Origin of the sequence: Planktothrix pseudagardhii (genome assembly GCF_904830925.1) — a bacterium.
GTDB classification, from domain to species: Bacteria; Cyanobacteriota; Cyanobacteriia; order Cyanobacteriales; family Microcoleaceae; genus Planktothrix; species Planktothrix tepida.
The window spans coordinates 2364530-2825902 of record NZ_LR882967.1 but is presented as its reverse complement, the minus strand read 5'-3'; the positions used below and the strand labels follow the sequence as shown (position 1 = coordinate 2825902).

396 protein-coding genes, 5 tRNA genes, 5 pseudogenes, 1 CRISPR repeat array and 1 riboswitch (2 of these 408 only partly in view) are annotated in these 461373 nt (G+C 39.4%); of the genes and pseudogenes, 200 read left to right on the top strand and 206 right to left on the bottom strand.

Translation table 11 applies throughout. The features are described from left to right. The 5 genes from infB to NMK36_RS11940 all read right to left on the bottom strand — a co-directional run. Nucleotides 1-1749: the 5' portion of a translation initiation factor IF-2 gene (infB, locus tag NMK36_RS11960; RefSeq protein WP_072721593.1), read on the bottom strand. 1377 nt of this gene lie to the left of the window's left edge; 1749 of the gene's 3126 nt are visible here — the first part of the coding sequence; its start codon is at nucleotides 1747-1749; its stop codon lies off the left edge, out of view. A 442-nt stretch (nucleotides 1750-2191) separates the two neighbouring features. Next, nucleotides 2192-2443, bottom strand: a complete 252-nt coding sequence (locus tag NMK36_RS11955) for a YlxR family protein (protein ID WP_072721595.1) — start codon at nucleotides 2441-2443, stop codon at nucleotides 2192-2194. Between the two features lie 200 nt (nucleotides 2444-2643). Further along, the gene (gene nusA, locus NMK36_RS11950; RefSeq protein ID WP_190521364.1) at nucleotides 2644-3870 is read right to left on the bottom strand and encodes a transcription termination factor NusA; all 1227 of its coding nucleotides are present in this window, start codon (nucleotides 3868-3870) and stop codon (nucleotides 2644-2646) included. Between the two features lie 96 nt (nucleotides 3871-3966). Further along, the gene (gene rimP, locus NMK36_RS11945) at nucleotides 3967-4434 is read right to left on the bottom strand and encodes a ribosome maturation factor RimP (RefSeq protein WP_072721599.1); all 468 of its coding nucleotides are present in this window, start codon (nucleotides 4432-4434) and stop codon (nucleotides 3967-3969) included. Between the two features lie 209 nt (nucleotides 4435-4643). Then, entirely contained in the window at nucleotides 4644-6080 is a 1437-nt protein-coding gene (locus NMK36_RS11940; RefSeq protein WP_245824356.1) for a hypothetical protein, read from the bottom strand. A gap of 250 nt (nucleotides 6081-6330) precedes the next feature. Here NMK36_RS11940 and NMK36_RS11935 point away from each other — a divergent pair, with 250 nt between their 5' ends. Beyond that, entirely contained in the window at nucleotides 6331-7365 is a 1035-nt protein-coding gene (locus tag NMK36_RS11935; protein WP_254173787.1) for a glycosyltransferase family 2 protein, read from the top strand. Here the strand turns inward: NMK36_RS11935 and NMK36_RS11930 are convergent. Genes NMK36_RS11930 through NMK36_RS11920 form a run of 3 tightly spaced genes read right to left on the bottom strand, consistent with a single transcriptional unit; the run spans nucleotide 7352 to nucleotide 13541 of the window. Further along, on the bottom strand, nucleotides 7352-9598 hold the full coding sequence (locus NMK36_RS11930; RefSeq protein WP_254173786.1) for a tetratricopeptide repeat protein: 2247 nt from the start codon (nucleotides 9596-9598) through the stop codon (nucleotides 7352-7354). The two genes, NMK36_RS11935 and NMK36_RS11930, sit on opposite strands and share 14 nt — an antisense overlap. Before the next feature lie 30 nt (nucleotides 9599-9628). Beyond that, on the bottom strand, nucleotides 9629-12289 hold the full coding sequence (locus NMK36_RS11925) for a tetratricopeptide repeat protein (RefSeq protein WP_072721605.1): 2661 nt from the start codon (nucleotides 12287-12289) through the stop codon (nucleotides 9629-9631). Nucleotides 12290-12347: 58 nt separating this feature from the next. Further along, nucleotides 12348-13541, bottom strand: coding sequence for an RNA-guided endonuclease InsQ/TnpB family protein (locus NMK36_RS11920; protein ID WP_072721606.1), 1194 nt, complete (start codon nucleotides 13539-13541; stop codon nucleotides 12348-12350). Nucleotides 13542-14193: 652 nt separating this feature from the next. On the opposite strand from NMK36_RS11920, the gene NMK36_RS11915 reads away from it, so the two are divergent. The 6 genes from NMK36_RS11915 to NMK36_RS11890 all read left to right on the top strand — a co-directional run bounded on the left by NMK36_RS11915 (nucleotide 14194) and on the right by NMK36_RS11890 (nucleotide 19489). Then, nucleotides 14194-15009 carry an SDR family NAD(P)-dependent oxidoreductase gene (locus NMK36_RS11915; protein ID WP_254173785.1) on the top strand — a complete coding sequence of 272 codons (816 nt, stop codon included), beginning with the start codon at nucleotides 14194-14196 and terminating at the stop codon, nucleotides 15007-15009. Between the two features lie 237 nt (nucleotides 15010-15246). After that, nucleotides 15247-15768 (top strand): photosystem I assembly protein Ycf3, encoded by a 522-nt coding sequence (locus tag NMK36_RS11910; protein ID WP_072721608.1) that lies wholly within the window; start codon nucleotides 15247-15249, stop codon nucleotides 15766-15768. A gap of 54 nt (nucleotides 15769-15822) precedes the next feature. Beyond that, nucleotides 15823-16116: an Asp-tRNA(Asn)/Glu-tRNA(Gln) amidotransferase subunit GatC gene (gene gatC / locus NMK36_RS11905; RefSeq protein WP_072721610.1), complete on the top strand. Its 294-nt coding sequence runs from the start codon at nucleotides 15823-15825 to the stop codon at nucleotides 16114-16116. Nucleotides 16117-16411: 295 nt separating this feature from the next. Continuing rightward, entirely contained in the window at nucleotides 16412-17470 is a 1059-nt protein-coding gene (psbD, locus tag NMK36_RS11900) for a photosystem II D2 protein (photosystem q(a) protein) (RefSeq protein ID WP_072721612.1), read from the top strand. A 224-nt stretch (nucleotides 17471-17694) separates the two neighbouring features. After that, complete coding sequence (locus NMK36_RS11895) at nucleotides 17695-18756, top strand: ParA family protein (protein WP_254173784.1); 1062 nt, start codon at nucleotides 17695-17697, stop codon at nucleotides 18754-18756. Continuing rightward, nucleotides 18740-19489, top strand: coding sequence for a HEPN domain-containing protein (locus NMK36_RS11890; RefSeq protein ID WP_072721615.1), 750 nt, complete (start codon nucleotides 18740-18742; stop codon nucleotides 19487-19489). Before NMK36_RS11895 ends, NMK36_RS11890 begins: the two co-directional genes overlap by 17 nt. Before the next feature lie 67 nt (nucleotides 19490-19556). Here the strand turns inward: NMK36_RS11890 and NMK36_RS11885 are convergent, their stop codons facing one another. Continuing rightward, complete coding sequence (locus NMK36_RS11885; RefSeq protein WP_083580167.1) at nucleotides 19557-20093, bottom strand: DUF1499 domain-containing protein; 537 nt, start codon at nucleotides 20091-20093, stop codon at nucleotides 19557-19559. 143 nt (nucleotides 20094-20236) lie between these two features. Here NMK36_RS11885 and NMK36_RS11880 point away from each other — a divergent pair, with 143 nt between their 5' ends. The 4 genes and pseudogenes from NMK36_RS11880 to NMK36_RS11865 all read left to right on the top strand — a co-directional run bounded on the left by NMK36_RS11880 (nucleotide 20237) and on the right by NMK36_RS11865 (nucleotide 24563). After that, a complete protein-coding gene (locus NMK36_RS11880; RefSeq protein WP_072721617.1) occupies nucleotides 20237-20716 on the top strand; it encodes a CBS domain-containing protein in 480 nt (159 codons plus the stop codon). 214 nt (nucleotides 20717-20930) lie between these two features. Then, entirely contained in the window at nucleotides 20931-21593 is a 663-nt protein-coding gene (gene nblB / locus NMK36_RS11875; protein WP_072721619.1) for a phycobilisome degradation protein NblB, read from the top strand. A 217-nt stretch (nucleotides 21594-21810) separates the two neighbouring features. Then, nucleotides 21811-22290, top strand: a pseudogene (locus NMK36_RS11870) (MBL fold metallo-hydrolase); the annotation flags it as partial. A gap of 374 nt (nucleotides 22291-22664) precedes the next feature. Then, complete coding sequence (locus NMK36_RS11865) at nucleotides 22665-24563, top strand: cation:proton antiporter (protein WP_072721622.1); 1899 nt, start codon at nucleotides 22665-22667, stop codon at nucleotides 24561-24563. A 39-nt stretch (nucleotides 24564-24602) separates the two neighbouring features. Here the strand turns inward: NMK36_RS11865 and NMK36_RS11860 are convergent, their stop codons facing one another. Next, a complete protein-coding gene (locus NMK36_RS11860) occupies nucleotides 24603-26825 on the bottom strand; it encodes a hypothetical protein (protein WP_254173783.1) in 2223 nt (740 codons plus the stop codon). Between the two features lie 560 nt (nucleotides 26826-27385). Here NMK36_RS11860 and NMK36_RS11855 point away from each other — a divergent pair. The 5 genes from NMK36_RS11855 (at nucleotide 27386) to NMK36_RS11835 (ending at nucleotide 37576) form a co-directional block, all read left to right on the top strand. Continuing rightward, entirely contained in the window at nucleotides 27386-29056 is a 1671-nt protein-coding gene (locus tag NMK36_RS11855) for an AAA-like domain-containing protein (protein ID WP_254173782.1), read from the top strand. Continuing rightward, nucleotides 29056-32517, top strand: a complete 3462-nt coding sequence (locus NMK36_RS11850; protein ID WP_254173781.1) for an AAA-like domain-containing protein — start codon at nucleotides 29056-29058, stop codon at nucleotides 32515-32517. The genes NMK36_RS11855 and NMK36_RS11850 overlap by 1 nt, the downstream gene beginning before the upstream one ends. Before the next feature lie 175 nt (nucleotides 32518-32692). Beyond that, a complete protein-coding gene (locus NMK36_RS11845) occupies nucleotides 32693-32965 on the top strand; it encodes a UPF0175 family protein (protein ID WP_254173780.1) in 273 nt (90 codons plus the stop codon). Further along, the gene (locus tag NMK36_RS11840; protein ID WP_254173779.1) at nucleotides 32946-33428 is read left to right on the top strand and encodes a DUF3368 domain-containing protein; all 483 of its coding nucleotides are present in this window, start codon (nucleotides 32946-32948) and stop codon (nucleotides 33426-33428) included. Before NMK36_RS11845 ends, NMK36_RS11840 begins: the two co-directional genes overlap by 20 nt. A gap of 68 nt (nucleotides 33429-33496) precedes the next feature. Then, nucleotides 33497-37576, top strand: coding sequence for a hydantoinase B/oxoprolinase family protein (locus NMK36_RS11835; RefSeq protein WP_254173778.1), 4080 nt, complete (start codon nucleotides 33497-33499; stop codon nucleotides 37574-37576). A gap of 76 nt (nucleotides 37577-37652) precedes the next feature. Here NMK36_RS11835 and NMK36_RS11830 read toward each other — a convergent pair whose 3' ends face one another. The 6 genes from NMK36_RS11830 to NMK36_RS11805 all read right to left on the bottom strand — a co-directional run bounded on the left by NMK36_RS11830 (nucleotide 37653) and on the right by NMK36_RS11805 (nucleotide 43068). Next, nucleotides 37653-38090, bottom strand: coding sequence for an ATP-binding protein (locus NMK36_RS11830; protein WP_193870642.1), 438 nt, complete (start codon nucleotides 38088-38090; stop codon nucleotides 37653-37655). 7 nt (nucleotides 38091-38097) lie between these two features. Beyond that, on the bottom strand, nucleotides 38098-39096 hold the full coding sequence (locus NMK36_RS11825) for a sugar transferase (RefSeq protein ID WP_254173777.1): 999 nt from the start codon (nucleotides 39094-39096) through the stop codon (nucleotides 38098-38100). 175 nt (nucleotides 39097-39271) lie between these two features. Continuing rightward, nucleotides 39272-40267: a methionyl-tRNA formyltransferase gene (fmt, locus tag NMK36_RS11820; RefSeq protein ID WP_254173776.1), complete on the bottom strand. Its 996-nt coding sequence runs from the start codon at nucleotides 40265-40267 to the stop codon at nucleotides 39272-39274. 69 nt (nucleotides 40268-40336) lie between these two features. Beyond that, nucleotides 40337-41245, bottom strand: a complete 909-nt coding sequence (locus NMK36_RS11815; protein ID WP_072721636.1) for an OmpA family protein — start codon at nucleotides 41243-41245, stop codon at nucleotides 40337-40339. Between the two features lie 165 nt (nucleotides 41246-41410). Beyond that, on the bottom strand, nucleotides 41411-42466 hold the full coding sequence (locus tag NMK36_RS11810) for a DUF4335 domain-containing protein (protein WP_254173775.1): 1056 nt from the start codon (nucleotides 42464-42466) through the stop codon (nucleotides 41411-41413). After that, nucleotides 42463-43068, bottom strand: coding sequence for a DUF3038 domain-containing protein (locus NMK36_RS11805; RefSeq protein ID WP_254173774.1), 606 nt, complete (start codon nucleotides 43066-43068; stop codon nucleotides 42463-42465). The genes NMK36_RS11810 and NMK36_RS11805 overlap by 4 nt, the downstream gene beginning before the upstream one ends. A 402-nt stretch (nucleotides 43069-43470) precedes the next feature. On the opposite strand from NMK36_RS11805, the gene NMK36_RS11800 reads away from it, so the two are divergent. Beyond that, nucleotides 43471-43992 carry a pentapeptide repeat-containing protein gene (locus NMK36_RS11800; RefSeq protein ID WP_072721641.1) on the top strand — a complete coding sequence of 174 codons (522 nt, stop codon included), beginning with the start codon at nucleotides 43471-43473 and terminating at the stop codon, nucleotides 43990-43992. Nucleotides 43993-44069: 77 nt separating this feature from the next. Here NMK36_RS11800 and NMK36_RS11795 read toward each other — a convergent pair whose 3' ends face one another. The 4 genes from NMK36_RS11795 to NMK36_RS11780 form a co-directional block, all read right to left on the bottom strand. Next, nucleotides 44070-44504, bottom strand: a complete 435-nt coding sequence (locus NMK36_RS11795) for an NUDIX domain-containing protein (protein ID WP_254173773.1) — start codon at nucleotides 44502-44504, stop codon at nucleotides 44070-44072. Between the two features lie 86 nt (nucleotides 44505-44590). Continuing rightward, complete coding sequence (locus tag NMK36_RS11790) at nucleotides 44591-45142, bottom strand: shikimate kinase (RefSeq protein ID WP_139295146.1); 552 nt, start codon at nucleotides 45140-45142, stop codon at nucleotides 44591-44593. 93 nt (nucleotides 45143-45235) lie between these two features. Further along, a complete protein-coding gene (locus NMK36_RS11785; RefSeq protein ID WP_072721648.1) occupies nucleotides 45236-46039 on the bottom strand; it encodes a hypothetical protein in 804 nt (267 codons plus the stop codon). A gap of 103 nt (nucleotides 46040-46142) precedes the next feature. Then, on the bottom strand, nucleotides 46143-48437 hold the full coding sequence (locus NMK36_RS11780; protein WP_072721650.1) for a ribonuclease R family protein: 2295 nt from the start codon (nucleotides 48435-48437) through the stop codon (nucleotides 46143-46145). Between the two features lie 537 nt (nucleotides 48438-48974). Here NMK36_RS11780 and NMK36_RS11775 point away from each other — a divergent pair. From NMK36_RS11775 to NMK36_RS11760, 4 genes and pseudogenes are all read left to right on the top strand, one after another. Beyond that, the gene (locus NMK36_RS11775) at nucleotides 48975-49778 is read left to right on the top strand and encodes a hypothetical protein (RefSeq protein WP_245824357.1); all 804 of its coding nucleotides are present in this window, start codon (nucleotides 48975-48977) and stop codon (nucleotides 49776-49778) included. A gap of 443 nt (nucleotides 49779-50221) precedes the next feature. After that, nucleotides 50222-53740 (top strand): methionine synthase, encoded by a 3519-nt coding sequence (metH, locus tag NMK36_RS11770; RefSeq protein ID WP_254173772.1) that lies wholly within the window; start codon nucleotides 50222-50224, stop codon nucleotides 53738-53740. A gap of 167 nt (nucleotides 53741-53907) precedes the next feature. Then, nucleotides 53908-54087, top strand: a complete 180-nt coding sequence (locus NMK36_RS11765; protein WP_072721655.1) for a hypothetical protein — start codon at nucleotides 53908-53910, stop codon at nucleotides 54085-54087. A gap of 158 nt (nucleotides 54088-54245) precedes the next feature. Next, nucleotides 54246-54386 (top strand): annotated as a pseudogene (locus NMK36_RS11760) (DUF2442 domain-containing protein); the annotation flags it as partial. A 175-nt stretch (nucleotides 54387-54561) separates the two neighbouring features. On the opposite strand, the gene NMK36_RS11755 reads toward NMK36_RS11760, so the two are convergent. Next, the gene (locus NMK36_RS11755; protein ID WP_254173771.1) at nucleotides 54562-55077 is read right to left on the bottom strand and encodes a hypothetical protein; all 516 of its coding nucleotides are present in this window, start codon (nucleotides 55075-55077) and stop codon (nucleotides 54562-54564) included. A gap of 182 nt (nucleotides 55078-55259) precedes the next feature. Between NMK36_RS11755 and NMK36_RS11750 the strand changes: the two genes are divergently transcribed. Next, nucleotides 55260-55333 (top strand) — tRNA-Val (locus NMK36_RS11750). A gap of 509 nt (nucleotides 55334-55842) precedes the next feature. Here the strand turns inward: NMK36_RS11750 and NMK36_RS11745 are convergent. Next, the gene (locus NMK36_RS11745; protein WP_254173770.1) at nucleotides 55843-57705 is read right to left on the bottom strand and encodes a CheR family methyltransferase; all 1863 of its coding nucleotides are present in this window, start codon (nucleotides 57703-57705) and stop codon (nucleotides 55843-55845) included. A gap of 206 nt (nucleotides 57706-57911) precedes the next feature. Between NMK36_RS11745 and NMK36_RS11740 the strand changes: the two genes are divergently transcribed. Beyond that, nucleotides 57912-58901, top strand: coding sequence for a chemotaxis protein CheB (locus NMK36_RS11740; protein ID WP_072721662.1), 990 nt, complete (start codon nucleotides 57912-57914; stop codon nucleotides 58899-58901). Nucleotides 58902-58905: 4 nt separating this feature from the next. Here NMK36_RS11740 and NMK36_RS11735 read toward each other — a convergent pair whose 3' ends face one another. Both NMK36_RS11735 and NMK36_RS11730 read right to left on the bottom strand, forming a co-directional pair. Next, nucleotides 58906-59559: a YsnF/AvaK domain-containing protein gene (locus NMK36_RS11735; RefSeq protein ID WP_254173769.1), complete on the bottom strand. Its 654-nt coding sequence runs from the start codon at nucleotides 59557-59559 to the stop codon at nucleotides 58906-58908. 148 nt (nucleotides 59560-59707) lie between these two features. Continuing rightward, nucleotides 59708-60535 carry a DUF2382 domain-containing protein gene (locus tag NMK36_RS11730; protein ID WP_254173768.1) on the bottom strand — a complete coding sequence of 276 codons (828 nt, stop codon included), beginning with the start codon at nucleotides 60533-60535 and terminating at the stop codon, nucleotides 59708-59710. A 424-nt stretch (nucleotides 60536-60959) separates the two neighbouring features. Here NMK36_RS11730 and NMK36_RS11725 point away from each other — a divergent pair, with 424 nt between their 5' ends. From NMK36_RS11725 to NMK36_RS11680, 10 genes are all read left to right on the top strand, one after another. Then, nucleotides 60960-61643, top strand: coding sequence for a response regulator (locus NMK36_RS11725; protein WP_072721667.1), 684 nt, complete (start codon nucleotides 60960-60962; stop codon nucleotides 61641-61643). Further along, nucleotides 61636-63039, top strand: a complete 1404-nt coding sequence (locus tag NMK36_RS11720; protein ID WP_072721669.1) for a sensor histidine kinase — start codon at nucleotides 61636-61638, stop codon at nucleotides 63037-63039. Before NMK36_RS11725 ends, NMK36_RS11720 begins: the two co-directional genes overlap by 8 nt. Before the next feature lie 199 nt (nucleotides 63040-63238). Beyond that, nucleotides 63239-64216: a sodium-dependent bicarbonate transport family permease gene (locus tag NMK36_RS11715; RefSeq protein WP_072721671.1), complete on the top strand. Its 978-nt coding sequence runs from the start codon at nucleotides 63239-63241 to the stop codon at nucleotides 64214-64216. A 3-nt stretch (nucleotides 64217-64219) separates the two neighbouring features. Beyond that, nucleotides 64220-64513 (top strand): P-II family nitrogen regulator, encoded by a 294-nt coding sequence (locus NMK36_RS11710; RefSeq protein WP_072721673.1) that lies wholly within the window; start codon nucleotides 64220-64222, stop codon nucleotides 64511-64513. 15 nt (nucleotides 64514-64528) lie between these two features. Continuing rightward, entirely contained in the window at nucleotides 64529-64822 is a 294-nt protein-coding gene (locus NMK36_RS11705) for a P-II family nitrogen regulator (protein ID WP_072721675.1), read from the top strand. Between the two features lie 69 nt (nucleotides 64823-64891). Beyond that, nucleotides 64892-65566 carry a carbonic anhydrase gene (locus NMK36_RS11700; protein ID WP_367997181.1) on the top strand — a complete coding sequence of 225 codons (675 nt, stop codon included), beginning with the start codon at nucleotides 64892-64894 and terminating at the stop codon, nucleotides 65564-65566. Between the two features lie 190 nt (nucleotides 65567-65756). Further along, nucleotides 65757-67064, top strand: a complete 1308-nt coding sequence (locus NMK36_RS11695) for a proton extrusion protein PcxA (protein WP_254173767.1) — start codon at nucleotides 65757-65759, stop codon at nucleotides 67062-67064. A 234-nt stretch (nucleotides 67065-67298) separates the two neighbouring features. Further along, nucleotides 67299-67973: a carbonic anhydrase gene (locus NMK36_RS11690; protein ID WP_254173766.1), complete on the top strand. Its 675-nt coding sequence runs from the start codon at nucleotides 67299-67301 to the stop codon at nucleotides 67971-67973. A 290-nt stretch (nucleotides 67974-68263) separates the two neighbouring features. Next, nucleotides 68264-69088 (top strand): polysaccharide deacetylase family protein, encoded by an 825-nt coding sequence (locus tag NMK36_RS11685; RefSeq protein ID WP_254173765.1) that lies wholly within the window; start codon nucleotides 68264-68266, stop codon nucleotides 69086-69088. A gap of 24 nt (nucleotides 69089-69112) precedes the next feature. Next, a complete protein-coding gene (locus NMK36_RS11680) occupies nucleotides 69113-69544 on the top strand; it encodes a hypothetical protein (protein ID WP_072721683.1) in 432 nt (143 codons plus the stop codon). Between the two features lie 126 nt (nucleotides 69545-69670). Here NMK36_RS11680 and NMK36_RS11675 read toward each other — a convergent pair whose 3' ends face one another. Beyond that, a complete protein-coding gene (locus NMK36_RS11675) occupies nucleotides 69671-70057 on the bottom strand; it encodes a response regulator (RefSeq protein WP_254173764.1) in 387 nt (128 codons plus the stop codon). 733 nt (nucleotides 70058-70790) lie between these two features. Here NMK36_RS11675 and NMK36_RS11670 point away from each other — a divergent pair. Next, the gene (locus NMK36_RS11670; RefSeq protein ID WP_438822838.1) at nucleotides 70791-74501 is read left to right on the top strand and encodes a PAS domain S-box protein; all 3711 of its coding nucleotides are present in this window, start codon (nucleotides 70791-70793) and stop codon (nucleotides 74499-74501) included. A gap of 125 nt (nucleotides 74502-74626) precedes the next feature. Here the strand turns inward: NMK36_RS11670 and NMK36_RS11665 are convergent, their stop codons facing one another. Both NMK36_RS11665 and NMK36_RS11660 read right to left on the bottom strand, forming a co-directional pair. Then, complete coding sequence (locus NMK36_RS11665; RefSeq protein ID WP_072721686.1) at nucleotides 74627-75715, bottom strand: extracellular solute-binding protein; 1089 nt, start codon at nucleotides 75713-75715, stop codon at nucleotides 74627-74629. Between the two features lie 30 nt (nucleotides 75716-75745). Next, complete coding sequence (locus NMK36_RS11660) at nucleotides 75746-76285, bottom strand: phycobiliprotein lyase (protein ID WP_072721687.1); 540 nt, start codon at nucleotides 76283-76285, stop codon at nucleotides 75746-75748. A 1018-nt stretch (nucleotides 76286-77303) separates the two neighbouring features. On the opposite strand from NMK36_RS11660, the gene NMK36_RS11655 reads away from it, so the two are divergent. Continuing rightward, nucleotides 77304-77687 carry a hypothetical protein gene (locus NMK36_RS11655; protein ID WP_072721689.1) on the top strand — a complete coding sequence of 128 codons (384 nt, stop codon included), beginning with the start codon at nucleotides 77304-77306 and terminating at the stop codon, nucleotides 77685-77687. 193 nt (nucleotides 77688-77880) lie between these two features. Here the strand turns inward: NMK36_RS11655 and carB are convergent, their stop codons facing one another. After that, on the bottom strand, nucleotides 77881-81114 hold the full coding sequence (gene carB, locus NMK36_RS11650) for a carbamoyl-phosphate synthase large subunit (protein ID WP_072721692.1): 3234 nt from the start codon (nucleotides 81112-81114) through the stop codon (nucleotides 77881-77883). Nucleotides 81115-81717: 603 nt separating this feature from the next. Between carB and NMK36_RS11645 the strand changes: the two genes are divergently transcribed. Both NMK36_RS11645 and NMK36_RS11640 read left to right on the top strand, forming a co-directional pair. After that, nucleotides 81718-82005, top strand: coding sequence for a hypothetical protein (locus NMK36_RS11645; RefSeq protein ID WP_254173762.1), 288 nt, complete (start codon nucleotides 81718-81720; stop codon nucleotides 82003-82005). Nucleotides 82006-82132: 127 nt separating this feature from the next. Further along, on the top strand, nucleotides 82133-83059 hold the full coding sequence (locus NMK36_RS11640; protein WP_254173761.1) for an ROK family protein: 927 nt from the start codon (nucleotides 82133-82135) through the stop codon (nucleotides 83057-83059). Between the two features lie 281 nt (nucleotides 83060-83340). On the opposite strand, the gene NMK36_RS11635 is transcribed toward NMK36_RS11640, so the two are convergent. Further along, nucleotides 83341-83814 carry a hypothetical protein gene (locus tag NMK36_RS11635; protein WP_072721698.1) on the bottom strand — a complete coding sequence of 158 codons (474 nt, stop codon included), beginning with the start codon at nucleotides 83812-83814 and terminating at the stop codon, nucleotides 83341-83343. Between the two features lie 296 nt (nucleotides 83815-84110). On the opposite strand from NMK36_RS11635, the gene NMK36_RS11630 reads away from it, so the two are divergent. After that, nucleotides 84111-85643, top strand: a complete 1533-nt coding sequence (locus tag NMK36_RS11630) for a SagB/ThcOx family dehydrogenase (protein WP_072721700.1) — start codon at nucleotides 84111-84113, stop codon at nucleotides 85641-85643. Between the two features lie 63 nt (nucleotides 85644-85706). On the opposite strand, the gene NMK36_RS11625 is transcribed toward NMK36_RS11630, so the two are convergent. Beyond that, nucleotides 85707-86102 carry a Fur family transcriptional regulator gene (locus NMK36_RS11625; RefSeq protein WP_072721702.1) on the bottom strand — a complete coding sequence of 132 codons (396 nt, stop codon included), beginning with the start codon at nucleotides 86100-86102 and terminating at the stop codon, nucleotides 85707-85709. Between the two features lie 372 nt (nucleotides 86103-86474). Between NMK36_RS11625 and NMK36_RS11620 the strand changes: the two genes are divergently transcribed. Both NMK36_RS11620 and NMK36_RS28785 read left to right on the top strand, forming a co-directional pair. Further along, nucleotides 86475-86825: a transposase family protein gene (locus NMK36_RS11620; protein ID WP_072721704.1), complete on the top strand. Its 351-nt coding sequence runs from the start codon at nucleotides 86475-86477 to the stop codon at nucleotides 86823-86825. A gap of 156 nt (nucleotides 86826-86981) precedes the next feature. Beyond that, entirely contained in the window at nucleotides 86982-87269 is a 288-nt protein-coding gene (locus NMK36_RS28785) for a transposase (RefSeq protein WP_302184657.1), read from the top strand. A 40-nt stretch (nucleotides 87270-87309) separates the two neighbouring features. On the opposite strand, the gene NMK36_RS11610 is transcribed toward NMK36_RS28785, so the two are convergent. Both NMK36_RS11610 and NMK36_RS11605 read right to left on the bottom strand, forming a co-directional pair. After that, the gene (locus NMK36_RS11610) at nucleotides 87310-89409 is read right to left on the bottom strand and encodes a single-stranded-DNA-specific exonuclease RecJ (protein ID WP_254173760.1); all 2100 of its coding nucleotides are present in this window, start codon (nucleotides 89407-89409) and stop codon (nucleotides 87310-87312) included. 182 nt (nucleotides 89410-89591) lie between these two features. Continuing rightward, complete coding sequence (locus NMK36_RS11605; RefSeq protein ID WP_072721710.1) at nucleotides 89592-89876, bottom strand: DUF427 domain-containing protein; 285 nt, start codon at nucleotides 89874-89876, stop codon at nucleotides 89592-89594. 162 nt (nucleotides 89877-90038) lie between these two features. Here NMK36_RS11605 and recQ point away from each other — a divergent pair, with 162 nt between their 5' ends. The 7 genes from recQ (at nucleotide 90039) to NMK36_RS11570 (ending at nucleotide 99015) form a co-directional block, all read left to right on the top strand. Next, nucleotides 90039-92225, top strand: a complete 2187-nt coding sequence (recQ, locus tag NMK36_RS11600; protein ID WP_072721712.1) for a DNA helicase RecQ — start codon at nucleotides 90039-90041, stop codon at nucleotides 92223-92225. A 61-nt stretch (nucleotides 92226-92286) separates the two neighbouring features. Continuing rightward, entirely contained in the window at nucleotides 92287-92922 is a 636-nt protein-coding gene (locus tag NMK36_RS11595) for an HAD-IB family phosphatase (protein WP_072721714.1), read from the top strand. Between the two features lie 39 nt (nucleotides 92923-92961). After that, nucleotides 92962-94002 (top strand): patatin-like phospholipase family protein, encoded by a 1041-nt coding sequence (locus NMK36_RS11590; protein WP_072721716.1) that lies wholly within the window; start codon nucleotides 92962-92964, stop codon nucleotides 94000-94002. A gap of 20 nt (nucleotides 94003-94022) precedes the next feature. Beyond that, nucleotides 94023-94874 (top strand): RnfABCDGE type electron transport complex subunit D, encoded by an 852-nt coding sequence (locus NMK36_RS11585; protein ID WP_072721718.1) that lies wholly within the window; start codon nucleotides 94023-94025, stop codon nucleotides 94872-94874. Between the two features lie 43 nt (nucleotides 94875-94917). Then, nucleotides 94918-96240 (top strand): DUF2330 domain-containing protein, encoded by a 1323-nt coding sequence (locus NMK36_RS11580; RefSeq protein WP_254173759.1) that lies wholly within the window; start codon nucleotides 94918-94920, stop codon nucleotides 96238-96240. Between the two features lie 195 nt (nucleotides 96241-96435). Further along, on the top strand, nucleotides 96436-98349 hold the full coding sequence (locus NMK36_RS11575) for an alpha/beta hydrolase (RefSeq protein WP_072721722.1): 1914 nt from the start codon (nucleotides 96436-96438) through the stop codon (nucleotides 98347-98349). Nucleotides 98350-98451: 102 nt separating this feature from the next. Further along, the gene (locus NMK36_RS11570; protein ID WP_072721724.1) at nucleotides 98452-99015 is read left to right on the top strand and encodes a Crp/Fnr family transcriptional regulator; all 564 of its coding nucleotides are present in this window, start codon (nucleotides 98452-98454) and stop codon (nucleotides 99013-99015) included. A gap of 95 nt (nucleotides 99016-99110) precedes the next feature. On the opposite strand, the gene NMK36_RS11565 is transcribed toward NMK36_RS11570, so the two are convergent. From NMK36_RS11565 to psbH, 6 genes are all read right to left on the bottom strand, one after another. After that, a complete protein-coding gene (locus NMK36_RS11565) occupies nucleotides 99111-99995 on the bottom strand; it encodes a DNA-methyltransferase (protein WP_072721726.1) in 885 nt (294 codons plus the stop codon). Nucleotide 99996: 1 nt separating this feature from the next. Continuing rightward, a complete protein-coding gene (locus NMK36_RS11560; RefSeq protein WP_254173758.1) occupies nucleotides 99997-100974 on the bottom strand; it encodes a hypothetical protein in 978 nt (325 codons plus the stop codon). Between the two features lie 59 nt (nucleotides 100975-101033). After that, nucleotides 101034-101300 carry a DUF3146 family protein gene (locus NMK36_RS11555; protein ID WP_072721730.1) on the bottom strand — a complete coding sequence of 89 codons (267 nt, stop codon included), beginning with the start codon at nucleotides 101298-101300 and terminating at the stop codon, nucleotides 101034-101036. Further along, entirely contained in the window at nucleotides 101297-101938 is a 642-nt protein-coding gene (gene pth, locus NMK36_RS11550) for an aminoacyl-tRNA hydrolase (RefSeq protein WP_072721732.1), read from the bottom strand. Before pth ends, NMK36_RS11555 begins: the two co-directional genes overlap by 4 nt. 62 nt (nucleotides 101939-102000) lie before the next feature. Next, complete coding sequence (locus tag NMK36_RS11545; protein WP_072721734.1) at nucleotides 102001-102261, bottom strand: TatA/E family twin arginine-targeting protein translocase; 261 nt, start codon at nucleotides 102259-102261, stop codon at nucleotides 102001-102003. Between the two features lie 177 nt (nucleotides 102262-102438). Continuing rightward, a complete protein-coding gene (gene psbH, locus NMK36_RS11540; protein WP_072721735.1) occupies nucleotides 102439-102642 on the bottom strand; it encodes a photosystem II reaction center phosphoprotein PsbH in 204 nt (67 codons plus the stop codon). Between the two features lie 231 nt (nucleotides 102643-102873). On the opposite strand from psbH, the gene psbN reads away from it, so the two are divergent. The 5 genes from psbN to NMK36_RS11515 all read left to right on the top strand — a co-directional run bounded on the left by psbN (nucleotide 102874) and on the right by NMK36_RS11515 (nucleotide 106536). After that, nucleotides 102874-103005 carry a photosystem II reaction center protein PsbN gene (gene psbN, locus NMK36_RS11535; RefSeq protein ID WP_072722324.1) on the top strand — a complete coding sequence of 44 codons (132 nt, stop codon included), beginning with the start codon at nucleotides 102874-102876 and terminating at the stop codon, nucleotides 103003-103005. Nucleotides 103006-103101: 96 nt separating this feature from the next. After that, a complete protein-coding gene (gene aroC, locus NMK36_RS11530; protein ID WP_072721737.1) occupies nucleotides 103102-104202 on the top strand; it encodes a chorismate synthase in 1101 nt (366 codons plus the stop codon). A 3-nt stretch (nucleotides 104203-104205) separates the two neighbouring features. Next, entirely contained in the window at nucleotides 104206-105117 is a 912-nt protein-coding gene (locus NMK36_RS11525; RefSeq protein ID WP_072721739.1) for an MBL fold metallo-hydrolase, read from the top strand. A gap of 82 nt (nucleotides 105118-105199) precedes the next feature. After that, the gene (locus tag NMK36_RS11520) at nucleotides 105200-105748 is read left to right on the top strand and encodes a DUF3747 domain-containing protein (protein WP_072721741.1); all 549 of its coding nucleotides are present in this window, start codon (nucleotides 105200-105202) and stop codon (nucleotides 105746-105748) included. Between the two features lie 44 nt (nucleotides 105749-105792). Beyond that, complete coding sequence (locus NMK36_RS11515) at nucleotides 105793-106536, top strand: Uma2 family endonuclease (protein ID WP_072721743.1); 744 nt, start codon at nucleotides 105793-105795, stop codon at nucleotides 106534-106536. A gap of 48 nt (nucleotides 106537-106584) precedes the next feature. On the opposite strand, the gene nadA is transcribed toward NMK36_RS11515, so the two are convergent. Beyond that, nucleotides 106585-107559, bottom strand: a complete 975-nt coding sequence (nadA, locus tag NMK36_RS11510; RefSeq protein ID WP_254173757.1) for a quinolinate synthase NadA — start codon at nucleotides 107557-107559, stop codon at nucleotides 106585-106587. A 128-nt stretch (nucleotides 107560-107687) separates the two neighbouring features. Here nadA and NMK36_RS11505 point away from each other — a divergent pair, with 128 nt between their 5' ends. Next, a complete protein-coding gene (locus NMK36_RS11505) occupies nucleotides 107688-108620 on the top strand; it encodes a TIGR04168 family protein (protein ID WP_367997212.1) in 933 nt (310 codons plus the stop codon). A gap of 28 nt (nucleotides 108621-108648) precedes the next feature. Beyond that, nucleotides 108649-108733: transfer RNA gene (locus NMK36_RS11500), tRNA-Ser, on the top strand. A gap of 134 nt (nucleotides 108734-108867) precedes the next feature. Here NMK36_RS11500 and NMK36_RS11495 read toward each other — a convergent pair. Then, nucleotides 108868-109356 carry a DUF6803 family protein gene (locus NMK36_RS11495; protein ID WP_072721746.1) on the bottom strand — a complete coding sequence of 163 codons (489 nt, stop codon included), beginning with the start codon at nucleotides 109354-109356 and terminating at the stop codon, nucleotides 108868-108870. 451 nt (nucleotides 109357-109807) lie between these two features. Between NMK36_RS11495 and NMK36_RS11490 the strand changes: the two genes are divergently transcribed. Continuing rightward, nucleotides 109808-110122 (top strand): hypothetical protein, encoded by a 315-nt coding sequence (locus NMK36_RS11490; protein ID WP_254173755.1) that lies wholly within the window; start codon nucleotides 109808-109810, stop codon nucleotides 110120-110122. A 101-nt stretch (nucleotides 110123-110223) separates the two neighbouring features. Next, a complete protein-coding gene (locus NMK36_RS11485) occupies nucleotides 110224-110868 on the top strand; it encodes a hypothetical protein (RefSeq protein WP_245824359.1) in 645 nt (214 codons plus the stop codon). A 34-nt stretch (nucleotides 110869-110902) separates the two neighbouring features. Here NMK36_RS11485 and pta read toward each other — a convergent pair whose 3' ends face one another. After that, a complete protein-coding gene (gene pta, locus NMK36_RS11480; protein WP_072721751.1) occupies nucleotides 110903-112993 on the bottom strand; it encodes a phosphate acetyltransferase in 2091 nt (696 codons plus the stop codon). Nucleotides 112994-113193: 200 nt separating this feature from the next. Between pta and hemB the strand changes: the two genes are divergently transcribed. Next, nucleotides 113194-114198, top strand: a complete 1005-nt coding sequence (gene hemB / locus NMK36_RS11475) for a porphobilinogen synthase (RefSeq protein ID WP_072721752.1) — start codon at nucleotides 113194-113196, stop codon at nucleotides 114196-114198. A gap of 408 nt (nucleotides 114199-114606) precedes the next feature. Here hemB and NMK36_RS11470 read toward each other — a convergent pair whose 3' ends face one another. From NMK36_RS11470 to NMK36_RS11450, 5 genes are all read right to left on the bottom strand, one after another. Further along, on the bottom strand, nucleotides 114607-115674 hold the full coding sequence (locus NMK36_RS11470) for a hybrid sensor histidine kinase/response regulator (RefSeq protein ID WP_072721754.1): 1068 nt from the start codon (nucleotides 115672-115674) through the stop codon (nucleotides 114607-114609). A gap of 11 nt (nucleotides 115675-115685) precedes the next feature. Next, nucleotides 115686-115907, bottom strand: a complete 222-nt coding sequence (locus tag NMK36_RS11465) for a response regulator (RefSeq protein ID WP_072721755.1) — start codon at nucleotides 115905-115907, stop codon at nucleotides 115686-115688. Between the two features lie 376 nt (nucleotides 115908-116283). Further along, a complete protein-coding gene (locus NMK36_RS11460) occupies nucleotides 116284-117396 on the bottom strand; it encodes an IS630 family transposase (protein ID WP_254172743.1) in 1113 nt (370 codons plus the stop codon). 44 nt (nucleotides 117397-117440) lie between these two features. Further along, a complete protein-coding gene (locus NMK36_RS11455; protein WP_254173754.1) occupies nucleotides 117441-117713 on the bottom strand; it encodes a response regulator in 273 nt (90 codons plus the stop codon). A 28-nt stretch (nucleotides 117714-117741) separates the two neighbouring features. Beyond that, on the bottom strand, nucleotides 117742-120051 hold the full coding sequence (locus tag NMK36_RS11450) for an ATP-binding protein (RefSeq protein ID WP_072721759.1): 2310 nt from the start codon (nucleotides 120049-120051) through the stop codon (nucleotides 117742-117744). Between the two features lie 431 nt (nucleotides 120052-120482). On the opposite strand from NMK36_RS11450, the gene NMK36_RS11445 reads away from it, so the two are divergent. The 6 genes from NMK36_RS11445 (at nucleotide 120483) to NMK36_RS11420 (ending at nucleotide 132528) form a co-directional block, all read left to right on the top strand. After that, nucleotides 120483-121214: a response regulator transcription factor gene (locus tag NMK36_RS11445; protein ID WP_072721761.1), complete on the top strand. Its 732-nt coding sequence runs from the start codon at nucleotides 120483-120485 to the stop codon at nucleotides 121212-121214. After that, nucleotides 121207-122973: an EAL domain-containing response regulator gene (locus tag NMK36_RS11440; protein ID WP_072721765.1), complete on the top strand. Its 1767-nt coding sequence runs from the start codon at nucleotides 121207-121209 to the stop codon at nucleotides 122971-122973. Before NMK36_RS11445 ends, NMK36_RS11440 begins: the two co-directional genes overlap by 8 nt. A gap of 29 nt (nucleotides 122974-123002) precedes the next feature. Continuing rightward, nucleotides 123003-124103, top strand: coding sequence for a hybrid sensor histidine kinase/response regulator (locus NMK36_RS11435; RefSeq protein ID WP_254173753.1), 1101 nt, complete (start codon nucleotides 123003-123005; stop codon nucleotides 124101-124103). A gap of 93 nt (nucleotides 124104-124196) precedes the next feature. Continuing rightward, nucleotides 124197-129908, top strand: a complete 5712-nt coding sequence (locus NMK36_RS11430; RefSeq protein WP_254173752.1) for a PAS domain S-box protein — start codon at nucleotides 124197-124199, stop codon at nucleotides 129906-129908. Between the two features lie 60 nt (nucleotides 129909-129968). Beyond that, the gene (locus tag NMK36_RS11425) at nucleotides 129969-131081 is read left to right on the top strand and encodes an IS630 family transposase (protein ID WP_254172743.1); all 1113 of its coding nucleotides are present in this window, start codon (nucleotides 129969-129971) and stop codon (nucleotides 131079-131081) included. Nucleotides 131082-131190: 109 nt separating this feature from the next. Then, nucleotides 131191-132528 carry a sensor histidine kinase gene (locus NMK36_RS11420; RefSeq protein ID WP_254173751.1) on the top strand — a complete coding sequence of 446 codons (1338 nt, stop codon included), beginning with the start codon at nucleotides 131191-131193 and terminating at the stop codon, nucleotides 132526-132528. Between the two features lie 14 nt (nucleotides 132529-132542). Here NMK36_RS11420 and NMK36_RS11415 read toward each other — a convergent pair whose 3' ends face one another. After that, nucleotides 132543-133535 (bottom strand): hypothetical protein, encoded by a 993-nt coding sequence (locus tag NMK36_RS11415; protein WP_072722326.1) that lies wholly within the window; start codon nucleotides 133533-133535, stop codon nucleotides 132543-132545. Nucleotides 133536-133669: 134 nt separating this feature from the next. Between NMK36_RS11415 and pdxA the strand changes: the two genes are divergently transcribed. The 4 genes from pdxA (at nucleotide 133670) to moeB (ending at nucleotide 137653) form a co-directional block, all read left to right on the top strand. Then, nucleotides 133670-134707, top strand: a complete 1038-nt coding sequence (pdxA, locus tag NMK36_RS11410) for a 4-hydroxythreonine-4-phosphate dehydrogenase PdxA (RefSeq protein ID WP_072721771.1) — start codon at nucleotides 133670-133672, stop codon at nucleotides 134705-134707. A 5-nt stretch (nucleotides 134708-134712) separates the two neighbouring features. Then, nucleotides 134713-135909, top strand: coding sequence for an MFS transporter (locus NMK36_RS11405; protein WP_254173750.1), 1197 nt, complete (start codon nucleotides 134713-134715; stop codon nucleotides 135907-135909). Between the two features lie 10 nt (nucleotides 135910-135919). Continuing rightward, complete coding sequence (locus tag NMK36_RS11400) at nucleotides 135920-136393, top strand: Mov34/MPN/PAD-1 family protein (RefSeq protein ID WP_072721774.1); 474 nt, start codon at nucleotides 135920-135922, stop codon at nucleotides 136391-136393. Between the two features lie 87 nt (nucleotides 136394-136480). Next, nucleotides 136481-137653: a molybdopterin-synthase adenylyltransferase MoeB gene (gene moeB / locus NMK36_RS11395; protein ID WP_072721776.1), complete on the top strand. Its 1173-nt coding sequence runs from the start codon at nucleotides 136481-136483 to the stop codon at nucleotides 137651-137653. Between the two features lie 92 nt (nucleotides 137654-137745). Here the strand turns inward: moeB and NMK36_RS11390 are convergent, their stop codons facing one another. Further along, nucleotides 137746-137991 (bottom strand): hypothetical protein, encoded by a 246-nt coding sequence (locus NMK36_RS11390; RefSeq protein ID WP_186440451.1) that lies wholly within the window; start codon nucleotides 137989-137991, stop codon nucleotides 137746-137748. Between the two features lie 73 nt (nucleotides 137992-138064). Continuing rightward, nucleotides 138065-140500 carry an exonuclease domain-containing protein gene (locus NMK36_RS11385; protein ID WP_254173749.1) on the bottom strand — a complete coding sequence of 812 codons (2436 nt, stop codon included), beginning with the start codon at nucleotides 140498-140500 and terminating at the stop codon, nucleotides 138065-138067. Nucleotides 140501-140913: 413 nt separating this feature from the next. Here NMK36_RS11385 and NMK36_RS11380 point away from each other — a divergent pair, with 413 nt between their 5' ends. Beyond that, nucleotides 140914-142404, top strand: coding sequence for a DASH family cryptochrome (locus NMK36_RS11380; RefSeq protein ID WP_254173748.1), 1491 nt, complete (start codon nucleotides 140914-140916; stop codon nucleotides 142402-142404). Nucleotides 142405-142442: 38 nt separating this feature from the next. Here the strand turns inward: NMK36_RS11380 and NMK36_RS11375 are convergent, their stop codons facing one another. Both NMK36_RS11375 and NMK36_RS11370 read right to left on the bottom strand, forming a co-directional pair. Further along, nucleotides 142443-143261, bottom strand: a complete 819-nt coding sequence (locus tag NMK36_RS11375) for a circadian clock KaiB family protein (RefSeq protein WP_083580171.1) — start codon at nucleotides 143259-143261, stop codon at nucleotides 142443-142445. Nucleotides 143262-143431: 170 nt separating this feature from the next. Further along, on the bottom strand, nucleotides 143432-144682 hold the full coding sequence (locus tag NMK36_RS11370; RefSeq protein WP_254173747.1) for a type IV pilus twitching motility protein PilT: 1251 nt from the start codon (nucleotides 144680-144682) through the stop codon (nucleotides 143432-143434). Nucleotides 144683-145259: 577 nt separating this feature from the next. Between NMK36_RS11370 and NMK36_RS11365 the strand changes: the two genes are divergently transcribed. The 3 genes from NMK36_RS11365 to NMK36_RS11355 all read left to right on the top strand — a co-directional run bounded on the left by NMK36_RS11365 (nucleotide 145260) and on the right by NMK36_RS11355 (nucleotide 148887). Continuing rightward, nucleotides 145260-146669, top strand: a complete 1410-nt coding sequence (locus NMK36_RS11365) for an amidase (RefSeq protein ID WP_254173746.1) — start codon at nucleotides 145260-145262, stop codon at nucleotides 146667-146669. Nucleotides 146670-146713: 44 nt separating this feature from the next. Further along, on the top strand, nucleotides 146714-148390 hold the full coding sequence (locus tag NMK36_RS11360) for an alpha/beta hydrolase (RefSeq protein WP_254173745.1): 1677 nt from the start codon (nucleotides 146714-146716) through the stop codon (nucleotides 148388-148390). Nucleotides 148391-148662: 272 nt separating this feature from the next. After that, a complete protein-coding gene (locus NMK36_RS11355; RefSeq protein ID WP_072721788.1) occupies nucleotides 148663-148887 on the top strand; it encodes a hypothetical protein in 225 nt (74 codons plus the stop codon). A 224-nt stretch (nucleotides 148888-149111) separates the two neighbouring features. Here NMK36_RS11355 and ilvC read toward each other — a convergent pair whose 3' ends face one another. Further along, the gene (gene ilvC / locus NMK36_RS11350) at nucleotides 149112-150107 is read right to left on the bottom strand and encodes a ketol-acid reductoisomerase (RefSeq protein WP_254173744.1); all 996 of its coding nucleotides are present in this window, start codon (nucleotides 150105-150107) and stop codon (nucleotides 149112-149114) included. A 108-nt stretch (nucleotides 150108-150215) separates the two neighbouring features. On the opposite strand from ilvC, the gene NMK36_RS11345 reads away from it, so the two are divergent. From NMK36_RS11345 to NMK36_RS11315, 8 genes are all read left to right on the top strand, one after another. Further along, entirely contained in the window at nucleotides 150216-150605 is a 390-nt protein-coding gene (locus NMK36_RS11345) for a RidA family protein (protein ID WP_072720478.1), read from the top strand. A 279-nt stretch (nucleotides 150606-150884) separates the two neighbouring features. Next, nucleotides 150885-151169, top strand: coding sequence for a hypothetical protein (locus tag NMK36_RS11340; RefSeq protein WP_072720477.1), 285 nt, complete (start codon nucleotides 150885-150887; stop codon nucleotides 151167-151169). 348 nt (nucleotides 151170-151517) lie between these two features. Beyond that, entirely contained in the window at nucleotides 151518-151652 is a 135-nt protein-coding gene (locus tag NMK36_RS28780) for a hypothetical protein (RefSeq protein WP_255528397.1), read from the top strand. 119 nt (nucleotides 151653-151771) lie between these two features. Then, on the top strand, nucleotides 151772-153163 hold the full coding sequence (locus tag NMK36_RS11335) for a malic enzyme-like NAD(P)-binding protein (protein WP_072721792.1): 1392 nt from the start codon (nucleotides 151772-151774) through the stop codon (nucleotides 153161-153163). 423 nt (nucleotides 153164-153586) lie between these two features. Beyond that, complete coding sequence (locus NMK36_RS11330; RefSeq protein ID WP_072721794.1) at nucleotides 153587-154519, top strand: UDP-glucuronic acid decarboxylase family protein; 933 nt, start codon at nucleotides 153587-153589, stop codon at nucleotides 154517-154519. A 201-nt stretch (nucleotides 154520-154720) separates the two neighbouring features. Continuing rightward, complete coding sequence (locus NMK36_RS11325) at nucleotides 154721-156088, top strand: UDP-glucose dehydrogenase family protein (RefSeq protein ID WP_072721796.1); 1368 nt, start codon at nucleotides 154721-154723, stop codon at nucleotides 156086-156088. A 347-nt stretch (nucleotides 156089-156435) separates the two neighbouring features. Next, a complete protein-coding gene (locus NMK36_RS11320; protein WP_254173743.1) occupies nucleotides 156436-157542 on the top strand; it encodes a HindVP family restriction endonuclease in 1107 nt (368 codons plus the stop codon). 24 nt (nucleotides 157543-157566) lie between these two features. Beyond that, nucleotides 157567-158499, top strand: a complete 933-nt coding sequence (locus NMK36_RS11315; RefSeq protein WP_072721802.1) for a DNA cytosine methyltransferase — start codon at nucleotides 157567-157569, stop codon at nucleotides 158497-158499. Between the two features lie 97 nt (nucleotides 158500-158596). On the opposite strand, the gene NMK36_RS11310 is transcribed toward NMK36_RS11315, so the two are convergent. Continuing rightward, nucleotides 158597-161290: a DEAD/DEAH box helicase gene (locus tag NMK36_RS11310; RefSeq protein ID WP_072721804.1), complete on the bottom strand. Its 2694-nt coding sequence runs from the start codon at nucleotides 161288-161290 to the stop codon at nucleotides 158597-158599. Nucleotides 161291-161577: 287 nt separating this feature from the next. Between NMK36_RS11310 and NMK36_RS11305 the strand changes: the two genes are divergently transcribed. The 4 genes from NMK36_RS11305 to NMK36_RS11290 all read left to right on the top strand — a co-directional run bounded on the left by NMK36_RS11305 (nucleotide 161578) and on the right by NMK36_RS11290 (nucleotide 165305). Continuing rightward, nucleotides 161578-162711: a succinylglutamate desuccinylase/aspartoacylase family protein gene (locus tag NMK36_RS11305; RefSeq protein WP_072721805.1), complete on the top strand. Its 1134-nt coding sequence runs from the start codon at nucleotides 161578-161580 to the stop codon at nucleotides 162709-162711. 57 nt (nucleotides 162712-162768) lie between these two features. Next, on the top strand, nucleotides 162769-163248 hold the full coding sequence (locus NMK36_RS11300) for a flavin reductase family protein (RefSeq protein WP_254173742.1): 480 nt from the start codon (nucleotides 162769-162771) through the stop codon (nucleotides 163246-163248). A gap of 112 nt (nucleotides 163249-163360) precedes the next feature. Next, a complete protein-coding gene (locus NMK36_RS11295) occupies nucleotides 163361-164506 on the top strand; it encodes an ATP-binding protein (RefSeq protein ID WP_254173741.1) in 1146 nt (381 codons plus the stop codon). Nucleotides 164507-164591: 85 nt separating this feature from the next. Continuing rightward, complete coding sequence (locus NMK36_RS11290) at nucleotides 164592-165305, top strand: hypothetical protein (protein WP_254173740.1); 714 nt, start codon at nucleotides 164592-164594, stop codon at nucleotides 165303-165305. Nucleotides 165306-165680: 375 nt separating this feature from the next. Here the strand turns inward: NMK36_RS11290 and NMK36_RS11285 are convergent, their stop codons facing one another. The 3 genes from NMK36_RS11285 to ggt form a co-directional block, all read right to left on the bottom strand. Continuing rightward, entirely contained in the window at nucleotides 165681-166775 is a 1095-nt protein-coding gene (locus tag NMK36_RS11285; protein WP_072721816.1) for a glycerol dehydrogenase, read from the bottom strand. Nucleotides 166776-167198: 423 nt separating this feature from the next. Beyond that, a complete protein-coding gene (locus tag NMK36_RS28775; RefSeq protein WP_281250367.1) occupies nucleotides 167199-167327 on the bottom strand; it encodes a hypothetical protein in 129 nt (42 codons plus the stop codon). 165 nt (nucleotides 167328-167492) lie between these two features. Further along, entirely contained in the window at nucleotides 167493-169046 is a 1554-nt protein-coding gene (gene ggt, locus NMK36_RS11280) for a gamma-glutamyltransferase (RefSeq protein ID WP_072721818.1), read from the bottom strand. A 338-nt stretch (nucleotides 169047-169384) separates the two neighbouring features. Between ggt and NMK36_RS11275 the strand changes: the two genes are divergently transcribed. Further along, on the top strand, nucleotides 169385-169828 hold the full coding sequence (locus NMK36_RS11275; protein WP_254173738.1) for a DUF4168 domain-containing protein: 444 nt from the start codon (nucleotides 169385-169387) through the stop codon (nucleotides 169826-169828). 81 nt (nucleotides 169829-169909) lie between these two features. Further along, nucleotides 169910-170392, top strand: a complete 483-nt coding sequence (locus tag NMK36_RS11270) for a DUF4168 domain-containing protein (protein WP_254173737.1) — start codon at nucleotides 169910-169912, stop codon at nucleotides 170390-170392. Between the two features lie 28 nt (nucleotides 170393-170420). On the opposite strand, the gene NMK36_RS11265 is transcribed toward NMK36_RS11270, so the two are convergent. The 3 genes from NMK36_RS11265 to NMK36_RS11255 all read right to left on the bottom strand — a co-directional run bounded on the left by NMK36_RS11265 (nucleotide 170421) and on the right by NMK36_RS11255 (nucleotide 171993). Further along, the gene (locus tag NMK36_RS11265) at nucleotides 170421-170831 is read right to left on the bottom strand and encodes an Npun_F0494 family protein (protein WP_072721824.1); all 411 of its coding nucleotides are present in this window, start codon (nucleotides 170829-170831) and stop codon (nucleotides 170421-170423) included. A 55-nt stretch (nucleotides 170832-170886) separates the two neighbouring features. Then, nucleotides 170887-171120, bottom strand: coding sequence for a hypothetical protein (locus tag NMK36_RS11260; RefSeq protein WP_254173736.1), 234 nt, complete (start codon nucleotides 171118-171120; stop codon nucleotides 170887-170889). A gap of 348 nt (nucleotides 171121-171468) precedes the next feature. Next, the gene (locus tag NMK36_RS11255; protein WP_254173735.1) at nucleotides 171469-171993 is read right to left on the bottom strand and encodes a DUF262 domain-containing protein; all 525 of its coding nucleotides are present in this window, start codon (nucleotides 171991-171993) and stop codon (nucleotides 171469-171471) included. A 287-nt stretch (nucleotides 171994-172280) separates the two neighbouring features. Here NMK36_RS11255 and NMK36_RS11250 point away from each other — a divergent pair, with 287 nt between their 5' ends. Together NMK36_RS11250 and NMK36_RS11245 are read left to right on the top strand one after the other, a co-directional pair. Next, on the top strand, nucleotides 172281-172490 hold the full coding sequence (locus NMK36_RS11250) for a hypothetical protein (RefSeq protein WP_072721829.1): 210 nt from the start codon (nucleotides 172281-172283) through the stop codon (nucleotides 172488-172490). Then, nucleotides 172487-172753: a type II toxin-antitoxin system RelE family toxin gene (locus NMK36_RS11245; protein WP_254173734.1), complete on the top strand. Its 267-nt coding sequence runs from the start codon at nucleotides 172487-172489 to the stop codon at nucleotides 172751-172753. The genes NMK36_RS11250 and NMK36_RS11245 overlap by 4 nt, the downstream gene beginning before the upstream one ends. Before the next feature lie 7 nt (nucleotides 172754-172760). On the opposite strand, the gene NMK36_RS11240 is transcribed toward NMK36_RS11245, so the two are convergent. The 4 genes from NMK36_RS11240 to NMK36_RS11225 all read right to left on the bottom strand — a co-directional run bounded on the left by NMK36_RS11240 (nucleotide 172761) and on the right by NMK36_RS11225 (nucleotide 174040). Further along, nucleotides 172761-173102, bottom strand: a complete 342-nt coding sequence (locus tag NMK36_RS11240; RefSeq protein ID WP_254173733.1) for a DUF5615 family PIN-like protein — start codon at nucleotides 173100-173102, stop codon at nucleotides 172761-172763. Then, nucleotides 173099-173332, bottom strand: a complete 234-nt coding sequence (locus tag NMK36_RS11235; protein WP_072721833.1) for a DUF433 domain-containing protein — start codon at nucleotides 173330-173332, stop codon at nucleotides 173099-173101. The genes NMK36_RS11240 and NMK36_RS11235 overlap by 4 nt, the downstream gene beginning before the upstream one ends. 101 nt (nucleotides 173333-173433) lie before the next feature. Next, entirely contained in the window at nucleotides 173434-173841 is a 408-nt protein-coding gene (gene vapC, locus NMK36_RS11230; protein ID WP_072721835.1) for a type II toxin-antitoxin system VapC family toxin, read from the bottom strand. After that, nucleotides 173828-174040, bottom strand: a complete 213-nt coding sequence (locus NMK36_RS11225; RefSeq protein WP_072721837.1) for a type II toxin-antitoxin system VapB family antitoxin — start codon at nucleotides 174038-174040, stop codon at nucleotides 173828-173830. The genes vapC and NMK36_RS11225 overlap by 14 nt, the downstream gene beginning before the upstream one ends. Before the next feature lie 174 nt (nucleotides 174041-174214). On the opposite strand from NMK36_RS11225, the gene NMK36_RS11220 reads away from it, so the two are divergent. Further along, nucleotides 174215-174652: a peroxiredoxin gene (locus tag NMK36_RS11220; RefSeq protein WP_254173732.1), complete on the top strand. Its 438-nt coding sequence runs from the start codon at nucleotides 174215-174217 to the stop codon at nucleotides 174650-174652. A gap of 111 nt (nucleotides 174653-174763) precedes the next feature. Continuing rightward, on the top strand, nucleotides 174764-177403 hold the full coding sequence (locus NMK36_RS11215) for a C39 family peptidase (protein WP_254173731.1): 2640 nt from the start codon (nucleotides 174764-174766) through the stop codon (nucleotides 177401-177403). Nucleotides 177404-177457: 54 nt separating this feature from the next. On the opposite strand, the gene NMK36_RS11210 is transcribed toward NMK36_RS11215, so the two are convergent. From NMK36_RS11210 to queG, 6 genes are all read right to left on the bottom strand, one after another. Further along, complete coding sequence (locus NMK36_RS11210) at nucleotides 177458-179725, bottom strand: amylo-alpha-1,6-glucosidase (protein WP_072721843.1); 2268 nt, start codon at nucleotides 179723-179725, stop codon at nucleotides 177458-177460. Between the two features lie 333 nt (nucleotides 179726-180058). After that, nucleotides 180059-181405, bottom strand: a complete 1347-nt coding sequence (locus NMK36_RS11205; protein ID WP_072722328.1) for a glycosyltransferase family 4 protein — start codon at nucleotides 181403-181405, stop codon at nucleotides 180059-180061. A gap of 217 nt (nucleotides 181406-181622) precedes the next feature. Next, the gene (locus NMK36_RS11200; protein WP_254173730.1) at nucleotides 181623-182693 is read right to left on the bottom strand and encodes a glycosyltransferase family 4 protein; all 1071 of its coding nucleotides are present in this window, start codon (nucleotides 182691-182693) and stop codon (nucleotides 181623-181625) included. A 661-nt stretch (nucleotides 182694-183354) separates the two neighbouring features. Beyond that, a complete protein-coding gene (locus tag NMK36_RS11195) occupies nucleotides 183355-183798 on the bottom strand; it encodes a hypothetical protein (protein WP_072721847.1) in 444 nt (147 codons plus the stop codon). Between the two features lie 67 nt (nucleotides 183799-183865). Beyond that, a complete protein-coding gene (locus tag NMK36_RS11190; RefSeq protein WP_254173729.1) occupies nucleotides 183866-184624 on the bottom strand; it encodes a ZIP family metal transporter in 759 nt (252 codons plus the stop codon). Nucleotides 184625-184737: 113 nt separating this feature from the next. Then, complete coding sequence (queG, locus tag NMK36_RS11185) at nucleotides 184738-185655, bottom strand: tRNA epoxyqueuosine(34) reductase QueG (protein ID WP_254173728.1); 918 nt, start codon at nucleotides 185653-185655, stop codon at nucleotides 184738-184740. Between the two features lie 223 nt (nucleotides 185656-185878). Here queG and NMK36_RS11180 point away from each other — a divergent pair, with 223 nt between their 5' ends. Beyond that, nucleotides 185879-186295, top strand: coding sequence for a nuclear transport factor 2 family protein (locus tag NMK36_RS11180; RefSeq protein WP_072721853.1), 417 nt, complete (start codon nucleotides 185879-185881; stop codon nucleotides 186293-186295). Between the two features lie 94 nt (nucleotides 186296-186389). Here the strand turns inward: NMK36_RS11180 and NMK36_RS11175 are convergent, their stop codons facing one another. The 3 genes from NMK36_RS11175 to NMK36_RS11165 all read right to left on the bottom strand — a co-directional run bounded on the left by NMK36_RS11175 (nucleotide 186390) and on the right by NMK36_RS11165 (nucleotide 190225). After that, nucleotides 186390-186821 (bottom strand): ATP-binding protein, encoded by a 432-nt coding sequence (locus NMK36_RS11175; protein ID WP_072721854.1) that lies wholly within the window; start codon nucleotides 186819-186821, stop codon nucleotides 186390-186392. Next, nucleotides 186811-188505, bottom strand: coding sequence for a SpoIIE family protein phosphatase (locus tag NMK36_RS11170; protein ID WP_254173727.1), 1695 nt, complete (start codon nucleotides 188503-188505; stop codon nucleotides 186811-186813). Before NMK36_RS11170 ends, NMK36_RS11175 begins: the two co-directional genes overlap by 11 nt. A gap of 352 nt (nucleotides 188506-188857) precedes the next feature. Further along, a complete protein-coding gene (locus tag NMK36_RS11165; protein ID WP_072721857.1) occupies nucleotides 188858-190225 on the bottom strand; it encodes an NB-ARC domain-containing protein in 1368 nt (455 codons plus the stop codon). A gap of 230 nt (nucleotides 190226-190455) precedes the next feature. Here NMK36_RS11165 and NMK36_RS11160 point away from each other — a divergent pair, with 230 nt between their 5' ends. From NMK36_RS11160 to NMK36_RS11130, 7 genes are all read left to right on the top strand, one after another. After that, a complete protein-coding gene (locus NMK36_RS11160; protein WP_072721859.1) occupies nucleotides 190456-190887 on the top strand; it encodes a hypothetical protein in 432 nt (143 codons plus the stop codon). Nucleotides 190888-190906: 19 nt separating this feature from the next. After that, nucleotides 190907-191185 carry a hypothetical protein gene (locus NMK36_RS11155; RefSeq protein WP_139295150.1) on the top strand — a complete coding sequence of 93 codons (279 nt, stop codon included), beginning with the start codon at nucleotides 190907-190909 and terminating at the stop codon, nucleotides 191183-191185. Between the two features lie 26 nt (nucleotides 191186-191211). Further along, on the top strand, nucleotides 191212-191619 hold the full coding sequence (locus tag NMK36_RS11150) for a hypothetical protein (protein ID WP_072721862.1): 408 nt from the start codon (nucleotides 191212-191214) through the stop codon (nucleotides 191617-191619). A 62-nt stretch (nucleotides 191620-191681) separates the two neighbouring features. Further along, nucleotides 191682-191861 carry a hypothetical protein gene (locus NMK36_RS11145; RefSeq protein WP_072721863.1) on the top strand — a complete coding sequence of 60 codons (180 nt, stop codon included), beginning with the start codon at nucleotides 191682-191684 and terminating at the stop codon, nucleotides 191859-191861. Between the two features lie 67 nt (nucleotides 191862-191928). Continuing rightward, entirely contained in the window at nucleotides 191929-192195 is a 267-nt protein-coding gene (locus NMK36_RS11140) for a hypothetical protein (RefSeq protein WP_072721865.1), read from the top strand. Between the two features lie 68 nt (nucleotides 192196-192263). Beyond that, complete coding sequence (locus NMK36_RS11135) at nucleotides 192264-192473, top strand: hypothetical protein (RefSeq protein ID WP_072721867.1); 210 nt, start codon at nucleotides 192264-192266, stop codon at nucleotides 192471-192473. A gap of 92 nt (nucleotides 192474-192565) precedes the next feature. After that, nucleotides 192566-193033, top strand: coding sequence for an SPOR domain-containing protein (locus tag NMK36_RS11130; RefSeq protein WP_139295151.1), 468 nt, complete (start codon nucleotides 192566-192568; stop codon nucleotides 193031-193033). Between the two features lie 254 nt (nucleotides 193034-193287). Here NMK36_RS11130 and NMK36_RS11125 read toward each other — a convergent pair whose 3' ends face one another. The 8 genes from NMK36_RS11125 to NMK36_RS11090 all read right to left on the bottom strand — a co-directional run bounded on the left by NMK36_RS11125 (nucleotide 193288) and on the right by NMK36_RS11090 (nucleotide 201442). Beyond that, complete coding sequence (locus NMK36_RS11125) at nucleotides 193288-194844, bottom strand: DHA2 family efflux MFS transporter permease subunit (RefSeq protein WP_254173725.1); 1557 nt, start codon at nucleotides 194842-194844, stop codon at nucleotides 193288-193290. 60 nt (nucleotides 194845-194904) lie between these two features. Beyond that, nucleotides 194905-196530 carry an HlyD family secretion protein gene (locus NMK36_RS11120; RefSeq protein WP_254173724.1) on the bottom strand — a complete coding sequence of 542 codons (1626 nt, stop codon included), beginning with the start codon at nucleotides 196528-196530 and terminating at the stop codon, nucleotides 194905-194907. Further along, the gene (locus tag NMK36_RS11115; RefSeq protein ID WP_072721874.1) at nucleotides 196508-197167 is read right to left on the bottom strand and encodes a TetR/AcrR family transcriptional regulator; all 660 of its coding nucleotides are present in this window, start codon (nucleotides 197165-197167) and stop codon (nucleotides 196508-196510) included. Before NMK36_RS11115 ends, NMK36_RS11120 begins: the two co-directional genes overlap by 23 nt. Nucleotides 197168-197317: 150 nt before the next feature. Next, on the bottom strand, nucleotides 197318-198133 hold the full coding sequence (locus NMK36_RS11110; protein WP_254173723.1) for a dienelactone hydrolase family protein: 816 nt from the start codon (nucleotides 198131-198133) through the stop codon (nucleotides 197318-197320). Nucleotides 198134-198190: 57 nt separating this feature from the next. Beyond that, complete coding sequence (rsmH, locus tag NMK36_RS11105; protein WP_245824362.1) at nucleotides 198191-199105, bottom strand: 16S rRNA (cytosine(1402)-N(4))-methyltransferase RsmH; 915 nt, start codon at nucleotides 199103-199105, stop codon at nucleotides 198191-198193. Nucleotides 199106-199137: 32 nt separating this feature from the next. Beyond that, nucleotides 199138-199557, bottom strand: coding sequence for a hypothetical protein (locus NMK36_RS11100; RefSeq protein ID WP_083580175.1), 420 nt, complete (start codon nucleotides 199555-199557; stop codon nucleotides 199138-199140). 41 nt (nucleotides 199558-199598) lie between these two features. After that, the gene (locus tag NMK36_RS11095; protein ID WP_072721882.1) at nucleotides 199599-199838 is read right to left on the bottom strand and encodes a hypothetical protein; all 240 of its coding nucleotides are present in this window, start codon (nucleotides 199836-199838) and stop codon (nucleotides 199599-199601) included. A 179-nt stretch (nucleotides 199839-200017) separates the two neighbouring features. Beyond that, nucleotides 200018-201442: a hypothetical protein gene (locus tag NMK36_RS11090; RefSeq protein ID WP_254173722.1), complete on the bottom strand. Its 1425-nt coding sequence runs from the start codon at nucleotides 201440-201442 to the stop codon at nucleotides 200018-200020. 428 nt (nucleotides 201443-201870) lie between these two features. On the opposite strand from NMK36_RS11090, the gene NMK36_RS11085 reads away from it, so the two are divergent. Both NMK36_RS11085 and NMK36_RS11080 read left to right on the top strand, forming a co-directional pair. Next, the gene (locus NMK36_RS11085) at nucleotides 201871-202083 is read left to right on the top strand and encodes a hypothetical protein (RefSeq protein WP_072721886.1); all 213 of its coding nucleotides are present in this window, start codon (nucleotides 201871-201873) and stop codon (nucleotides 202081-202083) included. A 150-nt stretch (nucleotides 202084-202233) separates the two neighbouring features. Beyond that, on the top strand, nucleotides 202234-202767 hold the full coding sequence (locus tag NMK36_RS11080; RefSeq protein ID WP_139295152.1) for a photosystem I reaction center subunit XI: 534 nt from the start codon (nucleotides 202234-202236) through the stop codon (nucleotides 202765-202767). Between the two features lie 170 nt (nucleotides 202768-202937). Here the strand turns inward: NMK36_RS11080 and NMK36_RS11075 are convergent, their stop codons facing one another. The 3 genes from NMK36_RS11075 to NMK36_RS11065 form a co-directional block, all read right to left on the bottom strand. Continuing rightward, nucleotides 202938-203069, bottom strand: a complete 132-nt coding sequence (locus NMK36_RS11075; RefSeq protein ID WP_245824363.1) for a dihydrofolate reductase family protein — start codon at nucleotides 203067-203069, stop codon at nucleotides 202938-202940. Between the two features lie 787 nt (nucleotides 203070-203856). Continuing rightward, entirely contained in the window at nucleotides 203857-204333 is a 477-nt protein-coding gene (locus NMK36_RS11070; protein ID WP_072721887.1) for a hypothetical protein, read from the bottom strand. Between the two features lie 126 nt (nucleotides 204334-204459). Next, nucleotides 204460-206604 (bottom strand): peptidase domain-containing ABC transporter, encoded by a 2145-nt coding sequence (locus tag NMK36_RS11065; RefSeq protein ID WP_254173721.1) that lies wholly within the window; start codon nucleotides 206602-206604, stop codon nucleotides 204460-204462. A gap of 409 nt (nucleotides 206605-207013) precedes the next feature. Here NMK36_RS11065 and NMK36_RS11060 point away from each other — a divergent pair, with 409 nt between their 5' ends. Beyond that, nucleotides 207014-207205, top strand: a complete 192-nt coding sequence (locus NMK36_RS11060; protein WP_072721891.1) for a hypothetical protein — start codon at nucleotides 207014-207016, stop codon at nucleotides 207203-207205. 132 nt (nucleotides 207206-207337) lie between these two features. Next, nucleotides 207338-208837: an HlyD family efflux transporter periplasmic adaptor subunit gene (locus NMK36_RS11055; protein ID WP_072721893.1), complete on the top strand. Its 1500-nt coding sequence runs from the start codon at nucleotides 207338-207340 to the stop codon at nucleotides 208835-208837. A gap of 16 nt (nucleotides 208838-208853) precedes the next feature. Here the strand turns inward: NMK36_RS11055 and NMK36_RS11050 are convergent, their stop codons facing one another. After that, nucleotides 208854-209411: an NUDIX hydrolase gene (locus NMK36_RS11050; protein ID WP_072722330.1), complete on the bottom strand. Its 558-nt coding sequence runs from the start codon at nucleotides 209409-209411 to the stop codon at nucleotides 208854-208856. A 109-nt stretch (nucleotides 209412-209520) separates the two neighbouring features. Between NMK36_RS11050 and NMK36_RS11045 the strand changes: the two genes are divergently transcribed. Both NMK36_RS11045 and NMK36_RS11040 read left to right on the top strand, forming a co-directional pair. Then, the gene (locus tag NMK36_RS11045; RefSeq protein ID WP_254173720.1) at nucleotides 209521-210984 is read left to right on the top strand and encodes an AMIN domain-containing protein; all 1464 of its coding nucleotides are present in this window, start codon (nucleotides 209521-209523) and stop codon (nucleotides 210982-210984) included. A 126-nt stretch (nucleotides 210985-211110) separates the two neighbouring features. Continuing rightward, nucleotides 211111-211281 (top strand): hypothetical protein, encoded by a 171-nt coding sequence (locus NMK36_RS11040; RefSeq protein WP_254173719.1) that lies wholly within the window; start codon nucleotides 211111-211113, stop codon nucleotides 211279-211281. Between the two features lie 135 nt (nucleotides 211282-211416). Here NMK36_RS11040 and NMK36_RS11035 read toward each other — a convergent pair whose 3' ends face one another. Further along, nucleotides 211417-212640, bottom strand: a complete 1224-nt coding sequence (locus tag NMK36_RS11035; RefSeq protein WP_222425280.1) for an aliphatic sulfonate ABC transporter substrate-binding protein — start codon at nucleotides 212638-212640, stop codon at nucleotides 211417-211419. Nucleotides 212641-213090: 450 nt separating this feature from the next. On the opposite strand from NMK36_RS11035, the gene NMK36_RS11030 reads away from it, so the two are divergent. After that, nucleotides 213091-213759: a cadmium resistance transporter gene (locus NMK36_RS11030; RefSeq protein ID WP_072721899.1), complete on the top strand. Its 669-nt coding sequence runs from the start codon at nucleotides 213091-213093 to the stop codon at nucleotides 213757-213759. 168 nt (nucleotides 213760-213927) lie between these two features. On the opposite strand, the gene NMK36_RS11025 is transcribed toward NMK36_RS11030, so the two are convergent. From NMK36_RS11025 to NMK36_RS11010, 4 genes are all read right to left on the bottom strand, one after another. After that, on the bottom strand, nucleotides 213928-214446 hold the full coding sequence (locus NMK36_RS11025) for a DUF3172 domain-containing protein (protein WP_072721900.1): 519 nt from the start codon (nucleotides 214444-214446) through the stop codon (nucleotides 213928-213930). Between the two features lie 523 nt (nucleotides 214447-214969). Beyond that, nucleotides 214970-215389: an adenosylmethionine decarboxylase gene (gene speD, locus NMK36_RS11020; protein ID WP_190522456.1), complete on the bottom strand. Its 420-nt coding sequence runs from the start codon at nucleotides 215387-215389 to the stop codon at nucleotides 214970-214972. Nucleotides 215390-215475: 86 nt separating this feature from the next. Then, nucleotides 215476-216531: a pentapeptide repeat-containing protein gene (locus NMK36_RS11015; protein WP_254173718.1), complete on the bottom strand. Its 1056-nt coding sequence runs from the start codon at nucleotides 216529-216531 to the stop codon at nucleotides 215476-215478. Between the two features lie 255 nt (nucleotides 216532-216786). Continuing rightward, nucleotides 216787-217086: a hypothetical protein gene (locus NMK36_RS11010; protein WP_190522394.1), complete on the bottom strand. Its 300-nt coding sequence runs from the start codon at nucleotides 217084-217086 to the stop codon at nucleotides 216787-216789. A 303-nt stretch (nucleotides 217087-217389) separates the two neighbouring features. Between NMK36_RS11010 and NMK36_RS11005 the strand changes: the two genes are divergently transcribed. The 6 genes from NMK36_RS11005 (at nucleotide 217390) to NMK36_RS10980 (ending at nucleotide 225119) form a co-directional block, all read left to right on the top strand. Then, nucleotides 217390-218445 carry a glycoside hydrolase family 10 protein gene (locus NMK36_RS11005; protein WP_254173717.1) on the top strand — a complete coding sequence of 352 codons (1056 nt, stop codon included), beginning with the start codon at nucleotides 217390-217392 and terminating at the stop codon, nucleotides 218443-218445. Nucleotides 218446-218513: 68 nt separating this feature from the next. Continuing rightward, nucleotides 218514-220010: a glycosyltransferase gene (locus NMK36_RS11000; protein ID WP_254173716.1), complete on the top strand. Its 1497-nt coding sequence runs from the start codon at nucleotides 218514-218516 to the stop codon at nucleotides 220008-220010. A gap of 405 nt (nucleotides 220011-220415) precedes the next feature. After that, nucleotides 220416-221210 (top strand): calcium-binding protein, encoded by a 795-nt coding sequence (locus tag NMK36_RS10995; protein WP_254173715.1) that lies wholly within the window; start codon nucleotides 220416-220418, stop codon nucleotides 221208-221210. 114 nt (nucleotides 221211-221324) lie between these two features. After that, nucleotides 221325-222275, top strand: a complete 951-nt coding sequence (locus tag NMK36_RS10990; protein ID WP_072721911.1) for a HEAT repeat domain-containing protein — start codon at nucleotides 221325-221327, stop codon at nucleotides 222273-222275. 61 nt (nucleotides 222276-222336) lie between these two features. After that, nucleotides 222337-224634, top strand: coding sequence for a tetratricopeptide repeat protein (locus tag NMK36_RS10985; protein WP_254173714.1), 2298 nt, complete (start codon nucleotides 222337-222339; stop codon nucleotides 224632-224634). Continuing rightward, nucleotides 224634-225119, top strand: a complete 486-nt coding sequence (locus NMK36_RS10980; protein WP_245824364.1) for a hypothetical protein — start codon at nucleotides 224634-224636, stop codon at nucleotides 225117-225119. Before NMK36_RS10985 ends, NMK36_RS10980 begins: the two co-directional genes overlap by 1 nt. A gap of 23 nt (nucleotides 225120-225142) precedes the next feature. On the opposite strand, the gene NMK36_RS10975 is transcribed toward NMK36_RS10980, so the two are convergent. The 9 genes from NMK36_RS10975 to NMK36_RS10940 all read right to left on the bottom strand — a co-directional run bounded on the left by NMK36_RS10975 (nucleotide 225143) and on the right by NMK36_RS10940 (nucleotide 236526). After that, nucleotides 225143-226171 carry a response regulator gene (locus tag NMK36_RS10975; RefSeq protein WP_072721914.1) on the bottom strand — a complete coding sequence of 343 codons (1029 nt, stop codon included), beginning with the start codon at nucleotides 226169-226171 and terminating at the stop codon, nucleotides 225143-225145. Nucleotide 226172: 1 nt separating this feature from the next. Then, nucleotides 226173-226376 (bottom strand): Hpt domain-containing protein, encoded by a 204-nt coding sequence (locus tag NMK36_RS28980; RefSeq protein ID WP_367997180.1) that lies wholly within the window; start codon nucleotides 226374-226376, stop codon nucleotides 226173-226175. Next, complete coding sequence (locus tag NMK36_RS10970; protein ID WP_254173713.1) at nucleotides 226306-229749, bottom strand: PAS domain S-box protein; 3444 nt, start codon at nucleotides 229747-229749, stop codon at nucleotides 226306-226308. The genes NMK36_RS28980 and NMK36_RS10970 overlap by 71 nt, the downstream gene beginning before the upstream one ends. Before the next feature lie 329 nt (nucleotides 229750-230078). Next, nucleotides 230079-231404, bottom strand: a complete 1326-nt coding sequence (locus NMK36_RS10965) for a hypothetical protein (RefSeq protein ID WP_072721917.1) — start codon at nucleotides 231402-231404, stop codon at nucleotides 230079-230081. A 95-nt stretch (nucleotides 231405-231499) separates the two neighbouring features. After that, nucleotides 231500-232726, bottom strand: a complete 1227-nt coding sequence (locus tag NMK36_RS10960) for an SGNH/GDSL hydrolase family protein (protein ID WP_072721919.1) — start codon at nucleotides 232724-232726, stop codon at nucleotides 231500-231502. Beyond that, complete coding sequence (locus NMK36_RS10955; RefSeq protein WP_254173712.1) at nucleotides 232723-233937, bottom strand: SGNH/GDSL hydrolase family protein; 1215 nt, start codon at nucleotides 233935-233937, stop codon at nucleotides 232723-232725. The genes NMK36_RS10960 and NMK36_RS10955 overlap by 4 nt, the downstream gene beginning before the upstream one ends. Before the next feature lie 3 nt (nucleotides 233938-233940). Further along, a complete protein-coding gene (locus NMK36_RS10950; RefSeq protein WP_087882252.1) occupies nucleotides 233941-234105 on the bottom strand; it encodes a DUF5989 family protein in 165 nt (54 codons plus the stop codon). Beyond that, complete coding sequence (locus NMK36_RS10945; RefSeq protein WP_254173711.1) at nucleotides 234105-234518, bottom strand: SxtJ family membrane protein; 414 nt, start codon at nucleotides 234516-234518, stop codon at nucleotides 234105-234107. Before NMK36_RS10945 ends, NMK36_RS10950 begins: the two co-directional genes overlap by 1 nt. A gap of 76 nt (nucleotides 234519-234594) precedes the next feature. After that, nucleotides 234595-236526: a carbamoyltransferase family protein gene (locus tag NMK36_RS10940; RefSeq protein WP_254173710.1), complete on the bottom strand. Its 1932-nt coding sequence runs from the start codon at nucleotides 236524-236526 to the stop codon at nucleotides 234595-234597. A 217-nt stretch (nucleotides 236527-236743) separates the two neighbouring features. On the opposite strand from NMK36_RS10940, the gene NMK36_RS10935 reads away from it, so the two are divergent. The 3 genes from NMK36_RS10935 (at nucleotide 236744) to NMK36_RS10925 (ending at nucleotide 238184) form a co-directional block, all read left to right on the top strand. After that, nucleotides 236744-237061 carry a hypothetical protein gene (locus NMK36_RS10935; protein ID WP_072721926.1) on the top strand — a complete coding sequence of 106 codons (318 nt, stop codon included), beginning with the start codon at nucleotides 236744-236746 and terminating at the stop codon, nucleotides 237059-237061. A 128-nt stretch (nucleotides 237062-237189) separates the two neighbouring features. Next, nucleotides 237190-237696, top strand: coding sequence for a hypothetical protein (locus NMK36_RS10930; RefSeq protein ID WP_072721928.1), 507 nt, complete (start codon nucleotides 237190-237192; stop codon nucleotides 237694-237696). Between the two features lie 110 nt (nucleotides 237697-237806). Further along, nucleotides 237807-238184, top strand: a complete 378-nt coding sequence (locus NMK36_RS10925) for a PH domain-containing protein (RefSeq protein ID WP_072721930.1) — start codon at nucleotides 237807-237809, stop codon at nucleotides 238182-238184. Nucleotides 238185-238345: 161 nt separating this feature from the next. On the opposite strand, the gene NMK36_RS10920 is transcribed toward NMK36_RS10925, so the two are convergent. From NMK36_RS10920 to NMK36_RS10890, 7 genes are all read right to left on the bottom strand, one after another. Next, nucleotides 238346-238987, bottom strand: coding sequence for a PAP/fibrillin family protein (locus NMK36_RS10920; protein ID WP_245824365.1), 642 nt, complete (start codon nucleotides 238985-238987; stop codon nucleotides 238346-238348). Nucleotides 238988-239093: 106 nt separating this feature from the next. Then, nucleotides 239094-239321 carry an indolepyruvate ferredoxin oxidoreductase subunit alpha gene (locus tag NMK36_RS10915; protein WP_072721934.1) on the bottom strand — a complete coding sequence of 76 codons (228 nt, stop codon included), beginning with the start codon at nucleotides 239319-239321 and terminating at the stop codon, nucleotides 239094-239096. Between the two features lie 153 nt (nucleotides 239322-239474). Continuing rightward, nucleotides 239475-240707 (bottom strand): ATP phosphoribosyltransferase regulatory subunit, encoded by a 1233-nt coding sequence (locus NMK36_RS10910; RefSeq protein WP_072721936.1) that lies wholly within the window; start codon nucleotides 240705-240707, stop codon nucleotides 239475-239477. Between the two features lie 254 nt (nucleotides 240708-240961). After that, nucleotides 240962-241864 (bottom strand): J domain-containing protein, encoded by a 903-nt coding sequence (locus tag NMK36_RS10905; protein WP_254173709.1) that lies wholly within the window; start codon nucleotides 241862-241864, stop codon nucleotides 240962-240964. 147 nt (nucleotides 241865-242011) lie between these two features. Further along, a complete protein-coding gene (locus NMK36_RS10900; RefSeq protein WP_254173708.1) occupies nucleotides 242012-243838 on the bottom strand; it encodes an ABC transporter ATP-binding protein in 1827 nt (608 codons plus the stop codon). 117 nt (nucleotides 243839-243955) lie between these two features. After that, complete coding sequence (locus tag NMK36_RS10895; RefSeq protein WP_186440454.1) at nucleotides 243956-244099, bottom strand: hypothetical protein; 144 nt, start codon at nucleotides 244097-244099, stop codon at nucleotides 243956-243958. A gap of 79 nt (nucleotides 244100-244178) precedes the next feature. Further along, nucleotides 244179-244970: a mechanosensitive ion channel family protein gene (locus tag NMK36_RS10890; protein WP_072721942.1), complete on the bottom strand. Its 792-nt coding sequence runs from the start codon at nucleotides 244968-244970 to the stop codon at nucleotides 244179-244181. Nucleotides 244971-245084: 114 nt separating this feature from the next. Here NMK36_RS10890 and NMK36_RS10885 point away from each other — a divergent pair, with 114 nt between their 5' ends. Further along, the gene (locus tag NMK36_RS10885) at nucleotides 245085-245648 is read left to right on the top strand and encodes a GAF domain-containing protein (RefSeq protein ID WP_072721944.1); all 564 of its coding nucleotides are present in this window, start codon (nucleotides 245085-245087) and stop codon (nucleotides 245646-245648) included. Here the strand turns inward: NMK36_RS10885 and NMK36_RS10880 are convergent. Next, a complete protein-coding gene (locus tag NMK36_RS10880; RefSeq protein ID WP_072721946.1) occupies nucleotides 245638-246894 on the bottom strand; it encodes a hybrid sensor histidine kinase/response regulator in 1257 nt (418 codons plus the stop codon). The genes NMK36_RS10885 and NMK36_RS10880 overlap by 11 nt on opposite strands. A 48-nt stretch (nucleotides 246895-246942) precedes the next feature. Next, a complete protein-coding gene (locus NMK36_RS10875) occupies nucleotides 246943-249732 on the bottom strand; it encodes an ATP-binding protein (RefSeq protein WP_254173707.1) in 2790 nt (929 codons plus the stop codon). Between the two features lie 388 nt (nucleotides 249733-250120). On the opposite strand from NMK36_RS10875, the gene NMK36_RS10870 reads away from it, so the two are divergent. After that, nucleotides 250121-251959: an aspartate kinase gene (locus NMK36_RS10870; RefSeq protein WP_254173706.1), complete on the top strand. Its 1839-nt coding sequence runs from the start codon at nucleotides 250121-250123 to the stop codon at nucleotides 251957-251959. A 150-nt stretch (nucleotides 251960-252109) separates the two neighbouring features. Further along, nucleotides 252110-252568 carry a DUF29 domain-containing protein gene (locus NMK36_RS10865; RefSeq protein WP_254173705.1) on the top strand — a complete coding sequence of 153 codons (459 nt, stop codon included), beginning with the start codon at nucleotides 252110-252112 and terminating at the stop codon, nucleotides 252566-252568. Between the two features lie 166 nt (nucleotides 252569-252734). On the opposite strand, the gene NMK36_RS10860 is transcribed toward NMK36_RS10865, so the two are convergent. Both NMK36_RS10860 and NMK36_RS10855 read right to left on the bottom strand, forming a co-directional pair. Further along, nucleotides 252735-253163 (bottom strand): hypothetical protein, encoded by a 429-nt coding sequence (locus NMK36_RS10860; RefSeq protein WP_254173704.1) that lies wholly within the window; start codon nucleotides 253161-253163, stop codon nucleotides 252735-252737. Then, the gene (locus tag NMK36_RS10855) at nucleotides 253156-253371 is read right to left on the bottom strand and encodes a hypothetical protein (protein WP_190522329.1); all 216 of its coding nucleotides are present in this window, start codon (nucleotides 253369-253371) and stop codon (nucleotides 253156-253158) included. The genes NMK36_RS10860 and NMK36_RS10855 overlap by 8 nt, the downstream gene beginning before the upstream one ends. A gap of 119 nt (nucleotides 253372-253490) precedes the next feature. Between NMK36_RS10855 and NMK36_RS10850 the strand changes: the two genes are divergently transcribed. Then, entirely contained in the window at nucleotides 253491-253946 is a 456-nt protein-coding gene (locus NMK36_RS10850; RefSeq protein ID WP_254173703.1) for a DUF29 domain-containing protein, read from the top strand. A gap of 449 nt (nucleotides 253947-254395) precedes the next feature. Here NMK36_RS10850 and NMK36_RS10845 read toward each other — a convergent pair whose 3' ends face one another. From NMK36_RS10845 to NMK36_RS10830, 4 genes are all read right to left on the bottom strand, one after another. Continuing rightward, nucleotides 254396-254902, bottom strand: a complete 507-nt coding sequence (locus NMK36_RS10845) for a hypothetical protein (RefSeq protein ID WP_254173702.1) — start codon at nucleotides 254900-254902, stop codon at nucleotides 254396-254398. Nucleotides 254903-255044: 142 nt separating this feature from the next. After that, nucleotides 255045-255647, bottom strand: a complete 603-nt coding sequence (locus tag NMK36_RS10840) for a hypothetical protein (RefSeq protein WP_254173701.1) — start codon at nucleotides 255645-255647, stop codon at nucleotides 255045-255047. Nucleotides 255648-255711: 64 nt separating this feature from the next. After that, on the bottom strand, nucleotides 255712-256557 hold the full coding sequence (locus tag NMK36_RS10835) for a calcium-binding protein (RefSeq protein WP_254173700.1): 846 nt from the start codon (nucleotides 256555-256557) through the stop codon (nucleotides 255712-255714). Nucleotides 256558-256679: 122 nt separating this feature from the next. After that, on the bottom strand, nucleotides 256680-256874 hold the full coding sequence (locus NMK36_RS10830) for a hypothetical protein (protein WP_254173699.1): 195 nt from the start codon (nucleotides 256872-256874) through the stop codon (nucleotides 256680-256682). Between the two features lie 104 nt (nucleotides 256875-256978). Here NMK36_RS10830 and NMK36_RS10825 point away from each other — a divergent pair, with 104 nt between their 5' ends. After that, complete coding sequence (locus NMK36_RS10825; protein ID WP_367997179.1) at nucleotides 256979-257506, top strand: helix-turn-helix domain-containing protein; 528 nt, start codon at nucleotides 256979-256981, stop codon at nucleotides 257504-257506. 152 nt (nucleotides 257507-257658) lie between these two features. Here the strand turns inward: NMK36_RS10825 and NMK36_RS10820 are convergent, their stop codons facing one another. Together NMK36_RS10820 and NMK36_RS10815 are read right to left on the bottom strand one after the other, a co-directional pair. After that, the gene (locus NMK36_RS10820; RefSeq protein WP_254173698.1) at nucleotides 257659-258975 is read right to left on the bottom strand and encodes a homoserine dehydrogenase; all 1317 of its coding nucleotides are present in this window, start codon (nucleotides 258973-258975) and stop codon (nucleotides 257659-257661) included. 253 nt (nucleotides 258976-259228) lie between these two features. Further along, complete coding sequence (locus NMK36_RS10815; protein ID WP_193870976.1) at nucleotides 259229-259438, bottom strand: Hfq-related RNA-binding protein; 210 nt, start codon at nucleotides 259436-259438, stop codon at nucleotides 259229-259231. 131 nt (nucleotides 259439-259569) lie between these two features. Between NMK36_RS10815 and dapF the strand changes: the two genes are divergently transcribed. Together dapF and NMK36_RS10805 are read left to right on the top strand one after the other, a co-directional pair. After that, nucleotides 259570-260415: a diaminopimelate epimerase gene (gene dapF, locus NMK36_RS10810; protein WP_254173697.1), complete on the top strand. Its 846-nt coding sequence runs from the start codon at nucleotides 259570-259572 to the stop codon at nucleotides 260413-260415. A 43-nt stretch (nucleotides 260416-260458) separates the two neighbouring features. Further along, the gene (locus tag NMK36_RS10805; RefSeq protein ID WP_072721963.1) at nucleotides 260459-261601 is read left to right on the top strand and encodes a hypothetical protein; all 1143 of its coding nucleotides are present in this window, start codon (nucleotides 260459-260461) and stop codon (nucleotides 261599-261601) included. Here NMK36_RS10805 and NMK36_RS10800 read toward each other — a convergent pair. After that, the gene (locus NMK36_RS10800) at nucleotides 261560-261835 is read right to left on the bottom strand and encodes a hypothetical protein (RefSeq protein ID WP_072721964.1); all 276 of its coding nucleotides are present in this window, start codon (nucleotides 261833-261835) and stop codon (nucleotides 261560-261562) included. The two genes, NMK36_RS10805 and NMK36_RS10800, sit on opposite strands and share 42 nt — an antisense overlap. Nucleotides 261836-261881: 46 nt before the next feature. Then, a complete protein-coding gene (locus NMK36_RS10795; RefSeq protein ID WP_072721966.1) occupies nucleotides 261882-262064 on the bottom strand; it encodes an antitoxin family protein in 183 nt (60 codons plus the stop codon). A 112-nt stretch (nucleotides 262065-262176) separates the two neighbouring features. Between NMK36_RS10795 and NMK36_RS10790 the strand changes: the two genes are divergently transcribed. After that, nucleotides 262177-262446, top strand: a complete 270-nt coding sequence (locus NMK36_RS10790) for a hypothetical protein (protein ID WP_072721968.1) — start codon at nucleotides 262177-262179, stop codon at nucleotides 262444-262446. A gap of 5 nt (nucleotides 262447-262451) precedes the next feature. Beyond that, nucleotides 262452-262865, top strand: a complete 414-nt coding sequence (locus NMK36_RS10785) for a type II toxin-antitoxin system VapC family toxin (RefSeq protein ID WP_072721969.1) — start codon at nucleotides 262452-262454, stop codon at nucleotides 262863-262865. Nucleotides 262866-263111: 246 nt separating this feature from the next. Here the strand turns inward: NMK36_RS10785 and NMK36_RS10780 are convergent, their stop codons facing one another. Next, nucleotides 263112-264062: a DUF3825 domain-containing protein gene (locus NMK36_RS10780; RefSeq protein WP_072721971.1), complete on the bottom strand. Its 951-nt coding sequence runs from the start codon at nucleotides 264060-264062 to the stop codon at nucleotides 263112-263114. Nucleotides 264063-264262: 200 nt separating this feature from the next. Here NMK36_RS10780 and NMK36_RS10775 point away from each other — a divergent pair, with 200 nt between their 5' ends. Further along, nucleotides 264263-265654 carry an NB-ARC domain-containing protein gene (locus NMK36_RS10775; RefSeq protein WP_254173696.1) on the top strand — a complete coding sequence of 464 codons (1392 nt, stop codon included), beginning with the start codon at nucleotides 264263-264265 and terminating at the stop codon, nucleotides 265652-265654. A 120-nt stretch (nucleotides 265655-265774) separates the two neighbouring features. Here NMK36_RS10775 and NMK36_RS10770 read toward each other — a convergent pair whose 3' ends face one another. Both NMK36_RS10770 and NMK36_RS10765 read right to left on the bottom strand, forming a co-directional pair. Continuing rightward, nucleotides 265775-266266 carry a YajQ family cyclic di-GMP-binding protein gene (locus NMK36_RS10770; RefSeq protein WP_072722334.1) on the bottom strand — a complete coding sequence of 164 codons (492 nt, stop codon included), beginning with the start codon at nucleotides 266264-266266 and terminating at the stop codon, nucleotides 265775-265777. A gap of 262 nt (nucleotides 266267-266528) precedes the next feature. After that, nucleotides 266529-267032: a DNA recombination-mediator protein A gene (locus NMK36_RS10765; protein WP_072721975.1), complete on the bottom strand. Its 504-nt coding sequence runs from the start codon at nucleotides 267030-267032 to the stop codon at nucleotides 266529-266531. Between the two features lie 107 nt (nucleotides 267033-267139). Between NMK36_RS10765 and NMK36_RS10760 the strand changes: the two genes are divergently transcribed. Both NMK36_RS10760 and NMK36_RS10755 read left to right on the top strand, forming a co-directional pair. Continuing rightward, entirely contained in the window at nucleotides 267140-268573 is a 1434-nt protein-coding gene (locus NMK36_RS10760) for a carotenoid oxygenase family protein (RefSeq protein WP_367997178.1), read from the top strand. Between the two features lie 129 nt (nucleotides 268574-268702). Beyond that, nucleotides 268703-269182: an SH3 domain-containing protein gene (locus NMK36_RS10755; protein WP_254173695.1), complete on the top strand. Its 480-nt coding sequence runs from the start codon at nucleotides 268703-268705 to the stop codon at nucleotides 269180-269182. A gap of 129 nt (nucleotides 269183-269311) precedes the next feature. On the opposite strand, the gene NMK36_RS10750 is transcribed toward NMK36_RS10755, so the two are convergent. Both NMK36_RS10750 and NMK36_RS10745 read right to left on the bottom strand, forming a co-directional pair. Further along, nucleotides 269312-272086, bottom strand: a complete 2775-nt coding sequence (locus tag NMK36_RS10750; RefSeq protein WP_254173694.1) for a PAS domain-containing sensor histidine kinase — start codon at nucleotides 272084-272086, stop codon at nucleotides 269312-269314. A 98-nt stretch (nucleotides 272087-272184) separates the two neighbouring features. Further along, nucleotides 272185-272592 (bottom strand): response regulator, encoded by a 408-nt coding sequence (locus tag NMK36_RS10745; protein WP_072721980.1) that lies wholly within the window; start codon nucleotides 272590-272592, stop codon nucleotides 272185-272187. 272 nt (nucleotides 272593-272864) lie between these two features. Between NMK36_RS10745 and NMK36_RS10740 the strand changes: the two genes are divergently transcribed. Next, on the top strand, nucleotides 272865-274400 hold the full coding sequence (locus NMK36_RS10740) for an efflux RND transporter periplasmic adaptor subunit (protein WP_072721981.1): 1536 nt from the start codon (nucleotides 272865-272867) through the stop codon (nucleotides 274398-274400). Nucleotides 274401-274525: 125 nt separating this feature from the next. Here the strand turns inward: NMK36_RS10740 and dnaK are convergent, their stop codons facing one another. Continuing rightward, nucleotides 274526-276430: a molecular chaperone DnaK gene (gene dnaK / locus NMK36_RS10735; RefSeq protein WP_254173693.1), complete on the bottom strand. Its 1905-nt coding sequence runs from the start codon at nucleotides 276428-276430 to the stop codon at nucleotides 274526-274528. A 511-nt stretch (nucleotides 276431-276941) separates the two neighbouring features. On the opposite strand from dnaK, the pseudogene NMK36_RS10730 reads away from it, so the two are divergent. Beyond that, nucleotides 276942-277578: pseudogene (locus NMK36_RS10730) on the top strand (protein kinase domain-containing protein); the annotation flags it as partial. Nucleotides 277579-277631: 53 nt separating this feature from the next. On the opposite strand, the gene NMK36_RS10725 reads toward NMK36_RS10730, so the two are convergent. The 19 genes from NMK36_RS10725 to NMK36_RS10635 form a co-directional block, all read right to left on the bottom strand. Then, a complete protein-coding gene (locus tag NMK36_RS10725) occupies nucleotides 277632-279272 on the bottom strand; it encodes a glycosyltransferase family 39 protein (RefSeq protein ID WP_254173692.1) in 1641 nt (546 codons plus the stop codon). Between the two features lie 23 nt (nucleotides 279273-279295). Beyond that, on the bottom strand, nucleotides 279296-280924 hold the full coding sequence (locus NMK36_RS10720) for a glycosyltransferase family 39 protein (protein ID WP_254173691.1): 1629 nt from the start codon (nucleotides 280922-280924) through the stop codon (nucleotides 279296-279298). Continuing rightward, complete coding sequence (locus NMK36_RS10715; protein ID WP_254173690.1) at nucleotides 280925-282106, bottom strand: SGNH/GDSL hydrolase family protein; 1182 nt, start codon at nucleotides 282104-282106, stop codon at nucleotides 280925-280927. It abuts the gene before it with no gap. 5 nt (nucleotides 282107-282111) lie between these two features. Beyond that, nucleotides 282112-282276, bottom strand: a complete 165-nt coding sequence (locus NMK36_RS10710; RefSeq protein WP_254173689.1) for a DUF5989 family protein — start codon at nucleotides 282274-282276, stop codon at nucleotides 282112-282114. Then, nucleotides 282276-282680 carry an SxtJ family membrane protein gene (locus NMK36_RS10705; RefSeq protein WP_254173688.1) on the bottom strand — a complete coding sequence of 135 codons (405 nt, stop codon included), beginning with the start codon at nucleotides 282678-282680 and terminating at the stop codon, nucleotides 282276-282278. Before NMK36_RS10705 ends, NMK36_RS10710 begins: the two co-directional genes overlap by 1 nt. 43 nt (nucleotides 282681-282723) lie before the next feature. Continuing rightward, entirely contained in the window at nucleotides 282724-284583 is a 1860-nt protein-coding gene (locus NMK36_RS10700) for a carbamoyltransferase family protein (protein ID WP_254173687.1), read from the bottom strand. 81 nt (nucleotides 284584-284664) lie between these two features. Continuing rightward, nucleotides 284665-286452 carry an ABC transporter substrate-binding protein gene (locus tag NMK36_RS10695; RefSeq protein ID WP_254173686.1) on the bottom strand — a complete coding sequence of 596 codons (1788 nt, stop codon included), beginning with the start codon at nucleotides 286450-286452 and terminating at the stop codon, nucleotides 284665-284667. Between the two features lie 19 nt (nucleotides 286453-286471). Continuing rightward, the gene (locus NMK36_RS10690) at nucleotides 286472-287260 is read right to left on the bottom strand and encodes an SDR family NAD(P)-dependent oxidoreductase (protein WP_254173685.1); all 789 of its coding nucleotides are present in this window, start codon (nucleotides 287258-287260) and stop codon (nucleotides 286472-286474) included. Between the two features lie 17 nt (nucleotides 287261-287277). Continuing rightward, a complete protein-coding gene (locus NMK36_RS10685; RefSeq protein ID WP_072721998.1) occupies nucleotides 287278-288384 on the bottom strand; it encodes an alkene reductase in 1107 nt (368 codons plus the stop codon). Between the two features lie 150 nt (nucleotides 288385-288534). Then, nucleotides 288535-289296 carry an SDR family NAD(P)-dependent oxidoreductase gene (locus NMK36_RS10680; RefSeq protein WP_072722000.1) on the bottom strand — a complete coding sequence of 254 codons (762 nt, stop codon included), beginning with the start codon at nucleotides 289294-289296 and terminating at the stop codon, nucleotides 288535-288537. Nucleotides 289297-289347: 51 nt separating this feature from the next. Then, the gene (locus NMK36_RS10675) at nucleotides 289348-290148 is read right to left on the bottom strand and encodes an SDR family NAD(P)-dependent oxidoreductase (protein WP_072722002.1); all 801 of its coding nucleotides are present in this window, start codon (nucleotides 290146-290148) and stop codon (nucleotides 289348-289350) included. Between the two features lie 13 nt (nucleotides 290149-290161). Continuing rightward, nucleotides 290162-290821 carry a cupin domain-containing protein gene (locus NMK36_RS10670; protein WP_072722004.1) on the bottom strand — a complete coding sequence of 220 codons (660 nt, stop codon included), beginning with the start codon at nucleotides 290819-290821 and terminating at the stop codon, nucleotides 290162-290164. Then, on the bottom strand, nucleotides 290814-291419 hold the full coding sequence (locus NMK36_RS10665) for a bacilysin biosynthesis protein BacA (RefSeq protein WP_072722005.1): 606 nt from the start codon (nucleotides 291417-291419) through the stop codon (nucleotides 290814-290816). The genes NMK36_RS10670 and NMK36_RS10665 overlap by 8 nt, the downstream gene beginning before the upstream one ends. 107 nt (nucleotides 291420-291526) lie before the next feature. Continuing rightward, complete coding sequence (locus tag NMK36_RS10660) at nucleotides 291527-297652, bottom strand: non-ribosomal peptide synthetase (RefSeq protein ID WP_254173684.1); 6126 nt, start codon at nucleotides 297650-297652, stop codon at nucleotides 291527-291529. Continuing rightward, entirely contained in the window at nucleotides 297649-307518 is a 9870-nt protein-coding gene (locus NMK36_RS10655; protein WP_254173683.1) for a non-ribosomal peptide synthetase/type I polyketide synthase, read from the bottom strand. The genes NMK36_RS10660 and NMK36_RS10655 overlap by 4 nt, the downstream gene beginning before the upstream one ends. Before the next feature lie 64 nt (nucleotides 307519-307582). Then, nucleotides 307583-308509 (bottom strand): phytanoyl-CoA dioxygenase family protein, encoded by a 927-nt coding sequence (locus tag NMK36_RS10650; protein ID WP_072722010.1) that lies wholly within the window; start codon nucleotides 308507-308509, stop codon nucleotides 307583-307585. 33 nt (nucleotides 308510-308542) lie between these two features. Continuing rightward, a complete protein-coding gene (locus tag NMK36_RS10645; protein ID WP_254173682.1) occupies nucleotides 308543-309433 on the bottom strand; it encodes a dihydrodipicolinate synthase family protein in 891 nt (296 codons plus the stop codon). A gap of 88 nt (nucleotides 309434-309521) precedes the next feature. Further along, nucleotides 309522-310730: a pyridoxal phosphate-dependent aminotransferase gene (locus NMK36_RS10640; RefSeq protein ID WP_072722337.1), complete on the bottom strand. Its 1209-nt coding sequence runs from the start codon at nucleotides 310728-310730 to the stop codon at nucleotides 309522-309524. A 76-nt stretch (nucleotides 310731-310806) separates the two neighbouring features. After that, on the bottom strand, nucleotides 310807-311262 hold the full coding sequence (locus tag NMK36_RS10635; RefSeq protein ID WP_072722014.1) for a dTDP-4-dehydrorhamnose 3,5-epimerase: 456 nt from the start codon (nucleotides 311260-311262) through the stop codon (nucleotides 310807-310809). 177 nt (nucleotides 311263-311439) lie between these two features. Between NMK36_RS10635 and NMK36_RS10630 the strand changes: the two genes are divergently transcribed. From NMK36_RS10630 to NMK36_RS10615, 4 genes are all read left to right on the top strand, one after another. Continuing rightward, entirely contained in the window at nucleotides 311440-311904 is a 465-nt protein-coding gene (locus tag NMK36_RS10630; protein ID WP_083580180.1) for a GtrA family protein, read from the top strand. A gap of 39 nt (nucleotides 311905-311943) precedes the next feature. Next, nucleotides 311944-313323: a guanitoxin biosynthesis MATE family efflux transporter GntT gene (gene gntT, locus NMK36_RS10625; RefSeq protein WP_072722016.1), complete on the top strand. Its 1380-nt coding sequence runs from the start codon at nucleotides 311944-311946 to the stop codon at nucleotides 313321-313323. Between the two features lie 103 nt (nucleotides 313324-313426). Then, nucleotides 313427-314188: a class II aldolase/adducin family protein gene (locus NMK36_RS10620; protein WP_072722017.1), complete on the top strand. Its 762-nt coding sequence runs from the start codon at nucleotides 313427-313429 to the stop codon at nucleotides 314186-314188. A gap of 639 nt (nucleotides 314189-314827) precedes the next feature. Further along, nucleotides 314828-317749: a PAS domain-containing hybrid sensor histidine kinase/response regulator gene (locus NMK36_RS10615; protein WP_254173681.1), complete on the top strand. Its 2922-nt coding sequence runs from the start codon at nucleotides 314828-314830 to the stop codon at nucleotides 317747-317749. A 255-nt stretch (nucleotides 317750-318004) separates the two neighbouring features. Here NMK36_RS10615 and NMK36_RS10610 read toward each other — a convergent pair. Both NMK36_RS10610 and NMK36_RS10605 read right to left on the bottom strand, forming a co-directional pair. Beyond that, a tRNA-Pro gene (locus tag NMK36_RS10610) sits at nucleotides 318005-318078 on the bottom strand. Nucleotides 318079-318251: 173 nt separating this feature from the next. Then, the gene (locus NMK36_RS10605; protein ID WP_072722020.1) at nucleotides 318252-318803 is read right to left on the bottom strand and encodes a GNAT family N-acetyltransferase; all 552 of its coding nucleotides are present in this window, start codon (nucleotides 318801-318803) and stop codon (nucleotides 318252-318254) included. Between the two features lie 73 nt (nucleotides 318804-318876). Here NMK36_RS10605 and NMK36_RS10600 point away from each other — a divergent pair, with 73 nt between their 5' ends. Next, nucleotides 318877-319602, top strand: coding sequence for a hypothetical protein (locus NMK36_RS10600; RefSeq protein WP_072722022.1), 726 nt, complete (start codon nucleotides 318877-318879; stop codon nucleotides 319600-319602). 546 nt (nucleotides 319603-320148) lie between these two features. On the opposite strand, the gene NMK36_RS10595 is transcribed toward NMK36_RS10600, so the two are convergent. Next, a tRNA-Pro gene (locus tag NMK36_RS10595) sits at nucleotides 320149-320222 on the bottom strand. Nucleotides 320223-320659: 437 nt separating this feature from the next. Then, nucleotides 320660-320998, bottom strand: a pseudogene (locus tag NMK36_RS10590) (hypothetical protein); the annotation flags it as partial. Between the two features lie 180 nt (nucleotides 320999-321178). Between NMK36_RS10590 and NMK36_RS10585 the strand changes: the two are divergent. Further along, nucleotides 321179-321520, top strand: coding sequence for a hypothetical protein (locus NMK36_RS10585; protein ID WP_254173680.1), 342 nt, complete (start codon nucleotides 321179-321181; stop codon nucleotides 321518-321520). A 289-nt stretch (nucleotides 321521-321809) separates the two neighbouring features. After that, a complete protein-coding gene (locus NMK36_RS10580) occupies nucleotides 321810-323759 on the top strand; it encodes a CHASE2 domain-containing protein (RefSeq protein WP_083580181.1) in 1950 nt (649 codons plus the stop codon). Here the strand turns inward: NMK36_RS10580 and NMK36_RS10575 are convergent. Next, nucleotides 323756-325519, bottom strand: a complete 1764-nt coding sequence (locus NMK36_RS10575; RefSeq protein WP_083580182.1) for a sensor histidine kinase — start codon at nucleotides 325517-325519, stop codon at nucleotides 323756-323758. The genes NMK36_RS10580 and NMK36_RS10575 overlap by 4 nt on opposite strands. 205 nt (nucleotides 325520-325724) lie before the next feature. Beyond that, nucleotides 325725-326975: a NupC/NupG family nucleoside CNT transporter gene (locus NMK36_RS10570; protein ID WP_254173679.1), complete on the bottom strand. Its 1251-nt coding sequence runs from the start codon at nucleotides 326973-326975 to the stop codon at nucleotides 325725-325727. Between the two features lie 160 nt (nucleotides 326976-327135). Here NMK36_RS10570 and der point away from each other — a divergent pair, with 160 nt between their 5' ends. Further along, a complete protein-coding gene (der, locus tag NMK36_RS10565; protein WP_072722025.1) occupies nucleotides 327136-328500 on the top strand; it encodes a ribosome biogenesis GTPase Der in 1365 nt (454 codons plus the stop codon). Between the two features lie 141 nt (nucleotides 328501-328641). On the opposite strand, the gene NMK36_RS10560 is transcribed toward der, so the two are convergent. Then, a tRNA-Met gene (locus NMK36_RS10560) sits at nucleotides 328642-328714 on the bottom strand. A 138-nt stretch (nucleotides 328715-328852) separates the two neighbouring features. Between NMK36_RS10560 and NMK36_RS10555 the strand changes: the two genes are divergently transcribed. Continuing rightward, nucleotides 328853-329548, top strand: a complete 696-nt coding sequence (locus tag NMK36_RS10555; RefSeq protein ID WP_072722026.1) for a hypothetical protein — start codon at nucleotides 328853-328855, stop codon at nucleotides 329546-329548. A 28-nt stretch (nucleotides 329549-329576) separates the two neighbouring features. Next, nucleotides 329577-331016 carry a hemolysin family protein gene (locus NMK36_RS10550; RefSeq protein ID WP_083580183.1) on the top strand — a complete coding sequence of 480 codons (1440 nt, stop codon included), beginning with the start codon at nucleotides 329577-329579 and terminating at the stop codon, nucleotides 331014-331016. 87 nt (nucleotides 331017-331103) lie between these two features. Here NMK36_RS10550 and NMK36_RS10545 read toward each other — a convergent pair whose 3' ends face one another. Both NMK36_RS10545 and lpdA read right to left on the bottom strand, forming a co-directional pair. After that, a complete protein-coding gene (locus NMK36_RS10545; RefSeq protein ID WP_072722028.1) occupies nucleotides 331104-332774 on the bottom strand; it encodes an efflux RND transporter periplasmic adaptor subunit in 1671 nt (556 codons plus the stop codon). A 241-nt stretch (nucleotides 332775-333015) separates the two neighbouring features. Beyond that, a complete protein-coding gene (gene lpdA / locus NMK36_RS10540) occupies nucleotides 333016-334446 on the bottom strand; it encodes a dihydrolipoyl dehydrogenase (RefSeq protein WP_072722030.1) in 1431 nt (476 codons plus the stop codon). A 157-nt stretch (nucleotides 334447-334603) separates the two neighbouring features. Here lpdA and NMK36_RS10535 point away from each other — a divergent pair, with 157 nt between their 5' ends. The 3 genes from NMK36_RS10535 (at nucleotide 334604) to NMK36_RS10525 (ending at nucleotide 338469) form a co-directional block, all read left to right on the top strand. Next, on the top strand, nucleotides 334604-335461 hold the full coding sequence (locus NMK36_RS10535) for an amino acid ABC transporter substrate-binding protein (protein ID WP_072722032.1): 858 nt from the start codon (nucleotides 334604-334606) through the stop codon (nucleotides 335459-335461). A gap of 166 nt (nucleotides 335462-335627) precedes the next feature. Beyond that, entirely contained in the window at nucleotides 335628-337898 is a 2271-nt protein-coding gene (locus NMK36_RS10530) for an nSTAND1 domain-containing NTPase (RefSeq protein ID WP_072722033.1), read from the top strand. 4 nt (nucleotides 337899-337902) lie between these two features. Beyond that, nucleotides 337903-338469, top strand: a complete 567-nt coding sequence (locus NMK36_RS10525; RefSeq protein ID WP_072722340.1) for a sugar O-acetyltransferase — start codon at nucleotides 337903-337905, stop codon at nucleotides 338467-338469. Nucleotides 338470-338531: 62 nt separating this feature from the next. On the opposite strand, the gene NMK36_RS10520 is transcribed toward NMK36_RS10525, so the two are convergent. Then, nucleotides 338532-339338, bottom strand: coding sequence for a peptidoglycan-binding domain-containing protein (locus tag NMK36_RS10520; RefSeq protein ID WP_072722035.1), 807 nt, complete (start codon nucleotides 339336-339338; stop codon nucleotides 338532-338534). A 519-nt stretch (nucleotides 339339-339857) separates the two neighbouring features. Next, complete coding sequence (rpe, locus tag NMK36_RS10515; protein ID WP_254173678.1) at nucleotides 339858-340559, bottom strand: ribulose-phosphate 3-epimerase; 702 nt, start codon at nucleotides 340557-340559, stop codon at nucleotides 339858-339860. Nucleotides 340560-340711: 152 nt separating this feature from the next. Here rpe and NMK36_RS10510 point away from each other — a divergent pair, with 152 nt between their 5' ends. The 16 genes from NMK36_RS10510 to NMK36_RS10435 all read left to right on the top strand — a co-directional run bounded on the left by NMK36_RS10510 (nucleotide 340712) and on the right by NMK36_RS10435 (nucleotide 355103). Then, nucleotides 340712-341086: a hypothetical protein gene (locus NMK36_RS10510; protein ID WP_072722049.1), complete on the top strand. Its 375-nt coding sequence runs from the start codon at nucleotides 340712-340714 to the stop codon at nucleotides 341084-341086. A gap of 118 nt (nucleotides 341087-341204) precedes the next feature. Beyond that, nucleotides 341205-342617, top strand: a complete 1413-nt coding sequence (locus tag NMK36_RS10505) for an LCP family protein (RefSeq protein ID WP_254173677.1) — start codon at nucleotides 341205-341207, stop codon at nucleotides 342615-342617. 156 nt (nucleotides 342618-342773) lie between these two features. Then, entirely contained in the window at nucleotides 342774-343235 is a 462-nt protein-coding gene (locus tag NMK36_RS10500) for a gas vesicle protein K (protein ID WP_072722053.1), read from the top strand. Between the two features lie 373 nt (nucleotides 343236-343608). Beyond that, a complete protein-coding gene (locus NMK36_RS10495) occupies nucleotides 343609-344346 on the top strand; it encodes a GvpL/GvpF family gas vesicle protein (RefSeq protein WP_072722055.1) in 738 nt (245 codons plus the stop codon). Between the two features lie 11 nt (nucleotides 344347-344357). Beyond that, nucleotides 344358-344606 (top strand): gas vesicle protein GvpG, encoded by a 249-nt coding sequence (locus NMK36_RS10490; protein WP_072722057.1) that lies wholly within the window; start codon nucleotides 344358-344360, stop codon nucleotides 344604-344606. A gap of 390 nt (nucleotides 344607-344996) precedes the next feature. Further along, complete coding sequence (gene chlG / locus NMK36_RS10485) at nucleotides 344997-346019, top strand: chlorophyll synthase ChlG (RefSeq protein ID WP_254173676.1); 1023 nt, start codon at nucleotides 344997-344999, stop codon at nucleotides 346017-346019. Nucleotides 346020-346206: 187 nt separating this feature from the next. Next, nucleotides 346207-348639, top strand: coding sequence for a transglycosylase domain-containing protein (locus tag NMK36_RS10480; RefSeq protein ID WP_254173675.1), 2433 nt, complete (start codon nucleotides 346207-346209; stop codon nucleotides 348637-348639). Between the two features lie 77 nt (nucleotides 348640-348716). Beyond that, nucleotides 348717-348929 carry a hypothetical protein gene (locus NMK36_RS10475; protein WP_072722063.1) on the top strand — a complete coding sequence of 71 codons (213 nt, stop codon included), beginning with the start codon at nucleotides 348717-348719 and terminating at the stop codon, nucleotides 348927-348929. Nucleotides 348930-349101: 172 nt separating this feature from the next. After that, nucleotides 349102-349198, top strand: a riboswitch (adenosylcobalamin-variant (AdoCbl-variant) riboswitch). Between the two features lie 47 nt (nucleotides 349199-349245). Further along, the gene (locus NMK36_RS10470; protein WP_072722065.1) at nucleotides 349246-350247 is read left to right on the top strand and encodes a sirohydrochlorin chelatase; all 1002 of its coding nucleotides are present in this window, start codon (nucleotides 349246-349248) and stop codon (nucleotides 350245-350247) included. Beyond that, nucleotides 350232-350492: a four helix bundle protein gene (locus NMK36_RS10465; RefSeq protein ID WP_072722067.1), complete on the top strand. Its 261-nt coding sequence runs from the start codon at nucleotides 350232-350234 to the stop codon at nucleotides 350490-350492. The genes NMK36_RS10470 and NMK36_RS10465 overlap by 16 nt, the downstream gene beginning before the upstream one ends. 47 nt (nucleotides 350493-350539) lie before the next feature. Further along, nucleotides 350540-351484: an energy-coupling factor transporter transmembrane component T family protein gene (locus NMK36_RS10460; protein ID WP_072722069.1), complete on the top strand. Its 945-nt coding sequence runs from the start codon at nucleotides 350540-350542 to the stop codon at nucleotides 351482-351484. A 120-nt stretch (nucleotides 351485-351604) separates the two neighbouring features. Then, nucleotides 351605-351874 (top strand): transcriptional coactivator PipX, encoded by a 270-nt coding sequence (gene pipX, locus NMK36_RS10455; RefSeq protein ID WP_072722072.1) that lies wholly within the window; start codon nucleotides 351605-351607, stop codon nucleotides 351872-351874. A 73-nt stretch (nucleotides 351875-351947) separates the two neighbouring features. Next, entirely contained in the window at nucleotides 351948-352619 is a 672-nt protein-coding gene (locus tag NMK36_RS10450) for a YggS family pyridoxal phosphate-dependent enzyme (RefSeq protein ID WP_072722074.1), read from the top strand. Nucleotides 352620-352736: 117 nt separating this feature from the next. Then, the gene (locus NMK36_RS10445; RefSeq protein WP_072722076.1) at nucleotides 352737-353351 is read left to right on the top strand and encodes a cell division protein SepF; all 615 of its coding nucleotides are present in this window, start codon (nucleotides 352737-352739) and stop codon (nucleotides 353349-353351) included. Nucleotides 353352-353629: 278 nt separating this feature from the next. Further along, the gene (proC, locus tag NMK36_RS10440; protein WP_072722078.1) at nucleotides 353630-354436 is read left to right on the top strand and encodes a pyrroline-5-carboxylate reductase; all 807 of its coding nucleotides are present in this window, start codon (nucleotides 353630-353632) and stop codon (nucleotides 354434-354436) included. Nucleotides 354437-354650: 214 nt separating this feature from the next. Continuing rightward, entirely contained in the window at nucleotides 354651-355103 is a 453-nt protein-coding gene (locus NMK36_RS10435) for an Hsp20/alpha crystallin family protein (protein ID WP_254173674.1), read from the top strand. Here the strand turns inward: NMK36_RS10435 and NMK36_RS10430 are convergent. Next, entirely contained in the window at nucleotides 355094-355264 is a 171-nt protein-coding gene (locus NMK36_RS10430) for a hypothetical protein (protein WP_254173673.1), read from the bottom strand. The two genes, NMK36_RS10435 and NMK36_RS10430, sit on opposite strands and share 10 nt — an antisense overlap. A 77-nt stretch (nucleotides 355265-355341) precedes the next feature. On the opposite strand from NMK36_RS10430, the gene map reads away from it, so the two are divergent. Next, a complete protein-coding gene (map, locus tag NMK36_RS10425; RefSeq protein WP_072722082.1) occupies nucleotides 355342-356106 on the top strand; it encodes a type I methionyl aminopeptidase in 765 nt (254 codons plus the stop codon). A 54-nt stretch (nucleotides 356107-356160) separates the two neighbouring features. On the opposite strand, the gene fabG is transcribed toward map, so the two are convergent. Next, a complete protein-coding gene (fabG, locus tag NMK36_RS10420) occupies nucleotides 356161-356928 on the bottom strand; it encodes a 3-oxoacyl-[acyl-carrier-protein] reductase (protein WP_254173672.1) in 768 nt (255 codons plus the stop codon). 126 nt (nucleotides 356929-357054) lie between these two features. Here fabG and trxA point away from each other — a divergent pair, with 126 nt between their 5' ends. Together trxA and NMK36_RS10410 are read left to right on the top strand one after the other, a co-directional pair. After that, the gene (gene trxA, locus NMK36_RS10415; RefSeq protein ID WP_072722086.1) at nucleotides 357055-357372 is read left to right on the top strand and encodes a thioredoxin; all 318 of its coding nucleotides are present in this window, start codon (nucleotides 357055-357057) and stop codon (nucleotides 357370-357372) included. Nucleotides 357373-357375: 3 nt separating this feature from the next. Continuing rightward, on the top strand, nucleotides 357376-357864 hold the full coding sequence (locus NMK36_RS10410; protein WP_254173671.1) for a hypothetical protein: 489 nt from the start codon (nucleotides 357376-357378) through the stop codon (nucleotides 357862-357864). 28 nt (nucleotides 357865-357892) lie between these two features. Here NMK36_RS10410 and NMK36_RS10405 read toward each other — a convergent pair whose 3' ends face one another. Both NMK36_RS10405 and NMK36_RS10400 read right to left on the bottom strand, forming a co-directional pair. Beyond that, complete coding sequence (locus tag NMK36_RS10405) at nucleotides 357893-359080, bottom strand: RusA family crossover junction endodeoxyribonuclease (protein WP_254173670.1); 1188 nt, start codon at nucleotides 359078-359080, stop codon at nucleotides 357893-357895. A 39-nt stretch (nucleotides 359081-359119) separates the two neighbouring features. After that, nucleotides 359120-359902, bottom strand: a complete 783-nt coding sequence (locus NMK36_RS10400) for a 2-phosphosulfolactate phosphatase family protein (protein WP_072722343.1) — start codon at nucleotides 359900-359902, stop codon at nucleotides 359120-359122. A gap of 260 nt (nucleotides 359903-360162) precedes the next feature. On the opposite strand from NMK36_RS10400, the gene NMK36_RS10395 reads away from it, so the two are divergent. The 7 genes from NMK36_RS10395 (at nucleotide 360163) to wecB (ending at nucleotide 368654) form a co-directional block, all read left to right on the top strand. Then, entirely contained in the window at nucleotides 360163-361344 is a 1182-nt protein-coding gene (locus NMK36_RS10395; protein WP_072722090.1) for a lipid-A-disaccharide synthase-related protein, read from the top strand. 7 nt (nucleotides 361345-361351) lie between these two features. Then, nucleotides 361352-362782, top strand: a complete 1431-nt coding sequence (dacB, locus tag NMK36_RS10390; RefSeq protein ID WP_072722092.1) for a D-alanyl-D-alanine carboxypeptidase/D-alanyl-D-alanine endopeptidase — start codon at nucleotides 361352-361354, stop codon at nucleotides 362780-362782. A 260-nt stretch (nucleotides 362783-363042) separates the two neighbouring features. Next, on the top strand, nucleotides 363043-363897 hold the full coding sequence (purU, locus tag NMK36_RS10385) for a formyltetrahydrofolate deformylase (RefSeq protein WP_072722094.1): 855 nt from the start codon (nucleotides 363043-363045) through the stop codon (nucleotides 363895-363897). A gap of 20 nt (nucleotides 363898-363917) precedes the next feature. Further along, nucleotides 363918-364463, top strand: a complete 546-nt coding sequence (locus NMK36_RS10380; RefSeq protein ID WP_072722096.1) for a hypothetical protein — start codon at nucleotides 363918-363920, stop codon at nucleotides 364461-364463. Further along, complete coding sequence (locus NMK36_RS10375) at nucleotides 364460-365545, top strand: M20/M25/M40 family metallo-hydrolase (RefSeq protein ID WP_072722098.1); 1086 nt, start codon at nucleotides 364460-364462, stop codon at nucleotides 365543-365545. The genes NMK36_RS10380 and NMK36_RS10375 overlap by 4 nt, the downstream gene beginning before the upstream one ends. Before the next feature lie 21 nt (nucleotides 365546-365566). After that, nucleotides 365567-367390 (top strand): ABC-ATPase domain-containing protein, encoded by a 1824-nt coding sequence (locus tag NMK36_RS10370; RefSeq protein ID WP_072722100.1) that lies wholly within the window; start codon nucleotides 365567-365569, stop codon nucleotides 367388-367390. A 148-nt stretch (nucleotides 367391-367538) separates the two neighbouring features. Then, nucleotides 367539-368654, top strand: a complete 1116-nt coding sequence (wecB, locus tag NMK36_RS10365) for a non-hydrolyzing UDP-N-acetylglucosamine 2-epimerase (RefSeq protein WP_072722102.1) — start codon at nucleotides 367539-367541, stop codon at nucleotides 368652-368654. A gap of 282 nt (nucleotides 368655-368936) precedes the next feature. On the opposite strand, the gene NMK36_RS10360 is transcribed toward wecB, so the two are convergent. Next, nucleotides 368937-370430, bottom strand: a complete 1494-nt coding sequence (locus NMK36_RS10360; protein WP_254172948.1) for an IS5 family transposase — start codon at nucleotides 370428-370430, stop codon at nucleotides 368937-368939. 147 nt (nucleotides 370431-370577) lie between these two features. After that, nucleotides 370578-371058: a CRISPR direct-repeat array (repeat unit 37 nt; unit sequence GTTTAAACTACTATTAATCCCTATCAGGGATTGAAAC). Nucleotides 371059-371242: 184 nt separating this feature from the next. On the opposite strand from NMK36_RS10360, the pseudogene NMK36_RS10355 reads away from it, so the two are divergent. Beyond that, nucleotides 371243-372314: pseudogene (locus NMK36_RS10355) on the top strand (IS1634 family transposase). A gap of 628 nt (nucleotides 372315-372942) precedes the next feature. Here the strand turns inward: NMK36_RS10355 and NMK36_RS10350 are convergent. Both NMK36_RS10350 and NMK36_RS10345 read right to left on the bottom strand, forming a co-directional pair. Further along, nucleotides 372943-373281 carry a cupin domain-containing protein gene (locus NMK36_RS10350; RefSeq protein WP_072722104.1) on the bottom strand — a complete coding sequence of 113 codons (339 nt, stop codon included), beginning with the start codon at nucleotides 373279-373281 and terminating at the stop codon, nucleotides 372943-372945. A gap of 36 nt (nucleotides 373282-373317) precedes the next feature. After that, a complete protein-coding gene (locus NMK36_RS10345; protein WP_072722344.1) occupies nucleotides 373318-373827 on the bottom strand; it encodes an LOG family protein in 510 nt (169 codons plus the stop codon). Nucleotides 373828-373916: 89 nt separating this feature from the next. Here NMK36_RS10345 and NMK36_RS10340 point away from each other — a divergent pair, with 89 nt between their 5' ends. Beyond that, nucleotides 373917-374879, top strand: coding sequence for a DUF389 domain-containing protein (locus NMK36_RS10340; protein ID WP_072722107.1), 963 nt, complete (start codon nucleotides 373917-373919; stop codon nucleotides 374877-374879). Between the two features lie 144 nt (nucleotides 374880-375023). Here the strand turns inward: NMK36_RS10340 and NMK36_RS10335 are convergent, their stop codons facing one another. The 6 genes from NMK36_RS10335 to NMK36_RS10310 all read right to left on the bottom strand — a co-directional run bounded on the left by NMK36_RS10335 (nucleotide 375024) and on the right by NMK36_RS10310 (nucleotide 380015). Further along, on the bottom strand, nucleotides 375024-375443 hold the full coding sequence (locus tag NMK36_RS10335; protein ID WP_072722345.1) for a YidH family protein: 420 nt from the start codon (nucleotides 375441-375443) through the stop codon (nucleotides 375024-375026). 163 nt (nucleotides 375444-375606) lie between these two features. Next, the gene (locus tag NMK36_RS10330) at nucleotides 375607-376251 is read right to left on the bottom strand and encodes a hypothetical protein (protein WP_072722109.1); all 645 of its coding nucleotides are present in this window, start codon (nucleotides 376249-376251) and stop codon (nucleotides 375607-375609) included. Between the two features lie 61 nt (nucleotides 376252-376312). Continuing rightward, nucleotides 376313-377011 (bottom strand): cadmium resistance transporter, encoded by a 699-nt coding sequence (locus NMK36_RS10325; RefSeq protein WP_072722112.1) that lies wholly within the window; start codon nucleotides 377009-377011, stop codon nucleotides 376313-376315. A 37-nt stretch (nucleotides 377012-377048) separates the two neighbouring features. Beyond that, the gene (locus NMK36_RS10320) at nucleotides 377049-378572 is read right to left on the bottom strand and encodes an APC family permease (RefSeq protein WP_072722113.1); all 1524 of its coding nucleotides are present in this window, start codon (nucleotides 378570-378572) and stop codon (nucleotides 377049-377051) included. 242 nt (nucleotides 378573-378814) lie between these two features. Further along, nucleotides 378815-379387: an MgtC/SapB family protein gene (locus tag NMK36_RS10315; RefSeq protein ID WP_222425282.1), complete on the bottom strand. Its 573-nt coding sequence runs from the start codon at nucleotides 379385-379387 to the stop codon at nucleotides 378815-378817. A 40-nt stretch (nucleotides 379388-379427) separates the two neighbouring features. After that, nucleotides 379428-380015 carry a Crp/Fnr family transcriptional regulator gene (locus NMK36_RS10310; RefSeq protein ID WP_254173669.1) on the bottom strand — a complete coding sequence of 196 codons (588 nt, stop codon included), beginning with the start codon at nucleotides 380013-380015 and terminating at the stop codon, nucleotides 379428-379430. A gap of 124 nt (nucleotides 380016-380139) precedes the next feature. Here NMK36_RS10310 and NMK36_RS10305 point away from each other — a divergent pair, with 124 nt between their 5' ends. Next, a complete protein-coding gene (locus NMK36_RS10305; protein WP_254173668.1) occupies nucleotides 380140-381129 on the top strand; it encodes a LysR substrate-binding domain-containing protein in 990 nt (329 codons plus the stop codon). A gap of 20 nt (nucleotides 381130-381149) precedes the next feature. On the opposite strand, the gene NMK36_RS10300 is transcribed toward NMK36_RS10305, so the two are convergent. From NMK36_RS10300 to NMK36_RS10280, 5 genes are all read right to left on the bottom strand, one after another. Beyond that, on the bottom strand, nucleotides 381150-381950 hold the full coding sequence (locus tag NMK36_RS10300) for a prohibitin family protein (protein ID WP_254173667.1): 801 nt from the start codon (nucleotides 381948-381950) through the stop codon (nucleotides 381150-381152). A 15-nt stretch (nucleotides 381951-381965) separates the two neighbouring features. Continuing rightward, nucleotides 381966-382688 carry a phosphatase PAP2 family protein gene (locus NMK36_RS10295; protein ID WP_083580189.1) on the bottom strand — a complete coding sequence of 241 codons (723 nt, stop codon included), beginning with the start codon at nucleotides 382686-382688 and terminating at the stop codon, nucleotides 381966-381968. A 29-nt stretch (nucleotides 382689-382717) separates the two neighbouring features. Further along, a complete protein-coding gene (locus NMK36_RS10290; protein WP_072722119.1) occupies nucleotides 382718-383074 on the bottom strand; it encodes a hypothetical protein in 357 nt (118 codons plus the stop codon). A gap of 203 nt (nucleotides 383075-383277) precedes the next feature. Then, on the bottom strand, nucleotides 383278-383580 hold the full coding sequence (locus tag NMK36_RS10285; protein ID WP_254173666.1) for a hypothetical protein: 303 nt from the start codon (nucleotides 383578-383580) through the stop codon (nucleotides 383278-383280). A gap of 192 nt (nucleotides 383581-383772) precedes the next feature. Next, complete coding sequence (locus NMK36_RS10280; protein WP_254173665.1) at nucleotides 383773-383994, bottom strand: hypothetical protein; 222 nt, start codon at nucleotides 383992-383994, stop codon at nucleotides 383773-383775. A 108-nt stretch (nucleotides 383995-384102) separates the two neighbouring features. On the opposite strand from NMK36_RS10280, the gene NMK36_RS10275 reads away from it, so the two are divergent. From NMK36_RS10275 to NMK36_RS10240, 8 genes are all read left to right on the top strand, one after another. Next, a complete protein-coding gene (locus NMK36_RS10275) occupies nucleotides 384103-384921 on the top strand; it encodes a tetratricopeptide repeat protein (RefSeq protein ID WP_254173664.1) in 819 nt (272 codons plus the stop codon). Between the two features lie 152 nt (nucleotides 384922-385073). Continuing rightward, nucleotides 385074-385592 carry a cyclic nucleotide-binding domain-containing protein gene (locus NMK36_RS10270; RefSeq protein ID WP_072722122.1) on the top strand — a complete coding sequence of 173 codons (519 nt, stop codon included), beginning with the start codon at nucleotides 385074-385076 and terminating at the stop codon, nucleotides 385590-385592. A gap of 91 nt (nucleotides 385593-385683) precedes the next feature. Next, the gene (gene ribD, locus NMK36_RS10265) at nucleotides 385684-386772 is read left to right on the top strand and encodes a bifunctional diaminohydroxyphosphoribosylaminopyrimidine deaminase/5-amino-6-(5-phosphoribosylamino)uracil reductase RibD (RefSeq protein ID WP_072722123.1); all 1089 of its coding nucleotides are present in this window, start codon (nucleotides 385684-385686) and stop codon (nucleotides 386770-386772) included. A gap of 2 nt (nucleotides 386773-386774) precedes the next feature. Next, complete coding sequence (locus NMK36_RS10260; RefSeq protein ID WP_072722124.1) at nucleotides 386775-387377, top strand: hypothetical protein; 603 nt, start codon at nucleotides 386775-386777, stop codon at nucleotides 387375-387377. 105 nt (nucleotides 387378-387482) lie between these two features. Continuing rightward, nucleotides 387483-390209 (top strand): ATP-binding protein, encoded by a 2727-nt coding sequence (locus NMK36_RS10255; protein WP_254173663.1) that lies wholly within the window; start codon nucleotides 387483-387485, stop codon nucleotides 390207-390209. Between the two features lie 111 nt (nucleotides 390210-390320). Continuing rightward, the gene (locus NMK36_RS10250) at nucleotides 390321-390710 is read left to right on the top strand and encodes a response regulator (RefSeq protein ID WP_072722126.1); all 390 of its coding nucleotides are present in this window, start codon (nucleotides 390321-390323) and stop codon (nucleotides 390708-390710) included. Between the two features lie 58 nt (nucleotides 390711-390768). Beyond that, on the top strand, nucleotides 390769-392712 hold the full coding sequence (locus NMK36_RS10245; protein ID WP_254173662.1) for a response regulator: 1944 nt from the start codon (nucleotides 390769-390771) through the stop codon (nucleotides 392710-392712). Then, nucleotides 392696-394138 (top strand): GGDEF domain-containing response regulator, encoded by a 1443-nt coding sequence (locus NMK36_RS10240; protein ID WP_072722128.1) that lies wholly within the window; start codon nucleotides 392696-392698, stop codon nucleotides 394136-394138. The genes NMK36_RS10245 and NMK36_RS10240 overlap by 17 nt, the downstream gene beginning before the upstream one ends. On the opposite strand, the gene NMK36_RS10235 is transcribed toward NMK36_RS10240, so the two are convergent. Then, nucleotides 394122-395147, bottom strand: coding sequence for an isochorismatase (locus tag NMK36_RS10235; protein ID WP_072722129.1), 1026 nt, complete (start codon nucleotides 395145-395147; stop codon nucleotides 394122-394124). The two genes, NMK36_RS10240 and NMK36_RS10235, sit on opposite strands and share 17 nt — an antisense overlap. 48 nt (nucleotides 395148-395195) lie before the next feature. Between NMK36_RS10235 and NMK36_RS10230 the strand changes: the two genes are divergently transcribed. From NMK36_RS10230 to NMK36_RS10200, 7 genes are all read left to right on the top strand, one after another. After that, on the top strand, nucleotides 395196-395963 hold the full coding sequence (locus NMK36_RS10230) for a cobalt-precorrin-6A reductase (RefSeq protein ID WP_072722346.1): 768 nt from the start codon (nucleotides 395196-395198) through the stop codon (nucleotides 395961-395963). 120 nt (nucleotides 395964-396083) lie between these two features. Further along, nucleotides 396084-396320, top strand: coding sequence for an acyl carrier protein (gene acpP, locus NMK36_RS10225; protein WP_072722130.1), 237 nt, complete (start codon nucleotides 396084-396086; stop codon nucleotides 396318-396320). Between the two features lie 232 nt (nucleotides 396321-396552). Next, complete coding sequence (gene fabF, locus NMK36_RS10220; RefSeq protein WP_072722131.1) at nucleotides 396553-397806, top strand: beta-ketoacyl-ACP synthase II; 1254 nt, start codon at nucleotides 396553-396555, stop codon at nucleotides 397804-397806. A 178-nt stretch (nucleotides 397807-397984) separates the two neighbouring features. After that, nucleotides 397985-399163 (top strand): sulfate adenylyltransferase, encoded by a 1179-nt coding sequence (gene sat / locus NMK36_RS10215; protein ID WP_072722132.1) that lies wholly within the window; start codon nucleotides 397985-397987, stop codon nucleotides 399161-399163. 244 nt (nucleotides 399164-399407) lie between these two features. Further along, the gene (locus NMK36_RS10210; protein WP_254173661.1) at nucleotides 399408-401690 is read left to right on the top strand and encodes a caspase family protein; all 2283 of its coding nucleotides are present in this window, start codon (nucleotides 399408-399410) and stop codon (nucleotides 401688-401690) included. Between the two features lie 406 nt (nucleotides 401691-402096). Next, nucleotides 402097-404160, top strand: coding sequence for an elongation factor G (locus NMK36_RS10205; protein WP_072722134.1), 2064 nt, complete (start codon nucleotides 402097-402099; stop codon nucleotides 404158-404160). Between the two features lie 156 nt (nucleotides 404161-404316). After that, a complete protein-coding gene (locus NMK36_RS10200) occupies nucleotides 404317-405129 on the top strand; it encodes a sulfite exporter TauE/SafE family protein (RefSeq protein ID WP_072722135.1) in 813 nt (270 codons plus the stop codon). Between the two features lie 113 nt (nucleotides 405130-405242). Here NMK36_RS10200 and NMK36_RS10195 read toward each other — a convergent pair whose 3' ends face one another. The 5 genes from NMK36_RS10195 to cphA all read right to left on the bottom strand — a co-directional run bounded on the left by NMK36_RS10195 (nucleotide 405243) and on the right by cphA (nucleotide 415572). Then, nucleotides 405243-405962, bottom strand: coding sequence for a hypothetical protein (locus NMK36_RS10195; RefSeq protein WP_072722136.1), 720 nt, complete (start codon nucleotides 405960-405962; stop codon nucleotides 405243-405245). Nucleotides 405963-406254: 292 nt separating this feature from the next. Continuing rightward, complete coding sequence (locus NMK36_RS10190) at nucleotides 406255-407760, bottom strand: UDP-N-acetylmuramoyl-L-alanyl-D-glutamate--2,6-diaminopimelate ligase (RefSeq protein ID WP_072722137.1); 1506 nt, start codon at nucleotides 407758-407760, stop codon at nucleotides 406255-406257. 95 nt (nucleotides 407761-407855) lie between these two features. After that, entirely contained in the window at nucleotides 407856-408131 is a 276-nt protein-coding gene (locus NMK36_RS10185; RefSeq protein WP_254175177.1) for a glutaredoxin family protein, read from the bottom strand. Continuing rightward, nucleotides 408131-412408: an EAL domain-containing protein gene (locus NMK36_RS10180; protein WP_083580190.1), complete on the bottom strand. Its 4278-nt coding sequence runs from the start codon at nucleotides 412406-412408 to the stop codon at nucleotides 408131-408133. Before NMK36_RS10180 ends, NMK36_RS10185 begins: the two co-directional genes overlap by 1 nt. Nucleotides 412409-412989: 581 nt before the next feature. Continuing rightward, nucleotides 412990-415572 carry a cyanophycin synthetase gene (gene cphA, locus NMK36_RS10175; RefSeq protein WP_072722138.1) on the bottom strand — a complete coding sequence of 861 codons (2583 nt, stop codon included), beginning with the start codon at nucleotides 415570-415572 and terminating at the stop codon, nucleotides 412990-412992. Between the two features lie 623 nt (nucleotides 415573-416195). Between cphA and NMK36_RS10170 the strand changes: the two genes are divergently transcribed. Together NMK36_RS10170 and NMK36_RS10165 are read left to right on the top strand one after the other, a co-directional pair. Continuing rightward, nucleotides 416196-417368, top strand: a complete 1173-nt coding sequence (locus tag NMK36_RS10170) for a hypothetical protein (RefSeq protein WP_072722139.1) — start codon at nucleotides 416196-416198, stop codon at nucleotides 417366-417368. A 129-nt stretch (nucleotides 417369-417497) separates the two neighbouring features. Beyond that, nucleotides 417498-418091, top strand: a complete 594-nt coding sequence (locus tag NMK36_RS10165) for a TIGR04376 family protein (RefSeq protein ID WP_072722140.1) — start codon at nucleotides 417498-417500, stop codon at nucleotides 418089-418091. Nucleotides 418092-418095: 4 nt separating this feature from the next. On the opposite strand, the gene NMK36_RS10160 is transcribed toward NMK36_RS10165, so the two are convergent. The 5 genes from NMK36_RS10160 to NMK36_RS10140 all read right to left on the bottom strand — a co-directional run bounded on the left by NMK36_RS10160 (nucleotide 418096) and on the right by NMK36_RS10140 (nucleotide 423034). Beyond that, on the bottom strand, nucleotides 418096-418683 hold the full coding sequence (locus tag NMK36_RS10160) for a Uma2 family endonuclease (protein ID WP_254173660.1): 588 nt from the start codon (nucleotides 418681-418683) through the stop codon (nucleotides 418096-418098). A gap of 31 nt (nucleotides 418684-418714) precedes the next feature. Beyond that, complete coding sequence (locus NMK36_RS10155; RefSeq protein ID WP_186440458.1) at nucleotides 418715-418855, bottom strand: hypothetical protein; 141 nt, start codon at nucleotides 418853-418855, stop codon at nucleotides 418715-418717. Between the two features lie 27 nt (nucleotides 418856-418882). Continuing rightward, the gene (locus NMK36_RS10150) at nucleotides 418883-419632 is read right to left on the bottom strand and encodes a hypothetical protein (protein WP_072722142.1); all 750 of its coding nucleotides are present in this window, start codon (nucleotides 419630-419632) and stop codon (nucleotides 418883-418885) included. Nucleotides 419633-419674: 42 nt separating this feature from the next. Beyond that, complete coding sequence (locus NMK36_RS10145) at nucleotides 419675-421372, bottom strand: glycosyltransferase family 39 protein (RefSeq protein WP_072722143.1); 1698 nt, start codon at nucleotides 421370-421372, stop codon at nucleotides 419675-419677. 72 nt (nucleotides 421373-421444) lie between these two features. Next, complete coding sequence (locus NMK36_RS10140; protein ID WP_072722144.1) at nucleotides 421445-423034, bottom strand: hypothetical protein; 1590 nt, start codon at nucleotides 423032-423034, stop codon at nucleotides 421445-421447. Nucleotides 423035-423237: 203 nt separating this feature from the next. Between NMK36_RS10140 and NMK36_RS10135 the strand changes: the two genes are divergently transcribed. After that, entirely contained in the window at nucleotides 423238-423477 is a 240-nt protein-coding gene (locus NMK36_RS10135; protein ID WP_072722145.1) for a hypothetical protein, read from the top strand. A gap of 80 nt (nucleotides 423478-423557) precedes the next feature. Here the strand turns inward: NMK36_RS10135 and NMK36_RS10130 are convergent, their stop codons facing one another. Beyond that, on the bottom strand, nucleotides 423558-424049 hold the full coding sequence (locus NMK36_RS10130) for a redox protein (RefSeq protein WP_190519931.1): 492 nt from the start codon (nucleotides 424047-424049) through the stop codon (nucleotides 423558-423560). A 261-nt stretch (nucleotides 424050-424310) separates the two neighbouring features. On the opposite strand from NMK36_RS10130, the gene recR reads away from it, so the two are divergent. Beyond that, the gene (gene recR / locus NMK36_RS10125; RefSeq protein ID WP_254175176.1) at nucleotides 424311-424922 is read left to right on the top strand and encodes a recombination mediator RecR; all 612 of its coding nucleotides are present in this window, start codon (nucleotides 424311-424313) and stop codon (nucleotides 424920-424922) included. A 62-nt stretch (nucleotides 424923-424984) separates the two neighbouring features. Here recR and NMK36_RS10120 read toward each other — a convergent pair whose 3' ends face one another. Then, nucleotides 424985-427480, bottom strand: a complete 2496-nt coding sequence (locus NMK36_RS10120; protein WP_302184656.1) for a S8 family serine peptidase — start codon at nucleotides 427478-427480, stop codon at nucleotides 424985-424987. A gap of 1200 nt (nucleotides 427481-428680) precedes the next feature. Here NMK36_RS10120 and NMK36_RS10105 point away from each other — a divergent pair. Beyond that, nucleotides 428681-429088 carry a hypothetical protein gene (locus tag NMK36_RS10105; RefSeq protein ID WP_072722148.1) on the top strand — a complete coding sequence of 136 codons (408 nt, stop codon included), beginning with the start codon at nucleotides 428681-428683 and terminating at the stop codon, nucleotides 429086-429088. A 268-nt stretch (nucleotides 429089-429356) separates the two neighbouring features. Beyond that, nucleotides 429357-429758: a hypothetical protein gene (locus tag NMK36_RS10100; protein ID WP_254173659.1), complete on the top strand. Its 402-nt coding sequence runs from the start codon at nucleotides 429357-429359 to the stop codon at nucleotides 429756-429758. Nucleotides 429759-429893: 135 nt separating this feature from the next. Here NMK36_RS10100 and NMK36_RS10095 read toward each other — a convergent pair whose 3' ends face one another. Continuing rightward, nucleotides 429894-431204 (bottom strand): serine hydrolase, encoded by a 1311-nt coding sequence (locus NMK36_RS10095; protein WP_254173658.1) that lies wholly within the window; start codon nucleotides 431202-431204, stop codon nucleotides 429894-429896. A 471-nt stretch (nucleotides 431205-431675) separates the two neighbouring features. On the opposite strand from NMK36_RS10095, the gene NMK36_RS10090 reads away from it, so the two are divergent. Further along, on the top strand, nucleotides 431676-432242 hold the full coding sequence (locus NMK36_RS10090; RefSeq protein WP_254173657.1) for a 5-formyltetrahydrofolate cyclo-ligase: 567 nt from the start codon (nucleotides 431676-431678) through the stop codon (nucleotides 432240-432242). Nucleotide 432243: 1 nt separating this feature from the next. Then, a complete protein-coding gene (locus NMK36_RS10085; protein ID WP_072722152.1) occupies nucleotides 432244-433098 on the top strand; it encodes a carbohydrate ABC transporter permease in 855 nt (284 codons plus the stop codon). A gap of 10 nt (nucleotides 433099-433108) precedes the next feature. On the opposite strand, the gene NMK36_RS10080 is transcribed toward NMK36_RS10085, so the two are convergent. The 7 genes from NMK36_RS10080 to glyA form a co-directional block, all read right to left on the bottom strand. After that, nucleotides 433109-435598, bottom strand: coding sequence for an HD family phosphohydrolase (locus tag NMK36_RS10080; RefSeq protein WP_072722349.1), 2490 nt, complete (start codon nucleotides 435596-435598; stop codon nucleotides 433109-433111). Nucleotides 435599-435723: 125 nt separating this feature from the next. Then, nucleotides 435724-436794 (bottom strand): ADP-ribosylglycohydrolase family protein, encoded by a 1071-nt coding sequence (locus NMK36_RS10075; RefSeq protein ID WP_072722153.1) that lies wholly within the window; start codon nucleotides 436792-436794, stop codon nucleotides 435724-435726. Between the two features lie 11 nt (nucleotides 436795-436805). Beyond that, nucleotides 436806-437309 carry a type II 3-dehydroquinate dehydratase gene (gene aroQ / locus NMK36_RS10070; RefSeq protein WP_072722154.1) on the bottom strand — a complete coding sequence of 168 codons (504 nt, stop codon included), beginning with the start codon at nucleotides 437307-437309 and terminating at the stop codon, nucleotides 436806-436808. Next, a complete protein-coding gene (locus NMK36_RS10065) occupies nucleotides 437287-437424 on the bottom strand; it encodes a hypothetical protein (protein WP_186440459.1) in 138 nt (45 codons plus the stop codon). Before NMK36_RS10065 ends, aroQ begins: the two co-directional genes overlap by 23 nt. A 539-nt stretch (nucleotides 437425-437963) precedes the next feature. After that, nucleotides 437964-439211 carry a competence/damage-inducible protein A gene (locus tag NMK36_RS10060; protein WP_254173656.1) on the bottom strand — a complete coding sequence of 416 codons (1248 nt, stop codon included), beginning with the start codon at nucleotides 439209-439211 and terminating at the stop codon, nucleotides 437964-437966. 56 nt (nucleotides 439212-439267) lie between these two features. Beyond that, nucleotides 439268-440326 carry a glycosyltransferase family 4 protein gene (locus NMK36_RS10055; protein ID WP_072722156.1) on the bottom strand — a complete coding sequence of 353 codons (1059 nt, stop codon included), beginning with the start codon at nucleotides 440324-440326 and terminating at the stop codon, nucleotides 439268-439270. A 184-nt stretch (nucleotides 440327-440510) separates the two neighbouring features. Then, entirely contained in the window at nucleotides 440511-441794 is a 1284-nt protein-coding gene (gene glyA, locus NMK36_RS10050; protein ID WP_072722157.1) for a serine hydroxymethyltransferase, read from the bottom strand. A gap of 248 nt (nucleotides 441795-442042) precedes the next feature. Between glyA and NMK36_RS10045 the strand changes: the two genes are divergently transcribed. The 4 genes from NMK36_RS10045 (at nucleotide 442043) to NMK36_RS10030 (ending at nucleotide 444058) form a co-directional block, all read left to right on the top strand. After that, the gene (locus tag NMK36_RS10045; protein ID WP_072722350.1) at nucleotides 442043-442240 is read left to right on the top strand and encodes a hypothetical protein; all 198 of its coding nucleotides are present in this window, start codon (nucleotides 442043-442045) and stop codon (nucleotides 442238-442240) included. 88 nt (nucleotides 442241-442328) lie between these two features. After that, entirely contained in the window at nucleotides 442329-442805 is a 477-nt protein-coding gene (locus NMK36_RS10040) for a Tic20 family protein (protein ID WP_072722158.1), read from the top strand. A gap of 119 nt (nucleotides 442806-442924) precedes the next feature. Continuing rightward, nucleotides 442925-443263, top strand: a complete 339-nt coding sequence (rpsF, locus tag NMK36_RS10035; RefSeq protein WP_072722159.1) for a 30S ribosomal protein S6 — start codon at nucleotides 442925-442927, stop codon at nucleotides 443261-443263. A gap of 240 nt (nucleotides 443264-443503) precedes the next feature. Then, nucleotides 443504-444058: an Npun_F5560 family protein gene (locus NMK36_RS10030; RefSeq protein ID WP_072722160.1), complete on the top strand. Its 555-nt coding sequence runs from the start codon at nucleotides 443504-443506 to the stop codon at nucleotides 444056-444058. Nucleotides 444059-444358: 300 nt separating this feature from the next. Here NMK36_RS10030 and NMK36_RS10025 read toward each other — a convergent pair whose 3' ends face one another. Beyond that, entirely contained in the window at nucleotides 444359-445198 is an 840-nt protein-coding gene (locus NMK36_RS10025; RefSeq protein WP_254173655.1) for a hypothetical protein, read from the bottom strand. A 353-nt stretch (nucleotides 445199-445551) separates the two neighbouring features. Between NMK36_RS10025 and NMK36_RS10020 the strand changes: the two genes are divergently transcribed. The 3 genes from NMK36_RS10020 to NMK36_RS10010 all read left to right on the top strand — a co-directional run bounded on the left by NMK36_RS10020 (nucleotide 445552) and on the right by NMK36_RS10010 (nucleotide 447493). Beyond that, nucleotides 445552-446664 carry an IS630 family transposase gene (locus NMK36_RS10020; RefSeq protein WP_254172743.1) on the top strand — a complete coding sequence of 371 codons (1113 nt, stop codon included), beginning with the start codon at nucleotides 445552-445554 and terminating at the stop codon, nucleotides 446662-446664. A gap of 171 nt (nucleotides 446665-446835) precedes the next feature. After that, a complete protein-coding gene (locus NMK36_RS10015; RefSeq protein ID WP_072722163.1) occupies nucleotides 446836-447084 on the top strand; it encodes a hypothetical protein in 249 nt (82 codons plus the stop codon). Beyond that, on the top strand, nucleotides 447071-447493 hold the full coding sequence (locus tag NMK36_RS10010; RefSeq protein WP_072722164.1) for a putative toxin-antitoxin system toxin component, PIN family: 423 nt from the start codon (nucleotides 447071-447073) through the stop codon (nucleotides 447491-447493). Before NMK36_RS10015 ends, NMK36_RS10010 begins: the two co-directional genes overlap by 14 nt. A gap of 31 nt (nucleotides 447494-447524) precedes the next feature. On the opposite strand, the gene NMK36_RS10005 is transcribed toward NMK36_RS10010, so the two are convergent. From NMK36_RS10005 to NMK36_RS09980, 6 genes are all read right to left on the bottom strand, one after another. After that, on the bottom strand, nucleotides 447525-447932 hold the full coding sequence (locus NMK36_RS10005) for a CHAT domain-containing protein (protein ID WP_254173654.1): 408 nt from the start codon (nucleotides 447930-447932) through the stop codon (nucleotides 447525-447527). After that, nucleotides 447880-451338 carry a tetratricopeptide repeat protein gene (locus NMK36_RS10000; RefSeq protein ID WP_254173653.1) on the bottom strand — a complete coding sequence of 1153 codons (3459 nt, stop codon included), beginning with the start codon at nucleotides 451336-451338 and terminating at the stop codon, nucleotides 447880-447882. The genes NMK36_RS10005 and NMK36_RS10000 overlap by 53 nt, the downstream gene beginning before the upstream one ends. 127 nt (nucleotides 451339-451465) lie before the next feature. Continuing rightward, on the bottom strand, nucleotides 451466-451735 hold the full coding sequence (locus tag NMK36_RS09995) for a type II toxin-antitoxin system RelE family toxin (RefSeq protein ID WP_254173652.1): 270 nt from the start codon (nucleotides 451733-451735) through the stop codon (nucleotides 451466-451468). Continuing rightward, nucleotides 451725-451913 (bottom strand): hypothetical protein, encoded by a 189-nt coding sequence (locus NMK36_RS09990; protein WP_254173651.1) that lies wholly within the window; start codon nucleotides 451911-451913, stop codon nucleotides 451725-451727. The genes NMK36_RS09995 and NMK36_RS09990 overlap by 11 nt, the downstream gene beginning before the upstream one ends. A gap of 264 nt (nucleotides 451914-452177) precedes the next feature. Beyond that, nucleotides 452178-452405 (bottom strand): type II toxin-antitoxin system Phd/YefM family antitoxin, encoded by a 228-nt coding sequence (locus tag NMK36_RS09985; RefSeq protein WP_072722168.1) that lies wholly within the window; start codon nucleotides 452403-452405, stop codon nucleotides 452178-452180. A gap of 236 nt (nucleotides 452406-452641) precedes the next feature. Continuing rightward, nucleotides 452642-453505: an XDD3 family exosortase-dependent surface protein gene (locus NMK36_RS09980; RefSeq protein WP_254173650.1), complete on the bottom strand. Its 864-nt coding sequence runs from the start codon at nucleotides 453503-453505 to the stop codon at nucleotides 452642-452644. Nucleotides 453506-453960: 455 nt separating this feature from the next. Here NMK36_RS09980 and NMK36_RS09975 point away from each other — a divergent pair, with 455 nt between their 5' ends. Beyond that, entirely contained in the window at nucleotides 453961-454782 is an 822-nt protein-coding gene (locus NMK36_RS09975) for an alpha/beta fold hydrolase (RefSeq protein WP_254173649.1), read from the top strand. Between the two features lie 124 nt (nucleotides 454783-454906). Here the strand turns inward: NMK36_RS09975 and NMK36_RS09970 are convergent, their stop codons facing one another. From NMK36_RS09970 to carA, 7 genes are all read right to left on the bottom strand, one after another. Continuing rightward, nucleotides 454907-457120 carry an ATP-binding protein gene (locus NMK36_RS09970; RefSeq protein ID WP_072722171.1) on the bottom strand — a complete coding sequence of 738 codons (2214 nt, stop codon included), beginning with the start codon at nucleotides 457118-457120 and terminating at the stop codon, nucleotides 454907-454909. 70 nt (nucleotides 457121-457190) lie between these two features. Beyond that, a complete protein-coding gene (locus NMK36_RS09965) occupies nucleotides 457191-457472 on the bottom strand; it encodes a DUF1816 domain-containing protein (RefSeq protein ID WP_222425283.1) in 282 nt (93 codons plus the stop codon). Nucleotides 457473-457895: 423 nt separating this feature from the next. After that, nucleotides 457896-458639, bottom strand: coding sequence for a 23S rRNA (guanosine(2251)-2'-O)-methyltransferase RlmB (rlmB, locus tag NMK36_RS09960; protein WP_367997210.1), 744 nt, complete (start codon nucleotides 458637-458639; stop codon nucleotides 457896-457898). Nucleotides 458640-458794: 155 nt separating this feature from the next. After that, nucleotides 458795-459331: a hypothetical protein gene (locus NMK36_RS09955; RefSeq protein ID WP_254175237.1), complete on the bottom strand. Its 537-nt coding sequence runs from the start codon at nucleotides 459329-459331 to the stop codon at nucleotides 458795-458797. A 476-nt stretch (nucleotides 459332-459807) separates the two neighbouring features. Beyond that, nucleotides 459808-460206 (bottom strand): Mini-ribonuclease 3, encoded by a 399-nt coding sequence (locus NMK36_RS09950; RefSeq protein WP_072722174.1) that lies wholly within the window; start codon nucleotides 460204-460206, stop codon nucleotides 459808-459810. Nucleotides 460207-460350: 144 nt separating this feature from the next. After that, a complete protein-coding gene (locus NMK36_RS09945; protein WP_072722175.1) occupies nucleotides 460351-460707 on the bottom strand; it encodes an STAS domain-containing protein in 357 nt (118 codons plus the stop codon). A 105-nt stretch (nucleotides 460708-460812) separates the two neighbouring features. Next, nucleotides 460813-461373 carry the final stretch of a glutamine-hydrolyzing carbamoyl-phosphate synthase small subunit gene (gene carA / locus NMK36_RS09940; protein ID WP_072722176.1) on the bottom strand. The gene runs 591 nt beyond the window's last position, so the window shows 561 of its 1152 coding nt (coding positions 592-1152); its start codon lies off the right edge, out of view — the gene reads right to left on this strand; its stop codon occupies nucleotides 460813-460815.

Sequence of the window (461373 nt, the reverse complement as noted above, 5' to 3'; positions counted from 1 at the left end):
CACATCGACATGATAAGCACCGATGTGTTGGGTAATGCCTCCAGCTTCCCCTTGAGCCACTTTGGTTTCGCGAATCGCATCGAGGAGGGTGGTTTTCCCATGATCGACGTGACCCATGATTGTGACCACCGGAGGACGGCGTTGCAGATGTTCTAGGTCTTCTTCGTTGAAAATATTGTCGGGTTTAATCGCACCGGATACTTGTTCTTCCGTTTCAACTTGAACGTTTAGCTCTTGACAAATTACTAAAATTGTGTTATAGTCCAGCGTCTCTGTAATATTAACTGCAATCCCTTGGGAGAAGAGACGTTTAATAATTTCCGTTTCAGGTAAGGCTAAGGCGGTTGCTAATTCTTGAACCGTCATTGGCCCTGGTACAATCACTTTTTCAGGGCGTTCTGCCTTCGGTTTTGCTTCTGTACGCCGCATATTTGCAGCCGAAGAACCTCCCCCCCGACTAGGAGCTTGTTTTTTCGGTTTAGCCGTTGTTGCTGCCACGTTACCTTGTCCAGGGCCGGCTTTGGGTTTCGGTGGACGGGCCAGAGATATACTCATCATGGCGTTATTAGCATTGGATAAAGATAATGCGTTGAGTTCATCATCATCATCTTCATCCAAAGACGGTTTAGCCCGTCGTTTAGACTTGACTTTAGCCGATTTGGCTTTACCTGTATCTACAACTTCTTCTTCCTCTTCCTCCCATTCTGGCCCTCGTTTCCCTGTTCGCGGGGGGTTCGGTCGAGTTAAGGTCACAGCAGCCCGTTTTGGCCGTTTAATTAAATCATCTGTGGCAATTAAGGGTTCCTCTTCTGCGCTTTCGGAAGGTTCTGCATCGTCATCAATCGCTTGAACCGCCGATTTACGGGCAGGAGGAGGTTGTAATTCCGGGACAGATCGGCTGGGTCTGGGAGTCCCGATCTCTTTGCGCGGTGGTTTTCTGGCTTCTGAGTCTTTTTCTTTTGTTTCTGCTGAAGCTAGGGATGGAGCTTGTTGCGGTTTTGGAGTGGGTCTTTCCGGCCCGTCCGTTTTAGATTTGGGTTCAACGGATTTAGGTGCGGGTTTATTCGTTTTTAAAACGGGCTTGTTTTTAACGATAGGTGCTGTCTCTGTCGTAACAACTGAGATAGGAACAGAAGAAACCGGAACGGGAGATGCAGGTCTGACAGGTGGAGGAGACAATTGAGGGGGTTCTGACAAATCGAGGTCAACCTCTTCAAAGCTGGTGTTCTCTTCGGCCGGAGCGGGAATGCCAATCTGTTCAGCTTGGGAATATTCACTGGCCGTTGTTTCGGAAGATTCCGTTCCCGCTTGAGCAGGAGCATTGGGTTTCGATAACACTGGTCGATTTAACGTGGGTTTCACAGGCGCTTTTGGAGAAACAAGTGACTTAGGTGGAGTGGCAACTGACGTTGATGCAGGGGAATCCGCCGAGCCATAAACGGCTGAGACATCGGAGTTAGGCCGGATTCTCGGCTTCTGGATCTCTAAAATTTCTTGCTTTTTCTTCTCGCCCGGTGCCGTTGCTGATGATTTCCCATTGGGGTGCGATCGCTCGGATTTCCCATCAAGCTGACCTGGGTTCGGGTGAGTTGCTACATACTTTTCAATGCGTTCTTTATCAGATTCTGAAATCGTGCTACTGTGGCTTTTAACCGAAATATTCAGCCGTTCGCACACCGCTAAGATGTCCTTGTTATCCAAATTAAGTTCCCGTGATAGTTCGTAAATTCTGACTTTGGCGTTGTTCATCCACTGACCCCTCTTCGTACCAACCCATTGTTTGATGTTTACATAGTTCGATTTACTCTTACAACAGTAACCTCTACATTTTAAATAACGATATCATCTGCTCTTGTTATTTAAGTGTCAAGGATGCAGAGGATTCGTCTGCTGTGACAGTTCTTAATGTTATTTCAATTTTTGTTGAACTTGAACCCCTCAAATCTTTACAATTGTCTTTCTCAAGTTAGCAGATATAAACCTTCGGGTGAAGGAGGAGCATTGGACACATCAGCCAATTTATCCTATTCTGGTTTAACTTGGATATCCCAGTCTTCTATCTGGGGAAGTGGAACAGGCAAGATGCCTGTTAGGTTTAGGGACTCAATGTGAACTTGACACCTCCTAACATCGGTTATGAACTTCAATCGGCATTTGATTCAGAAAAATCGCCTTGACTGGTGAGTGCTTCTTAATCAGGCGTTGCTAAACGTTGCCATAGGGTTTGATACAGTTCCTCTGGCACAGAAGCCCGGAGTGCGTGTCCCAGTCGATTTTTTTTCTGAGCCACTCTTAAACAATCAGGGTTGGGGCAAAGGTAGGCTGAACGACCCATTCCTTGATCTAATTGTACCTGATGGGATGGATAGAGCCGGACAAATCGCCAGAAGGTTTCTTTGCCTGCTAACTGGCGACAAGCAACGCAACGACGTTGATTTTTCATGGGTTGACCGTTGACAGTTGACAGTTATCAGTTATCAGTTATCAGTTATCAGGAGTTAGATGTACCTGAAGCCTACCGCATCACTCACTCCCCACCCTCCCCCTGTCCCCCCGTCCTCTTGTCCCCTTGTCCCCCTGTCCCCCTGTCCCCCCGTCCCCCTGTCCCCCCGTCCCCTTGTCCCCCTGTCCCCCCCGTCCCCTCTACTCCTCTTCCCCAAATTCGTCAAAATCCTCATCCGTTGCCGCTAAAGCTTGACGTTCGAGTTCTTCGGCGATTTTTTGATCTTCGGCTGCTGCATCATATTTAGCAGTATCCTTAATATCAATTTTCCAGCCTGTTAATCGGGCTGCGAGACGAACATTTTGCCCTTCTTTCCCAATGGCCAAACTCAATTGATCTTCGGGAACCAGAATGTGGGCTCGACGTTCTTCAGGATTAACTAAACGGACTTCATCGACTCTGGCCGGACTCAAGGCATTGGCAATATAGGTAGCCGGGTCAGGTGACCAACGAATCACATCTATTTTCTCACCCCGCAGTTCATTCACCACAACTTGAATCCGCGAACCCCTCGCTCCGATACAAGCACCAACCGGATCAACATCTCGATCCAAAGTATCTACTGCTATTTTAGTCCGAGGGCCAACGTGACGGGAAGGGGGGTTGGCTTCTCGCGCGACGGCGACAATTCGCACCACTTCATCCTCAATTTCAGGGACTTCATTGGCAAACAGATAAACGACTAACCCGGCATCGGCCCTAGATACTAACAGTTGTGGCCCCCGTTGGGAACCTTGACAGACTTTTTTCAGATAAACTCGGAAAGTCGCATTGGCTCGATAATTATCATTGGGGAGTTGTTCGCGTTTGGGGAGTTCCGCTTCAACAGCCATGCGACCAAAACCACTGGCCACTTCCATAATCACCGATTGTCGTTCAAACCGCAGCACTTTAGCTTGGAGCACGGTGCCTTCAAGTTCTTTAAACTCTTCTTGAATCAATTTGCGCTGCTTATCTCGGAGTTTTTGGGCTAAAACCTGTTTCGTTTGAATGGCAGCCATGCGACCAAACTCCCCTTGATCCGGGGTAACATCTAACGTAACCGTATCCCCTAACTGGGCTTCTGGAGCAACTTCGCGTACATCTTTTAAGGCAATTTGGTGATCTTGATTACTGACTTGTTCAACAATCATTAAATTCTTCGCTAAAACGCGAAATCCTTCTTCATCGACATCGAGTTCTACATCAAAATTATCAAAATAATCGTCACTAAATTGAGTCTGAATTTCAATCGTCCGACGATAGCGTTCATATCCTTTTAATAAGGCTTCTCGCAACGCTTCTTCTACCGCTTGTTTAGGTAAATTACGTTCCTGAGAAATACTATTAATCATATCTTGCAAACCGGGCAAACTCACCATTGACATAGGGTTTTTATCCTCCAAATTTTGATTGTTTGATAACAGGAAACAGGGAACAGAGTGGAAAGTTTCTATTTATTGACTTCCAGCGTTATAAAACCTTTATTCCTCTCCACTTTCGTCTAGTAAAACTTCCGTTACTAACTCGCGCGGAATTGCGATTTGTCGCCCTTTTTGACTGAGATAAACAGTTGTTTCATCCCGACGCACGAGTTTTCCCCGTTGTTGAGTCTGACCTTTGTAGGGTTCTGATGTTTTGACAATGATCGGAAATCCTTTGAAGGAAATAAATTCGCGATCGCTGGTTAAAAATTGTGAAATTCCTGGGCTGGAAATCTCCAAAACATACGCATCGGGAATAATATTCGTCGTCTCTAACTGTTCTTCCAAAGCCCGACTCATCCGTTCACAATCATCCAATCCAGTATCCTGACTGGGGTTGCGGATATCGACACGCAGTACAGGCGGTTTCTGATTGGTGTAAAAGGTAGCCCCCACCACTTCCAGTCCCAAGGTTTGGGCGATGGGGGTGGCGATATCAAGAATTTCGGGGATCAGGGGATGAGCCATAGTTGACGGGAATATTAGAGTCTACAGAAGTTCTGGCGTTACACTGACATGAAAAAAGTGGGCTTCACCCACTCTGCGCGTGAAACAGTGTCCTCCCAGAAGCCAAAGACGAACCCAAAGGGTTCGCCTCTTCTTCTAGTTTAGCTTACGGTGAAGGCAATTGTCAGGGGTCTTGTCGGTTGATGGGTAACGGTTGACAAGGACAACATTTAATCGGTTTGTGTTAATCGTCTTTGTTCGTGTAATTGGGCGAGAACTTGTTCAAAGTTAGATTCATCCACCTGTTGAATATAGTTAATTTTGAATTCTTCTAAAAAGTCAATTAATAAGGTTTGGATTTCGGCAAAGCCTTGTTCTTTTTGTAATTCTTCTCCTAACACCTGACTAAAGTTTTTAACTAATTGATTGGTTAATTTTGTACCAACGGGATCTTCCATTGCTTTTTTCACCGTTTCATAGGCATCCTGTGGCCCTTCTGTTGCTAATTTAGACAGTTCAGCAATAATTCTTTCTTGAATTTGTTCAGGAATTTGTTGTAACCCCGGTATACTTTTAAACTGTTGAATAACGGGGGATTGTTGGATGACTTGTTCAATATTATAGCGCAATAATGCTTCAATATCGGGTTCTATTTTAGGAATAACATTATAAATAATTGTTTTAATTAAATGATTAGCAATCGCCTCTATTTCATTAATATTATTAATATCTAAATATTTTTTATTGCGATTCGTGAAAAATCGCTTAACCACATCTCCTTTCTCAATTTCCCGTTGAACTTGTTCAAGACCTTCAACCACAACGGCTTCGGTTAATTCCCTGGCTATTCCAGCCACAAATCCGCGAGTCACTTGAAGCCGAATATATTCTAAACTAATAAAATGGACTTGATTTAAGCGTAGTGCTACAGGAATTATTCTTAATAATCGCCAAAAGGGTAAAAACAAAAAGACATCATACCACCGCCATAACATCGCATCAAACCAAGTTACTCTCGGATAACGACGGCTAATAAAATAGGTTCTGGCTAAAAATTCGAGGAAGAAAATGATCACAAAGGGTAAATCAATTTTCCAAAAAGTTCGAGTGAATTCCCCATTTTCTCCGAGAGTTCGATAATAGTTTGTGGCAATTAAAGGACTAATATTTTTTTCAAACCAGTCAATTTCTTGATCATATCCTTGTTGTTTGAGATAAGATGTACTCCAAAAGGTATTAAAAGATTGTTTAGCGGAATTTTGAGGATTTTCGACATGATCTCGCATTCGATTTTTAATGCGTTCTAAAGTTCCGCTTTTTTCAGCAATTGCAAAGGGATTTTCATTGATCATTCCCTCACTTTGAGCGCGTAATTGTGCTAAAATTTCATCGGTTTCAGTAGAATTTAAACTGGTTTCAGTTACACTAACTTTTAACTGCTCAACAGTCTCTAAATATTTTTCTGTATCTTGATGAGGTTCTATCCCTTTAACGGGATCATAAATTTGGGTTAGAACCGGAATATACCGAAAATAATAATCTCGCAAATCAGTATAAGTCAGGTTAAATAAAACTAATCCATAGTTAACGGTAACGACAATAGCCATTAACCGCTCAAACCAAGGAAGTTTTTGATTTTGGGGAACAGAGATAGAATTTTTTTTCATTATAAATTAAATAATCACAGAACAATAAGTAGCAAGTCCCAAATCAACGAATATTAATAAATCTTCTCTAGTTAAGCTAAAGTACCTAGATTCTTAGGCTAAAGCCCAACACTGAACTTTTTTAAGTTAACCAGAATTCTGTCCAGAGACTAACTCAAGTTAGAGGAATTATTAATAGCAGTTTTAGGTATTATAGAAGATAAAAATCAACCCTAACATTTAACATTGAATCAAGTTCTGGATTAAATCTATGTCCAATTCCTTAGAAACTCCCCAAATTAGTATTGTGATTCCAGCATACAACTGCGATCGCTATATTGGGCAAGCGATCGAAAGTATTCTTAATCAAACTTATTCTGCTTATGAAATTATTGTCGTGGATGATGGTTCCCAGGACAACACCCGGGAAGCGTTACAACCCTATTCTCAACAGATTCACTATGTTTATCAACAAAACCAAGGGGTTTCTGTCGCGCGAAATCATGGGTTAAATTTAGCACGAGGAGAGTTTATTGTTTTCCTCGATGGGGACGATACTTTTCTTCCTGATAAATTAACAACTCAACTCGCCGTTTTTGAAGCACAACCCCGCCTGGGACTGGTTCAAAGTGGATGGCGGCGCGTGAACCAACAGGGAGAAACCCTAATGGATGCGACACCTTGGGACTATGTTCCTGAATTGAATTTAGAAATGTGGTTACGTTGGAAACCTTTAGGAACAATGGGAACTTTAATGTTTCGTCGAGACTGGTTATTAAAAGTTGCAGGGTTTGAAAGGGGGTTAGCTCATGGGGAGGATGTAGATTTAATTTTAAGATTAGCATTATTAGGCTGTGAATCCGCTTGGTTACGTCAGTCAACGGTTTGTTATCGTCAACATGACCGCAACACAATGCGGGATGGAATTTCTCAAGCAAAATCGATTAATTATGTTTTGGATAAATTTTTTAATCTTCCCAATATTCCCTTAGAAATTCGGTTAATTGAAAATTGGGTGCGGTATAGTACCTTAGTTTGGAGTTCTTGGTATTTATATTATACAGGTTTCCCGCTAGAAATGGCAGAATATTTACAAAAAGCTTGGCAATATACCCCATTTTTAGCGGTAGAAACTTTAACAAACTGGACAGAAAGCTTTGTTCATTATTCTAATAGTTTAGGACAGCCTTTATCTGTGAATCAACTCTGTAGTTTACCGGAATGGCAAAATTTAACAACTTGGGTTTTACAACAAACAATACAACAACGTTCTCAACCTTTAGAAGCAGGAATTAAGTTATTTTAATTTCAGCTAATTCTAACAATTTCATGAACTCATCCAGATTAATTTTCATATCGAGTTGTCCGAGATGAGTTAAATTTTCTGTTGTTTTATCAATGACTTCACTAATTAAATAGTAATGTTCTAACTGACAAAGATTGCTAATCAATCGATAATAAATCGGAACATAATCTGGGTGAAATAGCTCAATAATTTTAGTTCTAGGTTGACAAAATACAATATTAGATAATCCAGCACCATGGGGCGCTATTACAACGGATGCGGTCGCCATTAATTCTACTTGTTCGGAAAAGCTTAAAGTTTCTAAAACCACGCTTTCAAAGTTTAATGGTTTCAGACATTGAAATAATTCATCTTGGTTAATAACATTACGATAACTTGCTTTTTCTCGACTCAAATAAATTCGACGATAAGGGGTAATATTCCCAATATTGGAAGGAAGAAAAGCTGATCTCAAAAAGTTACACACCCATGCAGGTGTGATCACATTTTTGTACATTAAATTCGGGGAAGGAACAATAATTTTATGAGCTTGAATATGATGATGAGTCATACTCACTATAATTTTAGACAAGGGAACACCAAGCTTAACTAAGGTTTCTTTTTGATAAGTTGGATAGTCTGCATTAATCACAAAATAATCAATATCATCCCAGGAAATCCCACTTTCTTGAATTAAATGAAAACCGGGTAAAACATCATACAGCCAATGAAAATAGGTTGCTCCCCAACGCACCGATAAAAAGGCAATTGTTCCCTCAATTTGATAGACTGGTGCTAATTGATTCGACGATAAAACTAATTCAGCACATCCCGTTGAAAGATCCGTAACTAATTGATTATTTTCTGTTATAATGGCACTGGTGGCTAAATCTCCCCAGGCTCTAGCATTCTCTAAAATGGCTACAAATGCTTTTTGAGTTGTAGCGTGATCAAACATTAAACAAAATTGAGATTGAGAAATTGTTTTTGACGGAGTTAAAGTAATATTAGATTCAGAATAAATAGGTATAAAATTGATTTGAGAATCAATCTGGGATAAAGTCAGTTGGTGTGTCGGAATGGGACAATATTTTTGAAGAATTGCAGAGGGTATTTCTCTAGCGTTATAACAGCCTAAACCTTCTTCATCATATCCTTGTTGCATCAAAACCTCAGCAATTATATCGTAAGGTTTCATAAAATCAGGATTAATTTTTAAGGCTTCAAGACAACAATAAATAGCCTGTTCCCATTGCTTTTGTTTTAACCAAACATCTCCTAAATCTGCATAATATTGAGAAAGATTAGGATTAATCTGAATCGCTTTTGTATAATAAAAAATTGCATCTACAATCTTATTGTTGACTTTATAAATATTTCCTAAAATATGGTAAAGTTCATCCGCTTCAGGACGTTTCTTTAACTGTTCTTCAAAAATTAAACTTGCTTGAATTAATTCTTGAGATTGTATAATTTTAGGAATAATCTCATCTAATAGCTCTTGATAATAGGCATTAGATTTAGCCGCTTCATAATAGGCAATAACAGCCTCATACCATTGGTGAGTTTCTAATAACGCTTTTCCTAATTTGGGATAAAACCAATCAATATTATTCTCAATTTTAATAGCTTGACGATAAGCTTTTATTGCTTCTAACCATTGTTGTTTTCCAGAAAAAGCTTCTCCTAACCAATAATAAGCTTGATGGGAATTAGGATAAATTTCTAAAGTTTTTAAATACAAAGAAATTGCTTGATCCCATTTGCTTTGAGAAATTAAACTTTTGCCGAAATCAATATGAGATTGAAGGGGGATAGATTCAGGTTCTAAAATTAATACTTGAAACCAACATTCTAGTGCTTTTTCGGGTTGGTTTAGGTAGCTAAAAACACTATATAAATTTCGGTAAATCCCGACTTGATTCGGTTTTAACTGTAAAGCAATTTCATAGAATTTTAAAGCTTTTTCCCATTGCTGTTGTTGTAGATAAACTGTCCCTAAATTCCCTAGAACTTCGACCCAGTTCGGTTGTAGTTTTAAGGCTTTTTCATAGTATGATTTAGCTTCCTCTAGTTGTCCTTGCAATTGTTTTGCTAACCCAATGGTACTGTAAGCTAACGCAAAATTAGGTTGCAATTGTAAGATGTTTTGACAAGTTGTAATCGCTTCTTCATATTGCTGTTGAGCGATATGGCGAGACGCTTGTTGATATAAAACAATGACAGAATTGTCTGGTGTTTCAGATGGTTGCATGATCTCGACCCTGATAAAATATTGACAAGATTAAGAAAGTTCTGTAACTCCAGCTAATTCTAATAAACTCATTAAATCATCGATATTAATCCGCATATCTAATAATCCTAAAAACGTAATATCATCTAAAGCTTCATTTTCGACAAGCTCTCCAATTAAATAATAATGTTCTAGCTCACAGATATTACTAATAATTCGATAACAAGGTGGAATATGAGTGGGTGCAAATAATTCAATCACCTTAGTTCCAGGCTGACAAAACACAATATTAGATAAGCCCGCACCATGGGGAGTTAAAACCACTGACGCACTAGCCATTAATTCGGCTTGTTCAGAAATCGTTAAAGATTCTAGTACAACGCTCTCAAAGTTCAAGGGTTCTAAACGTTTAAGTAACTCATCTTGATTCACCAGATGACGGTAACTGGCTTGTTCTCGACTAATATAGATGCGACGGTTTGTAGAAATTTTCTGAAAATCTTGAGAAACAAATTGTTGTTTGAGGAATTTGCAAATCCAAGGAGAAGTTGTTGTGGAATTATGGAAAAAATTAGGCGCGGGAACAATAATTTTTTGCGCTTGAATATAAGGTTGATAACGACTTTCGATAATTTTGGATTCTGGGATACCTAATTTTTGTAAGGTTTGCTTTTGATAGGGAGAACGATAACTATTGAAAACGAAATAATCAATACTATCTAAGGAAATACCGCTTTCTTGAATCAAATGAATACCCGGTAAAACATCATACAACCAATGATAAAATGCTTCTCCCCATTGCACGGATAAAAAGGCAACCGTTCCATCAATTTTATATGCTGGGGGTAATTTATTAGAGGATAAAACCAATTCAGCGCATCCGGTTGAAATATCAGTGAGTAATTCATTTTGTGCAGTCATAATTGCACTGGTCGCTGAATCTCCCCAGACTTTCCCATTCTCTAATATCACGACAAAAGCATTTCGAGTTTCAGCTTGACCAAAAATAAAGCCGGGATGAAATTGAGCAATTGTTCGAGAGGGGTTTAGAGGAATTTGACTAGCTGGATAAACGGGAATATAAGTCACATGAGAACTAAAGTCTGATGTAATCAATTGATCAGGATTAATAGAACAGTATTGTTCTAAAAGTGACCAAGGTAATTCTTTATAGTTATAACATTTTAAAGCTTCTTCTGTTTTTCCTTGCTGCTGTAAAATTTTAGCAATATTTTGATAAGCTTCAATTAAATCCGGCTTCATTTGTAAAGCGTCCATTAAGTAGGACATGGCTAGATCTAATTCTTGTTTTTTTAACCAAGCTTCTCCTAATCCAGCATAATATTCAGCGACTTTTGAATTAAGATTGATAGCTGTTTGATAGGATGCGATCGCTTCATCAATTTGACCTTGAGAGTTATATAAATTCCCTAATTGATAATGTAAAATATGAGCTTTGGGAGTCACTTCAAGACATTTTTGATAAACGGAAATAGCAGTTTCTATTTCCTCCTGTTCAATTAAGGTATCTGCTAATTGATCTAACAGCCAAAGATTATTCGGATTGAGTTCAACGGCTTTACAATAAGCATCAATTGCCTGATTCCATTGTTTTTGACCTGTAAATAATTTTCCGATTTGGGGATATAACCAATCCACATTCGGTTCCAGTTCAATTGCTTGCTGATAGCAAGTTAACGCTTCCTCAAACTGTTGCATTTCCAACAAGCTATTTCCTAGGGTAAAATGCAACCAAAAGCCATCAGGATTAATCTCAATAGCTTGGCGATACCAATCAACAGCTTCTTGATGTTTTCCGGTTTTAGAACAAATTTCTCCTAATTTAAAATAAGAACCGAAAAATTTAGGATTAAGGGCAATTCCTTGGTAATAAGCAAGGGTGGCTTCTTCCCATCTTTGTTGTTCAGATAAAGCATTTCCCAGTTGATGATATGTCCAGGAAAAATTCGGGCTGAGTTCAATGGCTTTTTGGTAATTTGCGATCGCTTCATCCCATTTTTGTTGCTGAACTAACGCATCTCCTAAACTTTGATAAAACAGGTAACTATCGGGATCAAGACTAATTGCTTGATTATAGGCGGCGATCGCATCTTCCCATTGTTGTTTCCGGCTTAAAGCTTCTCCCAAACTAAAATAGGAGTGGGGCAAATTGGGATAAATTTCTACGCCCTTAGTATAGAGTTCCAGAGCTTGATCTAATTTGCCTTTTTCAATTAACGTTTTTCCAAAATCCATATAATCTTGAGGAGAAACGCATTGTGGCTCTAAAATTAAGGCTTGAAACCAAGCATGATTCGCTTCTTCCGGTTGATTGAGATTAATCCAAACCCTATATAAATTCTGATAAATTATGGCTTGATTCGGTTTAAAATGCAGCGCAGTTTGATAAGATTGCAGGGCTTCTTGCCATTGCTGTTGTTGAACATATACCGTCCCTAAATTAGCATGAACTTCCACCCAATCGGGTTTGAGGTCGAGGGCTTTGGTATACCAAAATTTGGCTTCATCTAGTTTTCCTTGCAATTGTTTAGCCAACCCCATCGTACTGTAAGTCGGGAGGAAGCGAGGTTGCAACTTCAGTGCTTGCTGACAGACTTCAACCGCCTCATCAAACTGCTGTTGGGCGATATAGCGATGTGCCTCGGCGTGCAAATCAAAAACTGTTTTCTCTGGAGTATCAGACAATGGCATGATCAACCGTGAAAGATAGAGTATCAATATAGACGTTGTAGTGAACTACTCCGACCCGCTACGCTGAGGTCGGAGCTTCCTGTCCAACAGAAAGCACAACAGTAGATTTCTTGCGTCCTCCACTATTACGTCTGACATCTGGACAACAGGCTGACTCGCTAGTTCCTAACGACAAAAAACGCAGTCCTTCATCTCTAATATTTTTGGCAGCGTTGATATCTCGGTCGTGTTTTGTACCACAATGATTACAAGTCCATTGTCGAACATCTAAAGGCAAGCTATCAACCACATTTAAGCAATGATTACAAGTTTTTGAGGAAGGGAAAAATCTATCAATTTCTAAATAGATTTTTCCTTCTTGTTCTGCTTTATAGAAAAGCATGGTCTGGAATTGACCCCATCCAACTTGAGAAATTGCTTGCGCTAAACAGTGGTTTTTGACCATGCCTTTGATATTTAGATTTTCACACACAATAACTTGGTTTTCGTTGACTATCCTGCGTGATAGCTTATGGTGAAAATCCTCACGGCATCGAGTAATTTTGTTGTGAACTTTAGCTACTTTAAGTCTGGCTTTAGATCGATTATTTGAATCTTTCTTTTTGCGAGATAATGATTTCTGTTTAATCTTGAGATTGCGCTCATGCTTTTTCAACCATCTAGGATTAGCGAATTTACTACCATCTGAAGTGATACAGAAATCGTTTAATCCCATATCTAAACCAATCGCCTTACCTTCAGATGAAGGATTGGGAATCTTCTTTCCATCCTCAAATAAAACAGAAGCATAATATTGATTACACTTGTTTTTGGTGATAGTTACAGTTTTAATCGCTCCCTCTATAGGACGGTGAATTTTAGCAAATATTTCACCAATTTTGGGAAAGCATAAACTATTACCACTGATTCTTACATTTTGAGGATAAGATAAAGATTGTTTCCCGTGTTTAGATTTGAATCTAGGATAGTCTGCACGTCTTTCAAAGAAGTTAATGAACCCTCGACTAAGGTTTAAGCAAACAACTTGCAAGCATTGGCTATAGGTATTTTTCAACCATTCATATTCTTTCTTGAGAGCAGGTAATTGTTTTTGTAAGTCGTAACGTGATAATCCTTTCCCGGTTTGTTGATAGGTTTCATTTGTCAAGTTCAAAAAACGATTCCACAGCCAACGAACCGAGCCAAAAGCTTGAGCTAATAACTCCTGTTGTTGAACGGTGGGATAGATTCTGACTTTGACTGTTTTGAGCATCTTACCAGGAACCACGTTTACGATAAAATGCTAACAAACGAAGTTTGAGATTGTCAAGTGCTGATCGCACTTTTTGTTTTTCCAAAATTCATACTCACCCTCAGTTGATCGGGGTAGGGATGAATTTTGGGATTTTGTTAATACAGATAGTTTATCAGGCGTAAAGTTTCCGGTGTTGGGTGGGCAGAGGTGCAAATCCTGAATGTTTTGTGCGCCACTCATATTCCCTAACTCCATCAGGGTAAGGCATCAGATAGCCTGACAACTCCGGTCTATTTATCAATTATGAAGTAATATTAAGCAAATTTTATTAAAAATTGTTGCAAGTTCTTGATTGGCTTGTTAGATTGTGCATAGAGGGTCTTTCCAATCAATGCTCGTATTGAGGAGACATTTGAGCCATGGGTGAAATCAATGTTGCTCTATTCACCAGGAATTAAGGAAAAAAGATAGCCTGGTCTGTTGTCTAATCATGACCCATTACTGATCTCTACACTCATGATCCAAAATTTTTAACCTTTCAAGATTGTTTCAACTCTGCATAGAGGAATATCGGTGTTTCTAACGGTTGTTAGGCGGGGATGGAAAGAAATTTTATCCTAAATCCCTGGCGAAATTGCACCGAATTCCTCCTCAACAGGAGGTTTTTGCGATGACTATTCAAGGAAAAACAGCCCTAATTACGGGGGCTTCTCGTGGAATTGGCCGGGCAATTGCCTTAGAATTTGCTCAACATCACGTTAAACGTCTGATTCTAGTGGCACGAGATCGTCAGCGATTAGCTGAATTAGCGACAGAATTAGAACCGATGGGGGTGGAAGTTATTACCTTAGCCTTAGACTTAACCCAACCCGTTAAAGTTAATATTGCCATGGCCCAGGCTTGGCGATCTTACGGGCCGATTGAAATTTTAGTCAATTGTGCTGGAGTCGCCCACCAAAAGCCCTTTTTACAATCCAAACTCCTAGATGTTCAAGAAGAAATCTCCTTGAATTTAATCGGGTTGTATACCATTACTCATGCCATTGCCCGACGCATGGCCCATCGCCAATCGGGAACGATTGTGAATGTATCGAGTTTAATGGGAAAAATTGCGGCTCCCACGATGTCCACCTATTCGGCGACCAAATTCGCGATTTTGGGATTTACGGAAGCCTTACGTCGGGAATTAGCGACCTACAATATTCGCGTTATGGCCTTATTACCCACCTTAACGGATACGGATATGACACGAGATTTACAACTGTTTCGTTGGGTGGTTCCCATGACCCCCGAACAAGTTGCCAAGGTGTTAGTCGCGGGGTTGGATAAAGACACCTCAGAAATTTTAGTCGGGTGGCAAAGCCATTTAGCTGTCTGGTGCAACCGCTTTGCACCTTGGTTGATGGAAAAAATTCTTCTGTTGACATCCCCCGTCACCCAAAAAATCCAAAAATCCTATCCCATCCTCACAGAAGCGGACTGTTAAGGGAATAGGCACTCTTGCAATGGGCAATGGGCAATAGGCAATAGGCACTCTTGCAATGGGCAATAGCGATTTATTCTATTCCCATTGCTCCCTGTTGACTGATAACTGATGACTGATAACTGATAACTGATAACTGATGACTGATGACTGATTAAGGTAACATGATTGCAATAGGCTGTTAAGGAACTTTCTCAAATCCTGAAATTCCCCGCCTCAACCTTTGGAGATTAAAATTTTATGCCGAGATCACAACGGAACGATAACTTTATTGATAAAACCTTTACGGTTATGGCAGATATGATTCTCAAGATGCTGCCCACCAACCAAAAAGCTAAAGAAGCTTTTGCCTACTATCGAGATGGAATGTCAGCCCAGGCGGATGGGGAATATGCAGAAGCTTTAGAAAATTATTATGAAGCATTAACCTTAGAAGAAGATCCCTATGATCGGAGTTTTATTCTCTATAATATTGGGTTAATTCATGCCAGTAATGGCGAACATGAAGAAGCCTTAGAGTATTATCACCAATCCATTGAATTAAACCCCCGAATGCCTCAAGCTTTGAATAATATTGCGGTCATTTACCATTATCAAGGAGAAAAAGCCAAAGAAGCTGGAGATGAGGAGAAAGCGGAACAAGAATTTCGCAAAGCTGCGGAATATTGGATCAGAGCCATTCAGTTAGCACCCAATAACTATATTGAAGCTCAGAACTGGCTGAAAGTGACAGGTAGAAGCAAGATTGATGTTTATTTCTAAGGGTTTTACCGTTGATCAATTTTCCCATTCACCTGTTATTAATTTAAGAAAACTATGTCAATTGATCGTGAACAAGTTGGTAAAGTCGCTCATCTCGCTAGACTAAAATTAACCCCAGAAGAAGAAGAAAAATTTACGGCTCAACTGGGTGAAATTTTAGATTATTTCGAGCAATTAAATGAACTCGATACGACTAAAGTTCCTCCCATGACACGAGCCATTGAAATGAGTAATATTACTCGACCTGATCAAGGGGAACCCTATGCCAAACGGGACAATATTCTAGCCAACGCCCCTGCACAAGAGGGAGACTATTTCAAAGTCCCTAAAATTATGGCTGAAGAATAAACAGCTATAGCACTACGCATTACTGTAGAGACGCGCCTATTGATGCCGTAAGGCTATTGGCGCGTCTCTAGTAGATCTGAAAGCCTTTTTCCCTGTTCCCAATTCCCTTTTTTGAATTCGGGACTCAAAACTGTTGCTGAACTCAAGATTTACCTCTATACTATGAAGTGACGTAAAGAAACATTAACTGTACTCATCAAATTTCTCAGATTCTGCTATTGCAGATGAGAGGAGCTTAATGGGAGCACATAACTCTTTACGACTTGTCATTATATATATTCGGAGATTTGCGTCCATGACTATTGCAGTCGAAAGACCGCAAGTGCAACGGGGATGGTTTGATGTCCTCGACGACTGGCTCAAACGCGATCGTTTTGTCTTCGTGGGTTGGTCAGGAGTTCTACTGTTTCCTTGTGCTTATCTAGCCCTTGGTGGCTGGTTAACCGGAACAACCTTTGTTACTTCCTGGTACACCCACGGTTTAGCAAGCTCTTATTTAGAAGGCTGTAACTTCTTAACAGCCGCTGTTAGTAGCCCCGCCAACAGCTTAGGACATTCCTTGCTGTTCCTGTGGGGGCCAGAAGCTCAGTGGGACTTCACTCGTTGGTGTCAACTGGGTGGACTGTGGGCATTTGTGGCTCTGCACGGTGCTTTCGCCCTGATCGGCTTTTGTCTGCGTCAGTTAGAAATTGCCCGTTTAGTCGGCATTCGTCCCTACAACGCCATCGCCTTCACTGGGCCGATTGCGGTATTCGTCAGTGTGTTCCTGATGTACCCCTTGGGTCAGTCTAGCTGGTTCTTTGGCCCTAGCTTTGGGGTGGCGGGAATCTTCCGCTTCATCCTATTCCTGCAAGGGTTCCATAACTGGACACTGAATCCCTTCCACATGATGGGAGTCGCGGGAATCCTCGGTGGTGCGCTGCTGTGCGCCATTCACGGAGCGACGGTGGAAAATACCTTGTTTGAAGATGGCGACAAAGCCAACACCTTCCGGGCTTTTGAACCGACTCAAGCAGAAGAAACCTATTCTATGGTGACCGCCAACCGCTTCTGGTCACAAATCTTCGGGATTGCGTTTTCCAACAAACGTTGGTTACACTTCTTCATGTTGTTCGTGCCTGTCACGGGACTGTGGATGAGTTCCATCGGTATTGTCGGTTTAGCATTAAACCTGCGGGCTTATGATTTCGTCTCCCAAGAATTACGGGCAGCCGAAGATCCTGAGTTTGAAACGTTCTATACCAAGAACATTCTGTTAAATGAAGGTCTGCGGGCTTGGATGGCTCCTGCGGATCAACCCCACGAAAACTTCATCTTCCCTGAAGAAGTTCTACCTCGTGGTAACGCTCTGTAATTAGAGTCTCTAATTACTAGGGAATGATTTAAAAACATCCGATTAATTTTAAAACCTCCTACAAAATTTGTAGGAGGTTTTATTAGTGGAATTGATTTGAACCCACACTCTGCACTTCTTAACAATAGGTAAAGGAGGCTTTAGGATAACAGAAATTGACATGAAACATAACTTTAATCTATAATAGAGCTATTATTATTTTAATTCTAAAGTTAATTACAACAATGGTTCAAAAAATTGCTCTATTTAATCATAAAGGTGGTGTTAGCAAAACAACCACGACCTTTAATCTAGGTTGGATGTTGGCAGAGAAAGGAAAAAAAGTGATCTTAGCTGATACCGATCCTCAGTGTAATCTAACAGGAATGGCATTAGGAGAAGGTACAGAAGAAGATGAAGAAATAATAGAACAAATTTATAATACAAAATCTAACATTAAAACAGGTTTAGCTCCTGCATTTGAGTCTCAACCCAAAGCAATTGAAGCTATAGATTGTCTTCCAATAGAAGGTCGAGACGGATTATTTTTACTTCCAGGTAATGTGGGATTAGCTGAATATGAAGTCACACTGGGTATTGCACAAGAGTTAAGCGGGTCAATTCAAACGCTTAAAAATTTACCGGGTTCAATTAATTATTTATTTGAAAGAACAGCTAAAAAGTTTGATGCTGACTATATTTTAATTGATATGAGTCCCAGCTTGGGATCTATTAATCAGAATTTATTAATGATCAGTGATTTTTTTATAGTCCCTACAACGGCTGACTTTTTCTCCGTGATGGCTATTGATTCTTTGTCTAAAGTTTTACCGAAGTGGTATCGTTGGGCTAAATCTGCCAGCGATTTACCAATTTTAAAAGAGGCTGATTATCCTTTTCCTGATTTGACGTTACGCTTTCTAGGAACAATTGTACAAAATTATCGGATTAAAAATGGTCAGGAAACAAAAGCTTTTGAAAATTGGATTAAACGAATTGAGGAAACTGTTAGCTACAAGCTAGTTCCTAGTTTGCGAAGAAATAATATGCTATTACCAGAGAAGGCTTATAAACAGCAACAAATTCAAGATACTTTTACTTTAAAAAAGATTCCTAATTTCAATAGTTTAATTGCATTATCTCAAAAACATCAAACTCCAGTTTTTCGCTTAAGTCAAGTAGAGGTGAAACTACGGGGTCAAGCATTACGACAAAATCAACAGAAGCAACAGGAATTTGAAGAAATTTTTTCAAACTTAGCTGATAAAGTTATTGCCTTAACCTCCGCTTATGCAGTCAGCCATTGATCAATTTCGGATTAGTATAAGTCGTGTAAGAGATTTAATTGCTTTGCATAATTCTATCAAAGTTCAAGCGACTAATGTTTTAGATGTTTCAGATATTTTAAGATCTGCTTTAGTTTTAGCGGTGAGTGCATTAGATTATTATGTTCATGAAGTTGTCACGTTAGGAATGTTAGAAATTTATCGAAGTCAACGTCCTGAACCCAGAGCTACTGCGAATACAAATCAATCCGCCTTCGCCCGTTTTCAAATCTCATTAGGTACAGCACGGCAAGATAGAATTCTAGCTCTTGATATTGAATCCTGGTTAGAAGATGAAGTACAACAAATGCAGGGTGAGGAATTTTTGCAACAACCTCAAACCCTGGCTAATTTAATTCCTTTAATTTCCAATAGTCTTTTAAATAAACTGAATAATATTTCATTTTTAGAAAATGAGATTAGAGAAAAATTAAGTTATAAAAGTTTTCAGGAACCTGATAAAATTGCTGAGGCAATTCGGTTAATTTCTGATAAAAAATTATGGGATGAAGTAGCTACTAAAATGGGAAGAGAAACGCCAGATATTAAACAAGAGTTGAAGGCGATTATTAATCGAAGAAATAAAATTGCTCATGAAGCTGATATCAATCCAACCTACAATATTGGTGAACGTTGGTCTATTGATCAAAACCAAGTCAATGATGCTATTAACTTCATTGACCAAGTGGTTGAGAGTATAGACCAAATTCTATAACAAGATGCTAAGATTAGCGATTGCGTGAAGCGCAGGATGACGCAGGGCTTTGCTAACGTGCAGTTTTTTAAAGATAAAATTCTGCTCGAATCGCTTCAATACGTTTCCGATTTACCCCTAAATCCGATTCTCCTAAACGGGAAGCCGAACGGACTTGAATTAAATTCTCTTGTTCATCTAAATAAAATTCTACATCATCGACAAATCCCATCAGAGGCGAGGTAAATTCGGCGTAAATATAATTCGGTTCAGCCGTAATAATAGCAGCATTTTCTGTATTTTCAAGAATCGTTTGAATCTGTTTAAATGCTGTTTCAGGAGCATCTGAGTAGCTGAAAGGTTCAATTTGATGAAGATCATCTATACCTTGGCTAGAAACACAATTCGGAGTATTAGGACAGGGTGCGAATTTACCCTCTTTAATACCGAGATTTGAGGGTCGAGTTCCTGAAAAAGAAAATAAACTGGCTATCACTGGAGAAGCAGAAACTCTTAAGGCTGAAGCCGGATAAACTAAGGTCAACTGAGTGATAATGACGACCATTACTGTCACTAAGACAGAGAAATATTGAATTTTCCAAACAGACCTGATTGATTTTTTCATAGGAAATTAAGATTTGATCTTTCCCCTGATTCTACAAGAAAAGTCCCTGAAGACCCTGAAATCTTTCTGGGGAGTATGAGCAAGGAATCTTAGAACTGATATGATCAACAGTAGAGAAGTTTATCAATCAAAGACTGGAAATCATGCCCAAGACTGTTGCTGAGGTGATGACCCCCAATCCGATTCTGGCCCAGCCAGAGATGCCACTCAGAGAGGCACTTCAACTTATGGTGGACAGACATATCGGTTGTTTACCTGTGGTCAATTCATCGGGTCATTTAGTGGGGATTATCTCTGGAACAGACTTGATGTGGCAGGAAAGCGGTGTGACTCCACCCGCCTATATTACGTTTCTTGATAGTGTGATTTACTTGGAAAACTTTTCCCGGTATGAACAGGAATTACATAAAGCTTTAGGCCAAACCGTGGGAGAAGTGATGACTCCTGAACCCCTTGTGACCATTACACCGAATAAATCGTTGTCCGATGCGGCTCGGTTATTCAATGAAAAACGGGTTCACCGTTTACCTGTGGTAGAGCAATCGGGTAAAGTGATTGGAATTCTGACCTGTGGGGATATTTTGCGGGTGATGGCAACAACACAAAGTTCAAAGGCAGATTAGGCAATCGGAAACTTAATCTCTCAAGCTGCAAATGTCGGGTGAATTGAATACAGCATGAGAAAAGGTTGGGGTATTTCGTTTTTACTCCAGCCCTAAAATTATGATTGAAAATTTTTAAAAATAAGAAAATATTGATGTATTGATGTCGAAGAACGTGGTATTATCCAATCATTTCAAAACGGTTTAGAGCCTTCATTTCACAACTTTAATTTTTATGACAATTACCCCAGAATCTGTTCAAAATTTGTTAATTTCTAGTGATTTAGGCGATCGCTTACGCGGTGTAAATCAACTCAGAGAATTGGAACCTGCAATTGCATTTGAGTTAATTCAAATCCCCATTAAAGATAGTAATAGTCGAGTTCGATATGCGGCTGTTAGCCAAATGGCAACTTTGGGGGAACAGAATTTAGAAATCGCTTATGAAATATTGAGCCATCACTTATTAAATGATCCTGAAGTCGATGTACAAGCTGCTGCCGCCGATGGATTAGGTGCGTTAAAACTTAAAAATGCGTTTGATGATCTGCAAACTGTTTACAATACAACCTCTGAATGGTTACTGAAACTGAGTATTGTTGCGGCAGTGGGAGGAATAGAAGAACCTCGTGCTTTTGAACTATTAGAACAAGCGCTTCAAGATGAAAATACTCTGATTCAAACTGTTGCCATTAGTGCATTAGGAGAATTAGGAGATCACAGAGCAATTCCTTTATTAGTTCCTTTTGTAACCAATTCCGACTGGCAAGTCCGTTATCGAGTCGCCCAAGCTTTAGTTCGTTTAGGAGGTAGTGAAGCTGAAACTTTGTTAAGACAATTAGCGGAGGATGAAGTGGAAATTGTTGCTCAAGAAGCGAAATCCCCAGTCGGTGGTTAAATTACTTTAAATCAGCTAGAAGGGATAAAATCTGTTAAACCCTTAGCTTCTAACTTTAGGGGGATGAGGCTGAGGGTTTAAATCAGTTGAATAAGCTAAGACACCGATTTATCACGGGATGATTTGTTGTTGTTTTTGATAGTTATAAAACGACCTGATCTAAACCTATGAAGCAACAAGGGATTTAGAAAAGAAAGGATTTAAAGCTTTATGTCCGTTAGAAACCTGGGAGAGCTTAACGATAAAAAAAGGTCAAACTCAACTTAAATTTACGGCGATGCCAGGAAGACATGGCCCCGGACTGTTAACGGCTTTGTTACCAAAAATGATGGGAAGTTTATTAGAATTTCAAACAGAATCCTCAACAACAGGATTCCGTCTTTATATTAGTGGGGATACGTTAGTTTATGATGATTTAAAAGAAATTCCTCGGCGATATCCGAATATCAATTTAGGGTTATTACATTTGGGAGGAACAAAAATTTTAGGTGTATTACTGACAATGGATGCTAAACAGGGAATAGAAGCGATTAAAATTATTTCACCCGATGTAACAATTCCAATTCACTATAATGATTATACCGTGTTTAAATCCCCCTTGGAAGATTTTATAGAAGCTGTAAAAGTTGCAGGTTTAGAGGAAAAAGTAAGGTATTTGAACCCCGGTGAAACTTATACTTTTACGGTTAACGGTTAATAGAGATTCCTCGGTAGAGATGTGAAACGTTCCGTCTCTACTAGACATCTCCCCAATAGAAACCGGGATGGAATAAAAACAGCTTATAGAACTCATTAATTATTATTAATACAACTAAAAAAACCTATAAATCAGTTACTTGTGGAGAACCTAGCACAGGAGTGCGAGAGATTTTAAAAAATGAAACAGCCAGAAGTATTATCTCTGTTCCCAGTTAAGCTGTTCCCTTTTGAACCGAAATTTTGAACACCACTCAAATAGGATTGTTATAGTTTTTGTCTATCCCGTATCTGCGAGTTGAATTTCTGACACCTTGTAAGATAGTAAAGAACACCCCTTCCCATTTGAGTGGGTAGCCTGCGACAATAGCCCCTATGGAAACATCATCTTTTCACATTACCCTGTTGATGGTAATTACCGTCATTGCAGGGATTACGGCTCAAGTCTTGGCAGACTACCTGAAAGTTCCTGCCATCGTTTTTCTATTATTCTTTGGGATTCTCGTCGGAAATGATGGCTTGGGTGTCGTGCAGCCAAATCTTTTGGGAAGTGGGTTAGAAGTAATTGTCTCCCTCTCCGTCGCTTTAATATTATTTGAAGGGGGATTAAGTTTAGACCTGCGGGCTTTAGGTCAAGTTTCGGGCAGTATTCGCAATTTAGTGACGTTTGGAACCTTAATCACCCTAATGGGGGCAGGGATGGCGGCTCATTGGTTAGGGGAGTTTCCCTGGCAAATTGCCTTTCTCTACGCTTCCTTAGTCGTTGTTACAGGCCCAACGGTAATCGGGCCCTTGTTAAAACAAGTTTCCGTAGACCGTCAGGTGTCCGCTTTATTAGAGGGGGAAGGGGTTCTGATTGACCCCGTTGGGGCAATTTTAGCGGTTTTAGTGCTGAACGTTGTGTTAAATGGCAATACTGACCCGTTAGCAATTATGGGGCAATTGCTATTACGTTTGAGTATTGGGGCAGGAATTGGAGTAATTGGGGGCGGAATCTTGGGATGGTTCTTGAAAGCAGCCCAATTTATGTCAGAAGAATTAAAAAATTTAGTCGTATTAGCTGCCCTTTGGGGATTGTTTGATATTGCAGAATTGCTGATGAGTGAATCGGGGTTAATGACAACGGTTGTTACGGGAATGATGGTACGTTATGTTGGGATTCCCGATATGCGTCAGTTACTCCGATTTAAAGGTCAATTAACAATGTTAGCGGTGTCGGTTTTATTTATTTTATTAGCGGCGGATTTATCTTTAGATAGTATTGTGGCGTTGGGATGGGGAAGTATTTTTACAGTTTTAGCTTTAATGTGGGTGGTGCGTCCGATTAATATTTGGCTTTGTACTTTAAATAGTAATCTAAATTGGCGACAAAAATTATTTGCGTCTTGGGTTTCCCCGAGGGGAATTGTTTCTGCTTCCGTTGCGTCTTTATTTGCAATTCTACTAACCCAACGCGGAATTAACGGGGGAGATTCGATTAAAGCGTTAGTGTTTTTAACCATTATTATGACGGTGGTGATTCAAGGATTAACGGCTCGATGGATGGCAAAAACCCTAGGAATTACGTCGAGTTCGGTAACGGGGGCGGTGATTGTGGGTTCAAATCCTTTGAGTCGATTAATCGGCAAATTATTCCAAGAACGGGATGAATTAGTTGTGATGATTGATACTGATCCTGAAGCCTGTGAACAAGCAAGACAGCAAGGATTAACTGTTTATCAAAGTAGTGCTTTAGATCCAAATGTATTAGAAGAAGCGGGATTAGAATCAATCGGAACCTTCTTAGCAATGACCAGTAATGGAGAAGTTAATGTTGTTTTAGCAGAACGGGCTGATACGGAATTTAAACCGCCCCGTGTGTTGGCATTATTTCCCCGTGAACCGCAAACCAAAGCAACAGTAAATCGAGAAAAAATTCAACAAGCTTTTATCCCTGATTTACCCTTAAAACAATGGAATACCTATCTCGAAGACCGAGAAGTGAAATTAGGAGAAACGGTCTTACGCCAACCGGGTTTAGAATTTCAACGAGCGCACCTGCAAGCATTAATTCGCTCTGGAGAATTAATCCCTTTATTAATCGAACGAGATGGGAATTTGCAAGTGTTACCTGCCTCGGAATCTTGGCAAGTCGGAGATCAAATTATTTATCTGCTTCATGACCCGAAACCCAAGTTACTCAAGCGTTTATCGGGTTCTCAACAGTCTAATTTAACCTTAGAAAAACATCCCGTTGTTGAAGAAGTGCCCCTAGAAGCGTCTTTAAGCCGTTAAAAATCGGCGTTTAAATTCTAAAGACAGCCTCTAACCTACCTATTCTAAAAATAAATTAGGATTAGGTGCATTATTTCCATCACTGGGGCTAGGTTCTGATGCCGCGGGAGGTGCAGGTTCGGGTGCAGGTTCCGGCGCAGGTTCGGGTGCAGGTTCGGGTGCAGGTTCCGGCGCAGCAGCCGCAGGTTCGGGTTCAGGTTCCGGTGCTGGGGGAGGTTCTGCGGGTGCGGGAGGATAATCTGAATAACCGGAATCTGGGGCTACCGTTGAGTCATAACCTCCGCTATCGTTGGAATAGGAAGGTTCTGAATAATTAGAATTACCACTATCGCCAGAATAGGAAGGTTCCGAATAATTAGAATTACCACTATCGCTGGCATAACCGGAATCATTATAGTAGGAATCTGTTTGAGAGACAGGACGAGCTTCTTCTACAGGTTCTTGTTGTGCAGCAATGGCTGCATCGCGTTCCGAAGCCCAGCCAGCAATCGCCCCTTGAGCTTCAGAATATAACGCCCGACCGTATCGAATTTGCGAAGCTTCAGCAATAGCGCCACTGAGATTTCCCTTTCCAGCCAAATCATAAGCGCGATTCAAAATCGGTCGATCTTCTGTCGTTTGTACTTGCGCCACCCAAGCGGAAATTTTATCCCGTGCTGGCTGATACAACGCTCGACCTGAGTTAATTTTAGAGGCTTTATCAATCGCAGCACTCAGATTTCCCTGTTTTGCTAAGGCTAAGGCTTCATTCAGAAGCGGTTGATCCTCAATAATTTCAATCCGTTTTGTCCATTCAGCAATTAATGTTTGAGCTTCAACCCGTAACGGACTTCCCAACCCAACTTGACGAGCTTGCTGCACAGCCGTTTCAAACCCATCTAGGGTTTCTGTTTGGGCTAACCGTCGAGCTAAAGCCAGGTAGGGCTGATCTTCTAATCGTTGAATTTCCTTACGCCAATGGGCGACTAAGGTTTGAGCGTGAACTCGTCGAGGTTGTTGAGGCGTAATCATCTGGGCTTGATCAATTGCCAGTTGTAATGTAAAAGGATGATCAATATTCGCCACGACTGTAGCCAACTGCAAATTGAGCAGATCTTGAATCTGTTGTGAAACCTCCTCTGGTTTAACTTGCGCTTCTGGATAGGGAGGACGATTATTTCCCATTTGATCCAGAGCCGCTTGTCCTTCCCAAAGAACCGCCATTTGTTGCCAAATCGGTTGACTATTGGTTTGATTCCAACTGAGGGCTTTAATTTGACCCATTAAAATCAAATTTTGGGATTCTGCATACAAAGGCGAATAGTGGGGAACCAAACTGGCAATATCTGTGAAACCCTCTATCTTTTTTTCTTTTAATTCTTTAACGGCTAAATCCAGTAAAGAGCGACTCCAATTTTTAATTTCTTTGACCGCCCCAGCTTGAATATAAAGTTTTTTATCAATTTTGTTGGCTAAAGCGATCGCTTCGGCTAATTTTTCGGGAGTATTTTCCTTGGCTAACTCACGGGCTTCATTCAAGCGTTGATTGCCTTGACGTTCCAAACTTAAGCGATCCATAATTTCATTAAACCGCTTTTCACTCCAATGGGTATTATTTAATTTTGATAACGCTTGGGCATATCCAAAAGCTTGTGTCCAATCTAAATCTTGCATGGCTTTCAGGGCTTTATCATAAATTTTTTGCCCTTGATCCCAATTATTTTTCCAGCCCTCTATGGCAATTTCCACCTGTTCATAAGCCGGGGTATTTTTCGGAACAATATTAACAATGGCTAAGGCTGCGTTTAAATCTCCATTACTATCAATTTTTTGCTTGGCAATTTCAATTAAGGCCCGTGACCATTGTTCCATTTTTTGTTGCGCGAGTCCCTGAAGCGGGTGGTCTGCGGGCCAACTGGCAATTAAGGTAAAGGCTTGACGTAACGGTTCTATTTTGCCCGACTTTGTAGCGAGATCAGCACAATATAACCGTTCACTATCGGGAGATAAGGGGGAGATTTCTTCACAATTTGGCGCTGGAGGCATGGTTAATAACCACAGCAGAGCCCCCGTCCCCAGTGTTCCAAACCCCAAGAAAATAATCAACCACAGAAACGGCCAGCCCCAAAACCAAGGCGGAAGTTTCAAGGGAATTCGTTTCTGGACAGTTTGCTTTTCCTCTACAGTAGTTTCTGAGATGTTCTCCGAGGGTGAAGAACTCGAAACCTCCTCAGAGAATTCCGATGGAGATAAGCGGGTTTGATCAAATTGGGGTGTCGTCATTCCTTCACCGTTTCCTCATAATCGCGAATTCAGCCTAGCTCGGACTTGGAAGTCAGTTGCTGAATATCAGGCTCACTTCCCAAGCTAGTCTGAGAACCTGTGACCGTACTGAACAAACCGAAGTCGAGTTTACATTGACAATTCCCTGACTCAAAGGGAGTAATTTTTAAGGTTTGTCCTGCTGTCAGAGGAGATTAAGCCATTGTAAACGAGCAGGTCTGTTGAAAACAGAAAACCTGATAAAATCATGGCAGATCTTAAGCCAATCCTCCAACTAAAGCAAGAAGAAATTTACAAAGTCTACCCCCCTCTTGTTCCCCTAAACCCCACAGGCTAAACCCTACCCCCTCTTCAATTTACCGAAAAAATTAGGTTTAAAGCCCTGTCCCTTCGACAAAGCTGAGAACTGGACTCAGGGCAAGCTCTTCTAGGACGGGTTTTTTGTTTTGTAAAAATGACAGACTTTCCTCGGTTGGGGCAATAGGGTTTAAAATCAAACTCAATCGCAGGAAATTGAGAATTTTTCACCTCGTATCGTGTGTATAGTAGGAGTTTTATTGATGAGTAGTGCCAGTCGCAGGAAGAAAACGATTTTATTTTTAGCCGCAAATCCTGAATTTTCTTGCCAGTTACGTTTAGATAAAGAAGTTAGAGAAATTGAAGAAGGATTAAAACGATCTCAAAAAAGATCAAAATTTAAGTTAGAGAAAAGATCCGCAGTCACACCGAAAGATATGCAGCGTGCTATCTTAGACTTAAACCCTGAAATTATTCACTTTTCGGGTCATGGAGTCGGAAAGGGTGGGTTAGAGTTAGAAGATGAACAGGGACAAGTCAAACTGGTGAGTGCTGAGGCGTTAGGGCGTTTATTTGAACTGTTTAAAGAACAGATAGAATGTGTGGTTTTAAATGCTTGTTATTCGGAAGTTCAAGCCCAAGCTATTGTTAAGTATATTCCTCATGTAATTGGGATGAAACAGGCAGTGAGTGATCAAGCTGCTATTGCATTTGCAATGGGATTTTATGATGCTTTAGGAGCGGGAAAAGACTATGATTTTGCTTATAAATCAGGCTGTACGAGTATTAGTATGGCAGGAATTAATGAGGGACTAAACCCGATTATTAAACGACAAGATGATTTAGAATCTCCGAGCATTAAAAAACCTGGTTTATCGAAAATATCCTCCGCAACAATAACGAATTTTTCTGATATTTTAGATAGTCCTGAAGGATCAGTGAGTTTAGATTCTCCCCTTTATATTGAACGTCCTCCCATTGAAGCAGATTGTTATGAAACCATCTTAAAAACAGGAGCATTAATTAGAATTAAAGCTCCCCGACAGATGGGAAAAACTTCTTTAATGCAGCGTATTCTTAACACCGCTAAACAACAGCAACATCAAACCGCCTATCTGAATTTTCAAGAATTTGATCATGATTCTCTCAATAGTCTTGATTTGTTTTTACAGGGATTTTGTGCTAATGTTGCCAATGGGTTAGAATTAGAGGATAAATTATCGGATTTTTGGAAAGGAGGTTTAGGGAGTAAAACCAAATGTAGTAACTATTTTCAACGGTATTTATTGACAACAATTTCTCAACCCTTAACCCTGGGATTAGATGAAGTCGATCAGGTATTTCAACATCTTGAAATTGCTCAAGAATTTTTTGCGTTACTGCGAACTTGGCACGAAAAGGGCAAAAATGAACCTGTATGGCAACGTTTACGGCTGGTAATTGCCCATTCTAAAGAAGTTTATATTCCCTTAAATATTAATCAATCTCCCTTTAATGTCGGTTTACCGATTGAATTACCGGAATTAACGGTAGAACAAGTTACAGATTTAGTCAAACGACATGGTTTAAGCTGGTCAAATTTAGAAATAGACAGTTTAATGGGAATGGTAGATGGACACCCGTATTTAGTCAGAAAAGCGTTGTATGAAATGGCGCGATCGCGTTTAACTTTAGAAGAATTTATTAAAATTTCTCCAACAGAAGAAGGGTTATATAGTGATCATTTACGTCGTCTTTTATTCAACTTAAATCAAAATGATGGAGAATTAGCTAAGGCGATGAAAAGAGTTGTTGCTTCTGAGAATCCTGTGCGGTTAGAAGGCAATTTAGGCTTTAAACTGAGAAGTATGGGTTTAGTTAAATTTCGGGGAAATGATGTGATTCCGTTGTGTAATCTTTATCGGCTGTATTTTAGCGATCGCTTGGGGGTATAATGATGAATAATCATCCCCAATTTCGCTATGATTATCAAGTCGGGGGGAGTCTTCCTGTTGATGCTCCCACCTATATTAAAAGAGTAGCTGATCAGGAATTTTACAACGCATTAAAACAGGGAGAATTTTGTTATGTTCTCAACTGTCGTCAGATGGGAAAATCCAGTTTAAGAGTTCAAACCAGGCGGCGGTTAGACGAGGAAGGATATGCTTGTGTGGCGATTGATATTACCGCCATTGGAACTTTAGAAATTACCCCCGAACAGTGGTATCGAGGGATGATTGAAGAAATTAGTAATAGCTTAGAATTATATACGAAATTTGACTCGGAGGAATGGTGGGAAAATCATCAACATTTATCCTTTACTCAACGGTTTGGAAGGTTTTTAGAAGACATTCTTCTCAAATTTATTACAAAACCGATTGTGATTTTTATTGATGAAATTGATAGTATTTTAAGTTTACCGTTTAAAATTGATGACTTTTTTGCCTTAATTCGAGAGTGTTATAATCATCGAGCAGATCAACCGATTTATCAACGGTTAACCTTTGCGTTATTAGGGGTAACAACGCCACCGGATTTAATTCAAGATAAACGACGCACCCCCTTTAATATTGGTCGGGGAATAGAATTAACCGGATTTCAGTTAACAGAATCTCATCGCCTCGCTGATGGATTTATGGCTCAAACTGATAACCCCGAAAAGGTATTAGAAGCGGTCTTATATTGGACGGGAGGACAACCGTTTTTAACCCAAAAACTCTGTAAATTAATTCGAGAAACGGAGCAGAAAATTCCCTTAAATCAAGAGACAGAATGGGTGGAAAATTTAGTTCAAGACCGAATTATTACCAACTGGGAAGGACAGGACACTCCTGAACATTTAAGAACAATTCGAGATCGGATTCTACGTTCAGGACATCAACGCACGGGACGACTTCTCGGACTCTATCAACAAATCTTACAACAACAGGGAATTGCTGCGGAAGATAACTCTGATCAAGTGATGTTGCGGCTATCGGGATTAGTGGTAAAGCATCAGGGAAAACTCAACGTTTATAATCAAATTTATGCAAAAGTTTTTAATTTAACTTGGGTAGAAACAGCCTTAGCAGATTTACGACCTTATGCAGAAGCGTTTAGTGCTTGGGAAAAGTCAGGACGTCAGGATGAGTCGCGGTTATTGCAGGGGGAAGCGTTAAAAGAAGCGAAAAAATGGGCAGAGGAAAAAAGCCTGAGTAGTGAAGATTATCAATATTTAGCAGCCAGTGAAGAGTTAGATAAACGGGCGATGCAAGCGGAATTAGATGCCAAACAAAAAGCTTATGAAATTTTATCAAAAGCTAAACAACGAGCTAGTTTAATCGGGCTGATTTCTGGTGTCGCCTTTGCCGTTGCTTTCGTTTCTTTCGTTGGAGTTATGATTGCAGTCAGAGAAGCAAAGTTAACTTTAGCCGCCACAGAAGTCCGGTTAAAAGCTTCTTCTGCACGGGAATTATTCAGTCAGGGTCAAGGATTATTAGCCTTAAAAGAAGCCTTAACCGCAGCTAAACAACTCAAAAAATTAGATCCTTCTGTTTGGAATAAAAATAATACCCGTCTGCAAACCGCTATCACCCTTCATCAGATGTTGTATGGGGTAAAAGAGCATAATAGCTGGATAGCTCATCAGGATATAGTCAAGAGTGTGAGTTGGAGTCCCGATGGTCAAACCCTCGCTTCCGGTAGTCAGGACAACACCATCAAGCTGTGGAACAAACAGGGTCAACTGTTGCAGACTCTCCAGGGTCATGAGAGTTCGGTCTGGAGTGTGAGTTGGAGTCCCGACGGTCAAACCCTGGCTTCTGGCAGTTCTGGCACCATCAAGCTGTGGAATAAAGACGGCAAGCTGTTGCATACCCTCGATCAGTATTCGGGTAATGTAAGTTGGAGTCCTGACGGCCAAACCCTGGCTTCTAACAATCATTCCGTCATCTGGCTGTGGAGCAAAGACGGCAAACTGTTGCACACCCTCCAGGGCCATAAGAATGATGTCGAGAGTGTCAGTTGGAGTCCCGACGGTCAAACCCTGGCTTCTGGCAGTCTTGGCACCATCAAGCTGTGGAACAAACAGGGCAAGCTGTTGCACACCCTCCAGGGTCATGAGTTCGGGGTCATGAGCGTGAGTTGGAGTCCCGACGGCCAAACCCTGGCTTCTGGTAGTGCTGACGACACCATTAAGCTGTGGAACAAAGACGGCCAGCTGTTGCACACCCTCCAGGGCCATAAGAATGATGTCGGGAGTGTGAGTTGGAGTCCCGATGGCCAAACCCTGGCTTCTGGTAGTTGGGACAACACCATCAACCTGTGGAGCAAAGACGGCAAGCTGTTGCAGACTCTCCAGGGTCATCAGAATTCGGTCGAGAGTGTGAGTTGGAGTCCCGACAGCCAAACCCTCGCTTCTAGCAGTTATGACACCATCAAGCTGTGGAACAAAAACGGCAAGGAGTTAACTACCGTCGAGGGTTATGTAACTGGTGTCCAGACTGTGAGTTGGAGTCCCAACGGCCAAACCCTCGCTTCCGGCAGTATACACAAGACCATCGAACTGTGGAACAAAGACGGCAAGGAGTTGCAGACTCTCCAGGGTCATCAGGATGCGGTCGAGAGTGTGAGTTGGAGTCCCGATGGCCAAACCCTGGCTTCTGGTAGTGCTGACGACACCATTAAGCTGTGGAACAAAGACGGAAAACTGTTGCACACCCTCCAGGGTGATGAGTTCGGGGTCGAGAGTGTGAGTTGGAGTCCCGACAGTCAAACCCTCGCTTCCGGTGGTTTGGACAAGACCATCAAGCTGTGGAACAAAGACGGCCAGTTGTTGCAGACCCTCCAGGGTCATGAGAGTGATGTCTATAGTGTGAGTTGGAGTCCCGACGGTCAAACCCTCGCTTCCGGTAGTTGGGACAAGACCATCAACCTGTGGAGCAAAGACGGCCAGCTGTTGCACACCCTCCAGGGTCATCAGGATTTGGTCATGAGTGTGAGTTGGAGTCCCGACGGCCAAACCCTCGCTTCCGGTAGTGAGGACAACACCATCAAGCTGTGGAGCAAAGACGGCCAGCTGTTGCACACTCTCAGGGGTCATGAGTTCATGGTCGAGAGTGTGAGTTGGAGTCCCGACGGTCAAACCCTCGCTTCCGGTAGTGATGACAAGACTATCAAGCTGTGGAGCAAAGACGGCCAGCTGTTGCACACCCTCCAGGGTACTCAAGATCAGGTCGAGAGTGTGAGTTGGAGTCCAGACGGTCAAACCCTCGCTTCCGGTAATGATGATATCAATCTGTGGAATTTTGATTTAGATCAATTAATGGTATCGGCTTGTGAGTGGATGAAGGATTATCTGGAGAATAGTTCGAGTGTGAGTGAGGAGGATAGACGTTTGTGTGATGGGGTGACGGTGAAGCAGAATTCTAAGCCTTGAAATAAATTTCACCGCACGAAAGCAAAAACCCGTTTTAACGGGTTAATAAAATCAAGATAACGTAGAGACGTTGCATGCAACGTCTCTACAGCCCGAACTTTAGTTCAGGACTTTTATCGAAATTTAGATGCTTAACAGCTTATAATAAAATTGGAAACCTTAAAGGATAAAGGCTATGATGCAGACAGTATCAATCCAACTCCCTGAAAGCGTTTTTTCTGCATTGCGGAAAGATCCTGAAGAATTAGGCAAAGAAATGAGAATTGCTGCGGCAGTTAAATGGTATGAACTAGGGGAAATTTCCCAAGGGAAAGCGGCAGAAATTGCAGGTCTAACTCGGTTAGAATTTATTAATCTTCTCTCCCGTTATCACGTTTCACCGTTTCAATATACCCCTGAAGATATTACTGAGGAGTTAGCGAGTATTAATGCAAAAAGTAGTGATTAATAGTTCACCTTTAATGGTTTTATTCAAAAGTCAATTAATTAATATACTCCCCCAAGTTTGTCAAGAAATTATTATTCCTAATGCAGTTTGGTCAGAAGTGGCAGAAGCAGGTAAAAACGATCTACCCTCTCAGCAACTTCCTCAAATGACCTGGGCTAAAAAAGTTGATTTAGTCTCTGTGTCTCCTACAATTACCGCATGGGGATTAGATCCAGGTGAAACTGAGGTATTAAGTTTTGCCTGGGAAAATAAAGGTTATCGTGCAATTATTGATGATGCAGCAGGGAGACGAGTTGCCCGTACTTTAAATATACCGTTGGTTGGTACAGCAGGGTTATTATTATTTGCTAAACAAAAGGGTTTTCTGGATTCTATGACTGTCGCCATTCAATTATTAAAAAATTCTGGTTTGTGGTTATCAGATGATTTAGTAAAATATTTACTAGAACAAGCTGGAGAATAATCCAATCTATTGTTGCCATTCAACGGATTATTCTTTAGAGAAACTTTTTGATTTCGATTGAATTGATTATGACTTCCACACCCCAACCCAACGCTACAACCTATCAATTTTGGATTGACCGAGGCGGCACGTTTACCGATATTGTTGCCCGCAAACCCGATGGAAGTTTAATCACCCATAAATTATTATCAGAAAATCCCCAACGTTATCCCGATGCAGTCATTCAAGGGATACGAGAAATATTAGACTTATCCCCCCATCAACCCATTCCCAGTGAATTAATTTCCGAAGTGAAAATGGGAACCACCGTTGCGACGAATGCCTTATTAGAACGAAAAGGCGATCGCACTTTATTAATTATAACAAAAGGTTTCAAAGATGCGTTAAGAATTGGCTATCAAAATCGCCCCGATATTTTTGCCCGTCAGATTATTTTACCCGAAATGCTCTATGAACAAGTCATAGAAGTTGAAGAACGTTATACCGCCCAAGGCGAAGAATTAACCCCCGTTAATTTAGCACTATTAAAACCCCAATTAGAACAAGCTTATCAAACCGGAATTAGAAGCTGTGCCATTGTTTTAATGCACGGTTATCGCTATCCCCACCACGAACAACAAATCGCCACATTAGCCCAAGAAATCGGCTTTACTCAAATTTCCGTTTCCCATCAAATTAGCCCATTAATGAAATTAGTTAGCCGAGGGGATACCACCGTTGTTGATGCCTATTTATCGCCTATTTTAAAACGTTATATTAATCAAGTTGCATCTCAATTAAATTGTGACGCTGAGAAATTGCGACCTAACCCCCCAGCCCCCTTCCCTGCGAGGGAAGGGGGAGTAAGAGATCTTTTTAAGATTAGAGATTTAATATTAAGAATTCTTCCCCCCTCTCCTCTAAATTTTAATCCTGAGAAATTGCTACGACCTAACCCCCCCGCCCCCTTCCCTGCAAGGGAATGGGGAGTAAGAAATCTTTTTAATATTAGAGATTTAATATTAAGAATTCTTCCCCCCTCTCCTCTAAATTTTAATCCTGAGAAATTGCTACGACCTAACCCCCCAGCCCCCTTCCCTGCAAGGGAATGGGGAGTAAGAAATCTTTTTAAGATTAGAGATGTAATCTCAAAAATTCTTCCCCCCTCTCCTCGCAGGAGAGGGGCTGGGGGAGAGGTCAAACTAAATCCCATTAAATTAATGTTTATGCAATCCAATGGCGGCTTAACCAATGCCCAAAAATTCCAAGGAAAAGATAGTATATTATCAGGGCCAGCCGGGGGAATTGTTGGGGCAGTTCAAACCAGTTTAAAAGCCGGATTTCAGAATATTATTACTTTCGATATGGGCGGAACATCCACCGACGTCGCCCATTTTAATGGCGAATATGAACGCCAATTTGAAACAGAAATAGCGGGAGTTAGAATGCGAACTCCGATGATGGCTATTCATACCGTCGCGGCGGGAGGCGGTTCAATTTTAACCTTTGATGGGTCAAGATATCGCGTTGGGCCAGAGTCCGCAGGCGCTAATCCTGGGCCAGCTTGTTATCGTTTAGGAGGGCCGTTAACCGTTACGGATGCTAATGTAATGTTAGGGAAAATTCAGCCCCAATTCTTCCCAAAAGTATTTGGAAAAAATGGTGATTTGCTCTTAGATTCTGAAATTGTTCGCCAAAAATTTACTGAATTAGCAATAGAAATTCAAACCCAAACGGAAGATAACAAAACACCGGAAGAAGTCGCTACCGGATTTATAACTATTGCTGTTGAAAATATGGCAAATGCGATTAAAAAAATATCCCTACAACGGGGTTATGATGTTTCTAATTATACCCTTTGTTGTTTTGGCGGTGCAGGGGGTCAACACGCTTGTTTAATAGCCAATACATTAGGAATTAAACAAATTTTTATTCATCCCTACGCTGGAGTTTTATCGGCTTATGGCATGGGGTTAGCAGATGTTAGAATATTACGAGAAAAAGCGATAGAAAAACCATTAACCGGAAATTTAATTTCTGAGTTAGAAGCTAGTTTTTTAGAGTTAGAAACGGAAGCAAAAACAGAATTAGAAAATCCAGACTCAAAAATAGAGATAATTCTGAAGCTTAATCTCAAATATGAGGGAACAGATTCTATATTATCGGTTAATTTGATCCCCCCTACCCCCCTTAGTAAGGGGGGAGAAAGAGAGGCTAATTTTTATGATTCTGTGTTAATGACTTTAAAACAACAATTTGAACAACAACATCAAACCCGCTACGGATTTATTAAACCCGAAAAAAACTTAATTGTTGAATCCATTAATATTGAAATTATTCAAAAAATGGATACTTCCGAAGAACCGATATTAACCCGAACTCGCACTCAACCTCCTACAGCGATCGCAACAGTTCCTATATATACTAATAATCAATGGCAAAATACCCCTATTTTTGAAAGAGATGATTTACAACCTGGAGATATTATTAACGGCCCTGCTATGATTATAGAATCCATTGGCACGAATATTATTGAACCCGGATGGCAAGCAGAATTAACATCAAAAAATCATTTGATTTTAAAACGAACTGATTGTATTAACTCTCCCTTAGTCAGAGAAAATCGGGAAATTAAAGCTGACCCTGTAAAATTAGAAATCTTTAAAAATCTATTTCAATTTATTGCAGAACAAATGGGAATTACGTTGCAAAATACCGCCAGTTCTGTTAATATTAAAGAACGCCTCGATTTCTCCTGTGCGATTTTTGATCAAAATGGGCAATTAGTGGCTAATGCACCCCATATTCCCGTTCATTTAGGGTCAATGGGTGAAAGTGTTGAAAGTTTAATTGCTGCGAAAGGAGAAACCCTAAAACCTGGGGATGTTTATCTATTAAATAATCCCTATAATGGTGGCACTCATTTACCCGATGTCACCGTCATTACCCCTGTTTTTAATAATTCTGGGAAACAGATATTATTTTATGTCGCTTCACGGGGACATCAAGCGGATATTGGGGGAATAACACCGGGTTCAATGCCTCCTAATAGTACCCATATTGAGGAAGAAGGGATTTTAATTGATAATATTCAATTGGTTAAACAAGGGAATTTTTTAGAAACAGAACTCTTAAATTTATTAACATCAGGAAAATACCCAGCCCGAAATCCTGCCACAAATATTGCTGATTTACAAGCGCAAATTGCAGCAAATGAAAAAGGCGTTCAAGAACTGCAAAAAATGGTCACTAAATATGGCTTAAATACGGTTAAAACTTATATGCAATATGTTCAGGATAATGCCGAAGAATCCGTTCGTCGAGCAATTGATGTGTTAACCGATGGTGAGTTTACTTATCAAATGGATAATGGCGGGGTGATTAAAGTTAGTATTCAAATTGATAAAAATAACCGTAACGCTACAATCGATTTTACCGGAACATCTGAACAATTAACCAGTAATTTTAACGCTCCCAAATCTATTTGTAAAGCCGCCGTTTTATATGTATTTAGAACCTTAGTAGACGATAATATTCCTCTGAATGCAGGTTGTCTAAAACCCTTAGAAATTATTATCCCTGAAGGCTGCTTTTTAAACCCCCATTATCCGGCGGCTGTGGTTGCGGGAAATGTGGAAACGTCTCAAGCGATAGTTGATGCGTTATATGGTGCATTAAACGTGATGTCAGCGTCTCAAGGAACAATGAATAACTTCACCTTTGGTAACAAAAATTATCAATATTATGAAACCATTTGTGGAGGTTCCGGTGCGGGAATCAATTATCATGGAACTGATGCCGTTCATACCCACATGACTAATTCCCGTTTAACTGACCCAGAAGTATTAGAATGGCGTTATCCGGTATTATTAGAAGAGTTTAGCATACGAGAAAATAGTGGCGGTTTAGGACAATTTAAAGGCGGGAATGGGATTATTAGAAAAGTTCAATTCTTAGAACCCATGACCGCAGCAATATTATCAGAACATCGCATTATTCCCCCCTTTGGGTTAAACGGCGGACAACCCGGTTTAGTCGGTAAAAATTATGTAATTCGCAACGATAAAACTAGAGAAGAATTAAACAGTACCGCCACCGTTGAAATGAATATTCATGATACTTTTGTAATTGAAACTCCTGGGGGTGGAGGATATGGGAAAAATCATTAACCTTGACCAGATATTAAATGATTCCCTATTCGTAATTCGTAATTCGTAATTCGTAATTCGTAATTCCCTGTTCCCTCTAATAAATTTGTTTTCTCATCACCAAACAATTGCGTTGATCATCTAACCGTGTATAATACAATTCATCCGTTAATTTAGACATAAAAATCAGTCCTCGTCCGCCTTCATGTTCTAACGGGTCAGCGTGCATTTCACTCATCATCTCTAGGGCTTTTTCTAAGTTAAAAGGTTCTCCCCAGTCCCAAATTCGCATTTCAATCCAGGGGGAAAAAACCTTAACTTCTAACTCAATAGGTGTCGTTTCAGGTAAGGTACGATGAGCATGGCGCACAGCGTTTGTAAAACCTTCGGTTAAAGCAATTTGACACTTATGAAAAATATCTGAAGGCAGAAAAGTAGAGGTGATTCTGTCAAACCACTTTAACACATCTTCTAAGGCGGTTAAGGAGGTTTTCACCTGAAGATTAGATTGTGCTAGTAGCGCTTCATTACTCATCAATTCTCTACATAGCACCGCTATTTTTCTTGAATACAACCATTATAGTTTTGGCAATTAACTTCATGTCGTATATTAAACTCCAATTTTCTTGATACTTCAAATCTAAACGAATAATATCCTCAAAATTTTTAACTTGAGAGCGACCATTTACTTGCCATTCTCCCGTCATTCCCGGCTTAACATCTAATCTTTGCCATTGAGGAACTTCATAACGTTCCACCTCATCCGGTGTAGGCGGACGAGTACCCACTAAACTCATTTCACCCTTTAAAACATTCCAAAATTGCGGTAATTCATCTAAACTGGTTCGCCGTAAAAACTGACCCACTTTGGTAATTCGAGGGTCATTATCATTCTTAAAAATAGCCCCTTTTGCTTGATTGGGAATTTTATCTTTCAGTGCTTCTGCATCAGTACACATAGACCGAAATTTCCAAATGCGAAACCGTTTTCCCATCCAACCACAACGCACTTGACCAAAGAAAATCGGCCCCGGACTATCTAAACGAATCGCCAGAATAATCGGAACTGCTAAGATTGATGTAATTCCTAAACCCACAAGCGCACCCACAACATCAATGAATCGCTTCAACCAAGACCTAATTGAAGGATGAGTGACCGGAAGGCGATTTTCCCCTCTTGTTTTCTCCTTGGGTTGTTCGTTCGCACTCGGAGGTTCAATAGTTAACACTTGGTCGAGGGAAGTGAGGGAAAAAACAGCCATTACTTGAGAGCCAACGGATTTTAAAATTAACTCAATCCCTTTGGCTTTTGTTGTTTTTAGATTGCTAATCAGTGCACCAATTCCACTACTATCAATAAATATAGTCTGGCTAAAATCCAAAATAATTTTTTTCGGCGGAGGATTGAGAGAAATAACATCCTGACAGGTCGTTTTAAAGGAAACCGCCTCTAACACACTTAAACGTTCTGGTAAGCGAACAGAGACGATCTCTCCTGCTAGGGTAATGTGAAATTTTTCCTCTGGAATTTGACCAACCATCTCCATGATTTGCTGGGTAGTTGTTGTTAATTTGACTGCTGTATTTTGACGATACTGACAAAGAATTGAGAAAGAGGCTGAATTATAGTTGAAAATTGTGGTAGATTTACCTCTTTCTACTGTGAAAATGGCACCCCTGGTAAAACGCTCTATTATTTTAAGATTCAGAATGATTCTATCCTAAAATTTCTCCAACCGCTAGACGGGTTCCATTTGCAAAATCCAAACCCGATTGTACTCGTTTTCCAGCTAATTGTACTTCTGTCAATAGTAGTAATCCTGCACCCGTTTGCACCACTGGCCCAAAACGTTTAACTAAAGCGACTACTTCTCCCGGTTGTCCTGAAAGTTGGGATAAATAGGGCCATTGTTGTTGCAAATTTTGGTATTGCGGGGGAAATTGGGACTGATATTCTGGGATTAAAGGTACAGTAGCACAAACTTTCATGGGTTTATCCCGAAATGATGTGATACAGTTGGGGTAAAAGGCTCGAATTTGATGATGTAATGCGATCGCAGATCGATGCCAATCTAAATGATAATCTTGATCTTTAATTAAAGGGGCATAAGTTGCCAAGGCTTGATCTTGAGGAATGGGTTGAATTTCTCCTCTGTCCAATTTGAGTAATGTTTCTACTAATAAATCAGCCCCCAATTGGGCTAAACGTTGTCCTAAATCCGTTGCATTTTCTAACAGTCCAATGGGTGTCACCGCTTTTAATAACATCGGCCCAGTGTCCATCCCTGCATCCATTAACATAGAAGTCATTCCCGTTTCCTCTTCCCCATGATATAAACACCATTGAATCGGGGCGGCTCCGCGATATTTCGGTAAAATTGAGCCATGACCATTCACACATCCCAACCGAGGCATATCCAAAATTTCTGGGGATAAAATTTGTCCATAAGCCACCACCACAAAAACATCCGCCTGAGCTTCTCGCAATAGATTTAAGGTGTTTTGATCTTTTTTCACCCGTTTGGGCTGCCAAATCGATAATTGATGGGTTTCTGCTAATATTTTGACCGGAGAAGGGGTCAATTGACTCCCCCGACCTCGGCGTTTATCCGGTTGAGTCACAACGGCTAAAACGTCAAATTCAGGATGGTCTAACAACCGTTCTAAAGTCGGAACGGCAAATTGAGGCGTACCAAAAAAAACAATTTTCATTATCTTTTAATCAGTTATCAAGTATCCGCATCATCAGTTATCAGTTTAAGAATGAATCCTTGATTATTTCTAGGGTGTAATAGCGACTTCAATACGTCGATTGAGTTGGCGATTATTTTCAGAATTATTATTAACAGTAGGACGATTAGACCCATATCCAATCGCTGACCAGTGATAGTCTGTTCCAGCCGCTTCGGATAAATATTTCATCACCGCTTCTGCACGACTAAAAGATACATCTAAATTTTGTTGAGGATTCCCTTGATTATCCGTATGACCAATCACCCTCACCGCAGCCCCTTTATAAGTTTTAATATCCGTAATAATCGTATCTAAAATCACGTTAGCCCCTGGACGCAAAATCGTACTCCCCACATCAAACAACACATCACTGGGAAACGTAACAATTAGGGTATTCGAGTTTTGACGACGTTCCGGCGTTGTGGAAATCGCAGGGCGGGAAGGTTGAGTCGGTTTTTTGTTTCCCGACCCAGAAGTTGGAGTTGCAGCCCCTAATTGCTGTTCCAGAATTTGTAAACGTTCCTCCAAAGGTTCCGTCGGACGACTCGATCCTAATTGAGTTTCTAAAGCCGCCGTTTTTCCCATGAGCGTATTTAACTGTCCCTGGAGTTGCTGCAACTGAAGGCGCAGTTGTTGACGTTGGGGATCAGTTAAAGTTTGACTGGGTGTGGGGATCGGTTGAGGAGAAGCAGGACTCGGACTCACCACCGGAGTCGGGATCATTCCCCCCGTACCCCAATTTTGGGTTTTCTCAAGCAACTGTTCTGTTAAGGGAACTTCAGACCGGGAATTCGGATAGACTTGAGCAATTGCCATCCCCACAAACCAAGCCAGCACCGAACCCACCGTCAACAGCAGGAGGTTAAACACCATTGTTCCCACAAACAATAGACCGTTAAATCGGCGAGGAACCGGAGGCGGGGGTGGTTGAATTTGTGGCTTTGCAGATTTTGTCATCAATTAATCTCCATAATCAGTTATCAGTTATCAGTTATCAGTTATCAGTTTTTAGTTAACAGTGGGCGACTAACAAGCTGTTAAGTATCTCAATAACATAATCAATTAATAATTATTAAAAATTAACTAATAATTATTAACTTCTGACTCATGACTGATAACTGACTATTGATTATTAATACCTGATAAACTCCGAACCTCCAAACTGCCATCAGGATTAAATGTGACTTGAAAATCTGCCAACGGTTCATTGATTGGACGATTCCCAACCGGTTTATATAATAAATCCGGGAGTGGCGTTTGTTCGGTTGCCGTTGCCGTTTCTGTTGCTGGATTTAGGGGTTTATAACCCACAATTGCCCCATCTTTTGCCACACTCACCCGATAAACTAAGGGGACTTTCACATCCGCCGCCGGTGTCCAAGCTTTATCCAGTTTTTCATCAAGTTGAGCTTTTAAATCGTTGAGTTCTTGAGGATTAGTAATGGGCTGTGGACTAGACAGATTAGACGCTAAAGGCGCTTCCGATGTTGCTGAACTCGGTGATCCCGTTGGGGGGGACGCGCTGGGTGTGGGAATTGTTTCCGTCTGTGCTTGGGGTTGCAGTTTCGGGTCTTGGGGTCGTTTGACATCGGGAATGGGCAAGGCAAACAAAGCTAAAGCCGTTAATGCCAAACTCGATACCCCAATAGCTGCGGGCTTCACCCGTTGAGCAACAGGTTGTTCTGGTTTCAGATAACGTTTAGAAAGAGGTTTTAACTGGAGAGATAATTCAGGTAAGGTTTGGCTATCCGCTAAAAACTGATCTATTGCTTCAACAAGGTCAAATAATTGTACCGTTGTTAAATCTACCGTAACGGTTGGAGAATTAGGTAAAGAAGACTCCTCAGAGGGATTGTCCTCTGAAGACTCATAAACCCTTAACTGATGGAACTCTCCTCCGATGGGGCGTAATTCCACTAACTCCGGCTTGGCGTGAGGTTGTTCAGGGAGAATGAGTCCACTCAGGAACCCTTGAGCGTAGCGACTGACCTGTCGCACCAAACTCTCAAAAAACTCCCGTCCCCCGGTAATCGGTTGGGGGTAGCCCACAAAATGACATTCTGCATTCATGAGCCGATTTAAACTGGCTCTTCCGTCGGATTTCCCATCGCTTCCTTGGGGTAAGCCCTGCAAAATTAGTTTGCAGTTCGGTAAACTATATTGACGTTCAATCGTCATTCGACTTCTCCATCAAACAAACTAATCCAAAATCGCTGCATTCCAGCCGTACCGGTGCAAAACAGAAGTTTCTCTAATAAACGGATGGCTAAATGGTTTAACTTCTCATCAGAACTATAAGCCATTACCAACGCCCTTCGGGGATTCATGCGACTGCGGAAATGTACCCGAAATTGCGTTAAGTAGTTGGACAGTTGTAAATGTCGTTCAATCGGAATTTGTTTTTGTTTTAGGGCTTCATAATCCATGAGTAACTGCCGAATTTTGGCGGTTAACCGTCTTCCGAGGTTACAGATAATCACGACTAACGCTTTGGCCTCTAGCAGACTTAGGGTTCGACGCTGACTAAACCTGCGTAACGGGTTGGTACTACGAAGTCGCCATAATTTCACCCGATTTTGAATCACCGTTTGTAAATCGAGTTCTGAGATGACCACTAGCATATGTTCTGCACCACCCAGATACAAGGCTTCAATTGCCAGTAACATCAAATCAATTTCTAACCGGGCTCGACGTGGACATCCTTTCTCAGAAATCGCTAAATCCGGTAAACTGTCTAATATAATCGGGATTGACTGACTTTGGGACTGTTCTAACTGCATTACACTCACTGTTGCTGCGATAGCAGCACAACATTAATTCCAAAACACAAGAGGGAGTCACAAGTTCCATTTTGGCTGGAACAAGTCGCACCCACTATTTCAGATCACAAGCTTCTAGTGTACGATTTTTAAAGCATCTGTTTTCCTTCTTCAATTTTACTCCTCTTGCCTGGGATAGCTTTACCTCGACTGAGATCGTCCTAGGGAACCGGGGCCAATTCCCAGATGATTGAGTCTGTTTAACGGATGACTCCAACAGAAGCCAAAAAAATTATTAACACAACATTGCTATTTGTTACAGCGTTTTAAAGTAAACACAGGTTAAGCAAAAATACTCTTCCTGCTTTTTCCAACGGCCTCAGCCTTGGAGGTTGTTTTAGTGTCGTGGCTCATAGATACAAAATGCAGAAAATTAGTTCAAAGGAATTACTGGATTTCTATAACGATGGGAAACGGGACTTTGGAGCCCTAGATTTAAGTGGGTCAGATTTATTTGAAGCCAACTTAGAAGAGATTAGTTTGGCAGGCAGCAACTTAAACCGCATTTATATGCCCTATTCTAATCTGAGTTACGCTAACTTACACCAAACTCAACTTCAAGATGCCCAACTCGGAGATACCCAACTCTACCAAGTGGATTTATCCGAAGCCAACCTTCAAGGTTGCAGTTTATCTCGATGTAACCTCCGCCATGCAGATTTACGCGGTGCGAATTTGCAACATTGTAATTTACAAGGAGCCGATTTATACAATGCTAATTTGACAGAAGCTGACTTAAGATTTTCGGATTTAAGTAATGCTAATTTGGAAAATGCTAAGTTAACCAATGCTCAATTAGCAGGCTGCAATTTATTTCGCTCTAAAATGGCTAATTTATCCGATGCTCAATGTGATCATACCACCATAGGGCCGGATGGATATTAATCAGTTATCAGTTATCAGTTGTCAGTTGTCAGTTGTCAGTTATCAGTTGTCAGTTGTCAGTTGTCAATTATCAATTATCAATTATCAATTTGAGGTCTAATTTTATAGTGTCGATAACGCCAATAATCTTTGAGAATGCGATCATGATCAAAACATAGGTTTTGGGGTATTTGCCAAGGTTCAAAGAGTTCTAAATTTTTGGCATCATCTGCTGCTTGGGGTTCTCCAATAGCCGTCGCTAAAAATACAACACTTAAGGTATGTTGACGGGGATCTCGATTCGGATCAGAATAAACATAAAATTGTTCAATTAATTCTATTTCTAATCCCGTTTCTTCTTTGGCTTCTCGAATAGCGGCCGTTTCTACAGATTCTCCATAATCTACAAATCCTCCCGGAATTGCCCATCCAAAGGGCGGATTTTTCCGTTCAATTAATACTATCGGTCGAGCCGGACGATCTATTAATTCAATAATTATATCAACGGTTGGAGTCGGATTGCGATAAGTCATATAGTAGGGAACAGGGAACAGGGAACAGGTAAGAAAATGCTTCACAGTCTGGATTTCAGCATTGGTCTTTGTTTTAATCGTATTTTTTAATTTAAAGCATTAGATTTAGGTTTTAAAATGGAGGAAATTTTTTCTAAGATTTGGCTACTAATTTCTTCCGGGGTATCACCGGAATTAATCATAATTTCGAGATCGGCTTGAGCATAAAGGCGAGTGCGTTGTTCTAATAAGGTTTGTAATTGTTTTAACGGTTCGGGATGTTGTAATAAAGGTCGGGTTGTATCTTCTTTTAAACGGTTATAGAGTTCTTCAACGGGAACATTAAGCCAAATGATAATTCCATGTCGAAGATAACTCCAATTCATCTTTTTCAGAATAATTCCTCCCCCTGTAGAAATCACAAATTTTTGATACGCACAAAGTTGGGATAAAACCTGAGACTCTATATCTCTAAAGGCTTCTTCACCTTCGGTAGCAAAAATCTCAGAAATAGATTGATGGGCTACTTTACTAATCAACTCATCGGTATCGATAAATCGATAATCTAATTGTTTGGCTAGAATTTCTCCAATGGTAGTTTTACCCGATCCCATCATTCCAATTAAATAGAGATTAATTCCTTGTAACTGTTCTTGCAAAATTTATAGCTCCCTTTCAACTCAATATCTAATTCTATCATTAAACGAGATTTTATTAATAAAAACCCGCTTTAACTCCCTATCATTTAAACTTTATTTTCGATAGGGTTCATCGCTCTCTTCTTCTTCTAATCCCCAATCTTCATCGTCATCCTGAGCAGGATAATGGGGCGGTTCAATATCATCTTGGATTTTAGTTTGAGGAGGAGGGGTGATAATCCGATAATCAGCATCATAAATTGTTTCTACTTTCCCAACTCCGGTACGATTTGAATCTCCTCGATAACCATAGGAATAAACAGAACCCGACCAGGATTCTGATTTGGGTTGTTGTTCGGTTTCATAAACTTTGGGTTCATCGGTTAAGGATTCACCTTCTCCCTGATTCCAGTCTTCTTCATCAGAAGAATTACTATTAAAATTTTGAGGATTATTAGAAGATTTTCTGGGTTCTGTCCTATCTTCTGCTTCCCAAGAAGGATTAAAGGGTTTAACTTCTGTTTCCCAATCATCCTCAGAACTTCGGCTAAAAGTAGGTTCGGGTTCAGAGTGGCTAACAGAATTATAGGCAGTATAACCCGACGTTTGAGGCGGTTCAGGAGGCGGAGAAGTATAACCCCAAGAAGCATTACGGTCGGGTTCTACAGGCGGTTTAGAAGAGCCTTGAAAGGCAGTTGAAGCCTTAAGATTAGTATTAGAGAATTGAAATAATTGGGCAATCATCCAATAAGTTAATATTCCGGCGGTGATCCCGATTAAAATCCACAGAGAAAGCGGTAAGGCAGGGAGTTGATTTCCTAAAAAAATTAAAGGTAGGGATGGCGTTAGATTTTGAATCGTAAAGATCGCCAAGCCTCCCACAAGAATTAGTAAAGTAATCAGTTGTGTAATAGACATTTTTTAAAAGAAGGAGAGAGGTTGTAGAAACGTGCCTGGGCGAAGCCATGCCGTAAGGCTTTTGGCACGTCTCTACAGGGGATTGTATCGACAAAATTAAGGTTTAGGGAAAATAAGGTTCATCGTTGTCATCTGACGCTTCACTGCCTCCACCAACAGCAACTAAATCAATTTGTTGACGATAGTAGTCTACACTTTTCACCTGAACTTCGACATTATCCCCTAGACGGTATTGATTGCGATTTTTGCGACCGACTAAGGTTTGTTGACGAGAACGGTATTCATACCAGTCATCTTTGAGGGAGGAGACATGAACCAGTCCTTCCACCCGTAACATTGTGCCACCAGGGGACTGTACCTCAATTTCCACAAAGAACCCGTAGGACTGAACCCCAGTAATTAACCCCACAAAGTTTTGACCTGTGCGTTCCTTCATGAACCCGGTTTTCTTGAGTCCTTCTAAGTCTTCCTCCGCATCCACCGCAACGCTTTCCCGTTCACTCAGATGCACCACTAACTGGGTAAACTGACTTTCTAACTCATGCTGAATTTCCGGGGGAAGCACATTCCAGCTAATTTTGCCATGACAGGAAGAATGTCCCAACTCCACTCGATCTTTTGCACGAGTTGAACGGCGATCGCGTCCTTCTTCAAATACGGTTTTCAGGACTCGCAAAATCTGTAAATCGCAATAGCGAGACAGGGGAGAAGTGCAATGGGTATAACAAGGAAGCGCTAACCCAAAATGGAGTTTTGCTGTGGTACTGTAAACCGCAGGTTTGAGGGTTTCTTCTAATAAATAACTTAAAACCCGTTCGGCTCGACTATTGGCTAATTCTTCGGTAAATTCTTGGAAGGTACTCGGTTGAACTTCTTCGTCTTCTTCCAAAAACAATTCCGTCCCCAAATGGGTCGATAATTTTGCTAACTCTGACACATCGGATGATTCTGGTGGCGGTTGAACCCGATAAATCGCCGGAACTCCCAAGGTGTGTAAATGACTAGCGACAATTTGATTCGCTAATACCGTTAATTCCGAAATCATCGCCCGGGCGGGAGATAATGAAGACAGAACAATCGGCCCTAATTCCCCTTCATCATCAAAGTGGCAATGGGTATCGGGTAAATTGAGTTCAAAACTACCTCGTTCTAGGCGAATTTGTCGCACAGCCCGACTCAGTTCTAACAAATTTTCTAAAACGTTGGCAAAGGGAGATGGCTCACCATCGAGAATAGCCTGAGCTTGTTCAAAGGTGAGTTGATGATCTACCCGTACCACACTCGGTTGGATGTCGTATTCAACGACTCGTCCGGCCATATCCAACGTAATCATAATGGACAGGGTTAATCGTTCCTCATTGGGAACTAAGGCCAACCGTTCGCAACACAGGGTTTCAGGATAAATGGGAATCAGTTTATCGGCTAAATAAATAGCCGTTCCCCGTTTACGCGCTTCTCGATCAAGATCGCTATCGGGGAGAATATAATGGGCAGCATCCGCTAAATGAATTCCCAATTGCCACTGATCAGATTTTGTTGGTTCGATGCTAAAGGCATGATCAATGCAGGGGAGACGGTGGGGAGGTTCTGAATCTTTGAAAACCGAAAATTCAGGATTTCCTAAATCTGGTTGAAAACTAATCGTTAAGACATTGCGAATATCAACCCGATTTTTGAGATCAGTTTTTTTCAAAGTGTTAGAAATGGCTTCGGCTTCTCGTAAGACTCCGGCGGGCCATTTTCGCGGTAAATCATGTTTACAACAAACAATATCTAAATCATCCGCATCTTCCGCATCAGAACCCAGAATTTGAACCACATGACCCATCGGACGATGGACACCAATGGGATAACGTAAGACCTCAACATGAACTAAATGATCGACCGCTCCACTTAATTCTTGAGGATCATTAATTAAATCTAATTCAAATAACAAACGATCATCTAAGGGAACGGCGCGATAGCCTGTTTTGGTTTGTTTAATTCGGGCTAAAACCGAAGGATTAGCTCTTTCTAAAATCAGATAAACTTCCCCTTCGGGTGAACGGCGGCGGCTTCCTTCTTTTATAATCCTAACGAGAACGCGATCGCCATTCCAAGCGGTACTGAGATGGCTTTCTCGAATATAAACATCTTCTGCTCCCTCGGCATCTTGAATGGCAAAACAGAAGCCTTTACTCGAACATCGCAGTTTCGCTTCTACAATTCCTTCTTCGGGAATTCGTCGATAGCGACCCTTATCTTTTTCTAAAACACCAATCCGTTCTAACGCATCCAAAGCAATCTGAAATCTACGGAGACTTTCCTCGTCGGGAGCGAGTTTTTTTTCTAGCGCTTTGGGGGCGACTAATTTATCATCGGAAAAATAAGCTAACAGTGTAGCGATTGAAAATTCCATGTAGCGATTAATCCTCGTTGTCTGAATTTAGGCCAGTGGTCAGTGTCGCAACCGTAATCATCCTTGCGCGAGTCAGATCACCTCATCGTTTAGCAGATGAAACCCAGGGAACTATTCTAGTACAGTTAGGTGTCCAATTCGCCAGTTCAATACAGACCCAGACTCACAAAGTCAACCTGTTTTAAGGGTTTTTTACTGTGAGTTTAGAGTCATTTGCCTGCTGTACTAGCCTGAACTCTGCCCTGCTTGCTCTCCCATTGAGGAGGTGTAGGAATTCCTCAGTGGCTCATCGCAGAACCCCATCAAGGACAGTGTTACAATGAGGAATGCGGAAAGCGGTCTGTCGGATGATAGATGCGAAAGGCTTTGGATTAGACCGTAACATCTATTGCCTTCAAGCCAACTCACTCTGAGCGTATGGAATAGCACCCAATGTTGATTCCCTTGGTGCTGTCGGGATAGGGTACAGAATTTGTGACGTAGGGCTGCGTAAATGACTAATTTTTAAGTATATCGTAGTTTGTTTAGGAAATTTTAATGATGCTGTCTCAATTAAGAACTCGTTATCCTACAGGAAGTTTAATTTCTGAGTTACTGACGATTTATCAAGGAAAATATGTGGTTCGCGCCGTTGTCCAAGTGGAGGGTGTAATCTTGACAACGGGATTAGCGGCGGCGGATACTGTTGAATTGGCAGAAGATCAAGCGAAGAAACGAGCCATTCAAGCGCTGGAACTGGACACAACCCTCCCTAAAATTTCGAGTCCAACTGAACCGTTGAAACCTGTGGTGATGGAGGTTAAGAATCAAGTTGTTAGTCCTCTCCCTTTCCCCTCAGAACCTGTGAAAATTGAGAGTCCTTCCCCGGTGTCGTCTGCGGTTGTTTCTGAGGAAACCCTTAATGTGAGAATGGCGGAGTCTTCTTCCTTAACTTCGGATGACTGGTTATCAGCAACCTATATCCAGCCTAAAACGGAAAAACAAGCCTCCAGTTCTGAGAAAGAAACAAAATCATCTCCTGCTAAGGGGTCTAAAGGACGGAGTGCGTCTTTACCCCCGATTCCCACCTCAACAACAGAAGCAGTTTCGACTTATAATGATGAACCGGAATTGAGTAGTCCAGCACCTGCAAGTCGTCCCCTGGAAACAACGGATTTTTCCTCAGATATTGCTAAAACGGATATTGAATTAAAGCGCTTAGGTTGGACTCCTGAACAGGGTTCTTCCTATTTACAAAAAACCTATGGAAAGCGTTCTCGCCGTTTATTAACGGATGCAGAATTATTGGATTTTCTGCATTATTTAGAGTCTCTTTCTACACCCACAACGGTAGAACCATAAGGAGAATTTGACCCGAAGAATTAAAAGTCAGAGAAGGAGATTAATTCCGGTGGAATTTCCCTACTCTGATGAGTATAAAACCCCAATCGAGAAAACGACTTGATTTCGGTTGGGAGTTGACTACAGAAATAGGGAAATACAGAACAAGGAAACACTGAACGGTTAAAAATGGGTCGGAATTGATGGAGTTGAAACCCTCCTGATTTTTGATAATCAATCGCCCCTTAAAAACAGTAAATCCTGTTTTTAGGATGTTGAGAATATCAAGACTTACATTTTTAATTTTAGCCTAGATAGATAATGACAATCTAATTTTATCATAAAACTTAGAAACCTACTTTTTTCTTAAAGATCTCAGGGTTAAACCCAGACTTTTTACCCCCGAACCTGGTTTCTTCGTGTAAAATTGTAAAATTACCCTTGCTTCCTATCATTAACACTCTATGAAAAGCGCATTTTTAGACCGCCTCCACAGTCCTGAACGTCCCGTTATCGTATTTGATGGAGGAATGGGAACCAACCTACAAACCCAAAACCTGACGGCGGATGATTTTGGCGGAAAAGATTATGAAGGCTGTAATGAATATTTAATTTATACCAAACCGGAAGCCGTTGCCAATGTTCATCGAGGGTTTTTAGAAGCAGGTGCAGATGTAATTGAAACTGATACTTTTGGTGCAACTTCTATTGTTTTAGGCGAATATAATTTAGCGGATAAAGCATATCATTTAAACAAAACCGCAGCCGAATTAGCAAAACATTTAACAGAAGAATATTCGACACCGGAAAAACCTCGATTCGTTGCAGGTTCAATGGGGCCAGGAACCAAACTTCCTACCCTCGGACATATTGATTTTGATACCTTACATCATGCGTTTGCAGAACAAGCCGAAGGATTATTTGATGGGGGTGTGGATTTATTCATTGTTGAAACTTGCCAAGATGTACTGCAAATTAAAGCAGCCTTAAACGGAATTGAAGATGTTTTTGCTAAAAAAGGAGAACGTCGCCCGATTATGGTTTCTGTCACAATGGAATCCTTTGGAACCATGTTAGTCGGGTCAGAAATGAGCGCGGCGTTAACGATTTTAGAACCTTATAATATTGATATTTTAGGATTAAATTGTGCCACTGGCCCCGATTTAATGAAAGAACATATTCGCTATTTATGTGAACATTCTCCCTTTATTGTGTCTTGTATTCCTAACGCAGGTTTACCCGAAAATATTGGGGGTAAAGCCCATTATAAATTAACGCCTATGGAACTGAGAATGGCGTTAATGCACTTTGTTGAAGACTTGGGAGTTCAAGTCATTGGTGGCTGCTGTGGAACTCGTTATGAGCATATTCAAGCCTTAGCTGAAATTTCCAAAACCCTCAAACCCAAACAACGAGAACCCCAGTTAATTCCGGCGGCATCTTCTATTTATAGTACCCAAAGTTATGAACAGGAAAACTCCTTTTTAATTATTGGGGAACGTCTCAACGCCAGTGGGTCAAAAAAATGTCGAGATTTACTGAATGCAGAAGATTGGGATGGGTTAGTTTCCTTAGCGAAATCCCAGATAAAAGAAGGGGCGCAAATTTTAGATGTTAACGTCGATTATGTCGGACGTGATGGGGTGCGAGATATGCGTGAATTGGTGTCTCGCGTCGTCACCAATGTAAATTTACCCTTGATGTTAGACTCCACCGAATGGCAGAAAATGGAAGCCGGGTTAAAAGTTGCTGGGGGTAAATGTTTACTGAATTCTACCAACTATGAAGACGGGGAAGAACGCTTTTTTAAAGTATTAGAATTAGCGAAAAAATATGGGGCTGCTATTGTGGTAGGAACCATTGATGAAGACGGAATGGCAAGAACGGCTGAGAAAAAATTTGAAATTGCTAAACGTGCCTATAATGATGCCATTAACTATGGAATTCCCGCCCATGAAATCTTTTTTGATCCTTTAGCTTTACCGATTTCTACAGGTATTGAAGAAGACCGGAATAACGGCAAAGCAACAATCGATTCTATTCGCCAAATTCGTCAAGAGTTACCCGGATGTCATGTTGTTTTAGGGGTTTCTAATATTTCCTTTGGGTTAAATGCAGCCGCGCGACAAGTGTTAAATTCTGTCTTCCTTCATGAAGCAATGCAAGTGGGGTTAGATTCAGCTATTGTGAGTGCGAATAAGATTTTACCCTTAGCTAAAATAGACGCTGAACATCAAGACGTTTGCCGCAAATTAATTTATGATCAACGAGGATTTGATGGGGATGTTTGTATTTATGACCCGTTAGGAGAACTCACCAACCTTTTTCAAGGGAAAACGACAAAACGAGATCGTTCTGGAGATGCTAACCTTCCTATAGAAGAACGGTTAAAACGTCATATTATTGACGGAGAACGCATTGGTTTAGATGATGCGTTAGCGGAAGCTTTGAAACAATATCCGCCTTTGGATATTATCAATAATTTGCTGTTAGATGGCATGAAAGTGGTCGGAGAATTGTTTGGTTCTGGACAAATGCAGTTACCTTTTGTATTACAATCTGCCCAAACCATGAAAGCCGCCGTTGCCTATTTAGAACCCTACATGGAAAAATCGGAAACGGGGGATAATTCCAAAGGAACCTTTATCATTGCTACTGTTAAAGGGGATGTGCATGATATTGGTAAAAATTTAGTCGATATTATTTTATCGAATAACGGCTATCGGGTGATTAATTTAGGGATTAAACAACCCGTTGAAAATATTATCAATGCTTACCAAGAACATAAAGCCGACTGTATTGCCATGAGTGGATTATTAGTGAAATCCACCGCCTTTATGAAAGATAATTTAGAGGCGTTTAACGAAGCAGGAATCACAGTTCCAGTTATTTTAGGAGGGGCTGCATTAACGCCGAAATTTGTTTATGAAGATTGCCAAAATACCTATAAAGGTCAAGTCATTTATGGAAAAGATGCCTTTTCAGACTTGAACTTTATGGATAAATTGATGCCTGCAAAAAAAGCAGAAAAATGGGATGATGCTCAAGGATTTTTAGGAGAATATGCAGAAGAGAAGAAAATTAAAGTCAAGTTAGAAACGGTGAAACAGGTTTCAGAAAGTCCTGAAGAAATTGTCATCGATACCCGACGTTCTGAAGCCGTTGATGTTAATATTCACCGACCTACCCCGCCCTTCTGGGGAACAAAAATCTTACAACCAGAAGATATTTCTTTAGAGGAGGTTTTTTGGTATTTAGATTTACAAGCCTTAGTTGCAGGTCAATGGCAATTCCGTAAACCCAGAGAACAATCACGGGAAGAATACGATGCTTTCTTAGCGGAAAAAGTCTATCCTATTTTAACGGAATGGAAAGCAAAAATTTTAGCGGAAAACTTATTACATCCAACGGTGATTTACGGTTATTTTCCCTGTCAAGCAGAAGATAACTCTTTATTAATTTATGACCCTGAAAATCATCAAAAACAGGTAGCCTGTTTTGACTTTCCTCGACAAAAATCAGGGCGACGGTTGTGTATTGCGGACTTTTTTGCCCCCAAAGAAACCGGACAGATTGATGTCTTCCCGATGCAAGCGGTAACAGTGGGAGAAATTGCCACCGAATACGCCCAAAAACTATTTGCAGCCAACGACTATACCAATTATTTGTATTTTCATGGAATGGCTGTGCAAACCGCAGAAGCGGTAGCGGAATGGACTCACGCAAAAATTCGTCGAGAATTAGGGTTTGGCAATGAAGAACCCGATAATGTTCGAGATGTTTTAGCCCAACGTCATCGGGGTTCTCGCTATAGTTTTGGATATCCGGCTTGTCCGAATATTCAAGACCAATATAAACAGGTGGAACTGTTACAAACTGACCGGATTAATATGTTTATGGATGAAAGTGAACAACTCTATCCAGAACAGTCTACAACGGCGTTTATTACCTATCATCCTGTTTCTAAATACTTCAATCTTTAACCCCATATTTCATTGTTACTAACCCATAATTGGTTAGATGTGTTAAGATGAATGTAGAGTGTCCCTGAGAAGGTAGACTTATTTTTAAGTTCTGCCTTTTCAGAGTATTCATTTCACCATCAATTTACACTATCTTTCACCTCTTTTGGAGGTAAAAAAGATTCCTTATGAAAACTACAGTAGTTGATGTAACTGGACTCAGCGACAAGCAAATTGCTCTTGTCGAAGAAATTATAACAGCACTTCGGTCTGTTCCTGACAATCAACAAATTAATCAAGGAGGTAATGATGACGTAACCGTAACTCCAAATGATGTCACACGGAATCAGGCGAATATATACTTTTAATGTTGATGATTTTGCTTGGTGTAGAGACATGGATATTGACGTGATTGTCCCAGAGTAACTAATGTATTCCTGATGAATAAGTAGAACCTATTCATCAGACAACAACGTTTAACGTTCTTTATCTTCTCTAAATCAATATGAGGTAAAAAAATGGTAGTATTTTTAGCTTTCCGCCTCGACTCGCTCAAGGTTTAGCTGAGGCTACTCCAGAACAATTAGCAGATGTTTGGATACCGCCATCAGGTAAAAGTATTCATTGGGATAGTTTAGATGTAGATTTTGGAATTCCTGAATTAGTTAGGGGAATTTTTGGTACAAAATCTTGGATGGCTGAACTCGGACGAAAAGGCGGTCAAGCCACCTCAAAAGCAAAATCTGAAGCGGCTCGAAAAAATGGAAAAAAAGGAGGTAGACCTAAGAAAGTTCCCCTTTAATTTAAGAAATAAGGATGTTATAAATACTTTCTGAAAAAAATTAACGAAACGCTCGAATTTGGCTTTCATGAATCCATCCTCCTCCACAAGCTTGAGTCGAATACCAACCATTTTTCGGTTCAACATAAACTGGAATCACCGTCATTTTATCAAGAGTACATTTAACGGCACCGTCTGGAGAAGAACGCACATTAGAAGGGGGGTCAAAGACTAGAGAATAACCTATATCTTCAACTTCTCGAATATGTCTAGCCGAACAAACAATACTCAACATATTTTCAGTGGCTTTAGACTGTGGCGAATATTCCTTACCGTCTACCGTCCAAATTCCTCGACCACAATGGGCCTCTGCTGGAATTCGTTCATTTCCTAAATAATAAGTAAACCCTGACCACCAACTCCCTGCATTTCCGTTGTGTTGAATAGAATTGGTATCCAGTCTAATTTGTTCACCCCCTGAAGCCGTCCCTAACGTTAACATTTCCGCCTTCACAGGTTGGCTGAATGCTAAACAAAAACAAGCAATTCCCAGACCGGACAGTTTAGCAACGTTCATGTTGCCTCCCATTGATAAATTAGGGTAATCAAGACTATAGCTATTTTAAATGATTTGTTAAAAAGACTCAACGACTAAACCCCTAACTGTTAAACGGTTTTCGGCTATTACTGTCTCAATCCCAAAAATTTTGGAAAAAAGCTTGCATCCTCTAAAACCTTGTGCTATATTAAGAAATTGTCGGACGCATAGCTCAGTTGGTTAGAGCACCACGTTGACATCGTGGGGGTCACTGGTTCGAGTCCAGTTGTGTCCATTTATCCCTCTTCTGTCACTCTCCAAAAACTTTTGATATTTCTGGATTTTAGAGCTTTTGCAGGCTTTGCGATCGCAAGATTTATTTCTACTAACAAATACAAAAACTTCGTTTTTGTATTAGGATAGCTTGTATTGGCTGACTGATAAAGGTTTTAGAGATCGACCTCTCGGAGAGTGACAGAAAAGGGATATCATCACTCTCATCTGTAACCCCCATGATGTCAACATCATAGCTCTAACCAACTGAGCTATGCGTCCGACAAAATCACTCTACGTTATCCATAATCTATCCAATTCGATAATAACTCACAGGATAATGGATAGATTACCTTTAGCATTAAATTACAAATAATTTATATAAAACCTTAAATAATTAATTAAAACTTATAACCTAATAATTTCAAAACCCACTATCACAAAAATCAAAAACTGTCAAATTGCATAAACCAAAATTTATTAGACTATGTTTATTCCCCCCCCTAGGGCCAGGGGGTTTTTATTATAAGATTAACTATTTGCCTCTTCTAATTCTTCCATTAATAAAATAACGCCTTGAATTTGCCCTTGGCTACCCATTAAGGGGCTACAGTTAACTTGACATTGAATGCTTTTTCCCCGACGATTAATGGCATTAACAATAATTTTTGAGGATTGATTGGGTTCACCGGAAAGACAAATCCGAATCGGTTGTCTGAGCTTGTCAACGGGTAAACCAATATCCAAGTTTAAAAAGTTTTGTTTAATCGCTTCTTCATGTCTCAGACCCCAAAGGTCTTCGGATTTATAATTCCAAATTTGCACTTGTAAATCTCGATTGAGAACCACAACACCGCCTCTTAAACTGGTTAAAATTGATTGTAAAAAGGCATTAGCTTGGTTTAATTCTTCTCCTCTGCGCTGTAATTCATCATTAACTGTTTGTAACTCTTCATTAGTCGATTGTAACTCTTCATTCATCGTCTCTAATTCTTCATTAGTAGACTGTAACTCTTCATTGGTGGTTTCTAACTCTTCATTACTAGACTGTAATTCTTCATTGGTAGTTTCTAACTCTTCATTGGTAGACTGTAATTCTTCATAGGCCATTTCTAATTCTTGATTAGAATGTTCTAAATCTTCTTGTAAATTTTTATAGCGAGTCATATCAATAAAATTAATACTAATTCCCAACGTTTGATTATTGGCATCTAACAACGGACAAACTTGGACATCAATAAAAATAATATCACCCGAAGCCATTTGCCATTCAATATCTCGAATATTCACAGGCCGTTTTTCACTGTAAGCTTGTTCCATACAAGAACGTAATTCAATGGGACGATAGGAAATCTCTAAATCTTGCAATGGACGTCCGACATCACGGGTGGTTAAACTAAATAAAAATCGGGCACGTTCATTCGCCAGGGCGAGTAAACCATTGGTATCAATAATAATCCGGGCGCAGGGGCCACTATCAAAGGCTAATTCGCGTAAACGAACATGACTAGAAAGATGGTTTACGGCTTCTTCATTCCCTGTTTGTGCCATAATTAATAATCGATCTCGAAGATTGAGTTTAGGAACTTTGGCAAAAACCCGACACTTTAAATCTGTAGGTGTAAAGGTATTAGCATGAGTTAATAACATCTCCGCTTTTCCTAAAAACAGGAATCCTCCATCCCGCAGAGCAAAGTGAAATCGAGCTAAAATTCGGCTTTGAGCTTCCGCATTAAAATACATTAAAGTATTGCGACAAACTAATAAATCAACTTTAGAAATCGGAGCATCTTGAAGTAGATCATGACGACCAAAAATCACGCAGCGACGTAAATCTTTACGAAAGGTATAACGGGTATCAATTTTTTCAAAAAACTGTTCGATTTGTTCTGGAGATAAACCATTGAGATCCTTCTGAAGATAAATTGCTTGTCGAGCTTGATTCAGAGCTTCTTCATCAATATCTGTGGCATAAATTTTAACCCGTTCTCGAAACTGCTCAATACCAATTGCTTCTGCAACCATCATCGAAATTGTATACGCTTCTTCACCCGAAGCACAGCCAGCACTCCAAATTCTGATGGTTTCATGAGGTTCTTTAGTGGCTAGAATTCGGGGGATAATTTCATCTCTGACATAATCCCAAGCGGTGCGATCTCGCCAAAAAGAGGTAACATTAATTAAGATGGTGGTAAATAAAAAATTAAATTCTTCGGGGTGAACTTCTAAATAATCCAGATAATTACTATAGCCTTCAATATTAATCGTTTGCATCCGTTTGTTGACGCGACGCATTAAGCTCGAACGTTTATATCCAGCAAAGTCAAACCCTCGACTCCGTTTTACATAGTCCAGCAGAGCTTCAAATTCTATGTTTTTACTGGAATTCGTCACGTTGATTGACCTCCTTGAGATGAATATTGCTTAAATTTTGGAGAATAAATGAGACACTTTTAATTCACTCAGTCAACCCTTTTAATCAAAAATAGATGATGGTTTTTCATCAGGATCGAAAATAAAATGATAGTCTAGTTTTAGGAACTGTTCAATGCTTTCGTCTCTTTCATCAATTTGAAAAATCCTCGTTACCGGGAAAACTAATGGTCAAACCTGACATTATTGTGATTGGTGCGTCGGCTGGGGGAGTAGAAGCATTAACCCGACTGGTCAATCCTCTACCCGGCGACTTCCCCGCCACTTTGTTCATCACCTTACATTTTCCTAGTAATAGTATTAGTGTTTTGCCTCAAATTCTCAACCGACGGGGACATCTGCAAGCGGTACATCCCCAGGATAACGAAGTCATTCGCCCCGGAATCATCTATGTTGCTCGGCCAGATTATCATTTAATCATTAAACCAGAGCAGATTCAGTTAAGTCATGGCCCCCGTGAAAATGCCTTTCGTCCGTCGATTGATACGATGTTTCGTTCGGCTGCCCATTCCTATCGGCGACGAGTCATCGGAGTGATTTTATCAGGAAGCATGGATGATGGAACCGTAGGGTTAGCTTTAATCAAACACTATGGCGGCGTGACGATTGTACAAGATCCTGATGAAGCTTTGTTTTCAGGAATGCCCCGCAGTGCCATTGAACGGGTGAAAATTGACCATATTTTAAAGGTTGCAGACATCCCATCGATGTTGATTCAGCTTACCCATCAACCGATTCAGCAGGAAGAAATTATGGTGGATGAAATCGCCAAAGAAAGTGAAATTGTCGCCCAGCATAAAGCGGATTTGGAACAAGGAAAACATTCCGGGTCTGCCTCAATGTTAACCTGTCCAGACTGTGGGGGGGTGTTGTGGGAATTACAAGAGGGAAATTTACTACGATATCGGTGCCATGTCGGACACGCCTATTCTGTGGATAGTTTACTCGAACAACAAGGGAATGATGTAGAACGGGCGTTGTGGGGGGCTATTCGGGCGTTAGAAGAAAAAGCGGCGTTAGCACGACGGATGGCAGCCCAAGCTCGAACCCATCATCGTGCCCTCTCAGAAAGCCAATTTTTACAACGGGCACAGGAAGCAGAACAACAAGCGGCTTTAGTGCGTCAAGTTATTTTACAACAAATGGAAACCCACTAAGCAACTATTGGGGGTCTGGATTTTCGGTTTTGACGACTCGAATTGTTTCTTCAGATAACGGAATTTCTGCTAAGATTTGATCATCGGTTCCGACTTGCTCAATGACAAGTTTTTCTCGTTTAACCGGAACTTGAACAAAATGAGTTTCAACTTGTTTACGAATAACAACTTCTCCTACTTTACGGCGTTCCCGTTCGACGATTAATTTTTCTTCTTTTAAAGGAATGGTTATATTATCGACAATATTGGGTTGATTTTCAGAAGCAGGTAATGGTAAGGTTGAATCGGTTTCATCTTCTTCATCGTTGAGAGAAAAGGATGGGATGGGTGTGGGAAAATATTGTTGAGGAGTTGAGGAATTTGGGTTGGTCTTGAGAAACGGTTCTAACTCTGGTGTTCGTTCAATAAAAAGTAAACGATCATCAATATTAGTTTGTTTAATTAAGTTCGCTTTGAGTAACAATAATTGCTGACGATTTTCAGACGTTATATTTAGAGGAACGACTAATTCCACTTTTCCTTTAGCATTGTAAATAACATCAATGACTTGACCAACAACTTCCCCATCTAAGGTTTGAATCCAACAGCCGTTGAGTTTTTTCGCTAATTGTTCAACTTTCCTATTTTTATGATACCCTTCAGGATAAGAATAAGCCATTTTTCACCTCTTTGAAAGTTTAGGATTCAATAAATTAGTAAAAATCTAAAAAACTATAAATGATTACCAGATGATAGTTCTGTAGAGATGTTTGGGTAAACACCTCTACAGAAAAAATTAGGCTTTCTCAACAGAAGCAACCGAGAATTTAACGTTTGTCTTTAATGGTAGGTTCGCCATCGGTTTTAACATTCAGTTTTTCCCGACGCAGTTTTTCTTGGGCTGTGACTGTATCGCGCTCAACTTCTTTACGAACATTGACTTCTTCAGTCACATAAGCTTGCTTACGAATATCAGCCGTTTCTTCATAAACATCGACGCGAGCCACTTCTCCTTCGCGGAAATTAGCTTCGCCGGGGTTAACAGGTCGTTCCCCTGTCGGAGTCATGCGTTCAACCACAACCCGCTCTTTCTCAACCGGAACACTAGCTTGTTCTGTGCGAGTTTCTACGGTTTTACCGACTGAAACTGTACCTGTTTTTTGACGTTGCTTCTCAGCAATTAAGCGTTCTTCATAAAGTTTGATTGTGCCATGATTTTGAGCCTGGGTTTGGTATAATTCGGGCTCGTTCTCGTATTGATAATTATCCCGATTGTAAGTGGATTTTGCAGATTTAGAAGTCCGATATCCAGCCCGAACCCGCTCTTCATAATCATAGTCTACCGTCATATTATCATTATATTCAGGTAAGGCTTCGGCTTGGTTTTTAGTTAATCCCAGGGCATAAACACGTTGATTAGCATAGTCCATTTGGGCGCGACCAACGGGGAGTAAAACTTTTTTACCAAACACCCAAAAACCGGTATCAATTACAAAATACCGGAAATATCCATTCTCATCAATTAAGGCATCGTAGACAGTCCCAATTTTTTCATTGGTTGTATCGGTATATACATCGAATTTTTTAAGGTCTTTGCCATCAAAAATTTCTTCTTTGTAATGGGGATAAGCATCTTTAATCTTAAACAAAGTCATCTTGTGATTCCTCAAATACTATTCCTTAATCATGTCAAAAAAAAACGAATTTTTGTTGTGTCATTAGATAGAGATTATTCTCCACCTCAAGATGGAGAAGATGCTAATAGGATTTTTAAAGTTGAGCAAGGGAACAGAAAAGAAAAGAATTTAGCCTAAAATTAAAATTTTAGAAATTATAAATTTATAAATTTTATAATTTGAAATGTAAATCCTCTGCATTCGTCTATTAAAGGCAGAAGCTATAGCAATCCGCACCGAGGTTGTAATAATTTAAAACTGATATGAAACAGCCAAAAGTATTATCCCTGTTCCCTGTTCCCTGTTCCCTGTTCCCTGTTTCCTTCTATCTACGAAAGAGCCTTAAACTCTTATAGAATTAAATGGAATAAAATTAACTAGCGTGAATGAGGAAAGAAAAGCAATGCACGTTTTACTGGTGGAAGATGAACCGGGAATTGCACAGTTTATTAGTCAAGGGTTACGCGAGGCTGGATATGTAGTGGATGTGGCTACCGATGGCAAAAAAGGCTGGGACTATGCCTCAACGGTTGAGTATGATTTAATGATTTTAGATCTGTTACTTCCGATCATGGATGGATTTCAACTTTTGGGTAAAATTCGGAATCATAAAATTATCACTCCCGTGTTACTTTTAACCGCACGAGATAACGTAGAAGATCGAGTTCAAGGTTTAGATCGAGGGGCAGATGATTATTTAGTAAAACCCTTTGCTTTTTCTGAACTTTTAGCACGGTTAAGAGCCTTACAACGTCGTCCTCCCTTACAATTAGATACAGTATTACAAGTCGCTGATTTAACGATGGATACCGTTAAACGAGAAGTGCGACGGGGTGGAAAATTAATCGAATTAAGTCCTTTAGAATTTAAACTTTTAGAATATTTAATGCGTCATCGAGACCAGGTATTAAGTCGGACTCAAATTTTGCAACACGTTTGGGATTTAGATTTTTACAGCGATTCTAATATTGTAGATGTTTATGTGGGGTATGTACGACGCAAAATTGATCGGGGATTTGAACAACAAATTTTACAAACAATACGGGGTGTTGGATATTGTTTAAAGCTGGGAGAAATGAATGATTAAAAAATTACATTTTGGAAAACGAACTATTCGGGTACAACTAACAACTTGGTATATTTTACTATTAGCTTGTACCTTAATGCTCTTTAGTAGCTACCTCTATGTTGTTTTAGAACATAGTTTATTAAGACAACTGAACACGACCTTACAAGTTACAGCAACACAAACTTTAAGCAACTTAATTAATAAAGATGGTCATCCGGCTTTTCACATAACGGAAGAATCTCAAGCCATGACCGAACAATTTGTACAAGCTGGAATTGCAGTCAGATTAATCGATCAACAAGGTCATATTTGGGATGGTTTTGGTAGTTATTCTGCAATTCCTATATTGATTCCCCAGAAAAAGGGATATTTAGATTTAAGTTCTCCTGAGAAGAATTGGCGGGTTTATAATCAACCGATTCAGACTTCAAAAGGGTATATCGTATGGTTACAAGTAGCAGAATCTTTAGAGCCTGTTTATAAAGCATCTAAACATCTGTTTGATTTGATCATATTAGGATTTCCGTTAGTATTATTAATTGCCGGATTAGGCGGTTGGTTTTTAGCAAATCGGGCTTTAAATCCCATCCAGCAAATTATTAGTAAAGCCCAAAGGATTAGTGCTAGTAATTTTACTCAACGGATTGATTATAAAGGCCCTCCTGATGAAGTGGGGCGGTTGGCGAAAACTATTGATAAAATGTTAGATCGCTTAGAATTTGCCTTTGAACACGAACGACGATTTACCGCCGATGCTGCTCATGAATTACGCACTCCCTTAACGGTTATTAAAGGCAGAATAGGTGTTACGTTAAGTCGCATTCGTACCCCAGAAGAATATGAAATAACACTACAAGATTTAGAAAAAGAAGCGGATCGATTAATTCGATTAACCAATGGGTTGCTATTTTTAGCTCGACTGGAATTGCGACAGATTCAGCCTTCGTTTTTACAACCTGTAGATTTAACAAATTTATTGGGAGCTTTGGTTGAACAACTGGAACCTTTATCGGCATCTAAACCAATTATTTTAAAAGAGACAATTGCAAAAAATTTATGGATTCTTGGAAATCCTGATTATTTAACAAGTCTATTTTTAAATTTATTAGATAATGCCCTCAAATATACTCAAGAAGGCGGCCAAGTTATCTTAGAAGCGCAACAAGATGAGGAACAGGTTAAAATTACCATACAAGATACAGGTTTAGGAATTGAAGCGAAACATTTACCTTATTTATTTGAGCGGTTTTATCGCGTTGAAGAAGCGAGATCTCGTCAGACTGGAGGTGTAGGTTTAGGATTAGCAATTGCTCAAGAAATCTGTCGCTTACATGGCGGAAAATTAACCGTTGATAGCCAAATCAATCAAGGAACAACATTTAGCTTATTTTTACCTCGCACCCGCAACTTTTAAAATCAGGTCAGGAGTGAAACTTGGGATATGGAATCTGAATATTGAGAACATAAAATATTGTTTTATTTATTAAGATACTATATTTTAGTGCTAAGTCTAGGATTAAGAATATTCTTAGAATTTTCTCACCGTTCTCTTAGTATATTTTCTTTAAGCTTGGTTAAGATTTTTTGCATCACGTACACCCAAACCTTAATTTATGGATGGAAGCCTGATTTTATTTAATATCCTCAACCCTCCAGTCTTGTTTTTCTTTTTGGGGATGTTAGCTGTTTTCTGCAAATCGGATTTAGAAATCCCTCAACCTTTGCCAAAACTATTTTCCTTGTATTTGTTATTGGCAATTGGATTTAAAGGCGGTTACGAGTTAGCAGAAAGTGGGATTAATGCTCAAATTGCCTTGACACTAATTGCTGCAATTGTCATGGCACTTTTAGTTCCTTTCTATAGCTTTTTTATTTTGCGTCTCAAACTTGATGCTTATAATGCAGCCGCCATCGCAGCAACCTATGGTTCCATTAGTGCTGTTACCTTTATTACTGCCAGTTCTTTCTTAGAAAAACTGCACATTCAATATGGCGGACACATGGTTGCAGCACTGGCTTTAATGGAATCTCCAGCCATTATTATTGGGATTGTGTTAGTGCGAGTTTTTGCTCCGTCAAAAAACGGTGAAAGTGAACCCTTCTCTTGGGGAAAAGTTCTACATGAATCCTTTTTAAATGGTTCCGTTTTTCTATTAGTCGGGAGTTTAGTTGTCGGACTATTAACGGGAGAAAAAGGCTGGGAAAAATTACAACCTTTTACTCAAGGCATTTTCTATGGTGCTTTAACCTTCTTCCTATTAGATATGGGATTAGTAGCTGCAAAGCGAATTCGAGAACTCAAGAAAACCGGATCATTTTTGATTGCCTTTTCCGTCTTTATTCCCGTTGCGAATGCAATTTTCGGTATTATTATCGGCAAACTCTTAGGATTTGGTGAAGGAAATACATTACTTTTTGCCGTGCTATCTGCCAGTGCTTCTTATATTGCTGTTCCAGCGGCGATGCGAATGACTGTTCCTGAAGCAAATCCTAGTATTTACGTTTCCATGGCTCTAGCTCTTACATTTCCCTTCAATATTATTGTGGGAATTCCTTTGTATTTAGAAATCATCAAACACATGGGAGTTTAGAGAATGCAAGCCGTGAAAAAAGTAGAAATCATCATTAGTACATTAGAAATCCAGGAAGTTTTGGAAGTCTTAGACGAAGCAAAAGTGACCGGATATACCGTGATTAAAAATGCCTCTGGAAAAGGCGATCGCGGTTTGTCTAATGATGATTTAGGCTCAGTGTTCAGTAACGCTTACATTATGACAGTTTGTACGAACGAAAAACAACTTGAGCAAATTGTTTCCAATGTTACTCCTCTACTGAAACGAGTGGGAGGCGTGTGTTTAATTAACGATGCAACTTGGATTCACCACTAGAATTTTGAATGTACTATGCAGGATATCAAAAAAGTTGAAATTATCATTGATACGTTTCATATTCAGGATGCACTGAATATTTTGGATCAGGTAAAAGTTTCTGGCTATACCGTCATTAAAGATACTTCTGGAAAAGGAGATAGAGGTATTTCCTGTTCTGATTTAGAGTGCGATTTCACCAGCAGCTATATCATGACCGTTTGCACCAATGAAAAACAACTCAATACCTTGATTGAGTTAATTAAACCTTTACTGCAAAAAGTAGGAGGGGTTTGTTTGCTCACCGATGCAAAGTGGGTGATTCATTGACTTATTTTTGAAACAGGAAAGGTTTCTCAAATCAAGTTATCAGTTATTTAATTCTCAGAGGATTAATGTATGCCAATCAAACGTATTATTAACGGTCTGAATGATTTTCAAGAAAATTATTTCAAGACACATCAAGACTTGTTTGAACGGCTATCTCACGGTCAAACTCCTGATATTTTATTTATCACTTGTTCTGACTCTCGAATTGATCCTAACCTACTGACTCAAACCGAACCCGGAGAACTATTTATTATTCGTAATGTAGGGAATATTATTCCCCCTCACGGAACATTAAATAGTAGTGAAGGTGCTGGAATTGAGTATGCAGTTCAAGCCTTGAATATCAAGGAAATTATTGTTTGTGGACATTCCCACTGTGGCAGTATGAAGGGATTGCTTCAACTCCAAAGTTTGTCTGATGAAATGCCGTTAGTCTATGATTGGTTGAAACATCACGGAGAATCCACAAGACGTTTAGTTCGAGAAAATTATCATCACTATTCTGGGGAAGATTTGTTAAATGTTGCCATCCAAAACAATGTTTTAACGCAAATTGAAAACCTAGAAACCTATCCCGTAATTCGATCTCGATTGCACGCCGGAAAACTCCGCCTTCATGCTTGGGTTTATGAAATTGAAACTGGAACAATCTTAGCCTATGATGTCAATCAAAACCAGTTTGTTCCTCTTGAACAAGAACCCTTTCCTGTTCCTGATCCTTTAGCCATGATGCACCCCAGTTAAACAGTTGAAATTAATCTCAGGTTATCCTACGATGAAAAGCATACTATCCAGATTGGGCAAAAAATCTTTCCTAACTGGTTAGGGGTAATTTGCTGAAACAATTCATTGAATGTAGAGATGTGAATTTTCACATTTCTACAAATCAGTGAATTGCTGATGTTTCTGTCCCGCTTTAACCAACACAATCCAAATGAGTAATTCTATTATCAAATTCCAGAAGGGGAGTTTAGGTGCTCGATTCTTGAATGTGTTTAAATCCAGTAACCAATGGGTTCATAAAACCCCTGAACGAGCCTTAGAACAAGCCTATCAAGCAGCTTTAGCCATAAAAGCCATCGAGGATCAGCATTTTGGAGGTCAAAAAGTTTCAGAAGATGCACCCCAATATACACCTAGCGTTTTAGAATGTTTTATTAATGATGTTGAAAAGCATTTAAACACCATTAAATTTGAACTAAGTAAATTTAAATTCACTCGTAATTTAGATAATTCTGGAGATATAGAATTTATTGAAAAATTAAAATTTATCGATGAGATTGTTGATAAATATCAATATAATTCTGTTTCTTCTCATCAAACCTTGTCCTCAAATACCTATCAGTTTGAATCTGTGAAAAGATCTAATAACGGTAAATCCAACCCATCGGGTTTATCCCCTCTTGACTTTGTGGAAGTTGAAGCGTCTGGAGAAGTATTTAACGGTAAAAAAAGTGGGGCTTTACCCCGTTCGATTGGACGCACGTTTAAGAAGATTCAAACGGAATTAGACGATAGCTCCGAAGAACAGCTTATGAATAGCTATCGAGCATCACGGAAAAAAACAAAATCGGCGGTTAACTTTCTTTTGATGCTAATTCTAATTCCGCTTTTAGCACAACAATTATCTAAAAACTTTATCTTTTTTCCCCTGGTAGAACATTATCGGCAAACCCATGAAGTTCCATTATTTCTTAACTCAGAAATGAAAGAAGAAGCACTTCATGAGTTAAAATCCTATGAAGAAGAACTGCAATTAGCCAGCTTACTCTACAAAACTCCAACCATTGAACGGGAAGAAATAGAAAAGAAAATGGAGGAGAAAGCTGAAGAGATATCTAAAGAATTTGACCATAAAAGCAGTGAAGCGATTAGTAATCTTTTTGCTGATTTTGTCGGATTAATTGCCTTTGCTTTAGTGATTATTCTAAATCCTCAAGGGTTAGCAGCGTTAAAATCCTTGCTGAATACGGTCATGTATGATTTGAGTGATAGTGCCAAAGCATTTATTATTATTTTAATTACCGACATCTTTGTCGGGTTTCACTCTCCCCATGGTTGGGAAGTTCTATTAGAAGGCTTTTCTAGTCACTTTGGGATTGCGCCAAATCGTAGCTTTATCTTTTTGTTTATCGCCACTTTCCCAGTGATTTTAGATACGATCATGAAATATTGGATCTTCCGTTACCTCAGTCGAATTTCACCTTCTGCGGTGGCAACATTAAGAAATATGAACGAGTAAATCAAACTCTATTGTCTGTTGACGGTTGAGGGTTGATTCTTCACAGTCACGGAAAACAACGCCATATCCTGATTGAGTTGATTCAACCTTTACTCAAAAAACTAGGCGGTATGTGTTCTTTGAGTTATGCTAAATGGGTGATACACTAAAACAGAATACAGGAAGCAGTTGTTTGTTAGCTATCAGTTAGCAGCCTTTAATAGCCAGAGTTGTTCATGATTGAGGATGTATTGTATGCCCATTAAACGCATTATTAGCGGTTTGAATGATTTTCAAGAAAATTATTTCAAGGCGCATCGAGACTTGTTTGAACGCCTCTCTCATGGTCAAACCCCGGAAATTTTATTTATCACTTGTTGTGACTCTCGGATTGCTCCTAACTTGCTGACTCAAACCCTACCTGGAGAACTGTTTATTATTCGCAATTTGGGTAATATTATTCCGCCTTACAAAACCTCAACTAATAGTGAAGGAGCCGGAATTGAATATGCAGTTCAAGCTTTAAATATTAAAGAAATTGTCATCTGTGGACATACCCTCTGTGGCAGTATTAAGGGACTGCTAAAACTCCAAAGTTTATCGGATGAAATGCCCTTAGTTTACGACTGGTTGAAAGATTATGGAGAATCCATTCGCCGGATTATTCGAGATAATTATCCTGAATGTTCGGGAGAAGAATTGTTAAAAATTGCCACCCAAACCAATGTTTTAAATCAAATTGCCAACCTAGAAACCTATCCCGTGATTCGATCTCGGTTACACGCCGGAAAGCTGCATCTTCATGCTTGGGTTTATGAAATCGAAACTGGAGAAATCTTAGCCTACGATGTCAATCAAAATCAGTTTGTTCCTCTTGAACAAGAACCCTTTCCTGTTCCCGACCCGTTAACAACGATGCACCCCGCTTAAGGTTAGCCAGTGGGACGCAGGGAGTCGCGCACACCTAAGCCAACGCTTCTTGTTTTCTACTGTCCTTTTCTGCTTCTCTGTTTCCCCTGATCCTCTTCTGAAACTGTCACAGGATTTAAAGGAATATTGGGACGGGTTTGTTTAAAATGGATTTGTCATTAACTTAGTTAACCGCTTGTTAGCTGAAAAGGACGATACATTAACTCATGAAGATTTCTTTGATTCAACCACAATGGTTTAGAAAAAATCGGGTTTTGCTTAGTTTTTTGATCAGCTTGCTCTGTGTCATTGTGTTCAATTTTCCGGCGGTTGCTAGGACTGCTACAATAACCAGTATCAGAATTCCAATTTTTGGATTACACGATATTATTGACGAAACCAATATTAATCAAAGTCCAGCCAAGCGGTTACAATTTGATAATGATTATTTCAAACAGGATTTATATACGTTTCTCAATTATTTAGCTCAAAATAATTATTGGTTTTTAACCACCCAAGATTTATTTATCTATTTTATTCAAAAATCACAACCTATTCCTCAAGAACGGATTGGACAAAAACCTGTCATGATTAGCTTTGATGATGGTTATGAAGGAGTTCATCAGAATGTTTTACCAATTTTAAAAGATTTGGAAGAAAACTATAACAAGAAAGTTAAAATTGTTTGGTTTATCAATCCAGGATTAATGGGAGTTAGATTAAAAGACTTTATACCTCATGTCAGTTGTGAAGAATTGCGCGATGGCTATAAACGCGGCTATTATGATATTCAATCTCATGGTCAAAATCATGAAAAATTAACTTTAATCAAAGGTAAAGATTTAAAATTTGAACTCGAACAAGCCAAGCTTGATCTCAGAACCTGTACGCAAGATTTAGATAAAAATAAATGGGTTGCGGCTCATTTTGCTTATCCCTTTGGACGAGTAAATCGCAGAGTTGAAAAATCCTTATCTCCCTATTATTTAACGGGATATCTTTATGATGGGAATATGCTACGGATTAATCGCTATACTGATAAATATCGCCTCTCTCGAATTACAGTTAATCGCTATACTTCCCCTCGGAGTTTAATTAGAATAGCCAAAAGAGCAACAACCTTAAGAAAGTCCTAAATCTTTATATCAGGAAACACAATTATGAGTTTGAAGGGTGAGATCCAAGCTAATCATGATGCGCTTGAAGACTTATTTGAAGCCGTTGTGATGACTTTAGCAGGGGAGTCAAGTCAATTAGCCGTTTGGGTACTGGATGATCAGCTTAATTTTTCACAGATGAAAGCGCAGCGTATTGGGGCTTCCTCGCCATTTTCCGAAAGCAATAGTATATTAGCGGGTTCTGGTTTATTGATAAAATTAACAATGGAGAATGTTCAAAAACTTTTACCACTTTTTAGGGAAAATGATTATCTAGGCTATCAGATTTTGCACCTGCAAATTGAATCCCAGGGATCAGTTCAATTTGCAGCTTATGATCACTTTTATGTAGTCTTTTTTGGCGATCTGATTTCCTTAGAAATGCTAGAAAGGCTCAAGCAGCGTGATATTATTCAAGATTATAGTATTCCTTGATCTAACTTCTTAAACGACTGACCAAAAGGTAGAATCTAAAGAATCTAGCAGTTGAGGAACACTATCAATAATACCATATTGAGCTAATTTTTCTGACATTTCTTGCCAATAAGTGGCTAACCCTTCCTAATTTAATTGTAGAACTTGACCCACAACTTGAGATAACAGTTGAGCATCAAAGGGTTTGGTCAGATATTCCGTTGCCCCCGCCAAACGACCTTGAACCTTATCAAAAGCGCCATCCCGTGCCGTTAACATAATAATAGGCAAATTTTGAAACTGGGGAATACTGCGAACGGTGCGACAGAGTTCTAAACCATCAATTCCCGGCATTGCCACATCCAGAAGCAAAACCGAAACTCGTTCATGGTAAATCATCGACAAAGCATCGACCGCATTATCGGCCACTAGAACACGGTATTCTTTCCCTAATGCTTGTTGCACCAGCCCTTGCATGACTGTACTATCGTCAACAGCCAAAATAGTGGGTATAGAATCTTGGGGTACAGACATAGCGATTCATGTTCCTTAGTCGAGATGCCCTGCTCATTCACAATCAAGCGGATTCAAAACAGGCTTTAGATGTGGATCGGAATGCAAAAGTGCCATTACTTTAATTATAGAGTAAAAGCCTTCCTTCTTTTCCCTATCAGCGATCTCGTATTTTTAAACCCGATATGATCAAGGGACTTTGATCTGTGCTACTTTTCTATTATCAGGGTAGAGGGCTTCAGTTTGTTAAATCCTGTAAGAATCTTAATTAAATTTTTGTAAAAAAACTAAATTTTTTCAAGTTTTTTGGACAAAATAGACATCAAGTTAGATCGAAAAAATGGTGCAAAATCCTTAATTTTTCGGAAAGATTAAATCCAAGTTGAATTCTAAGGACTTGAGACTCAGTTCCGCGAAGGGCTTAAACCTTTGTTAAGATTAAGGTAAATAAATGTAGAGACGCGCCAATAGCCTTACGGCATGGCTTCGCCCAGGTGCGTCTGTACTGTGAGCTCAGGACGTTTGGACAAACAATGTCATACAGCTAAGGCGAGTCAAACAAATGTTAGTTGACTGTTGACTGTTAACGGTTGATCATTGACTGTTAAATCGTCAATCCTCAACCGTGAGTAGGGGTTTGAGAATCAAGCTCTTACTGCAAAGTCTGATCAGAGCGTTGAATACCCGCTTCCTGATAGATAGCCATTCCCCTGTATGGTGATTATCAATGAATGCAAGATTTTTAGGTCAAACCATGTTTAGCCCAGAGGGCAATACTCTTTCTCAGGTCATCCACACGGTTTCTGAAATTCCCTTTGATGATTTGACTCACTTAGCGTCTTATCTGGCTCAGGCGCCCATTGCTTTAATTACATTTCGCGATACCACCCATCAGTGGTTGAAATCTCAAGTGGGTTTAACCGGAACAATACACCCGTATTTAAACTTCTGTGAGTTTATCATGGAATTGCACACTCCACCGGAATCGAGGATGGAGGATAGGGTCGAACCGGAGAATTCAGTTCGGTTTGTAGAGACCTGTCAGAGCTTCAGGCAACCTCCGAAACTGATTATTATTCCTGATACTTGGAAGGATAAACGTTTGGCAACCCAACCCTTAGCCACAGGGGAGCAACCCATTCGATTTTATCTCGGTATTCCTTTAATGACGACGGATCACGTCATGTTAGGAATGATTTCTATTATGGATTATCATCCCCGTGAATTGTCCTGTGATACCCTCGACGCTTTACAATCCCTGAGTCATCAAATTATTAGCCAAATCAATTTACATCGTCAACTGATTCAAACAAAAACCAAATTTAATCAACTCGAACATATTATTAATGAACGTAAGCAAGTTTGGGAAGTTGTTCGTCAAGAACGGGACTTTGTTTGTGCCGTTCTCGATACCGTCAGTGCCTTAGTGATTGTCCTTGATCCCGATGGTAAAATTATTCGCTTTAATCGCACCTGTGAAGAATTAACCGGATATTTAGCGGTGGAAGTCGAGGGAAAAACCTTAGATGAATTAGGATTAACCGTATTTCCCGTTACCAACCCTAGCAACTTAGCGTCAGAATCAATCATGATTGAGTTTGACGAACCTCCCAAACCTCGGAAAACTCAACCCTCTTTTCCACAAGTTGAGTCCTATTCCGACTCCACCCTGGGGGAAACCGAATGGATTCGACCCGATGGCCAACGCCATTGGATTGCCTGGTCACATACAGCTTTGCTACAACCCAATGGTTCAATCAGCCATCTGATTATCACCGGGATTGATATCACCGAACGCAAACAGTCCCAAGAACGTCTGGGACTTTTAGAGCGGGCGATTACAGCCAGTCCCAGTGGAATTGTGATTAGTGATTTTACTCAACCGGATTGTCCGATTATTTACTGTAATCCCGCCTTTGAACGGTTAACGGGCTATGCTCAGGAAGAAGTGTTAGGACGCAATTGTCGATTCCTCCAAGGTGAGGATACTGATCCCACCGAACTAGCCCGCATTCGTCATGCCATTACCCATCAACAGGATTGTATTGTTACCCTGAAAAATTACCGCAAAGATGGTCGGTACTTTTGGAATGAACTCTCGATTTCTCCCGTGCGTGACCGAGAAGGACGTTTAACCCATTTTATTGGTATACAAACGGATATTACTCACCGCAAACAATCGGAAGATGCCTTACGAGAAAGTGAAGCTCGTTATCGGCTTTTAGCGGATCATGCTACGGATTTAATTTCCCGACATAGCCCTGATGGGATTTATTTATATGCTTCTCCAGCCAGTCGGCAACTCTTAGGATATGAACCTGAAGAATTGATCGGACAATCGTTATATGAGTTGATTCACCCGGCCGATTTAGACGTTGTGAATCAAAAATGTCTGCTCCTGCAAAATAGTTCAGATATTTACACGATTAGTTATCGAATTCGATGTCGAAATGGAAACTATATTTGGTTTGAAAGTACCTGTCATGGGTTACAAAATCAGGATTCAGAAACTATTGATGAAATGATTGCCGTTTCCCGCAATATTACCGAACGAAAACAAGCGGAAACCATCTTATTAGAGCGCTCACGACTTTCTCAATTAGAAGCAGAAGTGGGAACCGCCCTCGGACATGGGGGGTCAATTGCCGGGATTTTGGGCCGTTGTACAGATGCGATCACCCAATACCCCAAAATCTCAGGGGTAGGAATTTGGACATTGAATCTTCAAAGTAATTTGTTAGATTTGCAAGCGAGTGCGGGGTTAACGGTTTATGAAGGCCATCTAACCGAAACCGATGTTTTAAGCCATAACTTTCCCTATCCTCTCCCCGAAACAAGACACCAAACCCTTAATTTTCCTTTGGTGGTGGAAGGTCGTTTAGTGGGGTTGATGGGGATTTGTAGTGATGAAATTCTCAATGAGGAAGCACAAGGGGTATTGGGATGGGTGGCGAATGCCTTAGCCGTAGGCATTGATCGGGTGAAGGCGCGGGAAGAACTGCAAAGTCGCCGGGAAGGGTTACTGTTTCGTTTAGCCAGTCAAATTCGGGATTCTTTAGATATTGATACGATTTTAGGAACGGCGGTGAATGAAATTCGAGCGTTGTTGCAAGTGGATCAATGCCATTTTCTCTGGTATTTGCCCATGCAGCCGAATCAACAACCGAGTTTTACCGTCACCCACGAAGCCCAAAATCCTAATTTATCCAATGGGTTGCAGGATTATCCCCCGGCTCAAATTCCCCTATTAGCGGAAAGAATTCGCATCGCAACGACAATTCAAATTGATAATATCGAAACAACAACAGTGTTGGATGAATCAACCCGTCAGTTTTTCCAGCAGGCGGGAATTTTTTCCTTGTTGCTATTACCGTTAGAAACACGCTCCGGTCAACGGGGGGCGGTGGTTTGCAATCATTATCAAGTGTTTCGACCTTGGCGGGAAAGTGAGGTGGAGCTTTTACGGGCGGTGGTGGATCAGTTAGCGATCGCCATTGACCAAGCTGAATTATACGCCCAAACCCGTGCTGCTGCCTTAGCCGCCCAAACTCAAGCGTTTCATCTGAGTGAAGCGTTACAGGATTTGAAACAAAAGGAAGCCCAGTTAATTCAAAGTGAAAAAATGTCGAGTTTAGGGCAAATGGTGGCGGGAGTTGCCCATGAAATTAATAATCCGGTTAATTTTATTTATGGGAATCTCACTTATGCTAAAGAATATACTCAAGATATTTTAGAATTATTGGAATTGTATCAAGATATTTATCCCAATCCCACTCCAGAAATTCAAGAAAAATCCCAAGAAATTGAATTAGAGTTTTTAGTTGAAGATTTACCGAAAATTCTATCTTCAATGGAAATGGGGGCGGATCGGATTCGTCAAATTGTCGTGTCTTTGAGAAATTTCTCTCGATTAGATGAAGCCGAAATGAAGCCTGTTAATATTCATGATGGGATTGATAGCACCCTTTTAATTTTACAAAATCGCTTAAAACCTAAAGGAGCTTTTCAGGGGATTGAGTTAATTAAAGATTATGGCAAATTACCGAGGGTAGAGTGTTATGCCGGACAGTTAAATCAGGTTTTTATGAATATTTTGAGTAATGCTATTGATGCCTTAGACAATCAACCTGAACCTCGAATTATTAAAATTAGTACGGATATGATTCATCCAAATTTAAGCGAGAAAAAATGTAAATTCCCGCCTTTAGATCAAGTGAGAATTATTATTCGAGATAATGGCCCTGGTATTGAAGATAAAGTTAAAAATCGACTGTTTGATCCGTTTTTTACCACAAAACCTGTCGGAAAAGGAACGGGTTTAGGGTTATCTATTAGTTATAAAATTGTTGTCGATCAGCATCGAGGAGATATTCACTGTTATCGAGATCAAGACAATTTTACCGTGTTTGAAATTTCTATTCCTATTTCTCAAAAAGAACAACCTTCAGAATTAGTTTTTGAATAACTAGGGAATAGGGAATAGGGAATAGGGAATAGGGAACAGGGAACAGGGAAGAGGGAATAGGGAATGATTCAAGATTTAGTAGAGACGTGCCATGGCGCGTCTCTACAGATATAATGGGTAGAGATCTAGGTTCCCAGTCTGATTTTTTCCCATAATTGTTGATACTGTTTAATAGAATTTTGGGAAAGGGGCTGGAGGAAATCACTTTTTTCCAAAATAGAAGATTGAGGAAATAAGAGCGGATTTTCTCTTAATGATTGGGGTAACTCTTCCGGGTTCATCCCTAAAATAATAGGAGATGTTGTTCCGGTTAATAATGACAGTTGAGCCGCCACTTGAGGCGACCAACAAAAATCAATCCATTGATCTCCTAAAGTCGCCGGAGGAGAGGCTTGAACCTTTGCAGGTTTCACCCATAAATCTAACCATAAAGCAGTACCCGATTTGGGAACAACGGCGGCTAATCCATTTTGATATTGTACTTCTGGAGAAATATCCGTAGACCAACCAACGGCTAACCAAGTATCTCCTAAAATTAACGGTTTTAGATAACTATTAGAGTCATAAAGTCTAACATTTTGATGTAGTTGACGGAGTTCGGATTCTAAGTTTTTGACTTTGCTTAAATCAGCAGTATTATAGGAATAACCTAATTTTTTTAACGTTAAACCAATGACTTCCCGTGCTTGATTCGGTAAGGAAATCCGATGACGGAGTTCCTGACGCCATAAATCACTCCAGTCTTGAGGTGTCCATCCTAAAGACTTAAACTTATCAACCCGATAAATAATAACGGTACTCCCTGAACGATAAGGCGCCGCCCAAATTTCTCCTTTAGAATCAAATTTACCTGCGGAATTCCGTCGCACAATATTTTGCCAACGGGGGGGAAGTTGTGACCATTGCGACCATAATTTAGGATCAAGGGGTTGAATGAGTTGTTGTTGAATGGCAGAATTTAACCAGAAATCTCCAATCATGACCAAATCAGCTTGAGGCGATGACTGAGTGGAAGATGAAGATTTCGATTTTTGTAAGACTCTAAATAAATCGTTGAGTTGGGGTTGGGGAACAAAATCAACCCCTTTTTGCCCAGATTGTTGCCGAAACTTGCTCACCATTTGCACAGGAACAGAGCGTTTGAGAACTTCAACCCTGAGTGCCGTAGCTTCTTTACATCCGGCTACGACACTACTCAAGGTTAAGGTGCTCATTCCTTGTAGAAAAAACCTTCGCTTCACAGATTACTCAATCCGTTTTTCTAAATATTGGCCAATCATAGTTTGTTCCCCAGCGCGTGAAATAATCGTTTGTCGGGTACGGTATCGCTGACCAACCAGTTTAAGTTCTTCTTCAAATACAGAACCATTGTACTCGGTTCGGAGGCATAATGTATTGGCATCGAGCATATAATATTGGGCAACAACGGGTTTTGAGGTCATAAAGGCTTGATCTCGATAAAGTAGGGTTTGGGAGACTCCAAACACCGTTGACCCCTCAGCCATTTTTTTCCCTGAAACGGAATTAGAACTTTTCCAGTTGATCTTTGACCCGCAGGTAATAATAGTCGGATCATCTAATTGGTGTAATTGAGCAATATTAATCAGTTCAGGGCTACCTTGTTCTAAAAACTCTACGGTAATCTCGCTGGCGACTTCTTGAGTCTCCCCCTCTGGAAGGGTGTAGTAACGCCGTTCTGAATACCACTTCCCAATACTGCGTTGGAAATAGTCCGCCACTTGGGAGGCGATATCAGAAGGGTTTTGTTGGATCAGGGCTTTCATTCTGGCTGCTCCTAAACACGAGATTAACGGATGAATTCCCTCACAGGAGAGGCAAAAGTCAAAAGTTTGTTACAATTCTTAATATAATCACAACAACCTTAAACTCGCAATTATTTTCTGCTGATAGGCTGGAAAAATCTACACAAAGTAGAATCAGTCAGTTTGTAACATCTACCTGAAGGTAGAATTAGGTTAGGAATACACTAACTGTCTCTATTTTTCAAGACCTCTGTGATAAAAAATCAACGTTTCATGACAAAATTTGGAAATTTAATGAGTTTGGGCAGTTTTAGAAAAGCAGGACAACAGCACTATTTTTGAGAAATGAAGCTTTTTATCCCAGAGGTAGGGAATTTTAAGTTAAGTGTTGAATGGGAGTTCTCTGGAAATACTGATCAACAATATTAATAAAATTTATATGAATTGATTTGAAGAACGTTTGATCCGACGGAAATCTATACAAGATTGAACAAACTATTTTTCGAGGATCTTTTTTGGATTTTGGCGGATTAAAATTTTGGAGTTAATTATGAAAACAATAATTAAACTGTTTTTATCTATTATTTATAATTGTTAATTTTTAAGCTTTATTCTATTTAATTAGTAGCTCTAAATTTTAAAAGAAAATTAGCAATTGAGTTAAGTTTCCCTAAATCTTATCCCTACTCCTAACCCAGAAAGCTTGAACACAACGAAACAAGCTCATAACCCTGACAAGCAACAAGTATAAATATCCATCCGATTCAATTTCTCAGAGGAGTAAGGGAACAATACAGAACAAAGGTTAACAAAAATAACTCCGGTACTTCCTACGATAAAAAAGAATAGACCCACCCGCCGAAGATGTGGAGTTTTAGGATCGATCATCAGCAGGAAAATGTGACTTTCTTTCAGTATGCAAAGATGCGTAACAGAAGACTTCAGCAAAAGGTTAAATAATTTAGTAAATAATGGGATATTGTCTTTTTGCTGTCTAGGATTAACTTAAGAGATTTTTGAGTTAAACAGGAGTATTTTTATGGATGGGCTAACCAAACAAGTTGTCGCGTTGACGAATAAAGTAGATGCGTTATACGAAATGATTAAGCAGCTTACTGATCAAGTCTCTGAGCATTTATCCCAGGAAGAATCTACCGAAACCACCTCAGCAGTTCCTAACCTTCTGGAGTATGGTTTTTCAGCTTCCTCCTCAAATTCCTCAGAGACAAGGCAAAGTTCATCCGTACAGGAACACAAAGATGTCCTTATGGATGACGACTATATAGAAAGCAATTACTACAGTCGGGAACCCACCCTGACCGCAGATATTCAAATTCAGCGCCTCACTGCACAGCTAACGGCCGCTTATAACCGAATTGCAGCGTTAGAAGAACAATTATTATCGAAAAGAATCCATTTTTAGGGAAACCTGCGGCAGACAAGGCGTTTTGGCTGTTGGTCAACGGTCAACACTTCGGCAAGACTTCGGCGTGAGACTTCGACGTGAGCGAGCGTCGAACGCAGTAGTTGAGCAGTTCGACAAACTCACTGTAATACCTGTCGAAACTCAGTGCAAAGCCGTCTAGGGTCAACCGTCAACACCCAACACTATATTATTAGAGATAATAATCTTGAAGAGCTTTCACCTCAATCGGAGTAGACTTCAAGGAACGAATGGCAGCCACCGTTGCTTTAGCCCCGGCAATTGTTGTGATAATGGGGATTTTGTACGCTAAAGCCGAACGACGGATCAAAATTCCATCGCTGCGGGACTCTTCCCCAGACGGGGTAATAATTGCCAACTGCACCGCCTGATTTTTAATCGCATCCAAAATATTCGGTCGTCCTTCGTGCAGTTTCAATTCCATATCGACTTTTACGCCATTTTCCCAGAGCACTTTGCGAGTGTTAATGGTAGCACTGACTTTAAACCCTAACGCCAAGAAATCCTCAACCACGGGTACAATTGCCTGTTTATCCCGATCATTCATTGAGATAAACACTGTTCCTGATAAAGGTAACACTTGTCCGGCGGCGAGTTCTGCCTTCGCAAAAGCTTTGCCGAAGTCGGTATCAATACCCATCACTTCCCCGGTAGACCGCATTTCCGGCCCTAGTAGCACATCGGTTCCCGGGAATTTAGCAAAGGGTAACACCGCTTCTTTTACAGAAACGTAGGTGGGGAGTTTTTCTTCAGTTAAGCCTAATTCCGTTAAGGATTTACCCGACATCACCCGTGATGCAATTTTGGCTAAGGGAACGCCAATGGCTTTAGAAACAAAGGGAACCGTTCGAGACGCACGGGGATTCGCTTCTAAAATATAGACTTTTTCCCCTTGGACGGCAAATTGAATATTCATCAACCCCACCACATTTAACGCTTTGGCGAGTTCAATGGTTTGGCGACGAATGGTGGCGAGGGCGGTTTCTGATAAGGTTTGGAACGGAATTGAACAAGCCGAGTCCCCAGAGTGAATTCCGGCTTGTTCAATATGTTCCATAATGCCACCGATGACGACATTTCCGCTTTGATCCGCGATCGCATCGACATCCACTTCAATAGCATTTTGTAAGAACTGATCGACTAAAATTGGGTGATCCGGTTCTACTTGCACCGCAAACAGCATATATCGTTCTAATTCTTCATCAGAATAAACGATTTCCATCGCCCGTCCTCCTAAGACATAAGACGGACGCACGACCACGGGATATCCGATGCGTTGTGCCACTTTTAACGCTTCTTTGAAACTGCGAGCCATGCCATTTTCGGCTTGTAAAATATTCAATTCCCGCAGAATTTTTTCAAACCGTTCTCGGTCTTCAGCAATATCAATGGAGTCAGGAGAGGTTCCCCAAATCTTCGTTTTTAGGGGCAGTTTTTCTAACGCTCGTTGCAGGGGTAACGCTAATTTCAAAGGCGTTTGACCGCCGAATTGAATAATAATTCCTTCCGGTTCTTCCGCTTCAATAATATTCAGAACATCTTCTTTGGTTAGGGGTTCAAAATATAAGCGATCGCTGGTATCATAATCCGTTGAAACCGTTTCTGGGTTAGAGTTAACCATGATGGTTTCATAGCCTTCTGCGCGTAACGAATAGGAGGCATGACAACAACAATAATCAAACTCAATCCCCTGTCCAATGCGGTTGGGGCCACCGCCTAAAATCATCACCTTGGGTTTAGTTGAGGGTAAAATTTCGTCTTCTTCCCAATAGGTTGAATAATAATAAGGGGTCATGGATTCAAATTCTGCCGCACAGGTATCGACCATTTTATAAACAGGTTTAATCCCTAATTCTTGGCGATAGGTGCGGACTTCATCTTCAGTGGTTTTTGTAGCAAAGGCAATTTGGCGATCGCTAAATCCTTTACGTTTTACCGCTAACAGTTGATCTGCGTTTAACTGTTTTAAGGTTGTGCGTTTGAGAAATTTTTCCGTTTCTAATAATTCCTGCATTTTATCTAAGAACCAAGGATCAATTCCCGTGAGTTCATAGATTTCTTCAACCGTCATTCCCAAGATCATCGCGTTACGAACGGTTAAAATCCGTTCTGGGTTAGGGGTGCGTAAACCGGAACGAATATGATCCAGACTAGAGAGTTTTTCTGAGCGATCGCAACCCCAACCTGCTAACCCCGTTTCTAAAGATCGTAAAGCTTTTTGGAAGGATTCACAGAAAGTTCCACCAATTGCCATTGCTTCCCCAACGGACTTCATTTGTGTGGTTAAAACAGGCTCAGAACCGGGGAATTTTTCAAAGGCAAATCGGGGAATTTTTGTCACCACATAATCAATAGTCGGTTCAAAGGAAGCCGGGGTTTTCTTGGTAATATCGTTCTTAATTTCATCTAAGGTATATCCCACCGATAATTTCGCTGCAAATTTAGCGATGGGGAACCCGGTGGCTTTTGAAGCTAAGGCGGAAGACCGACTGACACGGGGATTCATCTCAATCACAATTACATCTCCCGTCATGGGATTAACCGCAAATTGAATATTAGAACCTCCGGTTTCTACCCCAATTTCTCGGATAATTTTAATCGACGCATCCCGCAGTCGTTGATATTCTTTATCGGTTAAGGTTTGGGCGGGAGCAACGGTAATTGAATCCCCCGTATGGATACCCATGGGATCGAGGTTTTCAATCGAACAAATAATCACCACATTATCAGCGAGATCCCGCATCACTTCTAATTCGTATTCTTTCCAACCGATGAGGGATTGTTCGATTAAAATTTGAGACACCGGAGACGCATCTAAACCGGATTGAGAAATTTCTTCAAATTCCTCTTGGTTATAGGCAATCCCGCCTCCGGTTCCTCCCATGGTAAAGGCGGGACGAATAATTAATGGATAAGTTCCAATTTGACGCCCTACATCTCGCGCTTCATTCATGGTATTGGCAATTCCCGAAGGGCAACAAGCGACGCCAATTCGTTCCATTGCTTCTTTGAATAGTTGCCGATCTTCGGCTTTTTCAATGGCTTCTAATTTAGCACCAATTAGTTCGACTCCATATTTTTCTAAGATGCCATTTTTTGATAAGGCAACGGCTAAATTAAGGGCGGTTTGACCTCCCATTGTAGGCAATAAAGCATCAGGACGTTCTTTTTCAATCACCTTGGCGACGACTTCAGGCACCAGAGGTTCAATATAGGTGCGTTCGGCTGTTTCTGGGTCAGTCATAATTGTTGCGGGGTTAGAGTTGACTAACACCACCTCATAACCTTCTTCCCGCAGGGCTTTACACGCTTGAGTTCCTGAATAGTCAAACTCACAGGCTTGTCCAATTACAATCGGCCCAGACCCTAAAAGCAAAATTTTCTGTATGTCGGTACGTTTCGGCATTATGAATTCCAGTATATGAGTTGTGGAACAGGCATCTTGCCTGTGCGTGATTGAGTATATAGCTTACTCGTAAATCTGTTGAACATTTTAAGCGTATCGGTTTAGATTCGTGTGAACTGTTTGATTAAACCTTGACAGATTTCTTAAAAAGCGCAAGCCCACCGCATAACGGTATGGGAGTGTCAAAAAAGTACGGAGTTAGACAGATTAAAGGGATTCACACAGATTAGATTCGGTGAATATCAACTCCCTCATCGCTGTAATCTATAAGAATCTATTCTAAAAATCATTTAATTCTGTTGTTTTTTTAGAAAAATTTTCAATTTTTGAGGTTGCTTAAAAGTTGGGGCTGTGTTAAGATATTGATAGTTAATATAATGGGATATTAGCAAAAATTTTAAAAGTGCAAGCATCCCATTATATTATAAATAGTTTCCCATGAATCCCCGGTTTTGTCAACGGCATAACCCCTCTTTTTTTGTCAATTTTTGTAAAGATTGTGTCCATCATTGGAGTAGACTTTATCGCCAATTAATGAGACACTAATCATCAACGGTTGACGTCTTATTAGGTTAACCAACCCGTTTTTAGCCGCGAGTCATTATGCCCAGAACGCCTGATGAATATGTCGTACACCTCATGATTGAGGGGGGTCATCGAGAAGAAATCAAGTTTTCCACAATGCAAGAGTTTCAAGTGTGGTACAACAAAGTTTTACTGCCCAAGTTTGATAGTCGTGAATTTGTCAATGTTCCGATTAAACACCGGGCAGAAGATACCACGTCTAAAGAATATATGGTTGTTCGTCCCAGTGCCATTAAAGCCATTCGGGTCGAACCTGTTTTCAATTCTAGTATTGACCGCCGCATGGTTGATGAACCCGATATTTAAGTAGTAAGCCCTTCAGGGCTTCTTAACTCTTTCGTTCTTTTGGATCAAGCCCTAAAGGGCTTACTAAAAACTACTTCTTAACTCTTTCGTTCTTTTGGATCAAGCCCTAAAGGGCTTACTAAAAATAGTGAATAGCGAACAGTCAGTACAAGTTATTGGAATTGATTTAGGGGGGACAGCGATTAAATTGGGACGTTTCGCCGCCGATGGGACTTGTTATGAATCCTTAACCGTTCCCACACCCCAACTCGCGACACCAGAAGCCGTTTTAGCAACATTGGTTGAGGCTATAGCACAAATTAGAGAAAATGTCAATAGTATTCGGGCGATTGGTTTAGGAACACCGGGCCCTGTGGATGGGACGGGAAAAATTGCCAAAGTGGCGATTAATTTAGCGGGATGGCGGGATGTTCCGTTAGGTTTGAGGTTAGAAGAAAAAACGGGTTTACCTGTAATTTTAGCCAATGATGCCAACTGTGCGGGGTTAGGAGAAGCGTGGTTAGGGGCGGGGCGACGGTTTCAAAATTTAATTTTATTAACATTAGGAACAGGTGTGGGTGGGGCGATTATTTTAAATGGGGAATTATTCGTCGGACATCAAGGAGCGGCGGGGGAGTTAGGATTAATTAGTATTAATTTTGATGGCCCGGTTTGTAATAGTGGAAATCGAGGTTCTTTAGAACAATATACTTCTGTACAAGCCATTCGTCGAGATACGGGATTAGAACCCGCAGAATTAGCAGAAAAAGCTTTAGCTGGGGATGAAAATGCGATCGCTTATTGGCAACAATACGGCAAATTATTAGGAATAGGATTAGCGAGTTTAATTTATGTCTTAACCCCACAAGCCGTTATTTTAGGCGGGGGAATTAGTGCGGGGGCTGATTTATTCTTACCTTCTTTAAAAGCAGAATTAGAAGAACGGGTTTTATTAATTTGTAGAGAGGGGTTAGAAATATTAATTGCGGAATTAGGAAATCAGGCGGGAATGATAGGGGCAGCAAAATTAGCCTTTCAGAAGTTTGTTAAGCTTGAGAATCAAATTGATTCATAACAAAAGGTGGCAAGGGTTTCTACTTTCTCAAATACCTGTATTGAGTCATCTATAATATAACAAAAATTGTAGGGGCGAGGCGCGCCCATCAGTGTCAACAATCGCGCCAAAAGCCTTGAAATAAATTTCAGGCTAAAAGCTCAAACCCGTTAAAACGGGTTAAGAAAGACCAGTCTTGAGTCATCTTTAGATGCCGATCGCTTTTAGCCCGAACTTGAGTTCAGGGCATTAATCATTTAAGTTGACACCAATGGGGCGCGCCTCGCCCCTACAAAATTACACTATGGAATTAATCGCCATTCAATAAACATCTTAGTAATTACCCATAACCCCTGTTCAGGACGAATTTCACAGCGAATAGGCGTAGAATCATAATTTGTCAGGGGAATTCCTAAAAACGATGTCTTTGATTGAGTATCAATAATTGCAGAAACTACATCGTTACGATTTTCGATAATACTATAAACATTAATCGATAAGCAAGGAGATAATAAAGGTAAACTATCAAAAACTCGTTTTAGGCTACTAAGGTATTCTTGCTTAGTAGAAACTCCATTTAAATCTCCTTGGTAATGATCTGAGATAGTAAAACTGAGTTTGATAAGATTTTTTGTATCATAAGCCTCTTTAAATCGCTTAAATAGCATGAGCGCATTATCTGGAAGATGGGGTGGATTAGTTTGTTTTTCATGCCACATCCGAATCCAGTTATAACCTTGAATTGCGGTTGGAATTAAACCAATAGGATCTATCATTTGAAATCTTTTACTCCCCTTAGCTTAAGCTCACTTCAATTATATCATCTTGTTTTTGCTGGAAAATAGACTAGCACAGCGATTTTTTTGATCACTGCAACTCTATTATCCAAAATGTAATGAAAAAGTTACAAATTAAACGCGATAATCAGAATTGGCGTTGGGTGTCAGGTATTGGGGATGAGACACCTGAATATTCCCCTCATGTAAAAACCCACTTTAGGAAATAGGAAGAAACTGAAAAGAAAAGTCTACACTAGGAAAAAGCGTTATTGTTCTGCATGACGGTTAATCTTATGTCAGAATCTCAAAAATCCATTGCCCAACACTACCATGAACGCACGAAATATGACCCAGAAACCCTCGCCTTAAAAAGCCAAACCTTGGACTGGGAAAAACAGCCCATTCCCTTTAAAGAGTATAAAATCGGTAAAGTCTTTGACCTCAAACCTTACTTGAAGAGTGTGGAGGAAGCCACCTCTAGTGACCCTAAAACCCGACTTTGGCAACGTTTATCCCATTTACTGCTGCATAGTTATGGTTTAACAGCAAAACTCCCGACCATGGGGGGTGTCCATTATCTTAGGGCTGCTCCCTCGGCGGGTGGGTTATATCCAGCCGAAATTTATTTAATTTCTAGGGGAACTGCAATTTTAGCTCCGGGTTTATATCATTATCAACCTCAAACCCATGCTTTAGTTCAATTTTGGGAAGATCAAGTTTGGCACGATTTACGCGACGCTTGTTTTTGGCATCCTGTATTAGAAAATACCCATTTAGCCCTGGTAACAACGGCGGTTTTTTATCGTTCTTTCTGGCGTTATCAAGATCGGGCTTATCGGCGGATTTGTTTAGATACGGGTCATTTATTAGGCAATCTTGAATTAATGGCAGCGATGAATGATTATCGACCCCATTTAATTGGAGGATTTGCGGATGATACTTTGAACCAATTGTTATATTTAGATACTGAAGTAGAAGGAGCAACCGCAGTTTTAGCATTGGCAAATCTCCTGGAAATTGACGAAAATTTACCCCGTTTAAGAACAGCTTTACCGTCGGAAACTCAAACAGATTACCCTAATCTTACCGATGGAGAACTATTAGCTTATTTGCATCAAGCGACTAAATTAAAAACGGATTCTTCTGGAAGTCAAGGTTGGAAACTGCTTGAGATAGATGGAATTTTAGAAGATAAATATAATTTTCCATTTTGTACCAAGGTAGCAACGGTAACGAGTTCTATTGATTGGGGGAAAAATTTATCCGGCTTAGAAAAAATAATGGTAAAACGACGATCTACACGGGCTTATAATGGATCGGAATTGATGTTAAATGAACTCTTAGCCCTTTTAGATTTTACCTATCAACCTCACCATTATATTCATCAAGGGTTAGATGGTTCTCCCGATTATTTTGATCTCAGTTTAATTGAAACATTTATTGCCGTTTCTGGAGTTAATGGTTTGGAGGATGGATGTTATTATTATGCTCCTAAAGCCCAAGAGTTAAGGCAAATTCGGTTTAAAAATTTTCGTCGGGAGTTGTACTATTTGTGTTTACAACAAGATTTGGGACGAGATGCAGCAGCCGTTTTATTTCATACGGCGGATTTGAAAAAAGCGATCGCGAACTACGGAGATCGAGTGTATCGTTATTTACATTTAGATGCAGGTCATCTGGGACAACGTTTAAACTTGGCTGCCATTTATTTACGTTTGGGTGTCAGTGGAATTGGTGGATTTTTCGATGATCAAGTTAATGAAGTTCTCGGTATTCCTACGGATGAAGCTGTGCTTTATATTACAACATTAGGAAGACCCAGGTAGATGGAAGAGGGGTGTTAACGGTTGAGTGTTAGCTCCCCCCATCTCCTCCTCTGTTAACTCCTGCTATACTTCTTGCTGAGTCAGAGCGCAGCGATCGCAAAGTCCGAAAAACTCTAGGGTATGGTAATAAATTTTAAACTTGTGGGATTGTTGAAGTTGAGTTTCTAAGTGGTGAACCGGACATTCATCGAGGGGGATAGAACGTCCACACTCAACACAGGTCAGATGATGTTCATCTTGCTGCATACAACTGTAAACCGCCTCTCCTGTGGTTAAGGTGCGGACATTAATTAACCCTTCCCGTTTTAACGCATCCAAAGATCGATAAACCGTTGCTAACCCCATCGTTTGGTTTGTTTTACGCAACTCTAAATAAAGCTCTTGAGCAGAAACGGCGCGCTTTAGGGTTTTGAGTTCGGTGAGAATTCGGTCTTGACTGCGGGTGCGACGAGGTTTCATTATCACTGAATACAGGGAACAGGGGATAGGAAAAAGTGATTAGCCACCCGATCAATTATTTGTAGCTAACATTTAAGGATAGAATATCAGCTTGCTCTGGGCTATTATATTAGGATACAACACTACAACCCGCGTACAATCAAGGGTGTACACTCTGTACATAACACCTGGCAATTAGTGCAGTGGTAGCACGCTTGCTTTGGGATAGGAGTTAGCAGGTCTATGATCAAATCGGGATGACAGGATTTGAACCTGCGACCCCCTCGTCGCCGCCCAGGGGGTTTTCAAAGTCAGGGGTAAAAAGGAAAATAAAAGTGATCTTTTTTTGATAAAATTAAAAAGAGATCACTTTTATTTGGTTTTAAAAAAATCATGTTAAACAGTATAATTGAACAACTGAAGTTAGTCAAGGATTTTCGGAAAAATCGGGGTAAAAGACATGAATTATGGGTAGTGTTGACTATCATTATTTTGGCCCTGCTAACTGGCAATGTGACTTATAAGCAAATAGATAATTTTAGAAAAAACGAAGAACATAAACTCATTAAATTATTAAAAGTTACCGCTAAAAAATTGCCATCTTATAGTACCATTAGACGAGTAATGATCGGGATAAATCTAATAGAGATTCAGTTAATTTTTCAGTCAACAGTTGAGAAATATTATTGGCAAAAAGAAGGCGTTGATTGGATTGCGATCGATGGAAAATCTTGGTTCTTCTAGGCTAGTTATGATAAATTAATAATAAACAAAAAATAAAAAGGGGAAGAAGTTTTAAAGTTGAATTGGGTAAAACGGATGATGGGAGATTGACATAGACAATATTTTATGGTATTAAATATTGACTAAATCACTAAGAAAAATGACTTTTTTATAAAAATGCCATCTAACTCCCTACTTTATTTTATTACTCAAATCATTAACTTTCCCGGTTTTAAAGCAACAAATTATCATTTTATTACGGAAAATGAACTTCTGATTGAATTAGAAAATAAACAGACTGCCGAAATTCTCGCCTATTTCGACAATCGAACTACCCAAGGAGCCGTCGAAGGAATCAATCAGAAAATTAAGTTAATTAAGAGAAGAGCGTATGGCTTAAATAATTTTGCTAACTTTAGAAGAAGAGTTCTCTTAAATTGGCATTTTTCTCCTAATTTATCATAGTTACCCTAGAAGAGCCCTAACTATTACTAAGATTATAAGCTTACCCTAACGCTTTAATAGCCGATTGAATTAAATCGTAAAAAACAGGTTGAGAAACATCAACGGTTTCAGCATCTTGACGACTTGTTCCTAACAGTCCAAAGCGTTGACCTTTTTGGATGGCTAATACTTCCCCTTTCTGATTCTTAATTCTTAATTCTTGGGTTTCACCAATAGAAGATAAACTGCAATAATATTGTTTATTATTATAATAAAATTCTGCGCTTTTTGTTAATTGAGGTTGATCATTTTCGGGAGATTCTGGTAATCTAGCTCCGACTAATTCTAATTCAATATTGGTTTGACCATTCCAACTATTTTCTTTTAAATGATAGGCAATATCCAAACATTGGGGAAGGGGGAAATAGTCCGCCCAACGCCACGCCATTGCATTAATTGTAGGTAAGGCTGTGAGTTGAGTATGGGAAAATTTATCTTGGGTTAAGGTGAGTTTAATATGTCCTTTTCCGACCACTCGTTGTTGAATAATTCTAACATTGGGAGTCCAAAAAGTCGGAGAATTATTTTCAATACCACAGGGATGTAATTGATCAAGTTGATCATAGAGATTAAAATTAATTTCACTTAAATTCGCTTGAGCATCAATTTTAATTAAGGGTTTGAGATGTTCTACTTCTAAACATTGATGGGCAAATTCAATTAACCTGAGTCGAAATTGCTCTAAGTTTTCTGCGAGGAAAGAAAACCCTCCGGCGGCTTTATGTCCTCCAAATTTATGCAGTAAATCGTGAGAATATTCTAAGGCTTTAAACACATCAAATTCAAAAATTCCCCTAGCTGAACCTCGAATCATTTGGGGAGATTCTGTTGTATTTTCTTCCTGTTCATAGGTTCCAATAAACACCGGAACCCCATATCGTTCAACTAAGCGAGATGCAACAATTCCAATCACGCCATGATGCCATTGAGGTTGTACTACTACTAACACCCGTTCTTGTTTAAAATCTATTTGTTGTTCTTCTACCCAAGCGATCGCTTCTTGTTCTATTTCTTCACATAACTGTTGACGTTTTTGATTAATTTGTTCACACTGCATTGCCCGTTCTAAGGCAATTCCCATATTTTCAGTTGTTAATAATTCTATCACAATTTGCGGATCAGCTAACCGTCCAATGGCATTAATTCTCGGCCCTAACCGAAAGCCAATATCATCGGGTTTTAGAGTTTTAGAAGCCGGAGGAATGATAGGATTTTCGGGCTGTTCTTCTGATTTAACTTGATATCCAGTGGAGACTCCCGCCACTTGAATTAACGCTTGAACTCCGGTGATTTGGGAATAAGGTAATAACTTTAAACCCCGTTTTACCCACCGTCGGTTAACACCATTTAAGGGGGCTAAATCCGCAATGGTTCCTAATGTAAATAATTCTAATAAAGGATTGACTAACCCTTGAACTTTACCTAATTTTTGAGCTAAACAAATCGCTAAAACATAAGCCACTCCTACCCCGGCTAATCCTCGATATGGAGAGGAAATAGGTAATAATTTCGGATTGAGAATAGCATCAGCAGGAGGAAGTTTTTCAGGTAAATCATGGTGATCGGTAATAATCACCGTTAAGTCTAATTCCTTAGCTCTAACAATAGGTTGATAGGCAGCAATTCCATTATCAACAGTAAGAATAATTTTAACATCTTCCTGATGAAATTCTTCAACAATTCGGGTATTAATCCCATAGCCTTCTGTCATGCGGCTAGGGATGGCATAATTAACATTAGCTCCTAATAAAGAAAGCGATCGCATTAATAAAGCGGTACTCGTCATTCCATCAGCATCATAATCCCCACAAATCGCTATTTTATCCCCTTGATTAATAGCAGATTCTAACAATTCTACACTTCTTGCTAAATCCTTAAATTCCTCCAAAGGAGACGGTAAAACTTGAGATTCTGGGGTGATAAATGCTTCCACCTGTTCCGGGGTTTCAATTCCTCGATTAATTAAGACTTGAGTGACTAAAGGGATAATTCCCATTACATCCGATAATTTTTGAGCGAGGTCGGGTTGTTGTGGAAAAATATACCACCGTTGATTCGGAAGTTGGGGAGAATTAAAAGACTCTGGAGGAGAAGGTTGCACAGTAAATTAGGATTAATCGATAATAGTTTAATTGTACTCAAAAGTGGAAGATTTTTATCAAAATTATTATTAATAAATCCTACAGCCGTAAATTAATTTTGAGCGTCAGGGCGAGATGACCTCGCCCCTACAAGTTATCTTTGGTTATGTTAATTTCGGTTCATCAATCAACATGAAACCCCTTAAACCTCAACCTTAACCCCTTTCCAAAATCCAATATAACCTTCAATATTTTTGGCAGCAGATTTTGTTTCAGGATAATACCAAGCGGCATCCTTATTCACTTGACCATCAACAACGATATCATAATAACTCGCCACCCCTTTCCAACCACAGATAGTATGGGTATTACTTTCTTGGAAATAGTCACGATTGATGGAGTCCGGGGGAAAATATTGATTCCCCTCAACAACAACGCATTGGTCAGTTTCTGCCAAAACTGCACCATTCCAAACGGCTTTCGGCATAAAGCTCCTCTAAAATTGACAACTTTGTATTAAAATTTAACATCTTTGAGGCATTCAGTGTCTAGTCTTTGTTATCCCGGACAAAATTTTATCGAGATTTCGCAGCCATTTACCCAGTTTTAATCATAAAATAAAAAAGACGTTTTATCTAAATCACGAGCAATGTCAGGGCTAATTTCTACTCCCTTTGCCCAACCCCAATCCCTAGAACAGTCCCTTAAACATTTCTTTGGCTATGATTCTTTTCGACCCGGGCAGCGCGAAATTATTGAACAGGCACTACAAAGGCGAGATTCATTAATTATTATGCCCACCGGAGGGGGAAAATCTTTGTGTTTTCAACTTCCGGCTTTATTAAAACCTGGATTAATGATAGTCGTGTCTCCTTTAATTGCCTTAATGCAAGATCAAGTGGAGGCATTACAAGATAATGGAGTTGGGGCGACATTTCTCAATAGTACCTTAACGGTTGCGGAGGGAAAAAACCGTGAAGCTGCGATTTTAAATGGTGAAATTAAACTGCTTTATGTTGCACCCGAACGATTATTATCCGAAAAGTTTTTATTATTTTTAGATCTGATAGAAGCTCAATTAGGAATTTCAGCTTTTGCCATTGATGAAGCGCACTGTGTTTCGGAATGGGGGCATGATTTTCGCCCCGAATATCGCCAATTAAAACAACTGCGAAAGCGTTATCCTAAAATTCCCGTTTTAGCCTTAACGGCAACAGCAACTCAACGGGTTAGACAGGATATTATTCAACAGTTAGAGTTAAGAAATCCCTATATTCATGTTGCTAGTTTTAATCGTCCTAATTTATATTATGAAGTTATCCCTAAGAAAAAACAAAATTTTACCCAGTTATTAAAAATAATTCAGGATGTCGGAGGTTCAGGAATTATTTATTGTTTAAGCCGAAAAAATGTAGAAGATCTAGCGTTTAGGCTACAAAGTCATGGAATTTCAGCTTTACCCTACCATGCCGGAATGGAAGATACTTTACGCGCTGAAAATCAAACCCGATTTATTCGGGATGATGTGCAGATTATGGTAGCAACGATTGCCTTTGGTATGGGCATTAATAAACCCGATGTTCGCTTTGTGATTCATTATAATTTACCGCGAACCTTAGAAAGTTACTATCAAGAATCTGGACGGGCAGGACGAGATGGAGAATCAGCGAGATGTACGTTATTTTTTAGTTATGGTGATATTAAAACCATTGAATATTTAATTGATCAAAAACCCGACCCCGATGAGCAACGCATTGCCCGTCAACAGTTACGGCAAATGTTAGATTATGCTGAAGCATCGGAATGTCGGCGCACAGTTCAATTGAGTTATTTTGGTGAATTTTTCTCAGAAAATTGTGCAAAATGTGATAATTGCCGAACACAAAATCCCGTTGAAGATTGGACAATTGAAGCGATGAAATTTTTATCTTGTGTTGCCCGATGTCACGAAAGATTTGGGATGACTTATATTATTGATGTATTGAGAGGATCGAAAAGTCAAAAAATTATAGAGCGACATCATGATCAACTGTCTACCTATGGCATTGGAAAAGATAAAACAGCAGAAGAATGGAAGAATTTAGGGCGATCGCTTTTACGTCAAGGACTACTCGATCAAACCACCGATGGTTATGCAATTTTAAAGTTAAATTCCCGTAGTTGGGAAGTGATGAAACGGGAAAGAAAAGTTGAAATTACAGTCATTAAAGAACAAAATCTGGAAAAATCAACCCGATCTTTGGCGGTGGAAGTAGAAATGCTATTTGAACAGTTACGCCAACTCCGAAAAAAATTAGCCGATGAACAATCTATCCCTCCCTATATGGTTTTTTCCGATTCTACCTTAAGATTAATGGCCCAACAACGACCCCAAACTTTAGAAGAATTAAGTGAAATTTCTGGGGTCGGAAGTTATAAACTAGAACGGTATGGTAAACAATTTACTGAAGCCATTTCTACCTATTTTCAAGATCAAACGGGTTCAAATTATAAACCTAAATCATCAGAAGTTAAGCGTCTAACTCTGGAGGATTTATCTGATAGTTTAATCATGACTCTCAAGTTATGTCAACAGGGATTAAGTTTAAATGCGATCGCCAATGAACGAGGGTTAAAAACCAGCACCATTGCTGACCATTTAACCCAATTAATTGCAGCTAATCAGGATATAAATCTTGATCAATTCGTTGAACCAGAGCGTCAAAAGAAAATTATCCAAGCAGTAGAAAAAGTCGGAGATACCAGCTTAAAAATTCTTTACGAACATCTAGGAGAACAGTATAATTATGAAGAAATTAAATTAGTTCGAGAATGGTGGCGACAAAATCCTTATTAGTTGACTGATAACTGATAACTGATGATGCGGATACTTGATAACTGATAACTGATAACTAATGATGAATTCTATTATTTTTTGTGACTTTGACGGAACAATTACGGCAGAAGAAACTTTTGTAGGAATGTTAAAAGAATTTGCTCCAGAAATGGCGGCTGAAATTATGCCATTATTGTATGGTCGGGAAATGACCTTACGAGAAGGAGTTAGAAAAATGTTAGAGTCAATTCCTTCGCGTTGCTATCCTGAAATTATTGAATTTTCAAGAACAAAGAAAATACGCTCAGGGTTTGTGGAATTTTTAGATTTTCTCAAAACTCAAGGCGTTCCCTTTGTTTTAGTTTCAGGAGGTGTTCGGGTGATGGTAGAAACAGTTTTAGGAGATTTAAGTTCAAAAATTGATCAGATTTATGCTGTTGATTTAGAGACTTCAGGGGCGTATTTTAAAGTTCATTCTGAATTTGAAGCCGATACCGAATTAGTAGCTAAAGTCAAAGTGATGGAATCTTATCCTAATACTGAACCTATTGCAATTGGAGACTCCGTTACAGACTTAAATATGGCATTAGCTGCCCCTATTGTTTTTGCGCGTGATCGTTTGGCACAATATTTAGATGAATATCAAAAACCTTATATCCATTGGAATGACTTTTGTGATATTCAAGCGTATTTATCAGAACATTGGAATCTTTCCTAAACTGATCAGTGTCTTTCTACATGGAGGTTATCGTAAAAAATGTCACAATTTACTCGCATTCTTTCTCTTGATGGTGGGGGGCTACGAGCAATCATGTCCGCCGAAGTATTAAAGTATGTTGAACAGAAATTACAGGATTTTACTGGAAATTCCGATGCTAGAATTGCGGATTATTTTGATTTAATTGCGGGAACCAGTGCCGGAGGAATTTTAACTGCTCTTTATCTTTGTCCTGATGCTGAAAATCCCCTCAGACCTCGGTGTTCGGCCCAAGAAGTTTATGATTTTTTTCGATATCAATCCAGCCAAATATTTTATCCTTTTTTTAATGATTCTTTGCAAACAGTAGGAGGATTATTTAATGAAAAATACTCCTATCAAAAGTTTAATCAGGTGATGGGGGATTTTTTTAAAGATCTTAAATTGAGCGAACTGCTTAAACCTTGCTTGATTACTTCCTATGAAATAGAAAGACGAGAAGCCCACTTTTTTACCCAACATGATGCTAAATTAAACCCAAAAGATGATTATTTAATTCGAGATGTTCTCCGGGCTACCTCTGCCGCCCCAACGTTTTTTGAAGTCGCTCAAATTCACGCTCTCAACCAGGAGGTTTATACTTGTATTGATGGGGGAGTCTTTGCCAATAATCCGGCTCTCTGTGCCTACGCAGAAGCCCGTCATAAATTTAATCAAGACTCTAATCTTGATAATCGCTATGAAACAGGCCCAACGGCTAAAGAAATGGTGATTTTATCATTAGGAACAGGGGAGGTTAAAAAGAAATATCCTTATGCGGAAGCGAAAGATTGGGGGAAATTAAAATGGCTTGATCCTCTATTTGATATTATTATGACTGGGGTGGCAGAAACCGTTGACTATCAAATGAAACAAATCTTTGATACGACGGGTAAACCTGAACGTTATTTACGAATTAATACGGTTTTGACGGATCGCAAAACTTTACCGATGGATGATCCTTCCGAAGCCAATCTCAAGGCAATTAGTCAATTAGGGCAACAATTAACAGAACAATATCGTCAACCGTTAGATCAGTGGATTCAACTGCTTTTAGTCTAAGCTCATTTAAGGATGAACTCATGTTTAAAGATGCTCGGAACGCTCAAATTCTATTTTTGTTGTTGTTTTTACTTCTAGGAATTGGAACGAGAGATTGGACATTAAGACCTAATTTCATGCTGGTAATTGGGTGTAGTTGTTTATTGACTCAATGGTTTTTCTCTTGCCTTTCCTCCTTCTATATTAACAAAAAAATTACACTTTTACCCCCAGAATTTTTAGCGTCTTGGCGCAGTGCCTTAATTACCGCATTAGGGTTGTGTTTACTCCTAAGAGCTAACCATTGGACAACCGTAGCCTTAGCCGGATGTTGTGCGATCGCCAGTAAATTTATCTTTCAATCTCAAGGAAAACATTTTTTTAATCCCGGTAATTTTGGGATTATTATCGCCTTAAGTTTAACAGCCGATGCTTGGGTTTCCCCTGGACAATGGGGAACGGATTCTTGGTATTTCCTTCTATTTTTAGTAACGGGAGGAATTATTCTTAAAAAAGTGGGTCGCTGGGATACTTCCCTTGCCTTTTTAATCACCTATACGGGATTAGAAGCTTGGAGAAATTTCAGTTTAGGATGGAGTTGGGATGTTTATAGTCATCAACTGATGAGTGGCAGTTTATTATTGTTTGCCTTTTTTATGATTACCGATCCACGTTCTATTCCCAATGCCACCTTAAGCCGAATTTTATGGGCTGTATTAATCGCTGGATTAACCTTTATTTTACAACATCAATTTTTTATCTCAACGGCTCTATTCTGGTCATTGTTTGCCCTATCTCCCCTAACTATTATTTTTGATCAATTTTTTAAAGCATCTCGCTTTTCTTGGTCAGAACAACATCTCAAATCTTTGCCTTCATCTCCTGTTTTTTAGTTAATATTTCCCATTCATAATAGTGTTTAAATAGGAGTCATTGATGAAAGTTTTAAACTGGGTTATTCTTGTTGTAGTTATTGTTTTATTCAGTGTTGGTTTTGCTTCTCCAGCCTGGGCATTTTGTGGATTTTATGTTTCTCAAGCCGATGCGAGTTTATATAATCAAGCTTCTCAAGTCATCATTGCCAGAGATGGAAACCGCACGATTTTAACAATGGCAAATGATTATCAAGGATCGGTGAAAGATTTTGCATTAGTTGTTCCGGTTCCTGTTATTTTAAAAGCCGAACAAGTCAAGGTTGGAGAACCCAAAATTATTCAACGATTAGATGCGTTTAGTGCGCCTCGACTGGTGGAATATTTTGATCCTGATCCTTGTAATCCTCAGCCTGAATATGATCAATTACCAGCACCAGCAACCAGAGGAGTTCAAGCATTACAGGAAAAACCTCGAGAATCTGACTCCAGTTTAGGAGTAACAATTGAAGCTCGGTTTACTGTTGGTGAATATGATATTTTGATTTTAAGTGCAAAAGAATCCGATGGATTAGAAACCTGGTTAACGCAAAATAATTATCGAATTCCTGAAGGAGCGAGTGCTTTATTAAAACCTTATATTCAACAAGGATTAAAATTTTTCGTTGCTAAAGTCAATTTAACAAAATTTGATCAAAGTGGGTTTCAAAATCTGCGTCCTTTAATGATGGCTTATGAATCCCCTCGGTTTATGTTACCGATTCGTTTAGGAATGATTAATGGCACAGGAGAACAGGATTTAATTGTTTATTTACTTTCTCCTAAAGGTCAAATGGAATTAACCAATTATCGCACGGTTAAGATTCCTTCCGATCAAGAAATTCCTGAATTTGTGAAAGAAGTATTTCCCGGTTTTTATAAATCCTTATTCACCAAAGCCTATGAACGAGAACAGAAAAAAGTTGCCTTTTTAGAATATGCTTGGAATATGGGCGGATGTGATCCTTGTTCTGCCGATCCTTTAAACTCTGAAGAATTAAAACAAGCGGGGGTATTTTGGTTAGATTCAGGCGCCTCGAATTCAGCGTTTATTACTCGCTTACATATTCGCTACACCCGGAATAATTTCCCCGAAGATTTAAACTTTCAACCCACAGCCAATCAAGAAAGTTTTCAAGGTCGATATATTATTAATCGTCCCTATCGGGGTCAGATGCAGTGTTCACAAGCCCTGCAATATCGGCAGTCTGTTCGCCAACGACAGGAACAAGAAGCGCAAAACTTAGCTACATTAACAAACTGGAAAATTGAGGATATTCGTCGTCGAATTAACTGGTTACAATTTAATCGAGATTCTTGGTGGAATCCATTCAAAAATAACAATTAATCTCATTGTCGGGTGCATCAACATCGCACATAAACCGTCTAATCTTGAACTAACATCCCCTAATAGGGGTTATACCAATTACCACAACAGGTCAATTTTGTGTCATGCTATTACCCGAAACAAAACTGCTCGCACAGGGTTTCAGAATGCTATGGCTGAAATCACCTGGATGTTTAACCTTGAATAAATAACACTATGGGTACTAAGCGAACATACCAAGGTTTACCCTTGTATTGGCATCAAGACACCGTTGAAAATGACTATCGTTGGTTAGAGTCGATTGTTCGTAACACGGCGCCGTTTTCTGATGCTTGGACAAAAGCTCGCATTGTCCAACTCGCTTATTCTATCCCCAAGGGGGTCAAGAGTCAATCCCTTTATAATTTGCCTATCTATGGCTCTTATAGCTCTGAATTAGCGATCGCAGAAGCATTACGTTCCACCTGTAATTTAGAAGAATACCCAGATTTTGAGACTCAAGTGAATGAAGATTATGTCATTCGCGCCTTAAATAGTTGGCATAATAAACAATTTGCTAAAGCGGTCAGTCGCAACTTTGAAGTTTATGTAGATCGTCAATATTCTAATTGTTTTTTAGTTGTTAGTACAGCCCGCACTTCATTAAATGTAGATCGAGAATTACCTCCTTTAGAACGATTTCGTCCCTTATTTAATATTGCTGAAATGGGGCAATTAATGCGGCGGGAAAACTTTCGCTATCTGACATTAAGAACTCATGGTTATGCAAATCCGGCTCATAAATTTTATCAAGAATTTATGGCAGAAATCGAGTCTTTATCCCAAAAGGGGCCGATTAATCAGATTGGGACATTAGAAAATCGGAGTGTTTATATTGGTTATACTTGGCCCAGTGAAATGCCCTTAATTCATCCGGGATTATGGAGTGATATGGGCGAACAAAAGGGCATTTCGTTGAAATTTTTATTTATTTTAGCCCTTATCGCTTGGATTGTAGGAACCGGATTTTATATTCTATTAACCTTAATTGGAGTTCCCTTCTTAAATTTATTCGGGATGGAAACGCCTTTATCTCCCCTGTGGTATTGGTTTGATTTAACTCAAATTTCTAATTTATTTGCTCAATGGAATTGGGTCGCCCTAACAGTTTTTGCCCTGTGGCTGCTATTAATGCAAATCTTACGAATTTCGGTTTATCAACGCGATCGCTATCGAGCCATTCACTACGGCGCACCCGATTTAGCAGAATTTTTTTGGAGATTAGATAAGGTTTTGGGTGAAAATCCTTATACCTCTATGCCTTTTTATGAACCTCAAAAAGAAATAGCTATTGCTAATTATTATAACCAAAACTTCCCCCCGATGAGTGTTAATTTAATTGGCCATAGTATGGGGGCGTTAGTGGTTGTTAATGTGCTCCGAATTCTGTCAGATCGATTTGGTAAAGAAGATCGTCTGGAATATGAAAAAAATAATATGGGGGATTATTTACAATTAAATCGATTAATTTTAACGGCTCCTGATATTCCGTTAGAATTTCTCCGTGAAGGTCGAAATAATTATGTCCGCTCTGCTATTTTGCGATGCAATGAAATTTATTTATTTTGCAGTGATCGAGATTTAATTCTTCGCTATATGTCTATTCTCGGAAACTGGTTTAGTGAACCCAGCGTAGAAATGTCTGGATTGCGATTAGGAAATGTTTATTTAAAACCCGTCAAAAATTCCATTAACTATCAACCTTATATTCGGGTGATGATGAGTTCTCAATCGGCGGTTAAACCCACTTCAGCTTATGATTTATTTGAAAAATTCAACTATATTGATTGTTCAGAAATGCCGGGAGTTAATGCTATCTCTCTCCCTTTAAATATTTGGACAAGCCTAATTATTGATGTGATGAATACTATCTTTTTTATTGCGGGTAAAGTAGATGTTCATGGGGGTTATTACTTCACGAACACCACCAGTTTTGATATTTTAAAACTTTTAATCACGAGAGATGGATTATCTCGCCCAGAAACCTTAACTGAAATTAACCGCCTCATTGCTGGAAAACCCGTTTTAGTTTTACCCTCCTATGAACCTGTACAAGACAGCAGCGACGAAGACGTTTATCATCAATCTTAAAAGTTTACCCGGCGGGAAATGTCAGAGAAGTTTAACCGAGACTGAACCTGAATTTAACCTCAAACCCTTAAGGTAGGGGTAAGTATTCAAAGGACTTCCTGTGTGACTATTCCAACCCTTGTTAGTCTTCCGTTAACGTCAAAATCCCGTACTTTTAATCCCCGTGAACAAATTCCACTTTGGTCTGATGCGCTGTGGAAAATTGAACGAGGGGTGGTGCGTACCCTCACCTGGACAGAAGAGGGAACCTTAATTATATTAGGATATTGGGGACAAAACGATGTGGTGGGAAAACCTTTATCCCAATTGCAACCTTATCAAATTGAATGTGTCACCTCCGTTGAAGTCAGTCTGATTGCTTCATCCCATTGGTCAAATTATACGGATGCGATTTTAACCCATCTCCGCCAAACGGAAGAACTACAAAGCATTCTCCACACCCAAGGTACAGAACAACGTTTATTGAATTGCTTAAAATGGCTGGGGAAAAAATTTGGTCGGTTGACACCGGAAGGATTATTAATTGATTTGCGTCTGACCCATGCTGATATTGCTGATGTTATTGCGACAACACGGGTTAGTGTCACTCGCATGATGATTAAGCTTGAACAGGACGGATTTATTCAACGTCCCCGTCGTCATTTTATTGTTTTAAATCAGCTTTGATAGCCATTAAATTAAGAATGAACCGATCAATGGTTCTAGCTATTGTAAAAGGCTTTTGATTTCGGCTATTTTTCTTTCGTAACCATTATCAGAGGTTAAGAAAGTAGATTAAATATATTAAGCTGCAAATTTAACTCATCAATTCTATCTTGAGCCATCATTTGATACTTTTCTACTAATTCAATACCAATAAATTTTCGGAATAATTTACAAGCCACCACTCCGGTTGTTCCAGAACCCGTAAAGGGATCAAGAACAAAATCTTGTTCCCTTGTAGATGCAAGTAGGCATATTTCCACTAGCTTTTCAGGGTAAACTGCAAAATGAACATCTCGGAATTTACTCAAGGGTATTTCCCATACAGTTCTTTTATTTCTGCCTTTTGGATGGAACGCTTGATCCCATCTTCCATCATGTAGGTTTTGATTTCCTGAGTTTTTACCAATTTCTGGTGTTCCATTGCTCTTTCCAAAATGATTTCGGCCACCTTTCATTTTTGATTTTTCTGTAAAAGTTATATGAGGTTCTCTAATCGCATCCGCGTTATAATAATATTCTGGAGTTTTAGCAAACAGAAAAATATATTCGTGATCGGTTGTCGGACGATCTTTTATAGATGAAGGCATGGCATTTGGTTTATGCCAAATAATATCACTTCTCAGAATCCAACCATCATCTTGTAAAGATAATGCGACTCGCCAAGGAATGCCGAGCAATGATTTGTTTCGATAAGTATCTCCCAAATTTAACCACAACAAACCATCAGGTTTTAGTTTCTTTCTGAGTTCTCTAAATAAAGCAACTAAGTTTGAGATGTAAATTTCCATATCACTTTCTTGACCTATTTCCTGTTGACTTTTCCCCTCAGAATACCTCCTGTGACCAAAATAAGGTGGGCTGGTTACAATGGCTTGAAAAAAATCATCTGGAAGTGTCGGCGCAATTTCTCTAGCATCACCAAGAATTACCTGATTTTCCATTTTACTTTTGCTCTCCTTCTAAGATTTTTTCCAGATATTTATTAAATTTGACTTGTGATTTTTCATCAAATCCTACAAATTTGTTGGGATTCATGTTGAAATGAAAAATTATGTCAATCTGATTCGTAATAGTTACTATTTCTGATGCAGACCAATTTTCTGCAATAATGATAACAACAATATGGGAGTTCGTGTTTGCGTTTTTAAGCTCGCTAATTGCAGTAATGAGGTCACGAGTAAACAGATGAGAATGACCGCCCCCTTCTGTTTCTCTTGTTTTTACTGGAATCAATAAACTTACATTATGAGTGCCATCTTTCGGCGTTAACTCAGCAGAAACATCAATCGTATGTTTTCCTAGTTTTATTTGCTTGTCAGCAATTTCAATATTCTTAAATTTCCCATAGTTTCCATAAATAGAATAATAATACTGAATCGCAGTGATGAGACTTGTTCTTATATTAGCCTCAAGACGATGACCACTGATACTGCGACGAGACCCTTCTAAACGATCAATTACAACCTCCCGTACTGCTGACCACTCAAAACTCTTTACAATCGTCCGATACTCAAATATTAGTTCGACCAAAGAATCAGTTTCAGCTATAATTTTTGTTAATTCATTATCGGCTTTTTGCATCCGAGAAATTAAAGGAGATAGCCTTTGTTGAGGGGCATCTCTGATCATCCATGCAAAAAAGTAAAAACACGCTTTGCTATGTGGATAAACACGACCAATCCCATCAAATAACAAAGGCTTTTCGTCATTTCCAGCTTGATAACAAGGCTTGATTATTTTTTCTATTTCCAACTTAGAACAAGATAACAGTATTTCATTTAAACACCGATTAGAACCTGTGATACGTTTAGCTTGTTTTTCAACCCAATCATAAAACGGTTTGGCTTGGTCTGCAAGTTTGGTAAGCTCTATTAATCGATCATGAGCAATGTTAATTGTATGAACAATCAGATCATTCATTTGAGTTAAATATTCTCCCTATAGGTCTCTAAACTGCCTTGCTTCCGTTATATCCTGACTTAAAATTGAGCACGAATGGTAAAAGAATAATCGCCACCGGGTTCTAATTGATAATCGCACTTTTCTAAAAATCGTCCCAAGGGTTCTTGAATTAAAGCTCGACCTTGGGACGGTTGAATCATGAGTCTTTTTGTGTGTCGAAATCGCCATTGAAATCGCCACTCATAATCCCCAGCACTGACTTCTCCTTCAAGAAGACCGAGTTGCCAAGATTGTCGCGTAATCCGAACATACGCGGTGGTTTCGGGTAAACGTTGAGAACTCACTCTGTACTATTAACGCTACGACTATTGTATAAACTCATCGCTTTTTCCACACCTTGACGCACACTTAAATCAATAGCTTCTCCCACCCATTGCAACACCTGTTCCATCACTTGCATTTCCGTTGACGAAAATTTTCCCAAAACGTAGGAAACGGTTTCCCGTTCAGGAGTTCCAGAGATTGAATTGGGTTTACCAATTCCAATTCTTAACCGAGGAAAATGTTGTGTTCCTAAATGGGAAATTGTAGATTTCATCCCATTATGACCTCCTGCTGAACCGGACAATCGCAGCCGTAACCGTCCCAAGGGTAAATCCATATCATCATAAATCACTAATACGGATTCTGGGGGAAGTTTATACCAATCAACAACAGCCCGAATTGCCTGTCCTGACAAATTCATGTAGGTCAGGGGCTTTAATAGTCGAATTTTTTCTCCAGAGGACGTTACCCCTTCGCCGAATTTCCCTTTAAACTTGCGCTGTTCTGAAATAGAAATTCGCCAAGCGGTTGCTAAAGCATCAATCGCCTCAAAACCAATATTGTGTCGGGTTTTATCATATCGGGATTCAGGATTTCCTAAACCTACAATTAATTGAGGAACAATTAATGTTTTAGCAGGTGTTACCTCCATTGTCATAATCGTTAATATCACACAATAATATTCATCTTGAAGTATAACCTGTTGGTTTAGGTTAAACTTTAATCAATAGAGTTAACTTGCTCCTCCTTTGGGCGAGTCGCGATTGTTGAGTTAGTTTCTGGCTTGATTTTAGCCGTTTCTTCTATTTGTTGAGCTTCCCGTTTAAATTCATTTTCAAATTCTTTGGAAGCTTGTTGAAACCCTTTGAGAGCTTTCCCTAAACTGCTGCCAATTTCAGGTAATTTTTTGGGGCCGAAAATTAATAGAGCTAGTACCAGAATCACCGCCATTTCAGGCAAACCAATACCAAATATATTCACAACAATAGTCTCCTATATGCTTACAAATAATCATTATAAATAGAAAACCGTGAACTGTGTCTAACTTTCAACAAGTCCAGAGGAATGATGTCGGGAGAGGATTCTCAATTCTTATACTTTAAATCGCTCTCCTAAATTACCCCTCACAGTTCACGATTGACCGGATTTGAAACTTGATTAGCGGGTTAAATTAGCCCAGTTCACATCCACATTTTCAAGGAGGAGGGAGGAGTTATAAATCTGTAAAATAATTAACAGAAACACGAAAAACAGTCCCATAAACACTGCCATTACAGGAGTTGTACCCCAACCTGGAGCAACTTTACCATACTCAGAATTTAAAGGTCTTAGTAAATCTCCTAACCAAGTCCGTTGTGCCATAGTTCACCTAAATTTTTTACGTCAACAAAATTTTATCTGGATTTTGGACACTCTCACCCCCTCCGGTTAGAGAAGGAATGGGAGGCTTAGGCTAATGTTACCCGATTTAGGGTATCCCCATTTCCGGTTCAACACGATATCCCGGCTCCAGCACCGAAATAATTGTTAAATTGTCTTAATTTTTATGAGTATTTTATTATAGAAGGACACGAATCACAAGGGATGAATCTCATGGAACCTGCAATAGCTCTTAACATAGGCATCGCTGCGGTTGTTATCGCCCTGACGGGATATGCGATCTATACAGCTTTTGGCCCTGCTTCTAATGATCTGCGCGACCCTTTTGAAGAACACGAAGATTAAAATCTGGTCTGTGGAACAGGCATCTTGCCTGTTCATTCAATCGTCATTGTGTTTCTAAGGTAAAATATAGAGTTTGGCAAAATAAATACGACCATTATGGGCAACACATTTGGGCATTTGTTTCGGATTACGACCTTTGGGGAATCTCACGGTGGGGCGGTGGGAGTTGTTATTGATGGTTGCCCTCCCCGATTAAAAATTGATATTAGCGATATTCAGGCGGAACTCGATCGCCGTCGCCCCGGACAAAGTAAAATTACCACTCCTCGCAAAGAAACCGATACCTGTGACATTCTCAGCGGCGTGTTTGAGGGGCAAACCTTGGGAACACCGATTATGATTATGGTGCGAAACCAAGATACTCGCCCCCAAGATTATAGTGATATGGCTATCAAATATCGCCCTTCCCATGCGGATGCTACTTATGATGCTAAATACGGGATTCGCAATTGGCAAGGGGGTGGACGCTCTTCAGCACGAGAAACCATTGGTCGGGTAGCGGCAGGGGCGATCGCTAAAAAAATTCTCAAACAATTCGCTGGGGTAGAAATTGTTGGCTATGTTAAACGGATTCAAAATTTAGAAGCAATTATTGATCCCAATACCGTTACGTTAGAACAAGTTGAAAGCAATATTGTCCGTTGTCCCGATGGCGATTGTGCCGAGAAAATGATAGAACGGATTGAACAAGTTCGGGATCAAGGAGATTCCATTGGTGGCGTAGTGGAATGTGTTGCCAGAAACGTACCGACAGGGCTTGGATCTCCGGTATTTGATAAACTAGAAGCAGATCTCGCTAAAGGAGTCCTGTCTTTACCCGCCAGTAAAGGATTTGAAATTGGCTCCGGCTTTGCAGGAACGCTCCTGACTGGGAGTGAGCATAATGATGAATTTTATCGTGATCCGACAGGGACTATCCGAACAGTAACTAATCGTTCTGGTGGTATTCAGGGTGGCATTTCCAATGGAGAAAACATTATTATCCGAGTAGCTTTTAAGCCAACTGCTACAATTCGGAAAGAGCAGCGTACCGTCACCCACGAGGGAGAAGAAACGCTGTTAGCAGCGAAAGGACGGCATGATCCTTGTGTTTTACCCAGGGCAGTGCCAATGGTAGAAGCGATGGTTGCCTTAGTCCTGTGTGATCATTTGCTGCGTCATCATGGTCAGTGTGGAACTTTGAAACCTGAAGAATAACAAATGGAAACCAGCCTATCGTCTGTTGGGCTCAGCCCTCAAAATTATCCTAACGTCTTTGATTCCTCCAAGAACCCTGAAGATTTTGTGATCCAGTTTTGGGGGGTTCGCGGTAGTATTCCCACCCCTGGAAAAGAAACCATTCGGTATGGAGGCAATACATCCTGTTTAGAAATGCGAGTCGCAGGTAAACGCTTAATTTTTGATGGCGGAACTGGCTTACGAGTTTTAGGGGATGAGTTAATGCGAGAAATCCCTGTAGAAGCGTATATGTTTTTTACCCATTATCATTGGGATCATATCCAAGGATTTCCTCTATTTACTCCGGCATTTATGCAGGGAAACTGTTTTCATATTTATGGGGCTATTCCACCGGATGGGGACTCGATGAAACAACATTTCATTGAACGGATTTTACATCCTAATTCTCCGGTTCCCCTCAAAGGCATTCAAGCTGACTTAAGATTTTATACCCTGAAGCCGGGGGATTCGATGATGTTGGATGATATTTTAATTGAAACGGGACAATTGAATCATCCTAATACCGCAATGGGTTATCGCATCACCTGGAATGGACGCACGGCGGTTTATTGTTCCGATACTGAACACCTCCCCGATGGTTTGGATGAAAATGTGTTAAATCTGTCTCAGGATGCTGATGTTTTGATCTACGATGCCATGTATAGCGATGAGGAGTATCATAATCCTAAATCTCCGAAAATCGGTTGGGGTCATTCCACTTGGCAAGAAGCTGTAAAAATGGCACAAGCGGCTGGGGTGAAGCGAGTCGTGATTTTCCATCATGATCCCTCCCACACCGATGACTTTCTCGATCAAATCGAACAGGAAGTCCAAGCTGTATTTCCCAAAGCCATTATGGCACGGGAAGGGTTAGTTGTTCCCGTTGGGTTTTAGAGAACCCTAACAGGTCTAGGGACAATAACCAGAGTATTATCAGTAGGTAAATTTAGAACCCATTGGACGGTGCAGATTATAGATGAAATTAGCACTGAAGCGAGCGCTTATAGCATTGATGATTGGGATATCCACTCTGAGTCTTCCCTTAAATGCGATCGCTGTAGAATTTGACCAGAAGGAAGTTGATCAGGAACGATTTGTGGCAATTGCTGTCCCTCGTGCCTTTGGACATACCTTAGTGGTTGTCGAACAAGTCTCAGATAGTCGCCCTTGTTGGAGTGAAAGTGGCTCTCAGCCTATTATTGTTGATCCGTTACTGCTCAATTTTGATTTTACAGGCATTTGTGGACGCGCAACGGATAGCAATGGTTATTCAGTCAGAATGGCGGGAAAAGATTTAGCTTTATCCCACGCCCTGAGTGTTCAAAGTACACCCAATGATATTTTGTTAGTTGCTCAGTCCCGTGCAGATGTATACGCCCCACCGATTATTATTGGTAGAACCTATGGATTTACGAATGGTTTTGCCAAAATTATTTTAGAACCGGGTTGGCGCTTAACCAAACGAGTTTATCAAGGAAAAACTTTAGGTCATATTTATTTTACAAACGATTCTCCGGCTTTTTAAAGCGTGCATTAAACTTAAATCATGTTAACACTCTCGTTAAAATTATGGTGACAACTCAGGAACAAATTATTACTCCTATTATTACTTGGGAAAAGTTACCCGATGATTTTATATTAGAAGAAGAACCTGTGGAAAATACGGCTCAACCTTTAATTGCGGGTGCGTTGCGCGAAAGTTTAGAATTAGCAGGGTTAATTCAACCGGAAATGCTAATTGCTTCTAATTTTGGGTTATGTGCAACAATGAATGGGGAATTAGTAATTAAAGCCCCAGATTGGGTGTATATAAAACAAGTAAAATCCATTGAACCGGAAACAACACGAAAAAGTTATACGCCGAATTTGCAAGGGGATATTCCCAGTATTGTTATTGAATTTTTATCGGAAACTGAAGGGGGAGAATATTCGGTTAAACGTAGTTATCCGCCGGGGAAATGGTATTTTTATGAACAAATTTTGCAAGTTCCGATTTATGCTATTTTTGAACCGATAACGGGACAATTAGAAGTTCATTCTTTACAAAATAGCCGTTATGAATTGGATAAAATCAATGAGAATAACTGTTATTGGATTGAAGATTTAAAGCTATTTTTAGGGGTTTGGCAAGGGGAAAAAGAGCAACGGAATGGGTATTGGTTGCGCTGGTGGGATGAAGCAGGAAATATACTTCCTTGGGGGGTAGAAAAGGTTGAACAAGAACGTCAACGAGCGGAACAGGAGCGTCAACGGGCAGAAAAATTAGCTGAATTTTTGCGATCGCAGGGAATTAATCCTGATGAAATTTGTTAAGGAATCAAAAACCCGGTTTCTTCAAGAAACCGGGTTTTTGGGAAACAACTATTTACTCATTTCTAACATTCGTTGAATCGGACGTAAAGCTGCAATGCGAATCTCTTCAGGAAGGGTAATTTCTGGGGAACGATTTTTCATGGATAAATACAATTTTTCCAACGTATTTAACCTCATGTGGGGGCATTCATTACAGGCACAACTATTCATTGGAGGGGCTGGAATAAAGGATTTACCTGGGGTTTCCTTCTCCATTTGATGAATAATTCCCGGTTCAGTAACAACAATAAAACTCGACTTAGGACTTTTCTTGGCATAGTTTAATAATGCCGTTGTTGAGCCAATATAATCCGCATGACGTAAAATCGGGGGTTCACATTCAGGATGAGCAATAATTTCCGCTTCAGGATGTTCTATTTTCAATTGAACTAACTTTTTCTCGGAGAAGTTTTCATGCACCAAACAAGCCCCTTGCCATAACACCAAATCCCGTCCCGTTTCTGCCATTACATATCGTCCTAAATTGCGATCTGGAGCAAAAATAATCGGTTGATCTTCAGGAATTTGCCGAACAATATCCACTGCATTAGAACTGGTGCAAATAATATCACTCATGGCTTTAATTTCAGCCGTGCAGTTAATATAAGACACCACTAAATGATCAGGATATTGAGCTTTAAATTCAGCAAAGGCATCCGGTGGACAACTTTCGGCTAAAGAACAGCCCGCATTTAAGTCGGGTAACAATACTAATTTATCAGGATTCAAAATTTTGGCGGTTTCTGCCATAAAATGAACCCCTGCAAACACAATCACATCTGCATTAGTTTGAGCCGCTTGACGAGATAAGCCCAAAGAATCTCCAATATAATCAGCAATATCTTGAATATCAGGATCTTGATAATAATGCGCTAAAATAACGGCATTCAACTCTTTTTTGAGGGATTGAATCGCTGCAAATAAATCAGTCGGTAAATCTGCAACCGTCGAACCATTTTGTCGGGGAAGTGTGGATGTAAACACAGTGCAAACCTTCTAGGAACCGTGAACCATTTTGAATTGTAGCTCCTAATTATAGTTGAATTCACCAAAAATGGGGATTCACGGTGAGCAAATAATTGCTTATCCTAGATCAGAGAACCTTTGAAACCATAAGCGTTGTGAATACCAAACCCATTAAAATTGCTGTTGTCGGGGATGTTCATGATCAGTGGGAAAACGATGATGCCCTGGCTTTGAAGTCTTTAGAGGTTGATTTAGTGCTATTGGTTGGGGATTTTGGCAATGAAGCGGTGGAGCTTGTCAGAACCATCGCTGAGTTAGAGATTCCCAAGGCGGCGGTCTTTGGCAACCATGACGCCTGGTATACCGCAACGGAATGGGGTCGGAAAAAATGCCCCTATAATCGTCAAACGGAAGATTGGGTGCAAGAACAACTGGATATTATGGGGGAAGATCATGTCGGTTACGGAAAACGGGACTTTCCCCAGTTGCAGTTAACCGTTGTGGGTGGTCGTCCCTTTAGTTGGGGTGGCCCGGAATGGAAATATAGTGATTTTTACGAAGAACGATTTGGGGTGAATAATTTTGCCACTTCCGCCCAGCGCATGATTAAAGCGGTACAATCGGCCCGTTTTGAGCGGATTCTGTTTTTAGGTCACAACGGCCCTACAGGTCTAGGAGAGGCAGCAGAAGCCCCCTGTGGCAAAGATTGGAACCCCCTAGGAGGAGATTATGGCGATCCTGATTTTGCCGAGGCAATCGCCCAAGCCCGAATATTAGGTAAAACCATTCCCCTGGTTACTTTTGGTCATATGCACCATACCCTCCGTCATACCAAGACCCGTCTCCGTCAACGGTTAGTGACTAGCTCTGAAGGAACAGTTTATCTCAATGCAGCTTGCGTGAGTCGGATTCGAGAAACACCCCAAGGACAACAACGGAATTTTTCCCTTGTGACCTTAGACTCCGAACAAGTCTCGGAAGTATCCTTAGTTTGGGTCGGTGAGGATTTTCAGGTGGTTGAGACGGAATTACTTTATTCTTCTACTGCACTCTTGGCACAATCTGCGTTTATGCTATAATTCCTATTTAGCTCATGAATGAGCAATTGGAGAGGTGGCAGAGTGGTCGATCGCGCCTGACTTGAAATCAGGTGAACTGAAAGGTTCCGTGGGTTCAAATCCCACCCTCTCCGTTATTTTAGAGTGCTTTCGGGCAGGTTTTTCACTCCACATAACCTTTCAGTTACCCTGATCATCACTCAACTCTTCACCGCGTAAGTCCTGTTCTTTTTAGAACAAACCCCTATAAAATCCGTTTCATTGCCCATTACATCCCCGGCATCCCTGAATGTCCGCCTAATAGGGAAGGACTGAGCATTCCAAAAATCATGGCAATATGGGCAACAACCAGAAAAACAGCAACAAAGGTGGCGTGAAGTTTGAGTTTGGATTCTTCACTTTTATGTTTACCAATTAAGTCTAATTCTAAAAGACTAATTCCTAATAAAGGCACAACTCCTAATAAATAAAATCCTACGGCAATCACATCAATAATGGTTCTCCATTGTCCCGCCATTGTGATGGGAATAACCGCTTTAAAAAATAGATGTAAAAAGATGATTAAAAAGTAAAATCCTGCTAAAATACCGGCGAATTTATTAATTATTCTGACTGTTCCTTTTAAATTCCGAGTAAATAAAATATACAGTTCAGATACTGCAATTGTTTCTGCTAAAATCACAGGCACAGCCATAAAAATCAACAAATTCCAAGGCTGGTTAGTGGCGAGAAGCTCCATATAATGAGTCATATCCATGGGACTTTTCCTCTGTTTTTATAATTAATAATAGTCAATTTTTTGTGATCTTAGCATTAAAAAAATATTAACTCTGCCTCTGCGCTCAGATTCAAGCAAGTCAGGAGAATACTGGCTTTACAGCACTTTCTTCCTGAGACATCTTGATGCTACGACCTCAAAGATAAGTTAAGGATTAACGAAATACAGGGCGGAGTTTGTAGAAGTTATTCAGGTTATGATTACTTTTATTTATCGTTTTAACAATTAAGAATATTTGCTTTTATTATTCCATCAACGTACATTAAAAGTCATCAGTTTAAACCCAACTTACAAAGAACTCTTGCGAGGTACAACATGAATTCTACTTCATTCACAGCATCACTCTTCCGAAATTAAACAAATGAGTTAAGTCTCACAATTAAAAACTCAAAGTTTATAAGCGTAAGTAAAAAAGATGAAAGTTTTCCCGATGCCTCTTGTTGTCTTATTAATCGGAATCAACTTGATTATTTCTTTCCCTGCTTTAGCAGAAGATTCCCCCTCTGTCATCGGTAGTTCTGAGGCTTTGGAAGTCGGTCAAAAAGTAATTTGGCTATACAAAGTTCGTGCAGATTCTACTGACATTCATAAAATTCCGGCTGAAGTTGTCAAGTTAGGCTCCAAGCAAGTCCAAATTAAGTTTCGTAAAAATAGCAACAAATTTATCAATCGCTGGGTGAATCGAAATCGGATTGAGAGTTTCCCTTCTGTTCAAAATCCAGACCCTGACAAAAATACGGATTAGGAAAAATCCTCCCCTTTCATCAATTAAATTGATTAAAACAACAAACAAAACTATTTGCTTTTATTGAAGCACTTTGTTTAAAGTAAAGTTCGAGGAAACAAATGTCAAAGCAGGAAAATAATATGCGGTTTCTCAAAATTGTCTTTGTCGGTCTTTTATTATGCGTGAACCTTGTTATAGCTCAACCCTCTTGGGCTAACAAAGATTTTACGAAAGGTGCTGATTATACTGAAGTCACTCAAGCCCTCAATCAACTTCTACAAGTCAAGAATACACCGGAGGAAGCGGGCTATACCCCTGAACAATTTCAGCACCGACTCGCCCAATTACAGTCTCAAAAAACGATTCTGGAAACTGCCAAAAAACGGGCGCAGTGTCGCAATGAAACTGGAAAAACCATCGGGGTTTATGCCAGTGATGGTGGAAAAACCCCTAGCGAACTTTATTTTCTAGCAACGGGTCAAATTACGGATGATGATTGGGATTGTGATGGTTTCTACTTACCCGCAGGTTCTCAAGTAGTTCTCAGTCCAAATACTCCAGTCCAAGAGTTAACTGAACCCATTACAGTTAAGTTTGTTGACGGTACCCAATCTATAGCAAAAACCAACCCAACAACGGGTGTGATTGAATTGAATATTGAACCTGCCCATATTTTAAAAGCAGGTGAAAGTAACGGGTTAATTCCCACATTATCTCAAGCAGATATTGATACCCAAATTCCGAATCCAGAGTTAATTGACTAATCACTGAATTTGGCTTCAGGGAAATCAATGCGTTTTAATTTATTCCCTGAGCTTGAATTGCCGTAATCGCAACGGTATTGACAATATCAGGAATCGTACAGCCTCGACTTAAATCATTCACGGGTTTATTTAACCCTTGTAAAACCGGGCCAATGGCAATCGCATCCGCCGACCGTTGTACAGCTTTGTAAGTATTATTTCCCGTGTTTAAATCAGGGAAAATAAACACCGTTGCGTGTCCGGCTACTTCACTTCCAGGGAGTTTTGTTTTAGCCACATCTTCATCAACCGCCGCATCATATTGAATCGGGCCTTCTATTTTTAAATCGGGGCGTAATTGACGGGCAAGAATGGTGGCTTCTCGAACTTTATCGACATCTTCTCCTTGACCGGATTCTCCCGTAGAATAGGATAACATAGCCACTAAGGGTTCCACCCCAAATTGTTGAGCGGTTAAGGCAGAACTAATGGCAATATCTGCTAATTGTTGAGGATTAGGATTAGGATTAACCGCACAATCTCCATAGACTAAAACCCGGTCTTCTAAACACATTAAAAACACACTGGAAACAATGGAACATCCGGGTTGAGTTCTAATAAATTCTAAGGCGGGACGAATTGTATGTCCGGTGGTATGAACGGCACCGGATACCATGCCATCTGCCATGCCTTTATAAACCATCATTGTACCAAAATAGCTAACATCGTGCATCACATCTCGCGCACAATCTTCGGTAATACCTTTATGTTTTCGGAGTTGATAATAGGTTTGAGCATAGTCTTGATACCATTCGGAAGTCATGGGATTAACAAGATTAACGCCATCGAGTTTTAAGCCAAAGGAAGTTGCTTTTTCTCGAATTTCATCGGGATTTCCTAATAAAGTAATTTCGGCGACACCCCGCCTTAATAAAATTTCACTGGCTTTTAAAATCCGTTCTTCTGTACCTTCGGGTAAGACAATATGTTGACGTTGTTTTTTAGCTCGTGCAATTAATTCATACTCGAACATAATTGGCGTAATGCGCGAAGGACGAGATAAGGAAATCCGTTTTTCGATTTTAGACGTATCAATATAGGTTTCAAATCCTCCTAACGCAGATGCGATTTTTCGCTCGTTATCTGGCGTAATTTTTGAATGCACATGGTTAATTTTAGTGGCGGTATTGTAGGTATCGGTTTCCACCGCCAATAGGGGAACTGTCCATTTTTTAAAGCCTTTAATCAGTTTATGGAGGGAGGGCGCAAGTTCTAAGCCTCCGGTTAAAATAATTCCGGCAATATTGGGATAATTTTCTGAAAAAGTGGAAGCTAAACACGCTAAAATAATATCAGCGCGATCCCCTGGGGTAATGATTAAACTGCCTTCTCGAATATGATATAAGAAATTCGGAACGTGCATTGCCGCCACTTTAAACGATATCACTTCTTGTTTTAATTGTTCTGGATCACCATGAACCAATCGAGCTTGAACGGCGGTGGCAATTTCTCCAACGGTTGGTTTCCCTAAGTCTTCGATTTCGGGTAAGAAAAACACCGGATCATCATAAGACCAAATATGTTCCAGTTGATCAGCAACGGATTGAAATTGTTCTAAGGGAATGCGATTAACCATCGTTGCTACTAAGCTACACCCTTGTTCTATAAAGGCTTCTCGTTCACTTTTGACACTGCTAATCAGTTCTTTTATCGTTTTCCCTTGACCATTAGCAACTAATAAAATAGGGGCGGATAATTGATTGGCAATTTCTGCATTTAGGTTAAACTCAAAGGCGGAAATAACATCAGTAAAATCCGTTCCTTCACAGATAATAAAATCACATTTAGCTTCTAAAATTTTATATTTTTCAATAATGCGTTTGAGAATTTCTTCAAGTTGTCCTTCTGCAACTAACGTCCGGGTTTCTTCATGGGTGACTCCATAATAAGTTTCATAGGAAAACTCTAAATGATAGCGACTGGAAATCAGTTCAATATCATTATCTGGTTGGGTTCCCGCATGAATCATAGGACGGAAAAATCCTAACCGTCGAATGCGTTTGGAGAGTAATTCCATGATGCCTAACAGAATCAAGGATTTACCACTATTGGGTTCAATGGCACTAATATATAAATTGTTAATCATAAGTTAAAAATCGGTTAACGTCAGATTTATTCCCTCTCTTTAATTCTAGGCTGATTTTTCAGATCGGTTGTGACTCTTGGCAAAGTTCGGCTTTTTTTTAAGATTGTTACATTTATTAACAATTGGGGAAGATTCACAACTCACCACAATGGGATAATAAGTGATTGGTCTTTAGTAAAATTTTTTATTGATCGCTTCTTATGCCATCCCAATCTCACCGAAATTCCTTAAATCTGGTTCAACGTCCTCGCCGTCTCCGCCGTACCGATGCTTTGCGGCGCATGGTTCAGGAAACCCATCTTACGGTTAATGACTTAATTTATCCTCTATTTGTTATGGAGGGGGAAAACCAAAAAGTTGAGGTTTCTTCCATGCCCGGAAGTTACCGCTATACCTTAGATTTACTTTTAAAAGAAGTCAATGAAGCTTGGGAATTAGGTATCCCCGCCATTGCCTTATTTCCCTTGGTCGCTGAAGAAAAAAAAGATAACGCAGGAACAGAAAGTTATAACCCCGATGGCTTAATTCAACGCACGGTGCGGGCGATTAAACAGGCTATTCCTGAAATTATGATTATCACCGATATTGCTCTTGATCCGTTTTCGAGTAAAGGTCATGATGGCATCGTCAGTGATGACGGGGAAATTCTCAATGATGAAACCGTTGAAGTCTTAGTCAAACAAGCCCTGTCCCATGCGGAAGCGGGGGCTGATATTGTCGCGCCGTCGGATATGATGGATGGTCGCATTGGGGCAATTCGTGAGGGGTTAGATGAAGCGGGATATATTGAAGTCGGGATTTTAGCTTATACTGCCAAATATGCCTCCGCCTATTATGGCCCCTTCCGGGATGCCTTGGATTCCGCTCCTAAATTTGGCGATAAGAAAACCTATCAAATGAACCCCGCCAACTCCAGAGAAGCGTTAACGGAATTGGCTTTGGATGAATGCGAAGGGGCAGATATTGTCATGGTCAAACCCGCTTTAGCGTATTTGGATATTATTCATCTGCTGCGGTCAGCAACAGATCTTCCCGTAGCCGCTTATAACGTCAGTGGGGAATATGCCATGATTAAAGCCGCGGGACAAATGGGTTGGATTGATGAGAAAAAAGTCATGTTAGAAACCTTAACCAGTATTAAACGGGCCGGGGCTGATTTAATTCTCACCTATTTCGCTAAGGAAGTCGCTTTGATTTTACGTTAAGAAAGATTAAAATAAGGCGGGTTTTACATCTTCACCCGCCTCCACCGTAAACTATCAACGGGGAAAACCGGAGACTCGGAAAAAATATAAAGATTATTAATAGATATTTAGATTTTATTTTAATATTTAAAACAATTCTCTTAAAAGTCAATTTTTTATTGAGAATAATTAGCAAAAAGTTGACGGATTCATAGGGGTTCTGGTATAGTAAGAAAAAGGGTATTCAAGGGCTTATTGTGTCTATGGGTAAAAATTCAGTCTATAACCCCCTTGCTGTCGTCAATACTGTATAAAAAATTACCCAGATTTCGTTTAGCGATGCACGGATTTTTGGAAGAGAATATTAAGTCGAGGCTAGGTATCTTGACAAAATTCTTATTTTGTGCATTGACGTTTCTTTTCCCTATTTTAGATTACGACAGTAAAAATAGACCCTTGAGGAGCGTTATTTTCAATAGAAATTGTCCCTCCGTGAGCTTCAACGGCTAATTTACAAAACGCTAAACCTAATCCAATTTGAGGAATTCCTTTGCGAAAAGTTCCGATATCGTATTTCTCAAAAATCCGTTGTCGGCTTTCTTCACTAATCCCAGAACCGCAATCGATTACCTGAATTTTCACCATTGCGTCCGGGGGATAACTGATTCGAAAAGTAACTTGACTTCCTACGGGAGAAAATTTAATAGCATTCGATAATAAATTATCAATCACTCGATGCAAAATCACCGGATCAACAAATATTTGTCTCCCGGCTTCGGGAAACTCATACAATAATTTGATCTGACGATAAGCCACAATTGCTTCAAAATCCGTCACCACTGTATGACCCATTTCAGATAGATCAACCTGCTCATACTCCAAAACGAATTCATCCGTTTGAACTTTAGCTATAATTAATAAACTATTGACTAAGGAAACCATGCGTTTGCTGAGTCGTAAAATATCCTCAACCTTTTGAAGTTGTTTGGGTTGTAATGGGGAAAGTTTGAGAAGTTCACAACTAAATAAAACCCCAGCTAAAGGATTATTCAAATCATGAATAATCATATTCGATAAATCCTCTCTCGCTTGAAGTAACGCTTGTAATTCATCATATTGCTGCTTCATTCTTAACATAGAGCGAATTCGGGCACGCAATTCAATCCCATTCACCGGCTTACTAATAAAATCATCCGCACCTGCATCTAAACAAAGTGCTAAATCTTCTTTAGCCGTTAAAACGGTGACCATAATAATCGGAAGATGACACCAAAGGGGATTTTTTTTGATCTGATGACAAAGTGCAATTCCATCGAACTGTGGCATCATCATATCTAATAAAATCACATCTGGTGATTTGACCGATAAATAGTCCAAGGCTTCAGTGCTGCTCCTGGCAAAACTCAGATCATACCCTTCTTGATATAAAAGAAATTCGATGACATGAAAATTGTCTGGCTCATCATCCACTATCAGCACGGAAGGAGGTAAAGCCATTCTTAACTCCTTTAACAAGATTTTGAGAAGAAAGTTTGTATCGTTTCTAATAATTGTACAAGACGAATGGGTTTCGTTAAATAGACATTTACATTCATTGCTAAATACCGTTCTTGATCTTCCGGCATAGCCAAAGCCGTTAATGCAATAATTGGAATTTGATAAATTGATGAATTTGCTCTAATTTGGCGCATGGCTGTTAATCCATCTATTGGAGGCCTGGAAATATCCATTAAAATCAAGGGCGGTCATTGCTCTTGTGTTATTTTAAGCACGTCTCAACTATTTTTAGCAAGCACAACTTGATAACCTTTGCCATCCCCATACTCCAACTTCAAGTAGTGCTATATCTTTCTTTAAGTAACGACGATAGACGGTTCGATGTTCTGGAGAATCGTCTTGTTGAATTCAAGTTTCAGCGCAGCAGAGAAACTTCTAGCCAATAATGAAGAAAATGCTTGATTGTCTGTTTGAAGTCATCTATTCCTATAGGTTTTAAAAGATAACTGTTAGCTCCGTATAGATAGCAGGTTTCTATATCTTTAGGGTTGGAAGATGAGGTTAAGACAATAATCGGGATACTTTTTAGCATTATAAGCTGTTGTGTATTTAAACTGTGATTATAGCATTACCTTTGTTTTTAAGTTTACGTCCCCATTTAATAGATAACTGTCCTTCATTTAAAAGCTGATGTAATAAACACTCTAGCTCATCAACTGATTTAAAGAGTCGATGAGCTATATATTCTTTAGCTGAATGCCAGACTAATTCAATTAAATTATAATCTGGACTATATGCTGGAAGAAATTCTAAATAGACATTCGGCATTTCTGCTTTAATTTTTTCTAGGTACTCTTCTTTTTTGTGAAAACTTGCATTGTCAAGAATAATCAGGATCTTAGCTCCTTTTTCTACAAATTCTTCTGCTTGATTTCCCGCTAATACCCATTCATAAATTAGCTCTTGATAAAAACTTTTTAACACTTGATAAAAATTATCTGCATTTCCTTTATCCAGAAATTCTACAAATCTTTTTTTATCCGAGTACCTCAATCCTCCCATCACATTAACTCTTCCTTTCCTCCTGTCTCCTCTAATCTGTTTCCTCTTCCCTTTTTTACACCAATTCTTTCTTTTTATCACTCTTAAATTAAATCCACTTTCATCCCAAAACCATACCTGTAATTGTTCTGGACTTTCTTTTGCTATTTTCAAATATTCTTCTATTTTATCTTTAAATAATTTTCTTTTTTCTGGATCTCTTTTCTCTTCTAAGCTATACTTTGCCCACAAATAAACATACTTTTTTTCCTTTAATATCTTTCTCACTTGTGAACTACTTAATTTGATTCCTGTGATTTGTTCTAAATAAGTTGCCAATCTTTCTCCTGTCCATCTCCCAAATTCATATCCTAATTCTTCCGGTTCTTTTTCTACTGTTTCTAATAATATCTCTATATATTTGTCTGTGGCTTTTCTATAATTTCCTTTCATTCTTTCATCTTTTAGGCTTTCTAATTTGTCAGGGTCTCCATGTACACACCAATAACATACTTTGTTTAATGAGCAGCCCAAAAACTTGGCAATTTCACTTTGCTTTTTACCATCATTTAGCAATAATAAAATCAAGATTCTTTCTCGGATTTGTCCATTTTCTTCCTCTTTCAATCTTTTCTGTAGTTTCTCTACTTGCTTTTCATTTAAATGATTTTTAGCAGGCATCTTTTGATTGATTTTTCTAAACTTGGTTTTTCATTATACCCTATTTAGATGCTTAACAGCTTATCTTGTTTTACCTGGTAAATAACCTCCCGACCATCCGTTCCCGGTAAGTTCAGATCCAGAAGAATTAAATCTGGAACAGGTGCGATATCGGGATTAGAATAATGATCTTGATGATACAAATAAGCTAACGCATCGTCTCCATCCATAACCCTATAAATCCGATTAGAATAGGATAACTGTCGCATCACCCGTTTGAATGCGGTGAAGTCTTCATCACTATCCTCAACCACTAATATCGTTCTTTGATATTGCATTCACTTTCCTCAGCCTCTTTCTAATAATTTATCCTAAAAAATAAGGAAGTGTAAAATAAAAGGTTGTCCCTTCATGGGGAATAGAATTGAGCCAAATTGTTCCCCCATGTCGTTCAATAATTTTTTTAACAATTGTTAATCCCGCTCCCGTTCCACCTCCATATTGAGTTCGTGCATGAAGGCGTTTAAAAATTCTGAAAATAGTGTCATGATGCTTGAGCGGAATTCCAATACCATTATCCCGAATATACAACGTTAAAAACGGTTGAGTTTCTTCTGTGATCAGGAGTTCTGGATCTAAATATCCAATTTCGACAGATTTGATTAACTGCTCATTATATTTTAATCCATTACTAATTAAATTTGTCAAGACTTCTTGAATTAAAATTTTATCCCCTCGAATCAAGGGTAAAGTTCGAGGAATCACAATATTGATTGTATCGGCTGCATAACTCATTTGAAACAATTCAATAATCCGAGAGATTAACTGATTCAAATCTAACGGATTCAGCTTCAATTCCTGTCGCCCCAGGCGAGAAAAATGTAATAGAGAATTGATTAAATCCTCCATCCGTTTCGTCAAATCAACTAAGGTTTGCAGTTTATAAACTCCATCCTCATCGAGAACTTGACCATAATCTTCCAATAAAAAGGTAGAATAATTATGAATTCCGCGCAAGGGTTCTTTTAAATCATGGGAAGCAATATAAACAAAAGCATCTAACTCGCTATTGGTGCGTTGTAAGTCTAAATTTATCGCGGCTAGTTCGTCAGCTTTCTGTAAAATAATACTAACTAAGGCACTTCTGACTTCTAGGGCGGCTTCGATTTCAAAAGGTTGCCAAGGTAAGGACTTTCCCTGAACCGTTTCTTGCCACAGAGCAAAGGATTTACGCGGAAAAATTGTTAAACTGCCATCTTCTTCAATTCGTTTTGGTTTATCAGGATTTCCCGCCCAATTCACATATTGTAATTGTTCAGGACGAAACCATAAAATAAAATTTCGTTTAATTTTGGTAATGGAAATTGCCAGTAAACCACTAGCAACCGCCTGAAAATTTGCCGCTGGAGGGTACACCGTTGAGAGGGAATCGGTAACAAATGTATGATTTTTAAATTGATCAGATAACCACAGAATTAAGGGTTCTAATTCTGAACTTGAAGGGGTTTTTCCTATAAGAATTAAATGCTCATCTTGAACAAAAACCGCCCCTTCTGCCGCCATTAATTTCAGGAGATCTTCTTGATTTTGCAGTAAAGCATCCATGATCGTTTCTGCCTGAACCATAATATCTGTAAATTTTGCTTGCAGAGATTTTAGGGATAGTTTGTAATCTAAATTTTCATGTTCTACCTTAGTCGGTAACTCTAAAGACATCGCTTGTCCCAGAAATTCACACACCGTTCTGAGACTATAGGAAAGAAATTTAGGGCTGTAATGATGACAGGCAATTAATCCCCAAAGTTGATTATTGTTAACAATTGAAATTGAGAGGGATGCTGCGACCCCCATATTTTTTAAATATTCTCGATGAATGGGAGAGACACTCCTCAACACACTAAAGCTTAAATCAAGGGGTTCTGTTGCTGTATCCGATGGCATAGAAATAATAGGAACAGGTTGATAATTAATATCAGGAATTAATCGCAATCCATTGAGAATATAGAGTTGTTTTGCTTGTTTAGGAATATCAGAATCAGGATAATGTAATCCCAGATAAGGTTCTAAATCCTCTCGCTTTTCCTCGGCAATGACCGTTCCTGAACCATCGGAAAAAAACCGATAAATCATGACTCGATCAAACTTCGTAATTTTTTGGATTTCTTGGATTAAAACTTCACACATTTGAGCAAGGGTTGTTGTTTTTTGCAGTTTTAAAAATACCTTTTTAGTTAATTCATAAAAATTTAAAAAATTAGGCGATTCTTTTTCTGCTGTTGGTTCTAATTCTAAAATAAAATAATTTTGAGGAGAACGGTGAATAATCCCTTGGAATACTTTGATATCTTGATTAATTTGTACCTGAAGTTGTACTGGATTAACCTGATCAAACGTTCCTTCTAAACACTCTTGCAGGGCCAAAAGTTGCTCTGAGGCAAATAGAAAAGATAGGGGGTGTCCTAAACATTGTTCGGGTGGGATCCCTAAATAAACCTCTGTATTATTACTAACTTGAAGAATATTCAGGTCAGGATTGGACAACACAAACAAAATTCCATGAGATTGAATTGTGCCCGGAAGATGGATAAGTTCTCGATCACAGTTATTTAAACTTAAAGGTTCAGGGAAAAGTTCAAATTGTGTCGTCGATGGTAAGTTAAAGTTATGGGAATTCAAGGAATAGGCCTCCTCAAGTTGTAGTATTATCAGTAATTATACAGTTAATTAAAACCGAACTCTTCATTAAAGGTCTATTTTAGATATCGGTACTGATTAAGATATGTTAAATCTAATTCTCAATCAAGGGTTGATAAACAGGTTAGTGATGCAGCGCAACGTGCTATAATCAGACTGGAGATTTTTCAGGATACCCAACAATTCATTTTGAAAGCCCAAGCTTAAGAAATTGGAATTCCTGAAACCAAAAAAAATATTTAACAAATTTTATTGCAGTTCAAATGCAGGAAATATTTCCGGTACTGGACTCAGTTGATCAAGGGTTAAACCTTTTTCAAAGCTCATCGGGGCAGTATTTTGATCGAAACCATCCTCGGAGCAAAAACACAATTTACCATCAAATTATCGCTGGAGGGAAATGAATAAATTTTATGAATAAAGTTTTGATTATTGAAGATGAAGATACCATTCGAGAAAATATAATGGAGTTACTTTTATCCGAAGAATTCCAAGTTTTAGATGCGGCTCAAGGTCAATTAGGGATTAAGTTAGCTTCAGAGTATCAACCCAACTTAATTCTCTGTGATATTATAATGCCAGATATTGATGGGTATACTGTTCTCACCGAGATGCAAAAACAACCCCTTCTTGCCAATATTCCGTTTATTTTTATGACCGCTAAAGCTGAACGCAGGGATTTGCGGTTAGGAATGGAATTAGGGGCGGATGACTACATCACAAAACCCTTTACACCGATAGAACTCTTGAGTACCATTCGCGCCCGATTAAAAAAACAACAACAGTATTTATTTCAATATGCGGAGGAACGAGAACGTGCAAATCAACTTAAACAGAAAGTTGCTGAACTTGAGCAACTCAGCAAAACCCAGGAAGAACTGTTACTGCGGCTATCAGAAGAACTGAGTAACCCGATGTCTAATATTAGTTTAGCGGTTCAAATGTTAAACTTATTATCAACCAACGCCAATGAAGTACCTCATTTAGCTTTAAAACAACAACGTTACTTAAAAATCCTCCAAGAAGAGTGTGCGCGGGAAGTGAGTATTCTCAATCAGATTTCAGACTTACAAACGCTATTAACCCCAGAAAATATTAAATTCATTCGCAAACTCAATGTATTACAGAGAAACAACTATGACTAAAATTCTTGTGATTGAAGATGAAGATTTAATTCGAGATAATATTGTAGAACTTCTCGAATCTGAAGACTTTGAAGTTTTCAATGCCGAGGACGGTAAAATTGGGGTGCAACTGGCTAGTCAACATCAACCGGATTTAATTTTGTGTGATGTGATGATGCCAGAACTCGACGGTTATGGGGTTCTCCTCAAGTTACAAGAAAACTCCCTGACAGCGACCATTCCCTTCATTTTCTTAACAGCAAAAGCTGATTTAGGAGACCTGCGGAAAGGAATGCAGCTTGGGGCTGATGATTATTTGACTAAACCCTGTACCGCCACAGAATTACTCAAAGCGATTGTGATTCGTTTAGAAAAACACACGATCTTAAAAGATCGTTATAGTAGCGAATTAAAAGTAGCTGAAGCTAAACTCAATCAATTAATTTATCAAAATAGCACCACAAGCTTACCCAACCGTTTATCTTTGTTGGAATATTTTCAACAAATGCTGCATCAATTAGCATCCTTATCGGGGATAGATGAAAATTGGAATTACCAAGGCATGATTCCCGTTCTCTGTTTAGGGGTAGATCGATTTAGCCGAATTAATGATCTTTTTGACTATGAAAGCGGAGATTTACTCTTAAAAGAGGTAGGAGAACGGCTCAGAAAAAATTTATCTGCTGAAAATATTATTACCCATATCAATGCCGATCAATTTGCAATTTTACTATCCCCAATTTTAGATAAAAAACAGCTGAAAACCACCTTAGAAGGATTACAACAAATCATTTCTAAACCCTTTGTTTTAATGAACCGGGAAGTCTTGATCACCATTAGCATTGGAATTGCACTCTATCCCCAAGACGGTCGGGAGATTCAACAACTTCTGCGGGCGGCAAAACAAGCCATGAATGAAGTCAAGCAACAAGGAGGAAATCACTATACTTTTTATACCCCCACCTGTGATCATGAACTCTCAGAACGGATTGATTTAGAAGTCGCCCTGCGCTATGCTTTAGAAAGGGAAGAGTTTCAACTTTACTATCAACCGCAAGTCAGTTTAAAAACAGGAAACATTGTCGGGGCAGAAGCGTTACTGCGCTGGAAACATCCCCAACAAGGAATGATTTCCCCGATGAAATTTATTCCGATTGCGGAAGAAACGGGTTTAATTGAACCGATTGGAGAATGGGTTTTATATCAAGCTTGTAAAGATAGTAAAGCATGGCGCTCTCAAGGGTTAGGTTGTTTACGGGTAGCCGTTAACTTATCGGGTCGTCAATTCCGAACTGCTAACTTGCGCCAAAAATTAGTGCAAGTTTTACTCACCACCGGCTGCGAACCGGATTATTTAGAATTAGAATTAACCGAAAGTTTGTTGATTCGAGATGCGGAATTATCCATCCAACAATTGCAAGCCTTAAAAGCCCTGGGTTTAAAAATAGCCATTGATGATTTTGGGACAGGATATTCTTCTCTCAACTATCTGCAAAAATTTCCGTTTGATGTGCTGAAAATCGATCAATGCTTCGTTCGGAATCTCCATAATAATAAAATCAATGCGGCTATTACCCAATCTTTAATTTCGATGGCGCATCTTTTAAATCTAAAAGTAATTGCTGAAGGAGTTGAAACCCAAGAAGAGTTAGACCTCTTGAATGAGTTTAATTGTAATGAAATTCAGGGATATTTATTCAGTCGTCCTCTCAATTTAGAAGAGTTTCAAGCCTTAGTTAAAAGCGGACGAAAATTAAAAGTTTCTCAACCGAATCCCTAACATGAATTAGAATCATTGAGGACATTCAAATGACCAAAATATTAGTAATTGAAAATGAAGAATCCATTCGAGAAAATATCGTAGAACTTTTAGAAATTGAAGAGTTTGAAACTTTATCCGCCGAGAATGGAAAAATCGGTTTATCAATTGCCCAAAGCACTCATCCCGATTTAATCTTATGTGATGTGATGATGCCCGAACTCGATGGCTATGGGGTAATAGAAGCATTGCGGAAAGAACCCGAAACCATGATGATTCCGTTTATTTTCCTAACCGCAAAAGCTGATAAATTGGATTTAAGGAAAGGGATGGAATTAGGGGCTGATGATTATTTAACTAAACCTTTTACCCCCTCTGAATTGTTAAAAGCAATTTCGACTCGACTCGAAAAACAAGCGGTTGTTCAAAAAGCATCTCAACAACAATTACAGGAACTTCGCAGCAATATTACCCATTCTATTCCCCATGAATTAAGAACCCCTCTGAATGGAATTCTCGCTTCAACGGAATTGCTACTCCATGAATTAGACTTTATGGATGCCCAGGAAATTCGGGAAATGGTCGAGCAGATTTCTTTATCCGGTCAACGCTTATATCGGTTGATCATGAATTTTCTCCTCTATGCTGAATTAGAACTGATTGCTACCGAACCCAAACGCATTGCTGCCTTACGTCAGTATAAAACAGCATCTTCCAAAGACGCGATTACTGAACAAGTCATGACTCAGGTTCAAGAAGCACAACGGATGGCAGATTTATCTCTGAATTTGCAAGATGTTCCCATCGCCATGGCAGAGATGAGGTTGAAAAAACTGGTGGAAGAATTAGTTGATAATGCTCTAAAGTTTTCCAATCCAGGAGAACCAATTGAAATTAATGGATGTGTTAAAGACCGTCAATTTGTTTTATCGGTTAAAAATACTGGACGAGAAATGAATCCTCAACAAATTGCTCAAATTGGCGCCCATATGCAGTTTGAACGCAAACTCTATGAACAACAAGGCTCTGGCTTAGGATTAGCCATCGTCCAAAAACTCATCGAACTCCACGAAGGTCAACTGCTCATAGAAACTCCCACCCCCAACCAAACCCTCGTGACTCTTTATTTACCCCTAATGACTGACCCCTGACCCCTAACTTCCCCCCTCCCCATCTCCCCGTCCCCTAGTCCCCTAGTCCCCCCATCCCCCTTACCCCGTCCCTCTCCCCCTCATGGCTCTGAAATGGAACTTAATAGTTTACCGTCTTACATCCCAACGCTGAATCAACTTTTGGATAGAGATCCTCTGAGTGTCAGTCCTGAAATGCCTGTGTTAGAGGTACTCAGACAGATGAATGAGAACCCCTACTATCCGGCCAGTTATGTTGTGGTGCAACAAGAGAATCAGTTAGTCGGGATATTTACTGAACGGGATGTCATCCACTTGATCAGTTCTAGCCAATCCTTGGCCGGGATCAAGATGCAAGAGGTGATGACAACGGAAGTTATAATTTTAAAACAAGCAGACTATCGAGATATTTATCATACTATTTCCCTATTGCGGGAACATCAAATTCGCCATCTACCGGTTGTTGATGACCAAGGACAATTGCAAGGGGTGATTACCGGAGAAACCCTACGCCAAATGTTGCAACCGATTAATGTGTTGCGGTTGCGTTCCGTTGCTGAAGTGATGACAACTCCAGTGATTCAGGTTTTTCCCTCCACCCCGGTGTTAGACATAGCCAAACTTTTAGCTCAACATCAGATTAGTTGTCTGGTTGTTGTTGAAGAGCGTCCTCCTCAGTTTCCCCTCAACAGCAGTCCGAGCACAATTCCAGTCGGTTTAATTACAGAACGGGATTTGCTGCGGTTTCAAAGCCAAAACCAAGATATTTCCGGTTTAACCGCCCTTGAAATGATGAATCAACCCGTGTTGACGATTCATCAACATGATAATTTATGGCGGGCAAATCAGCAAATGCAAAAACATCGGGTGCGTCGCTTAGTGGTGATAGGAAATCAAGGAGAATTATTAGGAATCATTACCCAGAGCAATTTATTGCGTTTATTTGACCCGGCAGAATTGAATGAAATTGTCACATTTTTAGAACAAAAAGTTCAAGATTTAGAAGTCGAAAAACAACAACTCCTCGACGAACAAGAGCAGATCGTTGAACAACGGGTACAACAACGGCTGCGAGAACTTCAACACCTCCCAGAAACTCAAAAACAAACAGAAGCCGAATTACAAAAAGCCCACCAACAGTTAACTTTTCATGTCGAAAATTCTCCTTTAGCCGTGATTGAATGGGATGAACAATTTCGCCTCAAACGCTGGTCGCCCCAAGCTGAAAAAATCTTTGGTTGGAAGGCTGAAGAAATCCTACATCGCCATTGGAATCAGTGGGAATTTGTACATCCAGAAGATTTAGAACAGGTCACTGCGATCGCGTCCCACTTACTCAACGGTGAGGAAAGTCGGAATATCTGTTGTAATCGAAACTATACCAAAGACGGTACTTTGGTGTACTGTGAATGGTATAACTCTGCTTTCAAAAACGAATCTGGACAAGTTGTCTCTCTTTTATCACTGGTACAGAATGTCACTGTCCGGCAAACATCCCAAGGAGAACTTAAACGTCGCGCCCGACAACAACAGGTAATTGCAGAATTAGGTCAATATGCTCTTTGTCAAACCAACTTAGATACTTTATTACAAAAGGTTGTGATCCTCGTTGGACAGACTTTAGGGATTAAATATGTTCAAATTTGGGAATTACTCGCTAACGACAGTACCTTTTTGTTAACCGCAGGATTAGGATGGCGTTCGGGTTCTGTGGGGCGAATCACCGTTGGTCAGGGTCGCAAGTCCCAACCCGGTTATACCTTATTATTAAAAGAACCGATTATTGTTGAGGATTTACGAGTCGAAAGTCGCTTTAGTGGTTGTGCCTTTTTTTATAATCATAATATTGTCAGTGGCGTTACCGTTCTCATTTCGGGGAAAGAAAAGCCCTTTGGGGTCTTAGGAATTCATACTGAGGAAGAACGTCGGTTTACTTCAGATGAAATTAATTTTTTACAAGCGATTGCTAATATTATTGCGTCTTGCGTCGAACGACAACAAGCTGAAGAAGAATTAAATCGCTTTTTTAATCTTTCCTTAGACATTTTTTGTATTGGCACAACCCAAGGATTTTTTCAACGAGTTAATCCTCGAATGTTGAGTTTATTAGGATATACAGAAACTGAACTTTTAGGACAATCGTTTTTAGGTTTAATTCATCCTGATGATTGGGCAAATACCCTATTACAATTAGAGAATTTATCATTAGGAATTCCCAGCCATAATTTTGAGAATCGATATCAATGTAAAAATGGTTCTTATCGGTGGTTATCCTGGACAGCGATGCCCTTTGATGAAACCCAATATTATGCGGTGGCACGAGATGTTAGCGAAAACAAACGCACTGAAGCCGCGTTACGCAAGAGTGAAAAACGCTATGCCACCTTAGCAGAAGTATCTCCGGTGGGAATTTTTCACTGCGATATTGATGGGAATTGTTTGTATGTTAATCAACGTTGGTGTGAAATTGCTGGACTGACCCCGAAAGAAGCATTAGGACAGGGTTGGACGCAAGCCATTCACCCAGAAGATCAAGCCCATGTGAAGGAAGAATGGCAGCGACTACGGACAGATTCGGGTCAAATCCGAGAGACATCTTTACAAAAAATTCAGTTTTGTTGTGAATATCGGCTTCAGCGTCAAGATGGTCAAATAACGTGGGTTTTTGGTCAAGTCGTGGAAGAATTAAATGATCAAGGTGAAATCATTGGTTATGTAGGAACGATTACAGATATTAGCGCTCGAAAACAAGCCGAAGCCGAGTTAAAAACCCTCAATGAAGAGTTAGAAGATCGAGTCGCTGACCGCACCACAGAACTCAGTTTCATGAATGAAAAATTACATCGCCAAGTTGTAGAATTACAGGAAATAGAATCACAATTAGAAGATAAAGCTTATCAACAAGCGATCATTGCTGAATTAGGTCAAAAAGCTCTTTCAGAAATGAATTTAGTGTCCCTGATTAATGAAATTGTAGTTCAAATTGCCCAAGATTTAAACGTTGAATATTGCAAAATTTTAGAATACAATTTAGAAGGAGTATTTCTCACCTTAGCGGTTTGGGACGAGCCCACTCAACATTATACCCTTCTCAGTCATGAACCCCTGGTTTTCAAACCCCCGATGATTCATCACATCCCCAATGTTCAGGACGATCTAAAATTTAATTTCTCCCAATCCCAGCTTGATTTAGAGGAAAATGATCTAAATCATGACAACTTTACACTTTTAAATAAAGGCATCTGTATTCCGATTATGGGGCAAAATTATCATCATTTGGGACAGGTAGAAATTTATGGGAAAAAACTACAACTGTTTAGTGAAGATGATGTTAATTTCTTGCAAAGTGTAGCCAATATTCTAGCAACGGCAATTGAACGAAAACAAGCTGAAGAAGTGATTCGCCAGAGTGAACAACTCTATCGTTTAATGGCTGATCATTCAACGGATTTAATTAGTCGCCATACCCCCCAAGGTGTTTATCTTTATGCGTCCCCCGCCTCTCGTTCTTTGTTGGGTTATGAACCAGAAGAGTTAGTCGGACGTTCAGCTTATGAATTATTCCATCCTGAAGATTTAGCCAAAATCAATCGCCCTCATCAAAGTTCTATTGAAACAGCCGATATTAATACTATCGTTTATCGAATTTTGCGGAAAGATCAAGAGTATGTGTGGTTTGAAACCACTCAAAAAAAGGTACGAGATCAAACAGGAAACATTCAAGAAATTGTTGCCATATCCCGTGATATCACGGATCGTAAACAAACGGAAGAAGCGTTACGGTTTAGTGAAGAACGATTTAAAATAACGCTCAAAAATTCCCCCATTGTTGTATTTAATCAAGATTTAGAGTTACGCTACACTTGGATTTATAATCCGGCGGGTGGATATGTACCCGAAGCCGTGATTGGTCGATTAGATAGTGATATTTTTCCTCCAGAAAATGCCGTTAAGCTGATCCAACTTAAACAACAAGTTTTAAATACAAAAGTGGGGTTGAGAGAAGAGGTAATTACGAATCTTCATAATCAAGATATTCAATGCTATGATTTAACCATTGATCCGCTCTTAGATTTAGAAGGAAATATTATTGGAATTACCGGAGCAGCTTTAGATATTACTGATCGCAAAAAAGCCGAATTAGAATTGCAAGAAAGTCAACGGTTTATTCAACGGATTACGGATGCTAGTCCTAATATTTTATATATTTATGATTTGCTTGAAAAGCACACTATTTATGTCAATCATGAAATTACTAAAGTCTTAGGATATACGCGAGAAGAAATTTTAGAAATGGGTTCAACTGTACTCTCGGATCTAGTTCATTCCGAGGATTATGCTCAACTAGAAATCTATCATCAAAAATTGGCAACGGCGACTAAAGATGAGATTTTTGAGTTTGAATACCGGATGAAAGATATTCAGGGAAATTGGCATTGGTTAGTCAGCCGAGATACCATTTTTGCTCGAACCTCCGATGGAAAACCGAAACACATCCTAGGCGCCGCAACGGATATTACAGAACGAAAACGGGTGGAAGAAAAATTACGACTCAGTGAACGAGCGATCGCCTATAGTAGTAATGGCATTGTGATTGCGGATGCTCGACAACAGGATTATCCGATTGTTTTTGTTAACCCAGCTTTTGAAAAAGTGACGGGATATTCGGCTCAAGAAGCGATTGGTAAAAATAGCCGTTTTCTCCAAGGTAAGGATCGTCGCCAATCGGAGTTAAAGCAAATTAAAAAAGCGTTAGAACAGAAAAAAAATTGTAATGTTGTTTTGAAAAATTACCGTAAAGATGGCTCTTTATTTTGGAATGAATTGAATATTTCTCCCATTTATGATGAGGCGGGAAATCTTACCCATTATTTAGAAATTCAGAATGATATTACTGAAAGTAAATTAGCCGAGGAACGTTTAGGTCAACAAGTCATCCGAGAACGATTAATTGCCACCATTACTCAACGGATTCGAGAATCTTTAGATCTTAAATCTATTTTATCAACAATGGTAACGGAAGTTAAACAGTTTCTGAAAGCGGATCGAGTTTTAGTATATCGAATTTATCCCGACAGTACAGGAAGTGTAATTGCGGAAGATGTTAATCCAGAGTGGAGTTCCCTTTTAGAACAAACTTTTTCTGAAGAAATCTTTCTCTCAGAATGTCATCCAAGTTATATTAACGGGAAAATTGCCTCCATTGCTAATATTAAAGAAAATCAGATTTTACCGTGTTTAGTTGAATTTTTAGAGCAATTTCAAGTTCAAGCTAAAGTTGCCGTTCCCATTATTGAAAATGAAACTCTATGGGGTTTATTAATTGCCCATCAATGCAGTCAACCTCGACAATGGGAAGAATGGGAAATTTCCCTTCTGCAACAAATTACCAGTCAACTTGCCATTGCGATTCAACAATCGGAATTATATGAACAATTACAAACAGAATTAAAAGAACGTTCTCTGGCGCAACAAGCTTTATTAGTCAGTCAAGAACGATTACAATATTTATTATCTTCTAGCCCCGGAATTATTTATAGTGCCAAAGCGAATGGAGACTATGAAGCTACCTTTATTAGTGATAATATTAAAACCCTTTTAGGATACAATGTCTCGGAATTTACTCAACCCAGCTTTTGGTTAAACCATATTCATCCAGAAGATATTGAGAAACTGAAAAATCAAGAAATATCTACCTTATTTCAGCAAGAATATGCAACTTATGAATATCGCTTTAAACATCAGGATGGCACTTACCATTGGATGTATGATCAAGCTAAATTAATTCGAGATGGGGAAGGAAATGCTTTAGAAATTGTTGGCTAAGCTGTTAAGCATCTAAATAGGGTATAATGAAAAACCAAGTTTAGAAAAATCAATCAAAAGATGCCTGCTAAAAATCATTTAAATGAAAAGCAAGTAGAGAAACTACAGAAAAGATTGAAAGAGGAAGAAAATGGACAAATCCGAGAAAGAATCTTGATTTTATTATTGCTAAATGATGGTAAAAAGCAAAGTGAAATTGCCAAGTTTTTGGGCTGCTCATTAAACAAAGTATGTTATTGGTGTGTACATGGAGACCCTGACAAATTAGAAAGCCTAAAAGATGAAAGAATGAAAGGAAATTATAGAAAAGCCACAGACAAATATATAGAGATATTATTAGAAACAGTAGAAAAAGAACCGGAAGAATTAGGATATGAATTTGGGAGATGGACAGGAGAAAGATTGGCAACTTATTTAGAACAAATCACAGGAATCAAATTAAGTAGTTCACAAGTGAGAAAGATATTAAAGGAAAAAAAGTATGTTTATTTGTGGGCAAAGTATAGCTTAGAAGAGAAAAGAGATCCAGAAAAAAGAAAATTATTTAAAGATAAAATAGAAGAATATTTGAAAATAGCAAAAGAAAGTCCAGAACAATTACAGGTATGGTTTTGGGATGAAAGTGGATTTAATTTAAGAGTGATAAAAAGAAAGAATTGGTGTAAAAAAGGGAAGAGGAAACAGATTAGAGGAGACAGGAGGAAAGGAAGAGTTAATGTGATGGGAGGATTGAGGTACTCGGATAAAAAAAGATTTGTAGAATTTCTGGATAAAGGAAATGCAGATAATTTTTATCAAGTGTTAAAAAGTTTTTATCAAGAGCTAATTTATGAATGGGTATTAGCGGGAAATCAAGCAGAAGAATTTGTAGAAAAAGGAGCTAAGATCCTGATTATTCTTGACAATGCAAGTTTTCACAAAAAAGAAGAGTACCTAGAAAAAATTAAAGCAGAAATGCCGAATGTCTATTTAGAATTTCTTCCAGCATATAGTCCAGATTATAATTTAATTGAATTAGTCTGGCATTCAGCTAAAGAATATATAGCTCATCGACTCTTTAAATCAGTTGATGAGCTAGAGTGTTTATTACATCAGCTTTTAAATGAAGGACAGTTATCTATTAAATGGGGACGTAAACTTAAAAACAAAGGTAATGCTATAATCACAGTTTAAATACACAACAGCTTATTGGATTGATATTAGCGATCGTAAAAAAGCCGAAGAAGGCCTCAAAACCACCAATGAACAATTACAAGCAGTATTAGATGCAGTTCCAGGGTTTGTGTCTTGGATTAGTTCTGATTTACATTATTTAGGCGTTAACCGACATTTAGCCAATACCTATCAGTTACAACCGGAAGACTTTGTAGGTCAAGAAATTGGATTTCTTAAGGGAAGTCATGAATTTGCCCAGTTTATGGAACAATTCATGTGTGAACCTTATCTTAAAACCAGTGAGGTTACTTTAGAAACTCGAATTCAAGATGCGACTCGCTATTATTTATTAGTAGCCCAAAAATATAATCAAGATCAAGCTGCAATTTTTATCGGGATTGATATTACAGAACGCAAAAGAATTGAAGAACAATTATGGGCGACAACCTCCCGATTAAGTACCTTAATTGAAAATTTACAGTTAGGGGTTTTAGTCAAGGATGAATTTTACAAAATTGTCTTAACAAATAAAGCCTTTTGTAATTTATTTAATATCCACACATCTCCCGATCAACTCATCGGAATGGATGGCTCTACCTTCGCCTTTGAATATCAAAATATTTTTAGTGATCCTGCACAATTTATTATCCGAAATCAAGAGGTAATGCGAAGAAAAAGAGTCGTTGTTAATGAAGAACTTTCTTTAGTTGATGGACGCACCCTTGAACGAGATTATGTTCCGATTATGATTCAAGGAGCGTCTCAAGGTCATTTATGGATGTATCGAGATATTACAGAACGGAAAAAAGCTGAAGATACTCTTGTGACATCGTTACGCGAAAAAGAAGTTTTACTTAAAGAAATTCACCACCGGGTGAAAAATAACTTGTTGGTAGTTTCTAATCTTTTAGAATTTCAATCGGATTATGTTCAGCAGCCTGAATTGATTAAGGTTTTAGAAGATAGTCGAAATCGAATTTATTCAATGGCTTTAATTCATGAAAAACTCTATCGTTCAACGAATTTAGAAAAAATTAGCTTTGGAGATTATTTAGAAGATTTAATAGATAATTTATTTGAATCCTATAATATTCAAGATGGTCGAGTTCAGTTTGAACTGGATATTGAACCTGTTGGTTTAAATATTGAAACCGCACAACCCTGTGGTTTAATTGTGAATGAACTGGTTTCTAATACCTTAAAACACGCTTTTCCCAATGGTCGATCAGGAGTTGTTTATCTGGGACTCCATCAAAATGAAGAGGATAAAATTATTGTTACCGTTCGAGATAATGGGATTGGTTTTCCTGAAGGAGTAGACTTTAGAAATGTCGAATCCTTGGGAATGGAATTGGTTTGTACACTCACTGACCAACTCGAAGGAACGATTACCCTTGACCAGGAAAATGGAACCCAATTTACTGTAACTTTTTCCGAACTCCAATATCGACATCGGTTATCGTAGGGAATTGAGAATAGTTACTCTGTCTGTGAGGGTTTTGATCCGGTATTGCGAACATTAATTAATTTGTTGAGGAGATCGAACCAAAAGGACGATCCCATTGAAATTGCGATCGCGGTTAATCCCCATCCTATCATCGCTTTAATGACATTAAAAGTGAATAAGTTTTCTCCTGAATTAAACTGTTGATTTACGTTCGAGGTATCCCATCCTAAAGGTAAAGAGGAAAAGTCAAATAAATAGGAATAGAGAAAATTTTCGGTTAAATCTTGGCAAGATTTTGGAGCATCGGGTTGAGATTTTAAACAATCTTTAAGGGGAAAATTAGCATCTTGATTCAAAACAATATTAATCGTTTGGCTGAGATTTTCTTGTAATATAGGTTCTTGAAATAAACGATTAGCAATATTTAAGGTATCTGCATTTAATCCAATTGCTGCAATTAACCCAATCAAAAGAGTAATCAATTTAACTTTCCGTTTATAGACCCCTGATGCTCGAACCATTGATTGTTCAAACCAATCACTAATGGCTTTTTCTAAGGGTTCAATTTCTGCGGGATCTCTGGCTTCATGACTCGCTTTAACCGCTAAGATTTTGAACAATTTAATTTGATCAGGATCAAAAAGATGTTGAATCGCTTCAGAATCAATGGCTTTAATAAAATCTTCAATCGTAAAACTATCGAGCTTTGGTTGCACCCCAGACTGTTCTAAAATAACACTTATTAAGGTTAAAGCAAAGGTTGAACTCGGAATATAAGACGGGCCTAATGAGCGTTGATTCACTCGTTGTTTATAATCTTTCCAGGATTTAATTAAAGGGTGTTGATAGAGTAATTCTGTAGCGGTATTTCCTAAAACAACTTGAATAGAACGATATAAATTTTCCGCTCTCCAATCAAAGATATAACTGGCTAAAAATTCTTGGATTTCTGAGGTAAATAAACTCAAAAGTAGATAAATAAAAAATAAGCCAATCGCCACATTCAGCGTTGAGGGAATAGTCATAGGTTGCGGTTTAATATAAACTAACGGTTTTATCCAGTTTGATTTTAACTGATTCTTTCCCCGTAGTAAGCCCTTTAGGGCTACAATATTTAAAACGATCAAGAAAAAGCCCTGAAGGGCTTACTACTGAAATTATGTCTCAATCTAAACAATTACCTCGTTTAGCCATAACATTAGGTGATCCATCAGGAATTGGGCCAGAAGTGGTATTAAAAGCTTTAGCTGATCCGACGTTACATCAACACTGTGATCTAACGGTTATTGGAAGCGATCGCATTTTGCAACAAACCTACAAACAGTTACAAAATCAAGGATTTTATTCCTCAAACCCCCATCAGTTTACCGTGATAAATTTAGAGCCTGATCCGACTTTACCTCCCTTACAAATGGGAGTAGGAAACCTCACCAGTGGGGCGATTAGTTTTCAATATTTAGATACAGCCATTACTCGAACATTACAAGGCGAATTTGATGGAATTATAACAGGGCCAATTGCTAAAAATTTATGGAATTTAGCGGGTTATAATTACCCCGGACAAACGGAATTTTTAGCCGAAAAAGCCAAAGTTAAACGCTTTGGAATGTTATTTGTCGCCCGCTCTCCCTATACAGGCTGGACATTAAGAACATTGTTAGCCACAACTCATATTCCTCTCTCTCAAGTTTCCTCAACTTTAACCCCAGAATTAATGAGTTTAAAATTAGAGTTACTTGTGGATTGTTTACGTCATGAATTTGGATTAGAAAATCCCCGCATTGCTGTGGCTGGATTAAACCCCCATAGTGGAGAAGAGGGACAGTTAGGAACAGAAGAAAAACAGTGGTTAATTCCTTGGTTAAATCAACAACGCGATCGCTATCCTTATATTCAATTAGACGGCCCAATTCCCCCGGATACCATGTGGGTTAAACCGGGTCAAGCTTGGTTTAATTTAGGAAAAAATGCCCATGATGGTTATTTAGCATTATATCATGATCAAGGGCTAATTCCTGTTAAATTAATGGCATTTGATCGGGCGGTTAATACAACAATTGGTTTACCTTTTATCCGAACTTCTCCTGATCACGGTACAGCCTTTGATATTGCGGGAAAAGGAATTGCAGATGCGTCTAGTATGAAAGCTGCAATTGATTTCGGCATAGAATTAGTTAATAATCGTATAAAAAATTAATTGAGATGTCAAAATCAAATTCTCAACCCTCTATTCTTTGGTTTCAGTTAATCGGATTATCCTTAGTTCAAGGCGCAATTACCTTAACTTGGTTACTCTATCGATTATATGTCCCCCAACTTTTAACTACCTTTGGATTTCCGGGTTTATTCACAACCCTTTTAGTCATTGAAAATGCGTTAGGAGTTATCATTGAACCGTTAGCCGGAAATTTCTCAGATCGTCAACGACAATGGATGGGAACCCGGTTTCCTTTCATTAGTTTAGGGGTGATTTTAGCTTCAGGTTTATTTATTGCTATTCCTACATTTTTTATTTTCGGTCAATCTCTTAATTCTTTACATGGGATATTGCCAATTTTATTAATTTTATGGGCTGTTGCGATGGCTCTATTTAGAAGTCCGGTTACAGCTTTATTAGGTCAATACGCCATAGAAACAAAACTCCCTCAAGCTATGAGTATTTTAATTTTTATTGGGGGTATTGTGGGGGCTATTCGTCCCATTTCTAGTGAATTTATTCTGAGTTTTGGTTCAGGAATTACATTTACAATTGGCTCTTTAGTTTTATTAAGTTCAGTCGGTATTTTAAGATATTTTAATCCTGATTTAAGTGTTCTTACTATTACTGAAAAATCTCAACAAAAGGTATATTTTAAAAACTTAGTTTTTATTGTAATCTTAGGATTTTTTGTGGCTTTGGGGACACGGCTAATATTGGGAGAATTTATCCCTAATATTATTCAAATTTCAGGAGAAAATGTCAAATGGATGATGTTTATTGGATTAATTCTTCTAGCCTTTGCATCTATTCCGGCTGGATTGATAGCCGTTAAAATTGGAAATACAAAAGCAACATTAATCGGATTAATCGCCACATCTATTTTATTAATTCCCCTTTCATTCTTCTCCCATTCTATCCTATTCCTATTCCTATTATTCCTCATTGCGAGTTATAGTTTAGTTGCTAATGGTATTATTCCCATTGCCTTTTCCTTAGTCCCCCCTCATAAAGCAGGGTTAGGAATCGGAGTTTATTTTGGATCCTTTTCTTTAGCCATGAGTGGATATGATTTTATCGTAAAACAACCCGGAACAGTTAATTTATTCGTCAGTTCGGGTTTGGGAATCATCGCCTTTTTAATGATCGCTATTTTAATCAACTTTATCCCTAAATTAACGACTTCTACCAGCACAAGCTAAATCTTAATTTATGTCAACCTTAACCCTATCCTCAGAACAAATTCAACAAATTTTAACTTATGCAGAACAAACCTATCCCGTGGAATGCTGCGGATTATTAATGGGAAAAATTAATGAAAATCATGATAAAATTGTAGTGGAGATTATTCCCGCCGAAAATGCTTGGAATTCGGAAACCGCCCAAGCTTTTGAGGAGGTAGAAACGACTGATCAACCTGTCACCTCTGAACGTCGGTTTACAATTTCTCCTCAACAAATGATTCAAGCCCAAAAACAAGGACGCGATCGCAATCTTGTTATTATAGGAATCTATCATTCCCATCCCGATCATCCAGCCATTCCCTCAGAATTTGATCGAGTTTGTGCGTGGTCAGACTATTCTTATATTATTATTTCCGTCGAAAAAGGAAAAGCAACCGACCTGCAAAACTGGAGTTTAGATGAATATCAACAGTTTCAAGTTGAAGAATTGATAAGACATTAACCCATTTTCCCTCCTAGGACATACAATATATAGTTTTGACGACCCAAACCCGTAACAGGGACGGTTATATTTTTTGTCGAAATTGCTATGCTAAATCCAAATCTGGATGAAATCCAGTTAACGAAAGACGACTACGAACGTTACTCCCGCCATCTGATTTTGCCAGAAGTTGGTCTGGAAGGTCAGAAACGCTTGAAGGCGGCGAGTGTGCTGTGCATTGGAACCGGGGGACTCGGTTCGCCATTACTCCTGTATTTGGCGGCGGCGGGAATTGGACGCATCGGAATTGTGGATTTTGATGTGGTTGACCATTCCAACCTGCAACGCCAAATTATTCATGGGACGTCCTGGGTGGGAAAACCCAAAATTGAATCAGCGAAAAACCGGATTTTGGAGATTAACCCCAGTTGTCAAGTTGACCTCTACAACACCCGCCTGAGTTCAGAAAATGCCCTTGACCTGCTGCGACCCTATGATGTGATTGTAGATGGAACCGACAATTTCCCAACCCGCTATCTAGTCAATGACGCCTGTGTGTTACTGGACAAACCCAACGTCTACGGGTCAATTTTCCGGTTTGAAGGTCAGGCGACGGTATTTAACTATGAAGGTGGCCCCAACTACCGCGATTTATACCCCGAACCCCCACCACCGGGGATGGTTCCCTCCTGTGCAGAAGGTGGCGTTTTAGGAATTTTACCCGGAATGATTGGCGTGATTCAAGCCACAGAAACCGTCAAAATCATTTTAGGAAAAGGTCGAACCTTAAGCGGACGCTTGTTATTATATAACTCCTTAGATATGACGTTTCGGGAGTTAAAATTACGTCCCAATCCTGAACGTCCCATTATTGAAAAATTAATTGATTACGAACAATTCTGCGGAATTCCCCAAGCAAAAGAACAGGAGGCAAAACAAAAAATGGATATTCCTGAAATGACGGTTCAGGAACTTAAGCAATTAATCGATAGTGGTGCGAAGGATTTCGTATTAATTGATGTCCGTAATCCCCATGAGTATGAAATTGCTCAAATTCCCGGTTCGGTGTTAATTCCTTTACCCGATATTGAACAAGGAAAAGGCATTGAACAAGTTAAAGAAAAGTTAAATGGTCATCGTTTAATTGCCCATTGTAAATCAGGAATGCGGTCTGGAAAAGCGTTAGGAATTCTCAAAGAAGCAGGCATTGAAGGCACTAACGTTAAAGGCGGAATTCTGGCTTGGAGTCGAGAAATTGATTCTTCTGTTCCTGAATATTAAATCAAGGGAATTACCCCAGGATTCAAAACTAATTTTTAAGTGGGTGATGTGTACTAACATACAACCCACTTTTTTTATATAACAAATTCTTTCTACGAACAACTTTGATTCACTTCAGGTTTAGCATAAACATCCCCTTTCGGAAAAATCCACTGTTGAATTAAGCGACGAGTTTCTATATCAGAAGCTTTCCAATTCCCTGATTTTAACTGTTGTTGTAAAGGCGTTAAATCTGTACTAGAGGAAGATTGGGTTTGAGCAAATACAAGGGAATCCATCGCCATTATCAAGGCTGAAATTACAGTAATTCTACCGATGAATTGAGTAAATTGGTACATAAATCTACAGGTTTTATTGAGAATAGAGTTAGTCAAATTTTCCATTGATATCCCCGATAATTCAGGATAGTTTTTAATTTGATTCCTGTTTAATATTTTGAAATAACCAATAATCTTTATATTCTGATAAAATAAATTCAATTGCATCCTCTAGTTTAACGTCTAAATCATGGTTTTGGATATCCACAATCATTTGATAAAATAGTTCAAATAGAATTCGCTCCTCTTGATGCCAAATCATCAATTTTCCGGTGCGAGAGTGTTGAAGTCGTTCTAATTCTAATAAGCTTTTTTGACCGCTAATGGGATAATCGGTTTCATCTCGACATAGAATAAATTTAAAATTGGGTTTAAAACCCAGTAACTCATTCCAGTTTTTCAACCGATGGAAAAAGGGAGATCCCCCTAAATGCAAAAATCCGACAACAAAACTATGAGTTTGGGTCTGAATCACTAAATGTTCAGGAATCACCCGTTTCCCCAACTTTAAGACATCTACACTCAAGGGAGAAATCACTAACATTAACCCTTCTAAAAGCGTCATCAATTTTCCTAAATCATCACTATCAGTAATAATTTTAGGTTTAGATAATGTCCCCTCTAAGCAAATGCGTTGTTCTTTGAAGTAATTTCTCAATTGTCGCTGAACCGGAGATTCCAAGAAAGGGGTAAATCCAAATAACTCAGAATTAAAAATTTCTGATTTTTCGGGATAATTCCGAGTAATAAACTCACTCATTTGACCCATTGCTTGTTTGATTGTTTCCAGTTCCGCTTCTAACTGTTGTAATCGTCGCTCAACCTCTGTTTCATCCGGGGTAGAAAGGGGAATAAGTTGATGTTTAGGGAGAGGAATTCCATCAACTTTATAGCGATAATAATCCGCCGCCACATTTAAGACTGTCCGAATCGAAAGATGATTTAAAATGGCGGTAACTTCATCAGGTTCAAATAAATCATCAACGGTAATATCTAAAAATTGTATTTTTAAATTTAATAACTGTTTTAGCTCTTGATTAGAAGGACGATTTAGGAACACTTGGGACTGAGACACCCGATCAATAATTGAGCCATCAAAAACCGCTTTAAATTGTTGCCAGCGATCAGGAAATAAGTTTAAAATAATTAAACTATTGGGAACATGGGTAAAAATCTCTTTAACGGCTGATCCAAAAGCCTGTAATAACCGTTCATTGTTCTTTAATCCTAACCCCTCTAACTGATCAAAAACAATCATTAACGGTTGATCTAATAACGATAAACACCCTAACACCTTTAACGCCTCTAAAGAAGCTTCCTCCCGACTCAATTCATCTTCCCAAGATGGTAAACCTACCCGATCTAATTCCTCTTGAGGTAAATTATTCATCGCCAACCATTGGGTAATAATTTGACGGCGATTAAAGTCAGTATACCCACAAAATTTCACAATTCCCTGTAAAAGTTTAGGGGCGTAACCTGCGGCAGAAAAGTTATTATTCCACCATTCTAAGGCTCGTTTTTCAATATGTTGCCAAAACTCCCGTTTTGTTTTTGTTTCCGCCTGGGATAAATCGGTAAAAAGCTTTAAATTTCCCCCTTGAATCAGTTGTAAAATTTTCTCATCTTTCTGAGTTCTAGCGGTAAAGTAAGTGTCTGTAGATTTAATGATTTCAGCAAAACTATTCGCCAATAAATACTCAAGCTGAGTGTGAATACTATTGGGAACAATTTGGATCAAAGATTCTAAAATTCGGCTATAGGTATGAAATAAAACCGTATCGGGGTTATTGGGTTGACGAATAAATAATAAACGGTTTTTGGTTAATAAATCCTTGGCTAATCGCATCATCAGATGAGTTTTTCCCGAACCAGGTTCCCCAATGACAACCGCCCCCTTTGTTTGATGATTAGGGTCTAATTTAATATCGCCCAAAATTGCTTTTAAGCGATCGCATTCTTCCGCAAAAATACCCCTAAAATCGGGATGATCCTGAAACGGTGTATCCACCCGACTGCTTCCAAAGGGATTCGGTTGAGTTTTTAATTCAGTTTTCAAATATTCATTGACAATATGTTTATAAAGTTGATAGGTAAATAACGCATCATATTTCGCCCGATGAGCCGCATCTCGAATAAAAAATTGACCATCTAATTTTAACCTTAAATGCTTACTTAAAGCTTCTAACGAATGACTATTCAGTTGCGGTAAATAGCGTTGCGCTAGTTCAAAACTACACTGAAAATCTAATTGAGGTGCTGAAATTCCTACGGCTTTAAATGTATTTCTCAATACTTCAATATCATGTTGAGCATAATGACAGATAATTAATTGAGATTGAGCGATTTCAACAAATTCTTTTAAAATCTGCTTTAACGGTTTAGTCCGATGGGAAATTCTCGGACTGTGAGGATGATTTTCTGCAAAAGCTTCATAAATTAATTCACCTTGATGATTGACAATGGCTAATTCTCTTAAAATCGGTTGTCCTTCCGTATCAATAACAATAAAATCTTTTGTAGTTTTCATAAGACGTGAATACAATAAACTTGTTGAAGAACGAGAACCCGATGATCAAGATCACGGGATACCCTCGATATCTCTCACACACTTCTATGTTTATTGTCACTCAGAATGAACGTTATTATCACACAATTTTAGAGATGTGCGTCCCTGATATCACTGGAAAAATACGGAATAATTGAATCATCAACTTAATGATCCTGATTCTTTTAACCCTTACGGACTTGGAGAACGATTATGCAACGTCCTAAACCTCTTCGTTCTAACCCCTATAGCAGCTACCGTGACCCCAAAACGGGACGATGGTTGATTGTTAAACCGATGGAAGCTTCGGTTAAAATGGGTTAAGGTGAATCCGTTGGTGTCGATACCTCTACGGGTTCTGCAAACAACCTGAACCGTTTAGACATTAAATCATCGTGGCTCACAAACAAGTTTTAATTTGGTATCGCAATGATTTACGGGTTCATGATCATGAACCTTTATCCGCCGCATTAAACTTAAACGCAGAGATTATTCCCGCCTATTGTTTTGACCCCCGACAATTTGGTCAAACTTCCTATGGATTCCCCAAAACCGGAGCATTTCGCGCTCAATTTTTATTAGAAAGTGTAGAAGATTTACGTCAATCCTTACAACAGTTAGGAAGCGATTTAATCATTCGTACAGGGAAGCCAGAAACCATTATTCCTGAATTAGTCAAAACCTTAAAAATTGATGCTGTTTATTATTATCAAGAAGCTACATCGGAAGAATTGAGAGTAGAACAGCGATTAAAAACGGCATTAAATTCTTTAGGAGTTGATCTCCAATCCTATTGGGGTGCAACTCTTTATTCAATCCCAGATTTACCTTTTTCTATTGCTGAAATTCCTGAAGTATTTACTCAATTTAGAAAAAAAGTAGAGAATCACTGTATAGTTAATCCTCCTTTTCCTTCTCCTCAGAAATTACCACCGTTACCCAAACTAGAATTAGGAATATTACCCACCCTTCAAGATTTAGGTTTAGAACCCCCTGTTGTTGATTTTCGTGCAGTTTTAACGTTTAAAGGGGGAGAAACCACCGGATTAAAACGGTTAAACGATTATATTTGGCAACAGGATTGCCTTAAAAACTATAAAGAAACGCGCAATGGAATGTTAGGCGCAAATTATTCTTCTAAATTTTCTGCTTGGTTAGCATTAGGGTGTTTATCGCCTCGATTTATTTATAATAGTGTTAAAAAATACGAGGTACAAAGAATTAAAAACGACTCAACTTACTGGTTAATTTTTGAATTATTATGGCGAGATTATTTTAGATTAATTGCCTTAAAACATGGTAATAAAATTTTTTATTCTGAAGGGTTACGAGGGCTTTCTGTTCCTTGGAAAGAAGATTTACAACAGTTTGAATCCTGGAAAACGGGAATGACCGGGTTTCCTTTAATTGATGCTAATATGCGAGAATTAGCTTTAACTGGATTTATGTCAAACCGAGGACGGCAAAATGTTGCTAGTTTCTTGACTAAAAATTTAGGAATCCATTGGAAAATGGGAGCGGAATGGTTTGAATCGCTGTTAATTGATTATGATGTTTGTAGTAATTGGGGAAACTGGAATTATACCGCCGGAGTTGGAAACGATGCACGAGGATTCCGCTATTTTAATATTTTAAAACAATCTAAAGATTATGATCTAAACGGAGATTATGTTAAACATTGGCTACCCGAATTAAGCAATTTACCACCCTCAAAAGTCCATGAACCTTGGTCTTTAATCCCCGTTGAACAAAAACGCTTTGGAGTGATTTTAGGTGTTGATTATCCTCAGCCTATTGTTAATTTAGAAAAGTCCGTTAAAGCTAATCAATCCATTTATGAAGTCGCTGAAAGACAACGCTCAACTCAGTTTATTCCCGGAAAGTAAAAAGCTTAAGATAAGCGGGAATTTTACTCAAAAAATCACTATTTTTCCCAGGGTAAAGTATCAGCCGGACTCCCTAATAATCGCAAAATCGTATCGACATTATTTAACTCTCCCACGATACGGCGGACAGGCTTTGGCCAAACTTTAACTAAAGTCGGAGTGGCAGAAATTTGATCCGCTTCTGCTAAGTCAGGATGTTTTAAAACATCAATCACTTTCAATGTATAAGGATGACCAATAGAACGTTCTAACAATTGATGGAGAGTTTGGAGGGTTTTTTCCGTTACCAAACTATGACCGGACACAAATAACCGTAAAACATATCCTTGGGTTTCAGGAAATTCGGCTTCAGGAGATAAATTCAGTTTAAAACTGGGAGAGGGGTATTCTGATAAATTTTCAGTTGTTGTAGAATCATGAGTCACATCATTTTTTTTCACCTGAACAATCAGATCATGATTTTCCCAAAGTTGAGGAAATTGCTCATAATAAGTGGCAATAATTAAAGGATTACAAAACTCTTCTGAACCCGTTGCGGGTTGCCAAACTACATCCTCCGTATCAAAAATCGTATTTAATAAAGTTTGGTATTGCAAAACCGGAGGATAAGCTTCCGCCGAAAGTTGGATTTGTTGAGTTTGGGGGTCAACCCAACGATCATAAGTTGCGGTATAGCAAGGAATCAAAAAATGAGGGGGTTCTGGTAAACCTAAAAGTTCTTGCAAAGACGTGCAAAGATGAGAATGCCAGCGACGCTGTTTATTGGGGTCAATACAATAAACTAAATCTCCCCCCGGAGTAAATAAAGCGATCGCTTTAAATAAATGAGTCACCGTAGATGGTTGAACTAAATTCAAAGCCTCATTCCATACCTAATATTAAAATTTAAAGCCTTAAACGGGTAAATCGTGATTCCCAGCCATTCAAAAGAATGGAGAGATCGAGAAATGGGATCACGATTCACCGATACTTTCACTTTAGGCGATGAAAGCAAGAGTAGGGCTGAAATTTTACATTTTTGTTAGAGTTAGACTCGTCCTCGTAACATTTGACTCATCTCGTTGGGGAAGGGGGAGACCTCTAAACAAATTTCTTCAGTAATTCGTCCTTCCTGATAGAGATTGTAAAGAGATTTGTTCATGGTCGTCATGCCTTCATAGGTATCTTTGAGCATGATTTGGTTAATTTCTTCAAACTTGTCTTTAACGATGTATTCCTTGATCACATCAGTATTAATCAAAACATCATGAAAAGCTGCCCGTTTCCCATCAGTGGTTTTACACAATAATTGAGCAATAATCGCCACCAAAGATTCGGAAATCGAGACTTTAATTGAAGGTTGTTCCTCGGCGGTAAACATATCCAAAATCCGAGTCAAGGTTTTTACCGCACTATTGGTGTGTAACGTTCCAGATACTAAGTGACCCGTTTGTGCCGCTTTTAAGGCAATTTGCATCGTGTCCTTATCCCGAATTTCCCCCACCAATAAGACATCCGGGTCTTGACGCAATGCACCTTTAAGCGCATTAAAAAACTTCAACGTATGACGTCCGACTTCTCGGTGTTTAATCAGGGATTTTTTACTTTCGTGAACAAATTCTACCGGGTCTTCAATGGTAATAATATTGTAGGCATAGTTACGGTTCATGTAATCAATCATCGCCGCCAGGGTCGTAGACTTACCTGAACCCGTTGGCCCCGTTACCAGAATTAACCCTTTGTGATAGTTACAGATTTTTTTAAATACCTCTGGTAACTTTAACTGTTCTAAAGTCAAAATCGAGGAACCAATTAACCGTAATACCAGTGAAGGGCCATTGAGGGCATCAAAGATACTAATCCGAATTCGCACAAAGCCCAAATCCGCCGCACCGTCAAAGTCAAGATTTTCTTGAAATTGATGAATTTCCTCATCGGTTAACACCTCCATCAACCAACTCATAAAGGTATTCAAGTCGGTATTTGGCCACTCTAACGGGACAATATCCCCCCGTTTGCGAAAGCGCGGAGGTTCATTCACGCCTAAGTGAACGTCCGAAGCCCCCTCATCGTTAGCCCGCTTGACAATATCGCGTAACGTGGGTTGTCCGGGACTAGGGCCTTTGCTTCTCGGTGTTGCCATTACCGTTGGGGTTGTTGTCGTCATTTGAGTCGGTGTCGCAACAGTAGCACCTGCTACTCCAGCCCCAGGTGGGGGAGGTGCTTTCGGTGCAGGTGGACGTGGCGGAATCCCTGGCACTGGCGGACGAGGAACAGGTGGACGCTCTGATTGTGTCATCGGAAAAATGGGTAGAAACCCCTAACTTCTAGTTAGGCTTTACATTTCCCCTTCCGGGGAGGAGTGAAGGTGAGGCATTACTTCGCGAAGCCTGCGCTCCGCCCATAGCCCCTTTACTTCAGTCCGGGGTGCTGACATCCCGTGACCTTTCATTGACACTCTCACCGTTAATCAAGAGGGGATGTAACGGGAGATTCTTGAGCTAATCACCGCCCTTTGGAGTTGCCCCTACTTAGGTCTTACACGATTATGTCTGAACCGAGTCTACTAGAATATCAGGTGTTATCTAGTGCCCTTTTAATGGTTCACTCTCCAAGCGTTTTCGGTATTTCAACCGAGGTTTGGGTATGCCCTACCCTACCTGTCTTACGACAAAGCTCTTAACTTTTAATCATTCAGCAATTTTTACGGGCTGAAATCTGGAAATAGAATACTCTTAGTCTACCCCTTTGGGCATCCTTACAACAAGTTGGCTGTTGACGGTTGACAGTTGACCGATTACTGTTGACTATTAGCTGTTGACTAATTACTATTTATTCCCTGTTCCCTGTTCCCTGTTCCCTGTTCCCTCCTTAACATGAATTCAGTGGATTTAGCCTTTACCCCTGCTTTAGAACAAGCGCGATTAATTCGCACAAAAGTTTTATCTCCTTTAGAATTAGTTAATTTTTATTTAGATCGAATTCAACGGTTAAATCCGCAGTTGGGTTGTTATTTTACAGTTATGGCAGAAACCGCTATAGAACTCGCCAAAACCCAAACAGAACACCTCGCCCAAATTGCCGATATTAATGAATTACCGCCATTTTTTGGCGTTCCCATTTCGATTAAAGATTTAAACCCCGTTGCGGGAGTTGCCTGTACTTATGGTTCACGGGCGTTACTCGATAAAATAGCCACTTATGATGATGGAGTTGTCAGTCGTATTCGCCAAGCCGGATTTAATATATTAGGAAAAACCGCAACTTCTGAAGTCGGATCATTACCCTACACCGAACCCGATGGCTTTCCTCCCGCCCGTAACCCTTGGAATTTAGAGTATACCCCCGGAGGTTCCAGTGGGGGGGCTGCTGCTGCGGTGGCGGCGGGATTATCCCCCGTTGCTCATGGGTCAGATGGCGGAGGTTCCATTCGTGGCCCTGCCTTTTGTTGTGGTTTAGTCGGAATTAAACCCACGCGAGGGCGAGTGTCCCATGCTCCCGTCGGAGACTTTCAAAGTGGGATTTCCACCGATGGCCCACTGGCTCGTACCGTTGCCGATGCAGCGGCTTTATTAGATGTAATGTCAGGCTATATTTTAGGAGATCCCTATTGGTTGCCTGATCCCAATCCTTCGTTTTTGGCAGCAACACAACAACATCCCAAGTCTTTAAAAATTGCCGTAGCAACTTCTATTTTACCCGTTGGTCAAGCGTCTCCAGACTGTGAACAAGCGGTTCAAAATACTGTTAAACTTCTCGAAAAATTGGGTCATCAAATAGAACTCATTAACCCGGATTTTAGTTCAATTATTGAACCGTTTACTTTAGTTTGGAAATCGGGAGTCGCAGCCTCTGGAATTCCGTCAGAGTATTTAGGTTCGGTAAATCAATGGTTAAGGTCAACTCAAATAACGGCTGGACAATATTTGCAAGCGGTGTCTAAAATGCAGGTAGCCGGACGTGAAATTGTTGCCTCCTTAAGTCCCTTTGATGTTATTGTTTTACCCACCTATATGCACCCAGCAATTTCTGTGGGAGAATATGCTCAACTTTCTCCTGAAGAAACGTTACAGCGTATTATTGAATGGATTGCCCCTTGTCCAGCATTTAATGTTAGTGGTCAACCGGCGATCGCCATTCCCACAGGTTTCACGTCAGCAGGTTTACCCCTTGGGGTGCAATTAGTAGGAAAACCCGCAACGGAAGCCACTTTAATCGCCTTAGCTGCCCAATTGGAAGCCTTACAACCTTGGGAACACCATCGCCCCCCGATAGCAATGAGCTAATTCGATGTTAAACTTTTTGGATTGTTGAACCCAGACTTTTGATCATGCGTGAAATTCCGGTATCTGCTTTTTCTGTTTTTTCTAAACACCCGTGGAAAAAATTGTTCCTTTCCTTAAGTTTTTTAACGCCAACAATTGTTAGCAGTTTTTTCCTATTCCCGCTTTCGAGTCGTGCAGCAGAATCTGTTGTAATCAGACAAGGATTTATTTATGCTACGGTTTCGGTTAAAGACTTAAAAGAATTTGCAGAAACCGGAAAAGTTCCGTTAGGATTGTTGGGTTATTTTAGTTTCCTTACCCCCGAACAAAAGCAACAAGCCTTAGCAGCGTTAAATATTAAAATTAAAATTCAAGATGAAACGGTTGATGAAATTGTTAATAGTCAAGTGGGAACCCGAATTTTAACGGATATTGATACCATTATTTCTTCAGATCAATCCCAAGGGGGAACAGCCATTAAAGAAGCCATTCTGTCTTCTGCTAAATCTCCCCAAGGATTATCCGTTATTAATTTTTTAGAAAACTATCCCCTCTCTACTATTGAGATTAATGTTCCTAAAGCATTTGAGGTTTTAAAACGCTTAAATCAAGGATTTTGGCAAACCCAAAGATTACTTTTAGAAGTCTTACCTAAATTTCCAACTGGAGAAGTTAAACCTCCGCAAATTCCTTTTGATCCAACTCAAGCAGGGCCGGGAAAAGTTGAAATTACCCGAATAGAATTGCAGGATAAACAACGAAATCGTAATATACCCGTTTATATTTATTCATCTTCCGCAGCCACACCCGATAAACCCTTAATTCTTTATTCTCACGGTCGGGGTTCTGATTATCAAGAATTACGCTATTTAATGGAACATTTAGCTTCCTATGGCTACACCGTTATTGTTCCTGAACATCCCGGAAGTAATGCGACTTATGTTGATAAAAATTTGTTTTTATCTCCTACAGAAATTATAGAACGTCCCCAAGATTTGATTTTTACGTTGGATGAATTAGAAAAATTGAATACTAATGATCCCCGTTTTAAAGGTAAATTTAATACCAATAATACTTTAGTTTTTGGCTATTCTTTTGGAGGAGCAACGGCTTTAGCTTTAGCGGGAGGAGAATTCCAAATTGATGAACTCCGAAAAAATTGTAATCAAAGCTTTATTACTTTTAGTTTAGGAAAAGCCACTCAATGTTTAGCAGCAGAACTGCCGAAAGATCGCTATCGATTTAGTGATCCTCGGATTAAACGTGCGATCGCCTTTGCTCCAACGGCTTCTGTAATTTTTGGAAAAACAGGATTAAATAAAGTTCAAGTTCCTACTTTAATTTTAACACAATCTTCTGATAAAATCACTCCAGCTTTACCTGAACAAATTGCAATTTTTCCTCAAATTAAAACTGAAAAATTATTATTAGGGGTTTTAGGTGCGACCCATTTAAGTGTTCGAGATCCCAGAACCATTGCGGATCAAAGTTGGATTCCCATTACTCCAATTTCAGGTGGTGAAGTGATTGGTGATGCTTCAAAAGATGTCCGTAATTATGCTAAAACAATTGCTTTAGCAACAGCCGCCCAACTAACACCCGATGCTGAAAAATATAACGTATTTCTAACACCTGAATATTATCGATCTATTTCAACTCAAGCTTTTCCCGTGCGTTTAATTACAGATATTCCCCCAGAAACCCAAGTTTTCATTGAAGAGTTATTAAAAACTCAAGATTAATAGTATACTTTAGGGGTCAACTCTAATCAGCGAGGACACTGATAAAAGAACTGGGAGTTTCTTTTTAAGGATAGTGTTCCTTCTCTCAAATCTTCTTAATATACAAACTCCTCAAATTCGCTGATAGCAGTTGCATAAATAGAGTCATTGACAAAAACTCATCCAGGGAACCTACACTTGTGTTTATCTTTTTCTTTCTGTTCCCTGTTCCCTGTTCCCTGTTCCCTGCTATACAATAAATTCCCATAAATATCGTTATCTAAAAATTGCTTATGACTCCTAAAAAAATTCTAGGCTGGGGCGCTGTTGCCTTAGTAGTTCTATTTATTTCCTCTGGCGATACGTTTAAATTTTTGCCTAAACCCGCCAGAGAAGCGAGTAAAACCAGTCGTGAGTTTGTTGTTAGTTTATGGCCTAAATGGTTACGGCCTAAAGATACTAATGAACAACGAGAGAAAGAAATTGACAAAATTGAAAAAGGTCAGGGGGCAAAATAGAGTGCGGAGTGCGGAGTGCAGAGTGCAGAGTGCGGACAGAAAAGTCAGAAGTTAATGATGTCCTCTTTCTCCCCCTACTCCCCCTACTCCCCCTACTCCCCTACTCCCCTACTCCCCCTGCTTCCCCTGCTCCTCCTCCTTCCCCTGCTCCTCCTCCTTCCCCTTGTCCCCTTGTCCCCTTGTCCCCTTGTCCCCTTGTCCCCCTGTCCCCCTATCCCCCTACTTTAATCCTTCTTCATCCAGCTAAACATAGCGCGTAAGTCTTTGCCGACTTCTTCGATGGGATGTTCGGCTTCTTGACGACGCATGGCGGTAAAACCGGGTTTTCCAGCTTGATTTTCTAACACAAAGTCTCTAGCAAATTGACCCGACTGAATTTCGCTGAGGATTTTTCGCATTTCCGCGCGAGTTTCATCGGTAATAATTCGAGGGCCGCGAGTATAATCTCCATATTCAGCCGTGTTAGAAATGCTATCGCGCATTTTAGCTAAACCGCCTTCGACGACTAAATCCACGATTAATTTAACTTCGTGTAAACATTCAAAATAAGCCAATTCCGGCTGATAACCTGCTTCAACTAACGTTTCAAATCCAGCTTTAATTAAAGCACTTAAACCCCCACATAAAACCGCCTGTTCACCAAATAAGTCGGTTTCAGTTTCTTCGCGGAATGTGGTTTCTAAAATCCCACCCCGTGTGCTGCCAATGCCTCTAGCATAGGCCATTGCGCGGTCACGGGCTTGTCCAGACGCATTTTGATAGACGGCAAATAAAGCAGGAACCCCTTGGCCTTGTTCATAGGTGCGCCGCACTAAATGTCCAGGGCCTTTGGGAGCTATCATCACCACATCCACATTAGAGGGAGGAACCACTTGACCAAAGTGAATATTAAATCCATGGGCAAAGGCGAGGGTTTTGCCTTCGGTTAAATGGGGTTCAATTTCATTTTTATAAACGGTTTTTTGGACTTCATCAGGAAGCAAAATCATAATGAAGTCAGCAGCCTTAGCTGCATCTTCAACGCTATGCACGGTTAAACCGGCATCTTTGGCTTTGATGGCTGACTTACTGCCGGGATATAACCCGACAATCACATTCAGACCACTTTCTTTTAAATTCAGTGCATGGGCATGACCTTGGGAGCCATAACCAATAATGGCAATAGTTTTCCCTGCCAAAATATCTAAATTGGCATCTGCATCGTAGTACATCCGAGCCATCTGGCTTCTCCTTCGCCGTTTGTGGGGTAATTATCCAAAACTTTGATCATATCACAGGCTGGTATGATGTTACCGTTTATGTCGTCTCAGAGAAGGAATCCTTTAATCATGTTGGAGTATATTACCCTGCCCAATCAAGTTTTACCTCCCGTTGCTCCCTATTCCCATGCGGTGCGTGCTGGGGATTTTTTGTTTGTCACTGGACAACTCGCTGAAAATCCAGAAACTGGGGAAGTGATTAAGGGAACCATTGAACAACAAACTCAGCAAGTGATGGAAAACTTAAAATTAGTGCTAAATCATGCAAAAACCAGCTTAAATCGAGTTGTTATGGCTCGAATTTTTGTTACGGATTTTCGACATTATGAAACGGTTAATACCATCTATGCCTCTTATTTTGAAGCAGAACGTTTACCTTGTCGAACGACAGTTGGTGTCATGGGACTAGCCGGTTTAGGAGATGTTGAGATCGATTTAATTGTGTATTGTGGAGACTGATGGATGCCCGATCTCAAGAATTGTATCAGAGTATAAAATTATGTAAATATATATAGAGTGATCTCGAAAGTCTATCCTTCTCTCAACGGTTAAAACACCTGCTATAATGAGTTTACAGCCAAAGTCTGTGAGATTAAATTAAACATACTCCCATTAAGTCTTATTTCAGCTTTCTCTCTATTCATGGAGAAAGGGGATCAGATCATGAATACTAGAAGATAAGCCCTCTACCTAAGGGAAGAGATAAGCGATCTAGGACTCAATACTAGAGGTGAGGATATGAAACAACCTTCACAGTTAACTCGGCTGATTTGGGATTTTTATCGGGAAAATCAACAGGAGCTAGATCAACTTCAACTCCTGGCGAATTGTAGAGTATTTCGACGGTGGGGAGTTTTACATATCCAATGCTTGACCCAGGAAATGGGTGAAGCACTCACACAGGTTTACAGTTTAATTCGAGAACCCGTTTCTCAAATGCGACTAGCCCCAAAAATTAAAATATCCGTAAAAAACATAACAGTTGCTGTTTTTTATGTTAAATCTGATCGAATTATGGCTTAAACGACTCAGGATGTTGTTGTTTTTAACATCCTTACAGAAGTTTAAGATCAACCCGTTCCCTGCTATTTCCCGAAAAGAAATGCAGGGAACTTGCTGAAAAATACCCAGAAATTAACGGATTGTTAACTCAAATCCGAAAGGATGAATTCTCCCAATGCGGTTATTAATTCGTTAATCACAGTTGTATTTTATTTACCCTCAACTGCTGAAATTAAAGTTGATAACCGAATGTCAGGATATTAATTTTGAGAGAAATTACGGATTTCAACCCTAATGTTTGAAACACGGATGGGTTACTGTACATCTGAAACAAGATTAGTCGATCATCCTCACCTAAACAATAAAACTATGAAATCGTCCAAGACTCAGCGTAAAAAGCAAGTAAAACAAGCTCTCGAAAAAACGCCAACTCCTAAATATGTTGATCACTATATTACCCTGGCTAATCTGGCCTATTATTTACAATTGAACGAACAATATTAGAGAACCGGATCTTAAAGTCAAGAATTGTCTTGAAATCTGGAAAAACGGGGTTGGAAGAACTGACAAAGAGCAAGATCACCTTTACAATTGGGGGTCTACTATCAATCAATGCACTGAGTATGGTTAGCTTAACACCGAATCCGAGTTTTAGTGTCACAATTCGTCTGGAACTGCCCAACCGCGCTGGAATGTTAGCCAGTGTTGCCCAAGCAATCGCAACCGTTGGGGGAAATTTAGGCCAAATTGACTTAATTGAACAAACCCTACAAAAAACCATTCGGGAAATTAGTGTTGATGCTTCGAGTGGCGAACACGCAGAACAAATTGTCCAAGCGGTAAAAGCATTACCTGAGTTAAAAGTTTTAGCGGTTTATGACCGAACCTTTAATCTACATCGGGCGGGAAAAATTAGTATTCAGAGTAAAATTCCCCTCAAATCTCAATCGGATTTAGCAATGGCCTATACCCCCGGAGTGGGTCGAATTTGTAAAGCGATTGCTGAAGATCCCCAACAAGTTTACAGCCTCACGATTAAACAAAATACTGTTGCCATTGTTACCGATGGTAGTGCAGTTTTAGGGTTAGGAAATTTGGGGCCAGCCGGAGCTTTACCCGTTATGGAAGGGAAAGCGATGTTATTTAAAGAGTTTGCCGATATTGATGCCTTTCCCATCTGTTTAGACACTCAAGATACAGACAAAATTATCGAAACTGTTAAATATATTGCGCCTGTTTTTGGGGGGATTAATTTAGAAGATATTGCTGCACCTCGATGCTTTGAAATTGAAGCCAAATTACGGCAATCTTTAGATATTCCAATTTTCCATGATGATCAACATGGTACGGCAATTGTTAGTTTAGCCGCACTGATTAATTCCCTAAAATTAGTCAAAAAATCAATGGATGAGATTCACCTGGTTTTAAACGGAGCAGGTGCTGCGGGGATAGCAATGGCGCGCTTATTTAAAAAAGCTGGCGTTCGTTATATTACCTTGTGTGATTCTAAAGGGATTATTTCCCAGGATCGACCGGATATTAACGCTCAAAAACGGGAATTTGCTGTTGATTTATCAGGAACTTTAGCGGATGCGATGAAAGATGCGGATGTGTTTATGGGAGTAAGTGCCCCTGGAGTCGTAACCCCGGAAATGGTACGTTCAATGGCAAAAGATCCGATTGTTTTTGCCATGGCTAATCCTATTCCTGAAATTCAACCCGAATTAATTACTGATGATGTGGCGGTGATGGCAACAGGACGGAGTGATTATCCTAATCAAATTAATAATGTTTTAGCATTTCCAGGAATTTTCCGGGGAGCTTTAGATTGTGGGGCAAAAAGTTTAACGATTTCTATGTATTTAGAAGCGGCATCAGCGATCGCTTCTTTAGTGTCTCCTAGTGATTTAGATCGCGAACATATTGTTCCTTCCGTCTTTGATAAACGGGTAGCTACTGTTGTTGCTGGGGCTGTTGCTCATACCGCTCGTCAAGAAGGGTTAGCCCGCCATTAACTCTAGGTTTACTTCTATTTGCGATAGCAACCTGGTCTGACATCTTCCCCAATCCTTCTCCTGTAAGGAGAGGGGAAAAAGATGGGTTTTTACTTTATAGCAATTTGTTATTAATTTCAACTCAACAACTCTTGAAAACAAGGATCAGAACGAATCGCCTCAAAATCCGAAGTGAAACCCAAATCTTAATTGTAAATAAGCTGATCAAAAAACAGCTAGTTTACCTGAACTTGAATTTAATGCTTTCAAAATCGAGTAGGATAGATGTGGAACGGACAGCAACACATAATGTTGTAGGGTATAGCTGGGGTGTGTCCAAAGCTAAGTCTTAACTTTGATCAACTGATAGTGGATTCAGCTTACCTGCGCTTGATTGTTGTCCACACCATTTCAACTCTCTACAATTTTTGAGCAAGTGCAAGCATGAGAATCTTAGTCACAGGTGGCGCGGGTTTTATTGGTTCACATTTGATTGATCGCTTAATGGAACAAGGCCATGAAGTGATTTGCCTGGATAACTTCTTCACGGGGACAAAACGAAATATCCTCAAGTGGATGGATAATCCCTATTTTGAACTAATCCGTCATGATATTACTGAACCCATTCGCTTAGAAGCCGATCAAATTTACCATTTAGCTTGTCCCGCCTCTCCGGTTCACTACCAATACAACCCGGTTAAAACCATCAAAACAAATGTATTGGGAACCCTCAATATGTTGGGGTTAGCCAAACGCATCAAAGCCAGATTTTTTTTAGCCTCTACCTCAGAAGTTTATGGTGATCCTGATGTTCATCCCCAAACGGAAGACTATCGGGGAAACGTTAACTGTATTGGGATTCGATCCTGTTACGACGAAGGAAAGCGGGTTGCAGAAACCTTAGCCTTTGATTATCATCGTCAAAACGGGGTCGATATTCGCGTGGTGCGGATTTTCAATACCTATGGCCCGCGAATGTTAGAAAATGATGGCCGGGTGGTGAGTAATTTTATCGTTCAAGCTCTGCGAGGCGTTCCCTTAACGATTTATGGTGATGGCTTGCAAACGCGAAGTTTCTGTTATGTGTCAGACTTAGTAGAGGGATTCATCCGTTTGATGAATAGTGATTATATTGGCCCGGTCAATATCGGAAATCCTGGGGAATATACGATTTTGGAATTAGCCCAAAAAATTCAGAATATGATTAACCCTGACGCTGAAATTCAATTTAAACCTCTCCCGGAAGATGATCCAAAACAGCGACAACCTGATATTACTCGTGCTAAAACGTATTTGAATTGGGAACCGACAATCCCCCTGGATCAAGGATTAAAATTGACAGTGGACGATTTTCGGGAACGCATCTACCCATCTTAAGGATAGAAGATAGGGGAGTAGGGGGAGAAAAGGAGCAGGAGAAGAAGGGGAGAAGGGGAGAAGGAGGGACATCATTAACTTCTGACTTCGCACTCCGCACTCCACACTCCACACTCCGCACTATGCACCCCACAACCTACGCCTCCTCTTCCTTCTGGTTTCTTCTGGTTAGCATATTGTCAAAAAATTGAGGATAGATTTATGCGAGTTTGTGTCATTGGAACGGGATATGTGGGTTTAGTAACGGGAGTTTGTTTAGCGCAGATCGGGCATGATGTGATTTGTATTGATAATAACGAAGAAAAAGTTAAATTAATGAAGTCGGGACAATCCCCGATTTATGAACCGGGATTACCCGAATTGATGAAATCCTGTATGGAATCAGGACGTCTGGATTTTTCTTCGGATTTAAGTGCAGGTGTTGAACACGGTGAAGTGTTATTTATTGCTGTGGGAACTCCGCCATTACCCACGGGTGAAAGTGATACCCGTTATGTCGAAGCTGTGGCGCGAGGCATTGGTGCTAACCTAACGAAAGGTTATAAAGTGATTGTGAATAAATCCACTGTACCTATCGGTTCTGGTGACTGGGTGCGAATGATTGTTTTAGATGGTGCAGGAGAACGACAAAAGGAAAAAGGGTTAGCGGGAACCCCCATTGAAGCCGAATTTGATGTCGTGAGTAACCCGGAATTTTTGCGGGAAGGTTCGGCTGTTTATGACACCTTTAATCCAGATCGGATTGTGTTAGGAAGTAATAGCAAAAAAGCACTGGAAGTGATGCAAGAATTATATCAACCTTTAGTGGTGCGGAAATATTCTGATCATCCTTCCTTACCTCCGGTTCCGATTGTGTTAACCGATCTCAGTTCCGCAGAAATGATTAAATATGCGGCAAATTCATTTTTAGCAACTAAAATTAGCTTTATTAACGAAATTGCTAATATTTGCGATCGCGTCGGGGCAGATGTTAAACAAGTCGCCGAAGGAATTGGCTTAGATTCCAGGATTGGCAATAAGTTTTTGCAAGCTGGAATTGGTTGGGGAGGTTCCTGCTTCCCGAAAGATGTTTCTGCCTTAATTCATACCGCCGATGACTACAATTATGAAGCTCAATTGTTAAAAGCTGCGGTGGAAGTGAATAACCGTCAACGTACCATTGCCATTGACAAATTACAACAAGTCCTGAAAATTCTCAAAGGCAAAACCGTCGGATTATTAGGGTTAACTTTTAAACCGGATACGGATGATTTACGCGATGCTCCAGCTTTAAATATTATCCAAGAGTTGAACCGTTTAGGAGCAAAAGTTAAAGCTTATGATCCGATTATTTCCCAAAGTGGAATGCGTCATGGCTTAACGGGAGTAATTGTTGAAACCGATCCTGAACTGTTAGCCGATGGCTGTGATGCGTTGGTTTTAATCACAGACTGGACACAATTCCACACCCTCGACTATGCAAAAATGGCGAAAAAAATGCACTCAGCATTTATGATCGACGGACGGAATTTCTTAGATCGCAAACAATTAGAAGCCGCCGGGTTCCAATATGTTGGTATTGGGCATTAATCTGTAGGTTAATGTAACATTAGGGTGGGCATGGCTCACCCTATTTATTATTTATAACAATACTTCGGATTCGGACTGCGTAAGCGAAGTTGGTAATTTTGGAGTCCGAAATCCTTATTTTACCGTTACCCCTTAAAAGTGTTCCAAGTATTGACTATCAGCAATTTAGTAGCGATTGGAAAGCTAGATTTACTACAAAAAATATATGGTAAAATGATTATTCGTAAAGCTGTTTATAAGGAAATAATTAATGGTGGTTATTTTGTACGAGGTTCAACAGAAATAAAAAACTTACTCACTTCTAATGTCAGTTCTCTAGTGAATAATCATTTACAGTAAAGTTTTGTATGATCTTGACCAAAAATAATGTATTCGACGTAGAAACCGGCTTATTTGGATTAGAAAGAGGACGCTCTAATCGAGATTTCTCAAAAGAGGGAAGTTGGGGGAAGAATAAGTTTAATAATGCTTTTCCCGTATCTTTATCTTGCTACATGGCTAGGAGAGGTTTGAAGCTAGTGTATCTCAAATTAGATACAAATACTCAGATTAAACATGAAAAAATAGATGTTTCTTCTATTTTCGGGTTAGATCCATTTGCATCAGAGCTTTTCTTTTCCTTTGAAACAGACTTTACACCCTACAGAACAATTGTTACGGGTAAATTTCCAAGAACTGATCTAGTCACACTTAACAAAAGTACAAAAAGTGCCTGTTGGCAAAGCTTGGAAGTCAAGCTCACTGCATTACCTGATAATTCAACTTATAAGTTGCCCGAGACTCAGTACGGTTGTGAAATTGTTGTTAGACCTACTACCATTATTTATCTGGCACTAGGAATTGCATACAAGTTAAAAGACTCACCAGAATTATTACTTGACTATTTAGATCCTACTTCTATTCGTAGATTGTCCACTTGGTGGGATGTGGACAATGTTATAAGTTATATTTTAGACCTGGCAAACGATTTAGACCGGATTTTAATATCAGTATTAGATTTACAAGAGCCATTTGTTTTACAACCTGTTTGGAAAACAATTGGAAGAACAGCAAAATTACACGAAAACTGTTTAGATATCTTTGTATGGAGCGATTTTGCGTTCACAAGACTTTTTTTTAATGCAGCAAGGGAGGCTTTGGGTAAAAAGCAAGAAATAGATCGATATGGAAGATCTATTATTTGGTTATCAAGAATGCTTCTTGATTTTGCCTTAGAAGGTAGAATTCCTCATGCAGACATTATAAAAACACTTGCCTATAACGCTCAAACAGACAAGGCATTTGCTCTAAATGGTGCTAACACGAATCGATATATGGCTTGTACAGAATTGACAAGTCCTAGAATAAAAAAAGATGAAATTAAAAATATTGTTCTTGGTGGCGGACAAAACTTTCTGAGTCCTGAAAGACGATTTGATGCTGCTCTTCTAAGCAATCCAGAATTATTTAATTAGATAAGTCAATTCTTCATAAAAATAATGGAAAATAAACCAATCAATCTTAAAGTTATAGATCTTTTTTCAGGTTGTGGTGGGTTATCACTCGGAATTCAAAATGCTGGTTTTGATGTAGTTGCTGGTTTTGACAATTGGAAGTTAGCAGTGAACACTTATCAAAAAAACTTTAAACACCCAGTATTTTTAGCAGATCTAGGCAATCTCCAAGGAGCATTTGATATTGTTAAAGGATTTAAACCTGACATTATAGCTGGAGGGCCACCATGTCAAGATTTTTCTAGTGCCGGAAAAAGAGATGAAAGTTTAGGTAGAGGAGATTTAACGATTTCTTTTGCTGAAATTGTTGCTGTTATCAAGCCTCAATTTTTTATTATGGAAAATGTAGACAGATTTGTAAAAAGCACAAAATATAAAGAAGCAAAGCAACTTTTTAAATCGGCTCACTACGGCCTTAGTGAAAAAATATTAGATGCCAGTTTATGCGGTGTGCCACAAAGTAGAAAAAGATTTTTCTGGATCGGAGAGCTTGGTGGAGAAGATAAAAAAATAGAGCCTTATTTAGACAATAATCTGGCTAATGAACCTCTGACTATTCGGCAATATTTTAATACTATAGGCAAGACTTTAGATGTTGACCATTACTATAGACATCCAAGAAGTTACAAAAGACGGGGTGTGTTTAGTATTGATGAACCTAGCCCAACAGTTAGAGGAGTTAATAGACCGATTCCAAAAACATATAAAGCTCATTCTGGGGATTCAGCATTAGTATCATCAAATGTTCGTCCTTTAACGACGATTGAAAGAAGTTATCTACAAACTTTCCCAGAGAATTTTGTATTTGAAGGTTCTAAAACTGATCTTGAACAATTAATCGGAAATGCTGTACCTGTAAAGCTTGCTGAGTATGTAGCTCGTTGTCTTGCGGAGTATATTGCTAATATGAAATCGTGAAATTGATACTATTACAGATAATCTACTAAACCCCACGTAAAGACGCGCCTATTTATGCCGTCAGGCTATTGGCGCGTCTCTACAGGGGACTAATGCGCTAATCCACCGCTTCATTAATCGGGAATCGATCAATTAAATGGCGGGCACGAATGGCATTTTGTTTTAGTGACTCGCTTAAATGAGGAACATGAGGGATTTGTGAAAGAAAATCTAACGTGCGCCGGAACATTCGCACAATGTCCCCCTCATCTAAACTGGTATTAGCGACTAACTCTAACCAATCGGTTTCTAAAGCCCATTGTTCAATTAAACCCGTTAAATCCCGTTCTAGCCAAATCGGTAACGCCACACGATAGCGTCGCTGCTGCTTAAATAACTCCTGACGAATACCCCGCAACCGTCCGAGAGCATTTTCCACATCATCAGATAAGTGATAGCGAGTCCAACTATCGGGACGATAAACCTCCGTAACTAACGCCGCACAAGCCGCCGCTAAATGATGGGGGTCAAGATCATCAAAAATCCCTGATTTTAAGGCTAACCCTAACCACAATTCATTATCACCGCGTAAGGCAGCCGTTGCTTGACCTAAATCCGTTGGTTTTAATTCATCTAAGGCTTCACAATATTGCAAAATCGAAATTAAAGCTAAAAATTCTTGCCAATGACGGGCTAAATCTTCTTCTAATTCCGTGCGTCGTTCTTGAATAATTTCATCCAATTCCGCCCACCGTTGCCACCGTTTTAACAGTTTATTGGGTTTACCCCATTCATGAATCGGATGGGCATCTAATTCTAACTCTAATCGTTCCACTTGTTCTTGTTGGGTAATCACTTCTGGCGGAGGTTCAGGTAACATTAAATTGGGAATTTGTTGCACAATCGCCACCGTTAACTCATCCCCTTTGCGACATTGCCCTAATTTAAACGGAATATTAGGAATATCGACATAATCCACATTTAACCGTTGAGACTGGGGTTGTAAAATCACGATATCCGCCGAACTCACCACATACCAACGATTATCCCGTCCTAAACACAGGAAATAGGGGGCTTGTCCCGAACTGGGGGTTTTTGCGACTAATACCGCCGGAATGGGGTCAGCCTCAAAACTCCGGGCGGTGGGGACGTGTTTTCCGCGTAACCCGACAATCGTTCCTAATGACGTTGAGTCCATCGCTAAAGCCATCTGGTGCATTCGACTGTCTTCGGCTTGGCGCTGTAATAACTTTAATAAACGGCGTTCCTCTCGCAAACGTTCATAAATTTTTTCAAAACTGGCTAAGGTTTCCTCCAAAATTGCCATATTTTGTTCGCCTCGAAAGCCAAATTGGGCTTCAATTAACGCTAATTCCGCTTGCATAATTTCGATTTCTCGTTGGGCGGGAATTAAATTAATCGTTGATAAATATTGTCCGAAACTCCGTTCAATTAATTCTTTCGCTTCTTCTAAAGTATGGCGTTGTAATAAATTCAAAACCATGCCATAACTAGGCGTAAATTGACTCACTAACGGGTCAGGTTTAGACGTTGCTAAATAAGCGGCTTCTTTTGCCCCTTCAAAAGGGGTTTGTACCGTGACAACATACCCTTCAATATCCATACCCCGTCGTCCAGCCCGTCCCGACATTTGCAAGAATTCCGAGGGTTTTAATAAGCGATGACCATCATCGGTTCGTTTCGATAAACTCGAAATCACCGTTGTTCTAGCGGGCATATTAATGCCAGCAGCCAGGGTTTCTGTGGCAAACACTACTTTAATTAATCCTTGTTGAAATAACTCCTCAACTAACCCTTTCCAAGTGGGTAATAATCCCGCATGGTGGGCGGCAATACCTCGATATAATACTTCTAATTGGTCGGGACGAATGCCTTCTGGACTAGCAGCAACAAAGGCATCAATGTGTTTTTTTAACAGGGCAGCTTCGGCTTCTGTAACTAAGGATAAATGACGCACTTCTGCTACAGAGCGATCGCATCCTTTGCGACTAAAGATAAAATAAATAGCAGGTAACATATCCCGTTCTTGCAGATGGGAAATAACCGCCGTTAAATTGGGAACATCATTGCGATTTCTACCCCGTTGAGGAGGGCCTTTACGTTCTTTGAGGCGGGGATTAATTTTTTTTAAAGAATTATCTAATAACGGAAATAGCCCTTTGGTATTGCAAAAATGATATTGCAACGGTACAGGTCGAAAGTCAGAATAAATTAACTCCGTTGGGCCATGAACCCTAGAAATCCAGTCTGTTAATTGTTCACTATTAGCGACGGTTGCAGATAAAGCCACTAATTGAATTTCACGGGGACAATAAATAATTGACTCTTCCCAAACCGTCCCCCGTTGGCGATCATTCATATAATGGCATTCATCTAAAACCACCGCCTCCACTGCTTCCATAGAGGTTCCCACCTCGCCAATCGGTGTACCATAAAGCATATTGCGGAAGATCTCTGTTGTCATCACCACCACCGCCGCATCCCGGTTAACGGAAATATCCCCCGTCAGTAACCCCACATTTTCTGGCCCTAGTAGATCTTTAAAGTCCCTATACTTCTGATTAGATAAAGCTTTTAGGGGTGTTGTGTAGAAGACCCGCCTATTACCCGCTAACGCCCGATGGATAGCATATTCCCCCACTAACGTTTTTCCCGACCCCGTTGGTGCACAGACGACAACGGATTTTCCTTCATTCAACGCAGCAATGGCGTTGTACTGAAAGTCATCCAGGGGAAACGGAAACAGCTTGTTGAGATCCAGTTGGGGATCGTTTTGGGTAGAGTAGGACACAAGAATCTAAATAAAGGCTAATCTTATTGTGCCTAAATTTTAGCTTGAATTGCAGGGGAGTTGAAGAAAACTCGATCAAAACAGAAATTTTGAGATAAAATTCCTCCATCTGTGAATCCTGATAGGCGGTTTCCTCTACTTCAGCCCTGGCTTTTCTGTCCCCTTACCTGTGAAGTTTTCAGCACAATAAATAGGAATTAGGTGTTTTTTTCTTTCTTTTGCCTATTCCTTATTCCCTTCTTGATTTATATTCTATTTTGATAATCAGCTTTATTTTGCCTAGTCCTATGATTCCTAATATTTTAACAATTCCTTTAATCCAACTTGCATCTGGCGATCGCTTATTTCTTCAAGTCTATCAATTCAAAGGTGCTAAACCGGGAAAAAAAGCTTATTTACAGTCTAACTTACACGGAGCGGAAATTAGCGGAAATGCTGTTATTCATGATTTGATTGAATTTTTAACTCGTTTAGATCTTGAGCAATTAATAGGAGAAATTTGGTTAGTTCCCGTGTGTAATCCTTTGAGTGTGAATCAGCGATCGCATCACTTTTCCTCCGGTCGATATAATCCTTATGATGGTAAAGATTGGAATCGAATTTTCTGGGATTATGAAAAAACCGGAGAAAATATTGCCCAATTTGCCCAAGACTACCAAACCTTAGAACCTCACGAAATCCAATCTAAATATCGGCAAAACATTTTAAATCAATTTCAGCAACTCTCGGAAAATCTAAAAAGTTCGTTAGGCGTTCCCTACCATAAATATTACCGTTATCAACTCCAAAGTTTATCTCTTAATGCGGATTACTTAATCGATTTACACAGTGGAACCAATTACGGATTAGACTATTTATATTGTTTTCATAGTCGAGAAGAAAGTGCTAAAGCCTTCCTCTTAGATTATGGCATCTTAATGAATGATTATGATGGCGATGCCTTTGATGAAGCTTTTATGAAACCTTGGTTAGCTTTAGAACGAGAATTAAAGAAATTAGGGAAAAATATTCAATTTGAGATTGAAGCTTGGACATTAGAACTTGGTTCTGGATTAACCATGAATCCTGAATCTGTGGAAAAAGGAGTTAGAGGAATTAAAAATTATCTCGCTATGAAAGAACTTTTATTAATCGAAAATTTTCCTTTAACCTCTACTCCAAATCACACGATAAATCTCAGCCCCAAAAATCAACTTCAATATTATTATTCAAGAACTGGAGGTATGATTAAATTTTATATCAAATTAGGAGAAACTATTCGTAAAAACCAGAAACTCTATGAAATTTTAATCTTTAATAAAACTAGAGAATTACCCCAAATTCAAGAAGTTTTTGCCGAGTCTGATGGACTAATTTTTGATCTCGCTAGAAATCATTCTGTTAATCAAGGGGAGTATATTTTAGGGGTGATGCCACGATAAATCCAGTTTTTTTGATAAACTAATCCCAGTCAAATCACTCAATACCCCATTAACATTGTGTTGGACGAATCAGCTAAAAAAACAATTCTGCGGAAAATTCCCCACGCCCTCTATATTTGTGGGGTGAAAGACGGGGATGATGTCAATGGTTTTACCGCCAGTTGGGTGACACAAGGCTCCTTTGAACCGCCTTTAGTGGTCAACTGCGTTAAGAACGATTCTAAATCCCACGCCATGATTAAGGCCAGTGGTGTCTTTTCCCTCAGCTTTTTGGCTGAAGGTCAAAAAGACATCGCCCAGAAATTCTTTAAACCCCAACATCGAGTCGGAAATAAATTCGAGGACATCGAATTTTACATCGGAGAAACGGGTTGTCCCATTATTTCCGAAGCCTTGGGTTACGTTGAATGTCAAGTTGTCGGTGCGGTTGAACACGGCGACCATACCGTCTTCGTGGGAGAAGTCATCGCCGCAGGCGTTCATAAAGAAGCCGAAATTCTCAACCTCGCCAGTACAGGCTGGAATTACGGAGGGTAGAAGGGGACGGGGGGACAAGGGGACAGGGGGACGGGGGGACAGGGGGAGAAATGATTAACTGTTGGCTTCTTGCTGACAGCCGATAACCCTGTTGCTCCTGAGTTCCTGCTGGGTGAACCCCGAAAGTGCTAATATCAGCAATCAGCTTGTGCGATCAATACCGATGGATATAGAAGAGTTAGCAGCACCGTTAGAAACCTTTGGACGACAAAGCCAATTTCAACAAATCACTCAGGCGTTAGCTGGTGAACGTGATTTGTTAATTGCTGGGGTTCCGGGTAGTGGACGCCGAACCCTCGTTCGACGGGCGGCGGTGGAAGTGGGGGCGAAAATTATTGAAGTGGACTGTATTCGGGCTACCGATGGCCATCGGTTGACCCAACTGTTATGCGAGGGGATTTCTCAGGCGGTTAAAAGTCGAACAGCAACTCAGTTTTTGCAACAGTGGACAGCAACAGAAGCCGATCAATTTTTGGTATGGCAGGGAAATACGGCAAAAAGTTTGCGGTTAATTGCTCAACCGGAAGAGATTTGGCAAGCGTATCAATTATTAATTCATTTGCCTCAACAGTTAGCAGAATTTGTGCAGCGACAAGTGGTGTTAATTTTGCATAGTTTTCCTCATATTCGGTCTTGGGATAGACAGGGAGATTGGGAAAAATTATTGCGTCAAGAAATTCAACAGCAAAGTTCTGTTAGTTATGTTTTAGTGGCAACTTTAGCAGAAACGACAAATCAAGAGGACTTTCATAAAAATTTAGATATTGTACAATTAACCCCCTTATCGGATGATGTAGTCGCAGCTTGGGCGCATGGAGTTTTGCATCGAGAACATTTAACCTTTGATCCGCGATCGCACGCCTTAAAACGCTTTTTAGAAGCTGTTCAAGGACATATTGGAGATGCCTCGGCGTTAGTTCGTCGGTTGTGTAAAGTCAAAACAACTAATGGGTTAATTGGAGATAGGGAAATTGAAGAAACCTTACAGGAATTATTAGCGGATTTTTCAACGGTATTTGAATCGTTGTTAGTATTACTTCCCTCTTCCCAAGCGCAATTATTAGAGTCTTTAGCCTTAGATCCAACGGATAAACCCCAAAGTCGAGAATATATTACCAAACATCATTTATCCAGAGGCGGAAGTTTACAAGGTGCGATCGCAGGTTTACAACATAAAGGCTTGATTTATGGTTCAGAATTAGGCTATAAATTAGCGTTACCCTTATTTGGATTATGGATCAAACAACGGTTAAGTTAAATCAAAATTTAAAATTCAGCTTAATTTAATTGCTGAGGGCGAGAAAATATCGCCCCTATAAAATCAATCAATAGTTTATAAAAAAATGAAAAAAACAGGTTTATTTCTATTATTGTTTTTATTAACAGGCTGTGAAGTTCTATCGGAACATTGGAAACAACTTTCCACTCAAATTCGTCAAGGACATTATTTAGGATATCAATTTCCCGCCAAAGCAGGTCAACAGTTAAATTATCGCACAGAAGATAATTTATGTATTTGGCTTTATGCGCCAGATCGACAACAGATTAAAAGCAAAGATTTACCCCAAACGGGTCAATATACACTGGTTTTAACTGCCTTAAAAGGAGCAACAACCTTTGATCTTAAAATGAACTTAAGTTCTCGTGGAGTAACGGGAACCCAACCCTTACAACCTTTACCACCTTTTGCGAATACTTCCACTGCTTCCACTTCTTCCCCTACACCAACCCCTTCTATTTCCCCTCAACCGAATATCCCCAATGAACGGGTAACATTTGACCCTGGGACAACGGGAACAACCCTAACAAGCGCAATTAAACCCGCAGAAAAACGACAATATAAATTAGAATGTGCAGAGGGACAAAAAATGTCTCTGGAAGTTCAACAAGGAACCGTCGATATTAATATTTTAGATCCGAATGGTCAAACGATTGGTACGATTAAAGATAGCAAAAAGTGGCAAGGAGAATTACCGAAAAGCGGTGATTATGTAATCGAAGTTTCTGCCTCAAAAGCAGCAGATTTTAAACTCAATGTTGATGTTTCTCCTTTATAGTTGAGTTTTTTACTCGAATTTAACTACTCATTAATCTAGGCAAGAAAATTTAACGATTTTGAGTTAGGGTTTGGATTTGATTAGTATTATATTCGATTTTTGGGTAATATGAAATCCCGTTATGAACGCTACAGATGATCCCCCCCAACCCCCCTTAAAAAGTGGGGAGATGTTTAGCATACATTTAAGGATTTCATATAAATAGGAATAAAAAATGGTATAAACTTTTATAAAATTTTCGTATCTAATCTATTCCGAATAAAACTTGACTTTTATATACTCCTCAACTGTGCGATCGCCTCTTGATAATTTCCTAATCAAAAAGCGATCGCACTTTAACTTCCTCAATAAACTCTAAACTCTCAAACAATTAACTTAGAATTGTTTCCGTTCCCGTCCCTTAGCATCAGCCGTTAACAGGGCAGCCAGAACACTTTCAGGGTTAATTTCACAAGGTTCATTATAAATCGTTTCACCCGTACCACAAGCGCGTTCTGCGGCTAGTAATAAGCGTTCACGACTGACTCCTTCAAGTCCAATATCGGCTAACGTTGTCGGGAGTCCGATAGATTCACAGAAACCAAACACCCGATCAATAACTTCGCTGGGGCGATCGGTTAAAATTAACATTGCTAGAACCCCAAAAGCCACTTTTTCACCATGCCAGAATTTCTGGGTTTCTTCCAAAACCGTAAACCCATTATGAATCGCATGGGCCGCCGCTAATCCACCACTTTCAAAACCCAACCCACTGAGTAGGGTATTGGCTTCAATAATTCGTTCTAAGGCGGGAGTTACCACCTGTTGTTCACAGGCAATTTTCCCATAAACACCGTATTCAAGCAAGGTTTCGTAGCACAAATGAGCCAAACTAAAGGCAGTCATTGGCCCCATGCGCCCGGTCATATTTTTAGCTCGTTTAATCTGACAATCTTCGGCTTCAAACCAGGTCGCCAACGCATCCCCCATTCCAGCAACGAGGAAGCGAACTGGAGCTTGGGCAATCAGATTAGTATCGACTAAAACCAGATCGGGGTTACGCGGTAAGACGAGATAACGTTCCCAGACCCCTTCCGGGGTATAAATCACTGATAGGGCACTACAGGGGGCGTCGGTAGAAGCAATAGTGGGAACAATTGCAACCGGAACTTTGAGGTTATAGGCGGTCGCTTTAGCGGTGTCGATGGTTTTTCCGCCTCCAATTCCTACAATTAAATCGACGTTTTGAGCCGCGCCTAAACTAACCAAGCGTTCAATTTCGAGATCACAACATTCACCGCCAAAGCGTTCGAGATAAATCTCTATTTTTCCTTGGGTAAATTCCTCAACCAGGGGTTGCAATTTAGGAAAAATAACGGGCCCCATAATTACTAAGGCTTTTTGACCTAAATGGCTTAATTCTTCACCCAAAAACCGAATGGCATGATTTCCTTGAACATATCGGGCTGGGAAGATCGCTGTCGTAATCACAAGTTCCTCCTTGTTCAGCATGAACATCAGACTTCATTCCAGAAGTCAGGAACAATCAAAAATAACCCAACACATAGGCACAGAAATCTATTCAGGAAGATTCATTAACTTTTTCCTGATTATTTGTGTCCTATATCGTTTTTTAAGCCGTCTATTGATCCTGAAACGCTTGAACCGAGAACCAAGACCCGAAAAATTTATGATTAAACGGAGAAGCCAATCTTTAGCGATTGAACTAGCTGAAACATCTTTTGATAAATTAATCTTGGTTCCTAGGCTATATTCTAAACGATTTTTTGGAAATTGTCAATGATTTGTTCATACTCCCTCTTTGATGACTAAATCCTCTGCCAACAAATAGGACTTCAAATCCTCAAAAGTTCCTTTCATCGCTGTTCCCGCCTCCACAGCCTTAAAAACTTCTTAAACATTAGCTGCCATTTCAGACCGACGATTCTCTATTCTCCGCTTACGGATTAACTCAAATAAACGTTCCTGATCCTCAACCGTCAAAGCCTCAATAGAGTCTATTATTTCTTGAAAAGTCATCATCAAACCTCCTAAATTTATTTAAACAATTTACCCTAAAGATTAAAACCAACCTTAGCTAATTGTAACCTAATTTCTTTGTGTTTATATTGGGCTACGTCCATATTTTTTCACAACTGATCCAGTGATCGCGTCGAATATTAGATTAAACTCGCTGTATTAAGTGTACTAACTCTTTAAACTGACTCCATTTCGGCGAATATCTCCTGCACCCAATAACTGTCCATCCGATGTTTTAACTAAAGTATTCACTCCGCCAAAAAACATATTTTTTTCCGGCCATAATCTGATCACATCCTGGGGAGATAAATCCAAAGTATTAACAGATTCAGGATCAAACCCCGGTTCAATATCAAAGCGATGATTTTCCCAATGGACACGGGGACTATTAACGGCATCTTCAACGGACATTTTAAAATCTATTAAATTTAATAAAACTTGTAAAATTGCAGTTCTAATTCGATTTGAACCGCCCGAACCTAGAACAATTTCCGGTTTATGTTCCTGATTTAAGACTAAGGTAGGAGACATCATCGAAGAAATTCTAACATTTTCCGGCCATTGATGAAATCCTTGGGGATTTAAGTCTTCTTCCCCTAACATATTATTGACCATAATTCCCGTTCCAGGGATAATATATCCTGAACCTTCTCCATTAGATGTTGTTACAGTAGCTGCATTTCCTTCTTGATCCAAAACACTAATATGGGTGGTACTTCCCCATTTATTCACCGCATCAATAAACGGTTGTTGATAGCTAGAAAAACTAGAGACAAAATTTTCAGCAATATTGTCTTGATGTAAGTAATCATCTAACCTTTCTTTGCGAGCGACATTAGTGAACTGCATTACTGTTTTTAAGAGATGTAAATGTTGTGAACTGCCAAACTGAAGGTTAGTTAAATCAAGAGACAATAAAAGTTGTAAAGCAAAAGCAATTAAGGTTCCTCCAGAACTGGGAGGCGGATTTGTTAATATAGTTTTTCCGCGATAGTTAGTTTTTAAAGGATTTCGTTCAATGACGGTATAGTTTTTGAGATCTTCTAAGGTTAAATGTCCCCCTTTTTCTTGACAATCTTGAACTAGCGTTTGAGCAATTTCACCTTCATAAAATTCTCGCTTTTCTCCAGAAACTAAAGCTTCTAAAGTCTGAGCAAAATTAGTCATGATTAAGCGATCGCCTAACTTTAAAATATCACCATTAGGAGCATAAATTTCTCGCCCTTCTGTCGTTGTTAACAAAATCGGTTGCAATAAATTAGAAAACGTATAAGCTTGAAAAGAGTTAACTTCAACCCCTTGTCTAGCTAAAATAATCGCAGGTTCAGCCACAACAGAAAGCGGTAAACGTCCCAAGGTTTCTTGAACGCGCATCACCCCCGCCCAAACTCCAGGAACTGCCATAGACCCTAAACCAATATGAAAGTCTTGAATTGTTGTCCCAAAATTAACGCCCACCGGATAAAAATCTAGGTTTGATGTCGGGCGTTTATAGTGGGGAGTTTGGGTAAAAAAATCAAATAAAATGTTTTGATTTGTGTTAGTATGAGCTAATAAAAATCCCCCACCCGCAAGGGACGTTAAACCCGGTTCCGTCACACAAGCTGCTAACATACAAGCTACAGCAGCATCAAAGGCATTTCCCCCAGCGCGAAAGATTGCCAAACCTGCTTGAACGGTTTCTGAATGTCCCGCCGCAATCACCCCGTTTGTTTTCTTCATTTTTAAAGGTCTGAGTTGAGCCAATTTCTCAACATTTCAGGATACAATGGATTGATAACCTAAAAAATATTAGGTCATCCCATTGCAGTGTTTGGGTATCAAGTTTTTGTTTGTGCAAGTCAAACCCTCAGTTTTATAGAAGTTGAACTTGTGATTGGTGTTCAAATTCTTCACTGAAGCATTTTTAAGTTTTGGATGAGGAACTTCTTAGGCATAAAATAATTCAAGACAACTAAGCACTTTCACGGTTCCCTTTGGTATCAGAAGATCTCGATATGATGGATTTCTTGCGTTCCTTGCGATTTATGCGTCCGCACCGATTACTCGCTCAGAGCCTAATGCTGGGGCTGTTCTCCAGTGGTGCTATTGTATTGGGGATTGTCCCCGATGTATCAAGCTCAACGGCTTCTCGGTTCAATACCGTTGTTCAGGCGCAACAATCCCCAGAATTTAGCGAAACAGAAATTCGCAACTATGCTCGTGCTGTTTTAGGGATTGAACCCAGACGTCAAACCGCTTATAACGAAATTCAAGGGATTGTTGGAGCCGGAAAATCTATCCCCCCTGTCGTTTGTAATGAAACTCAAACCATTAATCGGCTGGATAAAGCAGTTCGAGATATTGCGGTGAATTACTGTACTCAAGCTAAGTCGATTATCGAAACCAACGAGTTAACTATTGGTCGGTTTAACGAAATTACCCAACGTCAGCAAGCTGACCCGGCTTTGCAAAAACGCATTCAATCGGAACTCCAGAACCTACAAAACTCTTCTGGAACTTAAGGAAAGTAGACCTCACTCCGAGATAAGTTTCATGTTCTGTTACCAGCAGAACCCTTTGAGTTGATATATTCTGAACTACTTATGAAAACTACATTTCCCATTGGTCAATTTCTATCCAAATCTTTAACCGTTGCTGTTCTATCCGCTTGTGGTGGTTTCCTGGGATGGAGTCAAACCCCCTCCCAACCCATTCCCTATCTCAGTTGGGGTTCTGCGGCTCAAGCCCAGGAGAGCTTTAATTATAGTGAAGAAAATATTAAAAATTATGCCCGGGCTGCGTTGGCTTTAGAATCCCGGCGTCATGAAGTAGCGAATGAAATCAAAAAAATTGTTGGGGATGTTCCCCGGATTATTTGTGATCAACCCACCAGTTTTACAGCGTTACCCGGAAATGCACCCAAACTGGCGGTGAGTTACTGCGACCAAGCTAAACAGATTATTGAGTCTAAGGGCTTAACAGTTTCTCTGTTCAATGAGATGACCCGTCAACAACAAAATAACCCTTCTTTTAGACAACGGATTCAAGCGGAAATTTTACAGTTATTACAATCGGGTGGAAAATAATGTTTAACAGGCAAGATGCCTGTTCCACTTAAACTGGAAATCTTAACCAACGATTGAGAGTATTGATCGAGCGATCGCACAATGAAGGCTGAGGAATCCCTTGATTTTGGCTTTCCCATTGGTCAATTAATTTCCGTCCCAAGGGCGTTAGGCGAAAACTATCTGTAATTCCCTGACCATCAACTTCTCGACGCAGAACCCCCACTTGTATCAGCCAAAGTAACGCATTTTCGGCTGTCCCTTCCGTTAAGGCGGTGGAAGTATAGGCAGAATTGACCCCAGACTGTCCTGCAATTCCATTCAGACCGACACTGCTCAACCGCATGGTTGTAAACAGTTGCAGTTGAAACGGAGAACACCGGATCGCTCGTTCAGCCCGTTTGAGAGTGGGTTCAGAATATTGGATTGAAGACTTCCCCGGAGAGTCCAAAACAGTCATAACACTTGATGGGATAACGTTCTTTTTGTACTGTATCCCATCTGATGGGTTAACGCTAAAAGAATTGATAGCGATATAACACCGTTTCACCGTGATCGGGAATCCAAGCCACCCATTCCTCCTCAGTCAGTTGGCATAACAGCAACGCTTCATCATGGCTGTAGGGATTAGGTTGTTGCCAAAGTTTTACCCAGGTTGAGGGTTCAAATTCTGGCGGACAGGGATATCCCACAATCGGTTGCCATTGCGGTTGAATCTCTGTATCCGCTTGTTTGAGATTAAGTTTCATCGTTCCTTGTCCCTCATCAAACGTTGCTCTTTATGTTCTAGTTGTCTCAACTTGACAACTCAAATTATTTCTGTATCCAGAGTTACATAATTTCAAGTTTAACATCAAAAACTGTTGCAGAACTTAACGTTTGAATGTGGCGTTAGGAATAAATTCTTATAATGGTTTACCCTTCGTTAGTTTGGGGAAGATAACCCATGATCGATCTCCACTCTCCCCCATCTCAAAGAAGGATGTATCAGTAGACAGCTAGACTACAAGAACTTTATAAACTAAACAATTTGGGATAGTTCTTTTGCTTTTTGAAGCAACAATTCAGATCTTAACGTTAGAAAGCTCTCATAGTCATCATCCTCGAACACATTGGCAGGACTGTTGTGCTAGATTCTCATCTAAATTTCTAGTAGCTTTTCTATAGTTAGGAGAGTCGAAAACATACTTGAGCGGAAAAAATTTTGTTGCATCATAATTTGTAGAATCTTTCAAATATTGAAAGGGAACGGATTCTTCACTATTTAGTTCAAAGAACAGATTAGTCAAATCAGTATTTTCGCTATCTCCAGCAGTAAGATAATTTTGAAATATACCAAAAATAGACGTTATTCTCTGCTGCCCATCAAGCACATAATCTATTGGATATTCCAAATCATTCTCAGGAAGTTTATAAGGCCCTAGATTCCTTTCAGTTCGTAAACAATTTCTAGTTCTCCAAATCAATACAGAACCAAAAGGAAACCCTTTATAAATACTGTCTATAAAGAGGGAAACCCGCTCCGACTTCCAAACAAAACCCCGTTGAAAAGACGGAATTCTAATCCTTCCCCTCTGTACATCATTGATTAAATCTTTAATAAAGTAGTAAGTTTCAGCCATAGAGAGTTAATTTGAAGCTATGTGTATAATTACAGCATAGTGATATCCCAATGGTCAACCTTGCCCAACTTTCCCAACTCACCACAACCAACATTCACCACACCCTCCAACTCTTCTACAGCGACGGTAGCAAATTGGATAACCGCGATAATCCCGCCACCGATATCTACCTACAATGTGTCCCAAAAAACACCACTGTCCCAAATCCACAGAAGGCACACCCCGGAATATTTTAGAAGCTTGAAGCCATAATTAAGCTAGAATATAAGTAACCTCAAAAAAAAGCCATGACTGAAATTACCTTAGACGAAACTAAACTCAAAGAATTGCTCAAAACAGCTATTTTTGAGTTAGTGCAAGAAGAAAAAGAAGTATTTTCTGAACTTGTTGCTGAAGTCCTCCAAGATATCGGAATGGAAAATGCGATTAAAGAAGGCGAAAATACTGAAGTCGTCAGCCGCGAGGAAATTTTCAAAATTCTGCAAAGAAAACCATGAATATTGAATTTAGAAAGAGTTTTGAAAAAGATTTAATCGAGATCCTTGATCCCAACTTATTGCCTAGAATTCAGGAAGTGATCGAACGGGTTGAGCAAGCAGAAAAATTGAGTGAAGTTAGCAATCTAAAAAAACTAAAAGGTGAGGCAGGCTACTATCGCATTCGAGTTGGGGATTACCGAATCGGTATCAAATTTAACGATAGTGTTGTGTCTTTCATCAGGGTATTGCATCGGAAAGAAATTTACAGATACTTTCCCTAATAGTTATTTAAGGAGTGTTAGTAATTTCTACAATCATTTCTCCTTGACGTAATTGCTCTAACGCATCAGGAAAAGTAGCAGTCAACAATTGTCGCAAGTTACGGTTAGTAACATTACCACAAGTTAGCCACAAAATTTGAGGAGGCGATCCTAAACGACATACCAAGTCGATGAAGTCACTGTCTTTCGTCATAATCACAACATTTTCGGATCGTGCTGCTTCAAAAATTTCCAGATCTTGAGCATCCCGAAGTTCTAAATCTCGCAATGCACTCGCTTCTAACCCAAAGGTTTCTGTTAGCCAATTTGCCAGTGTGGGCGGCAGTTGAGCATCGATCCAAATCTTCATGCTGTTAGTCTAGGAAAATCAGTGCGTCGTGCGGCAAACAGCAAACAAGCTTGAATATCTGCTAATTCCAAATCCGGGAAGTCTTCTAAAATTTCAGTAATGCTAACATTTTCCGCCAACATTTCTAAAATATCAGTGACTCGAATTCGCATCCCTCGAATACAAGGACGACCACCACATTGACCTGGAGTTTGAGTAATACGGTTTAGCAAGCCAGTCGTTAAATTCATAATAAGTTTTTATGCTTAATTGTTTATTTCATTCTCTAATTAATTATGGCATAGCATCACCCCGACCTACTTATATTAGAGACGTGAAGTTATAACAATCTTTAATTATTTTCAGGTCGAAAGCGCAAACAATTGAGCGATCGCACCCTCTGAATTGTTTCAAAATCGCGATCGTTATGAACTAGAGTGAGTTGATGTTTGATCGCTAATTGGGCAATGCAGCAGTCGATACTACTTCTAACCGTTAACCCCTGTCGTTGTAAATCGTAATAAATTCGGGCAGCAGCAACCCAAGTATCGGCAGTAGCCTCGATATAGTCTTGATCTTGAAGATAAGTTTCTAATAGCGTCCACTCGCGATCGTCTCGGCAACCTTGCAAAAGTTCCATCTGAGTAAATCGACTCAAAAAAATACTTTTATTGTTAATTATTGCTTCGAGGGATTGACGTACTGCACCTGTGCGATCACGGAAAACACTTATCCAAACAGAAGTATCAATCAGAAACATTTCGGTTTGACCGCAAAGCTTTGTAGTCGTAGTCTGTTGAAAATTGAATTTGTCCGCTCAAATCTAGCAAATTCCGCTTTTTGCGGTTACGGATTAATTCTTGTAAAGCCAATTCAATCAGTTCTTTTTCTGTTTTTAACTGGGTTAACTGCAAGGCTTCCTTAACCAGTTCTTCGTTAATTTCAACATTAGTTATCATGGTTAATAGCTAATTAAGTTCTTTAATAATTATGCCCTATATCTTCATCAACTAGAATGGTAATGCTTGCCATCGTCCTAATTCATCCTTTTTTCTTCAGATTGTCCAAAATGTCTTAAAATAACTTAATAGAGTCAACATCAAGTTCAATCTCATTGAGGAGGACGAAATACAATGCCTTTAGCAGTTGGGACAGATGCCCCTAACTTTACCGTCAAAGACACGAATGGGAATACCGTTTCTTTGTCTGACTTTGCAGGCAAAACCGTTGTCATGTATTTCTATCCTAAAGATGATACCCCCGGTTGCACCAAACAAGCGTGCAGTTTCCGCGATAACTATACAGCCTATCAAGGAAAAAATATCGCTGTCTTAGGGGTCAGCATGGATGATGAAGCCTCCCACCAACAATTTACTGACAAATATAGTTTACCCTTCCCTTTATTAGCCGATACTGACGGGATCATTACCAAAGCTTATGATGTAGAGGGGGGTGGCTATGCAAAACGGGTAACTTATGTCATTGATGGCAGTGGTAAAATTATCCACGTTGATACAGCCGTCAATACTGCAAACCACGCTCAAGATATTTTAGCACTTCTGGGTGCTTAATTGTAATCAAAAGTATCCGTATTTTTGAATGTGCCGCCCGTAGAATTTTCTGGGGTGGTTTTTTACTGATTTTAACCCTTTATTCATTTCTATTAACAGCGAGTTGTAAACATGGTGACATATCTCGGCCCAAAAGACATTCTGATTGATCAACCTGTTGTTTTAGTCGGCACTTATGATCCCCAACAATGCCAAACTGTTTCTGTTATGGCAGAAGATAAATATCCTCTGACCGTCGATTTTAATCCTCAAGCGGGGATTTGGTCAGTGAGTCTGGAAAATGGATTTAATACGGCTGGAAAACGCTGGTTGAGATTGCAAGGAAAAGCTGATCAAAATAATATTATTGGAGATCAAGTCATTGATTTTACAGTCAATCAAGAAGGGATTAATACCCGATTTAATTATACCATTATTCCTCAACAAGATACTTTATTAAAAGTTAAACCCATTGATTCTTCTCAATTAAATGAACAACAAAAACAATCCCTAAAATTAGGGGAGAGTTTAGTTGTAGATACAATAGAATTGGTCAATGATCATTTAAAACTCGAACTGAATAGCCCCTTACCTAACTTAGGGAAATTTGTTTATGTTTATCAACGCCATGTTGTGGTTACTAAAGGAGCAAAGTTATTATGGTTTAATCAAAGTCAACTCCCAGATCATATTCCGGGAAGTCAACTATTGTGGGTAACACAAACAACCTCTCTCAAATTGAAACCCGATGATTTGTCTCAGTTAGCATCGAATCAATATATTGAAATACCTCAAGGTAGCACCTATACGGTGTTGGGATATGCCTGTATCGCCGATCATTTTCGGGTGACTCTCAATCAAGAATTTCCAGGTTTTGGTAAATCAGGATATGTCTATCGCTATCATGCTCAACTGTTAGAAAAAGGTCAAGAAATCCCCTTTGATAATAATGCGATAACCTGCACAATTGTTAATACAACCCCGTTAAAAAAACGCCCCGTTGATTCTGCTTACCTAAATGCCTCCGATAAAATTACCCTCCCGGCGGGAATGGTTTATGGGGTACAAAGTTATACCTCAGAAGACGGTCATATTAAAGTCGCTTTTACCGAGAATTTTCCTAATTTTGGGAATACGGGTTATTTGTATCCCGATTTTATCTTCCTGAGTCGTGGAAGTGTTTCTTTGACCTCCAATAAAACCTTAACTTATCAGGGGCTAACGGAAGTTTTAGTCAATACTCCTGTGGTTTTAAAAGGAACTTTTGATCCCAAAAATACTGCTAAAATCACTTTATTTGCTGAAGATCGCTATGCCTTTGAGGTGAGTTTAGATTGGCAGGAAAGTACCTGGAATTGTCAATTTAACAAAGGATTTAGTGATGCGGGATATCGGTGGTTACGGTTAAAAGCACTGGACTCTCAAGACAATGTTACCGCCAGTCAAGTGATTAATATTACGGTTAGTGAAAATGCCATGACCGTCGGAGAAGCTCTAACCTTAGAAATCCTTGAAGATACGTTATTTAAAATTGTTCCCTTTGATTCAGCGTCCTTAAATCAACAACAAAAAGTAGCGGTAAAAGCGGGTCAAACCTTTAAAGTTTTGAAATATGGTTTAGTGGATGGTCATCTTAAAGTTGTTTTAGAAAATACCATTCCGCCAATTGGTAACTTTGGTTATTTGTATACCGATTATGTCAGATTAAAAAAAGGATCAGAAGTATTTCGTTTTGATATTGAGGACGTTCCTGATACCGATGTTAATGCTCAAATGTTGGTATTACAAACAACTAAAATCAAAGCAAAACCCGTTGATTCTTCTTATTTAGATCCTCAACAATTTGAAGAATTATTATTAGGACAAACCTTTACCATTAAAGGGTATGCCTGCATAAAAGGACATTTTCGCGTTACTTTAGCCCAATCGATTCCCGGTTTTGGTACAGTGGGTTATGTGTATTGGCAGCACGTTAAATTGATTCGAGATGGTCAAGAAATCGGTTATGATCCTGATGCAATTACCCTGACAGTTTTAGAAAAAACAATCTTGAAAAAACAGGCGATTGATTCTAGCAAATTGCAAGACTCTGAGCGTACAACTTTACCCTTGGGACGGGTTTATGGGGTGAAAAGTTATGCTTTGGAAAATAACCATATTAAGGTTTCTCTCTTGGAAGAATTGCCGAATTTTGGAAATACGGGTTATATTTTTCCCCAGTATGTGAAATTCAAACGGGGAGGACGAGTCTTTAACCCTTTACCCCCTCAATTAGAGTTAAATGTTCCTTATTTTTCTCAACGAGATAATCCCCGTTTTTATTGGTCTACTTGTAACGTTACTTCTATTGCTATGGTGATGTATTATTACGGTGTGCGACCGAAATGGGGCGGACAATTAGAAGATGAATTATTGCAATGGTGTTTTAATTATGGGGGGACAGGTTCTCAAACCGATCATAATGTATTATCAGCTTTAATTCGCGCCTATGGATTTAAAACCAGTTTTAGCACCACTCGATATTGGTCTGATTTGAAAAATGAATTAATTAATCGTCGTCCGGTTGTAATTGGCGTAGATACGACTCCATCGGGTCATATTATCACCGTCATTGGCTATAATAATCAGGGATATATTGTTAATGATCCTTGGGGAGATGCCTACACTGGATATTCTAATACTGAGGGTCGAAGAATTATTTATTCCTCTGGTTATATGAATCAAGTTGCAGGGCCAGATGGTTCAATTTGGGCGCATTTTATTGAACCTTAATTTAACGATGAAACAGTGGTGCGTTTGCTTAATAGCTTACGCACCCGAAAAAGATTAAGCTTCTATAACAACTCGCAGATTTCCACGTTTTTTAAGAACTCGACAGGCGGTGGCATTTTCATCTTTATCTCGTTCAAATTCTAAATCAATCACCGTTGAACCAATTTTTAAGTTACGAACGGAGATATGATTAATGGATTCAGGTAACGAAGGGTCAATAATTCTCAGGTGATTACTCGACGCATCAGGAACTAAATTCATCATCATTTGTAACAGTTGAAAAATGCTGCCACTCGCCCAAGCTTGGGGTGAACAAGCAACGGGATATTTAACCGGGGCACTACCTTCAATACGAGGAAAACCACAGAATAATTCCGGGGGTCGTTGTAAGGGTTGTTGCATCGTCATATCAAATAACCCTTGGGCGACTTCAAAAGCTTGATCAATAAATCCAATCGAGCGCAATCCTAATGCAATTAAACTATTATCATGGGGCCAAACTGAACCCGTATGATATCCCATCGGATTATAAGCCGGAGAAAGACTGCTGAGGGTACGAATTCCCCACCCACTAAACATATCCGGTGCGAGTAATCTTTCTGCTACACTTTTGGCATTTTCTGGGGTTAAAATTCCTAATTGTAAACAGTGACCGGGGTTAGAACTAATACTATCAACGGGTTGTCCCTCTCCATCTAACGCTAAGGCACAAAAATCCAAATCTTTGACCCAAAAATCTCGATTAAACCGCATTTTCAGTTGTCGAGCTTCTTCTTGCCAACGGTCGGCTAAATCAATCCGTTTTCGCATTTTAGCGATTTCTGCCATTCGCACTTTAGCCGCATAAACATAGGCTTGAACTTCACATAAGGCAATGGGGGCAACGGCCAGAGTTCCATCCCGTTTAACAATACAATCTCCTGAATCTTTCCACCCTTGATTAACTAACCCTCTGGACGATTTACGGAAATAACAAAGGTAGCCATTTTCTTGACATTTAGCATCAATCCAATCCATCGCCGCCCGTGCATTCGGCCATAATTTTTCTAGGGTTTCGGTGTCCTGTGTCCAGGCAAAATATTCGGCATATAACATTAACCAAAGGGGTGTTGCATCAACAGTTCCATAATAAGGAGTGTGAGGAACTTCTTGACATCTTGCCATTTCTCCCATCCGCAATTCATGGAGAATTTTTCCCGGTTCTTCATCTCGCCAATCGTCATAGGTTTGACCTTGATATTGAGCTAATATCGTTAAGGTAGACCGGGCAATTTCTGGGTCAAGAATTAAGGTTTGAGAGGCGGTGATAATGGAATCTCGACCAAATAAACAGGAAAACCAAGGAACTCCGGCTGAGACGCCTTTTTCTTTTCCAAAGGTTTGACGTAATAAATAAATATCTTGTTCTGCTTGCTGAATAACCCGATTAAATTCCCGATTATTCGAGCGAATTCGGGTAACGGATGTCCACCATTGTTGTTCTTCCATTAATTCTGCGGCTTTAGCTTGCACTAAGGTTAATGGAGCATGAACGGCAGAAGTCGGGCGATTATTGGTTAACATTTGTAACCTATAGCCAATAATTTGAGTTTCATGGGAGGCTAAATTTAAGTGCCAGATAGCCGTATTATCTTTAATGAAATTGGGTTGTAGATGCACAAATAAAATCCGAGATTCCATGAAACTTCCATCAAGTCCTTGATACCCCAAATTAATTTCTTGATGTTTGTCTTCTCCTTTGAGCGTGGGGACTTCAAGGTCTTCATTATCAAAGGATTTGGGTTGTTCAATTTGACGTTTAAAAGGTCGTCCTTGTTGGTCTCGATGGAAACCTCGAATTTCAAATAAATCGACAAAATCCGAACCAAAGCTGAGACTGATTTCAAATTCAGCCGGAGAGGTGCTATAATTAGTTATCTTGATTTCTTCAAATAAGCCCCCATTTAAGACAATTTCTCGTTCTACTCCAATGGTTTCGGCGGGAAGTTGCTCGTTAATTTTAGGATTAGCACATAATACCGATAAGGCAAATCCTTTTTGAGCATCGCTACTCAGAAGAATAGGAGCTTGTCCGCTAATTTGTAACTCTAATCGAGACAAAAAACGGGTATCATGACAAAATAATCCTAAACTCGCTTGACGGTCATCGGCTAAAAACCGCGTAATATTTCCCAAGGTGTCCGTAATTAAAAATAAATCGTCATCTTTGAGGGTTAAGGTGGGTTGAGGTCGCTCATTAACGACACAAGGCCATTCCGATATGGGTAATTCCTCAGCAGGGATAAATACTCTGCCGTCAAATTCGATTTTTTCTGAGATCATGACTAAATTACTGTGACTGTTACTGGAAAAAATGACAATAAATTTCCCTCAAATCCTAGAAATAGGAGATTTTAGGCAGGTGGAATTGAAGAATATCTTTTAATCTGCCTTTTTTAAGTATAAAACCGTTTTTTTGAAATGTATGTAAAATTTTGATAAAGAAAAAATTTTATTTTTTCTGAATGCTATATTTTTTTAAAACAACTGGAAACAGAAGAGCTTTATTGAAAATCTCAAATAGCCTGAATCAAGGTTTTATTCTTCCTTAAAAACTATAACTCCCCAACTCTCTTGATTCAGAAGGAAAGGGGAGTCATGAATATTTCTCAGTCTTTAAGACACTTTGCGAGTAGTTGCTGTTGCTGAAATGGCAGCCACTTCAGAACTAATAACAGAACGAGATACAGGTAACAATCGTTCATCCATAATGGATTCTGCTAAAATCCGGCGATATAAATCACTCAAACGAATCGCAACGCCAGACCAACTGAAGTTTTCACTGACACGAACTGAAGCTTGTTTTCTCAGTTTTTGCGTCCAAATATCATCAGTTAAAATCCGGTTAATCGCATCAGCAAACCCGTTAATATCTTGAGGAGAAACTAATAACCCGGTTTCTTCAGGAATAACCGTAAATTTCAATCCTCCCACATTAGATGCAATCACCGGAGTTCCGCAAGCCATCGCTTCAATCGCAACTAATCCAAACGGTTCATAGTGACTGGGAACAACGCACACATCCGCCGCCGCATAATACAACGGTAAAATATCATGACTTAATTGCCCCGGAAAATAGGTTTGTTCTGTTAACCCTAATTCATTGATAATGGTTTCAATGCGTTGCCGTTCTTGACCATCACTTTTATTTGGGTCAGACCCTCCCGCAATAATTAATTTAAAGGGTTCGTTTTGGGTCATTTGATATTGATGACAGGCGCGAACTAAGGTTTCAATGCCTTTGCGAAGGTCAAAGCGTCCGACATATAAAATAATCGGTTCGTGGGGGTCTAATCCTAATTTTAGCCGCGCTTCTGGTTTAGAAATAACGTGGAAATTTTCTAAATTTGTACCACAAGGAATCACAGAAATATGACCCTTTTGGGAAACCGTATGACGCAGAACTTCTTCTTCTTGGGGACTGGTAGCAATAACCGTATTGGATTGTTCTAAAATTTGTTGTTCAATGGTTAACCGCGTCTCTGCAATTCTGGGACGGTTAGAAACCGCTTGATATTTGACCTGTCCTAAAGAATGATAGGTATGAATTAACTGAACGTTATGGTGTTTTTTCAGTTGTAGTCCCACCCAAGCGGATAACCAATAGTTAGTATGAACTAGGGGATAATTTGTACCTTCTTTCGCTTGAAACTTTTGAAACGCAGTCACAAATTCAGGTAAATATTCAAACAATTCATCACGGGGAATATATTCTAATGGCCCGGCGGTGAGGCGAATGGTTCGACAATGGGGAGAATGCTGGACAATGGTGGGTTGGTCGGGGTGAATTTTGCGGGTGAACATATCCACCTGCCAACCGAGTTTGGCTAAGGCTTCACCGACTTGACGAACGTATACATTTTGACCTCCCGCTTCTTCTCGACCAATATCAACATCCGGGTCGCCATGAACAGAAATTAAGGCAATGGGCTGTCGATTTCGACCTGCTAAACGAGGAGAAATAGCAGTTGATTTTTTATGAGTAGTTCCTGGCGAAGTATGGAAAGTAGATGTTTTCACCGTTTGATTTAAGGGGTTCATAGATAAATCCAGATTGTATGAAAGTTTATTCTACCAGCGATGAGTAAACAACCCTAAGATTGTTTTCAGGTTGAACGTTTTGGACTCGCTGAAAAATAAGTGATGACAATAATAGGCCGTTAACGCTGCATATTCAAGATTAAGCTGCGGTTAAACTCTTGAGTTTTCCGTTTTGGCTGAACCGTTCAGCAATGAGTTTTTGATAAACCGCTTCATAACCATCTGCCATGCGTTTAGCACTAAAGTTGTCAATGACATATTGACGGCATTTTGCCCGATTAATCAGTTTAACTTTTTCTAAAGCTGCCACACATTCATCGACGGTTTTACACAAATATCCTGAAATTCCAGGGGCAATTACTTCAGGAGTTGAACCCATTTTCATCCCAATGACTGGGGTTCCCGTTGCCATCGATTCCACCATCACTAACCCAAAAGGTTCTCGCCAAGTAATCGGGAATAAGGTGGCAAAGGCATTCCCCATTAACACACTCTTTTGAGCATGATTGGCTTCCCCTAAAAATTGAATTTGGTTGTCATCAATTTGGGGTTTCACTAAAGTATCAAAGTAGTCTTGGTCAACAGCATCGATTTTTCCTGCCATTTTTAAGGGTAATCCAAATTTTTTAGCAATTTCAATCGCTAAATGGGGGCCTTTTTCCGGGGACATCCTGCCTAAAAAGGCTAAATAGGGAGGGTTTTGATATTCGGGATAAAATTGATAAGTGTTAGTATCAATCCCATTATAAACAGTGGCAACATAGTTTAATTTTAGTCGTGGTTCCCGTTGATCATTGGAAATACTAACATAGGGTTGCTGACGGGCATGGAAAAACATTTTTTCATTGTCGGGTGTGAATATCCCATGCAGAGTTGTCACCGTTGGAGTTTTAACTAAATGGGTGAAAGGTAAGGCTGCACAGCCAACGTGGGAGTGAATAATATCAAATTCAGAAGCTCGTTCATACACCTGAGCTAACTGCAACATATCATAAAGTCCCGGTTCTTTAACATTCGGATCTGAGCGTAAAGAACGGGGACAAACGGATTCTAATTCAGCAAGAGTGATCGAGTCTCCTGATGCAAATAAGGTGACTTCGTGACCTCGTTTGACTAATTCATCCGTTAACAATCCTACAACTAATTCTGTACCGCCATAAGCTGGGGGAGGGACTCTTTCCCATAACGGGGCAATTTGTGCAATTCTCATGAAAACCTCCTGTTTTTATTCGACATCTTGAGATAAAATAGACACTGGATGATATCTCAAACATTAATGTTGAGCCAGCCCTACTTATCTGAAGTTTTAATAAGATATTAGTGATTTTGTAAATACTGCTAAGGTAGTGAAAACCGATCTAAAATCAGTACGGCATCCTCTACTAAGCGTTAGGTAAGCTTTGATAATTTTATTCAGCAGGCTGATTGTAGGTCATCTTCTTTTCGGGAGATAAATATCTGACTTTGGGGAAATATTCTTATCAATAGATAGGCTTTGGAGCTAAAAATAAATTCTTTATAAGCGGAAAATTTAAAAAGTGGCTGTATATCTGGGAATACGTTGATTAAATTTGATACAAAATTATTTTTAATCGGCTAAGATTCAAGGACTATTTTATTTTAAAAATAAAAAATACACAGATTGAAAATCAAAAGAATAGCGATCGCCTTTTCTATCAAGAAGCGATCGCTATTAAGATGCTTTCTACATCAACAGGGATTCAGATGTAAATCCCCTGATCTCATAACCGTATTTTCCGCAACTTTATTGTATTAAAAGCTACTTAAAACTTGTTCTTTCTATTCCCTATTCCCTATTCCCTATTTTATTGTCCCCTCTGTTCCCTCTTCCCTCTTCCCTCTTCCCTCTTCTAAGAGCGTTGTTGCTCATAAAATTGCAATACCTTCTGGGTGTAAGTTGCCGTTTGACCTTGGTTATATTGATTCGGGTCGCCTGTCATCCACCAAGCAGCGGCGCGACGAATAGCAATCGCTTCATTATTCTGACTTTTGGGATATTCTTCTTTCAACACATCCCCCATCACACAGCCTAACACCTGTTTAGCCTTTGTCTGGTCTGCTTCAAATTGAGCCGGGGTCATTTCCTCACCGATACAAAGTTTTGACCACCGGGGAATATTCTCTGGTTTAATTTGCCACGCTGAATACAATCCATCATTCGGCGTTCCCGTCTGGGGTGCAGCTAAACGTAACGCCTCAACTAATGCTTGTACCTGCGTATTAGAAACTTGAGCAAAAACCGGAACTGTCCAAACTAAGAGCAGTCCAGCGATTAATTCCCATTTCAATTTCATGGTTAACTCTCCTGCACCTGATGGGCCACTGGTAGTTATAGCTTATTCCTCAAAATTTGGCCAAGATTCATCCGCCTAACTTACTGAGGATAAAAGCAGCCAAAAATCCCAATACCGTAATTAATCCTGCAAAATCATGGGTTTGCTCAAAGGCTTCGGGAATCATTGTGTCCGAAAGCATGGCTAAAATAGCCCCCGCAGCTATAGCCGTTGTAGCCGCAATCACCTCTACCGAAAAGTGGCTGAACAGCGTATAACCTGAAAAGGATGCTATTCCCGACAGTAAAGCAATACCGCCCCAAATCCCAAAAATGTAGCGAATTGACCGTCCGGCTTGTTTCATCCCTGCCGCACTCGAAAGTCCTTCGGGAATATTGGACAGAAAGACAGCCGCAACCGTAACCCAACTCACGGCTCCCCCTTCGATTAAACTGATTCCAATCACAATCGATTCTGGAATACCATCTAGGAGTGCTCCTAAAGCAATAGCCAGTCCACTCCCACTATTCTCCTCTTCTTTGGCTTGCTGCTGACCTGAACGTTTGCGATGTTTCGCCCCTTGATGGCTTAAATACCAGTTCGCTACCGTATAAACCACTGCACCCCCGACAAATCCGATGGCGGTGGAGTCAAAACCCCCCCGTTTATAAGCTTCGTCCATTAATTCAAAGGATAGGGCAGAAATTAAAACACCCGCACCAAAAGCCATAACCGCAGCAATGGCACGTTGTGAAATTTTGGCATAGTAACCAATGGCGGCTCCAACAATTAAAGCAGAGCCACTCACCAAACCCCAAAAACCGGCTTGTAACCCTATAGGAAACACAGGCTATTTTCACCTAATCGTTTTTGAATTTTTGCACAGAATTACTCCTATGAAAATGAATCGAGGATAAAATTGCTATATCTCAAAGGGTATAAATTAAAATATTGAATTTCTTAAAACTCCAAATTAGCCCTAGCATTGCGTCGCCACATTTGAGGTTTAATTCGTCGTAACGCAGAAGCACGAAAGCGTTGATCCCATTCTTCCTCTGAAAGTTCTGCTAATTCTGATAATTTAGGAGCAAGATTTTCAGGATAGGGTTGAAATTCTGTAACGTCTGTTTCCTGAGCAAAGCGTTGATTCCAAGGGCAAACCTCTTGACAAATATCACACCCTGCGACCCAGCCGTTTAACTGTTTGCTAATATTTTCGGGTAAGGTTTCAGCCCGATTTTCAATAGTATGATAGGCAATACAACGATTGGCATCAACAACAAAAGGTTGAGTAATAGCCTGAGTTGGACAAGCTTCTAAACATCGGGTACAAGTGCCACAATGTTGAGTATGGGGAGTATCGGGAGTTAACGTTAAATTGGTTAAAATTTCCCCTAAAAATACCCAAGACCCATAGTCTCTGGTAATTACATTACTATTTTTTGCAATCCATCCAATACCCGCTTGTTGTGCCCAAACTTTATCTTGAATCGGCCCAGTATCGGCATAATATCGCGCTTGAATTCCTGCTTCTTGTTGTTGTAACCAGTCGCAAAAAATTTTCAGCTTTTTATGCAGTACCCGATGATAATCTCGTCCCCTGGCATAGCGAGAAATTTTAGCAAATTCCTGTCCTTCAGGATATTGTTGAGGCGTATAATAATTCAACGCTACACAAATAACAGACTGAACCTCTGGCATTAATTGACGAATATCTTGGCGTTTAGGATTATTCATCCAAGCCATATCCGCAGCATACCCTTGATTTAACCAATTTTGTAACCGTTGGTTATTATCCTGCATATCCGAAATAGCAGCAATCCCAACTTTATGAAATCCCAAGATTAAGGCTTTTTGCTTGATTTGTTCTGAATCCATTTTTTAGTTATCAGTTATCAGTTATCAGTTATCAGTTATCAGTAGAGACGTGCCATGGCACGTCTGTACCAGTTATCAGTTATCAGTCTAAGAGTTAAGGGTTAATCAACTGATGACTGATCAGGGATACTCATACTATAGATAGATTTTTAGCGTATAGGAAAATTTAGGACTCTCTAAAATTTATAATTTAGAAAAATTTTAGGGTTTGGGATTTGTAAAAATGACAACAACACCCTTAGAGTGTCAATTTAAACTTTCTATTGATAACGTTAATGCGATCGCTGTATATCGTTATTTTGAAAGCTTTAATGATGAAGATTTTGCAACAACGGCATCTTTATTTATTCCCAATGGAAAACTATATGCACCCTTTACAGAATTAATTACAGGTCAAGAGGCGATTCAAAATTATCTGGAAACGGAAGCCAAGGGGATGAAATTAAGACCCCAAAGCGGTAATAGCCAATTCTTAGAAAATGGTCAACAAGTTGTGCAGGTCTTTGGAATTGTCAAAACATCCCTATTTAGCATTAATGTAGGATGGCAATTCCTCTTAACTGAACAAGAAGAAATTGAAGAAGTAATTGTTAAACTATTAGCTTCAGCGCTAGAATTATTAAAAATCAGTAATCATTAAAGAGGATTAACAATTAATTTATAACTGATAACTGGTACAGACGTGCCATGGCACGTCTCTACTGATAACTGATAACTGATAACTGATAACTGATTTAAGATTTTGCAGCTTTATCGGGTAAACTAGCCTCTAATTTTAAACAATTACGACCATCCACTTGTAAACAATAATCGACCCGATCCATTAATCGATTCATAATTAACCAACCATAACCACTTTCTTGTTTATCTTCAGGTTTAGGAGGATTATAATTATCCACTTCATAGCCTGTACCGTGATCCCAAATTTCTAAAGAAATATCTCGATCTTTAAATTCTAAACGAACCATTACAGGAAGATCGGGTTTATTGCGGTGAGCATGACGGATGACGTTGGAGTAAGCTTCTGCGAGGACGAGGCGAAACCGATTGGATTGACGGGGCCAATCTACGTGCTCTCCTAGCTCCACTTCCAAACTGCTCAATAACCAGTTTTCAACAATTGTTAAAAACCTAATATCGCTTGGCACTTGAAGCTCAGTTTTCATCAGTCAACAAAACCTCCAGAGAGAGTATAGTTTGATCATCTTCCTGAACGGGATTATGTTCGCGGATAGCCGCTAATAAACCATCTAAATTTAGCTGTTCTTGTTGTTGGAGTAACTTCCAAAGTCCCTCCTGTTGCAACATTGATCGAATGGCGGGGCTACCATCCGTTGTTTCCTGCACCACTGTGGCTTCAGTAATACCATCACTGGTCACTAAGAAGACCTCCCCAGGATTAATCGTGAAACTGTCTCCTTTGCCTCTCCAGACAGGCAGAATTCCCAACGGAATGCCACGAGTCTTGAGAAACGTCGGTTCAACCTGCACCGATGAAGGAGTGCGATTTGCCCCTTCCCTAATGGCTTGATGTGACCAGACTAAGGGATAAATATGTCCAGCATTGGCATAGGCGAGATGCCCCGTAGACGGGGTGTAACGAGCCAAAACCATTGTAATAAAGTGATTATTACTGACTAAATCATCCGATAAAATACTATTAAGATTTTGCATGACTTGATCGGGTTCAGGGGAATTTTCCTGAGACAGTTCCCGACGCATCACCGAAATCGCACTCGCCATAAATAATGCGGCTGGAACCCCTTTACCAGAGACATCTCCCAAGGCCACCCAAATATCTCCTTGAGGATGAATAAAGACTTCAAAGAAATCTCCCCCCACTTCCCGCGCGGGATGACAACAAGCTTGTACCCGAAAGGTGTCAAACTCTGGCCAACTTTGACGCAAAAGATTATTTTGAATTTGGCTGGCGACTTTGAGTTCGTTCCGCATTTGTTCGGCTAACTCTACCGTGCGTTGATAGAGTTTGGCTTGAGACAAAGCTAAAGACGCTTGTTCAGAAACCACCTCCAACAGTTGAATATCATCCTCTGACCAAGGAGAAAGGCTGTTGTCTTGATACAAAGCTAAAATTGCCAGTAAATCATGCTGATAGGTCAGGGGTAAAATAATTTCAGTGATGTTATTGGTACTGTTTTGTCCTTGTTGAATTTGAGTTTCTCGACTTTCTAATACCCCTTGCATGGGGATTTCCAGTTGAGATAACCAACTTTGGACAGTCTCTCCTTCTCCGCCAAAAGAAAAGGTTTGAACCGAAAGTTTCCCCTCTTCTACGGAACGAATACAGCAGCCTGTTGCATTAAAAGTTTCTCCCAATGTCCGAACAATCGTCTGTAGCATACTGGAGTAGTCCAGGGACTCTCGCAGGGCACTAACAACATCGTTATAGAGAGATTCCCGACGCAGAGCGCGCCGCAGAGCATTGGTTCGTTGTTTGAAGAATTTGTAAGTTTCCGAAGCCTGTTGAATAACAGACTTGAGTTCTTCGGGATTCCAAGGTTTGGTGATGTATTTGAAAACTTGACCAGAGTTAATCGCTTCCACCAGGTCTTCAACATCCGTATATCCGGTTAACAGAATCCGAATGGTGTCTGGGAAACGTTCAACGGTTTTGCCGAGAAATTCGGTTCCGTTCATTTCTGGCATCCGTTGATCAGAAATAATCACCGCCATTTCACCCTCGTCGTCGAGAATTTGCAGAGCTTTGAGGGCACTGTCGGCCTTGAACACTTGGAAGTCCCGGCGAAATGTCCGAAACAACAAATCTAAGTTGTCTGGTTCGTCATCGACGACCATGAGTTTCAGCTTTCGACCATCTCCCCGACTCATGCGATTCCCTACTCCCAGATGAACAGATCAGGTATTATCCATCTTACCGCCTCTATTATCCAGGGTTCTAATAAAAATCGTGAAAAAATACTGAATTCTTGCGCTGTAGGGGGTTGAGCCATTTGTAGAACAGGCATCTTGCCTGTTAAATGGGATGTGGGGGATGCGATCGCACAACCTTCAAGAAACCGGGTTTCTAATTAAGATTAGTCGCCTCAAATCGAACTTTGTTGAGAAACCCGGTTTCTGACCCCTTAGAGAATGCGATCGCACAACCTTCAAGAAACCGGGTTTCTAATTAAGATTAGTTGCATCAAATCAAACTTTGTTGAGAAACCCGGTTTCTGATCCATTAGTTTTGTTGATGACAGCAAACTTTAATATATTGTTGGATAACAGGAGATACGCTAAATAAAATCTGATCTGATTGAATAATTTTGATTAAATACCGTTTGTTCAAAGAGTCTAACCCATTAATCAAATCTATTGACGATAACGATAAACGTTCTCTTAACTGTTCTCTGGATACCGGGTGATTATCCTGACTGATTTCTATGAGAATTTCTTGCTCAATTAAAGATAATCGCTCAAAGATTGGGTTTAAACGGGATTTAATACTTTCTGTTATGATTAAACTATTTTCTGTTAAAAAGTCAGAGAGTTTACCGCCAAATATTCCTTTAATTAAACTTGCAATATCTTTTAAATAAGCGGGATTTCCTTCATACAATTCAATCAGATTTGACCAATTCTCCTGATCTGGTAAACCATAGTTTCTGAGAATTTCAATATCCTGTAACCCGTCCAACTCCAAACACTGAACGGGATATAATTCCTGATCTAAAGATATCATTTCTTGGCATTTTTCCTGACTGATTAAAATTAAACTGCTTTTGTGTTCAGTTTCAGTGATCATTGTAAAAAAGTTTTGGTAATCTCGATATTCACTTTGATAGTGTCCAGCAAATTGCCCTTTAATCAATAATTCCTGTACGTCATCGAGGATGATTAAACATTTTTTATCACGAAAAAAATTTAAAATTTGAGTTAATTTATTGTCAGCTAACACAGAATCAGGATTAATACTTGTTAAAAGTTCAGTCAGAATATGATCTAAAGATGGGGAGAGTTTGATATTTTTCCAGATAATAATATCAAAGGATTGTAAGTTCAGGTCAACAAATTGTTTAACTAGGGTGGTTTTACCAATACCACTTAAGCCTAAAACTGAGATTAGACGAGTATTTTGATCAATTAACCACTGGGATAGGGTGTTCAGTTCGGTAGTGCGATCGTAAAAATAGGTTATTTTAGGAGCTATTGTTAAATCGTGATTAAATTGATTAGAAGAATTTTGCTCAGAATTTTTAGTTGAATCTTGAGGATTATTAGAACAAAGACTAATATGGCTGTTAATTAATCCTAAAACTTGCTGAGATGAATTAGATAAATTAAATGAATTACTGCATCTTTCTATTGTCCAACAGAAATTAGACTTATTCACCTTTTCTCCTAACTGTTTAGACAAAATATTATATAGTTCACGGCTAACATTGCCGATATGATTTTCACTATTATACTTTAACTCACTTGCTATTTCGCTATAGCTTTGATCTTGCCAAAGTCCTCGAACTACATTTTTTTGTAAGTTATTGAGGTGCTTTCCTGTTTGCTGAAAAGCCAACTCATCAACCATTTTTAACACTTCTGTAACATTCATAGAAGCTAGGTATAGGGAAGCTTTCAGGTATTATAACTTAGTTTTGGATTAAATGATCAAGGGTTTTCAAGGGTTTTTAAGGATTTCTTGTAATATTTTTTTACACAAGGTAGAAGAAAATCGAGTTTTTTCAGTTGTAAGTATCAGGCACAACAATTTAATATATAGAAATCCTAATAGAGAAAGAATCAAAGAGAACTAAGAATAAAACTTATTGAGAGGTTAATAGGATGACACCGAGAGAAGAACTTACTAATCGGATACATCGTGATGTAAACGAATATCAAGAATCAGCCCGTGAACGCTTCAAAGAACTTTGGGAGCAAGAACTGATATCAGAAGCACATTTACATCAGCTTTATATAGATGCAAAAATGATAGGTCAAGCTGTTAGAGATGCTCTAAGTTCTCATCAAAACTATCCAGAAGAGGTAACAGAAATCTATGTGTATAGCTTATTTGATAAGTATAAAGAATCTTTTGAGACTAAATTCGATAAAATTAAGAAGTTAAAAGCAAAAAAAGAACGAAGAAAGTCGGTGTTAATTAATACAATAAATGATTTAAAATCAATGTTTAAAATGCCACTTAAGTCCGCGCCAGAGAATCAAGGCTTAAAAATAGAGGAAGAGGAAAATCAAAGTGGTAAAATTCTGCATTAGTTTTCTAGCTATCATTGTTATGATTTGGCCAGCACAATTTTTTTTAAAGGGGTTGGCTCACTTTATTCGCAATAATTTTGATAGTGTACCTTGGATCTCTATGATTGTCAAATTTGACATAAGTAGAATCAAGATAAAATCTGGTTATGCTAATTCTGAAGAAATTAGGATGGCAGTGATTGCTCCAGTCATTGTTGCAGGCTGTCTAAGCATGATACTTCTACCTAAATTTATAGGTCATATTTTGATTACAGTCGCTGTAATTTCTGTCTTGGCATCTACCATAGAAAAGCAATAGTTTTTTTTATCACGGAGAGGTTTTTTATGAATATTCCAAACAATTCTAGTATTACTGTAGCTGGCAAAAGAGTTCCTGTTGTATTTCAAGATGGCAACGGAAGGGCAATTGTACCAGGAAATGTAGAGCGAGATATTGTTCTTAGTCTTATTGGTAGTGTTTTGGCAAGTCCAGTAACTGGGTTAATTGTTGTTATTGGGAGTGGATTTCGTGAAATTCAATCAGCTTTTGCAGGAATTAGTGATGAAATTCAAAGTGAAGTATCCAGAATTAACAATCAAGGTAAATTAGATAGAATGAATGATGTTTTTCATCGTTTTGGTTCTGAAATAGATAAGTTACAGTATACCAGCTATCCTGATGAAGTAAAAGAGATGTATAAAGAAGCTTTACTTAGAAATATGAAAGTGGCGTTAGATAAAGATTCGTTCTAAATTTTCATGTTATTTTTTTTAGTTCGGCTAAATTATCTTGTTAACATCGTGCAAGTAAAACTATGGAACCTATGGATGATAAAAGTAAGAGTGAAAGTAAATTAGATAGAATAAACGCTGTTGTTCGCCTTTTTAGTTCGGAAATAAGTAACTTAGAGTATGCCAGCTATCCTGATGAGGTAAAAAATATATATAGAGAAATTTTAATTACGAAAATGAGAGTAGAATTAGAGGAGTTATAGTTGTAATTTTTCAGGATATCTTTGTCAATTCAGATTGCTTATTTTTTAAATTCTTGGAGGTAAAATCATGGAATATTGGGATGAGAAAATTAATAGTGAAATATTCAGAATTGAAAGAGAACTTAACATTGAAATCTTAAAAATTAACGAGGAAATTAATAATGAAATATTCAGAATTAAAACTCAAGGTGAAGTAGATAGAATGAGCTATGTTTTTCGTATTTTTAGTTCGGAAATAAGTAACTTAGAGTATGCCAGCTATCCTGATGAGGTAAAAAATAGATATAAAGAAATTTTAATTACGAAAATGAGAGTAGAATTAGAAAAGTCATAGTTGTAATTTTTCAGGATATCTTTGTCAATTCAGATTGCTTATTTTTTTAAATGCTTGGAGGTAAAATCATGGAACCTAGAGATTATGAAAATTCATTGGCTAGAAGCGATAATAGCTCAATTCAAAAGTATAATAAAAACCCTATTACATCAGCAATTGGCAGTGTGGTTAAGCTAGAAGAATCTGTTAAAACTTATCTGGATGCTGAAAGTAGTAAAAGCCTTATTATTAATGCTGAACATGAAGCTTGGTCTGAATATGAACGTTTAAATGGTTAAACTGTTGTGACTTAGCAAATATATTCATGCTTAATAATTTTAAGCAATTTTTTAGTAAAGTATGCAAATTAATTTTGACATACTTTATATTTATGCAATTAAAAAAAGTAAATAAAAAGCATAATTCTTTATCAGAGTTGGGTTTATCATACCCTGATTTTTTAAAATTAATGATAGGAGTTACAATATTCTGCCTAACGTATTTAATGATCTATTCATTATCACGGCAATCAAATACAACAAACATAAACCATCAGAATTTATTAAAATTCCCACTGAATTATTGTGGTGATCAAACGTCTGGGGGAACTAATATGTGGTATCCAGTGTATGTTGATTATAGTGACAAAAATCTAAAAACAATAAAAGAATCATTTTGTTGTGATAGTTATTTAGATGAATCTGATAATTTAATCCAAGTAGCATCTTTTTATAACCCTAAAAACGCTAATAATTTAGTTAAAGTTTTAAAATCAAATGGTATTACAAGTGCAAGAGTTGGAACAGGAGAACAAAAGACTACCTCACGTTCTCCTATTCGCAAACCGGGTTGTAATTAGCGATCGCCATCTTTCAAAAACAGCGATCACTAATTTATAGCGAGTCTAAATCCGTTATAAAAATGTATTAAAAGCCAATTCATTGTAGGGTCGATGTATGCCTTATTTGCGTCAATTTTAGCTTTAAGCCTTGAAATCAATTTCAGGCTAAAAGCTAAAACCCGTTAAAACGGGTTAATGCAATAGTTGACTTTTGAGTTATCTTTAGATAACTTTAGCTTTTAGCCCGAAATTTATTTCTGGGCGAGGGAAACTTAATGGGCTGCGGGAGCTTTTGCACCTTTACCTCCCTTACCTAAAAACATTAATAATGGTAACGAACATAAAAACGCAACCCCTACCACCCTAAAAACATCAGCAAAAGAGAGAACAGCCGCTTGAGTATCTACTATTTGACTTAAGGACGCTAAGGCTTGTTGCTGGGCTGTAACGACATCCATTCCTTTACTTTGAAATGTTGCGGTTAGGGTTTGTAACCGTTCATTGGTGGCGAAATCATAGGGTGTTAGATGAGTTAAAAGTACCGCCCGATGGAAGGCTTCTCGCTGACTTAACAAACTGGTGAGGGCTGCAATTCCCACACTCCCCCCTAATTGTCGGGTTAAGTTATAAAACCCCGACCCGGCCGATACCGCTTGTTTGGGTAATGCTCCCAAGGTGGCTAAACTCAAAGGCAAAAACATCAACACCGTCACCCCACCCCGCATTACTAACGGCCAAAATAGTTGATCTGTACCCGTTTGGGGGCTAATATTAGACAGGTCAAACATGACTAATGCTGAACCAATAGCCCCGATCGCAATTAAGATTCGAGCATCAACTTTCGTTGAAATTTTTCCTAATAAAATCATCACCACCGCCGAAGATAACGCCCCTGGTGCTAATAAAAATCCCGTTTGGGTTGCGGAAAAATCAAGAATACTTTGGGCAAAAATCGGGACGACAAATAACGTCCCATAGAGTCCCATTCCTAATATTCCTGAGTAAATACTACCCGCACTTAAAGACCGATATCGCAAAACCCGCAGGTCAACGGCTGGAGTTCGGGTTGTGAGTTCCCGCCAAATAAATAACGCCATTCCCACCGTTGCTGCAATGGCTAAAGTCCGAATAAAATTGGATGAAAACCAATCTTCCTGTTCTCCTTCTTCTAATAACGCTTGTAAACTGCCAACGGCGACGGTTAAGAGAATAATCCCCCACCAGTCCACTTTGGTGTTATTGGATTTGTTCTCATCCTTGGGTAAAAATAGCCAAGCCATTAAGGTTGCTAGAATACCAAAGGGCAGATTAATAAAGAAAATCCACCGCCACCCCAAGGTATCTGTTAAGTATCCTCCTAAAGTAGGGCCAATGGCGGGGCCTGCAATGACTCCAACGCCGAACACCGCTTGGGCAACGCCTTGTTCATGGGGGGGAAAGGTTTGGAATAAAATGGCTTGACCTTTCGCGAGTAACCCCCCGCCACACAACCCTTGCAGAATCCGAGAAATAACCAGCATCGGTAAGTTAACAGATAAACCGCAGAGAATAGATGCCAGGGTAAAACCAACTAAGGAGAAAATAAAGTAAGCTTTTCGACCGAAAAAATCTCCGAGCCAAGCGGTTAAGGGGATTAAAATCACGTTAGCGATCGCATAACCCGTTACGACCCAAGCAATTTCTGTCACCGTTGCCCCTAAACTGGCTTGCATATGGGTGAGGGCAACGTTAACAATACTGGTATCAATAACTTCTAAAATAGCTCCTAAAGCCGCAGTTAATGCGATCGCCCACTTCAAATAACCCGTAATATAATTTGGTTGATTCATATAAGTGTTAATGGTTGATACTGATAACTGAGTTTAGGCGGGAGAACCCCGCCCCTACAATTACTTGCCTGCGGTTTCTACACTTACGGTGACACTCAAACCCGCCCTAAGTTTGTGTTCCGGGTCAGCATTGGGAACAAAAGCTAACCGCACGGGAACCCATTGCACAACTTTGTTAAAATTGCCTGTGGCATTATCGGGAGGTAACAAGGCAAACTGAGCTCCTGTTGCGGGACTAATCCCTGTCACCGTTGCCCTAAAAACTTGACCTGGATAGGCATCCACTCGCACGTCCGCAGGTTCACCGACTCGTAAATCCTTTAACTCCGTTTCCTTAAAATTCGCTTCAATATAAATGTCATCGGTTTTCAGGGGAACCAGAGCTAACAACGGTTGTCCGGGTTGAATTTTTTTGCCAACTTCGGCGGTGAGTTGACCGACATAGCCACTGACTGGGGCGGTAATGGTGGTATAGGTCAGTTGTTGACGAGCTAAGGCGAGGGAGGCTTCCGCCTGTTTCATTTGGGCTAACGCCAGTTGGGTTTGATCCTGCTGTACCACCACTTCCTGACCGGAGGCTTGGGTTTCTGCAACTTGAGCTTGAGACGCATTGGCTTGAGCTAAGGATTTTTCCACCTGAGCTTGGGCTTGACTGACTTGAGCATTCGCTTGTTGGAGTCGCGCTTGGGCGGTTTTAACGGCTGCTTGGGCTTGAGCCAGTTGAGCTTGACTATTGGCAACTTGGGCTTGAGCTTGTTGCAGTTTGGACTGGGCATTATTCACCGTTGCTTGTGCTTGTCCAACGCCTTGTTGAACAACGGTTAAACTCGCTTGAGCTTCTGTAAAGGCAGCTTGAGCAGTCTCCAACCGTTGCGCCGGAATCACATTTTGTGAATAAAGGGTTTGATACCGTTGAACGTCCTGTTGAGTTCGGGTAACTTCTGCTTCGGCTTGGGTAACTTTCGCACGAGCCGCATTAACCCCTAATTCGGCTTCCTGAATTTGAGATCGTTGGGTGGCAATATTAGCTTGGTCTTGTTGCAATTGAGCTTGGGCGGCGTTAACACCGAGTTGAGCTTGTTGGACTAAAGCTTGGGCTGCCACTGCTTCCGATTGAGCTTGCTGAACGTTAGTTTGTTGGGCGGCAACATCGGCTTGTTGAGCTTTGAAATTGGATTGCGCTTGTTCAACTTGACTAATATTGGTATTCGCCGTTAAAGAAACTTGATCTTTAGCACTTTGTAATTTAGCTTGAGCCGCGTTTAGGTTGGCTTGTTCCTGTTGAATTTTTAATAATAAATCTTGATCTTCTAAAATCACTAACGGTTGACCCGCTTTTACATAATCGCCATCTTTAACCAATACTTGCTGAACAGTCGCTGCAATTTTGGGGGCGAGGGGAGAAATATGCCCTTCAATTTGGGCGTTATCCGTTGTGGCGTGGGTGCTTTGATATTGCCACCAACGACTCCCGAAAACGCCTCCTGTGATTAAGGCGATCGCACCGACTAACAAAAAAGCCCAGCGACGATTGTTTTTCTTCGGAGGTTGGGTTTCCTCAATAACAGGAAAGTTTTCAACCAGGGGTTGATGTCCATTGCTTTGAATCTGTTCCGGCGATAAAGGCTTCTGATGTTCAACGGGTTCTGCTTTTAAGTGAGAATCAATAACAGTGTTGGATTTCATCTTGCTGTTCTCTACTAATCAAGGTGTTGTCGGTTGGTAAGAAACTGATACCCCGCACGAAGAGATCGACACAGGTTTCAATATATTCTTCGCGGCTGTAATGGATGAAATGAGGGATCGCATTGCGTCGCAGCATTCCCGCCAGTAACATTCCGGTAAATAAATCAACGGAGGGTTCTAAGGGTAAATCTGAGCGCACTGTACCCCGGTTTTGGGCATTGTTGAGGTAAGTTAGTAGCTTTTCTCTCAAGGGTTGGGTGGCTTCGGCAATAATCCGAGATGCCACTTGGGGATGGCGTTTAGCTTCTCCGATAAAGGTGCGAATCAAAGCTTCATGGTCTTCGAGCATTTTGTTATAAAGCAACCCATAATGCGTTAAATCCTCTTTTAAATCCTGTGTCCACTCCTCTTGATGGGTTAACGCTTCCATTTGCAAGGCGATTGTGTGTTGGACAACGGAGGCGAGTAACTGTTCTTTGCTATGGAAATGACGAAATAAGGTTACTTCATTGACTCCCGCCACACGCGCAATTTCTTTGGTGGTGGCTCCCGCAATTCCAGCTTCAGCAAATACTTCTAAAGCCGCTTTCAATAAGCGAGTTCGAGTAGCTGCGGTTTTCTGCTCCTGAGAATTCATAGACTATCATGTAAGTGCTTACTTGCATTATAACGAATTTTAAACTATATTGTTCTTTCTGAAGATATAAAATAACTGTTTCTATGTGATGAGAAACCGGGTTTCTGACGAGATCGGTTTTAATCTTTTAAATTCAGAAACCCGGTTGATCTAAAAGATTTCGTTAAAAAATAGTTTCATGGCTTCAAAAGAACGTCGATCAGAATCGGGATTATAAGCTATTCCTTTAGAGGGATCATTTCCTGATTTAGGATTGGTGAAACTATGGACTGTTCTACCATAACTGATCATTTGCCAATCCACATTTCCGTCTCTCATTTCCTTCTCAAATGCCATAATATCTTCTGGGGAAACTAATGGATCATCTGCACCGTGTAACACTAAAACTTTGCTTTTAATTTGTTTTCCATCCTGGGGATTTGGACTATCTAAACCGCCATGAAAACTCACAACCCCATCAATATCTGCGCCACTTCTTGCTAATTCTAAAACCGTTGTTCCTCCAAAACAATAGCCAATAGCAGCTAAATTTTGAGGATCAGTTTGAGGTTGTTTTTGGAGTTCTGTTAAAGCAGCATTCACTCGTTCCCTTAATAACGCCCGGTTACTGCGGTAAAGGGTGGCTTGAGTTCGGGCTTCCTCTGCGGTTTGGGGTCGTATTCCTTTACCATAAATATCCGCAGCAAAGGCGACGTAACCGAGGCGTGCGAGTTGTTCCGTGCGACTTTTAGCATACTCATCTAACCCTTTCCATTCATGAACAACTAACACTCCTGGACGTTTCCCAGTTTGTGAAGAATTGTATGCTAAATATCCTTCTAAAACGGTATCGCTTTGTCGATATTCGATGAGTTGGGTTTGTAACGTGTTGGGGGTTTGGGCGGATGTTAGGATTGTCCAAACGGGAGTGATCAAAATCCCAATGACGAGAAGAATGAATAAAGAATATTTTTTGAGAATGTTCATAAGCCAGTAGAGGAGAAATGTCAGAATAATTCAGAATAGAAAGGGTTAGATAAGTTTCTAAAATTCGATCAGCTTTCGTTCTGCTACTCTTAATTTTGCGGAACGAGAACGGGGATTATTGTTTAGTTCATCGGGTTGGGGTTGAATCGGTTTTTTCGTTAATACCTGTAAAATCGGAGAATCTTTTAATCGATGTTTAACGATTCTATCTTCTAAACTATGAAAACTAATAATCCCAATTCTGCCTCCAGGTTTTAACCAATATTGGGCTTGATCTAAGAATTTTTCTAAACACGTTAACTCTTGATTCACCGCAATTCTTAGAGCTTGAAACACACGGGTTGCAGGATGAATCCGTCCGTGACGATAACTCCCCGGAACACAATTGGTGATCGCATTTGCTAAATCTGTTGTGGTTTGAAACGGCCGTTTTTCTACAATTCGTTTAGCAATGCGTCTCGATAACCGTTCTTCCCCGTAATGATAAAAAATATCCGCTAATTCCTTCTCATCCCAATGGTTAATAATCTCCGCCGCGGTTAAGGATTGTTGTTGATTCATCCGCATATCTAAAGGGGCAGTATAACGAAAACTAAACCCCCGTTCTGGCTGATCAAACTGATAGGAACTTACCCCTAAATCGGCAATAATTCCATCAAATTGTTTTCCTTTGGGGTTATATTGAGCAAAATTCCCTTGCCAAAACTTTACTCTTTCTAGTATAGAGGGTTCCGTTTGTTCAAATTTAACACGGGCAGCCGCGATCGCATCTTGATCTTGATCAATGGCTGTCAATCTAACATTCTCTGCTGCTTGCAACAATAACAAACTATGTCCGCCACCGCCTACGGTCGCATCCAGATATTCTCCCCCCGCCCGAATTTCTAACCCAGCAATTAATTCCCGACTCAGTACCGGAATATGGACAAAGGGGGTTTGAGTGTTTTCTGTTAATGCTTCAATTTCAGACAATTTCAGTATTCCTAATTTTAACTATAATAATATTAGCTTAAAAAATAAGTATAATTTATATTCTTGACTTCTAATTTAGCATTATATTTCTTTTTGAAATCCCGCTTAAAATTTTGAATTTCAGTTGTGGCTAGAGGACATTGGGTTGATATAATAATACAAACCTTTTCTTGTTTGGCTGGATCATCAGAGAGTTGTTTAATCGTTGCTTCTAGTTGTTCAATGGCGTGCAAAATTTTAGACCCTTTAAGCTCAATATAGATTTCTAATCTCTTTTTGATATCTAGTTCATCAGGAATAACCAGATAATCACAACACCGACCTTCTTTTATTGCACATCCATCGACCTGAACTACACAAACTTTAAATTGATTCGGATTTTCTATAACAAATTTACTCTTATTTTCTTGAAATAGAAAACCCACCGCAACATAGGCAGAGGGCTTCACCACGAAAGTAATTTAATCATACAGATGGGGGCTTTTTGTAGCCCTTAATCTTCATCCCAATAAGTTTGGTTATAACCAAGTTTTGTTGCTGCATCACGTTCCGCTTGGGTTAATTCCTTCCAATATTTCTCATTAGAATTGGGAGCGTCAGAGTCTTCTTCCCAACTCGCTTCATTCCAACCTAAAGTGACCCACAACCCTTGCTCAACATCATTCATATCTGTCCAACTCAAGTCATCCCAAGTGTCACCTGGATTACCTTCAATGTTCCGAATCGTTGACATACATTACCTCACTAAGTTTTAAACACTTGCTGCCTACAGCTTGTCCTCAATTCTACAAGCACCTGACACAGAAATTTTGACTTTTTCCCTAAAGGAATTTTTCATCAATTGTGGCAACCATTCCCCGGCTTAACGGCGCTGTTCGCACAGTTGCGACTCAAACGCCATTAAGGATGGGATTAATTTAGATGACGATAGGCTTCAACCCAGGTCGTTTTGCTGGTCAATTTTCCGAATTTCTTAATATCATCATCGTTCATTTTTTCTCGAACAATTGATTTTAGTTGGTTAAGAGATAAATCATCCGGGTTGAGTGCTTCTAACCCAACTGATGACAACTCTTCAGTGTTTTGACTGTCCTCCTTCACCGTTGCTTGTTGACTGTCTGAGATGTCCTGACTGTCCTCCTTCACCGTTACGGGTTGACTGTCTGAGATGTCCTGACTGTCCTCCTTCACCGTTACGGGTTGACTGTCTGGGATGTCCTGACTGTCCGGTGCAGTTAAAGTTTCGGTAGTATCAGAAACTTCAACATTTGTGACAGTTTCAATCGGTTCAGTATCCGGTGCCTTTTCAATTTCCCGTCGTTTAGCTTCCACTTCCCTTAAAGCTTCTGCCTTCATTTTTTTAGAGGCTTTAAAAAAGTTAGGGCGTTCCTCTGTGGGTTCGCTTAACAATTCCACAAATCCAAATACATCTCTGTCGGGTAGAAAACGAGCTTTTAACTCTACAAAATAAGTTTTACCTTGTTGTTCTTTTTCGAGTTTAGGATTGAATCGAAAGGGTTTTACGGGTGAATCTCTCCACAAAAGTGGCGCATGGGTAGCCTTCATGAATTTAACCTTCCGAGAGGCTTCTGCTTCTTTAATCCACGCTAATCTATCTTTAGTAAAGTTTCTAAAGACTGAGATACAAGGTGTTCTGCAAACGGGTATAAATTGCCATAACCCGCACAATCTAAACTCAAAATCTTTTAATTCTGAATTGAAGGGATGTTCTTTTTTTGTGGGAAGAGAGGAGATAAACCCTGATAATTGGAAGGCGATAATATAAGGTTTATCCCGACCGGGAAAGTGTAAAATTTTAGGGTACACGATTAATCTTTGAGTCGTGTTTCCTGTGGCTTCAATTTCTTTTTTCAGGGCTTCGTAAGCAAATCGGCGTCTACCGGGAATATAAAATAACCGATATTCCTTATCTCCTATCTTAATCGTAGACACATCCCCTAAATTAACTTCACCTTTGATAATACCAATGGCTTGGAAGAGGGACTCATTTTTAGGTTTAGGTTCTTTGGGTTCCTGGGGAGTTTCAAGTTCAGTTGAGGGTTGGGGTTCAACTTTAACCTTGGGTGCAATTATTTTCTTGGGTTTAACAGGTTCTGATTCTACTTGGACTTCATCTATTTTCTTGGGTTTGACGGCTTCTAATTTTACTGGTTGTACTTCATCAGTTTTTGATTCAACTTCCGGCTCGGTTTCTATTTCAGTCTCCGATTTCAACTTAGCCAACAATTGCTTATACATTTGCTGATACATTGCCTTTTGCTTGGGGTTGGTAGCCGTGGCAATTAATTTTTTGATTTTTTCTATTTGTTCGGTCATTTGCTATGCTTTGATCAACTGGTAACATTTGTATTATCTCCCAATCTCTCGACAAAGGGGGATATTTTTTTGAAAATATTTCTAACAAGAACTGAGAACCCCAGAGACAGAAAGGTTAAAAAATGACATAAAACTTTACATTCCCCAGGAACCTTTAATCCCGAAAAACCCCTATCCCTAGCTCATAAGCTATCAGGTAGCCCACTAGCGATCATTTTTTCCGAATTGATTATCCTGTCCTATCTAATTTGAAAGAGGTTTTCATCCCCTAAAATTTAACTTTAGGTAGACTGAACTTAAATATTATTTTGCTAAAAAGGATTTATTGAAATTTCCTTGACCGTTGACTGAAGAATCAGTTTACAGATGTTGCGTGTCAATTTCAATTTTTTATCTTTTTACCCTTCTCTCCCCAATGAGGTAGTGCAATGAAAACTTCCTTTGATATTCCTAAATTTTGTAAAAATCAACAGGTTTTTTTTATTGGAGGTTCGGGAATTATTAAAAATTATTTTTTGAGTTCAGGACGATGGGTTTACCTTGTAGAAATGGAATTAGGCCCTGTACCGGATATGGGAAGAATTGGGTTTGAAACCACAATTTTGCTCTCCCAAACCGATCTCGAACCCGCGCTCGGTTAATCCTGTCAAAACCTCAGTATAATGCTTTTTTTTTGGGACAACCTATAACTCAAGAGAGATTATTTTATATAGCTTCTGGAAGATGAATTAAGGGCTAAATTCCTCTAAATTGGGTTTAGGTAATCCTATAAAATTACGGAATCAAAGATTATGGTTCAAATCGTAGAAAATATTCAACGTTCTAATGATCGCCCAGGTGATCCCCGCAACCGTGAAGTGGTTCATGCACCTTATGATGATCCGCAAATTGGTAATTTAGCAACCCCGATTAATTCTTCTGCCTTTACCAAAGCATTTATTAATAATTTACCCGCTTATCGTAAAGGTTTATCACCCCAACGTCGGGGGTTAGAAGTGGGTTTAGCTCATGGTTATTGGTTATTAGGCCCCTTTGTAACTTTTAATCCTTTACGAGATACAGCAGTAGGTTTAATGGCGGGATTATTTGCAACAATTAGTACCATTTTAATCTCCACTTTTGCGATTTCTTTATATGCAGCCAGTGATCCCCCGGAACCCCTAGCAACGGTTACTGCACCGAACCCTCCCGAAGCGTTAAAAACATCAGAAGGATGGCATGAATATGCAGGGGGATTTTTAGTTGGGGGTGTCGGTGGGGCGTTAGTTGCTTATGCAATTTTAGCAAATTTGGATGTGTTTAGAACCATTTTTAATATTTTATAAACCCGTAACGGGAGTAGAGCAAATATTGGAGTAAAATCAAATAGCGATCGCTCCCGATTTTTTTTACAGCATGGGTTAATTTGGAGTTGGTGCGTGCACTATGCTTACGCACCCTACATATAGGATACAAACTGATAGAACATCCAAAAGAATACAACAAAAAGTCATATTTAGCTATATTTTTGATCATAAAATTCCGTATAACCATAATCTGCATCGGTGAATAACCAATCGATTTCGCCTGATGTTCTCGCAATGTATCCATCTAAACTTGACGAGATAAACAACCGTATTTTTCTCATAATTTAGGAAACAGCAAACTGAGCATTTTGAGGTTTGATTCTATACTCTACAATAAAGGAAAACCTGACCTCGGCTCAGATTTTTATCATCCTTCTTAGGAAAGATTAAGGATTTTTCCCAGTTATTCCTATAGCCAGATGAAAATAAAGCTTATGTTCTGTCATCTTATATACAGATGACTATCGCTGACTCAAAGTCCCCTATCTTCGGATGGGGGATTTCAATTTTTATCTTTAATTTTACCTTGAATACCAGATTCTATCTTTGTGAGGATACTATTCTTTTTAAGCTAAATCTAAATGATGAGAACGACTTATTTCATAAGCTAGATGATCATACTGAGATTAAACGTTAAATTAAGAGTATAAGGTAAGTACCGGATGGAAGTTATGCCGCTGTGTTCCATTGTTGCAAACCCAAGGAGAGCGAACTGTCAGGGATGCGAACGGTACAATTATAGGTCAGCTTAAACGGTGTGGAGTTTTTATCGCTTCCTCCACTTTATTACGGTCAAGGGAAGGCTAAACCCTTCATCAGAGCGGTCTGAGAGCGTAAACGTTAGGTTGATTTTAAAACACAATTATACAGAAACAAAACCTGTCTGAGTTGATCACAACTTAGGCGGGTTTATGAGTATATAATAGACTAAAATTGTTGTGGCGGTAGAGTGAATTATGAAGCGGGATGAATAATATTATAAAAATAGGATCTAATTTTTTATTGATAGATAGGGAGGACACTTGCACGACTTCACAATCATAGGTCAGTTTGAACGGCGTGAAGTTTTTATCGCTTACCATTAGCTGTTTTAGGAAGATTTGACCGCTCAAATTTAGATTGGAATGATTTAGACATTGACAAATATTTTTGATATCCAAATCTTAATCTATCTTCTATTTCATGAATTAGGTTAGATTTATCCACTTTAACGAGGAAATATCTACTCAAGGCGAAATCTAAAGTAATCCATAGGGAATAAATTAACTCTAAGTTATCATCTTCTAACTCACCGAGGTAATTTTCTATTCTTGATGTTAGCTTCTCTAATGCCCTTTCAGCATGAAATTTAATGATTAATATTTTACTTTTTTCGGACTTTTTTAGGCGATAATATTGACGTTTGGCTTCGGCAAATATTGTATTAAATATTTCTTGATTGTCAGATTTAGCCAAATTTCCCGGATGATTGGCAATCTCATTAATCGAAAGTATCAAATTTTCAATTGCAAAATATAGAGTGTATATTTTTGCTCTATTGTTCATTGCTTTTGCTGATTAATTATTACCATTCCAATCTGAGCATAAACCATAACTTTCCAAGGGTAATCCCCATTACGATAGACTTTACTCTGTAATCTAGGATCATCCTCAATAAAGGATATCTGTCGATTAAGGAGTTAAAAATCCTAAATGTTCCCCAGATTTAGAGCGTAAATCCTTTAAGTACCCTTGCATTTTGAGTTTCCCATTTTCTATTAAAATAATCCAATCTGCACGCTCAATAATTCGAGGACGATGACTAATTATAATCGTTGTTTTCCCTTGTCGAACTGCTAACAGTTTATCTAAAATTTCAACTTCGCTTACGGGATCAAGGGAGCCAGTGGATTCGTCTAATATTAAGATGGGAGGATCATTAACAATGGCTCTAGCCAAGGCTAATCTCTGCCGTTGTCCCCCAGAAATATTTGCTCCAAATTCACCTAAAATTGTTTGATATTTATCAGGAATTTGGTTAATAAATTCTGAAGCTCCTGTAATTTGGCAAGCTCTAACAATCTGTTCAAAGGTTGCTTGAGGAGCCGCTAACCGGAAATTATCTAAAATTGAACGACTCCAAAAATGAGCTTCTTGGGGAACTAAAACAATTTGTTGTCTGAGACTGTCTAAGGATAAATCTTGCAGGTTATAAAAATCAATTTGGATATTACCTGATTGAGGTTGATATAACCCAGCAATTAGTTTAGCTAAGGTACTTTTACCACAGCCTGATTTACCAATTAAAGCAATAACTTGACCCCCTGGAATCTTAACAGAAAAGTTTTCTAATAAATTAATTCTACCGACATGATAAAAGTTTAGATCTCTACAGAGAATCTCAGCATCAGGGGGAATTTTAACAAATTGTTTTTTAAAATCTAAGAGGTTCTCTGGGGTACTATCAATGACTTCTGTTAACCGTTGGGTTGCCGTTTTTGCCCGATAAAACTCATCTACAAAACCAATTCCTGTAGCAATAAAGGTGAGAAAATTGCCATTCATACTATTAAAGGCTAATAATTGACCGATTGTTAATTCTTTACTGATGACTAAACGACTTCCTAACCAAAGCAAAATAACGCTCCCTAAACTTAAAATTAATCCTGAAAATGTAGTATTAATAATGCTAATTTGCATTAACCGAAACATTTGATGGGCTAACCGTCCAAAGCGGCTTTGAAATTCCTCCCAAAATTGCGGGGCTGCGGTTGTTGCTTTCAGGGTTAATGCGCCTTTAAAGGTTTCTACTAAAACTCCTTGATTTTCCGCTTCTAAAACTAAAACACTACGAGTTTTTTGCTGTAAATAAGGCAGAAAAACAAGAACAGATAAAGTCATAATTAAGGCGAATATCCCGGCACTTAATGTAAGTTTTGTGCTATAAAATAGCATAAACCCTAGGGAAACAGCCGCAATTACAAATTGACTGGGAAGATTAACAGCAATTTGAGATACTAACTGATTAATTTCTTGAATATCACGCAAACGGCTAATAACTTCACCGCTTCGATGGGATTCATAATAAGGTAAGGGTAAACGTAATATAACTCGGCAAAAATCTAAAACTAATCCTAATTGTAGTCGTTGAGCAAAATGAGCAATTAAATTAGATTGGATGAGTCGTAAAATACTACTAATTAGGTTCATGATTGCGATCGCAATCACTAAGGTATTTAATAACTGTAAATCTCCCCGAACTAAGACTTCATCAGTTAACAGTTGAATAAAAAAAGGATAAGCCAGAGAAAGCACACCTAAAACTAAATTAATTAGAAATGCTTCCCCTAGAATCGTTCGATAAGTCCAAACAGGTTTCAAAAAACGCCCAAAGTGATTAACCGTCTCATCCGGTTGGGCAAAAAATCGGGCAGAGTCCGGTTCTAATAATAGCATTAAGCCATTACCCCAACTCTCTAAAAGGTCTTGACGAGATAAATAACGAATACCTAAAGCAGGGTCAGCAAGAATATATTTTCCGCCTTTTTTACCATACAAAACTACCCAATGGGAACCTCGCCAGTGAATAATTGCAGGTAAAGGAATTTGATTCAGTTGTTCTAAAAGCTCCTCTGAAGCTCTACCTCCTCTTGCATTAAAACCCAAGGCTTCAGACCCCCGTTTAAGACCGAGTAATGTTGTTCCCAGTTGTCCCGTCCCCACGGCTTCTCGAATCCGATTTAGGGTCAAATTTCGCCCATAATATTTAGTAATTGAAGCGAGACAAGCAGCGCCACAATCTTCTTGACTATGTTGTAAAACACAAGTTGTCTTCATAAGAGATAAGTCAAAAGGAGTAATTTAAAATTACTAATTGAATTGTAAAAATTGTTGAATCTGTTTCAGATATTATCATAATTAAAAATTGGATTTATGCCTCTTTCTGGAGATTGATTTCTTGTGTTTGCGTGGTAGTTGAATGCAATATAATTTTATTTCATATATCATCTATAAAAGGTTTTATATTATTTATTTTTTTGAGTTCGTTAAGATATTTTAGATGAGTTAATCTAGCTAAAGATATAAAATATGGATTGATTTTAAACAGTAGCTTTATTCCTGTTGAAAGATGATAAATCCTTAGATTAATGTTCCAATGAATGTCAAGAAACGCTAATAATGCTGATTGATAAATCTCAAGAAGCAAGGTGTTCCTATTAACACAAGTAACGGAAATCAAAACATCATGAACCAATCTAAAGCTTTATTTGTAGAACTCTCTGATTTAGAATTAGAAGCCGTCGCGGGTGGTCAAGACAACGATTTAGTTGATGTTGATATACAAAACGTTCTGAAAAATGTTAACTTGGCAGTGAATGCCGCTGTGCTGAATACTAAGCCCAGTCAGACTGTTAACTTCCCCATAACCCAAAAATAAATGAGTTTTAACTGATTACTAGCACACCTCAAATTCTCTGGATTAATCTGAGGTGTGCTTCAAAAAAGGGTTTTTATTCCTTTATGATTTAATTTGTCGTTCTGGCTTTTTATTTATTCATTTTTGCTCTTTATGTTCGGTACATCATCCTCAGAATTTCTCCGTCCAGTTCGCAGTGATGAGTTTCTACCTCCCATTAGTTTATGGACAACATTAGGAGGTTTAGGAATTGTAGGAACGGTGATTTTAGCTTTTATTCTTGCGGCTGTAACTCGATACAAAATTACGATTAAAGCTCCTGCGACTGTACGACCTTCTGGAGAACTGAGTATTGTTCAAGTTGCCAAAGAAGGAACCATTCAAAGCATTAAAGTGAAGCAAAATCAGGTGATTCATCAAGGAGATGCGATCGCTTATATTGATGATTCTAAATTACAAACTCAAAAAAAGCAATTCCAAGATAATATTCAACAGAATCAAGAACAAATTGCTCAAATTAATGCTCAAATTACCGCTTTAAATTCTCAAACTGCTTTTGAACAACAACAAGCTAACCGCACGGTTTCCTTAACAGAATCTGAACTGAATTATACCCAACGGGACTATCAAAATCTACAAGCCACAACCCTGTCTGAAGTCAATGAAGCTGAAGCTAATTTCAAACAATCTCAGGAGGAGTGGCAAAAAGCACAAGCCGATTTAAAATCAGCCGAAGCTAATTTAATGTCAATTCAAGCAGCTTTAAACGTTGCTAAAAATAGACAAGAACGCTATCAACCTTTAGCGGAAACCGGAGCTATTTCTCAAGATAAATTAGAAGAAGCTCAATTAGAAGTAGCCCGACAAGAACAAGCGTTAGAAGCTCAACACGCTGTTATTGAAGCCGAAAAGCAAGTTATCCAGAGCCAATACCAAGGAATTGCAGCAGCAAAGGCGAGATGGGATGGTGCAAAAGCCAAACTTAATCCTAGTCATGCAACGGTAAAAATGGCTGAGGAAAAAGTGGCTCAACAACGAGCAATGGGTCAAGCAAACCTTGAGCAATTTAATCAAGAAAAGGAAAGACTGATTCAGCAAAAAATTGGAATTCAAAATCAAATTAATCAAGATACTTTACAACTTCAACAGCTTGAAACTCAACTCAAAGATACTGTTGTTTCTGCTCCAGTGACCGGAACAATTTATCAACTCAATCTCCGCAATTCCGGTCAAGTGGTACGTCCTGGGGATATTATTGCCCAAATTGTTCCTAATAAAGCTTCTTTGGTGCTAAAAGCTTCTGTTCCTTCTCAAGAGCGAGATCATCTTAAAATAGGACAGGATGCTTATATTCGGATAGAGGGGTGTCCTTATCCCGATTTTGGGGTTCTCCCCGGCAAAATTCAATCAATTTCACCGGATGTTTCCCCAATTAATTCTACAACAGATAACGCCTCTTTAATCAATTCAATTCAGACGAATAATAGTGTTTATGAAGTTATCATTCAACCGGAAGATTTTAAACTAAATAACGGTGAGCAGCAATGTTTAATTCGTCCGGGGATGACAGCCAGAACTGATATTATTGCCAATGAAGATACAATTTTGAGATTTTTCCTGAAAAAAGCTAGGTTAATCGTTGATTCAATTTAAAAGGTTTTTAATGACCCTAGCTATTTTTCTGTAAATAACTTAAACCCAAACATACAGCAGCCACCGAACCCGCAACACAAATTTCTCCGGTTTGAATTTTTGGCAATACCGCTTCTATCGGAATCAAAACGACTTCAATTTCTTCTGTGATATCCAGGGAAGTTACGGATAACAATTTAACAGAATTGGCTAAAAATAAATGCACTGAGTTGGTATCTTTAACGGGATTATCATATAACGTTGCCAGTTTAACAATAGACTCTGCAATATAACCTGTTTCTTCCGTTAATTCTCTTAACGCCGCTGCTTCGGGAGTTTCCTTTTCGGGATTAAATGCGCCTGCGGGTAATTCTAATAAAATTTGTTCAACGCCATGACGATATTGACGCACAAACACAATTTCCTGTTGTTCTGTAATGGGTAAAACTAAGGCAATATCCGGTCGAACATGAATAAAAAAATCATCAATAATGGTTCCATTTGGTAGCTCAACGCTATCGCGTCGAATTCTGCACCAAGGATGATTAAAAACAAAATAGGAGCTTAATCGTTTCCATTTCTGAATCAGTTTCATGGGGGTTTCAGTCATCTACAATTTTAGACCCATAGCACGTCTATACTTGCATTTTGCCCTTAAACGTGCTAATAAAACTTGCATAAACTAGAGTTTTCATGCAACAACCATGCAAGCGCAAAACTTCAAGCAACAATTTAAGCAAACTGTACAAACGTTAGTCGCCTCCGATGTACCCGCGTTGTATGGGAGTCTGCTGTTGAGAACTTCTAGTCTTGTCGCTGCTGTGGCTATTACAACGGCTTACCCCTTAGCGGTACAGGCGGCTGTTTTAGGAGATTGGAAAATTGATCCCAATACTGGAACTGTCGAGGTTGAACTACCATCGGGGAGTAAACCGCAATTATCCGTTTATAATCTTCCCCCTCGTCTAGTCCTTGACCTACCGAATACAGAAGTTAAAGTTAAGATTACAGAAAGCTATGAAACTGGCGTTGTGCGTCAAGTTAGTTTAATGCAGACAAAACCGAAACAAGCTCAATTAGTCGTTGAGTTTGTACCCGGTATCAGTGTTGATGCGGAAGCGTTAGATTTACGACAAATTGGCATTGATAATCTTTGGGTATTGCGTCCGACGCTGCAAACCTTACCTTCAGAAGAACCCCCCACTCCCACAAATGTTGCGACGACTCAACCCCAAACAACTTCAACTCCGACACAGGTAGCACCCTCGACAACTCCTCGAACCTCTGCAACGGTTAAACCGCCAGAACCCCCTAAACCGCCTCAATATTCTGTCCGTCAATACGACCCTAGACAGACGGCTTTACCTAACCCTCAACCGACGAGAGACTCCCGCTTAGAGATTGTGCAGGTTCCCGTTAACCAGCCGACTCAAGTGCAGGTGCTTCCGACGATGACACCCCCTCCGCCACCTTCTCAGACCGTGGTGTTTGTCCCTCAAACACCGGGTTATCCTCCTCCGGTTCCCGTTTCTGAAACAGTAGTCGTTGTTGCACCCAATGCTCAATTCAATAGAACAGGATCTCTCCCCCAAGCGGTTCCCTTTGGTCAACCGTTACCTCCCTCGATACCGCCAGGGACACCGCAATCCTATTTTAATCCTAGCCCGTCGGCAATTTTGCTCCCCACGGGAACCACCTTAACGTTACTCTATCCCACGAAAGATCAAGTCCGTCTAACTCGTCGTTCAGAACGTCAGGATGTGTTGTTATTGCAAGGGGGAATTGTTGATAGTTTGGGCAATTATATTGTTCCACCGGATACGCCAATTGTAGGAGAATTTGAAACCACCACAAAAGGCAGTCGATTTATTGCTCAAGCCATTAATTTAGACGGTCGCAGCATCCCAATTCAAGGTCAATCTAACTGGATTCCAGGGTCTTTAGAAGTCAGTCCTGAACGAGTGGGAATTGGGACGGGTGCGGGAAGTTTAGCGGGATTTCTAGTCAGTGGATTTACGGGAATTGGAGCCTTAGTCGGTGCAATTGCAGGTGCAGGAATTGGTCTGGGAACATCCCCCTCACCCACTACCTTACAACCGGGTCAAATGATTTCAATTCAGTTAACCCAAGATCTCACAACTCCCAATTTCTTCTTAGTGAATCAATAGTTAGATTTCAAATTTGTGGTGGTATTTGTTCTGAAGATGATCTAAAAATTCAGGGTTGAATCTGTTTATACACAGGTTCAAAATTGAATTAGATATAATTGAATAAATACACAGGAAAAATCAACCATGAATTTACAAGAATTAAAAAATGCTGCTTATCAACTTTCCGTTCATGAACGGTTATTACTGGTAGAGCCTATTATTCATTCATTGTCTCAAGAATTGCGTCCTCGTCCTGATATTCCTGATGGAGTTTGGGAACGTTTGCGAGGAAGTTTAAAAACGGAGTTAAACTAATTAATATTATATCGCCATTATAGCAAATATTAATTCTTCGGAAAATAGCTATCATGTTTGAGAATTATGGCGGAAAAGTAGGCTATAATTTTCAAACATGAAACAGCCCTGGGGGGGTGAGTTTGAGGTGGTGGATTAATACGTCCAGTTTTGTTTAGTCTGCAAACTGTAGGTTCCATCTTTCACATTCACCCGCTCTGGAATTAGATCTAAATCTCTAAACAGATTAGCTTGATGCTGTAGGGCATTCAGCGATTGTTCGTCAATGGGGATAATGGCGCGTTCAGCACTATGTTTCTGCAACGTTTCTAGGATGGATGGATCGATTTCGTGCTGATCCACCAATCGTTGAGCGACTTCTAATTCCTGTTTTTTCGCCCAAGCTCCAGCTTCATTGACTTCTTCTAATATTACTTTTAGCAGATCAGGATAGTCGCGGACTAGCTCTGGAATTGCGTAGTAATAAGTTGGAACTTCTAAAGAGGCTTTGTCACCAAAGATGCTCTCTAGGTCTGCAATCGAACGTCCTGGGTAAGAACTTCGGGTTTGAGTGGGTGTATAGGGAACCCAAACCACCCAAGCATCAACTTCCCCTTGTCGGAATAGGAGGAGCGCCTGTGGCTGCGTCAGATAAACGGGTTCAATGTCGCTAAAATGGAGTCCTACTTTTGCTAACGCTCGGATCAACACATAATGGGCACTGGAGCCTTTATCAAAGGCTATCTTCTTACCCTTGAGGTCAGCAAGGGTCTGAATGGGTGAATTTTCTGGGACTAGAATCGCTTGACCTTTAGGGGATGTATATTTTTCTTTGGCTACCCGCACAAACACATGATCTGCGGCTTGGGAGAAGATACTGGCTGTACCACCCCCCCCACAGAAATCAATTGTCCCGTTACTCAGGGCTTCAATCAGGGAAGAAGCTGATAAAAAGCTTGTCCAGGTCACAATCAGCCCAAAGGGTCGTAAACGTGCTTCCAAGAAGCCTTGACTGCGGAGAACCTCAAAATTGGTCATCCCCTCTGGATACCCGATTTTAAGTTGTTTAAGTCGTCGCGCTTGTTGAGCTAAGGGTGTGTTACCCGCGTGAGCAGAACGGTTAGAAAACCAGCGATCCAAAAGGATACAGAAAATGATACCCCCCACAAATAGTCCCACGGTTTCCCCTAACCGAAGGGTTGAGTTTTTGGGGGAATTAACCGGATTGGCTGGACTCGCCTGACTGATTGGGGAGGAAAGTATATAGCCAGATTCAGGAGCAGCAATCAGATGAGGATTAAACCCTAGACTTAAAACCAAACTTGAGATAACACCAATACCAAATCGCAGAATAAACCGAGAGACAACCGATCTAGGCAAAATAATCCTCCGTGATCTTAAGATATTTTGATCCCTGAGTTTAGACAAAAGATCAAGCCAATAGCTAATCATAATAACCCCTTCGATAAATATATTTTATGGACATAGCCGGATGAATTGAAAATAGGAGATTAAAGTCAAAGTATCACTTTAGCAAATAGGACAAAATATGAATGGCTAGATTGATTTTGCTCCCCTGATCAAGCCACCCTGAAAGGGCAGAAAGCTTAAATCTTTATTATTTAACTTATTTCCATAAAAATAATTTATGATTGGAATAGATAGCCCATCGCATAATAGAATACAACCAAAATCTTAGACTTTTAATGGCTATTTCTATATTATTAGAACTTACGCAAATCTTCTAATTTCTGGATATTGGGGGCTTGATTGCTTAATTTAAGCGATCTAGGGTTTCGGTGAGCGCATAGGTGTTGATGAGGGATGCTGATGGATTGGTTAATGACCACAATTAAAATTGGCCTAGCTGTTGCTGTAGCAACAACATTTGATGACAATATTTATTTGACGGGTTTCTTCAGTGAGGTTAATCGAACGTTTCGTCCTAAACATATTGTGGTTGGTGAGCTTATCGGATTTACCGTATTGGTAAGCGCTAGTTTGATTGGTTTTTTCCTGGGGTTGGTAATTGACTCAGCTTGGATCGGCTTACTGGGAATTTTACCGATCCTTATTGGTCTTAATAATTTACTCAACCTGAATAAGGATGATTCAACGGAAGATAAATCAACGAATCTGAAAATAAACGCTAGATATCGAGGATTTGATTCTCGAAAGCGATCGCTATGGGACGTAATCCGAGATCGGCAAACCTATAGTGTTTCCGCAGTTACCATTTCCAACGGGGGTAACAATTTAGGGATCTATATCCCCTTATTTGCGAGTAGCAGCATCCAAAGTCTTGCTGTGATTATACCTGTTTGCTATTTCATTGTTTGTTGCTGGTTATTTATGTCCTATAATCTGACTCGTCAACCGGGTATTGCGGTTGTACTAAGCCGTTATGCTAGTAAGATTTTTCCCTTTGTGCTGATGTGGCTGGGTTTCAGGATTCTGTTAGATAGCGAATCCTATCGTCTTTTTCTCCCCAATATTTGACCCATAAACATGATTAACGTTTTATTGTAAAAGTACCATTCCTGAAGCTAGACAATATAAAGCAAAAACGCACCTGTATCTGCCAAAAGGCTCCACAAGCGCGTCGCTAAAAAACATGGATTTAATCTTAAAATCTGTTAGAAAACCAAAACCGGAAACCCAACAGTGCTAAAATCGTTCTGTTTCTGGTCGGCTAGGTGCGGGAACAGCCCCAGGTTGGTTAATAAACAGGTTAGCTGCACTATCATTTTGATAAATACAGTTAATCGTGGGATTACTTTCTAAATCTCCCGTAAATCCAAAGGTATTCATCCGTTGTTTACAATCTCGCTCTTGCTGATTATTCAGGAGATTCCGTTGTTTTAAAATTGCCCAGTTACTCGTGCGGAGAACACATCCCGGTTGTAGTTTCGGTTGCGTTACATAAACATTGAAGGGGTTGAGGGTGACAAAGACACGCAGATCCGTTACCATCGCACTTGCACCAAATTTAATACAGGTTTCGGTACTCGGTGCATTGCGGTCAATAAATTGACTGGAGGCGACGTTTTCTGGGGTTAAGGTGGTTGTGGAACTAATTGCAATCCCAATCCCAATTCCCAGAATCAGTACCCCGCCAATCACTGCTAAAGCTGTGTAATTAAAGAGTGAAGGTTTAGCAGGTGCCATTTTGGTTCTACGTCTCATATTAACTCAACAGGGTTGAAACACTCAAACTAGAGTAGAGTATATATTAGGGGTCGAGGGAGGCTTTGCAACCTCCGACTCCCATTCAGAACCGTGAAGAGCGACTTTCACCGCACACGGCTTAAGAGTCTATTTGACAGGAACGTCTCGCACAGCTTCTTCATGTTAACATAATTCAATATCTCTAGGGGCATAACTTCCCCTGCATCGTGTTTCCTCTGTTGTCTGAAGACACGCTTGTTTCCACACTCCCATCTATTTTTTTATGAATGTTGAATTAAACAAACATTGGCGGAAGGAAAACCCTCCGCCAATATCGAGTTTGAAGTTGTGAATGTTGATGCAACTTTCAAAGAATGAGTCACTTCACTGTGTGACTGTAACGAAGGTTTAAGACAGGAAATGTTACTTCTGTGTTAAGTTTAAGGATTCTTCAACTCAATTTTGAGGAGATGCCAAAACTAACGAAAGGACGAAGAACAAAACCTATCTTGATTTCATTCCGATGACCGATGGACGGGTTTTAACCGCGAGTTCCAGTCTCAACTAAAGTTGCTAAGGATTCTTCACTAATTGAATCTGGAATTTCAGTGTCTTCGGGTTCATAACCGCGTTTAAATTCCCGGAATCTTACCTGTTTGGCTTGAAGCGCGGTTTCTAGAAATTTAATGGCTCGCTGAGGATTTCCTTTTCCACAAAAGAACAAGTCAGCAGCGAAATATCCCAGTTCTGGCCAAGTGTGTATAGCAATGTGAGATTCAGCTAAGGTTGCTGTTGCAGTTACTCCGTGAGGACTAAACTGGTGTACACATAAGTCGATGAGGGTAGCCCCTCCAGCAGAAATTGCATCAAGTATCGCGCGACGGATGCGTTCAGGATCGTTCAGAAGTTCTGCGGGACACTGCCAAGCGTCAACGACCAGATGAGTTCCCAATTGTTTCATTCTGTGTGGTTTTACCTCCACCCTATAGTGTCTCAGACTTGACTATCATATCATACATTTTGAGAATTTGTGCAAAAATTTAATCCTTAAGAATAGGTGGCTCCATTGGGAAGAATCGCTCCTTCCAAGGTCGCTTCGTTTAGATTACCAATACCCAGACTCGCGCCGATCAGGTTGGTTTCACAGAGGTTAGCCCCGGTTAAATTAGCTCCCTTGAGAGAGGTCAACAGGAGTCCAGCCCCGGTCAGGTTGGCATGACTGAGGTTAGCCCCCCGCAAGTCGGCTCCTAAGAGGGTCGCGCCTTCTAAGTTCGCGCCACTGAGATTTGCTCCGCGTAAATTGGCTTGAGTCAAGTCGGCGTGTCTCAAATCGGCGTTATGTAAGCTCAAACCGTTTAAATTTGTATTTTGGAGATTCGCATCCTGGAGATGGCTTCCATTGAGGTTGGCTCCGTTTAAGTTCGCGCCACTTAAATCAGCCCCTTGTAAGTTAACCCCCGTTAAATTAGCAACACCCAGATTAGCTTCTCGCAAACTGGCTTCGCTGAAATCTGCATTCACCAGATTAGCACCACTGAGGTTCGCTCGGTTAAGATGCGATCGCACAAATTTAGCTCCCGTTAAATTCGCACCACTGAGATCGACTTCACTTAAAATTGTTCGGGTTAAATTAGCCCCACTTAAATCAGCACCACTTAAAATAGCTCGGCTCAGGGTTGCCCCCACCAAAATCGCATCGGTTAGTTTACAACCGTTGAGCAGACAAGCTGAAATTAAACTGGCAGAGGTCAGATTAGCTCCCGTCAAATCACTATGAGATAAAATTGCCCCACTCAATAAGACACCACTTAAGTCAGCATGGCGTAAAATGGTATCGGTCAGACTGGCACCACTGAGATTAGCTTCAACTAAAACGGCCATTGAGAGGTTAACTTGACTCAAATCAGCGCCATTCAGGTTCGCTCCAATCAATCGAGCACGAGATAAATTAGCGCCTTGTAACGTAGCATTACTGAGGTTAATGCGATTGAGCTTAACGTCTTTTAGGCTTGCCGCTATGAGATTAGCAGCACTAAAATTCCTTTCTCCTGTGGCATATCGCGTTAACAACTTATGGGCATCGATAATTTCACTGGCCTTCATAAAAAATGAACGATTTAGTTTAATGTGTTAATAGTGGAAATTGACCATGAATCGCTTTCAACGCAGTTCATGGCAACGAAAAAAATGCAAAATAGACGTTGAAACCTTAGAAAAAAACAAAGGTTTTTGGTCAGTTAGGATGGAAGATTGAGCCCGAATGATCTTGAGTATAAATTCTTGATCGGAATTTAATTGTATCGGGCTTTGCTCCTCGGCTTTATCCAGGTGAACGGCTGATCATAGAGTGAGTTCAGCTTAACTCGTGTCACCTGCAATCCGAGTGTATTGTTCAATTAATCTCCAAACAATTGCTGAACAAAATTTCTGAAAATAATCCTGTGGCTGAAGTGGAACATTCCCCAAACTTTCAAAAACAACACAAGAGCGAAAATGTAGAGCAGTCGTAGCGACGGGTTGACCCGGATGTTTTAGGGATAAGCTAAAACTCGATAAATTGACGAAGCTTGAGTCTAATGTAGATTTCAGACGAGTATAACGGGCTAGATGTCTACCCCGAAAGAGATTCCTCCATCGCTGTTGATTTGGGATATTCATAAAAGCAGTTTGAATCCTCAAACCCTAACAACCCGTTCTTCCTAATCGCTGACAAGCTAGGCATAATTGCCGTCTTGACCTGTGCTAGGGGGTTCATCTGGGCTAGGATTTGGGAAAACTTATCTTTTCACCTCGATCCGTTAAAATTGCCTCTTAGTTAAACATAATAGCTGAAAACTTAACTAGGCAAGGTAGGTTTTTTCAATTCTGTTAGCTCTGAGGCAGGTTAAAAGTGCTGATTACTCAATCAGTATCCCGAAAAACCTGACTATTAAGATAAAGTGCGATTATGTAGGAGATTCTATGGAAGTTCGTGGTGTCTGGTTAACGAATACTGATAGTCGAGTCATGTTTTCTCGACAGACCATTGCAGAAGCGATGGAGTTTTTGGCGGAAACGGGCTTTAATGTTGTATTTCCGGTGGTTTGGAATAAGGGCGTGACGTTGTATCGCAGTCAAGTCATGGCTCAAGCCTTTGGTGTAGAAATCGATTTCTATGTTAAGGGACGTGACCCCCTGCAAGAGGTGATTGAGGAAGCTCATCGAGTGGGGTTAAAAGTCATTCCTTGGTTTGAATTTGGATTTGCTAGTTCTTATCAACAAAATGGCGGTAGAATTCTCGCTCAAAAACCGAGTTGGTCAGGTATTAATTCTACCGGAGGATTAGTTGTTAAAAATGGCTTTGAATGGATGAATGCTTTTGACCCAGAAGTGCAGGATTTCGTTCTTAGTTTGGTTTTAGAGGTTGTTAGAAAATACGATATTGATGGGATTCAAGGGGATGACCGGATGCCCGCAATGCCTTCGGAAGGAGGCTATGATGCAAAAACGGTTGCTCGTTATCGGGCAGAATTTAGCCGTCAACCACCCAGCTATTCTAAAGATCCGCAATGGGTACAATGGCGAGCCAATATTTTAACCGATTTTTTAGTTCGTTTACGTCGAGAAGTGAAAGCGATTAAACCGCATTTATTAATTTCAATGGCTCCGAGTATTTATAAATGGGGTTTAGATGAATATTTACAAGATTATATTGCCTGGATTGATCAAGATTTAGTCGATTGGATTCATCCTCAATTATATCGGCGCAATTTTTGGAGTTATAAAGGGTTAGTGGATCAATTGGTGGATGTTCAGTTTAGAGATTGGCAATTACCTAAACTTTCTCCAGGAATTTTAGCAAAAATTGGTTCCTATTGTATTACGACGGATGACTTATTAAAAGCCATTGATTACAATCGATTTAAAGGGGTAAAGGGAGAGATATTTTTCTTTTATGAAGCCCTCAGACAAGATAATAATGCCTTGGCGACGGCTTTGAGAACAGGCCCCTATAGGACTCCGGCGAAATTAAAATAAAAGGTGGTTGGGTGTGCGTAAGTGTGGCGCACCCAACTGTCAACAGTCAACCGTTATTCTAAAGCATTATGCAAGAAAATTTAGAGATAGCAAAAATTAAACTATCTGTTATTATTCCCTACTGGAAACAGAGGGATTTTTTATTGGATTTTATTACAGATTTAGAATACACGATGGAGGTGGATTATGAAATTATTATTTTAGGTGTAGGTAATGTCAATTTATTGAGTTTTGAGTTAGAAGATATTCTCAAGTATTTAGAATTGCAAGGTCATCATTTTTTGGGGTTTGAACCTTCCCAAACCGCAGAAACTATTTTTAACCAAGCAATTTCAAAAGCAAAAGGGGAGTATATTATTTGGACACAATATCCAGTGAGATTTTTCTCTGAAGGGTTACAGGAAGCGATTAAAATTTTAGATAGCCAGTTAGAAATTTGGGGAGTTTATAGTAATAATCAATGGAGTTTAGAGTATTTGAATCTAGGTGAAAAACCAGAAGTTCAAGGCATTTTTAGAAAATCAATTTGGGAAACAGAGATTATTTTAGAAGAAAATTCAATAAAACCGTTTAATTGGAAATTTCAATTTAAAAATAATCAAAACGATGACAAATTTTATCATTTGAATCAAAAAATATATGAACTTAAAATAAATGATTATTTGAAACCAGAAAACCAAAGGTTAAAAGTTCAAGAATCATCTTTAGTGAGTGTTTGTATTCCCACTTATAATGGAGAACAATTTATTGCTGAAGCGATTTCTAGTGTTTTATCTCAAACCTATTCTGCAATTGAATTAATTATTTCTGATGATAATTCCTTAGATCAGACTGTGGCGATCGCTCAATCGTTTCAAGAACAAACCACTATTCGTCTTTCTATTTTAACCCATAACCCTCTCGGACTTGCACAAAATAGTAATTTTTGTATTGAACACTCTCAAGGGAAATATATTAAATTTCTCTATCAAGATGATATTTTACTTCCGAATTGTATTGAAAAAATGGTAACTTTAGCAGAAACTGACCCGGATATTGGGTTAGTATTTTCACCCAGAAAAATGTTTTTTCTAAATCAAGATAATATTGATTTAGATCTAATAACCGTATATCAAGATTTTGCTAATTTACATCAAAGTTGGTCAAAGTTAAATCCGATTCAATGGGGAATAGAACTCCTCAACGATCCTAATTTATGGGAACATCCTATTAATAAAATTGGGGAACCCAGTACCGTGTTATTGCGGAAATCAATCTTTGAAATCATCACAGGTTTTGACCCGCAATTAAATCAGTTAGTTGATTTAGATTTATGGTGGAGAATCTTAGGACAGTTTAAAGTCGGCTTTGTGGAAGAAACCTTATCTTATTTTCGTCTCCATATTCACCAAAAAACCTATGAGAATATGCAACAATATCAAGCAATGGATCTCAACTTTTATCATAAAATTTACTCTCATCCTGATTATGATTTTTTTCCACCAAGTTATCGTGAGCAAGCCTTCTTGATCTATGATTTCATTTTAAATAATAGGACTCATTCTGTAAAAAATTATAAAGATTGATAAACCTTTCAACTCAATGGCGGAACAATTGCTAGAATTGCACTATCTGGGTATTCAAGTCAACCCTAAACCCCATAAAAATAGAAAAAGTTGACCGATTTAATATCACCCTCTGTAATCATTTTGCCTCTTCCTCAGGGTAGAGAGGGATCAGCAATAACCCTCTCTATCTCCTGAATTACTATTAGAAGTTAAGCCCCAAAAAGTCGATATAACCATTGTTCTAGGAGTTGTAATTCTTGAAAACGTCTATGAAACAACCAGAAATCTTGTCTTTATTCCCTTTTTTGATAAAAATTTAACACACATCAAATAGGATAACTAGAGAATCTGGCTAATAATTTTTGACTGTGTTAAAATCACCGGAGATCACTCAACAATTCAAGGTTTAGGACTGTTTTAACTATGGCTAATTTTCTGACCCCCAGCACTGTTCCCGGCTTATTTGCACTATTAGGAACCCCTCAAGATGATAATATTGTCTTATCTTCGGGCCAAGTTTCAGCCTATCGAGATGGCATCCTATTATTGGCAGGAAATGATAATTTACAAGGCGTTAATCTCAGCGATAATCTCTTAGTAAATGGGAATCAAGGAAATGATACTCTGGTTTCATCGAATGGATTTGATACCTTATTTGGAGGTCAAGATAATGATCGAATGTTTGCTGGGCCTAATAATGATTTAGTTTTCGGAAATTTAGGCAATGATACCCAAGAAGGGGGATTAAATGCTGATTCCCTTTACGGAGGTCAAGGCAATGATACCCTCTATGGTGACGAAAATAATGATCTCCTGTTTGGAGATGTTGGAAATGATATTGTAGACGGGGATGCAGGTGTTGATACCTTAACGGGAGGTTTAGGACTGGATACTTTGATTTTTGACCCTGGTGAAGCGAGTTTTCTGGTGCGAGATGTCGATGAAATTCGACAATTTGAAGCTGGAACTAGCGTGTTAAATGGAGATAAAATTGCAGTACCAATAGGAACAGCGATTGATCCTAATTCCTTACTTCGAGATCGCTTTGATTTGTTACCCCAAGACAATGATCTCAATGGCGATGGATTGAATGATATCATCGTAGAATTATTAGATGGGCGAATTTTGGGTGTTGTGATTAATGATGGGTTCTTACCTGCTCAATTATCTCTCGATTTGGATTTTGTTTTTAGTAACAATTTTGACTTTAATTTGTAGCAGGGAACAGGGAACAGGGAACAGAGAGGAAAGACTTGTTTAAGAGTTTGAAACCTGGTTGATGTCCTAACTTATACTTCGATTGCTATATAACCCAAAACCCAGGATTTTTTTATGGAAACCAATCCCAAATTTAATGGGTTTCGTTCCTCAAAATTAGCATTATTATGTTTATCAATAATGTTATTATTTGCCGGAAAAGCCCAAACTCAAGTCACAGCCACAACGGAAGTAATTGATCAATTGCAAAAATTGACCGATACCAACCGACAAAACCGTTTAGAGGCAATTAAAACCTTAAAAACCTTGGGTTCTCCGGCTATTCCGATTTTGGTTGAAGCTCTAACCGATGACCAGGAAAGTATTCGCCGGGGTGCCGCCTTTGCATTAGGGGCGATGGGTCGTGAGGGGGTCGATGCCATTCCGGCGTTGCTATCAGCCTTGAAAGATCCCGTATCTGCGGTTCGCATGGATGTTGCGGTCGCCCTGAAACAAATTGGTACAGCATCTCCAGAAAGCTTACAGCAAGAGGTTCACGAGTTAACGTTAGCATTAAAGGCTCCTGATACTGCCGTGCGTCAGGGGGCAGCCTTTGGGTTAGGAATTGTGGGTTCAGAGGCGACGGATGCCATTCCTCCGTTAATTCAGGCCTTAAAAGACTCCGATGAGGAAGTGCGACTGGCGGCGGCAATTGCGTTGAAGCGCATGGGGTCTGCGGCGGTTCCCGCGTTGAAAGACGCTTTGAATGATCAGGATATGGGGGTTCGAGCCAGGGCTGCGTTTGCTTTGGGGAATATTCAGGCGTCGGCAATTACCGGGGTGACAGCAGCCCTCCAAAATAGTGATCGTCAAATTCGTCAAACGGCGGCGCTGACGTTGGATGAACTGGCTTCTAACGAGTTGTTGGCTCAGGTGTCCAACAGACCGGGAGTGCGTCCCCAAGGAAATCGACCCCAAATGAACCGACCTCTGGGAAATCGACCTTTGGGAAATCGACCCCTTATGAACCGACCGGGGACTCGTCCTCGACCCCAAGGAAATCAAATCCGTCCCAGACGTTCTTAATTATTGATTGGTGCGTGTGCTATGGGCTTACGCACCCTATTATTTTTTGATATAGCGCTATATGAATGATCAGGGATTAACGATTAAGAATCAACGCTTATATGCTGAGGCGTTGGCATTGGAACAGGCAGGATATCTTCAGGAGGCTGAAGCAAAGTATCAGCAGCTTTTAGAATTAGATGAAAATCAAGTTGAGGGATGGGATGGGTTATCGAGGGTTTATTTTGATCTCGCTCAATATGATGCTGCGTTGGATGCTTTGGACTGTTGTTTAAGATTAGAGGGAACTCAAGGTTATCACTATTATCGTTTGAGTTTAATTTGGGAGAAACTGGGGAATATTACAGAAGCAATTCTAGCTTATCAAACGGGAATTGAGTTAGATGCTGATGCCAGTGAGGGCTGTTTAAAATTGGGGGATGTTTGGGCGGAATTGGGGGAGTTAGAATCGGCTGAATTATATTATCAAAAGGCTATTGAACGACAACCCTATCAAGTCACTGGTTATTTAAAATTAGGGAATCTTTTCTTAGGAAAAAATCAATATGACGATGCGATCGCACTTTATCAAACTGGGTTAAATCTTCATCCCCATGATTCTGATTTATTATATCAGATGGGATTAGTGTTAACGGTTCACCAAAATACAGAGAGTGCTAATTTATATTTTGGGTTAGCGGCAGAATCTCAACATCGGTATGAAACAGCAATTCAATTTTATCATACTATTTTACAGAATTCTGAGGGAAAGGTTGAGATTTATTTAAAATTAGGAAATTGTTACCAAAGGTTAGAACAATGGGAAAAAGCAGTTAATATTTATGAACAAGGTTTACAACGATTCCCTGATGAGATGGAATTGTATTTGGCTTTAATTTCAGCTTGGCAAAATTTAGGAGAGACTCAGAACGCTTTGCAAATAGCTCAACAAGCAGTTGTTCGATTTCCCAATCAGATTGCTGTTAAATTGGCTAAACAATCTTTACTTCCGATTTTATATAATCAGTTTGAAGAAGTTGAAGCATACCGTCAATTGTTTACTCAAGAATTAACTTCCTTAATTGCAGAAACAGATTTAGAACAATTAGAGGTAAGACAACAAGCGTTAACGGCTATTGGCAGGGGAACTCATTTTTATTTACAATATCAAGGATATAATGATTTAGAGTTACAACAACAGTATGGAAAATGGGTTCATCAGGTAATGAAAGCGAATTATCCTGAATGGGCAAACCCTTTATCTTTACCACCTTTAAAGTCTGATCAAAAAATAAAAATAGGATATATTTCTCCCCATTTAACTTGGCATACGGTGGGATTAGTATTTTTAGGATGGTTGAGAGATTGCGATCGCAGTCAATTTGAAATTTATTGTTATTTTACGGGAGAAGAAGCCGATCAAATTACAGATTTATTTGATCTTTATAGTGATCAATTTTATCATATTAATAGCAATTTAGAGACAATTGTTGAACAAATTTTAGCAGATGAATTAGATATTATTGTTTTTTTAGATATTGGGATGTGTCCCCAACTTACCCAAATCGCGGGGTTACGACTAGCACCAATTCAATGTGCCGCCTGGGGACATCCAGTAACAACAGGTTTACCAACAATTGATTATTTTATTTCGGCTGAATTATTAGAACCTGAAGATGCTGAAAATCATTATTCAGAACGGTTAATTCGTTTACCTAATTTAGGGATTAATTATTCTAAATATCTGTCACCAGAAACTCTAAAAAACCGTTTAAATTTCGGATTAAAACAAGATGCAGTTTTGTATTTATCCTGTCAATCTTTATTTAAGTATTTGCCTGATTTTGATAAGTTATTAGTAGAAATATCAAAACAAGTTAAATCGGCTCAATTTGTGTTTTTAGCCCATTGGAATCCTGCTATTACCGAAAAGTTTAGACAACGGTTAAAACGGATATTTGCTAAAGCGAGTTTAGACATTGATGAATATTGTATTATTTTACCTCGTTTAGATAAAGAGGATTATTTGCAATTAAATACCCTAGCGGATATTGGCTTAGATTCCATTCAATTTACGGGATTTTTAACAACTTTAGATAGTTTATCCTGTGGTCTTCCTCTGGTTACTTGTGAGGGAAAATGGATGAGAAGTCGTCAATCTACGGGAATATTACACCGATTAGGAATTACAGAAACTATTGCCAAAAATCGAGAAGAATATATTAAAATAGCAATTGAGTTGGGTTTAAATCCAGACTGGAGATTAGCCATTCAAGAAAAAATTAAACAGAATATAGAAAAACTCTATGAGGATAAAAGTTGTGTACAAGCTTTAGAAGAATTTTATCAACAAACTGTTCAAAGTCTTAATTCTTTTTAATGATGAGTCAAGCTATTTTAGTCAATTTAAGAGAAGCATTTTTTAATGCGCCTGGATTTTGGCAAAGTCGATTTTTAATCAAAACTGGAAATTGGTGTAAATTAGTCGAAGGTTTAGATAAAAGTCGCACCGATGGCTATTCTATTCTAGGCGGTTTTGTGAATCAATGTGATCAATTATCCACACAACAACCGGGATTATACTTATTTTGTGAAAAGAAAAAACAAAAACAGAATGGGACTGAACGATTATATACGTTATTTATCTTAGAACCCGATGGAAGTGTAGAAGTCCTCAATGAGTTAAGAACCGCTAGTAAAGATTGGGGAGTACAATTATGGCCTGAAATCGATGCTTATTTTATTCGACAGCAAAATTCTGGAGAAAAAAGAAGACAACAATTATTGCAAGAAATTCAACAATTAGAGTTTGAATTAAAGCAACGTCGGTCTGAATTAGCAGCTTTAGAGCGAATTGAAGATTAAAAATTATAGAAAAATTTTGTATTCTACTCCCTATTTATTTCTATTAAATCATTGATTTCTATCCGATTTCTACCCCTGACTTTAGCTTGATATAAGGCTTTATCAGCAGTCGCAATTAACTGCTCAATAGAGGCTTCAGGATGGGGAATAACCGTTGTAATTCCTAAACTTAACGTTAAATAAGGTTCAACAATTGAACCTTGATGAATAATCATTTTTTCTTTGACTAATTTTCTGACTCGTTGAGCAACTTCAAGGGCTCCCTCTGTCGTTGTATTGGGTAAAATTAGGGCAAATTCTTCTCCTCCATAACGAGCAACTAAATCCGCCGGACGATAAACACATTCTGTTAAAATATAAGCCACTGCTTTTAAACATTCATCTCCAGCTTGATGACCATAAGTATCATTATAAGCTTTAAAAAAATCGAGGTCACATAAAATTAAAGATAAAGGTAATTGTTCCCGTTTTAACCGTTTCCATTCTTGTTGTAAATAATCATCAAAACAGCGACGGTTAGAAATTTGAGTTAATCCATCTATTAATGCTAACCGTTGTAACTCTTGATTTGCCTGTTCTAATTTTTGATTAGTTTCTTCTAATTGGGCTGTTAATAATCGTTCCCGTTCAATTTGATGTTTCAGTTCTGCCATCACCCAACAACTTTGAAGAATTCGGCGCACTCGTTGACGTAATACAGCCCAATGAATAGGTTTAGTAATATAATCCGTTGCTCCTACTTCAAATGCTAAATCAACGGAGGCTTGATCTTCCAATATGGTAATCATTAAAATCGGAGGGCAATTCTCTCCTAAACGGTGTTTTAACTCCTGACAACAGCTAAATCCATCAATTCCCGGCATCATAGCATCTAAGAGAATAATATCCGGCCTAAACTGTTGACAAATCTCTAAACATTCTTCTCCAGTCGCAGCTTCCATTAAACGATATCCTTCCCGTTCCATAGCTCGACGCAACACTAAACGGAGGGTTTTCTCGTCATCAACAATTAAAATAACGGGATGGGTGGGTTCAAATTTAGAATGAGTCATTTCATTGTATTCGGGTTATTTCATCCTGCAATGCAACTTTAACTTGTTCGTATTCTTGGACTAACTGCTCCATTAACGATTGAACACTACCCACTGAACCTGTACGTCCCTTAACCTCTAATTCTCCAGCTAGTTCAGCCAGGTGTACTGCTCCTACGGTAACACTTAAAGACTTCAGCGCGTGAGCCGATTTTTGTAGTGCCAAAGCCCCTATCTTGGGGTAAAAAATTACCAACAGAACTTAATAATATCAGGGGTAAATGTTGAGTATTTGGCAACGCATGAATACAGTTTGCTAAACTTAAACCATCCATTTGTGGCATTTGCATATCAATAATGATTAAATCAAAAGCCGTGTTTTGAACTAACAAGGTTAACGCTTCTAAACCTGATTCAACCGCTTGTACTTCCATTCCCCAAGATTGGGCTTGTAGGGTAAGAATTTGACGATTAGTGGCATTATCATCCACAATTAATAATTGTTTATGAGATAAATCGAGAGATACTTTTTCGACATCAGATATCGAGGCATTGGGGTCTGATTGAAGAATCACCTTCACATGAAAAGTAGACCCAACATTAAGGGTACTTTCTACCCAAATTTTACCCTGCATCATTTCACATAAACGTTTACTAATCACTAATCCTAATCCGGTTCCTCCATAACGGCGAGTCATCGAGGAATCAACTTGGCTAAAGGGTTTAAATAATCGTTCTCTCCGTTCTTCAGGAATACCAATTCCGGTATCTTTAATGGCAAAATGAAGTTCATAGAAATGAGTGGAGTTTTCCTCTTCAATCAATTCAGAATCAATCGAAATAATCACTTCTCCCGTTTCAGTAAATTTAACCGCATTACTCAATAAATTTACTATAATTTGGCGAATTCGAGTCACATCTCCGATGAGAGTTGTCGGAGTAGACGGTGTAATTAAATAAGCTAATTCTAAATTTTTATGATGGGCAATAGAGGCAACTAAATCTAAGGCTTCTTCAACACAATTGCGAAGATTGAAGGGATGTTTTTCTAAATCCAGTTGACCTGATTCAATTTTAGAAAAATCAAGAATATCATTAATAACCATGAGTAAGGTATCACTACTGGTGCGAATTGTTTCTACAAATTCGTGTTGTTGATCAGTTAGATTCATATCTAATAATAATCCAGTCATCCCAATCACAGCATTTAAGGGAGTGCGAATTTCATGACTCATCATGGCTAAAAATTCACTTTTAGCCCGATTAGCAGCTTCGGCTTCAGCTTTGGCTTTTTCTAGGGCTAAATTTTGTTGAGACAGTTGCTCTCCTTGGCGGATTTCTTGCTCTAAAATTTTACCTTGGGCTAAGGCAATTCCGACTTGAGCAGCAACGGCTTCTAAGAGTTCAATTTCATCTTCTGTCCAATCTCGAAACCGATCACATTGATGTAGTGTAATCACGCCATTTGGTTTGCCTTTATAGGATGTCCGCACGGCTAAAACCGATTTTAACTTAATATGACGACAGAAAACTTTAAGTGTTGCTAATAAAGGATCTGTATAAACATTAGATGTAGCCATTGCTTGATCTTGAATAATTAATTGTTCGGTATAGAGATTTTCCTGAATCGAAATTTTAACTCCCATTAAAGTGGGATAACCTCCAACCAGATATTCAGCCACAACTGGCAGTTCTGAAACCGGAGGTTCAAGATAGGTATGAATTAAACATCGATTTACCTCAAAGGTTTGACCCAGAAGTTGGGCGGTTGTTTCAACAATCCGTTTTGTATTTAAACTTTGGCGAATTTCCTCGGTAATTGTTTTCAACAAAATCGCTTGTTTAATTTGTTGTTTTAATTGCTCCTCAGCTTCTTTGATTTGAGTAATATCAAAATGAATCGCTAAATATTGAAAGGGATTATTGGCAATATCTAAAAAGGGGACAATAGTAGTATCTACCCAATAAAATTGACCGGATTTACATTGATTTTTGATTTCCCCTTGCCAAACCTTTCCTTGGTGAATGGTTGACCATAGATGAGCAAAAAATTCTGACGGATGATAATGAGAATTAACCACGCGGTGGGTATGACTGATTAATTCGTCTTTGGAATAGCCAGATATTTTACAAAACCGTTCATTAACATAAGTAATATTTCCTTTACCATCGGTCATCGAAACAATAGCCGCTTGATCAAGAGCAAATTTATGAAACGCTAACTCGCGTAAGGTTTTTTGTAACGCTTCCTCGGAGCGTTTTCGTTCCGTAATATCGTTACCAATGGCTAAAAATCCAGTAATTTCCCCCTCTTGATTTCGTAAAGAAGTAATCGAAACTAACACCGGAAATCGAGAACCATCTTGACGAAGATATGACCATTCTCGCTCATCAATATCTCCTTGTAAAGCTTTTGCTACCAATACTTCAAAACCTAGCTCGATAGTAGTTCCTAATTCTTGAGACAGTAACAAAGCTCGGTGCTTAACTTCTTCTGGGTCATGAATAATTTCAGGAGTTTTCTGCCCAATAATTGCTTCAGCAGAATAACCTAATAACTGTTCTGCGGTTTTATTGAAGGTGCGAATAGTCCCATCAATGGTTGTTGAAAGAATGGTATAATTAGCACTATTCAGAATAGCTTCTTGCAAGGTTGTTGTTTCTTCCAAAATTTGACGAGTGGCTTCTTCTTTACAAATTTGTTGAATTAATTTTTGATTAATTTCTTCTAGTTGTCGAGATTTCCGTAGAGAACTGCGGGCAAAATATAATGTTAAAGTTAAACTCAACGCCATCATAAAGCCTCCCCATAAAATTACCATTTGCAGAGGCGATTTAATCAGTTGAATCAGTTCGGAACTGCCTATAATAACAAGGTCAAATTTCGTACCATAGAGGTCTAATTTCTTGATATATTTTTGCTGAATTGGGTGAATTAATGGGTTAGTTTGGTATCGATAAATAATTTCGTTATTTTGTAAGATATCAACAATATAATATTTTAAATTTTCTGATTTTAAAATTAAATTCATTAAAGATTTAACTTGAAGCACACCCACTATAAACCCCTGAAATTTATTGTTTTTTCGGTTAAAAATTGGCAAATAAGCTACAAATCCCTCACTTCCTTGAACTAAAGTAATCGCTGGAGTAAGAGCAGTTTGATTACTATTCAAGGCTCTTTCTAAGCTGGGATGATGCAAAATATCATGCTCTAAATTAAAATTAAGAGCCGCTTCATTCCCTTTGAGAGGATAAATCCAACGAACGTTAAATTTAGAATCAACCCACTGAATTGCTTGAAAACCTCCGTAATCTTCAAAATAATTTTTAGCATCACTTTCCCATTCATTTTTGGGGATACCGCCTCGCACTTCCCAACGAACAACCATGCGTTCTAAACCTTGTATCCGAGACGTTATTTGATTATAAATAATCAGTTCAACTGTTACAGCTTCTTGATGTAATAATTGTTGAATTTGATGACGTTCTTGAGTGATTAAACTAGACCACAGTAAAAGCGTTGCGGCAGAAATTCCGGTTCCTGTCAGCAAGGGAATCCAACCAATTTTATTTAAAATTTTATTAAATATGTTCATGAATCCCTCTCCCTGTAATCCCAAAAAATATTTTTTCTGGTTGCTTTTAAACAGCCTAAGATAAATTTCTCTCTCCTGAACTAATTTTAGATCCAAAACCGATGTAGGGAAATCCTTTTATTCAATATTGTTACAATTAGACTTATAGAATCATCCTAAATCAACGGAAGGTTAGGAAAGCTTAGAGAATCAGGAAAAATAGCTAAAATCACGAAAATCCTCCCAGTTTTCCCTAAATTGGGCTGGAAGGAGAATAATGGTGTATCTGGTTTAAGGGTTAAAGTCGAGGTTTTAAGCTTGAATGAGTACAGAGGTTACAAAACCCATTCCTAGGGATTTGGCTTATTTTTGAAGACATTAAACAGGGAATCAGCAACAAAATTTGATAAAATCTTCTCCCCAGGTTTATTAAAATGACAACAATTATCAATATAAACGGGTTCTTGAACATTATCGAGAATAGATACCCCATTAAAAAAATGGATTTTATTAGCTTTCAGTTCATCGACTTTTTTTAATAAGAAAGGATACCCTTTTTTAATAGAATCTTTATAAGGACTATCCTCACTAAAGGCAATTTTCTTTTCAGCTTCGCTAAAGACTCGCTTTGTCGGATAATACTGATTTGGTTGTAAAATATGAAAATAAGGAATATTATTGGCAGCTAAAACTTGATGAATTAAAATCGAAGTTTCAGCCCAATTATTGGTAATGTCTTGGAACACTTCAGCATCGGGTAAAACGTGATCTTCCATATAAAAATAAATCACACTTTCTGCACTACCATCCTCAGACGGTTGCTGACGATACCGTTCAAAGCGGGCGACATCCCGACGATAATTGTCAACTAATTTTTGAACATACAAAGACATCACAACATGACAGGAAGCTAAGGGACAATTTTTTAAAGTTTCTAACGCATTTCTGAGTTTTGGTTTATTATCTTTAATGCTTAATAAAGCTTGTAGAGCTTTTGTAGATAGGCTGTTATTGGCTAAACCTGTTAAGGCTTGAACATGGGATGCGCTGGGCATCGCAAAACTCAATTTTTGTTGATTATTAATACTCGCTAAGGCAACTTCATTAAAGCCATCAATATTAATTACGAAATCAAATTTTTGCCCCAAAGATAGCATATAATTTAATGTGATTAGCTGTTGAGGCTGTTTATAACCTCCAATCGCTAAGGATATAATAATTAATTCTTTATCTTTAAATTGAGGTAATTTTTGGAGTTTGGTTTCTAAAATTCTATTTTGGATTTCATAAATAGAATAGTTAGATGCAACAGAACCTCCTAACACCCCAACAATCACTTGATTAGGATTAGTTTTTTTGTAGGGATAATCGTAGGGAGAAATAAACCCATAATTATTATACTTAAATCCCGGTCTAAAATCCGGCCCTGGTTTTTGAACATATCCAAAATACGGATGTAATCGTTCAACGACAGATTCGTTAACTCTAACTCCTTCTAAATTAATTCCTAGATTTTGAACATCCTCTGAACGGTCACGGGTATAATAAAGTTTTTGATGTTTAAAATAATAAAAAATTAAGGAACCCATTTCTAAAAAAACGAATAATACAACTAAGTTAATTAACGCAATTTTTATACCTTCTTTGGCTTTAGGAAAGAATTTAAAATTTTTCATGGTAAGATCGAGAATGTTAAAAGAGAAAAATCAAGTGTTTTTTGAGGGAATAAAGGTTTATTATATAATAAATTCATCCCCATTTCCTTTTGATTTTATTTTTGAGTGCTTGGGGATTGGCGCATCAGCCGTTGACAGACTTCACTTGCCATTAATTCCCCGACGAGGCGATTTCCTTGAAGGTTCCAATGTCCGCCACAAGCTTCAGCATTTTTAAATCCATGTAAGCAAACTCCTGTTTTTTCGGCTTGCTTTTGTAAGGGTTCTGCGAGTCGGAAAACCGGAAATCCTTCTCGTTGTCCGAGGGCATAAATTCGTTTATCAGGATAAAAAATATCCTGAATTTGATGAGCTTCCATAAATTTCTGACGTTTTTTAGGGTCAGGTTGAACTTGAAAGGAATCACTCACCATTACCACCATAAAATCCTTGCCTTTTGCCGTCACTTCATTTTTCAGTAAGGTTACTAATTGTTCTGTAATCTTCCAAGCTTGTTGCCAGTTTTGATCAGGAGGTTCTTTATAAAAATTAATATCGGTTTGTTCATAATCTTTTTGTAATTGACGACGTTTAGATTCGATTTCTGCTTGTCGAATCAGTTGTAAAATTCGAGAATTAGCGATTAATTCATAAGGCAATTGATCCAGTTTTGAGAACATATAATAATCTCGTTCAAGACTGGCAGGATTTAAGGTTCTAAACGATAAATCTTCCACAAGTTGACCATTTTTTTCTACAAAATAGGGACGTAAATGATCATGCTCTAAGGGACGATAATTATTTCTAATATCGTTACCCGGATAGAACCCTAAAATCACTAAATCCGGTGAAAATTGTTGAGCATGATGTCGCCATGTCATTAACTCTTGAGCAGTTCCATAACCTTGAACAGAAAAATTTAAAACTTCAACGGTTTTGCCTTTTAAAACAGGACAACTTTTGAGTTGAGATTGCATTACCGAGGCGGCGGTTTTTTCCAGGGGAACTTGTAACGCTTCCATAAAAGAATCCCCTAAAATTGCAACTCGATAACTATTGGCTGGCTTTTCTAAGGTTCGTTCATAATCGCGCATTCCAAACCCATTCATTTTTAATTCTGACGCTTCTCCTTCTCCCCGCCAAACGGTTTTAGCATTGGGTCGAGGCGACCAACCCCGATAAGGATCTTTTGCCGTATAAGCTAACGCTTCCGAGTCTGGAGGAAGGGGCGGCGGATATTTAATTCCTGCTACTCGCAAGGCTATTTCACCCAAAATAACCGCTAAAATTAAACTGCCAAAAACTAAGCTCGTATTTAAAATTAAAGATTTCAAAAATTTCATAATCCGTTATCAGTTTTACACAATTGATTTGTAATTAATTCTGCGGCTAAGTGATGTCCTTTGGAATTCCAATGTCCCCCACAAAGGGTATTATTTTTTTCAAATCCATGTAAGCAAACTTGATTTTGTTTAGCATAAGCTTGAAAATCGGGAGCGAGATCTAAGACTGGAAAATTGTTGTGTTTTCCGATTGCTTTTAATCGTTCATTAGGATAATATAAATTTTCGATTTTATTGGAAACTTTAAAAAATTGTCTTGTGGCTTCATCTTGATGAACTTGCATCGGATCAGCAATCACCATTAATAAAAATTTAGCTCCTTTGTCTTTGACTTCCTGAGCCATTAATTTGAGGAGATCTTCAGTAATTTGCCAAGCTTCTTTCCAGTCAGAATCTTGAGGTTCTCGAAAAGTCGTTACACTTAACTGATTTGAGTGTTTAACTAAATTGTTTTTGCGATATTCTAGTTCAGCTTTTTTGGCAACTTGTAAAATTCGAGAATGGTTCACTAACCAATCAGGAAGATGATCAACCGTTGTAATTAAATAGCGGTTACTATAGCCCATAGGTAAGTTGCGGAAGGAAAAATCCGGCTCTAGCTGACCATTTTTATACACAAAAAACGGTCGATAATAGTTGTCTTCTAATTTGCGAGAATTATCAATAACATCATTCCCAATAAAAAAGGCAACAATCACTAAATCCGGGTTATATTTCTCAACTTTTTCTCGCAGGGTAATTAATTCTTGGGCAGTTCCATAGCCATCCACTCCAAAATTGAGAACTTCAATATTTTTTCCCTTGAATTTCGCACAATTACCCAAGGTTTTTTCTAAAACTGAAGTATAGTTACTGTTAGGAGGAACTTGGGAGGCTAAGGTAAAAGAATCCCCTAAAACTGCAATCCGAAAAGTATTTTTAGGTTTAGCGATCGCATAGTCTTTATCCCTTAATCCATCGCTATTAATTTCAACGTAGGATTCCCCTTCATACTGCCACCATCCTTTTGCTCCGGGTCGATTTGACCAGCCTCGATCTGGATCAGATTGAGTAAAAAAGGAGGGAGAAAAAACTGCATGACCGGGTTCAGGAAGTTTTTTTAGTCCCTCAATTTTGGCTAATCTTAAACCGATTTCTCCGATGGCAATCCCTAGGACTAAACTACTTAAAGCCAGCCCTAGATTTACTGCCCATGCCTTCCACTGCCCCATCGTTTAAAACAAGGTATAAATAAAGGGTGCGATCGCAGAACCGTGACTGAGAACAATCAACGCCCCTAATAAAACCAATGTAATAATTAGAGGCAATAACCAATACTTTTTGCGTTCTCTCATGAACGCCCAAATGTCTTTTAAAAAATCTAATGTTGCTTCAAACACTAGAACGGTCGCTCCATACTTTCTTTAGGTCTGACTTTACTCGCAACCCGATAGGTTGAGAGATTAGGGTTAAATTGACGCTGCATCGAATCAGAACCGAATAGGCGTTTAATGAATCCCATCGGAGCTATCATAACGTAAAAGACGACACCGAGAATAATCTTGCTGTTAATTGCCCCCATGAACAACCCGAATTTCATCCACAGGTGATACACCGGATTTAAGGTTTTAGGAGAAATTAATGCCCAAAGGATGAGGATGGTTCCTAATACCCAAGGCCAAGTTCGCGGCGGCCAATGTCCGAGTAATAAAGGCAAAACAACACCAAATAAGCCAATAATAATGGCTCCAGTTGTTAATCCAAATTCGCGTAATCCTTTCGCGTCAAGTTGGGGAATATCGTGATCAGTCATAATGTTGATTTAAAGTTGACTAAAAGAACTGATAACTGATAACTGAGTCCGGGCGGGGGAACCCCGCCCCTACTGATTAATCTAATTCAAATTCTTTTTGCCAAGAATCATCTTTTTCCCAAGCCGTTTGTTCGGTTTTGGCTAACAGGAAATTCTCTAAAACCAGATAATCCATTTCAGTTCGCATAAAGCAACGATAGGCATCTTCTGGACTGCCTACAATGGGTTCTCCTCGCACGTTAAAAGAGGTATTAACAATCACAGCACAGCCCGTGCGTTTTTCAAAATGATGGATTAAATCGTAATAGCGAGGATTGGTTTCTTTGTGAATGGTTTGTACCCGTGCGGAATAATCAACGTGGGTAATTGCTGGAATTTCTGAACGAGGAACATTGAGTTTTTCAATCCCAAATAATTGTTCCTGTTCCGGGGACATAGGAATTCTTAAATCCTCTTGAACCGGAGCCACAATTAACATATAGGGACTGGGGCGATCTAATTCAAAATAATCAGAAACTCGTTCCGCCCTCACCGATGGGGCAAAGGGTCGAAAAGATTCCCGATATTTAATTTTTAAGTTCATCACCGACTGCATTTTTTGATTGCGCGGATCACCAATAATTGAACGTCCCCCTAACGCCCTCGGCCCAAATTCCATTCGTCCTTGGAACCATCCGACCACGTTTCCATCGGCTAAAATTTCCGCTAAACGGGGCATTAATTCCACATCATCTAATCGTAAATATTTCGCTCCGACGTTATCTAAATATTCCTGAATTTCCACCTCGCTAAATTTCGGCCCCAGATAGGAACCTTCCATATAATCTAAGCGTTTTTGGGTGGTTTTTAGGGCAACAACAGCCGATTTTAAACCCGCACTGGTTTCTAATAGTTTTTCAGCCGAAATATCAAGGGCGAGATCCGTTTCCACATTACGAGGTTGTTGATGATATTGATACCAAATTGCTAAGGCAGCCCCTAACGCCCCTCCCGCATCTCCAGCAGCCGGTTGAATCCAAATATCTTTAAAGGGGCCTTCGCGCAGAATTCGGCCATTAGCCACGCAGTTGAGGGCCACACCCCCAGCTAAACACAGGTAATCAACATTTAATTCTTTCTGAACACTGCGGGTCAGGCGCAACACCACTTCTTCGGTGACGACTTGAATGGAAGCCGCAATGTCCATTTCCCGTTGACTAATGGGGGTTTCGGGTTTACGAGGCGGGCCACCAAACAGTTGATCAAACTTGGTATTGGTCATGGTTAGACCGACGGCATAATTGAAATATTCCAAATTTAATCGGAATGTGCCATCGTCTTTTAAATCAATTAAATGGGTGAGGATTTTATCAACATAAATGGGTTCACCATAGGGTGCTAATCCCATTAATTTATATTCTCCAGAGTTAACTTTAAACCCTGTATAATAGGTAAAGGCAGAATAAAGTAAGCCTAAAGAATGGGGAAAATCAATTTCCCAAACGGGCGTTAAACTATTACCATCCCCTAACCAAACGGAAGTTGTCGCCCATTCTCCTACGCCATCTAAACACATCACCGCCGCTTTTTGGAAGGGACTGGGAAAGAAGGCAGAAGCCGCATGAGATTGATGATGTTCTGTAAATAATAATGGGGGAAGTTTGGCTTTTTTAGCGCCTGCGATCGCACATAATTCTTTTTTTAATACAGATTTTAGGTAAAGTTTTTCTTTTAACCAAACGGGCATGGCTTTAATAAAAGAACGAAACCCGCGAGGTGAGTAGCTGAGGTAGGTTTCGAGGAGTCGCTCAAATTTTACCAGGGGTTTATCGTAAAAAACGACTTGATCAATTTCAAAAAAGGTGATGTTCGCTTCCTGAAGACAATAGCGAATGGCATTGGCTGGAAATCTAGGGTCGTGTTTTTTGCGTGTAAACCGTTCTTCCTGGGCTGCTGCCACGATTTTACCATCACAGACGAGCGCCGCAGCGCTGTCATGGTAATAAGCTGAAATTCCAAGTATGTTCATGAACATCTCCTCACTAGGCGCAGTCGGGCCTGTCTGTGATCATAAAGAAATAATCAAGAGATTATAGCGTTAAGTGGACAATCTGGCGCAAGGGTTGATGGTTGAACGGTTAGCTGTTGATGGTTGAGGGGTAGTTCCGTTAGTTAGGTTGACAAAATTGAAAGTTGACGATATTGTTAAAAAACTATATTGATATCTAATTACCTTATTATGTTAAATGATAAATTCAGACTCCACCTTGGAAACAATCATCCAGATTGTCGAAAGAGGTGAAATTCCAAAAGCCAGTGATTTTAAGTTGTGGGCAGAGTTAAAAGGCTACCAACCCACTCAAACTGCTGAAGGCCCGTTAAAATACGTCGATGAAAATGGCGTAGTTCGGCTAACCTTAAAGCAAGGCAGTTCCAGGACACCTGGAAGTGATTATCCTCATGTTGAACTCAGAAATCCTGATACCCAAAGGATAGATATCTGGGGAAATCACGTTACTCGCAAAAGTCCAGGGAATCATACACGAATCCAATGGGACATATAGGATGGGCTGAGTGATGCTGGTTTAGGATAACCTCATAAAAAGAGTTGACTTGAGTTTAACAAGCTAAGTCAACTCTTTTCTGACCTAACAAAAAACAGTTCAACCATTTCAGTTCAACATCATAAATTATGGATAGACTTAATTATTGGCAGTTGACAGGTTTAGAAAATATCTATCTTGAAGATAGTTATGTATTGGGCATTAAAACTGATACCTCTATAGAATTCTTGTTAGAAGCTATTTTGACAGAAAATCATCCCCTTTACACTTCTCCTTTGCCTGGAGAACAGTATTGTTATCGAAGAATAACTTTAAAATTTTCCCATCCCCAAACCTATAATCTAACTTTAAATAAAATGCTCCCAATTGTTGATCCTGATGGAACTTGGGATTATGGTAATATTGATGAATTTTTTATGGAAAACGAAGCCTATCATTTAATAGGTGAATGGGGAGAATTAACCGTTGTTTCTGATCCTCCTGTGATTGAATTTGATCATGATTTTTCAATAGCCAATAGCGATTTCCTGCAAAAAATGATTAGTTTTGAAAAAATCAAAGAAAGTTATCCCACTTTAATTGATGAAAATGTAAAATCTTTATCAATTAATTTCTCTGTTTTAGCAATGCGTTAAATCATTTTTGAGCTAATGAGATAGAACTGTTCTAACTTTAATGTGTAGTGCGATATTATCAATATAACCTTTAAAATCCAAAGGCATCAATTTCCGTTTGGAGGTCAGTGATGGGATTAATCGATGGCTTATTAGGTAATGCCTCTGAAATTAATTCAGAAAAGCTACAAGAGGGACTTACGAAACTTTTAGCAGAGGGTGAGTCTGTCGAGAAGGCTTATCAGTTAGTTCGGGATTTAATTGTATTTACCAATAAACGATTGATCTTTATTGATAAACAAGGCATTACGGGGAAAAAAATTGAATATCATTCCATCCCCTATCGCAGTATTATTCATTTTAGCATTGAAACATCGGGACACTTTGACCTAGATGCAGAGTTGAAAATCTGGATATCCGGTAGTTCTACACCCATTGAACGAGAGTTTAACCGCAGGTTAAATATCTATGAAGTTCAAAGTGTATTAGCTTATTATGTGCTGAAGTAAAATCATTTAAGCTGCTATGTCCTGGTATTGTGTAGCAGCTTATTCCTTTTTTTGATAACGATTTAACCAAGATTTTATCATCTTTCTTAATTCCTCTCTCTCCATTTTATTAATTCCTTGATGATCAAAACGATAACGATATCGCACGCACCAATTAAAACTTACTCTAATTCACTTTTCCTCAAAACAAATAAACTCCCATCTCCTCCTCGACCAATACGAAAGGTTTCATCAAGGTAAGTAATTTCTAAACTAGGAATACGACCTACGGGATTTCGGGCGGGAACAACACGGGCGGGTTCTAGTTGAGGAGTCTTAACCCCTATAATATTAGAAATAGCAATATAGCGTTGTTGAAAGAAAACATTCAGGCGATTATTGGGTAACTTATTATCATCAATAACGGGTTCAAAGGTAGCCGTTACTTTAACATAACCGGAAATTAATCCTAATGGATGTCTAACAAACGCTTGATTAAAAAATTGTCGAGACTCGACATCAATCATTTGATAGATTTTTCCCACTTTTAACCCTAAAGGTAATGAAGCTAAACTGCGAATTTCCCTGGCTGTAGAATAGAGCAGTAACCAAGATCCATTTAATAATAAAGGATTATATAGTAAGGGTCGATAATTAGGATTTTTAGCTTCTAGTTGAACTACCATCGTCTCAATTTCTTCTGCGAGATCAGGTTTAATTTTAAGGTTTGTGGCGGGAGATCCGTCTATTCTTCCAAGTTGAGATTGAACAGTTTCAATTTTAGTCATTAATTGTTGTTTTAAGTTGGTTTGGGTTAACATCATAAAATTCCTTCAGATTATCTTTTCAATAAATCAAGTTTTAGCAATGAATAAGGAATAAGCAAAGGTAAAATTCCTATTGCAAGAATGCTCATTCCCTATTCCCTTTTTAATGAGGCGTTTTCTGTAATTCGGGGCGTTCTTCTGCTACAATTGCCCCTTCAACAGGACAAACTTGCAGACAAATTCCGCAGTCAATACAGGTGGAAAAATCAATCCAATACCAATCTGTTCCTTTTGTATTTTTTCCAGGGCCTTCATGAATACAAGCAACGGGACAAGCCGTAACACAATCGCTAACACCTTCACAAACCTCCGTGACAATGCTATGGGGCATGATTAGTATTCTCCTGCTAAAAAATAGGGCAGTTAATTCTTTTTAATTTTTAACGATAAATCAACGAATTGGCAAGGGATAAAAATTATAGAGGGGGTGAAACTGTTCTCCTAAAATTGATTAGAACTGTTTAACAATTCACCCCCTTTACCCTTAAACAATTTTTTCAATTTTGGGGTCGCCGTTAACATCAACCCAAGCAATTTGATCAATGCCTCGACGACGAGCATAGTCCCGAATCTCTTCAGCAGTTTCCCGGTGTTCTAACTCCACTTCTACCCGGACTAACTCACTGAACTGCCTTAACTGACTGGCATAGGCAAAAGTCGCTGCATCTGCTTCTGGGGTTTGGGCTACCACTAACCAATCACTAGCCGGGGTTTGATGCGGTAATTCACCCCGTCCCAATAACACTTGATGCAAGTCTTCAAGATTCAATGAGAAGCCAATTCCCGGTTCTGTTTTGCCTTGGGGATGATACAGACCGAGAAGTTGGTCATAACGTCCTCCCTGCCCTAATACCCTTGCCCCGGATGCGGTATCACTGACGGCAATAAATACAATTCCCGTATAATAATCAAAGGTTTGAACTAAACTTAAATCTAAGGTTATTGCAGGTTGAATTTCCGAATTTTCCCAACATTTTTGCAGTAATTCTATTAAGGATTTGAGGTTATTTACCGCTTGTCGTTGAGATGAATCTAAATCCAGTTGAGAAACTTGGGATAATACGGTTTCTGGACGACCTCGTAAATCAAATAAAAATAAGGCTCGTTCTCGCAGTTCTGAAGCAAGTGATAACGATTCTAAACCAATTCGATCTAAATTAGCGATCGCCGTTCTTACTTTTTCCCGTTCTTTAGGTGGAAAAGGCGATAATAACGATTGAGTTAAACCCGCTTCTCCCAGAATTAAATCCGCATTATTTAACCCCAAAGTTTGCAAACAGTCTCGCAATAACAGCAAAATTTCTGAATCAGCGCGTAATCCACCAGCACCCAACAGTTCCACACCTGCTTGATAAAATTCTAACTGTTGTCCCTGATCAATTGTCTTTTGTTTGCGGAAAACATTGGCGTTGTAATACAAACGTTGGGGCCAAGATTGTAGATTCCCCATGCGAGTCACTGCCGCCCTAGCAATGGACGCCGTTAATTCAGGGCGCAGTCCTAACCCCTGATTTTCAGAATCTTGGAGTTGAATCACCGTTGAGGGTTGTACCGCACCCCCAGCCATCAGCGTGTCCAACCGTTCCAAGGTTGAGGTAATAATTTGATGATAGCCCCAACGGTGAAACACCTGTTGTAAGCGCCGTTCAATCCAAACTTTTTGGGTAACATCGAGGGGAAGTAAATCTCGCGCACCCGACGGGGGTTGATAAACCATACTGAGCGTAAAAATTAACAATTAATCATTAAGAATCCAGTTATAGCAGGGAACGGGGAACAGGGAACAGCTTAACTGGGAACAGGCAGGAAAAGAGTTCTCTGTGCACGGTTTTAGCCTCAGTCTATGTCCTAACTGCCTTGGCAACTGCTATACAAACGGCAATTTGTAACTTTTCCTACAATACAGCATTCTGGGCGTGGGTTGTCCGTTGTCGGTTAACCGTCAATCGCCAACCGTCAACCGTCAATTCTCTACTTCTTCTTACCTCCAAACAACCCCCCAAATAAACCGCCTTCTGATTTTTTAGATGCTGGTTGGGCTGTTTTGGATTTTGCTCCAGCTTGGGGTGTGGCTTTTTCCAGTTGTTTTTTAGCTTCTAAGGCTTGAGGTTGTTTTGGGTTTAATTGTAAGGCTCGATTAATATGGGGTGTAGCGAGTTTCGGTTGATTTTGTTTTAAATAAACTAACCCCAATAAACCATGACAATGACTATTATCGGGTTCTCGTTTAATCGCATCTTTTAACTCTAAAATTGCCTGGGCATAGTTTTGACTCGCCATTAACTGTTCTGCACGACGACAAGCTTGTTCAACGAAAGAATCTTTCTTCGGCATTACAGAAGGTGGCGGTGGAGTTTGATCGATCACTTTGGGAGATGGAGCCGGAGAACCCCCCCCTTTTTGATGTTTACGGAGGAGATAAATTAAGTTTAATTCACTAATTTTACCAATAATTTCTAAGACTTTTTGAGGAGATTCATATTGATTTTTAGCTAACTCTTGAATAGCAGTTTCATAAGCGGTTTGATAGTCAGAAGCTTGTATCAGTTTTTGGGCTGCTTCCGTTTGTAATTTTAGGTTATGCTGTTCTTTGACCGTGCGATCGCCCATGGTTTTTAACAGCAGAATATATTCTTTCCGTTCACCTTCTTTTGAAAACTGATTATAGGCGGGACTGACTAACTTCGCTAATAATTGCTTGGCTAACTCGTGATCCTGGGGGTTGTCAAAGGGACAAGTATCAGGATGCAAACGACGGGCGATCCGCATATAGCGTTTGCGAATATCCTCAAAGTCTGCTTCTAGGGAAACCCCTAAAATCGCATGATTATCTGTAAACTCAAACTGAAATAACCCTTGTTTAATTTCAAACATACTCTTCTGCCTTCCTTACCTAAACTTGTAATTGAATGAATCACACCCCTTTAATCTTAATATAGCCCGTCTTCAACTGTCAGAAGTCAAAAAAACTGGATTTCTGCAATAACCCAGTTTCTGAACTCTATAATTGCGATTTGTTAATTAAACCAATAATTCTCCTGTTTCTTGTAAAGTATGCAAGCGTTGGTAAATTCCCTGGTGTTGAAGCAGGGCTTCATGGGTTCCCACTTCTACAATTTGACCTTGATCTAACACTACAATTTGATCGGCTTCTCGAATGGTACTCAAGCGATGGGCAATAATAAGGGTTGTGCGTGTTCCTAATATATTTTGCATGGCTAATTGGATCGCCCGTTCTGATTCATAATCTAAACTGGATGTGGCTTCATCAAAAATTAAAATATCAGGATTTACTAATAACGCCCGTGCAATTCCCAGCCGTTGTTTTTGTCCTCCTGATAACCGCACGCCTCGTTCTCCTACAGGGGTAGAATAGCCCTTCGCAAGCTTTTGAATAAACTCATCGGCTTTAGCAATTTTACAAGCTTCTTTGACTTCTGTAAAGGTTGCATGAGGATTGCCATAGATCAGATTTTCTAACAAAGTTCCATTAAAAATATCCACCTCTTGATGCACAATGGCTAACCGTTTACGATAACCCCTAACATTCAAATTGCGAATATCAATTCCATCGATTAAAATCTGACCCTGATCAGGTTCAAAATAACGAAACAGCAGTTTAACTAATGTTGATTTTCCTGAACCCGAACGTCCTACTAAGGCTACAGTTTGATAAGGTTCAATCAATAAATTGATATTCTGTAAAACCAAACTATTCGGATTATAGCCAAAACTCACCTGACAAAATTCTATTTTTCCGTTAAATTGATAGGAAGTTTCCGCCAGACTGTCGGTTTGATTTGGGGTTAAATCATCAGCATCTTGTCCCTTTGGTAACTGTATAAATTCGTGTAAACGAATCATCGACGCATAGCGACGAGCAAAAACTTCCGCAATATTACTAATCGGTGTTATTTCAGAATAAGCCATACTCGCTAGAGTATAGATAGTGACAAAATACCCTAGAGAAATATAACCAGAAATCGTGGCAACTAAGGTAAATCCTAAGACTATAAATAGACTAAATTGTACACAGGTTGCTTGACGAGTAATTAAATGAACATAGCCTCTGTGAATCCGACCCACCACCATTTTAAACTCTCGATTTAAACGAGTAGTTTGCCGTTTTAACTCCTGAGATTCCGTTGCAAATGCTTTAACCGTTTTGATGTTTGTAATAATCTCAGAATTGCGACTTTCAGTATTTTCTTCATACTGCGCTAGAATTTCTTCTAAGTCGATTAGCCGTTTCAATGTTTTTAAGCTAAAAGCCAAAATTAGCATAAAAGACAATAAAAAGAAGATAGCAATCGGCCATGCAATCCACGAAATAATTACAAGAATTCCTAAGACTCGTATGAGTTTAGGAATCAGTTGACCCGCAATTTCAGGATATGTCCAAGTTTGGTTAGAAATCCCTTTTGCAACTCGACTAGCAATTCGTCCAGGGTTATTTTCATCATAAAATTCTAGGGGAAGGGTAAGAATTTTTTGCAAAGAATTCTGATATTGATCTCGACGAGTTTTTAATGAAATTAACCAATGATACCAAACCCCTAACCAAGGCTGTATGGGAGCTTTAACAACAGTAACACAGAATATTAAACTTAATAAAACTCCTAAAGAAAGCTGAGGGGTTTGGGCTATTCCCGTTAAATTAGAGATTCCTTGAATGAAATATTGGGTTAATTGATCAACAGGTTGATTTGAGAGAACGTTGAGCGTTTGTCCTATAGCATAAGGAACCATTAAATCAATCAGTTCAAAGGTACTAGATGCACTAATGCTTAGGATAGATAGAGATAAATATTTTCGGTAAGATTGACCGAGATCCCGAAAGGTCGCCATAATCTTGAGTCGTGAAACACTACAATATAAAACACATAAGTTACAAGTATAATACAAAAAAAGGATGCTGGCTCGCATCCTCAAGATCAGTAACGGATTTTGTTCCTATTTCTACCTTTAGGATAGGGAATAGGCGGTTTGTAAAGCCCACCAAACCAGCAAGCCAATTCCTCCCAAAACCAGCACAGAAGAAACAATAATTGCAGTGGGGCTGTCTGCCCCTTTAAATTTCATAATGCCACGATCTAAGTCGGATGTCATGATTTAGTTTGCCTAACTCTAGGAGAGATTTTAGCATTGATAACTTATTCTGTGACGATAGACCGTAAAAATCAACGGATTAAACTAATAGAATCCCCTGAGCATCTAAGCTTTGTTTCAGACGTTCATTGAGATCGGAACGTACCAGAGAGTAGTCAGGAGTCGCCACCCAAACTGTTAATAAAATCTTAATCCCACTCCCCGCAATTTCCTGAACCTCCAGACCAGGTGTAGGTTCTGAGAGAATTCGTTGATCAGCTTGAACGAGAGTCAGAAATAATTCTCGAAGTTGCTCCAGATTAGTATTATAACTGAAATTCAACTTTAAATCTACGCGGCGCATCGGTTGAATAGAGTGATTAACAATTTTATCGCCGTAAAGTTTACTATTGGGAATAATAATAATTTTGTTGTCGGGTGTGGTTAAAAGAGTTGTAAAAATCGAAATTTCCTCAACGGTTCCTTCGACTCCGCCTCCTTCAATATAATCGTGAACTTTAAAGGGTCGGAAAATAATCATAAACACACCAGACGCAAAATTGGATAAAGACCCTTGTAATGCCAAACCAATTGCTAACCCGGCAGCCCCTAAAACGGCAATAAAAGATGTGGTTTGAATTCCGAGTTTTCCCAGAGTTGCCAACACGACAAAAGTAACCGCCGCAATATAAATTAAGTTGACTAGAAATCGAATCAGCGTTGGCTCCAATTGTGCCCGAATCATTAAACGTTGACTCAAACGTTGTATAAATTTTGCCAACCACAAACCCAATAATAAAATCAGGATTGATATCAAAATTCGAGTTCCAAACTCGCTCATTAATGAGATCAATAGGGTTAATAATTCCTGTTGCTGTTCCTTTGTAAGCATAAGCTGTCAATCTCAAGAAAAGTTTAAATTAAATTAAAAATCGCTCAGTCATCGGCTTAATATTATAAGTTTATGATAGAATAATCAACTGAAATATGATTTTATTAGCCCCAAATGAATTTTTCTTCTACTCCAAACGAATTCAACAACATCGAAGACTTTGAACATAAACCTGATTCAGCCGATCCGGGTTTACAACGATTTGCACTGCGGTTGAAAACAAGCATGGGACGAGATACTTTAATCCAAAAAGAACTGGATAAACTGAGAACTCAACTGAAATGTGATCGGGTTGTTTTATATTATTTTTATTCTCAATGGAAAGGGCAAGTCACCTTTGAATCGTTGAGCAATGCCACCTTATCAATCTATGGTTCTACAGGTGCAGATGAGTGTTTTAATCATCAATATGCTCAGGATTATCAAAAGGGAAGAATTACGGCGATCACGGATATTGAAACCGAAGCAATTCATCCTTGTCATCAAAATTTTTTACGCAGTCTTTCTATTCGTGCCAATTTAGTCGTTCCTGTTATTGTTTCTAACGAACTTTGGGGTTTATTAATTGCTCATCATTGTCAACATCCTCATGTTTGGAATTCGGCAGAATTAGATGGGATGAAAGTCGTCGCAGAAACTTTATCAACTGCACCTGAAATTATTGATTTTAAGAAGTAGCCGGAAGCCAGATTTTGACATTTGTTCCTTGTCCTGGGGTTGAATCAAGATTGAGTTTACCCTGATGTTTTTCAATAATTTGGTGGGCAATCACTAATCCCAATCCAGTTCCATGACCCATAGGCTTTGTGGTAAATAAGGGCTCAAAAACTCGCGGAAGAATCTCTTCTGGTATGCCCATTCCATTATCAGAAATTTCAATTAAAATTGATTGGGGATCGGGTTGGGTTGTACAAATTTTCAGGGTGGGAATTCGGTTTTCCATCTCTCCCTGTTGTCCCGCTTCTTCAATGGCATCAATGGCATTGGCTAAAAGATTCATAAACACTTGATTGAGTTGACTGGGATAACATTCAACCTGGGGTAAATTCCCATATTCTTTAACTAATTGAATAGCGGCTTGTTTCCCTACGGGTTTGAGGCGATGACTCAAAATCAATAAAGTGCTATCAAGACCTTCATGAATATTAAATAAAACTTGAGTTGAGGAATCAGAACGGGCAAAATTTCTTAAGGAAATTGAAATATCTTTAATTCGATCAGCACTAATTTTTATGGAATTTAGTAATTGAGGTAAATCCTTTAAAATAAAATCTAAATCTGCTTGAAAGATTTCCTCTTGTAGGGGGATTGGCAGTTGCTCATAATAAGTTTGACATAAAGTTAAAATATGAGCTAGATCCTGAACGTAGTCTTGAGCTAACGGAAGATTATTGATAATACAACTAATCGGATTATTAATCTCATGGGCAATTCCCGTTACTAATTGCCCCAAACTCGAAAGTTTTTCTTGTTGTACTAATTGAATTTGGGTTTTTTCTAAAGTAGCAGTGCGTTCCGCAACTTGTTGTTCTAGGGTTTCTGTAAGTTGTTTCAGTTGTAAATGCACTCGAACTCTGGCTAATACCTCTTCTTTTTCAAAAGGTTTAGAAATATAATCAACTGCTCCTAGAGAAAGTCCTTTGACTTTATTTTCAACATCCGTTAAAGCGGTTAAAAAAATAATCGGAATTCCTTGATTTTTAGGTTCAGATTTTAATTTTTTACACGTTTCAAACCCATCAATACCGGGCATTTGCACATCTAATAAAATTAAAGCTGGTTGTTTGCGCTCCACTAATTGCAACGCACTTTCTCCATCTTCTGCGACTCGTACTGAAAATCCTTCACCCTTTAAGGTTTGAGATAAAACCGATAAATTAGTAGGATTGTCATCAACAATCAGGATAAAACCAATGTCTTGCATGAATGAAGGTAGGGGATAAATATTGAGATTAATCCGAGAATAAAGAATTTAAGATTGGCTAAGGGTTTGACTCAACAACTCTCGCAGCTTTTTGAGTTGAAAATTTTCCGCAAGCTGGATCACTTGTTGAGTGAAAGCGAAATAAATCGGATCATGAGTTTGGATCAAATGAGCTTCTTCTAGTATACCATCTACGTCTCCTTCTTGAGCTAATTCGTACAAATTTGATAAAATTTCAGATGGGATTTTTGGAGTTTCCGGCTGAGAATGGGAAGGTGGATTCTGATCCAAAATTGGAGATTCAGAGGAAATATAAATCCATTCTAACTTCAGGTGAACTTGTAATAATTCGAGTAATAGATCTGCGGAAACAGGCTTGGGTAAAAACGCATTAGCTCCCGCATCTAAACTGCGGTGTTGATCACTATCAAATACACTAGCTGAGGAAGCAATAATTACAATATCTTTGAGTTTAGGCAATTGACGTAACTGATCAATAAACGCAAACCCATCCAGAACAGGCATGATCAGATCAGTAATAATAAAATCGGGGGAAATAACTATTGCTTTTTCCAATCCTTCTTGACCATTATTCGCTTCTATGACTTCAAACCCAATCGGCTCTAATAAGTTTACAATTACCGAACGATTTGCCCAATTATCATCAACAATTAAAATCTTTTTGGGTTCTCCTTGATATCCAGTAACGATTCCTTTGCGAATATTACGAGAGGTATTTGCCCATTCTTTGGCTTCGGATATTTCCACATCAAACCAGAAAATACTGCCTGTTTCTAATTGACTTTGTACCTGAAGCTGACTTCCCATTAAGGCAACAATTTTTTGGCTAATTGCTAATCCCAAACCTGTGCCTTCTGTATTCTTTTTGGTTTCTCCCACTTGTTCAAAGGGAAGAAAAATTCGCTCTAATTGTTCTGATGTCATCCCCACTCCGGTATCTTTAATTTGAAAATGTAGGCGATACCTTGAATTTGTGGGAATAGGTGTGGCTTGAATTGAAAAGGTTACGCTTCCTTTGTCCGTAAATTTAATCGCATTTCCCAATAAATTAATTAAAACTTGTCTCAGACGTTTCTCATCAGCGCGAATCCCCATGGGAAGATTTTCTTGGGGTCGATAATTAAATTGAATTCTTTTTTGTTGAGCTTTGATATTACAAATTTCAACAACCCCTTCTAAAAAGGCAGGAAAATGGAAATCAGTTGGGTAGAGTTCTAGTTTTCGAGCTTCAATTTTGGATAAATCTAAAACATCATTAATCAGGGTTAAAAGATGATAACCACATTGCTGAATAATATCTACTCCTTTGCGTCCTTTTTCCGTCAGGGGTTCCAATTGTCCTAAAATTTGAGCATAGCCCAAAATTCCGTTTAATGGGGTGCGTAACTCATGGCTCATATTGGCTAGAAATTCACTTTTAGCTTGGTTAGCAGCATCGGCTTTTTCCTTTGCTATTGTGAGTTGGGCTGTTCGTTCTTCCACCCGTTTTTCTAATACTTTATTGGTCTGTTCTAAAGCACCAAAAGAATCCTGTAATTCTTGGCTCATTTGATTAAAGGAGCGAGCTAAAACCCCTAATTCTTTGATTTTGGGTTCTTCGACTCTGGTTTTAACTAACTCACCGCTAAACCCCTGTTGAGCCGATGTTGCAATCATTTTAGATGCAGAACTTAAGCGTAAAATTGGTTGGGTAATGTAATGGGTGGTATAAATTCCTGATATAATTGCTAAAATTAATGCCCCAAAACAAAGTAAAATTGTAGTTCGAGTATTCGCATCAATTTCTCCCATAAAATCGGACTCTGGGACAACAATAACGACTAGCCAATCTAATCCTAATTGATCTCGCCAAGGTGCAATTTGAACAAACTGTTTATCCCCTTGTAAAGAAAATTGGAGTTGTTGAATCGTTTGGATGGTTTTAAAATCTTTAAGCTTAGATTCTAAATAGTTTGCAGTTGCCTTAATTAACGGTTCTTGACTATCTGAAGCTTTTAATCGTTGCGGTTTTTGTCCGGGTTTGATGCGAAAGGGTTCTTCAGAACTCGAACTTGCAATTAACAATCCATTCCGTTCTATAATAAAAGTCTTACCGGAAGGGCTAATTTTCAGTTTTTGCAAAAAATCATTCACTTGCGATAATCGCATTTCTACCCCTAATACCCCCGTTAATTGTTGATTTTGATTGAATAAAGGATAACTGGCTGCAATACAAAGGGTATAGGGTGTAACTTCCCAATTATAAACTTTACTCCAGGTTGGTTTTCTCAAGGAATTTGCTGTAATATACCATCCTTCTTTTTGAAATAAATAGTCTTGATCACTTTTTAATACAAGTTGTGTGGGTTCTCCCTTACTATTCATTTCGTAAGTGTGCATCAAAGAACTTCCGTAAGCTTGAGAATCTACCGTATCAAAGGTAATTCTTTGATCTCCAAAATAATTGCCGACACTGGAAAACTTTCCCGTTGGCGTACCAAATAATACATAACCAATATTAAAGGTAACACGCTGTTGCCAAAAAAACTGCCCCATTTGCACTAGATTATTCGGGCTAATCGTTCCCATTTCAATCGCATGAGCATTCAGTTGATTCAGTTGCGGTGCAATCGAAAGATAACTGTTTAAATGTTGTTCAATCCGACTTCCGACTTCATGTTGTAACTGAAGGGCTAAATTATTGACTGCTTTTTGACCATTTCTTAAAGATAAATATCCCGTCAAACCAACCGCTATAAAAATTTGTAAAACAAAGGGAACAATTAGAATAACGCGAAGAGGAAGTTTCTGAAACATCGGGTCATTAATTTTGATCATATTTTCCCTCTGGTAACTGGGTAAGTGAACCTGCGTCATTCATCTTAAAATCCCAAATCGGCGTAGATTTCAGAAAGAACGCGGGCGACAGTAGCGAGATTCTGTAAAAAATTTAACATTTAACAATCTAGCTGATCAAGTCCTTCAGGTTCCTTCTCTCTCTGCTAGGCTATCACAACCGGGAACCTTAACTTTTATTCCATCAGTCCCAAATTCCTTAAACAATTTTCTTGAAACTTAAGGATAATTTTCTCGTCTTATCCTGTAAAATACAAAAGGCTGATTTATCCTGCTGTTCAATTAAGCGAATTCGCTTCAATTTCACAGGCTAAAACTTCTGATTTTTCAGTTTAATTCGACCTTTCCCATTGCTAACTCTGAAGTTAATATGCTGATTGTTCAAAAATACGGTGGTAGTTCTGTCGGTTCCGTTGAACGCATTCAATCCGTTGCTCAACGGGTATTAAAAACAGCCCAAGATCATCAAGTGGTTGTCGTTGTTTCTGCAATGGGAAAAACCACTGATCAATTAGTAAGTTTAGCTCAACAAATTTCTGCGACTCCTAACCGTCGAGAAATGGATATGTTACTCTCTACGGGAGAACAAGTCAGTATTGCTTTATTAAGTATGGCATTGCAGGAATTAGGACAACCTGCGATTTCTTTAACTGGTGCTCAAGTTGGAATTGTTACCGAAGCTGAACACACTCGCGCCCGAATTTTAAGTATTGAAACTCAACGCATGGAACGCCACTTAAATCAAGGACAAGTGGTGGTGGTCGCCGGATTTCAAGGGGTAAGTAGTCAAGATGATTTAGAAATTACAACATTAGGACGAGGGGGGTCTGATACCTCTGCGGTGGCGTTAGCAGCCGCTTTAAAAGCAGATGTATGTGAAATTTATACCGACGTTCCAGGGATTTTAACCACCGATCCTCGCTTAGTTCCCAATGCTCAATTAATGGCAGAAATTACCTGTGATGAGATGTTAGAACTCGCCAGTTTAGGGGCGAAAGTTTTACATCCTCGTGCAGTAGAAATTGCCCGTAATTATGGGGTTTCTTTAGTCGTGCGTTCTAGTTGGACAGATGACCCCGGAACGAAAGTCATCGCCCCCAAACCTCAACCCCGACCCTTAGAAGGATTAGAATTAGCCCGTCCGGTAGATGGTGTTGAATTTGATACGAATCAAGCCGCAGTTTCCTTATTAAGAATACCCGATCGTCCTGGAATTGCAGCAAAATTATTTGGGGGAATTGCGGTACAAAATTTAGATGTGGATTTAATTATTCAATCTATTCATGAAGGGAATAGTAATGATATTACCTTTACTGTAGAACGAGATTATTTTACTAAAGCGATCGCCGTTGCTGATGCTTTATTACCTGCTTTAGGAAAACCGAATCATTCTGATCTGGGTAATGCTGAAGTAACTGGAGATGACACCCCTATTGCTAAAGTCAGTATTGTCGGCGCGGGAATGATTGGACGGCCAAAAGTTGCCTCTCAAATGTTTAATACTTTAGCAGAAGCGGGTATTAATATTCAGATGATTTCGACTTCAGAAGTTAAAGTGAGTTGTGTCATTGCAGCCGAAGATTGTCAACAAGCGGTTACTGCCTTATGTCAATCTTTTGAAATTAGTTCTGATTGTAAAATTACTAGCAATTTTGAGCTAGAAAAACCGCCTGTTGATCCCAGTTTACCCCCTGTCCGAGGTGTAGCATTAGATATTAAACAAGCTCGTTTAGCCATTCGCCATATTCCAGATCGTCCAGGGATGGCAGCCAAAATATTCTCTATTTTAGCGGATCATAATATTAGTGTGGATATGATTATTCAATCCCAACGCTGTCATCAAGTCAACGGAATTTTAGCACGGGATATTGCTTTTACAGTCGCCCAAGGGGATGCCGATGAAGCTGAAAGGATTTTAACACAAGCCTCATCTGAATTGGGTTATAGTGAAATTATCGTGAATAAATCCATTGCTAAAGTTAGTGTGGTGGGTTCAGGAATGGTTCATCATCCAGGGGTTGCTGCTAAAATGTTTGAAGCCTTAGCAAAGCGAAATATTAATATTTTAATGATTGCGACTTCTGAAATTAAAATTAGTTGTTTAGTGGATGAAAACCAAGGCGTAGAAGCGTTAAAAGCCGTTCATGAAATTTTTGAATTATCCGGTGAGGAAACCTTTATTGTACCTGAACGTGCGCCCGTTGCTTAATAGAATTTAGCTTCAGTCAAACTAGAGTAATATAGAAACAGGGTTTTATAGTCAAAATAGGATAATTTTATTTCCTAGATAATAGCTATAAATCCTGTTTTTTATTAGATTCATCAATTTCTGAATAGTAGTAATATTAAGGAAATAACCATGCTGACTAAACAAGAATGGGACTGGTTAGCAACTGGATCTGAATATCAAATGGCTGTCATGATCCAGCAATTCTTACAGGAGAATCAAGTAATGGAAGCAAAAGAAGGTTTAGAATCTCTAATTGAAGCAATGGGAAGAAATGACAGACGCGCCTTAAAAAGTCAGTTAATTCGGTTAATGGTTCATGTGATAAAATGGAAATGTCAACCTCAAAAACGCAGTTCTAGTTGGGCAATTAGTATTCTTTCGTCACGTCGAGAAATCGAAGATATTCAAGAGGAAGTACCCAGCTTAAATCGAGATTTTATTGAATCAATTTGGGATAAATGTTTTCAAGCTGCTGTCAAAGAAGCAGAACTTGAAATGAGGAAAGTTAAATGTCATTTGACTTCCCTGAGTTGGTCAGAAGTGTTTGAAGATGAATATATTTTATCGGATGATGAGCAAGAAGATTAGTAATCTCAAGAAACCGGGTTTCTAATTAAATTTAATTGTATCCCATCAAGATTTGTTAAGAAACCCGGTTTCTGGACTGCGATCGCAAACAATCAATAAACTGGATTTCTAATTGAGATTATCTGTAATATATAGCATTATATTTGTTATTTTGATTGCTTACAACTTAACCACTCTTTTCAGACTTGGGACAGACATCAAAGACTAATTGAGAACGATAAAAACACACATCAAATTCTAAAAAGAAGTTCATACGTCCTAGCAACAAAGGCACATCATCTGATAAGCACCACGCAAAGACTAAACGAACAGATGGAAATGATCCAATTTCCGCCGATAATATTAAACCTCTGGCTTCAACAGGTGCTAAATTACCCCCCAGCATCACAGACGTTGTTTGTTCATCCCAAATTCCACCAAGCTGAATGCCAACATTGTAAGGAAGAACATTGACACTTGCACCTGTATCTAATAAACCCGAAACTGTTACTGATGAATTATGATAGCTTAATGTTATTGGTAATTTAGGGAGAAAATCGGGGATACCAAAAATATCAGATTCTTCTACAAAAGGAAACCTTTGAGCATTACGCATTTTTTGTTAATTTGTCTTCTTCTAAAAGTTGAGCGAGTTGATGGGCAGCTTCATGAGAATTCAGGGGTGACCAAATCTCATAAGTTGCACCTTGTTCTAACGATGGATTTTCTTCTTTTGCTAATTCCAAAACTAGAAACTGCATGACTTTTAATTTGTCGATACGGGGTAAGTTTCGCAAGGCGGGAAACAAATCTGTTACGTTCATTGTTAATCTATTGGAAACTCCTACACTTCAAATATAACAGAAATTGCTCTCCCACAGCTATCACCTGTCAGCTTAGGTATGATAAATTGATGAATATTGGTAATATCAAGGAAATAGCCATGCTGACTAAACAAGATTGGGACTGGTTAGCAGTGTGTTCTCATTATCAAACGGCTGTCAACGTCCATAAACTTCTCAAAGAAGGAAAATCTATGGAAGCAACAGAAGGTTTAGAATCTCTAATTGAAGCAATGGGAAGAACTGAAAAAAGAGCCGTAAAAAGTCAGTTAATTCGTTTAATGCTTCATGTTATTAAATGGAAATGTCAACCTGAAAAACGCAGTGCTAGTTGGACAATTAGTATTCGTTCAGCCCGTCGAGAAATTCAAGAAAGTCAAGAAGAAATTCCCAGTTTGAATCGTAATTTTCTTGAGTCTATTTGGGAAAAATGTTTTGAGAACGCGGTAAAGGATGCTGAGGATGAAATGGGGAAAAAATGTCGATTAACCTCACTGTCTTGGTCAGAGGTTTTTGAAGATGAATATATTTTATTGGATGATGAGCCAGAGGATTAAAAAAACTCAAGAAACCGGGTTTCTAACTAAAGTTAGTTGTATCCTATCAAGATTTGTTCAGAAACCCGGTTTCTGGGCGATCGCAAACACTTAAGAAACCGGGTTTCTAACTAAAGTTAGTTGTATCCTATCAAGATTTGTTGAGAAACCCGGTTTCTGGGCGATCGCAAACACTTAAGAAACCGGGTTTCTAATTAAAGTTAATTGTATCTTATCAAGATTTGTTAAGAAACCCGATTTCTGGGCGATCGCAAACACTTAAGAAACCGGGTTTCTAATTAAAGTGGAGATTATCTGTAATATATAGTATTAGATTTGTTCTTTTGGTTGCTGACAACTTAACAACTCTTTATTAGTAATATTAAGGAAATAGCCATGCTGAATTGGATGATTGGCCAGAGGATAAAATATTTTACTATTATTTAGGAATACTCTGGACAATCAAATAACTAACGAACAGGCTTAAATCCCTGTACAAAATCAATCCATGAATCTACTTTTGAACCTGTAATATCTAAAATCTGAATAGAACGAGTTCTAGGAATGGGTGGCCCTGCTTCTTCTTGAGAGTATTCAATGACTGTTGATTCAGGTTGACCTAAACCGTAACGGTTAACAATTCGATTTGCTAGGTCACAACTAATAAAGAATTCCCCCATATTAATTTGACCATTACCAGCATAATATAACCAAGTTCTTGAACTACCTTGATTATTACAATCATAATAAGTCACTTCAAACATTTTAGCGATATGCACATCATAAAGCCTCAATTTTCCCCCATAAGCAGCACGAGTTGTATCTCGGTCAGGAACAGTCATTGTATAAATTCCTTCGCCATGTTGTAACCTCATGGGAACTGCGGTAGACTGTGCCAAGACTGATGTAGAATTGCCAATTAGTTCAATCAATGGAATGATTGATACAATTAAAAATTTACCAAAATTATTCAGCATTGAAATTTGCTCATAGAAAGGATAATATTGATATGATATCCGGTTAAAGCCACCAAATCTCGGTAGGGGCGGGTTCACCCAGATATTGAATACCCATCAAAGATTTTACTAAACCCGCCCTTCTTCTTCTCAAATATTAAGTCTATTTAGAGATTAAATTAGAAAAAACTAAAATTTTAAATAGCCACCCACTAATAATTAACATGACTGATACAGCTAAAGCCGAGCCATTTTCAGGTATTTTTGAAATTTGATGACAACCTGTATAAATCATTAAAATTGTATAAGTTATCGCTATTACAGAAAAAACCGCAATAATTTCTAAATTTACCAGCCCTAAAAAGTAAGAAATTAAAATGAATAAAGATATGGGGATTAAAGCTGTACCTGCAATAAATATATCTGCTTTTATACTCCCAGCACCTCGAAATAGTTTACGAGTTACAAAACTTGCCCCTGCAATACTTAAAAAACTGGTAATGCTCAGAGCAACTAAGCTGAAAAGTGATATTTCAGAAATCCAGCCCTGACTTTCAAATTTATTAAATGCTAAGATTATACAAAGAACGTAAGCTACGCCAAAAGTAATTCCAACTCCTAATGCTCTTTTTTCTCCTAATCCTTGAAAAAAGATAGGTAGACCCCCTACAGGATTAACTAAGAAAATTTTTAATCCTTGAATAGCATCATTGAGCGTTGATTTAACTTGACTAGCAACCAAGTTTTGCTTTTCTTTGTCGTTCATAGTTCGATCACTAATAAAATAAAGGACTGAATGATAGTTCTAAAATCAAATCAGAAAACTTAAGCTAAATAATCACAAAATCATTTGCAGTTAAAGTAAAGTTATCTCGATCCCGTCCTAGCACTGCCAGTAACTCACCACCGGACTCAATCTTCAAAAACTTAGTGATATCACTTTCAAAGTTTTTCTCAACGCTTCCTTGTCCAAAAATACTATCAATCTGTTGCGGTTGAATATCGCTAATTACTAATTGTTCAAAGGTGACAGCAACTAAACCAATTTTATCCTCACCATTAATAAAGTCTAAAATTAAGTCAGCATTTTCAGTACCCGTCGGAATTTCATTAAGATCAGCAGTTTTACTGATAATAAAAGTATCTGATCCACCTTTTTCCTCAAAATCACCTCTTAATATATCTTGACCCCTATCTCCAGAAATATTATTATCACCTCCATTACCAATTAACAGATCTTTACCTTGACCTCCAAATAAAGCAGTATCTTCAGAATAACTGGATACACTGATTATTGAATCATCCCCTAAATTACCGAATAAAAAGTCTTTACCTTGACCAATATTAATTACACGAAAAGCTGAATCACTAATAATATCGTTTCCTTGACCCCCATAAATTGTATCGTAGTCAAAATTTCCTTCTAATGAATCGTTGCCTTCATTACCATATAAAATATCATTATTTTGACCACCTACTATTGTATCATTTCCCTCCATTCCAAACAAAATGTCCTTCCCCTTAGCTCCAACAATAGAATCTTGTCCTGACAAACCTAATATTGTGTAAGAGATTGTATCTTCATAATTTTCTGTCCTAATAGTATCGTTATCGATACTGCCAGAAAATTGACTGAATTGATCTAAATCTGACTTGGAAATAATATAGTTACCCATTGGTTCTCAATCCTTAAACGTTACAAACCGACAGATTAAAAACAAATCTTTAGATTAATCTGTGATTCTTTAATTTATTATTTGGTTATCCGCAAAAATTTGTAAAGCCCGAAAAAACCTAATCAAGTGATCAATTTAATAAACTGAAAAAGTTTAGTTAGTTCATCTTCATCTACGGATTGCTTAAACACGGCAACCCCTTGATTTAACTGTTCGATGGGTTGACCGGACATCGAACCTGAGTTATCCAGTAACAAAACAACTGGACAGCGTGGTTCCTGATTAATCGCAAAATCGCTTAGATTCCCTGTTGGCATAGGTTTCCTCTCTTTCTCTGGCTTGTCAAACTCTGCTATAACTGATAATAAATTAACTAACATCTAATTATCTACTGACTAACGTTAGAATTTATGTTAGAATTGTGTTAGCAAATTTTTATACCCGAAATATGGCTCAAGTGGACAAAATGTTCAGCCAAGCAGCCCAGGAGTGGGATTTAGAAAGTCTTTATGCTGACTTAGCATCGGCTAAGGGAAAACCTCTGACTCCGATTGAAAAAGCTCATTTAAGAGGGTTATTGTCCGGCTGTAGCCCCTCTGAAATTGCCGAAAAATTAGATAAAATTCCCAGGGGTGTCGAATCAGATCTATGTGCAACCATTTATAAATATGTCAAATATTTGTTAGATAAAACTGAAAAAGTAGAAAATTGGCGTAAGATTTATGAATGGCTGGATGAATCCGGTTATAAATCAAAGTTAGAGAAAGTTGCTGTTAAAACTTTATTACCTGAACAAAGCATTGTTAATATCACTAATTTTAATATTGAACAAGATCAAATCGTTTTTCAGTTTCATCTAACAATCCCCACATCAGAACTTCCTGAACTCTCGATACCTGATTGTCAGACGGATAAAAATAGTGATAATAATTATACCGATAATAATTAAATTCCTCAGCTAGTGAATCATTCTTTTCCTTTTCTGTTACTTTTTCAGCAAGCCCTATTTAATCCAAAAACCGGGTTTCTCAGCTTTTGTAAAGACTGATATCCAGATTTTGATTTCAGAAACCCGATTTCTGGAAATGAGCAATAAAACTGCTATAGCACCCGTAAAATACTCGGAATACTATCAATTGAATCTAAGCTTTTAATTTCATTTAATGCTTGATGGAAATTCCCCTCCAGAACATCATGAGTCACGACTACAATTTCCGCTAAGTTTTCCTGAAATCCGGTTTGAACAATCGACTCTAAACTAACATTATGTTTGCCGAAACAGGTTCCGATGTTTCCAATCACCCCCGGCGAATCTTTCGTGAGAAAACGAACATAAAACCGGGTAATTAAATCCTCCATCGGTGCAATTTTACAATAATGTTGATGGGTACAACTCATCAGTTCATGGGTAACAACAGGACTCACGATTTCCGCTTCTTGCATTTGCAGAACAGCGACAATATTTAAAATATCGGAAACGACAGCACTGGCCGTTGGCCCAGAACCAGCACCTCGTCCAAAAAACATCACCTGTCCAATGGGTTCACCTTCGACTAAAATCGCGTTGTAAACATCATTAATACTCGCTAACGGATGAACTTTAGGAACTAACGTGGGATGAACTCGAACAGATAATAAATCCTGTTCAGGAGTGGCGTGGGGATCTCGCGCGGCGATCGCGAGTAACTTAATCACAAATCCCAATTTTTCCGCATAGGTAATATCCGTCGCCGTAACTTTTCTAATGCCTTCACAGTACACTTGTTCTAATTTAATTCGGCCTGCAAAAGCCAAAGAAGCCAGAATTGCAATTTTATCCCCAGCATCCAACCCATCAATATCGGCGGTGGGATCAGCTTCTGCATAGCCTAAGCGTTGAGCATCAGCTAAAACGTCAGCAAAATCTGCCCCTTCATTTTTCATCCGGGTCAAAATATAGTTAGTTGTACCATTAATAATTCCCGTGACTTTATGAATTCGATTTGCGCCTAACGACTGTTTTAAAGGTTGAATCACCGGAATTCCCCCCCCAACAGCGGCTTCTAAAAGAACATACACGCCTTTTTCGTTCGCCGCATCAAAAATTTCACTACCATAGCGGGAAATCACGGCTTTATTGGCAGTAACAACGTGTTTACCATTTTCAATGGCTTGTAAAATTAGCGATCGCGCGGGTTCCAAACCGCCAATTAATTCCACAACAATATCAACCGCCGGATCAATGACAATTTCTTCTAAATCCGTTGTTAATAAATATTCGGGTATATTCACACTCCGGGGTTTAGACAGCGATCGCACCCCCACCCGATGCAAACTTAACTCCGATAACAACGGATGACGACCTTCTGGGTTCAACAAAATTTCAACGGTTCCCGTCCCAACGGTTCCCAGTCCTAATAAACCAATTTTAAAAACCACGATTCCAAATTGTCCCTAACGCAAGGCTACACTCCCCATTTTGACATTATCAGGGAGTTATCAGTTGTCAGTTGTCAGTTATCAGTTATCAGTTATCAGTGCAAAAGTCAAGAGTTACAAGCCGATCAACTCATCCCCTCATCCCCTCATCCCCTCCCCTTGTCCCCTTGTCCCCTCATCCCCTTGTCCCCTTCCCCCCTCATCCCCTCATCCCCCCATCCCCTTGTCCCCTTGTCCCCCATCCCCTTGTCCTCTACTTAGGACGGATGAAGGCGATCGCATGACGGCCAATTAGGATTTGTTGGTTGTTTTGATCTTGTAAGCAAAGACAGTTTGGGTCTTGCCAAAGAATGGTTCCTTCGAGAATATCATTGGTGAGGAGTTTGATTGCGACGGCGTTTTTATCCTTCGTATAGCTTTGAACTTTGCGAATGCTGGGTAAATCAGTATTGAATTCAGACATAAGGAGTTGTTTAAAAGTCAGCGTTACAAATCATAATAGGAAAGAGTGAGCCATCCCGGATTTCCAATCTGTTGCTCACCCGACTTCCAAGGTTAAAACGGATAATGTTAAGGATAGCAGTGGAGGCATCAATGACGATTCAATTTACGAAATATCACGGTTTAGGTAATGATTTTATCTTGATTGATAATCGTCATCAATCAGAACCCCTGATCACCCCAGAACAAGCCGTAGAACTGTGCGATCGCAATTTTGGCATTGGGGCCGATGGAGTTATCTTTGCCCTACCTGGAACCTCCACCACTGACTATACCATGCGAATTTTTAACTCTGATGGTTCCGAACCTCAGATGTGTGGCAATGGGATTCGCTGTTTGGCCAAATTTATTGCTGAATTAGAAAACCGCCAGCAAATCACCGACCCCGTGAGTTACAAAATCGATACCTTAGCGGGTGTGATTACCCCTCAGTTACAACTTGATGGTCAAGTTAAAGTGGATATGGGGCTACCCCGACTCTTGGCTCAAGAAATTCCTACCACCTTAGCCACTGCTGATGAAAAAGTCATTAATATTCCCTTAGAAGTGGCGGGACAGTCTTGGAATGTTACCTGTGTCAGTATGGGAAATCCCCACTGTATTACCTTTGTCGAGGATGTTTCGGCGATTAAACTTGGGGAAATCGGCCCTTTATTTGAACATCATTCTGTTTTTCCTGAACGGACAAATACTGAATTTATTCAAGTCGTGAACCGAAATTATATTAAAATGCGAGTCTGGGAACGTGGCGCGGGTGCAACTCTAGCCTGTGGAACTGGAGCTTGTGCATCTGTGGTGGCTGGAGTTTTAACCGGAAATTGCGATTTTGTTGTTACAGTGGAGTTACCCGGAGGTTGTCTTGACATTGAATGGTCAAATCACGATCAACATTTGTACATGACAGGGCCAGCACAACGGGTGTTTAGCGGGGAATATTAAGCCTTAGAAATAACCGAACCTAGAAATTAAAAAGGTAAATAATATGGGTGGAGGGATTTATCTCATTCAGGATGATGATCGGCTGGTGGAACTGATGGAACAGCCTTATGATTCTGAAGATCAAATACAAGAATTATTAGAAACCTATCCTAATCTTTTAGCTGGGGATGAAGTTGATCGGGTAACGTCTCGACGCTGGTTATTAATTGCACGAGATATTACCATTCCTGCTGAGGAAGATGATGGCAGTCGCTGGTCAGTTGATCACTTATTTTTGGATCAAGATTCTATCCCTACCATTGTTGTCGTTAAACGCAGTCGCAATGCGGAAGGGCGACAAAAAATGATCGGTCAAATGTTAGATTATGCGGCGAATTTAGCTTTATATTGGCCGATAGAATCTATTATTGCTCAATTTGAAGCCAACTGTCGAGAACAAGGTCGAGATCCCGAACAAGTTTTTGAAGAATTTCTCGGTTCTGATCTCAATGAAGATGGATTTTGGCAAAAAGTCAGAACGAATTTGCAAGCTGGAAAACTGCGTTTAGTGTTTGTAGCGGATGATATTGCTAATCCCTTAAGACGGGTTGTAGAATTTCTGAATAAACAAACAGATTTAGTGGAAGTTTTAGCGTTAGAAATCAAACAATATGTCAGTCAAGAGGGCTTAAAAACCTTAGTTCCTCGGTTAATTGGTCAAACAGCAGAAGCTCAACAAAAAAAATTGAGTGCGATGGGAGAACGCCGTCGTTGGGATGAAGTTTCCTTTTTTGAAGAATTCCAAGTACGTCGGGGTGGCGATGAAGCAGAAATGGCTGAAGAAATTCACAACTGGGCCAAACGTCAAGAACCTGAAGTTATCATTCAGTGGGGAACAGGAGATCTCTATGGAGGGTTTACCGCTTTATTACAATCTAAAGGTCGAAAACCTTTAAAATTATTTACCGTTGATATTTCAGGACGTTTGGAAATTTCGTCTAATAAATACGGTTCTCAACCTCCTTTTGATCAACAGGAAAAATGGTTGGAACTCAGAAATAAATTGAGTGCTATTGGTTTATCTCTTCCCCTAGAACCTACAGAATATCGAGAACCAACCCTACAGTTATCTAGCCTCCAAGATCAATCGGTATTACAAGAAGTTCTAAAAACGTTTGATTGGGTTATTTCGATAATTAAAGCCTGAAGGATTAAAAAGTGCGATCGCTTTTTCTATGATTCGGGTTGACAAAAGCGACCTGTAACTCGCTTGTTCTTTAATTAACATTAAAATATAAGGGGGAGAAAGCCAAGGATCAACCCAGATTTCCGCAAACTCCCATTCTAGCTCTAAATTCATACAAGAAACCGCAATTGCCTGTTTATCAGGATCGCGGGGATCATTGACATAAATTAAAATATTTGTGTCAACAGCGTTCATGCAAAATATCCCGTGTAAACTGAGGGGAATTAGAAGGAATAGGGTTTTATTGCATTCTCTCTACAAGTTGCTTTAGAAAATGCTGTCTAGCGTCAATGTCAGTGATCTGGGGTGAAATGACTTGGGGTGACTGCACAAAAAGCTCAACTTCAACCCCTTCAGGCAAGTTACAGGGGTTTTTCAGAATAAATGTGCCATTCTGATAAATTGCTTTCAAGGCTTTAGGCATAATCAAACTAAACTGAATCTAGGGTCATAGCATTTCAGGGCCACTAGATTCTCATTATAGTTTAGATTTTATTAGGTTATTATACTAGATATTTAATGGGTTAACAGTTAACATGGTTTCCAATCAATTACTAGAACTCGAAAACTTTATCCATCAATTACCTGTAGAAGATAAGCTATGGTTATTAGGACAAATTATGGTACAACTCCGACAAGGTGCTGAAACCATTAATGGTAGAGACAAAGCAGCAGATATTCAGTATGATGCCACTGCTAAACCCATCTGGGAAATTGCTGTTGAAATCGGAGCCAATATTCCTGAATCTGAATGGGAAAAAGTGCCGAGTGATTTGTCAAAAAACTTTGATCTTTATCAAAATTAGGAAGAATGAGACGAGTTTTTGCAGATACGGGTTATTGGGTAGCTTTGCTAAACCCTAAAGACGAATTACATCAGAAAGCGCGAGATCTATCTAAGCAAATGGATTTGCTTTATATTTTGACCAGTGAAATGGTTTTAGCAGAAGTTTTGAATGATTTTTCTAAAAGGGGCGCGTTTTTTCGTCAGGCTGCGATTGAGTTAATTGAAAGTCTCTATAACCATCCTAATGTGACAGTAATTCAGCAAAGTAGTAGTCAGTTTCAGGAGGGGTTATTGTTGTACAAAAAAAGGCTAGATAAAGAATGGAGTATAACTGATTGCGTTTCTTTTAAAATAATGGAAGAATATGGCATTACAGAAGCTCTGGCTTATGATAAGCATTTTGAGCAGGTCGGTTTTATTGCTTTATTGCGAGATTGATTATTAGGTTTTGCGATCAACTGGGTTGCTCAATTAAAAAGTGCGATCGCTTTCCCATCTCGGAGGGAATCGTTGAGTTTTTGGATTGGCAAATCTTTGTGGAGGTTGGGTTTTGTTGCCTCAACCCAACCTAATATATAGTGCTATCCTGGGAACGAGGAATTCGCACAATCCAGATTTGAGCATCAGGGTAAGTAATTTCAACCCAAACTTTACCAATATTTGCAATTATTTATTTTTTTAACTCTATTCATCATAATCGTCCCCATAATTCGTATTGTCGAAAATGGTAGGTTGTAACCAATTATTTGTGAATTTTGATAGGAGTCTTGCATTACTGTAAGCCTTGTGTATTGGTAAAACAGTTTTTACTACATATAAGTTTCCTTGAGTTTGAATGGGAATAGCGACACTAGCTTTACTGAGTTCCTGAGAAGATTCAAGATTAAGTGGTAAAAGAATCTGTAGTTGTCTTTGTTTAGGCCGCCATTGAGGTAATGCTATTCTATTACTTTTTCCGGCCAATTCTCTTAACTCTTTAATAGCATCTCTAAATACGGCAATCATATACCTTTCTCCTATGTTTTGAAAGTCTTTAGGAAATCTACTTAGGTTCTCTGCTAAAATATGCTTTTCGTAGTATTCGTCTCCTGGCATTTCAATTTCAAAATCTGGATTATAAACATAATTGGCAAAATCATTCACATCTTCAAAGTTAACATATCTTGCTACTTTAGGAACTTCTCTAAAGATTTTAGTAAAGCTTATATGTGTTCGCTCAAAAAAACCAGATAAGTGCCATTTTTTAAATGACTGAGGATTTCTATCATAGTTTTCATTGACGTGAAATAATCCAATTAAAGGCTGTGCAGATGTTCGTGAAATTAAACCTGTGTTAAAGCAAGCATACTCGGCTTTATTTTCATCCCGTGTATCGTAAACTACTTTATTTTCCTCATCAAGTCGTTGAAATGTATATTGCAAGTAATTCTTTAATATGGGGAATTCTTTGTCTTGTTTGTCTTGGTTGTCTGAGGGTAAAGTTTCTATGTCACCATAACCAGTATCACTATATTGATAATCCCAATCTTCTGGTTCTGCTTTTTCAGCTAAAATCGATAGCTTCTGCTTAAACGATGAGTCAGTAAAAAAAGCAAATTCGTCGAGTTTTCTTCCTCTTGTGTTTCTGTTAACCATACAGATTTGTGCGCTACAACTTTCTTAGTATCGCTTTTTTTATTTTTTACATCAACCCCATAAAAGTGGGATTTAGGGGGGATTTATCAATGGATTAAAAGTAAAAAAATGGGAAAGTGTGAGATTTTGTGTTTAAAAAGGGGAAAATGTGGGATAATGTGAGCTAAGATTAGCCAGAATTACAACCCAATTTAACAGCTATGGAGATTCAAGAAGCCTTGAAGTGGACGGATGATCTGATTTTTGCCAAGACAGGAAAGCATCTGGACTCACTGCAACGGGCTATTTTGGAGGGTACATGGGAATTTCGAGGATACAAGGATATCGCTGATAACTATCACTGTAGTCCTGATCATGTTAGGAAAATGGCATCAGAATTATGGGAACTTCTCTCTGATCTGTTTGGAGAAGATGTAAAAAAAAAGAATGTTCGAGCTCTTGTGGAAAATAGAGTATTTTCTTATTTTAATAATGGGGTGCAAATTGGTAGTAACATAAATGTCTGTAGCGATTTATATAATAATCCCAAAACCACAAAAGAACGATCACACTCCTTTAACAAAGAATCTCAACCCCGCCACGACCTCAGCGAAGCCCCAGAATACGATAATCGCCTCTATAATCGCACCGACGAACTCACTACCCTCAAACAATGGATACTCACAGAAAATAGCCGTATCGTTACTATTACCGGATTATCGGGTATCGGTAAAACAACCCTAGCGAGACAACTGGTAGAACAAATCAGAGATAACTTTGATTGCATCCTGTGGCGAACTCATCGCAAATTTCCGACTCTCAACGCCCTCAAAACCAACCTCATCGAGTTTTTCTCCTCAACTCACAAGAGCGAAAATCCATCCATTCTCAACGATTTAGATTCTTGCTATTCCATCCTAGACGATTTGCGATCGCACCGTTGCTTAATCATTCTCGACGACTTTCAAGACACCTTAACTCCCCGTGAATTCGTGGGAAATTATCTCCCAGAATATCAAGACTATGGTAAACTGTTAACCGAAATTGGCAGATCTCCCCATAATAGTTGTCTCCTGCTCCTCAGTTGGGAACAACCTATTGAAATCGCTAACTTAGAAACCGAAAACCGCTATTGTAAAACCCTACAACTCCAAGGTTTAGGTCAAGCCGCAACACAACTTCTAGCGGATAGAAAACTCACAGATCAGCAGAAATGGCCAGAACTGATTCAACGTTATAGCGGCAACCCCCTGTGGTTAAATATTATTGCTTCTACGATCAAAGATTTATTTAATGACCGTGTTGAGCAATTTTTATCCTATAAAACTCTATTTTTAGGAGATATAGAACCTTTAATAAAACAACATTATCAACGGTTATCCGAATCTGAACAACTTCTGATGTTGTGGTTAGCAAACCAAGATAAAACAGTTAATATTTTGAGTCAACCCACAGAATTTTCATCGGATACCGATTTTTTAAGAGCAATTCAATCTTTGAAAAAACGGAGTTTAATTCAACAAGTTAGGAATAATAAAGAATCTTATTGGAGTCTTGAACCTGCGATTAAAGAATATGTAAAAACCCAATCTTCAAGTCATAGTAAACGTTAAAGAGATTTACTTTTGGTGCGTGCGCTGCGATAGAACACCCTAGAACTTTTAGGTTTGAACAACATCAATCACTAATTCCTTTAGGCAGTGGAGTATCAATCAAAGAGAAGTTTGGGTACTTTATCGATAGTTAGTAAACTGTAAAGCAGCCGGATAATCTTCTTGTTTGAGGCGTTGAATCACCAATTGTAAATCATCTTTAGATTTAGCCGTTACTCGAACAGAATCCCCTTGAATCGAAGCTTGAATTTTCTTAAACTCATCTTTAATTAACTTCGTAATTTGTTTCGCGACCTCTGAAGTTAACCCTTTCCTAAGTTTAATTTCCTGTCTCACCCGATTCCCACTAGCGGATTCTACTTTGCCAAAATCAAAGATTTTTAAAGACAGATTTCGCTTGGCAGATTTTGTTTGTAAAATAGTATGAATGGCATCCAGGGTAAACTCACTATCAGTATTAATAACAATAGCAGTTTCCCCTAATTCTATAGTGGTTTTTGTATCTTTCAAATCATAACGGCTTTTAATTTCCCGTTCTGTTTGATCAACCGCATTGACTAATTCCTGACGATCAAAATCACTCACAACATCAAATGAATAAGTAGAAGCCATAATCAATTCAAGGATTAACAACAAAACTTGAGTTATTTTATCCCAGGAAAACCGGATTAACACTCAGTCAACTCACAATCGATAAAATTCCTGTATAGATATCGCGATCGCCGTTTTTTGGGTAAAATTTAATCAATTTCAAAGATTATAGGCCCTGAAAAATCAGCATTTTACCCCAGTTTAACAACGATCGCCCTATCGGTTTCAAAGGCATTTTGATGCGCCCAAGTTTCCCATTGAGCATCATTAATGGTTCCCCTTTTTAATCCAAATAGAACAGCGTCACAATTTTGCGCTGATTCTCAGCTTCTTCACAGGTGTTCAGGAGGGTAACACTTTCATGATAGGCAAAGCAAATTAACTGTTGACACCGCGAAATAATTTCTTGGTTACACAGTGCACTAGCTTCAGCTAAGGATAAATCATCCCCCTTGGGATTTTCCACAACATGGATGACCTGTTCTAGCTGTTTACGAGATTCTCTCGGCTGACGTTTCATGCTTTGCGGCAAAATCACCGTTAACAAATTAGGGTCAGCCCGCATTGCTCCTTTTATAGCGGCTGAGTTCGTCCCCGTTGAACCGGATGTAATCAAATGATTGCCTTCTAAAACTAAGGCATAACTCATCATCTCGATTAGGTTCTGATGGGTTAGGGGAATATGACGGGAACCCAACAAAGCAATGCGCTTGGAGCCAGTTTGTTGAATGGCTGCCAATTCTTCTAAAAAGTCATCTACTTTCGGCAGATTGATAGCTTGGTTCAAGGATAATTACAAAACATAATCAGGACAATCCTGTAGATTTTAGCAAATTCAGCGACAATTATTCGGAGTGTAACTAAAGTTTTAACCGGATTCTGTCCGGTGTGATTATGATGATACAAACAACTCCTCAACCTACCTGGGGACAACAGTTTGCCACCCCTGCGGCTGAATTTCCCCCCACACCCTTACCCGTTTTGTGGGGAAAACTCCCCTCTGGTTTAAGGGGATCTCTCTATCGCAATGGCCCTGGACGGTTGGAACGGGGCGGACGGCAAGTGGGACATTGGTTTGATGGAGATGGGGCTATTTTAGCGGTTCATTTCACCGACGAAGGTGCAACGGGAGTTTATCGTTATGTCAAAACCGCAGGCTATCAAGAAGAAGAACAAGCAAATCGTTTAATGTATGGGGGCTATGGAATGACCCCTTGTGGGAACCTTTGGGAACGCTTCACCAAACCTTTAAAAAATGCGGCAAATACTTCGGTTTTGGCTTTACCCAACAAATTATTAGCATTGTGGGAAGGAGGGCAACCTCATGGGTTAGATTTACAAACTTTAGAAACTTGGGGACTTGATAGCCTCAGCGAGTTAAGTGGCAATCTGCCCTATTCTGCCCATCCTAAAATTGATCCTAAAACGGGAGATATTTTTAATTTTGGGCAAGTTTTGGCGGGAACCCCTCAGTTAATGTTATATCGAAGCGATCGCACAGGAAAAATTAGACAACACAATAAAATTCCTTTAGATGGGATTTGTCTGATTCATGATTTTGTCCTGGCGGGTGAATATTTAATTTTTGTGATTCCGCCGTTGCGGTTACAGTTCTTACCTGTTTTACTTCAAATTAAACCTTTTAGTGAAGCGTTCATCTGGCAACCTCAAAAAACCCCTACCCAAATTTTAATCATTGATCGTCATACCCTAAAATTAGTTAATCGAATTGAAGCCGAACCTTGGTTTCAGTGGCATTTTAGTAATGGTTATGTTGAGGAAGACGGAACTGTTGTTGTAGATTTTGCCCGTTATCCCGATTTCCAAACCAATCAATATTTAAAAGAAGTTGCCACCGGGAAGACCCAAACTTTAGCAACATCAACCCTTTGGCGTATGGTTTTGCAACCCCAAACGGGTCAACTCCTGCAATTAGAAGAAATCTTAGACCGCCATTGTGAATTTCCCACTGTTTCCCCGCAAGAGGTTGGCAAAAAAGCGCATTATACCTATTTATCAATTCACAAACCGGGGGTAAATCGTGCGGTTGAAATGTTTAATTCGATTGGACGATTTAATCATCAAACCCAAACCTTACAAGAAGCAAATTTAGGTAAAAATTGTTATCCGATGGAACCTCTTTTTGTTCAGGATAGGGATAACCCTCAACAAGGATGGGTGTTAACGGTTGTTTATGATGGTGATCAAAATTGTAGTGAAGTTTGGGTTTTTGATGCAGAACATTTAGATGCTGAACCCTTATGTCGGTTAGGATTACCCAGTATTGTTCCCAATGGATTTCATGGAACCTGGAAACCCCTAAGTTAAGTTTATATCTCTAGGCTATGGGGAACTGGAAAATCATCGTTCCATTCCTGTTCCCTCTGGAATGTTAAAATTCTCCTGAATTCCTGATATTGTTGGTGAAGTCACGATTATATTACACCGGAAACCAAAATGCGATTAATTATTACCCATACCACTTTATTAAAATTACGTCCTGTGGATTCTTCTACCTTAACAGAATCCCAAAAAATTAATTTCCCTTTGGGAAGTCGCTTAATCATCCAAAACTATGAAGATTATAATTCAGATCATTACAAGATTACATTAGCTGCTTCTTTAGGGAATGGAAAAGATAAAAGTATGGTTTGGTATGTGTATAAACCCCATGCTGCTATAGTTTTCTCGGATAGAGAATTTGCAACGGTTAATCTATCAACGGATAGTAAATTAAATGTTCGTTCCTCGCCTTCTGTTGATTCTAATAATGTTATTTATCAAATTGCTAATCATGTTGATGTCGAATTAATTGAATGTACCTACAATCAAGAATTATGGTGGTTAGCGAAACCACTCAATGATGAGAAAAAAGCCTATGGTTGGATTTCGGGGAAATATTTAAAACTTTATACTCCAGAGGGATGTTCCGCTTGATAGAGTTAACGGTTGAAAAAAGTTAAGGGTGTTGGCAATTTGTTAAAAAATAATATTTCATCCTTTAATGTTTGCTACGCATCCGCATCCTGTAGAGACGCGCCATGGCGCGTCTCTACTTGTGACCTATTAGTGACCGATAGGTTGTTGTTTCGGAATCTCTATAATAATTTCTGTCCCTAGCCCAACTTCTGAAATACAAGATAAGTGACCTCCATGTTTTTCAACAATAATTTTATAACTGGTAGATAGCCCTAAACCTGTTCCTAACCCGACATCTTTAGTCGTAAAAAACGGATCAAAAATTTTAGCTAAAACATCGGTTGTCATCCCAATTCCATTATCTGCAATCCGAATTTGGACTTGATGGGAATCGGTTAATAACGTTGTGATCCAAATGATGCCGGGATCAGCTATAATATCTTCAAATGAATGTTTTTTATTGCGTTGTTCAATCGCATCAATGGCATTCGTTAATAAATTCATCAAGACTTGATTGAGTTCTCCTGCATAACATTCAATCCGAGGTAAAATCCCATATTGTTTAATCACTTGAATGGCGGGACGATGGGGTTGTTCTTTTAAACGACTTTCTAATAACATTAAGGTACTATCTAAGGTTTCATGTAAATCAATATCTTTTAATTCGGCTTCATCTAAACGCGAAAAAATTCTCAAGGATTTAACAATATCTCGAATCCGTTCTGCACCCGTTTTCATGGAATTCAATAACCGAGGGAGATCTTCAGCAATAAAATCCAGTTCAACGTCCTCTAATTTTTCTTGGATTTCCGAGGGAGGATGGGGATAATAGTTTTGATAGAGTTCAATCACAGAAAATAAATCATCCAGATATTCTTGAGCATAAGTCAGATTTCCAAAAATAAAGCTAACTGGGTTATTAATTTCGTGGGCAATTCCCCCTACCATTTGCCCTAAGCTAGACATTTTTTCGGATTGAACTAATTGAATTTGAGCTTGTTGGAGTTGGGAAAGGGTTTGTTCTAATTCTTGGGTTTTGGCAGTAGCAATTTTGGCAGATTGTTGGGATTCTGTATAGAGTTTTGCTTGATTAATCGCAATCTCTAACTGATTAATTACAGACTGCAAAAGCTCCACTTCTTGAGGTTTCCAGGGGCGGGGTTCTTGACAATGGGCTAAGACTAATGCTCCCATATCACCGGATTGAATTTTAAGAGGGAAAATCAAAACGGATTCTAATTCTAAAACCATTAAAAAATTGCGAATTGCGGGAATATGATAGCTAATAACTTGATCGATTTGGATGATATTTCCTTGTAATACAATATCACTAATCGGGTGTAAAGCATTCCCTGGATAGAGTTCGGAAATACTAGCTAAATTGTCAGCTTTGGATTCTTTTAGAATTTCCCATTCGGGAGGATTTAATTCAGCACGATATCCGACAAAATAACAGCGATCAATTTTTAAAAGTTGCCGAATTTCTTGTACTGTTGTCTCTAAAATTTTATTCCAATCTAGGGAGTTACGAATTAAATTGGCAATACAGTTTTGAATTTTTTCGCGTTCGGCTAATTCTCGCAGTTGCTTTTCGGAATTTTGCCATGCTTCTTCCGCTTGTTTGCGATCGCTAATATCTAATAGTAAACCATCCCAAACAATTGAGCCATCGGCTTGCTTCCCTAAACTTCCTCCGGCTTGAATCCATTTGAGTTTACCCGAAGGAGTAATTAAACGGTATTGATGTTGCCAAGGTTTTCCTGTATCTACGGCTTCAGCCATGGAATCCACAAAGCTATTAACATCATCAGGGTGAATTAATTTCCAGAGAAAATCAGCATTTTTTATAATGACTTCTGGCTGAATTTCAGTTAACTCTAAACATTTAGGGCTTAAATAGGTAAAATGGCCTTGTCCTTGATGATTATATTGATGATATTGATAGGTAACACCGGGTACATTTTCGGCTAATCGTTTAAACCGAATTTGTGACTCTTGTAATGCTAGTTCTGCTTTTTTGCGGGGGGTAATATCAACGGACGTGCCAATAATTCGATAGACTTTTCCTTGAGAATCTAAAATCGGATTAAGGGTGGTTAAAGAAAAGGTTTGCCTGCCCTGAAAATATATTTCTTCCTCATATTGAATTGAAGCTTTAGCTTGAACACAATCTTGATAATGGTTTAAGACTTTCTCTCCTTCCAGTAAACCTAAAATTTCACCAAAACTTTTTCCGTAAACCTCAGCAGATTTTATCCCGGTGATTTTTTCCGTTTTAGGATTCCAACCTAAACACCTAAATTCGGCTTCATTAATGACAGCTACAACAAAAATAACTTGTTCTACGCCATTATAAATATTCCATAAAAATTCTTCTGTTTCTTCTAAAACTGTTTCAGCTTTGTGATATTCTATTTTCTGATTTATCGGTTCAGGCTCGTTTAAAAATTGCCCAGTTGTGGATAATTGAAGTGGTTCAAGATCCTGGGTTTTAGGAAGAGAATGGCAACACTCTTGATAGGGTGGGGGCGGTATATTTTCTAAAATTAATCCATCCCAAATGATATCGCCATTGGGTTGAGGGCGAGGGTGGGCAATTGCCGATAAATATTTGGTTTTCCCGGATGGCGTTTGATATTGCCATTGTCGTTGCCAAGGCGTTAAATTCTGGGCGGAAGCCAAAAGAGATTGAATACAATCTTGTTGTTCGCGATCATCAATCCATCCCCACATTAAAGTAGAATTGTGCTGAATTTCATCGGGTTTTCGCTCATAAATTTGTTGGCAACTCGAACTAATGTATAAATACTCATGAGAACCATCAGGGCGTAGTAACAACTGATAAATGACTCCTGGTAAATGACTGGCGATCTGTTGCAGATTAGCTCGTTTCTTTTCGCCCTGCCGAATTATGCTTGTCATTGTTAAGGTGTGTCTGAAAACCTAAAGAAATTATATCGTTTCTGAAGGTGATCTGACTCTTCAATGTTATGTTTATTAATCGGACTTTTTTAAACCGATTACACGGTAGATTGTAAACTGAGCCTGCTATTCAAAAGCTGGTCAATTGTATCGATGAGTTTGTTTTTACAGAAGGGCTTGGTTAAATATTCCGTCGCTCCCGATAATTTTCCCTTAACTTGATCTTGAATCTCATCACGCGCTGTTAACATGATGATAGGTAAGTGATTAAAATTGGGTAATCCTCGTAAAATGCGACAGAGTTCTAAACCATCAATGCCGGGCATGGAAATATCTAAAAGCATTAAATCAATGGATTCTTGGTGAAGTACAGTTAGAGCTTCTATGGTATTGTTAGCCAGAATCAGATGATAGTGATTTTCCAAAATTTGTTTAATCAATTTTTGCATAGGAATACTATCATCAACAGCGAGAATTGTACTTTTAGGTTTTGTAGGTGTGTACATTTTGATTGCTCCCTTAGATTCTCTAATCGTTAGCACGAGAAAGTTTACAAAATAGATATTTCTGGTGAGATTTGATGATCCCCATATTTTAATTTTAGCTTACCGAAAACGCGCTCTCTACTGTGTTATAATCAATTTGTTAAAGAATATAAAACTTCATAATACAAAAAATAAATTAATCTGGGATTCATAATGGAGGAAGATCGAGCCAGAACCCTAAACTTGAGAGCTAACCCCTATGATTTTAAGTTCCAGGAGGATGTTGAAAACTTGTGTCAAGCCTAGATTATCAAGCAAAAGCAGCCTATCAACGGGGAATTAAATGGCTCATTGTTGCGACCCTGTTTACAGGAGCCAGTTTCGGAGCCGCTAGTTTGTATTATAAACTACAAAACCGTTCTGAAGAACCCATAACCGCAGGATTACAGAAAGTAGAATTAGGAACCGTTGATAATAAAATCAATGAAGGAGGAACGGTTGAATTAGGGGGACAACGCACGATTAAATCCCCCCAGGAAAGTGCCGTTGATCAGGTATTTGTGAAGGTGGGCGATCGCATTGTTTCTGGTCAACCTTTAATCCGTTTAAGATTTATAGAAGGAGAAACTGCATTAGCAAAAAAACAGTTAGAGATTCAAAAGCACGAACTCCTAATTGAGCGCGATCGCCAAAAAGTAGAAGAAGCAAAAACTAAATTAAAAATTGCTCAACTGGATTACAAAAATGATGTAGAACAACAGCAACAGGAAATTCAATCTAAAGAAATCACTCAAAAAATTAAAATTCAACAATCTCAAGCTGAGGTAGCTCGTCAAAAACAAAAAGTAACTGAAGCCCAGGAAGATTTGGCTGCTGCTGAGGCGGACTTAAATAAATCAAATATTCTGTTAGAACGGGGATTTATTGCTGAAAAAGAGGTCGATGCTCAAAAAGCGGATATTCGTGCTAAACAAGCTGCTTTAAGGGATGCTGAATTAAACTTAAAAAATTCTATTTCCAAATTAAATACTGAGCAAACGGAATTTATTCCTATTCAAAATACTATTAACAATAGGATATTAGATGCTAAAATTGAACTCCAACAATCTCAATCCGACTTACAACAAAGTTTGAGCCAACTGAATCTTTTAAAAGTTGAATATCAAGAACAAGCGTTAAAATTACAGAACAATATTGTCACGTCTCCCCTGGATGGAATGGTGCTAAATATTCAGGTGAAACCAGGAGATGGTGTCAACCTTAGAGATGATTTAATTACCTTGGGAGATCCCCGTCAAGAACTGGTTCAGCTTCAGTTATCAACTTTGAACGCCAGCCAAGTTAAACCCAATCAAATGGCACGAATTACGATTATTGGCCCTAATTCTAAACCCTTTCAAGGACGAGTTAAACAGGTGAATTTACAAGCTACAGCCCCAGAGAATAGTAATAATCAATCTAGCAGTTCATCGGGTCAAGCAACGGTTCCTGCAACCGTACAATTAGATCAACCCACCGGAGTTTTAATACCGGGAAGTCCTGTGAGTGTAGAAATTATTTTAGAGGAACGAAAAAACGTGATTGTTCTGAATACAGAACTGATTCAATCCCTAGACGATTCCCCCTTTGTTTGGAAATTAGACGCGAATAATCACGCTCAAAAACAACCCGTTACCTTGGGATTAAAAGGGTTAACTCAAGTAGAAATTAAATCCGGTTTAAAAGTGGGTGATACAGTTGTAATTCCGCCTCCTGATACCCCCATTGAACCAGGAACCCCAATTATTGAACAAACAGAAGAAAAGGAAAAGATGAATTCTAAGGAATAAATTGATCCCGAAACCTCAGCTTGTGTCTGTATTTTTCTTTCTGTTCCCTGTTCCCTGTTTTCTATATAAAAATACCCCCCTATTTGACTAGAGGAGTATTAAAGTGCTAAAACACCATAATCAGGTTATTTAGATTCAGTGAAATCCGCATCAATCACGTCATCGCCACCACTGGGAGGGGTAGAACCGCCGCCACTAGAGCCACCGTCTTCCGGTGATCCACCACCTGCTTGTTGATAGATATTAGAACCCACCGCAAATAACGCTTGTTGTAAATCTGTGGTTAGGGTTTTGATCTTGTCATCATTATCCTGAGCAATGGCTTCCCGCAGTTCCTTCACCATACCTTCAATCTTGGTCTTATCTGCTTCGGGAACTTTATCACCCAGTTCGTTGAGTTGTTTTTCCGCTTGATAAGAGAGGGTATCGGCTTGGTTTTTGCGTTCGATGCGTTCCCGACGTTCTTTGTCCGTCGCGGCGTTTTGTTCGGCTTCCCGCACCATCCGTTGCACTTCATCATCGGGGAGGGTAGAAGCACCTGTAATACTGATAGACTGTTCTTTACCCGTTCCTCGGTCTTTAGCCGTGACGTTCAAAATCCCGTTCGCATCGATATCAAAGGTGACTTCAATTTGAGGAACACCCCGCGGCGCGGGAGGAATTCCATCGAGGCGGAAGGTTCCTAAACTCTTGTTATCGTTGGACATTTCCCGTTCTCCTTGGAGAACATGGATTTCAACGTTGGTTTGACCATCAACCGCAGTGGAGAACACTTCAGATTTTTTGGTCGGAATAGTGGTGTTGCGAGGAATAATTTTAGTCATCACTCCACCGAGGGTTTCCACACCCAGGGACAGAGGAGTAACGTCTAACAGCAGGATATCTTTAACTTCACCCGCTAAAACCCCCGCTTGAATGGCGGCACCTAACGCCACAACTTCATCCGGGTTAACGGTTTGGTTGGGTTCTTTACCCAGAGCATCCCGAACTAACTTTTGAATAGCGGGAATGCGGGTAGACCCTCCCACTAACACAACTTCATCAATATCTGACTTCTTGAGTTTAGAATCACTGATAGCTTTCTCAACGGGAGTCAAACAACGGTCTATTAAATCAGAACATAATTGTTCAAATTTTGCCCGCGTTAGGGTCATATCCAGATGTTTCGGCCCATCTTGGGTGGCGGTAATAAACGGTAGGTTAATTTCCGTTTGGGTAACGCTGGAAAGTTCTTGTTTAGCTTTTTCAGACGCTTCCGTTAACCGTTGCAACGCTTGTTTATCTTTGCGGAGGTCAACCCCTTCACTTTTCTGGAATTCTTCGGCGAGATAGTCAACGATTTTTTTATCGAAGTCATCTCCTCCCAGGTGAGTATCTCCAGAAGTCGCTAATACTTCAAAAACGCCATCGCCGACTTCTAAAATTGAGACGTCAAAAGTACCGCCTCCTAAGTCAAAAACCAGAATGGTTTCGTTACTTTTTTGTTCTAAACCATAAGCTAAAGAAGCAGCCGTTGGTTCGTTAATAATCCGTTTAACTTCAATTCCAGCAATTTTACCCGCGTCTTTAGTCGCTTGACGTTGGGAGTCGTTAAAATAGGCGGGAACGGTAATAACAGCTTCTTTAACAGGTTCGCCTAAATATTTGCTGGCATCATCAATGAGTTTTCTCAGCACTTGGGCAGAGATTTCTTCCGGGGCAAATTGTTTGCTCCGGGCAGGGCAATCTAATTTAACATTACCACTGCTATCGCGCAGCACTTTATAAGAAACTTCTTTAGATTCGTTGTTGACTTCTTCTGATTTACGTCCGATGAACCGTTTCACAGAATAAAACGTGTTTTCGGGGTTCATAACGGACTGACGTTTGGCAATTTGACCCACGAGTTGGTCGCCATTTTTGGCGAAAGCAACAACGGAAGGTGTGGTGCGTAACCCTTCAGCATTGGCGATAACAGTGGGTTTGCCCCCTTCCATCACGGCGACGCAAGAGTTAGTGGTTCCTAAGTCAATTCCGACTACTTTTCCCATAAGGTTTATAGTTCTCCGTTTACGACAAAAAAAGTTAGGTTCTGTTTGAGATAAGTCGTCTTGAAACGACTTCTGGACTACTCCTTAACCCAACTGCATCAGGGGGCGAGTCCAATTTCAATACAGTTTTTAAGATACGATTGCTTATCTCTATACTGGGGGCGGTTTGTCCATTCCTTGAAGGTGTGTTTACCGAACCTTTTTAGGTCGGTTGGGCTTCTGGTTTGGACGGTTAGCCTTTGTTGTTCATGTTTACTACTGTAGGAATTGCGATCGCTTTCGGTATTGTGGCAAACCGTATATTTTGGGTTGTAGTTTCCGATAAAATTATATTTTCCCCTCGTTTCTAGGTTCTACCTAGAAATGATATTAACGGAGGCTCTGCCTCCTGTTATGATTTGAGGCAGAGCCTCATGATTCCCATTCCAATGCAGAGCATTGGAACGAGGGAAGGGTTATAAATAATATCTGATAAAATAAGAATTAAGTTATATATTCCTAGGGCTTAACCATGAGTCAATGCCTTAATCCTGATTGCATCCAACTTAACTCTAAAATCACAACTTTTTGTCAAAAGTGTGGATCTAAATTGCTATTAACAGATCGATATCGGGCTTTAAAAATATTAGGACAAGGAGGATTTGGTCGAACCTTTCTAGCGGTTGATGAGCATAAACCTTCTCAACCTTATTGTGTGATTAAACAATTTTTACCCCAAGCTCAAGGCACGAATAATCAACAAAAAGCCGAGGAACTGTTTAAACACGAAGCGATACAATTAGAACAGTTAGGCAAACATCAACAAATTCCTGAATTATTCGCCTATTTTATCCAAGATCACCGTCAATATTTAGTTCAAGAATATATTGAAGGACAAAATTTATTACAAGAATTAGCTCAAAGTGGGGCATTTTCAGAAACTAAAATTATTAATTTGTTAGAAGATTTATTACCTGTTTTAGCGTTTATTCACCAAAAGCTAGTAATTCATCGAGATATTAAGCCGGAAAATATTATTAGAAGAAAGACCGACTTTTGCCAGTGATTTATATAGTTTAGGAGTCACTTGTATTCATTTATTAACGAATATTGCACCCTTTGATTTATTTGATGTCAGTGAAAGTGATTGGGTGTGGCGAGATTATTTAACAGTTAAAGTCAATAATACTTTTGGAAGCTTAAACTTGCCGAAACGGCAATATTATCCTTCCAATGATACATAATGACAGATATGCCAAAATCCTACACTTGGGTCAATCAACTTTAGAGAATAAGTTGTATCCTGCTGTAGTTGATGCAATAAACTGCTACTAGGGTCAATAAAAAAAAGATTGTTGTAATCTTGAGGAATTGTCACCACCTGATCAAAGGGTGTCGTGAGCAGATGGACTTTTGGGTCTAAACGATGACTCAAGGTTAAGGTCATTCCCACAGAAATAGGATGGTTGTCACTGATCAGTAAAGGACTCTCCGTTTTATTAACAATTTGAGAAATTTCTGTAAAATACGTTCCTCTCATCTGTATCCACCAAGTTTCAGCCTTAAAAAGGCTAATATCAGAAAAAACTCCAGCTATTATTAATCCAACCATTATGAATTTACAGACTTTTTGTTTCCAAGTATTGTCCCAAAAAAGATGGTTAGTTAAAATAAAAGCAACAGCAATTTGCTGGGTGAGGTATGAAGGCAATGTATACCGAAAATTTATCGATTGAATTCCACCATAAATTGTATCACATAAAAGTAATGAAAGGCTGGGAAATAACCATAAAGTTAAAATAAACGTCCTTGGTTTATTCTTGGTTTTATATAGCAAAAAATATAAGAGATAAATAATTAAAGCCAAACTTAATACTATCCAAATAATACTAAATGATAAATAACTTTCTACAACAGAGTCAGAAGCTAAATTTATATCAATAAACACCCTGCTAGTTCGCATCAAAAAAATAATCAAAAACCCAACAATTCGCTCAAAAATATTATCTATTGTATTTCCTAATAAATTTCCCGACCAAAGCAAATTTATCTGTAGAGCGGTATGAAGATGGGTAATGAAAACAATCAGCCAAGGGAGAAACATCAACAACCCCATTGCGGTGGCTATCAAATAATTGCGTAACGTTTTGTGCCAGCGAAACTGTTGAGAGATCACTACATAAATACCCTGAGCAATGGCTACCAAAATAGTGAATAAATGGGTGTATAATCCCAAAGCTAAGGTGAGGGCATAAAGCCCCCAACTCCATAAACTCTCTCGTCGGATAGCGCGTAATAAGGCAGCAGAAGAGAGTAGAATTGTTACCATCCACAAACCATATTGGCGTGCTTCTTGAGCAAAAAAAATCTCTAAGGGAGAAATTGCCATCAAACCCAGTGCTACCCATCCCACAGAGGGTGCGTCAAACAACTCTAAACATAGCCAATACACACAGGGGAATATTAACAAACTAATGACTGCCGATAAACTCCTGACTTGTGCGGGAGAATCCCCAAATACTTGCGCCCACAATCTCGCCATCACATAATACAAAGGGGGATGCTGTGGATCTGAGGTGATTAAGTAGCGCACTGTATCCCCTACCCCGCGCTCTGGGTTAATCTGCTGAAATTTGTCTAAAGTTGTAATGGGAATAATGCCCTGATGATTAAAGATTTCCTGTTTGATCTCAGCTAGAGTGTGACCAGAAATTGCTAGGGAGGTAAAAGATTCATCGTGCCAATACACTTTATGTCCCAGATGAGCAAAGCGAAAGAAAACGCCTAGCGCTAATAGGCAAATGACGATGCTTTTTAACCAAGTTGGGGGATGTTGCTTTTCTAGTGGTGGTGACTGGTTCATTTACGATACCTCATTAATATTTACTATTTCTGAATTTTTTCGATATGCCAAAATTCTACAATGGGGTCAATTAAGTTGATAAGATAGGTTTTATTCTGCTGAATTACAGGTAGCAAATTATTATTGAAGTCAAAAAAGAAAATATTTTTGTATTCATGAGGAAACTCTGGTATAGGGTTATCGCGTACTGGAAGGAGGCTGACTTTTGGCTGTAAACGACTACTAAGAGTTAGGACTGCTCCCAAATTAGAAATATCGTCATTAATTAGCAGTAAAGGACTCTCATATTGATTAAGCATTTGCGATATTTTTATAGTTGAGTCGCCATTTATTTGTGTCCACCAAGTGTTTGCCTTAAACATATTGAAATCAGAAACTAATCCAGATATGATTAATCCAAACAGGATGAAATTCCAGAGTTTTTGTTGCCACATTTTATCCGATAAGAGATGAAAAGTTAAGATATAGGTAATAACAATTTGTAGGCTTAAATATAAAGGTAATTGATATCGAAAATGGATTGAGCGAATTCCGCCAAAAATTATGTCAACCCAAAGTAATGATAAACCTGAAATTCCCCCTAATAAAAACACAAATAAATTCATCTTGAACGAATATTTGTGATTGATAAAGAAATAGATGAGATATGTAATTAACAGCAAATAGCCTACTATCGTAGAGATACTATAGATTAAAGGACTCTCGGAAGCTAAACTGTAAACCCAAGCGGCATCTGAAGCTAAATTTATATCAAAAAAGATGCGCGTAGTCCTCGTCAACCAAATCGCAATTAAAGTCAAGGGATTATTGATTATTTTGAATGATGACCACGAAGTTAGTTGTAGAGCGGTATGAATATGGGTAATGAAAACAATCAACCAAGGGAGAAACATCAACAACCCCATTGCGGTGGCTATCAAATAATTGCGTAACGTTTTGTGCCAGCGAAACTGTTGAGAGATCACTACATAAATACCCTGAGCAATGGCTACCAAAACAGTGAATAAATGGGTGTATAATCCCAAAGCTAAGGTGAGGGCATAAAGCGCCCAACTCCATAAACTCTCTCGTCGGATAGCGCGTAATAAGGCAGCAGAAGAGAGTAGAATTGTTACCATCCACAAACCATATTGGCGTGCTTCTTGAGCAAAAAAAATCTCTAAGGGAGAAACAGCTATCAAACCCAGTGCTACCCATCCCACAGAGGGTGCGTCAAACAACTCTAAACACAGCCAATACACACAGGGGAATATTAACAAACTAATGACTGCCGATAAACTCCTGACTTGTGCAGGAGAATCCCCAAATAGTTGCGCCCACAATCTAGCCATCACATAATACAAAGGGGGATGTTGCGGATCTGAGGTGATCAAGTAGCGCACTGTATCAGCTACTCCTCGCTCTGGGTTAATCTGCTGAAATTTGTCTAACGTTGTAATGGGAATAATGCTGTGATGATTAAAGACTTCCTGTTTGAGCTCAGCTAGAGTATGACCAGAAATTGCTAGGGAGGTGAAAGATTCATCGTGCCAATACATTTTATGCCCCAGATGAGCAAAGCGAAAGAAAATGCCTAGTGCTAATAGGCAAATGACAATGCTTTTTAACCAAGTTGGGGGATGTTGCTGACCTAGTGCTGGTGACTGGTTCATTTACAATACCTCATGGGTGGCTAGAGAAGGAAACTGATTCACCCTTATCGCTTCTACATTGGTTTTTGAATCTACATCTTTCTCCGGCTGCAAGATACCTAGAATTAATCGAGAAGCTAATTGATGTCCAGCAACATTCCAATGATTATCTAAATCAAAATAAAGCTTTTCCCCTTCACTATTTTGTCGAAATGCCTCAGTCAAATCGACGCAAGTAACACCCTTCGTCTTCGCCAAGTTACATAATCTTTCATAACCAATTTCTTCAGTCTCAATATATTTGATTTTATTCGGGAAAAGCTTAGTATATTCCTGAATATAAGTTGATTCTTTCGAGGGAATTAAAAATACCAACAACTTGATCTGATGTTCTTGGGTTAGATCAATAATTCGCGAGAGCGCTGCTTCTACCTCCAAATGAGTATTAGAGGTTAGATAATCTATGTCTGGGCCAATTCCACCCGTTTCAGAAAAAGGCTTTCTATCAAAACTACGAATACTGACTAGCCTCATCCCATTGCTTGCTTTTTTCGTCAAATTCGGTGAGTAGTAATTTCTGAAAATAAATTGATATAAAAATGTTCTTTTATACCAACTTAATTGACTATTAATTTTTTCAATAAAATGGTCAAAATCTTTAAGGGGATATCGGGAGTCTATATTATGTAAATCATTAGCAAATATAGATAAAACGGCAATTTTAGGTTGATATTTAACAACCCAATCCTGAAAGAGAACTTCATATTGTTCAAATCCGTAAGCAGGTACTCCCAAAGTAATTACAGGTTGTTGAAGTTCTGATTCTATGAGTCCATAAAAAGTTTTGTCTCTATTGACCCATTGTCCCCATGTAAAAGAATCCCCAACAAAATATAAATTAGAGGTTGTGTAATCTCTTCCGAAATTACGAAAACCATAACGATCTGTATCGATTACTTCTGAAACTCCAGCATTTTTCCAAATGAATTCAAAATTTTCTAGATTGGGTTTGGGTTTAAAGTCTAACCGAGCATCACCCTGATAAACTTCAGGAAAAAGTTTACGCCAGCTTTCCGCAGGAGGAATAGCAAACCCCGTAGAAATAGCGAGGGTTTCTATAATCAGCAGTCCAGCAATCACTCCAACCATCATCAGCAAGAGCTTTTCTGTCCAAGACTTTAATTTCGTTCTCAATTCAGTCATGTCTTTTAAAAAAGGGTATAAATAAACGGCGCGATCGCAGAAGATTGAGCGAATACGATTAAAGCCCCCATAAAAACCAGGGTAACAATCAGGGGAATCAACCAATAATTTTTTTGCACTTTCAGAAATCCCCCCAGGTCTTTAAGAAAATCCACAGTGTCTTTTAGCATTAGAATGGTCTCTCCATACTTGACCTAGTTTCTTGCTTGCTGATTTGACGATAAGTAGGCAAATCTGGATCGAAGCATTGCGTTGTAGAATTTCCATCCAACAACCGCTTCATCAGTCCCATTGGTGTAATCATTATATAAAACAAAAGACCTAAAATAATTCGTGTTTGTATCCAGCCCAGGACAAGTCCAATTCTCATCCAGATTTGGTAAACAACATTTAAAGTTGCGGGTGCAACGATTGCCCAAATCCACAAAATGATAGCGATAGTCCAAGGCCAAACTGATAGAGAATGATGGCGTAGTATTGGCAATACACAACCCAACACAATTGCTACTATTGAACCACCTATCAGTCCAAATTCCCGCAAACCTTTTTGATCAAGTTCCCTGATTTCGTGCATAGTTGAATAGTTGTTGAATACTTTTTTGTAAATGCTTAAAGAGTTAATCTAATTGAAATTCTTTTTGCCAAGACTCATTATCATTTCTTTCGGGTTGTTCTGATTTGGCTAATAAGAAATTTTCAATCACCAAATAGTCCATCTCAGTCCTCATAAAACATCGATAGGCATCTTCGGGAGTACAAACAATCGGTTCGCCACGCACATTAAACGAAGTATTCACCAAGACGGCACAGCCAGTTTTTGCCTCAAAATGACGAATTAATTCGTAGTAACGACGATTCGTTTCCGGGTGAACGGTTTGTATCCGAGCCGAGTAATCAACATGAGTAACCGCAGGAATTTGGGAACGAGGAACATTGAGCTTGTCAATCCCAAACCTCTGCTGTTGCTCTTGTGTCATCGGAATGTGTAGGTTCTCTTTAATTGGTGCTACCAGTAGCATATAGGGACTAGAACGGTCAAGAGCAAAATAATCGGAAACTCGCTCTGCTAAAACTGAGGGAGCAAACGGACGGAAGGACTCACGATATTTAATTTTCAGGTTCATCACCGATTGCATTTTGGGATTGCGTGGGTCGCCAATAATTGAACGACTCCCCAAAGCACGGGGCCCAAACTCCATCCTGCCAGAGAACCAACCAACAACATTTCCCTGTGCTAAAATTTCTGCTAACTGAGGCATCAATTCGCGATCATCAAGCTGCTGGTAAAAGCTATTCATAGCATTGAGAAACTGGAGAATCTCTGCTTCGCTAAAGCTAGGCCCTAGATAAGAACCTTTCATCAGATCGCTAACTTTAGGAGTGCGGGGTTTTTCATGGTACTGATGCCAAATTGCTAAGGCTGCTCCAACGGCACCTCCAGCGTCCCCGGCGGCCGGTTGAATCCAAATATCTTTGAACTCAGTTTCTCGCAAAATTCGTCCGTTGGCTACACAATTGAGGGCTACACCACCCGCTAAACAGAGATAATCTACCCCCAATTCTTTTTTGACTGTTCTGGCTAGACGCAGTACCACTTCTTCAGTCACTTTCTGAATGGAACTGGCCAGATCCATTTCTCTTTGAGTGATTTCTGCTTCGGCTTTGCGGGGTTGTCCTCCAAACAGAGTATGAAACTTATGATTGGTCATGGTTAACCCAACGGTGTAGTTAAAGTAGTCCATGTTCAACCGAAAGGTTCCATCTTCTTTAAGATCCAATAAATGGTTGAGGATTTGGTCTACATATTTAGGTTCACCGTAAGGAGCTAAACCCATGAGTTTGTACTCACCGGAGTTAACTTTGAACCCAGTATAGTAAGTAAAAGCCGAGTAAAGTAAACCCAGAGAATGGGGAAAATCAATTTCCCATTGCGGGATGAGTTGATGTCCTTCTCCTAACCAGATCGAAGTCGTTGCCCACTCTCCTACACCATCTAAGCATAAAACAGCAGCACGCTCGAAAGGGCTGGGAAAAAAAGCAGAAGCCGCATGGGCTTGGTGATGTTTGGTAAACAGTAACGGGGGTAATTGAGAAGTTTTGCATCCCGCGAGTGTGGCTAATTCTTTTTTGAGAATTGCCTTAAGGTAAAGCTTTTCTTTTAGCCAGACAGGCATGGCGGTGATAAACGAGTTTAAGCCCCTTGGTGCATAGGTTAAATAGGTTTCTAACAGCCGTTCAAATTTGATTAATGGCTTGTCGTAAAAAACAATTTGATCGAGATCTTGTAAACTAATGCTTGCTTCTTTTAAACAGTAAGCGATTGCTTGTCCAGGAAAACTGGCATCGTGCTTTTTTCGGGAAAAACGTTCCTGTTGTGCTGCGGCAACAATGTCGCCATTGACAACTAATGCGGCGGCACTATCATGATAGTAAGCTGAAATTCCTAGTATTGAAAAATTGGGTGGTTTAGTCATCATTAAAACAATCCTTTAATCCCTGATAAATACGGGTTGATTATAGCAGCCTAATTCAGCAATTTGACAATTTTTAAAATTTTATTACTCTTTCAGTTTCATTTCATAAATATTCCAGTAAGTTCCTACATAAGGGGAAGGTTTAACCCCTTGGATACGATTTCGCACAGCTAACATTGATAAAGGATTGACTAAATAGATAAAGGGTAGATAATTCTGACTAATTCTTTGAGTTTCTCCATAGAGAGCTTTGCGCTTTTCTTCATCAAATTCTCCTGCTGCTTGAATGTACAAGTCACCAATTTTCTGCTCCCATTTTGCCACCTCTCGGCCCATGATTGACCTTTCTGCTGATGGTGATTGCTGATTAAAAAAGTGCCAGCGACCAGAGGGTAACCAAATATTAGCCCATTCATTCGGTTCTATGCCAACAATTGTTGTCAATACAGTACATTCCCAATCGAAAGCAAAATTTATTTTTTCTAGGAAAAGACTAAGACTTACGGGATTAAAATCAACAGATATGCCAATTCGAGCCAGGTCTTGTTTGACCTGCACTGCCATTGCTTGTAATACTTTGTTACTAGCATCGGTAATCAGAGTAAAGCGCACCGGATTTCCCTGCTCATCTAATAATTGACCGACCTTAGTGTATTGAAAACCTGCTTTTAGCAATAATTCTTTCGCTTTTTGAGGATTGTATTCATAAACCTTTAAACCGGCTTTCTCCGAGAGATAATAAGGACTATTGACAGAAAGCGGTGAATTTTGCAGTTCGCCCAATCCTCTATAAACATTGTTAAGTATTTGTTGGCGATCAATTCCATAAGCAACGGCTTGTCTAAATTCCAGTGTATTGAACCAGCGAGACTTGATCGGATCGATCAGGGGTTTACCATTCCTACTTCCTTTATTGAGATTAAAAGCAATAACCGTAGATCCTAAAGACGGGCCATTATTGTAGATGGTGAATTTACCTCTTTTTTCTTCCTGTTTTAATAAGGAAAAATAATCAGGATGAACATCGATAAAATCCAAGCCACCCGAACGAAATTGGAGTAAAGCTGTATCAGTATTCTTAACGGTATTCCAAATCACACGATCAATATAAGGTTGCCGATTTCCTTGAAGATCTTTTCGCCAGTAATAAGGATTCTTGCGGAAAATGATGCGTTCTCCGGGTTGATAAGTTTCTATTTTATAAGGGCCGTTGACAATAATCTTTTCCGGTGCAGTATCCGTTCCCCAAGTTGATAAAAATTTAGGCTGTCCTTCTTCGTTTTTTGTATTAACTGCTTCCCGCAAAGCATGGGCGGGTAAAATTTCCATTTTTGTAATGCGAAGAAATGGAAACCAGGGTTCAGGTAAGGTAAATTCGACTCGGAAGTCATCGAGTTTTCGCACCGTAGGAAAAGCGCGATTTTTACCCATTTTCAAGAAGTCTTTAGCATAGCTAGGAATGGCTGGATTCTTGTAAATTTCGTTATAAGTAAACACCACATCATCTGCGGTCAATGGAACTCCATCTGACCAATTTAGTCCTTTTCTAATCAAAAAAACAATTTTTTTATAATCTTTAGAAAATTTCCAAGATTCTGCAATGCAAGGTTCAAGTTTACCCTGGGCATTTTCTTTAACTAAACCTTCATAAGTATAAGGCAAAATATGGGTTAACTCTACTACTAGAGCCGGATTAAAGGTTTTGGGATCGGTTAAATAACTAACAACTAACTGAGAATCTTGAGTTTTGAGATTAACTGGGTTGTAGCTAGTCAGTACAATGACTGTTATAAAAAACAGCAAAATTGCTAACCAACGACGCCAGAAGATCCTAAACCCTGTCAATATTTTCATAACAGTTTTAATAATCATGAAAAATATTCTCCACAAGCTACATCGCACTGCAAGCGCCGTCCACCATCAAAATTGACCCGGTTACATAGGATGCGGCTTCAGAAGCGAGAAACACCACAGGCCCGACTAACTCCTCTAGTTTACCTCTACGATTCATGGGTATAAATGTTTTAATTAGTTGTTCCTGGGTCGCTAGGTCTGGGTAATTCGCTTTTGAACCTTCCATAATATTTTCCATATAACCGGGAGCGATCGCATTGACTCGAATACCATGCGCCGCCCACTCTATGCCTAAGGTTCGCACCAGTTGATTGACACCTCCTTTGGCCGCAGTGTAAGCCGCCACACCGGGTATACCCACAACACTAGCAATCGAAGAGTTCATAATAATTGAACCGCCTGTACCTTGTTGAATCATGTGTTGGGCGGCTAACTGAGCGCAGTTAAAATAACCCTTCAAATCAACATCAATAATGGCATCCCACTCCGCTTCTAACAGGGATAGGGCAGGTTTAATCGTGTTAATACCTGCATTACAAACCATAATGTCAAGTTGGTTGTAGTAAGCTACGGTTTGGTTAATTAAGTTAGCGCAATCCTGACGCTTGGTGACATCTGCCTGAATTGCGATCGCCTCACCCCCTGCATCTTGAATGATTTTCGCGGTTTTTTCTGCTTCAGGTAATTGAGTACCACAGATAGTTAGCTTGACTCCTCTATGTGCTAATCCCTCTGCAATTACTTTGCCAATTCCTCGTGTTGAGCCTGTTACAATAGCAACTTTACCTGTTAAGTCAAAAATCTTGTGTGCTAGTGTTGTCTTCATATAAAAAAGTCGCTCTATTATAGTATTTGTTGAGACTGTTCTAAGAATGGATAATCCGTGTAGCCCTGCTCATCTCCATCAAAGAAAGTTGGGCGATGGTATTGATTAAGCGGCGCATCGAGAAAAAAACGTTTTGGTAAATCAGGATTAGCAATAAACCACCGGCCATAGGCAACTAAATCAGCATCTCCATCTGCCACTACAGCTTCTCCAGTTACGCCATTATAACCACCAGCAGTGATCAAATTCCCTGCATACAAAGGCCGAAAATGGCGAACTCCTAGCTGCACCTTTTTTTCAGTGAAGTCATCCTGGCTGCCTTTGACTCTAGGCCCTACGATGTGAAGATAGGCTAAATTAAAATGATTGAGTTGGGTGACAACATAGTTAAATAATGCTTCAGGATTGGAGTCGTGCATATCTTTATAAGTGCTGCTGGGGGACAAGCGTACCCCAACTCGTTCGTTACCCCAAACCTGAGTGACGGCTTCGGTAACTTCCATTAATAAACGGGCGCGATTTTCAATTGATCCGCCATACTGATCAGTCCGTTTATTGGAATTATCTTGGAGAAATTGATCGAGTAAGTAACCGTTAGCACTGTGAATTTCAACTCCATCAAAACCTGCTAACATTGCATTTTTAGCGCCTTGCCGATATTGTTCTATAATTTGAGGAATTTCTACAGTTTCTAGTGCTCGCGGCACAACATAAGGTTCTTCTCCGGTATTATCTTCTTGAGATGCGATCGCGCTAGGAGCAACGGGCAATTGTCCATTCGGTTGCAAAGAAGGATAAGAACACCGTCCAACGTGCCATAATTGTAAAAAAATTCGTCCCCCACAATTGTGTACTGCTTCCGTGACTAACTGCCACCCTTCCACTTGTTCTGGAGAGTGAATTCCCGGAGTATTAGGAAGTCCCACCCCTTGCGGAGAAACTTGGGTCGCTTCACTAATGATCAATCCCGCAGAAGCCCGTTGAGCGTAATAAGTAGCATTCATCTGAGTCGGAACATTACCCTTACCTGCTCGCATCCGAGTTAATGGTGCCATCACAATCCGATTAGGTAACTCTAACGAGCCGATCTTTATAGGTTTAAATAGATTTGGATATTTACTCATGATCTCCAAAAATCAAATTTTTTATCAGTCAAATCAAGTTTTATAGCGCTAGGCATTAAAGTTAGGATATGCCTAAATCCTGAAACCCTTTCATTGATTACTGTTCCCTGTTCCCTGTTCCCTGTTCCCGCTTTGGGTAGCACTGTATAACTACATGGCACTGTAACCACCATCCACCATTAAAATTGCCCCGGTTACATAGGAGGCTGCTTCAGAAGCGAGAAACACAACAGGCCCGATTAACTCCTCTAGTTTGCCTTTACGGTTCATGGGAACGAATGTTTTAATTTCCTCTAGTGGTGTTGGATTCTCCAAACCTTCTATAGTATTGTCAATGTAGCCAGGAGCGATCGCATTCACTCGAATACCATGAGTCGCCCACTCGATCGCTAAGGTTCGCACCAGTTGATTGACACCTCCTTTTGCCGCACTGTAAGCCACCGCATAGGGAAAACCTACCACACTAGCAATAGAAGAGTTCATAATAATTGAACCGCCTGTACCTTGTTGAATCATTTGTTGGGCGGCTAACTGAGCGCAGTTAAAATAACCCTTCAAATCAACATCAATAATTGCATCCCACTCCGCTTCTAACAGGGATAGGGCAGGTTTAACAATATTTATCCCGGCATTACAAACCATAATGTCAAGTTGGTTGTAGTGAGCTACGGTTTGGTTAATTAAGTTAGCGCAATCCTGACGATTGGTAACATCTGTTTGAATTGCGATCGCCTGACCTCCTCTATCTTGAATGATTTGCGCGGTTTTTTCTGCTTCAGATAATTTAATATCACCAATAACTATTTTGGAACCTGACTGTGCTAATCCCTGTGCAATTGTTTTGCCGATTCCTTGTGCTCCTCCTGTGACAATAGCAACTTTATGGGTTAAGTCAAAAAGATGATCTTCCACTGTGATTTCTCCAAACTACATGAATTGGTCAGCCAATAAACAGCATTTATATTAAAAAGCGCTAGAAGACAATCCGCCATCTACAGGAATAGTTACCCCTGTAATATAACTGGCACAGTCTGAAACCAGAAAAATTACCAAATTGGCTAATTCACTAGAGAAACCCAGGCGACCTATTGGAATAGAATTGACAATGGATTCTTTGACGGAATCAATTGTTTTATTTTGTTCTTGAGCAGCAATTTCCAAATATTGTTGATGCCTTGGTGTATCAATAATTCCTGGGTTTACAGAAGTAATTAAGACATTATACTTAGCAGTTTGTGTAGCCACAGCTTTTGTAAAATTCATTAACGCTGCATTAGCTACCCCTGATTTCACTAAACGACTGGAAGGTTCTTTTCCAGATGTCCCAACAATGTTGATAATCCGGCCCCATCTGTGTTTTTTCATCCCAGGTAGAACTAGATTAGTCATGCGAATATAGCCCATTAACTTGCCTTCAAAAACCATTTTCCAATCTGCATCTGATAAGTTTTCTACTGCTTCACCAGAAAATGTTGCCCCTTCTGAATTATTAATTAAAATATTGATATTTCCAAACTTGTTAAGAGATTCATTGACTAATTCTTCTGAATCAGCAGCATTATGTACATCAGCGCAAAAACTCATTAACTCTACATCAGGAAATTCTGCAAGCAGGTTTTTTTTCGCTTGCTCCAGTCTATCTATATTTCGACCACAAATAATTAATTTACAACCTTCTGCTGCTAGTCCTTGGGCGATGGCAAAACCAATCCCCGCACTGGCTCCTGTTATTAAAGCAATCTTTCCTTTTAAGCCTAAATCCATGAAAAAACCTCCTTTATAAAGCCGATTCAGAAACTGGTGGCATTAAAATTTTGATTAAAGTTACTTCTTCGTTTGAGGGATTATACCCTTCATAAACAACGTTAGGAGGAGCATAGTAAATTTCCCCATATTTTAACTGCCGTTGTTCTTTTTCCACGCTCATCATTAGATGACCATTGTAAATTATTCCCATTTGCTCGCAGGTGGATTGCTGGGTTGGTATTTTTCCTTGTGGGGGAATTTGGCTGATGATAATTTCAAACCAAGAAGCAAGGGCAGATTTGCAAGGAAAATTTGTAGCTTCATCTTTTGTAGGGGTTACTTTAAAGAAAGCTTTGTTAGCCGTTAATGAGGGTAAAGAATTTGTGATTCGTTTCACATCAAAAGCTAGTGCTGTTTCTGCAAAAAGATTAACAGAACCATGAGGAATATGGGAATCAGCAGCATAGACGTGCTGGAGTGGTTCGAGAATTTCTTTGGTACCGTTAATATTCATTTCTAAACGCCCAGCGATTACCATGCCCATTTGGCTTTCTGGATGATGATGGAGTTCAAAAGTAGATCCAGGATCAAGAGATGCTAATTGAAGGATTATATCTCCACACTTAAATGCCAATAATTCTACTTTTGAATTGATTTTTATGTTTTCACAAACCGGAAAAAATTTAGACATATTGTCCTCTTTGTTTTTTGTAAAAAATAGACCAACTCATGGGAATTTCTCCAAAAGTAGAAATGAATTCTAAATCATATTCTTTAACCGCATTTTCATTCGTGATAGCTAAATCAGCTAAACCTTGATTGACTTGCATAGCAGCGGCACTCGTGGAACTTGCCAGAGTCATTTGGATGTCTTTTATATTGGTATCTGGCAAGAGCTTTGGGAGTAACGGTATAGGAGCAGGATGGGTGACGATACTACAATTTTTTAAATCCAACTCTGTGTTTTTTTTCTTAGCTAATCCATAAATAGGTGTGGGATAAATGAATATGAAACCCAGGTTAAAATTTGGCTCCATGTAAAATTCGTTGACTTTATCGTAAGCATGAGGAACCAGAGCTAAATCCACCTGTTCTTGCAGCAAAGCTTCCTTAACAAGGATAAAGTTATCAAATAACTGACTGGATAGATTGATTGCCTGTGCTTGCAATTGGTTGATCAGATAATTCAAAGCATTTTCGCTACTTGTTCCACTCGGCCCTAGCGTACCGATAGTTAAAGTATTTGAAATAGGAATAGGATAGGTAAACTCAATAGAAAATTTGAGCATTGCTTGAACTCCTACTAAACTTTGTTTGTTTCTCCGTCATGTTCATATTTCTTGATGGAACTTTTATTTTACAATAAAAGACTTTTTGTTAACGATTTTTTTTGGGGCTATCCTGGATCAATTACCTCCTTTAATATATTAATGTATTTCTTGATCAGCAAGCGATTTTGATCGGGAGTAAAATACATTTGATCAGATTCCAAACGGACAGTTAAGGTTTCTTCCAATGGGTCTATTGACACAACATAATTTAATGGAAAATGGAATTTGTCATGATACCTTCTTTCTGTTATTTTCCAGCTAGAAGAATCCCCACTAATTTTAGCATTATGAAAATGCAAGAAATTAAAAGTAGCAAAAAATAACTCTGTCTTTTGTTGCTCCAGTAAAATTTGTTGAAGCGGATAGTTAACATAAGGTTCAATATCAATTAAGCCGTTTTGGACATTTTGAATTTGTAAGTATTTATTGTCTATAGTTGATTGACAAAACGGAACCATATTCCAAAACAAACCTACAGCTTTAAACGGGTCAGATAATCTTTCTGTTCTACCATTGGTGACAATACCTACAGAGACCGTATTTTCTTTGTTTTCAGCAACAATTAGGTCAAGGTAAGCACTCAGGAAAATTGCTTTTTGTGAAACTTTTAATTCTCGACATAATTTTTTTACGCCTAGAATAACTTCTGAATTTAATGTGCATTCTTCAGCAACAACGTCTACTGTATGAACAGAAGCTGTACAGGGCTGCAATGGTTGATAAGTATGATTGCTCAAGTAAAACTTCCAGAAATCAGATGCTTCTTTTGAGGCAATAATTTCTTGTTCTAAAGCGACAAACTCCTTGTAGACATTTGCAGAAGCTGACACCTGTATTTCTTTACCTTTTTTGATTTGAGAATATAGTTCGGACAATTCGTTGCGAAATTCGATACTACTCCAGCCATCTATAATTGCATGATGGAATGACATGAGAAACTCAATTTTATGCTTCGCTTTTCTAAAAATCCAAAATCTAAAAAGGGGTTCGTTTGGATTTTCCACCTTAAATAAATTGTATCTATCTTGCTGCAAAACAACATCAATATAATTTTCTTGCTCATTTGACTTGATGTTGCTAAGGTCTTCCTCAACGATGGAAAAATTCACATTTTTCTTGACCACCTGAAATGCAGGTGAGCCGTTTTTTAGGATAAATACTGTTCGGAAAGCCGGATGTTTTTGCACTAGAATTTCTAGTGATTTCTTCAAAGCTTCTACGTCCAGATTGTCATCATAGATGTCGAATGACTGCTGGCAATGGTAAACTCCCATTTTTTGCAAATCATTTGAATAATGATGCAAAATAAACTCCTGCATCTTAGCAAGAGGATAGGCCTCTTCAGTATTATTAGGGAGTAACTCAGAGATATCCTCTGGAAGTTTTAATAAATGTAGAGGGATTTGACTAACAGTCGTCCTAGAAACATCTAAGGACGAATATTTTTCTATCTCCTGTGACTGGCAGTGTCCAATCAGCATTTTTAGCGATTCTGTGTACTGATTGGCAAGATATTCGATAGTGTCCCGTCGATGGCAATTTTGGCTATAAATCCAAGTCATTTGCAACTGACCGTCAGCAACTAATCCGACGATATCTAAGAGATAGGTGCGATTTGCTAAGGAACTAAAATTGGCTCCCATATTTTCAGGAGCAAACCCCAAAATGATTGACTCGGAAAACAGTTGCTCAAATTGTCCCAGGTAGTTGAAGGATACTTCAGGGACGGGGAGGTTTTGCAGTTGTTTGCTGATATCAGCTTGGCTAAAATATCGAAGAATTCCATAACCAATACCCCGATTTGGAATCAGTCGGAGTTGCTCCTTGATGGACTGGAGGGTTGCTTGTAGGTTATTAGTATTTTTAAGTTCCAGCAACACAGGAAATACGCTAGTAAACCAGCCAACAGTGCGTGATAAATCCACACCCTCAAACAGTTCCTCTCTTCCATGACCCTCTAAACTAATTAACAGAAAACGAGAATCTGTCCACTGAGTCAAGGTCTGCGTTAATGCGGTCAGCAATACGTCGTTAATCATCGTATTGTAGACCACTGGGATGGTTTCTAATAGCGTGCGTGTCTCTTCTTTGCTCAAATAAGTTATAACCTGATCAATGCTGCCTTCAGTGTTAGCTTCTCTTCCTGGAATGTCTAAGGGCAGTGAAGCAAGATCAGCAGGGTACGGAGCTAACCAGTAGTGCAATTCAGGGGTTAAGGCTGGGGAACGTCCATAGTTTTCTTGGCGAATCGCCCACTCTTTAAATGAGGTGGTTTTGGGAGGCAATTGTACGTTTTGATTGTTTACCAATTGTTGATATGCTGTCGATAAATCTGATAACAAAATGCGCCATGAAACGCCATCCACGACTAAATGATGGATTATGATAAACAAGCGATCGCATGAAGTGCCACCTAACTTAAACAGAACCAGACTGATCACTTGTCCGACCGACAAATCAAGGCTCGTCTGTAGTTTAGCTGCCCTTGTCTCTATAGCTTCTTGTTGCTTGGCTATCGGAACTTTTGACAAATCAACTATCTCAAAAGGGATGCTTTTGTAAGAGTCCCCATTAATTTGCTGCCATCCCAATTCACTGTGTACAAAGCGCATCCGCAGAGCATCATGATGTAATAATAATTTCTCAATTGCCTGCTTTAATAAATCTGGGTTCAGGTTGGCAGGAACGAGGAACAACATGGATTGGTTAAAGTGATGGGGTTCGAGCCAATTCTGTTCAAAAAACCAGTGCTGAATTGGTGTTAGTGGCACTTCTCCAGTCACTAAACCCTGTTCGGCAGAGATAGAAGTTGTTGTATTGGCTACTATCGCTAACTCAGCAATAGTTTGATGCTGAAAAAGTTGTTTTGGAGTTAACTGCAAACCAGCTTGGTTGGCAGCGGCGATAATTTGAATACTGATGATTGAATCCCCACCCAGTTCAAAGAAATTATCGTAAATCCCAACTTGCTTTCGCCTTAAGACATCACTCCAAATATTAGCTAATACCTGTTCAGTTTCTGTTCGTGGGGGAACAAAATTGCCGATAGAATTAATTTCTTCCCAGTTGGGTTTAGGAAGGACGTGACGGTTTACCTTCCCATTAGGAGTCAGGGGCAATTCATCCAGCATAATAAAGGTTGCTGGGATCATGTAATCGGGTAGTTTTTGTTTGAGAAAGCTGCGTAATTGATTTTGAATTTTTGATTGTTCGTGGGCAACTATGTAGGCGATTAAGTGCTTATAACTTGGCTGATCTTCTCGAACGATAACGACTGCTTCTTTGACTTCCGGGTGTGTAGTGAGTACCGCTTCAATTTCCCCAAGTTCAATCCGAAAACCGCGAATCTTTACCTGATAATCTATTCTACCGAGAAACTCAATATTGCCATTCGGCAAATAACGGGCTAAGTCGCCAGTTTTGTATAGGCGTTCCGATGCTTGATGTTCTTCCTTAAACGGGTTGTGAATAAATTTCTCGGCTGTGAGTGTTGGGTTGTTCAGATATCCTCTCGCTACACCTTCTCCGCCAATGTACAATTCGCCCGGAACCCCGATGGGGACGGGTTGGAGATTTCGATCTAGAATGTATACTTGGACGTTAGCAATGGGTCGCCCAATTGGTACTTCTCGTTGCCAATTGTTTGGTTCTAACTGGGACAAGTTGCAAAATGTGGCTACGACAGTCGCTTCTGTAGGGCCGTAGCCATGAATTAATACGGGAGGGTGTAATGTATTAGCTACATACTTTTGCCATAGTTTGAATTTTTGTGGCAAAAGTCGTTCTCCCCCGATATTGATGACCCGTATTGTTTCAGGAAGGCTTTGATTTGTTCTGACTAATTCAGAAATTAACTGCTGCCAGTATGCTGTTGGTAAAAATAAAACAGTCAGTTTGTACTCCCGGCACTTTTGCACAAACGTAGAGACAGAATTTAACATCTCTTCAGTGCGTAAAACCAAAGTTGCACCCGTAGTTAAACCGGAAAAAATTTCTTCATTTGCAGCATCAAAATTGATAGATGCGAACTGCAAGATTGTATCGGATTTACTAATTTCATGTTCACAAATTGCCGCCTGGGTAAAATTGACTAAAGACTGATGTTCAATCATCACACCTTTAGGCTTGCCAGTAGACCCCGAAGTATAAATAACATAAGCCAAGTTGTTTGGTTTTAACCGAGTAACTGGAATTTCGTGAGGGTAAGTGTTAAAAATCTCACTGTCACTATCTAAACAAACGATTTTTGCTTTATTCTCAGGCAACGAGTCTACTAAGTTGTTTTGGGTGAGCAGCACAGATATCTGAGAATCACTTAACATATAGGCTAAACGATCTGAGGGATAATTGGGATCGAGTGGCACATAAGCTCCACCGGCTTTAAGTATCGCCAGCAATCCGATCACCATACCTAGTGAACGCTCTACACAAATCCCTGTACATACCTCTGGTTGAACGCCCAGTTTTTGCAGGTAGTGTGCTAACTGATTGGCTTTAGTGTTCAACTCCTGGTAGGTTAATTGGGTGTCTTGACACACTACCGCTACCGCATTGGGTGTCCGTTCTACCTGCTCCTCAAACAACTGATGGATAAACGTTTGGCGGGGATACTCTGTTTGGGTAGAATTCCATTCAACTAGCAATTGCTGCCGTTCGGCGGTGGTCAACAGGGGTAAAGAAGATAGTTTTTGCTCAGGATTGGTAACAATTGCTGTTAATAGAGTTTGAAAATGCCCTACCATCCGAGTAATAGTAGTGGCATCAAATAGATCGGTTTTGTATTCCCATTGCCCAATTAGTCCAGCATCGGTATTTTCTAAAGTTAAACTTAAATCAAATTTGGCGGTCGCGGTTTCTATGGCTAATGAACTGACCGTTAAGCCTGCCATGTGGATTTGTGGCATGGGTGCATAAAGCACAAACCCGACTTGGAATAGGGGTGTATAGCTGAGGTTACGGGCTGGCTGCAACTCCTCCACTAACTTCTCAAAGGGTAAATCTTGATGAGCATAAGCTCCTAAAGCGACATCTCGGACTCGATACAGCAAATCCGCAAAACTCAAGTCCCCTGACAATTCAGTGCGTAGCACCAGCATATTAATGAAAAATCCAATCAACTTCTCAATTTCTGGGCGATTGCGGTTAGTAATCGGCGTGCCTATGCAGATATCGGTTTGCCCTGTATAACGGTAAAGCAAGGTTTGAAACGCTGCCAACAGCGTCATAAACAAGGTGACTCCTTGCCGTTGACTAAAACTGATTAGCGCCTCTGTTAACTGCTTTGAAAGTGTAAATTTTGACGATGCTCCCTGGAAGGTTTGACTGACGCCTCGTGGCCTGTCGGTTGGTAGTTCTAATAATGCGGGTGCTCCCTGTAATTGTTGCTTCCAATAATCTAATTGGGAGGAAAGCACTTTACCGGAACACCACTGGCGCTGCCAAACAGCAAAGTCTGCGTACTGAATCGGGAGTTCGGGTAGTTGTAATGATAAATGATTGCACAAGGCTGTGTAGCAAGTCGCTAACTCGCCGACTAATACATCTGCTGACTGAGCATCCCAGATAATATGGTGGATGTTGAGTAGCAAGATATGTTCTGTATCTGTTAGCTTAACCAAGGTGACTTGGATTAAAGGGTCGTTTGCCAGGTCAAAGGGTTGCTGAACCACTGACATTATGAGTTGCTGGCAAGATATTGCTTTTTCACTTTCAGGTCGAGTAGTGATATCTACTATCGGTACTTTAACGGTTCGGCTGTTATTCATCACCTGGACTGGCTGACCGTCAACCGTGACAAAATTAGTCCGTAAGACTTCGTGACGTTGGATGATTTGATTTAGGCTTTGCTCTAGGGCGACGATGTTAAGGAAACCTACAAGCCGCAGAGCTACGGGCTCGTTGTAGGAGGGGTTATTCGGCTCTAACTGGCTCAAAAACCACAATCGCTCCTGGGCAAAGGAGACGGGCAAGTTCTGTTCGCGGGAAACGTTGACTAGGGGGATTTCAGTATTATTAGCTCTGATGTCGCTTTGAGACAACAACAAAATAAGTTCTGCCTTATGTACTGTTAATAAGTCACGCAACTGAGGTGTCAGTACCCCTTTGGGGGCACGAATGCGTAATTGGTCTGCCTCAACCCACAACTTGACATTTTGTTCAGCAAGTTCAGCGAGAAAATGATTAAGATTCATAGGGTGATTTCCTCCATATCGTCACTGAGTTCAGTAGCAGGGGGGGCTGATAGGATAACATCGGCCAATGTGAGTTGCTCAAGTATGAGTTCTACTAGGGAGGAAATACTCAAACCTTGCATAATTTTTATTAAAGGCAAGTTCAACCCCGTGGCGTTGTTCAGCCGATTTCGCAAATCAATCGCCATTAAAGAGTCAAGCCCGAAATGAGTCAGGGACTTTTGCCTATCCAACCTGGTGCGGTCAACCCCTAATACGCTGGCTACTTGTTCTGTAATCCGAGACTCTAACAACATAGCTCGCTCGGCTGGTGTCCCAGACAACAGGGCACTGTTCAACGAATCTACATTGCTTTGTGGTGTCTGTGTCCTTTCCTTTGAACCTAAATCCTGATTTTCTTGCACCATCTTGGCTAAGAAAGGCTGCGACGCTCTTTGCTGTTGCCAGAATTTCGCCCAGTTAATCGGCATAACTCCCACTTGGACAGGTTGATTTAACAACAACTGCTCTAATATTTGTAATCCCTGTTTTGGATCAATGCTTTCCTCTCCTTGGCGGCTTAACTGCTCAACTAGCCCCAGTCGAGCAACTGCACCGACTTCAGCCCAAACCCCCCAATTGATACTTAAACCCGGTAGTCCCTGCATTCGACGATAAGATGCCAGAGCATCGAGAAAAGCATTTGCGGCTGCGTGATTGGCTTGTCCTGTATTACCCAGCACCGAGGTCGCGGAGGAGAACAGCACAAAGAAGTCTAAAGGTTGATTCTGGGTTAAGTGATGTAGATTCCAGGCTCCTTGCACTTTGGGTGCTAACACCCGATTAAAGCGCTGCCAATTCTGTTGTAGGAGGACACCATCGTCCAGAACACCCGCAGCATGGATAATTCCGCGCAACGGTGGCAAGGATTGTTCAACCTCAGCCAACATCTGCATCACTTGTTGTGTATCAGATACATCTGTTTTAAATACTATCACATTAGCACCCGCTTTCTCAATCTCCAGTAACTGATGAGTGATATCTGGCTTGACTTCACTGCGTCCTAGCAATACTAAGTGTTTTGCTCCCCGTTCTACCAGAAACTGGGCGACCAGTAACCCCAGCCCTCCCAAACCGCCAGTGATGAGGTAGGTACTATCTGGAGGCAAATTCAGAGGCTTTTGGGGTTTCATCTCTGGGAAACGCACCAATCTAGGCACATAACGAAGGCGATCGCGAAAAGCAACTTGGTCTTCTGTGTCCTTTGCCAGCAGGGAAGACAGAATTTCATCATATAAAGTTTGTCCCCACTCCCTTGTTGCCTGCGGATCTAAATCCACCCGTACACAGTTAAGTTCGGGGTACTCTAGGGCGATCACTTTCCCCATGCCCCACAACGTAGACTGAGCGACTTGTGTAACAGATGCGTTTACGGCTTGTGCGCCTTGCGTCACCAACCATAAACGGGGAGTCTCCCTATAGTGATTCAGCAGGGCTTGGATTAAGTACAAGGTACTACCACAGTTTTTGAGGTAGGTTTTCTCTAAGGAGATTTCACTGAGGTTTTTCGGTGTATCTAAACTCCATAAATTGACAACGATCGCGACAGGGGGAATAGCCTGCAATAGTTGCTGAAAATGGCTAGGATTGCCTGGATCTATACTAAATTCCCTGGAGTTTATTTGCTGATATTCTTGGCTACAGAAGACTAAAGTACAAACCTCTCCTTGGTGGCAGCACAATTCACTTAACTGCTGACCCGTTCCTTGATTGTCGGCTAGAATTAGCCAGTTTCGAGGCTGCGGCACGAAGGTGTTGCCTGTAGCTTTTGCGAGAATTACTGTTTCCTGGGGTAGTGAGATTTCTTGAGCGTTTGTCGGCCAAGTGGTCGAAATCGTTTGGACTTGTTCAAATCCAGTTTCTAGTAACAATTCTTGCCACTGTGCAGGGTTGAGCAATAGATAGGAGGGTCGCAAATCGACATCACTAAACTTCCACCATCCCTCTGTTAACCCAAATGTCAGATCCATCCAGCGCTGGGGGGCCGTATCTTCCATCAGGATCAGCATTCCTCCCGGAGCTAACAACTGCCGTGTATTTTTCAGGGTTTGCCGAAGATCGGTTGTCGCGTGTAAGACGTTCACTGCCACAATCACATCAAACTGTGATGGTTCAAATCCTTGTTGGCGTGGATCTTGTTCAATATCCAAAACTTGATAACCAACAAATGGGTAATCCTTAAACCTTTCCTGGGCTTTAGTGACGAAAAAGGCACCAATGTCAGTAAAGACGTATTCTGTGTGGTGGGGATCAAGATGCGGTAAAAGGTATGACGTTGTACTGCCAGTACCTGCCCCAATTTCGAGAATTCGACACCCTCGCCCTTTTGGCAAACACTCTCTCACTGCTAACACCGCTTGTTGCACCAGTGTATTCGTCACCTGCATAATTGGAGAATACTGGTACAGTTGAGTTAAAGCGGTCGTGTCACCATTAGGAAATAGTAGCTGTAATGGATCGCACTTTCCTTGTAGCACTTGGGCTAGATTGGAACCACAGCGATCGAGCAGAGTAATTTCCGCTTCCGCTTCTGAACAGGATAAGGCACTCCTCTGTTGCTGTGGGTCTGGAATTTCACCGAAGCAGACGACTTCCCATTGCTGGCCAACACGTTGAATTATTCCAACTTCTGCCAAAATTTCCAGTAACCGATTTAGTAGTCTTCGATGCTCAGGGATGACTTGCAAGAGTTCTGCTAAATGCTCGGTGGAGAAAGAAGCTCCCAGTTGGAACTCCCACCCCATTTCCTGTAAAGCTGCCCGGATATATGTCACACTTAGGGCTTCGATGTGAGTGAAGGCTTGCCCATAAATTTTCAAGCTTGGGTTGGTTAGCAACTGAGCAAGTTGGAACTGAAGTCGCGAACTCACTGCGGCGGTCGTTGGTAGATAATTGGGTAAAAGACCAAAACGCCCTTGAGCTTGCCAGTTAACCTCATACAGCCAATCTTGCCAAGACTTGTCCGCAGCACCGATCATTGCTTCACTGATCGTGCGTTTGAGTCGGACTCCTGCTACGGTGGCAATTATCTGCCCACTGAGGTTAAATAGGTAGAAATTTCCACTAATCGCTAGTTGTTTATCTTCTTGCTCGTTTAACTGAGCATAACACCATAATTCATCACCAGGACGAGCATAAACTCGCAACCGTTCTACACCGACTGGCACATAGGTATTCTGATGGTTATCTTCTATTAATGTGGCATCTAAAATTTGTAAACAAGTATCTAACAAGATTGGGTGTATGTGGTATTCACTCTTCTGTGTTCTGACTTGTTCTGGTAAGCAGATCTTCCCTAGCGCTACTGTTTCATTTCGCCATACTTGCGCCATCGCCCGGAAGCTGAGTCCGTAGTCAATGTTTTGCTCGCGGTGGCGCTGGTATAACAGTTCCGGGGAAATCTCTTGCTGGCATTGATGTTTTAATCTTGCCAAATCTATGGTTTGATCTGGGGTTTCATCAAGCAATTGATTGGCTTGAACAAGCAGCGTACCCGATGTATGGAGTATCCACGAAGACTGCTGTTGATCTCCTTCTGTTACCGTTTCCAGACTAAAAATCTCAAATGTATGTCTCAAATTTTCTACAGGCGTTAACACCAACTGGACAAGCTTGTAAGAGCCGTCTTCGGGTAAAGTTAGTGCCTTGCGAATTAAAACATTTTCTACGGTGAGGTCGAGGGTTTTGGCAACTGCTACCCCAGCCGCTAAAGCCATCTCGATATAGGCGGTTCCCGGCACAATTGTCGTCTCAAATACCCGATGATCTTGCAGCCATGATGGTGAGTTTTTGCTGATTTGAACTTGGAAGCGAATTTGCTGCGTTCCCGGTAAAGAGATTTGTTGCCCGAGCAGGGGATGAACGGTCGGGTTTGGGGCAAAAAGAACCTGCCCTTGAGTATTGTCCTTGGGTTGGCTTTCTACCCAATAGCGCTGTCGCTGGAAAGGATAAGTCGGTAAAGCTTGGCGACGGCGCTGATAATCTCGGTCAAAACCGACCCAATCGATCGGCAATCCCGACCTATAGAGTTGCCCTAAGCTGGTTAAAAGTGAGTGCCAATCTTCTTGATCAGGACGTAAACTGGGTAGCCATAACCCTGTAGAGACGCGCCATGGCGCGTCTGTACTTAGACACTGACGACCCATTCCTAATAATATCGGCTTCGACCCGATTTCGATGAACACCTCTATGTCTTGCTGTGCAAGGTTTTCCATACTCGCCGCAAATTTAACGGGCATGAGGATATGACGACACCAATATTCAGGAGTGGCTATTTCAGAACTCAAAAGTGTCCCGGTAACATTACTATTCAGTTTGATCTGCGGTGCAGAAAATTTGACTTGTCGTGCCACTTGCTCAAATTCTGCCAACATCGGCTGCATCAAGGGCGAGTGGAAGGCATGGGAAACATTTAATTTCTGGGTTTTGATTCCAGATGCTTCTAGGTTGTTGACAATGGCTCTAATGGCTTCTCGCTTTCCAGAAATGACGACGCTAGAAGGAGCATTAATAGCCGCAATGGAGACTTCTGCCTTATAAGGTGCGATCGCAGCTAATGCTTGTTGTTCACTGGCCAAAAGTGCTACCATCTCACCGTCTTGGGGTAAGGCTTGCATCAGGCGTCCCCTCGCGGCAATCAGTTTTAGCCCGTCTTCTAAGCTGAATACCCCAGCCACAGCGGCTGCCACATATTCGCCGACACTGTGGCCCATGACAACATCAGGTTCAATTCCCCAGGATTTCCACAACTGAGCTAAGGCATACTCTAGTGCGAATAGGGCGGGTTGAGTGTAGACTGTCTCGTTTAACTGAGGATAAGTAGACTCGCTATCGGGATATAAAATCGACTGCAAGGGGACTTTCAGATCAGGACGGAGAATCTCGTCACACTGATCTAGGATTTTTCGGAAGGTGGGTTGGGTTTCGTACAGTTGACGCCCCATCCCTACATACTGGGAACCTTGTCCTGTGAATAGAAAGGCAATTCGTTTCTTAGAATCGGCTTTGGGAACGGGTATGTCCGGTTTTTCCGGGCTATTTACCCAACGAAGTAATTGTTCGGTAAGCTGCTGTTTGGAACCAGCAACCAGGCAAGTGCGATGATTAAAGTGTTCTCGTCCTGTATTGGCTGTGAAACAAATATCTGTTAGGTCTGCATTCGGTTCGGACTCCAGATAAGTCAGATAACGCCGCACTAAATCGGCAAGTGCCTGATCTGTTTTGGCTGATAGTGTTAAAAGATGCAGCGTCCTGTCAGTTTTGATTGTGTTGGCATGGTTGTCGGGTGCTTCTTCTAGCACTACATGACAATTGGTACCACCTATACCAAAAGAACTAACACCAGCACGGCGAGGCGTATCCTTGGCTTGCCAGTCTGAGAGTGTCGTATTAACGTAGAAGGGACTATTGGCAAAATCAATATTGGGATTCGGCTTTGTAAAGTGAAGGCTGGGGGGGATGGATTGATGTTGAAGGGCCAGAACGGTTTTAATCAGACCTGTGATTCCCGCCGCCTCATCTAAATGTCCAACATTAGTTTTAACAGAGCCAATTGCACAAAAGCTGTTTTTTCTAATCTTTGTATTTTCTCGGAAAGCTTGAGTCAGGGCTGCAACTTCAATTGGGTCTCCCAAAGGCGTTGCAGTTCCGTGGGTTTCCACATAACTCACCGTGCTAGAGTCAACTTCAGCCACAGCCAATGCTTCAGCAATAACCCTTGCTTGTCCTTCTACACTAGGAGCGGTATAACCGACTTTCAACGCACCATCGTTATTAATGGCTGAACCTTTAATCACCGCATAGATGTTGTCGCCATCGGCGATCGCATCATCTAACCGCTTCAAAATCACAATTCCACAACCATTACCAAACACCGTTCCTTGAGCTTGGGCATCAAACGCTCGACAATGCCCGTCAGGGGACAAAATCATGCCATTGTGGTAAAGGTAGCCTACCTTTTGAGGAACGCTAATCGAAATCCCTCCGGCTAGAGCCATGTCGCATTCTCCACGCTGCAAACTTTCACAAGCCAAATGAACGGCAACTAATGAAGTAGAACAGGTGGTTTGAACGTTAACACTCGGCCCAGTCAAGTTGAATTTGTAGGAAACGCGCATGGGTAAATGATCGCCCCCATTACCCTGTTCCACTTGAAATTCATTTGCTCCTCTAAACAAGCGATGGCTGAGGAAGGGGCGATGGGGAGAGAACCCAAGGTGGGGACAAATATTGTTAATCAAATAAGTGCTGATACTCGCACCCCCATAAACCCCTACTGCTCCTTGATAAGTTTTAGGGTTGTAACCCGCATTTTCAAAAGCATTCCAAGCGCATTCTAAGAAAATCCTTTGTTGCGGATCTGTGATTTCGGCTTCTTTAGGAGAATAGTTGAAAAACTCGGCATCAAACAAATCAATATTGGGCAAAATAGAATTTGCTTTAATGTAATTCGGTTGTTGAAGCAAGCTAGAATCTTCTAGTTCAATTTCTTCATCCGAAAAGAAATCAATTGATTCTATTCCATCGCGCAAATTTTGCCAGAATGCTTCAATATTCTCGGCTCCCGGAAACCGACCAGACATCCCAATAATCGCAATATCTGTGTGTTGGTCAGCAGGTTTTTTTGCTGGCTTTTTGCTGTTTATAGTTGATTGTTCTGCTGGAGTTTGACTTAAGTATTGGGCTAAAGTATATATAGTGGGATATTGAAACAAGGTGATAGTTGATAACCCTGCACCAAAGCTGTCAATTAATTTTTTATGGACTTGAATTAAAAGTAAGGAATTACCACCCAAGTCGAAGAAGTTATCATAAATTCCCATCTCCTCTAATTGCAATACTTCTTGCCAAACTTGAGCAATGAGTTTCTCGGTTTCAGATTGGGGGATGACTAACGTTTCCTTTACCTCTGGCCGAGATTGATTAGGTTTAGGAAGGACACGGCGGTCTACTTTACCACTGGGTGTCAGAGGCATTTTTTCCAGCACCACTATTGCGGCTGGCATCATGTAATCGGGTAAGTGTTCTTTGAGATAATGGCGTAAGGTTAACTCCAGAGGAATGTTTACCCCGTCCTTGTGTACAACATAAGCAATTAATCTTTTGTCGCCGGGACTATCTTCCCGGGCGATCACGACGCTTTCTCGAACATTTGGATGTTTTGCTAATAATCCCTCAATTTCGCCCAACTCAATGCGGAAACCCCGAATTTTTACTTGCCGATCTGCACGGCCAAGATGTTCGATATTCCCATCACTTAAGTAACGAGCTAAATCCCCGGTTTTGTATAAAATACCAGCACCAAAAGGGTTAGGAATAAATCTTTCTTGAGTTAATTCTGGTTTGTTGAAATACCCTCTGGCAATTCCTTCACCGCCTACATATAGTGAGCCTGGAACTCCTAGAGGCACAGGTTGATAAAATTCATCGAGAATATAAATCTGAATATTATTAATTGGACGACCGATGGGAGGAAGTGTGACCCAACTTTTTGCATTTCCTGTCAAGGTGAAAGTTGCAATTTCTGGAACCTCGGTTGCACCATAATGATTGTGCAGAGTGCAACCCGTTTGCTGGAAAAAGTTGCTAATTTTCGGTGTGATTTGCAACTGTTCACCAGCAGTGATTATCTCGCGTATAGTAATAGGAATAGTCTGCTCATCAATCACTTCTATCAACTGCTGTAGAGCAACAAAGGGAAGATACAGTTTTTCGATTCCGGTTTGATTAATTGTCCTTAACAAGTCTACAGGACTATGGCGGACTTCCTCAGAAATTAACACCAATGTTCCACCCGAACACCAAGTGGAAAAGATTTCATGGCAGGAGAGATCAAAGCTGATGGAAGCAAATTGTAGGGTCTTAACTCCCACTGTTCGATTTTGGAGATGCCAGCTAATCATATTAACCAGCGCCTTGTGTTCCATCATCACACCTTTAGCTTTACCTGTGGAACCGGAGGTGTAAATGACGTAGGCTAAATGATGGGGACTAACCGAGCTATCTAAATTTTCTTGAGGTTGGTGAGAAATGATCTGCCAATCTTGATCCAGACAAACTAGGTGGTGGTTTGTCGCTAACTCTGCGATGGGTGATGATGCACTTAATAATGTTTCGCTAGTCAGTAGCAGTTGTACATTAGCATCTGACGCCATGTATTCCAAACGTTCTTTGGGATAGGCTGGATCTAATGGCACATAAGCACCGCCAGACTTTAGCACCGCTAAGATGGCTATTACCATCAAGAGTGAACGCTCTATACAAATACCAACTAAGCTTTCTGTTTGTACTCCCAACTTCTGGAGGTAATGCGCTAATTGATTAGCCCGTTGATTGAGTTCCTGATAAGTTAACTGCTGGTTTTCGTAAACGACCGCAACAGATTCAGGAGTTTTTTGAACTTGAAGTTCAACTAAATGATGGAGGCAAACTTGCGGATATTCTATTTTTGTATTGTTATAATCTACCAGCAATTGATTGCGTTCTACTTCAGTTAAAACTGATAGTTCGCCAATAGGTTGTTGGGGATTAACAACAATATTTTCTAGTAAATTATGAAAATGTTTAATTATACGATTTATTGTAGCTGATTCAAATAAATCACTATTATATTCCCACCTCCACACTAATCCTTGGTCTGTATCTTTAACAGAAACAAACCAATCATAGGGTACTGTTGTTGATTCCACATCCACAGGCGTGAGGGTGAGAGACGGAAATTCCAGGGTTGGCATGAGGTCATCCCGCAAACTAAATAACACCTGGAATAAGGGAGAGAAACTCAGATCTCGCTCTGGTTTTAGCTCCTCCACTAATTTTTGGAAAGGATAATCCTGGTGCTTGTGGGCATCGCTGACAACCCCAGCGACGCGAGATAATAGCTGGCCGAAGGTGGGATTACCCGCCATATCAGTCCGTAGCACCACTGGGTTTCCCAAGTAACCCATGATGCTGCTTGTATCGGTTAAATTACGACCTGTTACGGGGGAACCGACTACGATATCCTCCTGGTTAGTGTAGCGGTAGAGTAATATTTTGAAGACCGATAGTAGGAGCGTAAATAGGGTAACATCTTGCTGCTGACTCAGAAGCTTAAGTTGCTGACTGAGTTGTATGTTCAACTTTAGTTCACAACAAGCTGCTGCATAAGTTTGAATAGATGACCTTGAGTGATCGATGGGTAGTTGTAATACGGGTAAGTTATTCCCAAGTTGCTGCTTCCAATAGCTGAGTTGAGTTTCGAGAATCTCCCCTTGTCGTTGTTGCTGCTGCCCAAGAGCAAATTCTTTATACTGAATGGGTAGTTCTGAAAGTGGGGACTGTTCACCTGTAGCAAACGCTTCATACAGCGTCGCCATCTCTCGGAAAAATATACCCATAGACCCATCACCATCACAGATGATGTTGTGCATACTCAACACCATTAGGTGTCTGGTTGCTTCCATCCGCAACCACAGAACTCGCCAGGGTGGCGCCTGATTGAGGTTGAAGGGTTGCTGTACAAATTGGGTAGCTAGTCGTTGAGCTTCTTGGTTTTGTTCAGGAGCACCTAGTTTTTGTAAGTCTACTGGGCGTAACTCTACGTTAAATGGCGAATTAATTATCTGTCTGGGTTGTTGATCAATGACATCAAAGGTAGTGCGTAAAATTTCATGCCGCCTAATAATTTCATTGAGACTTTGCTTTAGTATGTCTGCATTAATCAAACCTGTAATTTGAATCGCTCCCCGGATGTTATAGGCTGGATTACCAGGTTTTAGTTGATCTAGAACCCACATCCGCTCTTGTTCAAAAGATAAAGGAAAATATGCTTTTTTAGTTGAATCCATATTCTGTTTCCACTGTTTGAAACTTTTGTTTGATTAATACTGACTCGTCAACTATAAGCAAGACTTACACAAGTTTCTTTTCAGTAGGGTAGCGTCTGAATATACCAGCACCAACACCATTTTCTGTTTCCACTGCGTGAAACTCGTGTTTAGTAAATATTGAGTCGTAACCACCATCGGTGAGTATGGAGTCAGGCAACTTGTGCAATGGACGGTAGCGATGGTGTTCCTGACCCTCTGTCAAAAACGGTGAGTTTGACACTGCGTTATAGGTACAATGAATCAGGGTGCGAGGTAGATCGGAATAGTTTGAACCTGAACCGTGTAGCGTGTTGGCGTGAAAAAACAAAGCATCTCCAGGTTCGAGTTCACAATGGACAATTTCGAGTCTTTCTAATATCTTTTCGAGTCGCTCTGGCTCAGTACCATAATCATTACCAAGACTTACTTGATCGAGACGACCCAGTAAGTGGGATTTCTTGACGATCTGGAGACAGCCATTTTCCTTGGTATTTTTGTCAATGGCAATTGTACAGGTTAGCAACTGTGGAAACAGACAGCCATCGTAGTACCAAAACCAATAATCTTGGTGAAAATTAACTACGCTGTCCGTGTGTGGTTGCTTTCTAAGCAGTTTAGAATGCCAATGGTAGCATTCCATACCCAATAGGGCCTCTGCTGCATCGACAATTCGGGCAATTCTGGGAATAACTCCCAACATGGCATTGCCTAAATCAGTCCAGGTCGCTACTTTAAAAGTCCTGCCCAAGTGGTCGGTGACAGATGTTTGTGTCCCTTTGATTTCAGGATCTTCTTCACAAGCTAACTGTAAGGGTTCAAGTTCTTCTGGGTCAAAAAAACCCCGAACGATGACAAATCCTTCGGCGTGATATTCCGCAATTTGTTCTGGAGACAGGGGATGGGTTGTACTTATTTCCTCTCTATTACGGTTTTCTCGGTTAGTTTCGTGACTATTAATTTGATTAACCATAATTATCCTCAATACAATCATTAATCGGCTAGGTTATTGCTCTGTTTTTAAAATTTCTGGACGCTGTGACAAAGCTATTTTAATAATGTCAATGGCTGTCTGAAGTTCCGCGCCTTCAAGTTCTAAGCGTGGAGGACGTACAAAGGGATTTCCCCTGCCAACAGTTTCCTGCATTAGCTTTGTCATCTGCACAAATTTAGGTACGGCGTTGAGTCGCATTAAGGGCATCATCCATTTGTAAAGGTTAAACGCTTTGTCGTAATTTCCTTGGATGGCATAATTAAACAGAAGCACACTTTCTCTTGGTAAAGCATTGGCGGTTCCTGCCACCCAAGAGGTTGCTCCTGCTGCTACACCTTCGACTAAAACATCATCCATCCCCACTGCGATAGACAGTCGCTCTCCCAGTAAGGCACGAATCGCTGTGATGCGACGCACATCGGTGGTGGCTTCTTTAACAACACAAAGATTACAATGTTCCTCTGCCAGTTCGACAATTTGCTCTGGTAAAAAATCAGTCCCGTAGGCAGAGGGGTCATTGTATAACATACAAGGAAGTTCTGTTGCGGCAATCACAGCAGCAACATGGGCTTTCATCTCATACCAGTCTGTACTGTATTGATAGGGCGGTAACACCATTAAGCCACTACAGCCTATGGATGCTGCTTTTTCTGCCAAAGCGACTGCTTGCTTCGTTGTCATTGCACCAATACCGGAAATAACAGGTACGCGATCGCCAATTGCAGATATACAGGTTTGCAGCACCTGAATTTTTTCATCAAAGCTTAACGAGGTTGCTTCTCCCAGAGTCCCATTAGCAACAATACCTGCACAGCCATTATCAACTAGCCAATTTACATGGTTGGCTATATGTTCTGTATCCAGAGTTAAGTCTTGTTTAAAGCCAGTTGTGATTGCTGGCATTACGCCCTTCCATTGCATCGCTTTACCTGCTATTTCATTTCAAATCATGGATTTGCTAATTCTGAGAATTTCGCCACTTTCCTGATATTTAACTTTTACTTAATGAAAACTCTGGTTCGATTGCTAATGGTGGTGGAGATAAGGTTGTATCTAGCTGGCTAAGGATCTGCCGGATTAGTGACATTCCCTCAACAAAATTATCCGTATCTCTGGCTAGAGCTATTCTGATATATCTTTCTCCTTGTTCGGGATTACACCAGAAGAAGTAAGTGCCTGGTAAAACATAAACGCCTCCTTCGTAGAGGATTTTTTGGAGTTCCGTAGCTGTGAGATTGGGGTTCATAATTTCACACCAAGCTACACTAACTTTGCCTTTTGGGTTTTGCACTTTTAAAATGCTATCTCGGAATATTTCTTCTAAAATCTTTCTATTTGTATTTAAAAGTTTTCTCGTGGAAGCAAATTGACACCTTTGAGAATCTTGGAGATATTCTATGAGGAAATTCAGCACAAAAGGCGATACATTCAGGATATAAGCGGTATAGATACTATACATTTCTTCATAGAGATCATCGCTTACTTTCAGCATGGCTATTTTCGCATCCTGAATGGGCCAGGTTTTACCCGTATCTTCAATAGCCATATATTTAATGCCTGATTCTTTTAATACCTTATAGGTATCATAGAGTTCAATTTCCTCATCGTTCATTAAAAAATTGGCAAAGCAATGATCTATAATCAGGATCTTGTCATAATCTTTACAAAACTTCACCACATTTTCAAAAGCTTTTTGATTTTTTTTGCCCAACAGCGTGAATCCTGTAGGATTATTGGGATCTACGATAAATATTGCATCAGTTTTTACATTATTTTTAAGATTTTCATAAATTTTATCTTCTTCATATAGTAATTCCTCTGGTAAAGGGGAAAGAGGTATTTCCATGTGCATTAATATCTCATACAGATTATCAAAACAAGGTTCAATCAAACTAACAGTTAATCGCTTCTTCAAAAGAAAGTTTGCTATATGAATCGTCACAATTGAGGCAGCATAGTGCAGCATGACATTATTCGGTATTAATGCTGTTTCAATCCCTCTCACTTTATAAAAGCTTTCGATAAATTTGTTATTGAGAACTTCTTGTTTTATTTGTTCGGATTCTAGCCATAATTCCGGCAATCTTTTTACAATATCTAATTGAGAAGCTGATTGGGATTGATGAGTATGAGCATCAGCAAAATTGTATCTATACTTAAGTGCTTGAACTTCGTGTTGTGTTAAATCTTCCAACTTCATGAAATTTATTCTCCTCTTAGTCTGTAAAAAAACTTGACTTCGCTGGTAAATATTATTCCCGCAATCAGCCGTCTCACTAAGCTTCAATTTTTTGAAGTTTATTATAGTGAAATTCATTCAATAGTTGTTCGACTTGAGCCATATCAAAAGGAAAAAGTTTTTGAATGGGTTGGTAATCTTTCACATGAGGGGTGCTATGACGAATGATGGCATTTAGATACAAGCAAGGTTGAGAAATCGGATTCATGACTGCATGAGGAATTCCAGGAGGAATTGTCACTAATAATGGTACATTTTCAGTCAGCAAAACATAATGATTATGCCGATTTTGTATGAATACCAAAACCATGCTTCCCCGTAAGGCTAATAATTGATCTGTCTGGAAACGATGGCAAAATAAGCCATCATCTATACTATGTCCAGGAAGCTCATATAATACTGTCTCATTACTCGATAGTGGACTATAACGATAGAGACCTTCATCTTTGAACTTTTCCAGTTGAATATATTCAACTTTCTTAATTAGCCCCATGTAAACCTGGTTAGATTACCAACATAAAATTTCTGTCTTAAGCTATAGCATCACTAAGTTCTTTGTCAAGATCTAATTCAGAAATATTTCCTAATTGAAATAATTGTTTATAATTAGCAATAATTGTTTATAATTAGCAATAATTGTTTGTAAGCCTGATAATATTGATTGATCGATATGAATTGCTCTCTTTATACTGGTTATCTGATAATCCGACAGAAGTTGGGTTCTTTATTGTTACCTTGGGGTAGGTTAATTCGCTTTAGTGTGGTGGGTTTAAGTGGGGTAGTTGCAGATTTGGGAGTATTCTATCTCTTGCACGAATCATTGAGTTTGGCATTAACTGCTAGTGCAATGCTTTCGACCGAGGTAGCGATTATTAATAATTTCCTCTGGAATGATATCTGGACGTTTGGTGATCTATCTTCACAGCAAAAATTAATTAGTCAACGTTTCCAACGTTTTTTCAAGTTTAACCTAATTTGTTTTTTCGGCTTAATTTTCAATAGTTTAATTGTAAATTTTCTGTTTTATAGATTTGGGGTGAATGAGTACATCGCTAAATTAGTGGCGATTACCTGTGTTACCTTTTGGAATTTCTGGCTCAACCTGAAGATCAATTGGCAAATTGATGAGGTTTAAATTATACTTTACAAATGACATTTAAAGATAGACTGGAGTATGAATTTAAAGCTCCCAATTGAGTATGACTTTGTTTCTCGCTTTTTCCGGCTAGCGATCGCCAATGTCTTATCTTGTATCATGATGCCACTAGCCAATTTAATTAGCACTATCTTTTTAGGTCATCTTGAAGAAATTGACCACTTAGCTGGAGTTGCCCTGGCTGGAAATCTGTTTAGTTTTATTTATTTTATCTTACTCTTTTTACGCATGGGTACTACTGGGGTAACAGCCCAAGCCGTAGGACGAGATGAGAGAGAGGCTGTGTTGCTGGTGGGACTCCGTAATGGTTTGATTGCTCTAGCACTCGGCATCACACTCCTACTCTTGCAGTATCCTTTGGGACAACTGGCGTTTGCCCTACTAAATGTTACACCAGAAATCAAAGCGTCAGCCCTAGCTTATTTCAACGCTAATATTTGGGCAGCACCTGCTAATTTGCTCAATTTTGTCCTCATGGGTTGGTTTCTGGGACAGGAAAAAAACGGCTTAGTTATCTTGTTGTCAGTAGTGGGCAATATAGCCAAAGTCGCATTCGACTATTTGTTAATTGTCCATTGGGGCTGGGAAAGTATGGGAGCCGGAATATCCTCGGCGACCAGTCAATACCTATCTCTGCTAGTGGGATTGATTTTTGTCTGCAAAGACATCCAGTGGCAAGAAGTACAAGCCATTACCGGAAAAATTTGGAATATCTCAGCTATAAAATCTACCTTGACTCTCAATGGAAATATCCTGATCAGCAATTTCTTTTTTATCTTTTCTGCCTTAGTATTTAACTATGAAGGGGCACAGATGGGGACAATGATCTATGCTGAAAATACTTTACTCTTACAGATAATAAATTTGAACGTCTATTTAGTTTCAGGACTGGGATTCGGCACGGAAACTCTCGTCGGAAATTTTAAAGGAAAAGGAGCTTCACAACAGTTATTACCTCTTGTCTCTGTTTCTTTGAGCAGTGCTTTGCTGGTGGCACTCTCTTTGGGCGGAGTGTGTTGGCTATACCCTGATACTGTTTTTGGGTTGTTGACCAACCACAGGGAACTGATTGAAAATATTAATATTTATATTCCGTGGTTGCTAGGGTTACTGTTATGTGATTCAATCAATTTTATGCTAGATGCGTACTTCTTGGGTTTAGCAGAAGGGCGTACCCTCCGTAACGTTAGCTTGGCTGCTATTATGGGGTTTTTACCTCTGGCTTTTGTCGCTATTAAGTTTGAAAGTAACCAGATCTTGTGGTTGGCTTCATGTATTTTCCTTGTGATTAGAATAGTAATGCTTGGGGTAAAGTTGCCTCAGACATTTGTGAGTGATATTGAGGAGGGTGGGGTTTCCATTCCAGCGATAGAAACATCTCACAACCTGACTTTCTAATACAAGCAAGTGAAAGTTAATAGCAGCAGATTTATGAACAAGGGTAGAGGGCTATAAAATGCTAGATTTAGCCTAAAATATTTATCTATCTATATTTATATCTATGTCTATACTCGACCTTCCCCAACCCTCTAAATTTGAGCGCATAGAAGATGAGCGGCTTCATCGCAAACAGCGTTTAGCTGCTGTGTTTCGTTTATTTGCTCGCTATGGATTTGAAGAAGGTGCTTCTGGTCATATCACCGTTCGCGATCCGGAATTTCCTGACTGTTTCTGGGTAAATCCCTTCGGGATTTACTTTGGTCATATGCGAGTTTCTGACCTGGTTTTGGCTAACCACAAAGGTGAGATTGTCCAGGGTAATCAGCCGGTAAATGTCTCCGCTTTCGCCATCCACTCTCAAATACACCTTACCCGACCTGATGTAGAAGCTGCTGTTCATGCCCATTCAACATATGGTAAAGCTTGGTCAGTTCTTGGGCGTCTTCTTGACCCCATCACCCAAGAGGCTTGTATTTTTTATGAAGATCATGCCCTATTCGACGACTATACTGGCGTAATCGCAGATATGCAGGAGGGTAAACGAATTAGCACTGTCCTTGGAGATAGAAAGGCTGTAATCTTGCGTAATCATGGCTTAGTCACAGTTGGTCACTCCATTGATGAAGCTGCATGGTGGTTTATCATCATGGATCGCTGCTGTCAAGTGCAACTGATGGCTGAGGCGGCGGGGAAAGCTACATTTATTGACAAAGATATTGCGAGTCTGACTTATAGTCAGATTGGTACGCATTATGAGGGTTGGTTCAACTTTCAGCCGCTGTATGACATGATTGTGCGACAAGAACCAGATTTACTCGACTAATGAGACTTAAACAAAAATTAAGGCCAAATGGAGAGCGAAAAATTTTGGGGTAGATCATGGGGTAGCATGACTAGATGCTTGATTATTCTTTCGGTGTCATCTACCAATGGATGTAGAGTTACAAATTCTTAAGTATTTAGCCCGATACGCACAACCATAATCAATTTCCATCTTATTTTCCGAATAGAAATCCCAAATAGGTTGTGATAATTTACAACTGATATGAAGCAGTCAGAAGTATTATCCCAGTTAAGCTGTTCCCAGTTAAGCTGTTCCCTTTTGAGCAGAAATTTTGGATACAAATCAAATAGGATTGCTATATCATAATTGATGGGGATAATGTTTATTTTCAAGACCCGATTTATCCCCGGTATATCGATCTCAGAAAACAAAAATAAACAGCAATGTTTTAAGCTTAATTACGGTTTGATTGTAAACCGCACTACAAAAAAAGTTAATAATATAATAGACAAATTGTGATATATTAATTATTTAACTTTTAACTGATACAGGCAAGTTCTATGAGTCCCTGCTGAACCAACGACACCTTAATCAACGCGCCCCTACCACTGCAACCCGAATCAAAGCGCCAAACCTAACACCTAACATCGGAAACCCAAAACTACAGGAGTAACAATCGTGAATCAAGGGGGAAAGATATCTCAATTTGAAGATATCTTGGCCAAAGGTGGTGAAATCGGTAAGCTCTTATCTGCTATTGATTGGAATGTAACCTCTCTGGGCAGTATCTCGACTTGGCCACAGAGTTTACGCACAGCCCTGAATATTAGTTTGACATCTCCTTTACCCATGATTGTGTTTTGGGGTGAAAACTTTATTCAACTGTATAACGATGCCTATTGTTTATTATGGAAAATTCTCGATCCGAAACTAAGTTTAGGACAACCAGCTTCTGAAGTTGAGGGGGAATTGTGGAACTATATTTACCCCTGTCTTCAGACCGTATTCACAACCGGAGAAACTGCCAAAATCCTCAACCAACCGCTACAAATTGAACGAGATGGGAATGTTAAAACCTGTTATTTCTCCTTCAATTCTAGTCCAATTTGGACGGAAATGGGAAGTATTGGTGGTATTTTTACAACAGTAACAGAAACGACTTTAGAACTTGTTAATACCCCTTCTCAGGAAGATACACAACGAAAAGACCTTTTACAACAATTAGAAACCGAACGTGCCCGACTCGAAGCCGTATTACAACAAATGCCTGCGGGGGTATTACTAGCCGATGGAAAATCCGGTCAACTGATTTTAGCGAATAAACAGGTGAGTCAAATTATTGGCTATTCCTACGAGACAGAATCCAAACTTGAAGAATATGATCAAATTGTAGATTTCGAGGGTTTTCGGGCGAATGGTCAGCGGTACGCACCGGATGAATGGCCCTTAATGCGATCGCTTTCAACGGGAGAAATTGTCACCGCCGAGGAAATTTGCTTAGAACGGACTGATGGAAATCAAGTCTTTATTTCCGTAAATTCTGCTCCCATTCGAGATCAACAAGGAGATATTGTCGCCGCCGTTGCTATTTTTCAGAATATTACCCAAGGGAAACGGGTTGAACAAGCCTTAAAAGAAAGCCAAATTTTGTTTGAAGGGTTCATGCGACATATTCCAGCCATCGCTTATATCAACAAGGATGAACAAGGTCGTTATATTTATGCGAATTGGGTGGCGACCCAATTAGTCGATAGTTCCCTAGAGAATATTATTGGTAAGACGGATTTTGAGTTATTCCCAGAAATAGCATCCCAGTTTCAACAACATGATCAAGCCGTTCTGAGTTCCGCTCAAGCGGCGGAATTCTTGGAATGTATCACCCGTAATGGGGTTGAGTTCTATGGGATGTCGTTTAAATTTCCCATCACCGATGCTGCGGGTCGTCGTTTGCTGGGGGGAATGTCCTTTGATATTACCGAACGCAAACGCCTGGAAGATGCTTTGCGAGTCAGTGAAGCTAAGTTTAAGCGTTTAGTTGATGCCAATATTATTGGGGTGATTGTTTGCAATTTAGATAAGATTGTGGAAGCCAATGATGTATTTTTACAGATGGTGGGTTATACCCGTGAACAATTAATAGCGGGTGAAATTAGTTGGCTCAATTTAACACCACCTGAATATCTTGATGTGGATGAACAAGGGTTAGAAGAACTTCGCAATACCGGAAAATGTCCTCCCTTTGAAAAGGAATATATTCACTCGTCGGGAAGTCGGGTTCCCATTTTAATCGGGGCAACTTTATTAGAAGAAAATCCCCTGACTTGGCTTTGTTTTGTCTTGGATTTGAGCGAACTCAAACAAACTGAAATTGAACGGGAAGAACTTCTGAAGCGAGAACGGACAGTGCGGGAAGAAGCAGAGGCCGCAAATCGGATTAAGGATGAGTTTTTGGCGGTTTTGTCCCATGAGTTGCGATCGCCGTTGAATCCCATTTTAGGATGGGCGAGTTTATTGCGGACGGGTAAGATTAATGAGGAAACAACCCATCGTGCTTTAGAAATTATTGAACGCAATGCTAAGTTACAGGCGCAACTGATTGAGGATTTGTTAGATGTGTCTCGGATTTTACGGGGAAAGTTAGCGTTAAGTACATTTCCGGTACATTTGGACAATGCGATTCATGCGGCATTAGAGACGGTACAATTAGCCGCCGATGCGAAGGAAATTGGGCTTTATACACACCTAGAACCGAATGTACGCCCAGTTTTAGGGGATTTAGGTCGTTTACAACAAATTATTTGGAATCTGGTTTCTAATGCGGTTAAATTCACTGATCCGGGGGGTCGGGTTGATATCTATTTAGAAACGGTGAATAACCAGGGTCAAGTCAGAGTTCAGGATACGGGTCAAGGAATTACACCGGATTTTCTACCCCACGTTTTTGAGTATTTTCGGCAAGCAGATAGCACTACCACTCGGCAATTTGGGGGTTTGGGATTGGGGTTAGCGATTGTTCGGTATTTAACAGAATTACATGGGGGAATGGTTTGGGCTGAAAGTCCAGGGGACGGACAGGGGGCTACGTTTACGGTGAGATTTCCCTTAATGATGGATGAGGAGGAGACGGATTTTGATGGGGAATTAATCTTAGATGTTATTGATTTAACCGGGATTAAAATTCTGGCTATTGATGATGAAGCAGATATGCGAGAATTAGTCGCATTTTTCTTGGAAGAAGCGGGGGCTTCTGTGCAGTTAGCGACTTCGGCTCAAGAGGCTTTATTGTTATTAAATGAATCCTTACCTGATATGATGATTTGTGATATTGGAATGCCAGACGTGAATGGCTATATGTTGATGAGTGAAATTAGAAGCAAACCTTTAGAAAAAGGGGGGAAAATTCCCGCGATCGCCTTAACCGCTTATGCGGGAGAAACCAATCAGAAAAAAGCTTTGACGGCTGGATTTCAAATGCACTTATCTAAACCCGTTGAACCGGATAAATTGGTTGAAGCGATCGCCAAATTATTAAAACAGACAAAACTCAAATCTAGGGAGTCTAAAGGGATTGTACCCCAGAATAAGATTGATGGGATTTGACAATTGTGAATTGATGTGATAAAGATTTTAGGGATTTAAAATTATAAAAAAAATTAAAGTAATAAAATTTTTATATAATTTCCTATAATAATATAGGAAATCAAACCCGATCTTGAGACTCTACCCCAGAGAAACCTAAACATTGCCTATCTTGTTTCTATCTTGTATCCTTAAGGTAGAAACACTAGATACAAGCAAGGGGATGTAGCGCAGCTTGGTGGTGTAACTGCTTTGATTAAAGGTGTCGTGGTCGAATCGGGATGACAGGATTTGAACCTGCGGCATCCTGCTCCCAAAGCAGGCGCGCTACCAAGCTGCGCTACATCCCGTTAAATCTTTTCCTAGTATAACCTAAATTTGCACGGATGGGATTAAAAATTGCAAAATTGATTAGAAGAAGTGAGGTGTTGGATATTTGTTGTCCGTTGTCGGTTATCGGTTGTCCATTAACAGTCAACACTCAACAGTCAATAGCCAACACCTCGCACCCAAAACCCTCAGCCTAATCTGGATACCAGAACATTCCTTTAATCCCCTCTGGATCGGATATAAAACCCAAATTTCGGTAAAAATCCACAACATGAGGGTCAGCAAATAGAGTAATGTTGCTGATATCATCGCTACGGAGTTTTTTGATGATAAATTTCATCAAGGCTTTACCCAGACCTTTACTTTGGAAATCTGGGTGAACGACCACATCCCAGAGAGTTGCATTAAACGCATGATCGGATGTAGCTCTAGCAAAACCAATCAGCCGTCGCTGGTTGCCCCGAATTTGCCACATGGAAACGACAAGGAAACTATACTGAATGGCTTTTTTTACTTTACGCAGGGGCCGCCGAGACCAACCGACTGCACTGCAAAGTTCTTCCAATTCATATAAATCAATGTCCCGATCGGTGCTAAAAAAAATGCGACCATTATTACTCGATGATGGGCGAGAGTTGAGAAATACTGACTCCTCGCCTCCAACCTCGTATGCCTCATACTCCGCTATCTGGGAGAATGAGGAAGAGGAATCCGAACTGCTAAACAAATTTTTCCAAAAACCCATGCAGGCGTGGTTATGGTAATAGATGATGAATGACTGTACTAGATAGTATATCTCCCGTACCTTCACCTCAATTATGGCTCCTGGCTTAAAACCTTCAACTTTGGAACTCCTAAAACGCTTCAACAGGGCGTTTCCACAGTTTTATGAGCAATTTGTCAGTAGTGAAATTCAACTGCAAAACTTGAAACTCGCTTATCAAGTTTATAAAACGAAACAAGCGGTAATTGAAATTCAGCCCGATGGCAATAAAAGTGCCCTGCATTTTGCCTATCGGAATCAGTCGTTTTTACTGAGTGATATTTTCGGGGTCTTGGCTGCTTATGGCCTAACGATTCACAGTCTAAGTTTATATGGCCAAATTTACCCACCCATGTTGGTATTTATTAAATTGGTGCTATCTCGTGGGGGTAAAGCTCTCAGCGATAAAACCTCAGAAAACGTTTGTCGGGCTGTTCGAGAAGCTTTGGCTGGACATTTCGAGGTGGAAGAAATGTTAGCGGTAGAATTTAACCTGGATGCAGGTTTAGAAGATGTCGCAACGGAGTTTTATGTTGACCCCGTGTTTCACCTCCCAGCGTTATTGATTGAAGCCGACAACCAACCTGGACTCTTTTATAAAGTCATGTATGCCATTTGGCAAGAAGATTTATTAGTTGTGAATGCAAATTTATTAGTTTGGCGGGGACGAACCCGATTAATTTTATATCTCTTAGGGCCGAATGAAAGTCTAATTCCTGAATATCTTGGCCAAAAAATCGCCGAAGGAATGCGACAACGGTTAATGGGAGAACGATTTTAAAGACAATATGGGATCTACAGTCGTAGAATCTTCAGGGGGCGACAAGGGAGCTAAAAAGCTTGCAGAATAAGGGTTATAGCTTATCTGGAGTAATAGCGTTTTGAGCAGATTTTGAGTGAACAGAGTTAGCATCTAAATTTGAGTGCTTACCGTCTACGGGTGCGATATTACCCCCGTTAAAATCATCACCTTTAAAGAATCCTAGTATTTGTTTAAACCCTTAATGAATGAGTGTTACAATGATAAATAATAACTTAATCTTAGCGAGTTAACTTAATCGTTCAACGGTTGTTACAGGGGTCATCCTTACCTCAATAACTGTATTGAGAAAGTAACCCACAAGGAAACAGATTATTGTACATACTCAGGGAAGTAAATCTGAAAGTTGATAGCCCCAGTAAGGGTAAAGGTGATGTGAAGGGTTACTGTCAAACTTGTATCTATCTTGTATCCTTGAAGAGTAACTAACTGGATACAAGCAAGGGCTATTAATACAGTGGTAGCGCAATTGCTTTACACTGAAGGGTTTATAGGTTTGTCGTCAAATCGGGATGACAGGATTTGAACCTGCGACCCCCTCGTCCCGAACGAGGTGCGCTACCAAGCTGCGCTACATCCCGGTGTCTTAACAAGACATGATTAGGTAGTATAACACATAAAATATCAGTTACGATTCCCCAGACAAGTTTAAATCCCTGAAAGAGATTCGTGGTTATAACAAAACAGCGATCATCCTAACAAAGATTACATTTGTATTATGTTTTTAACAAACAGTAAAACGCAGATGAATAGGGTTTAGATACTTATCAGCACTCAAGAGTACAGCTTTACCAGGAGAGCGATTGCCACCAGTAATGTAGTACAGCATAAACAAACTTATCAATTCAACAAAAATGTAACGCTTGATACTTTTTTGATATTTTGACCCTCTATTAGGTTTATTATGGCTCTCCTATACTTAGGGTGATAAGTAGGGCTTGCTGAAAAAGTAACAGAAAAGCAAAAGAATGATTAACTAGCAAATGGAGTCAGAAGGGTAAATAAGTTTTTTTTGAGATCAGGAGTTAACAGATAAATTCTGGTAATCAATAACTCGAAAAAAGTAATTGAACAAAAAAATTGGCCTAAAAATCCGTCTAAGAATCACAGAGAGATTCATAACTAGAAAAGTAATAGCAATTGCCGTTTCGGAAGTATGAGCTAGTTTATTCATAATCCGATTCTCTATTTGTGTTTTTAAATCACAGGATTCGTTAAAATTATCCCAACTAATCCGGTCAAGAAATACATATTCATCCAGACAACTCGCCGACAATTTGGCTCTAAATTCTACTGACGTTCCGGCTTTTCCTCGGACAATTGGACGAATATGGGGTTGGCTTAAACTGACGATTCTGCAAGTTGCATCTGCTATTAATTTTCCTCGGTTTTTCCTCTCACTTCCTTCTTCATAACGAATGGTGTAATTCCTTTAATAGTTCTAACTTAAGAATAACAAAACCTTCTTTTTCTTGGCAACTGAACACCGTAATATTCGGGAGGTTGAGCAAGACTTCCAAATCATTTTTGTCATTATATGGATGCTGCCAAGAAACTTGAGATTGAATTAGAAAGCATCCTGCTGCAACCGGAATTCGACAGCTACCGTAAAGTTTTCAAGGAAGAGGATTCCGGCGACCAGAAAAAATTCCGGTGGGCAGGTTCAGCACTTTGTCGGGAGCAACTATTCCTATGGTCACTGCGAGTCATTGAACGAAACCGCTCACCGTTCCTTGGAACTGAACTCGGTCAAAAGCTGCGGGGATACCTGGAACTAAAAATCTCAAAGGGCAAACACCGGAGCAAGGCTAGGGCTTCTTTAATATCCAAAGTAGCTGAAATGCTATTCGATGCCCTCCTTAAAGAGATTGTTAAATAATCAATAATAAACCAACACCCTCTGGATTCCACCAGGGGGTTTTTAATATCCACACAGAAAAACGTCTAAAATGATTGAATTAGGTTAATATTGGCACAGTACAGGATTAGAAACCGAACAATATAACGGTTCTGATCACATTAGTGATCAGGTCATAAGACTATCGAACCCTGAGCAATGCGGTTCGTTCGCTAATTCTTGAACTCTCTTGTTTTGCCTTTTCTACTATTTCGGAATCTAATTTTTTATGTTATTCTAGTTAAAATTAGGCGAATAATCGAGAGCCACTGTGAGTATTCTAGGGATTAATAAATTTAACAATAAGTGGCTTGATCTATCGGCGATCTTTGCTGTCGTCGTAGCCACAATTCTTGCGTTGTCTTTAGTTTTAGGAATTTATTATTTAGGTTGGCTACAACCGTTAGAATTAGTTGCCTATGACCAAATGGTACGATTACGCCCGACTTTAATGGCTGACCCCCGATTAGTGGTCATTGGCATTACTGAAGAAGATATTCAAGCCTTTAACCGTTGGCCCCTTTCCGATGAAGTCATTGCTCGATTATTAGAAAAATTATTACAATATCAACCGAAAGTTATTGGTTTAGATTTGTATCGTGATATTCGCTATGAACCCGGACATGAGCAACTTCGCCAACAATTTAAAACCTCTGATAATATTATAGCCATTAATAGTTTAGGTTATAGTGAAGCAAAGGGAACCCCTGCACCCCCAAATATTCCTCCTGAACAAGTTGGTTTTAATGATTTATTACTTGATCCCGATAATGTAATTCGTCGGAATTTAATGTTTGCCAATACCTCCGATACAACGCTTTATTCTTTTTCCTTAAGATTAGCTCTGCACTATTTATTAGCTCAAAACATTACACCCGCTAACAACCCCCAGAATCCGAATGTCATTCAATGGGGAAAAGCGGAATTTTTTCCTTTATCTCATGATTCCGGTGGCTATCAAACCATTGATGATCAAGGATATCAAATTCTCTTAAATTATCGTTCTGCCAATGATGGCGCAAAACTAATTAGTCTCACTAAATTTTTATACGGAACACTGCCCAAAAATGCGATTAAAGATAAAATTGTGTTAATTGGGACAGTGGCTCCCAGTGGTAAAGATTTATTTGTTACCCCCTTTAGTCCGGCGGAAGAAAAAGCCCTCAAAATGCCGGGAGTTCTCGTCCATGCTCAAATGGTCAGCCAAATTTTAGATGCGGTTTTAGGGGAGCGACCCTTATTTATTTTTTGGTCATCTTGGGGGGAATTGTTGTGGATTTGTAGTTGGGGATTAATTGGGGCAACTTTATCTTGGTCAAGTCGTAATGCCTGGATTATTACATTAGGAAATCCCGGTTTAATCACTGTTTTATGTGGGTTAAGTTTTTTCTTGTTCCTTCATCAGCGTTGGGTTCCAACTACCACTCCCGCTTTAGCGTTTCTTTTTACCAGTGCAACCGTTATCGGTTATCGAGCCTTTCAAGCCCAACGTCAACAACAAATTGTGATGAGATTATTAGGACAAAATACCTCGCCGGAAGTGGCTAATGCGTTATGGAATAGTCGGGATCGTTTATTAGCCGATGGCAAGTTACCTGGTGAAAAATTAATTGCGACTATTCTGTTTAGTGATATTAAAAATTTTAGTACGGTTTCTGAACAAATGCCCCCCGAAACCTTAATGGAATGGTTAAACGAATATTTATCGGTTTTAACCCAATGTGTACAAGCACATCATGGGATTATTAATAAGTTTACTGGGGATGGAATTATGGCAGCCTTTGGGGTTCCCGTAGCTCGGAGAAGCGAAGCTGCGATTGCTCAGGATGCTTATGAAGCAGTCGCCTGTGCATTAGAAATTGAAGACCGTTTAAAAGAGTTAAATCAAGATTGGAAAAGCCGAAATTTCCCGGAAATTGCCATGCGGATTGGGATTTTTACAGGCCCGATTGTGGCTGGAAGTTTGGGAGGAAAAGAACGCTTAGAATATGGTTTATTAGGAGATAGTGTTAATATTGCTTCTCGTTTAGAAAGTTGCCAAAAAGATCGACAATCCAGTCTTTGTCGGATTTTAATTGCGTCCCAAACCTTACAATATATTGACGAGAGTTTTGAAGTGGAATCCTGGGGGCTAATGCCCCTTAAAGGAAAACAAGAAATGGTGGATATTTATCGAGTGATTGGCTACAAAAAAGCATCTCAATATCCTCCAAAAAATTAAACCTTTAAAGAACTGGTAATGGGAAGTTCAACGGTAAAACAAGTCCCTTCCCCTACCACCGACGAACAATAAATTTTACCTTGATGTTTTTCTTCAATAATTTGACGAGAAATCGATAACCCTAAACCTGTTCCTTGACCGACGGGTTTTGTCGTAAATAAATGATCAAAAATTTGGTGCATTACATCAGGACTCATACCATTGCCATTATCTTCAACCATAATCATGACTTTTTGTTGTTGGGGTCTGGCTTCAGTTTTGATTAAAATTTCTGGGTATTTTTGAAGAGAAATGGGAGATTGCTGTTCCGAACTCAGTTCATTTAATACATCAATGGCATTAGAAATTAAATTCATAAACACTTGATTCAATTGTCCAGGATAACAAAGAATTTGAGGCAAATTTCCATATTCTTTAATGACTTTAATTTCTTGATGATTTTCATTAGTTTTCAAACGATGCCGCAGAATCATAAGTGTGCTATCAATACCATCATGAATATCAAAAGCAACTTTACATTGGTGATCTGAACGAGAAAATGTTCTCAAGCTTTTACTAATTTCAATTAGGCGATTTGTTCCTTCTTTCATTGAAGCAATTAATCGGGGACAATCTTCAATCAGATAGTTTAATTCAATATCTTCTTTATGCTGTTCTATTTCAGAATAGGAGGAAAAATCATAGTGTTCATAAATTTTAAGATGAGTCATTAAATCATTAATATACATTTCACAATGAACAAGATTACTACTAATAAAACTGACCGGATTATTAATCTCATGGGCAACCCCTGCCACTAAAGCTCCTAAAGCAGACATTTTTTCACTTTGTACCAGTTGAATTTGTGTTTTTTGTAAATCTTCTAAGGCATTTTTTAATCCTTGCTCTGCTTTTTCTTTTTCTTCAATAATTAGGGATAATTCTGTTTTTTCTGCTTCACTTTTAATTAATTTATCCTGTAATTCTTTTAAGTCATAAATGTTAGCAAAGGTTTCTGTAGTTTCATAAGCACGAACAATGCCATAACCTAAAATTAAAAACCCTACACCCGAACACAGATGAGCATACCACCACATCGCATTCCAAGGTAAACTGAAGAGAAAAGCTAAAGATGCTTGAATAAAGAAACTGAGGGCAAAAAAGTGGGATAAGAGTAAGGGGGAACGAATGGGAATTAAAGGCAACATTCGGATGAAAACAAACAGAAGTATTGCTAAAGAAATTCGTTCTAAAAGTTTAATATAAATAACCGGAATAGACAGAGGAGAAAAAACGATACTTAATAAAATAATATTGAGAGCAACGATCACCATGAGATGAGGTTGCCATTGGGACGCTTTAAAACGAAGTGCTACCGGGTCAGGAGGAGCATGAATTTGAGTCATTCCCCAGAGTAAATAACCCGCTAAAATAATTCGAGATGTCGGGCCAAAAATCAGAAATATAATCGGGTTGACGGTAGAAGTTCGGGTGAGCATACCATGCCACAAATAAATTATTGCAAATCCTAAAAATGCAAATGACCAATATTTCAGGGTGGCTACTCCTTGTTTTTGATAGCACCGATAAGCCACAATTCCAACTAAAGTTGATATTAAACAAGCAATCGTAATTGCAACTTCATGAAAAGGAAATAAAATATATTTGACAGTCGGGTTAGCAATCACTGATAATCCTAAAATACCGAGGGAAGGCAAGAATAATAAACCCGCCCAAACCATTATTTTGTAAAAAGATATAAAACTCGATAAATAACTCATGAGTTTAGTCAGATTGAAGCATTCTTTACTATTTATTTATATTGTAGTCCTGAATAGACTCAGTAAATGTAAAATAGTATTGCGAGTTTTTGATTTTTTTTTAATAGAGAAATTGTGCCTTTTTATGGCTGAGATTGATGCTTGTTAATCAGATCGATTCACGATTGACAGGACTCATTAATAACTGCCTAGTTACTATTGCCTATTACACGAGTAATCCCGCAATACAAGCGGTCATAAAACAGGCAATGGAACCTGCTATCATGGCTCTCAATCCTAATCGAGCAACATCCGCTTGTCGTTCAGGAGCGATCGCAGAAATTCCTCCAATTTGTATCGCAATAGAACCAATATTAGAAAACCCACATAAGGCATAGGTTGAGATAATAATTGCTCGTTCAGAAATCGTGGGAACGGCATTAGCAGAAATTTTTCCTTGAGCAACTTTTACTCCATTTTCAATCAAAACTTTTAAATCTAAATAAGCAATAAACTCATTTAAAATTGTCTTTTTTCCTAATAAAATTCCAACTTGCAAACAATCTGACAAAGGAACTCCCATTAACCATGCAACAGGAGCAAATAAATAAGACAATATCCCTTCTAAGGATAAATTAGGTAAACTGAAAAAACTTCCAAACCCTTGTAAAATCCCATTAATTAATGCTAATAATCCTAGAAATGCAATTAACATCGCTGCCACATTTAAGGCTAACCTCATACCATCGCTGGCTCCCGTTGCTGCCGCATCAATTCCATTAGCAGAGGTAGGTTTAACCTCAATTTTAACGGTTCCTTTGGTCAGAGAAGTTTCTGTTTCAGGATAAAATAGTTTAGAAATTGCTAAAGCTGCGGGAGCCGACATTACAGATGCCGCTAAAATATGTTGGGCGGGAATTCCAAAGGAAATATACGCCGCCATAACTCCCCCTGCAATCGTGGCAAATCCCCCCGTCATTACCGCATGAAGTTCAGAGTTTGTTAAGGTCAAAATATAGGGTTTAATTAATAACGGAGCCTCCGTTTGTCCGATGAAAATATTAGCTGAACAAGATAAAGTTTCTGACCCTGATGTTTTCAAAGTTCCCATCATCACCCAAGCAACAGTTTCTACAACTTTTTGTAAAATTCCATAGTGATAGAGAATTGAAATAAAAGACGAAAAGAAAATAATTGTTGGCAAAACTTTGAAAGCAATAAAATGATCTTGAAAGGTTTCCCCAAACACAAATTTAGCTCCTTGATCAGAAAAATTAAGAAATTGAGTTACACAATTACCCAAAAATTCAAACACGACAAAACCAGGGGTGGTTTTGAGGATGAGAACGGCAAAAATTAACTGTAAAGCAATTCCCCAGAATACCGGACGCCAGCGAATGGCTTTTCGATTGACAGAGAAGAGGTAGGAAATTCCGATAAAAACAAATAATCCTAAAAGTGAAATCCCACGTTCCATAATTCGCTCATTTTTGTAGATTTTTAATGTACAATCAGAGTATTGTGCATTTTTCAGTCAGAATCCAAAATTAACCCTTTGTAAATTACTGTGAACTGAAGCACCCGTAAGGGAACAGCAACTGAACTCTTACTCCTAATTACGACTACTGTAACTGTTTATGTCTTTACCTATTGTTGCTATTATTGGTCGTCCTAATGTCGGGAAATCTACCCTAGTCAACCGTTTAGCAGGAAGTCCCGATGCGATTGTCCATGATGAACCCGGAATTACCCGCGATCGCACCTATCGACGTGCTTTTTGGCAAGATCGAGAATTTATAGTGGTCGATACAGGGGGATTAGTCTTTGATGATGATACGGAATTTTTGCCCCTGATTCGAGAACAAGCTCTGACGGCTTTAACTGAAGCCAGCGCCGCGATTTTTGTCGTTGATGGTCAGATGGGGGTAACGGGAGGCGATGAAGCGATCGCAACTTGGTTGCGCGAACAATCTGTACCCACTTTATTAGCCGTAAATAAATGTGAATCTCCTACAACTGGAGTTATTCAAGCTGCACAATTTTGGGAATTAGGATTAGGAGAACCTTATCCAATTTCAGGGATTCATGGATCAGGAACCGGAGAATTATTGGATGAGTTAATTCAATATTTACCTGCTATTGATGAAATTGAAGAAGAAAAAGAAATCAAAGTCGCCATTATTGGTCGTCCTAATGTGGGAAAATCGAGCTTATTAAATGCGTTTTTAGGGGAAAATCGCGCCATTGTTAGCCCGATTTCGGGTACAACACGAGATGCAATTGATACCGTTATTCAACGCAATGATAAAACCTATCGATTAATTGATACCGCCGGAATTCGGCGTAAGAAAAATGTCGAATATGGAGCAGAATTTTTTGGAATTAATCGAGCCTTTAAAGCGATTAATCGCGCCGATGTGGTGTTATTAGTGATTGATGCCATTGATCAAGTTACAGATCAAGATCAAAAATTAGCAGATCGGATTATAGAAGAAGGTCGTTCTTGTGTCATTGTTGTTAATAAATGGGATGCGGTTGAGAAGGATACCTATACCATTTTAGACTATGAAAAAGAGGTACGGGCTAAACTGTATTTTATGGATTGGGCCGAATTAATTTTTATTAGTGCCAAAACCGGTCAACGGGTTGAAAAAATTCTCAATTTAGTCGATACGGCTGCTGAAGGTCATGAACGACGAGTCTCAACGGCGGTTATTAATGAAGTCCTTGAAGAAGCGGTAAGTTGGCATTCTCCCCCCGTTACTCGTCAAGGGAAACAAGGGAAAATCTATTATGGAACCCAAGTGAGTAGTAAACCCCCAACTTTGGTTTTATTTGTCAATGATCCTAAACGATTTAATGACAATTACCGTCGTTATATTGACAGCCAATTCCGCAAACAATTAGGCTTTAAAGGCACACCCATTCGATTAATTTGGCGTGGCAAATCTGCCAGAGAAGTTGAACGCAATACCGCTAACCGAGCTACCCGCGTTAAATAATTAAGAGTAGGCGGAGTAGGGGGAGTGAGGGATGGGATGGAATTTGAACCCACTGTCCAATACGGTATCATCAAAAATCAAAGAAGCATAGCGAACTCATAATTTGCGTTCACTGTGAGAGATTTCAGGATATAACTTAAGTGCGCCCTACTGGAATCGAACCAGTCTGAAGGCGAATTATGAGTTCGCTGCCTCCCCAATCGGCCAAGGGCGCTTCCAATATATAGAATACCATACCCACAGGTAAGATTGTTAATCCGGCTTAAATTTTGAGTCGGCTGTGTAGGTGATAGCATATCCTCAAGGCATTAGCCGTTAAAATAGCGAGTTAAATCATATCTAAAATCTTGAGATGGGACTAAATTCAACTGTTGTTCTGACTGTCGTTTTACTGACCATGATGTTTGGGGCTGGCTTCACCAGTGCGGTTTGGGGTTATGGTTTGGGTCGTTCTGCGTTAAAAGAAATTACACAACCGGATGTACGCCCCAACAACTTAGCCAAAAATAAAAATGGCACCCGCCACGACGGCGTGATCTTACTGCAAGAAAAGGATATCTTGGCAACGGTCAAGAAACGCATGGAAGGGAAAGATACAGAAGTAGCGAGTGCCTCTGGCAAAAATGCCAAGAAGCCAACTTCTGCTCAAGCCCAGAAGCCGAAAACTGAAAACGCCTCCTCAGCATCAGCTAATAATAAATCGGTGTTTCCCATTGTTAGCCGTGATGGAGGGGTTAGTTTAGAAGTGATGGAGGCGGCTCGTCAGGGCAATTCTTTAGTTTTAAGTGTTAATTTAAAAAATGAAAGTCAACAGTCGGTGCGCTTTCTCTATAGTTTTTTAAATGTTACCGATGATAAAGGTCGGGCTTTGAGTGCGAGTGTTGAAGAATTACCGGGTCAATTACCTCCCAATAGCAAAGTCTATTCAGGAACCGTTACAATTCCGACAGCATTAGTCGAAAATTCTAAAGAATTGACCATGAGTTTAACCGATTATCCCGACCAAAAAATGCAGTTACAAATGTCAGGAATTCCAGTGGCTCAATAGACTTCTGGATTTTCTGAAAAGGTGATTCATGACTCTGACAACTCAAGATGTACTGGGGCGATTGTTCTCAGTGCTATTTTTAATTACAATTAATGCCTTTTTTGTAACCGCCGAATTCTCGATGGTTTCGGTAAGGCGATCGCGAATTAATCAACTGGTAGATGAAGGAGATGCTCCAGCAAAAACAGTTCAACAATTGCAACGCCGAATCGATTTATTTCTTTCGACGACTCAGTTAGGAATTACTCTTTCGAGTTTGGCTTTAGGGTGGATAGGAGAAGCAACAGTCGCAATGACGTTAAAGGATATCCTCACGCCTTTACCTCTACCTGCTGCTTTTCACGATGCGATCGCTCATTCTTTAGTGTTGCCGATTTTTGCCTTTTTCTTAATTGCTTATTTACAAATTGTTTTAGGAGAATTATATCCTAAGTCTTTAGCATTAGTTTATCCTGAACAGTTATCTCGGTTTTTAGCTCCTCCGAGTTTAGCGATCGCTCGTTTTTTTAAACCCTTTGTTTGGAGTTTAAATCAATCTACCCGGTGGTTATTACAACTCTGTGGAATTCAGTTTAGCGGACAACCCTATACACGAGTTACGCCGGAAGAATTGCAATTAATTATTACCACATCCAGTGAATCCATTGGGTTAGAAGCAGAAGAGCGACAATTATTAAATAATGTCTTTGAGTTTGGGGATGTGGTCGCAGAAGAAATTATGGTTCCTCGTACCAGTATTGTTGCTATTCCCAGTCATGCCACATTTCAACTCTTGTTAAATGAAATGACGATTTCTAATCATTCCCGTTATCCGATTATGGGGGAATCTTTAGATGATATTTTGGGAACCATTGATTTTCGAGATTTAGCTAAACCCTTAGCGGATGGGGTGTTATCTCAAAATAGTTTAATTACGCCTTGGGTACGCCCAGCGCGATTTATTTCTGAACAAATACCGTTAAATGAGTTATTATCTTTAATGCAGCGATCGCAATTACAATTAGTAATTGTCGTAGATGAATTTGGCGGGACGGCAGGATTAGTCACGATTCAAGATTTAATTGCTGAAATTATTGGCGATCGCTCTGACCCCACAGAAGCAGAAGATATTAGCGTTCAATTTGTTGATGAACAAACCTTTTTAGTTCAAGCTCAATTAGACTTAGAAGAACTGAATGAACGTTTAGATTTAAACTTACCCTTAACAGAAGAATATCAAACTTTAGGAGGATTTTTAATTTATCAACTCCAAAAAATTCCCACCGTCGGTGAAACATTCCGTTATCATGATTTAGAATTTACCGTTCTTTCAACTGATGGCCCTCGTTTAGATCAAATCGAAATTCGGATTCTCGAACCTGAAACTTTGGATACAATACCAGAAACGATGAGTTTCCCAGAAGTTGAAGAATCTCCCGATCTTGATAATCCTGAAATTTCCGAAAGTTCCGAAGAAGAATCCCGATGATTAAGGATAAAAACGCTCTCAATTTATTTTGAGTTACAAGTTCCTATCCATCGAAAATTCTGCTCGGAAAACTTTCTCAATCTGCCTCTACGGTTTATCAATTTTTCCTTTAAAAATATCCTCTAATTTTTGTCCCTTGGGTAACTCGATAAACACTCGTTCTCCCGGTTGTAACCCTTTTAACACTTGAATTTGATTCCCCATTTGAGAACCAATGGTAACGGGGTGAAATTCTGGTTTATTATTTTCATCAGGAAGTAATACCCCCGACTGACCTTTATTGGTGACAATGGCAACGGTGGGAACGACTAAGGCTTGTTTGAGTTTCTCCCCAATAAACCGTAAATCCACATTCATTCCCGACTGAAGTTGATCTTTTCCGGTTTCGATCAGAATTCGAGCTTGAAATAAGGTAACATCCCGTTCTTTGACGGCTTCGGGTGCAATAATATTAACTCGACCTTTAAACACTTGATCGGGATAAGAATCGGCAATAATTTCAACGGGTTGATTCGGTTTAATTTGAGCAATATCTGCCTCTGGAATTTTTGCTAACACTTCTAAATCTTTCGCTAAGGCGACAATTGAAGTAGAGGTAGCCGAACTGGCATCAGAAGCTGAAGTCGCCGGAGTCACAAATGCCCCTTCAACGGCATAACGTTGGGTAATAATTCCGGCAAAGGGAGCGCGAACTTTGGTATCTTCTAGTTGAACTTGATAAAATTTAACTTGACCTTTGGCTTCATCCACTTCAGCCTTTGCAGTGGCAATTTCTTCAGAACGAGTCCCATTTAATAACTCGTTTAATTTACTTTCAGCTTCCGCCACTTCAGCTTCCGAGCGCTCAATTTCTTCAGAACGAGCCCCCTTTTCTAATTGATTTAAGGCTTGACGTTCTTGTTCAACATTCGCTTGTCGTTGTTGAATTTGCGATCGCTGACTTTCTTGTAATTGTTCTAAGCGTTTTTCGGCTTCATTTTGTCCGGCTTGTAACCGTCGTTCATCCCGCAAATATTCATCTAATTGATCCTGAGAAATTGCCCCTTCTCCTTTTAAATCTTGATAGCGTCGTACCCGTTCTGATGCTAATTTTAATTCAGCTTGGTTAGCATCAATTCGGGCTTTTGCTTGTGCAATTTCATCATTTAAACTGCCAGATTGAGCGTCTTTTAATCGAGCTTGAGCTTCCCTTAAACGAGCTTGACCTTGAGCAATTTCTTCGGGACGACTTCCGGCTCGTAGTTGAGCTAAATTGGCTTTCACTTGATTTAAGCGAGCCTGGGCTTGGTCTATTTCTTCCGGTCGGCTTCCCGTTTGCAGTTTGTCTAAATTAGCTTGAGCGCGGTCTAAACGGGCTTCAGCTTGCTGGAGTTGGGCTTCAATTTCGCCACTTTCCATCCGAGCGACCACTTCTCCGGCTTGGACGCGATCGCCTTGTTCGACATATAATTGTGCTAACCGCCCTTGGGTTTTGGGGCTGAGGTTGACTCGGCGGACAGGTTGGACTACACCACTAGCAGTGATTTTAACGGTTAAATCCTTCGCTTCCACAGGAACCGTAAGGGCTGTGATAATATCTGGATTCACTTGGGTACGACTCTTTACCAAATGCAACAAGGCTGGAATGCTCAACAGTCCAGTCGCCAGCACTGCAATCATCCAGGGTTTCCATCGCCGTTGGGGAACTTCCGAAAACTGAACGGGATGTTTAACCTCACCATTACGTTGTGCAGTTTCCTCTTTTGGGCCAGTTAACATGACAGATGCGGGTGCGAGTTGATTCGCAACAGAATCAGCCGTTAAGTCTCGGACAGGATTCTGTCGCTATATCAATTCTAACGATTCCCGTTAATATTTCTTGATGTTTCTTAACTTTGATGGGAAGACGAGGGGACAAGAAGACAAGGGGGGACACCTAGGAGGTTTAAATTTGGGCAGGAAAACCCTGCCCTTACGGGGTTTATTGGGCCGAGAAACGGGGTTTAATCAGATCAATTAATTAATGACCGCCAACCCCAACAACAGCCCGTTTATACGCTTCATCTAACACTTCTGAAAGCGTTGGATGGGTATGAACAGAAAAGACTAAATCGTGAACAGATTGACGTTGATACATGGCATTTGCGGCTTCTTGAATTAAATCAGAAGCATGAAGACCAAAGATATGAACCCCTAACAATTCACCCGTATCTTTACGGTAAATCACTTTAGCTATTCCTTCGGTTTCTCCTTCCGCAATGGCTTTAGAATTCCCCTTAAAATAGGTTCTGACCGTAGCAATTTCAAACCCTTCTTTTTCTCCCAATTCTTTGGCGGCGGGTTCGGTTAAACCGACATAACTAATTTCTGGATGGGTAAACGCTGCGGCGGGAATACTGCGATAATCCACTTGACGAGAGCGCCCACAAATCGTTTCTACAACAGCAATTCCTTGGGCGGATGCGGCATGGGCTAACATCATTTTACCCGTAGCATCTCCAATTGCCCATAAATGGGGAACAGGTTCGCCACCGGATAACACTTCTAAGTGATCATTGGTCGGAATAAAACCGCCTCGAATGGGTTCGACATTAACCGATTCTAACCCTAAGTTTTTACTAACAGGAATGCGTCCAGTTGCAACTAAACAAGCATCCACTTCTAAGACTTCTTCAACCTCTTTGGTTTTGGTATCTGCTAACTCAATAATAACCGGAGAACCGGGGGTAACTTTTAAGGCTAATTTCCCGACTTTGGTTTCAATATCACGAGGCGTAATTAAAACTCGTTGGGCTAATTTAGCAATATCTGGATCAAAGGTTGGCATTAATTGATCCAACGCTTCAATCATGGTAACTTCACAACCTAAAGCGGTATAAACATCGGAAAATTCTAATCCAATATAACCGCTTCCAATAATAGCAATCCATTGAGGGAGGGATTCTAATTTAATGGCTTCATCACTGGTAAAAACCGTTTTGTGATCAATCGTAATTCCAGGGGGAACAAAGGGCACAGAACCTGGTGCTAAAATAATATCTTTAGCCGTAATTGTTTTTTCGCCATTAGCCGTTTCAACGGTAACTTTATTCGGCCCTGCAACTTTTCCCCAACCTTGAATGACATCAATGCCTAAGCGTTTTAAACTATTGGTCATGTCACCGCGAATTTTAGTGACAATATTGTTAGCATGGCTGGCAATTTGTTGACGATCAAAACTGACTTGTCCTAACTGAATCCCTAAGTTTTTTAAGTGATGGGTGTCGTGTAATTCTCTAACTCGTCCTGATGCGGCTAATAACGCTTTGGAGGGAATACAGCCCCGGTTTACACAGGTTCCTCCCATTTCAGCTACTTCAACAATCGCGGTTTTTAAGCCACAACCGACGGCATGGATAGCAGCCCCATGTCCACCAACTCCGGCACCAATAATCACTAAATCGTAATCCATATTCTGTTACTACTCTGTTGGGATTAAAAAATATTACCGTTTTCCTTGTCCCTTGCCAACTGAATCCCGTTTACAACGGCTAGATCTGTTCCGGCTGACTGATCATTTTTGCGGTAAGCTAGATTCGATTACTGTGTTTGTAGGGATCTATCATAACATGAAAACCAAACTAGCCACGATGGCATTGAGTTTAATTTTATCGGTAATTTTACCGTTACCGAGTTTAGCTGGAACGGTTTTAGAAGATATTAAAAGGACAGGAGTTTTAAAAGCAGGAATTCGGCAAGATGCACCCCCATTAGGATTTGTTTCTGCGGATGGAAAATGGGAAGGATATTGTATTGAATTAATGGAATTATTAGGGAAACGATTACAAGATCAGTTACAACTCAATCAACCAATTGAGGTACAATTCATCCCCTCAAACTTGGAAAATCGAGAACAATTGGTAAAAGAGGGAAAAGTGCATTTAGAATGTGGCCCTAATACAATTATGCGAAATCTTCCTCCTGGAATTGTCTATTCTGATCGCTTTTTAGCAACGGGAGTTCATTTATTAGTTCGACCGGATAACCAAGCTTATATTCAACCATCAGGAGCTTTAGAAAATATTTCAATTGGAGTTTTACCAGGTTCCTTAACCCAACAGTTTATTAGCAGTCGTTATTCTTTGGCAAAAGTTGTAGAATATCCAGGGGTTGACGGTCGAAAAAATGCTGTGGAAGATGTGGTTCAAGGTCGTCTGAATGCCTTTGCTAGTGATGGATTATTATTAATTGGGGAAGTATTAAGAAATCCAGCCATTTCCACTCAAGATTATGCTTTAGTTCCCCAGGAACCTCTGACTTGTGAATTTTATGGCATGATTCTTCCTGAAGGAGATATATCTTGGATCAATACAGTCAATTCTTTGATATTAATCAAAGAAACCGTTAATATCTTAACAGGACTGTATGGCAAGAATTCTGAGTATGTGAAAACTTTAGAAGCGGCTCATAATAAATGCCTATTATAGTTGAGTAAAATTGCAGCTAGAGATAACCTAAAGGTCTAAGGTTTAAAGGGGTATCCTTTAGTATCAGTAGGGATACCCTGATTCTGGTCAAAACAGTTGTTTTTTCCTCTAAAAAATGTCACACTATTAATACTTTAAGTGATCGCGCCCGATTTGAGGCAATAGTATGAGCGATATCAACGGCCCCAAACCAGTTCCCAGTCATACATCCTCTTCATCTATTTTATTTCTCAATCGCTGTGTTGAGCAGATCTTTACGGACATTTTAGATCCGAATACACCCCTGTTTAAACCCAATGTTGTGATTTTGGGAGAATCTTATCCTGAATTCAAAGCAATTCTTCAAGAAGCCCGACAAAATAACTATCAGCAAATATTACCCACCTTAATCGCTGGATTACAATTTATTTTAGGCCGAGAAGCTTATGAGAATAAAGATTTAGAATCCACTCTTTATCATTATCGTCGTAGTTTAGAATATTGGCCATTGGCTTTAGCTCAAGGCGATTTAGAAATGCTATCTCGTCCTGACCTTGACACGATTCTTCCCAATCAATTTCTTGAACAAATGGGTGGAGTTTTATTTCATGTCGGGTTATGTTTTATCTCTTTAGCTCAGTCTAATGATAGAGCAGAAAAAAATATAAATTGGCAAGAAGCAAAAATTTATTTTGAGCAAAGTATAACCGTTTTTGAAAAAGCTAATCGCCCTGATTTAGTCTCTAAATTCATTGGAGAATTAGGTGAAGTTTTACGATACTTAGAAGACTGGGAAACGTTACAACAAGTTGCCCAAAAAGCGATTAATTTACATATATCTTATGGTTCAGAAGCCCAATTAGCACAAGATTATGGCTTTTTAGCCGAAGCTGCTTTGCATGAATCCAAGTGGGCACACGCCAATCAACTAGCTGAGTTAGCATTAGCGATTCAAGGTCAATCAATCTATGATGATCCAATGAGTAGCAGCACAGCATCTCATAATCCTTATCTTTATTTACTAGCAGAATCCACACAGGAATTTCAACAATGGCAAACAACAGTTAACCAATTAGAAGAAGCTTTACGGAAAAGCAATGTTGAGGATGATCCTAAAGGTTACTTAAAAATTTTAACAGCCTTACATAAGCTGTATTTGGATCAAGATTTATATACTCAAGCTTCCCGTTTAAAAGAAGAAAAAATCAGAATTGAATATCAATATGGATTACGAGCTTTTATTGGGGTACGGACATTGCAAGCTCAATCTCACCCGAATCATAAACAACAGTCTATTGCTTTAGAAATAGAAAATTCTAATCGTTTAAAGGACGTTCATACTTTATTAGAACGGATTCAAAACCCCGACAATAAACTGATTGTTCTTCAGGGAGAATCTGGCGTTGGAAAAAGTTCATTACTCAATGCAGGAATTGTCCCGATATTGTTAGAACAACGGTCTCAAAATCCTAGTATTGCTCGACCTATTTTACTGCGAATTTATACGGATTGGTTACGAGAACCAAACCCCAAAACCTGGAACTTGAATCCGGTTTTAAATTTACTTAAGCAAAATGATCAAAATCAGATTCCAACGGTATTAATTTTTGATCAGTTTGAAGAGTTTTTTGTGGTTTGTCAGCAGTTAGAACAACGATTACCTTTTTATGAATTTTTAAAAGAAAGTTTGATGCTGACTTCAATTACGGTGTTACTTTGTTTAAGAACTGATGCTTTACATTATTTACTAGAATGTGCTCATCGTACTAACCTAGAGGATATTATTCACTCTGAGATTCTCTCGAAAAAGGTGATTTATAGTTTAGAAAACTTTACATTAAGTCAAGCACAAACGTTTATTCAAAATCAAATTGAACGCGCTCAATTTAAAATAGAACCTGATTTAATGTCTCAATTGCTTCGGGATTTAACCGTTGATATTGATCGTATTCGACCCATTGAACTTCAATTAATTGGGACTCAATTACAAGTTCATGATATTCAAACTTTAAATCAATATGAACAGCTTGGAGAACATCCTAAGCAAAAATTATTAGAACATTTTTTAGATGAAGTTATTCGAGATTGTAGTGCTAAAAATGAACGAACAGCGATTAAAATCTTGTATGGTTTAACCAACAAGCAAGAACACCGCCTGCTAAAAACTAGCAAAGAAATTGCGGAAGAATTAGATACAGAATTTAGTAAAATAGAACCTTTATTAGAAATTTTAGTTGAAGAAGGATTGATTTTACATATTCCTGATATTCCTGATGATCGATATCAACTGACCCATGATTATTTAGTGGCGTTAGTTCGTTACCAAAAAGGAGAACGATTAATTGCTGGGTTAGAATTAGAACGAGATAAAGCTCAACGCAAAATTATTGAAGAGAAACCCAATAGTTTTGTCAATCGTGCGATCGCCTCTGTCTTACGTTGGATTAATGCTGATTAATATTATGGAAAATATCTCTCCAACCGAACAAGAAAAAATGCTATCAGGGGCATTATATTTCGCTAATGATGCTGAGTTAATCAGTACCCGCAAACGAGCTTCTAAACTGACTCGTTTATACAATAACACAACAGAAGAACAGTTAGAAAAACGTCAAGAAATTCTATTAGAATTATTCGCTAAAATTGGAGATAACGTACAAATTACTCCCCCTTTTTATTGCGATTATGGGTGTTATATTAAACTTGGAAGTAATGTTTACATGAACTATAATTGTATCATTTTAGATTGCAATTTTGTTGAAATTGGCGATAATGTTTTATTAGCACCTAATGTTCAAATTTATACTGCTTATCATCCGATTGAGCCTGAATTACGTCTAACAGGAAAAGAACTAGCTGCACCGATTAAAATTGGTCATAATGTTTGGATTGGAGGAGGCACTATTATTTGTCCAGGGATAGAAATTGGCGACAATACAACCATTGGAGCGGGGAGTGTTGTTGTTAATAATATTCCTGAACGAGTTGTTGCGGCGGGGAATCCTTGTCGCGTGATTCGGACATTATAAAAAGCACCATAAAATATAGAGACGCGCTGTAGCACGTCCCTATAGTTCTGTTCAATTTAATTTTAATTGGTGAACCCTTCTAAATTGAAGACTTCTTCCTCAGAATTATTCCCTAAATCTTTCGTTTCTTCCTGAGTCAAATTAGAATTTTCTTCAGGAGAAATTACCTTTTCTTCCGTTAAATTAGCGGGGGTTTCTTGACGCAATGAAGTTCCATTTAAAGCTGTCCAAGTCGCTTCATTAACGTGATTACTCGTTTCTAACCCCTGGGCTGTTTGGAATTCATGCAACGCCGTTAAGGTGCGAGAGCCCAAAATCCCATCAATGGGGCCAGGATTATAGCCTTTAGCTTCTAAACGTTCTTGTAAGATGCGAACATCGCTTCCGCGTGAACCTCTGGCTAAAAGGCTTTCCTGTTGAACCGGACTCGCAATTTCAGGCTCTGCCGATAACGCCTGCCAGGTATTTCGGTCTACAACCCCCGTCACCTCTAATCCTTTAGCAGCCTGAAATGCTCGAACCGAAGCCGTTGTCCGAGGGCCAAAAACACTGTCAATTTTCCCCGGACTAAACCCATGAGCTTTTAAATGTTGTTGTAACCCCGTCACCTGGGAACCTTCTGTTCCCTGGGATAACACCCGTTCCCGTCGGCGCGACGGTTGAGGTTCAACTTGATAAAATGGTTCAGAAAAAAGTTCTCGTCTTGCACCTTCTTTATCAGTAACACTAGACGTGAACCCGGAATTGCTGCCCTCCTGCCATGATTCTGTTAATCCTAAACTGGAATTCGACGTTGCGAACGCCACGGGAGCAAAAGCCGGAAGAACCAAAGAAAACAGGCCAGCAATAATAGCAGTTCTGATACCCATGACCCTTACCTTATTTCTATAAAGTTTGATTGTACTCAAATTCTAGTTTCTTGATTGGATTCTATCATCAGGAGGCGGATAGAATAAAGGGGACAAGGGGATGAGGGGACAAGGGGATGAGGGGATGAGGGGATGAGGGGATGAGGGGATGAGGGGACAAGGGGATGAGGGGATGAGGGGATGAGGGGATGAGGGGACAAGGGGATGAGGGGACAAGGGGACAAGGGGACAAGGGGACAAGGGGACAAGGGGACAAGGGGACAAGGGGACAAGGGGACAAGGGGACAAGGGGACAAGGGGACAAGGGGATGAGGGAGGGGGAATGAGGGGATGAGGGAGAGGGGGAGAGAAGAGAGGGGGAGAGAAGAGAGGGGGAGAGAAGAGAGGGGGATGAGGGGGAGCTTGCTTTGTTGTTAATGGCTACGGGTTAAGTGTTAATGGTCAATCATAAAAAATTAACCCTCCTAATCATTCAGTCCAGAAGGGTTAATGCTTTAGAAAGATTGAAGGTTATCAAGATTAGACAGTTGCTAACTCAGGAGTTGGACGTTTGCTATTACGAATTCCTTCAATGGCTTTAGCGTAATCCGGTGCATTGAAAACCGCAGAACCTGCAACAATCGCATTCGCACCTGCTTCTAACACTTGCCAAGTATTATCACCTTTAAGACCACCATCAACTTCAATCCAGGGATTTAAACCCCGTTCATCACACATTTGGCGCAATTGACGAATTTTCGGCAGAATTCCAGGGATAAACTTCTGACCGCCAAAACCAGGGTTAACACTCATGATTAACACCAAGTCACAAAGCTCTAACACATATTCAATTAATTCTAAGGGAGTTGAAGGATTCAAAACCACACCCGCTTGTTTTCCCAATTCCCGAATTTGGCCAAGAGTTCGATGTAAGTGGGGAGAAGCGTTGTGTTCAGCATGAACTGAAATAATATCAGCACCCGCTTTGGCAAACCCTTCAACATATTTTTCCGGTTCCACAATCATTAAGTGAACATCCAGAGGTTTTTGGGTCACGGGACGAATGGCTTCTACAATTAATGGCCCAATGGTAATATTAGGAACGAAACGGCCATCCATCACATCAACGTGAATCCAATCTGCACCCGCTTCATCCACGGCTCGAATTTCTTCACCTAGACGACTAAAATCGGCTGATAATATAGAAGGAGCAATAACAATCGGTTTTTGGGTTGTGGTCATGGGGGAATCTGTTCTCCTGCATCTCAAGTTGTAACCAGTGTATCAGAATCGGGGTATGTGGAACAGGCATCTTGCCTGTTAAGCGGGTTTTAGGGTATTGAGTCTCTCAGAAATATTTTATTTTTTTCTACTTACTTTCTTTTTTTTCTACTATGAAAACGCATGACCTCTATGAAAATCCCCAGCAAGAACGTTTACAGTTGTTTGTGTATTTAATTCCCATTTTGGGTTTTTTCCCCGCATTATGGACATTATATCGACAGGAAGGAACACGACAACAACAAGCGGTGAGTCGATTAGTAATTGTATTAGCGTTCAGTTGGTTAGCAGGACTGCTATTGTTAGAAGTTGGCTATCAAAGTACGGAATCGTTCACCTTACCGATGTTATTAACCAGTAGTCTCTTGACAACTAGCTATTTTATCGTCAGTTTAGGGTTAATGATTCGAGTGTGGAAACGTCAACCGATTTGGCTACCTGGACTGAGCCGAATTGCTGAACAAGGGTTAGGCAAACATCTGCCATAATAGGTTGGTTCTAAAATCATTTTCTCTTTTGCTACAAGTCTGTTATTCCTAATTTAGATCATTCATTGAGTGTGTGAGGAAGTCCGTGTCAGCACCAAGATATCAAAGTCAAAAACCATTGCCAAAACTGTCAAAACCCAGTCTGAGAAAATTAGCTCAATCTAGTCCCGGTCGTTGGTTAGGACTGGGTTTGGGTCTAGCTGGAGTTGCGATGATTTCAGCCACTGCTGGAGCTTTATTAGCGGTGTCTTTATCTACTACCCCCCTATTACAGCAAAAGCTAACGCCTGAAGAAGCGGCGGTCTTTTCTAAAAGTCAAATGGCAACCACCAACATGAAGTTGCCTGAACTAACCCGTCCGGTGAATATTTTAGTCATGGGGGTCAAGGTTTTAACCTCCGATTTAGAAGATGATTCCCACCCGGATGTCGGATATCATGCGTTAGTGGATTCCTTTAAAGGGTTATCGGATACAATGCTATTAATTCGCTTTGATCCGGCTAACAAAAAGTTAAAAGTCTTATCGATTCCCCGTGATACTCGTACCTATGTAGAAGGTCGGGGAATGACTAAAATTAATGATGCTAATTATTATGGTGGCCCTGCTTTAAGTGCAAAAGCCACCAGTGAATTATTAGGCGGTGTGGGAATTGACCGTTATGTCCGCGTCAATGTTCAAGGGGTGGAAAAATTAATTGATGCCCTAGGCGGTGTTAATATTTACGTTCCCAAGGATATGAAATATCAAGATGATAGTCAGCATCTTTATATTAATTTAAAACAAGGAGAACAACACTTAAATGGATCACAAGCGTTACAATTTTTACGGTTCCGTTATGATGCCTTGGGAGATATTGGTCGGGTACAACGTCAACAAATGTTAATTCGGGCGTTTATGGAACAGGCGTTAAATGTTGGTACTATTTCTAAAATTCCTCAAGTTGTATCGATTATTCAATCTCATATTGATACAAATTTAAGCTTGGAAGAATTAGTGGCTTTAGTAAGTTTTTCTGCCGGAATTCAACGGGAAAATGTTGAAATGCTGATGGTTCCTGGTGAATTTAGTGATCCGAAAGAATATCGAGCGAGTTATTGGCTACCCGATGCAAATCGCCTAGAAAATTTAGTCGCACAACATTTTGATTTCGGTCAAGATGTTTGGAAATTTGACAATATTGATCCCAAAGATTTAAGAATTGCGATTCAAGATAGTAATGATAATTCTGATGCTATTGATCGATTAGTTGGAAATTTGAATGATGGCGGATTCTGGAATGTTAAAATTTCTAAACCTTGGACAGAACCTTTAGCAGAAACTAAAATTGTAGCTCAGGATGGCGATATTAAGAGTGCTGAAGCGTTACAAAAATCTTTAGGGTTTGGTAAAGTTGTAGTTGAAAGTACAGGTTATTTAGAATCGGATATTACTATTCAAGTCGGAAAAGATTGGCTAGAAAAATATAATAAACCGACTCCTTCTAATGTTCCTAATTCGGAATCTATTTCTCCTTCCAAAAAACAATTATAGCCAGTCTAAATGATTTGTGATCAAATCCTGTAGGGGGCGTCCCTTCCAACCCAGGCGCAAACAGGCTTGGGAAGGATGCCACACCTACCCTAAAATAATATTACAATCGATTAAAAGGAAAATTAAAAGTCCCTCGTCCAGTTCATATAAATCCAAATGTCATCTTCTGAACCTTCGATAGAAACAAGTATTACGCCGAAATCCTCTGGAAAAGATGCGGGTTTAGCACCCTTAGTGCTGACTTTGGTAGAACTCATTCGGCAATTAATGGAAGCACAAATCATCCGTCGGATGGAAGGTAATACCCTGAGTGAGGAAGAATTAGATCGGGCTGCGGAGAGTTTGCGACAATTAGAAATTCAGGTGTTACAATTGTGTGAAATCTTTGAAATTGATCCAGCCGATTTGAATATTGAATTATCAGAATTTGGGACATTATTACCGAAATCAGGAACTTATTATCCGGGAGAAAGTTCACAAAACCCTTCAGTTTTAGAATTATTAGATCGGTTAATGAATACGGGAATTGTTGTTGAGGGAAGCGTAGATTTAGGGTTAGCCCAACTCAACTTAATTCATGCCAAATTAAGATTAGTCTTAACCTCTAAACCTTTGTAGAAATCTTTTGGGGTTTAAACATTATTGACTTAAAACAGAAAATAGGGAAAATATTTGCAGTGTTTCCTATAGGTTTTATGAGCATTAACGTTTATAATGGATAGGAGATGGTGTGTTTACAGGGTTGTCAACAATCGCGCTAAAAGTAGGCACTCAAAACCGAATTCCTTGGATCTGATCTCAAGTCAATGATCCCCCCTAACCTCCCTTAAAAATAGGGGGACAGGAGATCAAAGTCCCCTGATCAAGGCAGGGGGATTTAGGGGGATCTGATCTTAGCTGTAATCACGGGTTGTCGGTGGTCGTTGACAAACTTTGGTGCGTGCGCTGCGCTGACGCACACTACAAGTTAAATTAATAAGGGTTTTTAATTATGGAAAACGGTTTCTATTTATATGGAATTTTACCGACAAACCGAGTACGACCTTTAGCGTTATCGGGATTAGATCAACAACCAATTCAAACCTATCCGGTGAATGAGTTTAGCTTTTTATATTCCGCAGCCCAGCAAGAGCGGTATTTAGCCAGTCGCCGGAATTTATTAGGTCATGAACAAGTCTTAGAACTGGTGATGCAACATGGTTATAGAAGCGTTTTACCTTTGCAATTTGGATTAGTGATTCAAGATTGGGAAACTGTAGAAACGCAGTTAATTCTTCCCTATCAAGAACGGTTAAAACAATTGTTTCATAAATTAGAGGGAAAACGGGAAGTCGGAGTTAAAATTTTTTGGGAAGAAACGGAAGAATTAAATCGTTTAATGACAGAAAATCAAGAATTAAGAGAAAAACGCGATCGCTTAGAAGGTAAACCGCTCAGTATGGATGAAGTCATTGGAATTGGTCAAGAAATTGAACAGGCGATGCAAGATCGCCAACAGGGAATTATTGAGAAATTTCAACACACCTTAACCCCCTTAGCAGAAGAAATTGTTGAGAATGAAACCTTAACTAATACGATGATCTATAATGCTGCTTATTTAATTCCTTGGGATACGGAACCTAAATTTAGTGATAAAATTGAAGAACTTGATCACTATTTTAAGAACCGCTTACGAATTCGCTATAATAATTTTACAGCCCCCTTTAATTTTGCCCAACTCAATCCTTAATCGGAGGTGTTATGGTCTTACGATTATTATTATCTCCAATAACAGCACCCTTTGGGGGGGTAATCTGGATCGGCGAACAACTCCTAGAACGGGCTGAAGCCGAACTAGACGATAAAGAAAACTTAAGTAAACGATTATTAGCCCTTCAGTTAGCTTTTGATATGGGAGATATTTCTGAAGAAGAGTTTGAAGTCCAAGAAGAAGAATTATTATTGCAAATTCAAGCCTTAGAAGATGAAAATGCAGATTCAATGAATTAAACGAATTTCCGAGACGGTTTAATTCAGTTTTCTGTGTGTTTCGCTGTACCCGACCTCTATTGAGGTCAATTTCAGAATGGGTAATCTACCTTATATGAAATCCTTAAACCTTTGTAGTAGAGACGCGCCACATCAGTGTCAACTTAAGTTTAAAAGCCTTGAAATTAATTTCAGTAGAGAGACGCGCCATGTAACCCCCTCTACAGCCCGAAATTTATTTCCGGGCGGGGAACTTAAGTTGACACTGATGCCTAGCGCGTCTCTAAATCCAGCCAACTCATTCCCTGTTCCCTGTTCCCTGTTCCCTGTTCCCTACCAGTCAACGGCCAACTCCATGTTAATCTTAGTTTTTGTATTGCAGACACTCAACACACAAGCGCACAAACGATCATGTCGGACACTCCATCGTCTCAACTTTCAGAACAATCAACCCCAGAAGCCAACGCGAATGACATAGCGACTTCTGATCGCAGTGCTAAAACCCGACAACTCTTAGGAATGAAAGGGGCAGCACCGGGAGAAACCTCCATTTGGAAAATTCGCCTACAGTTGATGAAACCGATCACCTGGATTCCCTTAATTTGGGGGGTGGTCTGTGGTGCTGCTTCATCAGGACATTTTTCTTGGTCACTGGAAGATGTGTTAAAAGTAGCGACTTGTATGTTAATGTCCGGGCCGTTAATGACGGGGTACACCCAAACCCTGAATGATTTTTATGATCGCGAACTCGATGCCATTAATGAACCTTACCGTCCCATCCCTTCCGGGGCGATTTCCATTCCCCAAGTTGTCACCCAAATTTTATTGTTATTAGGGTTAGGAATCGGCATTTCCTACCTGTTAGATACTTGGGCGGGACATGAATTCCCCATCATTACCGTTCTGTGTCTTGGGGGAGCCTTTGTGTCCTATATTTACTCTGCACCCCCTTTGAAACTGAAAAAAAATGGCTGGTTAGGAAATTATGCCCTAGGGGCCAGTTATATTGCCTTACCTTGGTGGGCGGGTCATGCGTTATTTGGAGAACTGACCCCAACCGTGATGATTTTAACTTTGTTTTATAGTTTAGCCGGGTTAGGAATTGCCATTGTTAATGACTTTAAGAGTGTCGAAGGCGATCGCCAATTGGGGTTACAATCCCTTCCAGTGATGTTTGGGATTACAACCGCCGCCTGGATTTGTGTTTTGATGATTGATATCTTCCAAGCGGGTATGGCTGTTTATTTAGTCAGTATCAAGCAAAATCTCTATGCAACGGTTCTTTTACTGCTGGTAATTCCTCAAATTACCTTCCAAGATATGTATTTTCTACGCAATCCTGTAGAAAATGATGTTAAATATCAAGCAAGTGCCCAACCGTTCCTGGTATTAGGAATGTTAGTTGTGGGTTTAGCACTGGGTCATGCGGTTTAGGGAGTTTCCCTCTTCCAACAAAACCGCAGTTTCCCGACCCTCCTGAAGACTGGGATCAAGAAAAAAACCTTGATTTTCAGTGAGATCAGGGTTCGACAGCCAATTGTAGAGGCAAGTTTTGCTTGCCTTCTGCACTGTTAAAATCCACTGTCGAATGATTACCAAAACCACCCATTTGTCCGAACCAATGGAAGAATCTCAATTACCATCCCGACCCAAGACGGACTCAACTCCATCAGAAACCGAATGGGAGACTAATCCCAGTAACGTTTCAACCCAACCGGTTGTAATGTCATCCCCGATGAGAACAGAACCTGAAATTGATGAAACTACCCCTGAATTGGTTTCTGAGTCTAATTCCCCGGAGGTCGCTTGGCATCATCGCACCTTGAAGCGGTTAAATTCAGAATGGGTGAAACTGCGACAGAAGCTGACATCCCCCAATGCTGAAGGGAAACTGTGGTATCGTCGTCCGAGTGTCTGGATTGGAGTTGGCGTAATTAGTGTCGGCGGTGGTGCGTTGGGTTATGGAGCTTGGCAATGGTATCAAATTGATCAAAGCTTACCCCAAGTTTCAGTAAATACGATGGCATCCTTTAGTCGGGATGGCACTATTACCATTAAAGCCGCGAATGGTGATATTTTAATGCAAACCGGGCCAGCAACACGGGAAAAACTGCGACTCAAACAAATTCCCGAAAAACTGGTACAAGCTTTTATTTCTACGGAAGATGTTCGTTTTTATGACCATGATGGAGTGGACTATCAAGGAATTGTTCGCGCCATTGGGTCTAATGTCTTAGCGGGGGGAGTGGTTGAAGGCGGAAGTACCATCACCCAACAGTTAGCCAGAATTGTGTATTTGAATCAAGAACATAGCCTCATCCGTAAACTCAAAGAGGCCATGGTGTCTTGGAAAATTGAAGATCAAATGAGTAAGGAAGATATCCTAGAACGCTATCTAAATTTAGTGTATTTGGGTTCAGGGGCTTACGGAGTAGCGGACGCAGCTTATGTTTATTTTAGTAAATCCGTGAATGAATTAACGTTGTCGGAAATGGCAATGTTAGCGGGTTTACCCCCCGCACCGAGTCAATATTCTCCCTTAGAAAATCCAGAGGCGGCGACGAAACGACGCAATATTGTTCTCCAACGAATGCAGGATGCTAAGGTGATCACGGCCGCCGAAGCACAAGCCGCGATGCAAGAACCGCTTAATCTTAAACCTAGTCAACCTAAACGGTTATTAGTGAAAGCTCCTTATTTTTCGAGTTATGTTCTCAAAGAACTCCCCCAATATATATCCAAAGATGCGATGGCAGCAGGGGGATTAACGGTTGAAACCAGTTTAGATTTAAAATGGCAAGAAGCCGCAGAAAAAACCGTTAAAGATGCGGTAGAACTTGATGGTGCTGGAGCTAATTTTGGTCAAGCTGCGTTAGTTTCTATTGAACCCAAAACCGGAGAAGTTAAGGCAATGGTCGGGGGATATCAATATAAAGAAAGTGAATTTAATCGGGTTACCCAAGCACAACGACAACCGGGATCAACCTTTAAAGGATTAGTTTATGCCGCAGCGATTGGGGCGGGTTTTTCCCCTTATGATAGTTATTTGGATGAACCTTATAAAGTCGATGGTTATCGTCCTCGAAATTATGGCAATAAACATTATGGCTGGATGTCGATGTCTGATGCCTTGAGTCGTTCTATTAATGTAATTGCTGTTAAAGTATTAGTGGATGTGGGGTTTGAACCTGCCATAAAATTAGCAAAAGATATGGGAATTAAATCTCCTTTAAAACCAACTTATGCCATGGCTTTAGGTGCTTATGAAGTTAATTTATTAGAATTAACCAATGCTTATGGAACTTTAGCTGATGAAGGCAATTATATTCCGGCTCATGGGATTCGGCGAGTTTTAGATCAACAGGGAAATATCATTTATCAAGCTAAATTTAAACCCAAACAAGTTTTAGATAAAAATAGTGCTGCAATTACAACTTGGATGTTAGAAGGAGTTGTTAATGGCGGTACTGGAGGCGCAGCGGCGTTACCCGACCGAGAAGTGGCTGGTAAAACTGGAACCTCTGAAGAAGCGAGAGATTTATGGTTTATTGGGTATATTCCTCAAGCTGTAACCGGAATTTGGTTAGGAAATGATAATAATGATCCAACCTGGGGAGCTAGTAGTAGCGCGGCTTATAGTTGGGGGGAATTTATGGGAAAAGTTGTTGAAGGAATGCCTGTTGAAAAGTTCCCAGAATTGCCTGAATTAGAAGGACGAAAAGGCAGTATTAAAGCGAAACCCCATGAACCTAATAGCATAGAAACGGGAACTAAAGTTGCTATTGAAGACGGTGATCCAGTACAAGGTTCGAGTGGGGATGGCACCTATACTAACACGGCTGAAACTTACAATAACGGTTATTCAGATACGGGTTCCTATAGTGATAGCAACGGTTATTCTTCTGATGGATATTATGATAACTCCTCTTCTGGGGGAAATTCTGAGGGATATTCTTCCGAGGGCTATTCCTCTGAGGGTTCTTCCTCTGAGGGTTCTTCCTCCGATGGCTATTCCTCGGATGGGGGATATTCAGAAGGTTCCAATAATTACTAAACGGCTAAATTTTGTTAAACGCGCTAAAATCCAGATGGATTTATTGCGATCGCAGGGTTTAAGGAGACTGTTCGATTATGGATGAACTCAAACCAATTTTACAAGAATTAACCCGTGAACCCATTGCATTTTTTGGTGGGTTTTTCTCAGGTTTATTGAAATTAAACCTGAATGATGATCCCGTTAAAACTTGGCTAGAGAAACAGGGAGGAACCTCTGTATCTAGCCCCTCTGACTCTAAAAATAATAACGGAAATTCCGGCGGCCCTCAATCCATCACGATTGATTAATCAGTTATCAGTTATCAGTTATCAGTTATCAAGATGCAATGAGTGTTCTGGCAAGGGTTAATAGCTAGAAACATTAGCGTGCGAAGCACATTCTTCACCTCCACTAACAAACCATCAACCTTCATCGCATCTTTTTGCTTTCTGGGGTAAAATGGAATAAATACTTAATCATTCACTGTAATCGGGTAGGGAAACATCGGTGAAAGTCCGAGGCTGTGCGGCAACTGTAAGTTAGGTTATTTCTAACAAGCCAGAATGCCTACCGATCACTTTGCTCTATACCTGCCTCACACGGGGAAGGAGATTTAAACTTAACATGACTTATAACACAGAACTTTCCATTCAACCCTCAAACTCAACATTTCCGTCCTTACCTCTACAGCGTCCGTTATTACTCATTGGTCATGGAACCCGTGATACAGATGGACGAGAAACCTTTTTAGAATTTGCTCAAGCCTATCAACAATTAGATCATTCGCGTCCGGTGGTTCCTTGTTTTTTAGAATTAACAGAACCTACTATTCAAGAAGGAATTGATCGCTGTATTGAACAAGGTTATACGGAATTATCCGCCTTACCCTTATTATTATTTGCAGCGCGACATAATAAATTTGATATTACCAATGAGTTAGATCGAGCCAAACAACGACATCCGCAATTAACCTTTCATTATGGCCGACATTTTGGCATTAGTCCCAATATTTTAGAATTATTGCGATCGCGTTTACACCAATTAGAACAGCCCGAATTAAACCCTTTAAACATTTCCAATTCCGAAACCGTATTATTATTTGTCGGACGGGGTGCAAGCGATCCTGATGCTAATGGAGATGTTTATAAACTGGCTCGAATTCTTTGGGAAGGAAGCGGTTATTCAACCGTTGAAACTTGTTTTATTGGTATTACTCATCCCCGTTTAGAAGAAGGATTTCGTCGCGCTCGACTCTATCAACCCAAACGAATTATTGTCTTACCTTACTTCTTATTTACTGGGGTTTTAGTTAAAAAAATCTTTGATATAACAGCCCAACAACAGGAACAATATCCCGAAATTCAGATGACTTGTTTACCGGAAATGGGCATTCAACAGGAACTTTTACACCTCTTACGAGAACGGGAAATAGAAACCCAACTCGGAGAAGTTCAAATGAACTGTGAAATGTGCAAATTCCGGTTAGCTGCAATTTCAGGAAATCATCATGATCATGATGGTGGTCATGATCATCATCATCACCACCATCATGATCATGAACATCCCTCAGTTGATCCCTATGCCAAATTAGAAGATTATCATCAACGCATTTGGAATACACCTTAATTGTTTCTGTTTGTGCTAATTTTGCTGGATCAGGACAAAAGCATCGCGATGAAGTCGATTTTATTGCCCAGCTTAATGATGGTGAATCTGAAGCATCAGAAACCCAAACTTGGATTGAATTTGCTATTAGATGTAATTACATCAATACTGAAACCGATCAAGAACTTTATGAAAGTTATAATCAAGTCTTAGGAGGTGTTGTTAATATGATTAACAGCCCCTCTCCTTGGTTACTTAAACACTAACCTACCTTTTCCCCCTGATCCCCCTACTTTCCCTGCCCTGCTCTTCTATGGACTTACTGCGATCGCTTCCCATTGGACTATATTTAGAACAACCGATTACTTGGTTACATCGTTTAGATGCCAGGGTTAAGTTAGTGTGGTTGATGAGCTTTTTAGTAGCTCCGCTTTTAGCACACCCTGTATGGAGATTAGTATTAGTCGGGTTGTTAATTTTAATCACCTTATTGGCTCGAATTCCGTTACGAGTGTGGAAGCGACAAATGGGGTGGTTACTGATGTTTTGTGGGTTACTTTTTGTGGTCAGTTGTATTATGCCCGATGGTTTAGCCGTAGACCATCAACCTCGACTTCCTGAACAGGAATTAACCTTTGATTTATTGGCAAATAAACCAGAGCAACAACAAACGAATCAAGCCTCTAACTCAAGCCTAACTTTACCTCAACCAACGTCCTATCGGTATGTGTTATTTGATCAATGGCCGTTAGAAATTACCCGTTATTCTGTAGACTTAGGAATCAGAACCAGTACCTTATTATTTACCCTCGTTTATAGTACAAATTTGTATTTGCTGACCACTGCTTCTGAAGAAATTGCAATGGCTTTAGAAAGTTTAATGGAGCCGTTACGAGGGTTAAAGTTACCCGTTACAGAAATTGCCTTAACCCTAACCCTATCGTTACGATTTTTTCCTTTAGTTTTAGAAGAAATTCAAAATTTAATCCGTTCCGTGCGAACTCGTGCTATTAATTGGAAAAAACTAGGGCTAAAACGAACCATTCAGGTTTGGTTAACCATTGCAGAACGACTTCTACAAAACTTATTATTACGCGCAGAACAAATTTCCAGTGCCATGCAAGTGCGAGGGTTCACCAGTCCGAACCAGCATCGGGTGGAATGGCATCAACTGCGCTTTAAACGTCGGGATAGTATCGCTCTGGTTGGCTTAACCTTGTTTTGGGGTGTGCGTTTAATTTGGGGCGGGGAACTTTAAACCCTGAAGTGGATCAGTCAAACTAAATTGACCATAGGCTTGTATAATTGATAGCTTGGATTATTCAAATTCCTGTTAAGCTGTTCCTCAATTAACTTTATTGGTTATTTTTTAGACTTAATGACCACTGAAACTTACATGAACCATCCCAACTTCGGGTTATTGTTCAAAATATGCCCGGTTGAGGATCATCAAGAATTGTTCACAACCCTTTACGCCCAGCGCCTATTTTTCTTAGTGACACAGGGGCCAACGGGATTAAAATTTGAACCCATTAGCCGTTCTGATGCGAAACTTCTCGTCGAAATTCGCTTAAGAATGCTGCGCCGAACCGGACAAGCTGAGGAATATAAAAAACTCCAAGATGTCCATCACAATACGTTTCAATAATTTCTGATCGGTGTCTGTTAATGATTGACGGTTAACCGTTGACAGATAACCGTAAATTGATAAAAAAACGATTATGATTGATTTGATCACAGAACAAATTATTAAAATTCGAGCTTCTATTCCTGAGTCTGTGCGATTAATTGCGGTCACAAAAACGGTTTCCGTTGAAGCCATGCGGATAGCCTATCAAGCCGGAATTCGAGATTTTGCTGAAAATCGAGTCCAGGAAGCGGCTGAAAAATATCCTCAATTACAAGATCTTCAGGATATTACTTGGCATTTAATTGGTCATTTACAAACGAATAAAGCCACAAAAGCATTACAACTGTTTCAATGGATTCAATCTATCGATAGTTTAAAGTTAGCTTTGCGTTTAGATCGGTTAGCGGGAGAGTTGGGGTATCAGCCTCAAGTCTGCCTTCAGGTGAAGATTTTACCCGATCCGAATAAGTTTGGCTGGACTATCCCCGAACTCTTAGCAGAATTACCTCAATTAAACCAATGCCAACATCTTAAAATTAAAGGGTTAATGACCATTCCCTGTTTAGGATTAAGCGAGTCAGAAACCCTGGGTGTTTTTGAGCGCACCCGTGAGTTAGCAGAAACAATTCAACACCAGAATTGGACTAATATTGAGATGCAACAATTATCAATGGGAATGTCAGAAGACTATTCTCTAGCCATTCAAAAAGGTGCTACGATGATCCGACTAGGACGAATCATTTTTGGGCAGAGGAGGAATTAAACCAAAAACTTACTGTAAAATAGGCAAGTCTTACAAAAAATCGATATAGCCAACACCCTCAATTTACCCCTCGTGGGAGTTGAGTTAAAATTCTAAAGTCGTACTGGAGACTAGACCGTGAACAGACTTTTTACTAGACTAAAAGATTTTGTAGGGTTCAATGACTCTGTAGAATACGATTACGAATACGATGAAATGGAAGGGGATCGCTACCCGGGTAACTATCCCCCCCCACAGGAACAACCTGTCCCTCAACCGATGGTGGCAGAGGAACCTCGTGCATCTCGTCGTTCACAACGATCTGTTGGATCTATGGGTAGTGGTGTAATGTCTGAAGTTGGAATGGGATCAACCATGAATAATGTTATTGGAATGCCCGGTGCTCTGAATGGTATTTCTGAAGTGGTGGTGATGGAACCCCGCACCTTTGAAGAAATGCCGACCGCCATTCGCGCTCTCAAAGAACGCAAATCTGTGGTTTTAAACTTAACCTTAATGGATCCAGATCAAGCCCAAAGAGCCGTTGACTTTGTGGCTGGGGGCACCTTCGCCCTCGATGGTCATCAAGAACGCATTGGCGAAAGCATCTTCCTGTTTACCCCCAGTTGCGTTCAAGTCAGAACTCAAGGCGGTAACGTCGTCCACGAAGGAATTCCTCAAGCGCGTAACCCCCGCATGGCGGCTCCATCAGCCCCCGTTTGGCAACCGGAACGCGCTCAGGCTATTCAGTAAATTAAGCAGGGCAGCACGGGAAGAGGGGACAAGGGGATGGGGGGACAAGGGGACAAGGGGACAAGGAGATGGGGGGACAAGGGGACAAGGGGACAAGGGGATGGGGGGGAGAGGTTTAACTTCTGTAAAAACGTGGCTAGTCAAGTTCAGACCGTAGGCTCCAAGTAAATCTAACCACTGATAATTTCACTGATAATTGATAACTGATAACTGATAACTTTTCCCTGTTCCCTCTTCTGTAGCATTAATTTCAGGATTTAATATTACAAGTTTAATTTATGTTTAAATTAGGTGTAATTGGTGGCGGGGTGATGGGAGAAGCTCTCATCTCCCGCTTAATTTCTTCTCATATTTATCAACCATCTGAAATTATTATTAGTGATCCTCAACAAGAGCGTCGCAATAGTTTGGCACAACAGTATGGTGTTGTTGTAACCGCTAATAATCAGGAAACTACTCAGGCAACGGAAGCTCTTTTATTAGCGATTAAACCCCAAATTTTTGAAGCGATCGCCACGGAATTAGGGGGAGGTGTGACGTTAGGACTGGATACGGTTGTTTTGTCTATTTTAGCAGGAGTTCCTCTTAATAAATTAGAAACGGCTTTTCCGAAACATCCGGTGATTAGAATTATGCCCAATACTCCAGCGACCGTCGGGGCGGGTGTGAGTGCGATCGCCTCTGGAAAATTGGTGTACCCCCCCCATTTAGATCTCACCAGACGCATTTTTCAGGCCGTTGGAGACGTGGTAGACGTGCCGGAGGCTTTAATAGATGCCGTCACCGGATTATCGGGTTCTGGCCCCGCTTATGTGGCGATTTTAATTGAAGCCTTAGCCGATGGAGGAGTTGCGGCTGGACTTCCTCGCCCTATAGCCTCTAAATTAGCGTTATCAACGGTATTAGGAACCGCCCAACTCCTGTCACAATCTAACTTACATCCAGCCGAACTCAAAGATCGTGTTACCAGTCCAGGAGGAACTACCATCGCCGGAGTTTCCCAACTGGAAAAAGCGGGATTTCGTTCAGCTTTAATAGAAGCGGTCAAAGCTGCCACTCAACGGTCAAAAGAGTTAGGACGTTAATTGACGGTTGAGGTACTCTTATCAGTGCTTCCCCATCCCCAGTTCCCTACTCCCCACTGATAACTGATCACTGATAACTGATCACTGTTAGGGAAGTACGACTTAAGAGTACGGTTTTTTCCATTTTAGGTTTTGAAGAAATAATCCATTATTAGAGATGTAAAGCAAAGCAATTCCTAAACAAAAACCTAAACAATCTCAAAGGAGAACACTAATGATGCTGTTAACTCGTTTTTCTTTTCCCGGTTTTGCAGAAATTGAAAACATTCAACGTCAAGTTGATCAAGTCTTAGATGAATTAAGCCAAACTCAAGTTGCTACAGACTGGACTCCGGCGGTACAACTGGAAGAAACGCCAGAACAGTTTATTGTTCGGGCTATTATCCCCAATTTAGATAAAAATGAATTAGATATTGAAGTCGCAAAAAGTGGGGTTGCTATTTCGGGTAAAACTCTTGAAACAGAAGTTTCTGAAGGTCACAAAATCACTCATTATGAGTTTCCTGTCGGTCAATTTCGTCGAGTAGTTTCCCTTAATGAAGCCATTGTGCAAACGGAAGTTAAAGCTGAATACACTGACGGAATTCTAACCGTTACGTTACCGAAAGCACCGGAAGTAATTCATCGCGTTGTTAAAGTGAATTTAAACTCTGAAACTCAATCATAATCGTAAGGGTGGGCAATGCCCACCTTTTTTTTGATCTTAGAGATTTTCGCTATAAAATCTATTGGATGGCTGGGGATGATCACTCCTATCGGCGCTCTAGCTTTGATTTGTGGCTGGGCTTGCCTAACAATTGCAGCTTTAAAAACCTCAACAATAGCCACAATTTAGTTAACTAATTATGATACTTTAAGATAAAGGCTGACAACTTGCGAGATACATTCAGATTTTTAACAAACAAATGGGAAGTGACACAATTGTTCTTTTATCCCGCCGAGAAATTGAAAAAATGCGTCAAGCAGGACGTCTGGCGGCACAACTGTTAAATCATCTTGAACCGATGATTAAACCGGGGGTAAGTACCCTGGAACTCAACGATGAAGCGGAACGCTGGACACAGGAACATGGTGCTCGCAGTGCTCCCCTAGGGTATCACGGATTCCCAAAATCAATCTGTACCAGTGTTAATGAAGTCATCTGTCATGGTATCCCAAACGCGAAACAGATTCTTCAAGATGGAGATATCATCAATGTGGATGTCACCCCGATTCTGGATGGTTATTATGGTGATGTCTCTCGCACCTTTTTTGTTGGAACACCCTCTCCCGTGGCTCAAAAATTAGTTGAAGTTACGGAAGAATGTTTAAGACGGGGTATTGAAGCGGTTAAACCCAATGGACGCATTGGTGATATTGGGGCGGCGATTCAAGAATATGCGGAAGCCCACGGGTTTTCGGTGGTGCGAGATTTTGTGGGTCATGGGGTGAATACAGTCTTTCATACGGCGCCTCAAATTCCCCATTATGGAGAACGGGGAAAGGGAAAACGTCTGCGTCCAGGGATGGTTTTTACCATTGAACCGATGATTAATGAAGGAACCTGGGAAGCTAAAGTTTTAGATGATGGTTGGACAGCAATTACCCGCGATCGCAAACTCTCGGCTCAATTTGAACATACCGTTGCGGTGACAGAAACAGGCGTAGATATTCTAACTCTAGCCGAATAAATAGTAGAGACGCGCCATGGCGCGTCTCTACGGGGACTCGAACCCCAATTTGATCTAAGCCATCACCATTCCGCCATCAACATTAAATACTTGACCTGTAATATAAGCTGCTGCTGGGTCTGCGGCTAAAAAGCGAATCATTCCCGCCACTTCTTGGGGTTCACCGTAACGACCCAAGGGAATAAATTTGAGAATTTCTTCCGTATTTTTCAACTCTTTGGTCATATCTGTAGCAATAAATCCAGGCGCAACCGCATTTACCGTTACCCCGCGACTGGCTAATTCTTTAGCTACTGTTTTTGTAAACCCAATCACCCCCGCTTTGGCTGCACTATAATTGGCTTGGCCGGGGTTGCCCATTTGTCCCGCAACAGAAGTAATATTAATAATTCGTCCCGACTTTTGTTTGAGCATGATTTTACTCGCTACACGAGTACACAGAAATACCCCGGTTAAGTTCAAATCAATCACTGCTTGCCAGTCTTCCGGCTTCATTCTTAACAGTAAAGTATCACGGGTAATCCCGGCATTGTTCACTAAAATATCAACTCTTCCCCAGGTTTCGGTGACTTTGTTAAATAAGGTATCCACTTGATCTACTTTGGACACATCTGCTTGGAGTGCGATCGCTTCCCCCCCCGCTTCTGTAATTTCAGCAACCCCTTCATCTGCGGCGGTCGAAGAACTCGCATAATTGATCACCACTTTAGCGCCTTCTGTAGCTAATGCTAACGCTGTCGCGCGACCAATACCCCGTGAGCCCCCCGTGATGATCGCCACTTGTCCTTTTAAGTGTTGTAGATTTTCGGGTAAAAGTTCCATTCAATTGTTTCTCCAACTGTTATTCCATCAAAACTCATCATCTCAGATTTGAGTTGTCCCGTTAAGAGAAACCTGATTTGGGAAGAATCGTTATAATTAAGGAGCAAAACTGTCTGGTGATGAGCTATGGCCGTGAAACAAACCTTTAATAGCTTTCAAGAATTACTCGCCCATTCCGATGTTCCGGTGTTAGTGGATTTTTATGCAACGTGGTGTGGCCCTTGCCAAATGATGACTCCTATTTTAGAAGAAGTCAATCAAGAAATGAGTCAACAAATCCAAATTGTTAAAATTGATAGTGATAAATACTCGGAACTCGCGTCTCAATATCATATTATGGCGTTACCTACTTTAATATTATTTAAAAATGGTCAACCCGTGGGTCGCCATGAAGGAGTTTTACGCGCACCTGAGTTAGTTCAATGGGTGTATGGTTTGCTGTAATTTATGTATACACCCAGTCACGCTATTTTAAATTTAGCGATTTTGGGAAAAGCCACTGATCCCGAAGCGAATTTATGGATTATTTTGGGGGGAATATTACCGGATATTCCCATTTTTTTATTCTATGGATGGGCAAAATTTATCACTAAAATGCCCGAATATAAAATCTGGTCAGAGGGGTATTATTCCCCAGCAATGCAAACAGTTGTTGCGATTTCTCATTCAATTCCTTTAGCGGTTATTGGATTAGCGATTGCTACATTTTATCAATGGCAAATCTTACAAATATTCTGTTTAAGTTTAGTCTTACATTCCTTATTTGATTTACCCGTCCATCACGACGATGCTCACCGCCATTTTTTCCCCTTTAGCGATTATCGATTGATTAGCCCCTTTTCCTATTGGGATAGAAAACATTATGCTTCTCAGGTTAATTTAGTCGAGATTCTATTCGCGATATTTGCAACAATTCGGATCTTTTCTAGGATTTAATTTCTCTGGTTAATCGAAAATCCTTAAGTTACAACGGTTCAATTTCAATATAAACACCTGTTTGTTTGGAATCGGGATCAAATTCAACGCTTAATTGCGGTAAACAACTTAAACGATCATCAATTAAAACCCCAGCACCATTTAACGTTAACGCATCTAAACACGCACCTGCTAAATTATCAATATCCGAATTTGTTCGATGATTTCCTAATAATCGAATCACAATGGCGGCTTTGCGTAAAGGAAATTTATGGGTAATATTTTGTTCGGAAATTTGCCGATAAATTTCTACTTCTGCACGATTTCGCCAAGCACGATAACGGGGAGGTAAATAAGTTCCATTGCTAGTTACTCTGGGACGTGCTTTGGGAACAACAACCCCAGGAATCATTAATTTAATTAGTTCTGCGGTTTTTTTAGCAGGTTTTTGAGGTTCAATTGGCGCAGGTTCAGGAGGGTTAATCGGAGTAACTTCAACATCAATAATCGATTCTTTCGGATTAATAGTAATTCGAGTGACAGGAGATTCTAAGACTTCTGGTTTTTCTGGAATTGGAGAATTTTTCAGGGTAGGAGATTCGCCTGTTAAAATCATCTCAAACCCCGGTAGAGACGCGCCAATAGCCTTCGGCATAGCTTCGCCAAGGCGCGTCTCTACATTTTGTACTGGAAAGTCAGGTTTTTGAGGTGCAATTTGAGGCGATTTAGGGGAAATCGTTTTAACCTCATTTGTGGAATTTTGAGGTTGAGCATCCGGTAAAATTGGCTTAACCGGAAAAACCAGGGTTTTTGAAGGGTTCGGATTAGAATCAATAGCTGAGGAAAAAACACCGGGATTCACCCCTGGCATTTTTTTAGCAATTTGCATATACATGGCGGCGGTTTGGGGAGAAAACGTAAAATGTTCGTTAAACCAAACTTGCCAATGTTCAGGGGATAATTGAGCTTGAACGTGCAGCAACCATTCTCCAGCATTGCGCGCATGAATCAAGGAGGTTTGTGGAGTGTCTAAACATTTTTGGTGTTCCTGATTAATGCGTTCTGCAAAATCATCTAAGGTGGGGAGAACTTGAGAATCACTGAGAATTTGCAAATAGGTTGACAACATTAAATAAAAGTTTTGAATTTCAACAGGAAGTCGGTGATAATTTGCCCCCATCCACGAGAAAAAGGGGAGAGTTACAGTGTTGGCATGGGGGTTAGAAGGTTGATTCACCGACGGTATATTTAGTATTGATTAATTCCGAAATTGGGGTTAGGTGTTGGGTTCTTCCATCCAAAACTGTAAGCTTTGTTTTTTGATGTCCGATTTCATTAAAACTCCCGGTTCTTTTTGCATGGGTAATATATCTAAAATATCGGTTTGGGCGCAATATTTCAAGTCATCATAACACCCTAAACGCAATAACCGTTGACCATGGCTGGCATGATTTAACAATTCAAACAGTTTATTTTGCCATTGAGAATATAATGCAATTGCCCCAAACACTTCATCATTGCCCGCAAAATCATCTAAAGGATAACCCATTTCATTGACTAAATTTTGGGCAATTGCTCCCGCGCAGGCGGTGTCTTCGAGGGAATAGCTGCCTTCCCAACCCGAACCTAAGACCCAAACGGTTTCTGGGGTTTTTGTCATCAGATATTCTACAATGGCCCGTCGATTAATAAAAGCGGCAGTTAACACGACAGCAGCGGCTTGAACTCGTTCTAAACTTCGGGTTCCATTGGTCGTGGTCATAAATAATCGTTTGCCCTTGACCACTTCTGGGGTACAACTTAAGGGAGAATTGCCTAAATCAAACCCATCTACCGTTGCACCCCCCCGTTCACCGACACGAATGCGTTTGTCGGCGGGCCATTTTTCGCTCGTTTGCATTAAGGCATCAATATCGCTGAACACTTGTACCGCCTCGGCTCCCGCATTTAAGGCAGTGGCGATGGTGGTTGTCGCGCGTAACACATCCACGACAATTGCACAGTCGGGAAGAACATTCGCAGGGGCTAGTTCAGGAGTATGATAGACAAAAAATTTCACGGTTGGGACTGTGTTGGATAAAATTGCCAATTTTTATTTTACATAGAATTGGCTCAAAAATTGAATATAGCAATCCTATTTGAGTTGTATCCAAAATCTCGGTTCAAAAGGGAACAGCTTAACTGGGAACAGGGAACAGAGATAATACTTCTGGCTGTTTCATATCAGTTATAAATTATTACAACCTATTTGGGATTGCTATATAAAATTAATGATATTTTAAATGAATGTCTGTTTTTAGGTAATTTTTGCACAAAAATATGAAAAATAAAACTATTTTATTCTTAAGTAATGGTCACGGAGAAGATACTTGTAATGGAGAGATTATTAAACAGTTATTATCTTTAGATTCTACCGTAAAAATTGCGGCTGTTCCTATTGTTGGAGAGGGTCAGGTTTACCGTCGCTTAGGGGTTCCAATTCTCACCCCCACTCGAACGTTACCATCGGGAGGGTTTTTATATATGAATCCTTTTGTTTTTCTCAAAGATATTACATCGGGTTTAATCGGATTATTATGTAAACAATTACAAATTATTAAGAAAGAAGTTAAACATTATGATATTTTAATGGTGACAGGAGATATTGTTGTGGCTGCGATCGCTTATTTAACCCAAAAACCTTATATTATTTTTCTGTCTGCCTATTCTAGTTATTATGAAGGAAAACTCAATTTAGGGTTAATTCTTCCTTATTTGCTGAATCATAAGCGTTGTTTAGCTGTCTTTACACGGGATCAGTTTACCGCCAAGGATTTACAAAAACAAGAGATTAAAAAAGCTCAATTTGTGGGAACTCCGATGATGGATAATCTTACCCTCACCAAGGTTAATTTAAACCTAGATTCTGCATCTCGGATGATTGCTATTCTTCCCGGTTCTCGCCTCCCGGAAGCTAAACATAATTTGAAATTACTGTTAAAATTAGTTGAATTGATTGATAATAAGAGTTTGCAAAAAATTCAATTTAGAGTCGCGGCTGTTCACCGTTTAATGGTAGAATTAGATGAACTAGCAATATCTTTGGGTTGGCAACATGAAAGCGGAACATTAATTAGTAAAACGGGTTTAAACGTGATGTGTTATTGTGATAGATTTGCTGACATTTTAAATGCGGCTGATTTAGTTCTAGGAATGGCTGGAACTGCTAACGAACAAGCCGTGGGACAGGGAAAACCTGTGATTACAATTCCTGGTAATGGCCCTGCTTTTACCTATCGATTTGCTGAAGCGCAGTTGAGATTATTAGGATCATCGATTCAATTAATTGGAACGAAACCTGCGGATGATACTATTTTAGATAAAGCTGCGGAAACAGTAATACAAACCTTACAAAATTCCGACTATTTAAAATCTTGTTTAACAAATGGGGAAGAACGCATGGGAAAACCAGGAGGAAGTTTAAAAATGGCTCAATTTATACTAGAAACCTCTAAATTTTAAAAAGATCATGAAAAAATTTTTATTCGGTGGCTTAATCTGTTTTTTGAGTCTATCTCAACCTGTTTTGAGTCAAACTGAATCTTCTTCTCAAAAAATCTGCCCAACAGAACTGGAACCCGCCATTAATACCCTTATAAATCGTCCCCAATTTCAACACTCTCGCTGGGGAATTTTAATCGAAACCTTAACCCAAGGTAGAACCCTTTATAATCGAGATAGTCAATATTATTTTATTCCTGCTTCCACCGTTAAACTCTTAACAACGGCTGCGGCTTTCCAAAAATTAAGCGCAAATTTTAGAATTAGAACCTCGGTTTATGGCGATAATCAAGGAAATATTTATATTGTCGGAAGAGGTGATCCTAGTTTAACCGAAACTCAACTTAAAGATTTAGCACAACAGTTAAAAAATAAAGGCATCAGTCAAATTAATCAATTAATTGCTGTAGATGGTTATTTTACAGGTTCACCTATACATTCTAGTTGGCAATGGGAAGATATACAATCCGGTTATGGCGCACCAATTAATAGTTTAATTTTAAATCAAAATTCCTTAGATTTAATCCTCTCTCCCCAAGGGGTCGGACAACCGTTAAAAGTAACTTGGGTACGTCCAGAACAAGCAACGGGATGGACAGTAGAGAATCAAACCAAAACGGTTAACAAAAATGAACCCGAATTTGTGGATATTGGACGAGATTTAAGTAAACCTATTATTCGAGTTTCAGGACAATTAAGAGTTGGTGCAGAACCTGAACCCGTTTATGCCGCCGTTGTTGAACCGACGGAGAATTTTATTCAAGTCTTTAAGCAGGTTTTACTGAATTCAGGAATTCAAGTTTTGCAAACCTCAATAGCTGCTAATTTTTCCTATCCTCCAGAAGAATTAGCCTTTGTGGAATCTCCCCCTTTATCTGAATTAATTAAAACCCTAAATTCAGAAAGTAATAATGTTTTTGCTGAATCTCTCTTAAGAACTTTAGGGGTACAGAATTCCCGGTCTGATAGTGTAGAATCAGGATTAAAAGAAATTCAATTAATGTTAACTCGATTAGGCGTTAATCCCCAGGGTTATTACTTAGTTGATGGTTCAGGACTCTCTCAGAATAATTTAGTTACTCCTTTGGCTTTAGTTCAAACTTTAAGACTAATGGCAGGTTCTCCCGTTACAGAATTATATCAGAATTCCCTCCCCGTTGCGGGAATCAGTGGCACATTAAAAGGACGATTTCAAGATAGTTCGGCTGTCGGAATTGTCCAAGCAAAAACGGGAACTTTAACCGGAGTTTCATCCTTAGCCGGATATATTTCTCCCCCCGATTATCAACCTTTAGTTTTTAGTATTATGATTAATCAAACTCACTTACCTACAACTGAACTCAGAAAAGCTATTGATGAAATTGTATTATTATTAACGCGCTTAAAATCCTGCCCTTAACCTTTGTTTTTGCTCCATTGCAAAAGAGTAGCTAACACATAACAATATCAGGAATAGGCTGAAGAATAACAACAAGTTTTAGATATAGTAATCCGCGCCTTCGAGACAGGTTGTAATCATTTACAACTGATATGAAACAGCCAGAAGTATTATCTCTGTTCCCTATTCCCTATTCCCTATTCCCTTTTAGACCCAAATTTTGGATACAACTCAAATAGGATTGCTATATAATTTTGATACTATTTTAATCCGACTTGAGAATGAACGTACCCACAGCCACTTTATTAGTCTCTTGTCCCGATCAAAAAGGGTTAGTTGCTAAAATTGCGAATTTTATTTACTCCAATGGAGGAAATATTATTCATGCCGATCAACATACGGATTTTACGGCTAACATTTTTTTAACTCGAATTGAATGGCAATTAGACGGATTTAATTTACCCCGTGATGTTATTGCGCCTGCCTTTAGTGCCATTGCTAAACCCTTAAATGCTCATTGGCAATTGCATTTTTCCGATACCATTCCTCGGTTATCCATTTGGGTCACAAAACAAGATCATTGTTTATTAGATTTACTCTGGCGATGGCAAGCTCAAGAACTGATAGCAGAAATTCCCTTAATAATGAGTAATCATTTAAAATTAAAACCCCTTGCCGATCAATTTGGGATTGATTTTTACCATTTACCCATTACAGCAGAAAATAAATTAGAGCAAGAAGCTCAACAGTTAGAACTCTTAAAAAAATATAAAATTGATTTAGTTGTTCTTGCTAAATATATGCAGATTTTAAGTCCTCAAATTGTCGATAATTATTCTAAAATTATCAATATTCACCATTCTTTTCTCCCGGCTTTTGCGGGTGCAAATCCCTATCAACGAGCCCATGAACGGGGGGTTAAAATTATTGGTGCAACCGCCCATTATGTTACGGCGGATTTAGACGAGGGGCCAATTATTGAACAGGATGTTGTGCGGGTCAGCCATCGAGACACCGTAGAAGATTTAATTAGAAAAGGTAAGGATTTAGAACGATTGGTTTTAGCGAGGGCCGTTCGTTTACACTTACAAAATCGCGTGTTAGTCTATGGAAATCGAACGGTTGTTTTTGCTTAAATTCTCAAAAGGATGATCCCATGAGCCAAACTTTACAAGAGTTACAAACAGAATGGAACAGCATTAAAGCAGAAATTAATGCAATTAAATTTCAATATGAAAGTTTGCGAAATAAGCGTTCTAACTTTCATGTTACCGTCTTATTTACCTCAGATTCTTCTCCAGAATCTCTAGCACTCCTACAACAACAAACTCAAGAAGAAGCTAATCGCTGGTCATTGGATTTACAACAACTCGATCAAGAAATTCAAGCCACTCGTATTAAATTAAGACAAATTCGTGCTAAACTAGCGGTTAAACAAGCACAAATCTATCGATTTCAAGCTCAACAAAATTGGATTAAACTGAAACAACAGTATGAACGCATTAATCAATTATCAAATTCTTTAGAAGCCGAAATTTTATCCTTCTATAAAACGGCTGAAAATTTTCAACCCCTTCCTGAAGAATGGCTTCCTAAACACCCTCAATTATTAGAGCTAGAAATGACTCATATTCCTTATATTCAATCGGAAGAGAAACAATTTAAGCTAATGGGTAAACCGATTGATTTTAATCGCGAATGAAGGTAAAACAGTGGATTCATTTTTTTCTTGGTGGGGTGATACTGATTGGGGTGTTCCTGGGGTTGGTACAAGGATTAGCAGAGCAGCAAATTCCTTCTAAACTGATTCCCCTAGAGAGTCCTAAAACCCCAAACCTTGAATCTCTTTCAAGTTCTTCAATTTCTCCTCAATTCAATCAAATTAATCCTACTAAATTATGGGAACATATTCAAGTCTTAGTGGGAGAACGATATCAAGACTCTGACCGAGAACGGGTGAGAAATTATTTAACCCAGCAATTAGAATTATTGAAGTTTTCTCCCCATTTACAATCCTTTAAACAGGGGGTTAATATTGTTGCTCAACGTTTAGGAACTGATCCAAAAGCAGGGGAAATTGTATTAGCTGCTCATTATGATACGGTTCCGAATTCTCCCGGTGCAGATGATAATGCCAGTGGAGTTGCTGTTGTTTTAGAAATTGCCCGTTTATTGGCTGAAAAATCCACTCCTAAAACCTTAACGATTGTCTTTTTTGATCAAGAAGAAGTTGGACTTTTAGGCAGTTTTGCCTTTACAGGAAAACCAGAAAATCTAACAAATTTACAAGCTGCTATTATATTAGATATGGTGGGTTATGCTTGCCACACTTCGGGGTGTCAAACCTATCCCCCTGGATTAACGGTAACTCCCCTTTTAGAAGCAGCCGGAATTGAATTTCCAGACCGGGGAGAATTTTTAACCGTAGTCGGAGAAGTTCAAAATTTACCCTTATTAAAAGTCTTTCAAGCTGTCGATCAATCCCTAAAACTCTCCAATTCTTCCTCCCCAAAAATTCCACCCTTAGTAACCCTTCCCATTCCCTTAAAAGGTCTATTGACACCTGATGTTTTACGCAGTGACCATGCGCCTTTTTGGTATCAAGAAATACCAGCCGTTTTACTAACAGATACGGCAAATTTGCGATCGCCTCATTATCATCAACCCAGTGATACTCTCTCTCATTTAGATCCTGAATTTTTTGAAGGATCAGCCCAGATCATTTATAATGTCATTGTTGAACTTCTGAACAGTCAAACTCCTTTTCCGGTTTCCCCGTCTTAATCATCAACCTATAAAATAACGATGAATACTAAAGAAAACCTACAACGGCTCTTATTAGATCTCGATAACCGAGGTTACAAAGCTTATAAAGATATTTTAGGGACTTATGAATTCCCCGATTTTACCTTAATTATTGATTATGTTCAAGGTGATCCCTTTGCTGCACCGAGTAAATTTCGGGTTCATATTTCCCCAAACGTTGCCGGATTTCCCTCGGAATTATATCGCACCCGCAGCCGTGAAATAGCCCTCCGGGATTATCTCATTCGTGAATTTGACCACACAGCACGGGAGATTAGTAGTCATCGAGGAACAGGCAAAAGTGGCATGATTGCGGTGACAAAAATGGGTCAGGAAATCCTCGAACGCACATCGGCTTCATTGATTACCATTACCCCCCCTTCTCTTAAACCGATTATAGGGGGAAATCCCGCATTACAACGCGCTCGTCCAACACTTTCAACTTCAGAAAAAGGCATTGAAATGCGCTTTTTTGTCGGACTTCCGGCACGGGGACGGAATATTTTAGGCCGTCAAGCAGCGATGATGATTTGTGATGATATTCCGGCAATTGTAGATCGAGCTTTACGATATCAAAACTTGGATGGGGAAGCGATTAAACGTCATGTTGAAACGGCTGAAGATGCAGATTGGTTGCGAGAACAATTAGCCGAAAAAGAATTAGTTGCTTTTGTTGCAAATGGTGCAATTTTACCCCGAAAAAGTGGCATTGATAGCCATCCTTTACAAGAAAATGTGATTGCATTTCAATCTCCAGAATCCTTAGAAGTAGAGTTTAATTGTCCTAACCAAGGTACAATTCAAGGTATGGGAATTCCCAAGGGAATTAGTTTAATTGTAGGGGGCGGTTATCATGGAAAATCAACCTTATTAAATGCGATTGAATTAGGAGTTTATAATCATATTCCAGGGGATGGTCGAGAATTTGTAATTACTAATCCATCGGCGGTCAAAATTCGGGCGGAGGATGGTCGGAGTGTGTCAGGTGTTGATATTTCTCCTTTTATTAATCAACTGCCTCAAGGTCGTTCTACCACCGAATTTTCTACTGAAAATGCTAGTGGAAGTACCTCCCAAGCTGCTAATATTATGGAGGCATTAGAGGCTTTAGTTTTAGCTGAAAAACCGGAATCTTCCTCTATTCCTGCGGTGTTATTAGTGGATGAAGATACGGCGGCTACAAACTTTATGATCCGCGATCGCCGAATGCAAGAATTAATTGCCAAAGATTCGGAACCGATTACGCCTTTTATTGATAAAGTTCGACAACTTTATACGGATCATCAAGTTTCTACTATTTTAGTCATGGGAGGAAGTGGAGATTATTTTGATGTGGCGGATACTGTGATTGCAATGGAGAATTTTCAGGCACTAGAATTAACAGCAAAAGCTAAAGAAATCGCCCGTGAATATAGCACAGGTCGCACCTTAGAAGGGGGTGAAGCTTTTGGGGTTATTCGCCCTCGAATTCCCATTTCTGAAAGCTTAGATCCCAGTCGTGGACGTTGGGATGTGCGGATTAAAGTTCGAGATGTGGATGAGGTATTATTTGGAAGTGAAGATATTGATGTTTCTGCGGTAGAACAAATTGTTTCTAAAGACCAATTAAGAGCGATCGCCGCCGCGATGGTTTATGCCAAACAAAACTATATTAATGGGGAGAAAACATTACCTCAAATTTTAGATGCTGTTATGCAGGATATTGTAGCGAAAGGGTTAGATGTGATCACTCCCTTTCCCCAAGGAGATTTAGCAATCTTTAGACGGTTTGAATTAGCAGCGGCGATTAATCGCATTAGAACCTTAGAAGTGAAGCAATTGTAATTTTAGGAGGGAACAGGGAACAGGGAACAGCAGGAACAATATTTTAGTGTCTCCGTTGAGTGCATTAATTTAATAAAGTCCCCCTTCTTAAGGGATTTAGGGGGAGCTAATAACCCGTTTAATCATTGATTTTTTATTTTTAATAATTATGTCAAATCTTCCAATTCGAGTCAATGTAGTGTTTGGAACTCGCCCAGAAGCGATTAAATTAGCACCTGTCATTCAACTGTTAAAACAAACTCCTGGGTTTGAAACGCAGGTGATTTTAACGGGTCAACATCGAGAAATGGTTTCTCAAGTGATGACGTTATTTAATTTAACGGGAGATCACGATTTAAACATCATGCAGCCACAACAAACCTTAACGGATATTACCTGCGGAAGTTTACAAGGATTAGAAGATTTATTTAAACAATTCAAGCCCCATTTAGTCTTAGTTCAAGGAGATACAACAACGGCTTTTGCGGCGAGTTTAGCGGCGTTTTATCAAAGAATTCCGGTTGGTCACGTTGAAGCCGGATTACGCACCAATGATGTCTTTAATCCCTATCCTGAAGAAGCAAATCGGCGGTTAATATCTCAATTAACGCAATTCCATTTTGCCCCGACAATTCAAGCGGTTCAAAACCTTAAAAATTCGGGGGTTTTAGGAGAAATTTATCATACGGGAAATACCGTAATTGATGCTTTATTATCCGTTGCGAGAAAACAACCTCAATTGCATATCCCTAAATTAAATAATAGTCTCTATCGATTAATTTTAGCAACGGTTCATCGTCGAGAAAATTGGGGAGAACCCCTTCAGGGAATAGCTGAAGGATTCTTACAAATTCTCAATAAATTTCCTGATACGGCGTTATTATTACCTTTACATCGAAACCCAACGGTTAGGGAACCTTTAACGGAAAAATTAGGGAATCATCCCAGGGTCTTTTTAACAGAACCGTTAGATTATACGGAATTAGTGGCGGCGATTGATCGTTGTTATTTTGTATTAACAGATTCGGGAGGATTACAAGAGGAAGCACCGAGTTTAGGAAAACCGGTTTTAGTGTTAAGAACCACAACAGAACGTCCTGAAGCGGTGGAAGCGGGAACGGCTAAATTAGTGGGAACAGAAGCGGTGGATATTTTCACAGAGGCGAGTGTATTATTGCAGGATGAAATCGCCTATCAAAATATGGCAAATGCCATTAATCCCTTTGGGGATGGTCACGCTTCGGAACGGATTATTAATATTATTCAAGGGTATTTTCAGGGCTGAGGTTTGCGACAAGGGGGAGGTGTTGAAATTGGAAAGGGAAAAAAATCGGCTGTATCTCCTTCTGCATAAGGGTTACAAGGAAATTGAATAAAAAATCGGTTGTCGCATTTTTTGGAACCTCTGTATCGTCAGGATTTCAGCCGTTTTTTGGGAACAATCCCTTGACTTTTTTTCCGGTTTGGTGGTATATTTTTCTCAAGTGGCAACAGGTTGTCGCAAATGAACCTTGAAAACTAAATAGGGCTTGCTGAAAAAGTAACAGAAAAGGAAACGGATGATTAACTAGCTAATGGAGTTAGAAGGATAAATAACTTTTCTTGGAGGTAAGGAGTTAACAGATAACTTGTCATAATCTATGATCTGAAAAAAGTAATTGAGTAAAAAAATTGACCCCAAAAGCTGTCTAAGAAGGGCAGAGAGATTCATCACTAAAAAAGTAATAGCAATTGCCGTTTCGGAAGTATGAGCTAGTTTATTCATAATGCGATTGAGGCTAAATCTTCTTTTTCCTTGCCCAAATTTGCCCTCAATCGAATTCCGAATTTTTTCATCCTCTAACGCCTGTTTCTTAGTAGATTTACTAAGATTTGCTGGAGGTCTCCCTAACGGGGGGCCACTGATTCTAATTCCTCTTTCTTTACACCAAGCTCTGTTGTCTCTAGTCCGGTAAATTTTATCTACATGGACTGACTCAGGATAATGTCCCGTATATTCTTTAAAAGCCTCTATTTGTGTTTTTAAATCACAGGATTCGTTAAAATTATCCCAACTAATCCGGTCAAGAAATACATAGTCATCCATACAACTCGCAGACAATTTAGCACCAAATTCTACTGACACTCCGGCTTTACCTCGCACAATCGGACGAATATGAGGTTGGCTCAAACTGACGATTCTATCGGAAATACTTTGTTTGTTATTATCATACATCCACTGCTGTTGACGATAAACTTCTGATATGACTAATAAACTCTTATATTGCTTGTTATTTAAGCTATCCAGCGTCCCTCTATTGGCGATGATTTGGTCTATATGCCCTAAGTTTCGTTTAATATATTGCAGTTGTTTTTTAATGGCATTTCGTCTTTTTTTCCGCGCAGGTCGGCGTTGTTTTGCTACTTCTAGGTAGTCTTTTCTCGCTTTTTTTCTATAAGTTCTGGGTTTCTTCTCTGATTTATCCTGACGGCTTTTATGCAAACTATCAATGATTTTTTCTGTCTGTTCTCTGGCTTGATTTAAAATTTTTAAGTCTGTCGGATATGTGATATCAGCCGGGGCACAAGTTGCATCTGCTATTAATTTTCCTCGGTTTTTCCTCTCACTTCCTTCTTCAGCTTCTGATTGATTTTCGGTGACTGGCTCCTTACTCGCCTCTCGCATTCTTTTGATCATTACCCGATTGACTTTATTCACTAAATTCACATTGATTCTTGTCCGAAAGTGCACTAACATTGAGGCATCAAATGGTGCCTTGTTCCTGTATTCTGACAACCCGATAAAATACTGCAAGTAGGGATTTTCTTTGATTTGTTCTACTGTTTCTCTATCACTTATTCCTAATTTTTCTTTGATGATTAAAGCTCCCAATGCCATCCTAAATCTTTTGGCGGGTGCTCCCATCACAGAAGAGAATAATTCTTCATATTCCGCTTCAAATTCTTCCCACGGTATCCATTGAGCCATGATTACCCACCGATTATCTTCCGACAGCTTTCCCTCAAACGGCAGTTTGAACTCTTCGGGTGGTGTCCTTGGTTGTTCGTCTTTACGGTACATTTTCCCCGACTCCTGCAAGGTTTTTGGGCTATTTTACACCTATCCCTTGCACCTGATTCATTTTTTCTTGTCTTCTCCTCCTGCCTGTTCTGGCTTTTCGCCTTTTTTCAGCAAGCCCTAAATACAATGCGGGTTTCAAAGCGTGCAGTTTAAACTACTATTAATCCCTATCAGGGATTGAAACCTGGCATCTTAACAGACGGAAAGACCGCTTGTTTGTTTAAACTACTATTAATCCCTATCAGGGATTGAAACCTGAACAGACCTCTATGAAGCCGCTTGTTTTATGGAGGAGGTTTAAACTACTATTAATCCCTATCAGGGATTGAAACATAAAGCTTGGCAACGGAATCAACGGCAAGTATTAGTTTAAACTACTATTAATCCCTATCAGGGATTGAAACCCGTTAAGGGGATCGGTTAGAGCAAACACTCTAATGTTTAAACTACTATTAATCCCTATCAGGGATTGAAACGCTTGCTTTGCGACCCATCTATCATAATTAACTCTTCTTATAGTTTAAACTACTATTAATCCCTATCAGGGATTGAAACGCGCTGCTGTAGCTTCTACACCTCCCTCAAACTTTTGTTTAAACTACTATTAATCCCTATCAGGGATTGAAACTCATTGTAAGCTATTGCAACAGAGGGTCGGCAGTCTAGTTGTTTAAACCCACATTCCGCAGATATTTAAGCCAATTGGATTTTCAATTAAATTGTTCTAAATAAAAGCCCAAATGATTGCCATGTAATGATTTGGGCTATTTTTAATATAGAATAATAATTGGAGTAACTGAACAAATAAAAAGATGAAAAACCCCCTAGAAGCGATGGAAATCGTAAATTTAGACCATTTAGGAATAGTGGCAGGGATAATAGATGAGATGGAATTAGTAGAAGAAGTGAATAAAAAAGTGGGATTAAGAGCAAAAGAAGCAGTAAGCCCAGGACAGGTAATGAAAGCAATGATTTTGAATGGATTAGGGTTTTTGAGCGCGCCGTTGTACCTATTCGAGAACTTTTTCATCGGGAAGGCAACAGAGCATTTAATAGGGGAAGGAGTAACAGCAGAGCAACTAAATGATGACCGAATTGGAAGAGCATTAGATAAATATTATGAAGTAGGAACAACAAAGTTATTCACAGCAATAGCCCTAAAAGCTGCTCAAAAATTTCAAGTAGAAAGGGAGAACGTACACCTAGATAGTAGTTCGATATCAGTAGAGGGAGAATACAAAAGTAAGGAAGAAGAAAATCAGGAAGAAGAAGAAGAAATGAAAGCGATAAAAATAGTGCATGGATACTCAAGAGATAAAAGACCAGATCTGAAGCAATTTATAATAGATATGGTGGTAAGTGGAGATGGAGATGTGCCATTATATCTAAAAATAGATGATGGAAATGCCGATGATAAAAGTGTATTTGTAGAAAGACTAAAAGAATTTACTCATCAATGGACATTTGAAGGAATATGTGTAGCAGACAGTGCGTTATACACAGCAGAGAATATAGGAGCAATGACAGGAATGAAATGGATAACGAGAGTGCCATTTATTTTTTACAGCGAGTGTATTCGTGAAAAAACCAGAGAGAGTGGAAGTAATAGCGATGATAATGGGATTGTGCTTGTTAGTGTATAACCTAGCGCAAAGAAAATTGAGAAAACAATTAGAAGCAGCCCAAGAAGGGGTGAGAAATCAGGTCAAAAAATTAACGAATAAACCGACAATGCGGTGGATATTTCAAATGTTCCAAGCGGTACATTTAGTCAGGATAAATGGGGAGAAACAAGTGAGTAACTTAACCCAAGAACGTCAAGAAATATTGCAGCATCTAGGGAAATCTTGCTGTGAATACTATTTAATGATTTCTGGGGGATAAAGATTGAGAGAAAGGGGAAAATAGTTAAAAACAAATCTAAGTTATGAGTCAAGATGAGAACTCTTGGCTGGAACGAACTTGGTTATAAAATACAAATGTGTTAAAAAAAGAGGATTCTATTTCTATGAAAAAATAGCAATTATTTATGTTTAGTTAAAAACCGGTAAATACGCTATAAAATCTGATAGTAAAGCCTCGGAAGTTCAACGAAGAACTGTAAGGGTTTTCAATTTTTTAGAATTAGTGGAAAATTCGATGCCCATCTGCGGAATGTGGGTTTAAACTACTATTAATCCCTATCAGGGATTGAAACAACTTTAAACGGGTGACTTTATCCTTGCCTTCTAGCAGGTAGTGTGTTTAAACTACTATTAATCCCTATCAGGGATTGAAACATTGAGTCCAAACCAATTGATAATTCGGGTCTGTTAGTTTAAACTACTATTAATCCCTATCAGGGATTGAAACAATTTTTGGAATTTTTTTTTGTGCTGACATAATGACTGAATACGTTTCTTAGTGAAAAAAGTAAAGTGCTTTTGTGGTTCTTTCAAAAATCAGAGTTTTTAGGCTTAAGTTAACAATAAGGGGTGATATTAACTGTTTAAAGACAGCCCTGAAGGGCTTACTACGGGGTGCGTAAGCCAAAATAAGTTAAAATTAAATCGGTATTTCCTGTGTTGGTGACTTCGTGAACTTCTCCAGGTTCCACTGCAATACAAACTCCTGGTTTTAATTCATAATTTGTACCATTAATCGCAATATTTCCCAAACCTGATTCTACAAAAAAAACTTCACACATATCAGCATGGGAATGACCTCCCGCCACTTGTCCGGGGGAAAAACACGCTTGAGAAAAATTCGTTAAATGGGGTAAATCTCCTAAACTCAACATCACCTTTTTTTTAATCGCTGGATTATGGGAAACTTCCTGTTCTGGAATTTGGTTTAAATCGGTTATTTTCATAAAAATTAAAGATATCTTTTTTAAATTCTACTAAATTTATGTTATTTTGTCAATTAATTTAGCCAAACAATCTTTAACCATTTGAATAGCAGATTCAGGAGAATTCACAATAAAAACTTGTTCTGGCGCTAAAGATTTAAAAAAACTTTGACTTTCTAAGTTTTGATTTAATAAAATAACACACTTATTTTGTTTAATTGCTAAAGCAATTTCCGAAGCAGTTCCGGCTCCCATTCCACAAGCAATAATAACATCGGAAGATAATACATTAATAGCATTTCTAGCCTGACCTAAATTAGTAAAAATTGCAATATCTACCGCCTCAGACATTCCTTGATTATCCCCATTCGGTAAAATTCCTAAAGTTAAACCATTAGCTGCTTTTGCTCCTTGATTGGCTGATTCCATCACTCCCCTATTTCGACCTCCTGTTAATAAAACCCATCCTGATTCAGCAATCAATTGACCCAATTGATACCCATGCTCAACATCCAGGGACGTTGCTCCTTCTCCTGGCCCCATAACGCCAATAGTAATTTTTCTCATAAATAATGTGATAAGATGCCAGACATCTATTAATTTAGAGCGATCAATCATCGCTGATTTCTAAACCTTGAGAAATCTTAAGATTTGTTATGAAAACTCAACTAAAGCTCAAAAAAGTATCCGGGGATACCTTAGTCCAAATGCGGCAGGATTTAATGGCTGAATCCCGACCGAGTTTTAACTACATGATCTTAGTCATAACGGCTTGTTTAATTGCGACTTTTGGATTACTCAGTAATAGTACAGCCGTCATTATTGGAGCCATGTTAGTCGCTCCCATTATGTTACCATTGCGAGGATTAGCCTTTGGTATTTTAGAAAATGATCAAGAATTATCTCGGTGTGGTATTATCTCGATTGTTGTGGGAACAATAGTAGCACTGATCTTATCAATTACTTTAGGAAAAATAGTCGGAATTGAAGATTTTGGTTCAGAGGTTTTAGCGAGAACTGAACCCAATTTAATAGATTTAGGAATCGCTGTTGTCGCAGGGGGATTAAGCGGTTTTACGAAAGTTGAAAAGGGGATTAGTGACGCTGTAGCTGGAACCGCAATTGCAGTGGCGTTAATGCCTCCTTTATGTGTCATTGGTTTAACGTTATCTCAAGGTTTTTATGATTTAAGTTATGGCGCAACATTGCTTTATTTAACCAATTTAATTGGCATCGCCTTAGCTTGCATGATCGTTTTTGTTTTGGCAGGTTATTCCCAACTCAAAAGAGAATTTGTCATCACACTGATTGTGGCTTCTGTGTTAGCAATTCCTTTAGGCATTAGTTTTTTAAAGTTCGTAACTCAACTGCGGTTACAAACGGATTTAAGGAATATTTTTCAAGAAAAAACCTTAACGGGACAACGAGTAGATTTACAAGACACTCATATTAATTGGAAACAAAATCCTCCCACAGCTTATTTAAAAGTTCGTTCTACCGAACCCGTTACCCCCAGACAAGTGCGTTTAGTCCAAGATTTTATCAATCAAAAAATGAGACAAAATTTCACATTGGTTTTCTTAGTTGAAGATGTAGAACAAGTCGAAGCAGAGAAGTAATCAGTTGTCAGTCATCAGTTATCAGTAATTAGTGTAGAGATATGGTTTCGCCCAGGTGTGCCTGTACGAGTTAAGAGAGAGTCAATCAACTAATTAGTAATTACTGACAACTGACAACTGATAACTGATAACTGATAACTGATTTTAAAATCCGCCAAAATCAAGGGGGCTAGATACAGGACTGGTGAAGACAAAATAAATAATTCCGGCTCCTAATAATGCGATCGCTAAACTAAAAAGAATTACCCAACGATCAGGTGGTTCGTAGGTATCTTCTTCAATATCTCGACGCACAATAAAATATTGAAATGTGGATAATAATACGGTTAATAAACCCACTCCTGAAAATAATAATCCTAATTTCCAACCATAACCAGGGCCAGGAACAGCAATAGGTTGAAATGCACGCAGGCGTAAAATCACAACACCAAATCCCATTAAACCAACGGCGGTTCGCATCCAGGCGAGATAAGTTCGTTCATTGGCTAAGTGATCTCGAACGCGGGAAGGGTTCAATTTTTTGGGTTTCTGGATAATTTCTGCGGTAGAATCTGGTGATTTCATGAACTCAGAGGCTTTGATTTGGGTGTAATCTTCAGTTTTCATAGTTGAGAAAATTCAACAAAAATACAGAGAATTAACGAAGAAATCACTTTTTTTCAGGGTGATTTTGATTACCCCTTTTCTCCCCGTTTAAAGGGAGACAGGGGAACATAGTTAGAATCACTTAAGATTTTTTTGTACTCAAAGTATTAGGAATTTGGCTATCAATAATACTCTGAGAAATATTAGGGATAAACCAATGAGTATCATTAGCTTGAACAACCTTTGCTAAGGGGGAGTTAAACTCAAGAGTTCCCGTGTCAGGATTAGTGGTAATTTCTAACTGAGTTCCATCCAGAATTTTAACGGCAATCGGCCCTTGTAAAGGCTCAGATTGTTCACTGAGTGCCAAATTAGTTCCCTTAATATCTTGGGGTAAATAGAAGCCATCACAATCCCACTTTTTAGGGGTAGTTTGATTATCACCCAAAAAATAAAGGGTTGCTTGATCTTCTTGATCTTCTTTTTGGGGACTGCCATAAACTGCGATTGTTTTTCCCGTTTTATTGGTACATTGTCCCCAATGAGTTGCTGATTTTAACGCATATTGTTGAAACTGTAAATAGTCAAGTTGTTGTTGAACAGGTTTAGAAATTGCACCTTGAGTTTGCTTTTCATCTTCAGCAACTAAAGACAGTTGTTTTAAAGCTTGGGTGACTTCAATATAATCAGGATTCTTTGTATATTTAGGTTCGGCGGAAGCAGGTTGAGAGAACACCAAATTGAGCATCAGAACCAAAGCAATCAATAGAGAGGTTAAGAATTTCATGAATTTTATCCTTGAATTAGGTTGAATCAAAACGTTAAAACTTGTACCGGGTGTAATCCCATTATTCAACTTCGGCTACTTTGGGGGGGTTAGAAAACAAAACCCAAGCACAACTAATGCCTAAAGCCAGAAGTGCTAATAAAAGGTTTTCTTTAACGATAAACACACCTAAACCAATTAAAACACAGGGAACAAACGTATTACCATAACCCGTTAATACTTTGGCAATAGTTGGAAAATGGGTTAACTTGTAAGCGACATAACACCAAACCCCAACGAGGGAGAAAAAGGTACATAATATCGTTAATAAAGTTTCCCAACTGCTACTCGCAAATAGAGGAACATAAATTCCAATATTATCGCTGCCATTGGCAACCGTTACCGCCGCGACTCCATAGGTTTGAGGAGATAACCAATTTTGCCAAAAAGAGGGGTTATCCGATGTTAGGGAAGTCTCTATAGTTGGTGAATCATCATCCTCGTCTTCTTGAGATTTCAATAAATAATAAATTCCCAAAATAACAGGAACTAAACCCAACCCTCGAATCCAATCAGGAGGAATCAATAAACTTCCAAAAAAACCGGGTAAACTTGCCAATAATAAGAGGGTAAATCCTAAATACTGACCGATAACAATTTGACGGCGACGGAACAAGGCATTAACTTGGGAAAAAAATAGAGTGAGGATGAAAATATCATCAATATTAGTCGCAGCAAAGGCGGCGGTTCCTGTGGAAATGGCGGTTATAAATTCGTTCATGGTTTGATTTTCCTGTGAGGGTTAATAATGGAGAGGTTTAGAATTTTCGTCTGCGTTTAGTCGAATAGGAATGGGAAGTAGGAAGCACTAAAGAAGCTGAAGGAATAATTTCAGGAGTGGGGTGAGTAAATTGAGCATGAATTTCTTCAATATGTCGTTCCATTGTTCTGACTAATTTCGGTGAACGAGTGCGTTGTCTGACGAACCAGCCACAAGTTACGAATAAGTAGAGGAGGAATAAATAAGGGAAGAGATTATAAGGGGCTTCAGGAACTGGAAACAGTTGATTTCCGGGGATACCAACGCTACCAATAATCGGAATCATCATGAAGCCAATAGCTAAGATAGAACAGACAACATCCATCGGGCGCAGTTGTTTAATTTTGTGGAGATAAAGGGGCGCAGCCAGGGAAACTAAAATGTAAACCGTTAAAAATCCATAACTACAAATCGCTCCTAAATAACCCATACTTTCAAATAAGCGAATATTAAACATTGACAGGATTGCTGGAACTAGAAACATTACAAAGGAACAGAGGGTAACAGCAATATGAGGGGTACGATTTGAAGCGTGGGTTGTACCAATAGACGCATGAAATAAACCGTGACGCGCCATAGTAAAAAAGATGCGGGCGGCGGGATTAATAGTTCCTAAAACACAAGCAAAGAAGCTAAATAAAACCCCGAAAGCAATAATATCTCCTAAGAATCCGAAGCCGATTTGATGGGAAAGAAAAGCTAAGGGTTCTTCTGTTGTTGTAATCGAAACCCCAGTTCCTTCAAATCCTAGAATTTCAACATAACTGGTGAAGATAAAAAAGACTCCAGCTAAGATAACACTGCCCATCACAGAACGGGGAATCGTTCTTAACGGATTTTTAGCTTCATCCCCTAATGTGGTGGCACTTTCAAATCCTGAAAATCCAAATAAAGCTAACACTAATCCAGTGGCAATATGACCCGGAGTAACCCCTTCTAAGGTGAGTTGGCTCAGATCTAAAGCAAAGCCTTTATGTGCCCAAATAAGGATAGTTAGAATGCCAATTAACAAAATCGAAATTCCTTCCATCCATAACATCGCCATAGCGGAAAGTTGGATATCTTTGTAGGCTGCATACCAAGCAATTCCAGCACCAATGGCGAGTAAGGTAATTGCCGAAGGATGAATCCCTAAATGACCAAATAATATGCCGCTAAAGTTGGCTAAACCACAGAGAACAGACATTCCCGTGAATAAATAGGCGAGTACCAAACTCCAACCACAAATAACTCCGGCGGTGGGGCCTAATCCTTTAACAATATACGCATAAAATGAACCCGGAGAAGCAGAACGTCTGGCAAATTGATTAATATTAATACTGACAAAGATTAAGCCGATTAAACCAATTAAAAAACTGAGCCAGGTTCCTTTTCCTGAAAGGGCAACTAATAATCCTAAATTAGAGGCTGGAATTGTTGTAGGGGCAATTACAGCAAAAGATTGAGCTAAAACTTCACCAAAAGAAAGACAATCCTTTTTTAAGCCATGAGAACCCTGATGGAGTTGAGTGCTTTCGGTCATAGAGTAATTCCTTCTGTATTTCAAATAGACATCGGTGAATTGCTCTGCGATCGCCAATAAAGTATTGAGCAATGATTAACGATATCACCGGAAATGAAACCGTTAGTGTTTCAAGTTTTACTCTATGCGGATTCGATAATAGAATCAACTGTTCTTTTTTGTTGAATTGATAAATTTTATTGATTGATTCTCCCCTTAATGGTGTTTTACGGTAGGATCAAAGGGTGATCGCTGAAAATTTTCTACTTCAGTTCTGAATCTTCTGAGTGGATTTCCTCATGAATGGTTTGAGTTTTAGGACGAGGAATTCGTTGCTGTTTATAGAAGGGTTTATAAACTCGTTGCCGATAAATAGACGTGTGTTTGACTTTTTTAAACCCACTTAAAATCAGTAACGTCATTAAGGTTCCGATTAAACTCATGCGCCATAATCCACATCCAGCGGCGGTTCCTAAACCTGCGGTTAACCACAAAGCTGCTGCCGAAGTTAGCCCTTTAACTTTAGGCTTAAGATTAGGTTTTGGCTGTTGCAAAATCAGGCCCGCCCCAAGAAATCCTACTCCGGTTGCAATGCCTTGAACAGTACGACTAAGGGCATTAGTTGAGTTCATATCAAACCCGGCTTGTAAAGGCAGCATGATAAAAATAGCAGCCCCTAAACTGACAATCATATAAGTTCTCATTCCCGCCGGCCTACTGGGTTGCTGACGATCTAGTCCAATCAATCCTCCGATGAACAAAGCAATTCCTAGGCGGAAAATAATGGTGAACCAATCATCAGCCGGAAAAAACATTGGGTTAGAATTTATAGCCATTGCTCCTCAACCCCCCTAGGATAAAAAATCCTACTATTTTTTAAATCTCATAGTGCCAAAAAGGTTGATGTCCAGGTAAAAGAATAAATTGCCTATTTAACCGTTCAATAATTCCATGCTGTTCAAATTCTTTCAAAAGTCGAGTGACCGTGACTCTTGTTGTGCCAATTGTTTCAGCAATTTCTTGATGGGTTAAATGGAATTCAATCAGTTGTCCCTGAGAGACACCACTGCCAAATTTGTTGGCTAATAAGGTCAATAATTTATGCAATGCTTCATCAACAGGACGGGAATGAACGATTTCTAAAAAGGTTTGCAGTTGATGAATATGTTCAATTAACAGGGGATATAGATTATCAAATTCAGAGATCGGAACAGGAATCGCCTGAACTGGGGTCACGCACTCCATATAGTAGGGGTCAGCTTTGGACAAAACCCGTGAAACGATATCTCCTCTTCCCCATAACCCTAATGTAACAACAGTTCCATTTTCCAGGTAGGTGAGGGTACGCACAACACCCGACTCAATTTTCCACAGGTGATCCCGTCTTAAAGGAAGTCGGTCACGACGTTGGAAGTAACGCTGTTGTTGACTGAATTCCGGTGCAATTCCTGAAGCTAAAGTCATGGAAGATACAAACTAAACGAAATTTAACTAAAATTGTAGACTATGTTACTTGTGTTTGTATTAAAATACAGTTTTAATTGTATTAAATTTTTGATAGTCCCCAGGCTAACCCCATCCCCGAATCATGCAAGAGGTGAGTAACTTTACAATGGCTGGAATGACCCTAGAGCAACTGCGAATTTTTTTGGCGGTAGCAGAACATCTACACTTTACCCGTGCGGCTGAGAACCTCTATATTACGCAACCGGCGGTTAGTGCTGCGATTCAAAGCTTAGAAACAGAATATCGAGTTAAGTTATTTCATCGGATTGGTCGCCACGTTGAAATTACAGAAGCTGGACAATTACTGCAACTTGAAGCCCAAAAAATTTTAGAACAAGTCGCGTTAACCGAACGAGGATTAAGAGAGTTAAATAATTTACAACGGGGAGAACTCAAGTTAGGCTCAAGTTTAACCATTGGAAACTATTGGCTACCGGAAAAAATTAGTCAATTTCAACGGCAATATTCAGGAATTATTGTCAACTGCACCTTAGCGAATACCGAGGAAATTTGTTTAGGGACAGCCAACGGACACTTTGATTTAGGATTAATTGAAGGGGAAGTCAAACCTTCTTTACAAAAATTATTAAGTCAGGAGGAAATTGGCAGCGATCGCTTATTAATTGTTGTTGGACAGTCCCATCCTTGGTTTAACCGAGACAAAGTTGATTTAACAGAACTTAAAAATACAGATTGGGTCATGCGAGAACCGGGTTCAGGAACTCAACAACGGTTAGAAGAAGCGTTACAAAATTGGGGAATTAATTTGACTGAATTAAAAGTTATTTTAGTTTTAAATACGGGAGAAATGGTGAAAGCTGTTGTCGAAGAAGGTCATGTAGCAGCCGGAATTTCTGAACTGATGGTTAAAAAAGAATTAAAATTAGGAGTTTTAAAGGCGATTCGGATTGTTGATTCTCGTCAACCTTCTCAGAAAGAATTAGAATTGATTCGACCTTTTTTAAAAATCAAACATTATCAACGGTTTCAAACTCGCATTTCTCAAACTTTTGAAAAAATGTTATTATTGAATGAAATTAATTTACAGTTAACGCAAAGAAATGTTTGCTAAACTTATCTCTATTTATAAAATTAATGATTTAATAAGGATTCTAGCTTAAATCCATGAATGAATTTATCATCTACAACTAAAGGTAAACTTCCATTCCATTTATCAATGATTTTCTGGTGCAAAATTTCGGGAGTTAAGGTTTTTTGCAGTAAACTATGAGCTTCAGCTTCTCCTTTCGCTAAATTAACCTTAACTTCTGCTTCTTTAATTGCTTTCAAAACTAAAAATCCGGCTTTTTTAGCATCCTGTTCAGCAATTTGTTTGGCTTCCACAGCATCAGTAAACCGTTGGGAAAAATGAACATGAACTAAAGAAATATTATCGACTTGAATGTGATAATTAATTAATTGGCTTGTTAATAAATGATCCACTTCTGATTTGACATTTTCCCGACGAGTAATAATTTCTTCGGCAGTATATTTAGCCATAACCGCTTTGAGAATTTCTTCAATAACGGGATTAATAATCGCTTCAATAATGGCTTGTTTATCCCCAATTCGTTGAAACGCTAAATTGACTTCTTCAGGGATAATATGCCAATTCAATGCCACATCAGTAAATACCTCCTGTAAATCTTTTGAGGAAGCTTCAGCCGATATTTCCTGTTTTTGAATACGGACAGTCATCTTTTGTACTGTTTCAGCTACAGGAATAATAAAATGCAATCCTTCATCCAAAATTTCAGCTTGAACCTGACCAAACACCATTAAAATTCCCCGTTCCCCAGCATTAACAATAATCAGAGGATTGAAGAAAATTAAAAGTAATAAAAATAAAAAAAATAGGTTAGCTGGCTTCAAAAATAATTGATATCTGGGCATGGGTACAATCTGAAGTTAACTTTCGAGAACAGTAGAAGATTGAGTATCTACAATTCGATTAAATTGGTGAATATTTAATAATAAACTACTGAGAATTGACCAAGTGATAGCGAGAAACCAACCCGCTAAAATATCACTGGGAAAATGAACGCCTAAATACAGTCTTGTCCAAGCAATTCCAAGGACAAATAATCCTCCTAAACCAATCACAAACCCTCGCCATTTTGTTCTCCAAGTTATAAGAATTAAAACGATTACAAAGGCCATACTTAAGAGTGCGTGACCACTAGGAAAAGAAAAAGTTGAAGGAAAAGGATAGGAAGATTGCCACAAATGAGGTCGAATTCGATGAAAGAAAACTTTAGCGGATTGGCTCAGAATTCCACTTCCTGAAAGCGTTAAAATTAAATACAAAAGCGATCGCCATTGTTTTTGATACCCTAAAATTAAAACAACCGGAGTTGCTAGGAAAACGATTCCTAGAGAAGTACAAGTAAAGGTTAAGATAATCGCCAAGCTTTCCAGTTGAGGTTGTTCTATAGAATGAATGGCGAATAAAATCGATAAATCCCAAGGTAGACCACTGGAACTTTCGCCTACTTTTAAAGCTAGAATCCCAAACAACAGTAAGGGTAAAGAAATTCCTAAAGCTAAAAACTGCCAATGCAGGATGAACCACTGTTGAACAGAACTCCAGTCCCTAAATGACGGTTTATGGGGATTAAAATCAGACATCATTTTGCCCTAAAACTGCACATATTTTCAGTTTAATGCGGTAGCAGGGACAGGTCAATTACATTAGACTGAACTAAGAGTACCATTACTACGGTAAAAGCAGTTGAGGAAAAGACACCCATTGCTAAATCTTTCTTAAGATTTCGTTCAGGGGAAGAAGATTCAACAACATTGATGGCCCCATATTGCATTAGGAGAATTCCCGCTAAATTTGACAGCCAATAGCCAAAAATAGAACTGGGAAAAAATAAATCTTCAGACAATTTACTAAAAACAAATCCAAACCCATAAGCAATCGGTAAATTAAAAATTAAATCGTTCCACCAGCACAACGGAGACATCATGAAACCCAGAAAAACCAAAATTCCGCCGATCCATTTTTTAGACATAAACCTCTTGATTATCCACAATTTCAACTCAATTGTTATCAATTGTTATCAAAAAAAAATCTGACTCAGGACTGATGCCAGAAACCTAAGAAACTCAGTTTCTAGTTGTTGTTTAGGGGCTGAAATCAAAAGGTCTGGTTCAGAAACCTGATTTCTGTGTATATTGTATATGAATCTCGCATGAAATTCAATACATTTCCAATTCATTTTTGTTTGCCCGTCTCCCAAGTTGGCCCCATCAGGGTTCCTCGCAGTCGCCAGGGAGGGTGTTGAGGGACGTTAACCTCTAGTAGGCCACTATAAAGCTTTTCTTGAATATAAGGACTCTCTAAAACGGGCCAATCTTCTAAAACTTGTTGTTTTCCATTAATGATAGCATTGCCAAGGGCTCCATTTTGTTGATAGGTTAAGGTTAAGCGATCGCCTGCTAAACTTTTATAACTTAATTTTCCTTGACTTTTCCAATCTGCTCGAAAATGATAGAGATCGGGCTTATCTTGATCCAATTTTAATAAAACATCCCAACTGTGTTGCGGATCATAATTTTTGCCGACAGGTTCATTTTGTAGACTTAATCGTGCTAAAATAATCGGTAATAAATATTTATGCGGATCACCGAGTTTAATTCGTCGCCACCAAGCATCTTTTTCATCTAAATTAATCGCAGCTAATTTCTCTCTAATCGCTAACCCTCTGGCTTAAAAAGCTGTTTCTTCGACGGAATTAATATGGGGAGGTTTTGGGATAATAAAGCTTGAAGAGTTTGTAGAAGACAAAACAGAACCTTCTAAGAAAAGGTTAGAAATTTTAGTTTTTTTAGAAGAATTTGTTCTAGGAGTATCAACAGCATATAAACGGCAACCAAAAGCAAAAATAAAGATAGCCGTTAACCCGCTCATCAATTTAAGATTAGTCTTCATTACAGTCTCAATTTTTAAGGGGAAAAAACCGTTTTTTAGGAATTTTAAAGGATAACTCTGAACATTTACGATAAAATAGGAAACGAAATCAATGGGAGGATTTATCCGATGGGATATGCAATTGACGTTAATCAATCTAACTTTGAGCAAGAGGTAATCAAAGTTTCCTATAAAAGCCCTGTATTTGTAGACTTTTATGCAACTTGGTGTGGCCCGTGTCAAATTTTAAAACCCATTTTAGAAAAGTTGGTGAACGAATATGATTTTATTTTAGCGAAAATTGATATTGATCAAAATCCTGAATTAGCAAGTCAATATGGGGTAGAAGGTGTACCGGATGTAAGAATTGTGCTTCAAGGAGAAATGCAGCCCGGTTTTGTAGGAGCATTAACAGAAGCTCAAATTCGGCAAACCCTCAGCCAATTCAATTTAAAATCTAATTTTGAGCAGGATTTAGAAGCTTTAAAAACTGCGATCGCTCAAAAGAACTTTCCCACCGCCAAACAACTTTTAGATCAGCTATTTTCTCACTATCCAAATCGCTTAGAAGTGGTGTTAGAAGCGGCTAATTTTTTAATTGTTCTCAATCAACTTGAAAATGCTGAAAAACTGTTAAATACCATTGGAGAAGATCAGCGCGATTTCTTCCCCAAAGCTCAGGCTTTAAAACAATTAATCCAACTCAAAACAGATGCTACTGCTTCGGGAGAAAGCCAACTGGAACAGAACTATGCAAAAGCTTGTCAATTAACTTTAGCGGAAGACTACGCAGAGGCGTTATCTTTATTTTTAGAGATTGTATCTACCGATCGCAAATATAAAGAGGATGGGGCTAGAAAAGCAATGTTGACTATTTTTAATTTACTGGGGGATGACCATCCCTTGACCCAAAAATATCGGAAACAATTAATGCTACAATTATATTAAGGGGACTCAAACAGGGAATAGAGCAGAGGGAATCGGAAACCGAAAATAGAGAACGCGCCATAGGGAACTTTATCATTTGTTCTGATCGAAAAATCGGTGATTTAACGGTTTTTCTAGGAAGGACTTTTTTTCTCTAAAAATCCCATAAATTTATGACTAATGCCTTACTGATTCTAGGGGAATTAAATGATCGAGATATAGATTGGATCGTGACCCAAGGAAAACGAGAAGTTTTGCAAGCGGGTACTGTTCTAATTGAAGAAGATCAACCCTTAGATGCGCTTTATATTGTGTTGAGTGGAACCCTCAACGTTTGTGTGGCTGCTTTAGGAAATCAAGTGGTTGGAAAAATTGGCGGTGGTGAAATATTAGGGGAAATGTCTTTTGTGGATGGACGTTTACCCTCGGCTACAGTGCAAGCGGTTGAAGAGTGTTGTGTGTTATCCATTTCTCGATCACTTTTATCTCAAAAATTAGAAGAGGATGTTTTATTCTCATTGAGATTTTATCGAGCTATTACTAAATTTTTATCCTCCCGCTTACGAGCTACCGTTAACCATTTTGGCCATGAAGAAAACGTTACTTTGTTAGCTTCTAAATCTTCCAATAATATAGCCGAAAATGAACCCAATCATCGTTTAGATTGGATTATGCAGCGTTTGGGAGGGTAATCATTAATACAATTAAAAAATTTTCGAGAAGCAAACTTATTGCTTTTATGATTAAACTTGTCCATTTAGATTATTTTAATTATTTTTAATTATGACTTTAAATTTTGATCAAGAAATGATGCAATATTGCTTGAAATTAGCTTGTCAAGCATTAGGAAAAACAGCACCTAATCCCTTAGTTGGATGTGTCATCGTTCAAGATAAAAAAATTGTAGGAGAAGGGTTTCATCCGGGTGCTGGACAACCCCATGCCGAAGTTTTTGCTCTGAGAAATGCCGGAGAAAAAGCCAAGGGAGCAACGGTTTATGTTAATTTAGAACCTTGTAATCATTTTGGGCGGACGCCTCCCTGTACAGAAGCTTTAATTCAAGCTGAAGTGGCTAAAGTTGTGGTGGGAATGGTTGATCCCAATCCTTTAGTTTCAGGAACAGGAATTCAACGGTTAAAAGATGCAGGAATTGAGGTTATTGTTGGCCTTGAAGAACCAGATTGTCAACAATTAAATGAAGCTTTTGTCTATCGAATTTTGCATCAGAAACCCTGGGGAATTTTGAAATATGCCATGACCTTAGATGGAAAAATTGCCACCACAACAGGTCATAGTTCTTGGGTGACGGGAACCGAAGCTCGACAAAAAGTTCATCAGTTGCGCGTTGCTTGTGATGCGGTCATTGTCGGAGGAAATACCGTCCGACGAGATAATCCTTGGCTAACGACCCACGAAGCCGGAGAACCCAACCCTTTGCGAGTGGTTATGAGTCGAACTTTAGACTTACCCAAACAAGCCCATTTATGGGACACTCAAGAAGCGAAAACTTTAGTTATAACAGAGGAGGGTGTAAATCCAGATTTCCAACAGTTTTTGCAGAATAAGGGGGTAGAGGTAGCGGAATTATCGCCCTTGACGCCTGCCCAAGTCATGGCTTATTTGTATAAACGTCAGTTTTTATCGGTGTTGTGGGAATGTGGAGGAACCCTTGCGGCTCAGGCGCTCGTAGATGGCAGTATTCATAAAATCTTAGCGTTTATTGCCCCTAAAATTATTGGGGGAAAAACAGCACCATCTCCGGTCGCAGATTTAGGGTTAACTCAGATGACAGAAGCACTTTTATTAGAACGAATGACCTGGGGTTCTGTAGGTAAAGATTTTTGGATTGAAGGATATTTATTTCAAACTTAATTATGAGCGAAGTTGCCCTATTAAGTCTTATGGTCAGTAGCCTAGGAATTGATGCTGTTTTATTGGCGAGTTGGCTCTGTTCCATACAAACTGATATACAATTAGAACAGGAGGAGGAAGAAACATTGACTCGGTACGACTCAGAAGATACTAAACAAATGCCTGTAAAATCTATACAACCTAACGGCTATTCTAACGCTGAATCTCCTGAACCTTTCGTTCGGGAATGGGAGTATAAAATTGTTCGGGCAAGTCGAGATGTATTTCGGAATCCAACTATTTTTAAAAAGTTATGTCAGGAAGAAACCGAAATGGGTTGGATTTTAGTGGAAAAATTAGATGATCGACGGGTTCGGTTTAAGCGTCCAAGAGGACTAGATCATGCCGAAAACCATTACCAAATTAAAGCTGATCCCTATCGTTCAACCTATGGTTCTTCTAGTAATTTAGGAGCTTGGTTAACGGTGATTGCTTTTATAACTGCCATTATTTTACCTGCCTATTTAGGATTTTCATTAGTTGCCATGAGCTTTAATAAATCCTATCAAAATTCTTCCCCCACGATTTCATCTCCTGAACCCGAAGTTTCTCCTACTTCCCCTTAAAACGTCCTCAAAACAATTACAATGATCGGCGATAACCTCACCCTTACTTACACTTTTTGCAGGTTTGGGGAGGTTACAACACTATTTCTATAGAAATAATGAATAATGTTACGCTTACCTTGGAATCAATTTGTAGCAAAAACCATCGGTAAACTGCCGTTAAGAACAGTTTTAATTGTACCTTTTGTGGTACAAATTACGGCTACGGTTGGATTAGTGGGTTATTTTTCATTTAAAAATGGACAAAAAGCTGTTGAAAATTTAGCCCAGCAGTTAATCAACCAAGTAAGTAATCGTGTTCAAGAAAATTTACAGTTTTTCTTAGAAACTCCCGATCAAATTAACCAAACTAATTATAATCAAATTAAATTAGGTTTTTTAAATACAACTAATTTATATCCTTGGGAAAAATACCTTTGGCGACAAGTTCAATTATATCCTGATATTACTTTTATTGCCATTGCGACCAATCAAAATAAACAAAGGTCAGGTGAAAAACGCCTGAATGGTGATTTCCAAGTTAATGTTGTCGGGGATGATGTTGGTAATAATTTCTATACGTTTCAACTTGATTCTCAAGGAAATCGGACTCAAGGTGAATTAGTCAAAAAAGACTATGATTTACGTCAACATCCCACTTACTTAAAAGTCATAAAAGAACGCCGAGCTTCCTGGAGTAATGTATTTGTTTCTATTTTAGAACCCAGCTTATTAATTAGTGCCTTAGAACCTATCTACAATCAAAAACAACAAATAGAAGGAATTTTACTGGCTACCTTACGGCTTGACCAAATTATTACTTTTTTAAAAGGTTTAAAAATCGGTAAATCAGGACAAGTTTTTATTGTTGATCCCCAAGGTCATTTGTTAGCTAGTTCTACGGGAGAACAACCCTTTAGAAAAATTGGCAATCAAAATCAACTTTTTTTGGCAACAGAAAGTCAGAATAAAATTACCCAATCAGCGACAGAACAATTATTGAAACAGTTTAAAAGCCTGCATAAAATTTATAACCCTCAAAAACTTAAATTCTTAATTAATAAAGAGAACTATTTTTTAAATGTTATTCCCTTTAGTGATAATAAAAAATTAGAATGGATGATTGTTTTGGTTGTTCCTGAACAGGATTTTTTAGATCAAATTCAAGCCAACAATCGAACAACATTACTTTTGTGTTTAGTCACCTTTATTGTAGCAATTACCATTGGAATTTTAACAGCAAGATGGGTTACATTTCCTATTATCCTACTCAATCAAGCGTCGAAAAACATTGCAGCCGGACAATGGGATTTACCCCAAGAAGCGAATCGTCAAGATGAATTAGGAGAACTGACCCGTTCTTTTAATAACATGATTCAACAATTGCAAACCACTTTAACTCAACTGCAAAATCTGAACCAATCTTTACAAATTAGTGAACAACGTTATACGAGTTTAGCTCAAGCTGCACCCGTTGGAATTTTTCGGGCTGATATTGAAGGAAATTATATCTATGGAAATGACCAACATTTTGCCATGATTGGTCTGAGTCAAGCGGAAACAATGGGGATGGGTTGGACAAAAACTCTACACCCACAAGATCGAGATCAGATTCTTTCCTGTTGGTTAAAATTTGTCCACGAAGGTGTTCCTTTTCAGTATGAATATCGGTTTCTTAAACCCGATAGTAGTACAATTTGGGTCTATGGAAAAGCACTAGCTGAACGAAATAGAGAAGGTCAAATTACAGGATATGTTGGAACCATTACCGATATTACATCGACTAAAGAAGCCGAACATATTCTGGCTGAATATAACCAAACTTTAGAACATCAAGTCAAAGAACGGACGCAAGAATTATCTCACACCCTGCAACAGTTACAAGCTACTCAAAGTCAACTGGTTGAGTCTGAGAAAATGGCGACATTAGGGCAATTGGTGGCTGGAATTGCCCATGAAATTAATACTCCATTAGGTGCAATTCAAGCTGCTATTAATAATAATAATCAAGCTTTAATTGAATCTTTAATTGAATTACCCAAACTTTCTCAAAAACTTGATCCTGATCAACAAGTGCTGTTTTTTAAGGTATTAGATTTTTCGCGAAACAACCCCCAGCAAATTTCTACACGAGAACAGCGTGAATATAAACGTCAACTGGCTCAACAATTAAAAGAGTATCAAATCGAATCTCCTCGAAAAATAGCTGATATTTTAATTGATATTGGCATTTATGATAACTTGGAATTTATTTTACCCCTGCTTCAACATCCTGAACAAGAATGGTTATTAAATTTAGCTTATAATCTAGCTCGATTACAACGAAATAATCAAACCATGATTACGGCGATTGAACGAGCTTCTAAAGTTGTTTTTGCTCTCAAAAGTTATGCTCGTTATGATCCCAGTGGTCAAAAACAATCTGTCTTCATTACTGAAGGCATTGATACGGTTTTAGAACTCTATCACAATCAACTCAAACGCGGCATAGAAGTCAATCGTATCTATCAAATTACCCATTCCCTTGATTGTTATCCTGATGAATTAATGCAGGTTTGGACAAATTTAATTCATAATAGTATTCAAGCCATGAAGGGTCAGGGAACTCTCAAGATTGTCGTTCTCCAAGAAGAAACTGAGTTTCGGGTGCAAATCATCGATTCAGGCTGTGGGATTCCGGCGGATATTCAAGGACGCATTTTTGAACCTTTCTTTACAACAAAACCTTGGGGAGAAGGTAGTGGTTTGGGATTAGATATTGTTCAAAAAATTATTGATAAACATCAAGGTCAGATTACCGTTCAAAGTCAACCCGGAAACACTATTTTTACGATCTCCTTACCTCGAACCTAAACTGAAATTTTGAGATGAGTTCTGTTTATGTTAAAATGAGTAAAGTTTACTTTTAATTAGCCATCTTAATCAAAAAAATCAATTTAATTAAAATTCAAAAAGGAAAAGCCAATGGTAGAAAAAGCTATTATCTGTGTTGATGATGAACGGTTTGTGGTAGAAAGTCTCCTAGAACAACTCAAACGGAGATTTGGAAAGGAGTATATCTATGAAGGTGCAGAAAGTGCCCCGGAAGCCTTAGATATTCTGGAAGATTTAGAACAGGAAAATATTGAAGTATTAATTATTGTTTCGGATTGGTTAATGCCTGAAATGCGAGGAGATGAATTTCTCATTGAAGTCCATCGTCGTTTTCCCAAAATTATTACAGTGATGTTGACGGGACAAGCGGATGAAACGGCGATTAAACGGGCAGAAAAATATGCTAATTTATATCGTTGTCTTTATAAACCTTGGACAGAAGAAGAGTTAGCACAAACGATTGCATCGGCTTTAGGATAGTGATCAACATTTATAGATTTTTATTGCTTTAATTTATTCCGATAATAATTTGAGAACAATGGCTAAACAATTGGCAATTTTATGTGTAGATGATGAATCCGTTATCTTAGAAAGTCTTAAAGAACAACTCAAACGTAATTTACCTCAACATTATGAATTAGAATCAGCAGAAAGTGGCGAAGAAGCCTTAGAAGTCATTGAAGAATTGCATGAGGAAGGGTTGGAAGTTGCTTTAGTCATTTCTGACCAAATTATGCCGGGTTTACAAGGGGATGAGTTATTAATCCGAATTCATCAAAGTTATCCCCAAATGTTAAAAATTATGTTGACTGGACAAGCAGACGCTCAATCTGTTGGCAATGTAGTCAACCAAGCGAGTTTGTATCGTTATATTAGCAAACCTTGGGATGAAACGGACTTAATTTTAACAGTTCAAGAGGCATTAAGGCGCTATGCTCAAGAACAACAACTGGTAGAACAAAACAAAAAATTACACGAATTAAATCGACAATTACAACAGTTAAATATTTCTCTGGAACAAAAAGTTTTAGAACGAACTACACAATTAGAACAGGCAAAACAGGCGGCTGAAGTGGCGAATCAAGCTAAAAGTACATTTTTAGCCAATATGAGTCATGAATTGCGATCGCCTTTAAATGCGATTTTAGGTTTTGCTCAATTAATGAACCGAAGTACAACTCTTTCTGCTGAACACCAAGAACAAGTGAAGATTATTTTACAAAGTGGAGAACATTTATTAAGTTTAATTAACCAACTTTTAGATTTAGCTAAAATTGAGGCAGGCAAAATCACCCTTAATGAGGCTAATTTTGATCTATATCATCTCCTTCAAGATTTAGAAGATATGTTTTCTCTTAAGGCTAAAAATCAGAATTTAAGCTTAACATTTAGCTGTTGTGAAGCTGTTCCTCAATATGTTTGTACTGATGAGATTAAACTTCGTCAAATTCTGATTAATTTACTCAATAATTCTCTCAAGTTTACTCATCAAGGAGGCGTTAAGCTAACCGTCAATTGTAATAAAATTGACCCCTCAAACCTACAACTGATTTTTACAGTTCAAGATACGGGAGTTGGAATTGATCCAGAAGAAATTGATCAGCTTTTTGAGGCTTTTACTCAAACTCAAAGGGGAAGAGAAGCTGATGAAGGAACGGGGTTAGGTTTATCGATTAGTCAAAAATTTGTACACCTAATGGGTGGGAAAATTAAAGTTAATTCCCAAGTCGGAGTCGGTACAACCTTTACGTTTAATATTCACGCTAAATTCGTTGATGACATTTGTTTATTTAATCAAAATTTATCTCGAAAAATAGTGGGTTTAGCCCCCAATCAACCTGCCTATAAAATATTAATTGTTGACGATAAATTCTCTAATCGTAAATTATTAATGCAATTGCTGAAACCTTTGGGATTAGAATTAAAAGAAGCCTCAAATGGCAAAGAAGCTGTAGAAATTTGGGATGTGTGGGAACCCCATTTAATTTTAATGGATCTGATTATGCCCATTTTGAATGGTTATGAAGCCACAAAACAAATTAAAAATACCTTAAAAGGAAATGCTACGGTGATTATTGCGATTACTGCTAGTGTTTTAGAAGAACAAAAAGCCTTGGTACTTTCAATGGGTTGTGACGATTTTGTGAGAAAACCCTTTCAAGAATCCCATATTTTTGAGATGATTGCAAAATATCTAGGTCTTGAATATATCTATGCGGAGGACACCCCCCTAAACTTTTTAAATCCCTCAAACTCTATACTTACTGTTGAAAGCTTGAAAGGGATGCCCTCTCAATGGATAGATGAACTTTATCAAGCCAGCCTTGACTTAGATTATGAGTTAGTTTTAGATCTAATTCAAGAAATTCCGTTGGGACAAGCTGATCTGTCTCAAGCCTTAACGGATTTAGTTTCTAATTATAGAGTTGATCAAATCTTTAATCTTATTGAAAAAATAAAAATCCATGAATATTCGACCTAATAAAAAACAACAACCCGGTGGTATTTTAATTATAGATGATAAACTTGAAAATTTAAAAGTTTTATCAGAAATCCTTAAGCAACAAGGGTATAAAGTTCGTCAAGCTATTAATGGAATATCCGCTTTAAGGGCAATACAATCATCCCCCCCTGATTTAATTTTATTAGATATAAAAATGCCGGAAATGGATGGCTATGAAGTTTGCCAAAAACTGAAACAAGATTCTCAAACACAGGAAATTCCTATTATTTTTATTAGTGCTTTAAATGAAGTTTGGGATAAGGTAAGAGCGTTTCAATTAGGAGGGGTTGATTATATTAATAAACCCTTTCAAGTGGAAGAAGTTATTGCCCGGATTGAAACCCAGTTTATTATTCAAAGACAGAAAAAACAATTACAAGCAGAAATAGAATATCGTCAAGCCCAAGAAGAACGGTTAAAAGAGGAAATTCAACACCGTCTCGCCAAAGAAGAGCAATTACAAGAAGAAATTCAACGACGTAAAGAAACAGAAGAAATTTTATATCAATCTCGTGCTTTAATTCAAAGTGTTTTAAATACGTCAATGGATGGAATTGCTGCTTTTCAATCTATCCGAAACACAATGACCGGAAAAATTATGGATTTCCGTTGTTTAGTTGTGAATCCAATCATTGGCCAAATTTTGAAGCAAGATCGCTCTAAGTTAATGGGAAAAGTTATTTTAAAAAGATTATTGAAAAAAATAGATTCCAGCTTATTTGAAAAGTTTGTTAATTTAGTAGAAACAGGAACTCCTTTAATTGATGATATTTTTTATCACAGTGACGATACTCAAGGTTGGTATCATTTTATTGCCGTGAGGTTAGGGGACGGATTTTCGATCGCCATTCGAGATATTACAGACCGTAAAAAGATAGAGCTTGATTTATCTCGTTGGGCTAAATTAGATGGGTTAACACAAATTGCTAACCGTCATTATTTTGAGGATTTTTTAAATCAAGAATGGCAGAGACATCTACAGGAACAAAAGCCAATTTCCTTGATTTTATGTGATGTAGATTATTTTAAAGCTTATAATGATACCTATGGTCATTTAGAAGGAGATGACTGTTTAAAAAAAGTAGCTCAAGCAATTGATCAAGTGATTCAACGTCCTGGAAATTTACTAGCTCGTTATGGAGGTGAAGAATTTGTTATTATTCTAACCCAGACGAATCTCTTAGAAGCAGGGCAAATTGCTACAGATATTCAAACTTCTATTCGGATTCTCAATATTCCCCATTCTCAATCTCAAGTGAGTGAATTACTCACACTAAGTTTCGGCATATCTAGTTTAATTCCAACGAAAGAAAACTCAACTTTTATATTAATAAAATCTGCTGATCAAGCTTTATATCAAGCTAAACAACAAGGGAGAAATTGCATCGTTACTCAAGTAGATTAAAAGAGTTAATAATCTGCATTCCTGCGGTAGCAAATCGTTGAAATGTGAGATTTGCTTGTTCAGTATAATCCACAATATCGGGAATAACAACAGGAGAGGTACAATCTTCTAATAAATAAACTTTTTGGGCTAAATTAGAATTTCTGCCTTGAATTTCGGTTAATAAATTGTCAATTGTCCAAGCAACACAATGGCTTTTTGCTTGACCCGCAATCAGAATTCGATCAAAGTTTAAAATCTGTTCTATTAATTGTTTGTTTTTTTGAGCCATGGTTTCTCCGTGCATATTTTCTAAAACTTCCGGTTGCAAAACCGAATAATTTTCTGTTAAAGGATGATTTCCTTTAATCTCAAATTGAACTTGAGAACATCGGGAAATCGTATGAAAAAATAACGCTTCTTCAACGGCTGAAACTAACCCATGACCGATCCCCCCTAACATTGAATGATAGGGCCATACTGTTAAGGGATATTGACCTTTTTTTGCTAAGGTTTGGGCATAATGTAAGGCGTATTGTTCTAGGGTGTTTTCATCTGCACCTAAAATTCTATTGATAACTTTCGGATTCACTTTCCAAATGTGATTTTGAATATCTTCAACGGAAATTAAGGTTGCAGGAGTTGGATGTTCACCTTGTTGATTAATCCAAAAAATGGGATGAAAAATCTGGAAGGCGGTATGGGTATCTAAAGTCACAATAATATGGCTAATTTTGTTTAAATTTCGATAAATAAATTCACACAATCTAATATTGTCTTCTACTGCACCATTTCCCGATGCGCCTCCTACAAATAACTCAAATTCAGGAATACAAAACGTATTTTGAACATCAATTAAAATTAAACAGGTTTTAAGTTGATCCTGACTAGCAGGTTGAATCTTATACTGTTTTGCCCATTGTTCTGCTTCCTGGGCTCGAATTTGATATCGAACACGCCAAACTTTTCCCACACGCTGGGGATTAAAGTGGGGGGGAATGGGGAGAGAATCTATTTTTTCTGTCATCATTTGTTTATGATAAAATTAAAGTTAAAGAGCAGAATTCAAGCTAGTTTTATGCTGAAATCAATTGATCGAGTGTGGTTAATTGGAGGAACCCAGGAAAGTGCAAGATTGGCTCAGGCAATCGCCAAATGCCAAATCTATTGTATTATTAGTGTAACGACAGAATCAGCAAAATGTCTCTACCCCGAATCAGAATTTTTAACGATTTGGGTGGGAAAATTAGAGCCAAACCAAATTAACTTATTTTTAACAAATTATAAGATTAATCGAATTTTAGATGCTTCCCATCCCTATGCTGTAGAAATTTCTCAATTAGCAATTGCCATTAGCCAAACCCATCAAATTCCCTATTTACGGTATGAACGTCCAGCTATAGAGTTTGAAAATTCAACTCATCTTCTGTATTTAGACAGTTTTGAAACTTTATTAACCGGGGATTATTTAAAAGGAAAACGAGTCTTACTAACCTTGGGATATCGCAGTTTATTTCAATTTGCCCAATGGCAAGAACAAGCCGTCTTATTTGCTCGAATTTTACCGTCTCTTATGGCTTTGGATGCTGCTTTAAAGGCTGGATTTACCCCGGATCGGATTATAGCAATTCGTCCCCCCCTCTGTTTAGAATTAGAACGGGCATTATGGCAACATTGGAAGATTTCTTTGGTCGTCACAAAAGCTTCTGGATCGGCAGGAGGCGAAGATCTAAAAATTAATTTAGCTCACCAATTAAATATTCCTTTAATTATTATTGCCCGACCCCAGATTGATTATCCTCAAATGACTCACTCTTTTAAGACTGCCGTTGAATTTTGTCAATAGGGAACCGGGGAATGGAGGTCGGGAAAAGTCAACCCCCAAAAAATCTCTGAGATCGTTGCTGCGGTGATCCCCCTTTCCGATAAGATGGTATACGCGGCATCCAAAAAGGAAAGATAGGACATGAGTAAAATTGACGAAAGAGTAAAAAAAATTATTGCAGAACAATTAGATGTTAAGGAAGAGGAAATTATTCCTTCGGCGACTTTCGCCGAAGATTTAGGCGCGGATTCCCTGGATACAGTAGAACTGGTCATGGCATTGGAAGAAGAATTTGAGACCGAAATTCCCGATGAAGATGCTGAAAAAATTAAGACCGTTCAAGACGCTATAGACTACATCAAAGCCAAGGAGGAGTAAAGTCCATCGACCACCAAGCCAAAGCATAGGCTTAATCTGCAATTGAAGTAAAATCAACAGAATAAGCGAAGGATTAGCCTTCCACCAGTCTCACGGAAATTTTGCTGCGTTCGACTGTCTGGCTTAGGCAATCCCAACCCCTCTTAAATTAAATTACTGTTATACTGTTAGTTTTGCTTCTCACGCTTTGTTCTGCATTTTGGGTGATTAAATTCTTGAATCGACGAAAATCATGACTACGATGAATGTTAAGCGCGTTGTTGTAACAGGTTTAGGGGCAATTACTCCGCTTGGAAATACCCTAGCTGACTATTGGGAAGGGTTAATGAGCGGACGGAATGGGATCGGCCCTATCACCTTATTTGATGCGTCAAAGCATGATTGTCGCATAGCGGGGGAAGTCAAAAAATTTGACCCCTGTGATTACATCTCGCGCAAAGAAGCTAAACGGATGGATCGCTTCGCCCAATTTGCGGTGGCGGCTAGTCAACAAGCCATCGCAGATGCGGGCTTCGTCATTAATGACCTAAATGCAGAACAGGTGGGTGTCATTATTGGAACCGGTATTGGCGGACTCAAGGTACTCGAAGATCAGCAAGAGATCTATTTAAATCGTGGCCCAGATCGCTGTAGTCCTTTTATGATCCCGATGATGATTGCCAATATGGCGGCGGGACTCACAGCCATTCATACGGGAGCTAAAGGGCCAAATTCCTGCTCCGTAACCGCTTGTGCGGCAGGTTCAAATTCCGTCGGTGATGCCTTTCGTTTAATTCAACGCGGCTATGCTCAAGCGATGATTTGTGGGGGAACCGAAGCGGCGGTGACTCCTTTATCGGTGGCTGGATTTGCAGCAGCACGGGCACTATCAACCCGCAACCATGAACCTCTTAAAGCTTGTCGTCCTTTTGACAAAGATCGAGATGGCTTTGTCATGGGAGAAGGCGCCGGAATTCTACTGTTAGAAGAATTAGACTGTGCCTTAAGTCGTGGCGCTCGCATTTATGCGGAATTAGTCGGTTATGGCATGACCTGTGATGCCTACCACATGACCTCCCCTGTTCCGGGTGGGGCAGGCGCGGCTAGAGCGATTTCCTTGGCGATGAAGGATGCTGGATTAACCCCTAACCAAATTAGTTATATTAATGCTCATGGAACCAGTACCTCTGCTAACGACACCACAGAAACGGCAGCGATTAAAACGGTATTAGGTGAAAGTGCTTATCAGGTGGCGATTAGTTCTACAAAGTCGATGACGGGTCATTTATTAGGGGGTTCTGGAGGAATTGAAGCGGTAGCGACGGCAATGGCCATTGCTGAGGATCGGGTTCCTCCGACGATTAATTTGGATAATCCTGACCCAGAGTGTGATTTAGATTATGTTCCTCATACCAGTCGCGCTCACACCGTTAATGTCGCCTTATCCAATTCCTTTGGGTTTGGAGGTCATAATGTGACCTTAGCGTTTAAAAAATTTAAACCCTAACCCCGTAGAGACGTGCCATGGCGCGTCTCTACCTTAGGACAAGAGCCACTTTATCAAGTTGTTGATGGAGTGGCTCTTGTAGTGATTAAGCTGTTCTGTACTCGCGTAACAGGGTAGGATAGAAATATAAAGAAAATTTAATAATTGTTGTCTTTGTAGTCAACTTAGAGAGGTATCCTTGAGTCATCATCTCGACGCCATTGCTCCCCATGGTGGACATTTAATTAACCGAATTGCCACTCCTGACCAACGGCAGGAGTTTTTGGACAAAGGGGAACATTTACCCAGAGTTCAGTTGGATGAGCGCTCGCTCTCTGATTTAGAATTAATTGCTATTGGTGGTTTTAGTCCCCTCACCGGGTTTATGGAACAGGCGGACTATAAAACCGTCGTCAACCAAATGCACCTGAGTAATGGTTTACCTTGGTCAATTCCCATTACTTTATCGGTTTCTGAAGAAGTAGCTTCAACCCTGACTGAAGGGGGTTTAGTTCGTTTAGATGCCCCGACGGGGGAATTTGTGGGTGTTTTGGAACTCACCCAAAAATATACCTATGATAAGGAAACCGAAGCCCTCAACGTTTATCGCACCACAGACGAAAAACATCCAGGGGTGAAAGTCGTTTATGATCAAGGGGGCGTTAATCTCGCTGGCCCAGTATGGTTATTAGAACGTCAACCCCATCCTTACTTCCCGAACTATCAAATTGACCCCGCAGACTCACGGGCAATGTTTCGAGAAAAAGGATGGAAAACCATTGTTGGATTTCAAACTCGAAACCCTATCCATCGGGCCCATGAATATATTCAAAAATGTGCCTTAGAAACCGTTGATGGATTATTTTTGCATCCTTTAGTCGGGGCAACCAAATCCGATGATATTCCGGCAGATGTACGGATGCGGTGTTATGAAATTTTGATTGATCATTACTATCCTAAACAACGGGTTATTTTAGCGATTAATCCCGCCGCCATGCGTTATGCAGGCCCCCGTGAAGCGATTTTCCATGCCCTAGTGCGGAAAAATTATGGCTGTACTCACTTTATTGTGGGTCGAGATCATGCCGGGGTCGGGGATTATTATGGAACTTATGATGCTCAATATATTTTCGATGAGTTTGAGCCTGGGGAATTAGGCATTACTCCGATGATGTTTGAACACGCTTTTTATTGTACTGTGACTGAAGGTATGGCTACCAGCAAAACCAGTCCTAGTACCCCAGAACAGCGCATTCATTTATCAGGAACTAAGGTGCGAGAATTACTGCGTCGTGGTGAACTTCCACCCCCGCAATTTTCCCGCCCTGAAGTTGCCAATGAACTGATTAAAGCAATGAAGGTGGCAACGGAAGCTTAATCAGTTATCAGTTATCAGTTATCAGTGGAAGAGTTAAGGGTTGATGGTTAAATAGTTATTAATTAACAACGATTAACCCAAACTCTAAAACCAAAGACTTTATGAGCAGGTTCATCAAGATTTTAGGGAATTAATAAAGTTTTTCTTGACCTTGCTCCTAGTCACGAAAACAACTGATAACTGGCACAGACGTGCCATGGCACGTCTTTACTGATAACTGATAACTGATAACTGATTTTTGGTAATGGGATTAAAACGACGGGAATTTTTACAACAAGCTGGCTTACTGATGGCAGCGCTGGGGATTCAGGAAAGACTTTATGAGCGTTCCTATCAAGCCTTAGCACAGCCAACCCGACGGAAGTTAGCTTTATTAGTGGGAATTAATCAATATCCTAGTGGAAATCGGATTGAAGAACCGTTGCAAGGCTGTTTAACGGATGTGGAATTGCAACGCAATTTATTAATGTATAAATTTGGGTTTCAACCCGATGATATTCTCACGTTAACCAACCAAGCTGCAACTCGCAATCAAATTGAATCTGCCTTTATTTCCCATTTAATTGAACAAGCTCAAATGGGGGATGTGGTACTGTTTCATTTTAGTGGTTATGGTAGTTGTATTCCCCGTAATGATGTTGTTTCTAATTTACCTCAAATTCAATATTCTTATCTGCCTGTTGATGCCGAAATATCAGAACAGGAAACGGTTAATGATATTTTAGAAGATACCTTGTGGTTATTATTGCGATCGCTGCCGACCTCTGAAGTAATTACGGTTTTAGATACAAGTTTTATTTATCCTGGGTATCATCAACAAGGGACTCTCAAAATTCGCGCCGCCTCAAGTCCAACAACCTTGGAAATTAATCCCACAGAACTGGATTTACAACAGCAATTGTTATCTCGTTTCAACCTTTCACAACCAGAATTAGAACACCGAAAACCCGGTCAATTACCCGGATTAGTCTTAGCCGCATCTAAACCGTCCCAAGTTGCTACAGAAGGTCGATGGGATGGCTTTAATGCAGGATTATTTACTTATACTTTAACCCAAGCTTTTTGGGGTGCAAGTCCCTTCCCAAATTTAACTGCCCAAATCAGCCGAGTGGCGGGAGAAGTTGAACAAATGGTTGGGCCGTGTCAGCAACCCCAACTCCGCAGAACCTTAAATCCTACTAAAGCTGATTCAGATGTTTCTCTAGGGAGTTTGTGGCTTCCCTCCTTACCTCTTGATGGGGTAATAACGGGGGTTGAAGAGAATGGAAAAACTGCTCAAGTTTCATTAACAGGGCTGCCAACGTTTGTATTAGATTCATTGGGTTTAAATACAATATTAACGATTATTTCAGAATCTAATTCTTTAGAAAATCCGGTTTATTTACAACTACGTTCTCGCGCAGGATTAAAAGCCAAAGCCCAGATCAAAACGACTGATTTAAACTTATCTTTCGGGTTAGAAGTTGGGCAAAAAGTACAAGAATTTATTCGGATCTTACCTCGGCAAATTAATTTAAAAATCGCCTTAGATCCTCAATTAAATCGAATTGAACGGGTGGATGCGACCAGTGCATTTTCCGGGTTTTCTCGGATGACGATTGTAGCGAGTGATCAACCTGCGGATTATTTACTCAGTCGCGTTACGGATAGAACCATTGCCCAAGCTTTAAATGCTCCCTTATCCCCGATTTTTCAAGGACGCTATGGCTTATTCTCTAAAGGATCAGTGTTGCTTCCCGATACCATTGGTGAAGGAGGAGAGGCGGTAAAAGTGGCGGTACATCGGTTAATTCCCCAACTCAAAACCCGTTTAGCGATTAAGTTATTACGATTAACAGAAAATGAACGCTCTTCGCAGTTAAAAGTGAGAGCAACTTTAAATTTATTAGCTCCTCAATCTCAAGTATTAATCAAACGGGAAACAACTGGAATTTTAAACAAAATTAATCGAGAAAATGCTCAATCTGTTAATTCTATTTCAACTTTAAGTTCATCTTTTCCATTGGCTTCCGAAAATCTAGGAATTGTGACAGTGCCTGTGGGCAGTCGTTTACAATATCAACTGCAAAATCAGGGAGAGTTTCCCGTTTATTTTTTACTGTTTTACGTTAATAGTGAAGGACAAACCTATCTATTTCATTCAGGTTTTGATCCTCAGCAACAACAAATTGCACCGGGTAAATCTATGAGTGTACCTCCCACTACGGTTTACAGTGGTAACTCTTCTACAGAAATTATCGGAGAACTGGTTAAAAGTCCAGCAGGATTAGCAGAAACCCAGGTAATTTTAAGCCAAAATCCCTTTTTGGAAAGCTTAACAATTTTAGATAAAAGCATTAAAAAAAGTGAGGGATTATTGAAGTTCAACTTAATCTCAAATCCTTTGGATATTGCTGATGCTATTTTACAAGATTTGAATCGAGGCAGTCAACAAAGTTTAGAAAAAATCGGAGTGATTACGGATGATTTGGCTTTAGATATTAATAGCTGGGCAACTTTTAATTTTGTTTATCGGGTTGTGGGATAAGCTGTTTATATTGATAATTCTTTAAACCGCGTTTTGAAACCTGATGAAACTCAAACCCAGAGCCATTCTCAATTCCTAAACCATTGACCCAAACCTGCCTCAACCGTCTCCTTAATATTCATTTACAAATCTTGTAATAAGTTCATAATGTTTTTTTTGATGAACAAGATGTTAACTTGTGGCAAAAACACTATAAATTAAAAAGTAAGCGAATCAAGAAACCGGAATCTTAAAGGAGTAGTACCAAGTCCCAACTAAAGCGATTCAATAGATGTCTATCTACAGTCAACGGATTCGTTAAATTTAACAATTCCTTAATTTTTGGGACTCCATCCTCAACGGTTGATCCTGATTTTTTGAGGATAAAACCTCAGAATGAGTCACTTATATTTGTGGAGCAATAGATATGCCAGAAACTATCACAAACTGCCGTAATATCGCCATTGTTGGCCCCTATTTAAGTGGGAAAACCGCACTTTTAGAAAGTATTTTGTCCGTAACGGGAGTAACTACTCGCAAAGGAACGGCAAAAGATGGCAACAGGGTTGGGGACAGTTCCCCAGAAGCCCGTGAACGCAATATGAGTGTAGAAGTTAATGCCGCCAGTACCGAATATGGCGGCATTCGCTTTACATTTTTAGATTGTCCGGGGTCTGTAGAATTTGCCCAAGAAACCTATAATGCGTTAATCGGAACGGGGTTAGCTATTGTCGTCTGTGAACCTGATCCCGCCCGGATTTTAACCTTATCTCCCCTGTTCAAATTCTTGGATGACTGGGAAATTCCCCATCTCGTTTTTATTAATAAAATGGATCGGGTTTGTACCGATGAGGAACGTTGTGTTACCAGTTTTAGCGAACTCTTGAATGCTTTAAAAGCGGTTTCCACTCGTCCTATTATTCCTCAACAATATCCCATTGGCAACGGTGAACAATTGGTCGGTTTTATCGATTTAATTACCGAACAAGCCTATCATTATCATCCCGGTGCTCCCTCTGATCCTGTACCCCTTCCCGAATCTCTCAAGGAAGCTGAACACGCTGCCCGTCAAGCGATGTTAGAGGAGTTAGCCAATTTTGACGATCATCTATTAGAAGAATTATTAGAAGAAATTGAACCTCCTCAAGATGAAATTGTCAAAGATTTAAAAATGGAATTAGGAGCGGATTTAATTGTACCTGTATTAATTGGGGTAGCGGAACAAGATCATGGGGTACGAGCTTTATTGGATGCCTTAGTTCGGGAAGCACCAGAACCCGTCATTACCGCAGAACGACGGGGGCTGAAATCTCCACAAGGGTTGCCCATTGCCCAAGTTCTCAAAACCTATTACACCCCCCAAGGCGGTAAACTCTCCCTGGTGAGGGTTTGGCAAGGTGAACTCACCGAAGGCCAGACCTTAAATGGGGTAAGACCGGGGGGAATGTATCGGTTGATCGGACAACAAACCCAAAGCGTACAAGTGGCGAAAACTGGAGATATTGTAGCTTTGGCGCGGATGGAAGGCATTCAAACCGGAGATACCTTAACAACGGAACCCAATCAATTAAAAAATCCGTTACCGAAAGCAACTTTATTACCGGCTGTTTATGGCTGGGCAATTACTCCTGAAAACCGCAAAGATGAAGTTAAAATTAGTGCGGCTTTATCTAAAATGTTAGATGAAGATCCCTCGTTAAGTTGGGAACAAAATGGAGATACCCATGAAATTATTTTATGGGGTCAAGGTCAAATTCATTTGCAAGTGACGTTAGATCGGTTACGGCGTAAATATAATTTACCGATGGTGACTCATTTGCCTCGGATTCCCTATAAAGAAACCATTCGTAAAAACACAAATTCTCACGGTCGTTATAAACATCAAAGTGGCGGTCATGGACAGTTTGGAGATGTGTATTTAGATATTAAACCTCAACCGCGTGGGGAAGGGTTTAATTTTGATGAAACGATTGTGGGGGGTGTGGTTCCTCGTCAATATATTCCCGGTGTTGAAGTTGGGGTTCGAGAATATTTAACCCAGGGGCCTTTAGGGTTCCCTGTTGTTGATGTAGCGGTAACATTAACCAATGGTTCCTATCATTCTGTGGATAGTTCCGAACAAGCTTTTAAACAAGCTGCCCGGTTAGCCATGCAGTCAGGAATGGAGAAATGTGAACCCGTTTTATTAGAACCGATTACTTCTGTTGAAATTTGTGCCCCCAGTGATTTTACCTCCCAAATGTTTCAGTTAATTACCGGGCGTCGGGGGCAAATTTTAGGCTATGAACCGATGTCAGACTGGAAAGGATGGGATAAAATTTCTGCCTATATTCCCCAGGCGGAAATGCAGGATTTAATTGTAGAATTGCGTTCCTTAACGTTAGGAGTGGGTTATTTCAATTGGCAATTCGATCATTTACAAGAAGTTCCTGAAAAGTTAACGGAACGGATTTTAGCAACGAGTAACGGGAATGGTAATAGTAAATCCTAAATTCCTGTAAGCTAAAAAATCTCCCTTTTCGAGTTAACAGCATTAGGGAGATTTCTAGCTTCTATAGTGCTACTTGAAGAGGGAACAGGGAACAGGGAACAGGGAACAGTAAGAAGTGAAAGGGTTTCAGGTTTTACTCATTGTCAAACACCAATCATGCGTAGCACTATTGAATTAATTATTTTGGCGACGGCGGGACTCATTGCTGGCATTTTAGCAGGCTTTTTAGGGATTGGCGGGGGGACAGTTTTAGTCCCCTTATTGGTAGCGTTAGGATATACCCCAGTTGAAGCCGTTGCTACCAGTAGTTTATCAATTGTGATTACCGCAATTTCGGGGAGTGTACAAAATTGGCGCATGGGATATCTCAGTTTCAATCGTGTGATTGGTATTGGATTTCCGGCTATATTAACCGCACAAATAGGGGTATTTTTGGCAGAATTAGTTTCCTCCCGATTATTATTATTTTTATTTGGATGTTTATTGTTATTAAATGTTTATTTAGTAGAAGTGCGTCAACAAATAACAGCCCATAAAAAACAACAAGAAGAACAACAAGTTTCTGATTCTGCTATTTCTTCTAATCAAAATATCCTCTTTAATCCAGTATTTGCTCGAATTTTAACGGGAGGGACTGCGGGAATTCTAGCTGGGTTATTTGGAGTGGGGGGTGGAATTATTATGGTTCCTTTGCAAATTGTTTTATTAGGAGAAACCATTAAAGTTGCAATTCAAACCAGTCTAGGAGTAATTATCATTACAGCTATTTCTGCTTGTGCTGGACACGCTATTCAAGGAAATGTTTTATGGATTCAAGGCATTATATTAGGATTAGGGGGATTATTAGGAGCGCAAATTAGCACCCGGTTTTTGCCCAAATTATCGGATAAAACGGTTAGTTTAATGTTTAGAATTTTCTTAGTTATTCTCTCTGTTTATATCTTTAGACAAGCCTGGATGCAACCCTAATAGCTTTCAGAGTCTCTTTCTACAGGGGAATTAAAAATGAGAGTACCAAGCTATCAAAATTGGGTATATCGTTATAGGAAACCCCTCAAATTTCTCTACAAAACCTTAATTCTTTAAGCTTGTATAGCCTTTTGAGATTGATCTCCCAGATAGTGCAATACTAAATTAATCGTGTCTTGCTTTACCCATCCTTTTTGTACCGCTAATGTACCGAATTGAAGATTGGTTTGGGGTTTTTCAGCGAGAATCTCCTCAATTTGTTGATCATCTAACAGTTTAGCTAATTTTAAATATTCACTTAACGGTTTCTTATGGGGATTTTGATATAGATTCAGTAAATCTTCTACGAAAAACTTAATAGTTTCGGGTTCAATCAAGCCTTGATCAACTAAAATTTCTCCTAAGCGTAGATGATTGAGATGGGTTTTTTGTGCTTTTAAAGCACCTTTAATTTGAAATTCTGTAATTAACCCCGCTTGACGGAGTAAATAACCCAGGGGTAAAAATCGCGGTTGATTGGAATTAACGGTTTTAGATAAAGGTTGAACATCTAGGGACGGAGACGGTTTCACCCTGACCATTTGGGGTTGATAGTCATAGAAAGAATTAGTGAACCCATTATTAGAAGAGGATACAATTGACATTTGTGATTTCGTGACTAATTCTAGCCAAGAAATTGGGATTGTAATCGGCCAAAACACCGATGTTAATGCTAAAACGCCCCACGAACTTTGATCCGTTAAGGGTGTTGTTGAATCCTCGACGAATGCTTTAAAGCACACCGAAAACGAAGCTAAAACTCCTACTGTGTAATAGGCAATTAATATTTCCATTAGACTCTCTCTTCTTAGTCAGTGGTAGTAGTGCTTTAAATCAAAAATACAATCTCTGGTCAAATGAGTTAGTCAATGAACTCTAGTGGAAAATTGACAGTTTAATTTGTAATTAGAACCTTATTTTAAACGGTTCTCCATCTTATCTTATCAAGTGTTGTGTTAAGATTTGAATACTTTATTGAGTTTTTTTGTAAAAGTTTAGTAAAATCTTTGAACAAAAAAAGAGAGTTGAGGGGAAGACTAGACGAACGCTTCAACCTCAACCCTCTAAAAAAGACAGTTTCAGGGTCTAAATTGGGTTAGGGAGACGATGGGCTAAGGCTTCACGGGCTTGTTCTCGGTCATCAAAATGAATTTTTTCGGTTCCCAAAATTTGATAATCTTCGTGACCTTTTCCCGCAATTAAAACGCCATCTCCCGGTTGAGCATCCAAAATGGCTTGATGAATGGCTTTAGCCCGATCAGCAATGACAATGGGCTTAATATTGTCGGGAATTCCGGCTAAAACATCTTGCAAAATCCGCTCAGGATCTTCGGTGCGGGGATTATCTGAGGTGACAACGGCCACATCCGCTAATTCTGCGGCAATTTTCCCCATTTGTGGGCGTTTGGTGCGATCGCGATCGCCCCCACAACCAAACACACAAATCATCCGACCTGGAATAAACGGACGGGACGCCTTCAATAAATTTTCTAAACTATCAGGGGTATGGGCATAATCCACAATCACGCTAATATTTTGATTAGGGCTAATTTGCACCCGTTCCATACGACCGGGAACGCCGGGAAACTCGGCAATTTTTTCGACCAAGGTGGTTAAATCTAAGCCCAAACTTAACCCCGCCCCCAAAGCGGCTAACAAATTCGATAAATTATATTGACCGACCAACGGTAAATAAAATGCCGCCTCTCCTTGGGGAGTATGGAGAACCCCCTTAACCCCTGTAGGTTCATAACACAGTTGATCCGCCCATAAATCGGCGGTTGAGTCGTGGGTACTATAACTCCAAGCTTGATTTCCCAACTGAGCGATTAACCGTTGGCCATAGGAGTCATCCGCATTAATAATCGCCCGACCTTTAAGATATTGGGGACTAAATAATAAGGCTTTGGCTGCAAAATAATCTTCCATGGTGGGGTGGTAGTCCAAATGATCTTGAGTTAAATTGGTAAACACCGCCACTTGAAAAGGACAACCAAGAACCCGCCCCTGGTCTAACGCATGGGAACTGACTTCCATCACCCCCAATTCACAACCCGCCGCCACCGCATCAGCCAGTTGTTCCTGAAGTTCAACGGAGAAAGGCGTGGTATGGGTTGCTGTTTCTTGAAATCCGGGCCAACGGGCGTAAAGGGTTCCCAGTAAGGCCGTTGGATGGTTAGTATTGCTGAGGAGATATTCAATTAAATGGGTGGTGGTGGTTTTCCCATTGGTTCCTGTCACCCCTACCAATTGTAATTTTTCTGCTGGATAATCATAAAACGCTGCTGCAATTTGGGCGCAGGTTTGGGTCATATCCGGGGTGGGAATAATGCAGGGATGTTCGACGGCGATGCGGTCTTGGGTTTTCTCGGCGGCGGTTTCGGAGATGAAGGCAGCTACTGCACCAGAGGCGATGGCACTAGGCCAAAATTCTCCCCCATCCACACGGGTTCCGGGCATTCCTAAGAATAAATCTCCCGGCCCAGAAGCGATGGAGTTGGTTGTTAACCCCTTAATTTCTTCCTCTAAAGCGGGGTGAGACTGAAAGGGTGTTGATATTCCTGCTTTTGCCAGTAACTCTTTGAGCTTCATCTGTTAGCAATCCTCACGACTGGACTCATTTTATTTTGCATCATATCAGGGGGAAGCTGGCTATGTGAAACAGGCAAGATGCCTGTTCCACCCACTTACCAATATTTTTGTAAGAGTTGTTCTAGCTGTATGACCGACATCCGGGGTGAGGGGCGAGGGATACGCTGTTCTGTGCTATCCACATCACTGGATTTAAACAGCACAGGAATTTCATATTGATAGGTTTGAAACCAATCTTCCCGGCTTGTAATATCTCGAATTTCTAATTGAAATTCTCCTAACTTTTGGGAGGAGGCTTGAATTTTTTCTAATTTTTCTTGTAAGCCTTCGCACAAATGGCAGCCCGGTTTACTGTATAAAATTAGTGTGATCATACGATACCTTTGACCTCTGCTAATAAGAGTTGTGTTGCCTGTTCAGCTTCTAAGGGTTTAGCGAACAGATAGCCTTGTCCAAAGGGACAGCCTAATTGATGTAAAATTTTTCGTTGTTCACGAGTTTCTATACCTTCAGCAACCACATCTAATTCTAAATTTTGAGCTAAAGAAATAATAGCCTTCACGATTTGTAAAGGTTGGCTGGTTTTTCCACTAAAGGGACTCGTTTTTAGATCTAAACGATTAACAAATGAGCGGTCGATTTTTAAGCTATTTAACGGGAATTGATGTAAATAACTTAAGGAGGAATACCCTGTTCCGAAATCATCAATGGATAAATGAATTTTGCGAGATTTTAATTGGGCTAGAATAATAAATGAGGTGGCTAAATTTTCCATAATCACACTTTCAGTAATTTCTAGCTTTAAATCACTGGGATTACAATCTGTTTCTGCTAGAATTTGATCGATTTGTTCTAAAAGGTTGGGTTGACAAAGCTGTTTACTCGATAAATTGACACTCATTGTTAACGGATAAATGTTAGCCTCCAGATGATGTTTTTTGCCATGAGATTGAACTGTTAAAGCCGTATGAAAACCTGTTAATTTTTGAGCTAATTGTTCTTGCCAAACTCGCAGTTGATGACAAGCTTCGCGTAAAACCCAAGCTCCTAATGGAATAATTAATCCTGTTTCTTCTGCAACTGGAATAAACTCCGCAGGTGAGACTAAACCTCGTTTCGGATGAAACCAACGCACTAAAGCTTCAAATCCTGTAATTTTACCCGTAGATAAAGAAACAATCGGTTGATAATAAACTTTAAAACCCTTGAGATTTATGGGTTGAGTAGGGAAAGATTCTAATAAATGTTCTGTCGTTTGTAAGACCTTGGAATGAGGATTTTCTGAAGGCGTTAAGGATTCTGAACGTGGGGAAGTTCCGATTCGCATTCGCCCATAAATCGCCTGTCTTAAATCCGTTTCAAGCTGCAACATTGACATGGCTTGACTATGAATTGTTAAGTCAAATACTTCATATCGAGCTTTACCTTTTGCTTTTGCCCGATACATCGCAATATCTGCATCTCGTAAAAAATCTTCAGGATTATTATACAATAAACACTGATAAGATTCACTATCATTTTCCAATTGTTGATAATAACCTCGGCTGGGAACAATTCCAATACTTACAGTAGTAAAAATCTCATGTCCTTGGATATAAAACGGCTGGGTTAATTCATCATGAATTCTCTCCGCCATTCTCGTCGCATCGCTAATACTTTGAATCTGATGAATCAAAATTGTGAATTCATCTCCCCCTAAACGAGCAACGGTATCAACCGCGTTAACACAGTAGAGAAGGCGGTGGGCAATTTCAATTAAGAGTTGATCTCCAATCAAATGTCCTAAACTATCATTTACAACTTTAAACCGATCTAAATCCAAAAATAAAACGGCAAACTGATAATTTGGTTCTTTTCGAGATCGTTTTAAGGCTTGGGCTAAACGTTCATTAAAAAAGCTACGATTTGGAAGTTGAGTCAGGGCATCATGTAAAGCTTCATACATCAGTTGAGCTTCAAATCGTTTTCGTTCGGTAATATCCCGAATAATAATTTGAATCGCCAATTGACCTTGATAAGTTGCTGGAATTCCTACAATTTCGACATCAATCACTTCTCCGGTTAACCGAGTTAATTTTTGTTCTATTAAATCCAGAGGTTGCTGTCTGTTGATTGGGTCTTGAATTTGAGCCTGAATTAAATTCAAATAATCAGGAGGAAGAAAATCAAAAATAGAACGACCGATTAAATCTTGAGGACGATTGGCTCCTAAAAGTTTGGCTCCAGCCATATTAATATAAACCAATTGTTCTCCATTATGAATGGCAATGGTTTCGGGAGACAATTCGACTAAACGGCGATAGCGTTCTTCGCTTTCTCGCAAAGCTAACTCCGCTTTTGCTCGTTGTTGTTCGGTTTGGTTTGCGGCAATAAATCGACCAATACTTTGAGCCATTAATTCTAAAATTTCCAGTTCATGGGATTCATAAGTAATGGTTTTGGCTTCTAAACAAGCAAACCCCAATGTGCCATAAATTTTGCCATTAACCCATAAGGGTGTTCCTAAACAGGTTTCTAAATGAAATCTTTGATAGCTTTCAAGTTGATTGAACTGAGAATTTTGCCCCATCTGGGTATGAACTTGGGTCGCCTGGGTCTGAATCACTTGCTTACAGTAACTTTCTTCTAAAGGGATGATACTACCCGGTTGAATTAAATCTAAATCTGAATGAACCGTATCGATAATAATCTGATTGTTTTCTATTCGGCTAATAAAACCCATAGACAGTTGAAAGATTTCACAACCTGCCTGAAGATAATCCCGAAAGAGTTCATTCAAATTTTGATGGTTATAGGTGGTAATCCGATGTAAATGTTTGAGATGGGAACTAAACTGAGCTAAAGCTTGGGATTTTGAAACTAAATCTTGTTCAGATTGTTTGCGTTTAGTTATGTCTGCTTGGATGCCAATAAAATGGGTCAAATGCCCTTTAGAACTATACACCGGAGCGATGGAAAGTTCATTCCAAAAAAACGTCCCATCTTTTCGATAATTCCGCAATTCTACATGACATTCTGTTCCTTCTAAAATCCCTCGGCGAATGGCTTCAACTTCTGGCTTGTTGGGATCATTCCCTTGTAAAAATCGGCAATTTTTTCCTAAAACTTCTTCTCGGCTGTATCCGGTAATTTGCTCAAACCCAGAATTAACAAAAATAATTGGATTATCCGGTTGAGTCGCATCGGTAATCACAATTCCATTACTACTACTATCAATCGCCCGTTCCATTAAATGTAACCGTTCTTCGGCCCGATGGCGTTCAATGGCCGCGGCTAACACATTGGCAATGGCTTCCAAAAAATGAACATCTTCTGGGGTAAACTGACGAGGGTTATGGCTATGGACACTTAAAACCCCCCAGGTCATGGATACTGGAAACTGTAATTGTTCTGGGCTGACTGTTGAGTCTTGGCCCCAACGGGAAATCACCACACTCATCCCGCTAATAATTCGATGATTATGCAGCAGGGGACTGCCGGAAAATCGAGTTTCTACCCGCAAATCATCCACAATTACAGGTTCATTTTTGAATAAGGTATACCCCGCTTGAGAGGTGACATGGGCACTGACGCGGGCATTCCCCACCAGTCCCCGTTGCCAACCGACGCCCGCCCGCAACCAAAACGCATGGCCACCGGGCATGAGTTCCAAGAGTTTACAATATTCTAAATCCAGGGTTTTGACGACGGCAGAAACCACTTCATTCATCAAGACACTCAGGTCGGACTGAATCAGAGCTTGTTGACCCAGGTAAGCAACGGTCGCCTGCTGACTAATCTTGGATTGTAAAGTGGCTAAGAGTTGATGTTCAATCGGAAGGGCTGGAATTTCTTCAAAGATTTCCTGAACGTTGATTAACAGGGTTGTTAACTGGCCAAATTCATTGCGGAGGGGTAAAATGGTTGTCCGACACTGGCTTAATGTTCCATCTTGGCGTTGCCAGGGCAGGTCACGGGTACAGCCGGAACAGTTATAGCAATGATTTTGAGCGCAGAGGTCAGTAACCAGATGATGAAACAGGGGAAAATTTAAGGCTTCTAGGGTTTTACCCAAAACTTGAGATTTGTCATAACCAAACATCTGTGTGGCTGTGGTATTCCACTCAATAATCTGGTCTTCTGCATTAATTAAAATTACCCCGTCTTGCCAATGGTCAAAACTGGGGATGGGGCGTGACGGTAGGGGATGATGGGAGGGATTCGGAATTAAATTCGAGTAGGTGGATACAATCAATGATTCCCCATTCAGCGTCAATAACCGCATGGAGATCATTGTCCAGTAAAGCACTCCATCCGCCCCCTTGACTTGTAGGGGTTGTTGTTGAATAGAATTTTTTTTTCGCAGTGTTTCCAGCAGGATTTCTCGATCCGTGAGATTGGCAAAGATGTCGGAATCAGTAAAATTTAAAGGTTCGCCGATCAGAAATCCAAAGGTGTTTTGAAAGCAAGAATTGTAATAATAAATTCGGCCATCAGTCATCCGACTGACTACCAAGGGAACTTGCAATAATTCTGCAATAACTTGTATTAGGGCTTGGCTGTCTTGCAATGCAACCTCCACATCCGAATCCATGACCCATCTGCGATCAATGGATGCAATGGGATAAAGTTGTTCTTGATCTCCCTGTGTCCCGTGTTTGTTGAGCATCAACTAGGTTCCAGCATTTTTGGTTCGATTACTCGTGGTTATCGCTCACTGGCAGAGTATTCGATGCACCAAGGGTTTTTATCTGCTCCTCCCTATATATTCTACGATTATCATCATTAAATTTTGACTTTTTTAACGAAAATTAAAAAAAAGTTAACGGACATCTAGGCTTTGATTTAACAGCAGTGTCACTACAAGAGCCAAATTGCTTGCTCAATTAATGCCCTTGTCCCTGATAATTATTTCTAAAGATAAAAATCTTAGGGTGAAAATCGAGGTGTTTCGTTACTTTTGTGTTACAATCAAGATCATACTTAAATCTTAGAAGGATTGCATCTCTCTACAGAAGGATCAAGCTGCTGGGAAGATTTTCTCTACATTAAGACAAATCAATTTAGACGATCTCATGTAGCTCTTTTTTCAAATCTGATTAAACCATGGCAATTGTGATCACCACAGAGAAGAGGAAATAAAGAACAGAATATCCAAAACATTTGAAGTTATTAAATATTAAGGGAATAGGGATAAAGTGATTATTTTCGAGTTAAATTCCCTACACCCTTTTTTGTTGGTGTCTGCTGTTATTGAAGTAACGCCAGGACTCGTTTAACGCTTTCGGGGAAAATCACAACCAAGCTACCTGGAGAAGCTTCCTTGAAGGCTGTTTCCAGGGCTGCTGTTTCTTGGAGAATAATCTCACAGTCAAAATCAGGATTTTCTTTCTTAACCCCAATCTGAATATATTTAGCCACGTCTCCCCGTGGACATCCGCGATTATCCTCATCTTCTTTAATAATAATGCGCTCGAACATTTGCGCCGCTAATCGTCCTAATTCGATAAAATCTTCTTGACGGCGATCACCCGGTGCACCAACAACCCCAATCCGTTTACCATCAGGCCAATTGCGAACAAACTCCAAAATCGCCTGGAAACTAGCTCGATTGTGGGCATAATCCAATAAAATATGGAAGGACTGATAAGGAATTAAATTCATCCGTCCGGGGGTTTGTTCCACCGACATCTCAAACGTCCGCAACCCCTGACTAATCTCGGCAATGGTCACTCCCTGGAGATAGGCCGCTAAACTAGCCGCGAGGGCATTGGCAATCATAAAAGGGGCTAACCCGCGTAACGTTAGGGGAACATTAGCCATTTGTTCAACGCGGATCATTTGTTCTCCTTTTAAAAAGGATAAATAACCGGATTCATAAATCGCAGCAACGCCTCCTTGGGCAACGTGTTCATTCACAATCGGGTTATCAGCTTGCAAGGAAAAATAAGCAACTTTCGCTTTTACCTGTGATGCCATCGCGGCGACTAACGGGTCATCGGCATTTAACACAGCATACTTGTGAGCTACTTTTGCCACAACACTTTTCACGTCTGCCATTTCTTCAACGGTGTTAATATCCTGTAACCCTAAATGGTCTTCAGACACATTCAACACCACCCCCACATCACAACGATTAAACCCTAATCCAGACCGGAGAATTCCCCCCCGTGCGGCTTCTAATACCGCAATTTCAACCGTCGGATCATTTAAAATTAAAGCGGCACTAGCAGGCCCGGTATTGTCTCCCGCTTCGGCTAGAAAATCTCCAATATAAGTCCCGTCGGTGGTGGTATACCCCACAACTTTTTGAGTTTGTTTGAAAATATGGGCCGTTAAACGAGTGGTGGTGGTTTTACCGTTGGTTCCGGTAATGGCGGTAATCGGAATCTGGGCGGAGGTTCCGGGGGGAAACAGCATATCCACAATGGGGGCGGCGACGTTGCGGGGCTTGCCTTCATTGGGTTGAATGTGCATCCGTAACCCTGGTGCGGCGTTAACTTCCACAATCACTCCATCCACTTCCCGCAACGGCCGACTAATATCGGGGGCGGTAATATCAATCCCAGCAATATCTAAACCGATAATTTGAGCCGCCCGTTCTGCAATCCAAATATTTTCCGGGTGGATTTCATCGGTACGGTCAATGGCAATACCCCCGGTACTTAAATTTGCGGTTGCTTTAAGATAGCAAATCTGTCCCGATTTAGGAATACTTTCTAAGCGATAACCTTGTTGATCTAAAATATCAATACTTTGGCGATCTATTTCAATACGAGTTAACATATTTTCGTGACCCATTCCGCGACGAGGATCACGGTTGGTGTCTTCGACTAATTCGACTAAGGTGGAACGACCATTTCCAATCACATGAGCCGGAACTCGTTGAGCCACTGCCACAACTTTTCCTTGGACAACTAAGACGCGATAATCATTACCTTTATAGTAACGTTCAACAATCACACTGCCGATTTTAGATTCATTTTTTGCCATTTGATAGGCATTTTCAGCTTCATGCCAAGTTTGAATATCCAGAGTAATACCACGACCATGATTTCCATCGAGAGGTTTTAAAACAATGGGAAATCCTCCAATTTCATCAATAGCATTTTCTAAATCATCTAAGCTATTAATTACCGTGCCTTTGGGAACGGGTAAACGGGCTGCGTCTAAGAGGGTTTTTGTGCCTTCTTTATCGCAAGCAAATTCAATGGCTAAAATATTACTGCCATCGGTTTGTGACGCTTGAATTCGTCGTTGATGTTTACCATAACCCAGTTGAATCACATGGCGGGCGGGTAATTCTCTCCAAGGAATTCCACGAGATTCCGCTTCTCGGACAATAGCCTCCGTTGTTGGGCCGAGTTGAGCGTCTAGGAAAATTTCTTGTAAGTCTTGTAAATCGTGTTGCAGTTCTGTTTTTCGATAATATCCATCATCAATTAAACGATGACATAACCTCACGGCGGCTCTGGCTGCATAGCGTCCCGCTTCAGCGATTTTATATTGAAAAATAACACGGTAGACTTCGGTTTGAGCACTGGGACGAGTACAACCAAATTCCACAGGCATTCCCGCTAAGGTTTGCAATTCTAAAGCAACTTGTAGAACGATATCACTCATCAAGATTCCGGTTTTTACATTTGTCATGAAATCTTGATATTTGGATTGGTTGAAATGGGGGAAGATTTCCAGCAGTCCTTCGTAGAAGTCTGGAATTTCATGGGTGTAGCGATTATCCTTTTCTAAATCGAGGTGAATAATAATCAGGTGATGGTGATCAATACTCCAATAGTTCGGCCCGCATAAGGTCTGGGTTTTTAGAATTTTCATACTCATTGCCTCCTAAACTTTAGAATTTAGTGATTTGTGTTCCTCTTCATGGGGGAATCTTCAGCAACTCCAATTCACGGTTTCAGCTTAGGGTAAATTATCCCACAATTTCAGAAGCTGGGCGTAGTAAATTCCTAGAAATTGGGTAATTTTTTCCAAAATTTAAGGAAAATATTAGATTCTGTAGCTAAAGCCTATCGGATTATTTTTTTACGGATATTTGAAAAAATAATACAAATATAATTAGCTTGATTAATTAAACATTGAATCCTAGCTTGAATTGCCGGGAATGCCCTTAATTTTAACCTTTCTTCTTCGGCAATAGTATAAGCAAATCAACGAATATTGACAAGGGTTTAGCGATCGCCTACAAGAAAATGATGGATTTCTAAATGATTTTCCCGGAAAGGAGAACTTAAACATCAGACATCTCTCAAAGGGAAGTTGACAAATTTAAAATTGTGTGGTATGTGTATTTAAACTGAGCAGATATTCTAAAATTTGCATAAAGTTTCTCTGAGATAGAGATCAGATTCGCCACAACGAATGATATAAAAATATCAATAATATAGCTGTATCATCAATAAATCGAGGTTAACGATTTACAGGGAGAGGAGCGATTAATGGCTCAAGAAACGATGAGTAAAACCCGATTGGAATTCTCCGAAGTGCCAATCGCCAAAGAACCGATCTCGGTAGAAGCTTATGCCGATGAACTCATGGACGACATTTTTTCCGATGTCGAACGTGTGATGCAGGGAGAATCCCGGCTACCCAAGGAACCCGCACCACCGGAATTTGTTTCTCTAAAATCAATTAAAGTTCCTCAGATTATTCTGCCTCCAATGCCCCGGCAGGAGGAAGAAGACGCTGAAAAATTACGCGATGCCAGTGCTGAAAAATCCTCTCCATCCCTGGATCGGATTTTGCTAATCGCCGCGTTTTCATCATTATTGATTACCTTATTATTATGGTTAGCAACCCGGGGCGGTTTAGGGCGTTTATTTGCCCCCGAACCTGTCGCTATAGCCCCGGAACCTGTTTTAGATACCAAAACCAAAGCGGATATTCAATTTTCCAATTATATTGAGCGATCGCTCACCAATATTGAACAACAGAATCAACAAACTCCGTTAGGGTTGCCCCTGTTACCTCCTCCGGTTCCTAACACAGCGTTACCGACTCTTCCGGTTCCTGGGACTCCTCCCGTTGCTCAGACGGCTCCTGTGATGGATACTAATAACCTCGTCGCCGCGATTAACCGTGTGGCGGGGGCTATTCAAGATGCGTCGAATCAAACGGCCTCTCTGTCTCAACAGGTGATGAATACTTTAGCCAAGGGACAACAACCTGCGCCGCCTGTCTCAACTGCGGTTCCCGGTGGCCGGAATTCGGGTTCTGTCTCCGCACCTGCGCCTAAAACAACCACCCCAGCCCCCAAACCGGAAGCTCAAGCCAAACCTGCTCCAGCGTTGGAAGTGGTTACCCCTACACCCCAAACTCAACAACCTGTACCCGAAAGTAGTCCTGTACCTCCTCCGGCGGTGACTCAAACCCCCACAGAACAGCCTACAGCCGTTAACCCAGCACCCGCAATAACCCATACTTTAGTAGGGATTTTGGAATTGGGTGATCGTTCGGCGGCTTTGTTTGAAATTAATGGTGTCGCTCGTCGCATCTATGTGGGTGAAACCGTTGGGGCGAGTGGTTGGTCATTAGTTGAAGTTGCCAACCAAGAAGCCGTCATTCGTCGTAATGGGGAAGTTCGTACTATTTTTGTCGGACAACAGTTCTAAAACGTCGCTGTAGATCAGTCAAAGTCCCCCTGTTTTAGGGGGATTTAGGGGGATCTAATCTAGGCAGATTGCTCAATTTTTATGAACAGTTAGTTATTTCCCCTGTCCCCTTAGATTTAAGTTTTAATTATGGGTTTATTTGAAGATTTTAGTCAATTTTTAGAGACTCGTTTAGAGGAGTTTCTTAAAGATAATCCTAATTTAGCATTACAAGCGTTAGAAGAACAATTACGGGAACAAGAAGAGGATACATTACGGTTAATTGCTGAGTTGAACCGTGAAGAAAAAAAGCTGCAAGCAGAAATTTTAGAAATTGCTCAAGATATTCAAAAATGGCATGAACGGGTAAAAAAAGCACAAGCCGCCAATCGCTTAGATTTAGTGACAGCAGCACAAGAACGAGAAGCTGCATTGCTGCGTCAGGGAAATCAACGTTGGGGACAAATGCAAGGCGTGAAAGAACGGATTCAAAAATCCAAAGAACTCTATTATCAAGTGCAACAACGCCACAAAGAAGTTAAAGTCAAAGCCGCAGAAATGGAAGCCAACCGTGTGAAATCCCAGGCTCAACAAAAAGCTCAAAATCCTTGGGAAACTCAAGGGTGGAATCAAAGTACATCCTATAGCAGTTCCAGTTCCTCTGGTGATTCTTTAGAATCGAAATTTAGACAATGGGAAATGGATGATGAATTAGACCAGTTAAAACGAAATATGAAACGTTAAAATTTTATTCCTCTAATTGTTCAAAATTCACTTGTTCATAAAGATCAGTTAAATTCATTTGAAACTCAACGGTACTTAAGGTTAAAATAGAATCAGCCGACTCATAAAAGTTGAGTTGCCATCTTCCCGTTTCTGTTTTAATAAATTGTTCAACCGAATATTGATATTGATCAATTAAAATATATTCTTGAAATTCAGGAATAGACCGATAGAACTTAAATTTATCTCCCCGATCATAATTTTCCGTTGATTTTGATAAAACTTCCACAATGACTAAGGGATTTAAAACTGTATCTGTGCGATTTTCATGATAGCTTACATCTCCCCGAATCACCATTAAATCAGGATAGGTATATAACCGATAATCAGGAATCCATAGGCGAACATCGCTAGTAAATACCCGATAATTTTGTTTTCTTAAAGCAAAATATAAATGAGCGCAAAGATTAACTAAAATTTGATTATGATTGGTTGTTCCTCCGGTCATGGGAATAATTTCTCCATCTCGATACTCATGTTTAAATTCTGCGGTTTCTTCTAGTTTGAGATAATCCTCTGGAGAATAGAGGAGAGGTTTAGTTTGCACAACCATACAATTTTCCTAATAATATAATATCCTTCTATTATAAATTAACATCAGCTAAATAAACATCTGTACAGTCAATTAAATGTACAAATCCTTGAGCATCTACCCAACATTGAAATAACGCTTCTAACTCGGTAATAATCTGTTGACCAGGTTCTCCTTCAGTCGGAATATACATAATCAGTTATCAGTTATCAGTTATCAGTTAACTCAGGATTTTAATCTCTACATCAATTTTTTGTTGCCATTCTCGAATATAAACTAATAATCCATACATGAACACAATCACTCCCATCATTTCCATAATTTCTTCTACAATTGCCATTCCTGCATAAATCGGATTTTGTTGATTTTCTATAACAGTAATATAACTCCCTAGCATTTCCATGAATAACGCACCTCCAATATATAAAGATGCAGCTAAAGCAAAATGATAGCGGGTTTTTAGGGGAAGATATAACCAAAATTTCCAATATTGTTTTAGAAAAATAACGACTACAATTGTCCCTGGGATTACCCACATTGAATGTAAAAAAGGAGGTAACTTTAACGCATCCGCAAGATCAGGAATAATTAATATTTCATGAATCGTAGCTATTTCATCAAAAGCTAATAACCAAAAAATAATCGATAACCATTTCCACTGTTGGAAATAACGATAGTTTACCGGAGTATTATCATCAGGATCATTTAAGGTTTTTTGTTGTTCTAGTTCCGCTTGTTTCCCTGATGCGATCGCCCCCAATAACCAAGCACAAAAGGCTAACATAAATGTACTAAACCAAGTGGGTAAATTCATCTCTCGGTCTACATTGAACATGGCTGTCCAATCTTCTCGATAATTAAAGACAAATTTACCAATTTGAACTGCAATACTCGTTAGTGTAAAAAATGCCACTCCCATGGTTAAACGTTTGGCTAATTTTAGGGGGGAAAGCGTTAGATATAACTGCATTTGAACTCATCCTATTGGCGTTAAACTCAAATCATAACCCAACTATCGACAATAATATCGTTGATATCGATATCCCTTAAAATCAGGGTGAGGGCGGGGATCTTCCTGACACCGAAATTGGCTAAAATCTGTATTATCTTTTAAATTTACCCTCCAAAATTCAAAGGGACGTTGAACTTGAGTTAAAACGGTTGCTACCACAGGCGAAGGAGTATCTGTTTTTTTGACTAACAGAAATTGGGGTAATTTTTCAGCCTGCTGACGTTGGAATTCTAATCCTAATCCCATCAAAGCGCGAGTTTCTGCATGGGTTCGTTGACTGGTGGCAATGATCACAGGTGTTTTTGCTTCATTAATAATATAACTAGCTAAATGATCGGATTGTTGAGATTTTTGAAACCCATAATTTCCCCCAACGGTTAATGCACCAACACATCCCATAATTAAGGTAACAATCACAATTTTTTGGCTATTAGCTTGCAAAATAGGCGGAAGTGAAACCCAAGAATGATTAAAGATTTCGGGTTGTTTCCAAATCCGACCCAATGCAGAACCTACAATTAAAATAAACACAGGAAAGTAAACAAATTGATATCTGGCTGCCAGAGAGACATCCTTTTGAAGCCCATAAATTAAAATCAAAAACAAAACCAGAATACCACACAAAATACCGCCAAAAATTTTAGTTTCTAATTGAGTATTAGAGGATGTAAGATTGAACCGAATTCCCTGAATAATTCCAGGACTGACCCCAACTAAAACTGTTAATAAAATTAAGGCTGAAATTACCGTTATAATAGTCGGTGTTCCTTCAACGGGTAATAAAAAGATCTGGGTAATTAACCAGGCGAGTAAACGAAATAAAGGTTCTATCCATCCTAAGCCTTTAAATTCAGTTTCAATCCAGTCTGTAAGTTGATCATTGGGAATACTTTTTAAAATGGGAATCCAAACTAACCCACTGATAAAGGTTCCTAAAATTATTCCATAAATTCTTAGCCAAGCTGTTCTTAAAATGCCTAATTTATTTTGCCAATTCTTTAACCAAAATTCCCCTAAAACCAACCCCTCTGCACCCAAGAACACAATAAAAAAATAGTGACTGGCTATTCCTAAGCCATTAATCATAATCCAACCGATTACTTGAATAATAGATAAGGGTTTTTCCCCCTCTAAACTTCTGATCGCCTTGACAAAATAGCCTAAAGATGCAATAATCCAGAGTATAGTTATAGTATAATGTCGGGTTTCCTGCGATAAATAGATGCCATAAGGAGAAACTGCCATTAACGCAGCAGTAATTTGAGCAAAAATCAACGATCTGAAGGCAAAATAACTTAAACTAAAAATAGCCGGAATTGATAAAACTCCTAAAATAGAACTGAGCGATCGCGCTACCGTTAAAGAAACGAATTCTCCCTCGGTTGAAAACCATTTCATCCAAAAATGATTCAAGAGAAAATATAAGGGTGGGTGATTACTTTCACTAAACAAATGATAAACCACATCCGACGGTTGAGTTGTTGCTTCAAACCGCAAAGGGGATAATAAAATATCCGCCGAAATTATTTGATCTAAAGGAATTATTTTCAGTCCGTGACCCAAGCTAAAGACTAAAGTAGAAATTTCAATACTCGATGCTGATTTAGCTCCTAAATTGATAAATCTCAATAAAATTCCCAGTCCTACCCAAAATAATAATAAAACCGGATGAAACCATCGGTTATTAGTAATTTTCATCCTTAAAAACAATCCTTAACGAAAGCAGATAATTATTATAATTCATCTTTTCTCTCTGTTCCTGACTATAACTTAAAATCGTCGTTCTAATTTCAAACATTGACCCGGCGTTAACTTCCTAATTTCATCCGTTAAATCTAACCAAGGTTGTAATTGTCCTCGTTGAAATGTGCGACTAGAAGGAATATCCATCGACGTTTGATCACAACTAATACCTGCGGAAATAATTCCTCGCCAAGAATCAGCATATAATTCATCAATAATATGCCATTGATTTCTTTCCCAGCGAAATCGTCGTGTAAATCGAAAAGGTGCATCCTGTTTTCCGCGAACAATTTCAGAAGGATTTAAACTCTGAATTTGCTTTGAGAAAAATCTCCCTAAAATCAATATTAAAATTCGCATTAACACTAATTTCAACGAAGATAATTGATTAGGTTTTACCCAACTTAATCCCCCTTCAATTAAAACATCATCCTGTTCAACATGAATGGTATAGGAGCTCATTAAATGCGCCACAGCATTTTTAATCTGACGACCCTGACGAACTTGTAGGGAAAAATGAGTATCTGATAATATCAGTTTATTTTCTCTAAATAGCTTAAAAACTCCCCCTTTATTTAAAGCCACATATAATTCTACATGAGGACGACGTTTAATTAAAATTTCTGCTTCCTTTAAGCCAATACTCGCCACATCTCGCGGTAAAGGCTGGGGTCTTCCAGGAACAAAATTGCGCCAAGCCAGCAGATAATTCCCAACCCAATTTCCTAATAAATAATCATCGCCATAACAAGCTGATAAACCATTCTTAAGACCCTGTAAAAATCGATCATTAATTCGTAGTGCATCCGGTAACCATTCCCCTACCAATTCAAACCCATAGGGAAAAAATTGATAAGTATTTAAACTTCCATATTCACCCCCATACGACCCATCAGGATGAATAAAATAAGACGCTAACTCTACCGCCTTCAGCAAAGATTCTTTAAAGCGTAAATCCCCTCTTAAATCATCCAATTGAGCTAAAAAAGAAATCGTTAAGCTATGATAACCGGGATCAAAAGTATCGTATTCTTTAAACCATCCTTCCTGACTTTGTAAGGAGAATAACCAATCTAAACGTGAAGCTTTAATGCGATGCCATTTAGACGTTTGTAACATTTGTCCCAACCGTTCTAAACAGAGAATAATTAACGCCTCCTGACTCGCACTCTGGCTAAATTTACAATAAGCTAATCCATTCGCCCGACGTTCAAAACTTTGTAACCCTTCATAATTCATCAACCCTAATAAATGATAACTTTCTAAACAAGCAAATAGGGAAAAAGCCGTTGCGCTAGCAGAATGTTCTAAGGGAAAATTTTGATCACAAAAATTATCGTTGTGAACCGTATCAGTGGTATAAAGAATACCCGCCTCCACCCAATTTTTAATCGCAGGTTGTTGATAATAGGGATTATCGGAAATCGGAAGATCATAAACTAAAGCCAGAGGTAACACTAATTCTTGCATTCTACCATTGGCAAAATCTTTGATTTTATAATGCCAAAAATTTCGATCAAAACAACCATAAGTTCGACTATGGGGATTTCGATCCAATAAGGTTAAAATTTTAGGAATTTGAGCCAAGGCTTCACGGGCAAATAAATCTTTACTCACGGTTAATAACGGCTATTCGGTGCACCAAACAAATCACCGCTATTGTACCAAAAAAGGTGCGATCGCTATTTGATTTCGTGGTTTATTGGGTCTTCCAAGGTTAGTCCTGGTAAATTCTTGATATTCTTGATGTCTTTGGGGTTAAATATCAAGCTTATTTTGAAATTGATGATCAAGGGAAAGTTAAGGTTCTTAAAGTTTTATTGACAAATAATCCTAAAGCGGTCGATTTATTGAAACAACAAGCAGAAGTTTTGAGTCAAATTAATCATCCTGGAATTCCTAAAGTTGATCTTGATGGATATTTTACCTATCTTCCCAAGGGGAGCGAAGAAGCTCTTTATTGTTTAGTATCAGAAGTATTATCCCTGTTCCCTGTTCCCTGTTCCCTTTTGAGCAGAAATTTTGGATACAAATCAAATAGGATTACTATAGAGTTTTAACAGACTAAACTGAAGAATCTCAATTATTTGTATCCCCAGCCATTCCTTTAGTTTTATAGCGGAATGACTGAGTTGCTAATTTAAGCTGCTTTTCGTTCTTCCTGATCAAAGCCATGTAAAATGGGTTCGGGGCCGAATTTAGAAGTAACTTTCAGCAAACGGGGAATTTCAAAACTATTATAAACGCGAAACTCGCTTTGAATTGTTGCTTCTGCTGCTCTAACAGCTTGGTTTAAAACTAAAGAACCATCGGGGTCAGAAACAGAACGATGGAAGGTTCCGGGGGGAATTCTCAAAATGTGACGGTTCGCATCTAATCTAACAATATGATAGGGATCTTTCCAAGCAAAATTAACTAAATAAAAAGTACGTCCCCCACTCACCGCTAATAAATTATCTTCTTGATGAGGATGAAGATAAAATTGCCAATATCCGGTTTCAGTATTATTCGGGCTAATGGCTGGCCCTTCATGAAAGACTAAATCACGGGCGTTTGAATTGGCAATTGTAATATCAAAAAAACGCACACTGGGGGTATCACGAAATTTATGAAAGGGGATTAATTCAAACATATTCACTCTATTTAAAATATTAGTTTTTCGCGAGTTGTCTTTAGCTTAGTCACACTCGTTCAAACAATCAAAACTTATTCAGAATAGTTTCTATGCGGAAACCGAATAGATAGTCTAGAGACGGGGAGGGGGAATTTTTACGGTAAGATCGTAGTGAGTCCTTTAGGACTCTCTTTAGGACAGCCCTGAAGGGCTTACTACGGTTTGTCGTGAGTCCTAAAGGACTCTAAGAAAGCCCTGAAGGGCTTACTACGGTTTGGAATTGGAGGCAGTCCGACGGTTTATACTCGTCCTTTAGCTCGATTAATTGAGCAATTGCAACATTTACCCGGTGTGGGGCCAAAAACAGCCCAACGGTTGGCGCTCCATATTATTAAGCGTCCTGATGAAGATGTGCAAGCCTTAGCCCAGGCGTTATTGGATGCGAAACAGCAAGTGGGTTTCTGTCAGGTTTGTTTCCATCTCTCGGCTGAACCCGTTTGTGAGATTTGTCGTCACCCCCAACGTGACCCCGATACAATTTGTGTGGTGTCCGACTCCCGTGATGTGATTGCATTAGAAAAAACACGGGAATATAAAGGGAAATATCATGTTTTGGGGGGTGTGATTTCTCCGATGGATGGTATTGGCCCTGAACAATTAACCATTCAACCGTTAATTCGTCGGGTAAGTCAACAACAAATTAAAGAAGTGATTATTGCTATTAGTCCGAGTGTTGAAGGAGAAACCACAACATTATATTTAGGTCAACTGTTAAGACCCTTTACGAAAGTCACCCGCATTGCCTTTGGTTTACCGATGGGGGGTGAGTTAGAATATGCCGATGAAATTACCTTAGCAAGAGCATTAGAAGGGCGGCGAGAGTTAGATTAGACTGATAAAATGCAGGGAATTCTAATTAATTTTAGATCGATTCCCTGACATTTTATTGTTAATTATGCGATCGCTACATCCGGCGGAATGACCGTTGAAATTTCAATTCCAGTAATTGCTAGAGGATTAGCGGTTTGAGTGAGAATATCTTGAATTTGATCAACCGTAAGACTAGGATTGGCTTCTAACATCAGCGCAATTACCCCAGAAACGTAGGGTGCAGCCATTGAAGTTCCACCCATCGTTGTATAGATGATTTTGGGTACGGTAGACCAAACATCAACTCCAGGTGCAACGACGAAATTAGACGATTTAACGCCTGCGGGGTTAGAGAAATCGGCAAATTGCAGGTTATTGCTGTTGCTACTATTAACTGCACCGACCGAAATGGCAAGATCGTCTTTAGAAAAGCGAGAGGGGTAAGTAGGGAAAGTGACTAAACCTTCTGCAAAATTGGAGCGTTCGTTACCTGCGGAAATGACTACAGTAACGCCATTTGGTTTTTGTTGTTTAGCATATTCCAAGGCTGCTTTGGTTTTAGAGTATAATTCTGCGTTCTGCCATAAATCATCAGCAGATAATCCAAAACTCATATTAATCACCTTAGCTCCATTATCAACCGCATAGTAAATCCCCTTAGCAACGGTTTCATCCGAACTTTGATTACCAAGCACTCTGATCGGCATAATCTGAGAATTGAAAGCGACTCCATTAACATTCCATTGACCCTTTAAATAAGCACTATCACCATTAGCGGCGGCGGCTATCGTCCCAGCAACATGAGTCCCGTGATCAGTTTCTAATTCCTTAAAATTGGGGTTAGGGTTAGGATCATTGTCCACGAAATCATAGCCATTGACATCATCAATATAGCCATTATTATCATCATCAATTCCCCGTTGACCATTGGCTTCTTGTGAATTCACCCAAATATTATCTGCCAAATCAAAATGTTTCAAATCCACCCCGGTATCTAACACTGCCACAATTACACCCTCTCCGGTATAGCCTTGATTCCACACTTCAGGTACATTCATCACGTTAAGATCTGCAAAGTTACCATAGGTGGGAATATCCCCAGACGGCGTAGAGGTGGGATAGTCAGGATAAGGTGTCGTTTGACCTGTCGCCAGAGCAACAGCCTTGGCAGCATCAACCATTCCCCAACCATAATAGGAACTATAATTTGGAATTCCAGAAGGCTCTAAAAATTGGGGTCGGCTTGAATTGGGTGTTGCTAACAAATCTAGTGTATAACCGGTATTTCCTTCTACCTGTTGTACTCCCACAAAATAGTTTCCTGGATTCATACCCTTAAGGGTAATTTTTTCTGGAGTTGTTCCGAGTTGATCTGACCAAACAGCATTTTCAAATTCATCGAAATTACCATTCCCATTACTATCTCGAACAATCCAAATATCGGCATCCGCATTAGCACTAGAATTTAAAAAGTTAAGGTTTACCGTAATGTCACTTTGGGTTGGTAACTGAACCCGATAAATATCCAGGGTATCAAAAGGTTCAACAACATCATTAAATGTTGCCCCAGAATAGGGTGTTTCTACAGTTTTTACGGTTGTGGCGTCAGATTCTGGATTATCCGGTTGCAGGGGAGGCAAGGGTGATGTACTCAGGTTAAGATTGTAGTTCGCATCTCCCTGATATTGCCTCACCCACAAAAAGCAATCCCCCGATGCTAATAGCTGAACAATTTTTTCAGGATTGAGATCATTTTCTTGAGAGTATGCTTGTTCTGTCTCTGATATTAATCCATCAGCATTAACATCTTGATAAAGCACTAAATCAGCGTCTCCAGTTAATCCCGTTAAATCAATTTTGACTTCACTGGGGGTATTCAGCGTAAACCGATAGAAGTCATAAATATCTGAGTCACCGACAAAGTTATTGAGGGATAACGGATTAGTCAATATTCCTAAATCTATTGCTCCATTAAATACATTATTGAGATGATCTAAATTGCTATTCTCTACATTAATAAAATGACCTTTAAGTTGTGCGGGTGCAACTCCATAAATCGTTGCGATAATCTGACCCGTGATCAAGTCTTGAACAAACGTTCCTGCCTCAAAGGGTTGTAATTGAAGACTCGCTTCTGTGAATCCTCCCCGTAAGCCAATTGTGTCTTCTAGCGGGTTAAAATCTTGAATCAGATCCCCATACATTGAATTAGTTGCAGACCGTTCTAGCTGGATAACAAATAGATCAGAATTCTCCTGACCATAGAACCAATCCTGACCTAAACTCCCGACCAGAATATCCTGACCTAAGCCACCAATTAAGGTATCATCCCCTAAACCGCCATCGATATAATCATTATCTTCATCACCACGAATCCAATCATTGCCATCATTCCCGAATAAACTATCTTCGCCTTGATTCCCACTGATAATATCGGTAACGGTTGAACCGAAAACCGTATCATTTCCGTCTAAAGCTAATAATCCTTGAGGTGAAGTGATGAGCAGATCCGATGTTATTGTAACGTTATCTGAACCGAATGTTAAAGCATAGTAGCCTTCTGGAGTTGCACCAATCATAAATTACTCCTTGGGTCAGTTTTTGAATTTTGTTTTTATTAATGAGTATTTTAACTCACGGCTTTTAATAAATGATTAAACCCCCTTTAGTTAATGTCAATAAAAATAGCTTATTGCCTCTTCGATATCACCAAACTCAACAGTCAAAAATATTGACAAAAAAAGAATATAACCTCTTAAAACTTATCAAATAATCAATATTCTCTGACTTTATTAAAAATTACAACAAATTTGACGGGATAGTTTTTAAAATTTATTTACAATTTTATTAGAGCTAAAGTTAAAAAGATTTGTGGCTTTTTCAACCCTATTTTTAATCTAACATCTGGGGAAATTATCTAAAATTCCCCTAGATTTTTTTAACACCCTATTGTTTTTATACTTAGATAAATTATTTAAAAAATTTATCTAAGTAACAAGAATTGCTTTTGGTTTACCAATGGGAGCGAGTTAGAGTATGCCGATAAAATTACCTGAGCACAGGCATTAGAAGGGTAGTGAGAGTTATATTAAAACCATTTTTGACCTATTTTTTCAAGTTTTTCTGACTTTTAAGCCTTGTTTAAATGACTTTAATGGCTGTTTTCAGAGTTTAGGGTTTAGAGTTTAGAGTTTAAAGGCTAAAACCTGGAAATCAATGATTGTTCCCCAACGCTGCGCGAACAGGCTAAAAGCGAAAACCCGTTTTAACGGATTTATGCAAATCAGAATTTAGCCATCTTTAGATTTAGATCCCTCACTATATATATAGCAAGGAACACTTCGACCCTTCGACAGGCTCAGAGCATCGCAAGCTCAGTGCAAAGCAGAGAACAGGGAACACCGCAGGAAAAGAGGGACAAAAGTTTAGGTTTTAGCATCAGTCTATGTCCTAACACCCCAGGCGCGACTGCTATATGTCCACCCTCTCATTGCATAACTTTATTCAAAAATCCCATTAATTACATAACACAAGTCCTAAATCGCCCCAAACCCCTATAAGTACATAATAAATGGGGCAACTACCACAAAGTATGTAAAAAAATGTAACAAGAGCTACCATTATGCAAATAGTCGAGTTATTGTATACCTATACACAGAAAAGTTAAAACGATGTGTGCAAAACGACTGACTATTGCCATCCCCAATGGGTTGTATGAGCGATTGCAGACTGTTAAACAAGAAATCAACATATCTGGCGTGTGCCAGGAGGCTTTAAACATGGCGATTACACTCAAAGAAACCCAAACCCAAGCATTAACCTTTAACCACCAACAACTGATTGACCGCCTGAAACTGGAAAAAAAATTGTTAGTGGCGCAAATTAAAGAACAAGGTCGGAAATTAGGAATTCAATCTGCTATGACCCTTTCCTATAAAGAATTCCAACGCATTGAACGCCTCAGTCTAGGTCATGTCAGAATCGAAGCGAATTCCTTTGCGGATATGTGGAAATTATTAGCCAGTCGTCAACCTGAGCAAAACATGGAATTTCAAGGCGAAGAATTACGCGAAATGACTTCTCTGAATGAGGAAAACCAATCAATTTTTGTTGAAGGTTGGATGGAAGGCGTATTAACGGTTTGGAATCAAATTAAAGACGAACTTAATGATGTGGAAGCCGAATAAAATTCAGTGATTTAACCGAATGAATTCATTTCAATGGGCTAATCAGGATTCGACTATTCCTATTGTTAACAACTCGGATTTTTGTCAAACAACCCAGATGCTATCAACAATAACTATAGCATTTCCAGATTACTTGTAAATTATGAGATACAAGGGTAATCGATTTTTTAAATACGAAATACAGAGAATTTACAAGTCAGATCAGATTGCTATAGTTTCCCCTTTTTAACTTATTTACTAATCTGGCAAATGCCAGGAGGCTTTAATTATGGCTATTTCTCTACAAGAACAAATGACTGCAACCTTTGATTCTGAATCCTTAGTTCAACGCTTACGCGAAGACAAAAAAACCATAGAAGAACAAGTTCAAGAACAAGGTTTTAATTTTGGGGTTAAATCGGCGAGTAGTTTATCTTATCAAGAATTTCACCGCATTGCAAATCTGAATGTTGCCGGGATTAATATTGACTCAGACGCATTTGCCGAATTGTGGGATTTTTTAGATCATCACCACTATCAAAATCCAAATCGTTTAGAATCGGGTGAATTGAGTCATTTATTACCCGATGATGAGGAAAATAAATTAACATTTGTTAAAAGTTGGATGGCAGGAGTTTTATCGGTTTGGCATGAAATTAAAAATAAAGTTGATAGTGAAGATGAAGAATAATTGACTGCTAAATTTTAAGAAAGCCCTGAAGGGCTTACTACGGTGTAGTGAGTCCTTTAGGACTCTAAGAAAGCCCTGAAGGGCTTACTACGGTTCGATTAATTGAGCGATCGCTACATCCGGTGAAATGATTGATTATAGTTGCCCATTTTCCACAATATATTCTGCTATTTTATGGACTGAAGTGCTAATTTGGGGAACGTTAGCCGTGTTATTATCAATCGCAGTAATAATATATTTTTCTCCATTAATTTGAGCCGCCACGGTTGTGCCAATAACTCTGGAATTTTGACCCGTTTTTTCTCCTAACCATTGAGTTTTTGGTAATCCTTGTAAACCTGCATAACCAATTACCCGATCATATTGACGATTTAACGCATCAATTAAGACTTGAGAAGAGGGATGTTCATAATTATAAACCTCTACCATCATTTCCGTGAGTTCATTACTGGTTAATCGATTTCGTCCTTTCCCCGGTCGCCAAGGCATAATATGATCTCCCATTAATTTAAAATTAACTTTCGTGAATTTATAGCCTTCAGCTTCTAAAAATTTATTAATATAATCTGAACCTAAATAATCAATTAATTGGTTTGTTGCAATATTACTACTGTGATCAATCATAACTCCCATTAACTCTTTTAAAGAGTAAGATTGACGAGCTTGAATAGATGAAGCATCTTCTGTAAAGTTTCCTCCCGCAACCAGAACTTTTTGCTCTAAACTAATTTTTTCCTCGGCTGTTTTATGTAAAAGCGCGATCGCAACGGGAACTTTAATTAAACTAGCAGGACTTGCTGGGGGTTCATTTCCCCGTAAATTAACGCAGTCTCGTTTTAAGGTACAAACCGTCAGCATGGCTTGACGAGTTAACCCGCTTTCTTGACGAATTTGTTCTAATATTTTTGCCCGTGCATCTAATAATTTATCGGTGATTTTAGATAAGCTGGATTCGTATTCTTTAATTTTGTTAGAAGTTTGACCTGCTAATAAAGAATGAGGGGGAATTTCTTGTAAATTATTAATTGCTTTTTCCCACAGATCTTGTACTTGTTTTCGCTGTTGAGGAGAAGGATCATTAGGATTAGCAACTTTTTGAGCTTGGGTTGCTAAATGAATTGCTTGTTTCCAACTATCTTCAGCCCGTTCTTCAACTAAGATTTGAACTTCAACGGTTTTTAGTTTTTGTAATAATATTTCATTGGGTTCAAATTCCAGGGGATCAGCAAATAAAGAGTTAAAAAAGTTAGGTTCGGGTCGATCTTTGGGAGGTGTTTCTAACTCTTGAATTAAGCGATCTCGTAATATTATTAATTCTTTTAAGGAACGAGCCCCATACAATTCTGAAGCGGTTCCCAATGAAGGGAGTGCTTGAGTCAGTCCCAGACCCACAATCAGTGTCATACTACCTGTTACTGTTATAGCCCAACGCCAGACTTGACGCATTCTTAAACTCCTCACACACAAGCTTCATTGGTTTACAGACGGTTTAGATAACATCTCGACCTCAGCAAAGACCTCTCTTTGCCCAGTTTCTTAAACAGATGAGATCCGAATTTAGATTACCATGATTATTATCAAAATTAAATCCTTAGAGCCATGAGTTAAATGAGTTGAGAACATTATTTCAGAAATCGACAAAAGCTTAAATCATGGTAAAGACTCCCCCCAGGGCTGTTTCATTCTGGAGACAGATTCCTCTATGACCTCTCCCCCAACCCCTCCCCTGCAAGGGGAGAGGAGAAGAATTCTTAATATTAAATACCTATCTAGTTTAAAAGTATTAATTACTCCCCCTTCCCTTGAAGGGAAGGGGGTTGGGGGGTTAGGTCACAGAGGTTTATGGGAAAGAATGAAACAGCCCTGGATCGCTAATATTATTACAGCTTTAGAAAATTTTAGTCTCATTAAAAAGGAATGTTGAATCAAACTAAACCAGAATTAAGACGTTTACTGATAAAACAACGTCGTTCACTGTTAAAAGAAGACTGGAAAGAAAAAAGTGAAAACTTGTGCCAAAATTTAAAACAGCACTCACTTTTTCAACAATCCAAAACTATTTTATCTTATTTCAGTTTTCGTCAAGAACCCGATTTAAGTTTATTATGGAGTAACACCCCTAAAACCTGGGGATTTCCCCGTTGTTTTGAACAATCTTTAACGTGGCATTGTTGGCAACCCGGAGATACTTATGAGATGAATCGTTATGGTATTCTTGAACCTCATATTAACTTACCGAAACTCAAACCCGGTGAAGTTGACTTAATCTTAGTTCCATCCGTTGCTTGTGATGCTCAAGGATATCGGTTAGGATACGGAGGCGGATTTTATGACCGAATGTTGAGTTTACCCGAATGGAATTCTATTCCCACGGTTGGAATTATTTTTGATTCTGCTTATCTTCCTCAATTACCAATTGATTCTTGGGATCAACCGTTAAATGCAGTTTGTACAGAATCTAATTTTTTTGATTTAAGAGTTTAAAATGATTGATCAATTGCCTAAATTTAACCTCAATAATAAAACCCTAAAAACAGTTATTATTTATATTATTTTGGGAATAATTGCTGTCTTAATGTTATTTCCTTTGGTGTGGTTAGTGAGTACCGCGTTTAAATCTCCCAGTGAGAATATCTTTCAATTTTCCCCGCAATTAATCCCCAGTCAACCGACGTTTCAGAATTTTATTACCGTCTGGGAAGCGAATCCTTTTGGCCGATATTTATTGAATAGTCTAATTGTGGCCACCTTAACAGTGAGTTTAAATTTATTGTTTTGTTCCTTAGCAGCTTATCCCTTAGCCAGATTAAACTTTAAAGGTAGAGATGGAATTTTTACGGCTATTATTGCCACAATTATGATTCCCTTTCAAATTGTGATGATTCCGTTATATGTGTTAACGGTGCAGTTAGAATTAAGGAATACTTATTTAGGAATTATTTTCCCCAGTATTGCTTCTGCCTTTGGAATTTTTCTCTTAAGACAAGCGTTTCAAAGCGTCCCCAAAGAACTAGAAGAAGCCGCTAGAATTGATGGTTGTTCAGAATTAGGGATTTGGTGGAATGTGATGATTCCCGCCGTTAAACCTGCTTTAATTACGTTAGCAATTTTTGTATTTATTGGGTCTTGGAGTGACTTCCTCTGGCCGTTATTAATATTAGATCAACCCGATTATTATACCATGCCTTTAGGAGTAGCAACTTTAGCCGGAACATTTTCCTTAGACTGGCGATTAATTGCGGCGGGTTCGGTCATTTCCATTGCACCTGTTTTGCTATTATTTTTAATTTTACAACGCTATATTGTGCCAACAGATGCGGGGTCAGGGGTAAAAGGCTAATTAATATTTATTAGCGACAAGTTAACGCCGCTTTAGGATAAGCAATGCGTTTGTGATTCACTTGTTCCCAAACCCGGACAAAAACCTCGGCGATTTTACTCATTTCTTCTCGCGTTAAACCCGAATCTATTAATTGATTATCTTGCCATCGAGCTTTTAAAATTTTATTCACCATATTTAACGCTTCTTCATGGCTGGCATCTTTAAGCGATCGCAAGGCAGCCTCACAAGAATCTGCTAACATGACAATACCCGTTTCCCTTGATTGGGGAATGGGCCCATCATAGCGAAAATCCGTTTCATTCACGACTAACTGAGGATTTTCTTTCGCTTGTTGTTGCGCTTGATAATAAAAATAAGCAATCTGCATATTGCCTTGATGTTCAGGAATAAACGCTTGAATTGCTTTGGGTAAACGATATTTTTTCGCCATTACTAACCCTTCGCTGACGTGTTTTTTAATAATTCTGGTACTTTCCCAAGGGTCATTAATCGTATCATGTTTATTAGGCCCCCCCATTTGATTTTCTATAAATCCTAACGGGTCGTGCATTTTTCCAATATCATGATAAAGGGTTCCGGTTCTGACTAATTCCACATTACAGCCTAATTCTTGTGCTGCTGCTTCTGCTAAATTAGCCACAAACATTGTATGTTGAAAAGTGCCTGGTGCTTCCATAGCTAATCGTTTTAATAACGGTCGATTGGGGTTCGCTAATTCGGCTAATCGAATCGGAGTAATTAAATCAAATAAATGTTCTAAATAGGGACTCAAACCCAAGGCGACAATACTCCAAGCAATCCCTTCTAATACTTGTAACCCCACAATTTTAAGCAACACATACCAAATTGATCCCGCCGTTGCACTTGCCATTAAATTTAGAATTAAATACACTGCACCTTGAGCCGCGCCAACTCCTAATCCCAATAACGCTAACTCTTCTCGACAGCGAGATTGTCCCGCTAACAAACTGCCCACCAGTCCCCCCGCCGCACTCGCTAATAAATGGACGTTATCAATTTCCATCCCAATCGGTAACAAAATTGAAAGCAAACCCACCACTGTAGCACCCACAGCAGACCCATAAAAACTACCCACTAATAACCCCACTGCGGGTAAATTAATCAGGGGTAATTTTAATAAAATAATAATCGGCGTACTTAACGTTAGCAATAATAATAGCAACCGATCTCGACGACGTAAACCTCGATGAAATTTCCATTCAACGACTAAAACCACTCCAACTCCAGCACTCACTAATCCCACAAGACTCATTAATCCTTTGGAGTTAATTCCCCGTTCACTTAAACCAAAATAATCCAGGAGAACAAAATCCTGTTGAGTAATTTTTTCCCCTTTAAAAACAATGATCTCTCCTTTATTAATATTCACCATCACAGGTTCAATTTGTTGGGCAACTAACTCCGCTCGATGACGAGTTGCTAGAGGATCTTTAACCAAATTTGCTTTTAAAACTTCAGTAAATAAATGGGTAGCAAACAATTGACTGTCTGAAGGAATCGTATTTTTGACTTGAATCTCAATCGCTTGTCTAAGAATTTCATCGGGTAAGCCGGGAGCGATGCCTTGAGCCAACATTTCCTGACTAATTTGATTAATTCCTTTTTGAGTTTGCAACCAAGTTGTATGAGGCCATTCAAAAAAAGATTCCGTGTAGAAAATTTCTTGCTCAATAGACCCTTCTTGAGAAAACGCATTTAAAGCTTTCGCATAACGCCAACGAGCTTGCGTGATGTCAGAGACCAATTGCGAAAATTCAACGGGAGTCGTTCGACGACGATAGGATTTTAATTGGATTAAGCTTTGTTGGCGAATCGCCTCTAAAGTTGCTTGTTGCCAATCTGCAAATTTTGTAGCCGTCTTTTTATTAGGACTTTTACGTTGAATTGTCGAAGGAATTTGCACACTCACTTGTTCAACTTGAGCCAATAAATCCTGCCATTCCCGTTCTGGACAGTGCCTTAAATAACGTTGAACTTCAGTCGATAAAATCCCTTTATCCACAAAAGGAAAGGGTTGCGAAATCTTGCGGATATAGGTTCCCTGTTCCAATACCTTGTGAATCCTTTGATGAATCTCTTGATTAACAGATAGGTCAATCACTAATACGGGAATAGCACCAATTTCTGCGGCTTTGCGCTTCTCATCGGTTGTTTTAAGATCGGGAACACTGGCGTCCCACGGTGCCTTAATCGTTTCCGGTGCAACCCGACCCACATCGAGTTTCGGTTGGTTGTAAAACCGTACTCCCATAACACTGGTTAAGGAAACAACGGCTACGAGAAAAAAGGTGGGACTACTCATGGAACCAGGACTTTTGTTAATGTTTCTGCGTTGGTATCGAGGCCACGAGGGAGTCCTATCACTGGAGAGGGAAGTGGGTATTTTTGTTTGGGAAGGCTTGGCACAAGGCAAGGGGGGATGAGCGCGGCTACAAAGCCGTTCAATCTGTTGCGTCAGAGCATGGAGCGTATTCATCTGCATTGAAGCTAGATCAAGGGTTTAGCAGCCGTGTCATCTTCATTCTATAGTATTGCTTGAAATTTTTAAGGAACGCTTATCGTTAGGCGGTTTCAGCACCGATCTCTCCGGCTGAACATAATTTATCCTTGTATTCTCATTTGGGTTGGGGTGGCAACGGCTGATTGTGCGAAAGTCTTACAAGCGGGATGAGAAGGAATGGGATGATACACCCCTGACCAAACCGCGAATAAGTGATGAGCTAACTGTAGCAATTCAGTCTCATAATTGTTGAATTCTACAGAATTATTTTCAATCTTTGGGTCAGTTTGGGAAAATAACGGTTTCTCTGAAAATGCTAAACGCCATCGGGTAGGAATTCCCATTAAGCCTTGATAGGCACCGGATAAGGCTCCACTTAGGGTCACAGTGAGTTCGGGGTGATATCCTGTTTGTAGCGATCGCAAAACCGTTAAAGAATAATCTTCGGGAGTGGTCAGAAAACAATAGAGGCTCAAAGCTAAAGCGATCCAGTTTTCAGAATCGAAGGTAGCAGAACTAGCTTTTGCCGCTTGAGTCAATTGACGAACTGCCGTTTCTAAACTAGCTCTGTGTTCCAATAAAGTTTGAACCTGTTCTAATTTAGCCGTTAAAGCTGTTTTTGGCTGTAATCGGGGTAAAAGGTTAGGAATCAGCCGATGAAGGTCTGGGTGGGGTGTGAGCATCTGGGCGATCACTGTGGCCATCAGTCCTATCCCATCCTGAATTTCAGCCACCCCTTCTAATTCCTTCCAGTCTAAGGGTTGTAACGCCCTCAAATTGTCATGAAAGAACAACCCTAGGGGTAAGCCGACTAAAGCTACTTCACTAGCAGACTTAAACAAAGGTTTGGTTTGGGTTTGTACCCTTTTGCCATAATCAACCGCATCGAAGCCTTGATATTGAATTAAGCTTTGGGTGAGTTGGGAAATTAATCTTCCTGCATTCCCAGATGAACGAGGAGATAGCGCCCCAGACAGAGGTTTTTGAAGATGTCCAACTTCTGTTTTGAGCAGAGATATCATCGGTTGTAGAGATGGATCATCCTCAAGTTCCATCGCTGGTTTACCCGGTGAAACGGAGCCATAGGTTAACCAACATTGACCTAATTCATAAGCGAGGACTCCTCCGAGAATCGCCCCCTGAAATTGGCTGCATAATGAATCTTTCTTCATGGAACCGATTCTCAGGCTTTTTGCCCCTTCAAATGATGAACTAAAGCCTGTAGTCCCAGACGGTAACTTTCTGCGCCAAATCCACTAATTTGCCCAATCGCCACTGATGAGATAAAAGAATGATGCCGGAACGCTTCTCGACGATAAATATTGCTCAGATGTACCTCAACGGTCGGAATTCCCACCCCTGAAATCGCATCTCGAATGGCAATGCTTGTGTGAGTATACGCTCCAGCATTAATTAATAAACCTTGGTGTTGCCCGAATGCGGAGTGTATTGCATCCACCAAAGCTCCTTCGTGGTTAGACTGAAGCATCGAAAGTTGAACCTCAAGCAACTGTGCTTCCTGCTCCAACATTCGATTAATTCCGTCTAACGTTGTTTTCCCGTAGATTTCGGGTTCGCGCTGACCCAACAAATTCAAATTAGGGCCATGCAGTACCAAAAGACTTAGCAACGGAGTAACCTGATAAAATGTTAAATCAACTAAACTACCTTCGACGAAGGGGTTCATCTACTGGTACAGGAATCGGCTCCGCTTCCGGTTGAGCCGCAGGGCCTAATAAGGCATCAATTAGCTCACGCGCCCATTCTTTTAGTTTTTCCAGTATTCTCTCAATGTATTCCATTGAACAAATGGCTCCTCGTTGTAAACTGGCTACGCAACTTGACCGCAGGTTTAAAATTAACCGAAGTTTAAGCCAAGCTAGGCATATAGCTCAAAACTCAGCCTTGCTATGGGTTAGCAAGTTTTATACAGAACAGATATCTCTGAGATATTTTTTATTTTATTATGTTACCTCCCGCTCAAAATTCTACAAAAATTTTGGGAATTTTTAAGCGTTTGCTAACATGACAGTCTTAGAGCAATCTAAGGAATTTAGAGAATTTTACAGCTTAACTCATCTCCTAGAGCAATTGCATTTAGGATGAATTGAAACAAGGTTTAATGATGATAACCGATGTTATACAGGCTGGCTCAACTAGAATTTGAGATAGGCTGCACTAATTACATCTTACCAATTTTTACAAGTTGTGATTAGGTTTTGAATTAAAGTTTACCGCTTTCATCATAACAAATCTTTACAAATTTACGCAAGGGGTTTTCAGAGTTGACGGTTGATTGTTGATGAGCGGGGGTAGGCGTAGCACGACTTTCCTTTTCTCCCTAACTCAGATGGCGACGCAGAAGGTCAAGGGCGCTACTGGCACTCCCCCGGCGTATCCAGTCCCGACCCCGGGTTTGACCGAAACGACATTCCAAACTTTCGACCTGGCCGTTGGGTGTTGCTAAACCGATATACACCAGTCCGACGGGTTTTGTAGCTGTCCCTCCTCCTGGCCCCGCAATCCCTGTAATACTTAAACCCCAATTCGTCTTTAATAGGGTTTTCACCCCCAAGGCCATTTGTTGGGCGACGATGGAACTAACGGCCCCCTGTTGAGTTAAATCATCAAGGTTAACCCCTAGCACAGAGGTTTTCACGGCATTACCATAAGCAATCACACCCCCAAGAAAATAGTCAGAACTGCCGGGAATTTGGGTTAGCATTTGTCCTAACCCTCCTCCTGTGCAAGATTCTGCAACACTTAATGTGGCTCGACTTTTTTGTAATAACGCCCCAACTACTGAAGCTAAGGTATCCTCATCTGCTCCATAACAATCGAGCCCCGCAATTTCTCGCAGTTGGGTTTCAACGGGGGTAATTAATTGTTGAGCAAGTTCTTGAGACTCTGCCCGGGCAGAAATTCTTAATTTCACCTCTCCATGATTCGCATAGGGGGCAACAGTTGGATTTTTCATCTCTAAAAAAGGCGCAACTTTTTCTGCTAAAGTTGATTCTGCTATTCCCCAAAATTTTAACGTTCGACTTTGAATAATTCCTTGACACCAACCGTTATTTTTAAGATAGGGAATTGCCACATCTCGCCACATTTGATAAAGTTCAGCCGGAACACCGGGAAAGGTTAAAATGGTCAGGTTATCTCCCCTGGGTTTCCAGATAATTCCTGGTGCAGTTCCCGTTAAATTGGTTAGAATTTCTGCCCCTTCAGGAATTAACGCTTGTTTACGATTACTCGCAGACATTACCCGTCCCCGTTGAGTAAATTTTTGAGTAATATCTTCAATAATTTCCGGTTTTTCTATTAATGGAGATCCAAAAAAATCTGCTATTGTTTCTACGGTTAAATCATCGGGAGTTGGCCCCAATCCTCCGGTAAAAATTAATAATTGAGAGCGTTTAGAGGCAATCTCAATCACTTTTTTCAGACGTTCTGGATTATCTCCCACAACCGTTTGATAATAATGGGGAATTCCTAATTGAGCTAATTGTTGACCTAAAAATTGAGCATTACTATTGAGAATATCACCCAAAAGCAATTCCGTACCGACACAAATAATTTCAGCAACCATAAGATCAATGAGAGTCAGTTATTGTAAATTAAAGATAGAAGCTACTTCAGAAGTTACTACAATCTGGCTCGTTTTAAGGCTTGCCAACTGGTATAACCTAATAATCCGGTTGCACCCAAGGCATAAGCTAAACCACTGGGTATTCCTGAAAAAGCGAGTGCTAAACTGCCCACCCAAAGCGTAAGAGAATAGATAAATAATACCGTTCTGCGTTGAGATAAACCTGCATCTAATAGTCGATGATGGAGATGGCGTTTATCCGCAATAAAAGGTGATTTACCATTACGAATCCGATCTAAAATAACGGCAGACATATCTAAAATCGGAACCGCTAAAATTAAATAGGGAAGAACAACAGAGGTAACAGCCGTTATTTTGACTAAACCAATGACCCCCACTCCAGCGAGGGTAAATCCCATAAAATAGGCACCCCCATCCCCCATAAAAATCTGAGCCGGATTAAAATTATATCGCAGAAATCCTAATGCACTTCCAGCTAACGCTGCCGCAATTAAAGCCGCAGCCGGTTGATTCATAAATAAACTAACAATTAACATGACAACGGCAGCAATTCCACAAACACCTGCCGCCAATCCATCTAAACCATCAATCCAATTAATCGCATTCGTCATCCCCACTAACCAAATAATTGTAATGGGTAGACTCAACCATCCAATATGAAATAAACCCAAATAAGGGATGGTTAAAAAGTCGATACGGACACCAACCCACCAAGCCAGACTCGCAACTCCTGTTTGCAAAATCAGGCGAGTTAGGGGAGATAAACTGAACAAATCATCCGCTAAACCAATCAGAAAAAAGGCAATGCCACCGATAGTCACGCCCCAAATTTCATATTCAGCTTCTGAACTTAAGGGTTTACCTGTGGCATCAATAAAGCCACCAGATATCCAAACAAATAATAGAGCAATTAAGGCTCCAGCAAAGATGGAAACGCCGCCTAAGCGAACCATCGGTTGTTGATGAACTTTGCGATCATTGGGTAAATCAACCTGTCCTGAACGGATGGCGATTTTCTTAACAATCGGGGTACTCCAGATGACAACTAGAGCCGAAATAATAAAAGCAAGGAGGTGGTACAGATGGTGGGGCATCTGAGGTTATAGGTGCAAAATGTTCTTCAAGTGTCAGCCAGAGTTTACTACATTTGGGATCGTTTCTTGCAAGAAATATCGAAATTGGGTCACAAGAAATTGGAAAAACCTACGATTAGATCCCTCGGTGTTATAGAGAGACGCGCCGTGGCACGTCTCTACAATTATTCACACTACCCAACCTTTAGGCTAAAGCCGGAACTTTAACACTGAGATGGGGATAAAGCGGAAAGCGATCGCATAAATTAGCAACCCGTTGACGGCAAGCCTCTTTAATGGTTTCATCATCGGGGTTCAGCAGTCGGTCTGCAATAATATTACCAATCTCAATAAATTCCGTTTCTCCCATTCCCCGTGTGGTCATAGCCGGAGAACCGAGTCTTAACCCACTGGTGACAAAGGGAGATTCAGGATCAAAGGGAACGGTATTTTTATTAGCAGTAATATTAACATCACTGACCAGTGCATCCGCCCGTTTTCCCGTCATGCTCACGGAACGTAAATCCACTAACATCAGATGGTTATCCGTGCCATTGGAAACAATTTTTAACCCTCGGTTTTGTAACTGAGTGGCTAAGGCTTTGGCATTGGCAATCACTTGAGCCGAATAGGTGGTAAATTCTGGTTTGAGTGCTTCGCCAAAAGCAACGGCTTTTCCGGCAATGACGTGTTCTAAGGGGCCACCTTGGGAACCCGGAAATACAGCTTTATCCAATTTTTTGCCCAGTTCAGGGTCTCGTGTTAAGATTAACCCCCCTCTTGGCCCTCTTAAGGTTTTGTGGGTCGTTGTTGTCACTACATCACAGTAGGGGATGGGGTTAGGATGATGACCCGTTGCCACTAACCCGGCAATATGAGCAATATCAGCCATTAAATAAGCACCGACTTCATCGGCAATGGCACGGAATTTCTCAAAATTGATAATTCGGGGATAGGCAGAATACCCACAAATCATCATTTGGGGTTTATGCTGTTTGGCTAATTCTAAAATTTGGTCATAATCGAGTTGTTCAGTTTCGGGGCTAACGCCATAGTGACAAACTTTAAACCATTTACCCGAAACGTTGACCGGGGAACCATGGGTTAAATGCCCGCCATGAGATAAGTCCATTCCCATGATGGTGTCACCCGGTTTGAGCATGGCTAAAAACACGGCAAAGTTGGCTTGAGCACCGGAATGGGGCTGAACATTGGCACTAGCTGCCCCGAACAGTTGTTTAGCGCGTTCAATGGCTAACTGTTCGACACCATCAACAAATTCGCAACCTCCGTAATAGCGTTTTTTAGGTAATCCCTCTGCGTATTTGTTGGTTAGAACAGACCCTTGAGCAGCCATGACGGCGGCGGAGGTAAAGTTTTCACTTGCAATTAATTCTAGGTGATCCCGTTGGCGACAAAGTTCATGCTGAATCAGATCAGCAATGACCGGATCAGTTTCAGATAAGATTTCTAAGTTAGTCTGACTCACAATAAAATTCCTCTTAATGAAACAAAAACAGAATGCTATTGCACCTAATCAGGGGTTTCAATAGCGTATTTTACCCAGAATCTTCAATAATAACTTTCTTTGCTGAACCCTTCTAGTCCTTGACTCCCTAACCGCAACGCCCTAAAATCTTCGCCCGTTTTGTTAAATTGTAAGTCATTTAGCTGAATAGGCTGGAACTCTTGACTTACAATGGATACAGAGAAATGGCATCTGTCGGAGGAACCATTATGCTAGTCATCTTGATGGATAACCAGGTACTTGCTTCTCAACAGGTTTGTCAAGGGTGTTTGCTGGCTGATCAAAGCGGTCAACCTCGTTGGAGAGGCGGTCAGCTTTGTTGTGGTCATTTGGTGCGCCCCTCCATCGACAATCAACCCAGTCAGTATGATTGTCAAATGGGTTTCCGCATGGCCAACATTCAATGATAGAACTGCTGACTATTAACTGACAACTGACACCGAATATCTGGGACTACGCTATCCTGAGTTTAAGACACACTCAGGAGAACTGGTTATGACTTGGCGCGGGACGACGACAGTACGCGATCGCATTTTTGCGGCTTTACCTTATCTACTGCCTTTAATGGATGGGTTGCCCTTTGGACGCTTTTTATTTCAACAGTTTCCGATTTTACAACTGATTACATTGCCTGTTATTCCCTTGATGACGCTTTATCAAATTGTTCCTTTTGCGGGATTTATTGTGTTCATAGCGTTATATATGCTAGTAGTTCGGAATGAAAATATTCCTCATTTCATTCGATTCAATACAATGCAGGCAATTTTGATTGACATTGTTATCATTTTATGTACGTTAATCTTCCAAGTATTAGGCAATGTTCTTTTGCAAGGATTTGTTGGTCAAACTCTCTACAATATGATCTTTCTAGGACTTTTAGCTGCATTTTTCTATTCTATAATTCAGTGCTTTTTAGGAAAATATGCAGAAATTCCTACCCTTTCTGATGCGGTTTATATGCAAGTTCGTTAAGGTTTCTAGGGGCGGGGTCTTCCTGCCCAAATTTCTGTATTTCACCGACAATACCTGATATAATCAAAGATCCTTGCTTCTAATCCAGAAGCCTTGTTGTCCAGAAGGAGCATAACAGCATGAAACCTTTTGTTTACGAAACGATGTATATCCTGCGTCCCGATCTCAACGATGAACAAGTTGAGCAGTCTATTGCCAAATATGAAAATATTCTGCGGGAACAGGGTGGACAGAATATTGAAATTCAAAATCGGGGTAAACGTCGTCTAGCTTATGATATTGCTAAACATCGGGAAGGGATTTACGTCCAGATGAATTATGAAGGCCCTGGAAGTCAAATCGCTGTCCTAGAAAGAGCAATGCGGATCAGTGATGACGTTATTCGTTATCTAACCATTAAGGAAGAAGTTGCTCCAGCGATCGCCGAAACCCCAGAACCTGAACTTCAAGAAGCCTAAGTAGAGAAGAGCAAAAGATCCCCCCTAACCCCCCCCCTAAAAAAAAGGAGGGAACAGGAGAGGCAAGTCCCCTTTTCTAGGGGGATTTAGGGGGATCTGGGCTGTAATCATGGGTTTTCGGCTGAAGTTGACACTGATACCCACACCCTACCCCCGCTTCATTACTATTGCGAATTTGGGGAAGGAAGAGTATTTTAAGAACAAATATACAGAATAAATTTATAGGAGCCGTCAGTTACCGTGAGCCAAGCCAAAAGTCAAACGCCACAGGAATTAAACGCTGAAGTTGCTCGTTTAAACGAAGAGCTACAAATGCGAGATCAGTTGATTCAACAGTTATCTCAAGAACTGTTCCGTTTGGTTAAAGGGGATGCTAATTTATTACCGGCCCCGGACGTGTCTGAACGGCATCAAGTCCAAATGGTCGCTTTACGAGAACAACTGCAAGAGATGGAACAGCAGGTTAAGTTTTATCAAGAACAAATTGCTGAACGGGATACAGAAGTTTATCAACTGAGACAGTCGGTTCAGGAGTTAACAGATCGTTCCCGGATGTTGGAACAAGTCGTTCAAGAGTTACCCGGAGTTTACCGTCAGAAGTTCTCAGAGCGTCTGAATGAAGTGATGGAAAAAGTGGAATTACTTCAACGTGAAAATAAACAACTTAATGCTGAGTTACAAAGCGTTAGCTATCGTTTAGCTCAAAAAAGTCGTCGTCCGAGTGGGTTGGATCTACCCAGTTTTCAAAATCGAGGTGGGGGTTCTGTTGAGGTTCCCACTTTTGGTAACGCTTGATTATTAATGGGATTTCAAACAAAATATCAAATCTTAAAAATTAAGAGGTTATTCTAACTCAAGAATAACCTTTTAACTTGATAGTCAGTAAAGAATTGCCCAAAGTATAGTGCTAATATGAAATCCTGAAATCGATGCTACAGATTATTATCCTAAACCTTTGTAGAGACGTGCCATGGCACGTCTCTACAGCGACTAGATGCGTAGCAAACATTTAATAATTTCATATAATTTTTAAGGGAACAGGCAACAGGCAACAGGCAACAGTAAGAATTAAAAGGATTTTAGGATTTAGATAAGTTATTTTCTGCCTCTATAGCATAAAAATTTGGCGGTTAATAATCCCGTAACCAAAGTGAAAGCTACACTCAATAAAAAGGCAAATATCCCCGGATGAGTGAATATTTTAGATGGGGATTGATTAGAATCAATCAAAGGTCTTTCAACATAACCAGAAAAAGTTGATGCTGCTATTCCTCCTACACCTAAGCTGACTCCTAATATTGCAATTGTTTTTTCTAACGAGCGATCAATTTCCGCTTGTTCAATTTCAACTAATCCGCGAATCGTATTAATTAATTCTGAAAATAAATTTTGACCTGGTATTAAATAACCTAAATCAACGTTAATTTGTTCTATAAACTTATTTTTAGTGCGGGTTTCAAATCTTTTAAAAAAGGGTAAATTATCCTCTAATATCAGAAGTTCATACAGTTGATTTAGATAATATTGATAATTTTTAAGATTCGTTTCTATTGTATTTAAGTGGAGCTTTATGTGTTGAATATACTCACCATATTCACAGGAAGACTGAGGAATTAAAATCAACTCCTGTTTTAAAAATTCCAGTTTTTCAGTTAAGTCTTGAGGTAATTTCTTGAGATTCTCTACTTTGGGTAATAATTGTTTATATAGATCCTTGGCTTGTTGATAACACCAACGAGCTTGAGTATAACTATACAGAATTTTATTTCGACAACACAACAAATTAACTAACAATTCATAATAATTCCCCTGTTCTTCTAACATTTGGGTTTGTGGGGAACAATTAAACCAAATTAACAAATGAATCTGACGAGAGAGGTTATATTCTCCCGTATTATATTCAAAAATCGGACTTCCAAACAACTCTCCTACCAAGGGAGAATTTGCTAACAACCGTTGTGCGTCTGAACTGGGAAATAACGCCTCAACACAAGCATTGGCAAAATCTTGATAATGATCTGATTCTGAAAGTAAAGGTTCTGCAAATAATATTAACGTTTGTCCTAAATCCGATTGAATATTATCGGGTAATAAACAATAATTAGGGTTTAAAAAATAGTTAAATTCAGACAGATTAACAACGGCTTCAGGACGACGAAAGGTAATATCAATGGCGTAGGTATCATGAATTTGTAGCGGATAGACTTCGCCTTTAAGTTGGGGTTTAAGCTGTTAAGCATCTAAATAGGGTATAATGAAAAACCAAGTTTAGAAAAATCAATCAAAAGATGCCTGCTAAAAATCATTTAAATGAAAAGCAAGTAGAGAAACTACAGAAAAGATTGAAAGAGGAAGAAAATGGACAAATCCGAGAAAGAATCTTGATTTTATTATTGCTAAATGATGGTAAAAAGCAAAGTGAAATTGCCAAGTTTTTGGGCTGCTCATTAAACAAAGTATGTTATTGGTGTGTACATGGAGACCCTGACAAATTAGAAAGCCTAAAAGATGAAAGAATGAAAGGAAATTATAGAAAAGCCACAGACAAATATATAGAGATATTATTAGAAACAGTAGAAAAAGAACCGGAAGAATTAGGATATGAATTTGGGAGATGGACAGGAGAAAGATTGGCAACTTATTTAGAACAAATCACAGGAATCAAATTAAGTAGTTCACAAGTGAGAAAGATATTAAAGGAAAAAAAGTATGTTTATTTGTGGGCAAAGTATAGCTTAGAAGAGAAAAGAGATCCAGAAAAAAGAAAATTATTTAAAGATAAAATAGAAGAATATTTGAAAATAGCAAAAGAAAGTCCAGAACAATTACAGGTATGGTTTTGGGATGAAAGTGGATTTAATTTAAGAGTGATAAAAAGAAAGAATTGGTGTAAAAAAGGGAAGAGGAAACAGATTAGAGGAGACAGGAGGAAAGGAAGAGTTAATGTGATGGGAGGATTGAGGTACTCGGATAAAAAAAGATTTGTAGAATTTCTGGATAAAGGAAATGCAGATAATTTTTATCAAGTGTTAAAAAGTTTTTATCAAGAGCTAATTTATGAATGGGTATTAGCGGGAAATCAAGCAGAAGAATTTGTAGAAAAAGGAGCTAAGATCCTGATTATTCTTGACAATGCAAGTTTTCACAAAAAAGAAGAGTACCTAGAAAAAATTAAAGCAGAAATGCCGAATGTCTATTTAGAATTTCTTCCAGCATATAGTCCAGATTATAATTTAATTGAATTAGTCTGGCATTCAGCTAAAGAATATATAGCTCATCGACTCTTTAAATCAGTTGATGAGCTAGAGTGTTTATTACATCAGCTTTTAAATGAAGGACAGTTATCTATTAAATGGGGACGTAAACTTAAAAACAAAGGTAATGCTATAATCACAGTTTAAATACACAACAGCTTACTCTAATGCAATATAGGATTAATTATATCAAATTTAGGGTTGATTTTGTAAACCCATCCCAAGAAACCGGGTTTCTGGAGGAAACCGGGTTTCTGTACTGTTATACTAGGAGAAACATCTTATAGCGCAGGATATGATAATTGAGGTAAAATCACGATGACATACCTAGAAGAAATTACGATTAAAGTTCCAGTTGATATTGCTGAACGTTACCGTCAGGCTAACGAACAAGAAAAAAAACAGATAGAAACTAGAATTGCTTTTTTATTGAAAAGTCAAACGTTATCCCGAAAAGTGGCTATTAATAAATTACGACAAACAATGAGCGAAATTGGTCAAAAAGCCGTTGTAAAAGGATTAACCCCAGAGATTTTAGAAGATCTTTTAAAGGATGATGAAGGATAACCTATTTATTTTTGATGCAAATATTATTATCAGTGCAGTTTTACTACCTGAAAGTAAGCCAGATTTAGCTATCCGTAAGGCTCAAAATTTAGGCAATATTTTAATGTCTCCTGAAATTTGGGCTGAATTAGAACAAGTTTTATCCCGACCAAAATTTGATCGATATATTTCTTCGGAAGATAGGAGCAAGTTTTTACAAGATTTTTTCGATACAGTTATTCTTGTTATGGAGGTGACAGAAAAAATTCAAGAATGCCGTGATCCCAAGGATAATAAATATTTGGAGTTAGCTGTTAATGGTCAAGCTGATTATCTCATAACTGGAGATGCAGATTTATTAGTTTTAAACCCATTTCGAGGAAAACCTGTAATCACCGTATCTGATTTTTTAAACTTAAAATTAGTTTAATTAAAAGTCTTAATTAACTTCTGTTAAACCATTAAATTTTACCGATCGCACAAAATGCAGCCCAATAATAGGGAGAAGCAAACGGTTTTTCATGATCCTTGATTTCCTTCAAAGACTGACGCAACTGCATTTTATTCCCCGGATCAATCCAAGCTAATAAGTCCACTTTAGTCGCATTTCTTAACCAGTTTTGAGCATGATTTAACGCGATCGCAACTTCCTCACCCTCCCGCAATAATTGATAAAATCGAATTATTAAAATAGCCGTAGAAATATCACTCACAGACCAAAGAGAACTGACAACATTAGTCGAACCCGCCACTAAAAACCCACTGGGTAAACCAATATATTCATCACTATTAGATTGAAAATCAATTAACCCTGTTTCACAGGCGGCGTTGTTCGGTTTCGATATCTCGACGCAGGCGGTCGAGTTCATCGAGGACGGTTTGGGGAATATCGCCTTTGGGGTAAAGGTCACGGGTTGCTAATAGTTCAACGAGGTTACGGGTTTTGCTGCGTTCAACATATTCTATGGCGGCGGTATAGTTTTTCAGTTCGATGCAAACTTCTACCATTGCTTGATAAAGTTTTTGCCATTTTTCCGCTAATTTCTGTTTATCTGCATCTCCCCCTTTAACAATTCCTGCCCGTATTTCTTCGAGGGTTTCAATAGCATTATAAAAAGTATCATAAGCGAATTGCCATTGTTGAGATGCTCGATAAGCCAGTCCTAAATTAAATGAGGTTTCTAAATAATTGTAAGGAAATGCTTCACGGGTTCTAACTTCTAAAGCAGCTTGATAGGCTGCGATAGCCTGTTCAATATTATCAGCTTTTTCCCCTTTTATTCTATCAGAATAGGCATTAGCCAGATTATTTTTAGTGTCTGCCCATTGTTGAGGAAATGTTGCACGGGTATAAATTTCTAAAGCGTCTTGGTAGAATGCGATAGCCTGTTCAATATTATTAGCTTTTTCCCCTTTGATTCGATCCTGATAAGCAGCAGCCAGATTATTTTGACTCCTTGCCCAATCTTCAGGAAAAGCTTCACGGGTATAAATTTCTAAAGCATCTTGGTAGAAGGCGATAGCCTGTTCAATATTATCGGTTTTTTCCCCTTTGATTCGATTCCAATAGGCAGCAGCCAGATTACTTTGACTCCTTGCCCAATCTTCGGGAAAAGCTTTACGGGTATAAATTTCTAAAGCATCTTGGTAGAAGGCGATAGCCTGTTCAATATTATCGGTTTTTTCCCCTTTGATTCGATTAAGATAGGCACCAGCTAAATTATTTTGAGTGCTTGCCCAATCTTCAGGCAAAGCTGCACGGGTTCTAATTTTTAAAGCAGCTTGATAGGCTGCGATCGCCTGTTCAATATTATCGGCTTTTTCTCCTTTGATTCGATTACAATAGGCAGCAGCCAGATTATTTTGAGCCGTTGCCCATTGTTCAGTAAATGCTGCACGGCTTAAAATTTCTAATGCAGCTTGAAAGGATGCAATCGCCTGTTCAATATTATCGGCTTTTTCTCCTTTTATTCGATCCTTATAGGCGGTAGCCAGATTTATTTGAGTCATTGCCCATTGTTCAGGAAATGCTGCACGGCTTAAAATTTCTAATGCAGCTTGATAGGCTGCGATAGTAATCTCTAAATTGTTCTTTATGCTTCCCAGGGGAAACTGTTGAATTAAACCACCAAAATTGACAATAGCTACTGCAATGTTGCTGGCTTCTTCTAAGGTAACTTGTTTAAATCGATCTGTTGCCCAGTTTGTTAAAATATCTGCTAAATTTTCATCAAGTTTATCGAGATTTTTGGCAAGTAGGGGATAAATAATTTGAGGATTACCATCACTATCTGCTACTGCTTGCAACACATTCAAAAGAAAATCAAGCTGAGGATCACTTTGAGAAATAGAACTCGATGAACGACTTGCTAAAATCTTCTCTAACTCCTGCACTTTGTTTCGACTATAATCAGCCCATTCTTGATTATTTAATTCTGTATAAAGTCTTAACGCTTCTGTATAAAGTCTTAACGCTTCCCGATAATTAACAACAGCATCGTTCACATACTTCGACGTTACCCCTAACATATAATAAGTATTCGCTTCATTCGTCGGTTGTCTTTCAGTTAACCCTTGGACAACTTGCAAAGCAGAATTATAATAATCCCAAGCTGGGCTATAATTGTCCAATTGATAATATAAATTTCCTAATTGATACAGAAGGGAATACTCACCAAACCTATCCTGACCTTCTCGCAGTCGGGTTAACCGTTTTTCCAAAACAGAAACTAACTTATCAAAATGTTCTGTTGGTTGATATAATTTCTCTAAATATTCTGATGCTCTAATAACCCATGCTTTATTCTGCTCTTGTTGTTCATAAATTGCGATCGCTCTTTCAAAATATGGAATTGAATCTGAGGATTGACTTAAAGTATAATAAATCAACCCTAACATATAATTTAAGTTACCTTGATTATAAGGATTATCTAAACTCGGTTCTAAATTCAATGCTTCTTTAAAACGATCAATTGCTAACGGATATTGTTTTAAATTAAAATAAATATCTCCCAAACTATACAGGACTGAATATTCCGTTAATATATCTTGACTTTCTTGTATTCGGGTTAACCGCTTTTCTAAAATAGCAACTAACTTCTCAAAATTATTTGTTTGTTTATATAATTTCTCTAAATAATCTGATGATTTAATAACCCATTCCTTTCTCTGTTGTTGCTCATAAACCGCAATCGCTTTTTCAAAATGTGGGATTGACTCTAAAGATTGATTCAAATTATAATAAGTCAACCCTAACATATAATTTAAGTTACCGTGATTATAAGGATTATCTAAACTCGGTTCTAAATTTAATGCTTCTTTAAAACGCTCAATTGCTAACGAATATTCTTTTAAATCAAAATAAACACTTGCCAAATTATACAAGGTTGAATATTCTGTTAAAAAATCCTGTTTTTCTTGCAGTAACTTTAACTTTTCTTGATAATAGTCAATTGTACTTTCTAATTGATTTAACTGTTTATATCCTTTAATAATCCAATCTAAAATTTCTGGCTGTTCCTGGGGACGCTGCAACCGTTGAATCACTCCTAACCGTTGTTTAAAATAGTCGATAGCAGTTTCGATTTGTCCCAGTCGCCAAGTTTCACAAGTTAACCATCGTAAAGCCGTATTTTCCATTTCCCCATCAGACAAACGCCGAGAAATATCTAACATTTCCCGATGACATTCTATTGCTAATTCATCCTGATTTTGCCAATAATATACTTTTCCTAAACTCTGCAACACCGAGGATAAATTTTGTTGATTATTGGCTAACTTGACAATTTCTAATAAACTCTGATAATATTGAATTGCTGACTCAAACTGTTGATTATTTAGCAATTCATTCCCAACTTTATCGAGATAATCCCAAGATTGCTGAGTATAGGGCGTATTTTCAAATTGACTCAATAACTTATAAGCTAAACGATAGGCTAGGATGGCTTGGTCTTGTTGTTGTAGGGAAACATAACATTGACCTAAACAGAATTGAGATATCGCCTGTAACCAGATATTCTGTTGAAGTAAAGAGCGTTGATAACAAGCATTATAGGATGCGATCGCATCTTCAAAATAACCTAAATTTTGCCAACAATTCCCGATTCTATACCAAACATCAACCCGATTAGAATCAGCTTCTAAGGCATAAATGAAACAACGTAAAGCCTTTTTGAACTTACCAGCATTCTGGAACTTAATTCCTGTATTAATCCCGATTAGGATTAGCAAAGGATTAGGCCGTTGAGTCGGAGATTCCTGGGAACTATTAGTCATCACCCTAACTCCCTGATGCAAGTCTGATTCAATTCTAGCTCAACAGGAGAATCAGAAACCAGGTTTCTTCCTTAAATCTGGATTAGGATAAAAAGATTGTTGCACCAAACCCGACTTCTTGGAGTCTCTAACCACGATAAACGTCTCGCCGATGTCTGACGCGCATGATACGGACTATTCTATCTTCATCATTGATAGTATAAACAACTCGATAGTCACCGATGCGAATACGATAGAAATTATCGCTTCCCTTCAACTTTACTACCCCTTCTGGACGAGGTTCTAAACTCAAACAATCAATCGCCTCGCTAATGCGTAACTGAAGATCAAGATCTAACCCTCGTAGCTCTTTAGCTGCTGACTTTTTAAAACGGACAGCATAACCTTCATTTGACATTAGCTTCAGCCTCAATTTCCTGCTTTAACTCTTCCCAAGACACCTCCTCCTCATCCTGACGCGCATGAGCCACCAACAAATCATAGAAGTCTTCCCACAACTCACCCCACTCTGTTAAATCAATTAATACCGCCTGCTTTTCCCCAGCATCATTCACAACAAATTGAATCCCTTTCATGATTTTTTTCCTTATAGGTTAATTGATTTTATTTTGACTGATGCTAATCTGATTCAATTCTAGCTCAACAGGGAAATCAGAAACCGGGTTTCTCCATTAAATTTGGGTTAGTTATTTATCTTTAGTCCCAAATTCTTTGAATTGGATAAGCATCGAAAGCAATATCTTTACTCAAAATCGGGATATTCTCTTCGATAGATTGAACAATTAACAGTCGATCAAAAGGATCTTTATGATAAAATGGAAGGTGGGATAATAGCCTTATTACAGATAGTCCTGAAAATCATCTAAAGGTTGATCAAAATCATCAGACATGGAAATCCGATCTTGATCACAACCAAATAAAAGCGGGCGTTGGTTAGCAGGAGAAAATGGAGTAATTTTAATCGTTTGATGATTATTTTTAGTAATCAGAATTTCTTCTCCAGCAAAAGCCATATCTATTAGTTCCAAAATTTGTGGTAAGGCTTGGTTAATATCAATACTTTTCATGGGTCATACCTCCTATCAATGCAGCTTGATTTTGGATTTTTAGAGACTCTGCTATTTCTCAAACTTGATTAAAATTGGCTTTTTCCATAATAGGTTAATTGATTGTATTTTGACTTGGAGAATCAGAAACCGGGTTTCTCCGTTAAATCTGGGTTAGGATAAAAAGATTGTTGCACCAAACCCGGTTTCTTGGAGTTTAGTTTGTTTTCGTTCCTCTAAGGTACTTTTCTGGTTGATTAAGATTGACGTTTGCTCAGTCGGCTACCGAGTACAGTTAAACCAACCAATGCTAAACCCGCAAGACTACCCGGTTCAGGAACATCAATTTTACCCTTGAGAGCAACACCATCATTGCCACATTCTAGGAAAATACTAGCCATATAGTCATAGTTGCCATCGGCGAGTCCTAAATCGGATTTATTGAGGCTAAAACCCATAGTTTGTGTTCCACTAGCTTTGAAGAATCCAAAGTCAAGTCCTTGATTTTGTAAGTCTTTAGCAGACAAACTTCCAATATCACCTAATTTCTTCGCACCAGAGTCAATCACATTCAGAATTGTTCCGTTACCAAAATAACTGTAAACAGATGCTTTTGTAGCAAGGTCAGTCCCTTGGGTGTTGGCTTTATCAAATCCAGCATTGTAATACTGTAGTAAGCTGTTGTAGCCATGATTTACATTTGTAACGCTGACACCTTTTACGTTACCATAAAGCCCGGTTGTGGCAACTTGGGAGTCATTCGTTCCCGCAAAACGAACTCCAAATAAGCTCTTTTGGCTGCTGGCAGTTGTAAAGTTTTTGTTAGTGAAGTTTAAGAATAAGTCGCCCCAACCAATATTTCCATCAGCCGCTCCTGAATTAGCCACACCGTTCAGAGGTGTTCCACCCGTGAGGGCCACAAAAATGCTATCGCTGGTTTCTTTAGTGGCAATTCCTCTAATATTAAAGGATTCACCGCCAGATCCATCGAGAAAGGAATCAATTCCGTAGTTCCATCCATTATGGAGTTGTCCAGCAACAGCCGGAAGACCGTTTACAGATACGAAACAAAGACTGGCTACTGTCGTTCCGATTAATTTTTTCAGGGTTGAAGTTTTCATACGTTAACTCCTGGGTGATTAGGGATTGCGCTTTTTTCTTTTCGATAAATACACTATAGTAAATTGTTGTTAAAGGTTTGATGTTGAAAACCCCAAAATTTGTAAAGTCTTTGTAAAAATAATAAAAATCTAGCTGTATCAATTTTTTTACTTTTACTCCCTTAGATAAATTATAGCATTCACCAGACCCATTAGTACAAAGAGTGATGCTGAAAGCTTTACAGTGAAGTCTTTTCGTCTCTGTTCCCTGCTATATCTAAAAATCTAAAATCAAGAGAAAATACTGATAATTTTTCTTGAAATTTAACTTTTCAATAACAAAGATAAATTTTATCCGTGTTATTACGGAGTCAAATTCTGAGTAGTTCAATATTAATAAGTTATCATCTCAAGCTGTCCCTCTCATGGATTAACTTAATGTTAATGTATAGGAAACCCATGAAGGAGGTTAAGAGTTGCGGTTAAACACCCAAATTCAAGGTCAAGGGTTCCCGATTATTTGTTTACATGGACATCCGGGTTCTAGTCAATGTATGTCTGTGTTTACAAACCATCTTTCACAACAGTATCTCACCCTAGCACCAGACTTAAGAGGGTATGGAAAAAGTCGCACCCGTCAGCCGTTTGAGATGGAAGATCATTTACAAGATTTAGAAGCACTTTTTCAAAACTTTGATCTGGAGCAATGTGTGATTTTAGGATGGTCATTAGGAGGAATTTTAGCCTTAGAATTAGCATTAAAATTTCCCGAAAACGTTAAGGGTTTAATTTTAATTGCGTCCGCCGCCAGACCTAGAGGAAATCATCCTCCGATTTCTGGGTTAGATTATGTTTATACCGGTTTAGCCGGACTGATTAATTGGGTCTTTCCCAGTTGGCGATGGAATATTGAACTGTTTGGAAAGCGATCGCTATTTCGCTATTTAATTCAACAACATCATTCTATTGCTTACCACTATTTAGCACAAGAAGCAGTTCCAGCTTTTCTACAAACCTCTGGGTTAGCGACTCAAGCCTTAAATCAAGCCTTAAGATTAAGCTATAATCGTTTAGAACATTTACAACAGATAAACTGTCCTTGTTTAGTTTTAGCTGGAGAATGCGATCGCCATATCACAGCTAAATCTAGTCAAGAAACCGCAGAATATTTACCTAATTCTCAGTTTTATTCTTATCCGAATACTGCTCATCTATTCCCTTGGGAAATACCTGAAACGATACTCACTGATATTGATAATTGGCTCGCCCAATATGTTAATATCGTTAATACAAATTAAATTCTTATATGAAGTCCTTAAATGTGGGCTAAAAATCATTGATCGGATGGCTAATCACTTTTTCTCACCTCCTATTTCCTATTTTCTTTTCCCTTCTGTTCCCTGTTCCCTGTTCCCTCCTATATTAATCAATTTTCTGATGAATAGGAATCTGGATCACAAATTCAGTTCCCTGATTAGGGATTGAAATACACTTCAATTTTCCCCCATGTTTTTCTACAATGATTTGATAACTGATAGACATTCCCAGTCCAGTTCCTTTTCCGATGGGTTTCGTTGTAAAAAAGGGATTGAAAATTTGTTGCTGAATATTCTGAGGAATTCCAATTCCATTATCACTGAGCGAAATTTGCACCCACTCGGAATCTAGCATAGAGGTTGAAATTTTAATTTGATTATGGATTTTATCAGTTAGCGGGATCTGATTTTCTTCTAGGAAATCATTTTCTGTACGAGATTTTTCTTCTAAAGCATCGATCGCATTCGTGAGAATATTCATAAACACTTGATTGAGTTGTCCCGCGTAACATTCCACTAAGGGTAAATTTCCGTAGTCTTTGATTACCTCAATTTCTGGTTGTTCTGGACGAGATTTAATCCGGTGTTGCAAAATTAGTAAGGTGCTATCAATTCCTTCATGAATATTGACCGGTTTCATTTCTGCTTCATCAAGACGTGAGAAATTCCGCAGAGTCAGAACAATTTCCCGAATTCGACTTGCACCCACTTTCATCGATGATAACGTTTTAGGCAAATCCGCAATTAAAAAATCGAGATCAATCTCCTCAATAAAGTTTTGAATTTCTGGATTATTAGGATTAGAATGTTGTTCATACAACTGAATTAAATTGAGTAAATCTTGAATATATTCATTGAGGTGAACGAGATTCCCATGAATAAAATTAACCGGATTATTAATTTCGTGGGCGACTCCTGCGACTAATTGCCCTAAACTGGACATTTTTTCATTTTGAACCACTTGCGCTTGGGTATGCTGCAATTCACTTAAGGCATTTTTGAGTTCCATTGTCCGTTCTTCTACTCGCTCTTCCAGTGCTTCATTACTCTTTTCTAAAGCCGTAAAAGATTGACGCAGTTTCCCCGCCATATAATTAAAAGAATCAGTGAGTTTATTAAGTTCTTTAATCCGACTTCCTTTGACAATTTGGTCTAAATTTCCTAATGCCATCAATTCACTGGCTTGATTCAGTCGAAAAATGGGACGTGAGATCCAACGGGAAGTGAAAATACCCATCATAGATGCCACAACCAAGGCGGCAAAACATAACCAAATTGTTGTTTGAGTATTGGCGTTGATTTGTCCCATAAATGCACTTTGCGGAACACTCACCACCACTAACCAATCCAATCCATATTGGTCACGCCAAGGAGTAATATGAACATAATAGGGCTTGTTTTGAAAGTCAAATTCAAGTTCTTTTGTTTCAGTAATAGTATCGAAACTTTTGAAGCGTTGCTGAAGTTGTTTGGCAATTCCCTGTACAATGGGATCGGGACTATTTACCGCTTTTAAACGCTGTACTTTATCATTTACGAGGATAAAGGGCTGGTTTTTACCCGAATTAGCAATTAACATCCCATTTCGTTCTAGGATAAAAACTTTTCCTGAGTGACTAACTTCTAAACCCTGTAAAAAATTGCTGAGTTTCGAGAGATGGATATCCGCACCTACCATCCCCAATAAACGATTATTTTGATCATAGATTGGGCGACCTGTAGCTGCTGTGATGTAGGGGCCAAAGGGAGAATTCCAAGTATAAATTCCTGACCAAATCGGTTTACCTGCTTTTACAGGTTCTAAATACCAACTTTGTTCAAAGTTATTGTAATTATAGATGTTATTAACTTTGGTGCGATTACCCTGATTATCGGTGGCGTAGTTAATGCAATTGTTGGGTAGTTGAGCCGTCCAATCGTCAATAGTTATCGTTTTACCATCATAACGCGCTGCTCCCAAGCCTTCCCCCGTCGTCAGTGCGATACCAATGTAGGTGAGGTCATACGCTTGCATTTGATACCAGAAATATCGACCTAGGGTTTTGCGATCGCGCACATTCAGCAATCCCATCCGAATCCCATCCGCATTCATCTGACTCACCTTATGGGGAATTGATAAATAGGAATCTAAATGGTGATTGACAATGCTACTGGTTCGTTGCATTAACTGGTTCGCCAGGTCGTCCACCGCTTTCTGTCCGTTTTTGAAGGATAAATATCCCACTAAACTGACTGTTCCAAAGATTTGTACAACGAATGGAATAATCAGAACAAGCTGTAATGGAAGTTCTTGAAGTGTACTGAAGCGCAGCTTACGCATGAGCCAAAATTGGGTTTATAGAAGACAACTGATCATTAATTAAACCCTTAATAATCGGTAGAGCAGTAGATTAAGGCTGTCCAGAGAGAGCCGGAAGAATCCATGGTTCAACTCTGTTTCCCAAATCTTCTGCAATAGTTAGGGTATTCGGTTTACACCGTTTAATTCTAACTTTAATCCCTTGTGCACCTTCGGCTTCGAGATCTTCAAGATAACCAAATTGAGACGTTTGAGCTTCTTGTTGGGTCATAAATGGCCCGAAATAGTAGGTGCAGTTTGGGGTTTCTGTCAAAATTTCCACCCAAAACGCGAACCCAAAAGCGTTAAGCAAGCTAGTTAGAAGTTCTTTCATATTCATGATCAATGCTGTAGATTCTGAAGTTGTATCAATAAAATTCTGGGAAGGAATTCTAACTCATTTGTTAGAATTTACGGACTAGGTATAAACTTCAACCTAAGTCTTAAAAAACCTTCACATTTTGTTATACTCTGTTGTCTTTATTTTTTCAATCAACTGAGCAGAATCTCTATCTGTGGAAATCAACCCTGATTCCAGAAATTTTAGCCTTAAACCAATCTTTTAATCAATCAGAACATCGGATCAAGAGTTTCCAAGTGGGCGTTTCAGGTCAAATTTATTCGGAGAAGGAAACAGAACAATTGTTGGGAAACAGACCTGAAAACTCTATAGGTATGAAATCAAGAATAAACGGGGTTATCATTGAATAGTTTATTTGAACAATGATAACCCTAGAGCATCCGTTTATACCTTTTTTCAACTAAAATCGGAAGCTTGGAAATTCCTTTGACGATAAATTTCGTACAGTGCCATTCCGGTTGCGACGGAAACATTTAAACTGGCGGTCTCTCCTGACAAAGGGATCGACACTAAAACATCACACTTCTGTTCAATTAAATGGCTTAATCCTTCTCCTTCATTACCGACAACTAAAGCGATCGCCCCATTAAATTTTACCGTTGGTAAGGTTTCTGTAGCCGTGGCGGAAGTGCCATAAATCCAAAATCCGGCTGCTTTTAAGTCTTCTAAAGCACGGCTGAGATTAATAACTCTCGTGACGGGAAAGGTTTCTAATGAACCTGCTGCAACTTTCATCACCGTTGAGGTGACACCAACCGCACGGCGTTGAGGCACAATTAAACCTTGAGCACCAATGGCTTCTGCTGTACGAATAATTGCCCCTAAATTGTGGGGATCTTGAATTCCATCAGCAACGATCACAACAGGTTGAGAACTTGTAGCTTTAGCCGTTTCGATTAACTCATTCAGGTCTTTATAGCTATAGGGGGAAATTTGAGCCGCTATGCCTTGATGATTAGCACCTTGGGTAACTTGATCTAAGCGTTGATAGGTGACTTCATTGAGAATTGCACCGTTGGCTTTTGCGGTTTGCAATAATCCGAAAAATCGGGGATCGGATTTGAGTTGAGAAACGACCCAAATTCGACTCAGCGATCGCTCATTTTCTAAAGCCGATTGAACGGTACGTCGTCCATAAATTAACTCATTTTCAACATCAAAGGACTCTACAGATTCATCTGTAAATTCTGGTTTGCTCTCTTCAATAAATCGTTGACTTTTATGAGGAGAATGTAAAGAATGTCTGTGTGTCTGAGGTTGACGTTCATCTAAGAACTTACTCGGTTTTTCTCGTGTTAGTTGTTCTGGTTGGGAACTAGCAAAAGATTCCTTTCTGTCTTGAGCAGATTTCCGATAGTTGTCAGATTGTTCATCTGAAAAACGGTAGGATTTTCTATCATCGGAGAATCGGGAAGACTTTCTATCATCTGAAAATCGGGAAGACTTTCTATCATCTGAAAATCGGGAAGACTTTCTATCATCTGAAAATCGAGAAGGCTTTCTGTCATCTGAAAATCGAGAAGGCTTTCTGTCATCTGAAAATCGAGAAGGCTTTCTGTCATCAGAGAACCGGGAAGGCTTTCTATCATCTGAGAATCGAGAAGGTTTTCTATCATCGGAGAACCGAGAAGAGTTTCTGTCATCTGAGAATCGGGAAGGTTTTCTGTCATCTGAAAATCGAGAAGGCTTTCTGTCATCTGAAAATCGAGAAGGTTTTCTGTCATCTGAGAATCGAGAAGGTTTTCTGTCATCTGAGAATCGAGAAGGTTTTCTGTCATCTGAAAATCGAGAAGGTTTTCTGTCATCTGAGAATCGAGAAGGCTTTCTATCATCTGAGAATCGAGAAGATTTATTGTTGTCTCGTTCTCCCGATTTAGACCGATTGGATGGTTTTTTAGAAGATCTTGATGGAGAGTTAGAACGACTAAATTTTGGCATAATTCCTTGTGAGATTATTTGAGAAACGTTGCTAATTGAAATCAATACTAGAAGAGAAAATGAGCGTGTATGTTCTGATGAGAACCTCTTAATAAAATTTGAACTCTATTACAATAGGACAACTTCAAAGTAACCCAATTTCTGATAAAAAATCGTAGATTAGATAACAAGAAATTTACGAACTAACTGGGTTTCTGATTGAAGAATACGGTTGTTGATCCCAATTAATAGTTTCCTCAACTAAGCTTTAGTTTAAGCTGAATATCTGTTCTGAACCTGATTCAATAAACGACTCTCTCATTCAATTCAATGGTGCTTGATTCCCCAGACCCGATCTTAACAATCAGTTGTTAGAGTAACAGCTTATGAGTCATTCTCCTTCTTTAGAATCAAGCTCAAGATAATTAAACAATTCCTCTAAACGTTGCGGATTCGTTAAATACAAATACCCAAATAAGGCTTCTAAGCTAGTGGCTTGTTGGTAAGTTTTGGGATCGAGTCTTTTGGGACGTCCAAAAGCTGCATTTCGACCCCGGTTCAAAATTTCTAATTCAGGTTCAGTGAGGTGAGGTTCTAGCGATCGCAAGTGACGAGCTTGGCTTTCTGCACGAACTTGAGACACCACTAACTGATGATACAGATGCGATCGCTTTGGGGGCATCAGATAAAAACTACGAATATACAGTTCATAAACGGCATCTCCTAAATAGGCCCAAGATGCTGGAGAAATCCGTTGAACTTGTTCTGGTGATAGGCTTTGATGAAGCATTTGATCCAGAGGTAGAGACTAACCAGAGGGAACTAGCTAGTCGTTAAAAAATAGTCGTAAAAATTGTTTCACCCTTACCTTATCCCATTGACTCGGTATCCTCACCTGATCGGGGTATAGATACTACCCCATCGACTCTCACACCTAGGCATTTTTCACGTTCTCGATCGCATCGTCTACAGATGGCTGTAAAGAGAGAAACTTTTCCAAGCGAACCAATTTAACAGTTTGAGTTACACGAGGATTGGAAACAATCTGTAAAGTTCCGCCGCTACTTTGCGCTTTTTTCACAAGCTGCACGAGCGCCCCTAATCCCGAACTGTCTACAAAATCTATCTGAGAGAGATCCAATATAATGTGCTTGGGGCCCTTTTCAATATATTTACCCACCACTTTACGAAAGGTGCCTTCTGAGAAAGCATCCATCAATCCAGTGAGGCGAAAGAGTTGATAGTTGTCTTTAGTATCCCGTGTACCCCGAAGGCTCACGGTTAAATTCAGTTGCTCAGGAATGATACCCTCCTAACTACATAGAACTTGACATCGCCGATCTAGTATAAGGGCTTTTTAATAAAATGTCTACTGAATTAGGAGGGACAGAGCCGTTTAATTTTGTTCTTTCTGGTGTTGCATCGCTTGAACAAAACGTTCAAACAAATAATCAGCATCATGGGGGCCAGGACTGGCTTCCGGGTGATATTGAACCGAAAACAAAGGTAAAGTTTTGTGTTTTAATCCCGCAACAGTACGATCATTCAAATTGAGGTGAGTAATTTGTACATCCTCAGCAATGGTATCAGGATCAATAGCAAACCCATGATTTTGGCTAGTAATTTCAACTTGTTGTTGTGCTAAACCAGCCGGTTGATTTAAGCCTCGATGACCAAATTTTAATTTAAACGTTTCTGCTCCCAAGGATAACCCTAAAATTTGATGACCCATACAAATCCCAAACACGGGTTTGTCAGACTTAACTAGGGCTTTTGTTGTGTTAATCCCTTCGGTAACGGCGGATGGATCACCAGGGCCATTAGACAGGAAAATCCCATCGGGATTGTATTTGAGAATTTCTTCCGGGGGGGTATGGGCTGGAACGACAATCACTCGACAGCCATAACTCGCTAACCGTCGCAGAATATTGCGTTTTACCCCAAAGTCTAAGGCGAC

Excerpts from the sequence above, each read along its gene's own strand:
- NMK36_RS10715 (WP_254173690.1), bottom strand. The coding sequence starts at position 282,106 with ATGACTGAATTGAGAACGAAATTAAAGTCTTGGACAGAAAAGCTCTTG.
- NMK36_RS11275 (WP_254173738.1), top strand. The coding sequence starts at position 169,385 with ATGCTGGGGCTGTTCTCCAGTGGTGCTATTGTATTGGGGATTGTCCCC.
- NMK36_RS11385 (WP_254173749.1), bottom strand. The coding sequence starts at position 140,500 with ATGAAAACTACAAAAGATTTTATTGTTATTGATACGGAAGGACAACCG.
- NMK36_RS11080 (WP_139295152.1), top strand. The coding sequence starts at position 202,234 with ATGGTTCAAATCGTAGAAAATATTCAACGTTCTAATGATCGCCCAGGT.
- NMK36_RS11210 (WP_072721843.1), bottom strand. The coding sequence starts at position 179,725 with ATGATCTCAGAAAAAATCGAATTTGACGGCAGAGTATTTATCCCTGCT.
- dacB (WP_072722092.1), top strand. The coding sequence starts at position 361,352 with ATGAAAAAATTTTTATTCGGTGGCTTAATCTGTTTTTTGAGTCTATCT.
- moeB (WP_072721776.1), top strand. The coding sequence starts at position 136,481 with ATGCTAAATCCAAATCTGGATGAAATCCAGTTAACGAAAGACGACTAC.
- NMK36_RS11165 (WP_072721857.1), bottom strand. The coding sequence starts at position 190,225 with ATGAATGTTACAGAAGTGTTAAAAATGGTTGATGAGTTGGCTTTTCAG.
- NMK36_RS11560 (WP_254173758.1), bottom strand. The coding sequence starts at position 100,974 with ATGAATGATCTGATTGTTCATACAATTAACATTGCTCATGATCGATTA.
- NMK36_RS11595 (WP_072721714.1), top strand. The coding sequence starts at position 92,287 with ATGAATTCTATTATTTTTTGTGACTTTGACGGAACAATTACGGCAGAA.
- NMK36_RS11235 (WP_072721833.1), bottom strand. The coding sequence starts at position 173,332 with ATGAATTTAACGACTGGCTTGCTAAACCGTATTACTCAAACTCCAGGT.
- NMK36_RS11305 (WP_072721805.1), top strand. The coding sequence starts at position 161,578 with ATGATTCCTAATATTTTAACAATTCCTTTAATCCAACTTGCATCTGGC.
- NMK36_RS10120 (WP_302184656.1), bottom strand. The coding sequence starts at position 427,480 with ATGATTGGTGCAACTCCAGAAGGCTACTATGCTTTAACATTCGGTTCA.
- NMK36_RS10480 (WP_254173675.1), top strand. The coding sequence starts at position 346,207 with ATGGAAGAATCTCAATTACCATCCCGACCCAAGACGGACTCAACTCCA.
- NMK36_RS10805 (WP_072721963.1), top strand. The coding sequence starts at position 260,459 with ATGGGTGGAGGGATTTATCTCATTCAGGATGATGATCGGCTGGTGGAA.
- cphA (WP_072722138.1), bottom strand. The coding sequence starts at position 415,572 with ATGAAAATTCTAAAAACCCAGACCTTATGCGGGCCGAACTATTGGAGT.
- NMK36_RS11840 (WP_254173779.1), top strand. The coding sequence starts at position 32,946 with ATGCAAAAAGTAGTGATTAATAGTTCACCTTTAATGGTTTTATTCAAA.
- NMK36_RS10550 (WP_083580183.1), top strand. The coding sequence starts at position 329,577 with ATGACTCTGACAACTCAAGATGTACTGGGGCGATTGTTCTCAGTGCTA.
- NMK36_RS11865 (WP_072721622.1), top strand. The coding sequence starts at position 22,665 with ATGGAAACATCATCTTTTCACATTACCCTGTTGATGGTAATTACCGTC.
- NMK36_RS11040 (WP_254173719.1), top strand. The coding sequence starts at position 211,111 with ATGAATTTACAAGAATTAAAAAATGCTGCTTATCAACTTTCCGTTCAT.
- NMK36_RS10325 (WP_072722112.1), bottom strand. The coding sequence starts at position 377,011 with ATGAACGAATTTATAACCGCCATTTCCACAGGAACCGCCGCCTTTGCT.
- NMK36_RS10315 (WP_222425282.1), bottom strand. The coding sequence starts at position 379,387 with ATGGCTATAAATTCTAACCCAATGTTTTTTCCGGCTGATGATTGGTTC.
- NMK36_RS11120 (WP_254173724.1), bottom strand. The coding sequence starts at position 196,530 with ATGAAATCCAACACTGTTATTGATTCTCACTTAAAAGCAGAACCCGTT.
- NMK36_RS10895 (WP_186440454.1), bottom strand. The coding sequence starts at position 244,099 with ATGACATCCGACTTAGATCGTGGCATTATGAAATTTAAAGGGGCAGAC.
- NMK36_RS11520 (WP_072721741.1), top strand. The coding sequence starts at position 105,200 with ATGAAATTAGCACTGAAGCGAGCGCTTATAGCATTGATGATTGGGATA.
- NMK36_RS10855 (WP_190522329.1), bottom strand. The coding sequence starts at position 253,371 with ATGAACGTAACAGATTTGTTTCCCGCCTTGCGAAACTTACCCCGTATC.
- NMK36_RS11565 (WP_072721726.1), bottom strand. The coding sequence starts at position 99,995 with ATGGAAAATCAGGTAATTCTTGGTGATGCTAGAGAAATTGCGCCGACA.
- NMK36_RS10060 (WP_254173656.1), bottom strand. The coding sequence starts at position 439,211 with ATGGTTGCTGAAATTATTTGTGTCGGTACGGAATTGCTTTTGGGTGAT.
- NMK36_RS11095 (WP_072721882.1), bottom strand. The coding sequence starts at position 199,838 with ATGTCAACGATTCGGAACATTGAAGGTAATCCAGGTGACACTTGGGAT.
- NMK36_RS10990 (WP_072721911.1), top strand. The coding sequence starts at position 221,325 with ATGGAAACCAATCCCAAATTTAATGGGTTTCGTTCCTCAAAATTAGCA.
- NMK36_RS10995 (WP_254173715.1), top strand. The coding sequence starts at position 220,416 with ATGGCTAATTTTCTGACCCCCAGCACTGTTCCCGGCTTATTTGCACTA.
- NMK36_RS10945 (WP_254173711.1), bottom strand. The coding sequence starts at position 234,518 with ATGACTGATCACGATATTCCCCAACTTGACGCGAAAGGATTACGCGAA.
- NMK36_RS10150 (WP_072722142.1), bottom strand. The coding sequence starts at position 419,632 with ATGCAGTTATATCTAACGCTTTCCCCCCTAAAATTAGCCAAACGTTTA.
- NMK36_RS10800 (WP_072721964.1), bottom strand. The coding sequence starts at position 261,835 with ATGAACGCTGTTGACACAAATATTTTAATTTATGTCAATGATCCCCGC.
- NMK36_RS11920 (WP_072721606.1), bottom strand. The coding sequence starts at position 13,541 with ATGCTCAAAACAGTCAAAGTCAGAATCTATCCCACCGTTCAACAACAG.
- NMK36_RS11060 (WP_072721891.1), top strand. The coding sequence starts at position 207,014 with ATGAACCAATCTAAAGCTTTATTTGTAGAACTCTCTGATTTAGAATTA.
- queG (WP_254173728.1), bottom strand. The coding sequence starts at position 185,655 with ATGGATTCAGAACAAATCAAGCAAAAAGCCTTAATCTTGGGATTTCAT.
- NMK36_RS11435 (WP_254173753.1), top strand. The coding sequence starts at position 123,003 with ATGACCAAAATATTAGTAATTGAAAATGAAGAATCCATTCGAGAAAAT.
- NMK36_RS10900 (WP_254173708.1), bottom strand. The coding sequence starts at position 243,838 with ATGGCGACCTTTCGGGATCTCGGTCAATCTTACCGAAAATATTTATCT.
- NMK36_RS11180 (WP_072721853.1), top strand. The coding sequence starts at position 185,879 with ATGACAACAACACCCTTAGAGTGTCAATTTAAACTTTCTATTGATAAC.
- NMK36_RS10350 (WP_072722104.1), bottom strand. The coding sequence starts at position 373,281 with ATGAAAATAACCGATTTAAACCAAATTCCAGAACAGGAAGTTTCCCAT.
- NMK36_RS11660 (WP_072721687.1), bottom strand. The coding sequence starts at position 76,285 with ATGAAAGCCCTGATCCAACAAAACCCTTCTGATATCGCCTCCCAAGTG.
- NMK36_RS10370 (WP_072722100.1), top strand. The coding sequence starts at position 365,567 with ATGAATACTAAAGAAAACCTACAACGGCTCTTATTAGATCTCGATAAC.
- NMK36_RS11070 (WP_072721887.1), bottom strand. The coding sequence starts at position 204,333 with ATGAACAATAGAGCAAAAATATACACTCTATATTTTGCAATTGAAAAT.
- NMK36_RS10940 (WP_254173710.1), bottom strand. The coding sequence starts at position 236,526 with ATGAACATACTTGGAATTTCAGCTTATTACCATGACAGCGCTGCGGCG.
- NMK36_RS10795 (WP_072721966.1), bottom strand. The coding sequence starts at position 262,064 with ATGCCTAAAGCCTTGAAAGCAATTTATCAGAATGGCACATTTATTCTG.
- NMK36_RS10840 (WP_254173701.1), bottom strand. The coding sequence starts at position 255,647 with ATGAACGACAAAGAAAAGCAAAACTTGGTTGCTAGTCAAGTTAAATCA.
- NMK36_RS11110 (WP_254173723.1), bottom strand. The coding sequence starts at position 198,133 with ATGAACATTCTCAAAAAATATTCTTTATTCATTCTTCTCGTCATTGGG.
- NMK36_RS10975 (WP_072721914.1), bottom strand. The coding sequence starts at position 226,171 with ATGACTCATTCTAAATTTGAACCCACCCATCCCGTTATTTTAATTGTT.
- NMK36_RS10880 (WP_072721946.1), bottom strand. The coding sequence starts at position 246,894 with ATGCAAGACATTGGTTTTATCCTGATTGTTGATGACAATCCTACTAAT.
- NMK36_RS11805 (WP_254173774.1), bottom strand. The coding sequence starts at position 43,068 with ATGCAGTTAGAACAGTCCCAAAGTCAGTCAATCCCGATTATATTAGAC.
- NMK36_RS10295 (WP_083580189.1), bottom strand. The coding sequence starts at position 382,688 with ATGATGTCTGATTTTAATCCCCATAAACCGTCATTTAGGGACTGGAGT.
- NMK36_RS10885 (WP_072721944.1), top strand. The coding sequence starts at position 245,085 with ATGAATTTTTCTTCTACTCCAAACGAATTCAACAACATCGAAGACTTT.
- NMK36_RS11045 (WP_254173720.1), top strand. The coding sequence starts at position 209,521 with ATGCAAGCGCAAAACTTCAAGCAACAATTTAAGCAAACTGTACAAACG.
- NMK36_RS11850 (WP_254173781.1), top strand. The coding sequence starts at position 29,056 with ATGATGAATAATCATCCCCAATTTCGCTATGATTATCAAGTCGGGGGG.
- NMK36_RS11370 (WP_254173747.1), bottom strand. The coding sequence starts at position 144,682 with ATGACACAATCAGAGCGTCCACCTGTTCCTCGTCCGCCAGTGCCAGGG.
- NMK36_RS11860 (WP_254173783.1), bottom strand. The coding sequence starts at position 26,825 with ATGACGACACCCCAATTTGATCAAACCCGCTTATCTCCATCGGAATTC.
- NMK36_RS10700 (WP_254173687.1), bottom strand. The coding sequence starts at position 284,583 with ATGATGACTAAACCACCCAATTTTTCAATACTAGGAATTTCAGCTTAC.
- NMK36_RS11955 (WP_072721595.1), bottom strand. The coding sequence starts at position 2,443 with ATGAAAAATCAACGTCGTTGCGTTGCTTGTCGCCAGTTAGCAGGCAAA.
- NMK36_RS11575 (WP_072721722.1), top strand. The coding sequence starts at position 96,436 with ATGGGTACTAAGCGAACATACCAAGGTTTACCCTTGTATTGGCATCAA.
- NMK36_RS10245 (WP_254173662.1), top strand. The coding sequence starts at position 390,769 with ATGGCTAAACAATTGGCAATTTTATGTGTAGATGATGAATCCGTTATC.
- wecB (WP_072722102.1), top strand. The coding sequence starts at position 367,539 with ATGTCAAATCTTCCAATTCGAGTCAATGTAGTGTTTGGAACTCGCCCA.
- NMK36_RS10290 (WP_072722119.1), bottom strand. The coding sequence starts at position 383,074 with ATGTCTAAAAAATGGATCGGCGGAATTTTGGTTTTTCTGGGTTTCATG.
- NMK36_RS11155 (WP_139295150.1), top strand. The coding sequence starts at position 190,907 with ATGATTTGGCCAGCACAATTTTTTTTAAAGGGGTTGGCTCACTTTATT.
- NMK36_RS10835 (WP_254173700.1), bottom strand. The coding sequence starts at position 256,557 with ATGGGTAACTATATTATTTCCAAGTCAGATTTAGATCAATTCAGTCAA.
- NMK36_RS11695 (WP_254173767.1), top strand. The coding sequence starts at position 65,757 with ATGAGTAATTCTATTATCAAATTCCAGAAGGGGAGTTTAGGTGCTCGA.
- NMK36_RS10065 (WP_186440459.1), bottom strand. The coding sequence starts at position 437,424 with ATGGAATACATTGAGAGAATACTGGAAAAACTAAAAGAATGGGCGCGT.
- NMK36_RS11755 (WP_254173771.1), bottom strand. The coding sequence starts at position 55,077 with ATGAACGTTGCTAAACTGTCCGGTCTGGGAATTGCTTGTTTTTGTTTA.
- NMK36_RS11030 (WP_072721899.1), top strand. The coding sequence starts at position 213,091 with ATGGATTGGTTAATGACCACAATTAAAATTGGCCTAGCTGTTGCTGTA.
- NMK36_RS10000 (WP_254173653.1), bottom strand. The coding sequence starts at position 451,338 with ATGACTAATAGTTCCCAGGAATCTCCGACTCAACGGCCTAATCCTTTG.
- NMK36_RS10985 (WP_254173714.1), top strand. The coding sequence starts at position 222,337 with ATGAATGATCAGGGATTAACGATTAAGAATCAACGCTTATATGCTGAG.
- NMK36_RS11360 (WP_254173745.1), top strand. The coding sequence starts at position 146,714 with ATGCGTGAAATTCCGGTATCTGCTTTTTCTGTTTTTTCTAAACACCCG.
- lpdA (WP_072722030.1), bottom strand. The coding sequence starts at position 334,446 with ATGGATTACGATTTAGTGATTATTGGTGCCGGAGTTGGTGGACATGGG.
- NMK36_RS11740 (WP_072721662.1), top strand. The coding sequence starts at position 57,912 with ATGGTCAAACCTGACATTATTGTGATTGGTGCGTCGGCTGGGGGAGTA.
- NMK36_RS10600 (WP_072722022.1), top strand. The coding sequence starts at position 318,877 with ATGGCTCCTGGCTTAAAACCTTCAACTTTGGAACTCCTAAAACGCTTC.
- NMK36_RS10850 (WP_254173703.1), top strand. The coding sequence starts at position 253,491 with ATGCTGACTAAACAAGATTGGGACTGGTTAGCAGTGTGTTCTCATTAT.
- NMK36_RS10190 (WP_072722137.1), bottom strand. The coding sequence starts at position 407,760 with ATGAAGCTCAAAGAGTTACTGGCAAAAGCAGGAATATCAACACCCTTT.
- NMK36_RS10780 (WP_072721971.1), bottom strand. The coding sequence starts at position 264,062 with ATGGTTAACAGAAACACAAGAGGAAGAAAACTCGACGAATTTGCTTTT.
- aroQ (WP_072722154.1), bottom strand. The coding sequence starts at position 437,309 with ATGAACCCCTTCGTCGAAGGTAGTTTAGTTGATTTAACATTTTATCAG.
- NMK36_RS11465 (WP_072721755.1), bottom strand. The coding sequence starts at position 115,907 with ATGGATATTTCCAGGCCTCCAATAGATGGATTAACAGCCATGCGCCAA.
- fabG (WP_254173672.1), bottom strand. The coding sequence starts at position 356,928 with ATGGAACTTTTACCCGAAAATCTACAACACTTAAAAGGACAAGTGGCG.
- proC (WP_072722078.1), top strand. The coding sequence starts at position 353,630 with ATGTTTAAATTAGGTGTAATTGGTGGCGGGGTGATGGGAGAAGCTCTC.
- NMK36_RS09990 (WP_254173651.1), bottom strand. The coding sequence starts at position 451,913 with ATGAAAGGGATTCAATTTGTTGTGAATGATGCTGGGGAAAAGCAGGCG.
- NMK36_RS10410 (WP_254173671.1), top strand. The coding sequence starts at position 357,376 with ATGTATACACCCAGTCACGCTATTTTAAATTTAGCGATTTTGGGAAAA.
- NMK36_RS11735 (WP_254173769.1), bottom strand. The coding sequence starts at position 59,559 with ATGGCTTATTCTTATCCTGAAGGGTATCATAAAAATAGGAAAGTTGAA.
- NMK36_RS10785 (WP_072721969.1), top strand. The coding sequence starts at position 262,452 with ATGAGACGAGTTTTTGCAGATACGGGTTATTGGGTAGCTTTGCTAAAC.
- carB (WP_072721692.1), bottom strand. The coding sequence starts at position 81,114 with ATGCCGAAACGTACCGACATACAGAAAATTTTGCTTTTAGGGTCTGGG.
- NMK36_RS11885 (WP_083580167.1), bottom strand. The coding sequence starts at position 20,093 with ATGAAAAAATCAATCAGGTCTGTTTGGAAAATTCAATATTTCTCTGTC.
- NMK36_RS11440 (WP_072721765.1), top strand. The coding sequence starts at position 121,207 with ATGACTAAAATTCTTGTGATTGAAGATGAAGATTTAATTCGAGATAAT.
- NMK36_RS10635 (WP_072722014.1), bottom strand. The coding sequence starts at position 311,262 with ATGGGGCTAATTAAGAAAGTTGAATATATTCAACTGGAAAAGTTCAAA.
- NMK36_RS10330 (WP_072722109.1), bottom strand. The coding sequence starts at position 376,251 with ATGAAATTCTTAACCTCTCTATTGATTGCTTTGGTTCTGATGCTCAAT.
- ggt (WP_072721818.1), bottom strand. The coding sequence starts at position 169,046 with ATGAAGAAAACAAACGGGGTGATTGCGGCGGGACATTCAGAAACCGTT.
- NMK36_RS11090 (WP_254173722.1), bottom strand. The coding sequence starts at position 201,442 with ATGACCGAACAAATAGAAAAAATCAAAAAATTAATTGCCACGGCTACC.
- NMK36_RS11425 (WP_254172743.1), top strand. The coding sequence starts at position 129,969 with ATGCCTGCTAAAAATCATTTAAATGAAAAGCAAGTAGAGAAACTACAG.
- NMK36_RS10960 (WP_072721919.1), bottom strand. The coding sequence starts at position 232,726 with ATGAAATTTTTGAAATCTTTAATTTTAAATACGAGCTTAGTTTTTGGC.
- NMK36_RS11730 (WP_254173768.1), bottom strand. The coding sequence starts at position 60,535 with ATGACTTTGTTTAAGATTAAAGATGCTTATCCCCATTACAAAGAAGAA.
- NMK36_RS10980 (WP_245824364.1), top strand. The coding sequence starts at position 224,634 with ATGATGAGTCAAGCTATTTTAGTCAATTTAAGAGAAGCATTTTTTAAT.
- NMK36_RS11830 (WP_193870642.1), bottom strand. The coding sequence starts at position 38,090 with ATGAGTAATGAAGCGCTACTAGCACAATCTAATCTTCAGGTGAAAACC.
- NMK36_RS10195 (WP_072722136.1), bottom strand. The coding sequence starts at position 405,962 with ATGGAAATATTAATTGCCTATTACACAGTAGGAGTTTTAGCTTCGTTT.
- NMK36_RS10925 (WP_072721930.1), top strand. The coding sequence starts at position 237,807 with ATGGGATTAATCGATGGCTTATTAGGTAATGCCTCTGAAATTAATTCA.
- NMK36_RS10755 (WP_254173695.1), top strand. The coding sequence starts at position 268,703 with ATGCGATTAATTATTACCCATACCACTTTATTAAAATTACGTCCTGTG.
- NMK36_RS11355 (WP_072721788.1), top strand. The coding sequence starts at position 148,663 with ATGACTCCTAAAAAAATTCTAGGCTGGGGCGCTGTTGCCTTAGTAGTT.
- NMK36_RS10320 (WP_072722113.1), bottom strand. The coding sequence starts at position 378,572 with ATGACCGAAAGCACTCAACTCCATCAGGGTTCTCATGGCTTAAAAAAG.
- NMK36_RS10870 (WP_254173706.1), top strand. The coding sequence starts at position 250,121 with ATGCTGATTGTTCAAAAATACGGTGGTAGTTCTGTCGGTTCCGTTGAA.
- NMK36_RS10910 (WP_072721936.1), bottom strand. The coding sequence starts at position 240,707 with ATGGTTTATCAACCCCCGTCGGGTGCGCGAGATTTACTTCCCCTCGAT.
- NMK36_RS11780 (WP_072721650.1), bottom strand. The coding sequence starts at position 48,437 with ATGGAATTTTCAATCGCTACACTGTTAGCTTATTTTTCCGATGATAAA.
- NMK36_RS11075 (WP_245824363.1), bottom strand. The coding sequence starts at position 203,069 with ATGAGAAAAATACGGTTGTTTATCTCGTCAAGTTTAGATGGATACATT.
- pth (WP_072721732.1), bottom strand. The coding sequence starts at position 101,938 with ATGACAATGGAGGTAACACCTGCTAAAACATTAATTGTTCCTCAATTA.
- NMK36_RS11910 (WP_072721608.1), top strand. The coding sequence starts at position 15,247 with ATGCCGAGATCACAACGGAACGATAACTTTATTGATAAAACCTTTACG.
- NMK36_RS11335 (WP_072721792.1), top strand. The coding sequence starts at position 151,772 with ATGGTTAGCTTAACACCGAATCCGAGTTTTAGTGTCACAATTCGTCTG.
- NMK36_RS10165 (WP_072722140.1), top strand. The coding sequence starts at position 417,498 with ATGGGTTTATTTGAAGATTTTAGTCAATTTTTAGAGACTCGTTTAGAG.
- NMK36_RS10935 (WP_072721926.1), top strand. The coding sequence starts at position 236,744 with ATGATAAATTCAGACTCCACCTTGGAAACAATCATCCAGATTGTCGAA.
- fabF (WP_072722131.1), top strand. The coding sequence starts at position 396,553 with ATGACTACGATGAATGTTAAGCGCGTTGTTGTAACAGGTTTAGGGGCA.
- NMK36_RS10650 (WP_072722010.1), bottom strand. The coding sequence starts at position 308,509 with ATGGTTAATCAAATTAATAGTCACGAAACTAACCGAGAAAACCGTAAT.
- NMK36_RS11325 (WP_072721796.1), top strand. The coding sequence starts at position 154,721 with ATGCGAGTTTGTGTCATTGGAACGGGATATGTGGGTTTAGTAACGGGA.
- NMK36_RS11775 (WP_245824357.1), top strand. The coding sequence starts at position 48,975 with ATGATGCTGTCTCAATTAAGAACTCGTTATCCTACAGGAAGTTTAATT.
- NMK36_RS10160 (WP_254173660.1), bottom strand. The coding sequence starts at position 418,683 with ATGGTTGTGCAAACTAAACCTCTCCTCTATTCTCCAGAGGATTATCTC.
- NMK36_RS28785 (WP_302184657.1), top strand. The coding sequence starts at position 86,982 with ATGCCATCTAACTCCCTACTTTATTTTATTACTCAAATCATTAACTTT.
- NMK36_RS11455 (WP_254173754.1), bottom strand. The coding sequence starts at position 117,713 with ATGCAATATCAAAGAACGATATTAGTGGTTGAGGATAGTGATGAAGAC.
- NMK36_RS11725 (WP_072721667.1), top strand. The coding sequence starts at position 60,960 with ATGCACGTTTTACTGGTGGAAGATGAACCGGGAATTGCACAGTTTATT.
- fmt (WP_254173776.1), bottom strand. The coding sequence starts at position 40,267 with ATGAAAATTGTTTTTTTTGGTACGCCTCAATTTGCCGTTCCGACTTTA.
- NMK36_RS10760 (WP_367997178.1), top strand. The coding sequence starts at position 267,140 with ATGATGATACAAACAACTCCTCAACCTACCTGGGGACAACAGTTTGCC.
- NMK36_RS09995 (WP_254173652.1), bottom strand. The coding sequence starts at position 451,735 with ATGTCAAATGAAGGTTATGCTGTCCGTTTTAAAAAGTCAGCAGCTAAA.
- NMK36_RS11605 (WP_072721710.1), bottom strand. The coding sequence starts at position 89,876 with ATGCCGAAAGCCGTTTGGAATGGTGCAGTTTTGGCAGAAACTGACCAA.
- NMK36_RS11170 (WP_254173727.1), bottom strand. The coding sequence starts at position 188,505 with ATGAGTCGGGGAGATGGTCGAAAGCTGAAACTCATGGTCGTCGATGAC.
- NMK36_RS10685 (WP_072721998.1), bottom strand. The coding sequence starts at position 288,384 with ATGAGTAAATATCCAAATCTATTTAAACCTATAAAGATCGGCTCGTTA.
- NMK36_RS10510 (WP_072722049.1), top strand. The coding sequence starts at position 340,712 with ATGAAAACGCATGACCTCTATGAAAATCCCCAGCAAGAACGTTTACAG.
- NMK36_RS11025 (WP_072721900.1), bottom strand. The coding sequence starts at position 214,446 with ATGAGACGTAGAACCAAAATGGCACCTGCTAAACCTTCACTCTTTAAT.
- NMK36_RS11315 (WP_072721802.1), top strand. The coding sequence starts at position 157,567 with ATGGAAAATAAACCAATCAATCTTAAAGTTATAGATCTTTTTTCAGGT.
- NMK36_RS09955 (WP_254175237.1), bottom strand. The coding sequence starts at position 459,331 with ATGATAGAAAGCCTTCTCGATTCTCAGATGACAGAAAACCTTCTCGAT.
- NMK36_RS10525 (WP_072722340.1), top strand. The coding sequence starts at position 337,903 with ATGGAAAATATCTCTCCAACCGAACAAGAAAAAATGCTATCAGGGGCA.
- NMK36_RS10570 (WP_254173679.1), bottom strand. The coding sequence starts at position 326,975 with ATGGAACGTGGGATTTCACTTTTAGGATTATTTGTTTTTATCGGAATT.
- NMK36_RS10380 (WP_072722096.1), top strand. The coding sequence starts at position 363,918 with ATGAGCCAAACTTTACAAGAGTTACAAACAGAATGGAACAGCATTAAA.
- gntT (WP_072722016.1), top strand. The coding sequence starts at position 311,944 with ATGAATTTAAAGCTCCCAATTGAGTATGACTTTGTTTCTCGCTTTTTC.
- NMK36_RS10095 (WP_254173658.1), bottom strand. The coding sequence starts at position 431,204 with ATGCGTCAAGTCTGGCGTTGGGCTATAACAGTAACAGGTAGTATGACA.
- pdxA (WP_072721771.1), top strand. The coding sequence starts at position 133,670 with ATGTCTCAATCTAAACAATTACCTCGTTTAGCCATAACATTAGGTGAT.
- NMK36_RS11930 (WP_254173786.1), bottom strand. The coding sequence starts at position 9,598 with ATGCAACCATCTGAAACACCAGACAATTCTGTCATTGTTTTATATCAA.
- NMK36_RS10920 (WP_245824365.1), bottom strand. The coding sequence starts at position 238,987 with ATGATGTTAACCCAAACCAACTTAAAACAACAATTAATGACTAAAATT.
- NMK36_RS11630 (WP_072721700.1), top strand. The coding sequence starts at position 84,111 with ATGTCAGAATCTCAAAAATCCATTGCCCAACACTACCATGAACGCACG.
- NMK36_RS10335 (WP_072722345.1), bottom strand. The coding sequence starts at position 375,443 with ATGAAATCACCAGATTCTACCGCAGAAATTATCCAGAAACCCAAAAAA.
- NMK36_RS11320 (WP_254173743.1), top strand. The coding sequence starts at position 156,436 with ATGATCTTGACCAAAAATAATGTATTCGACGTAGAAACCGGCTTATTT.
- NMK36_RS09970 (WP_072722171.1), bottom strand. The coding sequence starts at position 457,120 with ATGCGTAAGCTGCGCTTCAGTACACTTCAAGAACTTCCATTACAGCTT.
- dnaK (WP_254173693.1), bottom strand. The coding sequence starts at position 276,430 with ATGGGAAAAGTAGTCGGAATTGACTTAGGAACCACTAACTCTTGCGTC.
- NMK36_RS11160 (WP_072721859.1), top strand. The coding sequence starts at position 190,456 with ATGACACCGAGAGAAGAACTTACTAATCGGATACATCGTGATGTAAAC.
- NMK36_RS10280 (WP_254173665.1), bottom strand. The coding sequence starts at position 383,994 with ATGAAGACTAATCTTAAATTGATGAGCGGGTTAACGGCTATCTTTATT.
- NMK36_RS10575 (WP_083580182.1), bottom strand. The coding sequence starts at position 325,519 with ATGAGTTATTTATCGAGTTTTATATCTTTTTACAAAATAATGGTTTGG.
- NMK36_RS10620 (WP_072722017.1), top strand. The coding sequence starts at position 313,427 with ATGTCTATACTCGACCTTCCCCAACCCTCTAAATTTGAGCGCATAGAA.
- NMK36_RS10145 (WP_072722143.1), bottom strand. The coding sequence starts at position 421,372 with ATGAAAATTACTAATAACCGATGGTTTCATCCGGTTTTATTATTATTT.
- NMK36_RS10670 (WP_072722004.1), bottom strand. The coding sequence starts at position 290,821 with ATGTCTAAATTTTTTCCGGTTTGTGAAAACATAAAAATCAATTCAAAA.
- NMK36_RS11925 (WP_072721605.1), bottom strand. The coding sequence starts at position 12,289 with ATGCCATTGTCTGATACTCCAGAGAAAACAGTTTTTGATTTGCACGCC.
- speD (WP_190522456.1), bottom strand. The coding sequence starts at position 215,389 with ATGAAACAATTGGGAACTCATCTGGTCGTTGACGCTTGGCAGTGTCCC.
- NMK36_RS10260 (WP_072722124.1), top strand. The coding sequence starts at position 386,775 with ATGAGCGAAGTTGCCCTATTAAGTCTTATGGTCAGTAGCCTAGGAATT.
- NMK36_RS11240 (WP_254173733.1), bottom strand. The coding sequence starts at position 173,102 with ATGAAGATTTGGATCGATGCTCAACTGCCGCCCACACTGGCAAATTGG.
- NMK36_RS10605 (WP_072722020.1), bottom strand. The coding sequence starts at position 318,803 with ATGGGTTTTTGGAAAAATTTGTTTAGCAGTTCGGATTCCTCTTCCTCA.
- NMK36_RS11935 (WP_254173787.1), top strand. The coding sequence starts at position 6,331 with ATGTCCAATTCCTTAGAAACTCCCCAAATTAGTATTGTGATTCCAGCA.
- NMK36_RS11835 (WP_254173778.1), top strand. The coding sequence starts at position 33,497 with ATGACTTCCACACCCCAACCCAACGCTACAACCTATCAATTTTGGATT.
- NMK36_RS10905 (WP_254173709.1), bottom strand. The coding sequence starts at position 241,864 with ATGTTTGAAATTAAACAAGGGTTATTTCAGTTTGAGTTTACAGATAAT.
- NMK36_RS28775 (WP_281250367.1), bottom strand. The coding sequence starts at position 167,327 with ATGATGACTTTTCAAGAAATAATAGACTCTATTGAGGCTTTGACGGTT.
- NMK36_RS10705 (WP_254173688.1), bottom strand. The coding sequence starts at position 282,680 with ATGCACGAAATCAGGGAACTTGATCAAAAAGGTTTGCGGGAATTTGGA.
- NMK36_RS11825 (WP_254173777.1), bottom strand. The coding sequence starts at position 39,096 with ATGGTTGGTCAAATTCCAGAGGAAAAATTTCACATTACCCTAGCAGGA.
- purU (WP_072722094.1), top strand. The coding sequence starts at position 363,043 with ATGAACGTACCCACAGCCACTTTATTAGTCTCTTGTCCCGATCAAAAA.
- NMK36_RS11810 (WP_254173775.1), bottom strand. The coding sequence starts at position 42,466 with ATGACGATTGAACGTCAATATAGTTTACCGAACTGCAAACTAATTTTG.
- NMK36_RS10040 (WP_072722158.1), top strand. The coding sequence starts at position 442,329 with ATGACTTGGCGCGGGACGACGACAGTACGCGATCGCATTTTTGCGGCT.
- NMK36_RS11145 (WP_072721863.1), top strand. The coding sequence starts at position 191,682 with ATGGAACCTATGGATGATAAAAGTAAGAGTGAAAGTAAATTAGATAGA.
- gatC (WP_072721610.1), top strand. The coding sequence starts at position 15,823 with ATGTCAATTGATCGTGAACAAGTTGGTAAAGTCGCTCATCTCGCTAGA.
- NMK36_RS11125 (WP_254173725.1), bottom strand. The coding sequence starts at position 194,844 with ATGAATCAACCAAATTATATTACGGGTTATTTGAAGTGGGCGATCGCA.
- NMK36_RS11050 (WP_072722330.1), bottom strand. The coding sequence starts at position 209,411 with ATGAAACTGATTCAGAAATGGAAACGATTAAGCTCCTATTTTGTTTTT.
- NMK36_RS10645 (WP_254173682.1), bottom strand. The coding sequence starts at position 309,433 with ATGCCAGCAATCACAACTGGCTTTAAACAAGACTTAACTCTGGATACA.
- NMK36_RS11250 (WP_072721829.1), top strand. The coding sequence starts at position 172,281 with ATGACTGAAATTACCTTAGACGAAACTAAACTCAAAGAATTGCTCAAA.
- NMK36_RS11055 (WP_072721893.1), top strand. The coding sequence starts at position 207,338 with ATGTTCGGTACATCATCCTCAGAATTTCTCCGTCCAGTTCGCAGTGAT.
- NMK36_RS11330 (WP_072721794.1), top strand. The coding sequence starts at position 153,587 with ATGAGAATCTTAGTCACAGGTGGCGCGGGTTTTATTGGTTCACATTTG.
- NMK36_RS10205 (WP_072722134.1), top strand. The coding sequence starts at position 402,097 with ATGCCAGAAACTATCACAAACTGCCGTAATATCGCCATTGTTGGCCCC.
- NMK36_RS11400 (WP_072721774.1), top strand. The coding sequence starts at position 135,920 with ATGTCAACCTTAACCCTATCCTCAGAACAAATTCAACAAATTTTAACT.
- NMK36_RS10790 (WP_072721968.1), top strand. The coding sequence starts at position 262,177 with ATGGTTTCCAATCAATTACTAGAACTCGAAAACTTTATCCATCAATTA.
- NMK36_RS10130 (WP_190519931.1), bottom strand. The coding sequence starts at position 424,049 with ATGTTTGAATTAATCCCCTTTCATAAATTTCGTGATACCCCCAGTGTG.
- NMK36_RS11620 (WP_072721704.1), top strand. The coding sequence starts at position 86,475 with ATGTTAAACAGTATAATTGAACAACTGAAGTTAGTCAAGGATTTTCGG.
- nusA (WP_190521364.1), bottom strand. The coding sequence starts at position 3,870 with ATGTCAATGGTGAGTTTGCCCGGTTTGCAAGATATGATTAATAGTATT.
- NMK36_RS11365 (WP_254173746.1), top strand. The coding sequence starts at position 145,260 with ATGAATTCAGTGGATTTAGCCTTTACCCCTGCTTTAGAACAAGCGCGA.
- NMK36_RS10230 (WP_072722346.1), top strand. The coding sequence starts at position 395,196 with ATGCTGAAATCAATTGATCGAGTGTGGTTAATTGGAGGAACCCAGGAA.
- NMK36_RS11345 (WP_072720478.1), top strand. The coding sequence starts at position 150,216 with ATGTTGGAGTATATTACCCTGCCCAATCAAGTTTTACCTCCCGTTGCT.
- NMK36_RS11795 (WP_254173773.1), bottom strand. The coding sequence starts at position 44,504 with ATGACTTATCGCAATCCGACTCCAACCGTTGATATAATTATTGAATTA.
- NMK36_RS09950 (WP_072722174.1), bottom strand. The coding sequence starts at position 460,206 with ATGCTTCATCAAAGCCTATCACCAGAACAAGTTCAACGGATTTCTCCA.
- NMK36_RS10775 (WP_254173696.1), top strand. The coding sequence starts at position 264,263 with ATGGAGATTCAAGAAGCCTTGAAGTGGACGGATGATCTGATTTTTGCC.
- rimP (WP_072721599.1), bottom strand. The coding sequence starts at position 4,434 with ATGGCTCATCCCCTGATCCCCGAAATTCTTGATATCGCCACCCCCATC.
- NMK36_RS11580 (WP_254173759.1), top strand. The coding sequence starts at position 94,918 with ATGAAAGTTTTAAACTGGGTTATTCTTGTTGTAGTTATTGTTTTATTC.
- NMK36_RS11845 (WP_254173780.1), top strand. The coding sequence starts at position 32,693 with ATGATGCAGACAGTATCAATCCAACTCCCTGAAAGCGTTTTTTCTGCA.
- NMK36_RS10815 (WP_193870976.1), bottom strand. The coding sequence starts at position 259,438 with ATGTCTGAATTCAATACTGATTTACCCAGCATTCGCAAAGTTCAAAGC.
- NMK36_RS10300 (WP_254173667.1), bottom strand. The coding sequence starts at position 381,950 with ATGCCCAGATATCAATTATTTTTGAAGCCAGCTAACCTATTTTTTTTA.
- NMK36_RS10210 (WP_254173661.1), top strand. The coding sequence starts at position 399,408 with ATGGGATTAAAACGACGGGAATTTTTACAACAAGCTGGCTTACTGATG.
- NMK36_RS10930 (WP_072721928.1), top strand. The coding sequence starts at position 237,190 with ATGGATAGACTTAATTATTGGCAGTTGACAGGTTTAGAAAATATCTAT.
- NMK36_RS10250 (WP_072722126.1), top strand. The coding sequence starts at position 390,321 with ATGGTAGAAAAAGCTATTATCTGTGTTGATGATGAACGGTTTGTGGTA.
- NMK36_RS11140 (WP_072721865.1), top strand. The coding sequence starts at position 191,929 with ATGGAATATTGGGATGAGAAAATTAATAGTGAAATATTCAGAATTGAA.
- NMK36_RS10665 (WP_072722005.1), bottom strand. The coding sequence starts at position 291,419 with ATGCTCAAATTTTCTATTGAGTTTACCTATCCTATTCCTATTTCAAAT.
- NMK36_RS11670 (WP_438822838.1), top strand. The coding sequence starts at position 70,791 with ATGTTTAGCCCAGAGGGCAATACTCTTTCTCAGGTCATCCACACGGTT.
- NMK36_RS10155 (WP_186440458.1), bottom strand. The coding sequence starts at position 418,855 with ATGTATATTCCGACTGAAGGAGAACCTGGTCAACAGATTATTACCGAG.
- NMK36_RS11270 (WP_254173737.1), top strand. The coding sequence starts at position 169,910 with ATGAAAACTACATTTCCCATTGGTCAATTTCTATCCAAATCTTTAACC.
- NMK36_RS10875 (WP_254173707.1), bottom strand. The coding sequence starts at position 249,732 with ATGATCAAAATTAATGACCCGATGTTTCAGAAACTTCCTCTTCGCGTT.
- NMK36_RS10915 (WP_072721934.1), bottom strand. The coding sequence starts at position 239,321 with ATGCCCCATAGCATTGTCACGGAGGTTTGTGAAGGTGTTAGCGATTGT.
- NMK36_RS10520 (WP_072722035.1), bottom strand. The coding sequence starts at position 339,338 with ATGGGTATCAGAACTGCTATTATTGCTGGCCTGTTTTCTTTGGTTCTT.
- NMK36_RS11710 (WP_072721673.1), top strand. The coding sequence starts at position 64,220 with ATGCAAGCCGTGAAAAAAGTAGAAATCATCATTAGTACATTAGAAATC.
- NMK36_RS10340 (WP_072722107.1), top strand. The coding sequence starts at position 373,917 with ATGAAAACTCAACTAAAGCTCAAAAAAGTATCCGGGGATACCTTAGTC.
- NMK36_RS11625 (WP_072721702.1), bottom strand. The coding sequence starts at position 86,102 with ATGAAACCTCGTCGCACCCGCAGTCAAGACCGAATTCTCACCGAACTC.
- acpP (WP_072722130.1), top strand. The coding sequence starts at position 396,084 with ATGAGTAAAATTGACGAAAGAGTAAAAAAAATTATTGCAGAACAATTA.
- pipX (WP_072722072.1), top strand. The coding sequence starts at position 351,605 with ATGACCACTGAAACTTACATGAACCATCCCAACTTCGGGTTATTGTTC.
- vapC (WP_072721835.1), bottom strand. The coding sequence starts at position 173,841 with ATGTTTCTGATTGATACTTCTGTTTGGATAAGTGTTTTCCGTGATCGC.
- NMK36_RS10180 (WP_083580190.1), bottom strand. The coding sequence starts at position 412,408 with ATGCTCAACAAACACGGGACACAGGGAGATCAAGAACAACTTTATCCC.
- NMK36_RS10395 (WP_072722090.1), top strand. The coding sequence starts at position 360,163 with ATGAAAAATAAAACTATTTTATTCTTAAGTAATGGTCACGGAGAAGAT.
- NMK36_RS11880 (WP_072721617.1), top strand. The coding sequence starts at position 20,237 with ATGCCCAAGACTGTTGCTGAGGTGATGACCCCCAATCCGATTCTGGCC.
- map (WP_072722082.1), top strand. The coding sequence starts at position 355,342 with ATGGGAAGTGACACAATTGTTCTTTTATCCCGCCGAGAAATTGAAAAA.
- NMK36_RS10275 (WP_254173664.1), top strand. The coding sequence starts at position 384,103 with ATGGGATATGCAATTGACGTTAATCAATCTAACTTTGAGCAAGAGGTA.
- NMK36_RS10105 (WP_072722148.1), top strand. The coding sequence starts at position 428,681 with ATGGCGATTACACTCAAAGAAACCCAAACCCAAGCATTAACCTTTAAC.
- NMK36_RS11220 (WP_254173732.1), top strand. The coding sequence starts at position 174,215 with ATGCCTTTAGCAGTTGGGACAGATGCCCCTAACTTTACCGTCAAAGAC.
- NMK36_RS10255 (WP_254173663.1), top strand. The coding sequence starts at position 387,483 with ATGTTACGCTTACCTTGGAATCAATTTGTAGCAAAAACCATCGGTAAA.
- NMK36_RS09965 (WP_222425283.1), bottom strand. The coding sequence starts at position 457,472 with ATGAAAGAACTTCTAACTAGCTTGCTTAACGCTTTTGGGTTCGCGTTT.
- NMK36_RS10675 (WP_072722002.1), bottom strand. The coding sequence starts at position 290,148 with ATGGATTTAGGCTTAAAAGGAAAGATTGCTTTAATAACAGGAGCCAGT.
- NMK36_RS10770 (WP_072722334.1), bottom strand. The coding sequence starts at position 266,266 with ATGGCTTCTACTTATTCATTTGATGTTGTGAGTGATTTTGATCGTCAG.
- NMK36_RS11525 (WP_072721739.1), top strand. The coding sequence starts at position 104,206 with ATGGAAACCAGCCTATCGTCTGTTGGGCTCAGCCCTCAAAATTATCCT.
- NMK36_RS10010 (WP_072722164.1), top strand. The coding sequence starts at position 447,071 with ATGATGAAGGATAACCTATTTATTTTTGATGCAAATATTATTATCAGT.
- NMK36_RS10080 (WP_072722349.1), bottom strand. The coding sequence starts at position 435,598 with ATGAATACGCTCCATGCTCTGACGCAACAGATTGAACGGCTTTGTAGC.
- recQ (WP_072721712.1), top strand. The coding sequence starts at position 90,039 with ATGTCAGGGCTAATTTCTACTCCCTTTGCCCAACCCCAATCCCTAGAA.
- NMK36_RS11015 (WP_254173718.1), bottom strand. The coding sequence starts at position 216,531 with ATGAAGGCCAGTGAAATTATCGATGCCCATAAGTTGTTAACGCGATAT.
- pta (WP_072721751.1), bottom strand. The coding sequence starts at position 112,993 with ATGATTAACAATTTATATATTAGTGCCATTGAACCCAATAGTGGTAAA.
- NMK36_RS10955 (WP_254173712.1), bottom strand. The coding sequence starts at position 233,937 with ATGGGGCAGTGGAAGGCATGGGCAGTAAATCTAGGGCTGGCTTTAAGT.
- NMK36_RS10750 (WP_254173694.1), bottom strand. The coding sequence starts at position 272,086 with ATGACAAGCATAATTCGGCAGGGCGAAAAGAAACGAGCTAATCTGCAA.
- NMK36_RS10585 (WP_254173680.1), top strand. The coding sequence starts at position 321,179 with ATGGATGCTGCCAAGAAACTTGAGATTGAATTAGAAAGCATCCTGCTG.
- NMK36_RS11260 (WP_254173736.1), bottom strand. The coding sequence starts at position 171,120 with ATGAAACTTAATCTCAAACAAGCGGATACAGAGATTCAACCGCAATGG.
- NMK36_RS11135 (WP_072721867.1), top strand. The coding sequence starts at position 192,264 with ATGGAACCTAGAGATTATGAAAATTCATTGGCTAGAAGCGATAATAGC.
- NMK36_RS10830 (WP_254173699.1), bottom strand. The coding sequence starts at position 256,874 with ATGCCAACAGGGAATCTAAGCGATTTTGCGATTAATCAGGAACCACGC.
- NMK36_RS11815 (WP_072721636.1), bottom strand. The coding sequence starts at position 41,245 with ATGACAAAATCTGCAAAGCCACAAATTCAACCACCCCCGCCTCCGGTT.
- dapF (WP_254173697.1), top strand. The coding sequence starts at position 259,570 with ATGACGATTCAATTTACGAAATATCACGGTTTAGGTAATGATTTTATC.
- NMK36_RS11000 (WP_254173716.1), top strand. The coding sequence starts at position 218,514 with ATGCAAGAAAATTTAGAGATAGCAAAAATTAAACTATCTGTTATTATT.
- NMK36_RS10005 (WP_254173654.1), bottom strand. The coding sequence starts at position 447,932 with ATGAACTCGACCGCCTGCGTCGAGATATCGAAACCGAACAACGCCGCC.
- NMK36_RS10240 (WP_072722128.1), top strand. The coding sequence starts at position 392,696 with ATGAATATTCGACCTAATAAAAAACAACAACCCGGTGGTATTTTAATT.
- NMK36_RS11635 (WP_072721698.1), bottom strand. The coding sequence starts at position 83,814 with ATGATAGATCCTATTGGTTTAATTCCAACCGCAATTCAAGGTTATAAC.
- NMK36_RS10100 (WP_254173659.1), top strand. The coding sequence starts at position 429,357 with ATGGCTATTTCTCTACAAGAACAAATGACTGCAACCTTTGATTCTGAA.
- NMK36_RS10725 (WP_254173692.1), bottom strand. The coding sequence starts at position 279,272 with ATGAACCAGTCACCACCACTAGAAAAGCAACATCCCCCAACTTGGTTA.
- metH (WP_254173772.1), top strand. The coding sequence starts at position 50,222 with ATGAAAAGCGCATTTTTAGACCGCCTCCACAGTCCTGAACGTCCCGTT.
- NMK36_RS10695 (WP_254173686.1), bottom strand. The coding sequence starts at position 286,452 with ATGATTATTAAAACTGTTATGAAAATATTGACAGGGTTTAGGATCTTC.
- NMK36_RS10710 (WP_254173689.1), bottom strand. The coding sequence starts at position 282,276 with ATGCTAAAAGACACTGTGGATTTTCTTAAAGACCTGGGGGGATTTCTG.
- NMK36_RS11705 (WP_072721675.1), top strand. The coding sequence starts at position 64,529 with ATGCAGGATATCAAAAAAGTTGAAATTATCATTGATACGTTTCATATT.
- chlG (WP_254173676.1), top strand. The coding sequence starts at position 344,997 with ATGTCGGACACTCCATCGTCTCAACTTTCAGAACAATCAACCCCAGAA.
- NMK36_RS10170 (WP_072722139.1), top strand. The coding sequence starts at position 416,196 with ATGGCTCAAGAAACGATGAGTAAAACCCGATTGGAATTCTCCGAAGTG.
- NMK36_RS11915 (WP_254173785.1), top strand. The coding sequence starts at position 14,194 with ATGACTATTCAAGGAAAAACAGCCCTAATTACGGGGGCTTCTCGTGGA.
- NMK36_RS11215 (WP_254173731.1), top strand. The coding sequence starts at position 174,764 with ATGGTGACATATCTCGGCCCAAAAGACATTCTGATTGATCAACCTGTT.
- NMK36_RS11700 (WP_367997181.1), top strand. The coding sequence starts at position 64,892 with ATGCCAATCAAACGTATTATTAACGGTCTGAATGATTTTCAAGAAAAT.
- ribD (WP_072722123.1), top strand. The coding sequence starts at position 385,684 with ATGACTTTAAATTTTGATCAAGAAATGATGCAATATTGCTTGAAATTA.
- NMK36_RS10200 (WP_072722135.1), top strand. The coding sequence starts at position 404,317 with ATGCGTAGCACTATTGAATTAATTATTTTGGCGACGGCGGGACTCATT.
- NMK36_RS10015 (WP_072722163.1), top strand. The coding sequence starts at position 446,836 with ATGACATACCTAGAAGAAATTACGATTAAAGTTCCAGTTGATATTGCT.
- NMK36_RS10530 (WP_072722033.1), top strand. The coding sequence starts at position 335,628 with ATGAGCGATATCAACGGCCCCAAACCAGTTCCCAGTCATACATCCTCT.
- NMK36_RS11890 (WP_072721615.1), top strand. The coding sequence starts at position 18,740 with ATGCAGTCAGCCATTGATCAATTTCGGATTAGTATAAGTCGTGTAAGA.
- NMK36_RS10375 (WP_072722098.1), top strand. The coding sequence starts at position 364,460 with ATGAAGGTAAAACAGTGGATTCATTTTTTTCTTGGTGGGGTGATACTG.
- NMK36_RS11855 (WP_254173782.1), top strand. The coding sequence starts at position 27,386 with ATGAGTAGTGCCAGTCGCAGGAAGAAAACGATTTTATTTTTAGCCGCA.
- rpe (WP_254173678.1), bottom strand. The coding sequence starts at position 340,559 with ATGACCACAACCCAAAAACCGATTGTTATTGCTCCTTCTATATTATCA.
- rpsF (WP_072722159.1), top strand. The coding sequence starts at position 442,925 with ATGAAACCTTTTGTTTACGAAACGATGTATATCCTGCGTCCCGATCTC.
- NMK36_RS11460 (WP_254172743.1), bottom strand. The coding sequence starts at position 117,396 with ATGCCTGCTAAAAATCATTTAAATGAAAAGCAAGTAGAGAAACTACAG.
- NMK36_RS10965 (WP_072721917.1), bottom strand. The coding sequence starts at position 231,404 with ATGAAAAATTTTAAATTCTTTCCTAAAGCCAAAGAAGGTATAAAAATT.
- NMK36_RS10475 (WP_072722063.1), top strand. The coding sequence starts at position 348,717 with ATGGATGAACTCAAACCAATTTTACAAGAATTAACCCGTGAACCCATT.
- NMK36_RS11405 (WP_254173750.1), top strand. The coding sequence starts at position 134,713 with ATGTCAAAATCAAATTCTCAACCCTCTATTCTTTGGTTTCAGTTAATC.
- NMK36_RS11765 (WP_072721655.1), top strand. The coding sequence starts at position 53,908 with ATGAAAACTACAGTAGTTGATGTAACTGGACTCAGCGACAAGCAAATT.
- NMK36_RS11085 (WP_072721886.1), top strand. The coding sequence starts at position 201,871 with ATGAAAACTTCCTTTGATATTCCTAAATTTTGTAAAAATCAACAGGTT.
- NMK36_RS11415 (WP_072722326.1), bottom strand. The coding sequence starts at position 133,535 with ATGACTATTCCCTCAACGCTGAATGTGGCGATTGGCTTATTTTTTATT.
- NMK36_RS10305 (WP_254173668.1), top strand. The coding sequence starts at position 380,140 with ATGCAAGAGGTGAGTAACTTTACAATGGCTGGAATGACCCTAGAGCAA.
- NMK36_RS10090 (WP_254173657.1), top strand. The coding sequence starts at position 431,676 with ATGTTGAATCAAACTAAACCAGAATTAAGACGTTTACTGATAAAACAA.
- NMK36_RS10495 (WP_072722055.1), top strand. The coding sequence starts at position 343,609 with ATGGAAAACGGTTTCTATTTATATGGAATTTTACCGACAAACCGAGTA.
- NMK36_RS11720 (WP_072721669.1), top strand. The coding sequence starts at position 61,636 with ATGATTAAAAAATTACATTTTGGAAAACGAACTATTCGGGTACAACTA.
- NMK36_RS11175 (WP_072721854.1), bottom strand. The coding sequence starts at position 186,821 with ATGAAAACTGAGCTTCAAGTGCCAAGCGATATTAGGTTTTTAACAATT.
- NMK36_RS10470 (WP_072722065.1), top strand. The coding sequence starts at position 349,246 with ATGACTTATAACACAGAACTTTCCATTCAACCCTCAAACTCAACATTT.
- NMK36_RS10075 (WP_072722153.1), bottom strand. The coding sequence starts at position 436,794 with ATGAAGAAAGATTCATTATGCAGCCAATTTCAGGGGGCGATTCTCGGA.
- NMK36_RS10270 (WP_072722122.1), top strand. The coding sequence starts at position 385,074 with ATGACTAATGCCTTACTGATTCTAGGGGAATTAAATGATCGAGATATA.
- NMK36_RS11515 (WP_072721743.1), top strand. The coding sequence starts at position 105,793 with ATGGTGACAACTCAGGAACAAATTATTACTCCTATTATTACTTGGGAA.
- NMK36_RS11130 (WP_139295151.1), top strand. The coding sequence starts at position 192,566 with ATGCAATTAAAAAAAGTAAATAAAAAGCATAATTCTTTATCAGAGTTG.
- NMK36_RS11255 (WP_254173735.1), bottom strand. The coding sequence starts at position 171,993 with ATGGCTGAAACTTACTACTTTATTAAAGATTTAATCAATGATGTACAG.
- psbD (WP_072721612.1), top strand. The coding sequence starts at position 16,412 with ATGACTATTGCAGTCGAAAGACCGCAAGTGCAACGGGGATGGTTTGAT.
- NMK36_RS10845 (WP_254173702.1), bottom strand. The coding sequence starts at position 254,902 with ATGCTGAATAATTTTGGTAAATTTTTAATTGTATCAATCATTCCATTG.
- trxA (WP_072722086.1), top strand. The coding sequence starts at position 357,055 with ATGGCCGTGAAACAAACCTTTAATAGCTTTCAAGAATTACTCGCCCAT.
- NMK36_RS11445 (WP_072721761.1), top strand. The coding sequence starts at position 120,483 with ATGAATAAAGTTTTGATTATTGAAGATGAAGATACCATTCGAGAAAAT.
- NMK36_RS10500 (WP_072722053.1), top strand. The coding sequence starts at position 342,774 with ATGTCATCTTCTGAACCTTCGATAGAAACAAGTATTACGCCGAAATCC.
- NMK36_RS10055 (WP_072722156.1), bottom strand. The coding sequence starts at position 440,326 with ATGCCCCACCATCTGTACCACCTCCTTGCTTTTATTATTTCGGCTCTA.
- psbN (WP_072722324.1), top strand. The coding sequence starts at position 102,874 with ATGGAACCTGCAATAGCTCTTAACATAGGCATCGCTGCGGTTGTTATC.
- NMK36_RS10045 (WP_072722350.1), top strand. The coding sequence starts at position 442,043 with ATGCTAGTCATCTTGATGGATAACCAGGTACTTGCTTCTCAACAGGTT.
- NMK36_RS10085 (WP_072722152.1), top strand. The coding sequence starts at position 432,244 with ATGATTGATCAATTGCCTAAATTTAACCTCAATAATAAAACCCTAAAA.
- NMK36_RS10655 (WP_254173683.1), bottom strand. The coding sequence starts at position 307,518 with ATGGATTCAACTAAAAAAGCATATTTTCCTTTATCTTTTGAACAAGAG.
- NMK36_RS11800 (WP_072721641.1), top strand. The coding sequence starts at position 43,471 with ATGCAGAAAATTAGTTCAAAGGAATTACTGGATTTCTATAACGATGGG.
- NMK36_RS10890 (WP_072721942.1), bottom strand. The coding sequence starts at position 244,970 with ATGCTTACAAAGGAACAGCAACAGGAATTATTAACCCTATTGATCTCA.
- NMK36_RS11150 (WP_072721862.1), top strand. The coding sequence starts at position 191,212 with ATGAATATTCCAAACAATTCTAGTATTACTGTAGCTGGCAAAAGAGTT.
- NMK36_RS11690 (WP_254173766.1), top strand. The coding sequence starts at position 67,299 with ATGCCCATTAAACGCATTATTAGCGGTTTGAATGATTTTCAAGAAAAT.
- NMK36_RS11495 (WP_072721746.1), bottom strand. The coding sequence starts at position 109,356 with ATGGATATGACTCATTATATGGAGCTTCTCGCCACTAACCAGCCTTGG.
- NMK36_RS10345 (WP_072722344.1), bottom strand. The coding sequence starts at position 373,827 with ATGAGAAAAATTACTATTGGCGTTATGGGGCCAGGAGAAGGAGCAACG.
- NMK36_RS11785 (WP_072721648.1), bottom strand. The coding sequence starts at position 46,039 with ATGTCTATTACACAACTGATTACTTTACTAATTCTTGTGGGAGGCTTG.
- NMK36_RS11265 (WP_072721824.1), bottom strand. The coding sequence starts at position 170,831 with ATGACTGTTTTGGACTCTCCGGGGAAGTCTTCAATCCAATATTCTGAA.
- NMK36_RS10360 (WP_254172948.1), bottom strand. The coding sequence starts at position 370,430 with ATGTACCGTAAAGACGAACAACCAAGGACACCACCCGAAGAGTTCAAA.
- der (WP_072722025.1), top strand. The coding sequence starts at position 327,136 with ATGTCTTTACCTATTGTTGCTATTATTGGTCGTCCTAATGTCGGGAAA.
- NMK36_RS10690 (WP_254173685.1), bottom strand. The coding sequence starts at position 287,260 with ATGAAGACAACACTAGCACACAAGATTTTTGACTTAACAGGTAAAGTT.
- NMK36_RS11680 (WP_072721683.1), top strand. The coding sequence starts at position 69,113 with ATGAGTTTGAAGGGTGAGATCCAAGCTAATCATGATGCGCTTGAAGAC.
- NMK36_RS11485 (WP_245824359.1), top strand. The coding sequence starts at position 110,224 with ATGTCAAAGCAGGAAAATAATATGCGGTTTCTCAAAATTGTCTTTGTC.
- NMK36_RS11340 (WP_072720477.1), top strand. The coding sequence starts at position 150,885 with ATGAAACAACCTTCACAGTTAACTCGGCTGATTTGGGATTTTTATCGG.
- NMK36_RS11490 (WP_254173755.1), top strand. The coding sequence starts at position 109,808 with ATGCCTCTTGTTGTCTTATTAATCGGAATCAACTTGATTATTTCTTTC.
- NMK36_RS10630 (WP_083580180.1), top strand. The coding sequence starts at position 311,440 with ATGAATTGCTCTCTTTATACTGGTTATCTGATAATCCGACAGAAGTTG.
- NMK36_RS10970 (WP_254173713.1), bottom strand. The coding sequence starts at position 229,749 with ATGAACATATTTAATAAAATTTTAAATAAAATTGGTTGGATTCCCTTG.
- NMK36_RS11675 (WP_254173764.1), bottom strand. The coding sequence starts at position 70,057 with ATGTCTGTACCCCAAGATTCTATACCCACTATTTTGGCTGTTGACGAT.
- NMK36_RS11290 (WP_254173740.1), top strand. The coding sequence starts at position 164,592 with ATGAAAAAAACAGGTTTATTTCTATTATTGTTTTTATTAACAGGCTGT.
- NMK36_RS10640 (WP_072722337.1), bottom strand. The coding sequence starts at position 310,730 with ATGAAGTTGGAAGATTTAACACAACACGAAGTTCAAGCACTTAAGTAT.
- NMK36_RS11225 (WP_072721837.1), bottom strand. The coding sequence starts at position 174,040 with ATGATAACTAATGTTGAAATTAACGAAGAACTGGTTAAGGAAGCCTTG.
- NMK36_RS09980 (WP_254173650.1), bottom strand. The coding sequence starts at position 453,505 with ATGAAAACTTCAACCCTGAAAAAATTAATCGGAACGACAGTAGCCAGT.
- nblB (WP_072721619.1), top strand. The coding sequence starts at position 20,931 with ATGACAATTACCCCAGAATCTGTTCAAAATTTGTTAATTTCTAGTGAT.
- NMK36_RS10555 (WP_072722026.1), top strand. The coding sequence starts at position 328,853 with ATGGGACTAAATTCAACTGTTGTTCTGACTGTCGTTTTACTGACCATG.
- NMK36_RS10490 (WP_072722057.1), top strand. The coding sequence starts at position 344,358 with ATGGTCTTACGATTATTATTATCTCCAATAACAGCACCCTTTGGGGGG.
- NMK36_RS11940 (WP_245824356.1), bottom strand. The coding sequence starts at position 6,080 with ATGAAAAAAAATTCTATCTCTGTTCCCCAAAATCAAAAACTTCCTTGG.
- NMK36_RS11715 (WP_072721671.1), top strand. The coding sequence starts at position 63,239 with ATGGATGGAAGCCTGATTTTATTTAATATCCTCAACCCTCCAGTCTTG.
- NMK36_RS09985 (WP_072722168.1), bottom strand. The coding sequence starts at position 452,405 with ATGAAAAGTATTGATATTAACCAAGCCTTACCACAAATTTTGGAACTA.
- NMK36_RS11665 (WP_072721686.1), bottom strand. The coding sequence starts at position 75,715 with ATGAGCACCTTAACCTTGAGTAGTGTCGTAGCCGGATGTAAAGAAGCT.
- NMK36_RS10310 (WP_254173669.1), bottom strand. The coding sequence starts at position 380,015 with ATGACTTTAGCTTCAGGAATTGCACCGGAATTCAGTCAACAACAGCGT.
- NMK36_RS11390 (WP_186440451.1), bottom strand. The coding sequence starts at position 137,991 with ATGTACCAATTTACTCAATTCATCGGTAGAATTACTGTAATTTCAGCC.
- NMK36_RS10545 (WP_072722028.1), bottom strand. The coding sequence starts at position 332,774 with ATGTTAACTGGCCCAAAAGAGGAAACTGCACAACGTAATGGTGAGGTT.
- NMK36_RS10660 (WP_254173684.1), bottom strand. The coding sequence starts at position 297,652 with ATGAATCTTAATCATTTTCTCGCTGAACTTGCTGAACAAAATGTCAAG.
- NMK36_RS10745 (WP_072721980.1), bottom strand. The coding sequence starts at position 272,592 with ATGTACACACCTACAAAACCTAAAAGTACAATTCTCGCTGTTGATGAT.
- NMK36_RS10860 (WP_254173704.1), bottom strand. The coding sequence starts at position 253,163 with ATGCGTAATGCTCAAAGGTTTCCTTTTGTAGAAGAATCTGATATTTTT.
- NMK36_RS11645 (WP_254173762.1), top strand. The coding sequence starts at position 81,718 with ATGCCCAGAACGCCTGATGAATATGTCGTACACCTCATGATTGAGGGG.
- aroC (WP_072721737.1), top strand. The coding sequence starts at position 103,102 with ATGGGCAACACATTTGGGCATTTGTTTCGGATTACGACCTTTGGGGAA.
- NMK36_RS10020 (WP_254172743.1), top strand. The coding sequence starts at position 445,552 with ATGCCTGCTAAAAATCATTTAAATGAAAAGCAAGTAGAGAAACTACAG.
- NMK36_RS10460 (WP_072722069.1), top strand. The coding sequence starts at position 350,540 with ATGGACTTACTGCGATCGCTTCCCATTGGACTATATTTAGAACAACCG.
- NMK36_RS11655 (WP_072721689.1), top strand. The coding sequence starts at position 77,304 with ATGGATGGGCTAACCAAACAAGTTGTCGCGTTGACGAATAAAGTAGAT.
- hemB (WP_072721752.1), top strand. The coding sequence starts at position 113,194 with ATGCCATCCCAATCTCACCGAAATTCCTTAAATCTGGTTCAACGTCCT.
- NMK36_RS11005 (WP_254173717.1), top strand. The coding sequence starts at position 217,390 with ATGGAAGTTCGTGGTGTCTGGTTAACGAATACTGATAGTCGAGTCATG.
- NMK36_RS10450 (WP_072722074.1), top strand. The coding sequence starts at position 351,948 with ATGATTGATTTGATCACAGAACAAATTATTAAAATTCGAGCTTCTATT.
- NMK36_RS11430 (WP_254173752.1), top strand. The coding sequence starts at position 124,197 with ATGGAACTTAATAGTTTACCGTCTTACATCCCAACGCTGAATCAACTT.
- NMK36_RS11115 (WP_072721874.1), bottom strand. The coding sequence starts at position 197,167 with ATGAATTCTCAGGAGCAGAAAACCGCAGCTACTCGAACTCGCTTATTG.
- NMK36_RS10720 (WP_254173691.1), bottom strand. The coding sequence starts at position 280,924 with ATGAACCAGTCACCAGCACTAGGTCAGCAACATCCCCCAACTTGGTTA.
- NMK36_RS11065 (WP_254173721.1), bottom strand. The coding sequence starts at position 206,604 with ATGAAGACAACTTGTGTTTTACAACATAGTCAAGAAGATTGTGGCGCT.
- NMK36_RS10865 (WP_254173705.1), top strand. The coding sequence starts at position 252,110 with ATGCTGACTAAACAAGAATGGGACTGGTTAGCAACTGGATCTGAATAT.
- NMK36_RS11585 (WP_072721718.1), top strand. The coding sequence starts at position 94,023 with ATGTTTAAAGATGCTCGGAACGCTCAAATTCTATTTTTGTTGTTGTTT.
- ilvC (WP_254173744.1), bottom strand. The coding sequence starts at position 150,107 with ATGGCTCGGATGTACTACGATGCAGATGCCAATTTAGATATTTTGGCA.
- NMK36_RS10535 (WP_072722032.1), top strand. The coding sequence starts at position 334,604 with ATGAAAACCAAACTAGCCACGATGGCATTGAGTTTAATTTTATCGGTA.
- NMK36_RS28780 (WP_255528397.1), top strand. The coding sequence starts at position 151,518 with ATGAAATCGTCCAAGACTCAGCGTAAAAAGCAAGTAAAACAAGCTCTC.
- NMK36_RS11590 (WP_072721716.1), top strand. The coding sequence starts at position 92,962 with ATGTCACAATTTACTCGCATTCTTTCTCTTGATGGTGGGGGGCTACGA.
- NMK36_RS11200 (WP_254173730.1), bottom strand. The coding sequence starts at position 182,693 with ATGAGAATTGCACAAATTGCCCCGTTATGGGAAAGAGTCCCTCCCCCA.
- NMK36_RS10435 (WP_254173674.1), top strand. The coding sequence starts at position 354,651 with ATGATGCTGTTAACTCGTTTTTCTTTTCCCGGTTTTGCAGAAATTGAA.
- NMK36_RS11010 (WP_190522394.1), bottom strand. The coding sequence starts at position 217,086 with ATGAATATCCCAAATCAACAGCGATGGAGGAATCTCTTTCGGGGTAGA.
- psbH (WP_072721735.1), bottom strand. The coding sequence starts at position 102,642 with ATGGCACAACGGACTTGGTTAGGAGATTTACTAAGACCTTTAAATTCT.
- NMK36_RS11895 (WP_254173784.1), top strand. The coding sequence starts at position 17,695 with ATGGTTCAAAAAATTGCTCTATTTAATCATAAAGGTGGTGTTAGCAAA.
- NMK36_RS10235 (WP_072722129.1), bottom strand. The coding sequence starts at position 395,147 with ATGATGACAGAAAAAATAGATTCTCTCCCCATTCCCCCCCACTTTAAT.
- NMK36_RS11195 (WP_072721847.1), bottom strand. The coding sequence starts at position 183,798 with ATGAAATTGAAATGGGAATTAATCGCTGGACTGCTCTTAGTTTGGACA.
- NMK36_RS11245 (WP_254173734.1), top strand. The coding sequence starts at position 172,487 with ATGAATATTGAATTTAGAAAGAGTTTTGAAAAAGATTTAATCGAGATC.
- NMK36_RS11470 (WP_072721754.1), bottom strand. The coding sequence starts at position 115,674 with ATGGCTTTACCTCCTTCCGTGCTGATAGTGGATGATGAGCCAGACAAT.